Below are 461,373 nucleotides of genomic sequence, written 5' to 3' on the forward strand. Positions count from 1 at the left end.
CGGCGGCTGATTGATCGGCAAGGTCGCCGTGAGAGTCGCCGTCGCTGCATCGACGCTGTTGCCGAGCGTGGTCTGCAGCGCGCCGGCGGCGATCGTGTGGGTGTAGGTGCCGGCCTCGGCAACCGTGACCGACAGCGTGACCGTGCACGACCCTGCCGCCGGAATCTCGGCGGCGCCACTGAGGGTGACAATCGTGCCGCCGGGATCGGTGGACAAGCTGCCGCCGGCGCAGGTCGTCGTCGCCGCGGCTGGATCGGCCACCACGATCGGCGCCGGCAAGGTGTCGACGAGATTCGCGCTCAACACGGCCGCGACGCCGTTGCCGTTGCTCAAGGTGAGCGTCAACGTGCTGACGCCGCCGACGGTGATCGTATCGGGCGCGAAACCCAGCCCGAGCATCGGTGCGCTGAAGCTCGGCCGGTACTCGAATGCGCCGATGTCCGCCGCGGTGCCGACGACGCGCGGATTGCCCGCCCCGCGCTGGTCGAATGGAACGTTCGCCGCGTTGTTGCCCGCATCGATGGCGGGACTGCCGGCGGCGAGCGCGTGCGTGAAGGTCGCGCCGCCGTTGTTCTGCAGCGGCCCGAGCATCGGATCGGACGCCAGGGTGTTCGGCGGCAAGGCGACGCCGGCCGCGTTCGCGATCAGATTGTTCGTTCCCGCGATCGCTGCCAGGTTCGCGCTCAGATCGGCTGCGGCCGCCAGCGGAGCCGTGTTGCCGGCGATGATCGTGCTCTGGAACGTGCTGCGTCCGCTCGAGGTGTGCGTGTCGACGACGCCGCCGATTCCCGTAGCGGCACTGGCGACATTGCCGACGATCGTGCTGTTCCGCACCGACATCGGCCAGGTCGAGCTGTAGTAGCCGTGGTAGTCGCCGAGATAGAGGCCGGCGCCGGTGCCGGCCGCATTGCCCGAGATCGTGCTGTTGGTGATGGTCAGGCGGTTGTAGTCGGCGAAGACGCCGCCGCCGATGGTGGCGGTGTTGCCGCTCACGGTGGAGTCGGACAGATTCAAGCTGCCGGCTTTGGTGAACAGGCCGCCGCCCTTCGCCTGTTCAGCGGCGCTGGACGCGGTATTGCCGGCGATCGTGGTGGTAGCGACGTTGGTCGGGGCGGAGCCGGTGTAGGTGTAGAGGCCGGCGCCGAACGCATCGCCCGATGCCGACAGCGTGTTGTTCGAGATCACGCTCGCTGCGATCGTCGTCTGCACCGAGCCGTTCACGGCGATGCCGCCGCCCGTGCTCTTGCGGCAGGCGTCCACCGCGGTATCGCAGCCGGCGAAATTGTTCGTCACCGACGAGTTCGTCGCGACTACGTCGGATGCGGCGATGCCGCCGCCGGCGGCCAAGTGCAGCGGAGTCGGATCGCCGGTGCTGGCGCGGTTGCCGCTGACGGTGCTGTCCGTCAGCGTGACCAGGCCGCTCGCGCGCACTCCGCCGCCGAGCGCATCGATGCCCTCGGCTTGTGCAGAGCCGACGCCGCTGGCGAGGTTGTTCGATACCGTGCTGCGCGTGAGCGTCAGCGCATTGCCTGCGTAGATGCCGCCGCCGGCCGCGATGGTGCCCGGTACTTGTGCCGCGTGGACGGCTTTGCAAGCCGTCACCGTGGCGTCGACGAGTACGACCGCGCCGCTTGGGCCGCTCAGGTTTTTCGCGAACACGCATCCGCCGACCGCGGCGAATTCCGGGCTTGGGCTGGCCGTCGTCGTCGCGTCCGCGCGGCCGTGGGTCAAGGTGATGCCGCTCAAGGTCAACGTGCCAGTGCGGCCGTGCAAGAAGATGCGTCCGGCGTCGTTGCCGTCGATGCTCAGGCGCTCGCGGCCGGGGCCGGCGATCGTCAGGTCGTCGACCTGCACCTCGATCTGGCCGGTCAACAGCGTGATCGTCGCGCAGTCGAGCTGGCTCAGGTCCACGGTGTCGCCGCTGGTGGCCGCCGCCACCACGTTGCGCAGCGTGCCGCTGCCGCCGTCGTCCGCGCAGCTGGTGACCGGCAGCGCTGAACCCAGCGCAGGTCGCGAGTGCTCGCGCGCGGGAGCGGCAGCGGCGAGGGTCGCGCTGCCCGCGTGCGTCGACAACGCCAGCAGCAGGCAAGCCGCCAGCGGCTTGATCGACGGCATCGACGCGCGCAACGTTTCGCCACGGCCGCGCCGCGAAGCAGCGCATCGAGCGCCGGCGGGCGCGTCAGTACTAGGCATCGACGCGTGTTCGCACGCACCGCTTTCGATTCCGCCCATGATCGGTTCCCCTGTTCCTGAAATGGAGCGATGCGAGCCGGCACGGTCACTTCGCGCTGCCGACGCCGATGCGCGTTCGATCGCCGCGGTCATCGCGCAGCTCGCGACGATCGCGGCGCCGAATGGCGCGCATCAATGCGACTGCAATCAGCGCGCCGGCCGCTTCGTCATGGCTCGAAGCCGTTCGCGAAGATCGGATCGACCGTGCCGCCCACGCTGAACTGCAGCGGTACCGCCAGCGTGCGATAGCGGCTGCCGACGCAGACGCTGGTGTTGTAGACACCGTCGGCGAGGCCGCTGGGATCGAGCGTGACCACGGTCGCATCCGGCGCGGCGTTCGCAGCGACCACGCCGGTCGCCGGCGAGACGGACATCCAAGGCACCATCGGAGCGGCGCAACCGGGCGCGGTTTCGACCGCACGGATCATCATCGCGACGTAGTCGTACGCGTAGTGGCTGATCGGATAGAACACGCCTTCGCCGGCATCGAAGTAGCCGCCTTCGGGCGCATTCGGCGGCAAGCCGTCGGTGCCGTTTTCGTCGGCGTCGAGATAGACCGTGTAGTCGGGCGACTGGTCCGGCCGCCAGCGCACGCCGATGTAGACGCTGCCTGAAGCGACGTTGAGGCGCAGGCCGGAGATGTCGACGCGATCGTTGAAGGTCGCCAGGCCAGGAAACGGCGTGCCGACCGTGTTCGCAGCCACCGCGCCGAGTTCGTTGCCCGGGCCGCCGCCATCGCCGCTGTCGTCGTACACGACCACTTCGTACTCGACCGCGCCGGCCGGCGAATCGGGGTAGATGTAGGTGGAGAACGCGACGCAGACGCTGGTGAAGGTGGCCGGATAGTAGGTCGGCGTGAACTTGTCGACGATGACGCTGGTGAGGAAGGAACCGCCGGCGTACCCGTTGGTGGCGTTGCCGTCGTCGTGGATCACCACGCCGGGAACGGTCTGCGCGCACTCCGTTCCCGCCGTGAGCAGGTTCGACGACGGAGCCTGCGGAGCGTGCTCGCGAGCGTCGGCGAGATCGGTCGCCAGCGAGTCTTGGATCGAGCGTGCCGGCAGCGGCGCGGCTTGCCGCTGCGCATTCGTCGCCAGCACGGCGCGTTCGAGCGGCCGGGCAACCGGCGGGCTCGCTGCAAGCGCCGTCTGCGCCGTTCCGAGGATGGACCAGGCCAGATCGCGATTGCCGCCGTTGGCGACCGTCAGTGTCGCGCTGACCGGCTGCGTGCTGCGCGAAGGCGCCGACATCGAGAGAGCGGCAGGTGTCACGTCGAGCGTGGAGCTGCCCGCATCGATGTCCACGCCGGCGCTCGCCGAATGCACGCTCACCGTAGTCGGCGTCCATGCGATCGCCGAAGGATCGGCGTGGGTGAGCTCGGTACGGTAGGAATACTGGTTGACGAAGGATTGGCCGCTCGATTCTTCGTAGTGCCGCAACCCGATTGCGGCGCTGCGGCCGTAGTCGAACGGTTCGGTGTCGGTGATCCAGTCGAAGAAATTGAAGTAGGTGCTGAGGTATTGGAACGAAATCGAACCGTCTTCGCCGAGCAGCGCTTCGACATTGGCGCGGTCGTTCGTCTCGAAGCACATGTCGCTCAAGACGTCGCACCACTGATGCGCACGATCCCACTGCACGATCACGGTGCGGTTCGGTGCCGTCCCCCGCACTTCCCAGTAGACGCCGCCGGAGGGATACCAGAGCACATCCCAGAACGGCGCGATCACGCTGCGGCGGATGGTGTTCAGCGGCCGGTTCTGGTTTCCCGCGCTGTCGCAACGTGGCAGCGCGAAGAACATCACACCGAGATTGGTGACGCACAGCTGATCCGACTCGACCCCGTAGAACGGAAACTCGAACGGCAGCGTCAACACCTGCGCGCCGACTGAAAGCGGCGTGTCCAAGGTGTTCAAGCGCGATCCGCTGGAACGGATGTCGACGAAGGCGGACGGCGCGAGATCGTTGGTGAGGTAGTCGGGCGCGGCGGCTTGCGCGGTCCAGGTCGCCGCATAGCTGAGGCTCTCGCTCACCCGGATGCGGCGGTGATAGGTGTAGGTATCGCCGGCCGCAATCGCGATCGGCGAGTAGCGAAAGAGCATGCCGTCGAGGCTGTCCTCGAGCGAGCTGTAGGCGAGATTCTCGCCAGTGCGGTTGGTCACGGTGTAGCACAGGTCGACCACGTCACCGCGCTCGACCTCGACCGCCGTGGCGCTGCCGCAGGTCGATCCGTCGCCGTCCGCGGTCAAACCGATCGCGAGATCGAACGCTGCGCCTTCGGCTTGATGGCTGCGCACCGTCAACGTCGCGCGCGACGCTCCCTCCTGCGCGCTCGCGGCGGCGGCAAACAGAAATGCGGCCTGCGCGCTCAACACACTTGCGATGCCCAGCTTGGCGTAGCGTGCGGCCGAGCGCGCGCGGCTTGCGGAATTGCTGTCGATGTCCACTCGATCCCCTCGTTCTTACACGTTCATTTGATACGCACATCGCGAAGCGGCGATTGGCGTCGCTCGCCTGCAGCGGAACCTAACGACGGCCGCGCGATCGGCGCAATCCCGCGCCGTACCCGCGGCGGTGGCTGCGCGTGATCTCGAAGTACAAGCCGATGATTCGAGGAGAATTTGCGCTCGCGCCGCCGCCGTCACGCGCAGCGCTCTAGCGCGCGCCTGCGGCAAGCGGCGGACTCTGGATCGAAGCGGGAATGGCGCGCTCGCCGGCCAGCGCGCGCGTGTTGTCGAGCGCGATACGCCAGGCCTCGTAGCGGCCGAGCGCCTGATACAAGCGGGCCTGCAGCAAGGCGCAGGAAAAATCGCTGGCGGCCCAGCGACCGACCCGCCCGACCACGGCGGTGGCGTGTGCCAGGTCGCCGGACTCGAGCAAGGCGTCGGCATAGGACTCGGCGATCCAGCGTATCTCCGACGGCTTTCCCGGATGCTCCACCGCCGACATCGCCGCCTCGTAGATCGCCAACGCGGCTGAACGCTCGCCGGCACTCCAGTGTTGTTCCGCCTCGGCCAGACGCGCGCGCAAGATCACCGTCGGCTTGTTCGACGCCGTGGCCCAGGCGAGGAAGGCTTGGGTTTGCGCGCTCGCCGGCTCCGCTTGGCCGGCGGCTCTGAGCGCGCGCACCGAGGTCAACCACGCTTCGGCGCGGTCAACGGCGAAGCGGGTCGAATCGGGCAGCTCGCGCACCGCATCGCCGGCTCGCCGCAACGCCGCGTCGAAGCGCCGCTCGGCCAGATCGAGTTGGCCGGACAGACCGCCGATCAAGGCAAGCAGGTCCTTTTCTTCCTTCGGATCGGCGGCAGCGGCGACGCTCGCGAGCAGCGCGCGCGCATCGGCCAGCCGACCGTTCGCGGCCAGGCTCCTGGCACCGGTGTAGTCGAGGAAACGCAGCGACTCCTGGCTTTCCGCGCGAGCCAGCTTGGTGCGCATCTTCTCGTAGATCGCCAGCGCCTTGGCCGGCTGCAGCAAGGTCAGCTGCGCCGACATCTGATTGATCGTCGGCGTAAGCAAGCGGTTGATCGCTTCGAACCGCTCCAAGGTCTGTGCCGAACGCTCGAGCAGAGACAAGGCCTCGGCGGTGCGGCCGTTGCGCAGGTCCTGCACGGCTTCGTTGTTGTCGACGCTCGCCAGTCCGAGCGAATCGTTCGCCATCGTGTACATCATGCGCGCACGCGCGAAGTCGTCGCGCGCGGCGTCTTGGTCTCCCGTCACCGCATAGGCGATGCCGCGCCGCGCCAGCGCGTCGGCGAGATGGGACGGATCGTCGAGCTTTTCGAGCAGGTCGATCGCTTCGGACAAGTCGCGGATCGCGGTCGGCGTATCGAGGATGTTCACGGTGCTCAGAGCGGTCAGCACACGTGCGCGCAACACCGGATCGTCCGCGGCCGAGGTGGTCGTCAAGAGGTTCGCCAGGCGTGCGCGCGCGGCGTCGTCCTGGTCGGTTTCCGTTTCGAGCCGCGCCAAATCCAATTGCAACGACGGCAGCTTGACGACCGCCGGCGGCGCCGCTTCTATCAGACGGCGCGCGGTGCGGATGTCGTCGGTCAGCATCGCCACCTCGATGCGCTGCAAGAGTTCCGCCACGGAAGGCGCGGTTTCGTCCGTCGCCGGCGCGGGGCTGGCCTTGCCGAGCAGCGCCAGCAGCTGGTCGCAGGCGTCGCGCGCGGCGAGCAGGACATCGGGCGAATACGCCTTCGCCAGGCGCTCGCGATCGCCGCTGTGCAAGGTGAGCTTGACCAGCCAACCGCCTTGCTGCTGGATCGCCAGCGCCGTGACGATGTCCTGCGCGCCGGTCGCTTGGCGCACTTTGGCGGCGAAGTCGCCGTCCTGCGGCGCGCCGCCGGCGAGCGCGACGATGTCCGAACTCGGCACCACGCGAAACGCGGCCTTGCGCAGCCGGCTCGCGACCAGATCCATCAAGCCCAGGCGCATCCACGCGGCGTCCGCATCGCCGTTCGCTTCGACTTCCGCGGGAATGACCGCGATGGCGGCGGTCGACGATCCGGCCGTTCGCTTGAGCGCGGAGAGCGGCGAGAGATCGCGATTCCAGAAAACGCCGACGCCGATCGCAGCGGCGATCGCGAGGATGAGCACGAGCCAGCTCGCAATCCGCGGCCAGCGTCTGCGCGAACTTCGCGGCACGCTCGCTTCCGCTGCTGCGGTGGGCAACAGCGGGCGCGTCGCATCTTCCTCGACGACTTCCGCCACCCAGTGAAATCCGAAATGCGCGACCGTACGGATGACCGCCTGGCGATCACCGTCGTCGCCGACCACGCGGCGCACTTTGCGCATCAGCTGGCGCAGCTGGACGTCGGTCACGTCCGCTCGCCCCCACACCGCCGCGGTCAGCTCGTCGTGCCCGACGGCGCGATCCCGGTGCTGGATCAGGTAAGCGATGCAATCGAAGGCTTTCGGCGCCAGCGCGAACAGCACACCGCCGCTGCGCAGTTCGCGCGTCGCCGGGTCGAGCACGTAGCCGCCGAAGCGATAGCGAGAACGCTGGGGAGGATCGGAAGGCTTCACGTCGGTGCCGCGATGCTCGACCGTTCCGATGCGCAGCACAGCGCTCGAAACGTGGATCGTAGCGGCGAACACGCCTTCAAAGATTGCATCGCAGCGCGTACCCAGCCCATTCCTGCTCGACCGGCATGGTACACAAGCACGCTCCGCCGCAGCGATCGGCCGCGGTCGCGCTAACTCGCCGGCGGCGGCCGATTGTGTTGCAAAACTAGACAATCCATCCCGGTCGCGCCGCCTTATCCGCGCGGCGCCGCCCTCTAGACTGGCATGAGAGGCGCCGGGCCGCCTCGCTTCCTCATTCCCAGGAGATTGCGATGACCGACCATTCCATCCAAGGCAAGACCGTATTGATCGCCGGCGGCGCGAAGAATCTCGGCGGGCTGATCGCACGCGATCTCGCTGCGCACGGCGCCAAGGCGGTCGCGATCCACTACAACGGCGCGGCGAGCAAGGCCGACGCCGACGCGACGGTCGCCGCGATCAAGGCCGCCGGTGCGCAGGCCGCCGCGTTCCAAGGCAATCTCACCAGTGCCGGCGCGGTCGAAAAACTGTTCGCCGACACCGTCGCCGCGGTCGGCCGGCCGGACATCGCGATCAACACGGTCGGCAAGGTGCTGAAGAAACCCTTGGTCGAGATCAGCGAAGCCGAATACGACGAGATGACCGCGGTCAATTCCAAGTGCGCGTTTTTCTTTCTCAAGGAAGCGGGCAAGCACGTCAACGACAACGGCAAGATCCTGACTTTGGTTACGTCCCTGCTCGGCGCCTACACGCCGTTCTACGCCGCCTACGCCGGCACCAAGGCGCCGGTCGAGCATTTCACGCGCGCGGCGTCGAAGGAGTTCGGCGAGCGCGGCATTTCGGTGGTGGCGGTCGGCCCAGGTCCGATGGACACGCCGTTCTTCTATCCGGCCGAAGGCAGCGATGCGGTCGCCTACCACAAGACCGCGGCGGCGCTGTCGAACTTCTCCAAGACCGGCCTGACCGACATCGAAGACATCGCCCCCTTCATCCGCTTCCTCGTTTCCGACGGTTGGTGGATGACCGGCCAGACCATCCTGATCAACGGCGGCTATACGACCAAATGACGATGCGCGGGCCCGGCTGCGGCGGCGCTTGCCCCAAGATCGCGCAAGCGATGCGATCGCCCATCGATTGCTGAGGCCGCCGCATGGACAAGCTCGACCGCTACCGCATCTTCGTCAGCGTCGCCGAGATGGGCAGCTTCACGCGTGCCGCGCATGCGCTCGACCTGCCGCGCGCTTCGGTGTCCGCCGCGCTGCAACGGCTGGAGGCGGACATCGGCGCGCGCCTCTTGCATCGGACCACACGCCGCGTGCGGCTGACTGCCGACGGCAGTCAGTTGCTCGAACGCGTGCGCCCGCTGCTGGCCGAAGCGGAAGACATCGATCAGTTGTTCCAGACACGCCAGCGCCAGGTTTCCGGGCGCCTGCACGTGGACGTGCCGAGCCGCATCGCACGGCGCTTGATCGCGCCGGCGCTGCCGAACCTGTTGCGCCGCTATCCGCGCCTGCAGCTCGAACTCGGCTCGACCGATCGCACGATCGACTTGGTGCGCGACGGCGTCGACTGCGCGATCCGCGTCGGCGAGCTGCGCGACAGCAGCTTGGTGGCGCGGCCGCTCGGGCAGCTCGCGATGATCAACTGCGCCAGCGCCGGTTACCTGCGCGATTTCGGCGTGCCCGAACGCTTGCAGGATTTGGCCGACGGACATTGGACAGTCGGCTACGCCTCGCCGAGCACCGGCCGCGAGATTCCGTGGGAAGGCGAGATCGGCTCGGCGGGCGCGCTGCGCATACCGAGCCGGGTCGTGGTGAACAATGCCGAAAGCTACATCGCCTGCTGCCGTGCCGGCATTGGCCTGATCCAGGTGCCGCGCTACGACGTGCAGTATCTGTTGGACGCAGGCGAGCTGATCGAGGTGCTGTCCACGCATCGCCCAAGCGCGATGGCGGTCACCGCCTTGTATCCGCATCGGCGGCCGGCCTCGCGTCGCGTGGCGGTGTTCGTCGATTGGTTCGCCGCGCTGATCGCGCCGTATCTGCAAGCGCCGGCGCGATGACGGAGTGAGCGGCATCGAACGCGGCGGTCGAGAGAAAAACCTGCCTACCCGTTTAGGCGATACACCGTACGACGTGCAAGCCGCTTGTTGTCGCAGCGATCCTTGCGGGAGCGCGTGCGCAAGCTCCCCTGCCGCGACGAGCGAACTCGAATGAATCGCGTCGCGTAAAACGACGAAGGCTGCCTCGCGGCAGCCTTCGGTAACTACGATACGCGGCGAATCAATCGCCGCGATCGATCACGCGCGATTGCACCGCCGGGCCGCCGATCGGCGCTTCGCCGCGCGGTGCGCTGCCGCCGCCGGCGTGCGGCGGACGGTTGCCGCCCTGCCAGTCCTTCGGCGGACCGGGCTCGCGCCCGTTCATGATCGCGGCGATCTGCTCGCGGTCGATCGTCTCGTACTGCAGCAGCGCCTGCGCCATCGCCTCGAGCTTGTCGTTGTGGTCGACCAGAATGCCCTTGGCGCGCGCGTAGGCGCGATCGATCACACCGCGAACGACCTCGTCGATCTTGCGCGCAGTCTCTTCCGAGACGTGCTTGTGCTGCGTCACCGAACGGCCGAGGAACACTTCGTCTTCCTCGTCGGTGTAGGTCATCGGACCGAGTTCTTCCGACAAACCGTACTTGGTGACCATGTCGCGCGCGAGCTGGGTCGCGCGCTGGATGTCGTTCGACGCACCGGTGGTGACCTTGTCCTCGCCGAAGATCAGCTCTTCCGCGACGCGGCCGCCGTACAAGCTCGCCAGGCGGCTTTCGAGCGAGGTCTTGGAGTGGCTGTAGCGGTCCTGCTCGGGCAGGAACATCGTCACGCCGAGCGCGCGGCCGCGCGGAATGATGGTGACCTTGTGCACCGGATCGTGCTCGGGCACGGACAGGCCGACGATCGCGTGGCCGGCTTCGTGATACGCGGTCAGCTTCTTCTCGTCGTCGCTCATGATCATCGAACGGCGCTCGGCGCCCATCATGATCTTGTCCTTGGCGCGCTCGAAATGGTCCATGCGCACGTCGCGCGAATTCTCGCGCGCGGCGAAAAGCGCCGCCTCGTTGACGAGGTTGGCGAGATCGGCGCCGGAGAAGCCGGGGGTGCCGCGCGCGATCGTCAGCGGCTCGACGTCGCTGGCGACCGGCACCTTGCGCATGTGGACTTTGAGAATCTGCTCGCGGCCTTTGAGGTCGGGCAGCGGCACGACTACCTGGCGGTCGAAGCGGCCCGGGCGCAGCAGCGCCGGGTCGAGCACGTCCGGACGGTTGGTCGCGGCGATCACGATCACGCCCTCGCTGCCCTCGAAGCCGTCCATTTCGACCAGCAACTGGTTCAGGGTCTGCTCGCGTTCGTCGTGACCGCCGCCGAGGCCGGCACCACGATGACGGCCGACCGCGTCGATTTCATCGATGAAGATGATGCACGGCGCGTGCTTCTTAGCCTGCTCGAACATGTCGCGCACGCGCGCGGCGCCGACGCCGACGAACATCTCGACGAAGTCGGAACCGGAGATCGAGAAGAACGGCACCTTCGCTTCGCCGGCGATCGCCTTGGCGAGAAGAGTCTTGCCGGTACCGGGCGAGCCGACCATCAGCACGCCGCGCGGAATCTTGCCGCCGAGCTTGGTGAACTTGGACGGATCGCGCAGAAATTCGACCAGCTCGGAGACTTCCTCTTTCGCCTCGTCGCAGCCGGCGACGTCGGCGAAGGTGATCTTGATCTGGTCTTCGCCCTGCAGCTTCGCGCGCGAGCGCCCGAACGACATCGCGCCGCGGCCGCCGGCACCGGCCTGCATCTGGCGCATGAAGTAGATGAGAAGACCGATGAAGATCAGGATCGGAACCCAGTCGAGCAGGATCTTCCAAAGCGGCATCACGTTGTCGACCGGTACCTGGCGTACCTCGACGTTCGACTTCGCCAGCAGCTCGAGCAGCTGACGGTTGCCGTCGATCGGAACGATCGTCGACACCGTGCTGCCATCCTTCAACTTGGCCGTCGCCTTCGAAGGCAACTCCGCGGTGAAGGTGACCGCAGCGACGCCGCCGTTGCCGACCTGCTGGGTGAAATCCGAGTACGACACGTCCGAAGGGGGCGCCGTGCGCGGATTGAAGCTCTGGAATACGGTCAAAAGGACGATCGCGATGACCACCCAGAGCAAAAGATTCTTAACCATGTCATTCATGGAATACGCCTGTCGCCTTACCAGTCTCTCGACTAACCGCGCTTGCCGACGGCCAGCGCATACACCTCGGAGCTACGCGCTCGCGAGGCCTTCGGTTTACGGATGCTGACGCGCTCGTAGCCTGCACGCAAGCGCCTTACGAAATCGTCAAATCCCTCGCCCTGGAACACCTTGGTCAGAAATGAACCGCCCGGACGCAGATGTGCGGCGGCAAATTCCTCGGCCAATTCCACCAGATGCATCGATCGCGGCTGGTCCACGGCGGCCATGCCGCTGAGATTGGGGGCCATGTCGGAAAGGACAAGATCGACCGCGGCGCCGCCAAGGGCTTGTTTCAATTGTTGCAAAACAGCCTCTTCACGGAAGTCGCCGTGGATGAATTCGACGCCGCCGATGCCCTGCATCGGCAGGATGTCGAGCGCGATCACGCGCCCCGACCATTCCCCGTTCTTCTCGCCCAGGCGCTCGCGCGCCACCTGCGACCAGCCGCCCGGCGCCGCGCCGAGATCGACGATGACCATGCCCGGCTTGAGCAGGCGGTCGCGCTCGATCAGTTCTTCCAGCTTGAATACGGCACGCGAACGCCAGCCCTCGGCCTGGGCGCGCTTCACGTACGGATCGCTGAAATGTTCCTGCAGCCAGCGATTGCTGGATTTGCTGCGTGCCATGGGTGCTACAGCGCCCCGCGCGGATTCGGCCGAAACAGCCGGGCATGATACCCTGTGCGGCCGGTGCTGCCCCGCGCCGACCCTGTCCATTCAGTTCCCGCTCATGCCCTTGTCTGCGTCCCAAAAGCGTTATCTGCGCGGCCTCGCGCACGACCTGAAGCCGGTGATCCTGGTCGGCCAGAAAGGCGTCACGCCCGCCCTGCTGGCCGAATTCGGCGGCGCGCTGGCGCATCACGAGCTGGTCAAGGTCAAGCTCGCCGACGACGAGCGCGATTCGCGCGACGCCTCGATCGAAGCGATCCGCGCACATTCGGGCGCCGAACTGGTGCAGACGATCGGCAAGGTCGCCTGCTTCTACAAGCGCAATCCCGAGCGGGCGCAGTTCACGCTGCCCAAGTAAATGCAGTTCACGCAGGACCTGCCCGAGGGTTACCTGTTCTTCCGCGCCTGCACGCCGGACGCGGTGACGGTGATCGACCGCACGCTGACGCGAAGCTTCCTGCTCGCGCCCGACCGTCTGGTCGAAGACTGGCCGGTCAATGCGGTCGAGAACCTCGACGCAGCTGCCGCTGAGGCGATCGCCGAACTCGCGCCCGAAGTGGTCCTGCTCGGTACCGGCGTGCGCCAGGTGTTTCCGCCGCGCTCGGCCCTGCTAACGCTGCTGCGGCAGCGCATCGGCGTCGAGGTGATGGACAACGCGGCGGCTTGTCGGACCTACAACCTGCTCGCCGGTGAAGGCCGGCGTGTGGTCGCGGCGATCATCCTGCCGCCGCGCAGCGACGGCTGAGCGCGCAAGGTCACGCGTCTTCTTCACCCTCGCTGGCGCGCAACAGAACGCTCAATCGCTGCAAGGCTTCGCTCTGAATCTGCCGTGCTCGCTCACGCGAGATACCGAGGTCGCGGCCGATCTCGGCGAGTGATTGCACCGGTGTGCCGTCGAGGCCGAAGCGGCGTTGCAGGACCGTGCGCTGGCGCTCGCCGAGTTGTGCGAGCGAGGCGGCGAAGCGCTCGGTGTTGATCGCCGCGCCCGGTGTCTCTTCGGCTTCTTGGATCTGTCCGATCAAGGCGCGTTCGCCGGCTTCGAGCGCGGCGTCGAGCGAGCCGACGCGCTCGTTGATGCGGAACAGCTCGGCAACCTCTTGCACGCTCTTTCCGGCCCCAGCGGCGATCTGATCCAAACTCGGCGGTGCGCCGAGGCGCGCGGACAGTTCGCGTTCTTCGCGCAGGATCTGCGCGAGTTCGCGCAGCACGTGCACCGGCACGCGCACGGTGCGGCCTTGGTTCATCACGGCCGACTGCACCGCCTCGCGAATCCACCAGACCGCGTAGGTCGAAAAGCGCAGGCGCCGTGCCGGATCGAATTTCTCGACCGCGCGAATCAAGCCGAGATTGCCTTCGGCGATCAGGTCCATCAGCAGCACGCCGCGGCCGACGTAGGGCCGCGCGACGGTCACGACCAGGCGCAGATTCGCTTCGATCATGCGCCTCCGCGCCTCGACGTCGCCGGCTTGCACGCGCGTGGCCAGCGCCCATTCCTCTTCGGCGCCGAGCAGGGCGATCAGTCCGATTTCGGCCAGGTACGCGCCGGTGGAACTCCGTGCTTCCTCGTCCTGTGGTTCGACCGCATCGATCAGATCGAGCAGGCCCTCGAGCGAGGAATCCTGCGCTTCCGAGCCGTCGTCGTGGGAATGGCGTGCGCTCACTCGGCCAGCTTATCGCGCTAGCGCCGCGGCAGATAATCGAGCGGATTAGCCGGCTTGCCGTTCTTGCGGATCTCGAAATGCAACGAGTCGCGGCTGGCGCTGCTCGAACCCATTTCCGCAATGACCTGGCCGGACTTCACCGCATCGCCCTCTTTCACCAGCCGCTTGCGGTTGTAGCCGTAGGCGGAGAGAAAGCCGGGACTGTGTTTGACGATGATCAGTTCGCCGTAGCCGATCAAACCGTTGCCGCTGTAGACCACGCTGCCGTCGGCGGCGGCGCGCACCGGATCGCCGGACTTGCCGGCGATATCGATGCCCTGTTTGGTCTGATCGCCGGCGACGAAGCCGCCGACGACTTGGCCGGTGGCGGGCCAGCGCCAGGCGACTTCGCCGGCGACGTTGCTGGCGCCCGATGCGGCGGCCGGCGGCGTTTCGATCGGCTTGCTGGCCGGAGCTGCCGCGACGGGCGCTGTGTTGGTCGGTGCCGGTGCGCTGGACGACGGTGCTGGAGTAGCCGCCGGCGCAGCGGCGGACGGCGGTGGTGAGGAAACGTTCTCGAACGGCGCCGGCGTGGGCGTGGCCGGCTTGTTCGGCGTAGGCGCCGTGACGGTCGCGATGACGGGCGTGGAGGGCGAACGCGACGGCGGCGCTGCCGGCTTGGTGCCGCCCTTCGGGCCGAGCCGGAGTTCCTGCCCGACATAGATCGTGTAGGGCGCCGAAATGCCGTTCCAGCCGGCCAGCTCGCGAAAGTCGGTGCCGTGGCGAAACGCGATGCTGTAGAGCGTATCGCCGCGCTGCACCTTGTAGCTGCCGCCGGAGGGAGGCGCGATGGATTTCGGCTCGGTCTTCGCCGGAGCCGCGCCGAAGCTGCGATCCTCGACCGGCGCAGGTCCGGTCGAGGCGCATCCGGCGAGCACCGCCAGAGCGATCGGCCAGAAACCGTGCCGTATCATGAAATGTTTTTTCATGACAGAAGCTTACCGAAGAAACTTGAAGTAGACGATTACCAGCACGACTAATGCGATGGCGATCCAGCCGATCCATTCGATCCAGCGGTGCAAGGCGTCCTCGGCGCGCTTGCCGCCGAGCCGGATCACGCCGGCGAGCAAGTACACGCGCTTGGCGCGACCGATGAACATGCTGGCAACGAAGGCGAACAAGGGTACCCCGACGATGCCCGAGGCCCAGGTAAATATCTTCAACGGCACCGGCATGAAGCCGGCCACCACCAAGGTCCAGAACGCGGTCCAAGGATGCTGCGCGACGTCCTCTTTCAGCTGCAGCACCAAGGCATCGATGCGCGGCAGCCAGCCCAGATCGTCGAGCAACGGACGCAGCGCGGCGAACGCGTAGTGGCCGAGCGCGTAGCCGACCAGCGCGCCGACCAGGGAGCAGATCACGCTGATGGTGGCGTAGCGGAACCAGCGCTCCGGTTTGGCCAGCACCATCGGCGCCAACATGATCTCGGGCGCGATCGGAAAGATGATCGCCTCGACGAAACTGAGTCCGCCCAGATACGGTTCGGCTCTCGGATGCCCGGCCCAGCGCAGCGCGGTTTCGTACATCGGTCGGAACAGCTTCATCGCGACACGTCCTGTTGAGGCTTCATCCGGTTCCCCCGAGCAAGGGCACGAAACTGACCGCGCCGAGCGATTCGCGCACCAAGCCTTCGCCTTCGGCGTCGGCACGCACGCGCACCAGCTGCTGCCGGCCGGGCGGCCCGACCGGCGCGACCAGACAGCCGTCCGGCGCCAGCTGATCGAGCAGCACTTCTTCGAGCTGCGTACCGGCGGCGGTCAGGATGATGGCGTCGAACGGCGCCTCCTCGTCCCAGCCGAGACGGCCGTCAGCGTGGCGCGAACGCACGTTGGCGATGCCGAGCTTGCGGAACAGACGGCGCGCGTTGCGCAACAGTTCGTCGATGCGTTCGACCGTATAGACCTGTTCGACCAGTTGCGCCAGCACGGCGCACTGATAACCCGAACCGGTACCGATTTCGAGCACGCGACGCGGCAGCTTGGCTTGGATCAAGACTTCGGTCATGCGCGCGACCACGAACGGCTGCGAGATCGTCTGCCCCTGCCCTATCGGCAGCGCAGTGTCTTCGTAGGCGCGCGAGGCGAGCGCTTCGTCGATGAACAAGTGACGCGGCAGCTGCCGCATCACGTCGAGCACACGACGATCGCGGATGCCTTCGGCGATCAAGCGCTCGATCAGGCGATCGCGCGCGCGTTGCGAGGTCATGCCGAGTCCGCGCGTTGCCGAGTCGCGCCGCGAGAACAGACTCATGCGAATCGGCCCCTCATGCGGCGTCGAACTTCGGCTGCAGCGCGGCGACCCAGCCGCTGACCTTTTCCAGTGCTTGGAAGCGTGTCAGGTCGACATGGATCGGCGTGATCGAAACGTAACCGTCGCGCACTGCGCGGAAATCGGTGCCCGGGCCGTCGTCGGCCGCCTCGCCGGGCGGTCCGATCCAGTAGATCGGGCGACCGCGCGGATCGGTCTGCGCGATGCATGGCGCCGACCGATGGCGCTTACCCAGGCGCGTTACTGCGAGACCGCGGATCTCGTGCCAGGGCCGATCGGGCACGTTGACGTTGAGAATGGTATCGGCCGGCAGCGGATCGATCAGCAAGCGGCGCATCAGCAGCAATACGGCTTCGGCTGCGCTGTCGTAGTGCTCGCCCTTGTGGTCGCGGGAAACCAGCGACACCGCGATCGCCGGCAGGCCGAGAAATCGGCCTTCCATCGCGGCCGAAACGGTGCCCGAATAGATCACGTCGTCGCCGAGGTTGGCGGCGTTGTTGATGCCGGAGACGACGATGTCGGGTTCGTGGTCGAGCAGGCCCGATAAGGCCAGATGCACACAATCGGTCGGCGTGCCGGCGACACGCCAGCGGCCGTCGTCGAGACGAATCGCACGGATCGGTTGATCGAGGGTCAGCGAATTGCTGGCGCCGGAACGATCGCGATCGGGCGCCACCACGGTGACTTCGCCGACCGCGGCGAGTCGTTCGTGCAACACGCGGATGCCGGGTGCGTCGACGCCGTCATCGTTGCTGACCAAGACTCGCATGCGTTTCATCCGTGCCGATTCGGAATTGCTGCGCACTCGCGCTGCGTGAAAAACCGCAGCGGCGTGCGCGACGCGAACGGAACGCGGCAGCTACGTCGAGGGACGCTGCCGCCCGCTCCGTCCGGCGAAGCGGGGATGATAGCGGATTCGTACCGGCGCTCGCGCGCATCGGCGCGCGGCGTCGGTGCTTGCCGCGGCGCGCGTTATCGCGTTTGCGTGGCGCCGGACTGTGTCGCTGCGGCGGCTTTCGTCGTCTTCGCGGACGCGCTCGTCGCGTGCCTGCGCTGATCGGGGTATTTGACCCATACCTGCCGGTGACCGCGCTCCTTCGACTGCTGATTGACCGCTTCCACTTTCTCGGCGTCCACACGCGACGCGCTTTCCGCCACCGTCGCCTTCGGCAATTGCTGCGTATCCTGCGACCAGATCACGCGGGCGCCGCGGCGCTTGCTCCATTGTTCGACCGCGGCCGGCTTGGCCGCGCCGGCCGCCTGCGGATCGGGTCGGTCGCGCGGCACCGTCTGTGCGCCGGCCGCGCCGATGCCGGCTATCAGTAATGCGATGGCGGCCATGTGGATGGGACCTGTGCGGTAAGTCTTCATCTCTCTCTCCTCGCGGCGAATTCCGCGCGACGAGCCGCCGCGACGGATGCCGCATCGTCGGCCAGCGCAGCCGAACGAAAACTGAGCCCCGATCTTCGGTTTAACGCGATGTTCAGTCCAATGTCGTCGCGGGATGGCGCGCAATTGCTGCCGCCGCGGCGCCTCGCTAACCTCACGCAAAGTTTCCCGATCGTCACGATGAGCGAACACGATCCCAGCGACGACGATGCGCAGCTGTTCCGCAGCGCGATCGGGCGCGTGAGGCCGCTGAAGGAAGCGCCTGCGCCGGCACCGAGCGCACCGCGGCCCGCGCCCGAGCCGGTGCAGGCGCGCCTCGACGAGGCGCGCGTGGTCGAAGAGCTGCTGACCCATCCGATCGACCCCAGCATCGAAGGCGGCGACGAGATCGCCTACCTCAAACCCGGCCAGCAGCATCGCTTGTTGCAACGCTTGCGCCGCGGCCAGTTCAGCGTGCGCGCCGAGATCGACCTGCACGACATGACCAGCACCGTCGCGCGCGAGGCGATCCGGCAGTTCCTCGACGAAAGCCGCCGCAACGGCGCCCTGTGCGTGCGCATCGTGCACGGCAAGGGACTGCGCTCGAAAGCGCAGGGGCCGGTATTGAAACAATTGACCGATACCCTGCTGCGCCGTCGCGCCGACGTGCTCGCCTTCACCTCGGCCCGTCCCGCGCAGGGCGGCACCGGCGCCGTCATCGTGCTGCTGCAAGCTGCGTGAGCACCGTCGCAGCGGCGAACGAGAAGCTAAACTTTTTTTGAAAGAATCCGTTGATATCGCTCGGCGCGCCCCAAAAAGGCATGCCGAAGCGCATCCGGCACGCAGGTAGGAGTCCGTTCGAGGCTCCTGCCACGACGCTGGCAGCAGGGTTGGACGAGGATGTCGCGTTCAGCCGCCTCAGCGTCGTCGTCGTAGCCACCGCCACGACACGAGCCATGCCGCCAGCCGGCATCCGAGGGTGCGCCCGCTCTTGCATCTTCTCAGGGAATAATCGTCATGCGCACGCATCGTCTCTCCAAGTCCCTATCACCCGTGCTCGCCGTCGCGCTGCTTGCGACGCTGGCCGCCTGCAACAAGAACGCGGCCGCGCCGCACGCCGGCGGCGGCATGCCGCCGCCGCCCGACGTCAGCGTCGCGGCGGTGGTGTCCAAGCCGGTGCGTCAGTGGGACGCCTTCACCGGCCGCGTCGCCGCGATCGACGCGGTCGACGTGCGTGCCCGCGTCAGCGGCTACATTCAGCGCATCGCGTTCAAGGAGGGCGACGAGGTCAAGCAGAACGATCTCCTGTTCGTCATCGACCAGCGTCCCTACAAGGCCGCGCTCGACAACGCCGCCGCGCAGCTCGATCGCGCCCGCGCCTCGGCCAAGCTGGCGCAGGCGCAGGACCAGCGCGCGCAATCGCTGATCAAGACCGGTGCGATCTCGCGTGACGACTACGACACGCGCAACGCGACGCTCGGCCAGACCAATGCCGACGTACGCGCAGCGGAAGCCGCGCTCGCGACCGCCAAGCTCAACTTCGAATACACCGAAGTGCGCTCGCCGATCGCCGGCCGCGTCGGACGTGCGCTGCTGACCTTGGGCAACCTGACCCAGGCCGACCAGACCGTGCTCACCAGCGTGGTCTCGCAGGATCCGGTCTACGTCTACTTCCAGCCCGACGAGCAGACCTTCCTGCGCTACGCCGAACTGGCGCGCAAGGGTACCCGCGCCAACTCGGACAACCCGGTCCGCGTCGGTCTGGCCAACGACAGCGGCTTCCCGTACAGCGGCACGGTCAACTTCATCAACAATCAGGTCGACGCCGCCACCGGCACGATCAATGCGCGTGCAGTGGTGCCGAATGCCGAACGCGTGTTCACCCCAGGCCTGTACGCGCGCGTGCAGCTCGAGGGCAGCGCCGAGTTCAAGGCGATGCTGATCGACGACAAAGCCGTGCTGACCGACCAGGACCGCAAGTACGTCTACGTGCTCGGCCCGGAGAACAAGGCCATGCGCAAGGACGTCGCGCTCGGCGGCATGGTCGAGGGCCTGCGTGTGGTGCAGTCCGGACTCGACCTCAACGACAAGGTCATCGTCTCCGGTCTGCAGAAGATCTTCTTCCCCGGTGCCCCGGTGAAACCGAGCGAGGTGCCGATGGGCGCTCCGCCGGCAGCACCTGCTGCGCACGCGGTGGCGGCCAAGTAAGGAGACCCGCACGTGGATTTCTCCAAGTTCTTCATCGACCGCCCGATCTTCGCGGCGGTCCTCTCGATCGTCATCTTCGCCGCCGGCCTGATCGCGATTCCGATCCTGCCGATCAGTGAATACCCCGAGGTGGTACCGCCGTCGGTGATCGTGCGCACGGTCTATCCGGGCGCCAATCCGAAGGTGATCGCCGAAACCGTGGCGCAACCGCTCGAGGCCGCGATCAACGGCGTCGAGAACCTCATGTACATGAAGTCGATCGCCGGCTCCGACGGTGTACTGCAGATCACCGTCACCTTCCGCCCCGGCACCGACCCGGACGATTCAACGGTGCGCGTGCAGAACCGCGTCAGCCAGGCGCAGGCGCGCCTGCCCGAGGACGTGCGCAGGCAAGGCGTGACCGTGCAGAAGCAGTCGCCGACCTTCCTGATGGTCGTGTTCCTGTCGTCCAAGAGCGGCAAGTACGACACCTTGTACTTGCGCAACTACGCCGTGTTGAACGTCAAGGACGAACTGGCGCGCTTGCCCGGCGTCGGCGACGCGCAGATCTTCGGCGGCGGCGACTACGCCATGCGCATCTGGCTCGACCCGGACAAGATCGCCTCGCGCGGCCTCACCGCCAGCGACGTGCTCAACTCGATCCGCGAACAGAACGTGCAGGTCTCGGCCGGCCAGGTCGGCGCCGAGCCGATTCCGGGCGGCAGCGACTTCCTGATTCCGATCAATGCGCAAGGCCGCCTCAGCACGCCCGAGCAGTTCGGCGAGATCGTGCTCAAGAGCGGCAGCAACGGCGAGATCGTGCGTCTGTCCGACGTCGCGCGCCTGCAGCTGGGTGCCGGCGACTACACGCTGCGCGCGCAGATGGAAGGCCACAACGCGGCCGGCATCGGCATCTTCCAGGCTCCCGGCGCGAACGCGCTGGCGATCCAGGAAGCGGTCATGACGAAGATGGCCGAGCTGTCCAAGCGCTTCCCCGAAGGCATCGAGTACAGCGCGCCCTACGACACCACGATCTTCGTGCGCGATTCGATCAAGGCGGTGGTCAGCACCCTGCTCGAAGCGGTGCTTCTGGTCGTGCTGGTGGTGATCCTGTTCCTGCAAACCTGGCGCGCCTCGATCATTCCCTTGATCGCGGTGCCGGTATCGATCGTCGGCACCTTCGCCGCGCTGTACATGCTCGGGTTCTCGATCAACACCTTGACCTTGTTCGGCCTCGTGCTGGCGATCGGCATCGTCGTCGACGACGCGATCGTGGTGGTCGAAAACGTCGAGCGCAACATCGAAGAAGGTCGCACGCCGCTGGAAGCGGCGCATCAGGCGATGACCGAAGTGTCCGGCCCGATCGTCGCAATCGCGCTGGTTCTGTGTGCGGTGTTCGTGCCGATGGCGTTCCTGACCGGCGTGACCGGCCAGTTCTACAAGCAGTTCGCCGTCACCATCGCGATCTCGACGGTGATCTCGGCGATCAACTCGCTGACCTTGTCGCCGGCGCTGGCGGCCAAGCTGCTGAAGTCGCACGACGCGCCCAAGGACGGCCTGTCACGCCTGATCGATCGTTTGTTCGGCTGGATCTTCCGACCGTTCAACCGCTTCTTCAAGGCGAGCTCGGACAAGTATCAGGGCACGGTCAAGCGCACGCTCGGCCGCCGCGGCCTCGTGTTCCTGGTGTACGCGCTGCTCCTGGTCGCCACCGGCTTCATGTTCCAACTGGTGCCGCGCGGCTTCATTCCGATCCAGGACAAGATGTACCTGATGGCCGGCGTGAAACTGCCCGAAGGCTCCTCGATCGAGCGCACCGATGCGGTGTTGAACAAGGTGGTGAAGATCGGTCTGGCCGAAGAAGGCGTCGAAAGCTCGGGCGCGTTCCCGGGCTTGAACGCGCTGCAATTCAGCAACACGCCGAACACGGGCCTGGTGTTCTTCCCGCTCAAGCCGTTCGGCGAGCGCCACCGTACCGCCAAGGAGATCAACGACTCGATCAACCAGAAGATCCACGGCATCCAGGAGGGCTTCACCTTCGCCCTGCTGCCGCCGCCGATCCTCGGTCTGGGCAACGGTTCGGGCTATTCGCTGTTCATCGAAGACCGCGCCAGCCTCGGCTACGGTGCGCTGCAGAACGCGGTCACCGCGTTCCAGGGCACGGTTGCGCAAACGCCGGGCATGGGCTTTCCGATCAGCACCTACCAGGCGAACATGCCGCAGTACGACGCCGAAGTGGATCGCGCCAAGGCGAAGGCGCAGGGCGTGCCGCTGACCGAGCTGTTCGCGACCTTGCAGACCTATCTCGGTTCGGCCTACGTCAACGACTTCAACCTGTTCGGTCGCACCTGGCAGGTGATCGCGCAAGCCGACGGTCCGTTCCGCGACAGCGTCGAGGACATCGCCAATCTGAAGACGCGCAACGACCGCGGCGAAATGGTGCCGATCGGCTCGATGGTGACGATCAAGCAGACCTACGGTCCCGATCCGGTGCTGCGTTACAACGGCTACCCGGCGGCCGACCTGCTCGGCGAAGCCGATCCAACCCTGCTCTCCTCCGCGCAGGCGATGGAGAAGATCACCGGCATCGCCCAGCAAGTGCTGCCAAACGGTATGAACTTCGAATGGACCGACCTCAGCTATCAGGAAGCAACCCAGGGCAAGGCCGCGCTGGTGGTGTTCCCGCTTGCGATCCTGCTCGCCTTCCTCGTGCTGGCCGCTCTGTACGAGTCGTGGACGCTGCCGTTGGCGGTGATCCTGATCGTGCCGATGTGCATGCTGTCGGCATTGGCCGGCGTCAAACTGCTGGGCGGTGACAACAACACCTTCGTCCAGGTCGGGCTGGTCGTGTTGATGGGACTTGCGTGCAAGAACGCGATCCTGATCGTCGAGTTCGCGCGCGAACTGGAGTTCCAGGGCAAGAGCATCGTCGAAGCGGCGCTCGAATCCTGCCGCCTGCGTCTGCGTCCGATCGTGATGACCTCGGTCGCGTTCATCGCCGGCACCGTGCCGCTGGTGTTCTCGCACGGCGCCGGCGCCGAGGTGCGTTCGATCACCGGCATCACGGTGTTCTCCGGCATGATCGGCGTGACCTTGTTCGGTCTGTTCCTGACGCCGGTGTTCTACGTCGGCCTGCGCAAGCTGTCCGGGCGCAAGCTGATCAACCACGCGGAACCGAGCGTCGCCCACGCTTGACCGCTGCGGTCCGGAGCCGTCGCCGCCTCGCGCGGCGGCGGCTCTCCGCCCGCCGACGATCCTCTCAGCCGTCTTTCTCGCGCGGCATCGTCGGATACTGGATCCAACGCAAAGTCGCACCGCGGCGCAACGCCCACTGATTCACCGCGATGACCTTGGCGTAGTCGATACCCGGCCGTTGTGCCAGATCGCGCGGCCGCTGCGCTCGCGTATCCACGCCGGCGCAAGCCGACATCCCGAAACACATCACGACTGCCGCACCGACGAAGAAGACTTTCATCGCGACCTCCGCTTGTGATGGATGCAGTCGCGCGCTGCTGGCGCCGACCGCGCATCCACTCTACGTCGATCGACGACGCTGATGAGGCGCTTCGATGTTGCCGCGGTTGCGCGATTGCACTCAGACCGGCGCTTCGCCCCAGCTGCAGACTTCGCGCAGCACGGTGGTCGCAAAGGCTCCAGCCGGCAGGCGGAAATCGAAGCGCAGACGGTCGGCGCCTTCCCATTCCCAACGCAAGCCCTCCGCGCGCAGCCGCAGCGCGCGCCGCTGCTGCTGCAGGTCTTCGCGTTCGAGCCCGCGCGCGAGCGCGGAAAGCGGCTCGATCGCCTGCAGTTCGAGCGCGCGCACCGCATCGCGGCTGCGCAGCTCGCCGGCGCCCCACAGCGGGCCGGTGGGGTCGATGTCGAACGCGGTCAGTCGGCGCTCGAGGTCGGCGTCGTGCGGCTCGGGTCCGAAGATCGCGTGCGTGCCGGCGAGCATCCACACCTCGCCCTCGAGTGCGCGATCCCAGCTGCCGTCGGCGACGCGTTTGGCGAGCACGGCGTTGAACAACTCCGAGCGCGCCGCCGACAAGGCGAAGCCGCGCTGCTCGCGCGGCAGCCTTCTGCCGGCGAACAAGGCCGAAGCCAGCGCGAGATTGCGTCCCTCGTTGCCGAAGCGCTGTTCGCCGAAATAGTTCGGCACGCCGCGCGCGAAGATCTCCGTAAGCCGCCGTTCCGCGGCATCCGCATCGCCGCTTACCGCACGCAAGCGAACGCCGAAGCGATTGCCGCGATGCGCGCCGCGCTTGAGCTTGCGATCGTGCCGCGTCGCCGACAGCACGCGTACGCCCGGAATCGTCAGCGCCTGCCAGTCCGGATCGGCGCGGCCGGGCAGTTGCACGGTGTAGGTTTGGCGCGTCAGCGCGTGACGGTCCTTGAGCCCGGCGTAGCCGACCGCGACCGCCGCGACACCGGCCGCAGCAGCGAGCTGGCGCGCGACCCATTCGGTATTGGCGTCGATCTTCTCGATCAATAGAAAAGCGTGCTCGCCCTGCCCGCTCGGCTCGAAACCGAGTTCCTCCTCGACCTCGAAATCAGCTGCCTCCACGCGCAACTCGCCGCGCAGCGGCGGCGCCCCATAGGCATACGGCAACGACATCAGGCGCTACCGCTCAAGACTGCGGGTCCAGCTCGACGCGGCTGACCAGTTCGCGCAGCGCCGGGTCATCCGCCGCCACCGTCGTCGGTGCGCGACTGCGCTGCAGCAGCACGACCGCGAATGCGGCGATGCCTTCACCGCGGCCGGTGAAGCCGAGCTTCTCGCTGGTGGTCGCCTTCACGCTGACGTCGCCGATGCGGCAGCCTAAGTCGGTGGCGAGATTGCGCCGCATCGCCTCCACGTGCGGCGCGATCTTCGGCCGCTCGCACACGATGGTGACGTCGGCGTTGGCGAGTGCGTAGCCGCGATCGATCATCAAGGTCGCGCAATGCAAGAGGAAATGGCGGCTGCTGACACCCTTCCAGCGTTCGTCGCTGGGCGGGAAATGGATGCCGATGTCGCCCAGCGCGAGCGCCCCGAGCAGCGCGTCGCACAAAGCGTGGATGACGACATCGCCGTCGGAATGCGCGACCAGGCCGCGCTCGTGCGGCACGTGTACGCCGGCGAGCACGACGTGATCGCCGGGACCGAATGCGTGAACGTCGATGCCTTGGCCGATGCGCATAGGAGGAGCTGGGATTCGGGATTCGGGATTCGGGATTCGGGATTGAGACAGGCTACAACGCTTCTACCGCCATGCAAGCGATAACCAGCAGCGTAAAACACTTCTTGCTGTTACGAATCCCCAATCCCCAATCCCCAATCCCGGCTCAATAGATACTCGGCCAACGCCAAATCCGCCGGCGTCGTCACCTTGATGTTGCTCTCGGCGCCTTCGACCAGCAGAGGATGCAGACCGATGCGCTCCATCGCCATCGCCTCGTCGGTGATCGCGACACCGTCGCGCTCGGCCTGCTCCAGCGAGGCGAGCAAAGCGTTGCGGCGGAACAGTTGCGGCGTCAGCGCGCGCCAGCGCGCTTCGCGCGGCTCGGTCGCGATCACCCGCGCCTGCGCGTCGCCGAGCTTGAGCGTGTCGCGCAGCGGTGCCGCCAGCAGCGCACCGCCGGCGGCGATGCCTTGCTCGATCAATCGCTCGATGTCGGCGCTGCGCACGCAAGGGCGTGCGGCATCGTGCACGAGTACGAAGTCGTCGCTGCCGACCGCATCGGGCAACGCACGCAAACCCGCCGCGACCGACCCGCTGCGCTCGGCCGCGCCCTGCGTCGTCAGCACCGGCTTGCCGTTCAACGTCGAAAGTCCCGGCCAATACGCATCGTCCGCGGCCAGCGCGACCATCAAGCCGGCGATACGCTCGCAGGCGGCCAATCGCTCCAGCGTCCACAGCAAGAGCGGCTTGCCGGCCAAGTCCACGTATTGCTTGGGGCGCTCGCCGCCGAAACGCGCGCCGCGGCCGGCCGCCGGCACCACGCACCACAGACGCCGCGCCGCGTCGACATCATGCCCGCGAACGCGGTCATCCATCGAAGGCTGCGTATCGGGTTCGCGCTCGCGCGGCAACGACGATCCCTGCGGAACTTCAGGGCCGCTCATCGCCCTTGCCGTCCTTGGACTTGTCCGCGTTCGGATCGACCACCTGATAGAACGTCTCGCCCGGCTTGAGCAAACCGATCTCGGCGCGCGCGCGCTCCTCGATCGCTTCGTCGCCGTGCTTCAAGTCCTCGACCTCGGCCGCCAGCGTGTCGTTGCGCGCTTTCAGCTTGGCGTTCTCGGTCTTCTGTTCCTCGACGCGTTCGCGCAAGCGCCATACATCGTGCAGTCCGCCCTGCCCGCTCCACAGGCGCACCTGCAGAGCGATCAAGAGGATCAACAGGATCAGGGCGACGTAGCGCAGCACTCGCGCGCGGCCTCAACCCTTGAAGTTCGGCAGATTCGGGAACGCGCTCTTGCCCGCATAGCGCGCCGCCGAGCCGAGCGCTTCCTCGATGCGCAGCAGCTGGTTGTACTTGGCGACGCGATCGGAGCGGCACAGCGAACCGGTTTTGATCTGGGTCGCCGCGGTCGACACCGACAGATCGGCGATCGTGGTGTCTTCGGTCTCGCCCGAGCGGTGCGAGATGATCGAGGCGTACTTCGCCGCTTCGGCCATCGCGATCGCGTCGAGCGTCTCGGTCAAGGTGCCGATCTGGTTGACCTTGATCAGGATCGCATTGGCGATGTGCTTGTCGATGCCTTCTTTCAGGATCGCGGTATTGGTCACGAACAGGTCGTCGCCGACCAACTGCACGGTCTTGCCGAGTTTGTCGGTCAAAAGCTTCCAGCCGTCCCAGTCGCCTTCGGCCATGCCGTCCTCGATCGTGACGATCGGGTACTTCGCGCACCAGCCGGCGAGGAAGTCGGCGAATTGCGCGGAGGACAGCACCTTGCCTTCCCCTTCAAGATGATAGGCACCGTCCTTGAAAAATTCGGAACTGGCGACGTCGAGTCCGAGCCAGATGTCCGCACCGATCTTGTAGCCGGCCTTGGCGACTGCCTCAAGAATGGTCTCGATCGCTTCTTCGTTCGACTTCAGATTCGGCGCGAAGCCGCCCTCATCGCCCACCGCGGTATTGAGTCCGCGCCCCTTCAACACCGACTTCAGCGCGTGGAAAATTTCGGTGCCCGCGCGCAAGCCTTCGGCGAAACTCGGCAGGCCGACCGGCAGGACCATGAACTCCTGCATGTCGACGTTGTTGTCGGCGTGCGCACCGCCGTTGATGATGTTCATCATCGGCACCGGGAGCCGTGCTGCGCGATTGCCGGCCAGATACTTCCACAGCGGCAGCTTGTTCGACGCCGCCACCGCGTGTGCGTTCGCCAGGGACACGCCGAGCAAGGCGTTCGCACCGAGCTTGCCTTTGTTCGGCGTGCCGTCGAGCGCGATCAGCTTCTGGTCGAGCCCGCGCTGGTCGGCGGCGTCGAAACCCTTCAAAGCCGCCGCGATCGTCGTGTTGACGTTGGCGACCGCGTTCTTCACGCCCTTGCCGAGATAGCGAGCCTTGTCGCCGTCGCGCAGTTCGACCGCTTCGCGCGAGCCGGTCGAGGCGCCGGACGGCACCGCGGCGCGACCGAACGAACCGTTGGCCAGCGTGACTTCGGCTTCGAGGGTGGGATTGCCGCGGGAATCGAGGATTTCGCGGGCGTGGACTTGCGCGATTTGCGACATGCGGTGCTACTCCGAATTCAAGAACAAAAACGTTCGAACGGGAACGAACTCAAGCCTCCGCCAGCGCCGAACGCAGGCCCAAATGCGTCACGAACGGATCGAAGTCACGATCGCTGTAGAGCAGGTCGAGCTCGTCGACGATGCAGCGCGTGGCGATGATCGTATCGATGGTCTTGCGTACCGTGACGCCGAGAGCACGCAAGACGCGGTAGTTCTTCGCCGCGGCGAGTGCGATCTCACGGCCGCCGACGTCGAGCACGACGAGCGACGTCAGCAGCTCCTTGGCCACGTTGAAATCTTTGTCGTTGGCGAAACCTTGCAGTATTTCAGCAAGGATCAGATCCCCGATCGCGACCGGTTCGCTGCCGAGCAGCGCATCGAGCTTCTCGGTCTGCACCGTCGCCTCGCCCCGGAAGTAGTCGATCCACACGCTCGAATCGACGAGGATCACTTGTCGGTCCGCATCGCCGCGAGGTCGCCCTGCCAGGCGAGCTTGCCGCGATGACGGCGAATCTGTTCTTGCCGAGACAAGCGCAACAAAGTCCGTAGGCCGAGTTCGACCGCCTCGCGCTTGGTCTTGAGACCAGTTACGCGCAGCGATTCCTGCATCAACTTGTCGTCGATCACGATATTAGTACGCATGATGTGTATTTCATCGGCACTTCATACACATTCTAGGCGCTCGCACCACCTACAGCAACAACGCGCCGTCGCGTTTGACTGCGTGGTCGAGGGCCAGCAAGGTCTCCAGCAGCGCTGCCATCTTGCCGAGCGGCCACGCATTCGGCCCGTCGCTGAGCGCTTTGTCCGGATCGGGATGCGTTTCCATGAACAGGCCGGAGACGCCGGCCGCGACCGCCGCGCGCGCGAGCACCGGCACGAATTCGCGCTGGCCGCCGCTCTTGCCGTCGGCGCCGCCGGGCAGCTGCACCGAATGGGTCGCGTCGAACACGACCGGGCAGCCGGTGTCGCGCATCACGGCGAGGCTGCGCATGTCGGAAACGAGATTGTTGTAGCCGAAGCTGGCGCCGCGCTCGCACACCATGATGTCGGCGTTGCCGGTCGCCTTCGCTTTCGCGGCGACGTGCTTCATTTCCCACGGCGACAGGAACTGGCCCTTCTTGATGTTGACCGGCTTGCCGGCCTTGGCCACGTTCTGGATGAAGTCGGTCTGGCGGCACAGGAAAGCCGGCGTCTGCAGCACGTCGACCACGCTGGCGACTTCCGCCATCGGCGTGTATTCGTGCACGTCGGTCAATACCGGCACGCCGATCTGGCGTTTGACCTCGCTCAGCACCTTGAGCCCTTCTTCGAGCCCCGGCCCGCGAAAACTCGTGCCGGAGGTGCGGTTGGCTTTGTCGAAGCTCGATTTGAAGATGAAGGGAATGCCGAGTTTGGCGGCGATCTCCTTCAACGTGCCAGCGGTATCGAGCTGCAGCTGCATCGATTCGATCACGCAGGGGCCGGCGATCAGGAACAGCGGCTGGTCGAGGCCGACCTCGAATCCGCACAGTTTCATCGCGCGGATTCCCCCGCCTGAAGAACGGCTCTCGCGGCAATCATGCGACTGCCTCCTTCGTGTCCGTACCGGCCAGTCGCGGCGCTTCGCGCACCGCTTTCTGCTCGCGCGCGGCGCGGATGAAGCCGATGAACAGCGGGTGGCCGTCGCGCGGGGTCGAGGTGAATTCCGGGTGCGCCTGGCAGGCGACGAACCAGGGATGGTTTGGCAGCTCGATCATCTCGACCAAAAGATCGTCCATCGACTTGCCGGCGATGATCAGCCCGAGATCCTCGAACTGTTGGCGATAGCGGTTGTTGAACTCGTAGCGGTGACGATGGCGTTCGCGGATCACGTCCTGACCGTACAGTTCGCGCGACAGCGTGCCGGCCTTGAGGCGGCACTCCTGCGCGCCCAGGCGCATGGTGCCGCCCTTGTCGGAGTTCTCGTCGCGCTTCTCGACGTCGCCCGAACCGGTGGTCCATTCGGTGATCAGCGCGATCACCGGATGCGCGCAGTTGCGATCGTTCTCGCTCGAATTGGCGCCTTCCAGACCGGCTACCTGGCGCGCGAAGTCGGTCACCGCCGCGTGCATGCCGTAGCAGATGCCGAAGTACGGCACCTTGTTTTCGCGGGCGTAGCGTGCGGCGGCGATCTTGCCCTCGAAACCGCGCTTGCCGAAGCCGCCGGGCACGAGGATGCCGTCGACGTCCTTGAGCTGATCGGCGCCGCGCCGCTCGATCTCTTCCGACTCGATCCAACGCAGGTTCACGCGCGTGTGCTGCTTGAGACCGCCGTGACGCAGCGCTTCTCCGAGCGATTTATACGCGTCCTTGTGCTCGACGTACTTGCCGACAATCGCGATCGTGATCTCGCCGTGCGGGTGCTCGATCGCCTCGACCGTGCGGTCCCATTCGGACAGATCGGCCGGTTTGGCGTTGAGCTTCAGGCGGTCGACCACGATCTCGTCGAGCTTCTGCGCGTGCAGCCACTGCGGCAGCTTGTAGATCACGTCGACGTCGACCGCGCTGATCACGGCCTTTTCCGGCACGTTGGTGAACAGCGCGATCTTGCGGCGGTCGGCCTGCGGCAGCGGCTGTTCGCAACGGCACAACAGCACGTCGGCCTGGATGCCGATCGAGCGCAGTTCCTTCACCGAATGCTGGGTCGGCTTGGTCTTGATCTCGCCGGCGGCCTTGATGTACGGCACCAGTGTGAGGTGCATGAACATCGCCGCGTCGGCGCCATGCTCGATGCGGATTTGGCGGATGGCTTCGAGGAACGGCAGCGATTCGATGTCGCCGACGGTGCCGCCGATCTCGACCAGGGCGACGTCGTAACCCTGGGTCGCCTCGTAGATGCGGTGCTTGATTTCGTCGGTGATGTGCGGGATCACCTGCACGGTCGCGCCGAGATAATCGCCGCGGCGCTCCTTGGCGATCACGCTCTCGTAGATCTTGCCGGTGGTGATCGAGTTCTTACCGGTCAGGCGCGTGCGCACGAAGCGCTCGTAATGGCCGAGATCCAGGTCGGTTTCGGCGCCGTCGTCGGTGACGTACACCTCGCCGTGCTGGAACGGACTCATCGTGCCCGGGTCGACGTTGATGTACGGATCGAGCTTCATCATCGTCACGCGCAGGCCGCGCGCTTCGAGAATGGCAGCCAGCGACGCCGCGGCGATGCCCTTGCCTAACGAGGACACCACGCCGCCGGTCACGAAAACGAGGGGGGTCATGGGCGAAACCGTCCGCTGGAAATCCCTATTCTAACGGTTCATCGCAACACCCGCGAGTCGCCTCGCAATCGCCCTACTCCTGCGGCGCCGAGGGCGGCGGTACCGCCGCCGGCGCGCGCTCGGGCTCGAGCTGCCAGAAGATCCAGGCCGACGCCGCGGTGACCAGGCCGACGCAAATGAAGGTCGCGTGAAACGCCGGCAAGGTCGCCGCGCCGTGCTCGGAGCCGAACCATTTGGCGAACGCGGCGAGCAAGCCGCTGGCGGTGGCCACGCCCAGGCTCATCGACAGCATCATCACCATCGACAAGAGGCTGTTGCCGCCGCTGGCGAGCTCGCCTTCGAGGTCGCGCAAGGTGATCGTGTTCATCGCGGTGAATTGCAGCGAATTGACCAGGCCGAAGAAGGCCAGCTGCACGATGCGCAGCCACATCGGCTGCGCCGGCGAGATCAAGGCGAAGCTGGCGATCGCAAGGCCGACCAGGATCGTGTTGACCAGGAGCACGCGCCGATAGCCGAACGCCTTCACCAGCGACACCACGCCGCGCTTGGACACCATGCCGGCGAGCGCGACCGGAATCATCATCAATCCGGCCTGCAGCGGCTCGTAACCTAGGCTCACTTGCAGCAGGAGCGGAATCAGGAACGGCATGCTGCCGCTGCCGATGCGCGCGAACAGGTTGCCGAGCAGGCCGACGCGGAAGGTGTGCACGCCGAAGAGCGCAAGCTTGAACAGCGGCCGCGGCGTGCGCGTCGCGTGCAGCCAGTAGGCGACCAGGCTGGCCAGACCGAAGATCAACAGCACCAGCACGGCAGCGCGGCGCAGACCAAGCTCGGACAAACCGTCGAGCGAGAGCGAAATCGCGACCATGCTGAAGGACAGCATGAGATAGCCGCCGAGGTCGAAGCGCGCGACCTCGCTGCGCGCGTCGGGCAGGAAGCGCAAGGTCGCCGCCGCCGCGATCGCGCCGACCGGCAGGTTGATCAGAAAGATCCAATGCCAGGACGCGGCCTGCACCAGCCAGCCGCCGAGGGTCGGTCCAACCAGCGGGCCGATCAGCCCGGGCAAGGTGACAAAACTCATCGCGCGCAGGAATTCGCCGCGCGGGTAGGAACGCAGCACCGCCAGGCGCCCGACCGGCAGCAGCATGGCGCCGCCGACGCCCTGCACTACGCGCGCGACCACCAGCTGATCGAGGCTGCGCGAGCTTGCGCAGAACAGCGAGCCGAGCGTGAACAGCACGATCGCGCTGAAATAGATCCGCCGCGTGCCGAAGCGGTCGGCGAGCCAGCCGGACGCCGGGATCAGCATCGCCATCGTCAGCGCGTAGGCGATCACCACCGATTGCATGCGCAGCGGACTCTCACCGAGCCCGGCCGCCATCGACGGCAGCGCCGTATTGACGATGGTCGAATCGAGCATCTGCATGAAGACGCCGAGCGCGACCAGCCAAAGCAGGACTTGGGGCGGTTTGTTCACGGCCACCGGGATCGTCATCGTCGCGATCGGTGCGATCGCGTCGGTCTATTGTCGCACGCGTCGTGCTTGACCCTTGCGCGTACGCTCGCCATCCTCCCAATTCTCCGTGCTTTCATCTCTCCCGCTCGCGGGAGAGGGCCAACCACAGCAGGAATTTCGCGCTCCTGCGCGAGCGCACAGAACGAACCGGCACTCACGCCGGACATTTCCCTACGAGCTGAGCATTCATGAGTAGCAGATACAACGCGGCCGACATCGAAGTCCTGTCCGGCCTCGACCCGGTCAAGCGCCGCCCCGGCATGTACACCGACACCGCGCGGCCGAATCATCTCGCGCAGGAAGTCGTCGACAACTCCGTCGACGAAGCGCTCGCCGGCCACGCCTCGGCGATCGACGTGATCGTGCATACGGACGGCTCGGTCACGGTGACCGACAACGGCCGTGGCATGCCGGTCGACATCCACCCCGAAGAAAAGATTCCGGGCGTCGAGCTGATCCTCACGCGCCTGCATGCAGGCGGCAAGTTCTCCAACCGCAACTACCAATATTCCGGCGGCTTGCACGGCGTCGGCGTGTCGGTGGTGAATGCGCTGTCGCAACGCGTCGAAGTGACGATCAAGCGCGACGGCCAGGTCTATCGGATGAACTTCAAGGACGGCGAGCGCGCCAGCAACCTCAGCGTGACCGGCACCGTACCGAAGAAGCAGACCGGTACCACCGTGCACTTCTGGCCCGATCCGAAATACTTCGACTCGCCGAAAATCTCGCTGCCGCGCCTCAAGCACGTGCTGCGCGCCAAGGCCGTACTCTGCGCCGGCCTGACCGTGCGGCTGACCGACGAGGCCAGCGGCGAACAGCTCGAATGGCATTACGAGGACGGCCTGCGCGACTACCTGCGTTCGATGCTCGGCGCCACCGACTATCTGCCGGCCGAGCTGTATGTGAATCACGTGCAGCGCGACAACGGCGCGGTCGAGTTCGCGGTTGCCTGGCTGCCGGAAGGCGAGCTGACGCAAGAAAGCTACGTCAACCTGATCCCGACCGCGCAGGGCGGCACGCATGTGAACGGCCTGCGTTCGGGCCTGACCAATGCGCTGCGCGAGTTCTGCGAATTCAGAAACCTGTTGCCGCGCGGCATCAAGCTCGCGCCGGAAGACGTCTGGGACCGGCTCTGCTTCGTGCTGTCTCTGAAGATGGGCGATCCGCAGTTCTCCGGCCAGACCAAGGAACGCCTGTCTTCGCGCGACGCGGCCGGCTTCGTCGAGAACGCCGTGCACGACGGCTTCTCGCTCTATCTGAATCAGCACGTCGAGATCGGCGAGAAGATCGCCCAGCTCGCGATCGAACGCGCCACGCTGCGGCTGAAGGCCGAAAAGCAGATCGTGCGCAAGAAGATCACGCAAGGCCCGGCCCTGCCCGGCAAACTGGCCGACTGCGCTTCGAGCGATCTGTCGCGCACCGAACTGTTCCTGGTCGAAGGCGATTCCGCCGGCGGCAGCGCACGCCAGGCGCGCGACAAGGACTTTCAAGCGATCCTGCCGCTGCGCGGCAAGATCTTGAACACTTGGGAAGTCGAGTCCGGTTCGGTGCTCGCGTCGCAGGAAGTGCACGACCTCGCCGTCGCGATCGGTTGCGATCCGGGCAAGGCCGATCTCTCCGGCTTGCGCTACGGCAAGGTCGTGATTCTTGCCGACGCCGACTCCGACGGCTTGCACATCGCGACGCTGTTGTCGGCACTCTTTCTCAAGCACTTCCCAGCGCTGGTGCGCGAAGGTCACGTGTTCGTCGCGATGCCACCGCTGTTCCGCGTCGACGTCGGCAAGCAGGTGTTCTACTGCCTCGACGAAGCCGAGCGCGTCGCGATGCTGGAGAAGATCGAGCGCGAGAAGATTCGCGGCGCGGTCAACGTCACGCGCTTCAAAGGCCTGGGCGAGATGAATCCGTCGCAGCTGCGCGAATCGACCATCCATCCCGACACGCGCCGTCTGGTCCAGCTCACGGTCGGCAGCACCGACGACAGCGGCGACGACGGCACCGCCAAGCTGATGGACATGCTGCTGTCGAAGAAGCGCGCGGCGGACCGCAAGGAATGGCTGGAGACCAAGGGCGACCTCGCTTCGCTGGAAGTTTGAGAACGCGTTCGCATTTGGCTCGACGACACGACGGGCGGCCGCGGTTCTTGCGCTAGCTTAGGCGCCATTGCCGCGTCTGCGCTGGGGTCGATGCCATGCCGTTCCGTCCGTTCTTGCGGCTCGCCGCCGCGTTCGCTCTCGCCTTTGCCGCGACGGCCTCGACCGCCGCGTCGAATGCGGACCTCAAAACGACACCCGCGACCGAGGACCGATCGCCGCCGTCGTGGAGCGACTGCGGCGACGGCTTCGAATGCGCCTACGTCGAGGTACCGCTCGACTACGCGCGTCCTTACGCAGGCCGCATCGAGATCGCGCTGACGCGCAAGCCGGCATTCGATGCGCAACACCGCATCGGTTCGCTGTTCGTGCATCCGGGCGGCGCCGGTCTCGGCGCCACTTTCTTGCGCATCTATCCCACCGCGTTTTTCGAGGCGTTCGCCCGCTTCGACGTGATCGGCTTCGACGTGCGCGGCCTCGGCCGCAGCCGGCCGGCTTTCGTCGCCTGCGGCAGCAATCCGGCCGCCCGCAAACCGTATCCGCGACCGGCGAACACCGACGAGCGCGCCCTGGTCGGCGCCGTGCGCGACTACGTCGAACTGTGTCAGGCGCGCAATCGCGACCTGCTGCCGCATCTGAGCACGGCCAACATCGCGCGCGACCTCGATCGCCTGCGCGCGGCAGTCGGCGATCGCGACCTCAACTATCTGGGGCAATCGTTCGGCAGCATCATCGGCGCCAATTACGCGACGCTGTTTCCCGGACGCGCGCGCGCCATGCTGCTCGACAGCCCGCTCGACGTGCAGGATTACTACGAGCGGCCGCTGCTCGACATCTGGGAACGTGCGCAAGGCCACGAGCAGGCCCTCACGCGCTTCCTCGCCGCGTGCAAGAACGCCGGCCTGCGTTGCGCGTTCGGTGACGGCGACCCGCAAGCCGCCTTCGCGCGCCTGCAGGCGCAGCTCGACCGTGAACCCCTGCCCTCGCCCGACCCGGCCGATGCGCGCCGCCTCGCCGGCGATGACCTGCGCGACGTGCTCACCTTCGTCATCGCCGACAGCCGCTACTGGAGCGAACTCGCGAGCGGCTTGAAGCAGGCCGACGACGGCGACCCGCGTGCCCTGCTCGCCTACTTCGAAGGCGGCGACGATCCGGCCGCGCTGGCGGCGCAGAGTTTCTACGAAGCGATGACTTCGGTCGACCAGCGCTGGCCGCGCACGCCACTGTGGCGCTACTTCGACAACGCGGCGCGCGCCTACCAGAGCCTGCCGCATCTGTTCTTCGCGACCGGCTACACCGACCTCGTGCATGCGCTGTGGCCGGCGCGCGACGCCGCCGCGTTACGCGGCCCTATCCGCAATCCGTTCTGGGCCGAACCGATTTTGCTCGTCGCCAGCACGCACGACGCCGCGGCGCCGTATACGCAGGCGCAGTCGCTGCTGCGCGATCTCGGCAACGCGCGTCTGTTGACGCGCGACGCCGACGGTCACGGCGCGATCATGAATCCCTGCGTGCTCGACTACGCCGTGCGCTATTTCGATGCCGGCGCCTTGCCGCCGCGCGGAACGGTGTGCGCGCAGAACGACGATCCGTTCGCGACTGGCGCGAGTGCGAATCTTCCCGCGCTCACGCCGTCTGCTCTGCGCAGTTTGCGCTGAGCGGCGCGCAGGCGCTCAGCCGCCGCGAACCATCTGCAGGATCTTGGCCGGATTGAGCGAACGCGCCTGTTCTTGCATCTGCGGCAGATAGTTCGCCTGCAGACCTTTGGCTTCGCCGAGCATCTGCTGAAACGCCTCGCGCAGCATCTCGGTCGACAAGGTGCGGCCGCCGGCGTAGTAGCGCTTGGCGACGTAGCCGAGCGCGTAGGTGCTGGCGAAGCTCATGCCGGAACTGACCGCCTGCCGCCCGAGCCCGCCGAGAAGACCGCCGCCGATCGCGCCGAGCAGACCACCGAGCAACTTGCGCCCGGCCTGTTCGATGTATTGCGACGTCAGACCGACGCCGGCGGTGGCGAGAAAATCCTTGATATGGCCGCGGTCGAGCTCGTAGCCGTAGGACTGGCCGATGCGATAGACCAGCTTCATCTGCAGCGGAATGATCGCCATCGTCGCCAGCGATTCGGGCAGTAGCTCCAGCGCACCGTTGAGGATCGCCGCGTTGAGGATGGTCTTGTCCATCTCGGCATCGCCGAGCGAAGAGGTGTGCGCGCCGGCCGCCGGCGGCGGCGAATCGGTAGTCGCCAGCGCGCCGAGCGGCGCCGCGGCGATTGCATCGGCGCGTGCGCTGTAGTCGCGGCTGCTCGCCGCATCGAGCCCGAGTTTGCTCGCAAGCTCGACCAGGAACGCACGTTCGGCGTCGCTCTGCACACCGTCGGCATCGCAGACGCAGACGGCCATTTCGTACGCGAGCTGGCGCGTTTCGTTGGATGCGAGCGCGCCGATCGCATGGTCGAGCGTGACCCGCTTGAGCAGGACGTCCTGATACAGGCGCGCGACGTCGACATCGCCGCCGTTCAGACCTTCGGCGATGCGTCGGATCTCTTCGCGCTCCGATTCGCTCTTGTTGCCGTCGGCGAACGAGGCCATCAGGCTGAGGGTGAGGATGGCTTGGCTTTCCTGCGCGTTCATTGCGTGGATTTCCGTAAGAGTCGAAACAGCATGGTGCCACACGCGCCTGCGAACACCGCAGCGACGAAAGTCATCCACAGGCGCGCGAATCGTCGCAACGATTGCCGGCGGATCGACGCCGGATTGCGCTCAGCCGAACAAGGTCATCGTCTGATGCCCGAACGCCGCCGGCGTGCCATCGGGCGCCCATAAGCTGAGGCCTTGATTGAGATAACCGTCGCGCGCGGCCAGCAGCTCTGCGTCGACACGCCAGCCGGTCAGCGGCAAGTCGTCGTAACGATCGCGCAGGAATTCGACCATCCAGGTCAGCGAACTGCCGTTGACCGGTGTCGTCAGCATGTTCAGCGCGATCGGCGGAATGAAATCGGCGAAGGCCAGTACCTGAGTCTCGTCGATCGTGTCACCGCCGTCGTCGAGCAGATCCAGCTCCAGCACCTGACGCGTTTCCGGGCTGCCCGACAGCGGCAGGCTGCCGTGCAGCCAACGTATTTCGAAGTGCTGGGTGAAGTTCGGCGTCAGGCCGGGCAGGAACGGCAGAGTCAGCGGCGCCGGCATCGTCGCCGGCGCATCGTCCGGCGTGATGCCGGGCAGGCGCGGCATCGCGATCGGCGCTGCGGCGGCGATCGGCGGCTGTGTCGGCAGCAAGGCCACGCGCGAGGCACGCGGCGCGCCGTAGACGCCGAGCGCCAGACACAACGTTTCCTCGCCCGCGACGATGCGCGCTTCGAGCTGCTGCACGTTCTTGCCGGTGCGCAGCACGCGCGCGCGCAATTCCACCCGCCCGGTCGGCACCGGCGCCAGGAACGCCACTTGCAAGCTGCGCAAGGGCGCCTCGATCGAGGCCACGCCGCGCATCGCGCGCGCCGCCAGCGCGGCCTGCAAACCGCCGAACAAGCTGCGGCCTTGCGCCCAGTCCTCACCGACTTCCACCGACCAAGTCTCGCCCGTGCGCACGAGACTGCGCATCAACTCCGAAAATCGCATCGCATCGTCCTTCTGCATTCGTCGCCGCGGAAGTTCGATGCTAGCCGATGGCCGCGTCGTTCGTTCGCGCAGAGCGGTTCGGCGTTCGCTCTAAGCCGGCGCCGAAGCCTGCGCGAGATAGCGGCTCGGCGGCACGCCGACGACGCGCTTGAACATGGTGGTGAACGCCGAGGCGCTGTCGTAGCCGAGATCGAACGCCAGCGGCGTGATCGGCGCGCCGGCCGCGAGCCGCGGCAACGCTGCGAAGATCGCGGCCTGGCGGCACCAGTTGGCGAAGCTGACACCGGTCTCGGTACGAAAGCGGCGCGTGAAGGTGCGCCGGCTGAGGCCGAGGTCGCGGCACCAGTCGTCGATCGTCTCGTGCGGCGAAGGCCGGCGCAGGTAAGCGCGGCAGCGCGCCGCGATGTGCGCGTCGGCCGGCATCGGGATGTCCAGCGGCAGCACCGGCGCACGCACGATCTCGTGCACCAGCAGCGAGAAGATCGCATCCGCGCGCGAGCCGCTCGCGTACGGCAGCGGCAAGTCCGCGGTTTCGAGCAAAAGCTCGCGCATCAGCGGGGAAATCGCGATCACGCGACAATCCGTCGGCAGCGCCGCATCGACCGCGGGATCGATGTAGATGCTGCGCGTACTGACGTGCACCAGCGAATTCACCTCGTGGTGCATGCCGGCCGGCACCCACACCGCGCGCGCCGGCGGCACGATCCAGCGGCCGGTCTCGGTGCCGACGATCATGATGCCGCTGGCCGCGTACAGGAGCTGCGAGCGTCGATGCCGATGGCGCTGTACGCGATGGTTGACCGGGTATTCGTTGGCGGTCGCGACGATCCGACCCGGCAGCGTGTCGGCCTTGGTCGCATGAACATTGCGCATTGGCCCGATCTCGAAGATTGTTGACCTATCCGATAATGCGGGCAGAAGTGCCGCGTTGTCTACTAAGCGACATGGATACCGCCTCTTCGCTCGTCGCCGACGCGTCGGCGCAACCTCCCGAACCGATCCCCGCCTTGCCCGCCGAACCCAGCGCCAGCGAAGCCGCGGCGCGCACCGCGTTCCCGATCCTCTTGATGTTGAGCACCTGTCACCTGCTCAACGACATGATCCAATCGCTGCTGCCGGCGATCTATCCGCTGCTCAAGGACAGTTTCAAGCTCGACTTCGGCCAGATCGGACTGATCACGCTGACATTCCAGATCACCGCCTCCCTGCTGCAGCCCTTCGTCGGCGTCTATACGGATAAACGGCCGCTGCCCTACTCGCTGCCGATCGGCATGGGCTTCACTCTCGGCGGCTTGCTGCTGTTGTCGCAGGCGACCACCTTCCCGATGCTGCTACTGGCGGCGGCCTTGGTCGGCTCGGGTTCGTCGGTGTTCCATCCCGAATCTTCGCGCGTCGCACGCATGGCCTCGGGCGGCCAGCACGGCCTCGCGCAGTCGCTGTTCCAAGTTGGCGGCAACGTCGGCTCCTCGCTCGGCCCGCTGCTCGCCGCCTTCGTAGTGATGCCGCGCGGACAGGGCAGCGTCGCCTGGTTCGCCTTGGCCGCGCTCGCCGGCATCGTGCTCCTGACCCGCATCGGCGGCTGGTATCGCGCGCAGATTCCGGCGCAGCGTGCGGTACGACGCTCGACCGGCACGACGCTGCCGCGCCGCACGGTCGTCATCACGATGGCGATCCTCGGCGCGCTGATTTTCTCGAAGTATTTCTACCTCGCCAGCCTGTCGAGCTACTACACCTTCTACCTGATGCAGAAGTTCGGCCTCGACGCGCAGAACGCCCAATTGCACCTGTTCGTGTTCCTCGGCTCGGTCGCGCTCGGCACCCTGGTCGGCGGTCCGGTCGGCGATCGCATCGGCCGCAAGTACGTGATCTGGGGATCGATCCTCGGCGTGCTGCCCTTCACCCTATTGCTGCCGCACGTGAACCTGTTCTGGACCACCTTGCTCACCGTCGTGATCGGTCTGGTCCTGTCTTCGGCGTTCTCGGCAATCTTGGTCTATGCGCAAGAACTGGTGCCGGGTCGCACCGGTGTCATCGCCGGCCTGTTCTTCGGTTTCGCCTTCGGCATGGGCGGACTCGGTGCGGCCGTGCTCGGCGAGCTCGCCGATCACATCGGTATCGAGGCCGTGTACGGCATCTGCGCCTTCCTGCCGGCGATCGGCCTGCTGGCCTGGTTCCTGCCGGTGATCGAACCTGCGCGCAAGAAACTGGCGGCACACTGACGAACGGGTGCGCTCGCGCGGTTGCGGCAAACTGCACGTACGCCGCGCGCGACGACGTTCGCGCAACCCTTGTTCAATAAAACCTTGCTCAATAAAAAACCCCGGGCGCCACGCGCCCGGGGTTTTGATACGCATCGCTGCGAAAGCTTACTGAGCCGGCTTCGGCTCGGCCTTGGCCTTATGGTGATGCTTGCCGTGCTTGCCCGCTTCCGGCTGCGCCGTCGCCGCGGTCTTCTCGACCGGCGCGGTCTTGGCTTCCGCTTTCTCCGTCGCCGTCGCCGCCGGCTCGGCCTTGGTCGCTGCGGTGGCGGTTTCCTGCTTCACCGCGGCCGTGGCTTCGCTCTTCGGCGCCGGCGTCGCCGCCGTCTTCACGGCCGCCGCATTCTGCGCGACCGCATGGATGGCGACCGGCTTGGCCGTTTCAGCGGCCTTCGCAGCCGTTGCCGTGCCCTCGGCCGCAAACGCGTTGGCAACGAAGCCGCCGGCGATCAGGGCAGCGAGGATGGACATGCGCATGGATTTCTCTCCTGGTTGTCGTTGAGTGCGTCGAACGGAACATCCGCTCGTCACGCGGTGTGCACGCTAGGGCCAGCAGGGAATATCGAAGCTGAACGCAACGGGATCTTCACGAAGCGTGTTGGCGTGTATTTAGACTGGAAAAATATTGCGTATTTCTGCGTTTGGTACTTCGAGAAGCGTGCTGCCGCCCCACGGCCAAACGGCTTCGAGAGCACTACCGGCCATGCATGGATGCACTTTTTTTTCTAGTACTCAAAGCAACGCGACAGCAGTTCGCGCAGCACGTTCTGCGTCGGCTGCGCGCGCTCGGGCCGGTACTCGAAGCTGTCCTCGTCCATGTAGTTGAGCTGGGCGAGTTCGAGCTGCACGGCGTCGATATTCCGCGAGGGATCGCCGTAGTGGCGTGTGATGTAGCCGCCTTTGAAGCGGCCGTTGACGATGTGCGAGTACTCGGTCTGCGCAGCCAGTACTTCGGTCAGCCGCTGCTGCAGAGCGGGCGAACAGCTGGCGCCGTTGGCGGTGCCGAGGTTGAAGTCGGGCAGCCGCCCTTCGAACAGGAACGGCACCACGCTGCGGATCGAGTGGCCTTCCCACAACACGACGCGGCCGTGTGCCTCGCGCAATCGGTCGATCTCCGTCGCCAGTGCGTCGTGATACGGCTTCCAATAGCGCTCGACCCGCGCGATCACTTCCTCGGGCGAGGGTTGCTGGCCGTCGAGATAGACCGGCTCGCCGCTGAAGCGAACGATCGGGCACAGTCCGGTGGTGTTCTGACCGGGATAGAGCGACACGTCGTCGGGCGGGCGGTTGAGATCGACCACGTAGCGCGAATACGCCGGCACGAGGATCGAGGCGCCGAGGTCGCGCGCGAACGCGTACAGGCGCGACACGTGCCAGTCGGTATCGGGCACATGCTGCGCCGCCGGCGTCATGCGTGCGGCGAGTTCCGCGGGCAGCTCGGTGCCGTCGTGCGGCAGGCTGATCAGCAGCGGCGCAGTGCCGCGATGCAATTGATAGACGGTCTTCATCGCGCAAGTCTAGCGCCGTTGCACTGACACGCGCCGGCGCTATAGTGCCGGCGCGCACACGGGCTTTCGGATTCTTCCGTACCGAGTTGGGGAGAAAACTGATGCACCTATCGATCGTTCGCACGGCTGTCTTGCTGCTGCTCGCCTTCAGCTCGAGCTTCGCCCTCGCCGCCGCACCGCCGGAGATCACCAAGATCGGCGCCGACGTCGAAGCGCAACTGCAGACCACGGCACGCGCTACCGTGGTGGTGGTATTCGAGCCGTCATCGACATCGACGGCGCAGAACCAAACCGAAGCCAGACGCGCCTCGATCGCCAGCCGGGCGAACGCCGTGCTCGCTTCCCTGCCCGCCGATCACTACACGTTGCGCCGGCGTTTCGACAACGTCGCCGCGCTGAGCTTGGACATCGACGCCGCAGCACTCGCCGCGCTGCGCGCGGACGCAAGCGTGATCAAGGTCGACCTCGACGTCGGCGGCCGCGCGCAGCTGTTGCAAGCGGCGCCGCTGGCGCACGTCAGCAACGTGCGCAGCCGCGGCTTCGTCGGCAACGGCGTCAAAACCGCGGTGATCGACTCGGGCGTGCAGCTCAATCACGTCGATCTCGCCGACAGCATCGTCGGTCAGCAATGCTTCTGCTCCGGCGACACGCCCGGCGTCGGCTGCTGCCCGAACGGCGCCGACACGCAAAGCGGTGCCGGCAGCGGCGCCGATGCCGAAGGCCACGGCACCAATGTCAGCGGCATCATCACCGGCAACGGCACGCAGGCGCCGCAAGGCGGCGCGCCGGGCGCATCGCTGGTGATCGTGCGCGTGCTCGACGCGAACGGTTCGTTCCGCACCTCTTCCGACATCGTCGCGGCACTGGACTGGATCGCCAGCAATCACGCCAATGCAAAAGTCGTCAACATGAGCGTCGGCACCGACATGCTGTTCGCCGGCGCCTGCGACAGCGCAACCTCGTGGGCGATGGCGCTGGCGCAGGCGGCCAATGCCGTCGCCGGCAACGGCACGCTGATGACCTCGTCTTCCGGCAACCAGGCTTCGCCGACGAGCATCTCCGCACCGGCCTGTCTGACCGCGGTGATGGCGGTCGGCGCCGTTTGGGATGCGCCGATGCCGGCGCAAACTTTCCTCGGCTGCACCGACAGCGTCGTCGTCGCCGACAAACCGACTTGCTTCACCAATAGCAACACCAGCGTCGCGCTGTACGCGCCGGGCGCCTACACCACCGCGACCGGCCTCGACATCGATCCGTTCACCAGCGGCTTCAGCTCGACCTATGGCGGCACCTCGCAGGCGGCTCCATTGGTCGCGTCCTGCATTGCCGATCTGTTCCAGTTCAAACCGAACCTGACGCGCGAACGGGTCAAGGCAGCGCTGCTCGCCTCGCCCACGCGCGTGACCGATCCGAAGAACGGCCTGTCTTTCCCGCGGCTCGATTGCGAGAGCGCCTTGATCGAGGTCGACCGGATCTTCGCCGGCGGCTTCGACTGAGCGTCGCGACGGCAACCGCTATTTCGGCGCGCGCGGACGAAAGACCAGCGGCTGCGCTTCGGCCGGCGGTTTCGCGGCGGCGGACGCGCAACCGCCGCAGGTCGAGCAGCCGTCGCCGCAACTGCCGCCGCTGGTGCTGAGCGGCTGCGCGCGGCGCGCCTGCTGGCGCAACCAGCTCGGCGCCGATGGACGGTCGAGCATCGCGGTCAGCCGCGACAACAAGCGGCGATAGGTTTTCGGCAGCAGGCGCCGGAACGCGAACCACACGGCCCACGCAACCGCGAGCGCGATCACGATGGTCTGCACGAGCAGGGCCGTATTCACGTCAACGCCTTCGCGACCTGGTAAGTGATGAACGAAGCGAGATAGGCCAGCGCGAACAGATAGCCGGCGGCGATGCCCACGTTGCGCCAGGAGTTGGTCTCGCGCCGAATCACCGCGAGCGTCGACATGCACTGCGGCGCGAATACGTACCAGGCGAGCAGCGACAGCGCGGTCGCCAACGACCATTGCGCGGCGATCGCAGTGCCGAGTTCCGCCGCGACCGCATCCTCGCCGACCGCCGACATCGCATACACGGTGGCGAGCGAGGACACCGCGACTTCGCGCGCGGCGAGGCCCGGAATCAGGGCGATACAGATCTGCCAATTGAAGCCGATCGGCGCGAACACGTGCTCCATCCAGCGGCCGATCTGGCCGGCCAGGCTGTAGTCGATCGGCGGCAGCGTCGCGCCCTCCGGCGGCGCCGGGAAGCTCGACAGGAACCACAGCAGCACGGTCAACGCGAGGATGATGCCGGTGACGCGGCGCAAGAAGATCTTCGCGCGTTCCCACAGACCGATGGCGACGTCGCGCGGACTCGGCAAGCGGTAGGACGGCAGCTCCATCAGCAGCGCGTGTTCGCTGCGATCGCTGCGCATGCGCTTGATAATCCAAGCGACCGCGAGCGCGCTGGCGATGCCGGCGAAGTACAGCGTGAACAACACCATGCCCTGCAGATTGAACACACCCAGCACCGTCTGGCGCGGAATGAAGGCGCCGATCAGCAAGGTGTAGACCGGCAGGCGCGCCGAGCAGGTCATCAGCGGTGCGACCAGGATCGTGGTCAGGCGGTCGCGCGGATCTTGAATGCTGCGCGTGGCCATGATGCCGGGGATCGCGCAGGCGAAGCTCGACAAGAGCGGAATGAACGAGCGGCCGGTTAGGCCAGCCTTGAACATCATGCGATCGAGCAGGAACGCCGCGCGCGGCAGATAGCCCGACTCCTCCAGGATCAGAATGAAGAGGAACAGGATCAGGATCTGCGGCAGGAACTCGAGCACGGTGCCGAGACCCGCAAAGATGCCGTCGGTGACCAGGCTGTGCAGCAGCGGCATCGATTCGAGCATTCCGCCGACCCAGGCACCGGCCGCGCCGACGCCGGCACCGACCGCATCCTGCAACGGCGCGGCCCAGCCGAACACGGCTTGGAAGATCAGGAACATCACGACGACCAGGATCGCCAGGCCGCCGATCGGATGCAGCGCGACGCGATCGATCGCGTCGTCGACGCTCGAGGTCGCGCGCGGCATCGTGACGGCAGCGGCGAGCGCCGCGCGAACCTGGTCGTGCAAGTCGCGCTCGGCCGCGGGAGCGCCGCTGTCGGGCAAGCTCGGCGCGCTCATCGCGCTGGCAAGGTTGCGATCGAGATGGTCGATCAAGGCCGCCGCGCCGCCGCGCTGCACCGCCACCGTCTCGACCACCGGCACACCGAGCGCGCGCGACAACTCGGCGACGTCGATGCGAATGCCGCGCTTGCGCGCCGCGTCCATCATGTTCAGCGCCAGCACCATCGGCCGGCCGAGCCGTTTCACTTCCAGCACGAAGCGCAGATGCAGACGCAGGTTGGTGGCGTCAGCGACGCAGACGATCAGATCCGGGACCGGCTCGTCCGGATAACGTCCTTCGCAGATGTCGCGCGTGATCGCCTCGTCCGGGCTGGCCGCATCGAGACTGTAGGCGCCGGGCAGGTCGAGCAGGCGCATGACGCGCCCAGACGGCGCGGTGAAGCGTCCTTCCTTGCGCTCGACGGTGACGCCGGCGTAGTTGGCCACCTTCTGCTGGCTGCCGGTGAGGCGATTGAACAGCGCGGTCTTGCCGCTGTTGGGGTTGCCGACCAGGGCGATGCGCAGGGGCTCGGCTATCGCGTTCAAGGGGAAACTCCGTCGACCATCACGCGCGCCGCTTCGGCACGACGCAGCGCGAAGCGCGTGTAGCCGATCTGCACCAAGATCGGATCGCCGCCGAGCGGACCGCTGGCGACCACGCGTACCGGCTCGCCGCCGACGAAACCGAGTTCGCGCAGACGACGCGCGATCGGATCGGCGGCATGAGCATCTTCGACTTCACGGACCACGGCAGAGGCGCCCTTCTTCAACTCGGATAGCCGCACGCTCGGACATCGCACCAAATGAGAATGGTTCGCATTATAGGCTTTTCAATGGCCTGCGACGAGAAAATGGTTCGAAGGTCATGCATGGCCGTCGCGGAGAGTCGGATCGCGACCGCGCCGAGGCCGCTATGATCGCCGCTTTGCCCAGCCCGATCTTCTCATGAGCGAAGCCGTCCTCCTCGTCCGCAGCCACGCCGTCGCCACCATCACGCTGAACCGGCCGAACGTGCACAACGCGTTCGACGACGCGCTGATCGCCGACCTCACCCTCGCGCTGGAAGACTGCGAACGCGACGCCGACGTGCGCGCCGTTGTGCTGACCGGTGCCGGCGCCTCGTTCTCGGCCGGTGCGGACTTGAACTGGATGCGCGGCATGGCCGCTGCCAGCGAAGAAGACAATCGCGCCGACTCGATGCGACTGGCGCGGCTGATGCGCACGCTGAATTTCCTGTCCAAGCCGACCATCGCGCGCGTCAACGGCTCCGCCTATGGCGGTGGCGTCGGCTTGATCGCCTGTTGCGATCTCGCGGTCGGCGTCGACGGCGCCAAGTTCTCGCTCAGCGAGGTCAAGCTCGGTCTGGTGCCGGCGGTGATCTCGCCCTACGTAATCGCCGCGATCGGCGCGCGTCAGGCGCGGCGCCTGTTCGTCAGCGGCGAAGTGTTCGACGCGACCACAGCCGCGCGCATCGGCCTCCTGCACGAAAGCGTGTCGGCCGGCCAGCTCGACGCCGGCGTCGAGCGCGCCCTGCACTTCCTCGCCAAAGGCGGACCGGTAGCGCAAGCCGAGGCCAAGCAGCTCGCGCTGCGCATGGCCGGCATGACGCCCGAATCGGCCGAGCGCATCGATGTCGAGAACGCCGCGCTGATCGCACGATTGCGCGTTTCGGCCGAGGGGCAGCAAGGTTTGTCGGCGTTTCTCGACAAGCGAGCACCTGGCTGGGTCAAGGCGGAATAAGCCGTCCTCGTCGCCGCAAAAAGCTCTCGCTCGCGAGCGCGGACAAAGGCTTCAATCGTCGGCGAACTTCAGCAGCTCCGGCAGGAACTCTGCATACGCGCGCCAACGTCCGATCGCGCGTGTGTAGACCGGTTGGCGCGCCTGCCACACGCTGGCGGTGCCGATCGCATGGCGGTTCGGATCGGGCACGCCGCCATCGAACGGCGCCAGGCCGAGCGCTGCGGCGAGTTCGTCCATGATCGCCTGCGGTCGGCTGGCGAGATCTTCGTAGCGGACTTCGAACAGACGCGTCTCGCCGTCGCTGCGCGCCCTCGCCATCAAGCGCGTGCAGCCTTGCAGCACCGCGGCGATGTCGTCGAAGTCGTAGGCGAAGCGATATTCGGTCGAACCGAAGTGCTGGCTCCAGATCGACAGCGCGGTATCGCGGCTGTTGCGTCGGCAGTAGACGATCGCGGCCTGCGGAAACAAGGCGCGAATCAAGCCGACATGCAGAAAATTGAGCGGCTGCTTGTCGACGAACCAACGCATTCCGGTTTCGTCCTGGCGCAGCTTGGCCAGATACGCGGCGGCCGTCTTTTGCAGCAGTTCCGCGCTCGGCCGGCCCGTTTGTGCGATCTGTTCGGCGTAGTGCGGCAGCCAGTCGAGTTCGCCGCGGTTGCGAACCTGCGGCGAGCGGCCGAGCAGTTCGGCGACCAAGGTCGTGCCCGAGCGCGGCGCGCCGACGACGAAGATCGGTACGCACTCGTCTGCGGCCGGCTGGCGCACCGGCAAAGGCTTGCCGCCGAGGCGCGCGTCGATCAGGCGCCGCCAGTTCTTGCGCGACCAGCCCTCGCGGTCGATCAAGCCGTTCGCTTCGCGCAGATACGCCGCGGCGCGCGCGTAGTCGCCGAGGTCGTCGTGGATCTTGCCGAGCGCGAACAGCAGCGACGCGCGCGCACGCGCATTCAAGCCGGGCTGCGCGAGCAGGTGTTCGAAGCGCTGCACGTCGGCATGCTGCGGATCGCTGTAGCGCGAGATCGAAGCGAGCCCGTAGGCCGCGCCGAAATCCAGCGTTCTCGCATCGTGCTCCAGCGCGAACAGATAGTGCCGGCGCGAGCGTTCGAAATCGCCGAGCTGCCCCTGCAACGCCGCGGCGTACAGATGCAGCATCGCGTCGTCCGCGCCGTGCGCGATCGCCGCTTCGCAGATTTCCGCGGCCTTCGGCTTGCGCCCCCAATCGGCCAGCATCTTGGCCGCGCGCAGAGCGAGATCGGACGGTTGCGCGAATCGTTCGAACGCGGCGAGCAAGGCGGCTTCCGCGGCCGGCAGACGATCCTGCTCGGCGTGCAGCTTGGCCAGGGTGAACGCGGCGGCGAGATGATCGGGTTGGCGTGCGAGCAAAGCGTCCAGCAGCGACTGCGCGCCGGCGTGATCTTGGCGCTGCCAGCGCACGCTGGCCAGCGCCAGCGAAATCTCCGCATCGTCCGGAAAACGCGCGAATGCAGCTTCAAGCACCGCCGCGGCCGCCGTCAGATTCTGTCCCAGCACCAGCGCGCGGCCGGCTTCCAACCATGCGGCCGCCGGCTGCTCGGGCAGTTCGCTCCAATCGGCGGGGTTGGAAGAAATCCGGCTCGACGGTTCGGCACGGACGGGGAAAACAGGTGTCGTCATCGCGGCGCTTCTGGCGTTGACCGAGCATGCTACCGTACGCCGCGCCACCGAGGCAGCTTGCGCTCGCCTCGCCGTTCTCAGGGAGTGCAGCCGTGCTCGACCATATCGGTATTCCGGTTTCCGACTACGCGAAAGCGAAAAGCTTCTATCAACAGGCCTTGGCACCGCTCGGCATCGGCTTGGTCATGGAAGTCGGGCCGGAGCAGACCGGCGGCGCCTGGGCCTGCGGTTTCGGCTCGCAAGGCAAGCCGTATTTCTGGATCGGCCAAGACGACGCGGTCGCGCGCACCCACGTCGCCTTCGTGGCGCCCGATCGCGCCGCGGTGGATGCGTTCCATCGCAGCGCGCTCGCTGCCGGTGCGCGCGACAACGGCGCGCCGGGTCTGCGTCCGCACTATCACGAGAACTACTACGGCGCGTTCGTACTCGATCCCGACGGTCACAACGTCGAAGCGGTCTGTCACGCGCCGGTGTAGCTTCGACCCGCTGCGCCTGCGCGCCTCGCGCGACGATCGGCCCACCGTCAGCGCGGTTCGTATCGATCGGTGATCGTCGGCTGCAAAGCGGCGGCGGCACGTTCGAGCGCGACGGCCGGGAGCGGCACGTAGTCGAGAGCTTCGGCGCTCGCGCGTCCGTTCTTTAGCGCCCATTCGAAGAACGCGATCGAGGCCCGGCTGCGCGCTGACGACGCCGCGTCCGTGCGCACGAGCACGAAGCTGGCGCCGGTGATCGGCCAACTGGCACCGTCGTGGCGGCCGATCGGCGCATCCAGCGCAGCCGCCAGCGAACTCCAATCGACCGCAGCGGCCGCGGCGCGGAACGTCGCCAGGTTCGCGCGAATCGTTTGTCCGTCTGCGTTGTCGAGCGCGGCGTCGGCGAGTCGATGCGCCTTCGCGTAGGCGTACTCGACATAGCCGAGTGAGAAGCGCGTGCGCCGCACGTACGAGGCGACGCCTTCATTGCCGGTGCCGTCTACGCCGAGCGGCCAGACCACGCGCGTGCCGGCGCCGACCGCGGTCTTCCACTCCGGCGAAACCGCGGACAGATACGAAGTCCATAAGAACGAGGTGCCCGAGGCATCGCCGCGATGCACCACCGTGATGTTCGCATTCGGCAGGGCGATGTCGGGATTGAGCTCGGTGATCGGCGGCGCGTTCCACTTGCGCACCTGGCCGAGATAGATGCGTGCGATCAGCTCGCCGCTGAGCTTCAGCGTGCCGGGCGCAATACCGGGAATGTTGACCACCGGCACGACGCCGCCGACCACCACCGGGAACTGCGCTAGGCCTTGCTCGCGCAGATCGTCGATCGACAGCGGCGCATCGGTAGTGCCGAAATCGATCTCGCCGCGGCGGATGCGCGCGATGCCCTCGCCCGAGCCGACCGCGTCGTAGCGGATCACGACGCCCGCGGCGCTCTCGTACGCCGCGGCCCACTGCCGGTACAGCGGTGCCGGAAACGTCGCGCCGGCGCCGTGCAGCACGGTCGTCTCCGCCGCCGACACGGACGCCGCCGCCAGCGCGACAGCAATCCACGATCCGATGCGCAACAACAAAGCTTTCATCGCTGGCCCGCTCACTCTGCTCGGCAGCTCGCCGTGTATTTGCCACCGCAATATGACAGTCGCGCGGCGTCACGCCGTTGTCGTTTGCGCGAACTACCGTCGGCCGCGTCATCGAGGACTCCGCCGCCGTGGCCCAGCGCAGGTCGAAGATCGCGGTCGCCATCGTTTCGATCGCCGCCCTCGCCGCCGCAGCGCCGGCGAGCGCCGGGCATCCGATGCTGACCGAGGACACCGGCACGCAAGGCGCCGGCAATTTCGAACTCGAACTCGGCCAGTCCTGGGCCCGCGACGGCGGCGACCGCGCGTTCGTGTTCCAACCGCAGCTCTCCTACGGACTTTCGCCCACGCTCGACTTGATCGTGCAGCCGTCCTGGCTGTCCAGCCGCAACGCAGGAAGCGCTCGCGTCAACGGCTTGGGCGACGCCGCGCTCGACCTCAAGTGGCGCTTCTTCGGCGACGACCCCTACTCGCTGGCGCTGCGCGCAGGCGCGACGCTCCCGATCAGTCAGCGCGGCCTGGGTCTGCCCGGCGGGACGGTCGCGACGCACGCCACCTTGGTCGCGACGGTCGATGCGGCGCCGTTCACGCTCGATGCGAATCTCGGTTATGCGCGCAATCCCGATCGCAGCGAGCTGCGGCGCGATCTCTATCACGTCTCGGTGGCTGCGCTGTACGCGTGTACCGAGCGCCTCGCCTTCGTGCTCGACCTCGACGCCGACTCCAACACCGACCCTGCGCGGACGACGTGGCCGGTCGTCGCTCTCTTCGGCGTCATCTATACCTTGCGACCCGGATTCGACCTCGACTTCGGCTACCGCGGCCATCTCAATTCGGCCGCGCCGTCGCGGCAATGGCTGTTGGGTCTCACCTATCACTGGGCGCCATGACGGCATCGAAACCAGCTCCCGAAAAGTGTCATCTCGACGAACAATTTCGTTCACGGCGGCGTAGCACGACACCAGGGCTCGCGCTAGACTCGTTCAGCTCAATCTGGCGGACTGTCTCGATCTCATGTTCGGAAGCATCCTGATCGCCAACCGCGGCGAGATCGCCTGTCGCGTGATCCGCACCTGCCGCCGGCTCGGCATCGAAACGGTCGCCGTGTACTCCGAGGCCGACGCCACCGCACAGCACGTACGTCAGGCCGATCGCGCGTATCCGATCGGCGGGCCGCGTCCGGCCGACTCCTACCTGCGCGGCGATGCGATCATCCAGGCGGCGCTCGCCGCCGGCGCCGAAGCGATCCATCCCGGCTACGGCTTCCTGTCCGAAAACGCCGACTTCGCCGACGCCGTCGCGCAGGCCGGCCTGGTCTTCATCGGCCCGCCCGGCGATTCGATGCGGCGCATGGGCTCGAAGGCCGGCGCGAAAGAACTGATGTCCGCGCGCGGCGTGCCGGTGGTGCCGGGCTACACCGGCGAAGACCAAGACCCGGCCTTGCTCGCGCGCGAAGCCGAACGCGTCGGCTTTCCGCTGATGATCAAGGCGGCTTACGGTGGCGGCGGCAAGGGCATGCGCATCGTGCGCGCGGCGAGCGAATTCGCGGCGCATCTGGAAAGCTGCCAGCGCGAAGCGCGCAACGCGTTCGGGCGCGATCGGGTGCTGCTCGAGCGTTACGTCGAGCATCCGCGCCACATCGAATTCCAGGTGTTCGGCGACAGCCACGGCAACATCGTGCACTTGAACGAGCGCGAGTGCTCGGCGCAGCGGCGCTACCAGAAGGTTTTGGAAGAAACGCCCTCGCCGTTCGTCACGCCCGAGCTGCGCGCGAAGATGGGCGAAGCCGCGGTCGCCGCCGCACGTGCGCTCGATTACGTCAACGCCGGCACGGTCGAGTTCATCGTCGGGCCGGCCGGCGACTTCTACTTCATGGAGATCAATACGCGCTTGCAGGTGGAGCATCCGGTCACCGAGATGGTGCTCGGTCTCGACTTGGTCGAGCTGCAATTGCGCGTCGCCGCCGGCGAGGCGTTGCCGGCTTCGTTGATCGGCAGCACGTCGCCGGCGAACGGCCATGCGATCGAGCTGCGCTTGTATGCGGAGGACCCCGAGCAGGGTTTCCTGCCCGGCTCGGGCAAGCTCGAGCGCCTGCGCCTGCCGGCGCCATCGCCGCACGTACGCATCGATTCGGGCGTGATCGAAGGCGATGCCGTAACGATCTTCTACGATCCGATGATCGCCAAGCTGATCGTGTGGGACCGTGACCGCCCTGCCGCGCTGCAGCGCATGCGCGAGGCCTTGGCCGCCTGCGACGTGGTCGGACCCAAATCCAACGTCGAGTTCCTCGAACGCCTGGTACGCCACCCGGCCGTGATCGAAGGCCGCATCGACACCGGCTATCTGGACCGCCACCTCGACCAATTCGTCGGGGCGGCGCAAGACAGCGCTGCGTCCGCCCGCCGCGACGCCTTGTTCGCCAGCGCCACCGCCTGGCTGCTGCACGAGGAAGCCACCGCCCCGCAGCTCGCACTCGCCTCCGGCGATCCGTACTCGCCGTGGAGCCGCGCCGACGGCTGGCGCCTCGGCCATCCGGGCAAACGCATCGTCGCCTTGCTCGACCGCGGTGAACGAATCGAGATCGCGGCGCACGGCGCGGACGGCGACTACCGGCTTGAAATCGGCAGCGAGCGCTGCAAGGTGGAGCACGCGCGCTTGCGCGCCGGCGTGCTCGCAGCGAGCTTCGACGGCGTGGCGCGGCGCTGGCACGCCAGCGTCGACGACGAGCGCATCGGCATCCACGACGGCACGCGCCGCCACCACTACGCGCATGCGCCTGCGTTCGCCTACGCGACCCAGGCCGTCGCCAGCGGTGATCGTGTGACGGCGCCGATGCCGGGCCGCATCGTCGTCGTCAAAACCCAGCCCGGAGCCGAAGTCGCCGAGGGCGAGGAGCTCTTGGTGATGGAAGCGATGAAGATGGAACTGACCCTGCGCGCACCGCGCGCCGGCACCGTCGAGGCCGTGCAAGCCGCGGCCGGCGATTTCGTCGAGGCCGATGCGGTGCTGGTCAAGCTGGCCGAGGCGGCCAAACCATGAGCCTGCCGAGCGCGGTGCGCATCGTCGAGGTCGGTGCACGCGACGGCCTGCAGAACGAAAAGACGATCATCCCGACCGCGACCAAGATCGAGCTGATCGACCGCTTGTCCGCCACCGGCTTGCGCACGATCGAGGCGACCAGCTTCGTCAGCCCGAAATGGATTCCGCAACTGGCCGACGCGGCCGAGGTGTTCGGCGGCATCGCACGCCGGCCCGGCGTCGCTTATCCGGTGTTGGTGCCGAACCTGCAAGGCTACGAGCGCGCCCGCGCGGTCGGCGCCGAGGAGATCGCGGTGTTCGCGGCCGCCTCCGAAGCATTCAGCCGCAAGAACATCAATGCGTCGATCGACGAATCGATCGAGCGCTTCGTACCGGTGCTCGAACGCGCCCGCGCCGACGGCGTGAAAGTGCGCGGCTATGTCTCGACCGTGCTCGGCTGCCCCTATCAAGGCGAGGTGCCGGTGGCCGACGTCGTGCACGTGGCGCAACGCCTGCACGCGCTCGGCTGCTACGAAATCTCGCTCGGCGACACCATCGGCATCGGCACGCCGGGCAAGGCGCGCGCGATGCTGCAAGCCGTCGCCGGCGCAGTGCCGATGGCGGCGCTGGCGGTGCATTTCCACGACACCCGCGGCCAGGCGCTGGCCAACATCCTCGCCTGTCTGGAGGAAGGCGTCGGGGTGATCGACAGCGCGGTCTCCGGCACCGGCGGCTGCCCTTACGCGAAAGGCGCCACCGGCAACGTCGCCAGCGAGGACGTCGTCTACATGCTCGACGGCCTCGGCATCGCCACCGGCGTCGACCTGCCGGCGCTGATCGCGACCGGGCTCTGGCTCAGCGCCCAGCTCGGCCGCGAGACCTCCAGCCGCGTCGCCCGCGCGAGTCTCTGAGCGGAGCGCGCCGGCGATCAGCATGGCGATCCTCACCCAAAACGGCCGGCTTGCACATTTCATTCACGCCCGCAACGCCGGCGCGGTGCTAACGTCGCCTCAACCACCAAAACCAGACTCCTGTCGGGGATGCGGCCGATGCGGGGCAGCTCGACATCGCACGAGGACGCGGGCGTGAGCGCCTGGATCGCGGCCCTGCCCGGCGGTGGTGAAGCGACCGTGACCGCGGTCGAAACCTTGCTCGATATCGCCAAGCGCAAGGAGATCGACGTCGGTGCGCGCCATGCGGTGCTCGACGCGGTACACAAGCTGCGCACGCAGGACGCCGCGGCGCTGGCGGTCGCCTCGCGCTATCGCGGCCTGCTCGAAGCGATTCCCGATGCGGTCACCGTGCACAACGAGCGCGGCGAGGTGCTCGACGCCAACATCGCCGCCTGCCGCCTGTACGGTCACTCGCGCGAAGCTCTGCTCACGCTGAGCCTGGTCGATCTCAACCCGGCGCTGCCGACCGATCACATCCAGCACGTCATCGAGACCTGCCGGCTCAACGACGCCTTCACCATCGAAACCAGCATCCGCCGCAGCGACGGTCGCGACTTCCCGGTCGAGGTGCATTCCAACGTGTATCTCGACGGCAACGAGAAGCGCGTGCTGTCGGTCACGCGCGGCATCAGCCATTGGCAACGCACCGCCACCGCGCTGCGCGACGCCGACCTGCGCTATCACTCGCTGCTCAAGCTGGTCGACAAGGGCGTGCACGTGCGCGACGCGCAGGGCCGCTACGTCTACGTCAATCCGGCTTCGCTGCAGATGCTGCAGATGCGCGAAGAAGAATTTCTGCAGGCCTCGCGCGACGCCTTCCCCGGCTGGCGCTGGTACGACGAGGAGGGCAAATCGCTGCCGCAGTCGCAGCTGCCCTCCGCGCGCGCGCTGGCCAGCGGACAGCCGGTGGAGAGCGCGCTGATCTGCGTGCTGGCGCCGCATCTGCGCGAGCTGTTGTGGCTGTCGATCGCGGCCGTGCCGATGTTTCGCGCCGGCGAGGACAAGCCCTATCAGGTCGTCGTCGCCTACGACGACGTGACCGAACTCAAGCGCATGCGCGACGTGCTCGCGCAGACGCAGCAGGCCGGCAGCATCGGCGGTTTCGAGTACTCGCTGAGCGGCGACCACTTGCTCTGGACCGACGAGATGTATCGCTTGTTCGACCTGCCCGTCGACACGCCGATGACGCTCGAACGCGCGATGGACTTGATCCCGAACGGCCGCGAGGTGGTCGCGCAGGACGTCGAGGCGGCGCAGCGCGGCGAATCGCGCCAGCGCGAATACGAAATCGTCACCCCGCTCGGCCGCCACCGCTGGCTCGGCGTCGCCACGCACCCGCTGCGTCGCGGCGGCATCGTGTGGGGCGTTTCCGGCATGTGCCAGGACATCACCTCGCGCAAGCAACTGGAGATCGAGCTGCGCCGCAAGGCGATCAGCGATCCGCTGACCGGCCTGCCCAACCGCGAGGCGATCGTCGACGAACTCAATCGGCAGATCATCGCCACGCGCGACCAGACCGGCCCGAGCCTGCTCTACGTCGACCTCGATCGCTTCAAGATCATCAACGACATCCTCGGCGCCAATGCCGGCGACCGTCTGCTCGCCGCCGCCGGCGAGCGCCTGCTCGAATGCCTGCCCGCCAACGCGCGTTGCGGCCGCTTCGCCGGCGACGAGTTCCTGGTGGTGCTGCCGCGCGCGACGCGCGAGGAGCAGGCCAGCGAGATCGCCGAGACGATCAACAGCCGCTTCCGCCGGCCGTTCGAGCACGCCGGCGAGGACTACGTCATCACCGCCTCGATCGGCATCGCGCGGCATCCGCAGGACGGCCGCAGCGCGCAGCAGCTGGTGCAGCACGCCGACGCCGCGATGAGCGAGGCGAAGCGGCGCGGCCGCAACACTTGGCAGGCCTTCTCGGTCGCGACCGGACGCCGCATCGAGAACAACCTCGCGATCGAGAACCAGCTGCGCCACGCGCTTGATCGCGGCGAGCTGGCGCTGCAGTACCAGCCGCAAGTCGACCTCGTCACCGGCGCCCTGGTCGGCGCCGAAGCGCTGCTGCGCTGGAACCACCCGCAGCGCGGCAAGCTGCTGCCGCTCGCCTTCGTGCAGCACGCCGAGAGTTCCGGCGACATCGTGCCGATCGGCGCCTGGGTCATCGACGAAGCCTGCCGCACCCTGCGCGAATGGCGCGACGCCGGCGTGGCGATGCCGCGCATCGCGGTCAACGTGTCCTACCGGCAGCTGCTCAACGACTCCTTTCTCGATTCGGTGATTTCGGCGCTGCGCCGCTACGAACTCTCGGGCGACTCGCTCGAGATCGAGATGATCGAGCGCATGCTGGTCGAGGACACGCCGGACACGACACAAATGTTCAAGGATCTGCGCGCGGTCGGGGTGAAGATCACGATCGACGATTTCGGCGAGGGTTACTCCTCGCTAAACTACCTGCGCCGCCTGCCGGTCGACGCGCTCAAGATCAGCTACGAATTCGTGCGGCGCATTCCGGCCAGCGCCGCCGACACCGCGATCTGCGAGGCGATCATCCGCGTCGGTCGCGGCCTTGGCCTGGGCATGGTCGCCGAGGGCGTGGAGACCGAGCAGCAGCGGCAGTTCCTGCTCGCGCAAGGCATGCGCATCGGCCAGGGGCATTTGTTCAGCCCGGCGCTGGACTCGCTCGACTTCGCCGCGTTCGCACGCCGCAACGGCTTCACCTGAGCCGCCGCGCCGTCGGCGCCCGCTCGCGGTCTTATACTCGCCGCTCTTTCGCTGCGAACGATCCGATGCCCGCCAAACTCGCCCCGGACCGCCATCGCGGCCTGATCATCGCGGCCGGCGATCTGCGCCTCGACGCGCAGGCGCAACGGCTGCTGACCCGCCTCCTCGCCTTGATCGGCACGCAGCCGCGCGTCGTCGCGCTGCTGCCGGCCGACGCGGCCGAGGACGACGGCGAGCTCGACGAGGCGCTGTATCAGGCCGGCGCCGGCGAAGTGCGCCGGCAAGTGCTGCAAGCACGCGCCGACGGTGATCAGCGCGTTCTGCTCGACGCGGTCGAGCACGCTCACCTGACCCTGCTGTTGGCCGAACAGCCGTTGCGGCTGTCGACTCTGATCGGCGGCACCCAGCTCGCGCGCGCGATCCGCCGCCGCAATGCCGAGGGCATGGCCGTGCTCGGCTGCGCCGCCGGTGCCGCGGTGTTGTGCGAGCACATGCTCGCACACGGCAGCGAAGGCGCGACGCCGCGCAGCGGCGGCGCCAGCCTCGCACCCGGGCTCGGCCTGACCAATCGCATCGTGGTCGACCAAGGCGGTCACGCCAGCGACCGCATCGGCCGCCTGCTCGCGGCACTGGCGCTCAATCCGTTCGCGCTCGGGCTCGGCCTCGACGCCGCCACCGCCGCGGTGATCGGCCCGGACAACGTGCTCGAAGTGATCGGCAACGGCGGCGTGACCCTGATCGACCCGGCCGAAATGCGCGATTCCAACGCGGCCGAACTCGAACCCGGCGCGCCGATCCGCATCACCAACCTGCGCCTGCACGCGCTCACCGGCGGCGCGCGCTACGACCTCGACTTCCGCCGCACGGTCGACTGAGCGGCGCGGCCATCGGCGTCGGTTAGAATCCGCGCCCGTTCTTCGGCAGGAAACCTCCCATGCAGCTCGATCAGGTCAAGGCAGTCATCACCGGCGGCGCGTCCGGGCTCGGCTTCGCGGTGGCGAAGCATCTGGTCGAACGCGGCGGCCGCGTCGCCCTGCTCGACGTCAACGACGACAAGGGCGCCGCCGCTGCACGCGAGCTCGGCAGCGCCGCGAGCTACTTCCGCGCCGACGTGACACAGGAGGAAGGCGTCGTCGCCACGCTGGCGCAGGCGCAGGCGCAGCTCGGCGGTCTCAACGTGCTGGTCAACTGCGCCGGCGTGCTCGGCGCCGGTCGCGTGCTCGGCAAGGAAGGCCCGATGCCGCTGTCGACCTTCGCCACCACCGTCACGATCAACCTGATCGGCAGCTTCAACGTGTCCAAGGCCGCGGCCAACCTGATGCAGCACAACGCGCCCGGCGAAGACGGCGAACGCGGCGTGATCGTCAACACCGCCTCGGTCGCCGCCTACGAAGGCCAGATCGGCCAGGCCGCCTACGCGGCGTCGAAAGGCGGCGTGGTCGGCATGACCTTGCCGATGGCGCGCGAGTTCGCCCGCATCGGCGTGCGCGTGATGACGATCGCGCCCGGCGTGTTCCACACCCCGATGGTCGACGGCATGCCCGAGCAGGTGTACCAGTCGCTGTGCGCGCAGGTGCCCTACCCCTCGCGCCTGGGCAAGCCGGAGGAATACGCCGACACGGTCGCCTTCATCCTGCACAACCGCTATCTCAACGGCGGCACCATTCGCGTCGACGGTGCGATTCGGCTGCAGCCGAAGTAAAGCCGGGATTGGGGATTCGGGATTGGGGATTGGCGCAAGCAAAAAGCCACGACCCGATTGTTCCGAACCACCCGATCCTCAGGCTCTAACGAATCCCCAATCCCAAATCCCCAATCCCGGCTCCTCCCCCATGAAAGCTTCTGAAATCAAGAAAGGCAACGTCGTCGAACACGAGGGCAAGGTCTACCAGATCCGCGACATCGACCGCAGCTCGCCGCAAGGCCGCGGCGGCAACGTGACGTACCGCTTCATCATGTATTCGGTGCCCGGCGGACAGAAACTCGACCTGTCGCTGCGCGCCGAAGACGATCTCAAGGAAACCGAGCTGACGCGCCGCGCCGTCGGTTACTCCTACAAGGACGGCGATGCCTTCGTCTTCATGGACGCCGAGGACTACACGCAATACACGCTCGACGCCAGCGCGATCGGCGACGCCGCCAACTACGTCGTCGACGGCATCGAAGGCTGCTACATCCAGCTGATCGACGATGCGCCGGTGGCGCTGCAGCTGCCGCAATCGGTGGTGCTCGAAGTGGTCGACACCGCGCCGGAACTCAAAGGCGCCAGCGCGACCAAGCGCCCGAAGCCGGCCAAGCTCTCGACCGGCATCGAGATTCTCGTGCCCGAATACATCACGATCGGCGAGAGGATCACGGTCAATACGACGACGGGGGAGTTTTCCGGGCGGGCTTGATGTAGCAACGGATAGGCTAAGCCGCGCTACATATGCCGCACGAAGGTCGGCGTGAACTCCCGCTTACTACGCAAATGACGGCGTCTCGGCGGGGAGTCGCCTTTCACTGCCCAACCGGCGTTACATCCGTGAAGAGTCTTACGACAGCTTAAGGCTGGTCGCGTGGACGTCCATCGCAGCGCGATGCCCATCAGGGCATCGCGCCGCTCATCCGATCACACCACGCGACGACGTACCGCCACGCCGGCACCGGCCAGCGCCAGCGCGGCCAGTTCGACTTCGAGCATCCACTCGCTGTTGACCGGCGTCGGCACGGCGCTGACGTTGCCACCCGGCGCGAGATTCAACGCGGCGGTGAGGTCGCCCATCGGCGGCGCGCCGTTGGCGCTGAGTGCGGCGTCACGCGCGGCCAGGCCCGGCAGCTGCGGCAGATCGAACACGTGCGTGATCAGCCGCAACGCGGAGGCGGTGTCGTATTGCGTGTGGTCGACGAAACCGCGCTTGGCGAACGGCGAAGCGATGATCGCCGGAATGCGCGTGCCCGGGCCCCAGCGGTCGCCCTTCGGCGGCGCGACGTGGTCCCACCAGCCGCCGTTTTCGTCGTAGGTGACGACGACGACCATGTTCGCCCACTGCGGGCTCGCTTCCAGGTGCGCGATGAGGTCGGCGATGTGCGCGTCGCCGTCGGCGATGTCGGCGTAGCCGGCGTGCTGGTTCTGCTTGCCTTCCGGTTTGTAGAAGGTCACCGCCGGCAAGGTGCCGGCGTCGATGTCGTGCAGGAAGGCGGCGCCGTCGAGGCCGCCGTCGCGCAGATGCGCGCTGCGCGCCGCGGTGCCGGGCGCGAGATCGGCGTAGTAGTTGAACGGCTGGTGGTGGAACTGGAAGGCCACGTTCGCCGGCGCGGTGTGGTCGAGCGCGGCCTGCCAGGCGCCGGCGTACCAGGCCCAGTCGACACCCTTCTGCGTCAGCAGGTCGCCGATGTTCTGCGCCGTCTGCGGGCTGAGCGTGTTGGGTTTGTTCGGATCGGCCAGGGTCGGATCGCCACCGTTAGCCGGCGCGTTCGACGAAGGCTGATACGGCGGCTGCATCGTGTTGACGCCGTAGAAGTCGGGCGTGAGCACCGAGTCGTTGACGTACTTGGGCGTGCCGTCGATCGCCGAAGCGGGGCTGGCCGGATCGATCTGCAGCGAGACGCCGTCCGGGTTGACCGCCGAGATGTTGGAGGCGAACTGGGTCTGGTTGTCGCGCGTCTTGAAGTCGAACGGCGCGCAGGCGCAGATCAGGTACTGGTGGTTGAGAAAGGAACCGCCGAACGCGCCCTGGAAGAAGTTGTCGGCCAGCACGTAGCGCTGCGCGACGCCCCACATCGCCATCGACTCGGCATGATCCCAATGCCCCATCACTTCGCCGCCGGCATCGCTCCAGGCGGCGAATTTGTCGTTCTTGCCGCCGTCGATCTGCATCTGGTTGTTGTAGAAGCGATGCACCAGATCGTGCAGCTTGTAGCTGAAATCGACGCCGTAGCCGGCCGGATCGTCGAGCGCGAACGGCTGGTTCGGATGCCCGCGCGTTTCCTCGGTCGGAATCTGGGTCGCATCGGACGGGTCGGTCAGGCCGTTGCCGGCGATCGGCGGCAGCGCCGCCATCGGCGTGCCGTCGCGGTCGAGCTGGGTCGCCTGCTCGGCGCTGACGTTGTTCAGACCGTTCGCGCCGGGGAAACGACCGTACAAATGATCGAAGCCACGGTTTTCGGCGTAGATCACGACGATCGTCTTGATCTGGTCGAGGCCCTCGGCCTTGGTTTCGGCTTGCGCGGGCGCTGCGAAAAGGCCGCTCGTCAAAGCGACGCCGATGGCTAGCGTCAAAGCTCGCTGGTGCATTGGGAAAACCCTGTAGGGACGGAGAAGGAAGCGGCGCCGGACTGCCGACCCTGTCACGCTATGCCTGCTTTTTGTCGCTTCTGTTGCAGCGAAGGTGAAACAAACTTCATCCACCGTGTCGCACCGCCGACCGCCGCGCTCGCCTAGGATCGCGCCGCCGCGGCTTTCGCCTGGCGGCTCACCAGCCACGCCTTTCACGTCCTGCCGCCTGCCCGTGCGCCTTCCGATCGTCCTCCTCGTTCTTGCAAGCCTGCTCGCTACGACAGCAGCGGCCGCGGCAGCGGCGCCAGCGCGCGATCCGGCGTTCCACCGCGCCGCCCTGCTGCGCGAGGTCGGCCGGCGCATCTTTTCCGATCCGCGCTATTCGGCTTCGGGAAAACAATCCTGCGCCAGCTGTCATGCGCCGGCGCTGCGCTACAACCCGCCCAATGCGCTGGATGCGCAGCGCGGCGGCGATCGCCTGCAGCAACAGGGATTGCGCGCACCGCCGACCCTGACCTACCTCAATCGCATACCGCCCTACAGCAATCACTTCCACGATTCCGACGAAGAAGGCGACGAGTCGGTCGATGCCGGCCCTACCGGCGGCCTGACCTGGGACGGCCGCGTCGATCGCGGCGAGAACCAGGCGCGCCTGCCGCTCTTGTCGGAGCTGGAGATGGCCAATCGCGTCGCCGATATCGCACGCGCGATCCGCAGCGCCGACTACGCACCCTCGTTGCGTGAAGCGCTCGGCGAGCACGCGCTGGAGCAGGACGACGACGCGTTCACCGCGGTGGTGCGTGCGCTCGGTGCGTTCGAACAGGACTACGACGAGTTCAATCCCTACACCAGCAAATACGATGCGTATCTCACAGGCCGCGCCAAGCTCAGCGCCGCCGAGCAGCGCGGCCTGATACTGTTCGAAGACGAAGACAAGGGCAACTGCGCCGAGTGCCACATCAGCCGGCGCGCGCTCGACGGCACCGCACCGGCGCTGTCGGACTACGGCCTGATCGCGCTCGGCGTGCCGCGCAACCCCAAGCTGCCGCGCAACGCCGATCCGGCCTTCTTCGACCTCGGCGCCTGCGGCCCGGAGCGCAAGGACAAGGCCGGCCAGGCCGACTACTGCGGTTTGTTCCGCACGCCGACCCTGCGCAACGTCTCTTTGCGCAAAACCTTCTTTCACAACGGCAAGTTTCACAGCTTGCGCGAGGTCGTCGAGTTCTACGTCACGCGCGACATCACGCCCGCGCGCTGGTACTCCAAGGACAGCAACGGCCGTACGATCGCCTACGACGATTTGCCGGCCGAATACCAGGCCAATCTCAATCGCGATGCACCGTTCGACAATCAGAAGCCCGGCGCGAAGCCGCGTTTGGATGCACGCGAAATCGACGACGTCGTCGCGTTCCTGCGCACTCTGACCGACGGCTATCTCAAGCAGAATCCGTATCGTGCCGAGCGCGCGCATCCCGTCGCGCACTCGGCTCAGGCCGAACGTTGAGCTAGGTGCGCGGCGTTCGCGCGAGCCATTTGCGCGCCATCCGCCGCAACGACTCGTCGACACCTGCGCCTTCGGCCAGCTCGGCGATCTCGCGCCAGGCCAGCGCGTGCGATTCCTCGCTGACGACGAAGTCCTCGCTGCCGCGCGCGTGCACGACGTAGCGCACGTCGTAGTGCCAATGCTCGGGCACCTCGCCGCGCGCGGGGATGCGATGGCGGTCGAGATCGAAGATCGCGGGTTCCACTTCGAGGTCGCTCAGCCCGGATTCTTCTTCCGCCTCGCGCAGCGCGACGCTGGCGAGGTCGGCGTCGCCGTCGGCATGTCCGCCGAGTTGCAGCCAGCGCTCGAGCTTGCGGTGATGCGTGAGCAGCACGCGCCGCCCGACCGCATCGACCAGCCAGGCCGAGCCGGTCAGATGGCCTTCGAGCAGATTTCTCGAAGCAGCGTCTACGCGGGTCGCCATGAACGAACGAAATACTTCGACCGCAGACGACTCGTGCGGATGAGCTTGCGCGTAGACATCGAGCGCGGCCAGCCAATGTCTTTGATGAATCGGCAAGTTTTGCCGCTTAGCAGCATTTTCGACCATGGCTTCCGTTTGCTTGCCGCCCTGTCGGGGGTCGCGTATTTTACCGCCGCGTGCAGGTCGGCGAAGGTCGGTTGCGCGCACACTTCCAGCGGCGGCAGAGGCTTGCGAATCCTGCCCCGCTCCATGCTCGAGTACGGCAACCTGTTGAGGGGACGCGATGATTTTCTGGCGAGTCAAACCGCTTGATCAGATTCTTGAAACGGCAGAAAAGAAATCGCTGAAACGACAACTTGGCGCGCTCCAGCTGACCCTGCTCGGGGTCGGCGCGGTGATCGGCACCGGTATCTTCGTACTGACGGCGGAAGCCGGGCAGAAAGCCGGCCCGGGCATGATGGTCGCGTTCGTGATCGCCGCCACGGTGTGTGCCCTGGCCGCCCTCGCCTACGCCGAGCTCGCCTCGATGCTGCCGGTTTCCGGCTCGGCCTACACCTACACCTACGGCGTGCTCGGCGAGTTCATCGCCTGGATCGTCGGTTGGGCGCTGGTGCTCGAATACGCGATCGGCGCGGCGGTGGTATCGGTCGGCTGGTCGGGCTACATGAACGGCTTGCTCGCGCATACCGACTTGTTCGGCCTGGTCCAGCCCGGCGCGCTGGCACTGCCCGAATTCCTGCGCAGCGGGCTTTACACCGGCGGCACCTTCAACCTGCTCGCGTTCCTGATCTCGCTGGCGGTGACCTATCTCCTGGTCATCGGCACCTCCAAGAGCGCGCGCGTCAATTCCGTGCTGGTCGCGATCAAGATCGTCGCGCTGACCGTGTTCATCCTGATCGCAGTGCCCGCCGTGAAGAGCGCGAACTTCGAGCCGTTCCTGCCCGGCGGCTGGGGCAGCCCGCTCGGCGGCGCCGGCGTGCTCGGCGCGGCCGCGTCGATCTTCTTCGCCTACGTCGGCTTCGACGCGGTCTCCACCGCGGCCGAGGAAACCAAGAATCCCAATCGCAACATCCCGATCGGCCTGATCGGCTCGCTCGGCATCTGCACGATCTTCTATCTGCTGGTCGGCTACGGCGCGGCCGGCTCGGTCGGTGCACAGCCGATTCTCGGACCCGACGGCATGCCGCTCGATCCGGGCAGCGAAGCGATGGCGGCCGCCTGCGCCGCCTCCGAAGCCTTGGTCTGCAGCAAGGAACCGCTGGCGCACGCATTGCGCATGCTCGGCTTTTCCTCGATCGGCAACTGGATCGGCGTCGCCGCGATTCTCGCGCTGCCGTCGGTGATCCTGATGATGATGTTCGGCCAGACGCGCGTGTTCTTCACGATGTCGCGCGACGGCCTCTTGCCCGAAGTGCTGTCGAAAGTGCATCCGCGCTTCCACACCCCGCACGTGATCACGATCATCACCGGCGTGGTGGTTGCGATCTGCTCGGCGCTGTTCCCGGTCGGCAAGCTGGCCGACACCTCCAACTCCGGCACCTTGCTCGCCTTCGCGATGGTGTCGATTGGCGTGTTGATCCTGCGCAAGCAGCAGCCGAACCGTCCGCGTCCGTTCCGCACGCCGATGGCCTGGCTGGTCTGCCCACTCGCCGTGTTCGGCTGCATCCTGCTGTTCGTCAACCTGAGCATGACCGCGAAGCTCGTGTTCGTGACTTGGGCGGCGATCGGCCTCGTCGTGTATCGCTCGTACGGCTATCGCCGCAGCCAGCTGTCCGCCAACAACGCCCTCTGACCATGCCTCGCAGGTCATCCTGACCGCGAAGCCGGCATCCCGGTGCCGGCTTCGCGCCATGCTGTGCAACGCGCCGACGGAATCCCATGCTCGACCGACTGCTTGCGAAGAAGACCGACTTCTCCACCTACGAGGACGGCGGTCCGTCCTTAAAGCGCACGCTCGGTCCCTGGGGTCTGACCGCCCTCGGCATCGGCGCGGTGATCGGCGGCGGCATCTTCGTCATCACCGGCCAGGCCGCGGCCGGACACGCGGGACCGGCGATCATCCTGTCGTTCGTGATCGCCGCGATCTGCTGCAGCTTCGCCGCGATCTGCTATGCCGAATTCGCGACCTTGATCCCGATGTCCGGCAGCTCCTACTCCTACGCCTACGCCACGCTCGGCGAAGGCGCCGCCTGGTTCATCGGCTGGAACATGGTGCTCGAATACGGCGTGTCTGCTTCTGCTGTCGCAGTTAGCTGGACCGGCTACTTCACCAGCCTGCTGCAGCACTTCGACATCGTGTTGCCGGCGGCGCTGACCAATGCGCCGATCGCGTTCCAAGACGGGCATCTGGTCACCACCGGCGCGCTGTTCAATTTACCGGCGGTGGCGATCGTGCTGGCGCTGACCTGGCTCTGCTACGTCGGTATCCGCGAATCGAGCGGCGCCAATATCGCGATGGTGGTGCTGAAGATCGGCTTGATCCTGATCGTGATCGTCGCCGGCTGGAAATACGTCAACCCCGACCTATGGCACCCGTTCATTCCGGAGAACCAAGGCGGCGACAAATACGGCTGGTCCGGCGTGCTGCGCGCGGCCTCGATGGTGTTCTTCGCCTACATCGGTTTCGAGGCGACCTCGGTCGCGGCGCAGGAAGCGAAGAACCCGCAGCGCGACCTGCCGATCGGCACGATCGCCTCGCTCGCCATCTGCACCGTGCTCTACATCGGCATGGCCGCGGTGCTGACCGGCCTGTTGCCGTACGACCAGCTCGGCACCACCGAGCCGGTCGTAACCGCGGTGAAGGCGCATGCGGAACTGGCCTGGCTGCGCGTGGTGGTCGAGCTAGGCGCCTTGATCGGCCTGTCCTCGGTGGTGCTGGTGATGATCATCGCGCAGCCGCGCATCTTCATGATCATGGGCCGCGACGGCCTGCTGCCGCCGGTGTTCGCCAAGATCCATCCGCGCTATTGCACGCCGCACATCAACACCGTCATCACCGGCATCGGCATCGCTCTGCTCGCGGCGGTGTTCCCGCTCGACGTGCTCGGCGAGCTGACCTCGATGGGCACCCTGATCGCGTTCAGCGCGGTCTGCGCCGGCGTCTGGATCCTGCGCCACACCCAGCCCAACCTGCCGCGCACCTTCCGTGTGCCGTGGGCGCCGGTGGTGTGCACGCTCGGTATCCTGAGCTGCCTGCTCCTGCTCAGCACGATGAGCTGGTACAACTGGGCTCTGCTCGGCGCCTGGACCGTGATCGGCTTCGTGATCTATTTCGGCTACGGTTACCAACGCAGCAAGCTGCGCCGCGACGGTAAGTCTGCAAAGACCGCCTGAAGCACCAGCTTGGCGGCGCCGAACGGCGCCGCGATCAAACGTCCGAAGATGGGACCTCGCCGCTTGCGCCGAGGCGGCTCTGCACTTCGTCCAGCTGCGCGCGCTCGACCTGCGCCTCCGGCAAGGTCTTGCTCGTGCGCGCGCCGAGTTCGCGCAGCTTCTCGACTTGCCCGATCAGATTGCCGCGCCCGGTTTCGAGCTTGCCCGCGGCGGACGCCAGCGCATTGCGCGCCGCGTCGAGGCGGCTCCTCGCTTCGTTGAGGTCCTCGATGAAACCGACGAACTTGTCGTACAGCTTGCCGGCGCGATCGGCGATCTCGACCACGTTGCGATTGCGGTCGTCGTTGCGCCACAAGCTGGCGATGGTCTGCAACGTGGCCAGCAAGGTCGAGGTGGTGACGATGACAACCTGCCTTTCGAGCGCGAACGCATGCAGCCCGTCATCGCGATGCACCGCTTCGATGTAAGCCGCCTCGACCGGCACGAACATCAGCACGAATTCGAGCGAGTTGACCCCGGGTAGATCGCTGTAACGCTTGTCGGCCAGCTCCTTCACGTGCGTGCGCAAGGACGCCAGATGCGCGCTCAACTGCGCCCCGCGCTCGGCGTCGTCGACCGCGGCGCAATAGCGCTCGTAGGCGGTCAAGGACACTTTCGCGTCGATGACGATGTGGCGGCCTTCGGGCAGGCGCACGATCACGTCGGGCCGCGAACGGCCGCCGCTTTCGTTCTGGAAGCTGGCCTGCGTGTCATAGTGGCGTCCGCGCTGCAGTCCGGAGGCTTCCAGCAAGCGCTCCAGCACCAGTTCGCCCCAAGCGCCCTGCGTCTTGCTTTCGCGCGTCAACGCGCGCGTCAGCGCGCGCGCGTCTTCGTCGATGCGCTGGTTGAGATTCTTCAGTATGTCGATCTCGGCCTTGAGCAGCGCACGTTCGCGACTCTCCTTGTCGTACACCTCGCCGACCTGCTTCTTGAAACCGTCCAACTGCTCGCGCAGCGGACCGAGCAGGCCGCCGAGCTGGAGTTGGTTCTGCTCGGTGAACTTGCGGCTTTTTTCTTCGAGCAGGTCGCCGGCCAGCGCCTTGAACTGATCGCTCAAACTCTCGCGCACGCGCTCGAGCAGGGCGATCTTCTCGGCCGCGGCGTTGTGCTGTTCGTGCGCACGCGTGGCGGTTTCGGTCAGGCGCTGTTCGGCGCGCTGGGTCGCCTCGCGCCATTTCTGCGCTTCGGCTCGCGTTCCGGCCAATTCGGTGTCGAGCTCGGCGAGGCGCTCGAGCCGGCCGGCCAAATTCGCGCGTTCGTTGCCGAGCGCGAACAGGGTCTTGCGCTGCTCGGCCAGTTCCCGCGACAGATCGTCGTGATCGCCTTGCAAGCGCTGCGCTTCGGCGACGGCCGCGTCGCGCGCGGAACCCAACTGCACCAGCTCCGCCTCGCGGCTGGCGCGACCGGCCGCCTGCGCCTGCGCGATCCAGCGGCGCGAAAACAGCCACAACAGCAAGAAGCCGACCACGATGCCGACGAGTGCGGCAAGGCCGAGCTGAACGGGAAACGGGAAATCCGGCACGCCGCTGATCCGACAAGAAGGTCAGCGGCGATTGTGACAGCCGGCGATCTCAGTTGCCGAGATCGCGCGATCCCCGCCGGGCCTCGATCACGAGACCCGGCGAAGAGACGAAGCTGACTCAGGCCTTCTTCGCGTGACTGGCGCACCAGCCCTTGGCATTGACCGCCTTGCCCGGGAACAACTGGCACGGGCCGTACGCATCGCCGGCCTTGCCGGTGAAGAACTGGCAGTTCGCGCAATCGTCGCCGGCTTTGTAGGCTGCGTTGCCGGCGGCCTTGCTACCGTCTTCGACGTAGCTGAGCGCCTTCGCCGTTGCGTCAGTCGCCGCATCGACGTGCGGCAGATCCTGTGCAAGAGCGATTTGCGGAAGGACGGTGGCGGCGATCGGGGCGACCGCGACGGTGGTCGCGGCGAGTTTCAGGAAACGGCGTCTGGCCTGGCTTTCGGCTGGGTTCGACATGATGGCTCCTTGTGTGGACGGATGGGCGCGCGGCCCGACGAGCGAAGTTCCTAGGTTGTTGCTGCAAGAGGGACGAATGGTTGCCGCGAAAAGCGCATCGACTTTACTCCGCGTCCGAATCGAAGGCACGCCGCTGTGCGGCTTTGCCACAGACTTCGCCACGCCGGCGGCTGGCGCCGTATGAACGCGGCCGGTCATGCACCTCCGGTATAGTGAATGCTCGCCCTTCGCCTCACCGCCGCATGAGCCCAGACACCTACGTTATCGACCGCAGTCGCCTGGAAGACTGCGCACGCCAGATCGCCGAAGCCGGCCGCGACCTCGGCGCGCGCGGCTGGACGCCGGCGACCAGCAGCAATTTCTCGATGCGCCTGGATGCCGCGCACGCCGCGGTGACGATCTCCGGCCGCGACAAGGGGCGGCTCGGCGTCGACGACATCATGGTCGTCGATCTGCAGGGATTGCCGGTCGGCACCGATCAGCGCCCGTCCGCCGAAACCGCCTTGCACACGCAGATCTACCGCCGTTTCCCGCAGGCCGGCGCGGCGCTGCACACGCACTCGCGCACACAGACAGTCGCCTCGCGCCTGTACGCCGAGGCCGGCGTGGTCCGCTTCGAGGGCTGGGAGTTGCAGAAGGCGATCAGCGGCTACACCACGCACGAGAGCGTGCTGGACCTGCCGGTCTTCCCCAATACGCAGGACATGAGCGTGCTGGTGGCGCAGGTCGACGCCTGGCTCGACGCCGGCAAACCGCTGCACGGCTACTTGATCGACGGCCACGGCATCTACACCTGGGGCCTGGATATGAGCGAAACCAAACGCCATCTGGAAGCGTTCGAATTCCTGCTAGCGTGCGAGCTGGACCTGAAGACTCTGCGAGGCAAGCCATGAGCCGTCTGCGCATCTACCAAGACACCGTCGACGAAAAACCGCTGTCGGTCTATCACCAGCATGCCGAGATCGCGCGCGAGCTCGCGCAGGTCGGCGTGCGCTTCGAACAATGGGAAGCGAGCAAGCCGGTGGTGCCAGGCGCGAGCCAGGACGAGGTGATCGCCGCCTATCGCGAAGACATCGATCGCCTGATGGACGAGGAAGGCTATCGCGCCGTCGACGTGGTCAGCCTGAAGCCCGACAACCCCGACCGCGCCGCGTTCCGCCAGAAGTTCCTCAACGAACACACGCACAGCGAAGACGAAGTGCGCTTCTTCGTCGCCGGCGCCGGCCAGTTCACCCTGCACATCGGCGACAAGGTTTACGAAGTGTTGTGCGAGCAAGGCGATCTGATCGGCGTACCGGACAGCACCAAGCACTGGTTCGACATGAGCGAATCGCCCTACTTCGTCGCGATCCGCCTGTTCACCAACGTCGAGGGCTGGGTCGCCAGCTTCACCGGCAGCGACATCGCCGAGCATTTCCCGCGCATGTCGCCGCACCAGTCGGCCAAGGCCGCCTGAGGCCGCCGTGTCGTATCTGGACGAGTCGCTCGCGCCCGGCGAAACCGTCGTCGCGCGCTTCGATCTGCACTGGACCGCCAAGTGGCGGCTGATCGTGTTCCTGCTGCTGGCGATTCCGACGCTCGGCCTCGCCCTGCTCGCCGCGCTGTACGAATGGATCCGTCTGCGCTCGATCGAACAGGGCGTGACCGACCGTCGCGTCGTGCGCAAGACCGGCATCGTCAGCCGCCGCACGGAAGAACTGCGGCTTGCCTCGATCGAGACGATCGACCTGCACCAGAGCGCCTGGGGCCGTCTGCTCGGCTTCGGCAACGTGGTGCTGACCGGGCGCGGCGAAAGTTCGATGATCTTCGGCCAGCTGGCGCGGCCGCTCGATGCCAAGCGCGCTATCGAAGGCGCCTACGCCGCCGGCGTCGAGCACGGCAAGTAGCTTCGCCGCGGCAGCGGCGGCAATTCGGGCGCCTACGCTCGAACGCAACGGGGAGTGAGCGATGCTGCAACGTATCGTCGACGGCCGTACCGATCTCGTTTTCGACTACCTCGCGCAGGGTCATGCCGCGACCTCGACCGATTCGCGCGGGCGGCCGCTGATCGTCTGGTGCGCCTATCACGGCGACGTCAGCGCGATCCGCCATCTGCTCGATCGCGGCGAATCGCTGAGCGCGCTCGGCGACAATTTCGACCTCAACGGCGCCGCCTTCCACGGCCACTGGCAGCTGTGCCAGTTCCTGCTCGAGCGCGGCGCCGACGTCGATCACGCCTTGCCCGAGAGCGGCGAAACGCCGTTGCACGCCGCACTGTGCAAGGCCAACCGCCCGGCCTACGACCACGTCGTCGCAATCCTGCTCGCACACGGCGCCGATCCTCATCGCGTGACCATGCCCGGCGCCGAAACCGGCGCCTTCATGCGCGACGTGCGCACGCGCGCGGAGACGCCGCTGCATCGCGCCGCAGCGTTCGGCAGCGAGCGCAGCATCCAGCGCCTGCTCGACGCCGGCGCCCGCCGCGACGCGCGCGACATGCACGGCGATTCGCCACTGAGTTGGGCGAGCTGGCATCTGCGTCCCGCTGCGATCCTGCGCTTGCTCGCGTTCGACGGCTTCTCGATCCATCCCGCGCACGATTCGACCTACGACCACGGCAGCGGCTGGAGTTCGATCGATCCACCGGCTCTGGGTCGGCCGCACGATTGACGTCGAAAGGCGAAAGCTGTCGACTCGCCCCAACAAGTTCGCAGGAAATGTCATCGTGCGGCGACTCATGTACATCGAAAACAAGCGTAAGGGCTTGGACGGACCGAGCCGCATCGGCTGGATCGAATACTCGAAATCACGGCGGTCCTTCCGCTATGGTCCCAAGCTCCTGTCGAAATGTCCGGGATACAAGTACAACTGCGTAGACGCAGAAACGGGCGAGAGATATTGGGTTTCCGGCCCGAAGCGAAACGGTGAGGATCGGCTCTACGGAGGATTGGTGGAAATCGACGAAGATGCGAGAGACGAGTATTGGACCTGCATCCGAGAACGGCCGGAGTGCAGACACCTCAGTTCATATCGCTCACCGTAAGCTAACTGGATTTCTCGGACTTTGAAGCACTCATGACATCGATCATTCTCACCGACATCGAAGGCACCACCAGCTCGATCAGCTTCGTCAAAGACGTGCTGTTTCCCTACGCACGCGAGCGCCTGCCGGCCTTCGTCGAGACGCACGCCGACGAGGCCGAGGTGCAGCACTGGCTGCACGAAGCGGCGAAGGAAGCCGGCCTGATCTCGGCCAGTCGGCAGGAGATCATCGATCTTCTGATCGAATGGATCGACGTCGACCGCAAGTCGACCGCGCTGAAAGCGCTGCAAGGCATGATCTGGAAGGACGGCTACGTCGGCGGCGAGTACCGCTCGCACATCTACGCCGAAGTGCCGGCGCGACTGCATGCGTGGAAAGGGGCTGGCAAGCGCTTGTACGTCTATTCGTCCGGCTCGGTGCCGGCACAGAAGCTCTTGTTCGGCCATACCGAAGCGGGTGACCTGGCGCCGCTGTTCGACGGCTATTTCGACACCGAAATCGGCGGCAAGCGCGAAGTCGACTCGTATCGGCGCATCGCGAGCGAAATCGGCGTCGCACCGGCGGATATCCTGTTTCTCTCCGACATCGTGCAAGAACTCGATGCCGCACGCGCTGCCGGACTGCACACGACCTTGCTCGCGCGCGCGCCCACGCAATGCCCGCTGAACTCCGCTCATCCCTGCGTCGCCGACTTCGACGCGATCACAATAAGTTGATTCGCGGGCTTTTACGGTTCCGTTCACACAGCTCCGTTATGCTGGCTCGTGCGTGCCTCGCGTCAAGGCGGGATGGCACGTCCGTCAACCAGGAGGAATTGCGATGAACGTCTCTACCCTTGCGCGCTCCCCCTTCGCCTCGCCGCCGAGCGAGCCGCTCACCACCAATCGCCGTGGCCGCTATGCCGCGGTGATCCTCGCCCTGCTGGTGGCCTTCACGTTTGCCGACGCCGCCTTCGCCGCCAACAAGAAGACGCGCAACACGCTGATCGGCGTCGGCGTGGGCGCGGCCGCGGGCGCTCTACTCTCCAACGGCGACGCCTGGGGCACGATCGGCGGCGCGGCCGCCGGCGGCCTGATCGGCAACGTCGTGACCAAGGACCGTCACCATCGCCGCGACCGCGACTGGGATCGTCGTTACGACCGCAATCGCTACTACGACAATCGCTACGACCGTCGCGATCGCCGCCGCGATTGGGACCATCGCCGCCGTTGATCGCAACGCGCATCCGCAGCATCCGCCTGTAAACGCCTGGAGGTTTCCATGATCGCGTCCACTCGCAGTGTGCTCGTGTTCTCCGCCGCATCCTTGTTGTTCATCGGCGCCGCGCACGCGGCGCCGCCGCCCACCGCAGCGCCTGCACAGCCTGCCTCGACCGCGACGGCGGCGGACGAGGAAGACGCGGCGGAACAGAAGACGCGGCGCGACGCCTACATCAAGAAAGCGTTCGAGCGCTTCGACACCAACAAGGACGGCAACATCGACGCCGCCGAATTCCGCGTCGGGCTGGAAAGATTTCTCGATCGCCAGAGGGCCGCGTTCGATCGCGATTTCGACGAAACCGACACCAACCACGACGGCAAGCTGAGCCGCGCCGAAACGCGCAAGGGCAATCCGAATCTGGCCGAGCACTTCGCCGACATCGACGCCAACAAGGACGGATTCCTGACCAAGTCGGAAATCCGTGCCGCGATCCGCGAGCAGCAGATGCGCGCCTCGGTCGAAGGCGACGGCGAAGAAAACACCGCCTCGCCCGAGCCGTCCAAGTCCGATCTGCCCGACAAGAAGTAGTTTCTCGTTTCGCCGCCCCACCCCGAACGCGCGCCGCCCGGCGCGCGTTCGCATGTCGCGATTGGGTCGACGTTCGCCATTGCCGCGATCTTGCTAAGCTGCGCGCTGTGCTGACGCAGGCGACGATCTGCGCGCGTGCCATGCCCCGATCCACTCTCAAGTTTTTCCGATCCGCTTGAACGCACTCGCCACGACCCTGTTCGACGGCCTGCGCCTGCTCGTGCTGCGCGCGCCGCGCGGCCGCGCGATCACGGCCGGCCCCGGCGTGTTCTTCGCGCTGGTCGTACTGCACGTGCTGCTCGCTGCCGGTATCACCGCGCAGGCGCCGTGGGCGGCGTCCGATTTCGACCCCAGCGGCGTCACGATCGCGCTATCGGATGCGCTGCTCCTGCTGATCGCGGCCTGGTGGCTGGTGCGCAGCGCAGGCCGCACGGTGATCTGGGGCGCGGCTGCCATCCTGCTCGCCGCGAACGTGTTCGCCGTCGCGCTCCTGTACTGGCCGCTCGATTTCTTGCTGTCCGCGGCGGACGGCTCCGATCGCCTGTGGTTGGCCGGCCTGCTCGTGCTGGTGATCTTGCTGTGGTGGCTGCTCGCGCTGTGGCGATTCGCGCATTGGCTGGCGCCGCGCCGATTGGCGCGCAGCTTCGGCGCGGCGTTGCTGGCTTGGCTGATTTCCACCGCGGCGTTGTGGTGGTCGCTGGGCGCCTTCGTGCTGATGCCGACGCAATTGGCCAGTGTCGAGGCCGATGCCGACAGCGAACCCGCAACCGCCGATGAGCCGACGTTCGACGCCGAAAAGCTGATGTACGAGCAGCCGGCCCTGCTCGACGCGGCGCTGGCGAAGATCAAGCCGCAGACACCCGGCCGGATCGACCTTTACGTCGTCGCATTCGCCGGCGACGCGCAGGAGAACGTGTTCCGCAACGAAGCCGAGTACGTCGAACGCCTGTTCACGCAACGCTTCGACGCGGCCGGCCGCGTGCTGGTGCTGGAAAACAACGTGGCGACGCTGGCGCAGCGCCCGCTGGCGAGCTGGACCAACCTGCAACGCAGCCTCGATGCGATCGCCAAGAAAATGGATCCGGCCGAGGACATCCTGCTGCTCTATCTGACTTCGCACGGATCGGCCGAGCATGAACTCCTGGTCGATCTCGATCCGCTGCCGCTGAATCAGATCGCGCCGGACGATCTCGCCGACGCGCTGAAGACGGTGCCGGCTCTGCGTTGGAAAGTGGTGGTCGTCAACGCTTGCTATTCGGGCGGCTTCGTCGACGCGCTGCGCGACGATTCGAGCCTGATCGTGACCGCGGCGCGCGCGGATCGCACCTCGTTCGGCTGCGGCGCCGATTCGGACATCACCTACTTCGCCAAGGCGTTCCTGGTCGAAGCGTTGAACCGCACGAACTCATTCCGCGAAGCCTTCGATCTGGCGAAGACGTCGATCGCGCAATGGGAGGCGGACGAGAAGCTCGAAGCGTCCGAGCCGCAGATCGCGAGCACGCCGAGCATCGAAGCCAAGCTCGCCGCTTGGCAGCATGCGTTCACGCCGGGCGCTGCGGTGCCGTTCGTACCGGCCGCCAGCGGCGATGACGACGGCGCTGGCCCGAACGCCGACCGCACCGACGACTAAATCAGTCCGCAACGATCGGCATTCCCGCACGATCGCTAGACGCTTTACCGCGACCGCCGGTAGAGCCTGCATCAACCATGTTCAAGAAAGGCCTACGTCCGCACGCATGACCTCTAGCCGCGTGAGGCGTCTGATCGTCCCCCTGCCGGACGATCTTTATAGGATCTTTATGCCGCTGACGTGAATCCCTACGCGGCGCATATGCGCGCCGCCCTATCGTGACGCCTCGCAAAAACGAGATGTCGCCCCATGGATTTCGTCTATCTGCTCCTGCTCGCACTGCTCGTCGGCCTGACCGGCGGTTACTTGTGGTTGTGCGCCCGGCTGGAGGATCGCCGATGAGCGCCCTGCATGCTCTCGCCGCGCTGATCGCGCTGCTCTTGGCCGTCTATCTGACGCTCGCCCTGCTCAAACCGGAGTGGTTCGAATGAGCACGAACGCCTGGCTGCAATTGGGCCTGTATCTCGTCGTCCTGCTGCTGACGGTGAAGCCGCTCGGCGCCTACATGGCCGCCGTGTTCGCCGATGCGCCGACGCGCGTGCGCCGCTTCGGTGCGCCGATCGAGCGCCTGCTCTATCGCCTCGCCGGCGTGCGCGCCGACGAGGACATGAACTGGAAGCGCTACGCCGTCGCCATGCTCGCCTTCAACGTGCTCGGCCTGCTCGTGGTTTATCTGTTGCAGCGCGTGCAGCAATGGCTGCCGCTCAATCCGCAGGGTTTCGGCGCGGTCACGCCCGACTCGGCGATGAACACCGCGATCAGCTTCGCCTCGAACACGAACTGGCAGGGCTACGGCGGCGAGTCGACCATGAGCTATCTGACCCAGATGCTCGGTCTCGCCGTGCAGAACTTCCTCTCGGCCGCGACCGGCATCGCCGTGCTGATCGCGCTGATCCGCGGTTTCGCGCGCAAGTCGGCGCAAGGCATCGGCAACTTCTGGGTCGACCTGACCCGCAGCACGCTGTACGTGCTGCTGCCGCTGTCGCTGATCGTCGCGCTGCTGCTCTCTTCGCAGGGCGTGGTGCAGAACTTCAAGACCTACCAAGACGTGCCGCTGCTGCAGCCGACCACGCAGGTCGAGACGGTCAAGGACGCCGACGGCAACGCGCTCAAGGACGCCGCCGGAAAAGACCTGACGAAGGAAACGCCGGTCACCGCGCAGAGCCTGCCGTTCGGCCCGGCCGCCTCGCAGATCGCGATCAAGCATCTCGGCACCAACGGCGGCGGCTTCTTCAACGCGAACTCGGCGCATCCGTACGAGAATCCGACCCCGTTCTCGAACTTCATCGAGATGCTGGCGATCTTCCTGATCCCCGGCGCGCTCTGCTACACCTTCGGCGCGATGGTCGGCGACCGCCGCCAGGGCTGGGCGCTGCTGGCGACGATGCTGGTGATCTTCATCCCGCTGGCGATCGCATGCACCTACGCCGAACAAGCCGGCAATCCCGCCTTCACCAGCCTGCCGATCGATCAGCACGTCAGCGCGCTGCAGGCCGGCGGCAACATGGAAGGCAAGGAAACGCGCTTCGGCATCGCCGCCACCAGCCTGTTCGTGACGATCACGACGGCGGCCTCATGCGGCGCCGTCAACGCGATGCACGATTCGCTGACGCCGCTCGGCGGCCTGGTGCCGATGTGGCTGATGCAGCTGGGCGAGGTGATCTTCGGCGGTGTCGGCTCCGGTCTGTACGGGCTGATCGCGTTCGCCGTAGTCGCGGTCTTTCTCGCCGGGCTGATGGTCGGGCGCACGCCGGAATACCTCGGCAAGAAGATCGAGGCTTACGAGATGAAGATGGCGAGCCTGGTCGTGCTGATTCCGTGCGCGCTGGTCGTCGTCGGCACCGCGATCGCCGTGCTCGCGCCGCAAGGCCTTGCCGGCATGGCGAATCCGGGCATCCACGGCTTCAGCGAAGTTCTCTATGCGCTGTCGTCGGCGTCGAACAACAACGGCAGCGCGTTCGGCGGCCTCTCGGCGAACACGCCCTTCTACAACGTGCTGCTCGGCATCTGCATGTTCATGGCGCGCTTCCCGCTCGCCATCGGCATGCTCGCGATCGCCGGCTCTCTCGCCGCGAAGAAGCAGATTCCGATCTCGGCCGGCACCCTGCCCACGCACACGCCGCTGTTCGTCGTGCTGCTGGCGAGCACGGTGATCGTGATCGGCGCGCTGACCTTCCTGCCGGCGCTCGCGCTCGGACCGATCGCGGAACAGCTCTCGGTCATCGCGCGATAGGCCCTTCTCTCTCAGTCGGCGCGCACGGCGCGCTGAGCGGGGCATCTCGACGATCTCGACGACGACGCCTCTCCCTCATCCGCCCCTCCTTCTCCCACGCGGAGAAGGGAAAGCAAACGACGCACATCTGGAAACCTCATGAGCACCCTCCGAACCAGCGCCCTCGACAAGAGCCTTCTCGTTCCGGCCATCGCCGATGCGTTCCGCAAGCTGTCGCCGCGGCGGCAGTTCCGCAATCCGGTGATGTTCGTCGTGTTCGTCTGCAGCGCGCTCACCACCGGCCTGTGGCTGCAGGCGTTGAGCGGCCACGGCGAGGCGCCGTCCGGCTTCATCCTCGGTGTGACCTTGTGGCTGTGGTTCACGCTCCTGTTCGCCAACTTCGCCGAAGCGATCGCCGAAGGCCGCGGCAAGGCGCAAGCGCAAAGCCTGCGCGGTGCGCGCCGCGAAGTGGTGGCGAAGAAGCTGACCGCGCCCAAGCACGATGCCGCGGTGGCGGTTTGCTCCGCCGCCGACTTGCGCGTGGGCGACCACGTGCTGGTCGAAGCCGGCGATTTCGTGCCCGGCGACGGCGAAGTCGTCAACGGCGCCGCCTCGGTCGACGAGAGCGCGGTGACGGGCGAATCCGCGCCGGTGATCCGCGAATCGGGCGGCGACCGCAGCTCGGTCACCGGCGGCACCCGCGTCTTGTCGGACTGGATCGTCGTGCGTATCGCGAACAATCCTGGCGAAAGCTTTCTCGATCGCATGATCGCGATGGTCGAAGGCGCCAGCCGGCGCAAGACGCCGAACGAAATCGCGCTGACGATCCTCCTGGCCAAGTTCACCCTGATCTTCCTGCTCGCCTGCTCGACCCTGCTGCCGTATTCGTTGTACGCGGTGCAGAGCGCGGGCCAAGGCGAGCCGGTCACGATCACCGTGCTGGTCGCGCTGCTGGTGTGCCTGATCCCGACCACGATCGGCGGCTTGCTCTCGGCGATCGGCATCGCCGGCATGGATCGCATGATCCAAGCCAACGTGATCGCGATGTCCGGCCGCGCGGTCGAGGCCGCCGGCGACGTCGACGTGCTCCTGCTCGACAAGACCGGCACGATCACTCTCGGCAACCGCCAGGCCGTCGCGTTCCACGCCGCGCCCGGCGTCGACGAACGCGCGCTCGCCGACGCGGCTCAGCTCGCCTCGCTCGCCGACGAAACGCCGGAAGGCCGCAGCATCGTGGTGCTGGCGAAGGAACTGTGGTCCCTGCGCGAGCGCCAGGTCGCCGGCGCCGGCATCCAGTTCGTGCCGTTCACTGCGCAGACGCGCATGAGCGGCGTCGACATCGGCGAACAGCGGATTCGCAAGGGCGCGCTCGACGCGGTGAAGAAATACCTCGAAGCGCAGGGCGGTCAGCTGCCGCCGCCGGTGACAAAAGCAGCCGAGGACATCGCGCGCAAGGGCGGCACGCCGCTGGTGGTGAGCGAAGGCGCGCGCGCGCTCGGCGTGATCGAGCTGCGCGACATCGTCAAAGGCGGCATCCGCGAGCGCTTCGCCGAGCTGCGCGCGATGGGCATCCGCACCATCATGATCACCGGCGACAATCCGCTGACGGCCGCGTCGATCGCCGCCGAGGCCGGCGTCGACGACTACCTCGCCGAGGCGACGCCGGAAGCCAAGCTCAAGCTGATCCGCGACATCCAGGCCGAAGGCCGCCTGGTCGCGATGTGCGGCGACGGCACCAACGATGCGCCGGCGCTGGCGCAGGCCGACGTCGCGGTCGCGATGAACAGCGGCACGCAAGCGGCGAAAGAGGCCGGCAACATGGTCGACCTCGACTCGAACCCGACCAAGCTGATCGAGATCGTCGAGATCGGCAAGCAGATGCTGATCACGCGCGGCTCGTTGACGACCTTCTCGATCGCCAACGACGTGGCCAAGTACTTCGCCATCATTCCGGCTGCGTTCGCGAGCACCTATCCCTCGCTCAACGCGCTCAACATCATGCATCTGGCCACGCCGCAGAGCGCGATCCTTTCGGCGGTGATCTTCAACGCGCTGATCATCATCGTTCTGATTCCGCTCGCCCTGAAGGGCGTGCACTACCGCGCGATGAGCGCGGCCCAGCTCTTGCGGCGCAACCTGCTCGTGTTCGGCTTGATCGGCCTGGTGATTCCGTTCATCGGCATCAAGGCGATCGACATGCTGCTGGTCGCCTGTGGTCTTGCCTGAGGAACTCCCGATGCGTACTCACTTGCTGCGAACCGTCTACCCGTCTGCTGCCGCGATCGAACCCGATACCGGCAGCGCCGCCAACGACACCTGCTATCTCGATCCGAGCGACAGCGCCAAGGTCACGCTGAGCCTGATCGCGACACCCGCGCAGGACGAACAAGACGACTACGTGCTCGGCGGCTACGCCGGCATCTGATGCGGGCGCCGCAGCGCCCATCCCGATTCGAACAAGGAAATGCGTGTGAACAAGAACATCCTTTGCTGCACCCTCGCCTTCGCAGCGCTTGTCGAAGGCAGCAGCGCGCAGGCTGACGAGACCGCCGCGTACACGGTCAGCGGCAACGTCGCGTTGACGTCCGACTATCTCTTTCGCGGACTGACCCAGACCTGGGGCCGGCCCGCGATCCAAGGCGGCGCCGATCTGACCATGAAGAACGGCTTCGCCGCCGGCATCTGGGGCTCCAGCGTCAGCGACAAGAGCTATCCCGGCGGCTCGATGGAGCTGGACCTGTACGCGAGCTACGGGCGAGCGATCAATGAAGACTGGTCGTGGCGCGCGGGCCTCTACAGCTATCTCTATCCGGGCGCCAACCTCGACGAAGCCGGGCTGCCGTCGCGCTCGTTCAATACGGTCGAAGCGAACTTCGCGCTGACGTGGAAGCAATGGACGCTGAAGTGGAACCGCTCGCTGACCGACTACTTCGCCGTCGATCGCGAGCAGGGCTACCGCGACGATTCCAAGGGCACCACGTATTGGCAACTCGACGGCGCCTATCCGCTCGACGCGAAATGGACGCTGACCCTGCACGCCGGCTATACCGACTACAGCACCGAGCTACTGGTACCGACCGTCACCGGCGGACGCGATCCGAGCTATGCCGATTTCGGCCTCGGCGCGAAGTATCAGCTCAGCGAGCACTGGGCGCTGGTCGGCGTCGCCACGCATGCGACCAACTCGCGCTTTTATCGCCGCACCGCGAGCTTCCAGAACGCGAACGACACGCGCGACGTCGGCGGCACCGGCGGCTTCGTGCAGTTGCAAGGAACGTTCTGACCACGGTCGTTCCGGTTTCGCCGGAAAGACGCATCGGGAGAAGACTCATGTTGAAGATCATCCGCCAAGCCAGTGTCCTGCTGCTCCTGCTGACAGTCGTCACCGGCATCGCCTATCCGCTGGTCGCGACCGGCCTGGCCCAGGTGCTGTTCCCGCGTGCGGCGAACGGCAGCCTGATCGAAGTCGACGGCAAACCGATCGGCTCGGACTTGATCGGTCAGTCGTTCACCGATCCGAAGTATTTCTGGGGCCGCCCCTCGGCGACCTCACCGTTTGCGAACAACTCGGCCGCTTCGACCGGCTCGAACCTCGGCCCGACCAATCCGGCTCTGACCGCGGCCGCGCAGCAACGCATAGAAACCTTGCGCGCGGCCGATCCCGGAAATAGCGCACCGGTGCCGGTCGATCTGATCAGCGCGTCGGGCAGCGGACTCGATCCGCAGATTTCACCCGCCGCCGCGGCATATCAAGTAGCGCGTGTCGCCCGAGTGCGCGGCCTCGGTACGAGCGAAGTCGAGAAGCTCGTCGCGCAAGCCACCGAAGGCCGCCAGTTCGGCCTGCTCGGCGAGCCGCGCGTGAACGTGCTGCAACTCAACCTGCTGCTCGACGGCAAGCATTGAACGCACGCCGCGGCCGGGACGATCCAGCGCCGTCCCGGTCGCGGCAGGCCACCTCAGCGATCGGCCACCGGTCCGTCGGCGCTGTTGCTGTCGATGTTGAAGGTCACGCCGCCCCAAGTTTCGTTGTGTCCGCCCTGGTACTGATGCAGGCGCTGATGATTGCTCCACATCGAATCGGGCAGGCCGCTGATCCCGAACACACTGGTATTGCCGTTCCACGAAGCGATCCAGACCGCGTCGGGCGGATTGGCGATCGCCGCCCAATCGGCCGCCGCATTGGCCGGCGCGCCGTACACACCGGAGCGGTTGCCGCGTGCGTGGATCTGCGCGGTCCAGCCGTCGAGGAAGGCGCGCGCCGCCGCATTGCTGGTCGGGCTGTAGCGTTCCATGTCGTAGTAGATGACGGTCGGCGGATTGAGCCCGAGCGCGGAGGCCGCATTGGTGGCGGCGTCCGCTTCGGCCACGCCCTGCGCACGCGCGGTGGTGGTGTTGCTGCTCATCACGCCGCAGCTGGTGCAGGAACTGCCGGGTGCCTGCGGGCCGACCCAGGTCGGAATCAGCTGCCAACCTTGCGCGATGATCGCGTTGATCCAGGCCGCGTTGAGATTGGCTTGTGCGCAGCCGCGATTGCTGCCGCCGATGTAGATGTTGGCGTAGCTCCACGGCGTGTTCGTCCACCACGCCTGCATCTGGCTGGTGGTTCCGGCGGCGCATTTGTCGAAGCCCTTGCCGGTGCTATTGACCACCAGTTGCGGCGTCGCTTCATTGGATACCGCGACTCGCGGCGTAATGTCGGCGAGCGTGACGCCGCCGTCGTCGGTGGCGAGCAGACGGCTCTGTTGACTGCAGTTCGACTTGCCGTCCGCGCAATGGCCGCTGGCGACCAGCAGCCAGCCTTGCTGCGCATCGCGGAAATCGAGCGCGTTGACCGCCTCGCCCGCGGCCAGACGCTCGAAGAAGCGTGCATCGCGCGTGCTGCTGCGGCCGGAAACAACGGTCAAGGCATCGCGGCTGCTCGGCGCCACGATCAAGGTCTGCGCATCGACCACGGCACTGACAAGACCGTTGTCGGCATCAATGCCGCGTTCGAGCCGTTGTTCGCGTGCGCGCGTCCAACTGCGGCCACCGTCTTCGCTGCGATAGACGATGGCGCGTATCGCATCCGGCTCGGTCACGAATACACCAAGCGTTCCCTCGCGCCCGTCGCGGAAAGTCGGCAAGGTGTATTGCACCGCTGCCCCGACGAACGCCTTCGCATCCGGCAGCAACTGGCGCTTCCAGTGACGGCCGCCGTCGAAGGTGACGTACAGACGATCGGCAGCTGGCCCGCCGGCGAGCCAGCCGATCTCGGCGCTGACGAAACGAATCGCGTCGGCCACCGGCGGCTCCGGCAGCGCATTCCAACTCGCGCCGCCGTCGTCGGTCGCGAGCAGAACGCCGCGGCTGAAGTTCGAACTCGACGGCAGTTGCGCCATCAGCCAACCGTGCTCTTGGTCGACGAAATCGAGCGCGAGCGGACGCGCGCCCGCTTCGAGCGCGACGTCCAAGTCGCGGCTGAGCCAGCTGCTGCCGCCGTCGCTGGTCACCGCCACGCTGAACGTCGTGTCCGCGCCCGCTTGCACGACCCAGCCGTTCCACGCATCGAGGAAGTAGGTGCTCGCGATCGTGCGGCCGTCGTGCGACGGCGGCGTGATCTCGCTCCAATGCGCGCCGCGATCGACGCTGCGCAACACGTGTTCGCGTCCGGCCGCCCAGCCGATGTTCTGGTCCAGCAGCTGCATCGATTGCACCTGCAGCGGCTCGGTCGCCGTGCCAGTCGCTTGCGCGGCAGCCGCCGCGGCGATGCCGCACAAGAACACAAGCAAACGCGGACGACAGCGATTATTCCCGTTCAATTCGAACATATGCCCTCTCCTCCGGCTGGTTCGACGACTAGTGGTCCCTTCCGCCGTTCGATGCTATCCCCGCCACAGGTTCGCTCTTTGTGCGCTTCGTCAAAGCTCGGCCGCTGGTTTCGACGATCGTCGAGCCGGGCGCGTGCACGTTTCCGTCACATTCGCCAACGATTACGGCGGCCGAGCGGCGAACGATGAGCGCGTTCGCGTAAGCCGCGGCGCCGCCGTGTGACAATGCCCCATGCCCGTTCCGTCCGCGCCACGCCCCGACCCCGATGCCCTGCTCGCACGCGTGCAGGACGAGGCCGCGCGCGCCGGTCACGGCCGGCTGAAGATCTTCTTCGGCGCCACCGCCGGGATCGGCAAGAGCTACGCGATGCTCGAAGCCGCGCAGCGCCAGCGCGCCGACGGTGTCGACGTCGTCGTCGGCTACGTCGAGCTGCACGGCCGGCCGGAAACCGAAGCACTGCTCGAAGGGCTGGAGATCCTGCCGCCGATGCCGCTCGAACATCGCGGCCTCGCGCTGACCGAATTCGATCTCGACGCTGCGCTCGCGCGTGCGCCGCAGCTGCTCTTGGTCGACGAACTGGCGCACAGCAACCATCCCGGCGCGCGCCATCCCAAGCGCTGGCAGGACGTGCAGGAACTGCTCGAAGCCGGCATCGACGTTTACACCACCGTCAACGTGCAGCACCTGGAAAGCCTCAACGACGTGGTCGCGCAGATCACCGGCGTGCAGGTGCGCGAAACGGTGCCGGACAAAGTGTTCGCCGAAGCCGACGAGGTCGAGCTGGTCGACCTGCCGCCGGACGAGCTGCTCGAACGCCTGGCCGAAGGCAAGGTGTACGTGCCGGAGAAAGCGCGCCAGGCGGCGAGCGGATTTTTCCGCAAAGGCAATCTGATCGCGCTGCGCCAACTCGCCCTGCGCGCCACCGCCGATCGCGTCGACGCGGCGATGCGCGAGTACCGCGACCGCCACGCGATTTCGGCGACCTGGGCCACCACCGAGCGCATCCTGGTCTGCGTCGGACCCGATCCGCTGTCGGCGCGGCTGGTGCGCTCGGCACGGCGCATGGCGAGCGCGATGCACGCCCCTTGGCTGGCGGTCTACGTCGAAACGCCCGCACTAGTGCGGCTGCCGCAGACGGCGCGCGACCGCATCCTGGCGACCCTCAAGCTGGCCGAGCAGCTCGGCGCCGAAACCGCCAACCTCAGCGGCGAAAGCGTGCCGGCCACCCTGCTCGACTTCGCGCGCCAGCGCAACGTCAGCCGCATCATCGTCGGCAAGCCGCTGCGCGGCGGCTGGCTCGCGCGCTGGCAACCCTCCCTGGTCGACGAGCTGATCCAGAACAGCGGCGCCATCGACGTCTACGTGATCAACGGCGAGGCCGGCGACGAACGCGCGATGCCGCCGCGCGTGCCGATGCGCAGCAGCCGCTGGCCGGCCTATCTGAAAGCGCTCGGGGTGATCGCGCTGGCGACTGCGGTCGGCTCGCAGATGGTCGGCCGCTTCGAAAGCACCAACGTGGTGATGGTCTACCTGCTCGGCAACGTGCTGGTGGCGGCGCGCTTCGGACGCGGACCGTCGGTGCTCGCTTCGGTGCTGAGCGTGGCGCTGTTCGATTTCCTGTTCGTGCCGCCGCAGTTTTCCTTCGCGGTATCCGACACGCAATACCTGATCACCTTCGGCGTGATGCTGACGACGGCGCTGGTGATCAGTCATCTGACCGCGCTCGGCAAGCGGCAGGCTTCAGTCGCGCGCCAACGCGAGCGGCGCAGCGCCGAGTTGTACGCGCTCAGTCGCGAGCTGGCGCGCCGGCGCAGCGTCGAGGAGCTGGCCAAATTCCTCGTGCGCCACGTGCTCGCCAGCGTCGACGGCGAAGCCGCCGTGCTGCTGCCCGATGCCGACGGCAAGATCCTCGACCCGACTCATTTCTGCGACCGCGGCGCCGAGCGCGCGCCGGCCAGCCGCGCGCACTACCCGGTGCCCGGCAACGACCTCGGCATCGCGCAATGGGCTTACGACCATCGGCGCAAGGCCGGCCTCAACACCGACACCTTGGCCAGCGCCGGCGCGATCTATCTGCCGCTGCTGTCGCTCAAGAGTGCCGCCAAGAGCGCGCTGGCGGACGTGCGCGAAACCAACTGCATCGGCGTGCTCGGATTGCGCCCGACCGATCCGCGCCAGGTCACCATCCCCGAGCAGATGCACTTGATCGAAGCGCTGGTCAACCAGGCCGCGGTCGCGATGGAGCGCGTGCAACTGGCCGAGGCGGCGCAGGAAGCCGGCGTGCAGGTCGAGTCGGAACGTCTGCGCAACACTTTGCTGGCGGCGATCTCGCACGACTTCCGCACGCCGCTGGCGACGATCATCGGCGCCGCCTCGACCCTGCGCGACAGCACGCTGGAGCCGCCGCAGCGGCAGGTGCTGCTCGACGGCGTGCTGCACGAAGCGGAGCGCATGAACCGGCTGATCGGCAACCTGCTCGACCTGACCCGGCTCAGCGAAGGCACCCTGCAGCTGCGCCGCGATTGGGTCGCGATCGACGAGGTGGTCGGCGCCGTGCTCGCGCGCTTGCGTGAAGTGCTCGCCACGCATCCGCTCGCGCTGCAGCTCGAAGACGAGCTGCCGCTGTTGTCCGGTGACGAGGTGATGCTGGAACAGCTGCTGTCGAACCTGCTCGAGAACGCCGCGCGGCACACGCCGGCGGGCACCGCGGTCGAGGTCGCGGCGCGCGCCGACGGCGCCGATCTGCTGCTGACCGTGCGCGACCACGGTGCCGGCTTTCGCGACGGCGAGGAAGCGCGCGTGTTCGACAAGTTCCACCAAGGCGCGCACGAACGCGCGCAGAGCGGCTTCGGCCTCGGCCTTGCGATCTGCAAGGCGATCGTCGACGCCCACGCCGGCACGATCGAAGCGCGCAATGCCGACGGCGGCGGCGCCGAATTCCGCGTGCGCCTGCCGCTGCGGCCGCGCGGAGTCGGCGCATGAGTGCGGCGCGCACGAACCTGCTCTTGATCGAGGACGATCCGCAGATTCAGCGCTTTCTCGCCACCGCGCTCGATGCGCACGGCTACGCGCTGCGCATCGCCGCCGGCGGCGACGAAGGCCTCAAGCTGGCGGCGCTGCACCAGCCCGACATCGCGATCGTCGATATCGGCTTGCCGGACATTTCCGGACTCGAGGTGATCGCGCGTCTGCGCGAGTGGTATGCGCAGCCGATCCTGGTGTTGTCCGCACGCGATCGCGAAACCGACAAGGTCGCCGCGCTCGACCTCGGCGCCGACGACTACCTGACCAAGCCGTTCGGCATCGGCGAGCTACTGGCGCGCTTGCGTGTGATGCAGCGCCATCTGGCCGGGCGCGAGAACGCGAACGAAGACCCGCGCATCGAGATCGGCGACATCACGCTCGACCTCGCCGCGCGCCGCGTGCTGCGCGCAGGCAGCGACGTGCATCTGACGCCGATCGAGTACCAGCTGTTGGCGACGCTGGCGCGCCACCGCGGCAAAGTGCTGACGCACCGCCAGCTGCTGCGCGAGGTGTGGGGTGCGGCGCATACCGAATCGCCGCAGTACCTGCGCATCTACATGCGTTCGCTGCGCAAGAAGATCGAAGCCGACCCGGCACGCCCGGCCTGGCTGCTGACCGAAGTCGGCGTCGGCTACCGGCTGCTCGACGCGGCGTCCGCCGCCGACGGCTGAGGCGCCGGGGCGCCCTCGCGCGCCCCGGCGCCGAGCCCGAACACCACGATTTGCTCGTCGCGATAGACCGGTTCGCCGAGCTTCGCCTGCACTTTGGCGACGCAGGCGGTCATGTCCGGCCACGGAAGCTCCAGCCCCGGCGGCAGGGTCCACGGGTGCAGGCGCATGATCAGATACTGCGCGCCGTAAGTGGCGCCTTCGAGCAGATCGCCGAGCGGCAGCACGCGGCGGAAGCGCAGGCCGGTCGCCTTGTAGGAATACTCGTCCCACGCACCCTCGCCGCACACCGGCGAAGCCAGCGCGAACTTCAGCTTCTGCCGGTGGATTGCTTGGTACCAGGGAGCGGGCGTGTAGTTGGAGACGAAGCTGGCCGGCGTTTCGATCAGGGTCACGCTCTCGGGCGGCCGCTCGGCGAGCTGACGATAGAACGGAGACACCGGGCCGAGTTCGAGCAGGGTCGCGTAGGGATTGGCGCGTTCGTCGTAGTCGAACTGGAAGATTGCGTGGCCGATGAACTGGTTCGGCCGCGGCATAAACCAGCCCGGCATCGGCCCCAGCGCCGCCACGCCGCCGATCGCGGCAGCGGCGAGCGCGGCCGCCAGTGCTTGTACGCGCACGCGCTCGACCACCGCGACGATGCCCTCGGCGAGGAACAGCAAGAAGAACGGCAGCACCGGCACCGCGTAGCGCACCAGCACCGGCGCGTGCTGGATCCAAGCCGGCCGCGCCGCGGCGATCGCGGCGACGGCGGCGAGGGTCATGCTGAAAATCAAAGCGACGAAATCGCGGTCGCGCCGCGCGAATCGCCACGCGCCCAGGCAGAACAAGGCGAACAGCGGCACGAACAGCCAGGCGCCCGCCACGCCGAACTGAATCAAGCCGGTTCGATACAAACTCTCCAAGGTGATCGAATGCGTGCCGGTCTTGTCGGCCATCGCATGCCAGTCGTTGACGAACGGCGGTACGAACACGATCGCCAACGGCAGCGCGGTGATCAAGCCGAGTCCGATCAGCTCCGCGCATTGACGCCGCGCCTGCGGCTGCGCCAGACGGCGCAGCGCACCCAATCCGTAGTAGACGAACGGCCACAATGTGAAGGTCAGCGACAACAGGTGCAGCCAGCCGGCCGCGAACGTCGCCACGACGTACACGGCGGCCCAGCGCACACGCCGCTCGCGACCGAACCACCACGCGCGGAAAGCCAGGATCGCCAGCGGTGCGAGCAGCGCGAGCAGCGCATACGGGCGCGCCGTGCGCGTGAAATACACCAAGGTCGGCGACAGCGCGAGCAAGGTCGTCCACACCGCGCGCGTGGGCAGCGCGGCCAGCGATCGCAACAGTGGAGCCACCAGCAGCAGCGCGATGCCGGCAAGCAGCAGCGGCAGGTGCATCTGCCACTCGCTGAGCACGCCGAGGTCATACAGCCAGCGGTAGTACAAGGTCAGCGGAATGCAGTAGTCGGCCAGTCCGAAATGCGTCGCGATGCCGACCGCATCGGCGCGGATCAGCATGCGCACGGCATGCCATTCGTCGTCGATCAGCGCTTGCGAGCCGAGCTGGTAAACGCGCAGAAAGACGCCGGCGAGGATCGCCGCGACGATCAACAGCCGCCAAGGCCAAGCGGCGCCGCGCTCGCTCCGGTTCACTCGACCGCCTTCGCGCCGTCCTCGACTGGTCGCAGGCGCAACGAGGGGGCGTCGGCGAACAAACTCGGCTGCGCCAGTTTCCAGCGCCACAGCCGATAGCTCAGCCCGGTGCGCAACACGCCCAGACCGTACACGACCGAGCGATGGAAATTGATCTCGCTGGCATCGGCGAAATACTTGGTCGGACAGGAGATCTCGCCGACGCGGTGGCCGAACGCGAGTGCCTGCACCAGCATCTGGTTGTCGAACACGAAGTCGTCGGAATTGCCTTCCAGCGGCAAGGTTTCGAGCACGCGGCGCGAGAACGCGCGGTAGCCGGTGTGGAATTCGGACAGCTTCGAACCGAGCAGAAGATTCTGGATCGCAGTCAGCGCGCGATTGAAGAAGTACTTGTAGCGCGGCATGCCGCCGGCGATCGCGGTGTTCCCAAGAATACGCGAGCCGATCACGACGTCGTACACGTCCGAGGCGACCATCGCCGCCATCGCCGTGATCAGGCGCGGCTCGTACTGGTAGTCCGGATGCAGCATGACGACGATGTCGGCATCCGCCTGCAGCGCCAGCGCATAGCAGGTCTTCTGATTGCCGCCGTAGCCGCGATTGACGCTGTGGCGGTGCGCGCGAATGCCGAGCCGCTCGGCCACGGCCATGGTCGCGTCGTGGCTGGCGTCGTCGACCAAAAGCACTTCGTCGACGACGTCGTGCGGAATCGCCGCATAGCAGGCCGCGAGCGTCTTCTCGGCGTGATAGGCGGGCATCACGACGACGATTTTCTTTCCGTGCAGCATGCGCCAAGCAGAGTCCGGAGGGAGAACGGCGCCCTGCGTGCGGGACCTGCGGTTCCGATGCGGGGCGAAGCTGCCGGCGCTGGCGCCGGCGGCCGCGGATTCTAGCATCGCACCGTGGCAGAGCCGGATGTATGCTCGGCGGCGGCGCGCGGCCTCCCCTCGCCCGCGCTCGATCAAAACCCAGGCTCGATCGCGAGCGGAGCACGCGTCCTATGCAAGCGCTTCTTCGTACGTTGCACATCGTCTCCTCACGCGGCGCCGCGATCAAGCCGGCTCCAGCCGCTGCGGCGGCTACTCGACCGCTTCTGCAACGACTCGCCCCGGGGTTCGTTCGCTGGTGCGTGGGCTCGGCGTTCGCCGTCGCGGCCGCCGGCGCGCAAGCGTACGGATTCTGCGACAACGAGCCGACCTCTCCGACCGGCGCCCCGTGCCAGCAGACCCGCGTCACCTATCGCAACCCATCGACGGACGTGATCGACCCCAACGCGATCGAAGCGGACTATTCCGACTACGACATGAGCGTTCGAGAGGTCGTCAGCAGCAGCAAGCTCGGTTTCACACTCGATCTCGACCACTTGGGTTTGAAGCCCGCCGCCAGCGCGCAAGAAGTGACGGTGTTCGAGCTCGGCATCCGGCAACAGACCTCGGGCGCGGCCGACAGCTTTTCGAGCGCCAACGCCGACCGCGTCCTGGCCGGAAACCTGGTTCGCTACCCCGACAATCGCCTCGCCCTGCACTTGGTCTGGCTGGACGCCGCAGCCGACTGGTCGAGTACGGACGGCACTCCGCCGCCGCCGATCGTCGAAGAAAACCTGTTGGCGATCGCGACCACGGCGCACCAGCTGCGTATCGAGCTGTTGCCGCAACGGAATTGGCAGGTCTTGGGCGTGACCGCCGAAGTCTTCGATTGGAATGCGCAAAGTAAAGCCAGGATCGTCGCCGACTATGCGATGTCGTCGGACCTGCAAAGCGCCCAGAACCTGCCCTTGCGCCTGCGTAGCGGCGTGATCCACGGCAACTTGCAGGGTCCGGGCATGACGACGTTCTATACCTTCGACCCGCCGTTCCACTGACCGCAGCGGCCGCGCCTCAGCGCCCTTTGCGGCACTCACGCAGGCGCTCGGCCTGCGGATCCTGCGGCAGGAATCGGTCCAGCGTTTCGAGCGCTTGGTCGAGTTGCGCCACGGCGGCGGGATCGCGCGAACCCGCTGGTCTCAAACAAGCCAACTCGCCGCGCGCCAGCGCCAGGTTGATGCCGCGCGGCGCCTTGTTCGCTTCGAAGCCGCGCAGGGCCTCGTTCAATACGTCCGCGGCAGCGGCGTCCCGGTGCAGGTCGCGCAGCGCCGAGCCGAGACCGAGCCGGTAGCCGGCAAGGTTCGCGTGCGTCGCCGGCAGGACTTTGGCCGCGATCTCCACCGCTTCGCGCAAATGCGCTTCCGCCGCACGCGCATCGTGCAGACGCAGCAGTAGCAGCAGGCCGACGTTGTACTCCGCCGCCGCGGCCTGCGGACTGGCGGCGCCGAAGACCGCGCGCTTGATCGTGAGCACTTGTTCGAACAAGGCGCGCGCGCGGCCGTAGTCGCCGGCCGCCTGCTCGATCGTCGCCAGCGTGTTCATCGCCGCGGCGGCCTGCGAGCTGGTGTCGCCGTAGATGCGCCGATAGATCGCCAGCCCGTCGTCGGCGAGTGGGCGCGCCTTCGCCGGATCGCCGTGTTCGCGCGCGAAGATGGCCAGATCGAGCGAGGCTTCGCCGAGCAGAACTTCGTCCCCCGGCAGGGTGAAGCGACTGCGCGGAAGATTTTCCGACATGATGCGAGCCGCCTCGTCGACTTCACCGGCTGCGCGCAAAGCGAACGCCAATCGCATCGCGGCACGCAGCGTGCGCACGTCCGTCTCGCCGTACAGGCGCTCGCAGATCTGCAGCCCTTGACGACGCAGGGCGACGGCTTCTTGCGGCCGCGCCAGCCCTTCGAGCGCCGTCGCTTCGATCGCGAGTGCGGCGGCGCGATCGTCGGCAGGCGGCGAACTGTCGAGCGCGTTCGCACGCCCAACTTTTTCGAGCGCTTCCGCGTAACGACCGCGCTGGTTGGCCAAGCGCGCGAGCTGGCGCAAGCTGCCGGCCCGCTCCGCCGCAACCGGCGGTTGCGCCGCTTCGCGCAAACTCGATGCGGCCAGCGCGAGCCGCTCGGCGGCATCGAGATCGTCGAGCGCGAAATAGGCGTCGCCGATGGTGGCGAGCAGGGTCGCGCGCATCGACGGTTCGTCGCGCAGGCTGGTCTCCAGTAGCCGCTGACCGCGCTGCAGCAACTCGACCGCGCTGACCGCGGGCGAGCGGGCGCGCTCGGGCTCGGTCGATTGGAACAGGCCGACCAGAAAATCCGCCACCCGTTGCGCGCGTGCGCGTTCGAACTGCGCCTCCTGCTCGCGCCGCTGCGCCTGATCGCGCTCCTGCGCGAGCTGACGATTCTTAAGACCGATCGAGACGATGAAGCCGACCACGATCGCGACCAACAACACACCAAGAACCGTAGACAACGCGTTGCGCCGGATGAATTTCGCGGCGCGATACGCCGGTTGCGCGCGGCGCACGCTGATCGGCCGCAGGTCGAGATGGAGCGCGATGTCGCGGTCGAGATGGTCGACCGAGGCGTAACGCAGGCGCGGTTCTTTCTGCAGCGCTCTCGCCACGATCGCGTCGAGGTCGCCGCGCAGGCGAGCCTGCAGCGCCGAAGCGCGCAATGCCCCGCGCTGCGCGGCCGATGCCGCGCTGACGTGACGGCTCGGCAGGCGCGGCGGATCGTTCAGCACTTCCCGCTCGATCTCGGCGAAGCTGGCTCGCTCCGAGCCGTACGGCCGTGTACCGCAGACGAGTTCGCACAGCAGCACGCCGAGCGCATGCACGTCGGTGGCCACGCTGCACGGCTCGTGGCGGAACTGCTCGGGCGCGGCCGCATGCGGAGACAAGAAGGTGCTGTGCGGGCCGCTGCGGCGATCCTCGCCGAGCGAAGTGGCGATGCCGAAGTCGAGCAGCTTGGGAACGCCGCTCTCACCGACCAGGATGTTCGCGGCCTTCAGATCGCAATGCACCACGAGGTTGGCATGCGCGTACTGCACGGCCGCGCAAACCTGCCGGAATAGACGCAGCCGGTCCGGCAACGGCAGCGCGCGCTGGTCGCAGTACGCCGTCAGTGCGACGCCGTCGACGTATTCCATCGCGAAGTACGGCACGCCCGAATCGTCTTCGCCGGCATCGATCAGCCGCGCGATGTTGGGATGCTCGAGCGCGGCCAGCACACGGCGCTCCTGCGCGAGGCGCAACGAGGCCTGCGCATCCAGTCCGGCGCGCGCCACCACCTTCAACGCGACGCGCTGCGTGACGGTGCCGTCGGCGCGCTCGGCCCGATACACCGCGCCCATGCCGCCGCGGCCGATCTCGGCCGTCACGACGAAGGCACCGAAGCGCCGGCCGGGCTCGACCTCTGGCCACAGACCGTCCAGAGCGCGGCCGACCCCTGCGGCTACGCGGTCGTCACCGGTGGCCGGTAACGCATCGTGCGAGCGCAGCAATGTGCGCACCTGCGCGAGGAGTTCGGTGTGACCGGCGCCGAGCGCATGCAGCCGGCGTTCGCGTTCGTCGGCGGGAAGCGCTTCCAAGGTTTCGAACAGAGCCTTGACCTGCTGCCACTCGCCGCGTTCGGCCGCCTCTTCGGTATCGCGAGCGGAGGGGTTCGACACGAGGGGTCCGCTCAAAGGGAAGCAAGCGGCTGCAGCCGGCTGTGCAGCCATGCACGCGCGAAATGCCAAGCGCGCTTGACCGTCCGTTCCGACAAGCCGAGCGCGATGCCGACCTCCTCTACGGTCATGCCGGCGAAATAGCGCAGCTCGACCACCTGCGCGCAGCGCGGGTCGACGCTCGACAATTCGTCCAACAGATTGTCCACTTCGATCAGATCGACGTATTGGGCGGCCGCGGGGCTTGCTCCGCCGTCGACGTCCTCCAGACTGACCGGACGCATGTCGCCGCCGCGCTTCTGCGCATGCCGCTCGCGAAAATGATCGGCGACGACTCGGCGCATGACGCGCGCCGCGATCGCCAGGAAATGAGCGCGGTTGCTGAACTCGGCCTGCTGTTCGAACAACTTCACGTAGGCCTCGCCGACCAGATCGGTCGGCTGCCAGGTCATCGTCTCGCTACGCCGCAATCGATGCGCGGCGAGGCGGCGCAACAACGGATAGAGACGGGTGACCAGAGCGTCTTCCGCGCCTGCTTCGCCCTGCTGCCAGCGCTGCAGCAGACCCGTGATATCGCCGCCGGCGTCGACCATGCCGCCATGTACCGGATCGACTATCCGTTTGCAAGCCTGCGAGGGCCGCGTCGCTGCCGTTCGCGTCGCGCTGAACGTTCGCGCCGATCGCGAGCGCGCTGTGGTTCGTCCTTCGCGCGTGCGGAGCTTCGCGCGCCGGCCGACATGACCTCTGGACGTTGGCGGGCGCAGGACGCTTCCACATACTCCGCTTCCCGGCAAACCTTCGGAGCTTCCTATGTGGACCGCTTGGACGGATCTGTTGGCGAGCGCGATGCAGGGATTGGCCGCTTCGTTCGGCTTGTCCGAAGCCGCGGCGATCGTCGTGCTCACCTTGCTCGCGCGCATCGCGCTGTCCCCGCTCTCCCTCGCCGCGGCTTATCAGGCGCAGCAAGGACGGCTCGCTCTCGCACGGCTGAAGCCATCGCTCGATCGTCTGCAGGAACGCTACAAGGACGATCCCGGCCAACGCGCCGCACGCACTCTCGCGCTCTATCGCGAACACGATGTTCGCTTCTTCGGCAGGCTCGGCCTGTTCAACGCCGGCGCGCAGACGGTGTTCGGACTCGGGCTGTTTCAGGCTCTGCACAAGCTCGCGTTCGAGTCGCGCTTCCTCTGGATCGCCAATCTCGCCAAGCCGGACTTTCTGCTTGCCCTGCTCGCGGGCACGTTCATGTACGTCGGCATGATGCTGCTGCCGGAAACCGCCAACACACCAATGTTGATCCTCGTGCCGGTTGCCGTGTCGGTGCTGACCTTGGCGTTCGCGCCGTCCGCACTCGGCGTCTACTGGGCCACCTCGAACGCGTTCAGCGTGCTGCACGCGTTCGCCCTGCGCGGCTTGCTGCGCCGTCCGACGCCCGCTCCGCGCAAGCGGCGGCCGCGGTGCTGACGAAACCGGGCGCTGCGCGAAATCGCCCGAGCCGGATATCATTGCCGCCGCGCCTGCCGCCACCGCGGCCCCGTAGCTCAGCTGGATAGAGCGCGCCCCTCCTAAGGGCGAGGTCGCCCGTTCAAATCGGGCCGGGGTCGCCAATGTTTTCAATATCTTACGAACTTAGCCCAACCCCCTTGGATTACTGCGTAAGTGTTGGGTAAGTGCGCGGAGACGACATGACGGACTTTTCGTGGCTCAACAACATTCCCGACGCACAATGGGCTCGCAGCGGGGTATCCCTTGAGAAAGAATTCACCGTTCAAGAGTTCGTCGCAAAGAGCAACTGCGGATCGAGCACTTGGCGCGGGGAATTCGATGCCTGGGGAACCGCCCAACCTCGTTGTTACAGATGGTGGCCGTCACCGCGGGGCATACTCGTCGTCGCGGATCCTGGAAAGATCTAGTTCTGACGGCTAGGTTCTGCGTTGCCGCTTGCCACCGGGTTCAGATCAATCACGCGCGCTTCGCTTCGTTCAAAGCCATCTCTCCGAACTTGCACTTCTCGATGATTTCGGGGACTGCTTGCTCGATCACCTTGGATGCGGCGTGCACGGTCTGGCCTGAGACACCCATGCGCGCGCCAGCCTTGTCACGAGCGCGGCCGGGCTCCTGGATCGGGGTGGACAAATTCCCCACACCCGATTTCCTATCGCCCCCCCCCGCGGACATACGTTTCCTTGCCTGCTCCCGCTCGTACTCCAAGAACCCAGCGGCGGTTCTGCGCGGTCAGGCAGTCTCGGGACTGGAAGCAGGCTTAACTGCAACATTCCGTTACGGCCATACTAAGTCCGCGAAGTGCCGATAGAGTGCTCGGCCAAGGAGATACGTATGGACAGGAATCGCAGTCTTCTCTACGTAAGCGCTGGTATCGGTGCGATCGCAGTCGCATTATTCTTTCTCGGCCGAGCCCATCCCGAGCTTCCGGCCCAAAGAGACGCACTGCCGCCTTCGGCAAGCACGCGCCCTCCCGCGCAATTGGATAGCCCTCAGGTGGGAGCGGCCACTCGATCCGTCCCTGCGCAGGCCAAAGCCGCCCCTGAGCGCGCCCACTCAACCCGTGATGCACCTATCAACATCGAGCCGCCGCGAGGCGACTATGGCTCGTTGATCCCTGATCTTCGTGAGCGCGCCAAAAACGGCGACGCTGAATCTGCTTACACGTTGTCTCGGCTCCTTCTCGATTGCCTTCTTGTAAACAAGGGGAAGCCCAGCGGATACGGTGCCGCAGATGCCGCGCCCGATCGCTGCAAAGGAGTCGACGTTTCAGACGCCAACGAAGCAAGACTTTGGCTTCAGCGTGCTGCGGAGAAGGGTGTTCTGGCGGCGCAGCTTTTGTACTGGAATTCCGCATCAGACCTGATTACCCCTGAGGACATGTTCCGCGATCCCAGAGGAGTACAGGAATACAAAGAGAAGGCTTTGTCATTGCTGACAAACGCGGCCTCCCAAGGGAGTGTCGAGGCCATGATCTCGCTTTCCGGCGCCTACTCCGACGGAGTCAACTCAGAAAAGAATCTCCAGCTGGCCTACGCGTACAGATATGCAGCGACCCTAGTTCGACCAGATTTGACCGACCCATCCACCATGTTTGAAGGAGAACTTTCACCCGACCAAATAAATAAGGCAAAGAGTATTGGCAGTAGCATCTTCAATCAATGCTGTAGATAGCTTACGAGCACATCAGGGAGAGCATGATCATGAGGAAACGCAATTTGTCGCTGGTAGTTGGGCTAGCGACGGCTGGAGTAATTGGTTTGGTGATCGCCGCTGGCTGGGGTCCGTACGGATGTACCGGGGCGTGTTCGGTAGCAGCCCCAAATCCGGATGCTAGCGCGGCAGATGCGCTAGCAAGATTGAACCCGGGAGTCGCAATCGGGGATGTAGTTATTATCTGCAACGGCAGCATGTGTACGGATTACACAAAGCAGCAAGACAATAAATACGCAGGTAGCAATCGAAGAGAGCAGACCCCACCGGGCGAGGTGCCTGATTTGCCGCCGCTCATCAGACCGCCAGGCAGTGGCGGCGGCGGTAACGATTCGGGCCCCGGCAACGGTGGCTCTGGGCCGGGCGGGTCGAATCCTCCGGGCGGTTGCTACGGAAACTGCGGTGGTGGTGGCGGCAACCCGAAGCCCATCGTCATTGTCTACCCGCCTCAATAAGTATTCCGTCGGGAACACTGTAGGACTCGCGCCGACTGTTGGTCGGCGTGAGTTGCGGGGGCGCAATCGCACCAGCGGCAAGAAAAGCGCCTAAGTCAGTCTAGGTCTGGAACCTCGCCAGCCTGGAAGTGGATCATCGGCTTCCCGTAGTCGCCGCCGTCTTAGTCGACATCCATCGAGAAGGCGACGATGGGTCCGTTGTTGTAGGGTCGGCTGACAGAATTGGGATGCCATCCCATCCTCATTGAGTTACGTTGATTTCTTGGCGTGTTCGGAACGAAGCGTCGCCAGATCGAACAAGAGCGTCCATTCGTTGCCGTCGTGCAACGCAGCGCCGTACTCGCCGGACAATAGCATCACACCATCGTTGACGGAGAGGTTGCCGCTGGAGTTGCTGATCGCAATGGGCACGTCAGCTTTGACGATCTTGCCGTCGCGCAACTGCCACAGGCCATAGTCGCTGGTCGCCCAAAGCGTATCAGCGAACCAGACCATGTCCCTAAATGGCAGGCTCAGGCTGTCTTCGTGGAAGAGTTCCCAGCGATCATCGTGGCCACGCCAGACGTTGCCGGATTGGGCGCCGATGTAGACATAACCATCGCTGCCACAGCACACGGATTCCAAGTACATGTTGGAGGGGAAGGCCACGCGGCGCCATGTCTTGCCGTTCCAGTGCCAGACGTTACCTCGATCACCCGCGCAATAAATGTCATTGACCGAAAACGCGTCGAAGTCATTGAAGCCGCAAACTCGATTATGGGCTTCCTTTTTTGACGGTAGTGGCGGATTTCCCCCGACAGCCAACCAGGTTTCCGCTCCTTCACGATAGCAAAGGCTGCGTAGACCTCCGCAAGCGTAGAGGCAGCCGAATAGAGTCTTTAGTCGCGTTATAGCGCCCCTCGACGCTTCCAGCTTTCCATTTGGGATATCCTTCTCTAAGCGATTCTCACCTCCACCAATGACGTAAACATGGCCGGCGAGGTCAACTCCAACGAATCGGGAATCTGGTTTAAGCGAGGCTCCGGCGTTCATGAGGGACATCCCTGTCATGCGTGTCCAGCCCCAAGCATCCTCCGGCTCGTCTAGAAAGCATGAGACGATGCTGGTGGTTCTTTCGTGGGGCGGTGGCGCAGGCTTTGAGTGGTCGTAAGTCGATAGAAGTGTCCAGTAGAGAATATTCCTATCTCGGACCACGCAATCGATGATGTGGTAGCTGTGGAAATGTTCTTTGTACTCGGTTTGCGACAAGATCATAGATTGGCTATAAACGTCTTCTGTATTAACATCCCGTTTTCTGGATGGATTCCTACCACTTATGTGGTGTAAGATTTCTTCTTAAAATAGGCGCTTATAGAATAAATCTTAGCGCATGCAGTAAATCCGCATCCTTAGGCCCAAGTCGCACAGGCCGAATTCCTTCTTAAGGGCACGGACTGGGAGGCTCCCAGCCCGCGCATTCCTCATGGAAAGATGATCGAGCCAGCGATCCGCTCGTTACGTAGGGTCGTTAGGTCATCGTAGATCTGATTGGCATTGATGCCCAGCCCATAGTTTCCGACGAACAACTCCGGTGTGAGCGCCGGAGCCCCGCTCGCGTGACTCACAAAGACTTCACCTCCAACGTTGGTCCAGACGGCAACGTCGTCAGCAGCGGCGTGAGAACGCAACGTCTTGGCGAGCACTCTTAAGTCTCCTAGTAGAGACCCAACTTCCAGAGTTCCGGCTTCCTTCAACGAACGCTTCATGGCAGAGACTCAGCGAAGACGCATCTGTGACTTGGCGGCAAGATCAGCACGCATGCGCCTTAGCTCCCACGTGGCGCACGCGCTCGACGAGCCGGGCGCGCGGTCTTAACAGCGCTCGAAGTCGAGTCGCGATTTCGGCGTGCATACATGTGCTTGATGACCCAGCCGGCTGAGAACCCAATCAACCCCACCAAGATTGCTGTCTCCACAGGATGATTCGACACGGCGCGCCGCGTGGAGCGGTTCGCCCGGTTCAATTGCGCGAGCGCTTCGTCGCGGAATGCGATTGCTGACTCCACCCCTGCTGCGCTCTGCCTGGAAACGCCATTCAGCATGTCTCGGAGCATGGTGGAAAGGCTGTCCCGCGCTCGCGCGAATTGTTCAATCGCATCGCTGATCGTTGCTTCTGTTTTCGTCACCATGTCTCTTGTCCTCCTCTGGAGCGGTTCACTTCGTGATTCGAAAGCCGACATGATCGTCAGCGTCATTGTTCTCCATCACGCTCCTATTTGTTCTCTCGGATTGCGATAGTACCGACAAGTTTTCCAGCGTCGCCTTCGCGCTCCGGGGGCTGAAAGTCGCGCACCTGCTAAGACCCGAAAGTCACGCAGCAGGCCCCGATCGGAAGCTGAGTCCAGCGCCAACAACACTGATGCAGTCGTGTGGACCGCCGCGTTCAAGCGGTTTTCGTCGGCGTAGATATCAAACCTACCCGCCGCCGCAGGAACGTCGCAGACAGTGCGTATCTCGGCACCATTACAGTTCCTGTCTTCCTGCAACAGCACTCGAATCTCTTCTGCGGGGGCCGAAGTCGTGAATGTCGCGAAACAGCGCATGCGTCGCTGTTCAATGGTATGCGTACCCATGGTCCAATCTCTCGAGAATTGCGAGATCAGGCGCAAGGTATCGGTACCATCATGAACGGTAGGTCGATGCGACCAGAGAGCGAACTGCACGTGGATCAGCGTGCGCCCGCAGCGTTCGATATGGAAGAAGGAAAGAGGTCGTTGCAACCTCGTCGCGCTTTGACATGGAGTTGCGTGGACCGAAATCAATGGCGAGATCGTCGGGCCTACGCCACACCAGATGAAGTACGATGTCCCTTATCTATGCGCATGATCGAAGAGTTGTTCAGATGAAGATTGAAAAGAGGCACCGTTACGTCAGCAGATGCGGACCCATCGCTTCGCCCGTGAGCGATCGCGCGACGTTCAAAGCGCTTGCCGCGGCCGAGAATGAGGTTCGGGCCACCCCTGTCGCGCCTCGCCAACACCCTGTGGCGCTGAAGCAGAGTCCAAACTGATAGAGGCGCCACGCTCGTCTACGGAGAGCGTCGTTGTCATCTCGCTAACCGATGGCGCGGTGTGTCTTTTGGCCGCGCGCGAGCAGTGCTCTGCTCAGCGCCTAGTCGAAGCCATTGCGGAACAGAAACAGCGTGTCGGTGTCCGTCACCGTGACGGCGCCAGAAGTCCGCGCAGACGTCGTACCGCAATGGGCGTGCTGGGCTGCTTCCAGAGCTGCGCACGCTCGTCAGCCCGCCTTGCGTCGAAACGCGATGATGTTCTCCGCCATGGCGGCAGCATCGATCGGCAGACCGTCTCCGTCAGTGGGCGGCCGTGCTGATGCCATGTGCACCATAGTCTCGAAAAAGTCCACGAGAGCGAGGCCGGGCATCACGGTACGAACGCATTGAATTCCGTCATCGGCAGCCTCGCGAAGCTTTGGATTCAATCTTGCGGCCAAGCCGATGGTGGCCGCGATGACGCCAGTCACGGCCATCATGTTTTTGTTCAAACTATCCAAGGCTTCGTTCAGCGCATTTAGGGCCTTGGCAACGTCCGCCGGGTTATCGGCTCGAAGGCTGGTACTTGCCTCGCTGGTTTCGTCCATCATCGACTCCTGGCTTCAATTTTCTGCAGCTCGGGCCGTACGAGGCGCGCGAGCTTCTCGGCGATCGTGTCTGCCGATCCGCCGATGACATCGCCCTGCACGTTTACCGCGACGCTGAAGTTTGAAGGCGCGGGCACGGAACCGGCTCCTTTCCCTGGGCCTGCAGTGGCTTCTCGATTCGAGGCGGCGGCAGCATCGGGGCGCGTAGAGTTCTCTGTCTGCTGCTTTCGAAGGTTCTCAAGCTTCAGGTCGTGGAGCTTGTTCTCTGCGTCGACCAGCTGCCGGTACTGCTCCGTGGTGTAGGTCGTACCGGTATCGAATTCGTCCTTGAGATCTCGCAACCGGCGCTCGTGCCGGATGGACTCGTCGGCCGTGTCGTCACCGGACAGCTGAGCGATCTGGCTGTTGACGTCATCGATCGCGTCCTGGAACCGCCGAAGGCTTTCCTCCTGCTTCTGCAACGAGTCGTCAACGCCCGTCATCGCGATGCGGACGCGGCGCTCGTATTCTTCGGCACCTACGCTGCCGCGCTCGTACAGCTCCCAGGCGTTCCGCAACAAGCGCTGCTGCTCGATCGTGAGGATCACGACGCTCTGCAGTTCGGATCGCGCTCCGGCCAGGTTCCCAGACGTGGATGAAGCAGCGCTCCCGATCGCACTCACGCTATCGGCTGCCCCTTCAGCGTTGTCCTTCAACTTGTTGGCCGCTTCCGAAGCGTCATCGATCTTGTCGGTGGCATCGCCAAAGGCGGTGCCCGTCTTGTTACCGGCCGCTTTGCCCGCCTCGCCCGCCTTGGACAGCGCATCGGACAGGCCGAAGACCGATGCTTGCGTTGCCAGATAGTCCTCAACCTGCTGCCGCTGCGCCTCGCTACTGTCCGCAACAGCAGCGCGTGCCGCGTCGGCGTACGCCTTGAAGGCTCGCACCACATCTTCCTGCGCTGCGGTTCCTTCCCGCGCCCCCTCGACGATGGCACCAAATGCCTCTCTGGCGTTGTCCCGAACCGCGTTGAGTTGCGCCTGCGAGCGGATGCCGAGCACGTCGAATTGGGACTTCAGCGGAGACAGATTCGACGTGATGGTCCGGATGCGTTCGTCCAGTTCGCGCCCGGCGGCGGCCATCTCACCAAAGCCGATGCGGCCGGTCTGTGCCGCGATCTTCAAAGCCGCGCCGAGGGCTTCCGCTTCCTCCTTGGTCTTGACGCCGGCCAGAGCCGAGTCGAAGGCGGCGGCGATCGTCTGTGCACTGGCCTGAGCGTTGGTCGCTACGGTATTGAACATGGCGATCGTATCGGCGCCCGACTTCGTGATCTTGGCGCCGGTGTCCTCCGCCTTGACGCCAAGGCGATCGAGCGCAGTTTCTAAAGTAGCTCTCAGTACAGCGCTGTTCTTCTCGGCGTTTCCGCCGACAGCATCGATCGCTGCCGTCGCCGTTGTCTGGAAGCGCAGCAGATCCGCGCCGGACAGTTTCTTGAGCGACTCCAACAGCGTCGCGTCGAGCGTAGCGGCTGCCTTGCCGCCCTGCGCTGCGACTGCATCGAACGCGACCGCGAAGTCCCCAACGTCCTGCGTGGGCTTCTTCAGATCGAAGCCATCGAACACTTGCCCGATCACTTCGGCTGCCGCCTTGGCGTCCTCCTTCACATCTCCCAGCTTGGCGACCATTGCTGCCGCGCCGGCGGTGAGACCCGAGGCTGCGGAAGCGCCTACCGCGGATGTCACGGCCAATTGCGCGTTAACCGCTGCGATCTCCGTCTCAACCTCGGCCAGCTTCTCCTTCGCGCCGGCGAGGGCCACCTCGTCCCTTGCGACTCGTGCCTCAGCGACGAGCGCCCGGTAGTACTGTTGAGCGCCCGCAAGCTGGTCGCCGTAGGAGCGGAGCTGGTCCGCGCCCTGCTGCTTCAGTTGCTCGGCAGATGCGATGGCGACGTCGGCGTACTGGCGATATTCGTTCTTGGCTGCGGCGATCCGCTCACCGAGCTTGGTGAAGGTGTCGGCTCGATCCTTGTCGACTTCCTGAGATCGCCGGCTCGTCTCCTCCAATTCATTGATCGCGTTGTAGAGCGCAACGACTTGCGTCAAGGCGAAGTCCACAGCGACAGCTGACACAGCGAACTTGATGCCGGACGGGATCGACCGAATCGCGACACCGAGCTTGCCGAAGGTTCCTGTGGCGGTTCCTGCTTCCACGGCTGCCGTCTTGGCAGCCTTCGCGGCAGCGAGCATCGCCGTAGCGTCGTCAAGAAACTTGCTGGCGATCTTGAGTCCGCGAAACAGCAAATAGGTCTTGCCGAGTTCGACCAAGGAGCCGCTGTAGTCGTAGACGAACCGCACGGCCGTCTTGATCGCATTGGCCGTGCCTACGATTCCGTCGCTGACCGACTTCGCCAGTTCCTTCAGTCGACCGGACTTAGCAGCTTCGGCAACCTCGTTGTTCAAGTCGCGGAGCTCGCCGCGAAACACATCGAGCGCGCCAGACTGAGCGATCTGTTCGAAGAACTCCCGTACGGAGTCCTTGACCTTCGTCATCTGTGCATCGAAGTCGCCCAGCTCGTCAGCAGCCGCTCCTGCGCGCAGCTTGCCCAGCTCAGTGACGAGGAGCTTGATCGAGTCGGTGCCCAGCTTTCCCTCGTTCGCCAGTTGCCGCACGCGATCGGCCGAGATGCCCATCGCTTTGCCGAGCAAATCGAACACCGGAACGCCCTGTTCGGTAATCGACACCAGCGCGCGCATGTTCACGCCGCCGCGAACGTTTGCCTTGCCGAGCGCTTCGATGGTTGCAATCAGACCTTCCTGCGATGCGTCGAGGGCTTGCTGATTGTCAATCAGTGCCTGCAAGGTTCCATCGAGCGGATCGAACCCCAGCTGCCGCAATCGGATCGCCGCGGCGCTGACTTCCTCGAACGAGTTGGGCACCGTCTTGGCGAAGTCGCGTACGCGCTGCAGCGCCACCGCTCCTGCCTCGATCCCACCGAACGCCGTTGCGAACTGCTTCTGAAGATCGTCAATGCGCTCGCCAGCATCGACGACACCGACGATACCGTCTTTGATCTTCTCCAGCCCCACGAAGGCAGCGAGCCCCGCCAGCGCTGTGCGAAGCCGGCCAAGGCCTTCAACCGATTTCGCAGAGGCTGCTGCGCTCTGATCGCCGATGCGCTTCACAGCACGAGCTGCCGCGTCGGACTCGACAGCGATGCGACGTTCTTCGTCCGCCAGACGATTGGCGTCAACGCCTGCTTTGACCAGTCCCGCCGAGGCGGCGTTGAGGGCCTTCTGCAAGGCCGCCTGTTTCTCGGTCAGTTGAGAAACTTGCCGGTCAGCCTTGGCGAATGCGGAAACGACCTTGCGGCTCGATTGGTCGGTGCGATCGAACTGCGTCTCCAGCGCAGCGACGCCTGACTTCGCTTCGGTCAGCGTCAGCGTCGTTTTCTGCAGTTCAACTTGCAGCCGCTTGAAGTTGTCGGCCGCGGCCTTCTGCTGAGACAGCTTGGCCAGCGCCCCGGCCATGCCTTCGATCTCACGCTCGGCGGCGCCACCCGCCTTGCCTGCATCGAGTAGGGACTTTGCGAGCTTCCCAAGCTCCGAATCGCCTTCCTGCCGGACGACGATTTTTAAAACTTCTTCGTAGGAATTCGTTGCCACAATTTGCTCCAGGACGCTCGAAGCGCCCAAAGGAGGAACTTCAGCCCTTGCAGATCAATACCTTACAAAAAATGGGAGATCGTCCACATGCTGCTGAAGTCCCAAAAGGCCGAAAAACGGTCAGAGGCTGCGGTCCTGGCCCCCCGCATGCGGTTTCCCTCTTTCAGGGACCCCGGCGTTTGCCGGTCAGGAGGTCGCCCGTCTTCCCCGTTTGGGGACCATCGCTTCGTCGTTCTCGATCTGCTGCAGGACTTCGGAGATGACGGCGTCGTCCGGACGTCTGTCTTTGGACCAGAGGGTCGCAAGGCCCTTATCCGCTTCAGCGGGGCCAACGTCAGGCAGGATCGCCGCTTCGTAGAGGGGGACGGGAGAGTCACCCCAGTCGGTTCGCTCTTCCTCAACTTCGATCTCGACAGCACCCTTCATCGTCTCGCCTTTGAGAGAGAAAAGTTCTGGGCTGTTTGTGGATTGAACGTATGGCTTGCCGAACCAAGGGTGGCCCCGCTCGGCCGGGCTCACCATTTTCTTCACCACCTCTGTCCATCTGCGCCGCGGGCGAACGCGAATGACATTGGGCGAGGCGACGTGCGGCCTTCCCTCTCGATCCAGCCGTCGGTTGTAGTCCGCGATCGCGATGTCGACGACGGACAAGCGCTGGAGGATGCTGGCGAGCTGCGGGGCCAGCTTGCTGTACTCGTGGATGAGAGATTCGCCCAGCAGTCGGGCACGGTTCGCGCAAGCAGCGAGGAGGTCTAAGCCTGCGGACTTCTGTGCTTCGATGGCCTCGACGTGCCGGCGCTCCAGCAGTTCGATGCGTTCCTGGATTCGGAACTGGCGTTGGCGTGAGGCGTTGATCTGCGACTCGACTCGATCGAGGGCTTCGTCGTCGCCGGCTTCAAGCGGGGCGACTCGCTGAGCGGCGAGCTCTTGCTCTACGTTCTGCTCAAGCAAAAGGCGGCGGCGTTCGTCATCGATACGCGCTTGAACATCATCGGGTGAAAGTGCGACGGTTTGCGATGCGGTGGTTGCGTTCACTACGGGGTTCTCCTGGTGGACCACTCTCAAGATAGGAGTGGCTCGGGAGAACCTGGCCGCGCATGGCCGCGATTGGCCGTGTGTGGCCAAAAATATTTTCTTGGCATCACCAGCTCAGTTAGAGCATAACTAACGGCTGGCCGATGTTGAGGACGCTAGTACCGACTTCGCAATCGTCAAAGTCACGCCCAGGCGGTCGTTGAGCCGCCACGACGTGGAAAAGAATCAATTGGCGCGCTGGTTGCCTATTTCTTCAGGTCGATCTCTACACGGACAGCGTTAATCACGTTGTCGAATCCCTGATCGAAGCTATTGGTGAGCTGCGTGTCTGCGCCACGTGCCTTATCCAACGAATTGACTTGCTCCGCACTGGCTCGTTTGAATTCGTCGGCGAAGGTCGAACTGGGTTTCGCAGGACCCTCAATCAACGTCTTTCCGGCCTGATCCGTCGCAAACTTCACGATGGGTCCCGCGCCCGGAACGTCCTTAACCACGTCCTTGATGCCCAAGGTCACGAGATCGCCGAACTGCTTGCGTGACGCCTCGGTGAACTTGTTCTCGTTTTCGAAACTGCTCTTCGCCTCGTAGGCTCCCCCGAGCACGGATCCCGTGAGCGCGCCGAACTGTCGCGCGGCCATGCCTTTCTCGAAGCCGTTCGCTCCGTTTTCAACACCCTTGAAGACTTCCGATGCCGCATCGCCGAGCGCCGTGCGAGCCGATGCCTGCAAATCTTTGCCATCGACCTTGAGTCCTTGTGCCTCCGGACTGAAGACAGTGTGCCCCAGGAACTGCCGCAATGGCGTCGTATCCGGAGTGAGTCCCTTGGTGGAAGCGTCCGTCAGTTCCTTGCTGTAGTTGTTGAACAGCCGAGCGGGGCCGGCCAGGGAGGTTTCCAGGTATCCCTTTTTGTCGGCATCGCGAATCGCGAGGTTCGAACTGTTCGAATTGCCTTGGAAAGGAGATTTCGCATTGAACTCGTTGAGGGTCTTGAATGCCGCCGCTCGTTCATCGTCCGAGCCGAGGTTCCGCGCGATCAATTCCTTGCTAGAAGTGAAAGCTTGATAGGCACCCAACCGATCCACATCGCGTTGGGCATCAGGTCTACCTTTGTCCTCCGATCGAGCCAGTAGAGCGCGCCCGAACGTCTCGACCGATCCGCCCGGCTCGTTGGCTCTCGGATCGTTCTGAAGGCCACGAATCATGCGTAGAGCGCCGGTCCCAAGATTGTTGCGATCGCTGACTTTCACCAAGTCGTCGCCAGTAATTCCTGTGCCCGGCTGAGATTTGCCGCTCTCCAAAGCGTGTCCAACCGCCCGCGCAGTCGTCGCGTCATCCTGTTGCACACCGCTATCAGCGAAGATGAAATCCGAACCCCCGCGCGGATTGCGCGCCGCCTGTTGAATGGTTCGATCCGTATTGGCATTGCCGCTTACCGAAGCGTTCGGCTGAAGCGTAGGAGCCAGTGGAGCATTGGCCGCTACGGCGGCAGAGGGATCGAGGTTCTGCTGATCAAGGCGTTTGGTTGCCGTGTTGAGAGCGTTGAGCGAATCCATAGCTGCTTTCCTAGATGCGGCGGGAACGATTTCTCACCAATAGTTGCATGTTGGATAGCTCGGGAAATCTAGGGTTGGCCCTAGGCTGCAGCATCGCCTGCTATCTGCTCGGAGTGCGAGATATGGCAAACGCATGTCGTACTAGTTCTCCCGACGCTAGTTCTCCTCGGTCCTTCGCGCTCAAAAACCGCCTATCCCGCGAGCGGATCTCGCCGGCAAATTTCCAGATAGTGATCGAGCGCTTCGATCGTGTACCAGACTCGGCCGCCGAGGATGTGGTAGGCAGGACCAGTTTGCTTGTCGCGCCAACGTCGCATCGTGCGCGGGGCTACGCCGAGGTAGGTGGCGGCTCCGCGCTCGTCCGTCATTCCACTGGCTGTTAAGCGAATCTGCGGCTTCAGCGCTACGACGGTCGCTTCATGCCGCACGGCGTCCCGCACGTTGGCCGCTGGCATCGAGGTTGCTCCAGTGCTGTCGTGAATGATGGGGGCGTTCAAATCGGTCATCTGATCAACTCCGATTGAGGATGTGCCCGTGACCAGCACGTGCAGTTCGTTGGCGTGCGCTAGCTGGCGCTCAAGGCCGCTTCGGATGCGATTGAGGTCTTCGGAGTCCTGCGCGCAGTTCCGCATGCGGGATCGGTCGGACCAGGCCTCGGTAGCCCTGCGCTTCAGCCAGTCCGCGTGCTCAGCGAAGTGCGGCTGAGCCCAGGTGTTGGCTGCGGGAGTCCCAACGGGATCGTCTCGGCTCGGCTCCCAGACATGGCCGGGCGTGCGGCCCCAAAGCTCTGCAGCATCGGCGCGCAACTGCTCGCGTGCGTCTCGGGACATGCTCGCGGATCGACGCTGTCGTTCGCTCAAGCGGGGCGATTTCTGAGTGCGACCTGTCATGCCTGGAGGTCTTCGCATTCGCCGAACCCTTGCAGAACCGTTGCCGAACGCTTGCGCGCATCTGCTAGCACACGCTTAGCACGTGCTTTCGCGAGGTCGATCGGCGCGCAGACCGGCCGCGGACGCGGACCTACCATCGGTCGCCACAGCGTAGGCACCACGACGATCAACACGCAGCCGCCGGCGAGTTGCTTGAACTGTGGCGGGTACTCTCGGAAGGCCCAACCCTGTCCGCGCTGTGCCCATCGCAGCAGGGTGGCGAGGTCGGCCGTCGTCTCCGGATGTCGGTTCATGTCGTTTCCTCGTTCGTCGTTCGGCGCGCGATGCTTAGAAGCCCAAGATCAGAAACTGACTGCGAGGAGCAAAAGCACACGCTTGGTATATATCTATAAGGTGGCCGGGAAATCAGGCGGCGAGAATTGCCGTTTCGCGTCCCGTTTCGTCCAGCTACGTTTTCTCGCTGCCGGGAAATCAGGCTGCAAGGCGTCTCGCCGCCTGTAAATCAGGCCTTCGCTGCCGGGAAATCAGGCCTGCGCTTTTTTCCTTCCAAAGGTGGCTCGCTTTGCGCTCAGCCGGCCAATCGTGCTTCCCGCCACAGTCGTCGATGGGCCAGATCGTCAGAGCGTAGAGCGTGCATCCAACATGCTTTCCACCTTGCCGGGTCTTGATAGCCCAGCCCTTCGCCTCCAGCGCCTTGAGCTTGCTACTGATGAGGTCGTGGTTACGCCACCCTCGCGCCGCCAGTTGTTCTCGCATGGCAGATAGCGCGCCGTTGTTGTTTCCTCGGTACTGACGTGCCAGCTCCATGAACATCTTCAATTCGTTTCCGCTGAGAGCAGCGAACTCCAGTGAGTCCGTGATCCAGTGGGGGATCGAGAGAAAGCTCGCCGTTGCCCCTTTCCCGGTGAGCTTGGCGCGCTTGTTCCAACGTGGTTCCATCGGGGTTCCTCAGCCCCGCCGCCGAGCGACGGGGCCTTGTTTTGTTGTCGAGGAGGTATCACGCTGAGCCAGGGAGTTACAGCTGTGCTTCCTGTGCCCTCTGCGCGCGCACGACTTCGCATCGCAATAGGTAGCGGAGCGCAGACTGGATATCGTTGTTGAATGTGTCGATGGTTACTTCTGGACTCACTAGTACGCTGGCGAGAGCCTGCGCACACCACAGGTGTTGCTCAGCGTCCTCGGTGTAGTTGCCGAGAAGGGGTTTTGCTCCATACGAGCTTGGGCATTCCGGCGTCTCCCTCAACACTTGGCCAGGTAGCGTCGCGGGTTGTGTCGCCCCTGCTTTGTGCGTAGCGTCTTTCATTGAAATTTCCTCGTTAGAGATTTCGACAGTTGTCATCTAAGCCCTGACGGTTGCTGCCGTTGGGGCTTTGTTTTTCAGACGTCTAGAAATCACTTTCCGGGGAGCTTGCATAGTTCGCTCACCTCGCTGAGAACCGTCGTTACGTCGGACATCAGCAGTCCAGCTGCAGCCATCAATCCGCCTCGAAAGAACGCGCCAATCGGGATGTAGTCCACACCCCCGCATGCCTCTACCTCATGCGTGTGCGTTTCGTCTCGCCGCAAGAGGGACATCAGTGCGATCGATGCAGACACGCGCTCCTCAACATCGAGGAGGCGGCTACGAACCTTCGGCTCCAGCGAGGTGTTGACCCATCGTTGGCGGTCTAACCCGAGTAGTCCTTCGTCGCTCAACGTCAGCACCGGCTTGCTGTGCTGCTGCGCTCCTCTCTTTCCACCATCTGCCATTGGTGTTCTCCTAGCGGGTCATGCCGCTCGTGTCGGCGGCGGATTGCTTGCTCCAGCACGTCAACGCGGACGCTTGCAGGGGTTGGACTGCTCGGAAGTCAGCAAGCCATCGGCGGGCCGTCGCGGGATGGACGCTCGCGGCGGTCGCTACGGACTTCGAAGTCGGAAGCCGACCTGACCGCTTAAGGCTGTCGGTGAGGAGCTTCCCAATCAGCAGGTGCTTTGCTCGGCGGGTCTTCATGCGGCCCTCCGTACGTAGCTTCTGCGGGGCTTGGGTAGCGGCAAAGACGCCTGCTCCAGGCGTTCGCCCCACTCGCGTACGGCGTCTGCGAGGGATGGCTGTAGGGCCGTAGAGCGCCTGCATGTGCAGGACAGCTGATGACGCTCGCCGACCTTTCCCGAGAACACGGGATCGCCTGTGCGGCCGCCCCAGGTCGTCGTATGCGTGGGTTCTCGTTGGCAGGTCGGGCAGCGAGAGAACGTGCTAAGGGGATGTCGCTGGCTGCGCTCGATCATGCGGCCGCCCTCCCCTTGCCTTCGGACTGCCGCTCAAGCTCGGCAATAAATGTCTCAAGGGCCTTGGCGGACACCATACGACGCCGTCCGGCCTTGAACGTCTTAAGGGAGCCATCGGCGATGGCGCGGTAAAGCCGCGTTCGCGTCAGGCCGGTTACTGCGCAAGCCGCCTCTACGGTGTAGGCGAGGCGGCATTCCATAGGCATTGTCATAAGTCTCCTTGCGTTGGTCAGATTTGTGCCTAGGTCCGTGGCACTCAGCGGAACGCCACTAAGATAGTGCCAACACTGATATAGTGTCAATACCCTTTACACTGAAACAGTGTCAAACTTCACCTCATGGACGACAGATCAGAAGTTCGCTCGCAACTACGTATTCCCGCAGATCTGCATGCGCGCATTACCGAGGCCGCTAGGCAATCGGGCCGATCGATGAACGCGGAAATCGTCTATCGGCTTGGCCAGTCTTTCGCCGAGTTCTTGTTTTTTCCTGCAGCAGCAGATGACGCGCCCGCTGAGATGGGCGAGCCTCCGACATCCAAAGAACTGGGCCTAGGTGCAATTGCCATGCTCGGCGCCCTGTTGAAACAGGCGTCACGAGTCGTGGAGTCTCTTGAAGACTCCTACGAAGAGGTCTCTGGTATGCGAATGGTGCGGTTCGAAGGAGAAGATTCAGATGCGCGCTCTGACGGTGAGAAGCGTCAGCCCGTCGATCATCGCCAAGAATCCAAACGCAGAAAGAAGACTTGAACACTATGCCTCCGTCCCGTCCCACTCATTGGGACGCTGGGGGCACGATAGGGACTTCAGCTACACCGAACAAAAGAGGGTTTAGCTGCTTTCCCCCTTATGACGCTTAGCCCAATACTGATCGCGCAGCGTGTATGCACTTCGATCGAAGCGCCAACGCCGCTTCAGCAATACGGCCGCGACCTCGAATGCGGACGAGCGATCTGTCGACTCACCAAGGGAGTACCCGCACTGATCGTGCAGATACTGAATTAATCCATTGATCGCGCCCACCACACCTAAGCGACTAGGTGGGTTACCTCGCTTCTTTCGCTCCAAGCCAAAGGCCTGCCCAAGAGTCAGGCCTTTTTCATCAGAAAAGCGATCAAGGGCGGCGAGCAGGAAGTCGCGAGATAACTCGTCAAGGATTCGTCCATCACGAACTTGTCGATGTATCCACCATAGATAGCTTCGTGCCGCAGAGATATCGCTACCGGAAAGCGCCTGTGCTAACGAGTCTTCGTCGGAGATCCCCATATATGGTTGCGCTGCAAACCAGACCTCATCTAGCTGTTCGTCAGTAAGGCTCTCAACGAATGCAGTTGGCTGCACCATACCTCAACCTCGATTCTCACCTGCGATCTGACTCAGGGAAATGAAGAAGTGTTTGTTACGGAAGGCATGCGTTGACGCTGCTAGAGTCAACTAACTTTTCGTAATCCTGGAAGGACTATGAGAAGTCCATAGGAAATTTCTATACCGCAAAGACATAACTCGCTGAGTCTGATCCTGGATTGTTGAACTAGGATGCATGGTTAGCTGCATCGAGCTTGATCGCTTAGTGGTTGAGCTAGAAAGTGACCACCCCAAATATCAACCGCAATATGAAGAGCACTGGCGCAAGCAAGGCGACGCAGAAGGGAAGAGTCGTGTCGGAAAACGCGTGTCGCGCCAGCGATGCGGTAAATGCAGCCTTCGAAACCATTCGAATCCGATCTTGCACGCTCATTTGCGTCCGCGCGTGGATTGTCTTCATGTAGTCATTGCTCAGATCCAGGTCCAATAGTCGCTGGGAGTAAGCGCCAAACTTCCCGGAAGCGGGCCTGCCATCACCCTCGCGCATCATCCTTTCAATCGTGTGGCTATTCACCAACAGGCTTCCCCTGTCCGATGCAGTCTCTTCGGGTAGGGATTCTGTATGTCTATCTCTTAGGGATGCCAAGAGAGTACCAATCCGCTTGTTATAAGCGGTCCATCTATTGCTTCTGGTGATCTCAGAATCTATGTCATCGAAGTACGGCTTGAATATCGGACGAGCGGAAAGCCAGAATCTCCAGAGAAAATATGCCCATGCAATCCAGATGCACAAGGCAAGAGCCCAAGGGCGACTGATATGGACCGCTCCGAACACAGTTGATGCATCGGAGGCGAATGTGCCGCCAGCGACATTGAAGATGATCAGCCCGATCGAGATAGCATAGAGGTCCCTTCGCGTCTTGTCGGTGTCTTTGCTGTCTGCCACCCGGGCATCCCCTGTAGTCGGTCTTCGCGTCGTTCTAAACGAGACTAGAGGTGGGTATCACCTACCTTCGTTGGATCCCTCGATCAACGGAGAAAGCTCCAACTTGGTATCCGCCGAAATGAATCCCATCGTGATGCCCGACCTAGTCTGGGTCCAGTAGGCTTCGCTAGTTATAAGCAACTTGGCTAGCGCGTCGTCGTCGATCGAACTTGAATCTTGCACCGGTCCAACCGAATCCGTCCCCGAGGCATCTACGCGCCGGATGCGCCGACCGAGAAGAGTCGATGTGCAAAGTGTTGTACGGCTTATCCCGCAGGACGCAATCAAACGATATCCGTCGGCTTTGTATAGGAGCGTATGGCTATTCAAACCGCCCAAGTACCCGACGACTAGGCCCTCTTCGCTGAGCCCTTGCAGCTGCAGCTTGATCGTTCCGACAACTCTTAGTTCCGTGCCACCGGCCATGACTCGATCGATGCGCCAAGCTCCGTAAATTGGCGCTGCATCGTCGACACCGGCGGAGACAGCGGTCCACACGAGACAACTAAGCAAAAGCGCAAGCGATCGAATCACTCTGATCTCCTAGTAACTTCGGCCTCCAGCTACAACCTTCTCTATCGCATTCCCTATATAGAACTCCGCTCGGACCACACACTGCGGGCGCTACGTTTTGTCCGCTGGAACTTCTAAGAGTAGCTCTGAAACCTCACCCCAGTGTAGTTGCAGAGGCCGCCATAGACGCCTCCATCCGCCCCGCGGGCTTAAGCTAGATCTGTAGCGGTTGATGCCTACCTAAACTCTACTAACCAACTTCTCCACGGCGGCCGCCTTGTGCTCAGGCGCAAGGTGCGCGTAACGCATCGTCATCGCGATGTCGCCGTGACCGAGCAGTTCGCGCACTGTGTTGAGGTCGACGCCGGCCATGACAAGATTGCTAGCGAACGTGTGCCGCAGATCGTGGAAGCGAAAGTTCTCGATCTCGGCCGCGGCGGTTAGAGCGTTCCAAGCCTTCTTCGGACATGCGATCGGGAACAGTCGGCCATCGCCCTTCTGCTGCTTCCGAAGCTTGCGCAGCACGTTGACAGCCTCGCTGTTCAGGGGCACGTGACGTGTCTTGCCCGATTTGGAGAATGCCGCCTGCACAGTAACAAGCTTGCCAGGCAGACTCACTTCAGCCCACGTGATCGACGTTAGTTCGCCACGGCGCAAGCCAGTGTTGAGCGCAACTAGAGTCATTGGTGTGATGTGATCGCAGAAACCCGTGATGGCCGGCAAGGCATCTCGGCCGCGCTCAGCACGCCACGCGTTTCCGGAGTCTCGACGCTGGCGATATCTCCCATCGCGCCGCTCCAGCGCGCTCCTTAGCGCCTTCTCCTCTGCTTTGCTGAGGAACCGCACACGGCTGTGATCTTCGCCCTTGGCACGCTTCACGGAGCGTAGAGGATTCTCAGCGATGACCTTCCACTCGACAGCCTTGGCCATCGCAGCTTTGATGCGCACGACATCGCGATTTACGGTCGCAGGGTTGATGCCGGCCTTTAGGCGCGCGGCCTGGTACTTCTCGACAGCGAAGGCTGTCACTTCGCTCATAGGCTTCTTCAGCAGGTCGGCGAACTCCTTCCGGATCACCGCTATGGTACGCACGCCAGTCTTGCGCTCTGCCTCCATCCAAGACGCATAGCTATCGGTGATGAAATCTCCGAATGTGACGATCTTGGATTTCGGAACGGGGCGCTCGCCCGTCTTGGCGAACTCGCCAATCTTGGCTTTCGCCTGTGTGCGCGCACCGTCCACCGTTAGTACCGGGTAGCGACCTAGTCGCACACGCACACCCCGGGCGAGTTCAACGTAGAACGATCTGACGCCAGAGGGCTGTACGCGGAGCATCAGGCCCGCAATGTCTACATCGCGGATCTCATAGGGTGATCCGAGAGGTTTTGCGCCGTCGACCACCTTGAGAGTTAGCTTGGCCCGCATCGTAAGTGCGTCCCTGTAAGTGCACGGTAAGTGATGCAGACAGAGTATCCGTAAACACACCGGGACGCACTAGGACTATAAATCAAAGACTTATGCCGTAGACCATTGATCTGAAAGGACCTTTAAAGCCCCTCCTAAGGGCGAGGTCGCCCGTTCGAATCGGGCCGGGGTCGCCAATAAACCCGCACTTTAGGCCAGGCCTTCGGCGAAGCATCTGCAGCCGTGTCAGCGACGTGCCAGCAAAACGACGATGGCTGAGCGACCCCGATGAAGGCAGAAGATCGCGCCTCCCCCGCGAAGCAGCTCGTCACCATCGACAGCCTCTATTCTGAGTTGCGGTCCTTGGGACTTGAATCGGGTGATGTCGTTCTCGTGCACTCATCCCTGAAATCGCTGGGGTGGGTCAACGGTGGTGCCGTCGCCGTGGTGCAAGCGCTGCTTCGGGCGGTAGCCGATGATGGAACCGTCGTCATGCCCACCCAGTCGAACAGTTGGACCGATCCGGCGAATTGGGCAGCACCGCCTGTCCCTGAGGGGTGGCTGCGAGCGATCCGCGACACCATGCCGGCCTACGATCCGCAAATCACCCCGACACAGAATATGGGATCAGTCGCCGAATTGTTTCGCACCTGGCCGGGCGCAGTCCGCAGCGGCCATCCATCCTCCTCGTTCGCGGCGCTTGGCCCTCTCGCAATGCAGATCATCAGTGATCATCGTTTGGATGACCCGTTGGGCAATAGCTCCCCGCTGGGAAAGCTGTATCAGCTGAGGGCAAAGATTCTGCTGATGGGAGTGGATTTCGACACATGCACCGCGTTGCATTTTGCCGAGAGCATCGCATGGCCCAATCGGCCGACGGTTCGCGAAGGCGCGCCTCTGATGGTCGACGGGGAAAGGCGATGGGTTTCTTTCGACATACCGCAGCTGGTCGACAGCGACGCTTTTCTCCCCATAGGAGCCAGCGCAATGCGCACTGGACTGGCTGCGGTCGGTCGGTTGGGGAATGGACGGGGCGTCCTTGTGGGGATGCGGCAACTGGTCGATCATGCCGTCAACGTTTGGTCTTCCGATCGAAGCTCCACTCCGGATGGATAGAGGTCAGGGGGCGGCGACTGCTTGTTCCGGCAGTGGTGCGATGGATACCGCAGGGACACGCAGTATCACCGCGCGCCGCCGCGCGCTCCGAGTTGGCAGCCTGGTCCGTGGCAGATGATCTATGACGATGCGACCTACGATCGCGGTGGTAGTGGAGGCGGCGGTGGTGGCACCGTAATCGTGCATCCACCGATCGCGGAGCAGAATCCCGAGTAGGCGCCGATCGACCGAAACACATGCAAGCAGCACACGACGGCTCCTTTGTGGAGCCGTCGTCATTTGTGGCGCCATCAAACGGACACCTACTGCTGGCTCAGCCAATGCCTGACGCAGCCAGCCGCCGCAGGCTGCGCATAGGGTGATACCGAGCGGGAGAAGCTTCGCGGTCGTGGGACCGGTCTGCGCGTAGTTTCCATGCCAGCAACGACCGTGCGGCCTTGTCTTACGGAGCGCGACCGCGACGCAGGCCAATCCAGCGCGCCGAAACGGCGATCTACAATCGGCACGCCTAACGAGACAGACGACGAGCGTTTGCTCTCACTCTGCGCACATACGGCGCAGTGCCGCTGCTGGCGAGGTCGGCCAGCGCCGACTGTGTCAGCGAACTGAATGCAGCCGCACGTGCCCGGCCGCCCAGCCACGGATTCATGCATAGCATTGCGAACTTCGCATTGAAGCGCATGGCGGCGATGGACATTGCCGCAAGCGATTCGGCGAAGGCCTCCGCCTTTTCCTGCACCATGCGACTCATCTCGCGCTCAGTGGAAGGCGTAAGAACTCCTCCAGCAGCCGCCATCTTCGACGTGCGCTGAGCAATGACCATGGGAGCCGTCAACATCAGCCCGCCGATTTGCTTGGTCGCGCGAGCTTGTTTCTTCAAAGAGCGAATGCTCAAGGGAATCCAATTCTGCTGCCCGGGATGGACGCCGGCCACTCTATACGCGCCTGATGAATAGGAGCCCTTCCTCCACCCAGGCTGCGCGCAGAACGTTGACGGCTCGGCACGCTCACTATCAATCCAGCCTGCGAACGAACAGGTGCGAAAGATTTTCTCGTGGGTCAGTATTTATTCCGCTTCGAGATCTTGAGGCCTACTGCCGTTTCGCGCTGCGCGGCCATTCGGACGCATGTCGCTTCTTGGCTTGCAGCTTGCAGTCTCCGTTTAGCAAGGCGCTTCGCCTGCTCGATTCGGACTACGACTATGGGCAACGACACCAACCTCGGCCGAAAGGACGAAGTGCCGCCGCGGGCCTTGCAGCAAGAGACGAATCTGGATTCGGCTGCCTAGTCGGTCTGCTGGATGGCGTCAGTTTGTTCGTTGGTCGAGCTGAACATGTGCGGCTGCCTGCCCCTGATGCCGGAGACAACGTTCAGCCCGATCAGCGCCTCATGCAATCCGTAGTCGTAGTTAACGCATCACCCTATCGGAGAGCTTCAACATGGCGACACTTGTAGCAGGATCGGAACCCGCGATTGCAAAAGACGACTCCAGCCTGACCGGCGTGAGCTGGGCCGCAGTGTTCGCTGGCTCAGCTGCCGCAGCTGCGCTCTCCTACATCCTCGTCATCCTTGGATTCGGGCTCGGCCTTTCATCCGTGTCGCCTTGGAGCAGTGCAGGAGCGAGCGCTACGGCGATTGGCGTAGCCACCATCTTATGGCTCACGTTCACCCAAGTGGCTGCCTCGGGTATGGGCGGCTATCTCGCGGGGCGCCTGCGTGTGAAGTGGGCGAATGTGCACACCGACGAAGTGTACTTTCGCGATACGGCGCATGGGTTTTTGAGCTGGTGCATCGCCTCTCTTGTGGTTGCGGCCTTCCTGGCGAATGCCATAGGTGGCGTGCTGAGTACAGGCGCTTCTGTCGCCGGCTCGACGATTGGTGGCGTTGGCGCCGTAGCTGGTGCGGCGATCTCGAAAGGCAGTGATTCAGCGACCGATTCGACCGAATACTTCGTCGACTCCCTCTTCCGCGGGACTTCAACCGAGACTGCCGTCAGTTCAGATGACGCTCGGACGCACGCTGAGGCGGCTCGCATCATTGTCAACGGCGTAGCCAATGGAAGCCTAGACGATCAAGACAAGCAGTACCTTGGGCAGCTCGTTGCCAAGCGCACCGGCCTCGCACAGCCGGAAGCGGAACAACGTGTACAGGCCACGTTTGCGAAGTTGAAGGAATCCGTGGACACCGCCAAGGCGAAAGCAAAGGACGCTGCGGACAAGGCGCGAAAGGTAGCTTCGGGCTTGGCGCTATGGATGTTCATCTCACTCCTCTGCGGCGCGTTTACGGCAAGCCTGATGGCGACATTCGGCGGCCGTCGCCGCGATAAGTTCGCCCACATTTCACCAACGCTTTAGTACCAAGGAGCCAGCCATGAGATCCCTACTTCTCTTTTTTCTTGGGGTTCCGATCCCGGTCATTATTCTGATCGCTTTGTTCTTCAGGTAACCGCCGTTGCCCGCTCCATTCCCATGTCAAAGCCGCCGGGGAGAAGAGCGATGACAACAGGATGTACTCGGAGCGCTCGAAGAGCATCGTGCGTCCGGTGAAATGGTTCTGCTCGACCTCGTATCAACGGATAGGGCAGCGAGCCGTTCAGCAGTCGGGCCAAGGTTCTGAAGGAACGGATTGAACACTGCGCGGATTAGGAGGAGAAGGAAATGTTTGCGCGGGCGAAGACGCTGCTTCGGTCTCGTTGAGGTTGCAGAGCTGCGCTGCGGGCACGAGAAATCGATGCGCGGGACGATGCGACCTGGCTCCTCGCTCAAGCGATACGTCGCCCCTTGAGAAAACGTTCGCGCTCGAAAAATCTATCGTGTTTCACGACCGCACGAACCCTGTCTGAAGACGCCCTGCGTTGCCGCACTGCCGTGTCCGGCGACGCTAGCGTCGGCAGACCCGTTTGGTCGATCCTGCCGGCGCACGCGTACGAGCGCCGATAGCCGTAGCGGCGCTTGGCGGCCGCAATCCCTTCGATGCATGGCCTCCGATCGTCATCGGCATCAGGCCTCCCCTCGCCCCCTGCTATAATCAGCGGTTTCGCGCCGCCCTGGCCGCGCCTTCTTTCGAACCCTGGAGTCCCCCATGTCCGCGCAGATCCTCAAGGCTCTCGGCCTCGCCGAGACCAATCCCGGCACCTACCTCGGCAACGGCGAATGGTCCAAGACCACCGACGCGGGCGTGGTGCAGTCGGTCAATCCGAGCAGCAACGAGGTCATCGCCGAAGTGCACGCTTCGAGCGAAAGCGATTACGAGACGATCGTGCAGCGCGCGCAGCAGGCCTTCGCCAGCTGGCGCACGACGCCGGCACCGCGTCGCGGCGAGGCGATCCGTCTGTGCAGCGACGCGCTGCGCCGGCACAAGGACGCGCTCGGCTCGTTGGTCGCGCTGGAGATGGGCAAGTCCAAGCCGGAAGGCGACGGCGAAGTGCAGGAGATGATCGACATCGGCGAGTTCGCGGTCGGTCTGTCGCGCCAGCTGTACGGCCTCACCATGCACTCGGAGCGTCCGGGCCATCGCATGTACGAGCAGTGGCACCCGATCGGCCTGGTTGGTGTGATCAGCGCGTTCAACTTCCCGGTCGCGGTGTGGGCGTGGAACTCGTTCGTCGCGGCGGTGTGCGGCGACATCACGATCTGGAAGCCGTCGCCGAAGACGCCGCTGTCGGCGATCGCGGCGATGAAGATCTGCAACGAAGCGCTCAAAGCCGGCGGTTTTCCGGACATCTTCTTCTTGTTCAACGACGCCGGCACCGAGCTCGCCTCGCGCTTCGTCGACGACAAGCGCATCCCCTTGATCAGCTTCACCGGCTCGACCCGCGTCGGCCGCATCGTCGGCGAGCGCGTCGCGCAGCGCATGGGCCGTTCGCTGCTCGAGCTGGGCGGCAACAATGCGATCATCGTTGACGCCAGCGCGGACCTGAAGCTGGCGATTCCGGCGATCGTGTTCGGCGCGGTCGGCACTGCCGGCCAGCGTTGCACCACCACGCGCCGTCTGTTCGTGCACGAGTCGATTCACGACGAGGTGCTGAGCAAGCTGGTCGGCGCCTATCGTCAGGTGGAGAAGAAGATCGGCGATCCGACCGACGCGAAGAACCTGATGGGCCCGCTCAACAGCCGCAACGCGGTGCACGCCTATCTCGGCGCAGTTGAGAAGGCCAAGGCCAGCGGCGGCAAGGTCGAAACCGGCGGCGCGGCGATCGAGGGCAAAGGCAACTTCGTGCTGCCGACGATCGTCACCGGCCTTTCCAACGCCGATGAAGTGGTGCAGACCGAAACCTTCGCGCCGATTCTCTACGTGATGAAGTTCAAGACCCTGGACGAGGCGCTGGCGCAGCAGAACGCGGTCCCGCAGGGCCTTTCTTCGGCGATCTTCACGCAAAACCTGAAAGCAGCCGAAGCCTTCCTCGGCGCGGCCGGCTCCGATTGCGGCATCGCCAACGTCAACATCGGCACCAGCGGCGCCGAGATCGGCGGCGCGTTCGGCGGCGAGAAGGAAACCGGCGGCGGCCGCGAGTCCGGCTCGGACGCGTGGAAGGCCTACATGCGCCGCCAGACCAATACGATCAACTACTCCGACTCGCTGCCGCTGGCGCAGGGCATCAAGTTCGAGTTCTGAGCGCTTCACAACGATGACGACCTGCCGACCGCCTGAACTTTCCGGCGGTCGGCTCGCTTCGGTCGATCTCGTTCGCGCGCTGTCACCTGCGCGCCCGTTTCGTCGTATTGCCCTTCCTGGACTGACATGTTCCTGTGTTAGCGTCTTGCGGCGGAATCGGGGGAGAAGACTATGAAGATCGAGCGAATCGTGCTGGCGGCGCTGGCTGCGTCGACGGCGTGCGCGGCGCATGCGCGTGACGGCGACTACGTCACCTCATTCGGCAACCAAGGGCGTGAGCAGATCGCGTTCTTTCCGTCGCTGAACCTGCAGATCGGGTTCGCGAACTTCGTCGACCTCAAGCTGCAGCCGGACGGCAAGCTGGTCGTTTCCGGCACGGTCGACAACACGGCAGCGGCGTCTCCGTCGTCGGACTTCGGCGTGCTGCGCCTCAACCCGAACGGCACCCTCGACACCAACTTCGGCACCCAGGGCCAGACCCTGATCGCGTTCGACCGCGGCGGCGAGAACAACGACGTTCCCGGCAGCCTGCTGCTGCAGCCGAACGGCCGCATCGTCTTGTGCGGCGAATCGGGCGGCGCTCCGACCGGCGGCGGTTCCGACATGGGTTTTGCGCGCCTGCAGACGTCGGGCCAGCTCGATCCGCAGTTCAGCGGAGACGGCAAGGCGACGGTGCCGTTCGACATCGGCCCGGTCGGCAGCCGCGACGACATCGCCGTACGCTGCGCTTTGCAGAGCGACGGCAAGATCGTCGCCGCCGGACGCGCCACCATCGATGCCACCACCCAGCGCATGGCGGTCGTGCGCCTGAACACGGACGGCTCGCGCGATCTTTCGTTCAACGGCTCGGGCATGGTCACGATCGACTTCGGTCCGGCGATGCCGTCCGCTCTCGCGCTCGACGTGGCGATCGTGCCGGACGGACACATCGTGCTCACCGGCTTGGGCGCGCCCACTCCTTCCACCGCGGCCTGGCTGTTCGCGCGGCTGGACTCCGACGGCCAACTCGACAACGGCTTCGGCAACGGCGGCACCCTGGTCTTCGACCCGGGCGTGGCGAGCTATCAGGCCTACCAAGGCGTCGGCGCGACCGCGCTGGCCGATGGCTCCATCGTTGCCGTCGGCGCGATGGCACTCACTTCCACACCGGGCAACATGGACTACGGCGTATTCAAGCTCACCTCGAGCGGGGGACTCGATACCAGCTTCGGCGACGGCGGCGGTATCGTCATTCCGTTCGACCTCGGCGGCGGCTTCATCGACGTGCCGTTCAAGGTCGTCGAAGACAGCCGCGGCCGCCTGGTGGTGGTGGGCAGTTCCTCCACGGCCGACAACGTATTCGGTGCCAGCCTTGCGCGCCTGACGCCGAACGGGCAGTTGGACGGAAGCTTCGGAATCGGCGGAAAACTGGTCGCCTCGAGCACGCTGCCGCCGGACACGGACTTCGGCGAACAGGCCACCACCGTCGGTATCGCCGCCGACGGCAGCATCTACGTCGGCACGCTGGCCAAGTTCGACGCCGATTCGCACTTCCACGTCGGGCTGATCAAGCTGGTCGGCGACACCATCTTCTCGGACGGCTTCGAGGCGCAGTGAGACGCTTCCCGCCGCGCGGCCGCGCGGTAGAATGCGCCGCATGAACAGCACGCCTCGCACCAGCGGCACCGCCGTCGCCAGCCTCGTCTTCGGCGTGCTGTCGTGGGTCGCCCTGCCGATCATCGGCGCGATCCTCGCGATCGTCCTCGGCCACAGCGCACGCGGCGAGATCCGCCGCATGCCGCCGGGCACGCTCGAAGGCGACGGCATGGCGCTGGCCGGGCTGATCTTGGGCTGGGCGCACGTGGTCATCGTGCTCGCCTGCCTCGCGGTGATCTTCCTGTTCCTCGGCGGCCTCGCGTTCTTCGCTCACTACGCCTACTGACGGTGAGCGAGCGTTCCGCGCACGACCCGACCGAACGCTTCGGCAATCGCGTCGACGATTACCTCCGCTACCGCCCCGGCTATCCGCCGGCCCTGGTCGAACACTTGCAAGCGCGCCACTGGCTGCGGCCGGGCGCGGTCGTCGCCGACATCGGCGCCGGCACCGGCCTTTCCAGCGCACTCTTCCTCGACGCCGGCTGCAGCGTGCTGGCGGTCGAGCCGAATACGCCGATGCGCGAAGCGGCTGCACGCGAGCTCGGCAGCCGCGACGGATTCCGCGCGGTGGACGGGCGCGCCGAGGCGACCACGCTGGCCACGGCCAGCGTCGACCTGGTCGCCGCCGGCACCGCCTTCCATTGGTTCGAACCGGCGCCGACGCGCGCCGAGTTCGCGCGCATCCTGCGCCCAGGCGGCGTGGCCGTGCTGTTTTGGAACCTGCGCCGGCGCGACGGATTCATGCAGGAATACGAAGCGGTACTGGCCGCGCACTGCCCCGGCTATGCCGACGTCGAAGCGCGACCGCGCGCGGACGAAACCGCAGCACGCAGTTTCTTCGCCGCCGGCTTTCTCGAAACGGCGAGCTTCGCCAACGAGCAATCGCTCGATTTCGAGGGCCTGCTCGGCCGCGCGCGTTCGTCTTCGTACGCGCCCAAACCCGGCCAAGCCCACTACGAACCGATGCGCGCGGCGCTGCGCGAACTGTTCGATCGTCGTGCCGCCGACGGCCAGGTCAGCTTGCGCTACGACACCCGCCTCTACGCCGGCCGGGTCGACTGAATGTACGCCCTCGCCCGCCCGTTCCTGTTCTGCCTCGACGCCGAGCGCGCGCACGATCTGGCGCTGCTGTCGATGGAGGCGGCTTATCGCACCGGCTTCAATCCGCTGCTCGCGGCGAAGCCCAAATCGCTGCCGGTCGAGGCGTTCGGCCTGCGCTTCGACAATCCGGTCGGCCTCGCCGCCGGGCTGGACAAGAACGGCGCCTACATCGACGCGCTCGGCGCGCTCGGCTTCGGCTTCGTCGAAATCGGCACCACCACGCCGCGCGCGCAAGCCGGCAATCCGAAGCCGCGCATGTTCCGCCTGCCCGAATACGAAGCGGTGATCAACCGGCTCGGCTTCAACAACGGCGGCGTCGATGCGCTGGTGCGCAACGTCGAGCGCGCCAAGTTCGGCGGCGTGCTCGGCATCAACATCGGCAAGAACAAGGACACGCCGAACGAGCGCGCGGTCGACGACTACCTGCACTGCCTCGAGCGCGTGTACGCACGCGCGAGCTACGTCACCGTCAACATCTCCTCGCCCAATACGCAGGGCCTGCGCGATCTGCAGGAAGAGGAAACGCTCAAGCGCTTCATCGGCACCCTGCGCGAGGCGCAGGAACAGCTCGCCGCGCAGCACCACGCGCGCAAGCCGATGCTGCTCAAGATCGCGCCCGATCTCAGCGAGAGCGAACTCGACGCGATCGCCGAGGTGCTGCTCGTGGCCGGCATCGATGGATTGATCTGCACCAATACGACGATCGATCGCACACCGGTCGCCGGCCATCGCTACGCCGGCGAAGCGGGCGGATTGTCCGGCAAGCCGGCGTTCGCGCGCTCCACCGCGGTACTGCGCGGCATGGCGCAGCGGCTCGGCGGCAGGATTGCGCTGGTCGGTGTCGGCGGTATCGTCAGCGGCGCCGACGCCGCCGCCAAGCTCGACGCCGGCGCCAGCCTGGTGCAGTTCTACACCGGCATGGTCTATCGCGGCCCGGGCCTGATCGGCGAGTGCGTCGAGGCGATGCGTGCGCGCGGCTAACACCGGCCGCGCCGACGGCGACGGCTACACCCTGGTCGAACGCGCCTCGCTGGCCGGGCGCAACACGTTCCGCGTCGCCGCCACCGCGGATCTTTTGATCGACGTGCGCAAGCCGGCTGCCCTGGCCGAGCTATTCGGCTACGCGGCGCTGAAGACGCAGCCGCTGCTGGTGCTCGGCGAAGGCAGCAACGTGCTGCTCACGCGCGATTGGCCCGGCGTCGTGCTGGCGATCGCGGCACGCGGCATCCGTGTGCTGGAGCCGCGCGACGACGCCGCGCACGTGCGCGTGGAAGCCGGCGAGAACTGGAACGACTTCGTGCGCTGGTCGCTCGCGCACGGCTACGCCGGCCTCGAGAACCTGGTGCTGATTCCGGGCACGGTCGGCGCCGCGCCGATCCAGAACATCGGCGCTTATGGCGTGGAGGTGCGCGAATTCATCCTCGCGGTCGAAGCCTGGGATCGCCGCACTAATACTCTGGTTCGTCTCGACAACGCGCAGTGCGCGTTCGCCTATCGCGATTCGCTGTTCAAGCGCGAGCGCGAGCGCTATCTGGTCACCGCGGTCGAGTTCGAACTGCCGCGCCTGCGCGACTTGCGCCTCGACTACGCCGGCGTGCACGAAGAACTCGCTGCGCTCGGTGCCGACGAACCGACGCCGGCCCTGGTCGCCGAGGCGATCGCGCGCATCCGCACGCGCAAGCTGCCCAACCCGGCCGTGCTGGGTAATGCCGGCAGCTTCTTCAAGAACCCGCTGGTCGCGGCCGCAGAAGCGGAGCGGCTGCGGCGCGAGCATCCGGCGCTGCAAGCCTGGCCGAGCGCGGACGGCGGCGCCAAGCTGTCGGCCGCCTGGCTGATCGAGTCGCTCGGCTTCAAGGGTCTGCGCGAGGGCGACGCCGGCGTGTCCGCCCAACACGCCTTGGTGCTGGTCAATTACGGCCATGCCAGCGGTGCGCAGTTGTGGGCTTTGGCCGAACGCATCCGCGAGCGCGTGCGCGAGCGTTACGGCGTGTCGCTTGAACCCGAGCCGCTGGTAGTCTGAGCCCTTCTGCGGCGTCCGCGCGACGGCTGAGCCGGACGTCACAAACCGGTCGCCGATGCCCGCCTATGCTGGCGCCGCCGTCAGGCCAATGGGGTGTTTCGATGACCACCGCTACCGCCGCGCTCACCGCGCGCCGCCGTCTCTTCAGTGCGCTGACCGCCGCCGTCGGCCGCCCGCAAGCCGCCATGCGCCGTGCCGGCGCACCGGCCGTCGCTGCCGCGCCGAACCAACCCTTCGCCGGCAGCCCGCCGCCGTCGGCAGCGCGCTGGCTGCAGAAAGCGAGCTTCGGCTACTCGGCACGGGCCAAGGCCGCCTTCGACGCGCGCCCCGGCGCCGACGACGATGCACGCTGGCAGAGCTGGGTCGACTGGCAGCTCGCACCGGCGGCGATCGCCGACAGCGCCTGCGACGCGCGCATTGCCGCGGCCGGCTTTGTCACCCTGGCGAAAACGACGGCGCAGCTGTGGGCCGATCACCACGCCACCGGCGACTACAACGTGCGCATGCTGCCGATCGCCGAAGCCGAGTGCGCGACCACGATCCGCTCGATCTACAGCGAGCGCCAGCTGCTCGAAGTCGTGCTCGATTTCTGGCACGACCACTTCAGCGTGTTCGGCTGGGACTACGACGGCGGCCCGCTGTTCCCCGATTTGGATCGCAGTCTGCGCGCGAACGCGTTCGGCAACTTCCGCCAGATGCTCGAACAAGTGTGCCGCTCGACCACGATGATGTATTCGCTCGACCTCTACGCCAGCACGCGCGCGGGGCCGAACGAGAACTACGCACGCGAGCTGCTCGAACTGCACACGCTCGGCGCCGAACACTACTTCGGCCCGACCGATCCGCTCGGTGTGCCCTGCCTCGATTCGGACATCCATTGCGAAGGCGGCTTCCCGCAAGGCTACGTCGACAACGACGTCTACGAAGCCGCTGCGGCGCTGACCGGCTGGACCATCAAGGACGGCAACTGGCAGTTCCCGGCCGACAACGACGGCAGCTTCGTCTACCGCAGCGAATGGCACGACCGCCGCAACAAGATCTTCCTCGGCCACTACCTGCCGCCCGATCAGCCGGCGCAGAAAGATGGCCGCGACGTGTTCGACCGCCTGTGCGCGCATCCGAACACGGCGCGTCACGTGGTCGGCAAACTGTGCCGGCGCCTGGTCGGCGACAACCCGCCGTCGAGCCTGCTCGAGAGCACCGCCGCGCTGTTCACCGCGCAAGCTGCCGCGCCCGATCAGATCGCGCAGGTCGTGCGTGCGATCCTTTTGTCCGACGCATTCAAGACCAGCTGGGGCGGCAAGGTGAAGCGCCCGTTCAACAGTTTCGCCGGCGCGCTGCGCGCGCTCGACGCCGACTTCACCCCGACCACGCGCGACTATCCGAACCAGTGGCCGACCGCCGACGAACTCGCCGCGCGCCTGCAGCAGGCCGGCCATCGCCTGTTCTACTGGCCGGCGCCGAACGGCTATCCCGACCGCGCCGCGGCATGGAGCAGCACCGGCGCGCTGGCGATGAGCTGGAAGCTGTTGACGCGCCTGACCACGGTGCGCCAGGAAGTCGGCTACGTCGACACCTATCCCTACGTCGCCGACGTGGTAGCGCAGACCAACGCCGCGCTGGCCGCCGCCGAGCGCAGCGCGAACAGCGTGGTCGGCTATTGGTGCGACCGCATCTTCGGCTTCCGACCCGAGCCCGTGCGCAGCAAGGCGGTCGATTTCCTGCGCCAGAACGCGGCCGCCGGCGAGGCGCTCGATCTGGAACACAACGACTGGAGCGCGAACGATCTGAAGAAGCACTACGTGCAAGATCGATTGCGCTCGACCGTGGCGCTGATGCTGTGCAGTCCCGATTTCCTGGCGCGCTGAGGAACTGGCGATGACCTCTCTCGATCGACGCGATTTCCTCAAAGCCTGCGCAACCTGCGGCCTGGTCGCCGGCACCCTGCCCGGCACGCGGCTGGTGTTCGGTGCGCCGAATGCGAACGACTACGACACCTTGGTGGTGGTGTTCCTGCGCGGCGGCATGGACGGCCTCAGCCTGATCTCGCCCGGCGCGAGCAATCCCGAGCGCGACCGCTACGAGCAGGCGCGCAATGCCACGCGCATTCCGCTGTCGGGCGAAGGCGCCGGCCTCGCGCTCGGCGGCGACGGCCAGTGGCAGGTGCACTCCACCGCGCCGGAATTGCAAGCTCTGTACAACCAGAATCGTCTCGCCGTGGTGCTCGGCGCCGGCATGCCGGCACCGGTCACGCGCAGCCATTTCGACGCTCAGATCAACATGGAAGTCGGCCTCGCCGGCCAGGGCGGCGGCATCGGCTGGATCACGCGCGCGCTGGCCAGCAGCGGCCTGCCGGCCGATGTGATGATCCCGGCGGTGTCGGTCGGCAGCCTCACCGCGACCAGCCTGCTGGGTAGCACCGAGGCGATCACGATGGCCGACGGCGGCGATTTCCGCGTCGACACCGGCAACTGGTCGTGGAACGTCAGTCCCGACTACAACGGCGACGCACCCGCCGGCGTGCAGGGCATGCTGTCGATGCTGCCGCAGCTCTGGTCCGGTGCCGGCGCGCTCGAAGCGGCCGGGCGGCAGACGCTGGAAGCGCTGCAGGTGATCCGCGGCATCGACTTCGCCGGCTACACGCCTTCGACCGGCGCCAACTACGGCAACGACGGCTTCGCGCAGCAGCTGCGCATGCTGGCGCAGCTGATCAAGCTCGGCGTCGGCCTGCGCTACGCAGCGATCGATCTCGGCGGCTGGGATACGCACAACGGCCAGAACTATTTCTTCGGCGACGCCGCCGGCCGCCTCTCGCGCGGGCTCGGCGCGTTCCAGGCCGATCTCGCCAACGACGCCGGCAACTTCGCGCAGCGCGTCAGCACGGTTGCGATGAGCGAATTCGGCCGCCGCGTGCAGGAGAACGATGACCAGGGCACCGATCATGGTTACGGCAACGTCATGCTCGCGCTCGGCGGCGCGGTCAACGGCGGCCGCACCTACGGTCAGTTCGCCGGGCTCGCCGGCGACCAGATGTTCGAAGGCGCCGACGTGATGGTCACCACCGACTACCGCCAGGTGCTGTCGGAAGCGCTGATCCGCCGCCTGCGCAACTCCAACATCTACTACGCGTTCCCGGGGTATTCGAACTACACCCCGCTCGGCCTCTTCCAAGGCAGCGACATGACCCCGGGCGGCTTCGACGCGGTGTTCGAGAACGGCTTCGACTGAAGCGCGTTCGCGAACCCCGCGACACGGTCAGACGCGCGACAACTCTTCCGCCGCCGCGACGATGTCCGCATCGCCCGGCAGCACCAGGAACGCGGCGCCGGCCAGCGGCGTGTAGGTGTCGACACCGACCACGCGCCGCAACGGCGTAGCGCCGTGGCCGGCTTCGACGATCGCAGTGATCACGCCTTCGCCGACGCCGGCCGAATGGCGGCCCTCGTCGACGACCACGATGCGCTTGGCGCTCTTGGCTTGCGCGCCGATGAAGGCTTCGTTCAAGGGCACCAGCCAGCGCAGATCGACCGTGCACACCTTCCAACCGAGCTTTTTCTCGATCTCGCGCGCGGCGCGCAAGCTCATCGGCACGCCGTTGCCGTAAGTGAAGATGACCAGATCGTCGGCGCCCTCTTCATAGACGCGGCCTTCGCCGAGCGGCATCGATTGCTCGGGCGCGGGATAGCTGGTCAGCCATTGGCCGTCGCCCGGCTCGTACAGATCCTTGGTCATGTACAGCGCGATCGGTTCGAGGAAGATGGCGACGCGGCCGTCGACCTTGGCCAACGCCGCGAGCGTGCGCAGCATGGTCGCGGCGTCGTCACCGCGGCTGGCGCAGCCGACCACGATGCCGGGAATGTCGCGCAGCGCGGCGATCGAATTGTCGTTGTGGAAATGCCCGCCGAAGCCGCGCTGATAACCGAGCCCGGCGATGCGCACCAGCATCGGATTCTTGTACTGGTTGTTGGAGAAGAACTGCAGGCTGGCCGCCTCGCCGCGAATCTGGTCGCAGGCGTTGTGGAAATAGGCGAGGTACTGAATCTCGGGTACCGGCAACAAGCCCATGTTGGCGTAGCCCTGGGCGAGACCGAGGATCATCGTCTCGTCGAGCAAGGTGTTGAACACGCGCGCGTTCTTGAACGCCTTGTGCAGGCCCTTGGTCACCGTGTAGACGCCGCCCTTCTGCGCGACGTCCTCACCGAACAGCAAGGCTTCCGGGTATTTGCAGAACAGATCGTGCAGCGCGTTGTTGATCTGGATCGCCAGATGCCGCGGCGGCAAGGTCTCGGGCAGCTTGTCGGCGCCGAACACGGCGGCGCGCTTGAGCGCGTAGTCGGCGCGCCCGGCTTCGGCGCGCACTTTCTCCGGCGTGTACGGCGCCAGCGGCGCGAGCACCTCGTCGAGCTTGTCCAGCTTGGGCCGGCGGTCGGCCTCTTCGGCGGCGGCGAAGCACTTCTTGCGCACCGCTTCGTACTGCGCGAGCAAGGATTCCTTCGTGTACAGGCCCGATTCGAGCGCGATCGCAGCCGAACGCAGCAAGGGATCGGTCGCCTCGACCGCGACCAGTTCCTCGACGCTGCGCCATTCGATTTCGAAGTCGGTGCCGGCGTGACCCATGATGCGCGTCGTGCGCAGGTGCAGGAAGGTCGGCCGCCGCGTCGTGCGGCAGTGATGCACGGCGCGCGCGACCTGCTCGTAGCCTTCGGCCAGATCGAGGCCGTCGGCGAAGAAATAGTCGAGGTCGCGGCGGCCGCTGAAGCTGGCACGAATCCAGTCGTTCGGCGTCTTCACCGAGATCCCGATGCCGTTGTCCTCGCACACGAACAAGGCCGGCGCCGGCAGCTTCTGGTAGGCGGTCCACTGCGCTGCGTTGAACGCGGTCTGTGCGGTGGCGTGGTTGGCCGAAGCGTCGCCGAAAGAGCAGATCGCGATCGAATCGTCCGGCACCGGCAAGGTGTGCGCGATGCGCTTGGCCTGCTCGATCGCGACCGCGGTGCCGAGTGCCTTGGGCAGGTGCGAGGCGATGGTCGAGGTCTGCGGCAGCACCCACAAGGGCTTGCTGCCCCAGACTTTGTGGCGACCGCCGGAGGCCGGATCGTCCTTGCTCGCCGCGAACGACAAGGCCGAATCCATGATCGGGTCCATGCCGGGCAGCTTGCGGAAGCGCTCCGCCATGAAGGCGCCGCTGCGGTAGTGCAGGAAGGCCGGATCGGTATGCCGCGTCAAGCGCGCGACCATCGCATTGCCTTCGTGCCCGCTCGAGCCGATCGTGTAGAACACTTTGTTCTTCACGCGCAGCACGCGCGCCATCAGATCGAGATGGCGCGAGATCAGCTGCGACTCGAACAGCTCGAGGAAATCGTGCGCGCGGCACAGGCTGTCCGGCAGCACGGCTTCGTCGGCGCGCGGCGCCGGCCGCGGCGTGCCGGACCAGTTCTGCACGAACTCGGCGAAGTTCTGGTCGCAGACTTCGGCGCGGTTGACGTTCTTGTGGCGGGCGGGGATCGGATTGGGGATGGCGTTCATGAGATCAACGTTCGGAATTCAACAACGGGACGGTCGCAATGACCTTTTGGACGAGCTGGGCGGCTTCGGCATGATCGAGACCGGCACCGAAACGAATGGTCTTGGCGCCGTAGTCGAATGCGAGCGGACCGGGAGGCCAGCTCCACGGAAGCCTCAGAGCAAGAGAACCGAAGGGAGCCTCGCCCCCTTCGACGGCACGCAGTCGGCTCACCGCGCGAGGATCGTAGCGGCGCGTATAGCCGATTCCGAGGACTTCGTAGCGCAGGCTGGCTTCGTCGCGCGCGACGCGAAAGCGCTCGCAGCCTAACAACGTCCACAGCAGCGTAAAGGTCGCGAAGATGCCACCGCAGGTCCATCCGATCAGCCATACCGCTAGGAACAAACTCGGCTGGGACTTCGCCAACTCCGCCGTCGGATGCAACAGCGATCTTGCGACGCTCCACTCGCCTTGCGCCCACATGAAGAGCCAGATGAGCAGGAAGAGCGCAATGAACCAGTTGGTTTTCGCCGGGATCACGACTTCGATGCCGCCGCCCGCGATCGTCGAAGTGGTCGCACGTTGCGTCGAAACGGGGACGTAGCCGCCCATGCTATGCACTCGGCGACAACGACTGCGCGATCAAAGCCGCGTTCTCCGCCGCGATCGGCGGCATCGGCACGAAACCGGGTTGCGCTTGCACGCGTGCGAGCCAGGCGAGCACGTTCGGATACGCGGCGAGGTCGAAGCCGCCCTCCTCCGCGCAGTGCGTATAGCCGAACAGCGCGATGTCGGCGATGCCGTAGCCGAGGCTGCTGAACCAGTCGTGCGCGGCGAGGTGGCGCTCCATCACGCCGAGCGCCTGGTGGCCGCGCTCGCGCAGGCGCGGCAGCTCGGCGCGGCGCGGCGAGTCGGCCGCGGTCCAACCGCAGATGAAGCGCGCCACCGCGACATAGGGTTCGTGGCTGTATTGCTCGAAGAACATCCACGACAAGGTCTGCGCACGCTGCCAAGCGTCGCCGGCCAGATACGAAGTGCCGTCGGCGAGCCAGGCCAGGATCGCGTTCGACTCGACCATGCGACGGCCGTCGTCGAGCTCGATCATCGGCACGCGGCCGTTCGCGTTCTTGGCCAAGTACTCCGGCGTGCGCGTGGCGCCGTGGGCGCTGTCGGTTTCGATCCAGCGGAAGTCGCGCCCCGCTTCGCGGCCGAGATGGCCGAGCAGCATGCGCAGCTTGTGGCAATTGCCCGAAGGCGAGTAGCCGTAGATGGTGATCACGCGTTGCGCTCCCGTGCCGACCATTGCTGGCGCGTCTGGCCCCAGATGTCGACCGGATGATCTTGGAAAGGCGCCGGCAGCCGGCCTGGCCCTTGCCGCGTCGAGCCCAGGCGTTGCGCCACCTTCTGCGAAGCGAGATTGTCCGGATCGATGCAATGGATGATCCGATCCCAGCCGAGATGGGCGAACGCCCAATCGATCGCGGCCACCGCCGATTCCAGCGCGTAGCCCTTGCCCCAGGCGTCCGGATGGAAGGCGTAGCCGATCTCGTTGCCGGGCCAGCCTTCCGGCCGCCACGGCCCCATCTGACCCAACCACAAACCGCTCGCTTTCTCTTCGACCGAGAACATCGCGAAGCCCTGCACCGCCCAAGCGCCGGGCATCTGCAGAAACTTGCGCCACGCCGCTGCGCGCGGCGCGGTGCCGCCGATGTAGCGCGCGGCTTGCTCGTTCGTGTGCAGTTCCGCGTAGCGTTCAAAGTCCTCGATACGCGGCAGGCGCAGTACCAGGCGTTCGGTTTCGATGCGGATGTCGGCCACGCTCACGTCCGTTCACTCCAAGGGTCTGTTCCGGTTACAGCCAACGCGATCGATTCAATGATCCGTCGACGGTGCCGCCGCGGCGATCTTCGGCACGTGCGGCTGGTATTCGCAGGTCGAACTCACGTGCCGGATGTTCGGGTAGTCGCTCGTCTCGCAGCGCCAGCGCACGCCCATCGAATCGGCCCGCGTGGTGTCGGCGATCAGGCGCACGCGTCCGCCGTCGACGCCGGACGCCGCGTCGAAGACCAGCTCGATCACGCCGTCGGGCAATACCGTCGCCGAGCGCAGCGTCTTGCCGCGATAACTCTCCGGCGCCGGCAAGCCGACCTCGTCCTGCCGCGCCGGCATGCGTCCGTTGGTCTGGTAGTACTCGACCATCGCCACCCGCATCGTCGCCGCCGCTTGCAGATCTTCGCGTATCCGCGCGGCGATGCGGTCGTTGGCCGCTTCCAGCACGTCGTGCGACTCTTCGATCGTGTGGCGCACGCGCTGTTGTTCGCGTTCGAGCGCCGAAATGTCCTGGCGCAAGCGATCGCTTTCGGGGCCGCTGACCCAATGCCGATAGGCGAACAGCGTCAGCGCCGCCGCCAGCAGCGCGCTTGCGAACACCAGCGCCGCGTTGCGCATGCCGCTCCTCAGAACGCGTTGATACCCGTCACTTCGCGCCCGACCACCAACTGGTGCACGGTTTCGGTGCCTTCGTAGGTGATGACCGACTCGAGGTTCAGCGCATGGCGGATCGGGCAATGCTCGGTGGTGATGCCGGCGCCGCCGAGGATGTCGCGGCATTCGCGCGCGATGTCGATCGCCATGCGGCAGTTGTTCCACTTCGCCAGCGACACCTGGGTCGGCTGCATCGTGCCCTGGTCCTTGAGGCGGCCGAGCTGCAGCGAGAGCAGTTGCGCCAGGGTGATCCGGCGCGCCATCTCGGCCAGCTTGATCTGCACCGCCTGGGTCGCCGCGATCGGACGATTGAACAGGGTGCGGTTCTTGGCGTATTCGGTGGTTTCGCTGAAGCACGCGATCGCGGCGCCGATCGGACCCCAGGTGATGCCGTAGCGCGCCTGGGTCAGGCAGCCGAGCGGTCCCTTCAAGCCCTTCACGTTGGGCAGACGGTTCGCTTCCGGCACGCGCACGTTGTCGAAGAACAGCGCGCTGGTGACCGACGCGCGCAGGCTCATCTTCTTGTGCACTTCCTGCGCACTAAAGCCCTTGAAGTCTTTCTCGACGATGAAGCCCTGGATGCCGTCCTCGGTCTGCGCCCAGACGATCGCGATGTGGGCGAGATTGCCGTTGGTGATCCACATCTTGGCGCCGTTGAGAACCCAGTCGGCGCCGTCCTTCTTCGCGTTGGTCTTCATGTTGGCCGGATCCGAACCGCCGTGCGGTTCGGTCAGGCCGAAGCAGCCGATCACCTTGCCGGCCGCCATCTGCGGCAGCCAGCGCTGGCGCTGCTCTTCGCTGCCGTAGGCGTAGATCGGATACATGCAGAGCGAGCTCTGCACCGAAGCGAAACTGCGGATGCCCGAATCGCCGCGCTCCAGCTCCTGGCAGACCAGGCCGTAGCTGACGCCGTTCATGCCGGCGCAGCCGTATTCGGTCGGCAGCGAGGAGCCGAGCAGGCCGAGTTCGGCCATCTCCGGGATCAGCTCGGTCGGGAAACGTCCCTTGTCGAAGCAGTCGCCGATGATCGGCAGCACGCGCTCGTCGGTGAAGCGCGCGACGGTGTCCTGCACCATGCGCTCCTCTTCCGTGAGCAGGGAGCGGACGTCGTAGAGGTCGGTGGGGTTCAGCGCAACGGCGGGCATATCGGTTCCGGGATTCGGCCAAAGCCACCTATTGTAGCGGGGCGTCTTATCCGCAGCCATGCCGGCGCCGGAACGACGCAGACGCGAGCGATTGGGGCGAAATCTTCTCGCCCGGCCTCATCCGTCGCGAGGGGCGGAGAACGCCCCGTCCGCCCTGCGCCGGCGGACAGGCCGGGCCGGCGCGGCGATACTAGGCGGATGCGAATTCCCGTTCTCGCCTATCACTCCAACAACGTCGCCGGCAACGACTACGCCGACAACGACCACGTCGCCCTGGCGCAGGATCTGCGCCTGATCCACCGGCGCGGCCTGCACATCGTGCCGTTGACGCACGTCGTCGACGCGCTGCTCGGCGTAGCGCCCGAGTCCACCGTCGCGAATGCGGTCGCGCTCAGCTTCGACGACGGCTCCTGGTTCGACTGGCACGACATCGAGCATCCGACCTGCGGCCCGCAGCGCGGCTTCGCCGGCATCCTGCGCGACTTCATCGCGGAAACCGGCGCGGCGGTGCATGCGACCAGCTTCGTGATCGTCTCGCCCGAGGCGCGCACGACGCTGGATCGAACCTGCCTGGTCGGACGCGGCTGGTGGGGCGAGGACTGGTGGGCGGCGGCGCAACAGGAAGGCTTGCTGGCGATCGAGAGCCACAGTTGGGATCACAACCACCACACCTTGCCCGCCGGCACGGGGCGTGAACGCAGCCGCGGCACGTTCCGCTCGATCGACACTTATGTCGACGCCGACGAGCAGCTGCGCCAAGCCAGCGACTGGCTCGACGCGCACTGCGCGCCGCATCGCGCGAGCCTGCTCGCCTACCCCTACGGCGAGAGCAATGCTTACCTGGTCGAGGACTACTTGCCCAAGCACGCGGACGAACATCGCTTGCGCGCCGCGTTCACCACCGAACCGGCGCCGCTGGAACGCGGCCGTTCGCGCTGGCTGTTGCCGCGGTTCGTCTGCGGCGATGCGTGGAAATCGCCGGACGAACTCGTTCGCGTGCTGCAAACCGCGCGCTAGCCGTCAGAACGGTCCGAGCGCGTGCGCCTGCGCGATCAGGCGCGTTTTTTCGGACGTCGGCACTTCGCGCGTCCAGTGCACCAGCAGATGGACGTGCCCGGTGCGTTCGAAGCCGGCCTGCAAATCGACTCTTTCGGCCAGTGCGTCGCCGCAGTAGCCGAAGATCGCGGGGTAGTTCGGCGCGAAGTGGCGCACCGCCCAATCCAAGGTCATCCGATAGAGGCCGCCGCGCTCGCGGATCGCCGCGCGCGTCGCCGGCTCCATCGTGCGCATCGCGCGGTTGTCGACGCAGGCACCGCCGCCGAGTAGCAGTTCGCCCATGGCGGTGAAGTGCACGTAGCAGACCGCGCGTTCGCCGTGCGTGTCGCGATGGAACGCGATCACGTGGTGCGGGAAATCGGGCGGCTCCTGGCCGAAGCGGCGGCGAAACAAGTCGCTCGCGCGAGCGGCGCCGTCGGCCTCTTCGCGTATGTCCAACGTCGACGCGCTCACGCCTTCGACGACCTCGCACGCCGCGGTACGTGTCCGGTCGCGACGTGGCGCCGCGCCGATTCGACGTTGACGGCCGAGTCGTCGAAGAAGATGTCGGCACCGAACGCTTCCAGAAACGGACCTTTCGGGCGGCCGCCGAGAAACAGCGCCTCGTCGATGCGCACGCCCCAGTGACGCAGGGTCAGGATCACGCGCTTGTGCGCCGGCGCCGAGCGCGCGGTGACCAGGGCGGTGCGGATCGGCGAGGTCTCGCTCGGGAACGCCGCTTGCAGCCGGTGCAGCGCGTCGAGGAAGCTGCGGAACGGTCCACCCGACAGCGGTTCGCTCTCGCGTTCGCTCTCGTAGCGATGGAAGGCTTCGATGCCGGCCTCTTCCGAAATGCGCTCGGACTCTTCGCCGAACAGCACCGCGTCGCCGTCGAAGGCGATGCGCAGCTGCTCGGACTGCCGCTGCGGCGCCTTCGAGGGCAGGATCGTCGCGGCCGCGATGCCGCTGGCGAGCGCGTTCGCCACGCTTTCCGGATTGGCCGACAGGAACAGGTCGGCGCCGAACGCGCGCACGTACGGCAAGGTCGGCTCGCCGCGCGTGAACGCCGCACGCACGATGCCGAGTCCGTAGTGTTCGATCGAGTTGAAGATGCGCAGGCCGGTGTCGGCCGAATTGCGCGACAGCAGGATCACCTCCACGTGCGGCGCCTCCGGCGGCGCGCGGTTCAGGCGCAGCAGCTTCTGCACCAGCGGGAACGCGATGCCAGGCGCCAGCAGCTCGTTCTCGTTCTCGATCTGATGCTGCGCGAACGCGTCGACGCCTTCACGCTCGAACAGCTCGTGGCTGCCGCCCAGATCGAACAGTGCGCGCGAGGAAATCGCGACGACGAGAGTGTCTTCGCCGTGTTCTCGGCCGTTGCCGTGGTGTCGCTCAGCCATCGAATCCGTCGCTGAAAATAAGTTCGTCCAGGCCTTCGGCGAGAGCGGCCGCATACACGTCGATGCGGCCGTAGCCGGCCTGATAGTTCGGCCAATCCGCCAGCGTCAGTCCGCCGCAGCCGCTGTTGAAAGGATCGCTGATGCCGCTGCGCACGGCGCTGTCGCGCAGCAACGCGGCGACGCGCTGCGGATTTCCTTTCAGCGTCGGATCGGCCGACATCAGCAAGGCCGCCGCGCCGGCGACGTGCGGCGTCGCCATGCTGGTACCGCTCATCAATCCGTAGCTGCTGCCCGGCACGCTCGAGGTAATTTCCACGCCCGGCGCGGAGACATCCGGCCGGATCTTGGCGACACCGCTGACCGGTCCGCGGCTGGACAGCTGGGCCAGCGCGTCGTTGCGATCGGTCATGCCGACGACGAAGCTGGCGTCGTAGATCGCCGGCGGCTCGGCGATCGAACCGCAGCCGGGGCCGTCGTTCGCCGCCGCCGCGGCGAAGAAGATGCCGCCCGCAACGAGATTGTCGACTGCCGTTTCGATCTCGGCGCCGGTCGTGCAGCCCTCGCTGACCGGGCAGGTCCACGAATTGCTGACGATGTCGGGCGCGAGATCGGGATTGGCGTTCTGACCGTCGGCGTCGGTCGGCGCCAGCATCCACTGCATGCACTCGATGTAGCGCGCCGGGGTGCCGTTGCCGCCGTCCATGTTGCGGCAGCCGATCCAGCGTGCGCCGGGCGCGACGCCGATCTGGCGCTCGCCGCCGTCGTCGCCGGCGAAGGTGCCGGCCGTGTGGGTGCCGTGACCGTAGTCGTCGCACGGCGCCGGCGCGTCGTTGCCGCAATCGTTGCCGCTGGAATCGTGGATCGCGTCGTGCCAGTTGTAAGCATGGCTCGCGACGCTGCCGTTCCAGCCGCGATACTGCGGCTTCAAGGCCGGATGGTCCCATTGATAGCCGGTGTCTTCGCCGCCGATGACGACACCCTGCCCGGTATAGCCCTTGGCCCAGACCTGCGGCGCCTTGATCGTCTGCACGCCCCAACCGATCGCTTCGACCGCGGCCAGCAACGGGCCTTTGAGCGGACGCGGCAAGTGCGCAGCGATGCGCGGATTCGAAGCGACGCGCGCGACATCGGGCCGCTGCGCGATGGCGTCCAGTTCAGCGGCGCCGAGCCGAGCCGAAACGAGGTTCGCGATCCAGTACGGCCGATACGCGATGCCGCGCGCATCCAGCCAGGCACGCACGCCGGCCTGCTGTGCGTCCGCGCGCGTGCGCAGCGCGTCAACCAGCACACGGCGGCGTTCGCGATAGCCGGCTTGCGGATCGAGCGGCGCCAACGCCGGGCGGCCCTGATCGGCGAAGACGATCAGTGCGTCGACCTCACCATCGCGGCTTGCGCGTACGCGCAAGTCCGGATCGATGTCGGCCGCCAGCGCGGCACTGACGCCGAAGGCGAGAGGAAGTAAGGCAAACGAGGCGGACGGGCGCATGAGCCGATTCCGTTGACGGCAGATTTCGACGCCGTGCGGCGCCGCATCTCGCACACGTTACAACAAGCGCGGCGAAACCGCGCCGTGCGACGTAGTCGCAGCGCTAGCGAGAGCTAACGCGGCAGCACCTCAGCGGCGATCGCGATCGCCGTCGCGCGACGGTGCCGGCCGCGTCTGCGGCGGCGACGGACGATGATTCGCCGGCGGCCTCGGCTGGACCGGTGGACGCGTCACCGGCGGCCGGCCGGGCGGACGCGTCGCGCCCGGTGGGCGCGTGCCCGACGGCGGCCGTGCTGTCGGCGGACGCGGCTGCACCGGTGGGCGCACTGGCGGGCGCGGCTTGTGGATCGGCGGGCGCACGGGCGGCCGCGGCGGCGGACGATGTACCGGCGGCCGATGCACTGGAATCCTGCGCTGCGACCAATACGGCCGATCGCGATACCAGGAGCGTTGGCGGTAGTAGTCGTCCCAATAAGTGCCGAGCACGAACGCGACGATCGGAATGCCGATGCGCGCGCCGTAGTCGGGTACGTAGACGCGCCGGCTCTCGTACTCGAACTGCAGATAGTCGCCGGCGATCCAGCCGCGCTCGCCGCGTGCGATCACATCGCACCAGCTGTAGCCGTCCAGGCAGCCCTGGATCGTCACCGGCGTGCCGGTCGGCAGGGTTATCACACGTGGATACTGCGCGGCCGGGCCGGCGCGCAGGTTCACGTTCGCCGTGACGTAGCCGTCCGCGGCGAACGCGAGCGGCGCGCCGCCTGCGAGCAACATCAGCAGCAAGATGATTCGAGCCATCGCGCCGTCTCCTCCGGCCCGTACCGGGCGGAACTGCGGCCGTTTATACCACTCGCGTTGCGGCGTGTGCGTCAACGGCGCGTCAGGCGCTGCGTCCGTCGAAGGGGTGAATCTGCAGCGTGCTCAGGTCCACATCCGGAAGGCAGCGCACGTTGATCGCGTAGGTCGCGTTGCCGTTGCGATCGGTGCCGCGGCCGAACGTCGCGATGCCGCAGTTCGGACAGAAATGATGCCGGATGTGGTGCTTGTTGAAGGTGTAGGTGCCGAGTTCGGATTCGGGCGTCTTCAACTGCACCTGCGACGCCGACACGAAGGCGAGCAAACCGCCGCGGCGCGAGCACATCGAACAATTGCAGTCGATCGCTTCCGCGATCTCGGCATCGACTTCGAACGCGATCTTGCCGCAATGGCAGCTGCCGGCGTGAACGGTCATCGAGCTGTCTCCGGATAGGTCAAGGGGCGCGAGAATATCAGCCGAAGCCGAGCGAAGGCTGCGTCAGCTGGCGCAGGAAATGTCCGACCACGCCCGGCTCGATCAGAATCGTCGCGAACACGCCGTAGGCGGCGCCCCACAGGTGCGCGCTGTGATTGACGTTGTCGACGCGCTGCTTGTCCATGTAGATCGAATAGACGACGTAGGCGACCGCGTACAGGATCGCCGGCAAAGGCAGCACCAGCACGATGATCTTGCTCCACGGCGCCAGCAGGATGAAGGCGAACAACACGGCCGATACCGCGCCGGACGCGCCGAGGCTGCGATAGCGGCTGTCGTTCTTGTGTTGCAGGTAGCTCGGCAGGCTCGACACGAACAGCGCGCCGACGTAGAAGATCAGATAGCCGATCACGCCGCCGCGGCTGACGTAGAACCCTTCCATCACGCGGCCGAAGAAGTACAGCGTGATCATGTTGAAGACTAGGTGCGGCACGTCGGCGTGGATCAGGCCGCAGGTCGCCAGGCGCCACCACTCCTTGCCGCGCGTGATCGCCGGCGGCCACAGGATCAGACGGTCGATCAGCTTCTCGTCCTTGAATCCCATGAACGAGATGATGCTGGTGAGCGCGATGATGATCAGGGTGACGGTCATGATGGAGCGGGCTTCCTGCGCTGTTTGGGCGAGGCGCACGATATGATGGCGCGCATGTCGCCCACAAGCGCCGAACGGCCGAGCCTCGCATGCTGATCCGCCATGGCGGCGACGGCCGCACGCTGCCCGCCGCCGCAGCCGACGCCGATTGCGTCTGGTTCGATCTGTGCGATCCGAACGCCGAGGAAGTACGCAGCGTCGAGCAAGCCACCGGCCTGACCCTGCCGACGCAAGCGCGCATCCGTGCGATCGAGATGTCGAGCCGCGTGCGCCTGGACGGCGAGGTGCTGCATCTGAACGTGCCGTTCTTCGCGCACGCGGACGGCGCGCCGCCGACGCCGTTCGGCTTGCTGGTGGCGCCGAAGTTCCTGGTTTCGATTCGCTACGACGATACGGCGACCTTCCGCCAGGCCGCCGCAGCGGTCAGCGCGACGAAGACGCCGCGCGACGGCGCGACCTTGTTCGTCACCCTGGCTCAAGCCCTGATCGGGCAGATCGCCGATCATCTGGAAGCGATCATCGCCAAGGCCGGCGAACTGTCGACCGACGTGTTGTGCCGCCCGAAGCATTCCACACGCGCCTTGACCGGCATGCTGACCCAGATCGGCCAGCTCGAGAGCGACCTCACGCGCACGCGCCAGACCATGACCGGGCTCGAGCGCATCATCGGTTTCACTCAGGAAAACGCACCGGCCTGGATCGCCAAAGCGCAGCTGGCGGAGCTGAAGCTCGCGCACAAGGATCTCGATGCGCTGGGGGAGCTCGATGGTCAGATGACCGACAAGCTGCAGTTCCTGCTCGACGCTGTGCTCGGCTTCATCAACATCGATCAGAACGAAGTCATCAAGCTGCTGACGGTCGCCTCGGTGGTGTCGATTCCGCCGATGATCCTGGCCGGTATCTGGGGCATGAACTTCGTCAACATGCTCGAGCTGAAGCTGCCTTACGGCTATCCGCTCGGCCTGCTCGCGATCGTGCTGAGCGCCGTGCTGCCGCTGCTCTGGTTCAAGCGGCGCGGCTGGCTCTGAACCGCCGGCGCGCGCCGATCACGCCGCCAGCACGCGTCCGACCCAGTCCGCGTAGGCGTGCAGGAACTTACCCAGGTATTCGCGAGTGGAATCGTTGCTCAGCTTGCCGCTCTCGTCGAACAGCTTGTCGGCGCCGCCGATGTACATCTCCGGCTGCTGCAACGCCTTGATGTCGAGGAAGACGAAGCTTTGGCGCAGATGGTGGTTGGCGCCGAAGCCGCCGATCGCACCCGGCGAAACGCTGATGACGGCGCCGGGCTTGCCGCTCCAGACGCTGTGGCCGTAGGGGCGCGAGCCGACGTCGATCGCATTCTTCAGCACGCCCGGCACCGAGCGGTTGTATTCGGGCGTCACGAAGATCACGCCCTGCGCGCGATGCATGCGCTCGCGGAAGGCGGCGAACGCCGGCGGCACGTCGTGTTCCAGATCCTGGTTGTACAAAGCGAGCGCGCCGATCTCGACGATCTCGAGCTTCAGCGACGGCGGCGCCTGCGCGATCAGCGCGTGCGCCATCTTACGGTTCAACGATTCCTTGCGCAGGCTGCCGACGATGACGGCGATGTCGCGAGCGTTTTGCATCGAGGCTCTCCGATTCGGAACGGGATCGCGTTCGCGCGAGGATTTCCGCCGCAGACGCGGCACGAACGCAGCGCGACGGTATCATCCGCCTCCCCCACCCTGTCCAGACGAAGCCGCCGATGACGATTTCGCGCTATCTGCAACTCGACGTGTTCTGCGCGCGAGCCGGCGGCGGCAATCCGCTCGGCGTGGTGATCGGCGCCGACGACTGGAGCGGCGAGGACATGCAGCGCTTCGCTGCGTGGACCAATCTGGTCGAGACCACCTTCGTGCTAGCGCCGACTCTGGCGCAGGCGAGCTATCGCCTGCGCATTTTCACGCCGCACAAGGAAATCCCATTCGCCGGCCACCCGACCATCGGCAGTGCGCACGCAGTGCTCGAAACCGCCTTCGCGCAGGCGCAAGACGGCTTGTTGCTGCAAGAATGCGCCGCCGGCTTGCTGCCGGTGCGCGTGGAAGGCAGCGGCGCGCAACGTCGCTTGTTCGTGCAGGCGCCGCATGCGCGCGTGGTGCGCGAAGGCGTGCACGTCGAACCGATCCTGTCCTACCTGCTGCGCGGCATCGCGTTGGGTGCGCTGCCGCCGGCTTGCGTCGAAGGCGGCCGACGCTGGTGGGTAGCCGAGTTCGCCAGCGAAGCGGCGCTGCGCGGCTGGCAGCCCGATCACGCCTCGATCGGCACGCTGGCACGCGAGACCGACACGCTCGGCCTGTGCGCGTTCGCGCGCCGCACGAACGGCACGGCAACCGATTACGACCTGGTCGTGCGCGCGTTCCCGGCCGGCGTCGGCATCGTCGAAGATCCGGCTTCGGGCGCCGCCAACGGTTTGATCGCGGCCTGGATCGCGCTGCGTGAACCGCAGGGCGAACTCGCGCGCGGCTACCGCGTCAGCCAGGGCCGCGAGATCGGTCGCGACGCCTCCATCCAGATCCGCATCGACGCGCAGGATCCGAACGGCAAGGCAGCGGTCTGGGTCGGCGGCCAGACCCACACCGTCATCGACGGAAAAACCCAGTCCCTGCAGAGCGCGCCAAACTAATTAAGAAGTGCGGCCATGGATGGCCGCTGGTAGACCGTCCGAAGACGCGGCGTAGCGACCATCGCCAGCCATCAGACCACAGCGATCACGGACGATCGCAGAAATACACCCACGGATGGCCGCGGGTAGACCGTCCGAAGACGCGGCGTAGCGACCATCGCTAGCCATCAGGTCACAGCGATCACGGATCGATCGCAAAAACAAATCGCAAAAACAAACCACAAAAAAAAGCCCCAGGCGTTTCCGCCTGGGGCTTTTCAAAACTGGCAATGAAGCCTTAGACCACCTGAACCTGGTCAGCCTGCATACCCTTCTGGCCCTGCACGGCGACGAAGGTCACGCGCTGGCCTTCCTGAAGCGACTTGAAGCCGGTGCCCTGGATCGCGCGGAAATGCACGAACAGGTCGGGGCCGCTCTCCGGGGTGATGAAGCCGAAACCCTTGGCGTCATTGAACCACTTGACGGTACCGGATTGACGATTGGACATCTTGCATAACTCCTGAAAACACTGATGACATCGCGATGGCGGAACATTCCGCGTCGAGACTGGGTTGCAGGGAGCTAGCGAGGCTAAATCGATGGAGCGGATCGCCGAGGATCAACCGCATCAGGCCACGATTCACAGTGACCCTTGCAAACACAGTGCGCGCATCATACTCGCAAAATCGCGCAAGTGCTATTAGTTGGGCGTCTGCATTTTCAGAGGCTGTTTCCGGCGGTGCGCTCCGGGAGAGAAGCGCAGCACATCAGCGGAAACGACAGGCCTCAAGCCGACTTCTTCGCCGCTGCCTTCTTCACCGGCGCCGCCTTCTTCACTGCCGGCTTGGCGGCCGGCTTGGCGACGGCGGTTTTCTCGCCGCTAGCGGATTTGGCCGCATGCGGGCGCACATTGCCGTAGCTGCGGATCGCGATCTTGCCCTTTTTGGTCTTGCGGTCGCCTCTGCCCATGTGTCGTTTTCGATACCGATTGGTATTAAGGGGCGCGCAGGATAGCAGGCTGCCGGCCCTATGCAAGAATTACCCTCTTCCGCCGCCGCCTCGACGATCCGCGCCCCGTGCCCGAACCGATGCCTCCACTGCCGTCCCTGAGCCTCGCCCTGCAGGGCGGCGGCGCGCACGGCGCCTTCACCTGGGGCGTGCTCGACCGGCTGCTGGAAGAGCAAAGTCTTGCGATCGACGGCGTCAGCGCGACCAGCAGCGGCGCGATGAATGCGCTGGCGCTGGCGCAGGGTTGGGTCGAGGACGGCCGCGACGGCGCACGCTCGAAACTGGAGGCGCTCTGGCACGCGGTGGCCGAGCAGTCCAACCCGCTGCGCTGGTCGTTCGCCGGTGCCCTGCTGTCGGGCTGGACGCATCACTTCACTCCCGAGCAGATCAACCCGCTCGGCCTCAATCCCTTGCGCGCGATCGGCGAGCGTCTGTTCGACTTCGAGCGCCTGCGCCGCGAAGCGCCGTGCAAGCTCTTCATCGCGGCGACGCGCGTGCGCGATGGCGCGCTGAAGTTGTTCGGCAACGACGAACTCTCGATCGACGCGCTGCTCGCCTCGACCTGCCTGCCGCAGCTGTTCGCAGCGGTCGAAATCGACGGCGAGGCGTACTGGGACGGCGGCTACGCCGGCAATCCGGCCTTGGAACCCCTGGTCTATCGCTGCGCCGCGGCGCAGATCGTCTGCGTACTGGTGCAGCCGCTGTCGCGTCCGGAGCCGCCTTCGAGTGCGCGCGAGATCGCCGATCGCATCGCCGAACTCGGCTTCTCCACGACGTTCCTGCGCGAATACGACTCCTTACTGCACGCTCAGGCCGCGCTGCGCGGCAGCGTGCCGCTGAGCACGCTGGGACGGCGCATGAAGTCGCTGCGGCTGCATTTGATCGAACCGGGCGACAGCTTGTCGGAATATCGCGCGAAGACGCGCCTCAATACCGAACTCGGCTTCCTGCTCGAACTGCGCGATCTCGGCCGCGAGGCGGCCGCCGCTTGGCTCGACAATCGAGCCTCGCGTTGAATCTCTAGCTGCAGCGCCCCGTGCAGCCGCCTTGCGGACACGGCTGCGTCTCGATCTGCACGGTCGCGTGCTCGATGCGGAAGCGTTCGCGCAAGGCGTGCTGGATCGAGTGAATCGCCTGATCGGCGTCGGCGCCCTCGCGCAATTGCGCGTGCAAGGTTGCGATGTGGTAGCCGCCGGCCAGCTGCCAGACGTGGACGTGATGCACGCTGGCGACGCCGTCCGCTTCGCGCTGCAGCGTCTCGCCGATGCGTTCGGCGTCGACGCCTTCCGGCGCCCCTTCGAGCAGGATGTGCGCCGAGCGGCGCAACAAGCGCCAGGCGCTGGCAAGAATCAGCAGCGACACCAGAATCGACACGCCCGCGTCGGCCCAGAGCCAGCCGAGCCAGCCGATCAGCAACGCCGCGGCCACCGCGCCAAGCGAACCGAACAGATCGCCGATCACGTGCAGGCGTGCGCTCGCCGTATTGAGATCGTCGTGGTCGTGATCGGACAGCACCAGCAGCACGAACAGGTTGACCGCCAAGCCGGCGATCGCGACCACCAGCATCGTGCCCGACAGGATCGGCTGCGGCTGCGCCAGGCGCAGCAAAGCCTCAACCACGATCCAGGCGACCAGTACGAACTGCACCAGCGCGTTGCTGTAACCGACCAGCACTTCCAGGCGCGCATAGCCGAAGCTGCGGCGCGCATCGGCCGGCTTGCGCGCGTAGTGCGCACCGAGCCAGGCGAACATCAGCGCACCGGCGTCGACCAGCATGTGACCGGCGTCGGCGAGCAAGGCGAGCGAACCCGACAGCCAGCCGCCGATCGCTTCGGCGATCAGCGTCGCCGCGGTCAGCGCGAACGCGATCAGCAGTTTGCGTTCGCGCCGATCGCCCGCTTCGGCATGGGCATGGAAATGATCGTGCGCGTGGTCGTGCGTATGGCTCATCGAGGCAACCCCGGCTCGGACTCGGCCAGATCGGACCTGGCAAGACTAGGCAACGCGCGCGGCGTTACACAATCGCAGTGCGGTCGCGCTCAGTGGCCGCAGGCGGCGTCGTGCACGTGGGTGTGCGCGAGACGCAGGTTCACCAGATGCGCCAGCGCGACCAGGGTGCCGCCGATGCTGACCAGCACGGCATGGCCGACGGTGGCGTGATCGACGTCGATGACGATGCCGGAAATCAGCAGCACGATGCCCGGCAACAAGAACCAGAACGCGCGAAACCGCTGATGGCGGCGGAAGCCGATGATCAGCGTCGACAGCGCCAGCACGGCGGCGAAGGCGACGAAAAACCGCTCGAAGCGGTGATCGGCCAGAAAACCCAGCCCGAGCATCGGCAATACCGCGATCACCAGCGGCAGCGCCGCGCAATGCAGCGCGCACAGGAACGATGCCGTCGCGCCGAAGCGGTCGACGGTACGCATCCAGAGCGATGGAGTGGGGTCGTCGCGCATGGCCTCGTCTCGAAACGTTACAAGATAACCCAGATATGCGGAACCGATTCGTCCGATCCCAGCGTGACTTCCGGCAGGGCTGACCCGGGGTAATGGTTATACTATAACATATCAATTCCCGTTCCCAGAGCCTGCTCCATGAAGAAGTCCGCGCTCGCCTTCTGCATCGCCGTCGCCCTCGCCCGCTCCGCCATGGCGGATCCGGCGCCGCTGTCTTCCGCCGATAGCGGCGGCGCATCGGAGTCGCGTAATGCGAAGAAGTCGTCCGCGCCTACCGACGACACCACGCTGGCGACCGTCAGCGTGGTCGGCAAGCTCGACGAAGCGCGCAACCAGCTGTCGCCGGATGTCGGCAGCAGCGAGTACATCTTCGACCGCAAGGCCATCGACCAGCTGCCGCTGGGTGCTGCGACCTCGCTCAATCAGCTGCTGCTGCGCGCTCCCGGCGTGGTCGACGATTCCTACGGCCAGCTGCACGTGCGCGGCGACCATGCTGACCTGCAGTACCGCATCAACGGCGTCATCATTCCCGAGAGCATCAGCGGCTTCGGCCAGGCGCTCGATACGCGCATCATCGACAGCTTGTCGTTCTTGACCGGTGCGCTGCCGGCGCAATACGGCTACCGCACCGCCGGCGTGGTCGACATCACCACGCGCTCGGGTAACAACGGCAAGAGCGGCGACGGCTTCGGCGGCAGCGTCGGGCTGACCGCAGGCTCGTTCGACACCTGGAACCCGAGCGCGACCTTGTACGGAAGCGAGGGGCCGTGGAGCGGCTTCGTCACCGCCAACACCTTGCAGAGCGACATCGGCATCGAGAATCCGACCTCCTCGCGCAACGCGATCCACGATCACACGAACCAGTTCAAGGGATTCGGTTATCTGTCTTATCTGCTCGGCGATTCGGCGCGCCTGAGCTTCCTATTCGGCGCCACCGACAACCGCTTCGACATCCCGAACAATCCGGGCCAGGAACCGGCCTTCCAGCTCGACGGCGTCACCGACGTCGACTCCAGCCGGCTCAATCAGCGTCAGCGCGAGGCGACGCGCTTCGGCGTGCTGTCCTTGCAAGGAACCTTCAGCGATACGAACTACCAGCTCTCGCTCGGCCAGCGCTACACCAGCGTCAATTACAAACCCGATCCGATCGGCGATCTGGTGTTCAACGGCGTCGCCGGCACGATCGACCGCAGCAACCGCGCCAACACCTTGCAGGCCGACTTCTCCACCCCGCTCGGCAGCGCACACACGCTGCGCTACGGTCTGTACGCGAGCAGCGAACATCCGATCGCGAACAATCGCTCGCTGGTTTTCCCGGCCGACGCCGACGGCAACCAGACCAGTACCACGCCGATCACGATCCTCGACAACGCGCGCCACATCGACGCGCGCACTTACGGTCTGTACTTGCAGGACGAATGGCAAATCAGCGACAAGCTGACGCTGAACTACGGCCTGCGCGGCGACAAGGTCGACGCCTACGTCGAAGAAGGTCAGCTCAGCCCGCGCATCGGCGCGGTCTATCAGGCCACCGACACGACGACCTTGCACGCCGGCTATGCGCGCTACTTCACGCCGCCGCCGGCCGAGCTGATCGCGCCGACCGACATCGCGCTGTTCCAGGGCACCACCAACGCGCTGCCGACCAACGTCAACGCGGAAACGCGCTCGGAGCGTTCGCACTATTTCGACGCCGGTATTTCGCAGAAGGTCGGCAGCAGCGTCACGCTCGGCCTCGATGCCTACTACCGCAAAGTCACCAACCTGCTCGACGAAGGCCAATTCGGTTCGGCGCTGATCTTCTCGCCGTTCAACTACGCGCTCGGCCGCGTGCGCGGCGTCGAATTCACCGCGAACTACGATCACGACGGCCTGTCGGCGTTCTTCAATCTCGCCTCCAGCCGCGCGCAAGGCAAGAAGGTCGTCACCGGCCAATACAACTTCGAGCAAGACGAACTCGACTACATCGCCACGCATTGGGTGCATCTCGACCACGACCAGCGTCTGGCCTCGTCGGGCGGCGTCAGCTACGACTTGGACGGTACGCGCCTGGGCGCCGACTACGTGTACGGCTCCGGCTTGCGCAAGGACTTCGCCAACAGCGCGCACCTGCCGCAGTACTACGTGGTCAATTTGTCGGTCGACCACGTCTTCCATCTGGCCGCGGTGGGCGACGTCGACGTGCGTCTGGCCGCACTCAACATCGCCGATCGCAAGTACGAATTGCGCGACGGCACCGGCATCGGCGTGGGTGCGCCGCAATACGGTGCGCGCCGCGGCTTCTACCTCGGCATCGAAGAACGCTTCTGATCATTCATCACTTGGGGACTCCATGAAACGCACCCTTTTGGCGGCTTGCATCGCCGCCCTCCTCCCGCTGCCCGCCGCCGCCGCCGACGATTCGTCTTCCGCCGATGTCGAAACCACGAAAGAGGACGGCAAACAGCACAGCCGTCGTGATCACGCCAACGAGGAAGCGAGTACGCGCCTGAGCGAGGTCGTCGTCACCGCCGTGCCGCTCGGCCAAAGTGCGGATCAAATCGTGACGCCGGTCAGCGTACTGGCCGGCACCGAACTCGACGACGTGCGCAGCGGCACCATCGGCCAGACCGTGGCCGGCGTGCCCGGCGTGCAGACCACCGCGTTCGGCGCCGGTGCCGGACGCCCGGTGATCCGCGGCCTCGACGGCGCGCGCGTCGCCATCCTCGCCGACGGCCTCGGCTCGGCCGACGTCTCCAACGTGAGCCAGGACCATGCGACAACGGTCGAACCCTTCCTCGCCGATCAGATCGAAATCCTCAAAGGCCCGGCCACCCTGCTGTACGGCTCTGGCGCGATCGGCGGCATCGTCAACCTGGTCGACGGCCGCATCCCGCAGGTCGCGCCGGCGAACGGACTGACCGGCCGCACCCAGATCGGCTACGACAGTGTTTCCAGCGGCGGCAGCGGCATGTTCCGCGTCGATGCCGGCGGCGAAGGCTTCGCCCTGCACGCCGACGGTTCGTATCGCCACGCCGACGACTACGAAATTCCCGGACGCACGCTGGACAACAGCTTCGTGCACACCAAGGCCGGCTCGGTCGGCGGCTCTTGGCTCGGCGACTGGGGCTATCTCGGTCTATCCGTGTCGCGCTACCTCAGCAACTACGGCAATCCAGCTGAGCCGGGCGATCCGGCCGAAGGCGAACCGGCCGTGCGCGTGTCGATGGGCCAGACCCGCTACGACCTCAAGGGCGCACTGAATGCGCCGTTCGCCGGCATCGACAAAGCCGAATTCAGTTTCGGTCACAGCGACTATCAGCACGTCGAATACGAAGGCGACGAAGCCGGCACCACCTTCACCAACAAGTCCAACGAAGGCCGCGTGCAGCTGACGCACGCGCCGCTGGCCGGCTGGACCGGCGCGTTCGGCGTGCAGGCCTTCCATCGCGATTTCGCCGCGATCGGCGAAGAAAGTTTCGTGCCGCCGACCTCGACCAAGGGCATCGGCGTGTTCGTCACCGAGCAGCGCGAATTCGGTCCGCTGAAGGTCGAGCTCGGCGCGCGCACCGATCGCCAGAGCAGCACGCCCGACAACGGCAGCAAGCGCGACTTCAGTCCGCTCAGCCTTTCCGCCGGCTTCGCCTGGCGCTTCGACGAGAGCTGGCACCTCAGCCTCAACCTCGATCGCGCACAGCGCGCGCCGGCCGAAGAGGAATTGTTCTCGCACGGCCCGCACGCGGCTTCGGCCACCTTCGAGATCGGCGATGCGAACTTGAACAAGGAAACCGCCAATCAAGCCGAGATCGGCCTGCACTATCACAGCGAGCTGGTCGAAGCGAAGGTCGCCGCGTACTACAACCGCTACGACGATTTCATTTATCTGGCCGACACCGGCGAAGTCGAAGACGATCTGCCGGTGCGGCAATGGTCACAACGCAACGCCAAGTTCCGCGGCGGCGAAGCGGAAGCGACCTTCCACCTGGCCAAGAGCCCGAGCGGCCACTACGACCTGCGCGTCTGGGGCGACACCGTGCGCGCGACCTTGGCCGGCGGCGGCAACCTGCCGCGCATTCCGTCCGCGCGCGTGGGCAGCGAGCTGAACTGGCACAACGACGACTGGCGCGCCAGCCTCGGTGCCACGCACTACTTCAAGCAGGACCACACCGCCGAGTTCGAAACCGACACCGCCAGCTTCACCTTGGTCAACGCACGCGTCGCCTGGAGCTTCTTCAACAACGAACGCTCGAGCTGGGAAGCTTTCGTCAACGCTGACAACCTGACCAATCAGACCGCACGCCTGTCGACCTCGCTGATCAAGGATCAAGTGCCGCTGGCCGGGCGCAACTTCGCCGTCGGCGTGCGCGGCTTGTTCTGACGCGACGGCCTCCGCCTCGGCTCATCCGAGCGCAACACGTCGCACGAACGCACGAAGAGCGCCGAGAGAAATTTTCTCGGCGCTCTTCGTCGTCCTAACGAGCGACGTTCGTTTCAGGCGCGAATCTCGTCTTTCGTTTTCTCGCAGCATCTCGTCACCTCGCGACGTTTCCCACGCGCTTCATTCGCGTCCGCAAACACCACTCCTGCTGTACCGCAGCATGACAAGCCGTCTAGCGAAACGCATGATGTAAACGTTTACATCCGCGAGTGCATCGACCCTTGAGCGTAACGATCAAAGACGTTGCGAAAGCGGCCGGCGTGTCGGTCGCCTCGGTTTCGCGCGCGCTCAACGGCCACGCCAGCGTGACGCCGGATACGCGCCAGCGCATCGTCGAAGTCGCCACGCGCCTGCGCTACATGCCCAACAGCGCCGCGCGCAGCCTGATCACGCAGCGCACGCAGACGATCGGCGCGGTGCTACCCGATCTGCACGGCGAGTTCTTTTCCGAACTGATCCGCGGCATGGACGCCGCCGCGCGCGCGCGCGGCTTGCATCTGCTGGTGTCGAGCTCGCACGGCTCCGCTTCCGAAGTCGGCGAGGTGCTGCGCGCGTTGCGCGGTCGCGTCGACGGCGTTCTGATCATGTCGCCGCACGCTGACGCCGGCATGCTGGCGGAGAACCTGCCGGTCGCGCTGCCGACCGTGCTGATGAACACGCGCGTGTCCGGCGGCGACTACCTGTCGCTGTCGATCGACAACCACGGCGGCGCCAGCGCGATGGTCGAGCATCTGGTGCAACGCGGCCATCGGCGCATCGCCTTCATCGCAGGTCCGCCGCACAACTTCGATGCCGACGAACGCCTGCGCGGCTATCGCGACGCGCTCAAGAAACGGCTGCCGAAGCAGGCGCCGATCCTGCTGGCCGGCGACTTCAGCGAAGAATCGGGTTATCGCGCCGGCCTCGGCCTGCGCGCGATCGCGCCGCGCCCGGATGCGATCTTCGCCGCCAACGACATGATGGCGATCGGCTGTCTGTTCGCCTTGAAGGAGATCGGACTCGACGTACCCGGCGACATTGCCTTGGCCGGCTTCGACGACATCCCGATCGCACGCTTCGTCAGTCCGCCGCTGACCACGATGCGCGTGCGCATCGCCGATCTCGGCAGTCAGGCCTTGGAACAACTGGTGGCTTCGATCGAAGGAAGGCCGCTGCCGCGGCTGGCGCGCGAACTCGATTGCAGCCTGGTCGTGCGGCAATCCAGCGACGAGGGTTCCGCGCGCGGCGACACCAGCTGAAGCAACGGCGCGCGCGGCTCGCACTGCACGTTCGTTGCGTTTCTCTACCCTTGGGAGGAGCACCTGATGAAGATCTTCGACACACCGCTGCGGAGCATGCGCCGGCCGCTGCTCGTCGGCGCGCTGGCGAGCTGCCTGTGCGCGGCGCCGCTGAGCGTACTGGCACAAAACGTCAGCGCGACCGTGCGCGGCAAGCTCGACGCACCCAATGCCGCCGGCGCGGTGGTGACGGCGAAGGAAATCAACACCGGCTTCACCACGCGCACGACGGTCAATGCCGACGGCAGCTACGTGCTGGCCGGCATGCGGCCCGGCAGCTACGAGATCACGGCGACTACGGAGGGTAAAGAGATCGCGTCCGGCGTAGTCACCGCGCAAGTCGGCCAGGCTCTCACGGTCGACCTCGCTCCTGCCGCCGCTTCGACCGCAACGACGACGCTCGAAGGCGTCACCGTGACCGGCTACAGTTTGGCGCAAGCGGACCTGCGCAACTCCGAGGTCGCCAAGAACGTCAGCCTCGAGCAGATTCGCTCGCTGCCGCAGAACTCGCGCAACTTTCTCAACTTCGCCGCCTTGGCGCCCGGCGTGACCACGCCGACCGACAAGAACAGCAAAGGCTTCAGCGCGTTCGGCCAGGACTCCAACCAGACCAACGTCTTCATCGACGGCGCCAGCCTGAAGAACAACATCCTGCAAGGCGGCCTGGTCGGCCAGGATTCGAGCAAGGGCAATCCGTTCTCGCAGGAAGCGGTGCAGGAGTTCCGCGTACTGACGCAGAACTACAAGGCCGAGTACGAGCAAGGCGGCGCGGCGATCCTGTCGGCGGTGACCAAGTCCGGCGGCAACGACTTCCACGGTTCGGTCTATGGCGACTGGCAGACCAAGGGCATGGTCAAGAACGACTACTTCGCCGAAAAGAACGGCGAGCCGAAGCCGGATTACAAACGGCGCCAGTACGGCGCCACGCTGAGCGGCCCGATCATCACCGACACCTTGCAATTCTTCGTCAGCTTCGAGGGCAATTCGCAGACCGACGTCGGCACCGTCAACATCAACAACGCGACCTACGGCGATCGCTTCCGGCAGTACAACGGCACCTACGAGCTTCCGTTCAACGAGAAAGTCTGGTTCGGCAAGCTGAGCTGGCAGCCGAACGAGAACAACAACGTCGACCTCAGCATCACCAAGCGCAAAGACGACGAGGTCGCCGCGCCCGGCAACGCCTTCACCGTGCCGGACGCGCTGGTCGTGCGCAACAACAAGGTCGACGACCTGCTGCTCAAATGGCAGTACCGCGGCCATGGCTTCGTCAACGATCTGCTGATCGATTTCGGCAAGTACCAATTCAACCCGCGACCGGCGCATCCCGATCTGCCGGCGCAGATCTATCAGCAAGGAACCTCCACCACGATCGCGCGTCTGGGCGGCGCCAACCAGACCCAGAACAAGCAGCAGAAGGTGAAGACGCTGCGCGACGACATCACCTTGGACAGCATCGACTGGCACGGCCAGCACGTGGTCAAGTTCGGCTTCAAGGCCGCTCACGTCAACCTGCACACCAGCGAAAGCAACAGCTCCGCGCCGCTCTACTACTACGACCTGACCGGCAGCGCCTCGGGCAATCCCGACATCCCCTATCAGATCGACTATTCGCCGAGCGGCAAATCCGCCGCGCTGTCGAACAACCAGTACGGCCTCTACGTGCAGGACGATTGGGACCTCACCAGCCGCCTGCAACTGAACCTCGGCCTCCGCTGGGACTACGAGACCAACGCCTACAACAACGGCTACGTCACGCCGCGCGAACAGTACGGAATCATCGAATATCTCGGCTTGAGCCGCGACTACGTCAGCACCGGCAAGGAGCGCAGCGGCTATCGCAAGCAGTACCAGCCGCGCTTCGGCTTCTCCTACGACGTGAGCCGGGACAACGACCAATCGACCACGATCTTCGGCGGCGCCGGCCGCTATTTCGACCGCACGCCGCTCGACAATCCGATCCAGGAGTCGTTCCACTCGCAGTATCCGTACTACAACTTCCGCTTCTCCACCGACGGCCGCAACGGCACCCTGCTGTGGGATCCGAAGTACCTGACCCTGCCCGGATTGCAGTCGCTGGTGACGACCAACCCGGGCGGCGGTGAAATCGACCTGCTCAACAACAAGACCAAGCCGCCGCACAGCGACCAGTTCAGCCTCGGCGTCAAACAAGTCATGGGCGATTGGGTCGGCACGCTGACCTTGAGCCGCGTGTTGAGCTACAACCAGTTCACCTGGATCTGGGCCAATCGCGTCGTCGCGCCGGGCTTCGTCTTGAACGTCCCGCCTGGCAGCCCTTACGGCGCCGTGCTGATCAACACCTACAAGAAGTATCAGTCGACCGGTGTGTTGATCGGTATCGAAAAACCCTACACCAAGGAGTCGGGCTGGAGCGTCAGCATCGCCTACACCTACAACGATGCGCGCCGCTCCGGCGGCGACGCCTATTCGCTCGATTACGTCGATCCGAGCGGCTATCCCTACGACAACGTCGGCGAGAAGAACCGTCTCGTCTTCAGCTCGATCGTCGATCTGCCCTGGGACATCAAGTTCAGCAGCCTGATCACGCTCGGCTCCGGCCCGCGTTTCAATGCCTCGCGCTTCGTCGACGGCGTGTGCGACTACAACTGCCAGTTCCTGCTCGGCTACGGCACGCCGAAGAAAGGCAATTTCATCCTGCCGCACTTTTGGGCCTATCGTTCGGTCGATCTGTCTTTGTCGAAGGAGTTCGCGCTGCCCTACGGTCAGTCGTTCACGCTGCGCGGCGACGTCTTCAACGCGTTCAACTTCAAAAATTTCGATCCGTACGCCTACAACGGTGTGCTGAGCGACGCCAACTACGGTCAACCGACCAAGATGACCGGCGTGCCGCGCAGCTTCCAGGTCAGCGCGCGCTACAGTTTCTGATGCCTCTGCGCAGGAAGGTCGGGAGAACTTCCTGACCTAACCGAATTCCCGGCGGCCCGAACCAGGGCCGCCGGCCGAATCAGCCAAGCTTCGTTCACTCGTTACGCCGATAATCCATCTAGTGCCCGTCCAGCCAAGAACTTTCCCACTCCGCCTCTGCGCGCTCCTGTTCGTCGCCCTAGCGCTGCTCGCTTGCCAGCGCGAAACGCCCGAGCCGCCCCACGTCGCCGTCACGCCGCTGCTGCGTCCGCAGCTGACGCCGCTGTTCGACGACATCGAAAAACGCACCTTCGACTATTTCTGGGATACCGCCGATCCCGACAACGGCCTGATCCCCGACCGTTATCCGTACACCGAGCCGTTCTCCAGCGTCGCCGCGATCGGCTTCGGCCTGACCGCCTACGGCATCGGCGCCGAGCGCGGCTACATCACGCGCGAACAGGCCGCGCAACGCACGCTGCTGACCCTGCGCACGCTCGAAGGACTGCCGCAAGGTTCGCGCAACGACGGCATGGCCGGCTATCGCGGCTTCTTCTATCACTTCCTCGACATGAAGAACGGCGCGCGCTTTTCCGACTGGGTCGAGCTGTCCTCGGTCGATACCGCGCTGCTGCTCGGCGGCGTCTTGTTCGCGCAGTCGTACTTCGACGGCGCGCAACCGGACGAAGTCGAAATCCGCCGCCTCGCCGATACGCTCTACCGCCGCGTCGAGTGGCCGTGGATGCAGGCGCGGCCGCCGCTGATCTCGATGGGTTGGTATCCCAAGCAGGGTTACATTCCCTACGACTGGGAAGGCTACAACGAAGGCATGCTGGTCTACGTGCTCGCGCTCGGCAGCCCGACCCAGCCGATCAGTGCCGACGCCTGGGCCGCCTGGACCAAGACCTACGGCCGCTCCTGGGGCACCTTCCACGAGCAGGAATATCTCGGCTTCGCGCCGCAGTTCGGCCATCAGTATTCGCACGTATGGATCGACTTCCGCGGCATCCGCGACGCCTACATGCGCGAACGCGGCTTCGACTATTTCGAGAACAGCCGCCGCGCCACCTACGCGCAGCGCGCCTACGCGATCGCCAACCCGATGGGCTGGAAGCTGTATGGCGAGAACATCTGGGGATTGACCGCGAGCGACGGCCCGCAAGGCGCCAATCTCGACTTCGACGGCTCCTTGCGCGAGTTCCGCCACTACTCCGCACGCGGCGCCGGTCTCGCCGATGCGTTCGACGACGGTACCATCGCACCGACCGCAGCCGCCGCTTCGCTGCCGTTCGCGCCGGAGATCGTGATCCCGGCGGTGGAGGAGATGCACAAACTCTACGGCGCGCAGATCTATTCCAAGTACGGCTTCCTCGACGCGTTCAATCCGAGCTTCAACTACGACATTCCGCTCAAATCCGGCCAGCTCGTGCCGAACTTCGGCTGGGTCGCCAGCGACTACATCGGCATCGACCAAGGGCCGATCATCGCGATGATCGAGAACTACAGGAACGATTTCGTCTGGAACGTGATGAAGAAGAACCCCTACATCCGCAAAGGTCTCGAGCGCGCCGGCTTCGACGGCGGCTGGCTCGGCGAGGGCAGCCCAGCGAAAGGCACCGCGGCGAAGAAAGCGCGATGAGCGACGCGCGCGTCCATTCCTCGCGTGACGGCGACGAAACGGCGCGCGTTCGCATCGGCAAGCGGCTCCGGCACCTGCTCGCCCTGCTCGCGTGGCTGCCGCTGCTCGCGTGCACGCGCACGCAGCCGGACGTCACCGTGCTGAGGTTCTGGGCGATGGGCCGCGAGGCCGAGGTGGTGCCGGCATTGTTCGAAGAGTTCGAGCGCACCCACCCCGGCATACGCATCGAGGTACAGGCGCTGCCTTTGACCGCGGCGCACGAAAAACTCCTGACCGCCTTCGCCGGCGACGCCTTGCCCGACGTCGGCCAGATCGGCAATACCTGGCTGCCCGAGCTGGCCGCGCTCGGCGCGCTGGAACCCTTGCAAGAGCGCGTCGACGCTTCCCCCGTCGTACGCCAGGACGACTACTTCGCCGGCATCTGGGACACCAACGTCATCGACGGCCGGCTCTACGGCGTGCCCTGGTACGTCGACACACGGCTCTTGTTCTACCGCAAGGACTTGCTCGCGCAAGCCGGCATCGCCGAACCGCCGCGCAACTGGGACGAATGGCGGCACGCGCTCGCCGCGATCAAGCGCAATGCCGGGCCGAAAAAATACGCGATCCTGCTGCCGCTGAACGAGTACGAACCGCTATTGAATCTCGCGGTGCAATCGTCCGATCCGCTGCTGCGCGAGCGCGATACGCGCGGCAATTTCCAGAGCGCCGGCTTCCGTCGCGCGCTCGAGTTCTACGTCGAGATGTTCCGCCAGGATTGGGCGCCGCCGATGAGCGCGACGCAGATTTCCAACGTCTGGGACGAATTCGGCGAAGGCTTCTACGCGTTCTACATCACCGGTCCCTGGAACGTCGGCGAATTCCAACGCCGGCTGCCGGCGCGCCTGCAGAACGATTGGGGAACGGCACCGCTGCCCGGCCCGGACGGCCCCGGCGCCGCGATCGCCGGCGGCAGCAGCCTGGCGATGTTTTCCAGCTCCAAACACAAACCCGAAGTCTGGCAGCTGATCGAATTCCTGTCCGCGCCCGAGCAGCAGCGCCGCTTTCACGAACTCTGCGGCGACTTGCCGCCGCGACGCAGTTCCTGGGACACCCCGGCGCTGGCGAACGATCGTTATGCCGGCGCCTTTCGCGATCAACTCGAACGCGCAAAGCCGGCACCGAAAGTGCCCGAGTGGGAGCGCATCGGGCAGGAACTGCGCCTGGCCGCCGAACGCGCCGTGCGCGGCGGCGAACCGCTCGATCGCGTGCAGCGCGACCTCGACGCGCGCGCGGATCAGATCCTCGAGAAGCGGCGCTGGATGCTCGCGCAGGAGGCGGCGCGATGAGCGAACGCCGCGCCGCTTGGCTGTTCACCGCGCCCGCGCTGATCGTCATCGGCGGCTTCTTCTTCGTGCCGGTGCTGGCCGCGTTCTGTCTCAGCTTGACCGACTTCGATCTTTACGCATTGGCCGATCTGCGCAACCTGCGCTTCGTCGCGCTCGGCAATTATCTGAACATCCTGCAGACGCCGCTGTTCTGGAAATCGCTGCTCAACACCTTCTACTTCGTCGGCGTCGGCGTGCCGCTGTCGCTGGCGGCCTCGCTCGGCGCCGCGCTCCTGCTCGATTCGAAGCTCGCGCGGTTCAAAGGATTCTTCCGCACCGCGCTGTTCGCGCCGGTGGTGACCACCGTGGTCGCGGTGGCGGTGATCTGGCGTTATCTCCTGCACACGCGCTACGGCCTGATCAACTACACGCTCGCGCATTTCGGCATCGCGCCGATCGACTGGCTCGGCGATCCGCACTGGTCGATGCCGGCGATCATCCTGTTCGCGGTGTGGAAGAACTTCGGCTACAACATGATCATCCTGCTCGCCGCGCTGCAGAGCATTCCGGGCGATCTGTACGAAGCGGCGCACATCGACGGCGCCTCGTTCTGGCAGCGCCTGCGCCACATCACCTTGCCGATGCTGCGCCCGTCCCTGCTCTTGGTTTCGATCATCACGGTATCGGGCTACTTCCAGCTGTTCGCCGAACCCTACGTGATGACGCAGGGCGATCCGCTGCAGAGTACGGTCAGCGTGCTGTATTTCATGTACGAGGAAGGCTTCAAGTGGTGGAGCTTGGGCCGTGCCTCGGCCATTGCGTTCCTGTTGTTCGCGCTGATCCTGCTGGCGACGCGGCTCTTGCTGCGCCTCGGCCGTCGCGGAGACTACGCATGAGAAGTTCGCTCTGGCAGCGCGCGGCGGTCAACGGCCTGCTCATCGCGCTGGCCTTCATCGCACTGTTTCCGCTGTTGTGGATGCTGTCGGTGTCTTTCATGCACCGCGGCGAGGCGAGCACGTTCCCGCCGCCGCTGCTGCCGGCACAGGCTACGCTGGCGAACTACCACGAGCTGTTCGAGCGCGCCGGCATGGGCCGTTACCTGCTCAACAGCCTGATCATCGCGACCGCCACCACCCTGCTCTCGCTCGCCTTCAATCTCGCTGCCGGCTATGCCTTCGCCAAGCTGCACTTCGCCGGACGCGAGCGCTTGTTCCAGGCCCTGCTCGGCGCCTTGGTCATCCCGGCGCAGGTCACGATGATCCCGCTCTTTCTGATCATGAAGTGGCTGGGCCTGGTCAACAGCTACGGCGGCGTGGTGGTGCCGCTGTTGGCCAGCGTGTTCGGCATCTTCCTCGTCCGCCAGTACGCGCGCTCGATTCCGAACGACCTGCTCGAAGCCGCGCGCATCGACGGCGCCGGCGAGTTGCGCATCTTCGTCACCATCGTGCTGCCGCTGCTGAAACCGATCGTGGTCACACTCGCGATCTTCACCTTCCTCGCCAGCTGGAACGATTTCATGTGGCCCTTGATCGTGCTCAGCGACCAGACCTGGCAGACCGCGCCGGTCGCGCTGGCCGGGCTTTCGCGCGAGCACGTGCAAGACAACGAGCTGATGATGGCCGGCTCGGTGGTCACCATCGTGCCGGTGCTGCTGCTGTTTCTGATCCTGCAGCGGCACTACATCCAGGGCCTCTTGCTCGGCAGCGTGAAAGGATGAGGCGCATGCTCGCTGCCGGCTTCGTCTTTCTGCTCGGCGCGACGCTCGGCCGCGCCGCTGAACCTGCGCCGCGCGTGCTCGATGCGTTCGACGCGCCCGAGGCCTGGAGCGCAGTCGCCTCCGACCAGGTCGAAGCGCAGCTGCGGCCGCTGCACGAAGACGGCATCGACGCGCTCTGCCTCGACTTCGACTTCCACGGCGTATCCGGCTACGCCGCGATGCGGCGCCGGTTGCCGCTCGACTATCCGCCGAACTACGAGTTCTCGTTCCGCCTGCGCGGCACCGGAGCCGACAACGCCCTGCAATTCAAGCTCGCCGATGCCAGCGGCGACAACGTCTGGTGGGTCAACCGGCCCGACTTCGCCTTTCCGCACGAGTGGCAGGAACTGCGCTACAAGAAACGCCAGATCGACTTCGCCTGGGGCCCGAGCCAGGACAAGACGCTGCGCCACAGCGACGCGCTCGAGTTCACCGTCTACGCCGGCAACGGCGGCCGCGGCTCGGTCTGTTTCGACCGGCTCGGCCTGCGCGAACTGCCGCCGGCACCGACCAGCTGGCCGCGACCGCTGGCGCAGGCGAGTTCGCAACGAAGCGACGCGCCCGCCGCGAACGCCGTCGACGGCGATGCGAACACGAGTTGGCGCAGCCGACGCGGCGGCGAGCAGACATTGACGCTCGATCTCGGCGCGCCGCGCGAACTGGGCGGCCTGCTGTTGCGCTGGGCCGACGGCGCCTACGCATCGCGCTACGACGTCGAGTTCTCCGACGACGGCAAGCGTTGGCATCGCGCGCGTCGCGTGACGCAAGGCAACGGCGGCGTCGATCCGCTGCATCTGCCGGAAGCGGAGACGCGCTACCTGCGCCTGAACCTGCACGACGGTCCGCGCAAGAATTACGCGCTCGCCGAAATCGAAATCAAAGGCCTCGCCTTCGGCGCCTCCTCGAACGCCTTCTTCGCCGAACTCGCCAAGATCGCGCCGCGCGGCCGCTATCCGCGCGGCTTCTACGACGAGCAAACCTACTGGACCGTGGTCGGCACCGACGGCGGTCACGAAACCGCCTTGCTGTCGGAAGACGGCGCGCTCGAAGTCGCGCGCGGCGGCTTTTCGATCGAGCCGTTCCTGCTCGACGCGAACGGCCGTGAGCGGCGCCTGTGGAGCTGGGCCGACGTCGAGATCGGCCACGGCCTGCTCGACGGCTATCTGCCGATTCCGCGCGTGCGCTGGCAGCGCGACGGACTCTCGCTCGAGGTCGAAACGCTGGCGACGAGCTTGCCCGGCAGCACGACGCCCGGCTCCAATCTCTACGCCAGCTACACGCTCGGCAACGACGGCGCGCAGCCGCGAAAGATCACGCTCGCGCTCGCCCTGCGCCCATTCCAAGTCAATCCGTCGGTGCAGTTTCTCAATACGCCAGGCGGCATCAGCCCGATCCACGATCTGGGCTGGCGCAAGCCGCAAGAAGGCGCGCGCGAGGCGGTCTTCGTCGACGGCAAGCCGCGCGTCTATCCGCTCGATCACGTCGACGCCTTTACCGCCAGCGCGTTCGATGCCGGCATGGCGGTCGACCATCTCGCCGACGGCAGCGACGCGAATACCGCTTCCGTGCACGACGACACCGGCTTCGCCTCCGGCGTCCTGCTCTATCGGATCGAGCTGCAGCCGCATGCCACGCGCACGATCGTGTTGCAGATGCCGCCCGACGGCGCCGCGCCGGCCGATCAATTCCAGATCTTCTCGGACGCCTGGTATCGCCTCCTGCGCGACCAGGTAGCGCAAGACTGGCGCGAGAAGCTCAATCACGTCGGCCTGCGCCTGCCGCCCGCCGGGCGCGCGCTCGCCGACACCTTGCGCACCGCGCTCGCGCACATCCTGATCAATCGCGACGGCGCTGCGATCCGGCCCGGCACGCGTGCCTACGCACGCTCGTGGATTCGCGACGGCGCGATGACTTCCGAAGCGCTGCTGCGCATGGGCCGCGGCGAAGTCGCGCGCGACTACTTGCAGTGGTATGCGCCGTATCAGTTCAAGAGCGGCAAGGTGCCCTGCTGCGTCGATCGGCGCGGCTCCGATCCGGTGCCGGAGAACGACAGCCACGGCGAGCTGATCCATCTGATCGCCGAGGTCTGGCGCTACAGCGGCGACCGCGCCCTGCTCGAAACGATGTGGCCGCACGTCGACAGCGCCGCGCGCTACATGGACGAGCTGCGCGCGAGCGAACGCACCGAGGCGAACCGGAGCGGCGAGCGCAAAGCGTTTTACGGCCTGATGCCGGCCTCGATCAGCCACGAAGGCTATTCGGCCAAACCGATGCATTCGTACTGGGACGATTTCTGGGCGCTGACCGGCTACAAGGACGCGGTCGAGATCGCGCGCGCGCTCGGCAAGGACGCCGACACCGAGCGGCTCGCCCGTTCGCGCGACCAGTTCCGCGACGATCTCTACGCCTCGATCCGCACTGCCGTCGCCGCGCACCGCATCGACTACCTGCCCGGCGCGGCCGAACTCGGCGACTTCGACGCGACCTCGACCACTATCGCGCTATCGCCCGGCGGCGAACAGGCGCGCCTGCCGCAGGATCTCTTGCGCAATACCTTCGAGCGCTACTGGAAGCACTTCGTCGAACGCCGCGACTCGTCGAGCTGGAAGGACTACACGCCGTACGAATGGCGCACCGTCGGCACCTTCGTACGGCTCGGCCAGCGCGAACGCGCGCAGGCAGCGATCGACTTCTTCCTGCGCGATCGCCGCCCATCGGAATGGAACCAATGGGCCGAAGTCGTTGGCCGCTTGCCGCGCGAATCGCGCTTCATCGGCGACATGCCGCACGGCTGGGTCGCCTCCGATTTCATCCGCTCGACCCTCGACTTGTTCGCCTACGAGCGCGAAGACGATCGCGCGCTGGTGCTCGCCGCCGGCGTACCGCCGGAATGGATGGCCGGCGACGGCGTCGCGATCGACAAGCTGCGCACGCCGTACGGACCACTCAGCTATTCGCTCAAACGCGAAGGCGCGGCGCTGCGCCTGCGCATCGCGGACAGCGGCACGAAACCGCCGGGCGGCTTCGTCTTCGCTGCACCCGTCGCCTACGTCGGCGGCGCGGCGCGCCTCGACGGCCGCGCCGTGTCTTGGCGCGACGGCTATTTGACCTTGCGCACGCTTCCGGCCGACCTGATCGTGCAGCCCGCGGCGCAGCGCTGACGCCGGCGCGCTCAGCGCCGGCTGCGCGGCGTTCGGCTCTCGGCGTCGTAGCGCTCACGCGCGGCATCGAGCTCGAGGAAGTGGCGCTCGGCCCAGCGATCGAGCGCGATCAGGGTGCGGCACAACGATTGCGCCACCGGCGTCAGGCGATATTCGACGTGCAGCGGCCGCGTGCCGCACTCTTCGCGCACGACCAGCCCGTTGCGTTCGAGCTGACGCAGCGCCTGCGTCAACACCTTCTGCGAAATGCCGCCGACGCGCCGCTTCAACTCGCCGTTGCGCAACGGCCCCTGCGCCAGCAGCGGCAGGATCAGCATGACCCACTTGCTCGCGACCAGTTCGAGCGCATCGCGTGCCGAGCAACTCGGATCGAACACGTCGCCGTTCTTGTGCGGGCGAGCGTCGGCGGGAGATCTCATGGTTACCGCCAGGTGCGTAATTGTCGGGGTTCGTGCGCGCGCACAGAATTCCAGCCCTGTTTCACTCGACACCGCCCGACATGAAAGCCCTGATTGTACTCGCGCATCCCGAACCGACTTCGTTCAACGCGCAACTGGCCGCGTTCGCGCGCACGACCCTCGCGCAGGCCGGACACCAAGCGCGCATCGTCGACCTCTACGCGCAAGGCTTCGATCCGCGCGAATCGGGCGCGCACTACCGCAAGCGCAAGGACCCACTGCGTTTCGACGCGCAAGCCGAACAACGCCACCACGCCGAACGCGGCAGCCTGCCCGTCGAGGTGCGCGAGCAGCTCGATCTGCTGGCCTGGGCGGACCTGCTCGTGCTGCAGTTTCCGCTGTGGTGGTTCGGGCTACCCGCGATGCTGAAGGGCTGGATCGACCGCGTCTTCGTCTACGGCGACGCCTACAGCAGCAAGCGACGCTTCGACACCGGCGTGTTTCGCGGCAAACATGCGCTGATGTGCGTGACCACCGGCTCCAGCGCCACCGCCTGCTCGCCGCACGGACGCGAAGGCGATACCAATCTGATTCTGTGGCCGACCGCCTATGCGCTGCGCTACGTCGGCTACGACGTATTACAGCCGCAGCTTTTGCACGGCGTGCGCGGCGACCTGCACGGCGATCCCGCCGCGCGGAGGGATCGGTTATTACGACTAGCGATGGAACAGTTCGGCGCAACCTTGCTGGCGCCGCAGCACGCGCGCCAAATGCCGTTCAACACGGACAGCGATTGGAGCGCGGACGGCACACTCAAGCCCGACGCGCCCAGCTACAGCCCTTTCATCCGCCAGCGGCCGATCGCCGCCTAGGCTTGCAGCACGCCGTCGACAAGAAGCCGCGCACGCGCGGCGGCGGCGGCGACTTCGTCGTAGCGGCCAGCGGCGAGCCACTCGCGCGGCACCATCCACGATCCGCCGACGCAGATCACGTTCGGCTGCGCCAGATACTCCGCCGCTTCCGCTTCGACGATGCCGCCGCTCGGCGCCAACAAGAGATCGGGCAGCGGACCCTGCAGCAGGCGGATCAGCTTGAGTCCGCCGAGCGCGCCGACCGGGAACAATTTGGCGATGCGGAAACCGCGCGCGGCGAGTTCGAGCAGCTCGCTCGGCGTCGCCGCGGCCGGCGTCGCCGGAATACCGGCTTCGACCAGCGCCTCGGCCAAGGCCGCGGTGGTGCCCGGCGTGACCAGGAAATCCGCACCGGCCGCACGCGCGCGTTCGATGTCGGCGGGCACGCGCACGGTGCCGGCGCCGACCACGACTTCGGGCAGCTCCTGCTTGATCGCCGCGATCGCATCGCGCGCGGCCGGCGTGCGCAATGCGATCTCGATCGTGCCGAGACCGCCTTGCGCCAGCGCGCGCGCGACGGCGACGCCTTGCGCGGCGGAATCGACCGTGATCACCGGCAGCACGCCGGCCGCGCGCAGAGTTGCGATGGCTTTGTCCTGGCTGGCGTGGAAATCGGTATGAGTGCTCATCAGGCATCCTTCGCTTCGAACGGCGCGTACGCGGTCAATCGGCCGACGTCGTATTCGGTTTCGGTGCGACGCTTGTCGTCGCCGTGCACGGGCAGCGGGCCACAGGAAATCGACAGCGCACCCTCGTCGGCCGGACCGACGTTGGCGCGATTGAAGGCGAACAGCGAGCGGCCGATGTCGGTGCCGGCCACCGCGGAATTCGCCGCCGGGCGGCGGCTGCGCCATTCCTCTTCGTCGACGGCGAGATCGAGCCGGCCGTGTTCGCAGTCGAGCACGATCCGATCGCCGTCGCGCACGCGTGCGATGGCGCCGCCGACCGCGGCTTCCGGCGTCACGTGTATCGCCGACAACACCTTTCCGGAGGCGCCGGACAAGCGCCCGTCGGTGACCAGAGCAACGCGCCGACCTTGATTCTGGAACATGCCCAAGAGCGGCATCAGGCTGTGCATTTCCGGCATGCCGTTCGCGCGCGGGCCCTGATAGCGCACCACCGCGACGAAGTCGTGCGGCAGGGTGCCCGCCTTGTGCCGCGCGCGCAGCTCGGCCGGATCGTCCATCACCACGGCCGGCGCCGCGATGCGGCGGTATTCCGGCTTCACCGCCGACACCTTCGCCAGCGCACTGCCGAGCGGGCCGCGCAACAGGCGCAGGCCGCCGGTCGGCTCGAACGGCGCGGCGGCCGGTCGCAACACGGCTTCGTCGGCGCTGTGCGCGACCGCATCGATCCAGCTCAGCTCGCCGTCGAGCAAGCGCGGTTCGCGGGCGTAGTCGCGCGCGCCGCCGGCAGCGATCGTGGTCAGCTCGAACAAGAGGCCGGCGTCGAGCAGTTCACGCAAAAGGAAGGCGGTGCCGCCGGCAGCGTGGAAATGGTTCACGTCGGCTTCGCCGTTCGGATAGATGCGCGCGAGCAGCGGCACCACCTCGGCCAGCGCGTCGAAATCTTCCCAGGTCACGATCAGTCCGGCCGCACGCGCGACCGCGACGAAATGGATGGTGTGATTGGTCGAGCCGCCGGTGGCGAGCAAGGCAACGATCGCATTGACGATCGCACGCTCGTCGACCAGATGCCCGATCGGCCGGTAGTCCGCGCCGAGCGCGCTGATTGCTGCCGTACGCGCGGTGGCGGCGTCGGTCAGCGCGTCGCGCAAGCTCGTGCCGGGATTGACGAAGGACGCGCCCGGCAGTTGCAGCCCCATTGCCTCGAGCAGGATCTGATTCGAATTCGCGGTGCCGTAGAAGGTGCAGGTTCCGGGCGCGTGGTACGAGGCGGCCTCGGTTTCGAGCAGCTCGGCGCGCGTCGCCTGCCCGGCGGCATAGCGCTCGCGCACCTCCGCCTTGGCCTTGTTCGGAATGCCCGACGGCATCGGCCCGGCCGGTGCGAACACCACCGGCAGATGGCCGAACGCGAGCGCGCCGATCAGCAGACCCGGCACGATCTTGTCGCACACACCGAGCATCAGCACCGCATCGAACATGTCGTGGCTGAGCGCGATCGCGGTCGCTTGCGCGATCACGTCGCGCGAGAACAACGACAGCTCCATGCCGACGCGTCCCTGAGTGACGCCGTCGCACATCGCCGGCACGCCGCCGGCGACCTGCGCGGTCGCGCCGGCCGCGCGCGCGGCGCGTTTGATGCGTTCGGGATAGGTCTCGAACGGCTGATGCGCAGAGAGCATGTCGTTGAAGGCGGTGACGATGCCGATGTTCGGCGCGGCGCCGTTCTTCAGCGCGTCCTTGTCGGTTTCACAAGCAGCGAAGCCGTGCGCGAGATTGCCGCAAGACAGATGCGCGCGATGCGGACCGCGTGCGCGCGACGCTTCGATCTGCTCGAGGTAGGCGCGCCGACTGGCGACACTGCGCTCACGAATGCGCGCGGCGACTTGTTCGAGGCGGGGATGCATGGAGGCCGTCATCTTCCTCTTCGCTCAATGAATATCTATGTAGTCCCCTCTCCCGCTGGCGGGAGAGGAGAAAAGCTCAGCGCCGACCCAGGTTCGCGCGAGCAATCTCAAGCACACCAATGCACATGCAGCGGCTCGCCCGGCAGATCGAGTGCGAGGCGGATCGGCAGCGCCGCCGCGTCGCCGTCTTCCAGCGCGCGTTCGAACACGGCGCGCTTGCTCGCGCCGCGAATCAGCAGCAAGCGCTGCGCCGAGCGTGTCATGCCCGCTGGGGTCAGACTGATGCGATGCGCGTAAGCACCGGCAACGGCGCAACCGCTGGCGTCGATGGTCGCATACGGCTCCGCGCTTGCCAGCGCCGCAGGAAGATCGACCGCACCGGGAAACAGCGACGCGGTATGACCGTCTTCGCCCATGCCGAGCACGCAGACCGCGGCATCGGCCGCGCGCGCATTCGCCGTCGCCAACGCCTGCGCCAAGCTCTGCCCCGCCGCGCGCAGCGGCTCGAAGCGCGCCGCTGCGGCCGCGTCGCGCAGCAAGGATTCGCGCAACAGACGCGCGTTGCTGCCGTCGGCATCGGGCTCGACGTCGCGTTCGTCGACCAGACCGACGACGACGCGCGACCACTCCAGCGGCTCGGCCGCGAGTGCACGGTAGACCGGTGCCGGCGTGGTGCCGCCCGACAACAAAACACGCGTCTGCAGCGCCTGCGCCAGCGCTGCGCGCAGGCACTGCGCCAGCGCGGCGGCGGCGGTGTCGATCCACGCGCGTTCGTCGGCGGCGAGGTGCCAGACGACGCGTTGCGCACGCGCCGAGCTCATGCGTTCGCGCCGCGCGCTTGCTGCGCGTAGGCAGCCGCGCCGAGCAAGCCGGCGTCCGGATGCAGGATGGCCAAGCTCGGCACGGTGAGCATGGTGTCGACGAAGCGGCCCTTGTCTTCGAAGCGGCGGCGGAAGCCGCCGCGATCGAGCCACGGCAGCAGCAGCGGCGTCAGCCCACCGGCGAGATAGGCACCGTCCCAGGCACCGAAAGCGAGGATGAGATCGCCGGCAACCGCGCCGAGCAGTTCGCAGAACAACTCGACCGCACGCACACACGCCGCGTCTTCGCCGGCGTTGGCGCGGCGGGTGATTTCTTCCGGCGTCAGACGGCCCTCGCCGAGGCCGTGCAGCTCGCCCAGCGCTTCGTGCAGATTCGAAAGACCGCTGCCGCACAACAGGCGTTCATTGGAGACGCGACCGAAGCGCGCGCCGAGCCGGCGCAGCACCTCGATCTCCTCTTCCGTGCGCGGCGCGAAGCTGATATGGCCGCCTTCGGTCTCGAGCGCGCTGGCGCGCCCATCGCGCAACAGCAGCGCGCCGACACCGAGCCCGGTGCCGGGGCCGATGATGGCGAAGGTGCGCGTGCCGCTCAGTGCCGGCGAAGCTGCGCTGCCGATGACGCGCACTTCACCGGCGTCGAGCAAGGGCACGCACAGGCTCATCGCGGCGAAGTCGTTGACGAACACCGCGTCCGCCAGCGCCAGCTCGGCACGCACGCGCTCGCGCGACACCGACCAGTTGTGATTGGTGACCTGCACCTCGCCGTCGCGCACTTGGCCGGCGAAGGCGAACACGCCGTGGCGCGCACGCACGCCGCTGCTGCCGAGATAGGCCAGCGCGGCATCGGTGAAGGTGGCGAAGTCGGCCACGCGATAGCGGCGGATGCTGTCGCCGAGCAGCGGCTGCGCGCGTGTGGGATCGGCCAAGGCGAAGCGCACATTGGTGCCGCCGACGTCGGCCAGCAGCACCGGATCGGCCGTAACGGCCTCGCTCACGGGCCGCGCCGGTCGCGCTGCGCGCCGACGGTGCGCGCCGGCGCTTGCGGCAGGAAGCTGGCCGCCGCGGCCGGCCCCCACGAGCCGGCCATGTACGGCAGGATCGGCGTTTCCGCTTCGCGCCAGGCGGCGATGATGCTGTCGATCCAGGTCCAGGCCGCTTCGACTTCGTCGCTGCGCACGAACAAGGTGGAGTTGCCGTTGAGCGCGTCGAGCAGGAGCCGCTCGTAGGCGATGCGGCGCTGCACGGCCGGCATCGACAGATCCAGCGGCAACGGCTGCAGTTGCAGCGCGCCCCATTCCGGACCGGCCAGGCTGCTCATCAATTCCAGCTCGACGTTCTCCTGCGGCTGTAGGCGCAAGACCAGGCGATTGGGTGTCGCGCGCTCGCGCCGCGGTTTTTCGAAAAGCCAATGCGAGGTCGGACGGAAGGTGACGACGACCTCGGTCACGCGCTCGGCCAGGCGCTTGCCGGTGCACAGGCGGAACGGCACGCCGGCCCAGCGCCAATTGTCGATCGAGGCACGCAACGCGACGAAGGTCTCGACCGGTTCGCGCCCCTGCACCGCTTGCAGCGAGAAGCCGCGCACCGGTTCGCCGTCGACCAGGCCCGCCTCGTAACGGCCGCGTACCGAATCGGTCGGTGCGCTGTCGGCGCGGAACGGACGCAGCGCGCGCAGCACTTTCAGCTTCTCGTCGCGCAGCACGGCCGCGTCGAGCGAGGCCGGCGGCTCCATCGCGATCAGGCAGAGCAGCTGCAGCACGTGGTTCTGCACCATGTCGCGCAGCGCGCCGTAGTCGGCGTAGTAGCTCTCGCGGCCGTCGACGCCGGCGGTTTCGGCGACCATGATGTCGACCGATTCGATCCAGCGGTGATGCCAGACCGCTTCGAGCAAGGTGTTGCCGAAACGCAGCGCGAGCAGGTTCTGCACCGCCGCTTTGCCGAGATAATGATCGATGCGGAAGATGCGGTCTTCCGACAGACACGCGTCGAGCGCGGCGTTGATCGCACGCGCCGATTCCAGGTCGCTGCCGATCGGCTTCTCCAGCACCAGACGCGAAGGGTCTTCGAGCAGACCGGCGGCCTTCAGGCCTTGCGCGATCGGCACGAACAGATACGGCGGCGTCGCCAGGTAGCTGACGCTGCGATGACCTTCGGCGTAGCCGCGCAAGGTCTCGGCGATCGCCTGCGGCTGACTCAGATCGACCGCGACGTATTCGATCCGGCGCAGCAGTTCGGCGTGCGTCTCGGCGCCGTTCTCGACATCGGCCAGGCGTTCGCCGAGCCAGGCGCGAAAACCGGCGCTGTCGTAGTCGTGCCGCGCGACCGCGATGATGCGAAAGTCCTGCGGCAGCAGCCGATCGCGCAACAGGTGCAGGAGCGAGGGAAACAGTTGCCGCGCGGCGAGGTCGCCGGTGGCGCCGAAGAGCAGCAGCGTGTCGTGCAAGGGTTCCTCCGTTTGCCGGTCAGTACCTGAGGTCGAAACTCCGCTTCGGCGCTCTCTCGGGAGAGGAGAGAGAAGCCGATGGATTTCATCCTTGCCGCTCCCGGCAAGCTCCGAACGACCGAGCCTCGCATCCTGCGCGTCAGCGCGAGCACCCGGCTACGCTTCAAATGACCCGCCTGCGGCCGTGGTGAAGCGCTTGCCGCCTGCACGGAATGACGACTCGTTCGGAACTTCCCTGCGCGACAGGGCGCAGCGAACCTTCGTTTCTCGCCGAGCGCTACTGCGCAAGCTCGCGCCCATTCGAGCTGACGATCTTCGCATACATTCGGCCGCTTGCCTTCGGTGTGCGCTTCTGCGTTTGGAAATCCACGTGCACGATGCCGAAGCGCTTGGAAAAACCGAGCGACCATTCGAGGTTGTCGAGCAGCGACCAGGCCATGTAGCCGCGCACGTCGCAGCCCTGGCCGATCGCGTCGTGGATCGCGCGCAGATGTTTCTTCAGATAATCCACGCGCAGCGGATCGTCGAGCGTGTCGCCCTCGACCGTCGGCGGATCGTAGAAGGCCGAACCGTTCTCGGTGATGTATACCTTCGGGTTGCCGTAGCGCTCGCGCAGCCAGAGCAGGGTGTCGGTGAGGCCTTGCGGGAACACTTCCCAGCCGGTTTCGCTGTAGGTCGCGTGCTGGCGCACAGCACTGGCGCGCAAGGGCCAGGAGTTTTCGTCGTGGCGCGTCACGCTGCGCGTGTAGTAGTTGAAGCCGAGCCAATCGATCGGCTGCTGGATCAGCTGGTAGTCCTCGTCCGGCCACTCCGGCCACGCTTCGCCGAAGATTTCCTTCATCTCGTCCGGGTAGCGGCCGAAGTACACCGGATCGAGGTATTGCCGGTTCATGTAGGCATCGGCGCGCTGTACCGCTGCGCGGTCATCGCTGCTGTCGCTGGCCGGATACTTCGGTTCGAGGTTCACCACCAAGCCGATCTCGTGCTTGCCCTCGGCGCGGTAGGCCTGCACCGCGGCGCCGTGCGAGCGCAGCAAGTGATGGCTCGCGATCGGCGCTTCAAAGCGGTTGCGATGACCGGGCGCGAGCGCGCCGTGCAGGTAGCCGCCGTCGGTGACGACCCAGGGTTCGTTCAAGGTCGCCCAACGTTTCACGCGGCCGTCGAGCTTGCGGTACATCGTGCTGGCGTAGTCGGCGAACCAGTGCGCGATGTCGGGATTCAACCAGCCGCCGCGATCGTCGAGCGCCGCCGGCAGATCCCAGTGATAGAGCGTGAGCAGCGGTTCGATGCCGTTCTCGAGCAGGGTGTCGACCAGCCGTTCGTAGAAGTCGAGGCCGCCCGCATTCACCCGTCCCCTGCCCTCGGGCATCACGCGCGCCCAGGCGACGCTGAAACGGTACGCCTTCAGGCCGAGGTCGCGCATCAGCTTGATGTCGTCGCGGTAGCGCCGGTAGTGGTCGCAGGCGATGTCGCCGGTATCGCCGTCCTTAACCATCCCCGGCGTACGCACGAAGCGGTGCCAGATGCTCGGTCCGGCGCCGTCGGCGAGTGGCGATCCTTCGATCTGGTAGGCCGAGGTCGCGCTGCCCCACAGAAAACCCGGCGGGAAAGTGTAGTCCTTGCTCATCGCTTCGCCTTGTTCGTCGAAATGCTGGAAATGCACGGATGAAAACGATTACATTCAGTGTAACCCAGGCGCGGGCGGAGCAGAAGCGTCGACTCGAAAGACGCCGAGGAAGAACCAGCGAAAGCGCGAAGCCTCTCAGTCGTCGATCTTTTCCTTCGTGTCCTCTGCGCGCTTCGTGCTTCAATCCTTTTTTGCTCTTTACACGCCGCACCGGAAACCATGGCCAAGGTTCGTCTCGATCACCTGCGCAAGGTCTACGACAACGGCTTCGTCGGCGTCGCCGACGCGACCTTCGACATCGAGCACGGCGAACTGCTGGTGCTGGTCGGCCCGTCCGGCTGCGGCAAGTCGACCTTGCTGCGCATGGTGGCCGGGCTCGAATCGATCACCGCCGGCACGCTGACGATCGGCGAGCGTGTCGTCAACGAGGTCTCGCCGCGCGACCGCGACATCGCGATGGTTTTTCAGAACTACGCGCTGTATCCGCACATGAGCGTGGCCGACAACCTCGCCTTCGGGCTCAAGCTGCGCGGCACCCCGAAAACGGAAATCGACACGCGCGTGCGCGAAGCGGCGACGATGCTCGATCTGGAACGTCTGCTGCCGATGAAACCGGCGCAGCTCTCCGGCGGCCAGCGCCAGCGCGTCGCGCTCGGCCGCGCGCTGGTGCGCAAGCCGGCGGTGTTCCTGCTCGACGAACCGCTGTCCAACCTCGACGCCAAGCTGCGCCTGTCCACCCGTGTGGAAATCTCCAAACTGCATCGTCAGCTCGACGCGACGATGATCTACGTCACCCATGATCAGATCGAAGCGATGACGCTCGGTCATCGCATCGTCGTGATGAAGGACGGCCAGATCCAGCAGATCGACGCGCCGATGGCGCTGTACGAGCGTCCGCGCAATACCTTCGTCGCGACCTTTCTCGGCAGCCCCAAGATGAACCTGTTGTGGGGGCCGCTGCTCGAACGCGACGGCGGCCTGCGCCTGCGCATCGCCGACGGCGTCGAGCTGCCGCTGGCGCCGCCGCCGCCGCTGCGACAGAAGCTCGCGGCTTACGTCGGTCGCGAGCTGACCGTCGGCCTGCGCCCGGAAGATCTGCATTTCCGCCGCGACGGCGAGACCGACGCGCTCGAAGCGAAGGTCGAGGCGGTCGAGCCGGTCGGCAACGAGGCCTTCCTCAACCTCGGCTGCGGCGGCTGCGACCTCATCGTGCGCGTGCCGCCGCAGCATCTGCCCAAGGTCGGCGAGCGCATCCGGCTCGGCTACGACGCCGAGCGTGCGCACTACTTCGATCGCGACAGCGAGCTGCGGATCGAGGCCGACGCCGCCTGATCCTGGCTCCGCGCACCGCATCCGGCTCGACGCGAGTCGTGACGACCTAGCCGGCGGCGCGCCAAAGATTCGCCGCTTCCTCGACGATCACCTCCGGCCGTTCTTCCGGGAACAGCAGCTTGCCGCCGGCCAGACGGCGCACGCCGCGCGAGCCGCCGAGCGTGCGATCCAGATAGTCGGGGCTGGCCGAGGAAAAGATGCCATCGTCCATGCCCCACACGATCCGGGCCGGCACGCGGCTTTGCGCGAGCTGTGCGGCGATGCCGATCATCGGATTGCGCTCGAGGCCGATCGTGTAGGCGTCCAGCAAGGCCTTGCGCCGCGGCGAGCTGAGCAGCGGTGTGCAGTAGTAGTCGATCGCCTCGTCGGTCGGATGGCGCGGATCGGTGTAAAGGATGCGGCTGTCCGCACGCGCCTTGTTCTTGTCGGCCAGCTGCGGCCGCACCTGCACCTCGGCGAGCGTACCGGCATGCGCCAGTTCCAGACTCCCCTTCAGCGCGGCAGGCGGGCTGTCCGGCTCGGTATCGCAGTTGGTCAGGAGCAAGCTGCGCACACGCTCGGGATGGCGCACCAAGAACAACTGCGCCACCTGCCCGCCGCTGTCGCTGCCGACCAGATCGACGCGCCGGATCGACAAGGCATCGAGGAAGGCCGCCAGCATCTCCACCTGCGCATCCGGCCCCACGCCCTGCCCTGCGGCGACTTCGGTGTAGCCCAGGCCCATCAGATCCAGTGCGATGCAGCGGCGATGCGCCGACAACGGCCCCAGCGCGCCGCGCCACTGGAATCCGTTGAGCAGATACGCGTGCACGAACAAGGCCGCCTCGCCGCTGCCGCGCTCGACGTAAGCGATGTCGCCGAAGCGGGTCTTCGCCAGGCGCCGGGCGGCATGGAAATCCGCCGCGGTTCCGGCCCACGGCGCGCTTGTCGTTTCGTGACGCTTGCCCGCTTGCAGCGCGCAGGCAGCGATCACACTGCTCGCCGCGGCGGCGCCGCTCCACCTCAGGAACTCTCTACGCTGCATGCTGGTCTCCGTGCTGGGCTTGCGCAGGGCGCGACGAAATGTTGGCATCGGCACTGGAACGCCGGCGCGCACGGACGGACGATCGCAGACACGAACGGATGAATCCCACGCGCCCCGCTCCACCCGCAGCGAGGAATTGAACGATGAGCGAAAAGCCCGCGCAGGACTCCCCTGCAGCGCTTCCGCTTCGCACCAGCAGCGCACAGACGCCGCCGCTGAGCGTGCGCACCGTGCCGGTGCCGGCCGGCTATCTCGAGCCGATGGCCGAAGACATCCATCACACGCTCGATTTCCACCTCGGCCAACCGACCTTGGTGACCTGCCATCTGGATGGCCGCACGCGGCGCGATCTGCAGATTCAGGGGCATTGCTCTGTGCTGCCGGCCGGGGCCGAACACAGCTGGCAGGTCGACGCCGAAGCCGCCGCGCTGCTGATCCATCTGACGCCCTCGTTCATGCGCGACAGCGCCGAGGCGATGGGACTGTCGACGCGCCACGCCGATCTGGCGCCGACCATTCGCATGCGCGATCCGGGCATCGAGCGGCTCGGCTGGATCCTGCAGGCCGAGCATCTGGACGGAAATCCGAACGGCCGGCTGTTCTCCGACGGCCTCGCCTGCGCGCTGGCGGCGCGCCTGCTGACCCTGCAATCGGGCCGACCGACGCCGGAGCGCAAGACTCGGCGTGCGTTGCCGGCCTGGCGCCTGCGCCGCGTGGTCGACTACATCGAAGCGAATCTGGACCGGGATTTGAATCTGGCCGAGCTGGCCGGCATCGCCGGCTTCAGCCCCTCGCATTTCAAGCCGCTGTTCAAGCAGGCGGTCGGCATGCCGGCGCATCGCTTCGTGCTCGAGCGGCGCGTGGCGCGAGCGCAGGCGCGCTTGCTCGAAGGCGAGGCCAGCCTGGCCGACATCGCGTCGGAGTCCGGCTTCGCCCACGCCAGCCACATGGCGCGCTGCATGCGCCGCCTGCTCGGCCTGAGCCCGACGCAGATCGCCGCGGCGCGGCGATGAACCCGCTGCGACCACGTGAACATGGGAAGGCGCGCGAACGGTTTCGCCGCCTCGCCGGTGCCGCCGTGCTGGTCGTGCTGCTACTGCTCGGCACCGACGCATCGGCGCAGCGCGCGGCCGCCGACGTCTGGGCCGCGGACATGCAACGCTTCGCCGACGCCGACCGCGCGCAACCGCTTGTGCCGGGCGGCATCGTCTTCGTCGGCAGTTCCTCGATTCGATTGTGGAGCGGCCTGGCCGACGACTTTCCCGGCCGCAAGGTTCTCAATCGCGGCTTCGGCGGTTCGACCTTGCCCGATGCGACGCGTCATCTCGATCGCCTGGTCGTTGCGCACCGGCCGCGCACGGTCGTGCTGTACGCCGGCGACAACGATCTCGCTTCCGACGCCACCCCTGAACAGGTTCGCACCGACTTCGACGCCTTCGTGCGCGCGCTGCGCGCCGAACTGCCGCAGACGCGCCTCCTGTTCGTCTCGATCAAGCCGAGCCCCTCGCGCATCGCCTTGTTGCCGGTGATGCGCGAGGCGAACGCGCTGATTCGCACAGACACGCAGCGGCTGAAGAACGTCAGCTACGTCGACGTGTTCACGCCGATGCTCGATGCCGACGGCCAGCCGCGCGCCGAGCTGTTCGGTCCGGACCGGCTGCACATGAATCGCACCGGTTACGCGTTGTGGACTTCGATCCTCGCACCGCTGCTGCCGCCCGATCCGCGCTGAACACGGCTCACGCTTTCGCCGCGTGCAGCAGCACGATGCCGAGCACGATCAGGCCGACGCCGCCGAGCCGCAACGGCGTCAAGGTTTCCGCGAACACGAACGCGCCGACCAGCAAGGTGCCGGCTGCGCCGATGCCGGTCCAGACCGCGTACGCGCTGCCGACCGGCAGCGCCGCCAGCGCACGCCCGAGCAGGAACACGAACACCGCCAGGGCCAGCAACGAGAGCAGGGTCCAGCCCGGTCGCGTGTAGCCCTGCGACAGCTTCATCGTCGTCGCCCAGACGACGTCGACGAATCCGGCGACGATCAGCATGGCCCAAGCGACGGTACTGCTCATCGCGGCACCGCCGTCGCTGCCTTCTCCAGCCGCAGCGCGGTCACCACGCTGTCGCGCGCGCGGATGCGTTCGAGATACGCCGCCAAGGCCGGGTACGGTTCTAACGAGATTTGGGTCGCGCGCGACCAGTCGGCGATGGTGAACAGATACGCGTCGGCGATGCTGAAACGCTCGCCTAACAGATAGTCGCGCCCGCTCAGGTGCTGCTCGACATGGGCGAAGCGCTGCGCGATGCGCGCACGCGCGACCGCGGCGGCCTGCTCGCCGTACTCGGGGTGGAACAGCCACGGGCTGAAGGACTTGTGCAGCTCGGAACTGATGAAAGTCAGCCAGCTCTGCAACTCGCTGCGCTCACGCGTCCCCGCGGCCGGCGCCAAGCCGGCGTCGGGCACCAGCTCGGCGAGGTATTGCAAGATCGCGACGCCTTCGCCGAGCAGGCGGCCGTCATCGAGTTCGAGCAGCGGCACGTAACCGAGCGGGCTGAGTTCGCGATAGTTGCGGCCGTCGGCGACGACCACCGCGTCGGGGCCGAGACGCACGCGGCGCAACTCCACCTCGAGACCGAGTTCGCGGATGATGATGTGCGGCGCCAGCGAGCAGGTGCCGGGAGTGAAGTAGAGTTTCATGGCGGGTTTCCTGTTTGGGTGGAGCCGCCAATTTCGATGCGCGCCGGCGGCGTTCCAACACGGCGCGCGCACAAGGATTGTTTGCGCATGCGACAAGAACGGCTGTCTCTGGAAGATCTCGACCTGCTGCGTGCGATCGGCGCGCACGGCAGCCTGACGGCGGCGGCGAAGGCGCTCGCCATCGAGCATTCGAGCGCATTCCGCCGACTTGCCGCGATCGAGGCGCGCATCGGCAGCGCGCTGTTCCGGCGCAGCCGGCGCGGCTACGCGCCGACCGAAGCGGGCGAGGTCGCGATCGCCGGTGCGCAGCGGCTGTTGGCCGAGGTGGAGCAATTGCAGCGCGAGCTGGCCGGTCGCGACACGCGCGCCGAAGGCCGCATCCGCGTGACGATTCCCGACACCTTGGCCGGCGTCGCGGCCCAGCTGTGCCGCGCCTTCCACGCCGCGCATCCGGCGCTGCGCTGCGACCTGATCGTGGCGAACGCGTTCTTCAATCTGCAGCGCCAGGACGCCGAAGTCGCATTGCGCGCCAGCGCGACGATGCCGGACGGCCTCTCGGCCAAGCGCATCGGCGCGATCGCGACGGCCACCTACGTCGCGGCCGCGACCCCGGCCGCTGCGATCGCGGCCGGCGACTGGATCGGCTTCGACGATTCGCTCGCGCACCTCTCTTCGGCGCAGTGGCTGCGCAGCCATGTGCCCGAAGCGCGCATCGCGATACGCGTCAATTCGCTGCCGGCGGCGCTGGCCGCCTGTCAGGCCGGTTTCGGCCGCGCGCTGTTGCCGTGCTATTTCGCCGACGCCGCCGCGGATGTAAGCCGGATCGGCGCGCCGCTGGCGGAGATCCGCACCGATCTATGGTTCGCCACGCATCCGGATTTGCGCCGCTCGGCCAAGGTGCGGCTCTTGCGCGAGTTCGCGCTGCGCTGGCTGCCGTCGCGAATCGCCTAGCTATTTCATCTCTCCCGCTCGCGGGAGAGGTCGGCGCGGACGACTCGAATCCGTCAGTCGGGCTTCGCTGCCGCTTTGCAGTCGGCGCAAACCCCATGCACCTCGAGCGTCTGCGCGCGCGCACCGAAACCGCGTTCGCGCGCCTGCTCGTTGAGCAGCTGCGAGACACGCTCGTCGCAGATCTCGACTGCGCTGGAACAGACGTCGCAGATCAGGAACGGGACCTGATGCGCTTCGCTCGGATGATGACAGCCGACGAAGGCATTGATCGATTCGAGCTTGTGGATGAAGCGGTGTTCGAGCAGGAAGTCGAGCGCGCGATAGATCGTCGGCGGCGCCGCGCCGCTGTGCTCGTCCTTGAGCCGATCGAGCAGATCGTAGGCTTTGACCGGTTTTTCTTCGGCGGCGATCAGTTCGAGCACGCGCAGACGCAGCGGCGTCAGGCGCAGACCGCGCGACTCGCAGGCCGTGGCGACCGCGCCGACGAAGGCTTCGGCGTCGTGGCTGTGGTCATGCGAATGCTGGCTGGCGGCGTGCGGCATGGCGGAATGATAGCGCGGGAAGGCGTTGCACACTTCCAAGTGGCGGCATGACGCGGCCAATGCAAGCGCACGGGCGCGGCCGCGTGCCTCAATCGCGCTTTCGGCTGGCCCAGTCGTCGCGCTTCATGCGCGAGCGCGGCGACTGCCGCGCCGCCTTGCGCACGTCGACGCCGCAATGCCGGCACACCTTGGCCGCCGGCGCATTCGGCTGGCCGCAGTCGGGACACTCGACGAAGCTGGATTTCGACAGCGCCACGATCAGCCAGCCGATCGGTCCGAGCGCTGCTCCCCACAGGAGGCCGGCGAGCCAGCGCCCCTTGGCTTGGCCGATCAGGGCGCCGATCACTGCGCAGACCAGGGTGATCGCCAGCGCCCACTTCCACAACAGCGGATCCAACAGCGAATCGATGCAGGTCTGCAGCAACGCCTGCACCGCATCCGGATCGGTTTGATCCAGGTTCGACAGCGCCGACAGGGTGCAAGCCTGATCCATCGCTCTACTCCGTGCGTTTCAACGCGGCTTCGATCCGCTGCAATGCTTCGTCGCGGCCGGCCAGGAAAACCGTATGGTCGATCGAGGGCGACACCTGGGTGCCGGTCAGCGCGACACGCAGCGGCTGTGCGATCTTGCCCATGCCCTCGCCGATCGCTGCGGCCGCGGCTTCGATTGCTCCATGAATCGCTTCGACCTTCCACTCGGCCAGAGCGGCGAACTGCGCTTGCACGGCTTCGAGCGCGGCGCGCGCGGTCGGCGTCTTCAGATGCTTGCTCACCGCTTGTTCGTCGTAGTTCTCCAGCGGCGCGTACCAGACGCGCGCCTTCTCGGCCATTTCCTTCAGCGTCTTGGCGCGATCGCGCAGCGCGACGATCACGTCGGCCGGATCGGGGCCGCGCGTGGGGTCGATGCCGGCCGCGCGCAGATGCCATTCGAAATGCGGCGCGATCTCGCGCGGATCGTCGCTCTTGAGGTATTGCTGGTTGAGCCAGGACAGCTTCTCCAGATCGAAGCGTGCGGCGGACTTGTTGACGTCGCCCGCCTCGAACAGCTCGATCATCTGCGCCAGCGAGAAAATCTCCTGATCGCCGTGCGACCAGCCCAGCCGCACCAGGTAATTCAACAGCGCGTGCGGCAGGAAGCCGTCGTCGCGGTACTGCATCACGCTGACCGCACCGTGGCGCTTGGACAGCTTCTGCCCATCCGCGCCGAGGATCATCGGCAGGTGCGCGAAGTTCGGCACGGCGGCGCCGAGCGCGTGGTAGATGTTGATCTGGCGCGGCGTGTTGTTGACGTGGTCGTCGCCGCGAATCACGTCCGTGATGCGCATGTCGATGTCGTCGACGACGACGGCGAAGTTGTAGGTCGGAAAGCCGTCCGAACGCAGCAGCACGAGGTCGTCGAGTTCCTCGTTGCTCCATTCGATGCGGCCTTTGACCTGGTCGTCGAACACCACGCTGCCCTGCGCCGGATTCTTGAAGCGCAGCACGCGGTTCGGATCGTCGCGCAGGGGCTGATCGAGATCGCGGTAGTGGCCGTTGTAGCGCGGCTTGAGGCCCTTGGCCATCGCCTCCGCGCGCATCGCTTCGAGTTCTTCCTTGGTCTCGTAGGCGTAGTACGCCTTGCCGGCTTTGAGCAGGTCGGCGGCGACCTCGCGATAACGGTCCATGCGCAGGGTCTGGTAGTACGGACCCTCGTCCGCGGCGAGGCCGAGCCAGTTCATGCCGTCGAGGATCGCCTGCACCGCGGCGTCGGTGGAGCGCTCGCGGTCGGTGTCTTCGATGCGCAAGATGAACTCGCCGCCGCGATGACGCGCCTCCAGCCAGCAGTACAGCGCGGTGCGCGCGCCGCCGATGTGCAGGTAGCCGGTGGGACTGGGGGCGAAGCGGGTGCGTACGGTCATTGCGGGTCGGGGAAATCGAAGGATTGCGGAGTTTACTCAAAGCGAGGTCGATGGCGGACAAAGCGGGCCAGCGCGCGAGTTCGACTCACGAATCTACGAAGAAAAGTGTAGATTAGGCCGACCCCGCACATACGGAGGCCCGCCATGATCACACGTGCCGCGACTGTGCTCGCCTTGATGCTGGCAGGAGCGTCCGCGTCAGCCGCCCCGCCCTCTGCCTCCCCTCCTGCGCGATCGGCCGCGCCGATGTATGAGATCGTCGACCTCGGCGGCTTCGGCGGCAGCTATGCCTCCGCCAACGCGATCAACGACGTCGGGCAAATCGTCGGTGCCGCCGAGGGATTGCACGGTCCGGAACCTTTCTTGTGGGACGGCGGCAGACTGACCCATCTGGGTCATCTCGCCGCGGAAAACCGCGGCGGGTCCGCCAATGCGATCAGCGCGAACGGCCTGATCGCCGGGGGCTCGTTGGCCCGCTATCCGCCCGGCGGCTGGTCCGATCACCCGTTCCTTTGGAGCCGCGCGACCGGCATGCGCGATCTGCTTCCGGCGACCTCCCTCAGCAGCGGCACAGCGATCGGCATCAACTCGGCCGGTCTGGTGGCCGGAAACGTCGGCCGTTACGGCGCTTTCTTGTGGAGTTCGAAGAGCGGAATGAAATATCTGTCGGCGCCCGACAGCGCACCGGGATTTGTGAACACGCTCAACGGCTTCAGCGAAACCGGCTGGGTCTGCGGCTCGCAGGTGACGACGGCCGGAATCAGCGCCGCCTGGGCCTACGACAGTGCGGCCAAGCGATACAAGCATCTGCCCGGGCTCGGCGGGATCAGCACGGTCGCCTACGCCGTGAACGCCCTCGGCGATGCCGTGGGCTTGAGCCTGAAGCCGAATCTGCAGATGCGGCCGGTGCTGTGGACGCAGGAAGGCGATCTGGTCGACCTCGGCTTTCTGCAGATTCCAGGCTTCACCCAAGGCGAAGCGCACGCGATCAACGACCACCGCTGGATCGTCGGCTGGGATCCGTACGACGGCGATGGCCGCTTTCCGATCGGCTGGCTCTGGGTCGAAGGCGACAAGTACGAACTGATCGGACGAATCGCCGATCCCGTGCAGCGCTCCGCCTGGACCCAGCTCACGCCGTTGGCGATCAACAACCATGGACAGATCGTCGGGCAGGGCACGAGGAGCGGAGGTGAAGGCGGCGCTTTCCTGATGACGCCGCTGCCTTGAAATCGCGCCGGCCCCCTTTTCCACTTTTTTACAAAGCTCCCGACGGCCCGCACGACACCCTTCGAGCCTCACCGGCGCGAGCAATTTTGCGCGCTGCGTCGCGACTTGCTGCGACCGCACCGCTAGCATCGCGCGCATGATGCCAGCCCGCTCCCGCTCCGCCGCCGGACGCCAGCCCGCCTCGCCGAGGACTTCGGTGCCCAGAACATCGGCCCGCAACGCGCCACTGGATACGCGCTATACGGCGGCGGTGATTCCGACCACGATCCTCGCCGTCTTGGCCCAGCTCGCCGATGCCGAAGAGGTCGCGGTCGAACCCTGGCTGGCCGGCCTCGGCATCACGCGTGCGCAGATCGACGATGCCTCGGTGCGCGTCTCCTATCGCCAGGCCAGCGTCATCATCAAGCGCGCCATGCGGGCGATTCCGCGCAGCGACTTCGGCCTCGAAGTCGGCACGCACCAGTCCAGCGGCACCTTCGGCATCATGGGGCTGGCGATGATGACCGCGCGCACCTTCGGCGAGGCGGTCGCGATCGGGGTCGAGTACGCCGACATCACCGGCGCGCTGATGGACGTCGAACTGGAATACAGCGGATCGAATCGCGCCGACGCGCGCGAGGTCGCGCTGGTGGCGCGCCCGCGCTTCGCCGACGAAGAGATTTTGGTGTTCCTGTGCGAGGAGCTGTTCGCCAGCACGCTCAACCTCGCGCGCAACCTGGTCGGTGCCGCGTTCAAGCCGGAGCGGCTCGAACTCACCTACCCGACGCCGCCGCACGCGGCGCGCTACCGCAAGCTGTTCGGCTGCGACGTGCGCTTCGGCGCCAGTCGCAATCGCGTGGTGGTCGCGGCGCATTGGCTCGAGCAGCGCCTGCCCACGCACCATCCGGTGTCGGCACAACAAGCGCTGGCGATCTGCCGCGAGCAGGCCGCGCAGATCAAGCGCCAGAGCGAGATCATCGCCTCGGTCGAGCGCATCCTGCGCCGGCGCCTGGCCGAGCATCCGACCCTGGGCGAGATCGCGCAGAACCTGAACCTGTCCGAGCGCACTCTGCGCCGGCATCTGGCCACCGCCGGCCGCGTCTATCGCGACATCCACGACCAGCTGCGCGCCGAGCGCGCGCTCGAACTGCTCAGCGCCGGTGCGCTCAGCATCGCCGCGATCGGCAGCGAGGTCGGCTATTCCGATGCGCGCGAATTCCGGCGCGCGTTCAAACGCTGGACCGGCGCGCCGCCGACCGCGCTGCGGCATGGCGGGGTCGCGGTGGAGTAGGGCGCCGGTGGCGCCAGCGGCCAGACGAGAATGGCCGCTTTGCCCCCCAAGTTGGCCCGCCGGCCCCTACCCTCAAACGTTCGTTCGGCGCACATTGCCGCGTCGCCTGCCGAAGGGGTTTCGATCATGCGCAAGCTCGCCGCCACTCTCGCCTTGTGTGCTCTCGCCGCCGGTTGCGGCCAGGGTTCGGGGCCGCCGCAACCCTTGAGCGACGCCGAGGCGGCGTTCGAGAAGAAGCTGCAGGAACAGTTCCTCGACGCCAAGCCCGGCAGCGTGATCGAGATTCCGGCCGGCAAGCATTCGCTGCAGCGCGTGCTGACCTTGCGCGCGAACGGCGTCACCGTCCGCGGCGCCGGCTCGGACAAGACCGTGCTGTCGTTCAAGAATCAGGTGTCGGGACCGGAAGGCATCCTGGTCTACGCCAGCGACTTCACCATCGAGCGCCTCGCGATCGAGGACAGCAAGGGCGACGGGCTCAAGATCAACGACGGCGAGAACATCACCATTCGCGACGTGCGCGTGGAGTGGACCGCAGGCCCCTCCAAGGACAACGGCGCCTACGGCATCTATCCGGTCAAGTGCAAGAACGTGCTGATCGAGGATTCCTCGTCCTTCGCCGCACGCGACGCCGGCATCTACGTCGGCCAGTCGCAGGACATCATCGTGCGCCGCAACCGCGCCGAAAAGAACGTCGCCGGCATCGAGATCGAGAACTCGGTGCGCGCCGACGTCTACGAGAACACCGCGACCAACAACACCGGCGGCATCCTGGTGTTCAACATGCCCGATCTGACCCTGCACGGCGAGCACACGCGCGTGTACAAGAACAAGGTCGTCGCCAACAACCTCGGCAACTTCGCCGCCAAAGGCACCGCGGTGGCGAGCGTACCGGCCGGCACCGGCGTCTTGATCATGTCCAACCCGAAGGTCGAGATCTTCGACAACGACATCGCCGACAACCGCACCGCCAACACGATCATCGCCAGCTATTTCATCAGCAACTTCGCCGACAAGAAGCCGACCGAAGGCTACGACCCGTACCCGAAATCGATCTACATCTACGGCAACCGCTTCTCCGGCGGCGGCGACTCGCCCGACGGCCTCGACTGGAAAGCGCTCAAGGTGTCGATGTTCGGCCTCAACGGGCACTTCCCCGACGTCTTGTGGGACGGTTACGTCGACACCAAGGCGATGACCGACGGCCAATACGCGCCCGCGCAACGCATCTGCGTGCAGAACGGCGCGTCCGAAGTGCTCAACGTCGACGGTCCGAACGGCTTCGACAAACCCAAAGTCGGCAAGGAAGAGTTCAACTGCGAGTTGCCGCGCTTGGCGCCAGTCGAGCTGAAGGGCAAGGCTTGATGAGGCGCGTGAAGGGCCCGCAGCGGGCCTCTGAGCAATCGTCATTCCCGCGCCGGCGGGAATCCGCCGGCTCCTCGGCGCTCGCGACCGGCGCACGCATCGGCTTCGGCGTGCAGACTCGCCGTCTCGCCGGGGGCTTCGTGGTGGCGCTGGCGCTGCTCGCCGGCTGCACGCCGGCGCCGCAAGCGGTGCACTTCTTCGCCGAAGGCCGCCCGGCCAAGCTCAGCGACTGGCATCTGGTCGAAGCGCGCGGCGGCCGCCTCGAAACGAATGCGGACGTGCTGCCCTACGATCTGAACACGCCGCTGTTCAGCGACTACGCGCACAAGTTCCGCACGGTGTGGATGCCCAAGGGCAGCTCGGCGAAGTACGACGCCGAGGGTCCGTTCGATTTTCCGGTCGGCACCGTGCTGAGCAAGACCTTCTACTACCCCGTGGTCGCGAACGAGCCGCACGGCAGCAAGGCGGTCGCACGCAATTACGACAGCTCGCACGACTTCGCTGCCGCCGCGACCGGTGCGGCGCTCGATCTGTCTCAAGTGCGGCTGATCGAAACACGCCTCTTGGTTCGCCGCGAACAGGGTTGGGAAGCGATTCCCTACGTCTGGAACGCCGCGCAGACCGAAGCCGAACTCGCACGCACGGGCGATGCGATCGCGCTCGAGCTGGTCGACGCGCAAGCCGCGCGCGAAGCCTTCACCTACGTCGTGCCGAACGAGAACCAGTGCGCCGGTTGCCACGTGACGAACGTGAAGGCGAAACGGATCGAACCGCTCGGGCCGCGCGCGCGCCATCTCAATCGCGACTACGCCTACGCCGACGGCAGCAAGAACCAGCTCGCCTACTGGAGCGAGAAGGGTTACTTGAGCGGACTGCCGGCGGCGGAACTGCCGCGCGATGCGGACTGGCGCGATACCCGGGAGCCGCTCGAAGCGCGTGCTCGCGCCTATCTCGACGTCAATTGCAGCCAGTGCCACAGCCCGACCGGCCCGGCCAATACAACTGCGCTCGACCTGCGCAGCGCGGCAACCGACCTGCGCCGCCTCGGCCGCTGCAAGCCGCCGGTTGCGGCCGGGCGCGGCACCGGCGATCGCCTGCTCGACATCGTGCCGGGCAAGCCGGACGAATCGATCCTGGTCTATCGCATGCTGTCGAACGAACCCGGCGTGATGATGCCGGAGATGGGTCGCAATACGACGCACCGCGAAGGGGTCGAGCTGATCCGCGAATGGATCGCCGCGATGCCCGGCAATTGCGATGCTTGAGAAACCACCTGAGGGGAGGTTGCCGTGAAGAACATCCAGATCAAGCCTTTGGCGAGGCATGTGCGTGTGGCCTTGCTCGCCGGCGCGGCGGCGCTGAGCGCGAGCGGCGCGGCGTTGGCAGCGGACGCGCCCGCTGCCGATGACGCCGCATCCGCTGCACAGGAGCAGGCCCCGCCTGCGGCGCCGGCGCCGTCTGCGGCGACCGACGCCGCACAGCAGCTCGGCAACATCACCGTCACCGCGCAGAGCCGCACGCAGCAGGTGCAGGAAGTGCCGATCGCGATGCAGGTGGTCACGGCCGCGCAGATCGACAAACTCGCCGCTACCGATCTGGCCAAGATGGACATGTACATCCCCGGCCTCTCGGTCAGCGGCGAACAGCCGACGCAGCCGAACTTCAACCTGCGCGGCATCGGCGCCTCGGACTTCGGCATCGGCACCGATTCGCCGGTCGGCATCTACGCCAACGGCGTCTACATGGGCAAGACCGGCGGCGCGCTGATGATGTTCAACGACATCGAGCGCGTCGAAGTGCTGAAGGGACCGCAAGGCACGCTGTTCGGCCGCAACAGCGCGGCCGGCGCGATCTCGATCGCGACCGTTGCGCCAGGCTCGGAATTCGAAGCGCAGGCGCGCACGCGCCTGGGCAATCACGGTCAGCGCTATCTCGACGGCGTGTTGAACCTGCCGATCAGTCAGGACATCGCCATGCGCGTGAGCTTCGTCGACAACCAGAGCGACGGCTGGCTGCGCGACGCGGTCAACGGCCGCAACTACAAGAAAGACAACGACTGGGGCCTGCGCACGCAACTGCAGTGGAACGGGCCGGGCGACACCGTGGTCAATCTGGCGTGGGAGCACGAACGCCTCAAGCAGCCCTCGCGCCCGGCCATCGGCGTAACGCGTCTGCCCGACTATCCCGAGCTGCCGCCGATCGTGCCCGATGTCACCACCTACCTCGATCCGCGCAAGGCGCCGGTATTGAACGACGTGAACGACAATCGCGAGTCGCGCACGTTCGACTCGTTCGTGTTGCGCGTCGAGCATCCGTTCTCGTTCGGCGACTTCACCTCGCTGACTTCGTTCCAGCGCTTTCACACCTACAACCGCGCCGATCAGGACGGCACCAACCGCCTCTATCTCTACCTCGACGACGTCAACATCGAGCGCCACAAGAGCTGGTCGCAGGAGTTCAAGCTGGCCGGCAAGACCGATCTGGCCGATTGGGTCGGCGGCGTCAGCTGGTACAAGGACGACGGCCGTCAGACCAGCCAGATCAACCTGTTCACCAACAGCATCGACACCCTGCTCAACAACATCGGCGCCGCGCCGGGCGGCTTGTACGGCCCACTGACGCAAGGCCTGCAAGCCGCCGGCTTCCAGTACTCGCTGCTCGGCGATCCGTGGCAGGAGAACATGAACAACCGCGGCGTGGCCACGGCCGCGGCGATCTACGGCGACGTGATCTGGCACATCACCGACCGCCTCAATCTGACCACCGGCGCGCGCTTCACGCGCGACGAACGCGATTTCAGCTGGTACACGCCGCCGCGCATCGCCAACGAGCTGGATCGGACCTTGCTCAGCCTGCAGGCGCTCGGACTGCTCGACGCGCTCGGCGTGCCGATCGAAACCTTCCAGCAGAACATCTATTTCGTCACGCCCTCGACCTTGAATCATCCGGTCAAGCTCAACCGCAGCTGGAACGACACCAGCCCGCGCGTGGTGCTCGACTACAAGCTGACGCCGGACATCATGCTGTACGCCTCGGCCACCAAGGGCTATCAATCCGGCGGCTTCAACGCGCTCGAAGTCGCTTCGGTGTACCGCCCGCAGACGGTGCGCAACTACGAAGCCGGCATCAAGAGCTGGTTCCCCGACTACAAGCTGCTGCTCAACGCGTCGGTGTACTACTACAAGTATTCCAATCTGCCGAACCTGACCTTGGTCTCCAACGGCGGCGGCAGCGGCGAGGACTTGCCGCAGTACCAGATCATTCCGAGCGACCAGGAAGCGAAAGGTCTGGAATTCGAGGCGCGCTGGCAGGCGACAGAGAGCCTGCGCGTGACCGCGGCCGCGGCCTACATCAACCAGACCTACAAGAAGTACCTCACTTCGGAGGGGCGCGACTTGTCCGGCGAGGCCACCGGCCTGCCGCTGTGGTCGGGCACGCTCGGCCTCGACTACATCGTGCACCAGGTGTTCCACGGCGATCTCGATTTCACCTTGCAAGGCGCCTTCACCGGCAAGCAGCGCTGCAACGCCGACTCGGCCCTGCAAGGCACCTGCATCCGCGGCCTGCCGTTCAAGACCGGCGATCGTCAGACGCGCGCGGATTTCCGCGTCGGCTGGTCGTCGCCGAACTTGCCGTGGAGCTTCGCGGTGTTCGTCAACAACGTGTTCGACAAACGCTACGTCACCGGTCTCAACAACATCAGCACTTCGGTGCTGGGCACCACCAGCGCCAACATCACGCCGCCGCGGTTGTGGGGCGTGGAAGCGGCGGTGCGGTTCTGAGGAACCGGCCACATGCGTTCTCCCTCTCCCGCAAGCGAGAGAGGGAGAACGGCAGGCATGCTTGGGATCGGCGCTTCATCCGGGAAATCCGCTCGAACGCGATCGTCATACGGCATCAGGCAAAATAGCCGCTCGACCGCCCTGCTCCGAGCCCGCCATGATCCGATTCCCTTCGCGCGACCGCCTCGCGCCGCTGAGTCTGTTGCTTGCCGCCGCGTTGAGTGCCTGCGCATCGGCGCCGCCGACGCCTAAGACCGCCGCGGCGGCGAAAGCCGCCGTGCCCGAAGGCGCGCGCGCGACGCTGGCCTTGCTCGAATCGACCGACCTCCACTCCAACGTCCGCAGCTACGACTACTACCAGCTCGCCGACGATCCCTCGCTCGGTTTCGAACGTCTGGCGACGCTGATCAAGCAGGCGCGCGCGCAGTACGAAAACTCGTTGCTGTTCGACGCCGGCGACACGATCCAGGGCACCGCGCTGGCCGACTATCAGGCGCTGGTCAAGCCGATCGGCTGCGACGAAGAACTCGCCATGTACCGCGCGATGGACGCGCTCGGCTACGACGGCGGCACCGTCGGCAATCACGAGTTCAACTACGGCTTGCCGTTCCTTGCGCAAGTCACCAAGAATCCGATGAACGTCGACGGCGTCTCGCCGCAGCGCTGCAAAGGCCCCAATTACCCGCTCGTGCTGTCGAACGTGTTCAGCGCCCGCGACGGTCAGCCGATCTACGCGCCGTACGGCTGGGTCAACGCCAAACTGAAATACCGCAGCGCCGACGGCCGCGCCGGCGAGGACGATCTGCGCGTCGGCCTGCTCGGCTTCACGCCGCCGCCGATCCTGCAATGGGACAAGCGCAACCTCGAAGGCAAGCTCACCACCAAGGGCCTGGTCGAAGCGGCGCGCGAATACTTGCCCAAGCTGCGCGAACAGAACGCCGATCTCGTCGTCGCGATCTCGCACGGCGGGCTCGACGCCTCGCCCTACAGCGACCAGATGGAGAATGCGAACTGGTACCTCGCGCAAGAACCCGGCATCGACGCGCTGCTGCTCGGCCATTCGCACGCGGCGTTCCCCGATCCCGGCAATGCGAAATCGCGCTTCGCCAACATGCCCGAGGTCGACAACCAGCGCGGCTTCGTGCACGGCAAGCCGGCGGTGATGGGCAGCTTCTGGGGCAAGGGCTTGGGTGTGATCGAGCTGGCCCTGGTGCGCAAAGACGGTCGCTGGCAGATCGATCCGGCGGCGACACATTCTGAAGTGCGCAGCATCAAGCAAGCCGACGGCCGCTTCGTCGAGCCCGATCACGAAATCGCCGCGCTGGTCGAGGACGTGCATCAGGCGACGATCCGCTACGTCTCCACGCCGATTGGTGACAGCGACTTCGCGATGACCAGCTACTTCGCCGACGTCGGTGACGTCAGCGCGCTGCAACCGGTCAACAGCGCGCAGCGCGAGTACGTCGAACGCTATGTCGCCAAGAACCTGCCGCAGTACGCGGACGTGCCGGTGTTATCGGCGGCGGCGCCGTTCAAGGGCGGCTTCGGCGGCGCGGCCGACTACACCGACATTCCGGCCGGCCCGCTGGCGATCCGCAACGCGGCCGACTTGTACCTGTACCCGAACACGCTGACCGCAGTGAAGACCGACGGCAAAGGCGTCAAAGCCTGGCTCGAGCACTCGGCCGGCCGCTTCAATCGCATCGATCCGAACCAGACCGAGCCGCAGGAGCTGGTCAACCGCAAGTACGTCGGCTACAACTTCGACGTGCTGCAGGGCGAGCTGCGCTACGAGATCGACGTGACCCAGCCCGAAGGCTCGCGCATCCGCAACCTGCGCCATCGCGGCAAACCGATCGACGATGCGCAGCCGTTCCTGATCGTGACCAACAACTACCGCGCCAGCGGCGGCGGCCATTTCCCCGGACTCGACGGCAACAACATCGTGCTGTCGGCGCCGGACGCGAACCGCGACGTGCTGATCGAATGGGTGAAGCAGCGCAAGCACCTCACGCGCAAACAGGACGGCTCCGATCGCAGCTGGCGTTTCGCGCCGGTGAAGACCAAAGGACCGGTCGTGTTCGCGTCGGCGGTCGGCAAGCTGGATCAGGCCAAGGCGGCCGGACTCCGCGGCCTGCGCCAGCTCAAGGACAACGGCGACGGCAAGGCGACCTACGCCATCGACCTCGCCGCGCCGCGCTGAGCCATCCGTGATGCACACCATGCACGTTTCACGAACGCTGGGATAAAGTCCGCGCGCGGCCGTTCCAGCCGCGCCGAAGGGGAGCTCGCCGATGTACCGTTTGCTGCGCCTATTACCTGTTTGCGTTCTGCTCGCCGCCTGCAGCGCCACTCCACCGCCGAAGAAGCCGAGCGCGGCCGAGGTGGCTGCGGCCGCTGCCAATACCCGCTTCGCCGACCTCTCGCAGCGCTGGCTCGACGGCTACTTCAGCCTCTCCCCGGTCGCAGCGACGCAAACCGGCGAGCATCGCTACGACGCCGAGTTGGACGATCTCAGTGCGGCCGGTCGCCAGCGCGGCCTCGAATTCTCGCGCAGCATGCTGAGCGAACTCGAACAGATCGACCGCAGCACGCTCTCGCGCGCGAATCAGGTCGACTACAGCATTCTGCGCAACCAGTTGCGTTCGGACATCTGGAGCACCGAGACGCTGCAGAGTTGGGCGTGGGACCCGATGATCTACAGCCAGCTCGCCGGCGGCGCGCTGTACAGCCTGACCGCACGCGAGTTCGCGCCGCTGCCCGATCGCCTGCGCGCAGCCACCGCGCGCATGGAAAAACTGCCGGCGCTGTTCGAGCAGATGCGCACGAACCTCGATCCGGCGCGTGTGCCGAAGATCCACGCCGAGACGGTGGCGAAGCAGAACAAGGGCGTGCTCAGCCTGGTCGACAGCCAGATCGCGCCGCATGCGAAAGAACTGCCCGAGGCCGACCGCAAGCGGCTCGAGGCAGCGATCGCCGGTCTGCGCAAGGCCGTCGCGCAGAACCAGACCTGGCTCGATCGTCAGCTGGTGCCCAAGGCCAAGGGCGACTTCCGCCTCGGCGCCGAACGCTACGACGCCAAGCTCGCGTTCGCCTTGAACTCGCCGCTGACGCGCGCCGACATCCGCAGCCGCGCCGAAGCCGCGCTGCAGAGCACGCGCGAGGAGATGTACGGCATCGCACGCAAGGTGCTTGCCGGCAAGCGCAAAGCGCCGCCGTTGCCGGAAAAGCCGACTCCCGCGCAGCAGCAGAAAGCGATCCAGGCGGCGCTCGAACTCGCCTACGCCGAACGGCCCAAGCGCGACGAAGTCATCGCGACGGCCGAAGCGGCGCTCAAGCGCGCTACCGATTTCGTGCGCAGCAAGGACATCGTCGGCCTGCCGGACGCGCCGCTGAAAATCATCCCGATGCCGGAATTCCAGCGCGGTGTCGCGCTCGCTTACTGCGATTCGCCCGGTCCGCTCGACAAGGGTCTCGACACGTTCTACGCGGTGTCGCCGATCCCGAGCGACTGGACCAAGAAACAGGTCGACTCCTTCCTGCGCGAATACAACACGCGTTCGATCGAGGAACTGACCATCCACGAAGCGATGCCGGGCCACTACCTGCAGCTGTGGCATTCCAACAAGTATCCGTCGGTGCTGCGTGCGGTGCTCTCGTCCGGTCCGTTCATCGAAGGCTGGGCGGTATTCACCGAGAAGGTGATGGCCGACGAGGGCTATCTCGACAACGATCCGCTGTACCGCCTGGTGCACCTCAAATGGGATCTGCGCGCGGTCGCCAACGCGCTGCTCGACCAGGCCATCCACGTCGATGGCATGACGCGCGAACAAGCGATGAAGCTGATGACGGTGCAGACCTTCCAGGAAGAACGCGAGGCGGCTGGCAAGTGGACGCGCGCGCGCCTGACCTCGACCCAGCTGCCGACCTACTTCGTCGGCTGGCAGGAGCATCTGGACCTGTACGGCGAGACCAAACAGCGCTGGGGCGACGGTTTTGCGCTGCGCCGCTACAGCGACACGGTGCTGTCGTTCGGCTCGCCGCCGGTGCGCTATGCGCGTGCGCTGATGTTGGATGAAGCGATCGATTGATCGTCAGCTGTGACCTCTTCCGCTCGCGGAAGAGGTCACAGCTGCTTCCGGCGGCTGAAGGTCAGCGCAGGATGCGGAACGGATCAGGGATAGCGCAGTCGCGCTGAAGGCGCGTGCGAGGGCCGAGGCCGCCACAAGCGGCCGAGGGCTGAGACACGGTCGAGTATCGTCCTCAGACGACACGAGGGATGGGAGAGCGCACGATGGATGGTTGCTTGCTCGGAGTAGATCACCCCGTCTGCCCTCACCCCAACCCTCTCCCGCAGGCGGGAGAGGGAGAACGGCTGGAGGCGGTACGCCGATCGGAGCGCGTAGGCGCCGTACTTACTTCACGTGAACCGTGATCTTCTTCGACACGATCGGCGGATCGAACTGCACGTGGCGGGTGTCGCCGAAATCGAGCTGCAAGGTGTGCGTGCCCGGCTCCAGCGTGATGGTGTCTTCGGTCTGGCCCTTGCCGTAATGCTTGTGGGTGGCGTCGTTGGGGATCGGCATGTCCAGCGGCGGCAGTTCCTTGGCGTCGATCAGGAGATGGTGATGGCCGGTGTCGGGCGTGGTGTCGCCAGCCGGCTTGATCTCGATGCCCTTGACGCCGAACTTGACGGTAAGCTCGCGGCCGACCGTGGCGCCGTCTTTCGGCTCGATGAAGAACACCTTCGCGCCCTTCGGCGCCTTCTCACGCACGATGCCGGTAGCAGCGGCGGGCGCGGCGTGCGAAGCCGGATGTCCGGCGTCCTGCGCGGCCGTCGCAAAACCGCTGCCGAGCAGCAAGGCCGCGGCCATCAACGAAATCGAGCGCATGATCGTTTCTCCGTTCGATGAAAGAGGCGGCATCATAGCGCCGCCGCCCCTGTGCGGATTGTTAATTGCGGCAGCGGCCACATCTGTCGGCGGAGCATCGATTCGTCCATGAACCCAACGCCCCCCGCCACCACCCTGTCCGTGCTGCGCCGCCTCTGGCCCGAGGTGTGGCGCTATCGGCGGCGCGTCGGCATCGCGCTGGTGCTGCTGGTCGCCGCCAAGCTCGCCAACGTCGGCGTGCCGCTGGTCTTGAAAGACTTGATCGACAGTCTCGACCTCAAGCCCTCGCCGCTGCTGATTCCGCTCGGCTTGCTGCTCGCCTACGGCGCGCTGCGGCTGTCGACCTCACTGTTCCAGGAACTGCGCCAGATCGTGTTCGCACGCGTGCTGGCGCGTACCTCGCGCAACATCACGCTGCGCGTGTTCGAGCATCTGCACGCGTTGTCCCTGCGCTTTCATCTCGACCGCCGCACCGGCGGTGTCGCGCGCGACGTCGAACGCGGCATGACGGCGACCTCGGACCTGCTCGACTGGACCATCTACACGATCCTGCCGACCCTGCTCGAAATCGCCCTGGTCAGCGCGATCCTGATCGCGCATTTCGACTGGAGCTTCGCTGCGATCACGCTGGCGACCCTGGTCACCTACATCGGCTTCACCTTCGCCGTCACCGAATGGCGCATGCGCTGGTATCGCGCGGCGAACAGCGCCGACACCGAGGCGAACGAGCGCGCGGTCGATTCGCTGCTCAACTACGAGACGGTCAAATACTTCGGCAACGAACGCCACGAATTCGCGCGCTACGACGCCAGCCTGATCAAGCTCGAAGAAGCCACCGTCCGCAGCCTGAAGACGCTGGCCGTGCTCAACGTCGGCCAGGCCGGCATCGTCGCGCTGGGACTGACCCTGCTGCTCTGGCGCGCGGCCGCCGGCGTCGCCGCCGGCACCATGACGCTCGGCGACTTCGTGCTGGTCAATGCATTCCTGCTGCAGTTGTCGGTGCCGCTGAACTATCTCGGCATGGTCTATCGCCAGGTCAAGCAGTCGCTGATCAACATCGAGCGCATGCTCGCCCTGCTCGCCGAACAGCGCGAGATCGAGGACGCGCCGGACGCGCCGCCGCTCGCCGTCCGCGGCGGCGAAGTACGCTTCGAGCAGGTCGACTTCGCCTACGATCCGGCGCGGCAAATCCTACGCGGCGTCGACTTCCACATTCCGGCCGGACATACGCTGGCCGTGGTCGGCACCACCGGCGCCGGCAAGTCGACGCTGGCGCGGCTCTTGTTCCGCTTCTACGACGTCGGCAGCGGCCGCATCACCATCGACGGACAAGACATCCGCGCCGTGCGGCAAGACAGCCTGCGCGCGGCGATCGGCATCGTGCCGCAGGACACCGTGCTGTTCAACGACACGATCTACTACAACATCGCCTACGGCCGGCCGGACGCGAGCCGCGAGGAAATCTTCGCCGCGGCGAAGGCGGCGCACGTGCACGCGTTCATCGAGTCGCTGCCGCAGGGCTATGAGACGACGGTCGGCGAGCGCGGGCTGAAACTCTCGGGCGGCGAGAAGCAACGCGTCGCGATCGCGCGCACCCTGCTGAAGAACCCGGCCTTCTTGGTGTTCGACGAAGCGACCAGCGCGCTCGACACGCGCACCGAGAAGATCATTCAGCACGAACTGGCCGAAATCGCCGAGCACCGCACCACCCTGATCATCGCGCACCGCCTGTCGACCATCGTGCACGCCGACCAGATCCTGGTGCTCGAACACGGCCGCGTGGTCGAGCGCGGCACCCACGAAGAGCTTTTGGCCGAACGCGGCCGCTACGCGCATTTGTGGAATTTGCAACAACGCGAACAGATCGCGGCGACGTCCGAAGCGGCTGTCCAAGTCTGACAACCGGCGTCAGCTTGCGCGGCGCCGAAGCTGCGCATCCTCGTTTCCGGCCCGGCATGTTCCTTGCTGCCGCACCACCGTCACATTCGACGGAAGCGGCATGATCAAGACCACGACGCACACGCTCTGCCTGGTCGGCGCAGACGAACCGCTGCGCGCCCGCGTCGGCGCGCTGCTGGAGGAACCGCGCCTGCGCAGCCGCTGGCGCATGGCCGAACGCGCGGCCGCCGAGCTGCTCCTGATCGACACTGAATCGGTCTACGGTCACATGGATTGGCTGCGCGAAAAAGCGAACGGCCGCCTGGTCGCCGCCTGCACCGCGCAGCCCGACGCGCACAAACACGAACTGCGCCTGCCCAAGCCGGTGCTGGCGGCGGATTTCGTCGCGCTGCTCAACGAGATCGGTACGCAGTTGAGCGCGAACGCGCCCGTTGCGGAAATTCCGCGCCCTGCCGAAGCAGCACCCGTCGTCGAAGTGGCAGTGCCGCCCGTCTCCAATTCGCTGCTCGATCTGCTCGAAGGCGCTGCCGCGGCGGTCACGCCGATCCGACTCGCCGCCGCAGGACTTCCGGCCTTGTTGCTCGACCCGTCCACGCGCTCCTGGTACGCCGAGGGCGGCTTGAAATCGCTGGCCGGCTGGTGCACGCGCAGTATCGCCGCGAGCGAGATCCAGCCGCTGACACCCGGCGAATTCGAGACTGCTGCGGCGAATCTGCCCGCGCAACCGTACCCTCGCCTGCTCTGGCTGGCGCACCTGCTGCGCGGCGGCGGCCGGCTCGATGCCCGCCTCGATCCGGCCGCGCGCTACCGGCTTTCCGCCTGGCCGCAAAGCGAGCGCGAGTTTCCCAAACACTTCCGCATCGCCACCGCGATGCTGCGCGAGGCCGCCACCCTGGAAGAGATCGCCGGCCACAGCAGCGCCACTCAGGGCGATGTCGCCGACTTCATCAACGCCTATCATGCGGTCGGCTACGTCGAAGTCACCGCCGCGGCGCCGGCCGCCGAGTCGGCGCAGCGCGGCCTGTTCGCGCGCATGCGAAAAACTTCGGCGAGTTAGTTGACGAGCGGGCGTCCTGTCACTATTCTCCCGCGTCTTTCCCGGGGCCATAGCTCAGCTGGGAGAGCGCTACAATGGCATTGTAGAGGTCGCCGGTTCGATCCCGGCTGGCTCCACCAAGTTTCGGTTTTCGTGTTTTTTGCAGTACGGTTTTCCTAAGCGTCCCCATCGTCTAGAGGCCTAGGACACCGCCCTTTCACGGCAGTAACAGGGGTTCGAATCCCCTTGGGGACGCCATTAGGTGAAGGGCGAAACGGATCAGGATGATCCGCTTGGTTTGTACGGCGCAGTGCACTACACTCGCCGACCCCGTGAAGCGCTGGATGCGCCGAACGGATGTGAATGACGCGGAGCGGTAGTTCAGCTGGTTAGAATGCTGGCCTGTCACGCCGGAGGTCGCGGGTTCGAGTCCCGTCCGCTCCGCCACACATGCGCCGGTTTGGAGGCTAAATCTCCAAACCGGCTTTTTTATGCCCGACATCCGGCGATTTCCGCGATTGCGACCTGACTCTTTCCGGCCTTTCCCGCCGCCATTCTCTGAAATTGGCCCGCTGTCTCTCGCGGCCGATTTTGCGAGTCCGGTTCCCTTTCCTTCCCTCTGCAAAGCGGCGTGGGTTAGTGCCGGGTGGCCGCTACTTGTTGCGGCGCAGACGCGCGAAACTCGACCAAAGAAGCAGGCTTCGCTCAGCGCGGCATATCGTAGAGACGACGCTGCTCGTCCCAATCCAGTGGCGGGAGCCGCTTCAGCGATTTCACGGTGAACCCGACCGGCTGCCGACCCTGGATAACCTTTTCGACGATGTCGGGCGCAAGCAGCGAAGCGTAGAGGATGCGGGAGACGTAGCGTTCATCGAGATTCTCGACTTGGGCGATCTCGCGCAAGGACGATCGCTGCCCCCTCGTGATCTGCTCGTACCAACGTCGCCCTCGGGCGATCAGCTTGATTAGCGTCTTGTCGACGACGCCGGCCTCATTGCCGCTCGGGTCGTTGGCGACAACCAGCCTCAGATCGTGGCCGGTTCGGTACAGGCGAGCTCGGATCTGGAGCGTGAACGTCGTCGCTCCTTCGTCTGGCGGCATGTCCAATGCTTGTCGGACGACCTGCCGGTCCAACGTCAATTCGATCGCATCCGGTCGGACCACAACACGAGTGAGGACGGCGCGATAGAGGCTCCAATCGGCCCGGTCGCTATCACAGCCGGCCGCAAGCCGCCGGGAGCTCGCCAGGAGATGTTCTCGATGGGTCGTCGTGTCGTCGGTGGTCGTCAGCGTGTCCAGAATCTCATTGGGGCTCTCGAAGTAGGACGCCAACCGGTCGGCGACCTGCCGCTCCAGTGCTTCGGCCGGTATACGGCCTTGCTTGCGATCGTGGCCTTGGTCGTCCTCCTTGCGGGAGACGTAGTACCGATAGCGACGACCGCCCTTCGTCGTATGAACCGGTTCGTAGCGTCGTCCGAGGTCGTCGGTGAGCAGGCTGCGCAGGGGGTTCGTCGGCTTCGCGCGTTCGCCGGCAGAGCGTTGGCGCGTTCGATCACGTGTCGCCTGGACGGCGTTCCAAAGAGCTTCGTCGATGATCGCCTCGTGCTGTCCGACGTGAACCTGTCCCTTATGGCTGATCTCGCCGCGGTAGATGCGATTGCCGAGGATCGCAAACAGCGCGCCGTTCGAGAACGCGCAGCCGCCCGTCTCGTCACCGTTTCGGCGTGTGCGCGACTTGCTCGTGATGCCTTCGGCGGCGAGCGTCGCCTTGATCTTCTCGACATTGCCGAGATCCCGATAGAGCTCGAAGACGCGATGAACGCGCTTGGCCTCCCCTTCGTTGATGATCAGCCGACGATCGATGGAGTCATAGCCGATCGGCACGTAGCCGCCCATCCACATGCCCTTCTTCTTCGAGGCTGCGATCTTGTCGCGAATGCGCTCGCCCGTGACCTCGCGCTCGAACTGGGCGAAGGACAGCAGCACGTTCAAGGTCAAGCGGCCCATCGAGGTCGTCGTATTGAACGACTGCGTGACCGAAACGAACGAAGCGCCGCGCGCGTCGAGACGCTCGACCAGCTTCGCGAAGTCGCTCAGGGAGCGCGTCAGGCGATCGACCTTATAGACGACGATCAGGTCGATCTTGCCGACCTCCAGATCGGCGAGGAGCTGGGTCAACGCGGGTCGATCTAACGTACCGCCCGAAAAGCCACCGTCGTCGTATCGGGTTGGAACCATCTTCCAGCCTTCGTGGCGCTGGCTCTGGATGTAAGCCGCGCACGCTTCGCGTTGCGCGTCGAGCGAATTGAAGTCCTGGTCGAGCCCCTCCTCTGAGGACTTGCGGGTATAGATGGCGCAGCGAAGTGGGCGGCTCATGCGGAAGCCCTCCCGGCCGGCTTCGATCGCGATTTCTTCAGCCCGAAGAACCGCGGACCTGACCAGTGCGCACCGGTGATCGCTTCAGCGACCTCGCTGAGACTCCGATATGATTTGCCGCGATAAGCAAAGCCACGCTCGAGCACTGTGACTTCGTGCGTAATGCCGTTCCAACTGCGAACCAAGCGCGCGCCGAGACGCAGCGTTGGCGATGATTGCGCAGACATAGCCTCCGAATTCCTACCATCCGTTCCGATCGCCGCCAGCAATGTCCTCTGAGATACCCGCGGGAGGTCGCCGCGCATCCGAACTTGCAAGCCATACGTGAGCAACCGGACCAGTAACTCGCGCTTGGCGCCTGGCGGCGGCGAGACGCAGAAGGTTTTCAGCCACAACGACATCAGTGCGCCGAGATCGATGTCGGCAAGGGTCGTCAACGAATAGCGTAAACGGGCCATGAGAGAACTCCGGTTCAAACCGTGGCCATTGACGCTCGGCTGACCGATAAAAGCGAATCGGGTATGTTGCCATGCAACAACCTCGGAACGCCCTCGTCGCCTTTACGCAACCAGAAAACGTTGAAACTGACGTGCGACCGTCACTCCAGGGTCAATACCGTAGCCTGAATGCTCCGAACCTAGCGCAGCTGTTTCGACGACGATGCTGCGTCCATGACCAGGCATATGATCGTTTCGAGCGGACTGCTGCTCACCAACACTACTAGCGCCGGATGCATCCTGTGGGCGTCGGCATAGAGCGATGAGGATTGAAACAGATCCTTCGGTGCGGCGAGGACGGCCTACGTCCGTCATGCGTTCCGACGCATACGGGCTGGGAAAAACGAATACGAGAGCCAGCGCCCTGGCTTGGTCAACGCTCCATCGAAGACCCGTCGCGAGTGCGCGGACCAGGCCGCCGAAATCTATGATGCCGAACTGCGTGGCTTGGACGCGCATTTCTTGGCAAGCACGTTCTCGTGCGGCCCGAACATCGTCACCTTGAAGATCCACGCTCCACAGGAGACGGTCGTTGGCACGAAATTCGAGGGCGAAGTACTTCGACGAATCCTCGTCAGCGCGTGCATCGCCTTGCAGACGGAGCGCATGAACTCCGACAGTGACCTGCCACCAAGCATCGGGCATCGTGAGCTGTGATCGGCGCATCCTGTTCATACTACGCTTGGATACTGCGCCATGGGCGTCAACATCTGATCACCTGCACAACGTGATCGACGACTACAGTCGCGTCCAAGCCGAACAAAGGCCGAGTGTCGACATACTCATGAGGACACCCTATGAAGCTCATAACCAGCCTTGATGAACTCTACGAAAATGTCGAGACGTTTCGCTCCTATCGCGATTCGATTGTTGAGGAAGAACGGGCCTTCTATCGAGACCTTCTTCCGGCGGGGCGGAATCTTGTCGCGATGAAGGTTCGTGGTCGCTGGGAGTTCTGCCCGAGCCGCTTCGCAGGCTATCGTCACAACACCTTCGCCAAGCACCATGCTAGTGAGGACAAGGACGGCCGCGATACGACCCCGAAGATTGATGAGCTGACTCACCTCAAGAATGAGTCTGATGCAGTACTCGAACTTGAATTTCAGCGTGTATGCGATCGTATTAGACGTCCGGCGCATCAACGAGAGCGAACATTTTGGCGACTTGAGCGACGTTCGATGCGCTCTCCATCCCAAGACCTGACGTTCTTCACGTTGGATCGACAGTACAACGAATGGTGTGTGAAGCATCCTGACCGATTTGTCTTGAACACGGATCATAGCTTCAGCCAGACCAACTCCGTACTCCACAAAGCGAGCTGCGATGTTCTGAAGAGAACCGCTGAGACAACGGCGGCTAACAAGGTCACGCAAGGCGACTATTATAAGATTGGCGCCAAAAGCCTCGCTGAGGCACGGCAGTGGCTGCGATCAAAGAAGCCGGCAACAAGCGCCCGGCTGTGCGGCATCTGCTTTCGCAATGAAATTATTGACCCTGGAGAGGATGGGAATTTTGGATTTCATCCCGGCGCTCTATATCATCGAAAGGATGACATCCACAGCCGCTTCGATGGACAGGCACAGGGCGGGATATCCACTCCCAAGAGGGCGCCCGTTGTCATTCTCTTCACTGGCGAAAGCGGACTTGGTCACGGTTACGACGACGAGTTCGACGACAAGGACGGTGTCTTCCACTACGTCGGTGAGGGCCAGACTGGCCCCATGCGTTTCCAAGGAGGCAACTTAGCTATTCGAGATCATCTAAAGAACGGGAGTGCGCTTCTTCTTTTTCGTGCGTTAGGAAAAAGCCAGCCATATCGCTATATGGGTCGCTTCGTGCTCGACAGTTGGTATGAAAAAGGGGACGTCCTTGATACACATGGTAGTCCTCGCACTGTCATTGTCTTCCGGCTTCGATCAACCTCTGCTGATCCGTTCTACGACACCAATGCCTCGGACGGCCCCTACGAACCAGTAGATTCGACATCAACGCAGGCGACCGTCGAAATTCGGACCAAGCAACGACTGTTCCGCGATCGACTGGCTCGTATTGAGGACGGATGCCGCGTCACAGGCATCCGTGACCTTCGGTTCCTGAGAGCGAGTCATATCAAGCCGTGGAGCCAGTGCACGCATGACGAAAAGGTCGACGGTAAGAATGGCCTCCTTCTGGCACCGCATCTGGACCTATTGTTCGATCGAGGATGGATCTCGTTCCTAGACAACGGCCAGCTCCTCGTTTCCAAAGACATGCCGCCAGGCGTACTCATGGCGCTCGGGATTGACTTGGATCGACCACGTTCCTTCGGCGCGTTCCATCCGGATCAGCGCCGCTACCTCGCTTTCCATCGAGAAAAGATATTCAAGAAGCAAAAAAAAGACTAAGTTTAGTTTGTCCATCTCTCCCAGCTGATCCGCATCCCCGTGGCTAACGCTGGTCATCTCCCTTCTACCTGAGCACTTCCCCCTACCCAGTCTTGGTGCCACCCGTAGTTGGAGATTTCGGCGATTTTTGGGTTGTCCGAAACGCCTTGGCGAAGGCAGCAGGCGTGACATCGCCGATGGACGAATGCGGGCGAAAGTGATTGTAGTCCTTCCTCCACGTTTCGATCTTCTCGCGCGCATCGTCCAGCGATAGAAACCAGTGCGCGTTGAGACATTCATCGCGCAGTGATCCGTTGAAGGATTCGATGAACGCGTTGTCCGTGGGCTTGCCTGAACGCGAGAAGTTGAGCGTGACGCCATGATCATAGGCCCAGCGATCGAGTGCGACACTAATGAACTCCGGCCCATTGTCGACCTGCACACGCTGCGGCTTCGACATCGATATGCCGAGGCGTTCCGTTGACGCTTAGCGCGATCAAGACAATACTCCGGTGCCTCGGGCGCGGCCATTACTCCCTGCCACCCGAGTTGACCACTTCATCACGAGTTCGTCTTGACCGAAGATGGTTATTTTTCCGCGCTTGCTCCGCAACGATCGCCGATGTGGCAGGCCGGCGAGACAGTTGATCCCGCAAGAGACTGCGACCATTCCAGCCTGCCTACAGCTTCGCCATCATCGCGATCAGCTTATCATTGCCTTCCCGAATGCCGCGCAGCGACTCCTCGAGTATGACAGAGCGCTCCGGATCGGCCTCGGCCCAGCGCGCGCGCTCTGCCTGCCATTCCCGCCTGCCATGCATCGGAAACCCGTCCTCGATCCGGCTGCGGTGGAAGCCGCGCGCACTGTTCGAGAGATACATGGCCTTCTGATAGGCGCGGAGGCGATCGGCGCCGCCCTTGCGCATCTCGGCCCGCGCGCGCCGCTTGGTCGAGCTCATTAGCTCCATGATCGACAGACCTGTGAAATGATTGAAGTCATCGCAGGCCTCGCTGCCGCCTTGGCTCCAGAGATAACGGCCATGCGGATACCAGAGGCCGTCCGGCATCTCGTAGAATTCCTGAGGCTTCAGCACAAAGTCGTCGGGCGACCCTTTCGCCGCGATCGTGAAGGCCGGCGGGCCATATGCGTCGATCCAGCTGATCGTCAGCGCCTGGACCTGCGTATCGTCGATCATGATCCCGTTGGGACCCTTGATACCGTCCAGGATCGACTTGGCATAATTGTCTAGATCGGCGGCCTCGTCGGTTTCGAGCACGGTCTGCACGTCGACGTGCAGCGTGATTTCAAGGTGGATTTCATTGGAGTAAAGCCAACGGTTCTTCAGCTCCGCCTGGATCGCCGAGCGGAATTCACCGCGCTTGGCAGCGCTGTTGCCGTACGGCACCGGCGCGAAATCAAACCGTTGCTGCCACTCGCCGAACATCGGGTTGACCCCGGCGTCGGCCCCTAGTCGCTCCAGCCGCAGTTGCTCATCGAACGACATTTCGTCAACCACTGGCAATCCTCCGTCATCTAGGTCACGCGGACGGCCGCGCTGTCAGCGCTTCCGGATAACAAGCTTGTCGCCACCACAGTTCGAGCAGACGTCTTTCTGCCGCTCGAATCCACCTGAGCCGGCTAGCTCCCGTGTCTTGCGATTGGCGTGTTACCGCACCGACAGTCCGAGCCGCTCACTGATGCAGTCGTCACATATCTGGCCGTGCGACAACCGCTCGATCAACCCACGAACCCGATCGAGCACGTCATCATAATCCCCCCTCGGCGAACATCTAGCCCGCGGCGCACGGAAGACCAACGGCCTTGACTGCCGTCCAGATCTACAATTGCCCAATGCCCCATTTTCCGGCGCGGGCGCTCCCGATCGCGTCGCAACGATGACGCCTCGTCTTCGGCCGAAGCAGCCCCAAAGGCCTTGATCGATGGCGGTCTGCCGCAAGCCTTCCTCTGCCGCGCAACGGCTACGCCATATGAAAGTGACAAAGGTCGAAATCGTGCTCCAATTGGAGGACGACGATGCGGTGGACAGTAAGGTTGCTCTGTTAGCAACGGCAGAAGGCGTACTTACCCCATCGATAACCCTCGATGCTGAGGACAAGAAGCTCGTTAAAGATTAGGAATTCTCCGCGTTCGGCATCGATCAGCAAACGCAATTAAAGAGTCACGACCTAACCACGGCGATTGTCGCTGCGTCCGACGGACTCAAAGTCGCTACCTCGCTTTCCATCGAGAACAGATATTCGAGAAGCACCGAAAGGACTAAGTTTAGCCCGATCTCTGCCAGCCGATCCGCATCCCCGTGGCTAACGCTGGTCATCCCCCTTCAACCTCAGTGCCGGTAGCGATCGCTTGGTAGATGTGTGCGAAATTGATCGCGCCACCGCGCGACGTTGGCCAGTATCTTAAAATCTCGGGCAGTCCAATCGTAGGCTGGAAGTGCTTACGATCCCTGGGGCAGTCCAAGCCGCGTGTTTCTACATCAGGATAATATCTCCCAATACAGAGCGAACGAGCTTGTACTGAGGAACGGACACGAAACGGAGGTAGGATCGCCATGAAGTTTTCGCGACTCAATCGCTATCGAACAGGTGGTGCTGGCAGCCATATGCGACTTAGTCTTCCTCTGCCACGTACTCCCGACGGGCGCATCTACCGCTTCTCGCCGAACGAGACGGCGCATCCACGTCATTTCATACTCGGTCAAGTCATTGCCGATATACCTTTGACGGATGCGCTGCGGGCAAGGATGAAGCTGGCGCCTAGGACGTCGCAGACTGTGTGCCCCTACAGCGGCACCATTGCTGACGACGATGCCTTCAGGCATCCGGACGACACTAAGGCCACCGTGGAGCTGGTCAAGCACGAGGCAGTCCAGGACGTCCAGGATGCTGTTGCAGACACGCTCAGGAACGCCTTCGGCGCGCAATCGAGCAAAGGTTCGGTCAGGATCACCGCTAACCTCAAGCGGAGCGTCTCCCGACCGAAGCCGCGCTTTGCTCGCCAAGATCTCATGCGCGAGCTGGTATGCGATCACTGCGGCCGCGACTACGGCGTCTTCGCGATAGGACTTTTCTGTCCGGACTGTGGTGCCCCGAATCTGAGGCTGCATTTCCTGCGCGAGGTCGAACTGGTCGACGACCAGGTGTCTCTCGCCAAGAGCGTCGACGCCGACAGCGAAGAACTCGCCTATCGGCTCCTGGGCAATGCCCACGAAGACGTGCTCACTGCATTCGAGGCAACGCTGAAAACTGTCTACATCTACCTCTATGGAAAGACGAAGGGCGACACCGGACCGCCCCCCAAGGTCAGCAACGACTTCCAGAACATCGATAAGGCGCTCAGGCGCTTCGAGGAACTCGACCTCGACCCGTTCAAGGCTCTCGCTGAGCCTGAACTCGCTGCACTGAAGCTCAACATCCAGAAGCGCCACATCATCGGCCACAATCTGGGCGTCGTGGACGATAAGTTCGCGACGCTCGCGAACGATGCCAAGGTCGGCGAGACTGTGCAACTCGTCGGCGAGGACATCAGGCAGTTTGCCGCGATCAGCCAGAAAGTCGTGGACCAACTCGACACCTGGCTGGGCGGTTCGCCATCGCCGACGATCGATCAGTCGCCGCTGCCTCTCGCACTCAAAGAGCCCGCCGTGAATCCTGACGATCCAAAGAATCTCATGGCGCTCGATCTCCAGATCTCGTTGCTCGCCCGCAAGATCGGGGTGTGGGTCGCCGAAAATTGCCCCGATGGCCAGCGTGATTTCGTCGACACTGAAAAGCTCCAAGCCACTTTCAACGAGAATACTGAAGCGGCTATCGAGGAAGCGATAGCCGAGCTTGAGGTGGATGGCTTCATCGAAACGAGCCTTACTCTCGGCGGCGGGTTGCCAAGTTTTCGCCCGACACTCGATCTCTACCTAACGTTTGACCGACCGGCGTTCGATCGGGACCCGATCGCAGATACAGCCAAGGTCGCCGAGCTGGTATTGTCTGGGCCGGACAGCGTCAGCGCCGAGGAGATCTTTGAGCAAACCGGCTGGGATGTGCGTCGATTCAACCCCGCGTTCGAACGCGTAGCTTCCGAGATACCGGATGGGCGCGTTGGCCGCGAATTCGACCCAAAGTTCACCGTGCGGTTCTTTCACCTATTGCCGGAGGACCGGGTACGTCTGAAACGACTGATCTCGCGCTTGAGGGGTTGAAGTCAAAAGCTCGGACGCGGTACCGCATAACTAGTGATGGCGCCTGCGCTCGAGAGCGCGGGACTCGAACCCTCGCCTCCGGATACGTGGACTGCTCGGACTCCTAGACACTTCCGGCCTATAATTGGACTGCCCCGGGGACCTCAGTTTTCAATTGATGTGACCTATGGAAGTATCCCGCGCACGACTTGTTGACTTATTGGTCGACCCTCGAGAGGAGCTCGACTTCGAAATCAAGAACTGGCTTGATCTCCAAGGATCAAACGATGATAAGGCCATCTTCGCGAAAGCGGTCCTGGCCCTTGCTAATCATGGCGGCGGATTTATCGCATTTGGACTGGAAGAGACGACTGCGGGCGTCGTGGAAGCACCCGGACGTCCTGCGACACTCGACGGTTACAACCAAGATCTAATCAACGGAATCGCGAAGAACTACTGCGATCCACAATTTCATTGTGCCGTGCACACCGTACGAAACCCGAATGGAGCGATCTTCCCCGTTGTCGTCGTTCCAGGCGGACACAAGGTTCCCATTCGAGCGCGACGCGCGGGTCCAAATGGCAATACTATCCAGAACAACGCCATCTACATTCGGCGGCCCGGACCGAGCAGCGAGACGCCTCAGAGCGCGCAAGATTGGGAAGATCTTCTGGCGCGCTGCCTCCGAAATCGCCGCGACGAGATGTTCGACCAGATCAGGGATCTGATCACCGGCGCAGTTCCCCAAGTGGATCAGACTCCAGAACCGCTCCTACTGGAAACATGGGCGCAAACGAGCCGGGAACGGTGGGAGCACCTGATTGCACCCCTTCCTGCTGATTCAGGTCCTCGCTTTCCCCTTGGACGATTCGGTGTCTCCTATGAAATCGACGGTCAGCGCAAGCAGATCGCCCCTGCGCAATTCCTCGACATACTCAGGCAAAGCGTGGTGCGCCATACCGGCTGGCCGCCATTCTGGGTGCCCACGCGGGAGGGAATAACCCCCTACCTGTTCGATGGCGCCGTCGAATGCTGGCTAGGCGGGGATCATCAAACGCCGCCGGAACAGCGGGATGCTGCGCACTCGGACTTCTGGCGCATCCATCCGCAGGGAATGGCTTATCTCCTCCGTGGTTACGACGAAGACAGCATGAGCGCGCCACATAACGGCCGAGATCAGCTCGAACCCGGCACAGCATTCGATATCACACTACCCGTCTGGCGAATCGGAGAGGTTCTACTCCAAGCGAGAAGCCTTGCGGAACATCTTTTTGAAGGGCCAACGACTATTCGATTCCTCGTCACGTATGAAGGACTCGCGGGCCGCTCGTTGATCAGCCTCAATAGGCGGCGTCACCTGTGGGGACGGGATATTGCGCATCAAGATGCGATCACGTTGAACACCCACGTCGATGCACAAGCGATTGACCCCAACCTTCCAGAGATCGTTCACCCTCTCTTGTCGCCACTCTACAGGCTATTCAACTTCTTTGAGCTTCCCATGGAGTTGGTTGTAGAAGAACTCGCCCAAATGAGATCGCGCCAGTTCTGACGGGGCGTCGAGATGTACCTGCCGACAGTGGAGGCACGCTGTTCGCTGAGCGTTCAGGAGAACCCTCTCTCGAAGATGGAGGCGCAGTCGGTCCGGCATTCGGTCCTACGGACCGTTCTCGCAGACTGTGAAAGCACTAAGAATGGACTTCCACCGGCGCCGTAGGCATTCCAGGCTTATGATTTTTAGCATAGGAGGAAGCCATGAGCGCCAAGCGTTTTACACCAGAGTTCAAGCAAGAAGCCGTTCGGCAGACCGTCGATCGCGGCCATTCCGTTTCGGAAGTCTCTGCGCGCATCGGCGTGTCGGCGCATAACCTGTATCAGTGGGTCAAGGTGGTCACACCGAACAAATCCGAGAAACAGGCGAGCGAACTGCTGGAAGCCAAGAGCGAGATCCTCAGGCTGCGCCGCACGGAAAGCGAGACATCCTAAAAAAACGGCGCGGTACTTCGCCAAGGAGCTCGAGTGAAGTACTGTTTCATCAACGAACATCGGCGGACGTATCGCGTGCTGATGATGTGCCAGGTGTTGCGCGCATCGCGTGCCGAATTCTATCGATGGCTGCACCATTCGCAATCGCAGCGTGCGATCGAGGACGAACGTCTGCGCGGGCTGATCCGCGATTCCTACGCTGCCAGCAGCGGCGTGTATGGATCACCTTGCGTCTTCGGCGATCTTCGCGAAGCCGGCGAGACCTGCCGCAAGCACCGCGAGGCACGTCTGATGCGACAGCAAAAGATTAAGGCGCTCGAGGCTACAAGGCGCCACGACACGCGGTCGGGCGCCCTTCGATCGTCGCACCCAACCGGCTCGAACTGCAGTTCACCGTCGACACGCCGGACACGGCATGGGTGACTGAAATCACCTACTTGCGCACCTGGCAAGGCTACCTGTATCTCGCCGTCGTCATCGACCTGCATTCGCGCAAGTTCGTGGGCCGATCGATGCAGCCGACGCTGGCACGCGAGATCGTTCTCCATGCACTACTGATGGCGTTGGACCACCGCTCGCCCATCCCGCCGGGATCGTGCACTCGGGCCAAGGCTCACAATACGGCAGCGATGATTGGCAACGCTTCTGCCGCGCTCATCAACTCCAACCCAGCAAGAGTCGGCGTGGCAATTGCTGGGACAGCGCCGTCGCCGAATCCCTCTTCAGCAGCTTGAAGAAGGAGCGCATCCGCAAGCACGTCTACAAAACTCACGACCTGGCGCGCGCCGATGTCTTCGACTACATCGAGGTCTTCTACAATCGCACGCGACGCTATACCCACCTCCGCGGCGTCAGTCCCGAGGCCTTCCAAAACAGGGCCGCGGCGTAAGGCTGGGACATGTCTGCGCTGCTGGGGGAAGCCCACCTTCGTCGTCATCTGCCGAAACAGCTCCCTGCGCGACGGTGCGGTCACCACTGTCAGCGCCGAAAGGATCTTTGAGCAAATCCGCATTGCCGGCATGGAATTTGCTTCCCATTTGGCTGTGCTTGCCGCCTATCGAGAGGAAAGAACATGGATCATGCCTTTTGTACGGATGATGGTGAAACGTACGAAGCACGTCAGTTCGCACGGCTTGACCCTGAAGAACTAGCCGAAAAACGCAACGCTCTCCTCTGCCCTGAATGCAGGCAACGCGCGTTTTTTCGAGCTGCATCCATAGATGGTCGCGCGCCTTGTTTTGGCGCGCGTCCCCATCTGCCGAATTGTGAGCTCGCTGCTATCGATGCGGGAGTATGGGGTGTGGACGGCCAAAATCAGGAGGACCAGCGGTGGAACAACGGCGAAATTGTCCTGGACCTCGAACAAGGCACCTCAGCTAGAGATGTGACACAAATCGCAGGTGCCGCTGGCAGAGCTCGTGGTCGTGGTAAACGCTTTGAAGGTGGTGGCGGCGATGCAAATAATTTCCAGCACAAACGGCTGCGACCACTACTAAAACTGTTGCTCAACGTTCCTGAATTTTCTGCATCGCAACAGGCAATACGAATTCCTGGCGTTGGGCGAGAGGTCATCTCGCGATTTTTCGTGAACGTCAACACTTTTGCAGATAGACATCTAGACGTTTTTCACGGTTTCTGGGGAAGCGCCACCAGCGCTCGCTGGTACGGCGAAGAAGATATAACCCTATGGATCAATACGGGAAACCGCAATTCACTGAGTTTCTGCATAAGTGAGACCACGGCCGATCACTGGCTCGAGTCCATAGGCACCGGTCCCGATCTGGAAGGACTCGCAGGCGCACAGATCCTGGTGCTAGGTAGAGCTCGACGCTCTCAGACAGGCAAGCTTTATTGCCCCATCAACAACCTTGCGTTTTTGGCAACAATCTTGGCGTAGTCCGACGTTGGCCACTCGTCTTACTGGTGCCGCGACTTATGATCTCGCGACGGACTTCGACAATATTGATCATCAGCTGCCCTCGCTAACTTGTGGAATCACGGACGGAGTTGCTGCACCCCGGACTCCGCGAGCAGAGTTGAGCAGAACACATCTGAAAATCCAGTACCGATCTTGAACTCGGAGGAGCGCCACCTCCATCACGCCCACCGGGCCAGTCCAGGATCACGATTACATTTGTCCGCAACTACCCTGTTGACGTTGGGCCTTCGTTCAATCGAAATCGAAACGCGGGCTGTTGTTGTTACGTAGACGGTAAGACAGCGTTGAGATGAGGTCATCGCCTGACGTCAGGCTCAGCACGCCTCCGAGCATCGGTGCCACCGTTGAGAGCTTTTCTTCTGAATGAGCCACCACAACGCGGATGTCTACCCGGCCTTTCGAGCGATAGCGCGCGACTAACCTTGCAACTCCAGGTCCGGCGTGATCCTGCATTTCGACCGAGTCGAAGTCTTCGCCGTCCAGGGCGGTATCGTTCTCGTCGATCTCGCGTGCCAGGAACGAAACTTGTTGGTTTGCGAGACCGAGCTTCATCATGTGTGCGAATCCCTCGTACGTTATGACTCCACCGCCACGGGAGAGATTAGATGTCTCGGCCGCGAGCGCCCGCCAATGAGGGGCGAGCTCCCGGTAGGCGTCGGCCACACGGCGTGGATCCACGGATGCATTCGCAGCCTGGACGAGCTCACCTTTGCCGTGGAATAGGTGATTGCGCACCTGCGTGTACTGCGTGTCTATCACACGGTCGAACTGGGCGGCCTGGCTCTTCAGAGACTGAGTCGAGCGAACCCACGCCCCACAACGCGCCAGCCAGTCCTTTTCACGTTCGCCGGAATTTTTCGGCACGAACAACGTCAGGAGATTTTCAAAGGCCAGCCAAAGAGAGCGATAGGCGGCATACACGTCCGTCGCGAGCTGGGACTCCCGGTAGTAACGGTACGCGGACATCCAGGTTGCAGGTTCGGTAACCGGCTCGGGCTTGAGGCGCCCTTCTGCATCAGTCACCATAATGCTTGCTGCGACACCCATGCCGAGAAACGTGACATCCTTGTGCTCCACAAGAACTCGGTTATCGAGCGTTGTTGCGGCGACGTACCGTTCGTGCGGAAGCACGAGCGCCATGGTGTCGTGGGCTTCAACGCTGGCGAGATCGAGCAGCCGAAGTGCGTTTTCGATTCCTTCCGTTCGAAGCTCGTGCTCGTCGCGCGGGTTCGCAAAGCGGACGACGAGAACGGGCAAGCGAGACATCACTGCTTCGACTTCGTCGTAAGGCACGTAGCGCCGTTCATGGCGTGGAGGACGCGAGAGTTGGAACGCGATGGCCGAGCGACACGGGCGCCCGTTTTTCAGGGTGACTTCGGGTCCGCCTAGCGCGAGATTGCCCAAGATTGCGGTCATGACGTGAAGATGCGGCGATTGATGGTCGTGGCATTCTACGTGTGATGCGTCTTATGGTTGCCTGCTCGGGCGTGATGGCTTCATGACGTGCCATCGCCTCGCGATGTCATTGCCGAGAAATCTGAGTTCTTATCTCGGCAGGCGGGCGCCCCGTCAGGACATCTCTCACGCTTCGGGACCACAGCTCTTGATTGACGGCAATGCCCAACTGGGAATCCAGAGCACCGTACCCGTTCGGCGCGTCGAATCGGTCATCCATGAACAGCAGCGTCCTAGGACTGACGGGAAATGCTGCAACTGTATTAGGCGTGCCCGGCCCACCGGTCTTATATCCCGGCCTTAAGAACATCAACGGAAGATCGCTTGTGATCAACAGGTCTGCGTCGCAACGCAGCACGAGCCATCGCTTCGCAGCAAACGCTGCTGTTAAGCGCGGTGTGTGCTGTTGAACCGTTCCAGAGAACATTAGTCCAGGGTCACGTGCGTCTAGGCCGTCGACTGGTTGATAGTCAGGCCGCAGCAATCCGAGCTTGTCGCGCAGCTCTATCGTACTCTTCTGAAGTTTGAACAGACGCATGCTTCGCATCTGCATGGCCGCCAAGAATCGAGCGATCGAGCGGCGAGCCGCGATGTCATCGAGAGGGAGATCGCCCGAGTCCAAATGCGGCCACATCTCGCCAGCATCGGCCTCGATCTCCTGCAGCATCGACTCGGTGGACCAATCGCGTTCGCCACTCGGAAGCTTCGGCGAATACAAGTAGTTGCTGGAGCAAACCTCGCGGACGGAGCGAAGATGTGGCTCGACTTCCAGTTTGGTCTTGTCGAAGCGATAGATCTTCGGAATCTCCGACTCGCGCGTTTCGGGCGTTGCAAACCTGCGGAGGTAAGACTGCGGAACCCAATGCTGGTTCTTGGGGCGGTTCTCTGTTTTCAAGGTCATCGTCCGATTCTCGGCGTTGTAAGCCAGAACTCCTAGGGCATGACGTCCAGTCTCGAGGCTCACATTTCATGAGTCGAACTAATGGCCTCCAGTGCCCCAGCCGTACGTGGCCGTACATGCACCGTTACGGTGTCGACGAATAGCGTCAAAGGCTAAGACCCGGCAAGGAGAACCACAATGAACACGAATGTGCGAGCACATGTTTCGATGTGGATCGATTGTAGGCCCGAGCAGGCATACGGCGCCTTCGTTCGTCCTGATGCATTGACAAGCTACTGGCTTGGCGCCGCCTCGGCACCGCTCGAAGTGGGCCATACGGTGCATTGGACATTCAAAGTGAAAGAAGTCGAAAGCGACGTCACCGCCAGGCGGCTCGACCCAGAGAAGGCTGTGGAATGGGACTTCGCCGATGGATCACATGTGCGGATCGACTTCGAGCCCGTGGACGGTGGGACGGCGGTGACGCTCATCAACGATCGCTTCCGTGGCGACCAGGTTTCCGAAGCCTTGAACGCAACGGAGGGATTTGCATTCGTCCTGGCAGATCTCAAGACGTGGCTAGAGTCGGGGGCAACCGCTGGCATAACTCGCAGCAAGGCGAAATTGATCGAGCTCCGGCGCTGAGCCGGGCTGCTCGCGGGAATGTCGAGGCCGAGGTCGACGACGCCGGCGAACCGTCGACATCAGAGTCCTGATCCTTCCCTGCTCCATCCCTGATCGATTCCCTGTTCCGAAATAGCTGTCTCGCAACCATCGCGGCTCGGAGACGCCCACGGTACTGACGACAAGGACAAAGCAGGCACTACTGCGGCCTGCAGAGACGCGAAATACCCTGAAATCATCCCTGTTCCAGGGAATTCGACCGAAGAGACAGGTTGCAGCGGTCCTGCCCACACCGCCATATGAAGTCCAAAAAACCCCGCTCTGATGCGGGTTTTTTTTGTGGGCCGATGCTGGGAAGGCGACTGAAAACAACTGGATTCGACCTCGAATGGTCAGCCTTTTAGTCAGCCTCTCTTTCTCGCCACCTTTCGCGCTTGCTGCGTGGCTTGCCGCCTTTCGCCTTCGAATGTGCCGGCAGTCCAGGGAGATCCAGAGCACGCCAACCAGCCGGCCGCCCGTCGCGACGATCGGATCTACTTCGGACACATCACACGCGTAATGCTTCGTCAAAGGGCGATTGGTTCGATCGACTCCGATCGCGAGCGGATCGTAATTGACGGCGACGTCCGGGGGAGGATACGGCTCGGTTAAGCCGAAGCTGACGCCGCCGACGCCTGCAAAAAGTTCGACGCCCAGTTCCTGGCCCAAGTCGAGCGCCAGCGCCATTGCATACACCTTGAAATACGACAGGCGCCTTGGCAGGCTTCCGACGCGGTGAAGGGGGAGCTATGGACTGCGTATGGATTGGATGGTGCGCGATGAAACCGGAAGTTCAAGCGGCCTGGGTGCAAGCGATAGGTTCTGTCGTGGCCATTTTGGCCGCTGTTGGAATTGCGTGGTGGCAATCGCGTGCAGCCCGCGACGCACAGCAAGCGATGTGTCGACCTCACCTCACGTTTGAGTTTCGGGTTCGAGAAAGTCCTCCTCGATTTCGCATTGATTTGAAGAATGTGGGTTTGGGACCAGCGATCATCGAAACATGCGAAATCTTCATTGGCGGCCAACCGCTGCCAGATGGAGACAAACTTGAACTTGTGGAGCGAACGCTGGCAGCCATGGGCTTCACTCGCGGGCTCGGCGGTGGACAAATTCCCGTATCTGGTGCGGCTATTCGATCTGGCGACATGTACAAGATGCTCCGATGGCGCGACGTAACATCCATGCTGACTATCAATCAGCTCGCGCAAATCCTCACGAATGTCCGCTTTGTTGTGAAGTACAAATCGACCATAGGTGAGTCGTTGGTGGCAGTCTCGGACAACGAACCTGTGTAGCCGCCGCTGTTTGTTGAGCCAGCGGCGAACACCGCCCACGGACACTGCGATCAACTGATCGAAGTCGAGCATGAGCAAGCCATTGGCCATTGTCAGAACGTCCCGAGGATCCCGCCTTCGACCATGGCGAAAGTAGCCGGTGGCAGATCGAAATTTGCACCGCTGTTGCGCAGCCCTGACATGAATGCGCAACTGCACACCAGAGGTTTCATGGCGAGCCAGCTCCGCCGTTGCTTCTGTGATCGCTGCATTGCTACGGCTCAGCTAAGTCGCCAAGCGCTCGGGCAGGTCCAGTCGGCATTCTTCGGTTGGTCGCGGGCCGACCTCGAATCCCAGGTCGTCCGCCATCGCAAAGACCAGGTGTAACGAACGAACGCGGGCGAGCCATTCGCTCCCATCGATACACCGCCATTTCCGCACCAAAACTCCTCGTCCGCGGAAAGACCATCGAATGCATGCTCTTCCGTATCGAGCGTTTCGCTCTGCGGATTTCTCGATTACCGAACTTGCGTGCATTCCCTAACCGACTGAGCGTGACAGCTTGTTGACTACCGCATCGAAGAGCAACCTGCTGGTTGCTTCGATGTCTTTACGCGCCGCCCCCTGCTGTATCAACGACAGCGCCCCTTGAGATGCTGCCCAGACCGCGCGCGCCGCTGCGTCCACCGGCCCGCGAAAGCGCCCCATGTCCACGAGGCGCTGCACGCGCGCATGCATCAACGCATAGGCGTCGGCCACTAAGGCCGGCTGAGTGCGCACGTGCTGCGCGAAGAGCGCATACAGCGCCGGCCGCTCCAGCGCGAACGCGAGGGCGACGTCCCAGCCGGAGCGCAGTTGCTCCAACGGATCGGCCGAGGTCGGCGGCGTGCGCTTGCGCCGCATGAATTCGGCCATTCCACGCTGGATCAAGGCCCGCTCGAGTCCGTCCTTGTCGCCGAAGTGGTGATAAAGCGTAGGCGCCTTGATTCCCGCGGCCTCGCACACTCCACGCGTGGTCAGGCCGGCCGCGCCTTGCGCCTCGAGCAGCGCGGCGGCGGCGTCCAGGATCGCTGTTTCGGTATCCATCTTTGCCCTCAATGTCGTCGACCCCTTGACGAGGCATATATCTACGTTATACAAATACTATATCAACGATATAGCGAGATGCACTATGACTTCCACTTGCTTGATCACCGGCGGCTCCGGCTTCGTCGGCGGCCGGCTCATCGAACGCCTGCTCGCCCGCGGTTGGGAGGTTCGTGCACTGGCGCGCAGCGACGACGCCGTGCGAATTGTAAGCAAGCTCGGCGCACACGCCGTGCGCGGCTCGCTGGACGATCGAGACTCGTTGATTGCCGCCGCTCGCGGTTGCAGCGTGGTGATCCACGTGGCTGCACTCTTCAAGCTGTGGGGCGATCGTGAAGAGTTCGAACGCGCCAACGTGCAAGGCACGGCGAATCTGTTGGCTGCGGCGGCGGCCGTGTCGGTCCGGCGCTTCGTGCAGGTCGGTGCCGCGGCGGTGGTGATGGGCGATCCGGTGCCGATGCTGCAGGCGAACGAGTCGCTGCCGCGACAGGAGCGCGCCTGGGCGCCATACAGCGCGTCCAAAGCGCGCAGCGAAGCGCTGGTGCTCGCCGCCAATCGGCCGGGCCGGTTCGAAACCATGGTCATTCGCCCGCCGATGATCTGGGGTGCCGGCATGCCGACGCTGGATCAGATGATCGAGACGGTGCGCGCCGGCCAATTCCGCTGGGTGGGCGATGGCTCGCAGCTCATGTCCACCGCGCACGTAGACAACGTCTGCCACGCCGTCGAATTGGCCATCGAGAAGGGCCGCGGCGGCGAAGCCTACTTCGTCAGCGACGGTGCCGACAGCACGCTCAAGCAAGTCGTCTCCGGCTTGCTGCAAACCCGCGCGGTGGAGCCGCCGCGTGCTTCGGTGCCGCTGCCGGTGGCCTGGATCATGGCGCGTGCGATGGAGTGGATGTGGCGCACGTTTTCGCGCCGCGGCGAACCGCCGATCACGCGCCAAATGCTGCGCTTGATCGGTCCGCCCTTCACCCTGGACATCGCCAAGGCGCAGCGTGAGCTGGACTATCGGCCCGAGGTGTCGTGGGAACAAGGGATCGAGGCGATGCGAGCGTCTTAGGACTGCATCGAATCAGGCCTCGCCTGCGGTGAGCGGCTCGCGCTGTATCCGAGATCCCGCGTGCGAAAGATTTCAATCGGCATGAAGGCGCCCAACGATAAGATCATCGATAGCGGCGGACGCTTCGAGCCGTTCGCTCGACAGCGTCCTGCAGTCCGGCATTTCCCAAAGTCGGCAGCCCCGACAGATCAAGCCGCCCGAGCCGCCGGCCCTTTTGTGAGCTGTTGCAGTCCGAAGGCTTCGAGCAACGCCGCTTGCGTCGCCGCGGCCTGCACATTGATCGCATCAGTGCCGAACCCCTGGCCGACCACCACGCGCGCATCGCGCGAGCCGCTCGCTGCGGCAACGATCGCCGCGATGGCGCGTGCGACATCGTGCGGATCGGGTGCGTCGGCACTTTGGAACGACTGCGTCAGCGCCTCCACCATTGCCGCCGGCAGCTTGCCGACGTCACCATAGGTCGCCGCTCTTGCGGTGTCGTTCGGTCGCTGGGCACTCGCGAAGATGCTGGTCGGATAATTGCTCGGCTGCACAAGCACCACATCGATTCCCAATTGCGACAGCTCGTAGCGATAACTGTCGCTGAGCGCTTCGAGCGCGAACTTCGAGGCGCCGTACAGACCGAAGAACGGAAAGGTGACGCGGCCGAGGATCGAGCCGATGTTCACCACCAGCCCCTCCCCTTGCTGCCGGAACGCCGGCAATACGGCGCGCAGCATGCGCTGAACACCGAACACGTTGACGTCGAAGAGCGCACGCAGCTGATTCGCGCTGAACGCCTCGGACACGCCCGCCGAACCGATGCCGGCGTTGTTGACGAGTACGTCGATCCGGCCCGCTTGCGCGAGGACTTGCGCTGTTCCGTGCTCGACTGAGGCATCGTCCGTCACGTCGATTTCGATGACATGGATACCGCTGCTGCGCAAGGCTTCGGCGTGGAGCGCGTTGCGTTCCGCAATCTCGCGCATGGCGCCGAACACACGATGGCCGGCGGCGGCCAGCGTCTGCGCGGTATCGCGGCCGAAGCCGCTGCTGGCGCCGGTGATGAGGATGGTCTTGGACATGATCTGGTCTCTTCGGTAGGGATGGATGTCTGACGTCTGATTGGATGTTCTACGACATCTAATTAGATGTGCATCGACATCCAAGAGTCAAGCAGTGCGCCCGAATGGTTTAGATTTCGTATAACATCCGCATGTTCGAATGCGTACAACGCCGCAGATTCGGAGACTGAAAGATCATGCGAAAGTCGAGGAAGGAAGCCGCCGAAACGAGACAGCGCATCGTCGAGGGCGCCGCGGCGCAATTTCGTCGGAATGGACTTGCTCAAACCGGTCTGGCCGACCTGATGGCGACGGCGGGGCTGACGCACGGCGGCTTCTACAAGCACTTCGGCTCGAAGGAACAGGTGATCGAAGAGGCCTTGACCTACGCTGCTTCGTCACTGGTGGAGGACATCGGCCGAACCGCCTCGGAACGCGGACTCGCCGCCGTGATCACGGAATACTTGTCGATCGACCACCGCGACGACGTCGCCGACGGTTGTCCATTCGTTGCATTGGGTAGCGAGATGGCGCGTAGCAGCGACGCGGTGCGCGCAGCGATGACGGCTGCGTTCGCTGAACTCGTGGATATCTTCGCGCGACGGCTCGAAGGAAGAACGCCCGCGGCGGCGCGCAGAGAGGCGCAGCTCATGCTCTCGACGATGATCGGCGCAATGACGATGGCGCGCGCCGTCGCCGATCCTGACCTGTCGGCATCCATTCTGCGGCAGGCACGCACCGACTTGAGCAAAGCGGCGAAATCGACGACGCCGAAGTGAGAAGCCGAGGCGTCGTTTGCCGCGACCCGGCATTCGCTCCGAGCCGGGCTCTCGATGGACCGGCTGATCAGACGATCGGCCGCAGCACCATCCGGCCGTATGCGACGAAGGCCATGATCAAGCCCAGCGTGGCGCTCATGATCAGCGGCGCCATCTCGCGGTACTTCGCGTGTACCCAAACGAAGGCGAGGCTCTCGATCGCGAGGAGTGCGGCTGCCAACACGGTCAAGAACGGCCGCCAATGAAGAGCGGCGGGAACGATCAGCCCGATCGTGCACACGAGTTCCAGAATACCCAGTGCCGTCCAAGCCTGACGTGGCAAGGCGCCGAAGGACGGCACGTCGTGGCTGATCTTCTCGAACAGGAACACTTTCATCACGCCCGACGACCCGTACAAGAGCGCGGCGAGGCCCTGCAGAATCCACAGCAGTAGGTTCATGAGACGTCCAATCGTCGGTTGATCTTATTCGGCCGCGCGCAATCTGCGCACGTCGGCCGCCGTCAATGCGGAGCCTTTCGCGCCGAAGCGCGCCGTAACGTAGTTCGACACCGCGGCGATCTCGTCGTCGTTGTAGGCGGCGCCGAATGCCGGCATCGCGATGCGTCCGTCCTTCGGATCGGACTGGGTGCCGCGGATGATCGTCTGCGCGACGTTGGTTGCGCTCGGATCGTTGATCGCGCGCGCGCCCGTCAGCGTCGCGCGCGTCGACAAAGCGCTTTCGCCGGTCCAGCCGTGGCAGCCGGCGCAGGCGCCGGCGAACACGTCGCGGCCGCGCGCATCGATTGAGGCATGAGGATCTTGCAGGGGATCGGCGGAAGCGATTTCCTGCTTGGGCGCCGGCAAATTCTTCGATTCGACGGCCGGCACGCTGCGCAGATAAGTGACCATTGCGGCGATGTCGCTCGGGGTCAGATTCGCGAAGCTGAGCTCCACCGCTTCGGCCATCGGACCGGACGCCGTGCCGCGGCCGGCGGCGTGGCCGGTGGCGAGATACTGACGCAGTTCCTCCTCCGTCCAACGGCCGATGCCGGAGTCGGCGTCCGCTGTGATGTTGTAGGCACGCCAACCACCGGTGAGCGCGCCGGCGAATTTGTTTCCGTTGTCGAGCGCCTGCAGGAGATTTCTGGGCGTGTGGCAATCGCCGCAGTGAGCGAGCCCTTCGACCAAATAGGCGCCGCGATTCCATTCCGCCGATTTCTCGGGGCGAGGTTCGAAGCGGCGGTCCGGATTGAACAGCGCCGACCAGAACGACATCAGGAAGCGTTGATTGAACGGAAACGCGAGCGCGTTCTCGGGCGCAACGTTGCGCACGGGCGGCAGCGAGAACAAGTACGCCTTGATCGCCAGCACGTCGTCGTCGGTGAGGTAGGTGTACGACGCGTACGGAAAAGCCGGATACAGCCGCTTGCCGTCGCGAGCGATGCCTTGATGAACGGCGCGCAGAAAATCGGCGTCGTTGTATTGGCCGATGCCCGTTTCCGCGTCCGGCGTGATGTTGGGCGCATAGAGAACGCCGAAATCGGTCTTGAACGCGCGGCCGCCGGCGAACGGCGTGCCGCCTTCGACCGTGTGGCAGGCTTTGCAATCGGCCGCATCGGTCAGATAGCGGCCGCGCGCGACGACGTCGGTTTCGCGAAAGTCCTGCGGCACACCGGCGGGATGGCCGTCGTAAGCCTTCAGCGCGACGGCCTCGCCGCCGGCGAAGGCGAGCGGACCGGGCCGTGTCGCATACCAGGCGAGCACGCCCACACCGACCACGACGCCGAGACCGGCCACGGCGGCCAGACGCTTGAACGCCTTCGCGCTCACGTCGCTTTCTCCGTCGCCAGCGCGCCGCGATCGAACGGCAGCCGGCGCAACCGCACGCCGGTCGCCGCATGGATCGCGTTGACCACCGCCGGCGCCGCTGCCGTCGTGCCCGCCTCTCCGATGCCGCCGGGCACCTCGCCGCTGGCGATCAGATGCACTTCGATCGCCGGAACTTCGTGGATTCGGAGCATCCGATAGTCGTTGAAGTTGCGCTGCTGCACGCGCCCTTTGTCGATCGTGATCTCGCCGTACAGCGCAGCCGTCAGCCCGAAAATCAGGCCGCCCTGGATCTGCGCGATGACCGTATCGGGATTGACGATGACGCCCGTGTCGACCGCCGCGACGATGCGCTGGACACGGATGTCGCCGTTGGCGGCGACGGCGACTTCGGCGACGGTCGCGATGTAACTGCCGAACGAGGTCTGCACGGCGATGCCGCGGCCGCTGCGCGCAGGCAGTGCGCGGCCCCAGCCCGATTTCGTCACCACCTCTTCGAGCGCCGCCAGCAAGCGCGGCGTTTTCGCCAGATGGTCGCGCCGGAACGCGGCCGGATCCTTGCCCGCCTTCAAGGCGAGTTCGTCGATGAAACTCTCGATCGCGAACACATTGTTGTTGGCTCCCACCCCCCGCCAGAACCCGGTCGGCACCGCCGGCGGTTCGTCGCGCTGAAACTCGATCTGGAGGTTGGGAATGTCGTACGGAATGTCGGCGCCGCTGTCGACGGCATCGCCATCGACTCCCTTTTGAAAAGCCGGAGGAAGCCAACGCGCGATGATGGCCGAACCTGCAATGCGGTGCGACCAGCCGTTGATGCGTCCATCGACGAGGCTCGCCGACAGCTGGTCGCGATACACGGGTCTAAACACGTCCTGCCGGATATCTTCTTCGCGCGACCAGATCACCTTGAGCGGACCTTCGACGTGCTTGGCTATGCGCACGGCTTTCTCGATGCCGTCGACTTCGAGCCTGCGTCCGAAGCCGCCGCCGATGAGGTGGTTGTGCACGACGACCTTCTCCAGCGGCAGGCCGGCGATCTTGGCCGCGATCTCCTGAGCGCGCGCCATCACTTGCGTTCCGACCCAGACCTCGCATGAATCGGGCGTCAGATGCACCGTGCAGTTCATCGGCTCCATCGCCGCATGAGCGAGGAAGGGCAATTCGTAGACCGCCTCGATCCGATCGCCGCCGCCGAGCGCCTTCGCGACGTCACCGTCCTGGCGCGCGATCGCGCCGGCTTTCTCGCCGGCCGCGCGCAGCTGCTTCCATACCGCGTCGGAAGAGACATTCGCATGCGCACCTTCGTCCCAGCGCACGTCCAGTGCGGCAAGGCCTTGCTTCGCCGCCCACGTATGGTCGGCGACGACCGCGACCAAATCGTCGAGCACGACGATCTGGCGCACACCGCGCACCCGCTTCGCGCGAGCGTCGTCGACGTGCGCGACCTTGCCGCCGAACACCGGACAGGCCGCGAGCATCGCGAACCGGACCCCGGCTGGCATCGCGTCGATGCCGAAAACGGCCTTGCCGTTGACCTTGTCGGGCGTGTCCAGCCGTTTCAATGATCGGCCGATGAGTTTGAAATCGGCTGGCGACTTCAAGGATGGCTCTGTCGGCGGCACGATGGCAGCGGCCTCGCCGACCAGGGCGCCGTAGGCGAGCGTGCGATTGCTGGCGTCGTGGAAGACTGCACCGGCAGCGGCGCGGCACGCACTCGCCTCGACCTTCCAGCGCTTCGCTGCGGCGCCGATCAACATCGCTCGCGCTTGCGCGCCGGCGACGCGTAGCGGCTTCCAGAACGCACGCACCGAGGTGGAGCCGCCCGTCGCTTGCAGGCCGAACACCGGATTCTTGTACAGGGCGTCGTTCGGCGGCGCGTGTTCGAACGCGACTCTCGCCCAATCGACGTCGAGCTCCTCGGCCAGAATCATCGACAGCGCCGTATAGATGCCCTGCCCCATCTCGACCTGCGGCATCACCAAGGTGACCGCGCCGTCGACGTCGATGCGCACGAAGGCGTTCGGCGCGAACGGCGCGTCTTCCTTGCCCGCGGCGAAGGCCGCGAGCGGTACCCGATAACCGACGATCAGCGCCGCACCGACGGCCACGCTGCCGCGCAAAAACGCGCGCCTGGAATGCGGCGCGCCGACGGCGGAATCGAGGATCGGCTCGCTGCGCGCGGAATTCTCTTCGATGCGTTTCATCTCAAGCCTCCGCCGCCTGCTTGATCGCGGCGCGAATGCGCAGATACGTCCCGCATCGGCAGATGTTGCCGGCCATCGCCGCGTCGATGTCGGCGTCGCCGGGCTTGGGATGGGTCGACAGCAACGCGGCCGCCGACATGATCTGGCCCGACTGGCAGTAGCCGCATTGCACGACTTCCAGATCCAGCCACGCTTTCTGCAACTTCGCTCCGACCGCGCTCGAGCCCACGCCCTCGATTGTCGTGACGGAGCGGTCGCCGACCGCTCCGACCGGCAGCAAGCACGAGCGCACCGCGGCACCGTCGATGTGCACGGTGCACGCGCCGCACTGCGCGATGCCGCAGCCGAACTTCGTTCCGGTCAACCCCACCAAGTCTCGCAGCACCCACAACAAGGGCATGTCCGCGGGCGCGTCGACCGCATGGGATACGCCATTGACCTTGATCGAGATCACCGATGTCTCCTGGCCGCTCGTGCCGCGCGAACGCTGGGTGGCGGATACTCTTCTCCGATCTTGTCGGAATCGCAAGAGTGGGCAGGCAATGGCGGTGAGAGGTCTACAGTTCGATCGCGATGACCTCGGAGCCGGCACGGTCCTGCGCCGTAGCGATTCACCCACGGTGCCACCAAGTTGAGGGCGGTGAACGACCTGCCGCTATGGCAAGGTAGAGGTCGTGCCGATTGTCCTGGGCTCCGCTGAAGGCCTCACGCTTAGCGCTGCGCCGCTCCGCGCTCACGCACCTCACGAAACGAAACGAGGCGCCGCGCCTGCTCGTCCCACAATGTCAGGCGTATGCAGCGAAATCCGTCGAGAAAGCCGATGCGATTCACCGCGGCGAGTTCCGGCAGCGCGCGTGCGACGTCGGTGAAGCGGTAGAACGGAATGCGGCTCGACAGATGATGCAGGTGATGCATGCCGATGTTCGCCGTCATCCAGGCCAATGCGCCGGGCAACGCGTAGTGCGAACTGCCGGCGAGCGCCGCGACTCGCACATTCCAGTCCGACGCAGTCGCCCAGTAAGTCTGCTCGAACTGGTGCTGGACGAAGAACAGCCAGACGCCGATCGTCGCCGCCAGCACCAGCACCGGTAGCTGGACGCCGATGAACGCAGCGACGCCGACCTGTTCGATCAGTACGAACGAAACTGCGAGGATGGCGAGGTTCGTGCCCATCGTGCTGATCCACGGCCGCCATCCCGTCGCCATGAAGCCGGCCGGAATTCGGTTCTGCAACAGGAACACGTACAAAGGTCCGATGCCGAACATCACGACAGGGTGGCGGTAGAGCCGGTAACGCAACCGCTGCCAGCGACCGCGGGCCAGGTATTCGGCCACGGTCAACGTGTCGACATCGCCGACGCCGCGTTTGCTGAGGTTGCCTTGCGTGGCGTGATGAATCGCATGGGCGCGCCGCCAATGGTCATACGGTGTCAGCGTGAGCACGCCGAGCAGGCGGCCGAGCGCATCGTTCGCGGCGCGAGAGGAGAAGAAGCTGTGATGCCCGCAATCGTGCTGCAGCAGGAACAGGCGGACCAGCATACCGGCAGTCGGAATCGCGGCGGCGGCGTAAAGCCAGAATACGCTCGACGCCCACGCCGCGTACATGACGACCGATCCGGTAAGAAACAGCGCAAAGGTGATCGCGAGTTCCAGCCACGCTCGCCGATTGCTCGATCCGCGATAGGGCTCGACCGCGCGAACCCAGTCGATGGCCGAGCGCGCGTCGGTGGTCAACGGTTCCGCCACAACGTCGCCTCGGAGCGAAACAACGTGACGTGCTCGGCGGGAAACGTCGACTGCAAGGACTTCTGCAAGCGCGCCTCCACCTGCACGAAGTCCAGTAGCGACGGCGGCCCGCTCAGGCAGTAGCGATAGGTCCATTCACCGTTCGCGGTACGCGTGGCTTCGCGCGATACGGTGACGTTTTCGTAGCCGCACACCGACGACCAAAGCCGCTTCAAAGCGGCCGGACCGATCGAATAGTCGTGACGAAGGCGGAAGTGAAAGTGCGGAACTTGCGCCTCGAGCTGGGGCTTCATCGCTACTCCAGCGTTGCGCATCGCCGGCTCAAGGCAGCGCGGCGCATCTCGATCCGTGAGCGTATAAGAATCTCCGCGAAGGCTAACGCGGAGCGAGACGTGAACGGCGGCCCGTCCACCATACACGCGTTCGCCCTCGAACACTCGCTATTTCTTCGTTTCTCTCTTGCATCGGCCGAGCGACGAAGCGCGGATGTAGTGCGCAGCTCCGTCAGCGCGAAAGCGCACCGCGGATTTCCAGAGAGCGCACTTCCGAACGTAGCATGACTCGCTCCGGAACAATTGCGGCCGCTGGTCACGTCGGAAGTGTTAGCCTCGAAGTCCGATCTCGTGGCGTGCTCTTTCGATGAAATTGACGTCATTTTGGCGGAATCGCCGCGGCGTAGGCTCGGCTTCGTCGTACGCCGTGGGCGAGGAGCCCTTGCGTGCCGAACTGCTGAACGCCGAGCAGATGGAAGAGCGCGGGCGAGAACTCTCGCACGAGCACGAAGCGCGCGCTTCGCGTCTGACCGCCAATCCGCTGCTGCAGAGGCTCGGCGAGAACGCCGAGGTCATTCGCGAATGCTGCAAGCTGCTGGCGGAGGCGATTCGCGACAAGCACAAGGTCACGCCGGCGGGCGAATGGCTGCTCGACAACCTCTATCTGATCGACGAGCAGATTCGCACGGCGCGGCGCCACCTCCCGCGTCGCTACAGCTGGCAGCTGCCGGTGCTCGACAAGGGCCAGTCCGCCGGTTTGCCGCGGGTGTACGACATCGCGTTGAAAGCGATCTCGCACGGCGACGGCCGTTTCGACGAGGAGTCGCTGCGCCGCTTCGTTCGCGCTTACCAGGAAACCGTGCCGTTGACCTTGGGCGAGCTGTGGGCGATCCCGATCGTGCTGCGCCTCGCGCTGGTCGAGAATCTCCGCCGCGTCGCCTACAGCGTCCACTCCGATCGCATCGACCGCAATCTCGCGATCCGCTGGGCGGATGCGATGATCGAAGTCGCCAATCGCGATCCGACCAGTCTGATCCTGGTCGCCGCCGACATGGCGCGCGAGCACCCGCCGCTGTCGAGTTCGTTCGTCTCCGAGCTGACGCGCCGGCTGCAGCCGCTGGGTGAAGCGCTGTCGTTGCCGATGACTTGGATCGACCAGCGCCTGGCCGAATCGGGCGTGACCGGCGATCAACTGGTGCAGAGAGCACAGCACGAGCAGGCGGCCGACCAGGTTTCGGTGAGCAATTGCATCGGCAGCCTGCGCCTGCTCGATGCGCTGGACTGGAAGTCCTTCGTCGAATCCGTCAGCTCGGTCGAAAGCATTCTTCGAGGTGATCCTGCCGCCGCCTATGCGCGGATGAACTTCACTACGCGCGACATGTATCGCCACGTCGTCGAACGAACGGCGCGCGAGGCGGGCATCGCAGAAGTGGCGCTCGCCTCCGTGGCCGTCGAGATGGCGCAGCAATCCACGGGCGACGATCCGCTGGACCCGTCGCGGCACGTCGGCTACTACCTGGTCGGCCATGGCTACCCGGATCTGCGCGAGCGCTGCAGGCTTGCGCGCAACACGCTGGTGTCGGCGTCGAGTCGACCCGGCAGCACCTCGCTGTCGCTGTATCTGTTGTCGCTGGTCGCTCTGGGCCTCGCGCTGATGGTGCCGGTGATGGCGCATCTGCTGGCGGACGAACTTGCCGTGGGCTTGAAGATCCTGGTCGCTTTTCTCGCCTCGATCGGCATCAGCCAGCTCGCCGTTGCGCTATCGAGCCGCGTGGCGGCCTTCGTGGTCGCGCCGCAGCCGCTGCCGCAGATGGATTTCCGTACCGGCATCCCGCCTGAAGCGAAGACGCTGGTCGCCATCCCGACGCTGCTGTCCAGCGTCGCCGGTGCGCGGCGTCTGGTCGACGATCTCGAAGTGCGCTATCTCGCCAATCGCGAAGAGCATCTCCACTTCGCCCTGTTGACCGACTTCGCCGACGCCGCCGACACCGCGCTCGCAGCGGATGACGCCATCCTGGCCGCGGCAGCCGAAGGCATCGAAGCGCTGAACGCGCGCTACGAGAACCATCGCTTCTTTCTGCTGCACCGGCCGCGGCAATGGAACGAACGCGAACGGGTGTGGATGGGACCTGAGCGCAAACGCGGCAAGCTCGCCGATCTCAACGCCTTACTGCGCGGTGGCGGCAGCGAGCGCTTTTCACGCATCGTAGGCAATCCGGATTTGCTGCGCGGCGTGCGCTACGTGATCACGCTCGACAGTGATTCGCAGCTGCCGCGCGACGCGGCGCGCGAACTCGTCGAGACGATGGAGCACCTGCTCAATCGTCCGCGCTTCGACGCCGCGCGGAAGGTCGTCACCAGCGGTTACGGCATCCTGCAGCCGCGCGTCGCCGGCGCCTTGCCGCTGGGCGGCGTATCGCCGTATGCGCGACTCTTCGGCGGCGACGCCGGAATCGACCCTTACACGCGCGCCGTGTCGGACACCTATCAGGATCTCTTCGGCGAGGGCTCCTTCATCGGCAAAGGCATCTACGACGTCGATGCGTTCGAACGCGTCACCGAGCAGCGCTTCCCCGACAATCGCATTCTCAGCCACGATCTCCTAGAAGGTTGCTACGCACGCTCGGGGCTGGCCAGCGGCATCGAGCTGTATGAGGCCTATCCACAAACCTATCTGGTCGACGCCAAACGTCGCCACCGCTGGATTCGCGGCGACTGGCAGATCGCCGAATGGTTGTTCCCTACCGTACCGACGGGCCAGGACCAGCGCGCCAAGAATCCGCTGTCCGCGCTCTCGCGCTGGAAGATCTTCGACAATCTGCGCCGCAGCCTGGTCCCGATCGCGCTGTTCGTCTTGCTGCTGCTGGCCTGGCTGTGGCTGCCCACACCGGCGTTCTGGACCGCGCTGGTGGTCGAGATCCTGGTGCTGGCGGCGATCGTCGACGTCGCTTTGGCGGCTGCCGGCCCGCGCGAAGAAAGCGGCGTGTTCGAGCGCTTGAAAAGCTTCCTAGGCGAGGCCGCGCAGCGCCTGGTGCAGATCGTCGTGAACGCGGTCCTGTTGCCGTTCGAGGCCTGGCTCAGTTTCGATGCGATCGTGCGCACCTATTGGCGCGTCCACGTTTCCCGTCGCCACCTGCTGCAATGGACCGCATCGAGCAGCGTTCAGGCCAGCGAACGCAATCGCCTCGGCTCGACCATCGCCGCGATGTGGATCGCGCCGGCCACGGCGATCGCACTTGGCGTCTATCTGTTCCACCGCGACAGCTTCGCGCTGGCGCTGCCGTGGTTGGTCGCGTGGCTGCTGTCACCGGTGCTGATCTGGAGACTGAGCGCGGCGCCGAGCCAGCGCACGCAGACACTGGCGCCAACGCAAGTTCTATTCCTGCGCAACGTCGCGCGCCGAACCTGGAACTTCTTCGAGCACTTCGTCGGCGCCGACGACCACTGGCTGCCGCCGGACAACTATCAAGAACACCCGATCCCCAAGACCGCTCACCGGACCTCGCCGACCAATATCGGTTTGTACCTGCTGTCGACGCTGGCAGCGAACGATCTCGGTTATTTGTCGCTGAGAGAATTGATCGAGCGCCTGTCGCGGACGTTCGAAACGCTGGAGCGATTGCCGCGCCATCGCGGCCATTTCTACAACTGGTACAGCACCACGACCTTGCAGCCGCTGACCCCGCTCTACATCTCGACCGTCGACAGCGGCAATCTGATCGCCCATCTGCTCACTCTGCGGCAAGGCTTGCTCGAGCGCAGGAACAGCCCAGCCGTAAACGCGTCGGTCTTCGCCGGCTTGCGCGACTCGCTCATGGTGGCGATCGAAGTCGACGCGGAACCCGCACGCCAACGCTGGATGCCGCTGACGCGCCTGCTCGACGAGCAGGAAGCGCAGGCGCCCAGAACGGCGGGCGAATTGTTCGCGGCGTTGACGGCGCTGAAGGAATCGTTGCAACACCTGCGCGTGCCGACCGCGCCGGGCACGTTCGATCCGGCGCTGGATCTCGGCCGGCAGATCGATGCGCTGCTCGCCGATCTTCAGCACTTCTTCGGGCCCGCAACCGAAGATGTCGCGGCCTCAAGGCACGAGCTTTCCTCCTCCGTGTTCGACCTCGCCGCTGCAACCGATCGCGACGGCGTCGGCGCCGCTCACGCATCCGCCGCCTGCGCCGCGCTCGAAGCCCTCGCCGTTCGTTGCGCTCAATTCGCGCGCGTCGACTTCGATTTCCTCTACGACGAGAACCGCGCGCTGTTCACGATCGGCTACAACGTCACCGAACGGCGCCGCGACGCCGGCTTCTACGACTTGCTCGCGTCCGAGGCGCGGCTCGGCGTGTTCGTCGCAATCGCGCAAGGCAAGGTGTCGCAGGATTCGTGGTTCTCGCTCGGCCGCCTGCTCACCCGCAACGCGGGACATCAAGTGCTGCTGTCGTGGAGCGGCTCGATGTTCGAGTACTTGATGCCGCAGCTGGTGATGCCGTCGTTCCCCGGCACCCTACTGGATGAGACCTGCCACTCCGCCGTCGCGAATCAGATCGCGTACACGCGCGGCCGGCACATTCCCTGGGGCATCTCCGAGTCGGGCTACAACATGACCGACGCCGCGCAGAACTATCAGTACCGTGCCTTCGGCGTGCCCGGCGTGGGACTGCAGCGCGGCCTGGCGCAAGAACTGGTGATCGCCCCTTACGCCAGCGCGCTCGCGCTGACCGTGTCGCCGCGCGACGCCGAGCACAATCTGCGCCGGCTGGCCGAGCACGGCTGGCTGACCCGATTCGGTTTCTACGAGGCGATCGACTACACCAGCGAGCGCGTACCGCCCGGCGAGACCTGCGCCGTCGTGCGCTCGTTCATGGCGCACCATCACGGCATGAGCCTGCTCGCCGTCGCGCAGGCCGTACTCGACCGCCCGATGCAGAAGCGCTTCGCGGCCGATCCGCAGCTGAAGGCGACCATGCTGTTGCTGCAGGAACGCACGCCGCGCTCCACCATCAACTGGAGCAACAACCCGGCGATGGTCGATCTGCGTTCCGCGCAGGACGTGCCGCAAACCGCCATCCGCGTCTTCGCGCAAGCCGATACGCGCCGGCCGGCGGCGCAATTGCTGACCAACGGTCATTACCAAGTCATGCTCAGCAACAGCGGCGGCGGCTACAGCCGCTGGAACGATCTGGCCGTCACGCGCTGGCGCGAGGACGCGACGCGCGACTGCTGGGGCGTGTTCTGCTATCTGCGCGACGGCGAAACCGGCAAGGTCTGGTCGAACACGCCGGCACCGATGGCGACCGCGGTCGACGCTTCCGAAGCGATCTTCACCGAGTCCTCGGTCGAGTTTCGCCGCCGCCTCGACGACATCGAAGCGCACACCCAGATCGTGGTGTCGCCCGAGGACGACATCGAGCTGCGCCGCATCCGCCTCACCAATCGCGCACGCGTTGCACGCGTCATCGAGATCACCAGCTACGCGGAAGTCGTGCTGTCGTCGGGCATCGCCGATTCGCTGCATCCCGCCTTCGGCAATTTGTTCGTGCAAACCGAAGTGCTGGCCGACCGCGACGCGATCGTGGCGACCCGGCGCGCGCGCTCGAGCGAAGATCCGCAGCGCTGGATGATGCATCTGTTGACGCTGCACGGCGGCCAATCGCTGCGCACCTCGTTCGAAACCGATCGCCTGCGCTTTCTCGGACGCAACAACGGCGCCGACACCGCCGCCGCGGCGCACTCGACCGAAGACCTCTCCGGAACCTCGGGTTCGGTGCTCGATCCGATCGTGTCGATCCGCCAGCGCGTCCTGCTCCATCCCGACCAGCCGCTGGTGCTCGACCTCGTTCTCGGCATCGCCTCGAACCGGGAGCAATGCATCGCCTTGGTCGAGAAGTACCGCGACCGCCACCTCGCCGACCGCGCGATCGAGATCGCCTGGACGCACAACCGCATCGCGCTCGGACAGATCAACATCAGCGAAGTGGACGCACAGGCGTACGCGCGCCTCGCCGGCGCGATCCTGTACGCCGATCCGGCACTGCGAACCCGCGCGTCGACGATCGCCAGCAACCGTCTGGCGCAGCCCGGTCTCTGGGCCCACGGCATTTCGGGCGATCTGCCGATCGTCCTGGTGCAGTTGTCGGGATCGGAGAAGCTCGATCTGGTGCGCCAGCTGGTGAACGCGCACGTCTATTGCCGCATGAAGGGCCTCGCCTTCGATCTGGTCGTCTGGAACGAGGAACGCGGCGGCTACCGGCAGGCGCTGCAGGACGAGATCATGGCGATCGTCGGCACCAGCACGGATGCAGGGCTGCTCGACCGCCCAGGCGGCATCTTCGTGCGCTCGATCGAGCAGATCAATCACGAGGATCGCGTGCTGATGCAATCGATCGCGCGCGTCGTGCTGTCGGACCAGGCCGGTTCGCTGCTGGAGCAATTGAACGCGGACAAGAGCGTGCGCAGCGACATCGTGGTGCCCGAGCTGATCGTCACGCAGGCGTCGGACGCGAGCAACCGCCCGCCGTTCCCGCTGCCGCCGCGCACGCTCGACAACGGCCTGGGCGGTTTCTCGCCCGACGGCCGCGAATACGTCATCGCCGTCGACGAGACGAACAAGACGCCGCTGCCTTGGGTCAACGTCATCGCCAACCCGCACTTCGGTTGCGTGCTGTCGGAAAGCGGCGCCGGATACAGCTGGCGCGACAACGCGCACGAATACCGCATCACGCCCTGGAGCAACGATCCGGTCGCCGATCCCAGCGGCGAGGCGATCTACATTCGCGACGAGGAAAGCGGCGCGTATTGGTCGCCGACGCCCTCTCCCAGTCCCGGGCGCGGCCGCTACGTCGTCCGCCACGGCTTCGGCTACAGCGTGTTCGAACACGCCGAAGCGGGCATCACCAGCCATCTGCGCGTGCACGTCGACGCGCAGGCGCCGGTGAAGTTCTTCATGCTGAGACTGAAGAACGACTCCGGACGCGCGCGCCGGCTGTCGGTCACCGGCTATGTCGAATGGGTGCTCGGCGACTTGCGCGAAAAGACCGCGATGCACGTGGTCACCGAACTCGACGCCAGCGGCGCCTTGATGGCGCGCAACGCCTACAGCATCGAGTTCCCCAGCCATGTCGCTTTCTTCGACGTCGACAACGCGCAGCGCACTCTGAGCGGCGATCGCACCGAGTTCATCGGCCGCAACGGTTCGCTGCGCAAACCCGCCGCGATGTCGCGCCAAACGCTGAGCGGACGCCTCGGCGCCGCCATGGACCCGTGCGGCGCGATCCAGATTCCGGTCGATCTCGCCGACGGCGAATCGCGCGACCTGATTTTCCGCCTCGGCGTCGGCCACGATCGCGCGGAGGCGGTCGCCCTGGTCGAGCGCTTCCGTCGCAACGGTTCTGCGCGCGCGTCGTTCGACGCGGTGCAGGAGCGCTGGCGCCGGCTGCTCGGCGCGGTCACGGTGCGCTCGCCCGATCCGACCTTCGACGCCTTGAGCAACGGCTGGCTGCTCTACCAAGTCATCAGCTGCCGGCTGTGGGCGCGCAGCGGCTTCTATCAATCCGGCGGCGCCTTCGGCTTCCGCGACCAGTTGCAAGACGCGATGGCGCTGGTGCATGCCGACGCGTCGCTGCTGCGCGAGCAGATCGTCTTGAGCGCGTCGCGGCAGTTCCTGGAGGGCGACGTGCAGCACTGGTGGCATCCGCCGGCCGGGCGCGGCGTGCGCACGCAATGCTCGGACGATTTTCTGTGGCTGCCGCTGGCGACGGCGCGCTACATCGAAGCGAGCGCGGACGACGCCGTGCTGGACGAGCAGATCGGCTTCCTCGAAGGCCGCCTGCTCAATCCGAGCGAAGAGTCGTACTACGACTTGCCGCTGCGCTCGCCGCAGACGGCGGACCTGTACGAGCATTGCCGGCGCGCGATCGAACGCGGCTTGCGCACCGGCGCGCACGGCCTGCCGCTGATCGGCAGCGGCGACTGGAACGACGGCATGAACAATGTCGGACGCGAAGGCCGCGGCGAAAGCGTCTGGCTCGGCTTCTTCCTGCATCACGTGCTGAGCGAGTTCGAGCCGCTGGCGCGACGCCGCGGCGACGCGGCGTTCGCGCAACGCTGCCGCGATCATGCCGCCAGCCTGCAGCGCGCACTCGAAGCGCATGCTTGGGACGGCGAATGGTATCTGCGCGCCTACTTCGACGACGGCACGCCGCTCGGTTCCGCACGCAACCGCGAATGCCGCATCGATGCGATCTGCCAAAGTTGGGCGAAGCTGTCCGGCGCGGCGCCCGATGCGCGCGTCGAACTCGCGCTGGATGCGCTCGACCGTCACCTGGTCGACGCGGAAGGTCAGCTGATCCGGCTGCTGGAGCCGCCGTTCGACACCGCCGAACCCGATCCCGGCTACATCCGCGGCTATGTGCCCGGCGTGCGCGAGAACGGCGGCCAGTACACCCACGCGGCCGTCTGGAGCGTCATGGCCTTCTTCGCCGCCGGCCGCGTCGAACGCGCCTGGCAGCTGTTCGACATGATCAATCCGACACGCCACGCACAAGATCCGGAAGGCGTGGAGACCTACAAAGTCGAGCCTTACGTGCTCGCCGCCGATGTGCTCGCCGTCGCGCCCCACGTCGGTCGCGGCGGCTGGACCTGGTACACCGGATCGGCCGGATGGATGTACCGCCTCATCGCGGAGTCGATGCTGGGGCTGTCCAGAAACGGCGACCGATTGCTGCTGAGACCGAACTTGCCGGCGAAATGGCCGACGTTGGAAATCGACTATCGCTTCGGCGAGGCAACCTATCGAATACGCGTGCAGCGCACGCAAGACGCGTCCGATTCGATCGACGTCAACGGCGTTCGGCAGGACGGTATGAGTCTCGCGCTCGCGCCGCAACACGCGACCCACGACGTGCTCGTGCGGATTGCAGGATGACTCGACGGCAGCACTGCTGAAATCCCGCGCGGCGCCGACCTGGACTCCGTCGCCGCGACTCGCCGATCAAGGCCGAACGCGTTTGATGGTCTTGCCGACCTTCCGCGGCGCCTGCGCCGGCGGCTTCTCGCGCAGCCGCTGCAACACCTCCGCGCAAGGACTTTCGTCCTTGCCCTTGCTCGGCGCGATCAACGGAATCAAGGCCGCCGCCGGTGTCGCGAACACGCCGAGCGCGAGCGCACCGCCGCCGCGCAGCAGCAACTTGCCGGTGTGCACGCCGACATCCGGCTGGCCCAGCGTTCCTTTCACGTAGAGCGGCGAGCGCAACGAGAAAACGCGCAAGCCCTTGGTGTGCGGCGTGATGTCCAAGTTGAGCGCTTCGGTGGCGAAGTTGACCGAACCGTCGATGTTGATCAGCGCGTTGTCGGTGTCGAACAGCGCCAGGCGGGATTGCAGCAAGCCGTCGGTCGCCACGAAGTTGGTCGCGGCGCAGTTGATCTTCACCGGCTGATCGCCGAACAGTTTCACCACCACGTAGTTGCCGACGTTGAGGCCGGCCAGCTCCATCAGTTCGCGGCTGACGACGCCGTTGCTCATCGTCAGCTTGAGTTCGCCGTTGGACGATCCGAGCAAGGCCGCAACCGAGTTTCCGGTCGCCGACAGCGCCGCCTCCGCATTGAGTTCGCCGAGCGCGTCCTGCATCGTCTTCATCTGCGGAAACAGCTGACGCAGCTCGAGCCCGCGCGCTTTCAATTGGATGTCGCCCTTCATCGGCCCCTTGCGGCCGTCGAGGCGGATGGTCGAACGCGCCTCGCCGCCGGCCAGCCCGAAATCCAGCGGCGCCAACGCCAGCGTGCCCTCGTCCAGGATCACGTGTGCCTGCAGATCGCTGATCGGCAAGCTGCCCTCGCGCACGATGCGCTTGCCGTTGAAGCCGACGTCGGCATCCATCGCGCGCCAGCGATCGGTGCGGAACGGATCGTTCGGCAGCACCTTGCCGCCGACCGGGCGCCTGGGCGCGTCGCGGCCGCCCGGCGGCGTCGCCGCCGAGGCCTTGCTCTTGTCGCCGGTGTCCAAGCCGATCAGCGGACCCAGATCGGCGAACTGCAACCGTTCCGACCACAGCTTGCCGCTCAACTTCGGCCGCGGCGCGCCTTGCGTATAGGTGAGGGTGCCGTGCAGATCGCTGCCGCCGACGCGGCCGTTGAACCCTTCGTAGGTGAATGTGTTCGCGCCCTTGCGCAACACCGCAGTCAGATGGCCGTCGGTTTCGAACGGCGGCGTATCCGGCAGCGTCACTCCGATCACCGGATACAGATGCGCCATGCTGTCGCCACCCAGACGCAAGTGCAGATCGACCGCGTCGGGGCTGCGCGGATCGGTGATCGAGCCGGTCGCGGCGATGCGCACGTCCCCAATACGCAGATCCGCTTGCAGCGGAAAAGCACGACCGGCACTGCGCAGTGCAAGCACGCCGCCGAACTTGCCGCTGCCGGCGACGCGCGCACCGTTGTAAGCGCCGCTCGCCTTGAAGCCGAACGCGAAGTCCTGCGTCTGCGCATCGGCGGTGGCTTTGTCCGCGGCGGACGACACCGTCTTGCCCATCACCTCGGTGAAGGCGATCGGCGCACCGAGCGGCTCGATCTCGACGCCGACATCGATGCGATCGGCCGGATCGCGCAGCGTGATTCGACCGGCATCGAACGCAACGTCGCCGAGATCGAGCGTCCAGGCCGACGGCGTCGCGTCGTCGTGAGCGAACGCGAAAGTCCAATTGTTGCGGCCGTCGCCTTGCTTCTCCAAATGCACCGTCGGCCGGCCGAGCTGCACGTGCGGAACGGAAATCCGATGCACGAGCAGGCCGAGCAGCGAAAGACGGAATTCGGCCTGCTCGAGATGGACGAACTGCTTTTCGCGTGCCCACGGCGGATTGTCGATGCGCAGGTCTTGCGCGGTGAACACCGGGCCGGGCAGCCAATCGCCGTGCTCCGAGTCTCGGCGCCAGCGCACCGACAAGTCTCCGTCGATCGCGAACGTGCGCCCGAGCGCAGCACTGGCCTTCTCATTGATGGTCGGCTTGAGCCGATTCCAATCGAAGGTCGCGACGAACACGATCGCAGCGACGATCGACACGATCAGGGCGCCGCCGATCCAAGCGCCGATGCGGTATCCACGTTTCATGACGCTCCCTCTTTCGCGCACGTGGCAGTGACTCGAGCTTTCACGACCGCGACGTAATCCTTCCTGACCGAGCCGCCATACGGTCAGGTCATGTTCGGCGGCGATCACGCGCGGCGCGCTTCTTTTCGGTCCTGCCGCTTTCGATCGATCGGCTGCTCGAGCGAAAAAAGCAGCTCTTGAGAGAAACCTGAGCAGAGGCGCCGTGAAGGAAATGGATGTAAAGGAGCCGATCTCCAACTTTCACTTTCTTGCTTATTTCTATATACAGACGGGCAAGGGGCCAGTGCTTCGACTGCATCCGCCGGCGTGAGCTGGTGTGTGTGCTCGTGCCGAGGCGCGCGACAGCGTTATCGATTTTTCCGACGACCAGGCCGCCCGACGAATTGCGCCCCCGCGCAATGCCGCAGGCGGTCGGTCTCGTGTCTGGGGGTTGGCGATGATCAGGGCAGCGCGTTTCATCTCGGTTTTCACGGCGGCGTCGCTCGGTGCGTTCGCCTCGATCGACTCGTCCCTCGCCGCGCAGCTGCACAATGCGAGCGCCTCCGGTGCAACCGGGTTCAACGCGTCCTCGACCAAGCCGTATCCGTCGGCGCTGACGACGACCTACGCGGTGAGCGGCGGCAGCCTGCAGATCGTCGCCAATAACGTGCCGCTGACCACGCTCGGCGGCGCCACCGCGGCGATGTTCGCGCCGCCCGTGCCGACCACCACCACCGGCATCCAACTGCAAACCGCAGGTGCCGGCTGTGCCTTCGCCAGCAATGCGGCGACCAGCACCTCGTGCACACGCGGCAGCTTGCAAGTCTCTTTCAACCGCCCGGTGACCAATCCGGTGTTGCATTTCGTCGGCCTCGGCAGCGTGCGCAGCGTCACCGGCGACACCGTCACCATCACCGCCGGGCGTACGGTGCATACGATCGCTTCGTCGGTGCCCGCGGGCGCCACGATGACGGTGCTGCCCGGAGCGTCCAATCTGCAGACCCTCGGCGGCGGCAGCTCGCTCGATCTCATCAACCCCCAATACAACGGCACCAACTGTTCGACGATCGCCGCGCCGGCCACCCAGCTTGCCGGCTGCGGCAGCGTGCGCATCAACGGCACCTACACCTCGCTCACCTTCGATGTCGGCATGGCCGGCACGCGCAACGTCTTCAACGCCACCATCGGCAACGACCTCGGCGACGACGGTTACATGCTGACGACCACGGTCGATGAAGACTTCGGCGACGCACCGGCGAGCTACGACAGCAGCGAGGCGGCCAGCCACATCGTCGGCGGCATCCGTCTCGGCGCCACCGTCGATGCCGACAACACCAATGTGTTCAACAACACTCCCGCCATCACGCCGAGCCCGAACGCGGTCGCCGCAGGCGCCGACGCCAACGGGGCCGCCGGCGACGGCGCCGACGAGGATGGGCTGGTCACGCCGCTGCCGACGCTGCATACCGGCATGATCGGACAGACCTACACGCTCATGCCCAGCTTGAGCGGCGGCACCGCGGCGGGCACGGTCTGCGGCTGGATCGACTTCAATCGCAACGGCGTGTTCGACACCGCCGAAGGCGTGTGCAACGCGGTCGCCAGCGGCGCCACCAGCACCACGCTCAACTGGACCGTGCCGATCGCCACCACCGCCGGCCGCAGCTATGTGCGGCTGCGCGCGACGCAGGGCACTCAGATCTCGACCGCCACCCCGACCGGCCGCATCGACAGCGGCGAGGTCGAGGACTACATGATCGAGATCAAGCCGGCCATACGCGTGATCAAGCAGCTGTTGCCGGCCGGCGACGGCGGTCGCTTCGATCTCGGCATCGGCGGCACCGCGTTCGCCCTCGCGGTCGGCGACACCGGCAGCACCGGTTTCCGTACGCTCTATCACAACAGTGCATCCGGCGCGCCCGATCTCACCGTCGCGCAGAACATCGCGAGCAACGCAATCACCACCAGCGTGGCCGAAGTGCCGACAACGGCCACCACCGGCGCCTACGTCGCCACCTACAGTTGCGTCAACGGCGCCGGCGCCGCGGTCGCGACCGGCACCGGCACCTCGGTCAATCTGACCTTGCCGGTGTCGGTCACCGGCGCTGCCGCCAACGGGCGCGCACAGTCGTTGACCTGCACCTTCAGCAATCGCGTCGCCTCGTTCAGCGTGCTCAAGTCCACCCCGGTCGCGTCGATTTCCGCGCCCGGCGCGATTCCCTACAGCATCCTCGTCACCAACACCGGCGCCGCCGCGCTCACCGGCGTCACACCCGTGGACACCTTGCCGCACGGCGGCATCGGTGCGGTCACGCTGGTCTCGGGCGATGCCAACAGCAACGGCGTGCTCGATCCCGGCGAGGCCTGGCTCTATTCGGCCAGTTACGCCGCGACTCAAGCCGACATCGACGCCGGCACCAATCTCGTCAACACGGTGTCGGTGACCACCGCGCAGACCAACGCGCCGCAGGGTTCGTCGGCGACCACCGGCGTGGTGCGCACGCCGGCGATGACGGTGCAGAAGTCGACCACCACCACCTCGATCAATGCGCCAGGCACGATCGCGTACACGATCGTCGTGCGCAATAGCGGCAACGTGACCCTGACCGGCGTCACGCCGGTGGACACCCTGCCCCACGGCGCCAACGGCGCGGTCACGCTCGTATCGGGCGATGCAAACGGGAACGGCGCGCTCGACGTCGGCGAGACCTGGACCTACTCGGCCAGCTACGCCGCGACTCAGGCCGACATCGACGCCGGCACCGATCTCGTCAACAACGTCGCGGTGACGACGGCGCAGATTCCAGCGCCCGTGAGCGGCTCGGCGACCACCACCGTCACTCGCGCGCCGGCGATGAGCGTGGTCAAGAGCACGACCGCCACCGCCATTTCCGCACCGGGCCCGATCCCCTACACGATCGCGGTCAGCAATACCGGCAACGTCACCCTGACCGGCGTCACGCCGGTGGATACGCTGCCCAACGGCAGCAACGGCGCGGTCACCTTCACGGGCGGCGACGGCAACGGCAACAACCGGCTCGACGTCGGCGAAACCTGGACCTATTCCGCCAGCTACACCGCAACGCCGGCGGACATCAGCGCCGGCACCGATCTGGTCAATCGCGTAGCCGTGACGACCGCGCAGATCACAACGCCCGTGAACAGTTCGGCCACGACCAAGATCACGCGCGCGGACGTCGCGGTGGTGAAGACCGGTCCGGCGACTGTTGCAGCGGCCGCCACCCTCAGCTACACCGTCGTCGCCAGCAATGCGGGTCCCGACGCCGCCGACGGCGCCGTGTTCTCCGATCCGCTGCCGAGCGGACTGACCAATGTGAGCGCGAGCTGCGCAACCTCGGCAGGCGGCGCCGTGTGCGGCCCGGTCGACGTCGTCGGCAACAACGTGACCAGCACGATCGCGACACTGCCGAGCGGGGCCAGCGTCACCTTCTCGATCAGCGCGACAGCGCCGTCGAACGGCGGCACGTTGACGAATACCGCCTCGATCGCGCCGCCGGCGAGTGCGGCCGATCCCAATCCGGCCAACAACACCTCGCACGTCGACACCAGCGTCACGCCGGTCGCCGATCTGTCGATCGTGAAGAGCGGTCCGCCCACGATCGCCTCGGGCGGCGCCCTCACCTACACCCTCGCGATCGGCAATGCCGGCCCCAGCGCGGCCGACGGCGCGAGCTATACCGACACGCTTCCGGCCGGCCTCAGCGCCGTGTCCGCCAGCTGCGGCAGCGCCGGCGGCGGCGCGGTGTGCGCGACACCCAGCGTCGCCGGCGGCACGGTCTCGGGCACGCTGCCGAGCTTGCCCGCGAACGGCAGCGTCATCATCACGATCCAGGCCACCGCACCGATCGGCGCGCAGACTATTTCGAACACGGCCACGATCGCCGCGCCAGCTGGCGTCACCGATCCCGCGCCGGCCAACAACAGCTCGTCGGTGCAGACGGCGGTGGGCGCGGCGGCCGATATCGCGGTGACGAAAACCGTCGACAATCCGGCGCCGTTCGTCGGCAACCTGGTCACCTTCACCATCATCGCTCGCAACGACGGACCGAACGACGCCAGCGGCGTCGCGCTCACCGACAATCTGCCGTTCGGTCTGATATTCGTGTCGGCGACGCCGTCGCAAGGCACTTACGTCGCGTCGACCGGCGTGTGGACGGTCGGCGCTTTGACCGACGGCGCCAGCGCCAACCTGACCATCACCGCGACGGTCGACGATCCGGGCAGCCTGGTCAACACGGTCACGGTCAGCGCGTCCGATCAAACCGATCCCGATACCAGCAACAACAGCGCGGCCGCAGCGATCAACGCCGGCGCCAGCGCCGACCTCGGCGTCGCCAAGAGCGTGGACGACACCACGCCCGACGTCGGCACCAACGTCACCTACACCGTCAGCGTGAGCAACAACGGCCCCAACGACGCCAGCGCATTCGAGGTCACCGATGCGGTGCCGGCCGGCACCACCTTCGTCAGCTCCGCTCCTTCGCAAGGCAGCTACGACAGCGGCAGCGGCGTGTGGACGATCGGCGCGCTCGGCGACGGCACCACGGCGACGCTGGCGATCACGCTCAGAATCGATCAAACGGGTTCGATCATGAACACCGCGACGATCACCCACACCGATCAGTTCGATCCGAATCCGGCCAACGACACCGCCGGCGTCGCGATCAACGGTCAATCGGCCGACATCGGCTTGACCAAGACGGTCGACGTGACCGCGCCGAACGTCGGCGATGAAGTGACCTTCACCATCACCGCGCACAACAGCGGCCCCTCGGACGCGACCGGCGTCGTCGTCACCGACGCGCTGCCGGCCGGCTTGAGCTTCGTCTCCGCATCGCCCTCGCAGGGAAGCTTCGACGCCGCGTCCGGCCAATGGACGATCGGCGCGCTGACCGCGACGGGACCGACGTCGAGCGCGACCTTGACCCTCGTCGCGAACGTGGCGCAAGCCGGTGCGCTGACCAACAGCGCAGCCCTGACCGCGTCCACTCCACCCGACCCGAATCCGGCCAACGACGTCGCCAGCGTCTCGCTCAACGGCACTCCGCTGGCCGACCTCGCCGTCAGCAAGACCGGCGCGGCGACGGTCACGCCCGGCGACGATGTCACCTACACCATCGTCGTGCGCAACAACGGCCCGAGCGCCGCGACGAATGTCGTGATCAACGACGCCACCCCCGCCGGCCTCCAGTTCGTCGACAACAGCGGCGATTGCACGACGGCGTATCCGTGCAGCGCGACCTCGCTGGCGAGCGGCGCCAGCCTGACCATCCTCTCGCGCTACACGGTGCCCGCCGACTACGCCGGCGCCAACCCGATCCGCAACAGCGCCAGCGCGAGCAGCGACACGCCCGATCCCGACAGCGCGAACAACCAGGCCGCGGCGCAAACCAACGTCGGCCCGGGACTTGCGGATCTGTCGATCGACAAGCAGGGACCGGCGACACTGCCCTCGGGCGGCGCGATCACCTACACCCTGCTCATCGTCAACCACGGACCGAGCCCGGCAAACGGCGCCAGCTACACCGACAACCTGCCCATCGGCATCAGCGCCGCGACGGCGACCTGTGCAGGCGAAAGCGGCGGCGCCGCCTGCACCACGCAACCGAGCGTGAGCGGCAATGTCGTAACCGGCAGCATCGGCGTGCTGCCTTCGGGCGGCAGCGCGATCGTCACCGTGATCGGCACGGCGCCGAGCGGACCGGCAACGCTGCAGAACACGGCCAGCGTCGCTGCGCCGGCCGGCGTCGTCGATCCCGATTCGAGCAACGACAGCTCCAGCGTGTCGACCAGCGTGAGCGCCACCGCCAGCGCCGACCTCAGCGTACTCAAGCAAGGTCCCGCGCAACTTTTGCCCGGCGGCACGGCGAGCTTCACCCTCAGCGTCGACAACCACGGTCCGGACAGCGCGCTCAGCGTGCGGCTCGACGATCCGACGCCGGCCGGACTGACCTTCGTCTCCGCCACGGCACCGTGCCAATCCGGCTTCCCCTGCGCGCTCGGCGATCTCGCCGCGGGTGCCGGCGCGAGCGTGACCGCGATCTTCGCCGTCGCCGCGGACGCCAGCGGCAGCATCGTCAACACCGCCACCGTGTCCTCGCCGACACCCGACGGCAACCCGGCCAACAATACGAGCGCGTTGAGCGTGCCGGTGGCGACCGTCGTGGCGAGTGCCGACCTCGGCACGAGCAAGACCGGGCCCGCCACGGCCACTCCCGGCCAGGCGATCGACTACACGATCCGCGTCACCAATCACGGTCCGTCGGCGGTCTCGGATGCGGTGCTGGCTGACCCGACTCCGCCGGGACTGCGTTTCGTCGCGGCCACAGCGCCCTGCGCGGGCGGTTTTCCGTGCACGCTCGGCGCCTTGGCGAACGGCGCCAGCGTGACCGTGCAGGTGAGCTACCTCGTGCAAGCGGACTACGTCGGCACGATCGCCAACGTCGCCACCGCGACCTCGGCGACGGTCGCCGATCCGACCCCTAGCAACAACACGAGTACGGTGCCGACCGTGGTCGGCGGCGGCCCCAGCGGCAGCGCCGTTCCGGTACCGCTCGACGCACGCTGGATGCTGGTGTTGATCGCGCTCTTGTCGCTGCTGAGCGGCAGCGTGTTGGCGCGGCGGCGGTAGAGACCCGTCGCTCGCCGACTTCGGCGATCCGAGCGGAAGGCCGCTCGATCGCCGGAGCCCGACGCGTCCCGGCTGCTGCTTGCGGCCGAAGACATAGCCATCGTTGCCCGCAGACGGCGCGGGATCACACGATCTTCCAGGTGCCCCCGATGCGCGTTTGCAGAGGGGGGAAATGCGCCACAGAACGTTTCATAGTCCCGTGGCGAAACGATCGTCGAATCGAGTGCGGCCGATTATCCTTGTCCCGACATCCCGCTGCCGTCGAACTCGGCCGCAGGGCTCTGGCTGCTCTGTGACCGTTGCCGCCCTGACACTCTCAACGAGGTGACTATGAAAAAGCTTGGTCTTTGTCTGCTGCCTGTCGCATTCGCTCTGGCGGGTCCCAATCTCAGGGCGGAGCCGGCATCCGAGCCGGAGTTCGAATCGGTGACGCGCAGGGATTATTACGACATGTTGCTGCGTTCCGAGCAGGCTCTGCGCGACGAGAAAAGCGCCGATGCATTCCAACTGAACCAAAGGCTGGCCTGCGCCGGCAATCAACCCAATCAGGCGGCTCTCGGCGGACTCTATTTGGCGGGACGCGGAGTCGCCCGCGACGATCTGACCGGTTATGCCTGGCTGAAACTTGCGGCGGCTTCCGGATTAGCGAAGTATCAGAACATGGCCGAGGCGTTGGAAAAGAGCATGACGCCCGAACAGCGCGCCTTGGCCGATACCAAAGTCGCGACGCTGAAGTCGTTGTACGCGCCCATTCCCACGCATATGACGTGTTCGCAAGACGAAGTGCGCGGCTCGCACCGCAAAGAGCTGAAATGCGAGCCGGAACCGACGCCCGAAGGCCGCAGCTTCGTCTGGCTCAAGCGCTGCGCGCCGACGCCGTAGGGCGGCACGATCAATCTCCGTAGTGCAGGCACTGCGAACGCGATAATCGGGTCCTGTCCGCTCGATCTTCCAATGGGAATACCGTCTCCGATAGAGCATCCGACGTCGGGCCGGAATAAGCAGCGCCTTTCCATTCGATGATTTCGGGGAGACGCAAACCAAGTTATTCCGACGCGAGCGCCGGCACATATTCGGGAACGGCGTCTTGTTAGCATCGGGACGGCCTGCCCATGTGCGGCCGCCCGCGTTTCGCTCGGATCACTCCGCCTCGGGGATCGAGAAGTGCCGTGCGACAGAAATGGCGGGATCACGCGTTCTTCAAGGAGAGAGACATGAAGCGTATTTCCAAAGCGGCCATCGCCGCCCAACTCGCCGTCCTGTTGAGTTTGGCCGTACCCGGCGCGGCATCCGCCGCGGCCTATGCGTATGCCGACTGCTCGCTGCAGAGCAACGCCTGTTTCGGCGAAGGCGGCAGCGACAGCGGCCCGGTCACCCTGGTGTGGTCGTTCGACTACATCGGCCTCGATGCGATTTTCCCGGCCGACTGCACCAACCAGAATTCGTGCCGATTCTGGTGCCCGCGCCATCCGGGACCGCTGACCGCGCGCTTGTACGTCTACGACGCCAGCTGGAACGTGCTCGCGGTCAGCGAGCCGGCGCAGGGCGTGTGCACGGAGCAGGACGTCATCCTTCCTTGAGCGGCCGGTTCGCTGTGAACCGCTGATCGGAAGATCGAAAGGCGGTCAACAAGAAATAAGACCGCCGCGACGCTTGCGCGCCGCGGCGGTTGTCGAAAAGAAACGCTTTCGAGCAGAGGCCGGTTTGGAGATCGAATCTCAAAACCGGCGCTTCCACACATCGCCGCGCTAACTCACGGCGACACTCCGCAATCGAGATCGAAGCCGTTGCGGAAGATCGGATCGGCCGGATCGAGATTCTCCAGCGAGAACAGCGCGATCTGCGCGGTCGGCACTCCGGCTTCCTGGGCGGAGATCTGATATCGACCGGGGATGCTGTTCGCGACTGCGTCCACATAAGCGACGCCGTCGAGATCGGTCACCGCCGTCGCAGTCGCTCCACCCGCTCCGCCACCGGACGACAGTTCCGCCGACGCTCCGCTAGCCGGCGCCGTGAAATCGACGGCGATGCCGGCGCGCGGCTGCCCCTGCGGATCGGCGAGACGCACGATCAGCGCACACGCGAAGGCCTCGCCGGTGATGGTCGACTGGGATGTATTGCCGATCGGCGTCGACGAATTGCCCGGGGTGTTGCTGAGCTGATACGAAACCGTCGTCGCGATGCCGGGAACGCTCGCCGCCACGGTGTAGCTGCCGACGGTCGAATTCGCGGTCGCCTGCACCGTCGCCTCGCCGTTGGCACCGGTCGCCACGCTGAGGGTCGAACCGCTCTGCGCGCCGGTCGACAGCACCGCAGTCGCACCGCTCGTCGGCGCCACGAACTGGGCGACGACGCCAGCGACGGGGTTCTGGAACTCGTCGCGCACGCGCACCTTCAGCGCTTGCGGGAACGGCTTGTTGACCTGCGTGCTCTGCTGCGTGCCGCCGCCGATCGTGCCGTCGCCGCCGATCGGTACGACGTCGTGCGGCGTGCCGGCGGTGTTGGTCAGATCGAAGTCGAACGCACCCGTCACGCCGGTGATGGTCGCCGACACCAGATAGTGACCGGCGACGGTGTTCGCGCTCGCCTGAACTTGCGCCTCGCCATTGGCACCCGTCGTTGCGCCGGTCGCCGACAACACGGCGCTTGCACCCGCCGCTGGCGGCGCGAATGCGACCGCGACGCCGGACACCGGATTGCCGTGGCTGTCGTTGACGCGCACGACCAGCGGCGTCGGGAACGGCGTGTTCACGGTGGTCGACTGCGTACCGCTGCCACCGCCGCCGAGCACGATCGTCGCCGGCGGACCGGCCGTATTGGTGAGGCCGAAGGTCGCCGCGGCGGCGCCGCCCGAGCTTGCGCTCACCGTGTAATTGCCGGCGGTTGCGTTGGCCGTCGCGTTGACGCTGGCAACACCGTCGGCGCCGGTCAACGCGGCGTTGGAGGACAAGCTGGCCGAGGCGCCGTTGCCGGCGGCCGTCGCCGCGAAACCGACGCTGACGTTCGGCACCGGATTGCCGAAGGCATCGCGCGCCGTCACCGCCAGCGGCTGCGGGAACGGCGTATCGACCGCGGTGCTCTGCGTGCCGCCGCCGCTGGTCACGATGGTCGTGACCGAGCCGGCCGTGTTGGTCAGCTGGAACGTCGCCGCCGTGCCGACGCCGGCGACGCTGGCGCTGACCGCGTAGCTGCCGGCCTGCGTATTGGCGGTCGCGGTCACCGCGGCGGTGCCGTCCGTGCCGGTGGTGGCGGAAGCGGAACTCAGCACGGCGCTGGCGCCGCCTGCGCTTCCCGCGCTGAACGCGACGGCGACGCCGGGTACCGGATTGTTGAACGCATCCTTCACCGTCACTTGCAGGGGCTGCGCGAACGGCGTCGTCACCGCGGTGCTCTGCGTGTTGCCGCCGGAAGCGGAAACCGACGACTGCGTACCCGCCGTATTGGTCAGCGAGAACGTCGCGGTATCGGCCACGCCGGTGATGCTCGCATTGACGCTGTAGCTGCCGGCGACGAGATTGGCGCGCGCATTGACGGTGGCACGGCCGTCCGCACCGGTTGCCGCTTGTGGTGAGGAGAGCGTCGCGCTCGCGCCGTTGCCGGCGGGCGCCGCCGCGAACGCGACTTGCACCGCGCTGACGCCGTTACCGAACGCGTCCTTGACGCTGACGACGAGCGGTTTCTGGAACGGCGTGTCGACCATCGTGCTCTGCGCGTCGCCGCCGCTGCCGTCGGTTGGAATCGACACGTCGGTCGGCGTGCCGGCGGTATTGGTCAGATGGAAGATCTGCGGTGCGGCCAAGCCGGCGACCTGCACGCTGACCGTGTAAGCGCCGGCGACCGTATTGGCGGTCGTGGTGACGCTCACGCTGCCGTTCGTATCGGTCATCACCGCGAGCGCCTGACCGCTGCTACCGTTCGCGCTGAAGATCGCGCTGGCACCGGCCGCCGGTGCGGTGAAGGTGACTTGCGTGCCGGATACGCCGTTGCCGGCGCCATCGAGCACGCGCAGGCCGAGCGGTACCGGGAAGACCGTGTTCACTGTCGCCGATTGACCGTCACCGGCGATGTTGCCGACCGATGCCGGCACGCCGAGCGCGACGGCGTCGAGCGCGATGTTGTCGAAAGCGATCGTCGGCAGCAGATCGGCGGTCAACAGACCCTGCGGCTGCGCGAACAAGCGCAGCTCGATCGGATTCGCCGTGATCGTGGTCGGCGACACGTAGGTCATGCTCAGCTGATACGCGGTGCCGTGCAGCAGCTCCAAGGTGACCGCGCCGGGCGCGATGGTGTCGCTCGATGCGAGCACGGTGCCGCCGGCGACGATCTCCACACCGGTGTGCGTATTGTTGAGCAGGCCGAGCTGCAGCACGCGGCCGACGTCGATGTCGGCGGTGAGGATGTAGCGCGTGTTCGGCTGCACATTGGCCGCCAAGGTCTGGCCGAAGTAGCCGCCGTTGGTGACCAAGCCGAGCACACTGACGCCGGCCAGCCCGCCGATCGCCGCGTTCTGTGTGGTCGCGGAAATCGACAAGGTCGGTGGCGCGAGCAGTCCGAGCGCGCCGGCGTAGGTGCCGGTCCAAGGGCCGCTGCCGATCGGCACGTTGGTGCCGCTGCCGCCGAGAAGTCCGCCGCCGATTCCCCCCACGTTGGCGGGCGCCGAGAAATCGCCGTTGGGTACCGTCACGGGTACCGCGGCGACATGCGCCGCAAAACCCAGCAGCGCCGTCGCGCACAACGCGCGCCAGGGCCGAGTGCGAACGAGACGATGAAAATGCGCGCTACGGCGCGTATCGGATGTGTAGAAAATGCCAGACTTCATTTGGGTACTCCTTCAACCACACGCCGAGCGACTGGACTTTCGCAGGCGGCGGCGAAGCTGCGGGCCGCCGCTAGTCAGTCGCGCCCGACCATCAACCTATCGATGGCGGGCTGCGTACACAGCCTGGTAGAAGTGACAGGTCGGATCGGCTGGCGTCTTCACGCCGCTGCCACTCTCGTGAGCGCAGCATCGCTGGCTCGCGCCTTCGCGGGGCTCGTGAAACTGAAGTGAAGAAAGGGGCGTCGCTCCGGCGGCCGCGCCGGTGCGTGTGCGCGCCATCGAACGCAGGGCGAATACCTCGCTCTACGCGGAGCGAACTTCAGTCCGCTTCGGATGGTTCGGGCATATGCCATCGCGTCGCGAAGGATCGGCTCAGCGGCGCGCCGCGTACCACTGCGCAACACGCTCGGGCAGGTGCGGGCTGACGTCGATGCCGACCGCGCCGAACGCATCCAGCGCATCGATCAGCGCACGCGCGTAGACGGCGGCATTCGCCGCGGACTCGGCCGTCGCGTTGTGCGTCTCGAACTCGAACGCGTCCAGCATCGCCGTCGTCCACGCGTACAGAGCATCCCGGCGCGCCGACAGCGAAGTCCGCAGCCACTCGTCGGGACGCTGCCACTGCCAAGCCTCGACCGCTGCTACCTCTTCGGCCAGCCCGACCGCTTCCGTCAGCACGCCGCGAAACCACTCCGAATCGCCGCCTGCGGACACTCGCACCGACAGCGGCGCCATCGACTGGTAGCTGGAAAAGGTGTCGAGCAAGCGGCGTTCGAGCCGGCGCGCTTCGCTCACTCGGTCGGTGACGACGAGGATGCCTTGCTCGAGATGGAAGAATTCGAAGAAGCGCGGATGCAAGCTGCGCCAGCGCTCCAATGGATCGCGCGAGAAACCGATCTTGAACAGCGTGTCGTCGCGGCAGGCGACGACGTAGACGAAGGCGCGGCCGCGCGAAAGCGTGCGCGGGAAGGCGGCTGGATCGTAGTTGTCGACGTGTTCTAGCACTCCGTCGAAAGCGTGAACCCAGCCGGACAGCCCGTCAAACCAGTCTTTCGGCTACCGAACACATGGAAGACCGCTTCAGGCATCAGCGCTTCGCACAACATTGCTCATAGATGCGGCGCCCCTGCGCTTGTGCCTCGGCGATCTGGCGCCCGTCCAGCGACGATGCACTCTCGGACATGATCCATTCGAGATTCGGACGCTGCGGAGTATTGGCGAGCGTTGCGGCATAGGTGTAGGACTGCAACGGGTCAGCCACGAAAAGGCCGTGTCAGCGAATTCGCTGCACACCATGACGAGGCATCGAGTCACCGCTTCGCTTGCAGCCGTATGCACGGCTTTGCTACATACGGCCGCATGAAGAGTTCGCCGCAGAGCGTGCTGAGCCGCATCGGACGCACCGCGCTGGTTCCGTTGAACCGAATCGCCGCCGGCTTGCCGGTGCCGGTGTTGGCGAAGTGCGAGCATCTCAATCCCGGCGGTTCGATCAAGGACCGCATCGCCTTGGCCATCGTCGACGACGCCGAAGCGCGCGGCGTGTTGCGCGCCGGCATGACTATGGTCGAAGCGACCGCAGGCAACACCGGCGTCGGGCTCGCGCTGGTCGCGGCGGCGCGCGGTTACGGCCTCGTCTGCGTGATGCCCGAGAAGATGTCGGTCGACAAGCGCGTCGCACTGGCGATGCTCGGTGCGAAGGTCGTCATCACGCCGAATGCGCCGCCGAGCAGTCCGGACAACTTCCGCAATGTCGCTCGGCGCCTGTCCGAAGAGAACGGTTGGTTCCTGCCCGATCAGTTCTGCAATCCGGCGAATGTCCGCATCCACGAAGTAACGACCGGCGTCGAGATTCTCGAACAGACCACAGGACGCATCGGCGCCTTCGTCGCCGGCGCCGGCACCGGCGGCACGATCAGCGGCGTCGGACGCTGCCTGAAAGCCGCGATTCCGGGGGTGCGTATCGTGTTGGCCGATCCGCTCGGATCGGCGCTGGCGGATTGGGCGGAAACCGGAATTGCGGGAGCGGACGGTTCGTATCAAGTCGAAGGCATCGGCGCGAGCGAGCCGCCGCAGAACCTGCATCGCGCGGTGATCGACGCCGCCGAACGCGTCAGCGACGAGGAAAGTTTCGCGATGGTGAAGCGGCTGGTGCGCGAAGAAGGTTTGCTGGTCGGCGGGTCGTCGGGCACCAACGTCGTCGCCGCGCTGCGGCTGGCGGCGCGCGGCGATCTCGATGGGCCGGTCGTCACCGTGCTTCCCGATTCCTGGGATCGCTATCGCGCCAAGCCGTGGATGCAGGGCTGGGAAGCCTGGGCGCAGCCCGCACAAGCAACTCCGGCGAGTGAATAGCGCCCTGGCTGACGCGCACGACCTTGGCCGGATCGTAGATTCTAGGATCCGATGAAACGACGCAGACGGCCGCCGCGCCGGATCGCGCTGCGACTCAGCTCCGCGCGCCGGTTTCAGCGTCGCGCTGCGGGCGCACGCGAAAAGCCAGACTGATCCGCGTCTCGGCCACCGCCGCCTTCGGGATGCCGTGCAGATAGTGCAACTGCGAGTCGTAGTTCATCACGAGCAAGCTGCCCGGCTGCAGTTCGACTTTGCGCGTCGTGCGCGGCGGGCGGATCGGCGCGATCGTCATGCAGCGCGGCGCGCCGAGCGACAGCAGCGCGATCGGATGACCGGGCACCAATTCGGCCAGGCGATCGTGGTGCATCGCGACGCTGTCGCTGCCGTCGCGATACAGATTGAGTCCGACACTGGTGAACGGCGCCGGCACGATGCGCAGGACCGCCTGCAAGGCCTCGTGCAGTGCTGCCGGAGCGAGCGGATCGGACAGTTCGTAATGCGCGCGCAGGCGCGGTACCGCGACATCGCGCTCGTACATGCGCCGCTGATCCGAGCGCCAAGGCACTTCTGCGAGCAGCGTCGCGAACCAGGCATCGGCCGTGGCCGCATCGCAAGCCCGCGGCCAGTACTCGATCCGCGCGGACGGGTGATCGACGATGGCGGCGGCGGCATCGAACAAGGACAATTGCGACATCCCAGTCATATGGGGACGGGGTCAATCGCGGCAACCGCTTGCGGATCGATCCGTATCGCCGAACTCTCTCCTTCCGACGCGAAACGACAACTCGCGACAGCGCAGAACAACGGCTCGTCGCAACGCGGCCACTGATCGTCGCAGTGCGGATCCTTTCGGCGGCGGTGTCCGCTCTAATCGCGCTCGTACGCCGCCGGCATTGGCCGCCGCGCGCAATGTCGCGCACACGCGGCGAAGGTTTCGATCTGGACGATGGAGGAAACGATGCTGACGGCTTCTTTGATTTTCGCCGCCGCGAGCGCGGCAACGGCGAGCGCGCCGTCGAACGTCGATGCGGCGACGCTCGCCGCGATCGAGGCGACGTGCCTGGACTACATCGACGGCCAGCTCGAAGCCGATCCGGAGCGAGTCGCGCGCGCCCTGCATCCCGATCTGGCCAAACGCCGGGTGATCGGCGACACGCCCTACGAACGGCTCGGCTTGCGCCGCATGAGCAAGGAAGAGCTGGTCGCGTTGACCCGCAAAGGCGAGCTGAAAACACCGAAAGAGCAGTGGAACCGCAGCTGCCGCGTGCTCGACGTCAGCGGCGATGCGGCCTCGGTACGGCTGGAGACGCCGTGGTTCGTCGACTATTTCCACATGGGCCGCTACGCCGAGCGCTGGATCATCGTCAACGCGCTCTGGTACAGCAAACCGAAGTGAGGCCGCGCGCCCCGCTCAGCGTTTCTTGCCGGCTTCCGCGCGCTGCATGATGCGCTCGAACAGCGAGCGTCGCCGCAGCGCGTCGTCGAGGCGATCGAGCGCTGCGATCACGCCATCTGCTTCGGCGGTCAGCTCCAACGCCGCCTCTTCGAACGAGCGCCACAACGGCTGCAAGCGCCGGATCAGGCGACGGCCGGCTGTCGTCAGCACGAGCTGACGCCGGCGCGCGTCGTCCTCGTCGGCCTCGCAAGCGATCAGGCCGGCTTTTTCGAGCGAATGGCGCGACTGGCTGACCGAGGCGTGCGTGATGCGCAGCGTGGTCGCCAGCTCGCCCACCGTCATCGCGCCGTTCAGCGCGAGCTGGTTGAGCAGACCGAACCAGCGTTGCTCGAACTCGATGCCGAGCGCGGCGTAGACGCGCGTGGTGTCGCCGTCGACTTCTTCCGACAGGCGCCGCAGCCGCGCGCCGATGCCGGCCCCGCCCAGATTGCGCAGATAGTCCATTGCGGCCTCCGATCTATCGTCGCTTGACATTATGTAGGCGCCTACAGATATCATCAAGCCGTCGATTCATCCCGCATCGAGGCCACGCCCGTGACGCGTCATCGTTCCGCCGACCCCTTCCTGCCACGCCGGCGCCAACTGCTCGGCGCCGGTGTCGCCGCGTTCGCTCTGCTCGCCGCCGGCAAGAGCGGCCGCGTGCGCGCGGCACCGCAGGCGTTCGATGCGTTCGTGCGCGAACAAATGCGCGCGGCGGACATGCCGGGCCTGGCGCTCGGCGTCGCCCATGGTGGCGCGGTGCAGCTCGCGCGCGGTTACGGCTACGCCAACATCGAGCGGCGCCAGACGGTGACCGCCGACACCGTATTCCACGTCGCCTCGCTGACCAAGACGGTGACCGCCACCGCGATCCTGCAGCTGGCCGAGGAAGGCAAGCTCGCGCTCGACCAGCCGGTCGCCGCGCATCTCGATTTCGCGCTGAGCAATCCGAACCATCCGGACGCGCCGATCACCTTCCGTCAGCTCTTGATGCATACCTCGAGCCTGTCCGACGCGAAGTACTACGAGATCGACTTCCGTCAGCCGGGGCGCGACGCGACTCTGCCTCTGCGCGATTTCCTGCAGGACTATCTGGTGGCGGGTGGGCGCAATTACTCGAAGGAGAAATGCTTTTCGACGACAGCGCCGGGCTCCGCCTGGGAGTACAGCAACGTCGGCTACGGCCTGCTCGGCTATCTCGCCACGCGCATCGGCGGCGAAGACCTGCGCGAACGCAGCCGGCGGCGCTTGTTCGCGCCGCTCGGCATGCGCCATACCTACTGGACGCTGGCCGAAACGTCCGCGGCGTCGTGCGCAACGCCGTACGATCGCGTCGACGGCAAGCTGGTGCCGGTGCAACCGCTCGGCTCGCCCGATTGGGGATCGAGCATGGTGCGTTCCTCGATCGCCGATTTCACGCGCTTCGTGGCAGCGTCGGCCAACGGCGGCGCCAGCGGCGATGCACGCATTCTGCGAGCCGAAACCGTCGCGCGCATGCTCGACATGCAAAAGCCGAACGGCCTGCCCGACTGGCTCAGCGGCCAGGGCCTCGGCTGGATGGCTTCGCCGCTGGACGGCGCCACGCGCCCGAACCACTGGGGCGGCGACCCGGGCGTGTTCACGGCCGCTTATCTCGATCCGGCCAACCGCAGCGGCGTCGTGCTGCTCGGCAATGCGACAGCGTCGCCGGAGAGCAAGGCGGCGGTCAAGGCCATCGCGAGCCGCGCCCTCGCCGACGCCGCGCGCGTGTCGTAGTCGCGGCGCTCAGCTCCGCGCCGCCCTGCTTCCGTCCAAGTATTCGAGGCGGTTCATCGAGGCCGCCGCGCGATTCAGCGCCACGTGCGAATCGAGCTCGGGTCGCTGCTCACGCAGGCGCAGCGCTTCGTCGGCGATCGCTTCGTTGATCGACAAGCGCTCGAACGAACGCAGGAACGCACGCGTGACCTCGCGCCGTTCGCGCGGCGCCTGCGCCATCACTTCGAGCCAGGTCAGCACCGAAATCGAGCGATGCGCATGCGCCTCGAGCACGCGCGCGGCCTGGCGACTGCCGCGCAGGTAGTCGAGTAGCAGATCGGTCGCGACCAGCACGCTCATGCCGGTTTGCGCGCGCGCGCCGCGCGTCGCGGCGCCGCTTCCACGTCGCGCCAGAGGCCGAAGCCGCGCGTGACCACGTCGCGATTCTGCTCGAGGAACGCGCCCAGACCGCGCCGTACCGCTTCGGCGCGCGAGATGTTCAAGCTCTTGCACAAGCGATCCACCTCGCGCAGCTGGCTCGGCGGAATGTCGATGATCGTGCGTGGCATGCCGGAGCGCCTGCGTCAGCGAGCGAGGAAATCGGGTTGCTGGAACTTCGCTTCGAGGAAGCGGCCGTTGGCCAGCAGCGCCTGCGCGTCGCTGGCGGCGACGTTGCCGACGATCTCGCGCAGCTTGCCGTCGAGCAAACCGAGTTGCGCGGTCAGGAGCTGGCGCGCGGTGCGTCCGTTCTGCAGCGGCTGGGTCAGGCGGAACGCCGGCGGCAGCGAGACGTAGTTGCCCAGGGTTTCAGGCAGGTAGTGCAGCACTGTCTCGCGCACGGTGTACCAGTCGTCGTCGTGCGTGCTCGCGCCGACCAGGCGCGGCAACACTTCGACCACCGAAGTACGCACGCTGTCGAGATGCGCGTTCATTTCCTCGGTCAGATGCGGGCGCGCCTTGGCCACGATCTGGTCGAGCCGTTCGATCGTTTCCTGCGTGGTCATGCTGTCCTCGATGCGCCGATCGAGTTCGGGCGCGCGCCGCGCCAACAGATAGCCCACCCCGTACAAGCCGGCCGTGATCCACAGCCAGCCGCTGCCGATCACGCCGGCGAACAGCAGCGCAGGCCCGGCCAACGCGAACAGGCAGCCGGCGATGTTCGCGTTCGAGTACAGCCACAACAACAAGCGCAAACGGAACGGCCGCGCTGTCACTGGTAGCCCCGGATGTCCTTGAACACGCCGGCGAGCGCAGCCTTGCGCGCATCGAACGCGCGGCCGCCGGTCAGATCGGCCAGCTCGCCGAGCGCGCCGGCATCGGCTTCGCCGAACAGGATCGGGAAAATGCGCACGGGCGCTTTCGCGTAGCGCTGGCGGAAGGTCGAGGCCTTCATGCCTTCGTTGTTCTCGCCGTCGGTGAGCAGCACGATGCTGATCTGGCGTTGCGCATCGGCCGCGCGTTCGGCCGCGGCGACCTCTTCGGCACGCGCCAGCGCGGAGTAGATCGCGGTGCCGCCGTTGGCGGCCAGCGCATCGGCATAATCGCGCACCGCGCGGCTGCTGGCTTCGAGCGAGGCGCGGTCGAAGGCCAGCGTCTGCGGCTCGGACACGTCGGAAGAGAACGAGATCAGCACCACGCGCTCGCGATTCTGGAAACGCGTGTAGCGCGCGCTGGCGCTGTTGTCGGCGCCGCTCAGCACTTTCAGCGCCGCGCGCATCGCCTCCAGGCGCTGGCCTTCCATCGAGCCGCTGACGTCGAGCACGAAGATCGACGTCGCCGGCCGCCGCCATTCGCCCTGGTAGGCGAGCAGCACCTGGTCGATCACGTCGAGACGATTCGGAAACGCGAGTTCGGCCACCGCTTGCGTCGGCAAGGCGCTCGCCAGCGGCGCATCCGGATTGGACGGACGCAGGAACGCCGCCTGCAGCACGTCGCGCTGGAACTCGACCGCACGCACCGCGTCGACCACGCGCTGCCACGCCGCGCGCTGCGAGGCTTGCAGCAGGAGCAGCGGATAATCCGCCGTGATCACGCCGTCGGTCGGATAGATCAAACGCAAGCGTTCTGCCGGTGCCAAGCGTTCGTTCAGACGCAGCAGCACCGCTTCGTAGTTGACCAGTCCGTCGAGCGCGGAGGCGTCCTTGGCGTAGGCCTCGGCGAGCCAGCCCGAGCTGCCAGCGGTGAGCGCCTGTCCCGAGAGAAAATCCTTCAGCACGCTCGCGTCGACGTCGGCGACGGCCAAGTCCTCGGTCTTGTGCGCGGCCGCCGCGGCGACCGCGAACAGCGCGCTCATGCCGGTGTTGGAACTGGTCGGATTGGTCATCGCGTAGCGGAAGCGCCCGGCTTTCGCCTCGCGCGCGATGTCGGCCCAGGTCGGCGCCTTCGCGTCCCAGCCGAACGCCTGCGCCTTGGTCTCCTTCACGCCGAGTGCGACGCGCGAATAGAACAGCTTCTCGCGCGCGACCGGCTTGTCCTGCAGCGCGAGCATCGGATAAGCGCCGTTCGGCGGCAGGATCGCATCGAAGCGCTCGCCCGCGTTGATGCGCTCGACGATGTCGAGCGTGCCGGCGTAGGAAATCGCGATCGCGACGCCGGCCTTGCGCGCGGCGGCTACCAGTTGCGGCTCGATCTCGCGCAGTTCGGAACCGGCGAGGATGCGCAAGTCGGCTTGCGCCGCGGCATCGGCTGCCTTCGATGCCGCCGGTGCGGCATCGCGGCCGCCATCGCCGCAGGCGACGAGGACGAAGGCGGTCGCGAGCGCCGCCGCCCAGCATCGCCAGCGGCGCGCCAGTGTCACAGCGCGACCTCGCCGTTCGCCGCCAGCGCGGCGGCCGATTCCTGCCGGCGCACGCGGTCGAGATAGGTCTTGGAGCGAGCCACTTCGTCACTGAGCGTATCGACCGTGCGCTGCATCGCATCGAGCGCTTTGACCTTGTAGTCGGCGATCGCGTCCATGCTGCGGTAGACGTTCTGGAACGCCTGTTGCAGCTTGGCCACTTCGATCGTGCTCGAGGCCGCTTGTTCGTGCACCGCCACGCTCTGCTCGCGCAGCATCTCGCTGGTCGAGGCGATCAGGTTGCCGGTAGTCGTGTTGAGCGCGCCGATCTGATCGAGCACCAGCTTCTGGTTGCCGAGCGCCTGCGCCACGATCACCGCGGTACGCAGCGCGGCGACTGTAGTGGTCGTAGCGCGGTCGACGCCCTTGACCAGTTCCAGATTGTTCTTGCGCACCAGATCGAGCGCGAGATAACCCTGCACGTTCACGCTCATCTGGGTCAGCAGGTCGGTCACCTTCTGGCGCGCGTAGAACAGAAGCTCTTCGCGCACCACGCGTGCCTTCTCGACGTCGCTGGCGTCGAGCGCGCGCGCTCGCGCGTCGAGTTCGCCGTCGAGCTTCTTGCCGATGTAGATGTATTTCTCCAGCCGCTCCATCAGCGTCCACAGGTTGACCTTCTCCTGCTCGATCGCGGCGTTGTCGCGCAGCAGCTCGTCCTTGCCGTGCTTGAGCGATTCGATGATCGCGTTCAGATGGCTCTGCGAACTCTGGTAGCGGTCGAAGTAGTCGACCAGCTTGTTGCCGAACGGAATCAGCCCGAGCAGCTTGCGCGGCGCGAACAGATCGCCTTGGCGCGAAGGGTCGAGCGATTCGATCGTGCGGCGCAGATCGATCAAGCCGTTGCCGATCTCGCGGCCGCTGCCGAACATGCCGCTGGACAGCGTGCTGACCGATCGTTCCAGCATGCGGTTGGACACGCTGGCCGAGGCTTCGACCTCCTTGTTGCCCATCGCGTGCAGGCGTTCGACCGTGGCGCGGAACTTCGGATCGTTGCTGTCGAGCGCGCTGATCTCCTCGACGAAGTCGCGCACTTGCGCATCCAGCGCCTGCACGTCTTCGGGCTTCAGGCGCACGCGGCCGCCGGCCGACTCCACCGGCACCGGCGCAACCGCGCTCGGCGGTTCCAGTTCGAAGGCTTGCGGCGGCGCCAATTCGTCCGGCGTAGCGGTATTCGCGGTCATGCGGGTTCTCCTATTTGAAGCGGCCTTCGATGTCGACGATCATGCGTTCGAGCCACTCGTAGCTCGGCGGGTCGATCACGTCGACCAGCACGTCCGGCACCTTCACCCCGCGCTGCGCCCAGACTTCGGGCCCCTTGATCTCGCCCGCGGTGCGATAGCCGTAGTCGTGCGCGAGGCTCTGCAGGCGCGCATCGCCCTCGAGCGCGGCACCCAAGCGCGCGCCGGCCGGCGTGTACGGCACCAGCACGTGCTTGGAGTACACGGTCGGCCGCGGATACAGGATCACCATGTCGCTCTTGATGCGATCGGGATGCTTGAGCCAGAACTCGACCAGCTGCGACTCGTACGCCACCAGCAGCGGCGCCTTGCCCATGCCGAGCGCGAGGTAGTCCTCGAACGGTCCGGCCGAGGAGGTTTCCTGAAAACCCTGGCGCAAGAACAGCGGCGCCACCAGCGGCAGCACGCGGCCGAGATCGTCCTGGCTCTGCACGATCTGCTGCTCGTTGGCGACGTAGCTGGCCAGCGCGAGATACATCGCCGCGCTGTTGGAGGTGCGCACGTCGGTCGAGTTGATCAGCACCGATTTGCTGGTCTGGAACGCCTCGCTGCTCTTCAGCTCGCGCCAGCGCGTGCCGCGCTCGACCAGCGCCATCAGCTTGGGCATGTCGACGACGTAGTAGAAATCGCCCTCGCGGCTGGCGATGTCGTTGGCGACCAGGATGTCGGCGATCGGACGCCAGCTGGCGAACACGATCGGCGTGTAGAACGGCGTGTACACCGTGGCCGCCTTCGCCTGCTGGCGCAGCGCGGCGGCGGCGGGCGCGCCGGAGGGAAAACCGAAGTCGTATTGCTTGGGGTCGTAGCGCAGCGCGATCGCGCGCGAGCCGGCTTTTTCGGGGGTTACCGTGATGCCCTGCGCGGCCAGAACTTCTTGCACCTTCGGATCGGCGAAGAAGCTCTCCTTCTCCGAACCGATCAGACCGTGCGCGGTGACCTGGCGCGCGCGCTCGGCCTCGTCCGCGCGCTGCGACGCCTGGCCCAGGCGCAGCTGCGAGTTGGAATACCAGATGCCGGCACCGATTCCGGCGAGCAGCAAGGTCGCCAGGGCCGGAGCGAGCAATCGACGCGTATCCATGCCAATACCGGTGGGTCGCGGAATACGTCGGCATGTCATCAGCATCTGATGACGATGACGTGACACTTCGGCCATGCGCAGCCGCCGCCGCGGCGCCACACGCTTGTGAGAAGATGCCGACGCGACCCGCGCGACGGCTTTGCCGCGCTCGCCGCTCGCAGCGTAGGGGCTTACTCGTAACAAGCATCCGCCACCTAGCGGTGGCCACCATGGCGAAGATGCGGCCGATGCGAAGCGCACAGCGCTGGGCGGGAGGGCGGATCGTTGGGAGCCGGTTCGCGCGATGGCGCGAATGGCGGCTGCCCCTGTCTTGCATCATCCCGCTGGCGCTGCTCGCCTGCTGCTTCGCGCCGGCCACCCATGCAACCGAAGCCGATGCCGGCGCGATATCGCTGCATCCGGGCGCCACGCATTCGGTTCAGCTCGCGCCCGGCGAGCACGCGCGTTATCGGATCGCCTTGACGCAAGGACGCGCGGCCGTGCTGTCGCTGCGCCAGCAGGACGGCATGCTGCATCTGCGTGCGCGCAACGGCGGCGACGCGATGCCGCTGTTGCAGACGCAAGCCGGCCGTGCCGCGATGCTGCGTCTGTATCTGCTCGCCGACACCGCTTCGAATTGGGAGCTCGACGTCGCCGCGGCCAAGCCCGAACGGGCCGTCAGCTTCGCCATCGAAGTCGGCACCGAACACGCGATCTCAGCAAGCGACCGCAGCGGCGCCGAGGCCGAACGCCTCTACGCCGAGGCCGAAGCGATCCGCCGCGCCGCCGGCGGCGTCGAGAGCGGCCGCGGCAGCGGCGATACCGAAGCCGCGCGCAAGCGCTATCGCGACGCCGCGCTCGCCTGGACGCGCGCCGGCGACATCTGCGCCGCCTTGCGCGCCGACAGCGGACTGGCCCGGCTCGAATTGGCGCAAGCGCGCTACCGGCAGGCGCAGAGCGCGGCCGAGAGCGCGCTCGCACGCGGCTGCGTCGATGCCGACCTCGCCTACGACGCCGAGCGCGCGGTGGCGCGGCGCACGCTGGCCGCGGCACTCGGCTACCAGGGCGATTTCGAAGCCTCGGCCGAACAGAGCGAACGCGCGCTCGCGCTGTATCGGCGTACCGGCGATCGCCGCTTCGAAGGCGTCGTGCTCGGCAATCTCAGCGCGGTCTATCGTTCGCTCGGCGAAACACGCAAGGCTTTGCAGACCGCCACCGACGCGCTGCGCATCGCCGAGGCGACGGGAGACGCGCAAGGGGTCGAGTTCAGCCGCAGCAATCTGGCCAGCTCTCACCTCGCGCGCGGCGAATTCGGCAGCGCGCTGGCGGTGTACCGGCAAACCTTGCAGGAATTGCGCGAGACACCCTACCCGCTCGCCGAAGGATTGGCCTGGAACGAACTCGGCAGCCTCTATCACCGCCTCGGTGAACGAGATGACGCGCATGCCGCTTGGACGCGCGCGCAGGCGGTGTGGTCGAGCAGCGACAACCGCTCCGGCGCCGCCGAGACCGCGATCGCGCAAGGCGACGCCGCGCTCGACGACAGCGACATCTCCGCCGCCGATGCGGCCTTCGCGCAAGCCGCGCAGATCGCCGGCGCCGACGGCCTGCGCAGCCTGCAAGCGCATGCGCTGCGCGGACTCGGCCGCGTCGCTGCGGCACGCGGCGATGCGGCAACCGCGCGCACCCGCTTGCAAGCCTCGCGCACGCTCGCCGGCCGCTTGCGCGAGACCGCCGCGATCGTCGCCGCCGAACAGGCGCTCGGCGATCTCGCCACGCGCGAACGGCGCTGGACGCAGGCACGCCTGCACTACGCGCAGGCGCTGCAGCAAGCGCGCCGCAGCGGCGATGCGAGTGCGGAAGCGGCCGCGGACGCCAGCCTGGCGCGCGTCGATGCGGCGACGGCCGCGCCGGCGGCGGCGCAAGCCTCGATCGAGCGCGCGCTCGGCATCGTCGAGTCGCAACGCGCGGCGATCGCCGATCCCGGCCTGCGCACCGGCTTCTTCGCCTCGCAGCACGAGTACTACGCGCTCGCCATCGACATCGAGATGGCGCTCGAACGCAGCGCGCCGCACGCCGGCCACGCCGCGCGTGCGCTGGAGATCGCCGAACGCGCACGCGCACGCTCCCTGCTCGACATGCTGGCGGAACGCTCGATCGCGATCGAGCGCGAGGTGGATCCGGCGCTGCTCGCGCAGGAACGCGAAGCGGCCGACCGCCAGCGCCGCCTCGCCTGGCGCCTGGCGCGCACGCCCGCAGCGAATGCCGGCGCGCTGAGAGAGGAGATCACCAGCGCGCTGCGCGATCTGGACGACGCGCGCGGCCGCCTGCGTACGGCCAATCCGCGTTACGCCGCGATCGCGCATCCGCCGCCGCTGCGCGTCGCCGACGCGCGCGCCGAGCTGCTCGACGCCGAGAGCACCGTGCTCGAATTCTGGCTGGGCGAAGCGCAAAGCTATCTGTGGGTGCTGCGCGCGGACACCATCGAGTCCTACGTGTTGCCGCCGCGCGCTCAGATCGCGAGTTCCGTGCAGGCGCTGCTCGACAAGGTGACGCAACCGCTGCGCGCCGACATCGACGTGCCACTCGAACGCCGCGCCGCGCTCGCGAGCGCGCTCGATGCGGCCACGCGCGAGCGCGCGACGGCGCTGGCGCAGCAGATCTTCCCGCCCGCTTTGCGCGCGCGCTGGCCGCGCCAGATCGCGATCGTCGCCGATGCCGAGCTGCAAGGCGTGCCATTCGCCCTGCTGCTCGACGGCGAGGTCACCTCGACAGCACCGGCGCCGGTATCGCTGCCTTCGATCGCCGCGCTGCGCAGCTTGCGCGAATGGCCGGCACGCCAAGCCGATCCCACTGCCGCCGCGATCATCGCCGACCCGGTGTTCGCCGCGGACGATCCGCGGCTGCAGTCGCGCCGCGATCCTTCCGTGCCGCTGCCGACCGCCGCGCTCGACGCCGGCATCGCCCAGCTGCCGCGCCTGTTCGCCGCGCGCGAGGAGGCGCAGGCGATCGCCGCGCTCGCCTCGGCCGAGCACTCCTGGCTCGCGCTCGATTTCGCTGCCGATCGCGCGGCGGTGCTGCGCGCGGACTGGTCCGCATTCGGCTTTGCGCATTTCGCCACGCACGCGGTGCTCGACGCGCGGCATCCGCAGCTGTCGGGCATCGTGCTGTCGCTGTACGACGAGGCCGGCCGCGCGCAAGACGGTTTCCTGCGCGTCGACGACCTCTACGCGCTGCGCATGCCGATCGAACTGGTCACGCTCGGCGCCTGCGATTCGGCGCAGGGCGCCGATCTTCCCGGCGAAGGCGTGCTCAGTCTGGCGCGCGCGTTCTTCTACGCCGGCACGCGTCGCGTCGTCGCCAGCTTGTGGAATGTCGACGACCGCGCCAGCGCCGCCTTCATGCATGCTTTCTATCGATATCTCTTGCAGGATCGGCTGCGACCGCCGCAGGCGCTGGCGCGTGCGCAGGCGGAGTTGCGGCAGAATCCGCGCTTCGCCTCGGCGTACTACTGGAGCGGCTTCGTGTTGCAGGGCGACTGGCGATGAACGGACCGATCGACGCGCCGGCGGCGGATGCGGCCGACGCCGCGCTGGCCGCCTTGCTGCAGCGCCTGCAAAGCGAAGGCGAACCCGGCGCCGCCTACGAAGCGCTGCGGCGGCGCCTGTTGCGCTACTTCCGCCTGCACGCGCCGGCGCAGGCGGAAGAACTCGCCGACGTCGCTTTGGACCGGCTCGCGCGCCGTCTCGACGAAGGCGTCGAAGTGGCCCAGGTTGCCGCCTACGTGCTCGGCATCGCGCGCCTGATCGCGCTCGAAGCGCGCGCGAAGGAGCGCCGCTATCAGCGCGGCGAGAACGAGGACTGGCCGGCCGAGGACGAGGATTCCGCGCAGGAGCGCCTGCAGCGCGAGCGCGACGCGGCGGCTTTGTCGGCGTGTCTCGAAGCGGCCGGCGCCGACGCGCGCAGCCTGATCTTGGACTACTACGGCGCCGACGGCGGCGAGCGCATCCGCGCGCGCCAGCGCATCGCGAGCCGGCTCGGTCTCTCGCTCAACGCGCTGCGCAACCGCGCGCTGCGCCTGCGCGAACGCCTCGAAGCCTGCGTGCGCGAACGCCTGCAACGCGATGCGGAGCCGTGATGAAAGCGCCCGCCACGACACTGCCTTCGAACCCGCCAGAACGGCCCGACCAGCGATGACCGAACCGAGCGAAGAAACCTTGCGCGCATGGCTGCTGCACCGATTGCCGGAAGAGCAAACGGCGGCGTTGGAACGGCGCGTGCTGCTGGACGAAGCCTTCGGCACGCGTCTGCGCGCAATCGAGACCGATCTGCTCGACGACTACGCGCGCGATCGGCTCGACGCGTCGGAACGCGGCGCGGTCGAGCGCTGGCTGCTGGCGACGCCGAGCGATCACGAACGTCTGCGCGTCGCGCGCGCGCTCGCCACGGCTTCGACCGGCGCGGCGGCGGCCACTGCCTCTGCAGCGGCCTCCCAGCCCGCCGCGCGAACGCGCCGTCGACGCAACGGCTGGTTCGCCTTCGCCGCAGCGGCAGCCGTGCTGCTGGTCGTGCTGTACCTGCCGCTGCATCGCTCGGACGCGCCGTCACCGACGACCTCCTCTGCGTCCACGCAGACGATCGTCTTGCTGGCCGATCTTTCGCGCAGCGCGAACGAGTCGAACGACGTCGCCGTGCGGCTGCCCGCCGCCGACGCCTCAGTGCGCCTGCAACTGGAAACCGCCACCGCCGCAGACCCGCGCTACAGCTTGCGTATTCGCACTGCGGCGCGCGAGGTGTTCGAGCAACACGGCTTGGGCGTGCGCAGCGAAGGTGTCTATCGCTTCGTCGAGGCGACGTTGCCGCCAGCGACGCTGGCTGCCGGCGACTATCGCGTCTCGTTGACCGCCGAGCGCGATGCTGCGGTCGCGCAGGAGTGGAGCTTGCGCGTGCGCGCGGAGTGAGAACTCCGCGCGCACCCTCTCCCGCAAGCGAGAGAGGTAGCAGCTCGGCGACCTGAGCGCCCCCGACCACCAGCGTGATGTTTTCGTGTTCCCGCTCACTCCCCCCGACAGAGCGGCCGTCGTGGCCGCGTCGCCAAGGGGGTCGTCATGTTGGTTACACGCGCTCGCGCGAGCGTATCGCGCTGGATGGTGGGCGCTGCGCTGTTGGTCGGCGTTTGCGCCGCGGCGATCGCCGCGCCGGAAAAAAGCGTGGCCTTGCCCGGCCACGTGCTGCCGGCGCTGACGAGCGCGCAGCGCTTGCAGGAGAAGAGCGACGCGGCCGCCGAAACGTTGCGCCTGACGGTGGTTCTGCGCCGCGACGACGAGGCCGGCTTCGCGCGCTATCTGGCCGACGTCTACGACCCGGCCTCGGCGCAGTTCCGCCGCTTCCTCACGCCGACGGCCGTGTCGGACCGCTACGGCCCCAGCGCGGACGGCTACGCCGCCGTGCGCAGCTGGTTCGCCGCGAACGGCTTTCGCATCGCCGCCGATTCGACCAATCGCATGACGCTCGCGCTGGAAGCGCCGCGCGCGGCGGTCGCGGCCGCACTCGATGTCGGCCTCCACGACTACGCCAAAGACGGCCGCCGCTTCCGCGCCAACGACGGCGAGCCGAACCTGCCGCCGGCGATCGCCGCACGCGTGCAGGCGATCCAGGGCCTGAGCGACCTCGCGCAACCGCAGTCGCAGCGCGAAGTGCACATCCTGCTGTTCTCGACCGTGTGCATGCTGACCGCGCTGGCCGACCCGGACTATCAGCACGCCGCGCAAGGCAGCGCCGCGGCACAGGCCGCTTACTTGCGCGCGCTGGCCAAGTGCATCAACAAGAACGGCACCGCCGCCGGCTACGGCAAGCTGATCGGCGTCGATCCGCCGGCGCCGGCCTGGCAGGGTGTCGACGGCACCGGCCAGCGCATCGGCCTGCTCGAGTACGACAACTACGCGGCCAGCGACGTGGCCGACTACATCCGTTTGATCGATCTGCCGGATGCGCAAATCGGCAAGGTGCATCCGATCGCCGTCGCCGGCGGCACCGTGCCGGGCGCAAACCAGGACGAAGTGCTGCTCGACCTCGCCGACGTGCTGTCGATCGCGCCCGGCGCCGAGATCGGCGTCTACCACACACCGTTCAGCGGCGGCGCCAGCTTCCAGGCGATGTTCAACGCGATGATCGACGACGGCGTCGACATCATCAGCAACAGCTGGGCCTACTGCGAAGACCAGACCAACGCCGCCGACGCGCACAGCATCGACGCGATCCTGCAGACCGCGGCGGCCTCGGGCATCTCGGTGTTCTCCGGCAGCGGCGACAGCGGCAGCACCTGCCTCGACGGCGCCGCCAACACCGCCGCCGTACCGGCCAGCGCGCCGCATCTCACCGCGGTCGGCGGCACCTCGCTGACGCTCGGTCCCGGCTACACCTACGGCGGCGAAACCTGGTGGGACGGCAGCACCGCGACGCCGCCGACCGGACAAGGCGGCTTCGGCAACAGCCGCTACTACACTCGGCCGGCGTATCAGAACGGCCTGCACAACGGCGCCATGCGCTCGCTGCCCGACGTCGCCGCCCACGCCGATCCGGCCAACGGCGTGCTGATCTGCGCGGCCGCGCTCGGCGGCTGCCCGACCGGCGGTCTCTACGGCGGCACCAGCAGCTCGACGCCGCTGTGGGCCGCGTTCACCGCGCTGTTGAACCAGGCGCAAGGCGAGAACCTCGGCTGGCTCAATCCGCAGCTGTACGCACTGGCCGGCACCGACGCGTTCCACACCGCCGCATCGATGGGCAGCGATTTCGCGCATGTGGGTCTGGGCTCGCCCAATCTCGCGCGGCTGCATCAGCGCCTGACTGCGCAGACGCCCGGCGCCGCCGATGCCGCGGTGTCCGAAGCGCATGCCTACGACGAAGACAGCTTCACCTTCCCGGCCGATCTGGCACTGCCGGTGATCGCGCCGGCCGACGGCAGCACGCCGCTGTGGATTGTGGTGCGCGCGGCGGACTCGCTCGGCAACCTGATCGGCGGCGCCAGCGTCACGCTGTCGGCGCCGGGCAGCCACGCCACGGTGACGCCGGCCAGCGCGACCACCGCGGCCGATACCGGCAGCGCCGTGTTCCAGCTGACCGACAACAGCGTCGAGGATCTCGTCTTCAGCGTGCGCGTCGGCGCCACCACACTGACACAGACGCCGCGCGTCAGCTTCGTCACGCCGCGCGCGGCGAGCGCTTCGATCATGGCGTTTCCGACCAGCGTCGCCGCCAACGGCAGCGAGGCGACCGCGATCACGGTGACCTTGCGCGACGCGCAGAACCGGCCGACGCCGGGCAAGCGCGTCGAACTCGCGCACGACGGCCGTGCGCTGGTCGTCGCGCCGACGCCGGCGGTCACCGATGCCGACGGCCGCATCGTGTTCAGTGCGACGAACGCGTTCGAGGAGACCGTCACCTTCACCGCGGTCGACGTCAGCGACGGCAACCTACCGGTGCCCGGCAGCGCCAGCGTCAGTTTCAGCGGCAGCGCCGCCGGTTCGTGCGTGACGCCGCCGCTCGCGCTCGGCGACGAGGTGATCGCGCCCTATCTGAACGGCTTCGCCGCGTATCCGTTCTTCTACGGCAATACCAACTTCGGTTGCGCCGGTGTGACCAACCCGGCGTTCGACGCGGCCGGCAACGCGTACGTCGCGCATGTTCCGACCGGCGACTTGTATCGATTCGGACCGGAAGGCGGCTCCGCCACCGTGCCGCTGTCCAACCTCGGCCCCACCCTCGGCACGCCGGTGTTCGACACGCAAGGCCGCCTGTACGCGACGCACGCGGTCACCACCGGCGACTTCCGCACCGGCGACATCGTCGAGATCGATCCGAACACCGGCGCGCTGCTGCGCGTGCTCGCTTCCAATCTCACCTGCCCGCACAGCATCGCGTTCGATCCGCTCAGCGGCGATCTCTTCTTCGACGACAACTGCACCGGCGCCGGCTCCGACAACCCCTCGCTGTTCCGCCTGAGCGATCCGTCCGACACCGATCCGAACCGCCCGACCGAGGTGAGCGTGTACGCGACCCTGCCCGGCACGCCGAACGGCGTGATCTCGTTCGCGCCGGACGGCACCCTCTACGTCGGCACCGTCTACAACCCGTGCGAACAATCGCCGGTGATGCGCGTCAGCGCGACCGACGGACCGTCGCCGCCGACGGTCGAAGCAGTGCCCGGCGTGACCTCGTGCTACTGGTTGCGCGTCGGCGCGACGGATGCCGGCGGCGCCGCGCGTTCGCTGCTGACCTTCAATCTCGATGCGACCGGACTTTTCTTGAACCTGGTCGACATCGCGACGCCGACCACGCAGACCCCGCTGGTGCGCAACGTCGGCTCCGGCACGATCGGCAACGACGGCTGTCTCTACAGCAGCGCGACCGACAGCGTGTACAAGCTGACGCCGGCCTCGGGCGTGTGCGACTTCGCCACCACCAATCCCTCGCCTGCACTGACGCTGACGCCGCGCACCAGCGCGCCCAATCCGCAGCAGGGCGACACGCGCAGCTTGACCGCGACATTCTCCAATCTGGTGGTGCCGGCCGGCACGCCGGTGTCGGTGCGCGTGACCGGCGCCAATCCGCGCGCGGCGCTGATCCGCAGCGATGCGAACGGCCGCGCGCAGTTCAGTTATCAGGGCGTCGTCGCCGGCGCGGACGTGATCGTCGCCAGCGCGACGGTCGACGGACTCGCGCTGACCTCCAACCCGGCGCGCCTGACCTGGGACAGCGGGCCGCACGCGAGCTTCCTCGCCTTCGTCGGCGCCACCGGCGCACGCGCCGGCAGCTCGGCGCAGGTGCAGGCGAGCCTGACCGACATCGCGCAGACGCCGCAGACCGCCGTCGCCGGCGCCAGCCTCCATTTCAGCGTGAACGGCGCGTCGTGCGATGCGATCACCGCGGCGAACGGCGTCGCCGGCTGCACCCTGCCGGCGCCGCCGCCGGGCGTGTACACGTTGAGCGTCAGTTACGCCGGCGACTCGGCGCATCTGGCGGCCGAAGCATCGACGTTGTTCGCCGTGCCGGCCGACGACCTCGATCGCATCTTCGCCAATGGCTTCGACGACTAGCTGAGCGGTGGCGTTCGTCGTGCGAGATTCGCGTCTCGCGCGACGGACGCCGCCCATCGTCGCGTTCCCGCACGAAGGCGAAGCTCAGCGCGGCCATCCCTCCAGCCAGCGCGTGACGACTTGCTCCAGCACGCGCCGCAAAGCGGCGCCGTGACGTTGCGCGTCCTCGCGCAAGCGCTGCGTCGACACCTGCGCCTGCGCGAGTTCGGCAGCGTGCCCGATCAGCCACTGCTCGATGCGCGCGGCGTCGACTTCGAGATGGAATTGCCAGGCCATCGCGTGCCGCTCGATCTGAAAAGCCTGGTTCGCGCAGAGCGGCGTGCCGGCGAGACTCGCGATGCCGGGCGGCAGCTCGAAGCGGTCGCCGTGCCAATGCAGAACCGGCTGCTCGGCTACCGCGGCCAGCGGCGAATCGAGTCCGGCGGCGCTCAAGCGCAGCGGCGCGTAGCCGATTTCCTTGTAGCCCATCGGCTGCACGCGCGCACCGAGCGCGCGTGCGATCAGCTGTGCGCCGAGACAGATGCCGAGCAGCGGCCGGCGCGCGGCGAGCCGCGCGCGCACCAATTCCACTTCATCGGTCAGGAACGGATAGCGCTCGTCCTCCTCCGCGCCGATCGGACCGCCGAGGACGATCAGCAGATCGACCCGATCCAGATCCAGCGTCCACAAGGGATCGACGCCGACGTCGTAATAGTGGATGCGCCAGCCGCGCTCTTGCAGGATCGGTGCGAGCAAGCCGAGATCTTCGAACGCCAGATGCCGCAAGGCGACCAGGGTCTTCATCCGCCTCTCCCGCGCAGGTTCACGATTCCGGCGGCAGCGGCTTGAACAGCCGCTCGCAACTCAGCGCGCGCAGGCCCGCCGGCGTGCTTTCGAGCACGCGCTTCTCGCCGTCGGCGAACCAGAGTTCCAGCCGGTAACCGTCGTCTTCGCTCAAGCGTGCGGCGATCTCATCCACCGCTTGCCGTGCCCACGGCGTGTCGGATTCGAAATGCCCGAGCAGCCGATCGCCGCGATGAATGACCAGGCGGTAGGCGCTCATGCGCTGTGGCCTGAGGCGACCAGCGGCGATTCGGGCAACAGCAGTTCGGCGCAGCCGGCGCGTTGCGTCAGACGCAGCGCCGCCACCACGGCCTCGCTCGCCGCCGCTGCGGCTTCGAACACGGAAGCGCCGTGCAGCAAGCCGCCGAGCATCGCGGCGCTGAACACATCGCCGGTGCCCTTCGGCGCGATGTCGAGGCGCGGGTGGGTCAGCCACTGCGCCTCGTCGCGGCTGACCACCGCGATCTGCATGCGGCCGTCTTCCCACGCGGCGGGATTGGCGCTGGTCACGATCACCCAGCGCGTGCGGCCGCGCAGCAAGCTGCGCGCGGCGGCGACGACGCCGTCGGCGTCGGTCGACGGCCGTCCGCTCAACAACTCCAACTCGAAGCCGTTCGGCGTCAAGCCGTCGGCCAGCGGCAGCAGATGCTCGCGGTACGCCGCGATCAGGGCCGGATCGACGTAGATACCGCTGTCGTGGTCACCGATCACCGGATCGACCAGCACGCGCAACTCGCGCGACGTTTCCAGCGTGCGCGCAATCCAACGCGCGAGGACGGCGGCTTGCTCGGGCGAGCCGAGATAACCGCTGACGATGCCGCGCAGGCGGCGCAGGCCGCCGCGCGCGGTCAGATCGTCGAGGTAGCCGGCGAACCAGTCGAGCGGGATGGCGCCGCCGTGGACGCTCGGATAGTGCGGCGTGTTGCTGAGTACGACCGTGGGCACGGCGGCGGCGCTGAGGCCGAAGCGCTGCAAGGTCGGCATCGCGACGTTGTTGCCGACGCGGCCGTAGACGACTTGCGATTGCACCGATACCACGTCGATCGAAAGCGGTTGTGCGGCAGCGTTGGTCATACCGATTCCTCGCCGGCAGCCGGCCAGTAGTGGGCGTCGGGCAGTGCGCGCGCGCCGTAGATCGCTTGACCGACGCGCACGACCGTGGCGCCCTCCTCGATCGCGATTTCGTAGTCGCCCGACATGCCCATCGACAGCTCGTCGAGGCCGATGCCGGCCGGGGCGTCCTGGCGCAGGCGGTCGCGCACCTCGCGCAGCCGCACGAAGCATCGGCGCACGCGTTCGGCTTCGGCCGAGAACACGGCCAGGGTCATCAAGCCGCGTACGCGCAGCGCCGAAAACGCGGGCAGCGCGCGCAGAAACGCGGCGACTTCCTCCGGCGCCAGGCCGTACTTGCTCGCTTCGCCTGAGGTGTTGACCTGCACGAAGACGTCGAGCGCGCGCCCTTCGGCTTGCAGGCGCTGCTCCAGCGCAGCGGCCACGCGCAGGTTGTCGAGCGCCTGGAATTCGGCGGCGAAGCGCGCGACCAGCTTGGCCTTGTTGGTTTGCAGATGGCCGATCACCGACCAGCGCAGGTCGCTCAGATCCGCCAGCGCCTCGCTCTTGCGATACGCCTCTTGCACCTTGTTCTCGCCGAGCTGGCGGCAGCCGGCGGCATAGGACAGGCGGATGCGCGCCTCGTCGACGGTCTTGCTGACCGGCAGCAGGCGCACATCGCGCGGATCGCGCCCGACGCGTGCGCAGGCGGCGTCGATGCGCGCCTGCACCGCGGCCAGATGGCGGCGGAAATCTTCCACCGTTTCGGCGCGCTCCCAACGACCGTGCTGCTCGTGCTGGGTCTGTGCGGCGGTGGCAGGAATGGGAGCGGCGGGGTCGGGATCGGCAATCACCGTTGGAACCTCGATGCGGCGGCGGCGCGGAACGGCGGCGCCAGCGCTTGTGCTATTGTCCTAGGCCAAACTCTAACATGGCTTGGTGCGCGATGGAGATCGCCGGAAGCAGCGCCGCGCAGATCGTCGACAGCATCCGCGCGCTGCTGCGAGCGGGCCGGCTGAGCGAGGGCGAGGCGCTGCCGACCGTGCGCGAGCTGGCCGCCGAGCTCGGCGTCAATCGCAATACGGTGTCGACCGCGTACAAACGTCTGGCCGCGGCCGGCATCGTGATCGGCCACGGCCGTCGCGGCACCGTCATTCGCAGGCCGCCGGACACGGCGGCGCAGGAAGGCTTCGTCGCCGGCTCGCCGCTCGAAGATCTCGGCAGCGGCAATCCCGACCCGGCCTGCCTGCCCGATCTGTCGGCGGCACTGGCGGCGATGCCGGCACGCCAGCGGCTGTACGGTGAGGCGCCGGTCGATCCGCAGTTGGAAGCGATCGCGCGCAGGCAGCTGCAAGACGATTGCCGCAGACCGTTCGAAATCGATCTCACGCACGGATCGGTCGATGCGCTCGAACGCCTGCTCGCGGCGCATCTGGTCGCCGGCGATGCGGTGGCCTTGGAAGACCCCTGCTTCATCAGCAGCGTCAACACGCTGCGCGTGGCCGGCTACACCCCTGTCGACGTGGCGCTCGACGCTCATGGCATGCGCGCCGACGCGCTCGAAGCCGCGCTGGCGCGCGGCGCGCGCGCGGTCGTGATCACGCCGCGCGCGCACAACCCGACCGGCGCCAGCCTGAGCGCAACGCGCGCACGCCGGCTGCGCGCCGTGCTGGCGCGTCATCCGCACGTGCTGGTGATCGTCGACGATCATTTCTGGCAGCTCGCCGACAGCCCCTATCACGACCTGATTCCGCCGACGACGCAGCATTGGGCGCTGGTGCGTTCGGTGTCGAAGATGCTCGGCCCTGATCTGCGCGTGGCCTTCGTCGCCAGCGACGCGGAGACGTCGCGGCGGCTGCGACTGCGCCTCGCGCGCGGCACGCACTGGATCAGCCATCTGCTGCAGGACGTCGTCGGCGCCTGCCTGTCGTCGGCGAACGTGCGGCGGCAGATCGCACAGGCGCGAGTGCGCTATGCGCGACGTCGGCAGCTATTGGCCGCGGCCTTGGCCGAGCAGGACATCGCGGTCGGCGCGCCGGCCGACGGCCTCAATCTATGGCTGCCGCTGCCTGAGGACGGCGGCGCCGTCGCGGCGGCGATGGCGCAGCACGGCTGGCTTTTGCGCGGCGGCGAATGTTTCGGAGTTGCGCGGCCGGCGCGCGGCTTGCGCGTGACGATCTCGACCCTGGATGCGCGCAAGGCGCGTGCGTTCGCACGCGCCTTGCGCGGGGTGCTCGATCGCCGCTGATCGGGCGTTTGTCGCTGTGGCCGCCGCGGCCGGGCCCGTGCGGACCCGGCCCAATACGATCAAGCAAGACGCGATCAGGCGAGATCGTAGCGATCGAGGTTCATCACCTTGGTCCACGCCGCGACGAAGTCACGCAGGAACTTCTCTTGTGCGTCGCTGCTGCCGTAAACCTCGGCCAGCGCGCGCAGCTGCGCGTGCGAACCGAACACCAGATCGACGCGCGTGCCGGTCCACTTGCGTTCGCCGCTCTTGCGATCGCGCCCTTCGAACACGTCGTTGTCGGCGGAAACGGGTTTCCACGTCGTGCCCATGTCGAGCAGGTTGACGAAGAAGTCGTTGCTCAAGGTCTGCGGGCGCGCGGTGAACACGCCGTGCGAGCTGCCGCCGGCGTTGGCGCCGAGCACGCGCAGGCCTCCGACCAGCACGGTCATCTCCGGTGCGCTCAAGCTCAGGAGCTGCGCCTTGTCGACCAAAAGGACCTCGGCCGGCACGCTGTACTGAGTCTTGAGATAGTTGCGGAAACCGTCGGCGACCGGTTCGAGCACGTTGAAGGAATGCGCGTCGGTCTGCTCGGCCGAGGCGTCGGTGCGACCGGGCGCGAACGGCACCGTCAGCGTGTGGCCGGCGTTCTTCGCCGCCTGCTCGATCGCGGCACCGCCGCCCAGCACGATCAGATCCGCCAGCGAGATCTTCTTGCCGCCCGACTGCGCGGCGTTGAAGTCGGCGCGGACGGCTTCGAGCGTCTTCAACACCTGGGCCAGCTGCTGCGGTTGGTTGACCTCCCAATCCTTTTGCGGCGCCAGACGAATGCGCGCGCCGTTCGCACCGCCGCGTTTGTCGGAGCTGCGGAAGGTCGACGCCGACGCCCACGCGGTCGAGACCAGTTGCGCCACGCTCAACCCGGACGCGAGCAGCTTGCTCTTCAGCGCCGCGATGTCTTTCTCGTCGACCAGTGCGTGATCGAGCGCAGGAACCGGGTCCTGCCAGAGCAGCGCTTCGGCCGGCACTTCCGGGCCGAGATAGCGCGCGCGCGGCCCCATGTCGCGATGGGTCAGCTTGAACCAGGCGCGCGCGAACGCGTCGGCGAACTGGTCGGGGTTGGCGAGGAAGCGGCGCGAGATCTTTTCGTAGGCGGGATCGAAACGCAGCGACAAGTCGGTCGTCAGCATCGTCGGTGCGTGACGCTTGGACGAATCGTACGCATCGGGAATCGTGCCGGCACCGGCGCCGTTCTTGGCCACCCACTGGTGCGCGCCGGCCGGGCTCTTGCTCAATTCCCATTCGAAGCCGAACAGGTTCTCGAAGAAGTCGTAACCCCACTTCGTCGGCGTCGAAGTCCAGGTGACTTCCAGTCCGCTGGTGATCGCGTCGCGGCCGCTGCCGCTGCCGAAGCTGTTGCTCCAGCCGAACCCCTGCGTTTCGAGACCGGCGGACTCGGGATCCGCGCCGACGTGCGACTCGGGTGCCGCGCCGTGCGTCTTGCCGAAGCTGTGGCCGCCGGCGATCAGCGCGACGGTTTCCTCGTCGTCCATCGCCATGCGCGCAAAAGTGTCGCGGATGTCGCGCGCCGCGGCGACCGGATCGGGATTGCCGTCCGGGCCCTGCGGATTGACGTAGATCAGGCCCATCTGCACGGCCGCGAGAGGACTTTCCAGCTCGCGATCGCCGGAGTAGCGGCTGTTCGGACCGCCGCTCAGTTCGAGCCAGATCTTCTCCGAGCCCCAGTAGACGTCATCCGCCTCCCACGCGTCCTCGCGTCCGCCGGCGAAGCCGAAGGTCTTGAAGCCCATCGATTCCAGCGCGACGTTGCCGGTGAGGACGATCAGGTCGGCCCACGAGATGTTGCGCCCGTACTTCTGCTTGACCGGCCAGATCAGGCGGCGCGCCTTGTCCAAGCTGACGTTGTCGGGCCAGCTGTTCAACGGCGCGAAGCGCTGCTGGCCGGAGCCGGCACCGCCGCGGCCGTCGGCGATGCGATAGGTGCCGGCGCTGTGCCAGGCCATGCGGATGAACAAGGGTCCGTAGTGGCCGAAGTCGGCCGGCCACCACTCCTGCGAATCGGTCATCACGGCGAGCAGGTCTTTCTTCACCGCGGCCAGGTCGAGGCTCTTGAAAGCCTCGGCGTAGTCGAAATCCGCGCCCATCGGATCGGCTTTCGCCGTGTGTCGGTGCAGAACTTCGAGATTGAGCCGGTTCGGCCACCAGTCTCGGTTGGTGGTACCGCTGGAGGAGCTGTGGAAAGGACACTTCGCTTCGTTGGACATGGCTCACCTCTGGCTGTGCAGTCGACCGTGAGGTGCAGTCTGGAATTCTAGCGCTGATAGATCAAATCGTTCTTTTCGATGACTCCCATAGCGGCGATAGATCGATGACGCGCTCGCGACAGACGCGTGTCGCGCGCAACGGACGCGTGTCGATCTCCGCGCTCAATCGCCGTAGTAGGTGATGCCGATGCGAATGCGCTCGCGCCCCTGCTCGCGCCGATGGCGGTTGCTGTCGCGCAGCGAATACACGCAGCCGCAGTATTCCTGCTGGTAGAAGCGCTCGCGTTTGCTGATCTCGATCATGCGCTGGCTGCCGCCGCCCTTGCGCCAGTTGTAGTCCCAGTAGCGCAGCCCTTCGTAAGCAGCGACCGCGCGATGGCCGCAGTCGTCGATCTGCGCCATGTTCTTCCAGCGCGAGATGCCGAGCGAACTGGTCATGGTCGAAAAGCCGTGCTCGTGCGCGTACAAGGCGCTGCGCTCGAAGCGCATGTCGAAGCACATCGTGCAGCGGATGCCGCGCTCGGGCTCGTTCTCCATGCCCTTGGCGCGCGCGAACCAGTTGTCGGTGTCGTAGTCGGCGTCGACGAACGGCACGCCGTGCTGGCGCGCGAAGCGCACGTTTTCTTCCTTGCGCAGCTCGTATTCTTTCTGCGGATGGATGTTGGGGTTGTAGAAGAAGATCGTGTAGTCGATGCCCGATTCGAGGAACGCCTCCATCAACTCGCCCGAACACGGCGCGCAGCAGGAGTGCAAGAGCAGCTTGCCACCGCCGGGCAAGCTCAGCTTCGCGCGCGTCGTGCTCATGTCTCGCTCGCCACCAGCTTGACCACGCTGGAGAAGTCGAGCCCGCCGTTGCCGCGGCGGCTGTTCATCGCATACAGGTTGCGCGCCAATTCGCCCAGCGGAATCGCCGCACCGCTGCCGAGCGCGGCTTCGGCGGCGAGGCCGAGGTCTTTGAGCATCAGATCGTTGCCGAAGCCGCCGCTGTAGCCGCGCGAGGCCGGCGCGTTCTCCAACACGCCCGGCCACGGATTGCAGACCTCGGTGGCCCAGCTGCGGCTGGTGCTGACCGCCATCATCTGCGACAGCGTCTTCGCGTCGAGTCCGTGTGCGACACCGAGCGCGATCGCCTCGCCGGTGGCGGCCATGATCACGCCGAGCGCCATGTTGTTGCACAGCTTGGCGACCTGACCGGCGCCGGCGCCGCCCATGTGGAAAACGTTCTTGCCCATCGCCGCAAGCAGCGGACGCGCGCGCTCGAGCGCCGCCGCGTCGCCACCGACGATGAAGGTCAGCGTGCCGGCGGCCGCACCGGCGGTGCCGCCGGAAACCGGTGCATCGAGCATGGCCAAGCCGCGCGCGGCGGCCGCGGCGGCCACGTTGCGCGCGGTCGCCGGCGCGATCGTGCTGCAGTCGACGATCAGCGCGCCGTCGGCGATGCGTGCGAGCAGACCGCCTTCGCCGAGATACAAGCTCTCGACGTGGCGACTCGCCGGCAGCATCGAGACGACGATTTCGGCATCGGCGACCGCATCGGCCGCGCTCGCCGCGGCGTCGGCACCGGCCGCGACCGCGGCTTGCAGCGCGGCGGCGGACAGATCGAAGGCACGCACGGCATGACCGGCCTTGAGCAGGTTCGCGGCCATCGGGCCGCCCATGTTGCCAAGGCCGATGAAGGCGATGCGACTCATGCGTGTGTCTCCTGTGCGGACCGGCCGAGATCGGCCAACGGATGCGCGTCGGCCGGCCACGGCGCGGTGAAGAAGGTTTCGGCCCAAGCCGATGTGGCGGCGTCCAGGCTGGCCGGGTTCCAGCGCGGCTGGCGGTCCTTGTCGATCAGGAGCGCGCGGATGCCTTCGGCGAAATCGCCGTGCGCCGCGCAGTGCAGCGAAACGAGGTATTCGAGGCGGAAGGTGTCGGCCAGCGACAGCGATGCGGCGCGCCGCGCCAACTCGAACGCGAGCCGCGCCGAACCGGGCGCGCCGCTGGCGAAGGTCTTCTGTGCGTTGGCGAGCCAGGCGTCGGAAGCGTCCAGCGTCGCGATCGCCTGTGCGATCGCTGGCAGCGAATCGTGCGCGCAGGTCGCAGCGATCAGCGCGCGATGACGCTGCAGCGGACCTTCGGCCGGCGTCTGCGCGTGCAGGGTCAGAATCTCACCGAGGCGCTTGCGATCGGCCGCCGCCTCGCCGCTCCAGTACGCATCGAGCAGCGCGTCGCGCAGCGTGTCGTACATCGCCTGCGGCACGTAGTGATCGGCGAGACCCGCATGGATCGCGTCGCCCGCATCGAGCGGCGCGCCGGTCAGGGCGAGGAACAAGCCGCCGCGATCGGGCACGCGATGAAGCAGCCAGCTGCCGCCGACGTCGGGATACAGGCCGACCGTGATTTCCGGGAAGGCGAGCTTGGAGCGTTCGGTGACGACGCGCTGACCGGCGCCGGCCATCAGGCCGATGCCGCCGCCCATGACGATGCCGTGGCCCCAGCACAGGAGCGGCTTGGCGTAGGTGTGGATGCGGTAGTCGAGCCGGTATTCGGTCGAGAAGAAATCGGCGGCGTAAGAATTGGCGCGAATGTCTTCGTCATTGCTGCTGCGATGCTCGAGCATGCTGCGGTAGAGCGCCTGCAGATCGCCGCCGGCGCAGAACGCTTTTTCGCCGGCACCTTGCAGCACGACCAGCGCGATGGCGGCGTCGTCGGCCCAACGGGCGAGTTGCGCGTCGAGCCGGCGCGCCATCTCGAGCGAGAGGCCGTTCAAAGTCGCCGGCGCGTTCAGAGTCGCGAAACCGATGCGCTTGCCGGCGCGCGCGATGCGTTCCTCGAACAGCACCGGCGCAGCGAGATCCGCGGTCATGCGTTGTTCCATTGCGCGGCGCGCTTGCCCAGAAACGCGGCGACGCCTTCGCGCTGATCGAGGCTGTCGAACAAGTCGACGAAGCTCTCGCGCTCGGCCACCAGCGCGCTCGCGTGCGTCTGCGTGCGCGTCGCCTGGACCAGACGCTTGCACGCCGCGACGCTGACCGGACTCTGCTTCTCGGCCTGCTTAGCCCAGGCCAGCGCGCGCGCCTTCGCCTCACCCTTCGGCACCACTTCTTCGACCAGGCCGATACGCTGAGCCGTAGCCGCGTCGATGCGCTCGCCGAGCAGGATCATGCGCTTGGCCCAGCCCTCGCCGACCAGGCGCGGCAGGTTCTGCGTACCGCCGGCGCAGGGCAACAGACCCACCGTCGCTTCCGGCAGCGCCAGCTGCGCCTGCTCCTCCGCAATGCGCAGGTCGCAGGCGAGCGCGCATTCGAGACCGCCGCCCATGGCGTAGCCGTTGATCGCCGCGATGCTGACGCCGCGGAACGCGCTGAGCGCTTCGAACGCTTCGCCGAAGCGGCGCGCCGCCTCGCGCGCGAGCGCCTTGTCGCCGTCGGCGAATTGCTTCAGATCGGCGCCGGCGCTGAAGAACTTCTCGCCCTCGCCGGTGACGACCAGGGCGTAGATGTCGCGTTCGGCGTCGAGTGCGCGCACCAGGTCGCGCAAGGACTGAAGGCTGTCGCGCGTCCAGGTATTGGCCGGCGGGTTGCTCAGGGTGACGACGGCGGTATGGCCGTCGATCTCGAGCGCGAGCCCGGTCCAGGTTTTTTCGACTAGGTTGCTCATCGCAACTCCTCTTCGGTGTTCAACAGATGGCGCGCGACGATCACGCGCATGATTTCGTTGGTGCCCTCGAGAATCTGGTGCACGCGGCAATCGCGCAGCAAGCGCTCGATCGGATACTCGCGGATGTAGCCGTTGCCGCCGTGCAGCTGCAGCGCCTCGTTGCAGACGGAAAACCCCATATCGGTGGCGAAGCGCTTGGCCATCGCGCACCAGACGGTGGCATCGGAGCTGCGCGCGTCGAGCTTGCGTGCCGCCGTGTGCACCATCTGCCGCGCGGCGACCAGCTCGGTCGCCATGTCGGCCAGCTTGAACTGCAATGCCTGGAACTCGGCCAGCTTCTTGCCGAACTGGCGCCGCTCGCCGAGGTAGCGGCGCGCGGCGTCGAGTGCGCCTTGCGCGGCGCCGAGCGAACAGGCGGCGATGTTGATGCGGCCGCCGTCGAGTCCTTTCATCGCGATGCGGAAGCCCTCGCCCTCGTTGCCGAGCAGGTTCACCGCCGGCACGCGCACCTGGTCGAAGCTGACGCCGCGCGTGGGCTGACTGTTCCAGCCGAGCTTGTCTTCCTTGCGTCCGTAGCGGATGCCGGGTGTGTCGGCCGGCACCGCGAACGCGCTGATGCCGCGCGGGCCGTCGCCGCCGCTGCGCGCCATCACCACCAGCATGTCGGTGGCACCGGCGCCGGAGATGAAGGCCTTGCTGCCGTCGAGCACGTACTCCTCGCCCTCGCGCACGGCGCGCGTGCGCAGCGAGGCGGCGTCGGAACCGGCGCCTGGTTCGGTCAGACAGTACGACGCGAGCTTGGCGCCGCCGGCGAGCGCGGGACCCCAGGAATCGCGTAAGGCCGGCCGCGCGTGTGCGGTCAACATCCAGGTCGCCATGTTGTGGATGCTGATGAAGGCGGCGGTCGACGGATCGACCGCAGCAAGTTCTTCGAACACGACCGCGGCGTCGAGCCGGCTCAAGCCGCCGCCGCCGGCCGCTTCGTCGACGTACATCCCGCAGAAGCCGAGTTCGCCGGCCTTGCGAATCGCCTCGCGCGGAAATTCCGCTTCGGCGTCCCAGCGTGCCGCGTGCGGCGCGAGTTCGGCCTGCGCGAAATCGCGCGCGGCTTCGCGGAATGCGAGCTGTTCTTCGCTGAGGCCGGCACCGCTTTGCACCAGCGCATGCATGTCCATGACGGCGGCCATCACTTCAGGCTGATCGTCGTGTTGACGCCGTGGCCGAGCGTTTCGTCGTCGAACCAGCGCGCGGTGACGGTCTTGGTCTGCGTGTAGAAGGTGACGACCTGCTTGCCGTACGGGCCAAGATCGCCGAGCTTGGACGCACGCGAGCCGGTGAAGGAGAACAGCGGCACCGGCACCGGAATCGGCACGTTGATGCCGACCTGACCGACGTCGATGTCCTCTTGGAACTTGCGCGCGGCGGCGCCCGACTGGGTGAAGATCGCGGTGCCGTTGCCGTTCGGATTCGCGTTGACCAGCGCGATCGCTTCGTCCAGCGTGTCGGCGCCGAGCAGCACCAGCACCGGGCCGAAGATCTCTTCGTCGTAGATGCGCATGCCGGGCTTGACCCCGGAGAACACGGTCGGACCGACGAAATTGCCTTGCTCGTAACCGGCCACCTGCGGCTGGCGGCCGTCGAGTTCGAGCGTGGCGCCCTGCTCCACGCCGGCGGCGATCAGGCCCTCGATGCGTTCGCGCGCCGCGCACGAGATCACCGGTCCCACGTCGGTGCCCGCTTCGGTGCCGCCATTGACCTTGAGCGTGCGCGCCTTGGCGACGAGGTCGGCGACCCACGAACGCGCCTCGCCGACCAGCACCGCGGTGCTGGCCGCCATGCAGCGCTGCCCGGCCGCGCCGAACGCGGCGCCGACCATCGCGTTGAGGGTCTGCTCCTTGTTCGCGTCGGGCAGCACGACGGCGTGGTTCTTCGCGCCCATCATGCATTGCACGCGCTTGCCGGCGAGCGACGCGCGCTGGTAGACGTGGGTGCCGACCTTGGTCGAGCCGACGAACGAAACCGCTTTGATGTCGGCGTGATCGCAGATCGCGTCGACCACTTCGGCGCCGCCGTGGACGACGTTGAGCACGCCCTTCGGAATGCCGGCCTCGAGCGCGAGTTCCACCAGACGCATCGTCACCAGCGGGTCCTGCTCGGACGGCTTCAGCACGAAGGTGTTGCCGGTGGCGATCGCCATCGGGAACATCCACAGCGGGATCATCGCCGGGAAGTTGAACGGCGTGATGCCGGCGCAGACGCCGAGCGGCTGCAGGATCGTGTACGTATCGACGCCGCCGGCGACGTTGTTGGCGAGCTCGCCGAGCTGCAGGTTGCCGATCGCGGCCGCGTGCTCGACCACTTCGAGGCCGCGGAACACGTCGCCTTCCGCATCGGGCAGGGTCTTGCCCTGCTCGGCGGTCAGGATCGCGGCGAGTTCGCGCATGTGCTCGCGGATCAGCTGCTGGTATTTGAGGAAGATGCGTGCGCGCGCGCCGATCGGCGTCTTGCGCCAGCTCTTGAATGCGCGCTGCGCGGCGGCGACGGCGGCGTCGACTTCCTCCGCGGTCGCGAACGGCACACGCGCGAGTACGGCCTGGGTCGCCGGATTGACGACCTCGCGCCATTGCGTGCTGCGGGATTCGACGAACTCGCCGTCGATCAGAAGCTTGACCGTCGCGACTTCGGTCGCGACGCGGTGCAACTCGTTCATGGTCCTGTCTCCGTAACGCTCACCCGCGTGGCGGGGATGCGGAGGCAGGACGAAACGATCGGGGCGACACGGCGCGCAGATCGGCTCGCCGGGTTGCCCACCGCAACACCCGAGTGGGACATCGTGACGATGTCCGCTCAGGCCGGTCTCCGGGCTCGCGAGCGATGCTTGCGCATCCGCCCGACTCCTTCCCGCGCGAACGCAGTGGATGACTGTCGGGTTTTCTCGCCTACCGTTGCGGGGGCAGCGCCGGCCTTGAAAAGCGCGATCGCGGACGATCGCAGACACTTCTCTTACCGGCTTCCCGTTTCACCTCGCGCCGTAGCGCGAGACACCTGAAGCCCGCGCAGTGTAGGCGTGCGGCGCTGCACGAACAAGCGCCGCCGGTCCGTGCGCGGACGTATCTGCGCGCGGCGGTGTCGATGCACTGAGATCAGAACGTGGCGACGGCGCGGGCGAACAAGAATGCGCCGACGACGATCGCGAGCGCTCCGCTCAATTGCGCGATGCGCGCGCCGTCCGCCGACAGACGCTCGCCCAAGATGGCGGCGGTGACCAGCGCCAGCACGCACGGGTTCATCATGCCGACGACGAGCAGGATCGCGTTCAGATTGGCGCAGCTGCGCAGGCAATGCAGGCCGAGGCGCAGGCCGTAGATACCGGCGGCCGCGGCGCCGGCCGGTACGCCGTATTCGCAGGCCGCTGCGCGACGGCAATCGCGCAGCCGGCGCCGTTTCCAAGCGGAGCGCTGCACCGCGCCTGCGGCGAGCACGAGCGCGCCGGCCGCGATCGGCGCCGCGCGGGCCAGCGCCGCGTATTGCAACAGCGCTTGCACCAACGCGGCTCCGAGCACGAACACGGCAAGCCCGGCTACGACCCAGACGAAGAAGTAGCCGGCAGCGGCCAAGACGACATAGCGATCCGCGTTTGCATGGCCGCGCCGCAACAGCGCTATGCGATAGCGCAGCAGCATCGGCGCCAGCGTCGGCAGCATCATCGCGATCGCCATCGCCGTCCACGCAGCGAGGAAGCCGACGGCGGCATCGAGCCAAGCTTGGCCGCACATCGGCTGCCACATCGCCGTCAGAGTCCAACCGCCGTGCATCGGCTGCTCGCCCATCGCCGCCATCGTCGCTGTGGCGTGCAACGTCAGTGCGACGGCGAGGACGAAGACGAATGCGCAGGCTGCGCAGAAAACGTCCGCATCGCGGCGCACGCATCCGGCTTGTGCTGCCGCGCGCGGCGACGCGATCGCCGCGCCGGCCGCCATCGCTGCGTTCAGCCGCAACACGGCGCGACGCCCGTGGCCTTCTCGTACTCGTCGCGACGCCGCCACCAGATGCCGCTCTCGTTGCGTCCGAGCGGCGCGCGGTCGAGCCATTGGTACATGCCCCAGAGGCCGTCGAGTCCGCGCGCGTAGGTCGAATAGGTGTGCTGCACGACGCCGTCTTCGAGCACGAACGCGCTCATGCCCGGCCGCTCGCGCAGATAAACGGCGCGATCCACGCCGCACATCGCGGCGAACGCGTCCTCGGCGGCGGCGCCGCCGCCTGCCTGTTCGGGGTTCCACGGCATCGGCGGCTCGCGTTCGAAGTTGTATTCGATGCCGCGCTCGCTTTGCTGCGATGGAGTGAAGGAGACTTGGAAATCGAAGTTGAACTCGCTGTCGGCGGAAGACGCCCACGGGAAACTCCAGCCCATGCGCTGCCGGTAGGCCAGAAGCTGCGGCAGCGGCGCCCGTGACACCGCCATCAGGGTGACGTCGTGATGAGCCAGATGCGCGACGAAGCCGTCGAAGCCGTCGGCGATCGCGGTACAGGACGGGCAGCCGGCGCGATAGTCCGGGCCGAACATGAAGTGGTAGATCAGAAGCTGCGAGCGCCCGCGGAACAGGTCGGCCAGCGTGGCCTCGCCCTGCTCGGTGTGGAAGCGGTACGGCTTGTCGATGCGCAGCCGCGGCAGCGCGCGGCGCTGCCGCGCCAGCTCGTCGCCGCGCCGCGTGTGTTCTTTCTCCGCTTGCAAGAGTTCGCGCCGGGCGGCCAGCCAGGCGTCGCGGCTCACAGTCGTTTGCGTCGTCATCGTATGCTCTCCGTCGGTGGCCTCGCGCCGGTGATGGCCGGCGCCGTCGAGGCGGTGCGAACCAGACTAGAGGCGGACGCCGACGCGGGGGGAGTGACATCTGTGGCGCGATTGAGAGAGGCGGGATCGAGACCGGCGCGGCCGCGATGAACGAACCGAATCGGTCCGCATGGATTCGCTGATCAACGCCGCCGCGCGGGCGCTCGCCGCCGGCGATCCGCTCGGCGCGCTCAAGCGCGTCGCCTTGCGCGAGGATGCACCGGCGCTGGCGCTGCGCGGCATCGCGATGGCGCAACTGGGCGATTTGGCGCGCGCGAAAGTCTTGCTGCGCGGCGCGGCGCGCGCGTTCGGCGCGAAGGAGGCGCTGGCGCGTGCGCGTTGTGTGGTCGCCGAGGCGGAAGTCGCGCTCGCCGCGCGCGACCTCGCCTGGCCGGTCCGATCGCTCGATGCCGCGCGTGCCGTGCTCGATGCGCACGGCGACCGCATCAACGCGGCACAGGCGCGTTACCTCGACATCCGGCGTCTGTTGCTGATCGGCCGTCTCGACGACGCCGAAGGCAAGCTCGCCGCGCTCGATCCGGCGCCGCTGCCGTTCGCCCTGCAAGCCACGCACGAGCTGGTCGCCGCCGGCATCGCGCTGCGCCGCCTGCGCACGCGTGCCGCGCGCAATGCACTCGTGCGTGCAGCGCAGGCGGCACGCGCGGCCGGTATTCCGGCGCTGATGGCGGAAGTCGAACAGCTCGCACTCGCCTTGGACACGCCGGCAGCGCGCCGGCTCGCGCACGGCGAAGCGCGATTGTTGCGGCTCGATCAAGTCGAGGACTTGCTCGCCTCCGAAGCCTTCGTCGTCGACGCCTGCCGCCGCGCCGTGCGCGCCGGCGGCCAGGTCACGACGCTTACCACGCGCCCGGTGCTGTTCGCGCTCGCGCGCGCGCTCGGCGAAGCCTGGCCGGCCGAGGTCACGCGCGAGGTCTTGGTCGAGCGCGCGTTCCGCGTCAAACGCATCGACGAGTCCTATCGCGCGCGATTGCGGGTGGAGATCGGGCGGCTGCGCCGCTGCTTGCGCGGCTGCGCCGACATCCATGCAACCGCGCGCGGCTTCGTGCTGGCGCCGCGGGCGGCACGCGAAGTCGCCGTGCTGGCGCCGCCGCTCGAAGACGTGCACGCGACCGTGCTCGCCTTCCTCGCCGACGGCGAGGCCTGGTCGAGTTCGGCGCTGGCGCTCGCGCTCGGCGCCAGCCAGCGCAGCGTGCAACGCGCACTCGATACGCTCGCCGACACCGGCAAGGTGCGCTGGTTCGGGCGCGCACGGGCGCGCCGCTGGCTGAGTGCGCCGCTGCCGGGATTCGCGACGACCTTGTTACTCCCAGCTCCTCTGCACGGCGACTAGGATGAATTCCGTCCTACCACTTAGGACCCATCACCTACGGAGCACCACCATGCAACGATCCAACGCCGAAATCATCCGCGAATACGGCCCCTTCACCGACATCGAGAAAGTGCACGGCGTCAGCTACGACGGTCGCCACGTCTGGTTCGCCAGCGGCGATCGCCTCAACGCGCTCGACCCCGACAGCGGCGAAACGCAGCGCTCGATCGAAGTCGCCGCGCACGCCGGCACCGCGTTCGACGGCCGCCATCTGTTCCAGATCGCCGAGGACCGCATTCAGAAGATCGATCCGCACAGCGGCCGCGTACTCGCCACGATTCCGGCGCCCGGCGCTGGCGGCGACTCGGGCCTGGCTTGGGCCGAAGGCTCGCTGTGGGTGGGTCAGTATCGTGAACGCAAGATCCACCAGATCGATCCCGACACCGGTGCGGTGCTGCGCACGATCCAGTCCAACCGCTTCGTCACCGGCGTCAGCTGGGTCGACGGCGAACTCTGGCACGGAACCTGGGAAGGCGAGCAGAGCGACGTGCGCCGCATCGATCCGGCCTCCGGCGAAGTCTTGGAAGTGCTCGATATGCCGGCCAACCATGGCGTCTCCGGGCTCGAATCCGATGGCGGCGAGCGCTTCTTTTGCGGCGGCGGCGGAAGCGGCAAGCTGACCGCGATTCGGCGTCCGCGTCGCGCTGCCAAGGCTTGAGTCGCGACGCCGATTCACCGAGCGCCCCGACTATCGGACTCTCCTTCTCCCGCTTGCGGGAGAGGGTTGAGGCGAAGGCAATCGGAGTGACGCCTCACTCCCTCGCATCACCCGCATAACCGATGAACTGCGCCCGCACGAAACCGACGATGTCGGCGCGAATGTCGCCGTGTCGCTCTGGAAATTCGATGTAATCGAGCGCGCGGTAAAACAAGTAATAAGTGATCGCGCGCGTCGCCTGCAGCAGCGAGGCGCGATCCAGCCCGGCCGCCAGCTGCCTGCCGACGATCTGCTCGGCGCGATCGGCGGCGATGTCCTCGACCGCCTGCTGCAGGATCGGGCGCATCGGCGAATCCTTGCTGTGCAGTTCGCGCAAGCCGACGATGATGATTTCGCTGTGGTCGCGCACGAAATCGAGGAAGTAGTCGACCGTGTCGACGGTGACGTCGGCGTCGCGTCTGGCCTTGAGCGGAATTTCCTTAAGCTTCGCCATCAGGTGCGCGGCCACCAGCTCGGCCGCGGTGCGGCCGAGTTCGTCGAGGTCGCGGAAATGGCGGTAGAAGGTGTTGTGGTTGAGGCCGGCCTCGCGCGCGAGCTCGCGCAGGCCGAGCGAGGACAGCTCGGTCCCTTCGCGCGCGCCCAGGCGCATGGCGGCTTCGATCAGGCGCCGCTTGCCGTCGGGCAAGGCTGCGAATTCGGCCGGCGGCCAGCGTGTTTCGGTCGGATCGGCCTTCAAAATCTCTCCGCTCGGCGGCAATCGCCGACGTATGCACGCCCGCGGCGACGGCTCGGCGCGTACGTGAATGTAAGCGTTCGCATGTAAAGGTGCGAATGTAAAAACAGAATCTGTGGAAAACTACCCCGGCTTCGCCACCGCCACGTCCGCTTCACGACGATGTAATACACTGAAGGCGCTCGATCGTCTTCGCGGGGAAGCCGTTCGATGCCGTTTTACGTTCTACAGGGGAAAATCATGATCATCCGCTCTCCTCGCCTGCACGGCCGAGGTATGGCGATGCCGCGTGCGCAGCGTATCGCTGCGCTGTGCGCGGTCTCGCTGCTGTTCGCGACCGCGCCGGCGCTCGCGCAGACCATCGTTCCGAACGCGAATCTCGATACGCAGCTGCCGCCGTGGCAGGCGTTCGTCTCCGTGGCACCCGATCCGGCCGGCAGCGGTGCCGCGCCGGTGTGGGTGGCCAGTCCCGACCTTAACAACAGCAGCTTGTCCGGCTCGGCCCGGATCGAGTTGCAGGCGGCCGGCTCGGTCGCCAACGCAGCCGCCGGCATGGCGCAATGCGTCGACTTCAGCAGCGCGACCCTGATCCATTTCGTCAACTACGGCATGAGCTTCCAGGTGCCGGAGACGACCGCCGACGACGGCAGCCTGAGCGCGACGGTGGAAATCCGCCTGTTCACCAATCCCGGTTGCAGCGGCTTCATCAGCGGCGGTAGCCAAGGCCAGACGATCGTGCCGGGCACCGCAGCGGACGCGGCCTGGTACGGCCTCAGCGACAACAGCTTCGTGCCCGCCGGCGCGCCGGTGAACGCCGGCAGCGCGGAAATCCGCGGCTATCTGCGCCGCACCGCTGCGGCGCCGTCGCAAGCGAGCTATCCGATTCATCTCGACCATTTCGTGCTGGTGTTGAACGACACCACGCCGGTCGAGCTGATGCAGTTTTACGTCGAGTGAGGGCGCGCACCATGACCAACCGATTGCTGCCCTCGCTCGCCCTCGCGGTGCTGGTCGCGACCACGCTCGACGCACGCGCGGCCTGCCTCACCACCACCATCGCGCCCGACACCGCACTGCCCGCCGGCAGTGTCGGCGCTGCTTACAGCCAGGCGCTGAGCGCCAGCGGCGCCGGCACCCTGCCGTACGACTTCGCCATCACCAGCGGTATTCCGGCCGGCCTCAGCATGAGCGCGGTCGACAGCACCAATGCCACCCTCGCCGGCACGCCGACGCAGGCCGGGCATTTCCTGACCACCGTCACCGCCACCGACGCCAACGGCTGCAGCGGAGGACGCACCTACGCGCTCGAGATCGCGCCGGGCAACCAGACCATCACTTTCACCTCGACCGCGCCGAACGGCGCGCAGTTGGGCGATCCGCCTTACACAGTCGCGGCGAGCGCGAGTTCCGGACTCGCCGTGACGCTGTCGATCGATGCCGCGTCCGCTGCGGTGTGCACCTTGGCCGGCTCGACGGTGAGCTTGATCGGCGTGGGCACCTGCACGATCGACGCGAATCAGGCCGGCGATGCGAACTGGAACGCCGCGCCGCAGGCGCAGCAGAGTTTCGCCGTCGGCAAGACCGCGCAGACGATCAGCTTCACCAGCACCGCGCCGGCGGCGGCGGTGGTCGGCGGCGCGCCTTACACGGTCGCAGCGACCGCCACGTCCGGTCTCGCGGTCGCCTTCACGATCGATCCGAGCGCGAGCGCGGTCTGCTCGATCGCAGGCGCCAACGTGAGCTTCCACGGCGCCGGCACCTGCGTGATCGACGCCAACCAGGCCGGCGATGCGACCTATGACGTTGCACCGCAAGTGCAGCAGAGTTTCGTCGTCGGCAAGGGCAGCCAAACGATCAGCTTCACCAGCACAGCTCCGGTCGCCGCCGTCGTCGGCGGCACACCCTATACGGTCGTGGCAACCGCCTCGTCCGGCCTCGCCGTCGCGTTCACGGTCGATCCGAGCGCGAGCGCGGTCTGCTCGATCGCCGGCGCGAGCGTCAGCTTCCACGGCGTCGGCACCTGCGTGATCGACGCCGACCAGGCCGGTGACGCCAACTACAATCCGGCGCCGCGCGTGCAGCAGTCGTTCGCCATCGGCGCCGGCAGCCAGACGATCGCGTTCACCTCGACCGCGCCGGCTGGCGCCGCCGTCGCCGGTGCGACCTACACCGTCGCCGCCACGGCGACCTCGGGTCTGCCGGTGACGTTCTCGATCGACGCCGCTGCTGCCTCCGTTTGTTCGATCGCGGGCGACGTGGTGACCTTCCAGAGTGCCGGCACCTGCGTGATCGACGCGAACCAGGCCGGCGATGCGAACTGGAATCCGGCGGCGCAAATCCAGCAGAGCTTCGCGGTCGGACCCGGCGCGCAGACGATCGCGTTCACCTCCACCGCGCCGGCCGCGGCGGTCGTCGCCGGCGCGACCTACACCGTCAGCGCCAACGCGACCTCGGGTCTGCCGGTGACCTTCTCGATCGACGCCAGCGCCAGCGCGGTGTGCTCGATCGCAGGCGCCGACGTCAGCTTCCAAAGCGCCGGCACCTGCGTGATCGACGCGAACCAGGCTGGCGATGCGAACTGGAACCCCGCGCCGCAGGCGCAGCAGAGCTTCCTCGTCGGCAAGGGCAGTCAGACCATCAGCTTCAGCTCGACCCCGCCGGCTGACGCCCACATCGGCGGCGCGTCCTACACCGTCACCGCCACGGCGACCTCGGGCCTGCCGGTGACGTTCTCGATCGATGCCAGCGCGAGCAGCGTCTGCACGATTTCCGGCAGCTCGGTGAGCTTCGTCGGCAGCGGTACCTGCGTGATCGACGCGAACCAGGCCGGCGATGCGAACTGGAACGCCGCGCCGCAGGCACAGCAGAGTTTCGCGGTGTCCGCTTGCATCGCGCTCACGGTGGGCCAGGTCGTGCTCGACCAGATGCCGGGCGGCGCCGACTTCTGCGTCCTCAACACCGACGGCGCCGGCGCCGAGTTCACCTATCTGCCGATCAACATCGATCCGACCAACGATGTCACCTTGAGCCTCACCGGCACCAACGTGGTCGCCGTGACCGGACCGCCGACGCCGATCGCGCCGACACCGCCTTCGCCGCTGGCGCCGTTGGCGACGCCGAGCGAAAGCTTCGACGTCGACTACCACCCGGCCGAAGCGGCCTCGGCGTTCCCGCCCGGCCACGTCATCGAGGCGTCGTCGCTGGTGCATCGCAACGGCCTCAACGCCGGACCGCTGACCGTCGGCCAGTTGATCGATCTGAACGCCTCGGTCGGCGGCTGCGGCGCCACGCCGGACATACGCAAGGGACGCGTCGAAGCCATCACCACGCCGCAGTCAGCCGGCCAGCAGGTGCTGTACGCGGTGCAGGAAGTGGTCGAGACCGCACCGGGCAGCGGCGTCTGGCAGCCGCCGGTCGTGGGCGGTTTCGTCACCGCCGATTTCCAGGCCATCATCGATTCGTTCGTACAAAGCCCGCCCGGCGCCACAGCGCCCGGCAGCGGCATGCTCTCCGGCCAGCTCAAGACCGGCATGATGAATACCTACACCGGCATGTTCGGCGCGCTCAGCGACGTCGACGGCAACGGCGGCGTGATCGTGTTCTTCACCAAGAAGCTGAACGAGCTGTCGCCGCCGGCGAGCAGCGCCATCGCCACCGGGCTGTTCCAGCAACGCGATCTGTTCGCGGCGGCCAGCTGCCCCGGCAGCAACCAAGCCGAAATGCTCTACATGATGGTGCCCGACCCGACCGGCGCGGTGAACAGCAACGTGCGCACGGTGTCGTTCACTTACGGCAACGCCGGCCCGACCCTGGTGCACAACTTCGAGCACCTCATCAACGCCTCGCGCCGCCTCTACTTCAACGGCGCCGCGCCGCTGGAAGAGCAATGGCTGGACGAAGGACTGGCATGGTCGGGACAGGAACTGGCGTTCTTCAACGCGTCGGTCGGCTTGACTCCGCGCAGCAACATCGCGCTGACGAACCTGACCACCGGACCGAATGCATCGGTGCGCGTGGCCGACTTCAACACGTACCAGAATCCGATGTACGGTTCGATGCGGACCTACTTCCTGCAATTGAACGGCACCAACGGCAACATGCGCCTGGGACCGTTCCGCCAGCAGCCGCTGTCGACCGGGTTCCACGACGTGACCGCGCCGAACTTCTCCAACGTCTACGCCTTCCTGCGCTATGCGATCGACCGCAAGAACACCGGCGATGCCGCGCTGTTCAATGCGCTGGTCAACACCACGCAAACGGGCATCGCCAACCTGCAGACGGTGTTGGGGGTCGATCCGAACGAGTGGATGCGTGATTTCCTGGTCGCGTTCTACACCGACGACGCCGGCATCGCCGTGGACCCGCGCTACACCCTGCCGAGCTGGAATTTCCGCTCGGTCTACGGCGGCCTCGGCGGCTTTCCGCTGACGGTCAATCCGCTCGGCGACGGTGTGCCGTTGAACTTCGTGCTCTCGCGCGGCGGCGGCACGCGCTACGCGCGCTTCGGCGTGGCGGCCGGCCAGAGCGCGAACATTGGGCTGACCCAAGGCGGCGCTTCGCCGACCGCGCCGATCACCACCGCGCTGATGCGGACCAAGTAGGTTGCGCCCCGGCTTTGCGCCTCGGCTGCGAGCGTTTTTCGCAGCCGGGGCGCGGAGCCGCCCTCGCCTAACGCGCGTTTGCCGCGCTTTTTTGCCTCGGACTCGGTGATTTACTGCAAAAAACCGGGGGTTCCCTCGTTCCGATGCCCGCGCAACGCCGCTATGATGCTCCTGTCTCCGGGGCGAAGCGTCGATTGCGCCATGCACTCGACGCCTGCACGGGACGTCCATCCACACTACCAACGGAGCCCTGTCCCAACGTATGGCAACCCAATCGAAAACCTCGACATCCGGCAGTCGCATCAAGCCCGTAACCGAAGCCCTCTCCAAGAGTAGCCTGGTCGAGCATCTCGCCAGCAATAGTGGTGTTGAAAAGCGCGACGTGAAGTCGGTTCTGCAGGCGCTCGAGCAAGTCGTCGCTGGAGCTGTCCACAAGAAAGGCGTCGGTCAGTTCACGTTGCCGGGTCTGTTGAAGATCACGGTACAGGCCGTGGCGGCGAAGCCGCGCCGCAAGGGCGTCGATCCGTTCACCAAGCAGGAACGCTGGTTCGAAGCCAAGAAAGCGACGGTCAAGGTCAAGATCCGCGCGCTGAAGAAGCTCAAGGACGCCGCGCTGTAAGCAACACTAGAAACGGCGCAAAAGGGGGTATTGCCGCAGCGACGGCAATCCCCCTTTTCTTTTTGCACGTTTCTTTTTTGCGCGCGACGGCCGCGCGCGACGACGACGATCTCGCGCGCCATCGTGTCGATGCGATCAGGACGGACGCCGCGCCAAGAACAATTCGCCGACGACCGGCTGATTCGATTCGATCCGCAGTTCGACCGCTTCGCTGACGAGATCGACGAAACCGGCTGCGCTCAATTCTCGGCCGACCTGGTCGAGCGAGTGAGCGTAACGTCCGGTCACCGGCGACAGTTCCGTGCCGCCGCCGGCACTGCGCTCGATCGAGAACGCGTAGCAACCGCCGCGCGACAGCCGCGCGAAGGCAGCCGCATGGATGATTCGCAGATCGGCCACGTAGATGAACACGTCCGCGGCGACGATCAGCTCCCAGGTGGCCGAGCTGGCCTGCAGAAATGCGGTCAGTTCCGCCGCGTGCAGCTCGCGATACAGCTGCTTGGCGCGAGCGCGCTCGAGCATGCGCGAGGACAGATCCACGCCGTCGATGCGGCGACCCGCGCGCGCCAGTCGTTCGGCCATGAGCCCGGTACCGCAACCCAGATCAAGCACGTCGTCGGCGTCTTCGGCGCGATGTCGGCGCAAGAAGTCGACCAGCCGTGCAGGCAGTGCGTAGTGCAGCCTTTCGGTGAGAGTGTCTTCGAACTTTTGCGCGAAATCGTCGAACAGGCCGCGTATGTAGTCGCTCTCGACGGCATCCGGAATTTCACCGCGGATCGCCGCGTGGAAGTGACGAATGCCGGCATCGTCGTGATCGAGAGCCAACGCACGCTCGACCGTACGGCGCGCAGTTTCCAACTCGCCCAGATGCAGCTGCGCGAGCGCCAGCCACATCCAAGCCTGTGCGTTGTCGGGCCACTCGCGCAGCGCCGCTTGCAAGCGTTGCGCGGCTTCGGCATTGCGTTCGAGCTGCAACAGCGCAACGGCGTGCTCGAACACCAAGTCACGATCGCCCGGCGCGAGCTGCAGCGCCTGCTCCCAGCTGTGCAGCGCGGCCTCGGCATGTCCGAGAGCCGCCTGGACTTGAGCCAGTCCGCGCCAAGCCGCCGGCACACGCGGATGACTGCGCACGATGAGCGAATACGCGGCGACGGCCTCCTCGTTGCGCTGCAAGCGCCGCAGCGCGTGCGCGCGATGCAGCAGCAGCGCCACCTGATCGGGCGCGAGACGCAAACCCGCATCGAACGCGGCGAGCGCTTCTTCCAGCCGTCCCAGATCGAGCGCACTCAAGCCGAGAGCGTTCCATGCCGCCATCGGCGCCGACGCCGACGCACACGCGCGCTGCGCCACCTGTAACGCTTCCTCGAGCCGGCCCTGCTGGCGCAACGCGATCGACAGATTGGCGGCGACGTCTGCATTCTCGGGCGCAGCCGCCGCCAGCGGTTCGAGCAGTTGCAGAGCTTCGTCATAGCGCTGGCGCTGCAGCAGCAGTGCGGCCAGCGGAGAGGCGGCCTCCGCTACGCCATCACGCAGACATGCGCGATAGCCGGCTTCCGCTTCGTCCAAGCGGCCGGCACGGTGCAGGTTCAGGGCCGAATCGAATCTGGCGTCTGGCATGAGCGACTACGAGCGCGAAAACGAGTGGGCGATGCTACCAGCCGAGCTGCGCGCTGCTGCAGGATCGCCATCGTTCTCGAGCGCAGCGGTCGTCGCCGCTGCGCTCGCTCGTGAAGCGCGCTATCTCATCGTGTTTGCGTATCGAAGCCATCGCCGAAGATCGCATCGCCCGCCGCCACGGTGAAGCGGATCGGCACGGCGACGCGCGGATGCGCCGGATCGTTGCTGTGCACGCAGAGATCGACCGCGTGCACACCGGGGCCGGCGGCGGTCGCGTCCAGGCTCAGCTGAAGCTCCGTCGTCGCCTCGCCCGGCTCGATCGTGCCGCCCCAACCGCTCAAGTTCAGCCACGGCACACTGTCCCAGGAAATGCAGCGATTGCCGGCATGAGCGAAAGCCAGCGCGCCGATCTGCGCGGCGGAGTCGCCGATGCTCAAGGTCGAGAGGTATTGCGTGCGGCCGGTCAGCGGATCGACCGTGAACAGCTGGCCGAAACTTCCCGACACCACGGTGCCGAGGTACCAAGTGCCGCTGGCCGGGTCGAACGCCAGCGCGGAGATCATGCCGCCGGTCGACACGTCGAGCGAACCGACCGCCGCGGCAGCGCCGTTGCTCTTGTCGATCGCGATCAGCGCGTCGAGCACGACGTCGACGCCGTAGAGCCGGCCGTCGTCGTCGAAATCCATGCTGATGATGCCGGGCGCGCCATCGATCGGTCCGATCAGCGACTTGGTCATGCTGTTGAGGTCGACGCGCCAAAGCCGGCTGCCCTGCCCGTTCGAGCTGGCCACGTAGATCGCACCGCTGGTCGGGTCCTGCTTCAGTCCGCTCAGGGTTTCTCCCGCCGCGAGATCGAAGTGGCCGAGCACCTCTTCCCTGGCGAAGCTCGACGCGGTGTCGACCGGCGCGTAGGCCAGCACTTCCCCGCTGGCGGCGTCGAGCGCGATCAAGCGGCCGAAATTGTCGTCGAAGAAATCCGCGCCGGTGATCGTGCGATAGCTCGGATAACCACGGATGCCGCTCTGCGAATCGTCCAAACTGGTGTTGACTAGATAACCGCCGGAGATGTCGAAGTACCACAGCGAGCGTTCGTCGCCCGCTCCGGCCGGCACAATCGGCAACAACGGCGACGGCTGCTGCGTTACCGCCGCATCGTCGCGCGTCTTCTTGGCGGCGAACGAGCCCGGCGTGTTCTCGTGCAGCGGCAGAACCAGACGCGGACCGCGCGGCAGATGGCTGTCGGTCGCAGCGTTGCTGGTGCTGGTATACCAGTCGAGGCGACCGTCGCCGCGGTTGCCGATGCTGAGCGTTCGCGCAACGGTCTCGCCCGCCGCCGCAGAAACCTCGATCGCGCTGGTGTCGAGCTGCAGCGCCGAAGCGCGCGCCGTGATGCGCACTTGGCGCGTGCGCGTGTGCACGCTCGGGTCGGACGGAGTCCAGGCGATGCGGTCGACCAGGCGCAGGCTCTGCTGCATGTAGGAGTAAGGCTGCGCGGTCATCTGGTGCTGCAGGCCGATCGAGGCGCAACCGCCGTAGTCGCAGGTTTTGGTGATGCCGAAGGAGACGTCGGCGTATTGGAACTCGATCACGCCGCTGCCTTCGTTCAACACGATCTGCGCCGACAGTTCGCTGGCCGAATCGCCCGCGCCGTAGGCGACCGGCACGCGGTCGTAGCCGATCACCAAGCGGCGATTGGGCGCCTGCCCGAGCGTCTTGTACAAAATGCCGGACGGCGGCGTCAGCGGCGAAACCAGGGAGGTGATGTAGAGGCCGAGCACCGATCCATAAAGCGTGGCTTGCGAGTCCGGCAACGGGCGCACGCCGAAGTGCGGCAGCAGATCGCAGAATTCGGTTTTCTTGTTCTCGATCGCCGCCCAGGTGTAACCGATGCAAAGAGCATCGATGCGTTCGCGATGCAGACGGAAATCGAAATCGGCCGGAAACGGCAGTTCCATCGAATAGGCGTAGTTCTGCGTGTCCATCGGCGTGCCGTCGGTGACGTCGACGAACTGCGCCGGCTGGCTGTCGTCGACGACGTAGCCGGGCGGATCTTTCGATGCGGTCCAAGTCACCGACGGCGAACTCGATTCGCCGACCGTGATGACGCGGTTGTACTGATAGCTCGAACCCGGACGAACCTGCACGCCCATTTGGGTCAGGATGGTGCCGACGTCGTTGTCGCGCAGCCAGTGGTAGCGCAGCGGCTGGCTGTCGTGGTTGGTGATGCGATAGCAGAAATTGACCTGATCGCCGACCGCCACCTCGATCTCGGTAGCGCTGCCGCACGCGGCCGGATTGTCCGGATCGGCACGCGCGACCGTCACCTCGAAATCCAACGCGCTGGCATCGCCCTCGCCCTGCTCGACCACGACGCGATCGAGCGCGACGGTGTCGCCGCGAAGAACGCCGTCGTCCTGGTGCACGTACTGGCGGAACGCCAGGCGTCCGCTGCCGGAGGTCGGCAGGCCGTCGGCCGCGCTCAGCTCGTAGCGGGTCCACTCTTCCGGATAGATGCCGTCGGCTTCGGCCGGATTGATGTCGAGCACGACGTCGTGAAAGGCGCCGACGTCTTCCGGCGCGGTGCCGACGTCGCCGCAATCGGCCGCGACGCAGGCGCGCACCTGCATGCGCGCCGGCACCCCCTCGTTCCAATAGACGTATTTGCGCGTGTAGAACGACAGCTTCGTCGTCGCGGTGAAGTTGATCGGCGGCGTCAGCAGCCAAGAACTGATCGTGCCCGTATTCGACCGCGTGGCGAACGGATTCTGGTAGATGAAGGCCGTCGCTGCGCCGTCGACCGGGTCGCCGGTGCCTTTCGACATCCACATCGTGCCGGGGCTGTCGCTGTTGTTCTGGCGCAGCCAGCCGTCCTCGAAGATGCCGCCGGGAACGCCGAACTTGCCGTCGAGGGTGAACCGATCGACGCGATCGAAACCTTCATCGACGACTCGCAGCGGTGCGGCCGCACCGGCGGGATGCGGATTGGGCCGCGGTGCCTGCGCAGGCCCCGGCGGATGCTTGCTGGTTGGGGCCTCCAGCAGCGAGCGAGCATTCGGGTCCGCGAGTACGGCGGCGCGTCCCGGCGCCGCCGCGGCGCCGATCGCCGGCGTGCCGAGCGCGACCGCGACCAAAGCGGCATAAGCCAGAATCCGATTCGGAGCAGGCTTTGCTGAACCCGTTCGGCGCGAAGCGGACGCAGGCACCCGTGCGGCGTGGTCGGATGGATTCGAACGGCGCGTCGAGCGCCGAGGGTTTTCGGGAGCTGTACTCATGGCTATCCCCAAGATGAAGGCGCTCGCCAGGCCGCGCTCCGTTGCGGAGGCGGCGAGCGGCGAGTCGGCGCAGAACTGTGTGTCGATCCGTCGAAGAACGCCCCAACGAGCCCCCAAGAACGCCCCAAAGAAACGACAAGACCCCGCAAAACAATCCGTTGCGATCGCTCAATAGACCAGCGGCGCGGCCGGTTCGCGAGTCAAAGAGGCGATGTCCGCCAACGCCGTGGCGGCCAGTTCGGTATCGCCGACCGCCCGATACACGTCGGCGGCGGCTAGCTTGACGCGATAGTCGTGCGCGGCGATGGCAGTCAGACGACCGACGATGGCGACTGCCTGTGCCGAGCCGCCGTCGCTGTGCAGCAGCCGGCGGATGTGGCCGACGCCGGCCAGCACCTGCAGATCGCGGCGGCCATGCTGATCGGCCAGACTGAAGGCGTCGGAGAACAGCGGCGTGGCGAGGTCGATCGAGGGCGACGCCTCCGCGCGCGCCAGCGTCCGATAGAACTCGCGCTCCCACGGCGGCGAGTCGTCCGGCGGCGCCGTGTCGAGCTGGTCGAGCCAGTGTTGCAGCGTGCCGGCGGCAGCGCCGCGGCGCGCGGCGGCGGTCACGAACGCGCAGAGCGCCGGGGTCAGCAAGGCTTCGCTGGTCGGGTCTTCGCGTCGGCGGATGCGCGCGAGGATCGCTTCGGCCGATTCGGAGGCTGCTGCGAATTCGCCGCGCCGCATACGAATCTCGACTCGCAGCAGGTCGAACTGCGGATCGCCGCGCATCGAAGCGGAACCCGAGAGAAACGCATCCAGCTCACGCTCGGCGTCGGCGATGCGGCCGGCCGCGAGCAGAGCGCGAATGCGCACCGACGCCAGCCGCCGCAGCAGGATCGGATTGTCCAGACGACCCAGCAGCGGCACGAAGCGCTCGCTGCTGGCGATCGCGCCGGCGCTGTCCGCCAGCGCGAGCTGGACGTCGGTCTTGCCGAGCAGCGCGGTCGCGAGCACGTCGTCGACGCCGTAGCGGACACCGACCTCGATGCCGCGATCGAAACTCGCCAGCGCCGTTTCCCAGCGGTTGCGGCCCGCCTCGACCAGGGCGAGGTTGACGTCGAGCACGCCGATCGCGAGCCGGTCGCCGCTGCGCTCCATCTCCACGCGCGCGCGTCCGAAGTCGGTCAGCGCGGCGTCGTATTCGTCCAGCGCGTGCAGCACGTTGCCGCGCTCCATGTAGGCGGTGCCGAGGATCGTGCGCGAGCCGGTGCCCTCCGACAGCGCGATCGCCTGGCTGAAGAGCGGGCGTGCCGCGGCGAAATTTCCGCGCCGTGCGGCGACGCCGCCGAGCCCCATGTAGGCGCGCGCGCGCACCGACAGCGGGATGCGGGCCTCGTCCGCCGTCAGCGACTCGAACAAGACGGCGGCGGCGTCGAGCTGGCCGGCGCGGAATGCCACGCGCGCGTCGCGGATCGCAAGCTCCGGGTTCTCGCGATACATGGGCGATGCGGCGTCGATCAGCGCGCGCGCCTGGCGCAGATCGCCTTTGAGGAAGGCCGCGTCGACGCGCTGCAACAGCTCGGTCAACTCCGGTTGCGCATCGTCCTTGGACGGTAACGTGATGCCGCGGCTGCGCAGGAAACTTCGCGTCGCATCCGCCACCGCGTCGAGCGGGCGCGCGCCGGCGCCGCTGAAAGTTTCCAAGCCGTCGCCGCGATAGACGTCAAACTCGAATGTCCACGCGCTGGCCGAGCGCTGCGCGCGCGGTGTGATCACATGCGTCGCACCGGTGATCGAGCGCACGCGCTGGACGTCGCCTGCGCCGCGGTCGGTGTCGGGGCGTTCTTCGCCGTCCATCGCGATCGCCTGATTGCTCGGCAGCACGTTCAACGCAGCGCGTTCGCGCAGCTGCGCGGACAGGTATTCCATGCCGCCGAGGCGAATCCAGGCGCTTTCGGGGTCGCTGCGATCGGCCATGTACACCGGCAGCACGATGTAGGCGTCTTGTGTGTCGACGGCCGCCGCGGATTTGGGCGCGTCGGGCAGGCGCAGCCGAATCGCGGCGATGCCCATCGCGACCACGGCCAGCACGACGATCGCCGCCAGCAGCAGGCGCGGACGGCGGCGCCGCGTGCTGGGTTGCGGATTGGCACGCTCGTTCGATGCAGGCGCGGCCGAGACTGGCGCTATCGAGTCGGAAGAATTCGCCGGCCCCGATGGCGCCGGCTCGAAGGACGATTTTCCCGACTCGGCGGCGGCGTCGACGGGAGCGCTTTCGCAGACCTCCAGCGCAGCCACCCAGCGATAACCGAAGCGCGACACCGTCGCGATCGTGCTGCGTTCGTTCGTGCCGACGTCGCCCAGCACGCGGCGTGCGCCGAGCAAGGTCTGTGCGAGCAGGTGATCGCTGACGTCGGCGCGTCCCCATACGGCGGAAATCAATTCGTCGCGCCCGACCGCGCGGTCGCGATGCTCGATCAGGTAGGTCAGGCAGTCGAACGACTTCGGCAGCATCGCGACGAGTTCGCCGGCGCGGCGCAACTCGCGGGCTTTCGGGTCGAGTTCGAAGTCGCCGAAGCGATAGACGGTCTTGTGCATAGCGCCAGAATCGGTCGGCCTCCGCCGCCTTTCGCGTCCGCGCGAAGTCCTGCTCGCGCGGCCTGCCTCGCCGTATCGCTCGTACTCGCACGAGCATCCGATACTACCGCAGGCGCGCGGCAGGTTCGCGCGGCGGCGCTTCAGTGGAAATCGCGCGATTGAAAACCGAGTTCGGGCAACAGCCCGCTGTAGTCGTACAGGCGCCGCGCGACCAGGTGATGCACGCCCTCGCTCGCTTCGAGCACGCCGTCGACGCCCATCACGATCGCATCGAGCAGGACGTCCTGCTGACGCTCGGCCAGCTGGCGCCAGACCACCACGTTGACCACGCCGGTTTCGTCCTCGAGAGTGACGAAGGTGACGCCCTTGGCCGTGCCGGGATGCTGGCGCACGGTGACCAGACCCGCGCAGCGCAGATAGCGGCCGCGGTTGGTCGCGGCCGCGGCCGCGCGCGCGGTCACCACGCGGCGGCGCGCGAGTTGGGTACGCGCCAGCGCCAGCGGATGGCGCGCCAGCGACAGGCCTTGGGTGGCGTAGTCGGCCATCACGTCCTCGCGCAGGCTCGGCGGGCGCAACGCGATGCGCGCTTCTTCGGCAACGGCCGCGGCCAGCAGCGGCGTCGGCGCCTCGGCAGCGGCACCGTCCCAGTGCGCGCGATGGCGATGTCCGCTGAGCCGATGCAGGGCACCGGCATCGGCCAGCCGTGCGCGTTCGAAGCGGTCGAGCCGCGCGCGCCGGCTGAGGTCGGCGACGTCGCGAAACGGCGCTTGCTCGCGCGCCATGACGATGCGCGCAGCGAGATCCTGCGACAAGCCGCCGACCTGGCGCAGGCCGAGGCGCAGCGCCAGCGTTGCGCCGTGCCGCTCCAGCGTGCAATCCCATTCGCTCGCCGTCACGTCGACTGCGCGCAGCGGCACGCCCTGGCGGCGCGCTTCCTGCACGATCTGCGCAGGCTGGTAGAAACCCATCGGCTGCGAGTTGAGCAAGGCGCAGGCGAACGCGGCCGGATGATGCTGCTTGAGCCAGGCCGAAGCGTAGGCGAGCAAGGCGAAGCTGGCCGAATGCGATTCGGGAAAGCCGTATTCGCCGAAGCCTTTGATCTGCTCGAAGATGCGCTCGAAGTAGGCGTCTTCGTAACCGTTGGCGAGCATGCCCTCGCGGATCTTGTCGTGGAACGGTTCCAGTCCGCCCTTGCGCTTCCAGGCCGCCATCGCGCGGCGCAGCTGATCGGCCTCGCCCGGCGTGAAGCTGGCGACGACTTCGATCAGGCGCATGACTTGTTCTTGGAAGATCGGCACGCCGAGCGTGCGCTCGAGCACTTTCTTGACCGCGGAGGCTTGCGTGCCTGCTTCGCGCTCGTTTCGCGACTGCGGGTAGTCGATCTCCTCCTCGCCTTTGCGCCGCCGCAGATACGGATGCACCATGTTTCCCTGGATCGGCCCCGGCCGCACGATCGCGATCTGGATCACCAGGTCGTAGAACGACTGCGGCCGCAGCCGCGGCAGCATCGCCATCTGCGCACGCGATTCGATCTGGAACACGCCGATCGTTTCGGCCTTGCAGATCATCGCGTAGGTTTTCTCGTCGTCCTGCGGAACAGTCGCCAGCACCAGGTCGGGGCCGTCGTGCCGACGCAGCAGGTCGAAGGATTTGCGCAAGCAGGTCAGCATGCCGAGCGCGAGGCAGTCGACCTTGAGCAGGCCGAGCGATTCGAGGTCGTCCTTGTCCCACTGGATTACCGTGCGTTCCGCCATCGAGGCGTTTTCGACCGGCACCAGGTGATGCAGCGGTCGCTCGGAGATGACGAAGCCGCCGACGTGCTGCGACAGATGGCGCGGAAAGCCGCGCAGTTGCCGCGTCAGCACGAACAAGCGCTTCAGGACCGGGCTGCCCGGATCGAAACCGCGCTCGCGCAGCCAGTCCTCGCGCGATTTGTCGCTGTGCACGCGCGAATGCAATCGGGTCAGGCGGTCGAGCTGCTCGTCGGGCAGCCCGAGCGCGTGACCGACGTCGCGCAGCGCGCTGCGGCCGCGATAGCAGATCACCGTCGCCGCCAGCGCGGCGCGTTCGCGGCCGTACTTGCGGAACACGTACTGGATGACTTCCTCGCGCCGCTCGTGTTCGAAATCGACGTCGATGTCGGGCGGCTCCTTGCGCTCGCGCGAGAGGAAGCGTTCGAACAAGAGATTGTTGTGCGCCGGATCGACCGCAGTGATGCCGAGGCAATAGCACACGGCCGAATTCGCCGAGGAACCGCGGCCTTGGCACAGGATCGGCGGTTCTTGATCGCGCGCCCAATGCACGATGTCGGCGACGGTCAGAAAAAACGCTTCGTATTCGAGTTCGGCGATCAGCGTGAGTTCTTTTTCGACTTGTGTGCGTACGTCTTCGGGCATGCCTTGCGGCCAGCGTTCTGCGGCGCCTTGATAAGTCAGCTTGCGCAAATAGGCTGCCGGCGTGAAATCGGGCGGCACTAATTCGCGCGGATATTCGTAACGCAATTGATCGAGGCCGAATCGACAACGCGCGACAATCTCCAATGTCTCGGCCAGCAACTCCGGCGGATACAACGCGGCGAGATCGTCGAGACGGCGCAGATGCCGCTCGCCGTTCGGAAACAGCGCCTGCCCCGCCGCGGCCACCGTGCAACCGAGGCGGATCGCGCACATCACGTCCTGCAGCGCGCGGCGTCCGCGCGCGTGCATGTGCACGTCACCGGCCGCGACCAGCGGCAGGCCGTGCCGCGCGCCGAGTTCGCGCAAGGCGGCCAGCTCCTGCGCATCGTCCGCGCCGCGATGCAGTTCGAGCGCGATCCAGCCGCGGCCACCGAAATGGCGCGTCAGCCAGCCGGCTTGCGCGGCGCGCTCGGGCGACGGTGTCGCTTGCGCGATCCACAACGCGAGCACGCCTTCGCCCAAATTTTCCAGATCGGCGCGTTCGAGCCGGTACTCGCCTTTCGCGCTGCGCCGGCGTCCGAGCGTGATCAGCCGGCACAGTTCGGAATAGCCGTCTCGGTTCGCTGCAAGCAGGACCAGCTTGGTGCCTTCGACCAGGCGCATTTCGCTGCCGACGATCAGCGGCAGGCCGGCGTCTTTCGACGCTTCCCATGCGCGCACGATGCCGGCGAGCGAACATTCGTCGGTGATCGCGAGCGCCGCGTAACCGAGTTCGCGCGCCCGCGCGAACAGTTCTTCCGCGCTCGACGCGCCGCGCTGGAAGCTGAAGGCGCTCAAGCAGTGGAGCTCGGCGTAGCTTGCCGTCATCTCGCGCTGCCGGGCATTGCCGGATCGATTCCGGGACGAGCTTCGCCGCGATCTTCTGCAAAACGCGGCCGTGCCGCGTCATTCGTCACGCGCGTCGAGGTGCCTACGGCGACGACACGCCCGCGTGCCGCCGCGGCTGCGAGCGGTGCTTTCATGCGAACCAGCCGTGCAACATCCATTCGTCGGTCGCACCCAGACCGCGATAGGCCCAGGCGCGTTGGCCGTTGCGCATGCGCACGATGTAGTAGTCGCGCCGGCGGTCGCCGCCGTCCCACCAGCCGCTTTCGATGCGCTCGGGCCCGGCCAAGATCGCTGCCGGTGCCGGCCGCAGCGGCAGCGGGCGCGGCAACAGCCAGAACGGGCGCCGCGCCGAGGGCTGCGGTACGGCGGGCTCCTCGCGCGACGCCGGCCGCCGCGTGGCCAGCGCTGCGGGATCGGCCGGCGCGACGAAACGCCAAGCGCACTCCGGCCGATGCTCGGCGACGCAGGCGAGGCCGCGCACGGCGTCGTCGCCGAGGCGCGCGCGCAAGCGCTCGACCAGGGCCGGCCAGTCCATCGCTTCGCGCCGCGTGCGCTCGAACAAATCGTGATGCAGCGGGCACAACGGCGGCAGTTCGTCGGCGCGCAGACTCAGCGCCTGTACGGGGGCGGCCAGTTCGAGGCGCTCCAGCCGCACGCGCGCGAGTTCGAACAAGGCCGCGGCGTCGCGCGAGGGCGTCAGCAAGCCGATCTCGATGCGAGTGATCGCTTCGCGTTCGTGACCGAGCACGAGCGTGTAGCGCTGCACGCCGCCGTCGCGCGCGGTCAGGAACAAGGCCAGTTCGTTGAGCAGGCGGCGCAGCGGAAACAGCAGGGCCGCGTTGCTGTGCACCTCGTGATTGAACTCGATCCGGCGCTCGAAGCGATGCGGCGGCCGGTAGCACAGCAACGGCGCGTGCGCGAAACCGCGCAGACGATCGAGATGGTCGAGCGCGGCCGGGCCGACACGCCGCGCGAGTTCGGCGCGCGGCAGGCGGAACAGCTCGCGCAGAGTGCGGAACCCCATACCGCACAGCGCCGCGACGACCGCTTCATCGAGACCGGCAAGCGCCAGCGGCAGTGCGCCGAGCGCGTGCTGCAAGGGCGCGTCCGCGCCGATCGCGAGGCCGTCGTGGCTGAGGGCGAGCACGCGCGCCGCGGTCGCATTCGGTGCCGCGACCAGCGCATGCGCATACCCAAGCGCCAGCAGCTCGCCGCGCAAACGCCGCTGCAACGCCGGCCAGCCGCCGAACAGGCTCAGGCTGCGGCCGACCTCGAGCAGCAACGCATCCGGCGCCGCCAGGCTGACTTCGGCGCTGAATCGATACGCCCACGCGGCCAGCGCCTCGAGACCGTGGCGTTCGGCCGCTTCATCGCGCTGCAGCAGTTGCAAACGCGGACACAAGGCCTGCGCCGCGGCGAGTCCGTGTCCCGTGCGCACGCCGGTTGCACGCGCCGATACGTTCGCATACGCGATGCGCTGGCGCGGCGGCTGACCGTCGGTTACCGCGCAGGGCTGCGCCTCGTCGGCGCCGCCGAGCGCCCGCAGCGGCCAATGCGCGAAACGGAGGCAGACCCACACGGACGCACTCGCCGAGTCATGCGCGCAGGCGCATCGACTCGCCGAAACGACCGCGGCATTTCAGGATTTCGATGCCCATCGCTTCCGTTTCGGCCGTCACGCGCAGGCGCAACGCGGCCGGACTCGCCTCGGCCACCGCACCCAGCGGGCGGAACACGAAGCCGAGTGCGGCGCTGCTCTCGGCGGCGAGCTGCAGCCGGCGCAGCTGACGATAGTCGGCCTGCGGCAGCCAGTTCAGCACGGCGCCGCAGCAACCGGCGCGCAGGCATTGCTCGGCGGTCCAGTAGGCGTCGACCGCGCCCGCTTCGATCTGCACCAGATACTTGAGATCGATGCCAGCCGCGGCCAGCGTCGGTGCATAGGGGATGTAGGGCGGCGCGATCAGCACCACGCGTTGGCGCGCGCGCGTCAGCGCGGCCAAGGCCGGCGTGACCAGGCCGAATTCACCGATGCCGTCGTGCTCGATCAGGATTTCGCTGAGCGCACCGCGCGGCCAGCCGCCGCCGGGCAGTTCCGCATCGAGCGCGTCGCAGCCGGTCGGCAAGGTATCGACGCGGTTGTGCGCGGACGCGCTGCGGCGCCAGACGCGCGGATGCTGCAACACTTCGGTCAGGGCCGCGTCGTCGCGCGGCGGACGCCGCAGATGCAGCGGCGCGGGCGGCGGTGGCGCGAAGCCGGTGAACGAGGTCGTCGCAGCCGGCAGCATGTCGAAGGAATCGGTGAGCAGCATCGTCGTTGGCCTCGCGCAGAATTTCGGAAGGAGTCTTCGTCTTGCTGCCGGTTCGTCTTACAGCCGGCCGTCGCGTCGCAGCAGACCGACGTACAGGCCTTCGATCGCGAAGGCATGGCGCTCCGGATCGACTTCGATCGGTGCGAAATCCGGATTCGCCGGCAGCAGGCGCACGCGTTCGCGGCGGCGTTCCAGGCGCTTGACCGTGACTTCGTCGTCGAGCCGCGCGACGACGATGCGGCCGTCCTCCGCCTCGGCGCTGCGGCGCACCGCGATCAGGTCGCCGTCGAGGATGCCGACGTCGCGCATGCTCGCGCCGACTACGCGCAGCAGATAGTCGGCGCGCGGGAACAGGGATGGATCGAGCGCGTAATGCGCTTCGACGTTTTCGGTGGCGAGGATCGGGCTGCCGGCGGCGACCCGGCCGACGAGAGGAAGCGAGGCCGCCGCCGGCGCCCGTGAACGTTCGACCAGGCGCAGGCCGCGATGCTGCGGCATTCTCTCCAGCGCACCCTTGCGCACCAGCGCTTCGACGTAGTCCTGCGCCGAGCTATGGCTGGACAGGCCGAGCGCTTCGGTGATCTCGCGCAGGGTCGGCGCGCAATCGTGGCGCTCGAAATGCCGGCGGATGCAGTCGAGTACGCGGCGCTGGTTGGGAGTGAGCGCGATGTCGTTCATACGTACTAATGTACGTATTCACGCTTCCTCGCGCAATAGGCGCCGCTTAAGCTCCGCTCATGCGGCGCGCGAGGCGAGGCCGTTCGGCCGCGGCTACAACGGCGGACGCATTGGACTGCGGCGCGTCCTCGAATGGCCTCTGCAGCAGCAAGCGCTGGAGAATCGCTCGTCGGTGCGTTAGACCGGCGAACGAGGGTCTTCCACGGCTGCACTAGCCTACTGAACCGAAAAAATAGGGCTCGAAGCGAAAGATGTGGTCGATCTGAAGATGCAAGTGGAGCCCGGGGCCGTCAATGTGCCCACGAAGGTGAACAAGCCCGTCGAGCCGAGGGATCCACTCAGGAAGCCTGTACACGTCTTGTTGATCGGTGCCGGAAAGTAGAGGCAAACACCGAGAATGTATAAATTGTTAGGCCCGACAGTGCTCGTCGGAACGGCCAAAGTCCAGGGCAATCCGCAAGGCCTAACGCCTAAGCACCCGGTTCCAGTGAACGTAGCTGCTGTAATCTGCGCGGTGCCTGATGAATCACTTGCAGTGAAGGTTGTCTTGCACGCCAAACTACCGCCGGAGATGCTGATCGAATTGCCTGACAAACTCGATACGCCCGTCGTGGAACCACCAACGTAGTAGGACAAAGCGATAGCTGGCGATGCCGCTACGGTGCAAGCCGAAACCAGTGATCCAGTCACGACTTTCTTTAGCACACTCATTGCACGTCCTCCCCAGTCTGAATGAGGCGCATGTTGCGCTAGGCCGAGCCTCAAGCTCGTTATCTGCGCGTCACCAGGCGCACGCAGAATCATACGCCCGCATCAAACGCTTGCAATCCTAGGATCAAAGCGGATTTACCGGCTGCGCAGGGCGCTCCAAGCCAGGGCGAGCCAGCCGACGATGAAGGCGACGCCGCCGACCGGCGTGATCACGCCGATCCAGCGCGGCGCGCCGAATGCGAGCGCGTAAAGGCTGCCGCTGAACAGCACGATGCCGACGACGAAGGCGATGGCGGACACGCGCGTCGCGCTCGCCGCCTGCGCCCGCGCGAGCAGGCCGACCGCGAGCAGGGCGAGCACGTGGCGGAACTGGTAGTCGACCGCGACCTGCCAGACCGCCAGCGATTTTTCGTCGAGCACACCGCGCAGCGCATGCGCGCCGAAGGCGCCGAGTACGACGGCGAGGGCTCCTAGCAGAGCGGCGGTAGCGAGAATCCAACGGGATGAGTGAGAGATCATGCGCGCGATATTCGCACGAACTCTCCTACGCCTTCCGCGACGCGGAGATGCGGCTCCCCCTCCCGCTTGCGGGAGAGGCTTGGGATGAGAGCAGTGGAGTGGCGCGCTTCGATCGCCCTCACCCGCAAGCGGGAGAGGTAACAGCGTGTGGGATCGGAGGCTTTTTACTTGCCGCCACCCTTCTTCGCCGGTGCGGCCGGCTTCTTCTCTTCGACCGGCTTGAGCAGGTCTTCGATCGACTTGTCGATGTTGGCGTACTTGTGCGCCGGCAACTGGTAGGTCCAACCGTCGAAATGCGCGTTGAGTTCAGCGACTTCCTTGTTCACGGCGGCCAATCGCTGCTCGCGATCCTTGGCCGGATCGCTGACGGCGAGCGGCTTGATCGGCGCTTCCTTGGCGCCTTCGGGCTGCGCATCCTTCGAGGCCTTGGCCGCCTCGGCCGCGGCGCTCAGGGTGTCGAAGTCGGCCTTCGCCTTGGCCTGCGCCGCGGCGATGCCCTTGTCCGCCTGCGCGGCGTCGAGCGAGGCCTTGAACTGCGCGTAGTGCTTGTCGTCCTTCTGCCACGCGGTCGCCTCGACCACCACGCCGTCGAAGGTGGCGTAGCGCGCCTTCGCCGCCTTCGCCTCGGGCGCAGCGTCCTTGGCCGGTACGACGTCGTCGAAGCGCAGATTGGCCAGGGTCGAAGCGAGTCCGTTGGCGCTGAATTCCGAACCGGCTTCGCGTCCCTTCGGGATTTCGGCCAGCTTGAAGTTGGCATCGCCCTCGGCCGCTTTGAACACCTTGAGGCTGTTGCCGTCGGTGTTGGTGATCGCGACCGATTCGATGCGCGTCGCCGGCACGTCGGCGAGGTCCTTCTTCAGCCAATCGGCCGCGCTCTTGGGCAAGGTCAGGGTGGCCGAGGCCAGCCAGCTCTGCGCGTCGCCGGTGCGGCGCACGAAGCTGCCGCCGCCGCGCGCATTGGCGGTGCCGACGATCAGCGCCAACGGCTGCGCCAATCCGCCGAGTTCGACCTTCAAGCCCTTCGCGTCTTTCGCGTCGAGGTCTTCGACACCGAGCGTTGCGTACTTGTCCTTGTTCGCCGTCTTCTGCTCGACCAAGGTCGCATCGGCCAGCTTGAGCAGGAATTCGCGCAGCTTGCCGGTGTCGACCGCATAGCCGCCCTTCTCCGCCAAGGTCCAGCCGTTGGCGCCGCGCTGCAAGGTCGCCACGACCTTGTTCTCGGCGCCGGTCACGCTGAGCTTGTCGACCTCGTTGACGTGCTCGCGCAGTTCCGGCGCGAGATAAGTCGTGCGCGCAGCGTCCTCGCTGCGCGGCTGGCTGCGCTGGTTCAGCACGAACGCGACGACGATCGCGAGCAACGCGGCGACGGCGAGTGCGATCAGGGTCTTCTGGTTCATGCGCGGGCTCCTTGTGCCTGGCGCCGGCGCTGCGCGCGCCACCATGCGAACGCGAGCGCGGCGAGCGTGAGCAGGAGCGGAATCAGCACGATGTTGACGATCTTCAGACGCGTGCCGAGCGTTTCGATTTCGGCGTCGAGCTGGCGCCGCACCTGGCGCAGCTCCTTGCGGATCTCGAGCTTGCGCTTGAGGAAGTTGTCCAGCTCGGTTTTCTGCTCGGGCGAGAGGATCTGCGCCTGGTCCTTGGACTTCGCGCTTTGCAGTTCGGTCAGCTTGCGCTCGGTGTCGGACAGTTCCTTCTGCAGCTCCTGCTCCTTGGCGCGGAAGCGCTCGTCGGCGTTGCGCTTGAGCGCGTCGACGGTGGCGAACGGACGCTGCGAGGTGGCGCGGCCGCGGATCGAGATCAAATCGCTGGAGCCGGCCAAGGTGTCGAGCGCGTTGACCGCGAAGTCGCCGTTGTTGGCGAACGCGTTCATGATCTGCTGGCCCAGGAACGGACGGATCTGCACCCACAGACGGTCGCTGAGGATGTCGGTATCGGCGACCAGCACGATCTGGCCTTCGTCCTTGGATTCCTTCAACGCGCCCTCGCCGCCGCGTTCGGGGAATGCGGTCTTGAACTTGCCCGACAGACGCGCCGCGATCACGAACGGCGTGCCGGCCGCCTTGTAGCCGCTCATCAGGCTGCTCGGATCGGACAGCATGCGCAGGCGATCGCTCGGCACGCTCATCGCTTCGGAGGTGGTCTGGATCAGCGGCACCAGCTTGGTGTCCTTGGCGTCCTTGGACAGCTGGAAGAAGCCGGCCGAAGACACATTGATCGTGTCCAGATTGGCGGTGCTGACCTCGTCGCGATTGAGGTCGGTCTCGGTCAGGCCGAGGATGCCGGGATGGCGCACCGGTGCCTGCCCTTCGGCGATGCTGATCGGCAACGCGCGCGCACGGTCGAGCACGACCTGCTTGGGGTCGTACTCGATGCCCCATGCCTTGAACAGCTTGGGTAGGTCGGAGGACTTGTCCGCCATCATCGCGGCCATCGGGTTGTTCGGATCGGCGCCGCTGTCGTCGAGTTCGGCGCTCGGATCGACGAAGGCGAGCAGATGGCCGCCGCGCAGCACGAACTGGTCGATCGCGTATTGCGCATCGTCGGACAGCTGTTTGGGATGCACCACCACCAGCACGCTGATGTCCTTGTCGACCTCCTTCAAACTCGCCGCTTCGACCGGACGCATCTCGAACAACTGCGTCCATTGCTGATCGACCGCCCACGGCTGGCGCATCTGCCGTGTTTGCGGATCCAAGCCGGCCGCGATCGGCAGACCCGAGAGCAGACCGACCACCGGCTTCCTCGGCGTTTCCAGTTCGTGGATCAGCTTGGCGACGTCGTACTCGAGGAACGCTTCCTTGTCCGGCTGCAGGAACGGAATCGCCGCTTGGCCGTTGGTCGAGTTGGTGCCGGCGAGACCGAGGAAGATCTTGTCGCCGGCCGCCGATACCGGCACCGACTGCAGACCGAAACTGGTCGCGCGGTCTTCGTCTTCGGAGAACGGCAGCGGATCGATCACCTCGAGCTTGAGCTTGCCGCCGGCGCGCGCCGACATCTCCTGCAGCATCTCGCGCACGCGCGTCGCGTAAGCGCGCACTTGCGGGATGTTCTGCGTGCCCTTGTCGGAATAGAACAAGTACAGATTGATCGGCTCGTCGATCGAACCCAAGATGTTCTTGGTGCCGGCCGACAACGTGTACAGATGGTTCTGGGTCAGATCCACGCGCGCGCCGCGGAACAGCACGTTGACCAGCAACAGCACGGCGACGAGCAGCACGCCGAGGACGAGCAGCGCGGTGCCGGAGAGCGTTTTGCGATTGATTGCCATGACGGTTCCCTCCTCAGGCCGCTTTCTTCATGTCGATGACCACCGCAGTCGCGTACAGCCAGGCGACGATCATCAGGACGAAATAGATCAGGTCGCGCAGGTCGATGACGCCCTTGCTGATCGAGGTGAAATGGGTCAGGAAGCTGAGTCCGGCGACGGCATCGACCACACCTTGTGGTGCGATCGCGCCGATCGCGTCGAGCACCAGCGGGAAGCCGGCCAGGAGCAGCAGGAAGCAGATCACCACGGTCAGGATGAAGGCGACCACCTGGTTGCGCGTCGATGCGGACAAGCACGAACCGATCGCGAGGAAGGCGCCGGCCATCAGCAGCGAGCCGAGATAGCTGGCGAAGATCACGCCGTTGTCCGGGCTGCCCAAATAATTGACCGTGATCCAGATCGGGAAGGTCAGCGCCAGCGCGATCGCGATGAACGCCCAGGCGGCGAGGAACTTGCCGAACACGGCCTGCCACATCGTCACCGGCAAGGTCAGCAAGAGTTCGATCGTGCCGCTCTTGCGTTCCTCCGCCCACAATCGCATCGACACCGCCGGCACCAGGAACAGGTACAGCCACGGATGGAAATTGAAGAACGGCTGCAGGTCGGCCTGGCCGCGCTCGTAGAAGCCGCCCATGTAGAAGGTGAAGGCGCCCGAGAGCAGCAGGAAGATCACGATGAACACGTACGCGACCGGCGTCGCGAAGTAGCTGCGCAGTTCGCGCTTGAAGATCGTGCTGGTGCCGCTCATGTGCGCGCCTCCTTGCCGGCGGCTGCTTGGGTGATGGTGCGGAACACCTCGTCCAGCCGCCCCGCTTCCAGCGCGAGCTCGCGCACTTCCACGCCTTGCGCCTTCAGCACGTCGCCGATGGCGATGAAGATCGAACGCCCCGGCTTGGGGAAGGCGGTGATGCGGTTGTCCTGCGGATCGACTTCGATCGCGGCGATGTCGGCGACCTTGGCCAGCGCTTCGCGCGCCTGATTCACGTTCGCGGCGGTCAGCGAGACCGCCTGGTGGTAGCGCGAGCGTGCTTCCAGCTCGCTCGGACTCGCGTCGGCGAGGATGCGGCCGCCGGCGATGATGATCGCGCGCGTGCAGACCGCGTGGACTTCTTCGAGCAAGTGGGTGGAGATGATGACGGTCTTGTCGCGCGCCATCGAATTGATCAGCGTGCGCACTTCTTGTTTCTGGTTCGGATCGAGGCCGTCGGTCGGCTCGTCGAGGATCAGCACCTTCGGATCGTGCAGGATGGCGCCGGCCAGGCCCACGCGGCGCTTGAAGCCTTTCGACAAAGTGTCGATCGGTTGCTCCAGCACGCGTTCAAGGTGCAGGCGCGCGATCGCATCGTCGATGCGGCCGTAGCGCGACTCGCCCTTCAAGCCGCGCACGTCGGCGAGGAAATCGAGGAACTCGCGCACGCTCATCTCACCGTAGCTCGGCGCGCCTTCGGGCAGATAACCGAGCGCACGCTTGGCTTCGAGCGGCTGGCTCTCGACGTCGAAGCCAGCCACCGTGGCACTGCCCGAGCTCGGCGCGAGGAAGCCGGCCAGCATCTTCATCGTGGTCGATTTGCCGGCGCCGTTGGGGCCGAGGAAGCCGAGCACTTGACCGGGCTCGACCTTGAAGGTGATCGCGTCGACGGCGGTGAAGCCGCCGTAGCGCTTGGTGAGTTGCCTCGTTTCGATCATCTTGGATTTTCCTTTTGCGATCCGTCCGGGATCGCTGTTATCTGCGAAATCGCTCCAAATTCCTTTAGAACACGACTTCGGAAGGTCTACCAGCGGCCATCCCTGGCTGCACTTCTCAAAAAAACGCCACTGCGACTGCGAGAGCCGAGCGGATGGTTCCGTTGGAAGCGCTCCGAAGATCGCATGAGCCGGACCCGGTCCGGCGGTCGTCGACCGCCCTCACGGTGGACGAAACTTCGAGGCGCCGCGAAAGATACCGCAAAGTCGGCGGAAAGTTCCCCGATCGCGGCGGCGGGCGGACGAACGGCGTTTGCGCGAGAATCGTGCGGTCGCCGCGGCGCGTTGCGCGCGGCATCCACCACCGACGAGACGCACTCAAATGGCAGACGAGATCATCGACAACCGCGCGCGGCAGCGCTACGAACTGAGCATCGACGGCAGCGTCGCCTACGTCGGTTACGAGCGTGCGCCCGGCACCATCACCTTTCTGCACACGATCGTGCCGGAGGAACTGGGCGGGCGCGGCATCGGCTCCAAGCTCGCGCAGCACGTGCTCGACGATGCGCGCCGTGCCGGCGAGAAGGTGATTCCGCAATGCCCCTTCATCGCGGCTTACATCGACAAGCACCCTCAATACCAGGATCTGGTGCAGGCATGAGCGGCACTCATTTCGATCCGCCGTCGGTTGCCGCCGGAACCGTGGTCGTCGCCGAAACCGGCGACGGCAAGTTCGAGCAGTACGTACTCGACGGACGCCATCAGCTCGTCGCCGACGAGCCGGTCGCAGTCGGCGGCGACGATCGCGGCCCGGGCCCGTACGAACTGCTGCTGATGTCGCTCGGCGCCTGCACCTCGATGACCTTGCGCCTCTACGCCACGCGCAAGCAGATACCGCTCGAACGCGTGATCGTGCGGCTCAAGCACGCCAAACGCTATCTCGAGGACTGCCGCGACTGCGCCGACAAGCCGGTGATGCTCGACCACATCCAGCGCGAGATCGAATTGATCGGCGCGCCGGACGAACACAAGCCGCGCCTGCTCGAAATGGCCGACAAGTGCCCGGTGCATCGCACGCTGACCTCGAAGATCGTGATCGAAACGCGGCTGGCCTAGCGCGTTTGCCGCGCTGAACCGATCAAGCCGCAGCGATGCCGACGTACGGCGGCGGGTAGCGGCGCCCTGTGCGCAGCGGCCGGAAGCACGGCGCCTCGTGCAGAAATTCGGGCTCGCCGTCGCGCGCGTGCCAGCCCGGAATGCCGGCCAGCGGTAACGGCCGCAATTCCTGCGGATCGGCGAGCAGTTCGCCGGCAGCGATCGCTGCGGCGAGGCGCGTCTCCGCCTGCGGCCAGCGCGCGACCAGTGCACCCGCTTCCACGCGCAGCGCGGCGAATGCCGCCGGCGTCGCTTCGACCACCAGCGCCTTTGCGACCGGCAGGTCGTGTCCGTTCCAGACGTGCTCGACCAGCGCATGGCCGAACACGGTGACCGCGATCGAACGACCCCAGGCGGCGCGCATCGAGCCGAACAAGGCGCTCCAGTCGTGCGCATCCCACAGCGGCAAGAGTTCGGCGTCGGCCAGCCAGACGATCGCGCCGGCTTCGTCGAAATGGGTGAGTGCGCATTGTCCGCGCGTACGCCGCTTCGGCCCGACCTCGGCGATGTCGGCGACCTGGCGCGCGTTCAAGGCGCGCTTGAGCGCGGGATGGCGCAGCCAGACCCAGGCGTTGAAAAGATCGTGCGCGCTGCCCTCGCGCGTCGCCAACAGGCCGCGCTCGGCGATGCGTTGTTCGTAGTGCAAACCGTCGGTGAGAAGTTGCGCGGTCTGCGCGGCGAAGGCCGGACGTTCGAGGCCATCGTCCGCTTGCGCGCGTCGGCGCCAGGTTTCGAGGGCGGCGCACTCGGGCCATACCCCGTCCATCAGCTGCGCGGCGAATTCGCGCCACACGGCCAGCGGCGGGCGCGCGAACGCGACTTCCGCGCTCTCGCACACCGAAGAAGGACGAAGGCTTTGCGACATCGTGACGAAAGCAGCGCGAACCGAACTTGCGATGCTAGCCGATGGCCGCCTGCGATAACGATCTCGGTGTTATTTCCCTCGCAGCTCAGACGCGGTCAGCCGCTCCGCCCATCACCGGAATGGATTCGCGCTTTCGTTGCGCGCGCACCCGGCGCACTTGCACCGTCGCGCCGATCAGAAACAGGACGAACAGCACGGCCCCGACGACCTGCAGCTCCGGCGCGTCGGCGTTCGGCAGCAGAGGCTTTCCCGGCGGCAAGCGTGTGGTGGTTTCGGTGACCGCCGGAATCCAGTGGAAGAAGAACGTCAGCGAATAGCTCACCGTCGCGACGTAGATCGCACTACGACCGAACGTGCGCGTGTATTCGGCGATCGCGGCAAGGGCGAGCACGAGCAGGGTCACGATGCCGAGCACATGCGGCTTGCCGAAGCCGCCGTGCTGGAAGATGCCGAAGCCGGTCAGGCAGGTCAGCACGGTCGTCGCTACGTAGATTTTGCCGAGCGTGTTGCGCGAGCCGATGCGGCCGTCGCGGATCAAAGCGATGGCACCCGCCGCGACGGCGACCAGCGAGATCGCGGTATGGACGACGCCGAGTTGCGTCAAACCGAACATATCGACTCTCCCCGAGGTTTCATCGAAACCCGCTCCCCGGCGAATTTCGACTCGACGAATCCGAACGGACCGCGCTCACCCTATTCACGATTTGCGCACCGCTTGAACTTGCGCGCTGCATCGACGACTGCCGTGGACGGCAAAAATCCTAGCAGGTTGCCGGCTAGTTTGCTTTATCCACTTTTTCTCATCATGGCTTCTTCGAATCGACGTCGAAAAAGTCACTTTTCTTCGGCACTGAGGCGGTGTATAACGTTTGTTATAACGTCATCGAATAGTGGGCTGGACCAGCCATGAAGCTCAAGATCACCAGCATCGGTAACTCTGCCGGCGTCATCTTGCCGAAGGAACTGCTCGCGCGGCTGCGCCTGGACAAGGGCGACGAGTTGTATGCGCTGGAAACGCCTGGGGGCATCAAGCTCACGGTGTTCGATCCGGAGCTGGCGGCGCAGATGGAAGTCGCCGAGAAAATCATGCGCGAAGACCGCGCGGTGCTGCACAAGCTGGCGAAATGACGCCGGCTTCGTGATCGTCTGGATCGACAAGTCGCTCGCTCTCGCGATCCACGATCGCCAGCTCGCCGAGCACGGCGGCGGCGATGGCGTGCGCGATCCAGCGATACTCGAGTCGGCGCTGGCGCGACCGCAACAACTCCACGCCTACGGCATTCCGCCGCCCGATCTCGCCGATCTGGCGGCGAGTCTCGCCTATGCCCTCGCGCGCAACCATCCTTTCGTCGACGGCAACAAGCGCACCGCTCATGTCTGCTATCGCGCCTTCATCGCCCTCAACAGCGGCGAACTCGTCGCCAGCGATGAAGACAAATACGTGAAGATGATCGCGCTCGCCGAAGGCAATCTTTCCGAGGCCGAGTTTGCGGCGTGGCTGCGTGAACACCTGCACATCGAAACGATCGGCGCGGTGCACGAACCGCGCGCTCGCTATCGTCGCTGAAGCCCGATCTCAGACCGCCAGCCGCGCGATCAGATCGTGTTCGTCGGCATGGATGATCTCGACCTCGGCGAACTGGCCGGGCTTGAGCTTTTGGCCATCGTCGATGCGCACGATGCCGTCGATCTCCGGCGCATCGGCCATCGAGCGTGCCAGCGCGCCGTCTTCGTCAACCTCGTCGACCAGCACGCGCTGGCGCGTGCCGATCTTGCGCGCGAGGCGCGCGCCGGAAATCTCGGCCTGCACTTCCATGAAGCGCTCGAGGCGTTCTTGCTTGAGTTCTTCGGGTACGGGATCCGGCAGTTCGTTCGCTTTGGCGCCGTCGACCGGCGAATAAGCGAACGCACCGACGCGGTCGAGTTCGGCTTCGCGCAGGAAATCGAGCAGTTCCTCGAACTCGGCCTCGCTCTCGCCGGGGAAGCCGACGATGAAGGTGCTGCGGATCGTCAATTGCGGACAGGCCTCACGCCACGCCTTGACGCGCGCGAGCACCTTGTCGACCGCGCCGGGCCGCTTCATCAGTTTCAAGATGCGCGGACTCGCGTGCTGAAAAGGGATGTCCAGATACGGCAGCAGCTTTCCGTCCGCCATCAGCGGAATGATTTCGTCGACGTGCGGATACGGATACACATAGTGCAAGCGCGTCCACGCGCCGAGTTCCGCCAGCCCTTCGCACAGATCCTTCATTCGCGTCGCGTAAGAGCGGCCGCGCCAGTCGCGCGCGGCGTATTTCACGTCGACGCCGTAAGCACTGGTGTCTTGCGACACCACCAGCAGTTCTTTCACGCCGCCCTTGACCAGCTTCTCCGCTTCGATCAGCACCTCGTCGACGGGGCGCGAAACGAGGTCGCCACGCATCGAGGGGATGATGCAGAAGGTGCAGCGGTGATTACAGCCTTCGGAGATTTTCAGATAGGCGTAGTGCTTGGGCGTCAGCTTTACCCCTTGCGGCGGCACCAGATCGAGAAACGGATCGTGTTTGGGCGGCAGCGCGGCGTGCACCGCGCTCATCACGCTGACGTAGTCCTGCGGACCGGAGATCGACAGCACGTCCGGATGCGTCTCGCGGATCAGCTCGGCGCGCTTGCCCAGACAGCCGGTCACGATGACCTTGCCGTTCTCTTCCAGCGCCTCGCCGATCGCATCGAGCGACTCGTTCACCGCCGCATCGATGAAGCCGCAGGTGTTGACGACGACCACGTCGGCCGCCCCGTAGCTCGGCACGATGTCGTAGCCCTCGACACGCAGCTGGGTGAGGATGCGTTCCGAGTCGACCAGCGCCTTGGGGCAGCCTAGGCTGACGAAACCGACCTTGGGATTGCGGCGTGACATGGAAATCCGGAACGGGATGGACCGCGCATTTTAGCAGCGCCAGCACGCCGTATCGGCAAACTCACCGTAATGTGAAAAGTGCGGCCATGGACGGCCGCGGTTGGAGCTTCCGAAGCTGCACTCTACAAGTCGGCGAACCTCCTCAAATTGCAGCGACCATGGACGATCGCAAAAGTGCGCACGATCACCAAAGTAAACATCACCTAGAATCCCGACGATGAGTGATCCCACCCCTTGCTGCCCCGTCATCCTGCTGCCCGGCATCAAGGGCACCGAACTGACCGACGAATACCCGGCCAGCCGCGAGGCGGTGTGGTCGGTGTCCAACAGCCTGCGCGGCGACTTCAAGCGCCTCGCCCTGCACCCGGACGATCGCCGCTACGAGCGCATCGAACCGGCAAGAGTCGCGCCGGGCGCGCTGTTCGACCTGATCTACGAGCAATTCCTGACCAGCCTGCGCCACGAACTGTCGCCGGCCGAAGACCGGCCGACGCCGGTCTTCGCGTTTCCCTACGACTGGCGCCGCGCGCTCGGCGACATCCAGACCCAGCTCGACGGCTTCATCGACGAAGTGATCGCGCGCACCCTGCTGCTGCGCCACTACTACAACTCCGACTATCGCAAGCAGCCGCGCGTGCACCTGGTCGGCCATTCGATGGGCGGCCTGATCATCGCCGGCTATCTGGCTCAGTACGGCGGCGCCAAGATCGGCAAGATCGCAACCTTGGCCGCGCCGTTCCAAGGTTCGGCCAACGCGGTGCTGTCGATCGCGACCGGGCAGGCTTCGATGACCGGGATCGACGTCAGTCCGGCCGAACGCGAAGTCGCGCGCCTGCTGCCCGCGGTCTACCACCTGCTGCCGAGCTACGCCGGTGCGCTGGCTTGGCCGCAGGGACTCGCGCGCAGCTTCTACAAGCCGCTGGCCTGGCAGCCGAGCGTGTACCAGACCATCGCCGAATACATCCGCCTTTACTCGCGCCGCGATCCGGCCGAAACCGCCGCGCTGCCCGATCGCATCAACGATGCCGCCGGCATCCTGCGCGCGATGCTCAACGAGGCGCAGCGGCACCGCGCCGGCATCGATGCGCTGAACCTGCAAGACGCCGCCGTCGCCGCGCGCGACTGGCTCTGCATCGCCGGCATCGGCGAACCGACCGTCGACCGCATCGCCGCGACCACGGTGCCCTTGCCCGATCCGGCCGCCTTCGCCAAGGCCGCATTGTTCGACAGCGCCAAGGCGATCGAGATCGACCTGCGCGCTTCCGCCCCGGTCGACGACTACGATCCGGCGCGGCGCGAACGCAGCGAGGTGCGCACGGGCGATGCGACCGTGCCGCTGGCCGGGGCGACGCCGACCTTTCTGCCCTACGAGCAGCTGGTCGCCGTCACGCGCCACCATTACGCCTGGTGGGAACTGGGCGATCGTCTGATCAACGGCCTGGTCGATCTGCACGCGGCGATGCCGCGCATGAACGCGGTGCAGGCGATGGTCACCGCGCATTTCCTCGGCCGCGAGGCGCGCTCGATCGAAGCGTTGCCGCCGCCCGGCGTCGTCGCGGCCGATTGGCGGCCGCCGCTCGGCGGGCTGCTGCTCGGGTAACCTGTACGCTTGCGACGCGTCGCTCGAACGGAGTCACGATGGGCCAGCACATTCAACTCAATACCTCGCGTCTGCACTGCATCGGCGCTTATATGGCCAAGGCCGCGGGCACGCCGAAGGGCGGCCTGGTGGTCGTGCAGGAAATCTTCGGCATCAACGCGCACATGCGCGCCGTGGTCGACCACTACGCCGCGCTCGGCTACACCGCGATCGCGCCGGCGTTCTTCGATCACGTCGAGAGCGGCGTCGAACTCGGCTATGACGAAGCCGGCTACGCGCGCGGCCGTGCGCTGATCGGCGAAATCGGCTTCGAGCTCGCGCTCGACGACGTCGCCAGCGCCGCCGAGGCGATCGCCTCGGCCGGCAAGATCGGCTGCGTCGGCTACTGCTGGGGCGGCACGGTCGCCCTGCTCGCCGCGATCCGCCTCGGCTTGCCCGCCGTCAGCTACTACGGCTCGCGCAATCCGGCTTTCCTCGGGCAGAAGCCGAAGGCGCCGCTGCAATTTCATTTCGGCGAACGCGACGGCTCGATTCCGCCGGAGGCGATCGAACAACACCGCGCCGCTTTGCCTGAAGCGGAAGTCTACGTTTACCCGGCCGGCCACGCGTTCAACCGCGAGGTCGACCCGAAAGCCTACGACGAAGGCAGCGCGAAGCTCGCACTCGAACGCGCGCTCGCCTTCTTCGACCGCAACCTGGCCTGAGAGCAGACCACCGATGCCGTTTCCGCTCGATCCACGCCTCGCCGCCGACACGCACGTGATCGGAGAGATGCCGCTGTCGCGCCTGCTGTTGATGGACGATGCACGCTATCCGTGGCTGATCCTGGTGCCGCGCATTGCCGGCGCGCGCGAATTGATCGACCTCGACGGCGACGATCGCGCTGCGCTGCTCGACGAGATCGCGAGCGTTTCGCGCGTGTTCGAAAGCCGGCTGCGTCCGGACAAGATCAACGTCGCCGCGCTCGGCAACGTGGTGGCGCAATTGCACGTGCACGTGATCGCGCGCTACGCCGAAGACGCGACCTGGCCGCAGCCGGTATGGGGCCACGGCGAACGCGTGCCCTACGCCGCCGACGAAGCCGCCGCGCGCATCGGCGAGCTGCGCGCGGCGCTGAAAGAGCGGCTTGCGTGAGCGTGAACGCCGACCCGGCCGATTTCACGATCGAGCCCATCGGCGAAACGATGCTGCTGCTGCGCTTCGGCGAGCGCATCGATTCGGAGATCAACGCGCGCGTGCACGCCGCCGCGGAAACCCTGCGCCGCGTCGAGATGCCCGGGCTACTCGACGTGATTCCGGCCTATGCCACGCTCGCACTGCACTACGACGCGGTGTTCTGGGCCGGCCGCGACGGCAGCCCGCCGTGGCAACACTTGGCCGGTGCGCTGCGCGCGGTATTCGCCACGCCGCCGCAAGCGGATCTGCGCGGCGGCCGCCTGCTCGAGATACCGGTGTGCTACGGCGGCGACTACGGCGCCGATCTCGACGCGGTCGCCGCGCACGCGGGGCTCGATCGCGACAGCACGATCGCGCGTCACACGGCGGTCGACTATCGCGTCGCGATGCTCGGTTTCGCGCCGGGATTCACCTATCTGCTCGGACTCGATCCGGCCTTGCACATGCCGCGCCGCGCGCAACCGCGTACGCGCGTGCCGCGCGGCTCGGTCGCGATCGGCGGCGCGCAGACCGGCATCTACCCTTCCGAACTTCCGGCCGGCTGGCAACTGATCGGCCGCACGCCGCTCAAGCTGTTCGACGCCACGCGCGAACCGCCCTGCCTGCTCGCGCCCGGCGACCGCGTGTGCTTTCGCGCAATCGATGCAGACGAGTTCGAAGCGTTGGCGGAGGCCGCGCGATGAGCGTGGTCGTGCTCAAGCCCGGCCTTCTGACCACGCTGCAAGATCGCGGTCGCCATGGCTACGGCGCGCTCGGCGTCGGCCACACAGGTCCGATGGACGAGGTCTGCCATCGCCTCGCCAATGCTCTGGTCGGCAACGGAGACGACGCCGCCACGCTCGAAATTACCCTGCTCGGGCCGCGGCTGCGCTTCGAGGTCGACGCAGTGATCGCGCTGACCGGTGCCGACTTCGAGGCGCGGCTCGACCAACGACCGCTGTCAGGCTGGCGCGCCGAGCGCGCGCCGGCCGGCAGCGTGCTCGAACTCGGTCGCGCACGCCACGGCGCACGCGGCTACCTGGCGCTGGCCGGCGGCTTTCACGGCACCTGGCTGCTCGGCAGCGCGGCGACCGACGTCAACTCGCGTCTCGGTGCGCCGCTGCAGATCGGCGATCGACTCGACGTGGACGACCAAGCCTTCGCCAAACGCCGCTTCGACGCGAGCGCGAGTGCGCATCGCCGCGCTTGGTCGCTCGACCCGCGGCCTTGGTTCGATCCCGATTCGGTCAGGCCATTGCGGCTGATCCGCGGCCGCCACTACGACGCTCTCGATACGAATTCGCGCAAGGCCTTGTTCGGTACGGCGTTCCGCATTGCCGCCGATTCCAATCGCGTCGGCTACCGGCTCGACGGCTCGCGCCTCGCGCTGGCGGCGCCGCTCGAAATCGTCAGCGAACCGCTCGCCTTCGGCAGCGTGCAGCTGCCGCCGGGCGGTCAGCCGATCGCGCTGATGGCCGAGCACCCGGTCACCGGCGGCTATCCGCGCATCGGCCAGGTCGCCGCGGTGGACCTGCCGCGCATGGCCCAGCATCGTCCCGGCGACCTGCTGCATTTTCGGCCGCTCGATCTGGAGCAAGCGCAAACGCGCTATCTTCGGCGCGAGCAAGAACTGGCGCGGCTGTTCGAGGCGATCGCGGCGCGCATCCAATAGAGACCGGCCGAGACTGAAGCACGAAGGGAAACGGGTGAGCTCGTACGGCTCGTGTTCTCGGCCATGGAATCTTCCGACTTATGACAGGTGACCCGAGCGTGCGACGCATCGACCTCAACAGCGACATCGGCGAATCGTTCGGCGCCTGGCGCATGGGCGACGACGCCGGCGTGCTGGCGCAGGTTTCCTCGGCGAACATCGCCTGCGGTTTTCATGCCGGCGATGCGGACACGATGCGGCGTACGGTCGAGCTCGCGCAACGCGCCGGTGTCGCGATCGGCGCGCACGTCTCGTTGCCGGACCTGCAAGGCTTCGGCCGGCGCGAAATGAAGATCGGCAGCGACGAAGCGTACGCGCTCACCCTGTATCAGATCGGCGCGCTGGCCGGGTTCGCGCGCGCAGCAGGCACGCCCCTGCGCCACGTCAAGCCGCATGGCGCGTTGTACAACATGGCCGCGCGCGACACGGCACTCGCTACGGCGATCGCGCAAGCCACATACGATTTCGACGCGAGCCTGGTCCTGGTCGGCCTCGCCGGCAGCGAACTGCCGCGTGCCGGCGAACGTGCCGGTCTCGCCGTCGCGCACGAGGCCTTCGCCGATCGCCGTTATCAAGCCGACGGCTCGCTGACGCCGCGGCGTGAGGCGGATGCGGTGATCGAAGATGTCGATGCGGCCGTCGCGCAGGCGCTGGCGATCGCGACGCGCGGCGAAGTCGTCGCGCGTGACGGCAGTCTGCTGAAGCTGCACGCCGACACGATCTGCGTGCACGGCGATCGCAGCGGCGCTGGAGCCTTCGCGGCGCGCCTGCGCGCGGCGTTGGAAGGCGCTGGCGTCGTCGTTGGGAGACCTGTTCAATGAGTCGAATCGAAGCGGCCTCCGAGGTTCACGAGTGAACTACTGGCCGTTGCTGGGCGTTGCGGTAGTGGTGGCTGGCTTTGTGCTGAAGCGCAACCCGGTGCTGGTCGTCGTGATCGCCGGCGTGGTCAGCGGGCTCGCCGCCGGCATGGACATCGGCGACCTGCTCGCCCTGATCGGCAATTCGTTCGTCAGCAACCGCTCCCTGCTCTTGTTCGTGCTGACCCTGCCAGTGATCGGCCTGCTCGAGCACTACGGCCTGCGCGAGCGTGCGCAAGCCTGGATCGCCGGCTTCCGCTCGATGACGCTCGCGCGCCTGCTGATCGCGTATCTCGGCCTGCGCCAGCTGCTGTCGACGCTCGGCTTGTACGATCTCGCCGGACATGCGCAGACGGTGCGGCCGCTGCTCGCGCCGATGAGCGAGGCGGCGGCTGCCGGCGACGCCCCGGATGCAGCGACGCGCGCCCGCGTGCGCGCGCTCGCCGCCGCCACCGACAACGTCGGCCGCTTTTTCGGTGAAGACGTCTTCCTGGCATTCAGTGGGGTGCTGTTGATCCAGAGCTTCTACGAACACCAGGGTATCCATCTGGAGCCGCTCGACATCGCGCTGTGGGCGCTGCCGACGGCGATCGCCGCGTTCGTCATCCACGCGGTTCGCATCGCGTGGTTCCAACGCGGCCTGCGCAATCGCCGCAGGGACGAGGGAGAAACGGCGCGATGATCAAGATCGGCTACGTTTATGGGCTCATCGGCGTCTTCCTGCTCGTTGCGGCCGGCATGAACGCGCGCCAGCGGCGCTGGTCGATGGCGGCGTTCTGGTTCGTGCTGTCCGCTGCGTTTCTGCTCGGCGACGTGGTGCAACTCGCCACGGCCGCAGGTACGCGCTGGCCGGCGCAGCTGATGGGGCTGGGCGTGATCGCGCTGGGTTTTCTGGCTGCGAGCGGGACCATGCAGGCGAAGCCGTCCACCGAGGAAGCGGGACCGCAACCGACGCAGCATTTCGGCAACCGTCTGTTCGCGCCGGCGCTGGCGATTCCGCTGGTCACGCTCGCGCTCGCGCTCGGTGGGCCATACCTCCGCTGGGGCACGACTTCGTTGATCGACACCGCTCACGCGACCTTGATTGCGCTCGGTCTGGCCTGTCTGGTCGCGCTCGCGTTCGCGCTGCGCACGACGCGTTCGCAGCTGCCGCAAGCCCTGGCGCAAGGGCGCCGCCTGCTCGACACGCTCGGCTGCATCGCGCTGCTGCCGATGCTGCTGGCGACGCTGGGCAGCGTGTTCGCTGCGACCGGCGTCGGCGATGCCGTCGCGGCCTTGGTCGACATGCTGATCCCGATCGACAGCCGCCTCGCCTGTCTCGCCGCGTTCGCTTTCGGCATGGTGCTGTTCACCGTCATCATGGGCAACGCCTTCGCTGCGTTCCCGGTGATGATGGCCGGCATCGGCCTGCCGCTGTTGATCCTCAAACACGGTGCCGAGCCGGCTGCGCTCGGCGCGATCGGCATGCTGACCGGCTACTGCGGTACCCTGCTGACGCCGATGGCCGCCAACTTCAACATCGTTCCGGCCGTGCTGCTGGAGCTGCCCGATCAGTACGGCGTGATCCGTGCGCAGATACCGACCGCACTGGCCCTGCTGGCGGTCAATTTCGTCCTGCTGTGGCTGCTGGTGTTTCGATGACCGTCTCGACCACGAACGACGAAACGCACCGCGGGTCTTGCCTGTGCGGTGCGGTGAGTTTCGAAGTGACCGGCGCCTTGCGCACGGCAGATGCCTGCCACTGCTCGCAGTGCCGCCGGCAGTCGGGTCACTATTGGGCGTCCACCAATGTCTTGCGCACCGATTTGAAGATCGAGGGCGCCGATCGCCTCAGCTGGTTCCAATCGTCGGAAAAAGTGCGGCGCGGCTTCTGCTCAACCTGCGGATCGGTTTTGTTCTGGGACCCGCGCGGCTGGGAGATGATCTCGATCGCGATGGGCGCGTTCGATTCGCCTACCGGCACTCGGCTGGAAAAGCACATCTTCGTCGCCGACCAAGGCGACTACTACAGCATCGGCGACGGATTGCCGCAGAGTCCGGGGCACTGAGCGCCGCGGCGGATCGCGCGACTCTCTCCCATTTCCGCGCTACGAGCGATGACCGACCAAGCTACCGTCCTGCTCACCGGCTTCGAACCTTTCGGCGGCGAGTCCGTCAATCCGGCGCGCGAGATCGTGCTCGCGCTCGATGGCGAGAGCATCGGCGCGTATCGCATCGTCGGTGCGATCCTGCCGGTCGCGTTCGCGCCGACCCTGCCGCTGCTGGAAGCTCTGCTGGAAGAGCATCGCCCGCGTCTGGTGCTCGCGCTCGGCCAAGCCGGTGGTAGCAGCCAGATCTCGCTCGAGCGCGTCGCGATCAACCTGATCGACGCACGCATCGCCGACAACGACGGTCTGCAACCAATCGACGAAGCGGTCGTCGACGCGGCGCCTAATGCCTACTTTTCCACTTTGCCGCTGAAGGCGATACGGCAGCGACTGCACGCGCACGGCATTCCCGCCGCGTTGTCTTTCAGCGCCGGCAGCTACGTCTGCAACCAGGTGTTCTTCGTGCTCGCGCATCTGTTGTCGACGCGCTGGCCCGATGCGCGCGGCGGCTTCGTGCACGTACCGTGGCTGCCCGCGCAGGCCGCGCGTCATCCGGGCCAGCCGAGCATGGCTTTGGAAACGATGTTGATCGGAGTGCGCGCGGCGCTCGAATGCGCCCTGGAAACCGAGCGCGATCTGCACGTCGCCGGCGGAACCACCTGCTGAGCGGGTGCGCGTCAGGCGCGTCCCGCCCGCGTCAGCAGCCTTTGCCGGCCGCGCTCTCCGGCGTCACTTCGATGATGACTTCGCCGGTGGCGGCGTACGGCAGCCGCGTCTTGATCGCGTCGGTGGTGTAGTAGAAACCGTACTGCGTCGGCGCATTGACCGCTTCGCGCAGCTCCGACTCGTAACTCTTGCCGACCGCATCGGGCGTCGTCGCGAGCGCGAAGCGCCGCACTTGGTCGAGCGTCACGCAGGCGAGCAGGCGCGTGCGCCGGAACGGACGGATGTCGAGGTTCAGCGGTTTCGCCTCCAGCGGTGCACGCACGGTGTCGTCGTCACCGAGTACGTACAGAAGCGGCTTCAGCACGGCCTTGCCGCGGCCGTGCGGATTGCTGGTCGCGAGCACCTGCAAACGCACCGCGGCGTGGTCCAGATGCTGCGGCAGCTCGATCAGCCGATAACGGCTAGAACCCTTGGGAAACTCGCGCGTGGGCGCCTGCTCGTCGACCGGCACCCGCATCGGCTGTCCGGTGGGCAGGGAAATCGGCCCACTCGCCGGCGCGTCGACCGTCGCCGGCGTCGGATGGCCGGAACCGAACAGGCGATCCTTCCACTGCGAATAGGTCTCGCCGATGAAGCTCAGCGGATTGGCGAACGCATCGGCGGCCGCGATGGACAGTACGAGAGCGACGGAAAGACGTAGACGGATCATCGGAAAAGGAAGGCGCAACGCTGCGACGCAGCGTGCGCATGAGCCAGGGCGCTCGACGCGCCCACACAGGAAAACCGCGCGCTATCTACGCGGCCAGCACCGGATCAATGTGCCGGCGGCGCCTCGGCGGGAGCGGCCGGGGCCGGCGTCGCCGCCGCTTCGGGCTTGTTCTCGATCGGCGGCGGCGGCGGCGCCACGGCCGGCTGGTAGTCGATCGGCTTCAGCTCACCGTCGACCTGCTCGAACGCCTTCAGCTGCAGCGTGCGTGCGATCGAGCCGATCGAACGGCGCTGCTCGTCGCTGCCGCCCTTCTTCAGCACGATGCCGGTGAAGGTCTCGCGGTCTTTCAGATCGCTGATGTAGCCGAACAGCTCGGCCTTGCCCATCGTATTGCCGTCGATCGAATACTTGTCGCTCTTGATCGGCTGCACCAACGCATTGCCGTCGCGGATGTCCGAGCGCGCGAACGCGCCGGCGGCCGCGACCATACCTGCTGCCAGGACCAGACCGCGCATCAGACTCTTCATCGCCTTCGCTCCGTTCATTGCCCGCTCGATTTCTTCGTATCACTCGCTTCGATCTGTTCGGCCAACTTGCCCTCGGCCTGCAGTTCGCTGATGACGCCCTCGTCTTCCTCGGCGAAGACCTTGAAACCCATCTGAGCGCCAATCCGCACCAGCACCGCTTGGTGTTCTTTCTTGATCTTCTGCTTCTCGCCGCGCTTGAGCAGCACGGTCGACATCGGCAGCTTTTCTTCCTTGCGATAGCGGAACGCGCTTTCCAGATCCTGCGCCGTCAGCGGCGCGCCGTCGAGGTCGAACTGGGTGTCCTTCTCCGCGATCAGAGTCACGTCGAAACCGGCAGGGATATTGGACGCCTGTTTGACCACGCCGACCGATTTGGAGCTGCCGCCGAACCAGCTGCAGGCGGACATCGCTGCCGCCGCCAACACCAGCGCCGGCAACCGTGCCGATCGCACTACCGTGAAACTTCGCATGTCGCGTCCGCTCCGCTCAATCAAGACTCACAGACTACCACTGCAACGGCGCACCGGTAAGCCGCCGTTGGCGTCCGTTCACGCATGCGGCAGGGTCACGCCGGTCTGGCCCATGTACTTGCCGCCACGGTCCTTGTAGCTGGTCTCGCATTCCTCGTCGGACTCGAGAAACAGCATCTGCGCAACGCCCTCGTTGGCGTAAATCCGCGCCGGCAGCGGGGTCGTGTTGGAGAACTCGAGCGTGACGTGACCTTCCCATTCCGGCTCCAGCGGCGTCACGTTGACGATGATGCCGCAGCGCGCGTAGGTGCTCTTGCCGAGGCAAATCGTCAGCACCTTGCGCGGGATACGGAAGTACTCGACCGTGCGCGCCAGGGCGAAGGAGTTGGGCGGGATGATGCATACCGGCTGCTTCACGTCGACGAAGCTGCGTGCGTCGAAGTTCTTCGGATCGACGATGGTCGAGTTGATGTTGGTGAACACCTTGAACTCGTCCGCGCAGCGCACGTCGTAGCCGTAACTCGAGGTGCCGTAGGAAATCAGGCGATCGCCGCCATTAAGTTTGACTTGGCCCGGCTCGAACGGCTCGATCATGCCGTGCTGCTCAGCCATGCGGCGGATCCACTTGTCGCTTTTGATGCTCACGGACGCTCCGGTTCGCGCGCGCAGCGCGCTGGAAAATACGAATTCTAGCGTGGGCTCACCGACTAGAAGGTCAGGTGCCGCACGACCTTCCAAGTGCCGCCGGTATCGGCCTGCCACACGGACAGAAAATAGCCGCTGTTCGCGCTCGGCTGCCCCGGCGCATTCTCGACCGTGTAGTTGCCGTGGCCCCACACGTAGAGCAGGTTGCCGGAAGTGGCGATACCGTCGTCGATGATCTCGCCGTTGGTGATCGGAGGGCTGTGCTCGAACGCTTCGCGGTAGTAACGCTCGATCGCGGCGCGGCCCTGGATCGCCTTGCCGCCGGCGGTGATCAGCGTGCCGGTCTCGGCGAACGGCGCCGCCAAGGTGCGCGCGTCGCGGGTACGCATCGCGCCGGGCCATTGCTCGTTGGCGGCGGTGATCGCCGGCTGCGCCGCGGCGATCAAGGCGGCGTCGGTGCTGCCGACGGTTTTGGTGCCTGGATTGGGCGGCGCCGTGGCGCAACCGGCGAGGCCCAGCGCGACCAACAGACCGGCGACGGCGAGCAGACGTTGTCCCATTGCATTCATGAGTTTTGCACCACGATCTTCGGGAATTGGATCGCCTTGTTGCGCGAGCGCAGGCTGAGCCTGGCGGCGGCGTTGCGCGCGATCTCGCGGTAGCGCGCGGCGAGGTCGGAATCGGGCATCGCCGCCACCGTCGGCGTACCGCCGTCGGCCTGTTCGCGGATGCGGATGTCGAGCGGCAGGCTGCCGAGCAGCGGCACGCCGTATTGCGCCGCCATGCGCGCGCCGCCGCCCTCGCCGAAGATGTGTTCCTCGTGGCCGCAGTTCGTACAGATGTGCGTGGCCATGTTCTCGATGATGCCGAGCGTGGGCACGTTGACCTTCTCGAACATCTTGAGCGCCTTGCGCGCATCGAGCAGGGCGATGTCCTGCGGCGTGGTCACGATCACGGCGCCCGATACCGGAATGCGCTGGCACAAGGTCAGCTGGATGTCGCCGGTGCCGGGCGGCAGATCGATGATCAGATAGTCGAGGTCGGTCCAGTTCGTCTCGCCCAGCATCTGCTGCAAGGCCTGCGTCGCCATCGGACCGCGCCAGATCATCGCGGTGTCTTCCTCGATCATGAGGCCGATCGACATCGCCTGGATGCCGTGCGCCAACTTGGGCTCGATGCGCTTGCCGTCCTTGGTGTCGGGCTTGCCGACCAAGCCGAGCATGCGCACCTGGCTCGGACCGTAGATGTCGGCATCGAGCACGCCGACGCTGGCGCCCTCGGCTTTCAGCGCCAGCGCCAGATTGGCCGCCACCGTCGACTTGCCGACGCCGCCTTTGCCGGACGCCACCGCGATGACGTTCTTGACCCCGGGCAGCGGCGTCAGGCCCTGCTGCACTTCGTGCGCGTAGACGCGGCAGGACACGCTGACCGCGGCGTGCGCGATCTCCGCATCGGCGGCCAGAACCTGCTTGACCGTATCGGCCAGCGCGGCCTGCGCGCCGAGCGCCGGATACGGCAGCAGGATGTCGACCGAGACATCGCTGCCCGATACGCCGACACCGCGCAGAGCGCCGCTCGCGATCAGGTCGGCACCGCTGTGCGGATCGACGACGCCGGCGAGGATGTGGCGGACGCGGGCTTCCAGGGGATGGCTCATGCTCGGAATGCGAAAGGGGAATCGGGCGATTATGCCAGCCGCTCCGCTGCGGCGCGCCTTGACGCGGACGCGACACGGCGGCAACTTGCCGCTTCGACTCATCCTGGGAGGTTTCGATCATGCTGCAACTGCGCTTCGTCGCCCCGCTCGCGCTGGGCTTGCTGTTCGGCATGCCCGCCCTCGCTCAGGACCTGAGCTCGCCGGCCGGCCAATGGACCACGATCGACGACGAAAGCGGCAAGCCCAAATCGATCGTCGAGATCGCCGTCGCGAACGATCAGCTGACCGGCAAGGTGGTGCAAGTACTGTGGTCGGAGCGTGGCCCGCATCCTCTGTGCGAGAAATGCGAGGGCGAGCGCAAGGACAAGCCGGTCGAAGGCATGACGATCATCTGGGACATGAAGAAGTCCGGCGATGGTTGGGAAGGCGGCAGCATCCTCGATCCGAAATCGGGCAAGGTCTACGGCTGCAAGATCCATTTGATCGAAGGCGGCCAGAAGCTCGAAGTGCGCGGCTTCAAGGGCTTCTCGTTGCTCGGCCGCACGCAGACCTGGGTGCGCAAGACACCCTGATCGAATCTCGCCTCTACGCATCGTTTCCGCTCGTTCGCAGCGGAAACGAATGGCGTTGACACGTTAGTTTTATGCGATTGCACTGAATCGATGCGTGCGAGCGGCTAGACTCGGCGGTTCTTTCGCCGTTTTCCGCTCGCCATGTTGCGCTGGTTCGAATCCCTGATCGAAGTGTTCGCGAACGCGCGGCCGGAAACGCCGCCGCGCGGCGTGCTGCGCTTCTACCTGTTCCATCTGCGTCCGGTCTGGGGCGTGTTCGCCGGTGCTTGCGTGGCGGGGCTGCTGCTGGCGCTGGCCGAAGTGATGATGTTCGGCTACCTCGGCCAGCTGATCGACCTGGTCAATGCCGGCAAACCCGAAGATTTCTTCCGCACACATGCCGGCACGCTGGCTTGGATGGTCTTCGTCGTGCTGGTCGCGCGCCCGTTCCTGTTGACCCTGCATTGCTTGTTCATCAACCAGGCGGTCGCGCCGAGCCTGGACAATCGCGTGCGCTGGCTCAGCCATCGGCACGTGGTGCGGCAGAGCCTGAGTTTCTTCCAGAACGATTTCGCCGGCCGCATCGCCAACCGCGTCATGCACGCGGGCGACTCGCTGCGCGAATCGGCGGTGCAGATCGTCGATGCGATCTGGTACGTGCTGATCTACACCGCCAGCGCGCTGGTGCTGTTCGCCGAAGCCGATCTGTGGCTGATCGCGCCGCTGGTGGCGTGGCTGTTCGTCTACGTCGGCATCCTCTGCTATTTCGTGCCGCGCACGAAGGAGCGCTCGTGGCGCGCGTCGGAAGCGCGCTCGAAGCTGATGGGTCGCCTCGTCGACGGCTACGGCAACATTCTCACGCTGAAACTGTTCGCGCACGGCGAGCGCGAGGACGCCTACGTGGCCGAAGCGCTGCGCGAGCAGGTCGCCGCCAGCCGGCGCATGACGCGCCAGGTCACCGGCATGGATGCGTCGATCTCGATCGTCAACGGCTTTCTGATCGTCGGCACCGCCGCGCTCGCGACCTGGCTGTGGAGCCGCGGCGCGGTCAGCGCCGGTGCGATCGCGCTGAGCACGGGCCTGACCATCCGCATCCACAACATGTCCGGCTGGATCATGTGGGTCGTCAACGGCATCTTCGAGAACATCGGCACGGTGCAGGACAGCATCGAGACGATCTCGCAGCCGCGCGACATCGTCGACGCACCCGGCGCACCGGACCTCGTCGTACGCGCCGGCTCGGTGCGCTTCGACGCCATCCACTTCCACTACGGCCAGAAGGGCGGCGTGATCTCGGGGCTGGATCTGGCGATCCGCGCCGGTGAGAAGATCGGCCTGGTCGGCCCGTCCGGTGCGGGCAAGTCGACCCTGGTCAACCTGCTGCTGCGCCTGCACGACCTCGAAGGCGGCCGCATCGCGATCGACGACCAGGACATCGCCGCGGTCACGCAGGAAAGCCTGCGCAGCCAGGTCGGCATGGTCACCCAAGATACCTCGCTCTTGCACCGCTCGATCCGCGACAACCTGCTCTACGGCCGCCCCGATGCCGGCGAGGATGCGTTGGCCGACGCCGTCCGCCGTGCGCGCGCCGACGAATTCATCCCGCAACTGGCCGACGGCGACGGCCGCCGCGGTTACGAGGCGCACGTGGGCGAACGCGGCGTCAAGCTCAGCGGCGGCCAGCGTCAGCGCATCGCGATCGCGCGCGTTCTGCTGAAGGACGCACCGATCCTGGTGCTCGACGAGGCGACCTCGGCGCTCGATTCGGAAGCGGAGGCTGCGATCCAGGACAGCCTCGACGAGCTGATGCAGGGCAAGACCGTGATCGCGATCGCGCACCGGCTGTCGACCATCGCACGCATGGACCGGCTGGTCGTGATGGACAAGGGCCGCATCGTCGAATCGGGCACCCACGCCGAACTGATCGCGCGCGAGGGCTTGTACGCGCGGCTGTGGGCGCGCCAGACCGGCGGCTTCGTCGCGGCCGAGGCGGAGACCGAAGCGTAGGCGGCGCGTGCGATAATCGGGCTTTGCCTACACCAGCCCACGGATGAACGCGCCCCGCAAGCTCCTCGTCACCAACGCCCTGCCCTATGCGAACGGCCGGATCCATCTCGGCCACATGGTCGAGCACATCCAGTCGGACATCTTCGTGCGCGCGCTGCGCATGGCCGGACACGAGGTCCACTACGTCTGCGCAGACGACGCGCACGGCACCTCGATCATGCTGCGCGCCGAGCGCGAGGGCATCACGCCACAGGCGCTGATCGCGCGCGTGTGGGAAGAGCACACCAAAGACCTCGCCGACTTCGGCGTCGCCTACGACCACTACTCCACCACCGACAGCGAAGCGAACCGCGCGCTGACCTATCGCATCTGGAACGCGCTGGTCGCCGCCGGGCATACCGAATCTCGGCCGGTCAAGCAGCTCTACGATCCGGTCAAGGAAATGTTCCTGCCGGATCGCTTCATCAAGGGCGAATGCCCGAACTGCCACAGCAAGGACCAGTACGGTGACGCCTGCGAGGTCTGCGGCAAGACCTACAACCCGACCGATCTGATCGAACCGTATTCGGTCGTCTCCGGCGCCAAGCCGGTGGAGAAGGAATCCAATCACCTGTTCGTGCGTCTGGCCGACTTCGAGAGCGTGCTGCAGGCGTGGCTGTCCGAGCGCCGCGACGCCGGCGGCCTGCAGAGCGAGGTCGTCAATAAGTTGCAGGAGTGGTTCGCCGACGGTCTGCGCAGCTGGGACGTGTCGCGCGATGCGCCGTATTTCGGTTTCGAGATTCCGAACGAGCCGGGCAAGTACTTCTACGTCTGGGTCGACGCGCCGATCGGCTATCTCGCCTCGTTCCGCGAATACTGCGACGCGAAAGCGATCCGCTTCGAGGACTTCGTCGAGCGCGCCGACGCGGCGGCGAGCGGCACCGAGATGGTGCATTTCATCGGCAAGGACATCATCTACTTCCACACCCTGTTCTGGCCGGCAATGCTGCAGGGCGCCGGCTTGCGCATGCCGACAGCGGTCTACGTGCACGGCTTCCTCACCGTCGACGGCGCCAAGATGTCCAAATCGCGCGGCACCTTCGTCAATGCGCGCACCTATCTCGATCATCTGGACGCGGACTGGCTGCGCTACTACCTCGCCACCCTGCTCGGCCCGACCCTGGCCGACCTCGACCTCGATCTGAAGAGTTTCGAGGAGCGCGTGAATTCGCATCTGGTCGGCAAGTGGGTGAACTTGGCCAGCCGCACTGCCGGCTTCGTGCACAAGTTCTTCGGTGGCCGTCTGGCCGCAGCGCTGCCGGCCGCCGAGCGCGCGCGCTACGACGCGGCGGCGTCCAAGCTCGCCGCTTGCGCCGCGCTGTTCGAGGCACGCGACTACGCCGCCGCGACGCGACTGATCGTCGAGGTCGCCGATGAGGCGAACGCCTACGTCGCCGAACAAGCGCCGTGGCAACTGGCCAAGGACGAGACACGGCGCGAGGATCTGCATCGAGTCTGCACGCTGGCGCTGAACTACTTCCGCTTGCTCTCGATTTGGCTGAGCCCGATCGTCCCGTCGATCGCCCAGCGCGCACGCGCGCTGCTGCAAGACGACTGGACGCGCTTCGACGCAGCGACCGAACCGCGCCTCGGCACGAACCTGGCCGAGTTCACCGCGCTGACCACGCGCATCGACGCGAACAACATCAAAGCCATGATCGAAGCCTCGAAGGAATCGCTGCAACCCGCCACCGCGACCGCCGGCATTGCAACCGCGGCGCCGGCCGCCGCCGCGACCAATCCAGCCGCCGCACCTTCGGCCGTTGCCAATCCCCAATCCCCAATCCCCAATCCCAGCCTCATCAGCATCGACGACTTCGCCAAGCTCGACCTGCGCATCGGCAAGGTACTCGCCTGCGAATTCGTCGACGGCTCGGACAAGCTGCTGCGTTTCGAACTGGACGCCGGCGAGTTGGGCAAGCGCCAGATCTTCTCCGGCATTCGCGCCGCCTACGGCGAGCCGGAGAAGCTGGTCGGCCGCCATGTCGTGTTCGTCGCCAATCTGGCGCCGCGCAAGATGCGCTTCGGCACGTCGGAGGGCATGATCTTGTCGGCCGGCAGCGGCGGCAGTGAGCTGTACCTGCTGGACGTCGACGCCGGCGCTGCCCACGGCATGAGCGTGAAGTAGAGGCGCCGCGGTCTTGCCGCCGCGAAGTCGCTAAACTGTCGAGTATTCGTCGAAGGGAGAGTTGGCCATGACGCGCCGCTTCGTGACGTTTTGGTTGGTACCGCTGGCTCTGACATCGCTTTCCGCCATCGCGGCGGACACGGATGTGGCCATAACGACTCCGCAGGAGATCGTTTCGATCGCGCCAGGCAGCCATGTGGACATGCCCATCACCATCAGCAATCGCGGATCGACCGCATGGACGGAACCGCGGCTTTCGACCAGCGTCATTCCATCGACGTACGGAGTGGAGCAACGATCCCAGCCGGACTGCGGTCCTTTCGAGGTCGATTTCCAGTCCGGCGGATATCGAACCCTGGTATCCCAACTCTCTCCGATAGCCCCCGGTGAAGACCGCACTTGCGTGGTTCGAATCACTCGTGACGCCAGTGAGATCAACAATACCCTTACGATCTGGACCGCGATGGTCCTCGGCACCGGTTTTGCGATGAGGAGTGTCGACGTCGGCACCTTCGTCGACATTTCCGTCAGCGCCGTCCCGATCTCCAGCCTCGTCGACAACGAGGGGATGACGCATACCGTCTTCCGCCTCGATGCACGCAACAACGGGCAAGTGGACGCTGCCAACGTCTCCCTCGGTTTAGGACCTGTGTGCGTTGGCAGTCCTCTTCAGGTTGACACGAACTTGTCCGGCGGTTGCCAGAGCGATCAGGTCGAATGCGGATTCACGGGGGGTCCCGCTCCTGCCGCCCGATTTCCCGTCGTGCCAGCCAATTCGACGCAGTCTTGCCTGGTCCGCCTTTCGGCACCGCGGGACGCACATGCCGAAGTACAGAGTTACTTGGCCCCGGACAGACTGACCAATGCCGCTACCGGCGGACGGATCGGCGATCTCGACGACAGCAACAATCAGCCGCTGCTGAAGCTCGACATCCCCAACGGACAAGGCGCAGCCGTCGGCGCTCCCGCACTGTCTCCTTGGGCGGTCGGTTTGCTCTTGCTTCTTCTGTCGATGGCCGCGGGCGTCGGTGTCCAACGAGTTCGTCGCCGTTACTGATCTGCCGATAGCGAGGGTGACGACTCGTCAATATCGATGTCCAACCCGGTGCAACGGTGAAACTACGGAGGCCGCTTGCAGCGCGCGTATTGGTCCGGCGAATTCGATGAGGCGCATGTAGTCGGAGCATTGTTACGCGCTCACGGCATACACACGTGGGTATTCGATGCTTCGCTCGTCCGCCAAGATTGGTTTTACACGCTGGCGTTCGGTGGCTATCGAATCATGGTGTCCGATTCGCAGGTGTCTTCGGCGCATGACCTGCTGCTTTCGTATCGCGCGGGGGCTTTATCCCTGCCGGAAGAAGAAATTGACGCACCGACCTGCCCGCATTGCGCCGGAAATTCTGCCGATGACCCGCGGCCGCGACGAATTGCATTTGGTGTATTGATCGGTTTACAGGCTGCACCCGTCGCGTTTTTCGCTTCGCCTGCCTTGTGGTGGCTCACCGCCCTCGCTCCGCTTCTGCCGCTGCTTACCGTCCCACTGCTCGGATCGTGGCATCGCTGCAAGAAGTGCGACAAGACATTTTTAGTGCGGAAGCATCGCTTCGCTGCGTTGGCCCGATTGGTCGACGACGCGGAAGCGAGAGCGCCGCGAGAGTTGGGCTGAATGCACATCGCCGCTGATCTCGCCTCGCGCATCGACGATGTGTTGCCGCAGACACAATGCACACGCTGCGGCTACCCCACTTGCCGCGCCTACGCCGATGCGATCGCGAGCCAGGAAGCCGATATCGATCGCTGCCCGCCGGGCGGCGCGGAAGGCGTCGCGGCGCTCGCCGCCTTGCTCGGGCGTGCGGCGAAACCGTTGAACCCCGACTACGGCACCGAACAGCCGCCGCTGATCGCGGTCATCGACGAGGCGCTCTGCATCGGCTGCACCAAGTGCATCCGCGCCTGCCCGGTCGACGCCATCGTCGGCGCGGCCAAGCGCATGCACACGATCATTGCGGCCGAGTGCACCGGTTGCGAACTGTGCCTGCCACCGTGCCCGGTCGACTGCATTCGCCTGGTCGCGAGTGCCGAACGTCCGTTGGCGCGCGCAGGCGTGCTCGAACGCGCCGCGCGCGCACGCCTGCGCTACGAGACGCGCAATGATCGACTCGAGCGGGAAGCGGACGATCGCGCTGTTGTTCGAGCGGAAGAAACTCGCGCGCTCTCGGATGCAAAGGAAAACCCGGCTGAAATCGGACCGACATCGGATTCGTCCGACTCGTCCCTACCAAGCAAGGGCAGCGAGGTCGCTCCTCGCCCCGCAGCGATCACCCGCTCGGCCGTGCTCGAAGCGATTGCACGCGGCCGCGCGCGCCGCTTGAAGGAGCCCGATTGAAACGCGAGAAGATCGTCGAGCTGTTCCGCCGCCTGCGCGAGCTGAATCCGACGCCGACCACCGAACTCGTCTACACGACGCCGTTCGAACTCCTGATCGCGGTGATCCTGTCGGCGCAGGCGACCGACGTCGGCGTCAACAAGGCCACTCGACGTCTCTATCCGGTCGCCAACACGCCGCAAGCGATCCTCGATCTGGGCGAGGAAGGGCTCAAGTCCTACATCAGCACGATCGGTCTGTACAACGCGAAAGCGAAGAACATCCTAGCGACCTGCCGCATCCTGGTCGAAAGATACGACGGCGACGTGCCGCGTTCGCGCGAAGCGCTCGAAGCGCTGCCCGGTGTCGGCCGCAAGACCGCCAACGTCGTGCTCAACACGGCTTTCGGCGAGCCGACCATCGCGGTCGACACGCACATCTTCCGCGTTTCCAACCGCACCGGCCTCGCTGCGGGCGCGAACGTGCGGATCGTCGAGGACAAGCTCGAAAAGGTCGTGCCGGACGAGTTTCGCAAGGACGCCCACCATTGGCTGATCCTGCACGGCCGCTACGTCTGCAAGGCGCGCAAACCGGAATGTCCGCGTTGTTCAATCAGGGACTTGTGCGCATATCGTCACAAGACAGTAACGCTCTGAGACCGTCGCAAGGCCGGGTTTCCTGCGCGACCGGCGTTAAGTAAACGTTCTTTTGTCATCGAAGCGTAACAGGCGCTGCCCAGACTTCGCGGCAGTTTTCTGCCCGCATTCTTCGAGGACTTACCGGATGAAACTGCGACATGCGATCGCCGCGGCACTATTTTGCGCGTTCGGCACCAACGCGATGGCCTACGACCTTCTGAACGATTGGCCGACCAAGTACAAAACCGCCGACGGCTACGAAATCGGCGTCAAGGGTCTGTATCAATATCAGTACGAAGAGTACAACGGCGACACGAAGAATCCGGCCAATCCGAACGGCGCGCCGCTGCTGACGGACATGAATGCGTGGCGCCGCAAGGAGTTCAACGTCTACGGCAAGACGCCGTGGGGTCTGGACTTCAACATCGGCTACGACTTCACCGTGCGCCAGGGCTTGCCGACCACCGGCTGGCTCGACAACTTCGTGCGCTACACCAATTCGGACATCGGTGAAATCCGCCTCGGCCAGTTCAAGACGCCGGTCGGCTGGGAAGAAGCGTCGAGCTCGAGCGCGACCACCTTCCTCGAACGCGCGACGCCGGTGCAGGCGACCAACATGGGCCGCCGCATCGGTGTGGACTGGACCTATACCGGCATCAAGAACTGGCTGGTCAACCTCGCCTACTTCAGCGGCGGCGACCTCAACGGCGACAACGACGGCGACGGCCCGGCCGCGCGCGTGGTCTGGAACCCCTTCAATCGCCAGCCGGGCGCCGGTTCGCGCGAAGAAAGCAATGTGCTGCACCTCGGCATCTCCTGGTCGCAGGAAGACCGCGATGCGACCCGTGACGGCCGCGGCGTTCTCAGCAACCCGGCCGCACGCTTCCGCGCCCGCCCCGAGTCGGGCATGACGCCGACGCGCCTGATCGATACCGGCAACTTGGCCTTCCCGGGCGACATCGAACGCATGGGCCTGGAAGGCGCCTGGATCCACGGTCCGTTCCTGGTGCAGGGTGAATACCTGCGCTTCAGCGCCGACCCGAAGGGCAAGCCGAGCTACGAAGGCGACGGCTACTACATCCAGGGTTCGTGGGTGCTGACCGGCGAAAGCCGTCCCTACAGCAAGGGTTTCGTCGGCAACGTGCGTCCGGCCAACGAATGGGGCGCGGTCGAAATCGCCGTGCGCTACAGCTCGCTCGACCTCAACGACGGTCCGGTGCTCGGCGGCAAGGAAGACAACTGGACGATCGGTGCGAACTGGTACCTCGGTCAGCACTTCAAGGTGCAGGCGAACTACATCCAGGCCAACACCACCAAGTACTACGGCGGCTCGCTCAAGAAAGACATCGACGTCGATCCGCGTATTTTCGAAGCGCGCCTGCAGATCTATTTCTGATCCGCACCGCTCATCCGTTCACTCTCCTCGGGGCGCGCAAGCGCCCCTTTTTTTTCTTGCCGGACTCGCCGGCACAGGGCTACGTAGCAGCCTGCTACGCCCTCGCCACACCGCCGCATCAACGCAACAGCCAACGCCGGCGTAGGACGCCGATTCCAGCCAACCCGATCATCAACAGCGCAGCGGTCCACATCGATAAAGTGGGCGCGGCAACGGGAGGAGCTTGCGCGCCAGCGATGCGGAATACGGTCGGATCGGATGGGCCGGGCAACGATGGATCGTCGGTCGAGTTGAATCCTTCGTTGCTGCCGTTGCCGTCCGCGTCGAAGTAAACCGTACCCGCACGCGAAATCAGTTGACCGACGGTGACGTCCGCGTCGATCGTCCCGGTCAACGTGATCGTCACGCTGCCGCCCACCGGGATCGCTCCGTCCCAGAAAACCATGCTCGGTTTGCCGGTGACGAAACGTCCGCTGCCGCTGCTCGCGCTGACGGTCATCACGCCGAGCGGCCACATGAAAGATTCGCTGAACTCGCTAGTCGGATTGTCCGGCTGTTCCGTGCTGCCGCTGTTGGTCAACACGACCGTATAGGTCGCGCTGCCGCCCGGGACGAAATTGCCGCTGACCGTCTGTGTGCCGGTGACGTAGGCGCCGGCGCCCACGCCGGCATGAGCCGGTGTCGCACCGGTCAGCGAAAAAAATCCGAACAAAGCGCATGCCAGAGTCGATGAAAAAAACGCGCTATCACGCCGCCCGCAGCCGATCGTTCGCATGATTGCTCCCCAAGGTTTGGATGAAGATGCAGATCGCCCCTTTTTCCGAACGGAAGCGATGGTGCTTTCCGCATCGGCTGCATCCGTTCGCGACGATACGCCGCGACTGGCAGGCCGTCCATTCTGACGGTCGTGACGGCGTTCGCGGTGTAAAAGAATACTTTTTTCTATTGCAGCCAATCAGTACGAACGCCGAGCATCAGCGCACGTCGAGCACATCCGGCAGCGCATAGAATCCGGCCGCTCGCTCGGCGATCCAACGCGCGGCGGCGACTGCGCCGCGCGCGAAGATCATGCGGTCGCTGGCGCGGTGGGTCAGCTCGATGCGCTCGCCCGAGGTGGCGAACAGCACCGTGTGTTCGCCGACGATGTCGGCGGCGCGCGTGGACGCGAAACCGATCGTACCCGACCCGCGCGCGCTGTTGGCGTGAGAAAAACGCGCCGCGGCCTCGAAGTCTTGGCCGCGCGCGGCCGCCACTTCGCGACCGAGCATCAAGGCCGTACCGGAGGGCGCGTCGTGTTTGCCGGCGTGGTGCGCTTCGGCGATTTCGCAGTCCCAGTCCGGCAATGCCTTCGCCGCCGCGGCGACGAGCCGCGCCAATACCGCGACGCCGAGGCTGAAGTTCGCTGCCCACAACACCGGAATCGATTCGGCCGCACGCGCCAGTTCGGCGCGCTGACGCGCGTCGAGACCCGTGGTTCCGCTGACGAAGGCGAGCTTGCGCTCAAGCGCGAGCGCGAGGCCGTGATCGAACGCCTCGGCCACGCTGAAGTCGATCAGCACGCTCGCCGCTGTTTCCGCAGCGAGCCCGCTCGCATAACGCAGCGCATGCCGCAACGCCCGCACCGGCTCGCCGGCGCGAGTGGAGCCCTCGCGCACGAGCGCTGCGACCGGTAGCACGTCTTCGCGCTCGTCGAGCACGCGCAAGATCGCGTCCCCCATGCGCCCGGTGGCGCCATGAACGACGACGGCAGTGGGTGTGGGCATGACGCGCTCCGCGAAAACGGAGCGCGATGGTAGCTCAGGAGGTTACGCGGTCCCAGAAGCGCTTGACGCCGTCGAGCCAGGTGCTCTCGCGCGGCGAATGCGCCGAAGCCCGCTCGCCGGCGAACGTCGCCTCGAACTGCTGCAGCAGCTCGCGTTGTTCGCCGGTCAATCGCACCGGCGTCTCCACCGCGACGCGGCAGAGCAGATCGCCGGTACGTCCGCTGCGTACCGACTTGACGCCCTTGCCGCGCAAACGGAACAGCTTGCCGGTCTGGGTCTCGGGCGGAATCGAAATCTCCGTTTCGCCGTCGAGCGTGGGAACCTTGAGCTCGGCACCGAGCGCGGCCTGGGCGAAGCGAATCGGAATCTCGCAGTGCAGATCGTCGCCTTCGCGCTGGAAGATCGCGTGCTCGCGCACGCGCACCTCGACGTAGAGATCGCCGGGTACGGTGCCGCTCGGACCGGCTTCACCCTGTCCGCTCAAGCGAATGCGATCGCCGTTGTCGACACCGGCCGGAATCTTGATCGACAGCGTGCGATCGGACTGCACGCGGCCTTCGCCGCGGCAGTCGCGGCACGGATTGGCGACCACTTTGCCGGCACCACCGCAATGCGGGCAGGCCTGCTGGATCGAGAAGATGCCGTTCTGCATGCGCACGCGGCCTTGGCCGCGGCAGGTCGTACAAGTGGAGGTCTTGCCGTCGGCGGAGCCGCTGCCGTCGCAGGTGTCGCATTCGACCAGGGTCGGCACTTCGATCTGCTTCTCGATGCCGAACACCGCTTCTTCCAGGTCGAGTTCGACCAGGTAACGCAGATCCGAACCGCGCCGCGGGCGTCCGCGACCGCCGCCCATGCCGAAAATATCGGAGAAGATGTCGCCGAAGATGTCACCGACGTCGCCGTTGAAGCCGTTACGACCACCGCCGCCGTGCTCGAACGCGGCATGGCCGTGCTGGTCGTACAACGCGCGCTTGTGCGCATCGGACAGGACTTCGTACGCCTCTTTGGCTTCCTTGAATTTCTCCTGCGCCGCCGGATCGTCCGGGCAGCGGTCCGGGTGGCATTTCATCGCCAGCCGGCGGAAGGATTTCTTCAGCTCTTCCTCGTTCACGCCACGAGCGACGCCGAGTACTTCGTAGTAGTCGCGCTTGCTCATGGACGAGCCGAGATGGGAAATTGGGGATTGGGGATTGGACGAAGCATGATTGTGTCCGGACCGGAAAAGGGATTCATGTTCGGTGGTCGCCCTTCCGAATCACCAATCCCTAGTCCCGAATCCCGGCCTTATTTCTTGTCGTCTTTGACTTCGGTGAACTCGGCGTCGACGACGTCGTCGTTCTTGGCCGAAGCACCGGCCGCGTGCGGCGGCTCGCCGCCCTGCTGCGGCGCAGCCCCAGCGGCCGCGTGCAGCGATTGCGCGGCCTCTTCCAGCTTGGTCGTGCGCGCTTCGATCTGCGCCTTGTCGTCGCCCTTCATGACCTTTTCGAGATCGGCCAGCGCTTCCTCGATGCGGCCGATATCGCCCGGCACCTTGCCGCCGTGCTCCTTGATCGCAGCGCGCGTGGCGTGCACGAGTTGGTCGGCCTTGTTGCGCACGGCGACGAGCTCGTGGAATTTCTTGTCTTCTTCCTTGTTCGCCTCGGCGTCGCGCACCATGCGCTGGATCTCGTCCTCGGACAGGCCGGAACCGGCCTTGATCTCGATGCGCTGTTCCTTGCCGGTGGTCTTGTCCTTCGCGCCGACGTGCAGGATGCCGTTGGCGTCGATGTCGAACGTGACCTCGACCTGCGGCATGCCGCGCGGCGCCGGCTGGATGCCGGCGAGGTCGAACTTCGCCAGCGACTTGTTGTAGCGCGCCTGCTCGCGTTCGCCCTGCAGCACGTGCACGGTCACCGCCGACTGGTTGTCTTCCGCAGTCGAAAACACCTGCGACGCCTTGGTCGGGATCGTCGTGTTCTTCTCGATCAGCTTGGTGAACACGCCGCCGAGCGTCTCGATGCCGAGCGAGAGCGGGGTCACGTCGAGCAGCAGCACGTCCTTGACCGTGCCGCCGAGCACGCCGCCCTGGATCGCGGCGCCGACGGCGACCGCTTCGTCCGGGTTGACGTCCTTGCGCGGTTCCTTGCCGAAGAAGTCTTTGACCGCTTCCTGCACCTTCGGCATGCGCGTCTGACCACCGACGAGGATGACCTCGTTGACGTCGGAAACCTTCAGGCCCGCGTCGTTCAAAGCGGTGCGGCACGGCGCGATGGTCTTTTCGACCAGATCGCCGACCAGCGCTTCGAGCTTGGCGCGCGTGAGCTTGATGTTGAGATGCTTCGGACCCGACGCATCGGCGGTGACGTAAGGCAGGTTGACCTCGGTCTGGTGGGCCGTCGACAGTTCGATCTTGGCGCGCTCTGCGGCGTCCTTCAGGCGCTGCAGCGCGAGCGGATCGTTCTTCAGATCGACGCCCTGGTCCTTCTTGAATTCGTCGACGAGATAGTCGATGACGCGCTTGTCGAAGTCCTCGCCGCCGAGGAAGGTGTCGCCGTTGGTGGCCAGCACTTCGAACTGCTTCTCGCCGTCGACTTCGGCGATCTCGATGATCGAGATGTCGAAGGTGCCGCCGCCGAGATCGTACACGGCGATCTTGCGGTCGCCGCCCTTCTTGTCCAGGCCGTAGGCGAGCGCCGCCGCGGTCGGTTCGTTGATGATGCGCTTGACTTCCAGACCCGCGATGCGGCCGGCGTCCTTGGTCGCCTGGCGCTGCGAATCGTTGAAATAGGCCGGCACCGTGATGACCGCTTCGGTCACCGCTTCACCGAGAAAATCCTCGGCGGTCTTCTTCATCTTCATGAGCACCTTGGCCGAGATCTCCTGCGGCGGCATGCGCTTGCCTTCCGCGGTCTCGACCCACGCGTCGCCGTTGTCGTGCGCGACGATCTTGTAGGGCACCATGTCGATGTCTTTCTGCACTTCGGCGTCGGTGAACTTGCGGCCGATCAGGCGCTTCACCGCGTAGAAGGTGTTCTTCGGGTTCGTCACCGCCTGGCGCTTCGCTGTCGCGCCGACCACGACCTCGCTGTCTTTGAAGGCGACGATGGACGGCGTCGTGCGATCGCCCTCTGCGTTCTCGATGACGCGCGTCGAATTGCCTTCCATGACCGCAACGCACGAATTGGTCGTGCCGAGGTCGATACCGATGATCTTGCCCATTACTGTACTCTCCCGCTCTGAATTCGATGCGACCCGAAGGTCGTGACTGCCGCCAAATCTGGGGGTCTACCCCCCTGTTTCAAGCGCGTTATTTTGAAACCGATACCAATGCCGGACGCAATAGGCGCTCGTTCAGCACGTAGCCTTTTTGCATGACCGCAACGACGCGACCGGCGCCTTGGCCGGCCGCCTCCACCATTGCCATCGCCTGATGATGCTCCGGATTGAACGCCTCGCCGATGGTGCCGATTTCCTTCAGCCCATTCGCCTCGACCACACGCGCCAATTCGCGCTGGGTCAGCTCGACGCCGCCGCGCAGGCCGGCGTAATCGCTGCCTTCCAACGAAAGCCCGCGCTCGAGGTTGTCCAGCACCGGCAGCAGATCGGCCAACAGTTTCTCGTTGGCGAAACGGCGCGCCTGTTCGAGATCGCGTTGCAAACGTTTGCGCTGGTTGTCCAGTTCGGCGCGCTCGCGCAATACCGTCTCGCGCATTTCGGCGAGTTTGCCTTCGCATTCGGCCAATTGGCGCGAAAGAATCTCCAGCTCGTTATCGGCACCGTCATCGCCGTTCGGCTGCGCGCTCGCACTCGCCGTTTTCGCATCGTTGCTTTCCATCGTTCCTCCACGTGGGCGATGTCCAAAAATCCGCATCGATTTTGCGAACTGCCCGTTCCAAAAATCCGCCGCCCGCAAACGCGCGGATGGCGTGCTTCAACCGATTATCGCCGCAAGGAATGACCGGACGGCTGAAGCCGTCCCCGAAATCCCCGCAACGGTCCGCGTTATGAGGCCGGCTGGGCGCGCTTCAAGGCGCCGGAAATGATGCCAGCGGTCGCTTGCACGACCGGAATCACGCGTTCGTAGGCCATTCTCGTCGGCCCGATCACCCCGAGCACGCCGAGCACGCGGCCGCCGACGCCGTAGGGCGCGGTGACCAGACTGTAGCCGTCCAGCGCGGCAAACCCCGATTCCTCGCCGATGAACAGACGCACGCCCTCGGCATGGGCACAACGCTCCAGCAGCTGCAGCAGGTCGCGTTTGCGCTGAAACGCCTCGAACAGCTCGCGCAGGCGGTCGACGTCGGCCACGTCCTGGCCGCCCATCAGGTTGGTCTGGCCGGACACCAGCATGTCGTTGCCGGGGCTGAGCTGGAACGCCTGCTCGGCGACCTCGATCGCGGCGGAAAGCAGCGAATTGAGGCGCGCGCGCTCATCGCGCATCTCGCGCAAGAGCCGCACGCGGATCTCATCCAGGCGCTGGCCGGCGAAGTTCTGGTTCAGGTAGTTCGCCACTTGCTCGAGTTCGCCCGGCGCGTAGCTGCGCTGCGTCGCGATCACGCGGTTTTGCACCTGGCCGTCGGTGAAGACCAGGATCACCAGCACGCGGCTGCCGTCGAGTGGCACGAAATCGATGTGGCGGAACGGGAATTCCTCGCGTCGCGGCACGCTGACCACGCCGACGAAGCGCGTCATCTCAGACAACAGCGAGGTCGCGCTGCCGAGCAGATCCGGCGTGGCGGCGTCGGTCGGCAGCTCGCGGCGCAGCTGATCCACTTCCGGCTCGGCCAAAGGGCGCAGTTCGAGCAGGCTGTCGACGAACACGCGATAGCCCTGAGCGGTCGGCACGCGTCCGGCCGAGGTATGCGGCGCGGCGACCAGGCCGGCCTCTTCCAGATCGGCCATGACGTTGCGGATCGTCGCCGGGCTGACATCGAGGCCGGACGACTTGGCCAGCGTGCGCGAGCCGACCGGCTGCCCCTCGGCGATGTATTGCGCAATCAGCGAACGCAACAGGCTGCGCGAACGCGCATCGAGCGGAGGCTGGAGAAAGGGAGAGATCATCGCGGTCCACGCGGCGCCCCAGCGCCGACTTCGGAACGACGCTAACAAGCGCCGCCAGTGCAATCAATAGGGCCGGCCGAGGCGCGATTCAACGCGAAGCGGCCGCAGCGCCGCCGCCTTGGCCGCGCCTTGTCGTCATGCTAGCGTGCCGCGGCGTTTTTTCCCGGGCTGCTCAGGCGATGCTGGAAAGTCTTTACGTCAAGGATTTCGCGATCGTCGGCGAGGCCGAGATCGCGTTCGGGCCGGGCATGTCCGTGGTCACCGGCGAAACCGGTGCCGGCAAGTCGCTGCTGGTCGACGCGCTGCTGCTGCTCGCCGGCGGCCGCGCCGAGGCGGCGATGGTGCGGCACGGCTGCGAGCGCGCGGAGCTGTCGGCCGAGTTCGACCTGGCCGCGCGCACCGATCTTCGCGACTGGCTCGCCGCCGAAGACCTCGACGAGGACGGTGCCTGCCAGCTGCGCCGCGTGATCCGCAGCGAAGGCAGCTCGCGCGCCTGGATCAACGGCCGCCCGGTCACGCTGGGCCAACTGAAGACCCTCGCCGCCGGGCTGATCGAAATCCACGGCCAGCACGAGCATCAGGCCCTGCTCGATCGCGGCCAGCAATTGGAGCTGCTCGACGCGTTCGGCGAGCACGCGCCGGAACTGGCCGAGGTCGCGCGCATCGCGCGCGCCTGGCGCGCCACGGTGACGCGCATCGGGGAACTCTCGCGCGGCGCCGACCATGCCGAGCGCATCGAATGGCTGACGCACCAGGTCGACGAACTCGATCGGCATGCCGTCGCGCCGGACGAGCTGGCCGCGCTGGAAGACAGCCACCGCCGCCTGAGCAACTCCGGCCAGCTCCTGCAAGGCGGCGCCAAGCTGGCCGAGCGACTCGACGGCGACGACGAATTCGCCTTGCTGCGCACGGTCGCTCGCGCGCAGTCCGAGATCGCCCACCTCGTCACGCTCGACGCGCGCCTGGCGCCGATCGGCGAACTGCTCGACGCGGCGCAGATCCAGCTCGGCGAGGCGAGCGATGCGCTCGCCCGCTACCAGTCCGCGCTCGACCTCGACCCTGAACGGCTGGCCGAAACGGAGGCGCAGCTCGGCAAACTGCACGAACTCGCGCGCAAGCACCGCGTGCGCATGCCCGAACTGAAGGCCCATACGGACGCGCTGCGCGAAGAACTCGAAAGTCTGCGCGGCGCCGGCGCCAGCATCGCCGGACTGGAGGCCGAGCAGCAGCGACTTGCCGCCGACTACGCAAAGGCCGCAAAAGCGCTCAGCGCGAAGCGCACCGCCAGCGCGAATCGGCTCGGTGAGGCGGTCAGCGGCTTGATGGGCGAGCTGGGCATGCAAGGCGGACGTCTGCAAATCCAGCTCGAACCCGCCGGCAGCGCGGACCCCGATGTGCAGGGCGCCGAACGTTGCGAATTTCTGGTCAGCGCCAACCCCGGCCAGCCGCCGCGCGCTTTGCGCAAGGTCGCTTCCGGCGGCGAGCTTTCGCGCATCAGCTTGGCGATCGAAGTGGCCGCCTTGGGCAGCGATGCGATCGCGACGATGGTGTTCGACGAAGTCGATTCCGGCATCGGCGGCGCCGTCGCCGAGGTCGTCGGCCAGAAGCTGCGTACGCTCGGTGCACGTTGCCAGGTGCTGTGCGTGACGCACTTGGCCCAGGTCGCCGTGCAGGGGCATCAACACCTGCGCGTGAGCAAGTCCAGCGACGGCGCCTCGACGCAGACGCGCATCGACACGCTGGACGGAAACGCGCGTCGCGAGGAAGTCGCCCGCATGCTCGGTGGCATCGAGATCACACGCGAGACGCTCGCGCACGCAAAAAAAATGCTCGAAAGCGCCGCACAACGGTGAATACCTATCACCGGGCCGGAAACAGGAAGGAAACATGCGCTGTGCGAGTTGCGGCTGGACCAATCCGTCCGGCTTCCGGATATGCCATCAGTGCAAGCAGCCGCTGACCGCGCCTAAGCAGGCCGCGGAAGCACCGCTTTCGCATGCCTCCGGCGAGGTTTACGCAGGCACCGGCGCGCGCGTGACGGCGACCCTGATCGATCTGGCCCTGTTCGCCCTGGTGATTCCGCTGTGGCTGTGGCTGGGCGTGTATCTCGCGCAGAGCCTCGGCATGGGTGGAGTCGGGCTGTTCGCCCTGCTCTGCGCCGGCACGCTCGCGATGATCCTGTTGCCTGCCGTGCTCGACAGCTACGGCAAGGGTTCGATCGGCAAGCGCCTGCTCGGCATTCGCGTGGTCGACCAGCAAGGCAATGCGCCCGGCCTGATACGTTCGATCCTGCGCACCCTGGCCAAGTACGGGCTGCATCCCTTGCTGTCGCTGCCGGTGCTGCTGGCCGAGCGGCTGCTGTTCGGCGAACACTCCTTGCACAACCTGCTGATGCGCTGCCACGTCGTGTCCGCGCGTGCATCGGTCGAAGCGATCCGCTATCGGCTGCGCAACGACGTCGGCAGCGCGCGCTTTCTGCGCCTGGCACGCTGGTTCGTTTTCGCGCTCGGCGGCGTGATCGTGCTGCTCGCTGCACTGCTGACCTTCGCCGCGCTGACGGCGACGCCCAATCCGCGCCGCGATGCGGCGCGCGCGGCGGCGGCGGACGCGAAGGACATCGCGCGCGCGATCGGCAAGGACTGGGCCGCGAACAAAGAGCGCTTCCCGCAGCGCTGGGACGGCGCGCTGCCGGCTTCGATCGCAAAGCTCGAAATCGACGCATCGACCGGCACGCTGACCGTCACCCCGGCCGACCCACTGCTCGCCGGCACGCACCTGAAACTGGTTCCGGAAATCGTGCGCAAGAAAAACGAGCCGCGCATCCAAAGCTGGCGCTGCGACAGCCCGGAACTGCCGAAGGCCGATCAGCCGTTCACCTGCAGCAGCGAGGTCGCGGAACCGGCTTCCCCATCGCCCAAGACGGACACGCCGACTCCATGAGCCCACGCATCGAAGCGATCCTCGACGCCGAGGACAACGACAATCTCGACCTGGCCTGGCACCTCGCCGAGCAGCTGCTGGCCGATGCGCCGAACAACGCCGGCGCCTGGGCAGCCCGTGCACGCCTGCATTGCAAGCTGGGCGACGACGAGGCCGCCGTGGCCGACATCGCCGCGGCGCTCAAGCTCGATCCGCGTTGTACGGATGCACTATGGGTGCGCACCACGATGATCGACGACGACGCACGCGCCGTCGCCGAGTACGACCGCATCCTGCAGCAAGACCCCGATCACTACGGCTGCCTGATGTCGCGCGGCTGGTCGCTCGCTCAGCTCGATCGCACCGACGATGCCGTCGCCTCCTGTGCCGCCGCGCTGCGCGTGCGGCCACGGCGCCAGCGCCCGGCCAACAACGCCGTGCACTTCCTGATGGAAGCGGGTCGCGTCGAGGAAGCTTCGGCGTTCTACGAGCGTCTCGCCGCGGCGCGTCCCGACGACGGCATGACCGCCTACAACGCCGGTACGCACTACTACCAAATCAACGAGTACGAGAAGGCGATCGTCCACCTCGACCGCAGCCGCCGCCTGCTCGGCGAACAGAACGCGATCCAGCACAACCGCGCACTGACGCTGCAAATGCTCGGCCGCCACGCCGAAGCGGTGGAGGAATGGAGCAACGTACTGCTGCGCGAACCCGACTGGGACTGGGCGATCAGCGGACGCGAGCGCTCGCTGCGAGCGCTCGGGCGCACGCAGGAAGCCGATGCCGATTTCGCGCGCTGGAAGGAAACCGTCGGCGGCGAGTCGCTCGAGGCGCGCACGCTCGAAGCGCGCCGCCACATCGACGCGGGCGACCACGAGCAGGCGCTGCGCCTGCTCGAACGCGTGATCGCCGAGGGCGACGCCGACGGCGACGTATACAACCTCACCGGCTTCTGCCTGGCCAAGCAAGACCGGCACAGCGAAGCGAAGGGCATGTTCGAACGCGGCCTCGCCGCAGACTCCGACCTCAGCTACCTGCACCGCAACTACGGCGAGACGCTGCTCGCGCTCGACGACCCGGCCGGCGCGCAGGCGCATGCGGAAACAGCCATCGCCTTGAATCCGCGCGACGATCGCGCACACCGCCTGCGTGGGCTCGCGCTGGTCAAGCTCGGGCGTGCTGCCGAGGCCTTAGCGTCGCTGGAGCAATGGGTCGCGCTGGCACCGCAGAGCGTCGCCGCTTTGGTTCAGCTGATCAAAACCCTGCAATCGCTCGATCGCCACGCCGATGCGCTCTCACGCTGCGAAGAGGTGATCCGTCTGATACCGGCGGACGGCTGGGGCCATCTGAAGAAGGCCCAATCGCACGAAGCGCTCGGCCAGAGCGCCAACGCGAAACTGGCCTACCAGAAAGCCGCCTCGAGCTATTTCGCCTCCGGCGACGCAAGCGATGCGGAGTACTGCCGCAAGGCCGCCGACAACGTGGGCAAGCAGAAACGAGGCTTGCTGGGACGGCTGTTCGGAACGAAGGGCTAAGCGGCCGACGTTCGGCGGTTCGCTCTCTACGTCGGTAACGCCGTCCCCCTTAGCGTCGGCGGGGGTGAGGGTCCGCGCTATTTGCGCTTTGCCGGCCGTACGTACAGCACCAGGCTGTGATCTTCGATCACATAGCCGTGCCGCTCGGCGATCTCGTGCTGCAGGCGCTCGATCTCCTCGCTGGAGAATTCGATCACCTTGCCGGTTTCGATGTCGACCATGTGGTCGTGATGCTTGCCGCGATCGAGTTCGTAGACGGCCTGGCCGCCCTCGAAATTGTGCTTGAGCACGATGCCGGCAGCCTCGAACTGGGTCAGCACGCGGTACACCGTGGCCAGGCCGATGTCGTCGTGGTGATCAAGCAACTCCCGATAGATGTCCTCGGCCGTGAAATGCTTGCCGTTGTGACTGTCCAGGATCTCCAAAATCCGCATGCGCGGATGGGTGACCTTGAGACCGGCCCTGCGCAATTCGTTCGATTCCACCTTCATCCTCCGGTCCCCACCAGCGTTCGCCTTGCGGTTCAGGGCCCTAGTGTATCATTCACCTTTTTACGGCCTTTGGACCCCTACACGCATGCGCCTGACCTGGCTCGCCCTATTCGCCATCGTCCTGACCGGCTGTGGCTGGAGTCTGAATCCGCTCTATCGCGTCGACGTCCAGCAGGGCAACCTGTTCGACAAGGACACGGTGGAGTCGTTGAAGGAAGGCATGACCAAGCGCCAGGTTCTGCTGGTGATGGGCTCGCCGGCGGTGATCAGCCCGTTCGACCAGAACCGCTGGGACTACGTTTCGACCATGCGCCGCGGCCGCAACAATATGGAAACCAAGGACCTGACCCTGCATTTCAAGGACGACGCGCTGGTCAAGATCGAAGGCGACTATTTCCCCGAGAACCCCGATCAGTTGATCAAGGACGCGCAGAAATACAAGCGCGAATACCCCGACGAGAAGAGCGGGGACGACGACAAGAAGAAGAAGAAAAAGCAGGGCAGCTGAGTTCGGCTTTCACGATTTGGACTTGAGTGCCGCGCGACGACGCCGCGATTCCTTCGGATCGACCTGCAGCGGCCGGTACAGCTCGACGCGATCACCGGCACGCAGCGGCGCATCGCGCGCAACCGGCTTGGACCAGACGCCGACCGTCAACTCCGCCGCATCGATACCTAGCTCGCGTTCGACGCCGGCAGCGAGGATCGCCGCGGCGACCGTGGCGCCGGCAGGCAAGTCGACACGGCGCAAGAACTGCCGCTGCGGCTCCGCATAAGCCACTTCGACGCTGATCGTCGCGGCGACAGGTTCAGACATCGCTTTTTGCTGCGGCGGCGCAGAAATCGTCGACCATGCGACTGGCCAAACCCTGGAAACCCAGCCGCAGCGCCGCGCCGGCGAGGCGTCCGCTGTAGTCGAAGTCGAGCGCCAGGGCGATCTTGCAGCCGTCCTCGCCGAGCGGCGTGAAAGTCCACTCGCCTTCGAGCGTGCGCAGCGGACCGTCGACCAGGTGCAGATGCAGGCGCTGCGGACGTTCGAGCGTGTTGCGCGTGGTGAAGCCTTGCGTCAGGCCGGCGAAACGCAGGTCCAGCCGCGCGACCAGCACGTCGTCGCCTTCGCGCTCGAGTACGCGCGCGGCGGAGCACCAAGGAAAGCGCCTCGGGTATGCTTCGACGTCGTTGACGAGGTCGAACATCCGTTCGGGCGTCTGGCGGACCAGGGCGTGGCGGCGGATCTGGATCATCGTGATCGTTCAATTGTAATTGACATGGCCAAACAGAAGACCAAAGAAAAAAGCGGCACCGGCACGATCGCGCAGAACAAGCGCGCCCGTCACGAGTACCACATCGACGAACACTACGAAGCCGGCATCGCGCTCGAAGGCTGGGAAGTGAAGAGCCTGCGCGCCGGTCGCGTCAACCTCGGCGACGCCTACGCGATCGTGCGCAACGGCGAGATTTTCCTGTTCGGCGCTTCGATCGTGCCACTGATCTCGGCCTCGACCCACGTCGTGGCCGAAGACCGGCGCACGCGCAAATTGCTGCTGCATCGCGAGGAGATCGACAAGCTGATCGGTTCGATCGAACGCAAGGGCTACACCTTGGTGCCGCTGTCGCTGTACTGGAAGTCCAATCGCGTCAAGATCGATCTCGGCCTCGCGCGCGGCAAGCAAGAGCACGACAAGCGCGACACCGCCAAAGAGCGCGACTGGAGTCGCGAGAAGCAGCGCGTGATGCGTGCGCGCAACAAAGAAGCCTGACGCCTACGACGGCGTCGAGGTGCCGGACAGGCGCCCCATGAACGGTCGGTAGTAGCGCAGCTCGGCGATCGAGTCGCGCACGTCGCTGAGCGCGGTATGCGCCGAATCCTTGGCGAAGCCGCGGCTGACCTCGGGCGACCACCTCCGCGCCAGCTCCTTGATGGTGGAGACGTCGAGGTTGCGGTAATGGAAGTAGCGCTCCAGCCGCGGCATCAGCCGATGCAGGAAACGCCGGTCCTGGCAGATCGAATTGCCGCACATCGGTGATTTGCCGACCGGCACCCAATGGGACAGGAAATCGACCGTCAACGCCTCGGCCGTAGCGATGTCGACGTCCGACTCGAGCACGCGCTGCCACAAGCCGGACTTGCGGTGCTGGTTGCGATTCCAGTCGTCCATCCCTTCGAGGCGTTCGAGCGGATGGCGGATCGCGAATTCCGGCCCCTCGGCGAGCGGGTTCAAATCCTTGTCGGTGACGACGGTGGCGATTTCCAGGATCGAGTCGCGATCGGGGTCGAGCCCGGTCATCTCCAAGTCGATCCAGATCAGATGCTCGTCGCTCGTCGCCGCCATACCCTGCTCCCGAAAACCCGCTGCGAGTTTAGGCGCGCCGGCGCGGATTGAGAACCCTGCGTTATGCTGACGTGACGATGAGCCCGACCTTCCTCTGGCACGACTACGAGACCACCGGCGCCGATCCGCGCCGCGATCGGCCGGCGCAATTCGCCGCGCTGCGCACCACGCTCGAACTCGAGCCGGTCGGCGAGCCGCTGTCGATCTTCTGCCGGCCGGCGCCGGACGTGCTGCCGCATCCGGAAGCCTGCCTGATCACCGGCATCACTCCGCAACGAATGCTGCGCGAAGGCGTGATCGAGGCCGACTTCGCCGCGCAAGTGCACGAACAGATGGCCGAAGCCGGCACCTGCAACGTCGGCTACAACTCGCTGCGCTTCGACGACGAATTCACGCGCCACCTCCTGTATCGCAACTTCCACGATCCTTACGAGCGCGAATGGAAGGACGGCAATTCGCGCTGGGATCTGATCGATCTCGCGCGCATGTGCTACGCGCTACGCCCGGACGGCATCCAATGGCCGCAGCGCAGCGAGGGCACGCCGAGCTTCCGGTTGGAAGACCTCGCCAGTGCCAATCGCATTGAGCAAGCACGCGCCCACGATGCGCTGTCCGACGTCGAAGCCCTGCTCGGCTTCGCGCGCCTCTTGCGCGCACGCCAGCCGCGATTGTGGGAGTTCTACTTCGCACTGCGCCGCAAACAGCGCGTGTTCGAATTGCTCGACGTCGCACACATGACGCCGCTGCTGCACGTTTCCTCGCGCTATCCGGCCAGCCGCGGCTGTCTGGCGATCGTCGCGCCGCTGACGCTGCACCCGAGCCAGCCTAACGGCGTGATCGTCTACGATCTCGACGCCGACCCCGCCCCGCTGCTCGAACTCGACGCCGACGAGATCGCCGACCGCGTCTTCACCGCACGCGCTGACCTGCCCGAAGGCGTCGAGCGCATTCCGCTCAAGACCGTGCACGCCAATCGTTCGCCGGCGCTGGCGCCGATGAGCGCCCTCAAAGGGGTCGATCTCGCGCGTATCGCACTCGACTCGGAGCGCGCGCTGGCGCACCTGGAAACGCTGCGCGGCGCCGATGGCCTGATCGCGAAACTGCATCGGGTGTTCTCGCGCGGCGCAGCGCGCGCGCCGGCGGACGATGCCGAACTCGCACTCTACGACGGCTTCCTGCCCGATACGGACAAGAAGCTCTTGCGCATGGTGCGCGAAACGCCGCCGCGCGAACTCGGCGAGCGCATATTCCCGTTCCGCGATTCGCGCTATGCGGAACTCTTGTTCCGCTACCGCGCGCGCAATTGGCCGGACACGCTCGACGCCGACGAGCGCGCACGCTGGGAGGCGTTCCGTCAGCGCCGGCTGGAGACGGCGACGTCGTTGACCGCGCTGACGCGCGAAGACTACCTCGCCACGATCGCGCGCCTGCGCGCGGAGCCAAGCTTGCCCGCCGCGCAAATTCCGCTGCTCGACGCGCTAGAGCGCTGGAATCTGGAAATCGACGGTTTTTGAGGACCAGCGATGAGTGGCCAAAGAGCTGCACGCGCCACTCCGATCACCCTCACCCCGGCCCTCTCCCGCAAGCGGGAGAGGGAGAACAGCGCGTCTGATTCAGAGCCCAAAGCGCAGCCAAGAATCTGCTGCTATTGAGAAGTGCAGCCATGGATGGCTGCGATTGGACGATCCGAAGCATAATTCTCTCGACCATTCGTCTTACGCCCAAGAGAACGGCGATCCTGGACGGATCGCAAGAAATTCATGAGAAGTGCGGCCATGGAAGGCCGTGGGTAGACGCCCCCGAAGACGCGATCGACTAAAGCCTCATGCGACTACCGACCGCAGCGATCCCGGACGGATCGCAAAAAAAAGCGGCCATCGTTGCCGATGGCCGCTTCTGACGAGGAGCACAGACGCGACTCGATGCTCCAAGAGGGATATAGGGGAAGGAATCAGTCCTTCGTGTGCGCGCTGAGGTCTTCCTTGATGCGCGCCGCTTTGCCTTCCAGGCCACGCAGGTAGTACAGCTTCGCACCGCGCACCTTGCCGCGACGCTTGACGACGACCGAGTCGATCGTCGGGCTGTGCGACTGGAACACGCGCTCGACGCCGAAGCCGTGCGAGATCTTGCGCACCGTGAAGGCCGAGTTCAGACCCGCGTTCTTGCGCGCGATGACGACGCCTTCGTAGGCCTGCACGCGCTCGCGGTTGCCTTCCTTCACCTTGACGTTGACGACGACGGTGTCGCCCGGGCTGAACTCCGGCAGCGTACGGGTCATCTGGGCGGCTTCGAATTGCTGGATCAGGTTGCTCATGACACTCACCAAATAATGTGACTATTTCGATTCGACGCCGGCGTCCGGCGTCGTCCGTTCCTGCGCATGCTCGTGCTGGAACTCGACCAGCAATGCGCGTGTTTTCTTGTCCAGCTCCAGCCGCTCCAGCAGATCCGGCCGACGCAGCCAAGTCCGCCCCAGCGATTGCTTCAGACGCCAGCGGCGGATCGCCGCATGATCGCCCGACAACAGCACCGCCGGCACCTCGCCCCACTCCTCGCGCACCGGGCGCGTGTAGTGCGGGCAATCGAGCAGGCCGTTGGAGAACGAATCCTGCGCGGCCGATTCGGCGTCGTTCAACACGCCGTCCTGCAACCGCCCGACCGCGTCGATCAGGATCGCCGCCGCCAGTTCGCCGCCCGACAGCACGTAATCGCCGATCGAAATCTCCTCGGCCACTTCGTGCTGCAGAAACCTTTCGTCCACGCCTTCGTAGCGTCCGCTCAGCAGGACCAGATGGTCGCGCCGCGCGAGTTCCGCCACCTTGGCCTGGTCGAGCCGCGTTCCTTGCGGACTCAAGTAAATCGCTTTCGCCTCACTCGCGCCGCTGGCCGCGCGTATGCCGGTCAGCGCCCTGCGCAACGGCTCGATCATCATCACCATGCCGGGCCCGCCGCCGTAGGGCCGGTCGTCGGCCGCACGGTAGTTGCCCTCGGCGAAATCGCGCGGATTCCAGGTCGCGATTTCGATCAGGCCGCGCTCGCGCGCTCGCCCGACCACACCGATCTTGCTGCTGCTCTCGATGAAATCCGGAAACAGCGTGATGACATCGATACGCATGTACTTGTGTGCTCATCCCTGGGCACTAAGATCAAGAACGGACATCCTGTCCGCACTTTTCAATTTAGAAGCCCAGAAAAACTAGAACTCCGGGTCCCAATCGACCGTCATGCGGCCGCTTTCGAGATCCACTTCGCTGACGAAATGTCCAAGCAGGAACGGAATCAAACGCTCGCGTTCGCCGTCCCGCACGATCATCACGTCGTTCGCACCGGTCGCGATCAGATGTGAAACGCGGCCGAGCGATACGTTGTCCAGCGTCACGACCTCGAGTCCTTCCAGGTCGGACCAGTAGTACTCGCCGGGTTTGGCGGCCGGCAGAACCGAGCGCGTCACCCAGATTTCCGTGCCGACCAGCGCCGCCGCCGCATCGCGGTCGGCGATGCCGGGCAGTTCGGCGACCAGGCCCTTGCCCTGGGCACGCCCACGGCAACCTTCGATCGTCTTCTCGCCGGCTGCCGAACGCATCCGCCACGGCTGGTAGCGGAAGATCTGCAGTCTCGGCTCGGTGTACGACTCGAGCTTCAGCTCGCCGCGTACGCCGTGAACTCCAACCACGCGACCGAGCAGGACGAGTTTTTCACCCGCCCCGCCGGATGCCATCAGGCAGCGGCAGCCGCCGGCTTGCCGGCTTCCTTGTACAGCGCCTTGACCTTGTCGGTCATCTGCGCGCCCTTATCCATCCAAGCCTTGACCTTGGCGGTGTCCAGCTCCAGGCGCACTTCCTTGCCCACGGCGATCGGATTGAAGTAGCCGACGCGCTCGAGGTTGCGGCCGTCGCGCGCGCTGCGGCCGTCGGTCACGACGATGTGATAGAACGGACGCTTCTTCGCGCCGCCACGGGAAAGGCGAATCTTGACCATCGTAGCTCTCTGAATTCTCTAGGATTTTTTTCTTGGACGCAGCCTGGTGGCTGGCCGCCCCGGAGGGAGCCGGGCATTTTAGCTGAACTGCGCGAAAAATAAAGCCCTGCGCGGAGTTAGCGCGGCATGAAGCCGCCGCCGCCGGCACCCTTCATCGCCGAGCCCATCTGCCGCATCAGACCTTTGAGGCCGCCGCTGCCGAGCTTGGACATCATCTTTTCCATCTGCTGATATTGCTTCAGCAGGCGATTGACGTCGGCCGGCTGCATGCCCGAGCCGCGTGCGATACGCGCTCGACGCGAGCCGTTCAACAGATCCGGATGACGGCGTTCCTTCTTCGTCATCGAACCGATGATCGCGATCATGCGATGCACTTCGCGATCGTTGACCTTCGATTTGACGTTGTCGGGCAAGTTGGACACGCCCGGCAGTTTCTCGATCAGCGAGCTCATGCCGCCCATGTTGACCATTTGTTCGAGCTGGTCCTTCATGTCGTTGAGATCGAACCGCTTGCCCTTGATGACCTTCTCGGCGAGCTTGCGCTGCTTCTCCTGGTCGACGCTCTGCTCGACCTGCTCGACCAAGGACAGCACGTCGCCCATGCCGAGAATGCGCTGCGCGATGCGGTCGGGATGGAACGACTCCAGGCCGTCGGGCTTCTCGCTGACGCCGATGAACTTGATCGGACGGCCGGTCACGTAACGCACCGACAGCGCCGCGCCGCCGCGCGCATCGCCGTCGGTTTTGGTCAGCACCACGCCCGACAACGGCAGCGCCTCGGCGAACGCCTTGGCCGTGTTGGCCGCGTCCTGGCCGGTCATCGAGTCGACCACGAACAAGGTCTCGATCGGATTCAGCGCCGCGTGCAGCGCCTTGATCTCGGCCATCATCTCGGCGTCGACGTGCAAACGGCCGGCGGTGTCGACCAAGAGCACGTCGGCGAAGTTCTTCTTCGCAGCATCCAGCGCTTCGCGCGCGATCGCGACCGGATCCTGGTCGCCGCTGGAAGGGTGGAACAACACGTCGACCTGCGCGGCCAACGTGCGCAATTGCTCGATCGCGGCCGGACGATAGACGTCGCAGCTCACCACCATCACTTTTTTCTTCTTGCGCTCTTTCAGCAAGCGCGCGAGCTTGGCCACCGTGGTGGTCTTGCCGGCGCCCTGCAGGCCGGCCATCAGCACCACCGCCGGCGGCGCCGCCGCCAGATTCAGATCGGTGTTGGCGCTGCCCATCACCGCGGTCAGTTCGTCGCGCACGACCTTCACCAGCGCCTGACCCGGGGTCAGGCTGCGCAGCACTTCCTGGCCCAGCGCCTTGACCTGCACGCGCTGGATCAGCGCCTGCACCACCGGCAAAGCGACGTCAGCCTCGAGCAAGGCGATGCGCACCTCGCGCAACGACTCGCGGATGTTCGCCTCGGTCAGCCGGCCCTTGCCGCGCAAGCGCTGGACGGTGGCGGATAGACGTTGGCTGAGCGATTCGAACATGAGGCGGACCGGTGCGGCGGGGAGCCGCTCATTGTATTCGAGAAGCCGGGATTGGGGATTGGAGATTGGGGATTGGGGAAGCACAGGTGCCGAGCAGCGTCTGCCGTCGGGCGCATACGGCTAATCGGGCGCCTCGCGAAGAGTTTGTTCTTCGGTCCTTCAGAACAACCCGGCTTTCCCGAATCCCCAATCTCCAATCCCGAATCCCGGCCCCCAATCCCCAATCCCCAATCCCCAATCCCAGCTCTCCATGCGACACTGCGAGCATGCTGATCCCCTCCCTCGCCCTGCTCGCGATCACGCTCTACCTGATCGCCGCCGGCCTGCTCGCGCGGCCGCTGCTCGGCGGCGGCGAACCGCTCAACCGCAGCGCGGACGGCGTCGCCATGGTCGCCCTCATCGCGCACGCCGGCGTGCTGCTCGGCATGCATCCCGGCGCCCTGGACCTGCATTTCTTCGCTGCGCTGTCGCTGGTCGCCGGCGTCGTTTCCGCGCTGACCGTGATCGTGAATCTGACGCGGCCGGTCGCCGCGCTCGGCGTGATCGTGTTCCCGCTCACCGCCGTGCTGCTCGCGATCGACATCTTCGCCTCGCCTCGCACCGTGCCGCTGTCGATGGACTGGCAGATCAAGCTGCACGTGACGGTGGCCTTGCTCGCCTTCGGCGCGCTCTCGATCGCGGCGGTGCTGGCCTTGTTGCTGGCCGTGCAGGAACGCGCGCTGCGTCATCGCCAGTTCGGCGCGTGGCTGCGCGCGCTGCCACCCTTGACCCTGACCGAAACCCTGCTGTTCCGCCTGATCGGCGCCGGCTTCGTGCTGCTGACCCTGACCCTGCTCAGCGGCATCTTGTTCGTCGACGACCTGTTCGGCCAGCATCTCCTGCACAAGACCGTGCTGTCGATCGCGGCCTGGTTCGTGTTCGGCGCGCTCCTGCTCGGCCGCTGGCGCTACGGCTGGCGCGGCCACCGCGCGGTCAATTTGACCTTGATCGGCATGACGATCCTGCTGCTGGCATTCTTCGGCTCGAAGTTCGTGCTCGAAGTGATCTTGCACCGCACCGCTTGACGCAAACCCGCAGCGCGGGCTTGCGCTGTCGTCACGCAGATTCGCGCGCCTGTGCCGCGACGCATGCCGGCTCCGCACACAACTTCCAAACGAACCGGCGGCGTGCCTCGTGATAGCTGCGGTCGGCGCCGAAAAAGTTGCGCCGCATCTCCGCCAGTTCTTCCTCGGCATAACGATCCAGCGGCTTCGCGCGCTCGTCCTGCTCACGCTGACGCGCCTTCAGGGCAAGGGCGGCGCGATAGCGCCAGAAACCTAGCTCCGGCTCGACGATGCGCAGCACACGCTCGATCAGCGCTTCGCCTTCGAGGGCAGCGTCGATCAAACCGATGCGAGCGGCGCGCGCGGTGCCGACCGGCTGCAATGCATCCGTCAGATGGCGTGCGGTCGCTTCGCCGACGCGACGCGGCAATAGATACGTCCAGAACTCCGAGCCGTACAGGCCGCCCATGCGCTTGTAGTGCGGATTGAGCACGACGCCGGCGCGCGCGTAGACCCGATCGGCCGCGAGCGCCAGCGTGACGCCGCCGGCGCCGGCATTGCCTTGCAAGGTGCTGACTACAAGCTTGTCGTGGGTGGTCGCGATCGCTCGCACCAGCGCGTTCATCGCGAGGATGTTGCGCCACGATTCCTCGGCCGGATCCGCCGCTGCCTCGATCGCGTTCAAGTCGATGCCGTTCGACCAGAAATCCTCGCCGCCGCAGAGCACGATCGCGCGCGTCGGACGTGCGCAGGCGTAGCGATACGCGGCGAGCAACCGCTCACAATGCGCGGCGCTCATCGCGCCGTTGAGGAAATCGAAGTAGAGCAAGCCGAAGCGTCCGCGTTCGCGATAGCGGATTTCCTGCCAGGTGGCGTAGCCGGGCTCCTCCTGCGGCGGCAGCGGTGATTCAGGCAGCGCCGCCGCGCGTTCGCCGAGCACCTGCATCGCCGGCAGCTTGATGCCGTCCTTGCGCCGCAAATGGCTGAACCAGACCGCGCCATCGCCGCTGCCGACGCAGACCGCACCGTCGCGCTGCGCGAGCAAAGCTCCCGGCTCGCCGCGCAGCCGCTCTTCGGCATGCGCGCCGAACAGATGCAGCGACTCGCCGGCGAGCCGCGCCAGCGTGCCGGGCGCGCTGTCGCCACTGCGAACGCATTCGAGAATGCGCGCGCTCGGTTCGCTCCAATCGAAACGCCGATCGCTCTGCCGGCAGGCGGGACGCTCGTGTCCACGCCGATGCGCAACCCCGAGCCGCGGCGGCCGTCGTCCTCTCGCGAAGGCATCCACCGCGCGCAGCGCCGCGTCGACTGCCGTCTGCGTCGTCTCGCGCCGATACAAGGCGCTCTTGCCGACCGCGCGCAGCGCGAACTCGCCGTCGGCCCAGATTGGACCTGCGTCGAGTTCTGCGCGTGCTTCGAGCACGGTCACGCCCCACGATGACGCGCCGTCGAGGATCGCCCAGTCGAGCGCGGAAGGGCCGCGATCGCCGGGAATCCCCGGATGCACGATCAGGCAGGTCCAGCGCTTCCATACCGTTGGGGGAATCGCGCGCTTGAGCATCGGCGCGAGAATCAAGGCTGGATCGGCTGCCTGCGCGGCGGCCTCCATCTCCTCCGCCGCCGCCACTTCGGCGACGACGATCTCGTGACCGCCGTCTTCCAGCTCGACCTGCAACCGCTGCGACAGACTGTTGTGCCGTGTACACAGGAAAAGAATGCGCATCGCTCCGCCCTCCCCGCTGTGCCTGTCAGACTAGCGACGGACGCGGCGACGAACGCTGACGTGATGCGCATTTCTATACTTTAGTAAGTTTCCACAGACCGCGAAGCGTGTCTGAGGAATCCTCCGCCTCGACGCGCAGCGCCGACACTGCCCGCGCGAGATTCCTCACCGCACCGCCGCGATCGCATCGGCCAGACGTTCCACCGCGACGATCGCCATGTCGCCGATACTCGTCTTCTTCGGCGCGTTCGCCTTCGGCACGATCGCGCAGCGGAAGCCGTGCGTGGCGGCTTCCTTCAGCCGCTCTTCGCCGTTCGGCACCGGCCGGATCTCACCGGACAATCCGACCTCACCGAAGGCCACGGTTTTTTCCGGCAGCGGACGATCGCGGAAGCTCGACAACACCGCCAGCAGCACCGGCAGGTCGGCCGCCGTTTCCTGCACGCGGATGCCGCCGACGACGTTGACGAACACGTCCTGGTCATACACCGCAGCGCCGCCGTGCCGGTGCAGCACGGCCAGCAACATGGCCAGACGATTCTGCTCGAGTCCGAGCGCGACGCGGCGCGGATTACCGAGCGAGCTCTGATCGACCAGCGCCTGCACTTCCACCAGCAAGGGCCGCGTGCCCTCGCGCGTGACCATGACCGCACTGCCCGGCGTCGGCGCGCCGTGCGTGGAAAGAAAGATCGCCGACGGATTGGGTACTTCGCGCAGGCCCTTGTCGCCCATCGCGAACACGCCCAGCTCGTTGACCGCGCCGAAGCGGTTCTTGAACGCGCGCAGCACGCGGAAACGCGAGCCCGACTCACCCTCGAAATACAGCACCGCGTCGACCATGTGCTCGAGCACGCGCGGGCCGGCGATGCCGCCTTCCTTGGTCACGTGGCCGACCAGGAACACGCTGGCACCGCTTTCCTTCGCGTAACGCACCAGCCGCGCGGCCGACTCGCGCACTTGCGAGACCGAGCCCGGCGCTGCGGTCAGCAGCTCGGTCCAGATGGTCTGGATCGAATCGACGATCAGCACCTCGGGCTTGGCGACCGCCGCTTCCGCCAGGATCCGCTCGATCGAGGTTTCGGCCAGCGCATCGAGCCCGTCCAGCGCGATGTCGAGCCGCTGCCCGCGCGCGGCGACTTGAGCCAAAGACTCCTCGCCCGTCACGTACAGGCCGCGCAGACGCTGTCCGAGCGTGCCGAGCATCTGCAGCAGCAAGGTCGACTTGCCGATGCCCGGATCACCGCCGATCAAAACCACCGACCCGGTGACCAAGCCGCCGCCGAGCACGCGGTCGAGTTCACCAATGCCGGTCGCGCTGCGCTGTTCCGCTTCGGCCGCGACCGTCGCCAGCGGCGTGACCTTGGCCGCTCCGGCTGCGCCGGCATAGCCGGTGCGCGCGCCGGCAGCGGGCTTCGCCGCCGGCTGCACGACGAATTCGCTCAGCGTGTTCCAGGCGCCGCACTCCACGCACTGGCCTTGCCACTTGGAATGCTCGGCGCCGCATTCGCTGCAGACGTAGGCGGTTTTGGCTTTGGCCATCGGGGTTCCATTGTGTGCGCCGCTCGCGGGTCGAGCCCGCAGCGTCCTTCGCGGTTCGATTCGCGACGCTGAGCGTGGCTCGAAATCTTACCTGGAACGACAGCGGCGAGACGGTCGTCGATCGGCGGCGCAGCGTCGCGCGAACGCGTCGCAGGCGACGAGACGGCGCACGCGATCAACCAGCGCCGCCATTCCCCGCCTGCTCCTGCACACGCTTCATCAGCTCATCCGCCATCTGCGCCAGCAGATCCAAGTCGGCCGGCTTCATTTCACGCGGCGCGGCATCGAGGATGCACAGCGCGCCGAGCGCGCGGCCGTCGCGGTCGCGGATCGGCGCGCCGGCATAGAAGCGGATGCCGTACTCGTGCAGCAGTGAACTGTCGGCGAAACGCGGATCGCGCGCGAGGTCGGCGACGACGACGGCGAGGTTCGCGCCGACGACATGCGCGCATACGGACCGTTCACGTGGCACGCCGTCGCCACCGGCGGCGATCGCACTCGCCGGTTTGTGCACGTGCTCCGCGTCGACCCAGGAAATCTCCGCATACTTCGTGTCGAACGCGTTGGCGACGCGGCGGATGGTGTCCTCGTAGAGCACATCGTGCGCCGGCGACAACGCGCCGCTGAGATGCAAGGCTTGCACGCGCGCGGCATCGTCCGGCGGAATCGGCACGACGCTGTCGGTGCCGGCCGTCGATAAATGGTCGACGTGCAGCAGCAAGCTGCCGAGATCGGCGACGACGGCGTCGACACCGAGACGGCGCGGCATCTCCGCCGCAAGCATGTCCGCCGGCGCGCTCCATGCCGCGACAACGATGCGCGCGCCCGGCAGCCGGCGGCGCAGCCGACGTGCGATCAGGCGTACGCGCGCTTGCGGCTGTGTGCCGAATACGGACAGGCAGATCATTTGCGGACGATGGCCGTCCGGCGGCAACTCGAAGCTGGACGCCGACAAGATCGCCTGCGAGTTTGCTTGCGCGTCCAGGCCGCGCAGCTCGAGCGCATGCGCGATCATCGCGGCGGCGAGCACGTCGACTTCCCAGCGTGCGCCGAGACAAAGAACGCGCGGCGTGCCTTCCAGTGCGTCCGGCGACGGCGGATATTGCTCGCGCAGTTCCTTCACCAACTCGGCCGTGCCGCTGGCGAGACGCAGGCGATGCTCGGCACTGGCCACGCCGGCATGGTGCGCGGTGGCGATACGCAGCATCGGCACCGCGACCTCGCCGTAGAAGGCGCTCAACGCGTCGCTCACACGACTCGCGCCGTCTCTCGTTGCGCGCCGTTGTTCGACGACCTCGTCGGCGAGATCGAGCGCCTCCTCCACATCGCCGGCGAGCAGCCGCTGGTACAAGCGCTGTGGCGGTGCCAAGGCGCTCTCGCTGCCGAGCAATACGTGCAAGAAATGCAGCGACGGCAGATAGCGGCCGATCACCAGCAAGCACACGGTCAACGGCGTCGACAGGATCAGACCGAGCGGTCCCCACAACGCGGTCCAGAACATCGCTGCGACGATGATCGACATCGCGCTGAGCCCGGTGCTCGATCCATACAACCACGGCTCGACCAGATTGGCGCAGACCAGCTCGAGCCCGACGATCAGCGCGAGTGTCCACAACACCATGCTCCAATCGGGCGAGACCGCGAACGCCAGCGCCAGCGGGAACACCGCCGAGACGATCGGTCCGACGTACGGCACGAAGCGCATCACCGCGGCGACGAAGCCCCACAGCGCGGCGGCGGGCACGCCGATCCACCACAGCCCCAACCCCAACGGCACGCCATAGGAAGCGTTGATGAGGAACTGCATGCGCAGGTAGCGGCCGATGCGTGCCGACGCCTCGTCCATCGCGTCGGTCGCGGTATGCAGATCGCCTCCGGCCAGACGCAGCAGACGATCGCGCAGATCGCGGCGGTCCATCAGCATCAGAATCACGAACAACAGCGCGATGCCGGCGGTGGCGACCGGTTCGCTGATGCGGCCGAGCCAATCCAAGGCCACGCGAGTCGGCCGCGACTCCGCTCCGATCACCTCGACCTTCTGCACGCCGGCCACCCCCTTACCGCCTTGCGGCGGAGCGATGTCGATTTCCTTCTGCACGGTCTGCAGCGTCTTCAGCGCACCCGCCCATGCGCCCGGCTTGGTCGCCGCCTCTCGCAGTACGTGCAGCTTGTCGCGAATCGTGCTCTGGTAGGTCGGCAGGTCCTGGCTCAATGCCGTGAGTTGCCCGGTCACGTAGATGCCGGCGCCGACCAGAGCGCCGACCGCGAGCGAGACGACCAAGAAGACCGACAGCGCGCGCGGCAAGCGCCAGCGGCAGAGCTGACGCACCGGCCAGTCGAGCAGGAAACCGAGCAGTGCGGCGAGTGCGAGCGGGATCAGCAGCGAGCGACCGAAATACAGCGCAGCGATCAAGATCGCCGCGATCGAAAGACCGATGAGCAGGCGCAAGCCGGGAACGATCGCGGCCAAGCTGGCTGCCGCCCGCGCTGCTCCGCTAGCGCTACCGCTGTCGAACAGCGCCGCGCGCGAGGTCTTGCCGGCCTGCGCTCGCGCTCCCACTCGCTCTTCGGAATCCCGCGCCATCGCCCGCCTCCGCGTGAGACCCATCGGGTCATCCTGGGGCGATTACTCCCTCGTCGCTTAACCGGGAATTTACGCGTCGCGGACGCGCTCAGTTTTCGTCTTCGACGAAACGTACCCGCCGCGTCACGCCGCAAGTCAGTTCATAGCCGATCGTATCGGCGTGCTCGGCGATCTCCTCGACCGCGAGACCGCGGCCCCACAGCACCACGGTATCGCCGATCTGGGCCGACGGGACGTCGCGAAGATCGATCGTGATCAAGTCCATCGACACGCGCCCGATCACGCTGGCACGCGTGCCGCCGACCAGCACGGGCGTGCCGAAATCGGCGTGCCGCGGGTAGCCGTCGCCGTAACCGATCGCAGCGACGCCGATCGACATGTCCTCGGGCGCTTCCCAAGTCGCCGCGTAGCCGACCCGCTCGCCGCGACGCACGCGATTGACCGCGATCAGCCGTGTCGACAGCGTCATCGCCGGACGGAAGCCGAAATCGGCGCCGATCTTGCCGGCCACGACCGAGATACCGTACAGCGCGCCGCCGGCGCGCACCCACTGGCCTTGCGCCTCGGGCCAGCCGAGGATGCCGGCCGAATTCGACAGCGAACGTTCGCCATCGAGACCGGACACGCTGCGCTCGAAACGCTCGATCTGATGCGTGGTCAAGGCATCGTCGAACACGTCCGAATTGGCGAAGTGCGTCATCAGCGCGACGTCGCGGTCCACGCCCGGCATCGCGCGCAAGCGCGCGTACGCGTCGCGCGCGCGTTCGGGCGCAAAGCCGAGTCGATGCATGCCGGTATCGATCTTGAGCCAGACGCGCAGCGGGCGCGGATCGCCGTCGGCGGCGAGCAATTCGATTTGCGTCGGATGATGAATCACCGCGTCGAGCTTGAGCCGGCGCAGCTCGGCCAGATCGCCCGCCTCGTCCGGTCCCGACAACACGACGATGCGTTGCGAGGCGCCGGCTGCGCGCAAGCGCTGGCCATCGGCGATCGCGGCGACACCGAACGCGTCGGCGCCTTCGAGCGCGCGGGCGACGCGCTCGAGCCCGTGGCCGTAGCCGTCGGCCTTGACCACGGCCATGATCTTCGAGCCGGGCGCAAGCTCGCGCACGCGCCGCAGGTTCTCGCGCAATGCACCGAGATGGATCGTGGCACAGGTCGGGCGCATCAGTGAGGGACCGGGATTGAGGATTGGGAATTGGGGAGTAGGAACAGAGCGGCGACTCGATCAGCGCGCCTTGCTTTCCCGAGCGAACTCGCCTTGTTTTGGATCATCGCAACAGTCATCGGGATGACCCAGCGTCGCCGTGGCTGCTGACGAAAAAAGACCAAACAATGGATGAGCCGCGTAGCATGAGAGCGCCTCGACATCGTGCAAGCAGAAGACAGCACGGATTGAACTTCGGCAGTGGGACGAACGTGAGGCTTGGACGTGGCGAGAATCTGGCTCATGACGGCAATGCGCATTGCCGGTTTGCTGCGCGAATTGTAGCGGAGGCAGCGCAACGGCCGACACCGCTAGCCTGACGCGCTCCCTCGCCAGTGCTTACGGAACGGAATGCCCGCAGCCGCGGACGAGGCTACCGGTCGATCGATGCGTCCGAAGGGTCGAGCCACACACTCGTCGCCGCTTCGACCGCGGCGTCGAAGCGCGTCAGTCGGCGGTGGATCTCGACAGGCACAGGCGCGAGCCGTAGGTCATACCGGCGGCCGGGCCGTCGAAGCATTGCGGCAATGGCGTCGACTCGGCCTGACTCGAGCGCTTGCCGACTCCGCCGCCGCAACTCATTTCGGTGTTGTCCGGCCAGGCGGAATCTTCCGCCAGCCGCGTAGGGCTGTCGCAAGCTGTCCGGCGTACGACCAGCATGCCCTCGGCCGACGCGCCGGAGGCGAGCCGGCGTTGCACCGAATACCCTTCGATCGCATAGGTCGTTCCCGCGTCGACGCCTTCGTAGGCATACGTGCGGCCAACGACGACGGTGCTGTCGCTCCCATCATCGCTCGACGATGGCGGCTTGAGTTTTGCCGCCGCCACGGACTCGAACGCCGGCGAGTCGCCGAGCAGGAATACGTAGGCGCCGGGCGTTCGCCGCCAGCGACTGCCTCGCCGCTCGAAGTGATCGAAGGGACGGATCACGACCGAGCGCGAGCCGATCTCGCTCTGGCGCGCCAGTTCCGCCGCGAGTCGGATCGCATCGGTCTCCAACAGATCGTGCACGCCCCAAGCCAGCACCGGGCAACCGCCGGCGACGGCTTCGAGGATGCGCGTTTCGAGCTGTGCGTGCAGCGGTGAGTTCGCATCGTCCGCGGCGGTGGCGAACTCGGCCGGCACATACGTATGCAGCGCCGCCATCCCGGTAGCGTAGTGACCGAAGAAACTCTGCTCGACCAGCCCCCGCATAGCCGGCGTCGGCGGTCCGAATCGATACGGGAACACGACCGGTACCGTCGCGCCGGCACAGCCGGGCAGTTCGCGTATGAAGGTGGCCGAGGCACGCCATTCCTGATTGCGCGGCAGCCAGCGTCCGTCGATTTGCCTGAGTTCCGGAATCATCAAAAGCAGCAGAACGACGCAGGTCAACGCGGCGTAGCGAGAACGCAGCGGATCGACCAGATCGAACCAGCGCGCGAACAGCAACCAGAGCAGTGGCGCCGCGACCAGCACGTTGCGGCCGGAAAACGACGGCGTCAGCAACAGCGAGACGCCGAGTCCGCACACGACGACGCCGAGCGGGACGAAGGTGCACAGACGGGTCACCCAACGCGCCTCGGACTCGGTCTCACCGACAGTGCTGCGCGCGTTGCGTCCGAATACGCGTGTCAGGATCAGCGCCAATACGATGAACAGCGCAGCGCGTTCGGAAATGTTCTTGAACGCCAGGCGCAATTGATCGCTGAAGAAGCGCCGGTCGTTCTGGAACCAGACCTCGTTCGGGTCGAGTTGCATGTTTTGCATCAGCGCATGGAAGTACGCCATGTCGAGCAGGAACACGACGAGCCCGATCGCGATGATCGCGGCGCGCACGCGTCGATCGTTCTCGGTGATCAATACGTACAGCAGCAGACAGCCGAACAACAAGAAGAGATAGGCATGCGTGAAGCTGGCGGCGAAGCCGAGCAGAGCCAGCGCTGCGATCGGCAGGAACGGAAATTCCATCGGACGGTCGCGCAATCGCCGATGCAGCAGCAGCGCTGAATACAGCAGGCAGGAACCCAGAAACATGCCGAGCCCGTAGTTGCGCGCGTTCTGCGACTGGTCGAACCAGAACGACGACAACACCGCGGCGGCACAGGCGAACGCGACCGCGTTGAAACTCGCTACGCGGCGCGCGGCGAGCGCGAACACGAGGATCGACGCGATCGAGAACATCGCGCTCGGCAGCCGCAGCGCGAATTCGGAATAGCCGGCGAGCTGCGTCCAGAGGTACAGGACGATGTAGTAGAACGGCGGATGCACGTCGGTGAGCGAGCGCTGCCAGACCCCGGCGAGGCCGTCCGGGTGTTGGATTACCGAGAGCGTGAAGAGCTCGTCCGCCCAATAGCTGCTGACGGACAATCCACTGAACGCGCACACGCACGCGACTAGAGCGATCGATGCGAATGCAAAGCCGGGCCAGCGAAGTGTCGACATCCTTGAGCGCCTGCGAATCCTCCGAGCTACGACGTACGAAAGACGTCGAACGTCGCAGCCCGGTGTTGTTCGCGCGCGCGGCGATGTCGGCAGAGGCCGCGCCGTTCAGCTATCGATCGTCAAAGAGCGCAAGGCCGAGCATCGCGCGGGTCGGTCGAATTCGGCCATTCATGTAACGGCGGATGCTTTCATCGAGGCGGCTGGTCGACGGAAGCCGTTGGCACCGTGAATGCGTCGGCCGTCGTTACGGTGTCACCGCCTCAAACCCATCGGCGAAGATGCGGTCGCCGACGAGGAACGTCGCCACCACCGTGCAGTCCGCCGAAATCGGCGCCGTCGTGTAGGTGTCGGCGCTCAAGCTTCCGCCGCAGCCGGTGACTTTGCCGATCGCATAGCCGGGATCGGCCTGCACGACGAACGAGATCGCCTCGCCGTCGTTCACGGTCTGCGCCGTCGAAGGCGTGATCGAGCCGTGACCGATCGCTTGCGGCGTGACCAGATGAGTCGCGACCTGTTGCTCCGAATGGAAACGGTAGACGACGCCGAGATCCGTATTGGCCACATAGAGGTTGCCCGCTTCGTCCTCGCCGAAACCCGAATAGGTACCGTAGCCGTTCGCGTCCCGGCGCCAGACCGTGTAGGCCCAAGCCCCTTTTTCATCGGGCTTGGCGAAGAAGATTTCGCTCGAACAGGAATCGGCGAAGACGTACATGCCGCGGAACAGCGGGATCGGACCGCGGAAGCGATAGCCGCCGGTGACCGCGCAACGGCTGCCTGAATGATCGTATTCGAGCAACGGCGGCACGCTCGGCGGCAACGGATCGGCACAGACGTTCGCGCTGTTGTAGCGCGCAGTACCTTCCATGCAATGCCAGCCGTAGTCGAGCGGCTCGGTCGAGCCCGGTGTGCGCAGGTCGATCTCCTCGAACTGGCTTTGACCGACGTCGCCGATCCAGATGTCGCCGGTGGCGCGATCGAAGCTCCAGCGCCACGGGTTGCGGAAACCGTGCAGGAAGATTTCGTCGCAGGTGTTGCTGCTGCCCAGATGCGGATTGTCGAGCGGAATCGCGTACTCGGCCGGCGCACCGGCCGCGGTGCCGCACATTTCCGCCGTCGCGATCACACCGCGTTTGTCGACGTTGATGCGCAGCATCTTGCCGCGCAGGTAGTACTGCGTGCCGCTACCGCTGCCGCAGCTGGCCGGATTGCCGTCGGCCGGCTTCTTCCACAAGCACTCGGCGAAGCCGTTGGTACCGCCTTCCTGACCGCCGTCGCCGGAGGACATGTACAGATAGCCGTCCGTACCGAAATGAATATCGCCGCCGTTGTGGAACTGGACGTTGGTCCCGGGAATGCGCATCACCACGGTGCCGCTCGGGTTCGCGCGATCCGGGTTGTCGGCCGATACCGTGTAGCGCTCGAGCACTTCGTCGGGACCGGTGCCGAGACAAGTGCCGGCGGGCGTGCAACCGGGCGGCCGGATCGACACGACGTAGAACTCGTCGCGGTGCTCCAAGCCCGGCTTGCCGTAGTTCGGATGGAAGGCGAGCCCGAGCAAACCGCCGGTGCCGCCGTTGCCCGGATAGGTGACCGGCACGCTCAAGAACGGTGTCGGCAGCAGCGCACCGTCCTTGACGATGCGAATCGAACCGGCCTGGCTGATCACGAACAGACGCCCGCTGCCGTCGTTGGGCGCGCGCACGCCGATCGGTGCGTCGACCTGGTCGGTGACCGTTTCGAGGCTCAGATCCGGCGGCACGCTTTGCGCAAACACGTAACTCGCCGCGAAGGCGAAGCCGAACACAACGCAGGCCAGGAACCTTTGCATCACACCCCTCCCCTGCTGCCGCGTCAGTCGACCGACCTCGGCGCAATCGCGCTCGCGCGCTTCACTCGAACGAGCCGGCGTAGCTGCCGCTGGCCAGATTTTCGAACTTCGTGTACTGACCGAGGAAGGCGAGCTTGACCGCACCGGTGGGGCCGTTTCGCTGCTTGCCGATGATGATTTCGGCGACGCCCTTCTCGCCCGATTCCGGGTTGTAGTACTCGTCGCGGTAGATGAACATGATCACGTCGGCGTCCTGCTCGATCGCGCCCGACTCGCGCAAGTCGGCCATCATCGGACGCTTGTCGGTGCGTTGCTCGAGCGAGCGATTGAGCTGCGACAAGGCGATCACCGGGATGTTCAATTCCTTCGCAAGTGCCTTGAGGCTGCGCGAAATCTCCGAGATTTCGGTGGCGCGATTCTCCTTCGTTCCCGGCACCTGCATCAGCTGCAGGTAGTCGATCACGATCAGGCCGAGGTCGTACTCGCGCTTGAGGCGCCGCGCACGCGCGCGCAGTTCGCCCGGACTCAGCGCCGGCGTGTCGTCGATGAAGATCTTCGCCTCGCTGAGCAAGGTGATCGCATTCGTCACGCGCGGCCATTCCTCTTCGGCGAGGTCGCCGGTGCGCAAGTGGCGCGCGTCGATGCGGCCCATCGAGGAGATGAGTCGGAACGCGAGCTGCGAGGCGGACATTTCCATCGAAAAGATCGCCACCGCTTTCTTCGTCCGCATCGCCGCGTTCTCGGCCATGTTGACTGAGAACGCGGTCTTGCCCATCGACGGACGCGCCGCGACGATGATCAGGTCCGACGGCTGCAGGCCGGCGGTCATCTCGTCGAGATCGACGAAGCCGGTCGGCAGGCCCGTGACCGAGCCGCGGTTCTCGTAGCGATGGTGCAGAATCTGGAACGCTTCCTTCACCGCCGAGCGCATCGAGACGAAGCCCTTGCGCCCGCGCGCACCGGCCTCGGCGATGTGGAACACCTTCTGCTCGGCGGTTTCCAAAAGCTCCTGGCTGGAGCGCCCTTCCGGCTGGAACGCATCGCCGGCAATCTCGGTGCCGGCATCGATCAACTGCCGCAGCACCGACTTCTCGCGCACGATGTCGGCGTAGGCGGTGATGTTGGCCGCGCTCGGCGTCGAGTTCGCCAGCTCGATCACGTAGGCCGAGCCGCCGACCAGGTCGGACAGGCTCTGCGAATGGAACCATTCGCCGAGCGTGACCGCGTCGTAGGGCATGCCCTTGTTCGACAGGTCGCCGATCGCGCGGAAGATCAGGCGGTGGTCGCGCCGGTAGAAGTCTTCTTCGGTCAGGCGGTCGGCGACGCGATCCCAGGAATCGGGTGCGAGCATGAGGCCGCCGAGTACGGCCTGCTCCGCCTCGATCGAATGCGGCGGTACGCGCAGCGCTTCGATGGTGGCGGGTTTGCGTTCGGTCTGGGCCATGATGCACGCGCGGAGTTCGGCTCCGCATCATCCGCACGGACGTCTCAGCTGTCGAGACAATAACCCTGTGGAAAACCTGTGCGCTTCTCACATGGCGAGCGCACGGAGTCTCATTCGATTTTTTTCGCTTCCGCGTCGCCCGCGGAAACGAAACGGGCGCCCGCAGGCGCCCGTGTCTCGATCTCGTGCGGAGAATCGATCAGTCGTCGGACTCGATCACGACCTTGACCGTCGTGTTGACGTCGGCGTGCAGATGCACCTGCACCTCGAACTCGCCGATGTGGCGCAGCGGACCTTCCGACATCACCACCTCGCTCTTATCGAGCGCGGCGCCGGCGTTGGTGAACGCGTCGGCGATGTCGCGCGGACCGACCGAGCCGAACAGCTTGCCTTCCGGGCTCGCGTTCGCCTTGATCGTGACCGAGAGGTTCTCGAACTGCGCCTTGCGCGCTTCGGCGCCGGAGAGCTGCTGGTTCGCACGCGCTTCGTATTCGGCGCGGCGCTGCTCGAACTCGGCGATGTTGGTCGCGGTCGCGGCGGTCGCCTTGCCCTGCGGCACGAGGTAGTTGCGGCCGTAGCCCGGCTTGACCTTGACCTTGTCGCCGAGGTTGCCGAGGTTTTTCACTTTCTGCAGAAGGATGAGTTCCATAAATCTTCCAATTCGTTAGCGTCGGATGGTCCGGCGCAGCTTGCGCTGTCCGAATGCGGGGCCGCGGTCCCGGCTCACGCCGGGACCGCGACAAGTACGATCAATGCGCGTCGCTGTAGGGCAGGAGCGCGAGGAAGCGCGCGTGCTCGACCGCGGTACCGAGCATGCGCTGGTAGCGTGCCTTGGTGCCGGTGATGCGGCTCGGCACGATCTTGCCGGTCTCGCTGACGTACTGGCGCAGAAGGTTCAGATCCTTGTAGTCGATCTCGGTCGCGCCTTCGGCGGTGAAACGGCAGAACTTCTTGCGGCGAAAGAACTTGGACATGATGATTTTTCCTCGATGACGTGGGCGGGCGCTTACTCGGCTGCTGCTTCAGCAGCGGGTTCTTCGCGCGGCGTGCGCTCGCGGCGCGGCCGCGGCTCGTCTTCCACGTCGCCGAAGCCGACGCCTTCGTCGTCGCGGCGGCGGCCGCCCTTGTCGTCCTTGTTCTTCATGATCGGCGACATCTCGGTCACCGCATTCTCGCGCTTGACGATCAGGTGGCGCAGCACCGCATCGTTGAAGCGGAAGCCCGATTCCAGCTCGGCCAACACGGCCGCGCTGCACTCGATGTTGAGCAGCACATAGTGCGCCTTGGCCAGATGCTGGATCGGATAAGCCAGCTGGCGGCGGCCCCAGTCTTCCAGACGGTGCACTTTGCCGCCGTCGTTCTCGATCAGCGCCTTGTAGCGCTCGACCATCGCGGGCACCTGCTCGCTCTGGTCAGGGTGGACCAGAAACACGACTTCGTAATGACGCATTCGAAACTCCTCATGGGTATCGCAGCGGAGAATTCCGCCCGACAGCCTCCCGCGACGCGGTGAGGCAAGGCCCTTTCGCTTTCATCGGAGAATGCGGTCTAGAACGACCGCTTCCCGACGCAGGCGATCACGAACGATCGCATCTACGGCAAAAGGGGCGCGGATACTAATGGAATCAGGACTTTGGCGCAAGCGAAGGCGCCGAGCGCGCGGATTTGACCGACCGCACCGGCTCGATCCGATCGATATTCTCGACCGGCAGGATCACCGAGCGCTCGCTCGCGGGGTCGTACACGAAGACATAGTTGGCGACCGCTCCCAGATAGGTCCAGGTCTCCGCCTTGTCCGGTGTCAGCGCATTGCCGCCGAGCCAGACCCGCACCTGGGCCGCGTCGCCCGCGCGCACGCGATCGACGCGATAGTCCGCATACAAGGCGACGAAGGCCCAGCCGTACAGGCCCACCACCCCCAGATACGCCAGCGGCATGATCCAGATCTGCCGCCCGCGCCATTCCAGCCACGCCCGACGCAGACGCTGCCACCCGTTCGGCGCGGCCAGAGTGCGCAAGCGCTCGAGGGTGCGAGCACGGCGCAGGACATATCGCCGGTTGGTCAGGTCGAATACCCAGCACAACGGGAAGGTCGACAACACCAAGACGATGGCGACCGGCTGCTGGATGCCGGCGATCAGGAAATCGCTGATCTGCGACAGGGTCAGTACCGGAATGCCGAACTTCGCGAAGAAACGTGCGTTGTAGAAGATGCCGGCCAACACCAGCAGCAGATAACCAAGCGTGATCGCCAGCGCCGGTTCGCGGCGCAACAGGCGCAACAGATGCGGCCACAAGTCCTGGAACGCCATTTCAGATGTCGTGGGACGCGCCGGCACGGGCTGGCTGCCGCCGGGGAGAGCCGGAACGGTCACGCGGATCAGCGGGTCGCGTCGACGGTGAAGCTCTCGCCGCAGCCGCATTCGCCGGTCGCGTTCGGATTGCGGAACACGAAGCTCGCGTTGAGGCCTTGGCGCTGGAAATCGATCTCGGTGCCGTCGACGAACGGCAGCGCCTTGCGATCGACCACGATCTGCAGACCGTCTTGATCGAACACCGCGTCGTTGTCGGCGATCACGCTGGCCAGATCCACCGTGTAGCCGAAGCCCGAACAGCCGGTGCGCTTGATGCCGAAGCGCACGCCGACCGCGGACGGTTCCTTGGTGAGGAAGTCCTGCATGCGCTGGCGTGCGGCGGCGGTGAGTTGAATGGCCATGAGAGCGGGGATTCGGTGATCGGGATGGGGATTTCGGAGTTGCGCCCGATTGTAGCGTCTTGCGAGCGGCGACGTCTTCGCCGGCGCAGCGATTCGGCTATGATCGAGGGTCTTTCCGCGCTCGTCGAAGATGGGCGCCTCGTTCAGGAGTTTCAAGCAATGGCGGCGGCCGACAGCACGGAAACCATCGATGTGAAGCGCGCCCTGTCCGGCGCCGTAGCGGCGGGTACGCCGGTGCGTGTGCGCGGCTGGGTGCGCACGCGGCGCGACTCGAAGGCGGGACTGTCGTTCGTCAATTTGAGCGACGGCTCCTGCTTCGACGCGATCCAGGTCGTCGCGCCGAACACGCTGCCCAACTACGAGAACGAAGTCGTCCACCTGACCTCCGGCTGCGCACTGGTCGCCGAAGGCGAGCTGGTCGCCTCGCAGGGCAAGGGGCAGTCGTTCGAGCTGCAGGCCAGCCGCATCGAGGTGCTCGGCTGGGTCGACGATCCGGAAACCTACCCGATCCAGCCCAAGCCGCATTCGCCCGAGTTCCTGCGCGAAGTCGCTCACCTGCGCCCGCGCACGAACCTGTTCGGCGCCGTCACGCGCGTGCGTCACACGCTCGCCAACGCGGTGCACCGCTTCTTCCACGAGCGCGGCTATTTCTGGATCAACACGCCGATCATCACCACCTCCGACGCCGAAGGCGCCGGCCAGATGTTTCGCGTGTCCACGCTGGATCTGATGAACCTGCCGCGCACCGACAAGGGCGCGATCGACTTCCGCCAGGACTTCTTCGGCAAGGAAACCTTCCTCACCGTGTCGGGCCAGCTCAACGTCGAGGGCTACTGCCTCGCGCTGAGCAAGGTCTACACCTTCGGCCCGACCTTCCGCGCCGAGAACTCGCACACCACGCGCCACCTGGCCGAGTTCTGGATGATCGAGCCGGAGATCGCCTTCGCCGACCTGGCCGAGAACGCGCGCGTCGCTGAAGAGCTCTTGAAGTACGTGTTCAAGGCGGTCTTGAGCGAACGTGCCGACGACATGGCGTTCTTCGCCGACCGCGTCGAAAAGACCGCGGCATCGCGCCTGGAAGCGTTCGTCAATGCGCCGTTCGAACGCATCGAATACGGCGACGCGATCGAGATCCTGAAGAAGTCCGGCAAGAAATTCGACTACGCGGTCGAATGGGGCGCCGATCTGCAGACCGAGCACGAGCGCTACCTGACCGAAGAGCACGTCGGCCGCCCGGTGGTGGTGATGAACTACCCGGAGAAGATCAAGGCGTTCTATATGCGCCTCAACGACGACGGCCGCACCGTCGCCGCGATGGATGTGCTCGCTCCGGGCATCGGCGAGATCGTCGGCGGCTCGCAGCGCGAAGAGCGCCTCGACGTGCTCGATCGCCGCATGGCGCAGTTCGGCCTCGATCCGGCGCACTACCAGTGGTATCGCGATTTCCGCCGCTACGGCACGGTGCCGCACGCCGGCTTCGGGCTCGGCTTCGAACGCTTGGTCGTGTACGTCTGCGGCCTGGGCAATATTCGCGATGCGATCCCCTACCCGCGTGCGCCGGGCTCGGCGGAGTTCTAACAACCATGAACGCATCCGCCTGGCATCAATTCATCTTCACCGGCGGGCTCGGCGTCGCCGTCGCCGGCCTGACCACCTACATCATCACGTGGATGCTGGTCGCGGTCCATCTGCGCGACCACCACCCGGCCGAACATGCCCGCCTCGGCGGCTTCCTGTTCGCGCCGCGCGCGCTCGGCTGGTACCTCGGTGCGCTGTGGCGCAAGCTGCACGATCGCAGCCTCAACGCGCTCGCCCTGCTCGGCAGCATCGGCGCCTGGGGCATCGCGATCGGCGCGCTCAGCGCGATCTTGGTCAAGTTCCTCGCCTCCAGCGGCATCGGCACATGAGCGCGCCGCAATGGTGGCTGGCCGCGTTCGGCGACACCCTGGTCTGGGCGCGCCTGAGCGTGCTCGACTCCGGCATCGCCGAGGTGTTCGACAACGACGGCGGCATCCTGCGCTACGACGACGAAACGGCCGCGCGCATGGCCCTGCTCGACGCTGAGTTCCGCGCGCTCGACGGCCTCGACGAAGACGACGCCGCCGCGCTCGGTTTCGATCTCGACAGCATCGAACCGCCGCGCGGTGACGATGACGAAGAACTGCTCAAGCAGATGGTGCAGAAGCTGCCGCCGCGGCATTGAATCGCGCAGATAGCGCGAGTTTCCGCAGCTCGACTGCTGCGGCCTACGAATGTCGAGAAGCGACCGGCGGCTTGGGCGTACTTTGCGACGGCGATCTGCACTTGGATTTCGATCCGACCTGAGAATCCACACACATGAATCTCGACCTCACCGGCAAACACGCACTCGTCTGCGGCGGCTCGCAAGGCATCGGCCGTGCGGCGGCGATCGAACTGGCCACGCTCGGCGCCGACGTGACCTTGCTCGCGCGCTCGCGCGAAGCGCTGGCCAGCGCGCTGGCGGCGCTGCCGACCACGCACGCGGCACAGCAGCACGCCACCGTCGCGGTCAACATGCTCGACCACGCCGAGCTGCGCGCCAAGGTCGAGGCGGTCGCCAACGCGCAGCCGATCCAGATCCTGATCAACAACAGCGGCGGACCGCCGGGGGGACCTGCGCACACCGCCGCGGCCGACGACTACCGCAGCGCGTTCGATCAGCATCTGGTCGCCGCGCAGATCCTGCTGCAGACGGTGCTGCCGGGCATGAAGTCCTCGGGCTACGGCCGCATCGTCAACGTGATCTCCACTTCCGTTAAAGAACCGATCAAGAACCTCGGCGTGTCCAACACGATCCGCGGCGCGGTCGCGAGCTGGGCCAAGACCCTGGCCGGCGAACTCGGCGCGCACGGCATCACGGTCAACAACGTGCTGCCCGGCTACACGCAGACGCAGCGGCTCGAACAGATTCTGACCGAGCGCACGCGCGCGACCGGCAAGAGCGGCGCCGAGATCGAACACGCGATGCTCGCGACGGTACCGCTCGGCCGCTTCGCCAAAGCCAGCGAGATCGGCAACGTGATCGCCTTCCTCGCCACACCGGCGGCGGCCTACGTCAACGGCATCAATGTGCCGGTCGACGGCGGTCGCATGATGTCGTTGTAACTTTCGCGATCGTCCGTGATCGCTGCTGCGGGATGGCTCGGCTCACGTGTCGCCTGATGCCGTCGGATGGTCCAGAAGCGGCCATCCATGGCCGCACTTTTCACTTAGAGCACGACTTGGAAGTCTTTGTAGTCCGCTTCGCGCGAAGCAGAAGCTCGGGATCTTTTTCGACCTCACGCTCGCGAACGCGGGCATCCATCGAAACGCTTTCACCCTTGCCCGCAACCGTCCTACGATGATCCTCAACATCGCCGCCTACCACTTCGTACCGATCGACGACGCCGACGCGCTCGTCGTGCGCCTGCGCGACGCCGCCGAGGCAGGCGACCTGCGCGGCACCGTGCTGGTCGCGGACGAAGGCCTCAATCTGTTTCTGGCCGGGCCGGCTGCGGCGATCGATGCTTTCCTCGCCGCGCTGCGCGCAGACGCGCGCTTCGCCGATCTGCGCGTCAAACCCAGCCATAGCGAAACGGTGCCGTTCGCGCGCCTGAAAGTCCGCCGCCGGCGCGAGATCATCACCTTCCGCCGCGCCACGGCCGCGCCGAATGCCGAGCGCGCGCCGGCGGTCGAACCGGCGACCTTGGCGCGCTGGATCGAGCAGGGCCGCGACGACGACGGCCGCCGTCTGGTGCTGCTGGACACGCGCAACCGCGAAGAAGTGCGCCACGGCACCTTCGCAGGCGCGCTGACCCTGCCGATCGATCGCTTCACCGACTTCCCCCAAGCCCTCGCCGCCGAACGCGAAACGCTGGCGGACGCGACCGTGGTCAGCTTCTGCACCGGCGGTATCCGTTGCGAAAAGGCCGCTTTGTGGATGCAGGCCAACGGCTTCGAACACGTCTGGCAGCTCGATGGCGGCATCCTCGGCTATTTCGAGGAAGTCGGCGGTGCCGGCTACGACGGCGCCTGCTTCGTGTTCGACGAGCGCGTCGCGCTCGACCCCGCTTTGCAACCGGTTGCGTGACACCGCCGCGGGACCTGCGGCGGGCTGAACGCAATAAACGACATTTCGCGACGATGCGCGAGCCGCTAAGCTGCGCGCGATGACTCTCGTCCTTGCGAATCTGATCGACGGCCGCGCCCAAGCGCCGGCCAACGGCCGCTATCTCGACGTGTTCGAACCGGCGGTCGGCGCCGTTTTCGCGCAGTGCCCCGCCTCCGACGCGGCCGATGTCGACGCCGCCGTCGCGGCAGCGCAGCGCGCCGCCGCGGATTGGGCGGCGACCTCGCCCGAGCGCCGCGCGCAGTGCTTGAACCGCCTCGCCGATCGCATCGAGGGTGAACTCGAAGCGCTGGCGGAGCTGGAATCGCGCGATTCGGGCAAGCCGGTGCAGCTCGCGCGCGAGCTGGATATCCCGCGCGCGGTGGCGAATCTGCGTTTCTTCGCCGCCGCGATCACGCAATGGGCCGGCGAATCGCACGCCAGCGACGAGCGCACCTTGAACTACACCTTGCGCCAGCCGCTCGGCGTGGTCGCCTGCATCTCGCCGTGGAATCTGCCGCTGTACTTGTTCACTTGGAAGATCGCGCCGGCGCTCGCAGCCGGCAATACGGTGGTGGCGAAACCGTCGGAAGTCACGCCGTGCACGGCCGCGCGGCTCGGCGAGCTCGCCATCGAAGCCGGCTTTCCGGCGGGCGTTTTGAACATCGTGCACGGCCACGGCGCCGGTGTCGGTCAGAGCCTGGTCGAGCATGCGCGGGTGAAAGCGATCTCGTTCACCGGCAGTACGCGCACCGGCGCGGCGATCGCCGCCGCGGCGGCACCGAAGTTCAAGAAGCTTTCGCTGGAGCTGGGCGGCAAGAATCCGGCCATCGTGTTCGCCGACGCCGACCTGTCCGACGCCAACCTCGACACGATCGTGCGCTCGGGCTTCGCCAACCAGGGCGAAATCTGCCTGTGCGGCTCGCGCCTGTTGGTCGAACGCTCGATCTACGACACGTTCAAAGCGCGCTATCTCGAACGCGTGCGCCGCTTGCGCGTCGGCGATCCACGCGAGACCGGCAGCGATCTCGGCGCGCTGGTATCGCAAGCGCACTACGACAAGGTCGTCGCCTGCATCGAGCGAGCGAGCGCGGAAGGCGGCACGGTTCTTTGCGGCGGCACCTCGGTGCGCGTCGAAGGCCGCTGCGCCGACGGCTGGTTCGTCGCGCCGACGGTGATCGAAGGCCTCGCCAACGACACCGCGACGAACCAGGAAGAAATCTTCGGCCCCGTCGTCAGCCTGATTCCGTTCGACGGCGACGACGAAGCCGTCGCGCTCGCCAACGGCACCGGCTACGGCCTGGCCGCCTCGATGTGGACGTCCAGCCTCGATCGCGCGCACGGCGTCGCCGCACGGCTCGAATTCGGCATCGTCTGGATCAACTGCTGGCTGCTGCGCGACCTGCGCACGCCGTTCGGCGGAGTCAAGAATTCCGGCGTCGGCCGCGAAGGCGGCGTCGAAGCTCTGCGCTTCTTCACCGAAGCGAAGAACGTCTGCCTGCGCCTGGGCTGAATCTCATTACGATTGGAAAGGATTGCTGGAACCGACATGGCCGAACTCGACGATCTCCTCGAACGCAACCGCCTCTGGTCGGAGGCCTTGCGCGCGCAAGATCCGGATTTCTTCAAACGCCTTTCCGAACAGCAGGCGCCGAAGTATCTGTGGATCGGCTGCTCCGATTCGCGCGTGCCGGCGAACCAGATCATCGCGATGGATCCCGGCGAAGTGTTCGTGCATCGCAACGTCGCCAACGTGGTCGTGCACACCGACCTCAACTGCATCAGCGCGATCCAATTCGCGGTCGACGTGCTGAAGGTCGAACACATCCTCGTCGTCGGCCACTACGGCTGCGGCGGCGTGCAGGCGGTGCTGGAGGATCGGCGCCTGGGCTTGGTCGACAACTGGCTGCGCCACGTCGCCGACGTGCGCCAGAAATACCTCGAAGCGCTGCGCGGCGTCGCCGATCCGCTGCAGCGGCATGCGCGTCTGTGCGAACTGAACGTGATCGAGCAGGCGGTCAACGTGTGTCATACCACGGTCGTGCAGGACGCCTGGGAGCGCGGCCAGAAACTCAGCGTGCACGGCTGGATCTACAGCCTGCGTAACGGCCGCGTGCGCGACCTCGGACTCGACGTCAAACAAACATCCCTGATCGCGGAGCGACAGGAGCAGGCGCTGGCGCAGCTCGGGCGGAGCACCGGGCACGACGCCGAACCATAGCGGCCGAACCACAACGGCCGAACCACAACGGGGAATTGAGCCATGTCCATGTCCGTCAGCATCGCCGCCGCGATCCTCGCCACGCAGTTGATGCAAGCCGAACCGCCGCCGCCGAGCAGCGGCGCCTCGATCACCCAGCAGCGTGCCGCAGTGGCCAAATCCGAGAAGCTGATGGCCGAAGCGCTCAAGCGCCCCGGCCTGCTCTCCGAATACCTCTACATGCGCGAGGCACGTGAACGCGATCCGGACGTCGCCTTCCGCCTGATCTTCAATCAGTATCTCAGTTGGTTCCAGACCTGGGTCGGCGACTACGCCGGTTCGCGCGTGACGTTCTCGATCGCGCAGCCGCCGGAAAAAGGCGACAGCGAAGCGCCGATGGACACCGGCTACAAGCAGACCCGCGCGCTCGATGCGATCGTCGAGCTGGCCAAGGGGCGCCAGGCCATTTTCTTCAACGAGAACCACAACATCGCGCAGACGCGCACCTTGACCGTGCAGATGCTGACGCGCCTGCGCGAACTGGGTTACGACACCTTCGCCGCCGAGACGCTGTACCACGACGACGACGGCCTGACCAAGCGCGGCTATCCGACCGCCGACACCGGCTTCTACACGCAGGAACCGATCTACGCCGAAATGGTGCGCACCGCGCTCAAGCTCGGCTTTCGCGTGGTCGCCTACGAGTCCGAATCGATGGCGACCGGCGATGCGCGCGAGCGCGAGCAGGCGCGCAACCTGTACCAGCGCGTCTACGACAAGCAGCACCCGAAGGCGCGGCTGATCGTCAACGCCGGCTTCACCCACATCCAGAAGGCCGGCAAGTACTTCGACGGCGCGGCGATGGCGCAGCACTTCGCCAAGCTGAGCGACATCGAGCCGATCACGGTCGAGCAGACCGTGATGATTCCGCACGACATCGTCAGCGGCGATCACCCGGTCTATCGTCGCATCGCGCAAGAAGTGCAGTTCGATGCGCCGATCGTGTTCCGCAACGACGCCGGCAAGCTGTGGTCGCTGCGGCCGCAGGCGTTCGACGTGAGCGTGGTGTTTCCGGCCGAGAACTACCGTCGCGGGCGTCCGAACTGGGCCACGATCGGCGGCCTGCGCACGCCGTACGGCATCAACGCGGATCTGTGCAAGGACGTCTATCCGTGCCTGATCGAGGCGCGCTACGCCAACGAAGGCGACGATGCGATCCCGGCCGATCGCCTGGTGTTCGAACTCAACCCGCAGGCGGGCACCGCGAAAGATCGCGTGCGCACTTCCTCCGATGCGATTCCCAGCAGCGACCTCTATCTGCGGCCCGATCGCTACCGCATCACCGCGCGCGACGCCGGCAACCGCCAGCTCGGCAGCACCACGATCACGGTCGGCGGCTCCACCGCCGCGCCGCCGGCGCAGCTATGAGCGCCTCGATTCATACCGATGCGGCGCCCGCTCCGGTCGGCGCCTATCCGCACGCGCGCCGCGTCGGCGATCTCTTGTTCCTCTCCGGCGTCGGTCCGCGCACGCCGGGCAGCAACGCGATTCCCGGCAACCGCCACGACGCCGACGGCACGCTGATCGGCTACGACATCGAAGCGCAATGCCGCCAGGTGTTCGCCAACGTGCGTGCCGTGCTGGAATCCGCCGGCGCGAGCTGGCGCGACTTGGTCGACGTGACCGTGTTCCTGACCGACATGCAGCGCGATTTCGCCATCTACAACCGCGTCTACGCCGAGCATTTCACCGACCCGGCCACGGCACCTTGCCGCACCACGCTCGGCATCACCGCGCTGCCGACGCCGATCGCGATCGAACTGAAGTGCATCGCGGTGCTGCCGAGCACGCCGCGCTGAGTTCGCGCCGCCGCGGCGGCGTGCCTCGTTGAGGTTCGGTACCGGAAGCGCGCGTTATCATTCGTGTCTTCGACCGCTCGCGGTCGCCGGCACGAGTTCGCCATGAGCCTGACGCCTCCCTTCAGTTTCCAGCGCTGGATCGACGAACACCGCCACCTGCTCAAACCGCCGGTCGGCAACAAGTGCATCGTCGACGGCGATTTCATCGTGATGGTGGTCGGCGGTCCGAACCAGCGCACCGACTACCACTACGACGAAGGCCCCGAGTTCTTTCACCAGATCGAAGGCGAGATGGTGCTGAAGGTGCAGGAAGACGGCCGCGTGCGCGATATTCCGATCCGCGCCGGCGAGATCTTCTACTTGCCGCCGCGCGTGCCGCATTCGCCGCAGCGCACGGCGAACTCGATCGGCTTGGTGATCGAACGCAAACGCCTGCCGCACGAGCAGGACGGACTGCTCTGGTTCTGCGAGCGCTGCAACCACAAACTGTACGAAGAATATTTTCATCTAGTGAATATCGAGCAGGATTTCCCGCGCGTGTTCGAGCATTTCTATCGCTCGCTCGAGGCACGCACCTGCAAGTCGTGCGGCCAGGTGAACCCGGCGCCGGAAAAGTACCGCTGAACAGCATCCGCGCCGCCGCAGCCGTGCGCACGTGCTGAGCGCCCTGCTCCAACTCAAACCGCGCGACGTGCCGTTGCGCGTGGCGCTGCGCAACACGCTGGCGATCGTGCTGCCGCTCGGGTTGGCCATCGCTGCCGGTCGTCCCGGCATTGGCCTCGGCATGGCGGCCGGTGCCTTGAACACGATGTTCATCGACCAGCCGGGACCGTACCGGCTGCGCATGCAGCGCATGGCGCTGGCCTCGCTCGCGTCGGGTTTGTCGGCCTACGCCGGCAGCCTGCTCGGTGCGCACCCGCTGCTGCTGGCGCTGGCGGCGTTGGTCTGCGGCATCAGCGGCGGCCTGTTGGTCGCGCTCGGCCCGAACGCCGGTCGTACCGGACTCGCCTGCATGATCCTCCTGGTGATCAGCGCGGCCACGCCGCGCGATCCCGTCGATGCGCTCGGTCCGGCCGCCCTGATCGTCGGCGGCGGCTTGCTGCAGATGCTGTTCGCGATCGCGGCGTGGCCGCTGCAACGCTATCGGCCGGAGCGCCAGGCGCTGGCCGAAGTCTGCCGCCAGCTCGCCGCGAGCGTGCGCGAGCGCAGCGACGCGCAAAGCGCGCCGCCGGTGACGCAGGCGCTGCTCGACGTGGAGAGCCTGCTGCACGGCGCGCATCGCGCGCGCGGCAGCGTGATGGAAACCTTCCGCGTGCTGGCCGAGCTGGTCGAACGCATCCGCCTCGAGCTGCTCGCGCTGAACGACCTGCACGCAGCGTTCGCCGACGGCGATGCGCGGCGTACGCTCGCACGCGTGCTCGAATACGCCGCGCGCGCGCTGGAGACGATCGCGCGCGCGCTCGACCAAGGCGCCAGTCCGCACGGCGCCGCCGCGGCGATGGAAGGCTTCGAAGCCGCGCTCGATTCGCTGCGCGAGATGTGCAAAGCGGCACCGGACTCGCGCGAGCTGACCATCGCGCTGGCACGCGCCGACGGTCTCGGCGGCCAGCTGCGCGCCGCCGCGCGCAATGCCGACTTCGCCGGCAGCCGCGGCGAGCTGCGTGCGGGCGCGGCCGAACTGCGCCTGCCGGCCGAGATGCGACCCGGCAATGCGCTGCAAACGCTGCGCGCGAATCTGACCCTGTCCTCGATCGCGTTCCGCCATGCGCTGCGTTGCGGCGTCTGCCTCGCTCTCGCGATTCTGGGCGAGCGTCTGGCCGGCATTCCGCACGGCTACTGGATACCGATGACCGCGGCGATCGTGCTGAAACCCGATTTCGCCGGCACCTTCAGTTTCGGCCTGCTGCGCGTGCTCGGCACCATGCTCGGCCTGGTGCTGATCACGGCCTTGATCCACTACGCGTTCGGCGGCGTGTGGGAACGCGTCGCCCTGGTCGCGCTGTGCGCGTTCGGCTTTCGCCTCCTGACCACGGTGCACTACGGCATCGGCGTGATGATGCTGACCGGCCTGGTCGTGCTGCTGTTCTCCTTCGACGGCGTGCCGGCCGGCGAAATGCTGCAAGCGCGCGGCATCGCCACCGCGCTCGGCAGCGCGCTCGCCCTGATCGCGTATTTGGTCTGGCCGACCTGGGAACACCTGCGCGTACGACCCGCGCTGGCTGCGATGCTGGACGCCTATCGCGCCTACTTCGCCGTGCTGTTGCGCGACGATGCCGCGCAACGCGCCGCCACGCGCACCGCCGCTCGCGCCGCGCGCACCAACGCGCAAGCCTCGCTCGAACGCCTACGCGGCGAGCCGCGCCGCGACCCCATCTTGATCGCGTTCGCCGAAGGCGTGTTCGCCAATGCGAACCGCTTCATCCGCGCCGGCATGGCGCTGGAAGCGGTCACGCTGGATGCGCGCGCGCTGCCGCAACGCGAGGCGGTGCTCGCCTTCATCGACCGCATCGACATGAGCCTGGCTGCGCTCGCGCGCGACCTGCGCGGCGGCACGCCGCCGCAGATCGGCAGCCTGCGCGAGGAAGAACGTGCGCTGGTCGCCACGCTCGAAGCCGCTGCCGGCGACGAGGACGCGCGCAACGTCGCCGGCGCGATCACCGACGCGTTCGACCGCATGACCGACAGCGTCGACACCTTGGCGCACGTCTTGCGCGAGGACGAGCGGCGCGCGGCGACGCTTGCCTCGGCGCGCTGAACCCGATTGCCGCCGTCGTTCGACGCGTTGGTGACGTTCGGATCGCTCAGGAGGCGTCCGGCGAACGCGGGCCGCGCGTCCGTCGTGTCGGCGGCACGTCGGTCTCGGTTGGAAACGCGCTGCTGCGCGACTTCTCTTCCCACGTCTTGCCGCCCGGCGAATTTCCCAGCGATGCGATGGCCGCCTTCCAACCCGCCTGGAAACGCGATCGCGCTTGTAGATGCTGATACATCTCGTTGATGCGGCGTTCCAAAGTACGGTCGGAAATGCCGAGCTGGTGCGCGATCGCCTTGTCCTTGATACCGGTCGACAACAGCGACATCAGTTCGTTGACCTCTTTTTCCGCTTTGTCGCGCGCGCCGTCGGCACCGAACGAGACCGCCTGGTTCCACAACAGCTCGAACAAGGCATACATCGCATCGAACAACCACGACGGACGCAGCAACAGACCCGCTTGCGAGGTGTACTCGATGTGCAACGGCACCAGCGCCATGCGGCGGTCGACGATCAGCGCCTTGATCGGAATGCCCGAGCAGACGCGAATCTGCTCGCCCAGTTCGATCTCAATGTGCATGTGCTCGAGCCGGCCCGGCACCGCCAACGCTTCGGTATCGACGATCGTGCGATAGCTGACGCCTTGCCGCAGCGTCTGCCGCTTCTGGTCGACCTGGGTCGACAAATCGCTGACATAGGGCGGCCGGTCGAAACACAGCACCTCTTTGCGTGCCGACGCGTACAAGCGCTCCATCACCTGCAACAAGGACTGATGCCCGGTGATGACTTCGGCGCGCGCTTCGGTGTCTTCGGCGCCGCGCAGCGGACGGATCTTGGCGAGCCGCTCGATCAACGAGCGCGCTGAGTGCAGCCGGCTCTGCTGCTTTTCGATGAAAGTGCCGAAGCACACGTCCGGCGGCGCGGCGCGATAACGCGGCGGTTGCTCCAGCGTGTGGCTGGCCAAGCCCTTGTTCTCGATCGCCTGCAGTACACGCTGGGTGTCGGCCGGCGGCGAGCCGATGGCGAGGGCCAGCTCATCGAGCGTATGACCGGGACGACGCAGCAAGACTTCGTAGAGGCGAAGCTCCTCGTCGGCGAGGCCGATGACGCGCTGGCCGTCACTTTCCTGTTGCGAGTTCGTAGGCATGGCGTGGCTGGGTTCGGCGCGATGGCCCAAGCATGCGTCGTATGCGTGCTTCGACGCGAAGGAGTGGGAGTGATTAGAACAATCCAGACTTCTGCGGGAGCCTTCCACCCGACCCTCCGTATCATTTTGTTACGTTTGCACCTGGCCGTTCGTACCGCCACCAAGAAGCCGGCTGCGAAGCGATCGCGAAATGTGACTGCATCGACATTTGGCGATCATCAGCCGTGTCGGATTTCCACCTCGTTGCTGGCCTAGCATCCGACTCGCTCGACACGCCGCTGTGGGACGCTCCGATGCGGTTGCGCCGGTCGAGCGCGGGAAGAATCGATACAGGCCGGCAGCCGCGGAACCTTCATGGTCCGCGTCCTCGCGGGGTTGCTGCCGAAAATTTTCAGCGCTGCTCGCCGCATACGCGCAGTGGACGGCCACGGAGACGAGGGGAGATCGCTCCAGCCGTGTTCGCGTATTCGCCGACAGTCACCAACTGGGAGAGCGAATCATGAGGGTCCGTCGCACGATGCTGCGCTACGCAGCGTCCATTGCCGTCGTTTGTACGGCGCTTCCGCTCGGCGCGATTACCGTGCAGGAAAGCTTGAGCCAACTGCGCCGACCGGCGCAGGCCTTCGTCGCGCCTGCGCTCGACGTGAAGCCGTCCTTGACCGCGAACGCGAAGAGCGATGTCGCCGCCGCCGCGCGCATCGACGCGTTCGAGCAGCGCGCAGGCGGGCGCTGGGAAGTGCGCTGGGACGCGCGCGGCGATCGGCCCAACCTGGTGCAAGGCAGCGGCGTCGCGCTGATTCCGGGACGCGGCAATCGTCTCGCACCGAGCCAGTTCGGCGTCGCCTCCGCGCAAGAGATGAACCTCGCCACCGTGACCGCCGCCGCGCGGCGCTTTCTCGACCAGCAGAAAGACTTGCTAAAGCTCGACGGCCTGCAGTTGCGGCCCGACGCGAAGCGCAGCGGCTCTTACGGCAAGGACAAGAGCTTCTGGACGATCGAATTCGCGCAATACGTCGGCGCGGTGCCGGTCGACGGCGCGTTCGTCTACGCGCGCATCTCGCACGGCAACGTCGTGCAGTTCGGCGCCGAGCGCGTCGGCGACGTGCGCATCGACACCACACCGACCTCCACGCGCGAAGGCGCGTTCCGCGCGGCCTGGTCCGAACTCGGGTTTCCGGCCGACACGGCGGTGGCGGCGATGCAGGTAGCGGGCGAACTGCGTCTCTATCCGAGCGCAGTGAGCGGCGAACCCGCGGCGACGGCCTTCAGCGGCAAGCAGGGCGAGGGCTACCAGCACGTGCTCGCCTGGCGTTACGTCTTCCGCGTCGACGGCAACGACGCCAGCTGGCAGGTGCTGGTCGACGCCAAATCGAACCGCGTGCTCGACGTGCGCGACTTGAACCTCAACGCCGACGCGACCATCACCGGCGGCGTCTATCCGACCACCAACCTCGAACCGGAAGTGGTGATGCCGTTTCCGTTCGCCGCGGTCACGGTAGGCGCGGCGAGCACGATCACCGACACGCTCGGCATCTACGACTACGCCGGCGGCACCGCCAGCACCTCGCTCGACGGCAAGTACTTCAAGATGGTCGACAACTGCGGCGCGATCTCGTTGTCGAACAGCACCGACGGCAACCTCGCCTTCGGCACCGGCAGCGGCACCGACTGCGCCACGCCGGACGGCAACACGGCGGGACCGGGCAACACGCACGCCACACGCACCGGCTTCTATCACTTGAGCCGCATCAACGAGAAAGCACGCGGCATCCTGCCGGACAACACCTGGCTGCAGGGCAAGGTCACGGCGAACATGAACGTCGATCAGACCTGCAACGCCGGCTACAGCCCAATCGACGGAACGATCAACTTCTACAAATCCGGCGCGAACCCCAACGACCCTTCGATGCTGTGCGGCAACACCGGTGAAATCGCCGCCGTGTTCCTGCACGAGTGGGGTCACGGCTTGGACAACAACGAAGGCGGAGCCGCCAGCGAGAACGGTTCGGGCGAGGCGGTCGGCGACACCTTCGCCTTCCTCGAAACGAAAGACTCCTGCATCGGCCCCGGCTTCTTCGTCAGTGGCCAGGTCTGCCACGGCTGCACCACCTGCACCGGCGTGCGCGACTTGAACGACTTCTCGCTGGCGGGCACCCGCACGATCTCCACGCCCGCGAACGTCGAGGCCAGCGGCGGCATCGATTGCCTCGGCGGTCAGCTCACTTGTCCGTGGCTGGTGGGAGGTTTCATTCCTTATCAAGGGCCGATGGGCTACGAAGGTCATTGCGAAAGCCAGATCGCCGGCTCGGCCAACTGGGATCTGAAAAACGCCTTGGCGCAGCGCTTCGGCACCGACGAAGGCTACGCCGCGATGGACGGCATCTGGTACGGCAGCCTGCTGCCGTCGAAGAGCGCCTATCAAGTTCAGGACGGCGGCCAGTGCAATCCGAAGGCAACCGTCAACGGCTGCGCCGCGACCAACTGGTACACGGTCTATCTCGCGGTCGACGACGACGACGGCGATCTCAGCAACGGCACGCCCAACGCCTGCCGCATCTGGGATGCCTTCAACGCGCACGGCATCGCCTGCGGCGAGCGCCCGATCTGCACCGCCGACGGACCGGACTTTTCTCTGCGTGCAAGCGACAGCCCGCAAGCGATTTGCGCACCGGCGGCGGCGAATTTCAGCATCGAGGTGCGCGCCAATCTCGGCTTCGCCAATCCGGTCACCTTGGCTGCGAGCGGACAGCCGGCCGGCACCAGTGCGAGCTTCTCGTCCAATCCGGTCACGCCGGGCGGTTCGACCACGTTGACGATCGGCGGCACCGCGGCGGCCGCGGCCGGTGACTACACGATCAACGTCGCCGGTACCGCGCAGGACAGCCCCGGGCACGACACCGACGTGCGCCTGACGGTGTTCACGGCGGCGCCCGGCGCGCCGAGCTTGAGCAGCCCCGCCGACGGCGCCAGCAACGTCAACAGCAGCGACGCGACCCTGACCTGGCAGGCCACCGATCAGGCCGCGTCGTACACGGTCGAGGTCGCGACCGATGCGGCGTTCGCGCAGATCGTCGCCAGCCAGAGCGGACTGACCACGACCAGCTGGCAGGCCAGCGGCCTCAGCCCGACCACGCGCTACTACTGGCGCGTGCGTGCGACCAACCTCTGCGGCGGTGGCAGCGATTCGGCCGTGTTCTCCTTCACCACCAGCGCCACGCTCTGTCGCAATCCGGCCGCCTCGATCGGCACCGAACTCAGCGACGTCATTACGGTGGCGCAGAATCAGCCGGTGCAAGGCGTACGCCTGCGCGTCGATCAGAAGAGCGGCTTCACCTTGGGCGGTGCCGCCATCTCGCTGAGCCACGGCGCAACCTCCGTTACCGTCTTCCAAGACGATCAGTGCACGGCCGCCACGATGAACGTGGTGTTCGACGACAGCGCGAGCGCGCCGGTCGATTGCCCGCTGCTCGGCGCGGCTGCCGGCACCTACCAGCCGCTCAATCCGCTCAGCGCGCCGTTTGCGGGACAGTCCTCCAGCGGCGATTGGACCTTGACGATCACCGACTCGCTCGGGTCCTTCTTCCCCGGCACCCTCAACACCTGGTGCCTCGATCTCGACTTCGGCGGCAACGACGGCATCTTCGCCGATGGATTCGACGGCGCCGTGCCTTGAACACGGCGTGAAAACCGCTCTGCCAGCCGCCCCCATCGGCTGGCAGAGCGACACGAGTGTCTCGTGAGCCGCCCTTCCCCCCTGTGGCGGCGCAGTCGAAAACCGGAGCTTCGCCCCCGGAGCAGACACAGGCGATTTGATTCTTCCGCACACCTCGCAACGGAACTCAGCGACAACCGACTCGCCCGGAGCCCAACGTGAAATCGATTCAGCATTCGATCGCTTCCCCGTCCCAACGTTCTGCCCACCTTCGCCGCAGTGCCCTCGCCCTCGCTCTCGCCGCTGCGCTGTCGTCGGCTCACGCGGCGCAGCCGGTGCATACGATTCGCGCCGCGCCGCCGACGGTCGACAACCTCGCCGCCGCGCGGCGCGACGCCGGCTTGATCCTTCTCCGCGCGGGAATCTTCGATCCGGCCGCGCAGCAGATCGACCTGTCGGTCACCGGCGCTGCGGCCGCAGCCTCGAGCGGATTGGCGATCGTGCAGTTCGAAGCGGGACGATCCGACGGACGCAAAGCCTTCGCCGCGCTCGGCGCGGACATCGTCGGCTACATTCCCAACAACGCCTATCTGGTGCGGCTCGGCGCCGCGCGCCTGGACGCGCTGCGCGCGCTCGACGGCGTACGCTGGGCCGGCGCCTATCAGGCCGGCTTCAAGGTCGACCCGAAACTGTGGACGACGCGACGGGCGACGCTGCAGGCCGGTGCCGATCAGCGCTATGAACTCGAGATCTCCGGTTTCGCCGGCCACGATCTCGGCGCGGTCGCCGACGCCTTGCAGGCACAACTGCCGGACTTGCGCATCAGCAACCGTAGCGACGACAAGTTCCTGCCGACACTGCGCGTCAGCGTCGACGCCGGCGATCTCGCGCGCGCCGTCACCGCCGCCAGCGCGCTCGACGCGGTCGGCTACATCGAACCCTTCATCACACCGCGGCTGGACAACAGCGGCTCGATCGCCGCGATCCAGGGCGACGCGAGCGGCGACGTCGCCGGCTCCGGTGCGGTCGGCACGCCGACGCCGCTGTGGGATCACCAGATTCTCGGTAGCAATCAAATCGTCGCCAGCATGGATTCCGGCGTCGATCACAACGAAGCCTGGTTCACCACCTTGGACAAGGGCAGCGGCCCGGTGACCGCGCTGACGCCGGCCGAAGACACCACGCCGCCCGCGCTCGGCACCCTGCATCCGAACAACAAGATCGTCGGTTATTTCGTCCAGCCCGGTTCCACCGCGTACGACAGCGACGGTCCGGTCTGTCCTGGCGGCGTCGGAGGGCTCTCGTTCCACGGTACGCATACCTCCGGCACCATCGTCGGCGACGCCGCCGGCACGTTCGGCGCGGCGACGTATCTGGCCGCAACCCCGACCGCCGCCAATCACGAACTCGCCGACGGCATGGCGCCGAACGCGCAGCTCTTGTTCCAAGACATCGGCAACGACACCACCGGCTGTCTGGCGATCAACGATCTCGGTGCTTCGATCGATCAGGCGCATGCGGCCGACGCACATCTGCAGAACAACAGCTGGGGCGGCGCCACGCAGGGCGCTTACACCGGCAGCGACACCATCGCCGACGCGCATTCGCGCGACCTCGACACGATGCTGTTGATCTACTCGGCCGGCAACGACGGCCAGGCGGGCGGACTCGTCGGCGCCTGCGCGACCGGCCAGACCGAGCCGATTCCCGGCGACGCCTTCGGCAAGTACCTCTGCTTGCAGACGATCGGCTCACCCGGCAACGGCAAGAACGTGCTGACCATCGGCGCCACCAATCACGGTGGCCTCGGCGAGATGGCTGCGTTCTCCAGCCGCGGACCGAGTGCCGACGGCCGCCAGAAGCCGGACATCGTCGCGCCCGGCGCCGGCGCCGAAGCGAACGATCCGCTCGGTTCGGGCGGTATCAGCTCCGCCGCCGGCAACAGCAACGACGCCGATACGATCCAGGCGCCGGTGTCCAAATTGCTGTCGGGTACTTCGATGGCGGCGCCGACGATCAGCGGCAATGCCGCCCTGGTGCGACAGTTCTATGCCGACGGCTTCTATCCGCGCGGCGAACGCACGCCGGCCGATGCGCTCAATCCGAGCGGCGCCTTGCTCAAGGCCGTGCTGGTCAACGCGACCGTGATCGATCTCGCCAACACCGGTTCGGCCGGCACACCGCTGCCATGGCCGAACCAGCACAGCGGCTGGGGCCGCCCCTGGCTCGACTCCAATCTCTGGTTCAAGACCACCCTCGCCGGCGGCGACGACAGCCGCCGCACGCGCCTGATCGATCGCCCCAACTCGGCCGGCCTCGAAACCGGCCAGAGCGACAGCTTCACCCTTCACAACGTCGAAGCCGGCAAGGAACTGCGCGTCAGCCTGACTTGGTTCGATCCGGAAGCTTCGTTGTCGGCCGCAACCACCTTGGTCAACAACCTCGATCTCGAAGTGACCGCACCCGACGGCAGCGTCTACAAGGGCAACGTATTCGCCGCCAATCAATCGACCACCGGCGGTGAAGCCGATGCGATCAACACGGTCGAACAAGTGCGGCTGGCGACACCGGCGGCCGGCGCCTACACCGTCAAAGTGATCGGCGCAGCGATACCGGGCAACGGCCAGGCCAACAGCGACACGCAAGGCTACGCGCTCGCCATCACCGGCGGCTTCGGCCTGCCCGATGCGGCCGCGCTGCCAGCACCGAGCGCGCTCAGCGTCGCCGCCAACGACAGCAACGGCGTGGCGATCGGCTTCACCGGCACGAGCGGCGCGCAGGGCTATCAGCTCTATCGCGCCAGCGGCACCTGCGCCAGCGCTGCGGCCAGCGATTTCCGCTTCGTCGCGAACGGCACGGCGGCGCCGCTGGTCGATACGCACACGCAAGGCGGCTTTTCCTACGCCTACAAAGTGCGCGGCATCCAGAACGACGTCGAAGGCGATGCATCAGGCTGCATCGACGCGGTATCGGCGGCGGCGTGCACCCTGCAACCGCTGTTCGGCAGCGGCGCGGTCAGCGCCGGCGGCGCCAACGCGAGTTGCAGCGTCGCACTCAGCTGGCCGGCCGCGAATCCCTCTTGCCCGGCGTCGAGTTCGGTCAGCTACGCGGTCGAACGCGCGAGCGATCCGTACTTCACCACGCCCGAATCGATCGCCAGCGCGTTGACGACGACGACGTTCACCGACACCGCGGTGAGCAACGGCACGCCGTACTACTACCGCGTGAAGGCCACCGACAATCTCGGCAACCCGAGCGCAGCGTCACCGACGGTCGGCATCACGCCGAGCGGACCGGACGGGCCGAATCCGGCGAGCTACTACGACAACGTCGACGACGCGACGTATCTCGTGCTCGATCCGCCATGGCAGGCCACCAACACCTTCGCCGCGGACGGCAGCTACAGCTATCACAGCGGAGCGGACGGCGGCAGCTACCCGACTAGCGTCTGCCTCAGCGCGACCACGCCGGCGCTGACCTTGCCCGCCGGCGCGACGATGAGCTTCGAAGCGCGCTACAACCTCGAATACCAGTTCGACGGCATCGTGCTCGAAATCTCCACCGACGACGGCGCCACCTGGGCCGACCTGCCGCCGGACGGCGGCTACCCCGATACGCTGGCCAAACCGGGCAACGCCTGCGGCTACACCAGCACGCACGGCGCGTTCACCGGCGTCTCCACCGCGAGCTCGAACGCCGATCCGGGCAACGCCACCGCGACACCGGTGTTCAAACCGTTCAACGTGAATCTGGCGAGCTTCGCCGGCCAATCGGTCAAGCTGCGCTGGCGTCTCGCCAGCGACGGCGGCACCGAGTTCGCCGGCTTCTTCCTCGACAAGATCCGCATCGGCGATGCCGATGCCGTCGTCGATCGTATCTTCGGCGACGGCTTCGACGGTGGCGGCTCGAGCGGCGGCGACTACGTTTGTCACTAGCACTCTGACGCCATCGCGGCGACGATCCCGAACGAATCGCTAGTTATTTCGGAACTGCGGCCAAGGATGGCCGCTTGCAGTTGCGCCGAAGTCGTTGTCCACGCAAAGTACGTACACTTCCGGACGCCGCAGCGATCCTGGACGGATCGCAAAAACTATTGACTCTCCGGCGCCAAACCGTAATATGCGCGTCCCACGCGGGAATAGCTCAGTTGGTAGAGCACGACCTTGCCAAGGTCGGGGTCGCGAGTTCGAGTCTCGTTTCCCGCTCCAGATTGCAGACGAAGCCCCGGTTCGCCGGGGTTTTGTTTTTCTGCACGATGTCGATGGTCCGTCGGAATGACGGAGTGCGTTTCGTCACCGGCCTGGTGGCAGAGTGGTCATGCAGCGGACTGCAAATCCGTGTACGCCGGTTCGATTCCGACCCAGGCCTCCAATTCGAAGCACCGGCACGTCGTAGACGTCCATCGACCCGCAGCCATGCGGGTTTTTTGTTGCCTACATCCGCTCGCCGCGCTCTGAACTCGCCACCGCGGCTGAGAAACGAGTCGCAGCCTTCACTTCTGCGCCCGCAGTATCGGCCACGCCGCGCGCACGTACTGCAGGCCGGACCAGATCGTCAGGATCGCCGCGATCACCAGCAGGCCCTCGCCGATGCGGTAGTAACGCAGTTCCTGAAAGTCGCGCTGATGCAGCAGCACGACGATCGCGACCACCTGCATCACCGTCTTGATCTTGCCGATGGTGGCGACGCGCACCATCGCGCGCTGGCCGATCTCGGCCATCCACTCGCGCAGCGCGGATATGCTGATCTCGCGGCCGACGATGACCGCCGCGGTGACCGCCAGGATCGGCTGCGGGTTGTCCTGCACCAACAGGAACAGCGTGACCGCGACCATCAGCTTGTCGGCGACCGGATCGAGGAAGGCGCCGAAGGCGGACATCATGTTGTAGCGCCGCGCGATCCAGCCGTCGAGCCAGTCGGTCAGCGCGGCGAACACGAAGATCACGGCGGCGGCGATGTTGGAGCCGCGGAACGGCGCGTAAAACACCACCACCATCACCGGCAGCAGCGCGATGCGGAACAGCGTCAGCGCGGTCGGCAGGGTGATCTTCGACGATTTATGTTCAGCGTCATCCATGGAAGCTCGCATAGATCCGTTCGGCCAGGTCTCGACTGATTCCTTTTACCTGCATGAGTTCCTCGATACCTGCCTTGGACAACCCGCCGAGGCCGCCGAAATGCCGCAACAGCGCGGAACGGCGGCGCGCACCGACACCGGCGATTTCCTCCAGCGTACTCGCTTCGCGCGCTTTTTCGCGACGCCCGCGGTGGCCGGTGATCGCGAAACGGTGCGCTTCGTCGCGCACGCTCTGGATCAAATGCGAGGCGAGCGATTCCGGCCCAGGCCACAAGGTGCGACCGGAACGCCCCAGGATCAAGGTTTCATCGCCCGCGCGACGTGCCTCGCCCTTGGCCACGCCGACCACCGGCACGCCCTCGAGGCCGAGTTCGTTCAGCACGTCGACCGCCTGCTGCACCTGGCCCTTGCCGCCGTCGATCAAGAGCAGGTCGGGCAGCTTGGCCAGCGACTCGTCGACACGTTCGATCTTCGTCGCCGCCTCGCCCTCCGCCGCTGCGACCGGCGCCTCGCTGGCTGCGGCGGCGCGACGGAAGCGCCGCTGCAGCGCCTGACGCATCGCCGCGTAGTCGTCGCCGCCGGTGATGCCGGTGATGTTGAAGCGTCGGTACTGCGATTTCTCCGGCCCTTCCGGCCCGAACACGACGCAGGACGCCACCGTCGCCTCGCCCATCGTGTGGCTGATGTCGAAGCACTCGATGCGGCGCGGCGCTTCGTCCAATCCGAGCAAGTCGCGCAGCGACTCGAAGCGCGCCAGCAAGGTCTGCCGGCTGGCCAGGCGCGAGGCCAGCGCTGCCTCGGCGTTGCGGATTGCCAGATCGCGGAAGCGCGCACGCTCGGCGCGCACATTGCTCTTGATCTCGACCGCACGCCCGGCACGCTCGCCGAACGCTTCGGCCAGTGGCGCTGCGTCCTCGATCGCGTGGCTCAGGATCAGCTCCGACGGCAGCGGACGATCGAGGTAGTACTGCGCCACGAACGAAGCGAGGATCACCGCTTCGTCGGCTTCGGTCGGCAGGCGCGGGAAGAAATCGCGCGAGCCGAGGCTGACGCCGTTGCGGAAGAACAGCACGCTGACGCAGGCGATGCCGGCGCGGATCGCGCACGCGATCACGTCCATGTCGGCGCTGGCGCCCTGCACGTAGTGGTTCGCCTGCACGCGCTTGACCGCCGCGATCTGGTCGCGAATCTGCGCGGCGCGCTCGAACTTCAGCTCGACGCTGGCGTGCTCCATCGTCGCGACGAGTTCGTCCATCATCGCGCCGGCGCGACCGTCGAGGAACATCTCGGCGTGGCGCACGTTCTCGGCGTAGTCGGCGCCGGAGACCAGGCCGACGCAGGGCGCGGTGCAGCGATTGATCTGGTGTTGCAGGCAGGGGCGCGAGCGATTGCGGAAGTAGCTGTCCTCGCAGTTGCGGATCTTGAACAGCTTCTGGATCAGGTCGAGGCTGGCGCGCACCGCGCCGGCGCTCGGAAACGGCCCGAAATAGCGCCCCGGCGCATTGCGCGTGCCGCGATGGAAGGCCAGGCGCGGGAAGTTTTCCGACGGTGAAGCGGCGTTCTCCGATTCCGCTTCGCCGCGCTTGAGGCGCCGCGGCGCCGATTCTTGCGCCGATTCGGTCTCCGCCTCCGCCAGCGCGTTCGCGGCTGCGGCGCGGCCGGCGCGGCCTTGCAGCGCGCGCGCGCCGGTCAGATGGATGTAGGGATAGCTCTTGTCGTCGCGCAGGACGATGTTGTAGCGCGGCTTGAGCGTCTTGATCAGATGCGCTTCGAGCAAGAGCGCTTCGGCCTCGGTGCGCGTGACCGTGGTTTCCATGCCGGCGATCTGCGCGACCATCGAAGCGATGCGCGGCTGCAGCGCCGGCTTCAAGAAATAGCTGCCGACGCGCTTCTTCAGATTGCCGGCCTTGCCGACGTAGAGCAGCTCGCCGTCGGCGTCGAACATGCGATAGACGCCCGGCGCGCCGGTCAGGGTGCGGACGAAGGTCTTGCCGTCGAACGGCTCGGCGATCGTGTTCATGCTCGCCCCCGCGTCCGCCTACGGCGCATCCGGCGGACTCATGGCGCTGCGGATAGCGCGGCCGAACGGGTGGATGTGCAGCGTCGATGCGTCGTTGCTGTGGAACGGTGGGGGCGCCATGGGGATATCGTAACCGCCTGCGGCGACGGCGTCGCCACGCGGCGGCCTGCGCGGACCGTTGCAATCGCGAAACGCTCGCCAACCATTCGCGCCCCACGTGACCGCGCGTTTCGGCGCTACGAGGATCGGTCGTCTCTCCGATCTTTCGAACCGAAACGGCTTTGGGGCTAGCATTCGACCCGATGATGTTGCCGCCGCGGAACCGGCGGCTCGAACCGGACGCGCACTGCCCATGCCCCTGTGGAACTGCCCCAAGTGTCAGCGCACCTTCCGCCAGATCAACCAGCGCCATTCCTGCGGCACCGGCGATCGCGACGCCCTGCTCGCGGGCAAACCGGACGAGCTGGTCGATCTGTATCGACGCCTGGAGGACTTCCTTCACACGCTGCCGGCGGTCGAGATCGTCACCAAGGATCGCTACGCACTGTTCCGCACGACGCGCATCTTCGCCGACCTGACTTTCATGAAGGATGCGCTGCGACTCGCGATTCATCTTCGACGGCAGGTCTCCGACCCGCGCTTTTTCAAGATCGCCGACGACGGCAAGGGACAAGTCAGCCACGTGGCCAAGCTGCGCGATGCCGCGGACCTGCAAGCGATCACCGCGTATCTGAGCGAAGCGCATCGCGTCGCTTGAAGCAGCGACGAGATCGGCGGCCGTCTCAATCCTCGCCCACCGGCACGCGCCGCGCGTTGCCGCTGTCGAGATCGATGCAGACGATCTCGTGCAGGTTCGTATTGGCGACCCAGAGCTGGTCGCCGTGCAGCGACAATCCCTGCGGCTCGCGCAAGGGGCGATCGATGCGCAAGGTCTGCAGCGTGCCGCTGCGCCGATCGAAACGCTTGATCGCACCGTTGTAGCTATCGGCGACATAGATCGCGCCGCGCGCATCCGCCGCCAACGCGAGCGGATTCTGCAGGCGCGCATCGGCACGGCCGCCATCGGCATTGCCGAACTCGTACAGGCCCGCACCGATCAGCGTCTCGACCCGACTGCCGTCGGCGTCGACCACGCGCAGCGCCGAAGCCGCCGCGTCGACGAAAAAGTACTGACGCCCGAGTCCGGCGACTCCGCTCGGCTGCGCCAGCCGCGCGTCGGCGCCGAGGTCGTCGGCGAGACCGAGTTCGCCGCTGCCGGCCAGCACCGACACCTCCTGCGTCAGCAGATTCATGCGCCACAGCTGGTGCTGCCCGGCCACCGCGATCGCCAGCTCGTCGCCGAGCACGGCGAGATCGAGCGGCGAGTTCGGCACCTGCCGCGGCGAAGCGCGGCCCTGCGGGCGCGTGCGGCCGGCACGGCCGTAGCCGAGCACCGTGTCGACGCGGCCGCTGACCAGATCGATGCGGCGTACGGCATGGTTGCCGCAGTCGGCGACGTACAGCGCCTCGCCGTTGCGCGCCAAGCCTTGCGGATCGTCGAAGCAAGCCTGTGCCGCGTCGCCGTCGCCGAAGCCGGCGTTGCCGCTGCCGAAGCGGCGCAGCACGCGACCGCTGTAGTCGCATTCGAGCACGCGATGATGACCGCTGTCGGCGATGTAGAGCCTGCGCGCCTCGGCCAGCAGCTTGCCGGGAAAGGCGAGCACGCTGCGCCGCTCCGGTCGCGAGGTCGGCAGCGCCGGCTCGAATACGCGCAGATCGCGCAGCGCGGCATCGTCGAGCAGACGCGCGATCGCCGCGTCGATCTCCTCGGCGCAGCCCTCGCCGGAGAAGCTGGCGGCGCGGCGGCCTTCGGCATCGAGCAAGACCACGCTCGGCCACGCTTCGACACCGTGCGCCTGCCACAAGCGGAAATCCGCATCGTTCGCGACCGCGTGGCGCAGGCGCAGCCGATTGCTCGCACGCAGCAGGGCCTCGTCGTCGCGCTGATGCGGATACTTCGGGCAATGCAGGCCGAACACGACCAGACCATCGTGATACTTGCTTTCGAGCCGGCGCAAGTGCGGCACGAGATTCCAGCAATTGACCGCGTCGTAGCTGAAGAACCAAAGCAGCACGACGCGACCGCGCTGCTCGGCCAGCCGCGGCGCGCGATCGGCGTTGACCCAGACCAGGTCGGCCGGAAATTCCGCGGCGGCTTCGCGCGTCATGCGCGATGCCGCTCGATCCACGCAGCGACGCCGCTGCGCGCGAGCGCGACCACGCGCTCGAAATCGGCGTGCGTGCCGTAGTATGGGTCGGGCACTTCCGCGTCGTCGAGGAACAACTGCGGCTCGACCCCGGAGGCCGACGCGCGTAAGCGCTGCAGCGCACGCAAATTGACCCGATCCATCGCGAGCACGTAGCGATAGCGCTCGAAATCGGCCGCCACCACCTGGCGCGCGCGATGCTGCTTCAGCGGATAACCGAGCCGCTCGGCGATCTCGATCGAGCGCGCATCGGCACGCGCCCCCACGTGATAACCCTCGGTGCCGGCCGAGGCGATCTCGGCCGCGAAACCGGCACGCGCGAACTCGATTCGCGCCACCGCTTCCACGGTCGGCGAACGGCAGATGTTGCCCATGCAAACGAACAGAAACGACACTTTATCCATGCTATTCAAATAGATACGGACGAAAATGGCTCGAATCTAACCCCTTAAAACATGCGTTTTCATGGTAACAGGATCAATCACTTGCGAGGGCGAAGCGGAGAGCGAATTCCGTCACTCCCTCGGCGTCGCAACCACCCTATCGCCGTGGCAGCCATCGCAGTCGAAGCGCTCACCACCGCACGCAGGACACCACCCAGTCTCAAACTGTTGTATTGGTACTGATCGGGATACTGGCGGTATCCCGATCCCCGCGTGTCGCTGCGTCTGCGCAACTAGATTCGGAACCGTCGCGCGGTATGGGTGAGCGTTTCGACACCAGCTACGTGGCAATGAATCGATCTATCTTCAGGCCCGCATCGGATGCTACTGACCTCTCAAGTGAGTCGGCCTCAAATCGGGCACGAGCCGACTCCTCGGCAAGATCTGCAATTCGGTTCTCAGTCTTCGTGGACAACCTGACGACCGGGAACTCCATGACATCGCCCGGGTCAAGATGGGGGATGCTAGTTCCGTACGCCTCGCGAATTAGGAGTGGCCTCCCATGCGTACGATGTGTCAGCGTCGTTAGCAAGTAACCTGGCCGAATCTTGGACGTGTCCGCAACGATTCGAATAAGGTCGTGGGAAAAGAATGTGTTGCTATGATGAGCTGTAAGGAGGGTGGCCGCACCGTTCGTTCCATAGGTCTGTCCCGAGCAGGCCATGACAATCCAATCGGGTTCAACGAAGTACTCAGAGTGACCGTCAGTCTGACAAACAAGGATCTTCTTTAGGCCTTGGGGACTGACGGTGAACAACTCGTCTGCGCTGATGTATGGGATACCCCCATCTCCGTAATAGCGCTTGAATCTGGACATCCACCAGACACGTTTCGTGACGTCGGCCAGGCGTTCAGATCTTTTGAATCGCTCCACAATTGCCGCCGCAACGGGAGAGTGGTAATTCGCCTCCAGCCTTCGTCGGTTGCGCAGGAAGGAATCCGAACTAACTACGAAAGCATCTTCATTCTGACGTGGCTCAAGAGGCCCCAGCTCTTCCGCAAAGAGACGGTCCGCTTCCTCCGCTAGATGGAAAGCCCGATTTCGAAGGCTCAGCAAATTCGCAACGCGAGTCGCAAATAGTTCCTGTTCCGACTCCTTCGCAATTGGCACCGGCAAAGCTGCCAGATGATGCGGCTCAATGTGCCGAATTATGCTCGCGTATTGAGATCCGCTAAGCATTGCCTGACCTTGGGGTGAGATAAGAAAGGCATAGACCCACCCAGCCTCGGAGGAATTTTTGGGGTCGATGCGCATAAAATGATGCGAAAGCAAGGAACCTTCATGCGCCTCCGTAACGAGCGTAGTGCGCCCTGGCGAGGCCGACGCCATCACGAGAATCTTTCCGGCCTTTGCGATTCGGCTCTCGGCTTTGGTTGTCTTTCCGGCAGCAAGAAATTTTCGGGGATTTGGACGAGTTTCGAATACTTGACTCGTATTCAAGTAAGGCACGCCGTGTTCTCGATCTACGAAAATCTGCTTTATCCGCGGCGGTGCCCATGCGCGCGCAAACTCACTAAATGGCTTCCAGTCTACCTTTTGTTCAATCGCTCGCCTGATAGCGTGTCCCGAAGACAAATAGGTTGAAGCTTCAATTCTCCTGTCGCCAGAAGCAAACTCAGCAGATGAAACCGTACGCGATTTCAACGAATGCCAGTGCCATTCTTCAGGCGGCCTAGGCTGGGCGGGAATTATTCTTGCTCGTTCAGCCATCTTTGGAACTCCTGTGCAATCTGCTGAGTGTTGTCGTCGACAACTTTCCGGACTCGCTTCTCCCGGCGAAAAACAGGAATTCCTTCGTTCCAATCTTTAATCAGTTCTTCTATTTCCTCGACGCGCTCATTTCCAACGGCGTCTCGAACGTACGAGATGTTACCTCTCTTGTCGTGCCCAACATGCTCCGCGAGAGCCATGAAGACCGGATAAGCGTTCATCCTGGATGCTGCGTTCTCTGCATCCATGAGTTGCTGAGACTTCCTCTGAATGACGAGCACGCTAGTCTGGACACTGACAAAAGGCTGGAATGTGTCGGGATGAAGGTCAATGCTCCCCAAAATTCTCGCATTGCGCATAATCCATTCACGGACATAGCCCAGCCCAGGAGATCCAAGGATACCGTCCGGCAAAACTATTGCGGCCCGGCCGCTCCCTGGCTTGAGAAGGCGAACGCACTTTTCGATAAAAAGAATTTCTGGGGGTTGCGACTTCTGGACCTTGTCACCTTTAGTCCACTTGTCGGCCTTCCTATCGTACGTCCAGTTATGGCCCAAGTCGTACTGTTCAAGAATTGCCGAGTCGGTGACTGGAATTTTCGAGCCGAACGGCGGGTTCGTAAAAATCAGATCTACGTTGCCGACTAGCTTTCGCTTCCGAAGGTCAGGATCCCAGACGTATGGCGACTCCAGGGAGTTCGCTTGGAACAAACCCCCAGCCCCATCGTTGTTCATGACCATGTTCATCTTGCTCGCCTTCACCAACTCGGGGTTGAAGTCGAGGCCAACGATGAAGTTCTCCGCGAATTTCTTGATTCGCTCTCGAATCGCTTTGTCGGCCCGTTCGGGTTTGTTCTCCCACTTTGCCAACTCGGCCTTCTTGATCTTTTCGATGACATGATTCATGGCGGTGATCAAAAATCCGCCCGTTCCGCACGCAGGATCCAAAATGAGTTGCTTTTCGTTCGGATCGAGCATAGCCACTGCCATGCTGCAGATGTTCCTTGGCGTGAAGAACTCGCCACGATCGCCTCGCAGATTCGAACCTACAATCTCCTCGTAAGCCCGACCCTTTACATCGATGTCACTCTCCAGCAAGGAATACATCTGGAGCTGAGAAACCAGATACGCAAGCACGACCGGTTTCAATTCGACTCCTTCGGAGTCCTTGAATATTGTCGGGTAGTCTTCCTTTACCTGGCTGAAGAGCTCATCAATTCGCTTCTGGACCTTCAACGGCCCGTTTACGCCGTTACGTTCCTTGGCGGAAGCATAGAATTCAACCTCGTCGTTGTGGCGCTCATCGTGAATCTTGCAGAAGATAAGCTTTAGCAGCTCCCAAAAAGCTTGGGGCTTCTGCAGCCCTTGGTTTCCTGCGATGTAGTTATGGCACCTGCGGAACGCGAAAAGAAGCGCGTCGGAGGTTGCCGGTTTTAGCTGTACAAACTTGGGACGATCTTCTGCATCCTCTTTTCCGAATTCTGGCAGGTCGGGAACCTCGATGATCTCTACGCCTCCCGCCTTCTCAGTTCGTCTGTAGCAGAATCTTTCAATTCCATTCGTCCACATGCCGTACGTAACGTTCGGGCAGGCTGACATGTAGCTTTGGAGCTGGCCGACGCCATCCTTCTTGTCTGCTGCCTTGATGGTTTTTGCTTTGCACTCCACGATAACTATGGCGCATTCCTGATTGTGTTTCGCGCCAGAAGGGAAGATGACGATATCTGCACGTGGTTTTCGAGTTCCGACACGGACGGTGAACTCGATCTCGATATCAGCCTTCGAGTATCTGTACTCGCGAACTAGAGATTTGGCAATTTCCTGACGGACGTATTCTTCAGGCGTTTCTCGGCGTTGCGTGCGCCCGTCTACGAAGTCGAGCACTTTGCCTTGCTCTACGATGATCGCTGAAATGTTCGAAATGCTCATCGTGTCTCTGGTAACAATATTTGTCCGGGAAAAAGGGGGCTCGGCAAAGAAATAGGGCCCACCCGGCCCCGTCTCATGACGCGTCGTTGGCGAATTTGTTAAGCTTTAGTTAAGCACGTAACTCATTGTATCTACTGTGTAAAAAACTCAACTTAGCTCTCGCCTCCTCCATTATTGCTCATATCCTCCCTTCTTGGGGACAGGGCTGCAGGTCTACTGCGTGGGCATGGATTGTTTGTGAATAATGTATATTTAGTTAAATAATCGTTAACTTGAATAGGCGTCCGGCAGGACGCGTCAGCCCGACGTCAAGGGGAATGGAGTAGGGGCGACCGCAACCACCCCTCTCTATCGCTATTGCACGCCCGATCAGCCACGCTGACGACCAGCTCCCGTCAAAAAATGATGACCCAGGTAGGCGCTGTGCTTTTCGCACTTCACAGGCAACGCACCTGCTTGAATCGGAAGGCTCCCGCTGCAGCGTTGTGAACCAGTGCCGCAAGCGAAGCTGGACACTTTGGCGCGTTTGTTCAGCAACAGCGGGCTAGGTCGCCGCGCCGAACTTCGACAACTCGCCCAGGCGTCCTAAGGTGAGATAGGATCGCGCTAGACAATGATGAAGTTAAAATCTCTGATCCACAAAATTCAGAATTTCGACACGGAATTCAGCCAAGCCAAAATGAGTAGGTGCACCTATGAAAATAAACATTCTCGTGGCATTTTCTCTGATTTTCACTTACAACCCTTCGCATGCCGAACCCCCAACGGGATTTGTATTATGCGACAAGTGTGAGATTGCAGTCGACTTTGAGAAAGCTGCAATAGATCAAGCTAACCAAACCGAGGGCTCGCATCAGGTATACGTTGGGAATACCAGTTCAGGAAAAGTTTTCTCGGTTAGCTACGACGTAAAAATTGACTCTAGCAGCAAAGGCGCTGTTTCAATAACCACCAGCTCCGTCGTAAGAGCAAGCAAGGGAGCTGAAGATCACTTCATGGATATGGTGAATCTGTACAAAGGAAAGGATTAGATATCATTTCGACGCAGGGATCAGGGAGCATTGAATGAAAGCCTTCATGTATTTCGTCGTGATATCCGCCGCTCTACTTATACATACTTCTGCCGAGGCAGGTGTCGAATGGATTATTTGTGACACATGCACCACGCCATCGGCATTCGAGGGCTCGGCAATTGAAGGAGTAGCCGGCAGGCTCGGAATATGGGGATTCTACGTTGGAAACAGCAAAACGGGAGAAGTGCGAAGGATCACGGTTAATGCTAGGCGATCCGGGATTGATCCTACTAGCGCAAATCAAATCCAGTCGGACTTGTTTCATGAAAAGGAAGACCTATCCAATAATAAAGACGAGGTCCAATCTCCTCCAAGCCCGCCGATAATTTACGAGATTTACGGCGATGTCCGCCAGTCAGCAGGCGCTGAAATACATTTCATGGATATTGTTGCACTGGCGATACCGCCCGGCGGTCCCCATGGGATAACCCCGATCGTGCTGCCAAGAAATCCGTCTTTCGGCTCCTTCGATGGAAGAAACCAAGACGCAGTACGTGACTACGCCTGGCAGAATATTGCCGCGCAGATATATTCTGTCAGAAGCACTTCACCCTACGATGAAGCGGCGCTCGCAGCTTTGAGTTCAGCGCTGGCCGCAACCTTCGGCGCCGCTCAGAAATGCTTCATTTTCAACAATGGAGATGTGGGCTGCTTTGTCCTTCCCACGACCGCAACGAGGGCGGCACCTTACGTCAGTGGCACGGCAAAGAATGCTGCTGGTCAGGCGATCGTCAGTGGTGGCGGCGGTGGCGGTGGAGGTAGCGGTGTTTCTGTCAGGCAGGGAAATGGCGGCTCCTACTATGGACCCACCCTGTATTCCCATACCGGCTCATTGTGGCTGTTTTGCACCATCGTTGACGGAAAGATCACCGACGCCCAGATCGTGTTCATCGCTGACTAGGCGGGTTGGGCTGGGGCGCTACGGCACGCATAGGTGTGCCCGATCAATCGAGATCGGGCACATCACCAGCTCGGAAGTGAATCCTAGGCTTGCCGTAGTCCCCGCCATCCTCGTCGACGTCCATCGAGTAGGCGACGATGCCGGCGTACTCGGCGGCGATTCGCTCGGCCCGGCGAGCGGCCGCATCGGGTGTGCTGAACTGCTGGACCTGGGTCGGCATGAGGCCGGAGCGCACACGCAGGAACGGCTGCACGACGTGGATGGTTTCCATGCTATCGATACCCCATCGAAAGGCGGCGCCTGTAAACGGGCTCGTGAACGTATTGCGAGATGCAGCGGTAATGGTGGAACGACGAGACGCCGTATCTCGACACCGTCTCGGAAGCTGACGCTTGCCGCAGCCAGCCGCCGCAGGTCGCGCAGAGGGTCACACCGGGCGGCAGGAGCTTTCCGGTCTTCGGATCGGTCTTGCGGGGAGTTTCCATGCCTTGAGGATCGCGTTTCGCAGTCTCAAGAAGTGCGATCTACATGGGATCACCCTCACGTAACATCCGTTGGAGTAGTGTTGGTAGGCGCTAAGACGCACGCCGTCACCCCTAGCGCCTCAGCCTTGCAGACTTCTCCGCCCCATCTCTGAGCATGCCCCTTCCACCCGAAGGGACGCGGCTTAACCCACCTCTGTTCCGCGCGACGGAACTCACTAAGGCCGATCTCGATGAGCCAGAGAAAGCCCTACCTCACATCCGTAACTACGAATCGCTTTGTCGCAAGAGCCGCCAATGATGGCGTCTCGGGCGACGACCAAACGAGGAATTCTCAAGTGAACGAAGACAAGATCAAGGGCCAGTGGAATCAACTTACCGGCAGGCTCAAGACCCAATGGGGCAAGCTGACGAACGATGACCTCAAGGTGGCCGAGGGCAGCAGTGAATACCTAGCCGGCAAGGTTCAGCAGCGCTACGGCATCGCTACAGAAGATGCGAAGAAGCAGGTCGAAGAGTTCGGTAGGAAGCTCTAGAGCTGCGGGGCGGTGTTCCTTGGGCACCGCCCCATCTACGATTCGATGCAGTCAGACAGCGACATGGCGCGCCGATCTCAGTACGCAAATGGAGAGTCTAAAATGCACGCAGCGAACAAGGAAAAATTCATTGGATCACTGTTCGGCGATATCGAGTACATGGCCGAGTACATCAACGTAGCGCGGACCCATCGCGACGTGACGGTCTGGCTCAACACCAAGGCAGAATTGGTGTGCGATGACGTCAACGTAGCTCCTGACCTTCCGCCGGAGCGCTTGTTGGGCACATACGGGCTTGGAGGCGAGGTGGCCGATATTCAGCAGGATCTGATCGTGTTTCGAGGCGAGCACACGTCGAACGCGATAATTTTCTGAGTTCCTAGTTTTGGGCGTGGCAGAGGCGGCAGTACGTGCTCCCCAGCCGAGAGCCAAAACCACGCGATCGGTTTGACTGACTATGTTGCCTGCGTGAACCTCACCGGCCACGTGAAGTAAGGGCTATCGGTTTCGTTTAGGTCGCCGAGCTGGGTCGGTCGAGCGAGCATCATCCCCTGTTGCAGGAAGTCGGCCTGGAACTCGTAGCCGCTCGCGCTCTTGGTCGTCGGGTTGACCCCATCGTGCGCGTAGTCGCACACTGCGCAGAGTCGAGTTGTTGCGAGGAGTCCGCGCAGCCGACGAACTGCGATCGGCGTGTCTGGGTTGCTGCCCGACAGAATCGAGTCGCCGACGTACACATCCTTGCGCGTGAAGATGCCGAGCGTCTCGGCCATCGTCTCTACTGGCTTGCGCATCAGTGGGTACGCCTGCCCTCCTCGCGTCGTATCCCAACCCGTGTTGTCGACCATTCCACTACCAGGTGACGATCGGCGCAGTGTGGGCATCGATGTGAGGCGTCCTGCGAATATTTCGCCCACCGCGAAAGCGGTAGAGGCCGGGATGCTGGCGACGCCGTTCACATCGTTGAAAATCCAAATCGAAAACTGCGTCCCCGCCTGCACGGTTGTCGGGACGACCCAGGCCGACATCTCGCCTAGCGCGCCGACGACGAGGCGTTGATCGATGCGCGTGGGATTGTTTCGCCCGATCCTCGTTAGAGTACCTGCGGGCAAACCGAGCACATTGACGATGCCCATGAGTCCAAGCACCGGAGTGGCATCGAGCGGGGATGTCACGGTCGCCGTGATTTGCACATAGCTTGCCGTCGTCATCGCGCCTGCGGGCCACTGTATGCTCGTGACGGTTCCGCTGCGACCGTCCGCCATATTGGTTGGATCGGTGAGGAACGTTGCCCCAGCGGGGCTGCTCGCGATCGAGAAAGTCAGGCCGTAGCCGCCGTATCCGAGAAGCATTAGAGAAGCACCTCCAACTCAACTTTGCCGGCCGCGGGATAGAGCGTCGGCCCGAGGACGAAGAACGGCAGCTTGAACAGCCCTTCATCCCCGTAGGTCACGAAGCCGACAGATCCGGGCTGAACCATTCGGAGCGGAATTTTCATCGTTGCGCCGAAGGCATCGGGATTGTCGAAGACGCAAGGAATTCGAAGGATCGGGCGGATACCAGTAGAGACGAATCCGTCGGGATACACCTGGGGCGAAAACATCTTCCCGACTCGATCTACTTCGCGCTGACCTGGCTCTTCCTCGAATATGAGGGTGTGGAATGCCGGTGCGTTTATCGCGTGCGAGTAGTGACCTGCCGGTGTGATCGTTGCCGTGCGCTCAAACTGCGACGTGCGCTTGAACCGCTCGCGCAGCTCAAGTGGCAGCCCGGTCTCATCCGTCACGAAGTCGCTATCTGTGGGAGGCGACCAATTGCGCCGTATGCCGAAGCGAGTCGTCAGGTACTCCGCGTTGCAGATCGAGAACCCTATGGGGCCTTCGATGACCGTTTCGTCGAGGTCGAACGTAGGCGTCAGAAGACGCGGGTCCTCCAGGCGGACAAATCGAATCGCACCGCTGGCATCCGTGTACTTGCCGGCGCAGAACGAGTCGAGCGCCTCCTGGATGGCATCGAGTCGGTTAGGCGCCTCGCTGAAGTAGCGGCCGATCGTATATCCGGCAGCAGCGTCGATCGCCTGCGTATCTGTCGAGCTCCAAGCTGCAGCAGTGTCGGTGCCTCGGTTGTCGAGAATCTCTCGGATGAAACTCGTCAGCGTGATGCCCTGCATCGGCAAGTCGATGAACTGCCCTAGCTCCTCGACGACGAGGTCAGTCCAAAGCGTCACGAAGTCAGAGGCGAAACCCGGATCGCCGACGCCGATCACATAGATAGGTCGGCTTGCTCCTGGTGGGCACGTATAGGTGAACGTGAAGTCTTGCGCGCTGAAGAGCGGCGACGTCAGAGGATCACGTCCAGATATTGAGCCGTTCGAAGAGCTGGTCAGATCGGTGCGCAGGAGAAGTCCGCCTTCCTGGCCAAAATTGCCAAGGGCCTTAACCAGCTTGACCGAGATCCGATACGTGCGGCCCGGAACAAGAGCGGCCGGATAGGACATGTACTGCCCGAAGCTGCTGGTCTGCGGGCTGTAGCGCCGTTTCGTGGCGATGCCGGCAACGAAGTTCTGGATTGAATTCGTCGCGTCGTAGCGAGTGATCGTGCCGTAGGCTGGATTGCCGTAGGTCCACCCTGTTGGCGGCAGTGCCGGATTCGGCCAGGTCTGCAATCGGCCAGCGCCAGCGAGAATGTCCGCGTTGCCCGGAATAGGCGTCTGCGATCCCACAGAGCTGCAATCGACGGTCAGCTTCCCTACGGGTGCCGTATCGAGCTGAATGCACGTCGCGTTTCTCGCGGGGTTGTATTGGGGCGGGTCCGCGTTGACGTCTAGCAGCGCGCCTTGATCGCGCACCGCCGTGACATTCGTGATCGCCGCGTCTGCGAGCTGGTAGACGTCGTTCGCCACATCGACAGCTGGCGGAGTGACGTTGTAGCAGGCGCCGAGCAGCAGAGGCAGTGAGCGCATCGCCACGCCCGAATCGACGAATGGCGGGAACCTGCGCACCATCACCTGGCGATCGTTGCGCGTGATGTTGTCTCGCAGGGTCAGCGTGATGATGCCGTCGGCGCTGGACTTCGCATCGTCCAGGATCGCCGTTATCAGAACGCGCTCTGCGCCCAAATCTCCCGCAGCACCGAACGCCTTGGCCGGAGGGACTAGGAATTGGATTCGACTATCGCGGAGGTCGGCACGCAGTAGGAATGCGTACGCGCCGTCTTTGTTGTCGATCTGAAGTTCGCCGTATGCAGCGTCATCCTTCTCGCCGTGCCCGTCGATCGGCCACCAGCTCGGACGCTTCCGAACAAAGAACCCCTCTGGATTGATGATGCGTGGCTTGAACTCCGCATTGGGCGGATTGTCGCCGGGATGCGTCGTATACCCTTCCTCGTACAGGCTAAGACGAATCGTCGGGATGCCTTCCGTGTTGTCGATGTACCAGCCCTTGGAGTCGTAGCGAGGGATCGCCATGCGTCAGCCTGCGATGATCTTCGGAAAGTCGAGCGGCGGCGCGCAGCGGATGAAGGCTTTGATGTCACCCGCCTCCCCGCCGCTGATCGTGATAGATGGCACGAAGAAGGACCCTGCCGGCGGGTTCAGTCCGCCGATGTAGTTTCCCGAGACATACCACTCGACGCGGCCGTTGGTCGCCGAGCAATACACGCTGATGCATAGGCGCTCGACCGCCATTGGCACGGCGACAAGCCCGAGGTTGTTCCACATCAGCGCGCCAGTGCCTGGGAAGTAGCCGTAGGACAGGTTGTCTTCGCCAGTAGCCTTGTCGAGTGGTGAGCCGGCTAACGCCACGCCTACCGAAACGCGACTGCCTAACGCCGCTTGCAGGTCACTATAGAAGTAGACCTCGAAGCTTCCGTCGCCAGCCGCTTTGGGCACGGTGCCGAGAATCTTGCGGCTGTTGCTTAGGCCAGCTTGACTAGTCGTGACAATCGCTAAACCGGAGTCGAGCAAGAGCCCCGGACCGACCGACTTGGGGTCCAGTGTCGAGTAGACGCGTGAGGTCATAGTGTGAGAGATGCCGTGGAGCCGGCTGCGCCAGCCGTGCCGGATTGCGTGGGCGGTGCTCCGGATGCAGCGCTTACCGACACGGTTTGATCGAGCACGGAGATCGCTGTGATGTTGCCGCCGCGTGCTCCGTCACCACCGCGGCCGTTGCGCGCCGCGTTTAGCGTGTTGACTGCACCGTTACCGCCGCTGCCGCCATTCGCGCCGATGAGTGCAGCAACAGCGACGCCAGTACGAACCGCATAGACGATGTGTGCATATCCGCCGCCTGCCCCGCTACCGCCACCACCACCGCCGATGTTCGCGTTGACCGAGCTGCAGAAGCCGTTGCCGCCATTCCCGCCCGGAACATTGATGCAGCGCGCTGCCGTACTGCCGTTCGTGCTGATCTCGTAGAAGTAGATCGCGAGAACTCCGCCCCCTGTTCCGCCGCCGCCGCCGTTTCCTCCGCGATTTGTGCCGTCGTTGCCACCGTAGCCGCCGCCCATCCCTCCCGCGCCGCCGCGAATCAGCGTGACGCCGAAGAACAGCGGCTGGAATGCCGTGCGAACCGGCGTGGCGAAGCCGAAGCCGCGGGGAAAACCACGTGCACTACCAGTCGCCGCAGAGCCGTTTCCGCCAGCGCCCGAGCCAGCCGTTGTGTTGACGTTTCCACCGTTTCCGGGGATAGCATCGAACCCCGGTTGTCCTGGAGACGTACCGGCGCCAGACGTTGCTCCTGCCCCGCCGAGACCGCCGTTGATCGAACCCCACAGCGTCGCGTCAGACACGCCAGCACTGCCGCCTGGAGTCGTCGATGTCGCGTTGCCACCGTTGATGTTAGTCGGATCCGCCGCAGTGATTGTGTTGGCCGGGCAACCGTCGAGGGTCAGGCGTCCTGTCCCGTAAATCTTGAATCCGGCCGTGACGAGGTTGACGCCCGGCGAGATCGTCATGTCAGTGGCGTAGACGTCCCGAGCCAGCGCATATCGCGATCCTACGAGCTGCGCCCACGGAAAAGTGTTCGTCCCATTGAGCACGCAAGCGCCATCGCTGCCGTCGCCGAATATCTGAGCGAGGAAGTTGATACCGACAGGAGCGCCTGTCGCATCCGCCACCAGAAACGAACCTCGCGGAGATGATTTCACAGGCGCAGCGACGATCAATCGATTGACGCCTGCTAAGGTGACATTGATGATCGTTCCGAATCCGTCCTGGACTGCGAACGTCGGTTGCACATAGTTCACTGGCGTCGCAGCCGTCGGAACACCGGTTACGACACCGAGGCTGTCCATCTGCAGCCCCGCAGGCAGAGCGCCGGAGATGATTGTCCAGCGATACGGCTCGCGGCCTACGGGCATCGGAGCGAACGCCCAACGGATCGTGATGCGCCCGCTCACGCGAACGCCCATGAGCATGTTCTTTAAACCGTCGGATATCTCGACCGTTGATCCGACTGCAGCGAACGGCGAATTGATCTGGACTTTCACATTAATGTCGAGAGTCGCCGATCCCTTCGTGGCGCGAACGACGAAGTAGTAGTAGCCCTCTGTGTTGGGTGTGCCTGAGAGGACTCCTCCGGAGCTCAACGTGAGGCCCGCGGGTAGCGTTCCGCTTGGCGACGTGAAGGTGATGCCCGTCGGGCTGCCGGTCGAGTCGACAACGCGGAACTGGTGCGAATACGGGACCAGTACAGCGCCAACCGCAATCTTCAATCCAGTCTGCCGCAGCCCACTATCGACATCGAGCGCGAACGATCGCGGCGGAGAGACCTGAGATGCCGAATCCTGCACCTGGACGATGACCGGGTATCGACCCTGTGTCGTCGGGGTACCAGTGACGACGCCGTTCGTCGCCGTCGTCAGCCCTGGCGGAAGGCTTCCGCTCAATATCGAGAATGCGTACGGCGGAACTCCGCCCGATGCGACGAACGCAAAGCCCGTCGCTGGCTTGCCGACGACTAGCGTGAACTGTCGCGTGATGTCGGGGACCAGCGGCGGTCCCTGAACATCAGGGATGACGGTGGCGAGGAGCTGACGACGAACCGTCATGGATAAGGCACTCCCGGCGCGCGACGGTTGCGGCTCGGCGGAACGATGATCCGATCGAGGTTGCGGTTCATTCGATCGAGCGCGCCAGCGACAGGGCTGTCGTTCTGGCCCAAAGTTCCGACATAGGAATTGCCGCCGCCCGGAGAGTTGAAGTTGATGCCGCTCGTGCGCAGGAGACGGTCGAGGCGATCGCCAAGACGATTGATCGCATCCACGATCGAGGTCGCGTTCTGCTTGTTCGAGTCCTGCGAGGCGATGATCTGCGCGATGTATGCGCGAGTCTGCTCGTCATTGAGCCCAAGGCCATTCTCGAACGCTTGGATGTCGACCTTCATGCCCGCCAAGACTGCTTGCCAGTCCTGGCCCTTCACCGCGGCGATCTCGGCGATCTGTTGAGCGAGCGTCCGGTACTTGTCGAGTTGCGCCGCTGCCTGGAGCTCGTCGCGCTGCTTTAGCAATTCCTCGAGGCGCTTAGAGTCCTCTGCGGAAAGACCACCACCAATGGATGAGGTGGACGGACCTTGCGATCCAGACGACGACTGGACTCCGCCGTACTGCTGGACCATCTTGAACAGGTCGTTATAGGCCTGGCTCGAGGCGTACAGACGGCGACCGATCTCGAGGACGTCCTCCTGCGAGACAGTACCGCTCCGAAGTCCCGCAAGGGCCGTCTGGAGCTTCTCGCGATCGTTCAGCGGCGATAGATTACCGAGCAGCAAGTTTATTGCGCTCACGGCCGACTGCGCCGCACCCTGCATCGCGGAGCCGAAGTTCTGGACGGGCGTCGCGCTGCTGCCTGCCAAGTTCTGCAGGCGCTGAATCTCGGCGTTGACCTGATCGAGCGAACCGACTGTCGTAATGCCGAGATCGAACGCGCCGGCCTGCGCGGTTTGCTCAAGCTGTAGGAGCAGCTCCTGCTGCTTCTGAAGCGCCCACTTCTGGATATTGACCAGATCCTGCGTGGCCGCGCCTTGCAAGCCGGCTGCCTTCGCAAAGGCATTCGCCTGTCGGATGTACTCTTGCATCTGGTCGAACACGCCAGCCAGCGACTGCTGGAACGAATCGACGTAAGTGGTCGGCGGCTTGAACTGCGCGACAAACTGCGTGTAGTTCTGCGAAGCCTGGATCAATCGCTGATACGTCTGGGCCAGCGTCTCGCCGCCGGCTTGCATCGTTCTGATGTAGCTTTCGATCTCTGCGACCGTCGACTGACCGGTAAGCAGTTTCGTGCCGGCTGCGAGGTCCGCCGCTTCACTCGCGATGCGATCGTAGGTCTGCCCGAGCGACTCGCCGAAATCCTGCACGGTGCGCAAGAACGCTTCGATGTCCGCTACCGAATCAGGTCCGACAAGGATGTCCAAGCCCTGCCGGATGTTCATCGCCTCAACGGACAGACGACGGTACGTGTCGGTGATCGACTCGCTGCCGTCCTGGAATTGCTTGGCGAGTTCGAAGGCGCCTTGCAGACCCTTGCCGCCGCTGACATCGATGCCGTTTTTCAAGTCGCGTTGCGCGTACTGCATCGCAGTCGCGACGTCCTGCACCGCCTTGACGTACGCCTCAGCGTCACGGATGTACTGCTGCGTGTACCCGGTCGCATCCACGCCAATCTGCTTCAGCGTGGCGAGATAGCTCTCCGCCTGGATGCGCATCGCGAACTGCTCTTGCGTCTCCCCCTGGTACTCCACGCCGTTGACGATCGATTTCGTCGAAGTGACGTTTCCGTTCTTGTCAAACTCCTGGCGGAACGTGCCCGAGGTGACCTGTCCAACTGTCAGCCCAAACGCCTTCGCAAAAATCGTGGACTGATCCTGGAGCGCTTTGAAGAAGCCGTTTGCCGCGTCGATTTGCTCCTGCGAGGGAGTCAGAACTTTCCATTCGTGGTAGCTGCCTCCGAACAACGGCTTTCGTCCAGTGAAGTCCGCGCCGACTCCAACGGATGCGCCTCCAGGTCCAACATTGAGATCACTCTCACCACGTCGAAACTTGTTCGCGCTCGTGCCGAACAGGCTTCCGCCAGAGAGCTTGTCGATGAGCATCGCGGCCATTGCCGCCCAGCCAATTGGGCCGAGCGCACCTGCTCCCAGTGCAAAGCCCCCGCCGGTGGCCGCAGAACCAAGTCCCATGGCGAGCGAGTAGGTTCCAAGACCATACGCGGCGCCGCCCGCAAGACCACTCGCTAGGTTGTATCTGTCCTGGAATCTGTTGTACCCGGCGTAGAGTCCGCCCGCGATGCCAAGTCCACTCGTCAGCCCGGATGGCTGGAAAACGTTGCCGCCCCACGAGCCGAGATTCGTGGTCGAACCAAAGATGCTCGACGTGAATCCCGTGTTGGTACCAGCCCAGAATTTCGCAAAGCCTGTCGAGAATCCAGACCACAAACTCTTTCCCGCGCCAAGCCAGCTACTCGGCGACATGATGTCAAAGGTGCCGCCGCCGCTTGCCGCTGTGCCGCCGAGACCGCCGAGACCGCCGAAGAGTCCACCGGCGTTCGCCATCGTCGGCAGCAGCGACATGCCGCCTACGGCCATGGAGCGGCCGAAGATCTGGTTCAAAAGCGGATTGATGACCGCCAACTGGCTGAAGTACGAAACGATCTGGCCGACAACGTTTTTCGCGACATCGGCGAGTCCTTTCATAAGGCTCCCACCGTTGACGAGAATGTCCGCGAAGGTCTGCGAGATGTTGGAGCCTGCCGACTCCCAGATGTTGACCCAGCCGCGGGCCGCCTCTTTCTGCTCTTCGAGAGCCTCACGACGAATCGCAATCAATTCTGCGAGATCTTCGACTTCTTTCCTTCTCGCATCAGCGAGTTCGCTTGTCTTCTCGATTCCATCCTTGACTAGCGCGTTCTCAATCTCTCGCCCTCGATTCGACCGCTCTCTCTGAGTTGCAGATTTTTCGATCTCTGCGTACTCGTCCCTGAGTTTCTGAATGAGGCCGTCCGTTGCTGTAACTCGTTGGCCGATTGCTATCGTCGCTTTCTGGTGAGCGTCCTTGGTGGCGTTGATCGCTATCGCGAGTTGCTCCTGTATTTGCTTTTCAGTGAGCAGCGCTGGTGGTAGTGCTGTTAGCGCCTTTGCGGCCCTCTCTACGGCTTCGCGATACTCCGTGATCGCCTTGCCGCCAGCTTCGCCCAGCAAACGCAGCGTCTTTGTGAACTCCTGGTTCTCCTTTTCGAGCGGCGACATCTCTCCACGAACGCGCTCAAGGATGCTGGCAATTGAGGCCATAGCCGAAGCTTGACCCCGCTCCGCCGCTTCAAGCCCCTTGAGGGCCTGGTTGCGCTCGTTGATTCCCTCCGTGTCGGCGTACTCCTTGTTCAACTGCCGAATGCGTTCTACCTCTGCCTGGTCGACGGACATGCCGTTGATCTGCGTCACCCCCGAGGCGCGGATCGCGTCGTAGGCCCTGCGGGTCTCCTCGAGCGCCTTCGCAAGTTTCGTTTGCTTGTCCGCGTGGCTGTCGAGCGCCTTGCTCTGCTCGTTGAGTGCCTTGACTCCCTCATCTTCGAGAGTTCGCATGTTACGTTCGCCCATCGCGACCGCGTCGTTGATCTCGACGCGTTCTTGCAAGCTCGCGATGAGCTTCTTGTTCGCGGCGATCTGTTCGTCGATGTATCCCTGCGGGCGGAATGCGGCATCGAAGCGGGCGACCGCTCCACCAATGCCCTCGATCTGAGTCTTACGCTTCCACTCCTCGAGATCGAACTGCGTTGCGAACGCGGCGCTCAACTGCGCCTGCAGGTCTGTGCGGCCGATCGACTTCATCGCCTCCCAGGCGCCACCAACGGCATCGCGCACGCCTTTCCAGGCGCGCTCAATCCCCCCAGCGTTGTCCACCACAGCCGCAGCGCGGCGCTCGGATTCGTCGGCAAATGCCCGGAGGGCAGCTGTCGTCGCATCCTGGGTCTGACCTTGCCGTTCGAGCGCCTGGATGTGTTCGTAGGCCTCTGCGGTGAGAAAGTGATATTGCTCGGTTAGCTTGACGACGGCTTCGGACGGCTTGTCTGCGAGCTTGAGGTACTCACTAACCGCCTTGTCCACCGACTCGCCGGTCATCGTCGCGAGTGCAACTGCACCGCGACCTGCGAGTTCGAGCTGTTCGCCGGTCAGCTTCCCGCTCGAGCCCAACTTGGTGAGCGCGGAAGCTGCATCCCCGTAGCGTCCGGTGGCGTCGCCGATCTTGATGGCCGTGTCGTAGATCTGTCCGCCAGTGACGCCGAGCGCGCCGCCCGTCGAGATCGTGATTCGCTCGAAATTCTGTTGCTCTCGGCTTCCAGCGAAGTAAGCGGCCGCGAGACCGCCCAAGACTCCAACAAGACCGCCTATGCCAACGACGAGACCGCCAATCGACCCGGTGAGCACGCCTGCGCGACCGACGAGGTTGACGAGCGTTCCCTGCAGTGCCGTGAAGTCGCCGCGAGCGATCTCGCCGAACAGGCTCGCAAGCTCCCGCCGCGTTCCGGCAGATGCCAGCGAGAATCCGTGCATGCTGTCGCCCGCAGCGGAGACGGCATCGCGCATCTTCCCGATCTTCTGCGCATAGACGACGTAGTCGTCTTGACCGAGAGTCCCAGCTTTGCGGGCATCGCGAAGCTGGCGCTCCATCGTGTCGAGCTCGCCGAGCTTCCTGACTGCAGGATCGATGCGACCTAGGAGGTCAGAGATGGAGTCGGCCTGCTTCTTGACCTCACTCGTGGTGGCGGCCGCAGCGCGATTGACACGCGCTTCAGCATCCTCGAAAGCCTTCAGACGCGCACGCATGGCCTCTTGGGTATTGGCGCGGGCCTCAAGTGCAGCATTGAGCTCCGCGACCTGCTTCGCCGATGCGCTGGCACGCTCGCCGATAGCGCGCTGGCTTAGCTCGATTCCGCCGGATGCTTCCCTCGCCGCGATAGACGCCTTCACCATGTCCTTGATGCGATCCGTCGACTCCATGATCTGCGCGGCGGCCTGCTGCACCTCGCGCTGCATTCGCTGCGTGCCTGTTTCGACACGGCGCGAGGCAGCGTCAAGCTTGTCGAGATTCTCCGCGGCCTGGATGGCGGGGCTCGAGTCGATAGCGAAGCCAAGCTGGGCGATATCCAAGTTCGACCTCTCTGAAACGTAAAAGGCCCGCCGAAGCGAGCCTTAGAAATGAATAACCCCGCCGGAGCGGGGTCAGTGGTGGAACGTCGTCCGATATTCTTTGAGCCATCAGCGCAATCTGATACTAGACCAATAGCTCGGCACTCTCCTGCTCTGCGCGCGGCAGCACCTGCAGCGCATTGACGACCATCAAGCGCGGTCGCCCCTCACGGTCAGTCTCGTAGTCACCACTCACGCGAACAAATTCACCAATCACTCGCTTAGCCTCGCTCGGCGCCATGTCTCCCACAATGCACCTTAGACCACCGATCCCAGGAACGTTCCTGAGATGGAAACGACGAGCATCTAGATCAATCTCGCGTAGCTCACCGGTAAAGGCGCCCGATTTGCGATCCATGAGCTGGGGACGATCGATCGCTTCCCTAAGCACTACACGCTCTCGCTGAGATAGCTCTGAGCTGGGTATGCCCGGCGATGTGAGGTCCAACGTATGGATTCCACGGCGACCGGTCGGAGCAAGTTGATACAGAGCAGTCAGCGTGGCGTCTCGACGGGCGGGATCTGGTATGAGTTGGCGCACTTCGGGATATACCGCATCGTCGCCAATCATTGGCGGCACTTCTGGCAACTGGCGGAGTGCCTCACGAACGCCTCGTATTACGGGATCATCTCCCGGCCGAAGTAACCCTTCATCTGGCGCCTCAACCGCGAAACCAGCATACAGGCTGCCAGGTGCGAATCCTGTCAATCGCAAATCAAGTGCTCGCATGAGCCGCTGAGCATCACGGTTAGCAAGGTCAAACAAGCTGCCAGACAAACGCCGAATTACGCGCTCTGCGGTGCCAGTCAACCAGTTCACTGCGGAGAGCCGAGGCGCGGCGTCGCGAACTGCAGGCCCTTCAGCGTGCAGCACCAAATCGGAAGAATCCATAAGGTGCGCCAGCGGCAGGCTGGTGCGGATCACGTCCATCAGAATATCGCGACTGGCCCCAACAATTTGCGTAGGCGTTACGTCGATTCCCAACTTTTGCGCAAGCGAACCCTCGGCCACAAGGTTCTCAAGCAGTCCCATCAGCTTTTCGTTGGAGAACTCTGTCCAGTTCATGGCCGCACCCTCAAGATGCCCTTCGGATGCCTCGGCGCAAGCTGCAAACGCTGGGCTGTCTTCTCGCCCACATACTGAAAGTATGCGCCCAAGTCCATTGGAATGTTGGGGTGTCTAGGGTAGAAATCGACACGGTAAGCGGTCTTCAACTCATCATGGCGTTGCCAATGCAACGATAGAGCCGCCATGGATACCGCGTCAGGAAGATTCGTGCAGTCAGCAACCAAGTCGATGTCGGGCGGGACGTCCTTTCGAGTGACGAAGCTACCGTCTAGCCATAGAGGTGCAGGCCTCAGCGCGGGGTACTCGATAGCGATAAATCTTGCGAAGTCGCTCCATAGATCGCGCCGATGGTCATTCCAGCACAGCATTCCAGCGACGTCACCGAGCGTGCAATCCCAGATTCCAGGCGGCAGCAAGCCTAACCCATCAAACGGCGGAATCCCCATCACGTCAGCCCCTCATGTCACCCCTCTGCGACACAAAGAGGATAGCGCAATGGACGATTCTGGCATGTACGCAGACAGAGAGAGGGGTTGTAGGAAAATTCCTACATCGAAGTGTCGCAAACGACGATCTCAGATCCTCAGACTGAGACGATTAGGGATCAGCTAGAAATGTTCGCCCCCGGCTGCACTGCTCGTAGCGGGCTCCTTCCTTACCTCTTCCCGATACGCATGATCCATCGCCACGAGCAGATCGACCTCCTCCGCTAGGACTGGCGTATGGGTCATCTCCGTCCAGGCGCGAATGTCGAGCCAGCCCAGTGGATCGGGGCCAGTAAGGCCCGGCCTCCGCTGCGACGACAGCAGCCAGAACCAACCCCAGACGTGCTCTACCGCAACCGGGATCTCCGGGTCTTCGGGTGTCTTGTGCGACATCCCGAACCGAGCATTGCGCTCGGCCCGGGTTTCGCCGTTCTCGTCTCGCGAGTTGTAGCGAACGTGATAGCGGATGGCCTCAGCCAGCGCTTCCCTCATCTCCGAGAAAAAAGGCGGCCTCGTCCCCCAGGGCGTCGTCAATCTGGGCGCGTACCCAGGTCAGCTCTTTGTAGACGCGGCGGATGTTCTCGGGCGTGGCGTCGGGCTTTGCATCGCGGAACGTGAGATCGCCACTCCATTCCCAGCCGGCCGTAGCGGCTACCAGGACGTCGAGAGCGTTCGCTTCCATCTTCTCCGCGCTGACCTTGCCGCGGTTCTTAAGCGCTTCGTTGGTGTGCGCGCGCTTGACGCGCACGATCTCCGGCGCGCTGGCCGGTCGAAGCTCGATCTTCAGTCCGATGGCTTCGGCGCTGGCGGGGCTAACGATGTCGACCGTTCGCGTCGACGGCGAAATGCTACAGATATCCATGTTGTCTCCTATCGGGGATGTCTCCAAAGGAAGGCGCGGCATTCACGGGGGAGACGCCCGCTTTCGGCAATCGCCTATGCCGCGCCGTTCGGTTACGGCGCTGGCACGTTGAGGACCTGGTTGGCGCCGACGGTGTAGGTGGCAACGCGGAAGTCTTCGTTGCCGCCACCGCTGTACTTCGGGCCACCTACGGGGCCGCGTACATAGCGGATGTCGCCGTTGGTGAAGGCGATCTTGATCGCGTAGTTGGCGCTATCGCCCGGGTCGGCCACAGTGTTCAGTGCGACCTGACCCAAGTCGGCGTTGTTCTCGGCGCACTCGATCGTGACGTTGCCGCCATCGGTTTGACCCTTGGCCTTAAGCACGAGATCTCGATCGAGGACGGAATACGAGACCATGTTCGTGTCGTAACCGTGTTCGCCGATCTTTCCAACGTTACCAATGAGGACCCACGTCAGTGCCGCCGCGGTCACTTCGGTGAGATCGTTGTTCTGCGCCGTCGAGCACACGCTTACCGCTGCATGCGCGTTGGTCTGCGGATTTGCCATTTCTGTAACTCCATCGATGGTGGTGCCGCGGAGATGCGGCTTCGCCCGCAGAGTGCAGGCGCTGCCCGGATGTGCACACCCGGATTCGGGGCAACAAAAAAGGCCGCCCAGTGGCGGCCTTCGTGCGGGTTGGTGGTTGCTGCTAGGAGCTGACGCCGCCGCTATAGCGCACGGTGACCGGAGCACTGATTCGGTCGCTGCTGGGAAGCACGGTCGACACCCAAGGCTTGCGTTCAACCGTCGTCGGGCCGAGCTTCGTGCCCTTCGCGAACAGGTCGATGATTCTTCCCGATAGGTCGGTTACGGCTCTAATGCCACTTCCTGGCCGCGCACAGCAAGACACCTGACCGAATCCACGCAGCTGCGATCCGTCATTGCCCAAAGTCAGGTTCCGCGTTTCATTGGGGAACCACGCGAGCTCGAGCCATTCGCCCGTCGTAGGCGGGACGAAGTGAACACCAGGCCAGGCGACAGGAAGCGGGGGTGATTGGGCGTCCGCAAAGGCATCGATCTTCGCTGCAAAGGCAGTGTAGATTTCAGTGTCGTAGGACATCAGCGGCGCGCCTGGTCAACGGCACGATCCACGATCTGCTGCCAGTTCTGCGCTGCCGATCGCATGAAGCCGTACCGCTCCTCCGCGTAGATGGCGTAGTCAGCCGTCCAGCCTGCGTAGATGGTTCGCCCAACTTCAACCCCCGCCAGCTTCAGCGTCACATCGCCACTGTCGTATGAATAGGGTTGGGCGCCGCCCCGTGCAGGGCCTGCGGGCATTCCATCGAACGAGATCTCCATGGAGGCGCGCAGGAAGCCGGTATCAACTGGCATCTTTCCACCCTCGCCTCCCGTTGGGCTTGCGACACTGGGGCCGACGCGCTGCGCCTCATCAATGAGGTCCGAAGTGGACTGGCGAAGGACCGCCGTCGCAGCGGACTTGCTCTTCTTCACCCAATCGCCAACTTGTGCTGAAAAGCTAAGAGCCATTCGCTCTCCCCTCCGATATCCAATCGATCTTGTAGCGGGCGATACAGCGGCACTGGATTACCTCTTCGGCCGGAGCGCCCTGGCTCGAATCCCCCGGAAATCGCAGACTGGCGCCTCGTGGTGTCACGAACGGTTCTCCAAATGGGACTCTCTGCCCCTGCATTTCCCTATGCGACTCGCGAACGCGCGGATCGTGGGCGGTCTCCCAGTACGCCGTTACGTTCTCGGCGCGCACGGTCCCCGCTCGAATTGCCTGCTGCATCGCCAAGTCGCGCCCCGCATTGAATCCTTCTAGCGATTCGGTTCTCGCGATGGTCTCTCCGCGAAGCTGCAGCAAGCGATCCGCGTATCGCGACACGATCTTGTCGATGTCTTTCGCGGTCAGCGACTTTCCGCTCTTGATCGCCTTGCGTACTACTGAGTCAAATCGTTTGTCGCGGCGCTTTCGGCTGAAGTACTCGACACTTAGCCGCTCGAGTTCGGTTCGAGCGTTCGACACATAGGTGGCCTGCTGCTCGGTCAGGCCGACGATTCCACCGACGCGGCTTCCGGTGGCTTGGTCCACTCGACCAATGATGTCGAGTGCTATCGATCTTGGGTTCCGACCCGCCTCTACGCCAGCGCGAACAACGGCGCGAATAGCATTGCGCTGGTCGGCCATGATGTCGGTTACAAGTTCAGCGCTGTGCTGTCGAATCCAGTTCTCGGCGGCAGTATTCCGAACATCGAATTGCACCAGGGCGCCGATACCAGCTTGCTCCTCGATTGACTCGCCGCCGGCTATCAAAGCGGTGCGAACGGCTTCGGTGAGAGGAGACAGTGCTTCATCACGGAGGCGCAGCACTACTGGTATTTCATCGAGGCGACCTTGCTCGAGCAGCTGCACGAGCGCATCAAGTCGAATTGCATCGACGATGCGACGAACGAAGCGCAGAAACGCAGCCAGAATGCCCGGCTTTTGCTCATCCATGCGCCGGAGGAGATCAGTCGCAGTCGTTGCCACTACTAGACCTTGGCGTAGATCACGAACGCGACGGCCTCGCCGGCCTCCGGCTTTCTCTCGATCTTCGCTATTTGGTGCTCAACCCCATCGATGACCAATCTATCGGCAGTTTGAGGCTCGACCTCAGGTACGGCCACTACAGCGCGCTTGTCTCCAATCACGACGAGCGTTCCATCTGCGTGCTGTTGGTCTACACCGCCGACGGCCCCTGACAACGGGTAGTCCATTGGTGCCGCTGGCCCCGGGTTGTACGGCGGACCGCTGCCAGGGATCATCCTGCGCAGAATGAGCTGCCCTTGCGCGAGCTCCGATTGCGGACCGAGCAGCCGATCCGCTATTTCGCGCATTCGATCGTAGAACGCGCTCATGCTTGTTCGAGCCTCATGACGTCAACGCCAATCCCGCAGCTTGTGCAGAACCGATTCGCCACTTCGACGGCCTGGCGGGCATCGGCCCCCATAGCCATTGCGCCTAGTGCGAACTCACGTCCCGACCCGAAGGCTGCGATCTCGTCTTCGATCAAGATCGCGACAGGACGTCCCTGGTAGTACTTGACCCCAGTCGGCCCTAGCACGATGAAGGTCGCGGACTCGTCGTCCACAGCCTCCGGAAAGTCGTCGACACAGCCGCCCTCATACCAGCGCTCGATCATCAGGCCCAAGGCAATATTCCCGGTCTTGGTCACAATCTCGCCAGTCGCCAGACGGCGAACCTTGGTGGAACTCATCCTGAGATCGCCCGACGTGACCTGACGGTCGACAGCGATTGACTTGCCGTCCCACGCAATACACGTCATGAACGATCCTGCCTCCCGACGTACGCGGCGCCGGGTTTCAGGCGTAACCCGATCAAGCTTGCGAGAATGTCGTCAACGACCGTCGAAATCGGCCTCTGACCATCGATACCTGCCCCACTCGCGTATTCGACTGACACCGCGCCGTCTACAGATGCGGCCGTGATGATCTCTCCCGCTTTTACGTCCGGGGATAGCGACCCTGGTATGGCGCGCTCGCGGATCGCCGCTTCGCAGGTCGCGTGGATGATCTCGTTGGGGACCATATCGCTGGCGACAGCGAATCCATCCGAGTCAGTTGCTCCGGTACGGGGCCAGAGAAGCGATTGCGACCGCCCTGCTCGCTTGCGTCCCGAGAACCTAAAGCCGAACTGACCGTCAAGCCATGTCGTGCCGCGGCGAAGTGCAGCCTCGGCGTCAGCGAGAGGCGACTCAGGGAATGCGAGCCCGTGCGCGCTTGCATAACTGGCGCAGTCTGCAACGCTAACGTAAGACTCAGCGCCGTAGACGCCGCTGCCGTCTTCAACGACAAGACTCATTGCAAGGCCCTGTACTGCTCGATCAAGGCGTCACGCTTCACCCTCCAGTGAGGCGCCTTCCCGGTGGCATTTTTGATTGCCGACCGCAGTTCCTCATCGCCGGGGAGTTCGTCGGCCGGCAACGCCGCAGGCTCGGCAGTTCCAACATCGAGCGAGTCCTGCCCGCCCTCTTCGGCGATCGAGGATTCGATCCAGTCGGGCGGCGCGAACTCGATATCGACTATGCGGAATCCTTCCGCGCGAAGCTCGGCTTTGCGTTCGGGCGCCACCGGATGCGGCTCATAAGTGATCTTCAAGTCTTTCTGCACCTTCACCTCCTAGATGACTCAGCCGGGCGCATCTCCCGCCCGGCTGACGTCCACTCGCTTAGGCCTGACCGATCGCCAGCGTTCCAGCGGTGTGCTTGATGCTGGTCGCCGTCTTGTCCCAATTGCTACCGGTTGCCAGTTCAGCATCCGTAGGCGACTTACCGCCATTGACGGTGTCCCACGTGTAGCCCTTCAGGCCGAGGCCGAAGCTGTAGTCCATCTGCAGGAGAGTCTCGATGCGCTCCTTACCGTTGTTGGTCTGGATGTTCGAGATCAGGTCGCGTGCGTCGTGCACCGTAGCGGCACCCTGGGCCAGCGACAGCACGCGACGCTTCGCCGGAGTCACCGGACTTCCGACTGCGGCGGAATACAGCGCCGGAGCGTCGGTCACAACGACCAGCTTTCCGAGGATGTCCACCACACGAACGCCGGTGGACTGAAAGAGTTGCTGGGCGTTGGTCAAGTTCTGACCGATAAAGGTGTGGAACTGGACTCCGTCCATGACCTGAGCGATGAGCTGACTGGAGTGGTCGCCGAACAGTGCATGGCTCTCGTTCACCGCGATGTAGTCGACCTTCTTCGTGGCCGAAACATCAACCGTGGTCGCTGCGCCCTGGTTGCCGATTGCCGCCACCAGCGCCGCAATGGCGGTATTGAGCTGGTCTTGCAGAAGTGCTTCGGCAAAGAATCGAGATGCAACCTCGATGCCCTCGGCGGTCGGTTTGCGCAGCCAAGTCATCTGCGAGGGCTCGTATCGCACCGGGCCAAACCCGCCCGCCACCTTGACGGTGTTGTGCTTGAGCTGCGTAAGGTCGACAGGCGCAACGTTGCCATTGGCCGCATAGCGATCCACGCGACGACGTGCGCTGGCCAAGCTCGCGTAGAAGCTGCTCTGAAGGAAGTCGCCATCGAACCCGTCGGTGGTGAGCAGGATCGCCCCACCGCTCGCCGCGTTGAATTTGTCGACCATCTGGTCCAGCGTTTCGATAGTCGCCGGCATGAAGTAGCTGTTGAACACTTCCATATCGGAAAGTGCCATTTGGATTTCCTCGTTGTCTTTGCCCGGATGGGCTGGATTGGTGGAAGATCAGGGCATCCGCCCTGGTGCGCCGCGCCCCATCCGGGGAAACAGCTAGTCCCGATCAGCCTTTCGATAGGTCGGGAAATTGCGACTTGATCGCAGCCAGCCGCTCCTCTCGGCTGCCACCAAAATTGCCCTGTTTGGCGCGGTTCGCTGCGTTGCCGCCGCCTTCCGCTCCGCTGCCAGATGCGCCAGAGCCTTTGAGGATTTGGTCCCTGTACGGGTATTGGTCGACCAACGTCTCGAGCGCTTCGTCGAAGTCGGCGACCTCGCCTGCGCGACTGCGGCTGAAGATCTTGTTGCCCGCGCTGTCGTACGCAACAACGCGTCCATCCTCGACCTTGAAAGCCTGACCGAAGCGGGCCTGCACCAGATCGCCTGGAATAGCGAACTTGTCTGCGATCAACTTGGATCGCGCAAAGTTGCCACCAATAAGCTCGTTATGGAGCTGCCCCTGAAACTTGGCGAGATCGGCCTGCAATGCTTTCTCGCGCTCGGCTGAAGCTTTCGCCGCCGCGGCCACCTGCTCCTCCGCTGCCCGTTTGGCTGCCGCCTTGATTTCTTCAACCTTTCCGACGGTCACGAGATCGCCGTCTTTCAGGTTCTTCACGGTCTCCAAGGCCTTTCGAGCAGCGTCAGCGTCTTCGATTCCCTCGAACGCCTTGGCGCGACCCTCTGCAGCCTCTTTCGCTTCTCGGTGCCCCTGCGCTTCGCGATTGAGGGCAGCGATCTTTCCAATCGCTGAGGTCGCATCGAATGGAACCTCCTTGCCGTCGTCATGGACGTATACGGGCTTGCCTTCGCGCACCTCGGCGTACTGCTTGCCATCCAACTCGACCAACTTCAGTTTCATGCCTTCTTCCTCGGGCTTCCGCCCTCTTGGAGACGCTTCCGCGCCGAGCGCCCAGCCCGTCCGAGCAGTGGGCAAAGAAATGCCGGCTCGAGGCCGGCTGAGATGAATTCAATGCGCCAACCAGTCATGGCTGGGTGGCCCTAGCAATCGCATCGTGTTGCCGCTCATTGAGCGTGCCCTGTCCCTAATCTGCGGCAGAGCCTGCAGCCATCCATGCCAGTGGCGAGGAGCTTCACGCCAATCGACGCTATCGAAGAAGTGGGGAGACCGATTCATCGGAACCCCGCAACAGATCGCCTTGTCAGCTCTGAGGTCGACTAGCGCGACCTTCAGGGCGAATAGGCCAGATGACCCTGAGGCAAGCTGATCTCTGAAGAAGGGTTCCGTGCGGTCGAAACCTTCGGCCGCCTCACTCACGAGGATTTTGGCTGGAGGCAGATGCCCCTTTTTTGCGCGCTCATTGAGCCAGCCGCGAAGCTTTTCGACGTGTAGCGAGCAGGCTGCACTCAACGGACGATCCCAGGCCGCGATCATGTCGTTGCACGCGACAACGATTTGAGGTGACTGTCCGAGGGCCTCGAACTTTGCGATGTCGTCCCATACGCATGACGCACCGCCAAGGACCAGGGCAAGCACTAGGCGTTCGCTTGGGCTCGCGTGAGTTTTGGTGCAACCGCTAGGGACGCATCTACGCCATCTTCGGGAAGCTCGTCGAGGAGCTGTCGCGCCTCTTCATCCGCGTCGAATTCAGGAGACAGAACGCCGCGGCGCTTCCATTCGCTCAGCATAGTCTTGGTGCTGATCTTTCCGGACTCGTTCGCCTTGAGCAAAAGTTCCGGAACGGCGTCTGCACCCGGATCAACCTGGAAGTCGGTGTCGACAAAGACGCTCGGCGCCGGCTGCTTGAGCCACATGCTCGTGAACACGAAGGCCTGTTCCAGTGCGTCCTTCAACAGCGTCGCCCACGCCTGCGCCGTACTGCTCGCTTTCTGCGACGCGAGGAGCGCTGTCGCCTGCGTCATCCCAGCAGTGCCCTGCACTAACGGCTGACGACCCAGCTCGCGCATTGCCGCTTCGATCTTGTCGATCTCCGCCGACAGGAACTGCAGCGACGTCGCGGCAATCTCGACCGTATCCCACGAGCCGAACTGTCCCTGATCGTTCATCGGGGAGAACAGCACTGCACGAGGCCCAAAGTTCATCTTCGTGCCGTTGTCGGGCGGCGCAACGCCGTTGCCAGCGAACATCGGGAACGCTGTGGCTTCTTTTGCGTTCTTGAGGTTCGTCTGCTCCTGGAAATGCTCAATCTGCAGGTCAACGATGTCTCGCAGCGGCGGCCTGACCGCCCAACCATTCAGCCGCTCGCCCAAAACCAGGGGAACCAGAGGAATAACGCCGATGGAAATTGGTCCGCTCTCGACTAGCCTCCATGCGCCTGCGCCGTCGTTCATGCCCACTGCTTTGTCGCGCTGGTAAACCTCAAACGCAGCGGGCTCCCAGCCAATTTGTTGCCCGGTCTCCAGGTCGATGATTGGATCGCGCTTGAGTACGCGCACGCGCTCGACGACAACTTCTTCTGTACCATTCCACTGCGTACGAGACTCATCGATACGCGCGTAGATGACCTGCTCCACACCCTCTACTTGCGCCCAATACACTGCCTTGAGTGACATAGCAGGGACGCGGACCCAGTATGGTCCCGCCTTCAGTGCCTTCTCATCGGCTCTTGTGGCGCCTACCGGGGTCCTGGTGTGATCGACAAGGATCCAGTCGATTGCATACGCAAGCGCTGCGGTGAATACGCGGTGCGCAAACACGTGTAGATGCGAGCCTTTACGATCGATGTTTTCCACGATCGGCGCATAGGCCTCGCTCGGCCCATCTGTCAGCGCAACTTCTTTCGAGAACGGCTTGGAGGCTAGGTCTCCAAGGATGTCGGCGAAGATGCCAGTGAATCTGGCGTTCTCACGCCGATAGCGATAGTCGTCGTCCGATTCGTTGGGGAACTGCGGAAGGTAGGCATGCGCACCCTTGCCGTGAGCATGCTCCCGCATCGCATGAGTGCCGCCCAGGATGTGGTCGACCTTGCGCCAGTACGGCAGCATGAAAGCGTAGTCGCTGGAAACGCTGTCCAGTGAGTCCGGGGTTTCTGCCATCGGTCAGTAGCTTCCAAAGATCACGGTAGGTTTCTGCCTCTTCTTCATGATCGGCTCGAGCGCGTAGCGCCCGCTGTCGATCACGTGGTTATGTGCATCGACCAGGTCCGGCAGAACGTCACCCGACAACCGATCCACCTTATAGCTGTACAGCCGAAACTCCTTGATCGCCTCAACGCAGCGGGGGTGGATGACGATCTCTCGATAGCTCCGCATGTGCGCGATACCGTCCTCGACGCTGCCCTTGCCCTTCTCACAAGGAACGATGCGAGGCCAACCTTTCCGCTTGGTGTGGCTGATCGACTCGGGGCGGGCGTTGTCTGCTCGAGTCGTGTAGTCCTCGAACCTTGCAATGCGACGATTGACGAACGGCACGGTGTCGTCGAGTTCGAGCCCGACTTTGACGGCCTCGTACTCGAGGAACAGGCACTCGTCGTGAATCCACCACCGAGTAGCTGCAGTCGGATCCTGAGCGAAGCCCCAATCGAGCCCCTGATACGGACCGTCCCAGCCGGACTCGGGCGTGAATTCCGCCACACGGTACTTGTCGGCGAAGACCTGCGCCTTGCTGTTCCGCAGGTAGTCTCCTTCCCAGATGTGCGCGTAGGCCGCGTCGTCTAGAAGCGCTCTATCGTTCTTGCGCTCTTCCTCGAGCTCCGCAGGGAACCACGGATTGTCGGTGTAGTTGACCTCGGCGATCTTCGCGCGGGCTGGAAGCCGTTTGCGATACCGGAGGTCTGTAGGACTGTCGTCCTTCTCCGGGTTCCACGTGACCCAAATCTCTGACCCTGGCTCGCGCACCGTCGGAATCAACTTCCGCCAGGCCGCCTCGCTGACGTTCTCCGCTTCGTCAATCCAGGCGAGTCGGATGCTCGCCTTGGACTTGATCGAGTCGAGGTTGTGACGGAGACCGGCGAAGACATACGAGATACGCCGGTCCCTTGTGCGGATGAACTTCTCGCCGCACTCGTAGTGAGCATCGAGCCAGGGAACACCCCGGATCGCTTGCTTCACCTCCTCCATGCTCGAGTCTTCGAGCGAGTTCATGTACTCGCGGCCGCAGAGAATGACGCCTGACTCGTTGGCCGACGACAGCATGTACCCGCGCACGGCCGACATGCGCGCAAAGCTGCGAGTCTTCCCAGATCCGCGGCCGCCATATGCGCCGCGGTATCGAGCGTCACCCGTGAAGACTGGGACTAGCTTCGGCGGTAGTTCAATCCTTGCTTTCGACGACACCCGCCGCTACCAGCTCGATCGTCGTGGGACCAACAAGGGGTCCGCCGCCAGGCGCGCTGACTTCACTGCGCGAGAGCTTCGGCGCTGCGAACTCGGCCAGCTTCACCAGCTTGTCCAGGGCCTTGTCGGGATCCGTTTCGGCAACCTTCTTCAGCCAGATCGCGATATTGTCAGCGTTGTCCTCGAGCAACTGCCTAACCGTTTCCCGGAATTCCTTTGTGACTTTGTTCGGCGATCCCATCCGCGATCCGCCGCCAGTCTTCCTTCCTTTTGCCATGGCAATTCATCGCGTTATGCGATCTATTTCCTCTCAGTTCTGCGTTGAAACAACTTGCTGCAAAAACAGGTGTACGCTCATTGAGCACGGATTCCCGTGCGGGGAGGAATTGTCATGAAACCAGTCGCACTGTTAGTGCTGGCGGGCACGATTGCGTGCCTGCTTCCCACATTTGCCGTGGCGAAGGAAATTGAAGGAAAGGACATCATTGAACATTCACCGAAAGGGACTGAACGGCGAACCCCTGAGCCTCGGACGCGCGAAGTGCGCGTACCCGAGCAGCGCGGTGGTACGGAGCGCCGCGGCCCAGAGCCCAGAGCTGCCGAGGTCAAGGCGGGCGAAGCAAAAGGTGCTAAGCCAGGTCCGGCGAATACTGCGATTGGTGGTGCATCTAAACCATCTGGAGATGCCAGTGCTGACGCGCGTAAAGCTGCGAGAGACGCCCAGCAAGCTCGCGCGCTCAAATCTGCCCCCGCCATGTCTGATAAGACGAAGGGAAACATTGGGGCTCTACAAAGAGATGGATCCGATGCTTTGCGCGAAGCCGGCTACGATGACAAAAAAATGCAACCTGGTGCGAAGAAGGACAAGGAGAAGAAGTAGCTAGCTTTCGGGCGGAGCTGTTCCGGCGGCCCGCCCATTTGTTCACTTACCTACAGAATCACTCCCTTCTTTCTGAGCGCCGCCATGCACTCGTTGTGTCCGTGCCATGCAATTCCAGCTCGCTCGACTACGCCAGCAGCCTGAGCCATCCATTCCGCTGCGTGCGCCATGTCGGGTGCTGGGGGCAATTGGCCTATCGGTGGCAGTACGCACTCAACGCGCGGCGGCGTTGGCGCGGTCGATGGCCTCACCGAGCGCTTCTCGCACCCCTGTAGGGAACTCACACACAGTAGGAACAGGACGGTCGCGATAGACGACGCGGATGCGTTCAACAGTCTCATTCGTGCGTGCCTCTGCCTTGGGCATCTGAGCCGCTAGGTAGTCGAGCATCGTGTTCGATACATCGGCGCTCGCTTGTTCGCGACGCGATACCTCTGCGGTGGCCTTGTTGGAAGCGTCCGCATGCTTCGCCTCGCAGGCATTCGAGCCGGCCGTCTTGCCCGCCTCGAATACCGAGTACGTGGCCCAGGCCAGAAGCGCGAGTGCAGTAGCAGCCAGGGCGGCGTAGACATATGCACGCATTGGCTCGTCAGAACCCCGTGGGCCATGAAAGCCGGCTGTTACACGCGGCACTGCTAGACTTCCTCGCGGTCAATCCGTTCGAACTGGAATTTCTCAACATGAACGCGAATCCATATCTGTGTGAACTCGAACTTGCGGGCACCTTGACTGAAACACCCGAAGCTTTCGCGGCTCGGCTAGATGAAGCCAAGCAGCGCTGCGACCTGCAGCTGCGGGACCTAGGAGCAAAAGTCGGCCTCAACGGGTCAACACTGATTGTCGACCTCGCACCGCTCACTGATGAGCAACGAGGAACCGCGAGTTTTCGTGTTGGCGTCGTCTGCGGCGCATTGCAGCTCAAGCCAATATCTGGGAAGAACCAACATGGTAATTGGTCCTTGGCCAGCGACGGATCGGCGCCTTAGAAGCTGCGCCCATCATTCAAACCCGTTCCGGTAGATGCCGTCGGCCGTCGTGTCGGTCCACTCGACCAGCATCCGTCCACCGGTGTACTGGTAGCGGATCAGCGTGCCGGCCTTCTCGACGATGGCGTCATAGGTGTGCTCGACGATCAGGACTTCGGGTTGCGCGGTGACTTCCTGGCTCTCGGCGAACGCGAGCGATGCGCCGGCGATCAAGGCGACTAGCGCCAACGCGCAGAGAATCACCGTCAGTTCGAGCGCACGCTGCACCTTGGACGTAGTCCACATAGTCAGTCGTCTCCGAATGTGTCGTGCCACAGCCAGCCAAGCGCCAGCGCCGTAGCGAGGGCTGCGATCGAAGCAATCACGACACGCCGCCGATGACGCCGGAGAAGTCCGGCCAGCACAGGGAGTACTCAGCCATGCGCCGACGAACGATGCCAAAGCAGCCGTTCGATTTCTCCCGGCAATCGAGAGAGCCGACGTACACCCAACGCGGAATCTGGTTGCAGGCGCCTTCGTAGTCGCCCTGCCGTATCAGCTTGGCGGCCGTGGAGCGGCAGAAAGCGTCGCCGCCTACATTGAAGGTGAAGGAGATCCACGCTGCGAGCTGGTTCGTCGGCAGCGAAGGCGAGCCGCAGCGCACTACGGCGTCCGCCGCAATCTCCAAGTCTTCCCGGCGCCATGCATTGCACTGTTCTTTGGTCGCCGTGTCGCCGCGCTTGACGCCCCTCGTGTGCCCTTCACATAGAGTCCAGACGCCGCCGCTATCTTGGTACGCGACGAATCTCTGACCTTCCCAGCTTGAAACGAACGGCGCAGCGATGGCTATCGCGGCACCGATTAGCGCCGCGAGTAGGCCCTTCCGAAGTTCCATAGCTATTCGACGTCGCGCTCTTGGCGATACAGGAGCGACATGCGCTCGCGATGAAACTCCTGGTCGAGGCGATCGGCTTCCGCAGCTCGGAGGGAGGCGCGGCGATCCTGTCTCAGCTTGAAGAAAAGCTGGATCAATGCGCCGATGCCCGCGATCAGAAGACCGCCGAACGCAGCAATGTCATTTGCCGTAAGACCGCCGTACACCGCTGAAGCCGCCCCTGTATACGTGGCCTTGCTACCGAAGCTCGCAATCGTCGAATCGGTGATTGCGTCCTGTACCTTCATTCCGGCTTGCCTTTGATCGCACGCAATGTCGCAGACTTCGGCTTCTCAGCCTTGGCCTTGCCGAGCTCCTCAACGTTCACCCATTTGAAGGCTTCGTCGAGGTAGAAAAGAACTCCGTCGCGCAGTTGGAGCGCCTTGGCACCAATCTCTTCAGCGAACTCGTCGACCGATGGGATGTAGAGATCGCCTTCGGCCAGCTGCGCACAACCGGGTGGCTCTACGCCAACCTCGAAGCCGTCGTCTTCGTCGTCGTCTGATTCGCTCATGACACCAACATCGCAGGACTAACAGTGTTGCGGCCGACTTCCCCGTGATCGCGGTGGATCACGATCGCTTTCATGTTCTCGCGCGAGCGCCAGCCTCCTGACGTGGCGTACGCATCGCGCGACGCCAGTGTGTTAAAGGTCTCGACGGTCACGCCTGGATACTCCATGACGCTCTGATGGTGGACGTGGCCCAACCACCAATAGCGATGCTTCGTCCTGCCCCATGCCTCGGGCATGTCGGTTGCCATCACGCCGGGCAGCTTGTCTGGCTTGCACGTGTGACCGTGGTGGAAGCCGAGCAACACGCTTCCGAACTCGACATAAGAAAACAGGGCTGGCGACGTATCAACCGTCACGCGCGGCTCGCGCTCATACATGTGCGCCAGGGCGGCGGACAGCCAGAGAGCGCCTGTCTCGTCGTGGTTCCCAACCACATTCACCACATGCACGCGCTGATGCTTCGACAGAGCGGATTCGATGCACTGGCGCATGACCTTGATGCCGACGCGGATCATCTTTGCGTAGCGGCCGTCCGCGTCGAGCATGTTCCCGGAGCGCGGCGTCACCGGCGCCATGCTGTCGTAATGGAACCAGTCACCGAGATTTACAATAGTTGCCGACTCGGTCGCCGGCGCACCTTCGACGAGCATGTTCATCGCGCCGCACTGGACTCGCTCGGCGATCGCCAAATCCCAGTCGTCGCCGCACTCCTCGCGCCAAGCGCGCATGCCGATGTGCGCGTCCCCGATCGGGTAGCACGTCATCAGTTCCGCGTGGAACGTTCTTGCGCCGGCCTTGCGTTTGGGCAGCTTCGGTAGGTCTTCGATCGATGCGGCAACCGCTTCGCGAATCATGCGCTCGCGGTACTCGGCGTCTGCCGCCGACTTCACCCACTGCGCGGCGATCGAGCCGTCGTCACGGTAGAGCGTCGATACGCCCTTAACTTTGAAGCCGTCCGGCACGGTATGTGTGTATCCGTGCTCAGGACTCCATCCTTTGGAGACAAGCGCCGCCTTTCTGCGCTCAAGCGTTCTAGGGTGGATTCTCAGCGCACGCGCGGCAGAGCGGTTCGTGCCGTGCTCGCGCAGGGCAGCGATGATCTCGTCGTTCGACGCCACTACGCGGATTCCGGAGCCAGGCGATCGGCAACAAGTTTCGTGTAGCCGATGATGTCGTGCCAACTATCGTGGTAGTTCGGGTCGCCGTTGAGAATACGAGCGACCTTGTTCGCCAGCATGTCCAGGGCCTCGCGCTGGTCGTCGGCAAGCGAAGGCCAGTTTCGGCCACAAGCCATTGCGCGCTTGATGCCCTGGGCAATCGTCGCTTGCTCGGCAAATACTCCGTAGCGGGAGCCCCGCTCAGCGAGCGTGCTGGCGATGTCCGTCATACGAACACCCCGGCGAGCATCGTTCCGCACACGCTTCCAGCCGCGGCACCGACCGCATAGAACCAGCGATCAGGCTCGTCTCCAATCGCTATCTTCTTCACGTTGTGCGTCCAGATGTAGGAGATTGCGAATGCCGTAACGGTGTTCGCTACCAGCTCGTGTCGAGAGATGAAAACCGTATTCATCGCGACGAAGATCACTTGCACGAATCCCGTCGCAGCAAGGCGAAGGCGCGCGTTTGTCAGGCGCCCGAGTAGGTCAGTCATCGCGCGCTTCGCTGCTCCACAGTCCGTTGGCATGCTGCGTCCAGATTCGATTTGGCAGTGAGGCGAGCCACTTCTCTTGCGGTCCGAAAATTCGGCGCAGTGGTGCGCTCAGACCGGACTCGTCGACTGTGACAAGCTCTCGTTCCATGTTCTCGAATCTGGAATTTGAATAGATTGCGCGGCCTCTCTGGCTTCGCAACGATTTATAAAACAATATGTTGCGACCAACTTGGCCGCAGACGTGAATAGAGAGGCCGCACCTTTCCGATGCGGCCCGGATGGCCCCTACCCAGCGAACGAGTCGCCTCTCAGATCCGACAATGTCCGGAGATCAAACCGGACCGCCATCGCGGCACATGGCTTGGCGATGGACTTAAGCCCGATGCCGAAGCAGAGCGGGGGACGTGGTGCCGCCCGTAGGGGTTGAACCTACACCTACCCGCTTACGAGACGGGCGCTCTGCATTGAGCTAGAGCGGCATGACTGGAGCGAGCGGCGCGAATCGAACGCGCGTCGTCGGCTTGGAAGGCCGTCTGCGGACCATCCGCACTCGCGTGTAGTAACCCGGCCGGTTCTGGCTCGCCCTCTCGCCTGACTCTGTCGTTGCTGGGGTGGGGGACGGAGGCTGTACCGGATTCAATCCATTCTCCACCCTGTTTTTGCCGATTCCCGTTTCTGCGCCGATGTGCCGAAAACTTTTTCAGGCGGCCCGGCGAGAGTCGCGCAGGACCGTCAGGTACTGATAGTGGAGCTCCGCCCGAAAGTTCTCGAATCCAGACAACATGCCTCCTGCAATCGCTGAGCGCATGGCGTAGTACTTGTCTTTGCGAACGCCAATACAGTCAGCGATGCTTGCGCCGGATTGGAGGAAGTTTCCAGTGATGCACCGATGAAGCGCGTCGAGGCCAGCAACGTAGACCCACGGCCCTCGGGCGGACGGCTTCACGACCTGGTGGCCGTTTACCTTTTTCGCACGAGAAAGAGCGCGCGCGAGACTAAGCGCCCATGCGTCGAGGTGGCGGTCGTAGACCGATTCGCCGCGGACGATACGAGAGTAAAGCTGCCACCCCGGGAAGCTCGGATCGAAATTGGCAGAGGCCCGAATCGCAGCATCGATGCAATTGTCTGGGAGTGGCGTCAGCGCAAAGATTTGGTCGATCTCGCGGACGCGCAAATCGTAGTCACCAATCGTCATGCGCGCTCCCCATAGCAGGACTCAGATGGCATTGGGGCGCATAGCTGCCCTACGCATAGAAAGTGGATACCGCAAACGCAGCTATTCACGCAGCCTCCTTGAACGCCAGCGCCTCGATGACCTGCTTGTATGCCCAGCTCGCGTCAATACCCAACAACTCCAACGCGTTCACCTCCGTGCCGTCCGGCTTCATGATCACTCCCTTCATTGCGGTTCTTTTTGCCGAGTCGCGGTAGATCAGCGGACAACCTGCGGATCCGAAGCAGTCCGTCAGCGCCTGGACCCAGATTTGCCAGACCAGAGCAGCCTCCGGCATGAGCCAGTGCTGGCCGCGATCGTGCAGTGGCGACGAACACCGGATGCGCGAGACGGCGGCTTGCAGCGCGCGGTATCGAGTGAATCCATGCGCGCTCATGCACTGCGCTCCAAGTCAATGCAGGCGGCCGCTATCGCTTCCTGTAGTCGCAGCTTGTTTAGGAGCAGTGGAGTCGCTGCGTTTAGTACCGCAAGCGCCAGGGGGAGTAAGTCCTTGTGCTTGTGCCACAGAGCAGCGTCGCGGCGTACCTGGTCGAAGTCTTCCAACTTGATCACGCCGCCTCCTTCTGCAACAACTTCATTGCAGCGTAGGCAACGCCGAGAGCCGCCCACGCGTGCGAAGTGACTCCGTAGGTCGGTCCTGGATCGGACTTGGTTCCCTTAGGCCCTACGATGGCCAGCAATGCGGCGTTGACGTCGCGATCTTTCGCAGAGCCGCGCAGTCCGACAGCCTTCTTGACCTCGGCTCGCGGAACCAAGCGGACTTCGTTGGGGCACGACCACGCCTGCTGGAAGCGGCCGGTCCAGCGAATTGTCTGGAAGGTCTCTGCTCCGACGATGTTGCCGTAGCTCACAATGTTCTCGATCGCCAGTGCGTCGCTGCGGTCTATCAGGACTCGTTCGAGCATCGCGTCGTTATCGATGACGCCGGCTTCCAGAACGCGACCGTCGAACAGGACGAAGCCGGACTGCAACGTGCCGGGATCGATTGCTAGGATCAAGGTCAATCGCTCCTCCTCGCCTTCGCGGCGCGTTTCTGCAGGGTGCTATCGAGTCGGGCCACTTGCCGCTGATAGCCTTGTGCGACCCGCTGGGATTGCGTGGCGAGCCGCTGAGTCGCTGCCCTGAGAGCAGTGACTTGCTCGTCAGTCAACGAGTCGAGCTCCGATTGTTTGAAGGTAACTTCCTTCTTCATGCGAGCACCAACCCCTCGGACATCGCGCCCTCCTCCAATAGCTTGTTCTGAAACGTCAGCAAGTCGTCGTCGCTGCCGTATACGAAGTGAAACTTCGCCGGCTCGCGCTCCAAGCTCGGACCGAAGTCGACCGCTTGGAACCGATAGCCTTGGTAGTCGCGTGGCAAGAACTTCGCCTGGTGGTGGAAGTGGCAGAGCGCGACAGTGAACGCGTGGCCACGACGTCGATCGCCGGATTTTAGGTGGTGCATCTCGACAACCATGCCCGTCGGCAGGAGCCGCATGCGTCGGATGTTCATCAGGCAGCAGATGCAGCCGACGTCGCGCATGCGAGTCCATCGGCTACGCTCGGTCGACGTGGCTGCTCTGATCTTCGTCGACCGCTGGCGTAGGCGCGTGCGTGCGCGCAGCGGAGTTTTGCGCTTGAGCGGAGATCTCTTCATGCGGCCTTCGCCTCCTTCCAAAAGGGATCGGGGTCAGGAACGTAGATGCCCTGCTCCGCAGCGCGCTGTTGGATGAAAGCGTAGAAGTCGAGCGCAGCCTTGGCTCCGATCACCTCACGCTCGCCGCGCTCGTTCCGAGTCGTCGTGCGAATCGGCTTGTTTCGCAGCGTCGGATGCCAGCCCCAAAACTCTCCGCAAAAGAATGCGTGCAGGTCTTCTTTGTCCTGCTCGCCGCGCAATCCCATGTGCTCCATGATCGGCTTGTAGGCGGCAGCGAACAGCGCCTTTCGTTGCTGGCTGCTGCGCGGCTTGACGTAGGCGGATACTTCGATCTGCCAAGACTTCAATGATGGCAAGCGGCGGAGAAACTCAGTGCAGTTCGAAGTGACACGCTCACGATCCGCGTCGCCAGCGTGCAGAACGAATTTCTGGCTCACGCCGCCTCCTTTTGTTCCACGTTGAGCATGACGAGCTTCCCCAACATGCCGGCCTTTTTCAGGTCTTCGGCCAATTGGTAGAACTCGGGGTTCCATGCCTTCATCAGCGCGCGATTGCGCTCCCGCTCGTCTGCGCGCTTCGCGGTCTCTCGCTTGGCAAGGTCTTCGATGTTCATGCAGACGCGCTCTTGCCGAGAAAGGTTTGGAAACCGCGTTTCGGCGCCTGCGGAGCTGCGGGACGTTCCTCCGTCGGCAGGAAGCGCATGCGATCGGTCGCCGCGTGTAGGTACACCGAGTCGCAAGGACCGTTCCGGTGCTTCGCAACAATCAGCTCGACTAGATCGCGCCGATTCGTGTCGGGTCGGTGCAGGAACAACACGATGTCCGCGTCCTGCTCGATCGCGCCCGAGTCGCGGAGGTTGCGAAGCGTCGGACGATCCTCGCCGTCGCGGTTCAACTGTGAGAGCAGGACCACGGGCACCGCCAACTCTTTCGCCAGCGCCTTGATCGCTCGCGTGATGATCTGGATCGCGTCGACTGTCTTCTCCGCCCGGGGCGGTTGGATCTGCGTGAGGTAGTCGATCACGATCAGACCAAGGCGCTTCTCGGCATTGCACTGCCGTGCCCTCGCGCAGATTGCGTCCACCGTCAGCGAGCCGGTTTCGTCGATCATCAGCGGCATGTCGCGAATCTGCGTGTGCGCATCTGTGATTCGCGGCCACTCGTGTTCCTCCATCCGCTTCGGCTGCAGGATGTGCTGCATCGGCACGCCGGAGATGTGCGAGACGGCGCGCTCCGAAATCTGAGCGCCGGATTGCTCAAGGCTCGCTAAGAAGACGGGCTGACCTTGGCTGGCGGCGTGCACTGCGAACTGAATCGCAAGCGCCGTCTTGCCGACGCTAGGCCGTGCGGCCAGCACTACCAAATCCGTGCGCTGCCAACCGGCTGTCTGCTCGTCGAGCCAGTCAAGGGAAGTCGGGACGCCAGTGATCGTGGATTCGGCGTCGCAGCGCTGCTGCATTAGCGCGACGCTTTCCTGCAGGAAGGCGCGAATCGGCTTGACCGCCGAGACGTTGCGCGGATGGCAGGTTGCCAGAATCTTTTGAGCCTCACCAAGCACGTCATCGCCGCGCAGCTTCGTGATGCGCTGGCCTGCAACCTGGACGCGCCGCTCGATTGCCGCCGAAACAACCCAGTTCGCATAGCCGCGGACATTGGCAGCCCCCGGCGTGCTGCTCGAAAGCTCCAAGGCAAGTCTCGCCAAGTCAGGGCGTTTCTCGCCGACCGTCACGAAGTCCGCATCGATGCCGGCGCGACGAAGATCGGCAATAACGTCCCACAGCGCGCGATACTCGCCGTTCGAAAAGTCTTCTCCCGCGAGCAAGTCGGCGACGCGCCAGTACGCTTGCTGGTCAATGAGGCATGCGCCCAAGACTGCGGCTTCAGCGTCTACGCGGCTCATGCGCCCCCCTGCAGGTTAGCGACGGCGCGGTCCATGATTCCAGCGAACCGATCCTCGGCGAGCAGGACGTCGATGTTCTGTTTCCAGTTCGCGTTCTTCGGGTTCGGGACGTCTCCGCGAAGCCAAGGATCAGCGGCGCACTCGCCGAAGTACGCCGACCAGAACTGTGGACGGTCGTACGTCCAGCCCTGCTGAGCGCATAGCGTAGATGCAAGCTTGTCTGCGACCTTGATGCGCTTCACTCGCTTTGGCGTTTGCGTGGTGGCGCGCATGCAGCGAGGCAGCGCCTCGTGGTACGCGCTGAGCACTTCGGCTACCAGGGCGTCCCCTTGGGGGACTACAGGGGGTTTTACGTCTTCGTCTTCGTCTTCGACTACGCCTCCGACTAGACCGTTGTTTCCGGTGACCTCCGGTGGTTCACCGTTTTCCACGGTGTATACCTGTACGCATCCGTCACTCCCGGCGATTGGATCTGGAAACTTGGACTTGCTTTGCACGCGCTGCCCGAACTTCACGATCTGCAAGTACCTCTTCCCGTCCGATGCCGGGTACACCCTTACAAGGGCCGCTTCGACCAGCGCGGTCAGCCACTTCCCAATGTCCGAGTCGGATACTTTGTCGATCTGTAGCGGGTAGCACGCCGACCGAAGTAGCTTCGGCAGCGCATAGAACCGTCCATGGTCATCGGCCGCCGACATGAGCCGGCGGTAAAACACTTCCTCAGCCCAAGACAGCGAGCACACAGGCTCGCTCGTCAAGATTCCATCGCGGACCATGCGTGTTGGCATTACGCGGCCTCCTGCATGAGGCGCACGTCGCCACCGAACGTCCGATATATTTCAGCCCACAATTCACGCCGCGGGACAAACACGCATTCGCTGTGATAACCACCGTCTCCGCGTGGGGTATGCTGTTTCGCCGTTTTGTACACCCGAGACCAGTCCTTCCATTTTTGGATGAAGACCCGGCACAGCATCGGGAATGGCACCAAGCAGAATCGTCCGGTGTCCTTCCACAGCCACAGCACGTAGTCACACTTCTTGTTGGCGTCACGTGTCCATCCAACAATTCCCTGCTCGACAACCGACCACGTTTCAAGCGCGATGTCGTCCTCGTCCGGGTGTGACACGGCCCAGTCCTTTTCCCGCACCTTTGCGTCGACGGCCAGGTGCCGTGCGGTCGACATTTCCACCCACCAGTCGATCCCCTGCTTGTCATTCTCCGGCGCTGACTGCCGCACGTTCACCGCGCCTGGAATCTCAGCCAGCAGGATGATTCGGACATCGGCGGTCGTGGCGACGCCTTGCGACATCGCCATCCGCTCACCGAAACCGTACTCACGCGGCTGCATCGATCTCGGCTCCCCACGGCGTCCAGTCATTACGGTCGCTGCGTGCGAACATTTCCAAGTACGGGCCAGGGCTGCATGACTCGACCAGCTCGTAGAATTCCACCGGCTTGCTGCTGTGCCCCTTCGGTCCGCGTGGGGCCTGGAACCACGTCCCCACATCCTTACGCTTGATCGGCTGCGAACCCTTCACGCCGAACAGAACCTGCTCCGTCGAGCCGCGGAAGTAATTGCCCATGCCGATTGACGGCTTGCACCACGTCAGGTTCGTGACGTAGCGGAACCCCCAGCGTTCCAGCAGGGAAAACCCCTTTGGCAAGGAACGGTTTGTGATCCACAGGTAGATATGGCAATCGTCGTCCGCCAGTTCTCCGACCGGAAGGTCAAGCAGTTCCGCGTGGCTCATCGTCCCGTAAGTAGGACGCGCCCTGCCAAGCTGGTCTTGATCGCCTTCATCGCCCCAATCCCACGGCGGGTCGATGATGATGGTGGCGTACTTCGCCGTCTTCGCTGCGACCACGGGTGAAGGCGCCCGCGCAATTAGGACGCGGTTTTCTTCGCGTCGCTGCTCGCGGGCCTGCTCCTTTAGTTCCCGCTTGGCCTGCGTGATCGTCGCATCGCCGGCTTTGATTTTTTCGGCAAGGTGCGGCGCTTCGCGCTCGATGCGCTTGGCGTCGGTGACGTACTGCCGATTGACGCCCACGGCAGCAGCAGCTTTCTCGCGGGCTTCGCCGCGGTCTTGAATGTTCGTCTGTTCCGCAATTTGTTGCGGAACAGAATCCGCCGGCTTTCGCACCCGCCGCTTCTTCGCCAGCTCCCCTTCCACGCGCTCGATTTCCAGCGCAACGAAGGCAAGCTGCGAAGCGTTCAGGTGACGACGGTGCAGGTTCAGGGACAGCACAAACGCGACAGCATCAAACCCGTCATAGTTTTCCGTTCGAGGATTGATGCCGAGTTCTTCGCAGGCGCGAAGTCGATGCCGACCGTCGATGACCTTGCCTTCGTACAGCCAGATCGGCTCACGCTGACCGTACTGCTTTATGTCTTCCTTGAGTGCGCCGAATTCCGATTCCGCCATAGGCGGGAAGATCGTGGCGATCGGGTGAATTTCGAAGCTCATTGGTTCCTCGACTCCTTCTCTGAGTGATGTACTGAATGCCGCCCAGAGGTCAGCGCGCGCATCTCGTGGTAAAGCTCGTTCTGCCTTACTGGACATTTGCAGCCGATGTAGCGCAGTCGCAGCGTGTCGAGCATCTGCTCGCGCAGTTCGTCGGGGTCGAGATCGCGGCCGTAGTAAAGAGTCATGCGACCGCCCTCAGTCCAGGCTCATTGGGCAATGCGTCCGCCAGCAGTGCCGACGCGCTCGCAAGCTCTGCCTGCAGCGACGCGATGTTCTGCATGGCGGCCTTGAGAAACGGCCGGTCCTTCTCGTCGATCTTTCCGTCAGCGATGATCGGAGCCATGGCTTGGAGAACTCCGCCGGCCTTGGTCGTAATCTCGCTGACGCTGACCAGCGCTTCGCTCGCGTTCCGGGCGCGAGCAGCGAGCAATCCATAGCGCGCCGCCAACTCACGCAAAGCCTGCGCTCTATACGGATCGGGCAGCGAATTGACCCACGGCTCTTCGAGGTCACACGGAAAGGCGCGAACGTCGCCTGTGATGTAGCGCTCAACGATCTTGCGGTTGTGCAAGCGCGTCTTCTCGTAAGCCTCGACACTCGACTCGTCAGGAAGTCGAAGGTTCGTACTGACGGAACTGCTCGGCGTCGCCGCGAAATATGCTGCTGCGACCGCCATCGCAAAATCCGAGAGATTGATCGTCTTCGAATCCCACGCGAGCCGCGTTGCGCTCAAGATGGTTTGTGGCCGCGTTTCGTGTCTATCGATAGTCATGGCGCACCAGTCTCAGTAGATGAGATCGTGCGGCTCATGGACTGGCCGCACACAATCGAAGAAAAGCCCGCTCCGGCCAGGAGTGTTGAGGCCGGAGCGAGAAGCGCGCGCCTGTGGTCGCAAGTGCGCGATGGGGATAAGCGCTGCCGCACCGCAACCGTTGCGAGGGTACGGCCGGCAGCAATTCCGTGCGCAGGGGGTTGCGCGAAGATGTTGGACTTAGTGAGCACGGTCATGCTCCGCGATGAAGCGCCTATGGCGCGCTGCAGACACCCTGTCCAAAATGATGAGCTGGGCCGTTTTGCATACGACCGAGATGGTCAGGGCCGCGAGGAATGCGATCGCACAGAGCTGACCGGGGAGCCAAAAGATGCATGCGACCAGCAAAAGGCTTATGAGATGGATACGGCCGAACCAAAGCGCTGTACGTTTTGTCTTGTTCGAGCAGCTGATTCCACTCTTGATCTCTGGCGTTGTAAGCGTCATCGAGATTCCTTCACTTTTTTCAGATTCGCTGAGCAGGAACGCGAAGATCTGGTCGTTGACGTTGCTCGTCTCGGTAGTAGGCGGAACGCTGACCGATGCATATTTCTCGCTCCGCGCCGCCAGGAGGCGGTTTGCGCGCAAGGCATCCTCGGCACAAATGCGGAAGTGGATGCGGTCGCGGTAGGCTGTGGGTGCTTGACGTCCACAGATCACCTACCGGAGGACCGCGATGGAAAAGAACCTAGCTGCGATAACAGCCAAAGCACTCACGCTGATCGGCGAGCGACTCGATCGAATGGAGGCGCGACAAATCGCAACCGACCTATTCGCGTCAGCACTCATGGAAGTGCATCCGGATCGCGAGGCCGTACTGAATGGCCTAGAGCGAGCGCTCGATCCGTCTGTGGTGGATCAGGCAAAGCACCCCCACATCGCGAGAGCTGCTCAATCGAGGCTGCGAGAGCTGCTCGATGCGTGGCGGTCAGATCGTCCGACAGAAACGCAGACCTGATGGGATCAGTGCCGGCGCACTCCTGTTCGATGCAGTGGCGGAGCCCCCGCCCTACGATCCAGCCACAGCTTGAGTCGATGAGGCCCATCTCACGCCGCCTTCCGCGCGGGGGTGGGAACCGGGCCGAAGACGTCGGGGCGGAGGTCGTGACGAGTGATCTCGCCGTCCGTAGCTCGTTCGACCGGCAAGCACCATTCAGCTGGGATGTCGCGATCGGGCAGCAGCCAGTTTCCGATTGCGGCCGGAGTGATCGGCCGCACGGTGCGAGAAAGGAAAGCGGCGAGCTGGGTTGGGCCGCCGCACCGCTCTATCGCTTCGCGTAGCAAGGTCATGCATCAACTATCACATATCGTGATTTCACCTGTCAACACAGATCGTGTTAGACCGGCATCACAATTCGTGAAGAATCGGGGGATGAGCTTTGCCGACCGCCTGCGCGCCGTTAGAAAGAAGAAGGGCCTCACTCAGGAGGCCGTGGCACTGGCGTCCGGATTCCCCGGGCAGAGCCGCATTGGGAACTACGAATCCAAGAAGTCAACCGTAGTCCGAGAGCCATCGCTCGATGAGGTAGTGGCGATCGCGCGAGCCCTGGGCGTTAGTTCATCTGTGCTCATCGACCAAGCTGCATTCGATGCGTGGTCACAGACCGAGGCTGAATCTCAAAATTTGAGAACTGACCACCTCAGTATCGACCAAGCCGTCGAAGAAATATTGGCGCGCGTCGAGGGTCGTACGGAGCCCTTCACGGCCGAGGAACTTCTCGCCGTAAGTAAGCTGACGGAGGCACTCAAGCGCGATTCTTCGTCGAGCGACAACTCGGTCAGGAACCTCGAAGATGCCGCTAACTCCAGACGAAGCAGAAGCGCTGGCTCAGGTGCTGAACGCAAGGATGGGCTTAGGAAGAATCGGAAAGCCTAAGCTCCGCCTTGTCGTTCCGCCCACCGCGAAGCTGCTAGACCCAATCTTCCGCGAGAACCACCTCAAGCGGATTCTGTTCCTGCAGCGCGCATACGGCCTGCAATGGCTCGTCGACCAGGAATGTTTCGACGTCCCTTCCCTGTCGTGCATGGAAGACTGCGACTTGATCCGGCTCCTGAGCCTGATGGAGCGCGCGCGCGAGTGCATCATGGACGGCGTGACGTTCGACGATGCCGGCCTTGTGAAGTATCGGGAGAAAGTCGATCCAGACAACGATGACCCACCTCGCGATTTGAAGTCGACCGTTCGCCAGGTCGAGTACGCGGAGATGGCCGTTGCCAAGCTACGACGAGAGTCAATGCGACCAACTCATGAGTCCTTGGCTCTAACCCATGAAGAGCCACCATTCTGAATGCCTGAGGCCTGCGCGCGCCAGACGTGCGCCAGGCCGACACGGAGGATATCCTTGGGACGGCTCGACACATCAGCAATTTAGGGGGCTAAAGAATGAGTTCATTTTCTCGCGTTTCTGGGTCGGTTCTCTTTGCGCTCTTCGCCCTCATGCAGTACACGCATCTGGATGCAGAAAGCCTCGCTAGCGCGCCGGTAGTTTTCAAATCCGGGAACTGGAAGATTATACGTACGATCGACCAGATGACTGATAAAGCGTCATGCACCGGAATATACAAGAACCAGTATGGCATTCAGCTCTCTGACGAGAGCTTGTACATCCGAGCGAGAGCCCCTAGGGGGTATCGGCTGCGATTCGATGATGAACCTCAATCTGGCCTGATTCTTGCCAGCGACACGGAACGAAAAATTGATAGTTTGATCTTAAGTGATACAAATTTCAGAAAAGCTCTTGCATCAAAGAGACTTCGGTACTCGTCGATCGGAGTCCTAGATCGGCTAGAGGAGGGCGATCTTGAAATGGATGGGATTCAAGATGCGCATGCCAAGATCGCAGCAGGCTGCCAGTCCGACGTAATCATTGAAGACAAGGAAGCGAGGCAGACTCAAGCTTGCAGCCCAGAGGCTCGCTCTAAGCTGCAAAAGAAACTCAGCGAGAAGGAAATCGAAGAGATTTGCGGCTAATGCAAGATGCCCGTTGTCTCGGCGGTGCGGGTTGGGATTTCCCGCACCTTACGTTTTGCACAGATCGCCGATGCGGCCATCGCTTTAAAGTCAAAGTTCGAATCCGCCAGCGAACGAGCAAAGCTCGAGGGGGAGCTGGCTTGCGGGAAGTGATGTAGCAGTCAGATGGTCCGGAGCTATGCGGGGGTCAGAGTGATTCGATTGCTTGCGCTGTTGCTTGGCTGTCTCGTGTGGACCGCTGTTTCCGCTGGTGTCGACGATGCAGCGCCGATCTACAGGGCCTGGCACATCGATCGAGTCATTGTTGGTGGATCAGAGCGAAAACTGGAGCCTGACCTTAAGGTGCAGTTCGATGGACGGGACGACGCGGGGCTTATTCGCGGCAGTCTGAATGGCTGGAACAGTCATGTTTTCGTCTATAAAGCCGACGGTCATCGCTTAGTAGCTTCCTGCGGAATCAATGCTACAGCAATCTGTACATCGACCCTGCGTGGCCGACGCATCCGTCGCGTTGACGATCAGGGCGTTGAATCTTCTGTAAGCGCTACGCCCGATCCAAACTTTGTTGACGATGGCGATCTCGCCAAATTGTTCACGAATGGTGATGCCTACTGGAAACAGAAAGGCTCCGGCATCACCATTCGGTTCGTAGCATCGGACACTCGCATCGAGCTCTCACCTTGGGCTGCTGAGTCGCCTCCAGGTCGGTGACGTGTCACTCGGCTCAAGCGTCCGAAATTCTCCTTGAGGCGTGACCTGGAATCCGAGTGTGACCTTGCACGCTGGTCCGTCCGTCCACTTTTTCGCGTCGCCAGTCAGTCGCTGATGCAGCCGACTCCAAGCTAGGCATAGTCCAGCAGTGAGTTCGTATCGCTCCGTAGTCCACGCTCAGATTCGGTTGAGCCCTGTGCACTGCTATCCTGCGCCCTGCCCTCGCGACTCGCGCGAGCCGCGCATTTAGGGGATCAATGCTGTGCTTAAGTCCATGCGCTTCGCGCTTCTCATTGGCTCGTTGTGCTTCGCCAGCCAGCCGTTGGCAGCAACGGATTTGACGCTTCTGCGCGGCGGCGTAGGCATCACGGGTGCGCCAGTAACTCTCTCTGGAAAACTGGACGTCAATGGCAACGGACGCCAGGAGCTCCTGGTCGCAGATCGATCGCATGTCAGCCTCGTCGAGGAGGATGCAAATCCACGTGGCTATCGTGAAGTCACTCGCATGGAAGGTCCCTCAAACGAGGAATTCACCAGCGCCTTGCTGGTCGATGTTCCGGGTGTCGCCCCAGCTTTGCTACTGAAGTGGGGAGATCAACTCGAACTGCGTGATGCTGCAACCTCCCGCATCAAGGCGGCTGTCAGATTGCAGATCGCTTCTATGGCACTGGGCGACGTAGATGGCGACGGCTTTCCCGAAATCGTCGCCATTGCCGACCAAACATTGGTGTTCTTAGACCCCACAACGCTCGAATCGCGAGGCAGCATCCCGTTGCCGGAAGCTCCAAACCAGACTGGCTCTATCGCCGTAGCGGACATCGTTGGCGACTCACCAGCAGAGATCGTACTCGAACGTGGGAAAGCCTACACCGTCACAAGAGTCGGCAGCACGATGTCTTTGGCTGAAGTCTGGAATGCCGGACTTCCGGGGCCCATGCTTGTGCGCGCGATCGATCTTGAAGGGCAAGTGGCGATAGCCTTGACCGACACCAATAGCTGGGAAACTTGGCTCGCGACGTTCGCACCAAAACCCTCACTGCGATTAGTGCCCATCGATGGCCTCAATCCAACGCCACTTTTTGCCGATGCGAATGGCGACGGTCGCGTCGACGCACTGTATAGGGATACCGACGAAATTCTGCGAGCGGTCGACATAGTGTCCGGCGCACTGCTGTGGGAACTAAACACGAGCCTCGCTCCTTTCGATATTGGATCGATCGTGTCTCCGACCGCAGTCGATCTTGACGGCGATGGGGCCAGTGAAATCGCTTGGGCAGACGGGCGCTCCGATTCCGGCGTAGTCGCAATGTCTATGCCGCCCTTCGAAGCCCCTCGATGGCATTCCGACGGTATGCAGTCGCACGTCATTGACTGGACGACAGTGAAACGCCCCAACGGATCCTCGTCGTTCGCGTATCTAACGAGCGCAACAGACACCGTACCTCACCTCGGTTCATTAGGGTTTCTCAATAGCGTGACGCTTACCGACGAGGGCGGCTCTCCCTTGGCGTGGCTGCCTGGTTACAACGAAACCTGGCCCGCGCGATTTCGGCAGCGGGCCATCGCCGCACTGCCACTGGACGGCTACCCCGATGCAGTTGTTATAGCTGGGGAGGAACGCCCCAGCTCAGAAGATGTGCCCTTGAAACGATTGCTTTGGACGTTTGACGGCAGCGGCGCACTCCTGTCTTCACGTACGTTCGTGTCGAGTGCCGATCCCCAACGCATTGCACTGTGGCCAGTCCTCGACCGTGCTGAACGCCAACTCGTCGTCGCCGGCGCGCTGCCCCGCGGAGCGGTTGGTACGAGCGTCGAATCGATGTGTGTCGAAATCGTTGACTACGCGACGGGTGCTTTGCTGTGGCAATCCATGCCGCTCCCAACTTTTCGCGGCGCGCGGGTGAGGAAACTCGAAATCGCCGACTTGGACGGGGACGGCAAGCTCGAAGTCGTCGTTTCCTATGGCGCGGACGTGACGGTGCTGACGCCTGAAGCAGGTACCGGCGTAGTCATGAATCACACCGCGCACACATTCTCATTGCTTAGTCGCGGCGCTGGCCGCAAAGCTAAGCTAGCGACATTGGACAATACATTGATTATCAACAGCAAGGTGGCCGTCTACGACGGTCTCGCTATGGAACCAGAGAAGACGTTTGAGCTGTCCGGCTTGCCCTTTCCGTGGGCTATCGCACTATTCGCGCAGGCACCCGACGATGCGTTGATGTTCGCGACGGGCCGCTCTGGAATTATAACGGTACAGCGATACACCGATGGGGAAATCGTCGCGACGAGTGATCATGGGATCGGTGACTTCAATTCGATCGCCGCCATGGACCTCGATGGCGATCACCGCATAGATATCATTGGCTCAGGGTCAGGATTACAAATCTGGCGGCTCGACAACGATTACATCTTTCGCGCCGGATTCGACTAGGTAATTTCTATCCTATTGAACAGTCGTATTCCGCACTCGTCCGTTGCTGGGCAGTTAGATTTTGGACCGGACGCGTTTCGGCCTCCCCTCCTCCTCCGCAATTAGCCCTTGCAGGTAGGCGACGCCCTCCTCCTCGGGAAAGAACGCGATCACGTGAGCAACAGTTAGACGGTAGCGCTTCCGTAGCTCAAGGAACTCAGCCTTTGCCTGGGCCAGGCGCTCCTCAGTGCTCAGATTCTTGACGTCAAGCTTCGAAGTGCTTGGTGCGTCACTCTTGCTATCTAGTGCCGCTAGCTCTCGCTGGAACTGGCGGAAGTCGTAGGTGTTCTGGGTCATGCGCAGCTCGCCTCAAGCACAAGAAACTTCCTCGATAGCGTCTTGTAGGAAATCTCTTACAGATTTTATCCGAGATTTCGCACAGACGGCGCGCGTCTGCCTCGCTACTCTCCCAGACGATTCGTTGAACCGATACAGGCAAGAGTCTATTTCTGCATGATGCGATGTAACGCGCATCGCATGGACCGGCTTCGCGAATCATTAATGGAAAACCATGAACCGAACTTCCATCAGACGAATGGAGAATATGCCCATGTCTAAAAAATCGACGCCCCCAATCTCGCTTCTGATTGCCGCCGCCTCATTGGTCTTCAGTGGCTCTGTATTTGCAGATGGCCCAGTAAGCATTACGCAAGCTGGAGCCGCAGCAGGCGGAATCACTGCTGGCGACACGCCTGGATTTCCAGTCACAATCAGCCAGCCGGGGGCATATCGTCTTGACTCGAATCTAAGCGTCGCGGCAGCGCATACTCCGGGCTCCGCCATCGTCATCACCGCGAACGACGTCACCCTAGATTTGAACGGCTTCGCCGTCGACGGCGGCGTCAGATGCAGCCCCGGGTTCGATCGCGGAAATAGCTGCACAACAAGTACTTTTGACTACGCTCTGGTTAGCTCGAGTGGGGATCGTGTGACCGTTAAGAATGGGTCGATCATTGGCTCATCAGCAGACGGTCTTGCCGTAGCCAACTACGGCAGCGTTCAAGGCGTCAAGATTTCCATGAATCGCAACTGGGGCCTGCGATGCAACGCGGTTTCTGGCTCCATGAACGCAAAAGATGTCTCCATCACGAAGAATGGGCAAGGAGCCTATTTGGGCTGCGTAGCAAACTTCACAGACGCTGATGTGTCGTGGAACAACGGAGATGGAATCAACTCTTCGCTCAAAGGCGTGTACGTCAACGTGACGGCCACGAACAATACGGGCGCAGGCGTCATCACCGGCAACTCAGTAATTGAGAGATCGGTTTCTCAGCTAAACGGTGGCGTCGGCTTCTGGGGTGGTTCGGTAGTGAAGGATTCGGTTGCGCAAGGAAATGGTGACAGCGGATTCAAGACTCAATCGAACGGTACTTTGAGCGTTAACAACAGCGCGCTCGATAACGCGGGGAAAGGCTTTGATTTCGGTAATGCATCGAGCTGTTACTCGAATATCCTGGCATCAGGGAATACGGGCGCACAGATCAGTGGCGGCACACAACTGACCGGCACGAAGGTTTCGTGCCCGTAGAGCGAACTCGGTAACAGATGCGCGGGGTGACCGGCAGAGCCACCCCGTTCGCAATGCGCAAAGAAAAAGCCCCGCGCTAGGCGGGGCTCATACTGGCTAAGCAGAATTCTTAAGCTGCCGCCCTAGCTTTACTCTCACATCTGGCAATGGCTGCCTCGAAATGAGCGCTGATGTTTTCTAGTTCAGCCAATATCTCGCAAGCCAAACTAATACAGTCCTGCCTGCTCTTAGGTTCTGCTAAGGCAAGCAGATCGAGGCTCAGGTTGGACATATTAATCTCCTCATCTCCAAAAAACTCATTAAACTAATGACTGTTTTTTCAAGTCATTTATAACCCTATCATACTCATCCTTAACCTTATCATCACAAGCTAGCGAAAGCTCTCTGATTTTAAGGATGCATTGCTTCGAATTTAAGGCAATTCTCGTCTCGTCATGCTCAAGCAATTTGCTATCCAGCAACTGGGACAATGCATAATCTATAAACTCGAAGCCTCGAATTACGTCCTCTAAACTAGGATTCAGGTTCTCCTTGAACTCCATGAATCCAAATCTTTCATGTGCATCAATCAATCTGTTCACTTGCTTGACTACATGGTTCCAAACTAGACCGAGCACATCAGCAAGTTCTTTCTTCACTTCTTCCGTCTTTCCCCCGTCGCTCATGCCCTCCCCCGCCTCCTTAGACGAAAACGGCGCCTCTCGGCGCCGGTAGAAACCGGCCACGCCGGTCATACTCCCCAACGCAGCCAGTCTGGACCGACTGCAATTTGATCCTACAGAGAATTGCAAGCCTTGACAATACGCCAAAAGGCCTAAACGCCCCTTTGGTTCATATCTATGTTGCTGTCCTAACAGGACTTTTCAACACCGCTCGCGCAGGACTTGTCGGGGACTCACGGAACGCTGTTCCTCCCGCTTAGCCGGTTCGCGACGAATTCCTAACCCGCTGGAATTCTTGCAATTTCAAGTTCCGCGCGCTCCTTCCAACGCTCCGAGCGCTCATTCATTCAATTCCTTCCAGCGCTTCGATCGCCATCGATCCTCAAAGTTTCGACGGCTAGCCCACGAACCGTGCGTCAAACCTAACCCCTCGTCCCCAAAGGCCTAGTGCCGATCGCGAGCGCTGTGATGCTGCGCCGCACGATCGAAAGTTCTGCGTCGTCCCGCCCTCATCCGGTCACCAATTCTTTAACTTGCTCAACTTGAGAGCGACCGGCTTGCACTTGCGTAGCCTCCGCTAACCCCTTATCCCCAAAGGTTTAGCGCGCCCGGTCCGGACCAGGGACGGTGCAGTTTCACTGACACCGTCCTGCACTTGGAGGCCGTTACTCCAGCCGTAGCACCTCGGCATCGCCTTCAGGGCGCTTTGGAGCCTCTGTATCAAACCCGTCCGAGAAGAGGGGGTCCGGCATGATGCGGTCGACCGTAAATTCAAGGTAGTGATCGCCGTAGAACGTGCCGCCGGTGACGGGCGCTCCGTCGTCCAAGATGTGCATGATCTCCGCCCCGAAGCGGCCCGGCAGGATCTCGCCATTGAAGCCGTCAAACGTCTGCTCGTAGTCGAACGAGCCCGTCCCCGACCAACCCATGTCCGTGCCGTTTAGCACGATGTATGGCGCCGGGCCTGTCGTCGGCAGTGCGAAGTCGAAGTGGAACTGCGCGGCGTTCAGTCCCTCCGTCACTCGATAGTCATGGAACACCAACCGGGCGCCGAGGATGGTGCCTTCGGTCGGCCCAAGGTCGCCCCCGAAATAACCCCACAAGTAAGAGCGGCCGGCGATATCGGCAAAGGTGTAGCGCACCTGGACGATCTCGGCCGAGGCGGCGGAGCTCGCAAGCGCGAATAAGGCCAAGAGCAGATGGCGAATCATGGGACGCTCCGTTGGTTGGCGAGTCTGCGATTGCAACGCGGCTCCCCACTTCGGTCTTGACCGATCCTTGACGGAATCCCGGAATTTTATGACGCGACCATGACGTACGGTGACGAGGTACGCGACAAGCCCGCAGGTCGCACTTTTTCCACCTGACAGCCCGCACTGCTGCGGCGCGGGCGTAAGAAATCGCGCGAGCTAAGCCGCGTCCCGTGACATCGCCTCGATGGCTGCCCGAGCCAGGAAGCCCGAACGGCTCTCGCCGTGCTTGCTGGCATAGCTGTCGATCGTGTTGAGCAGCCGCTCGGCTATCGTGATGTTGATCCGCGTCGCCTTGGCGCTCAGCTTGGCGAGATCGACGTCTACGACAGCCCAGGTCATCTCCTTATAGTCGTTCTTGGCGCGCAATGCTTCGAGCGTGGTTGACGCCGGCGGCGCCTTGCCCTCGTCGATCGCGTCCTCCAAGTACAACAGGATCGCCTCCTCCGCATTGACGATTGCTTCGTCAAGCGTGTCGCCGGCGGAGAAGCATCCGGGGAGATCCGGGACGATCACGCCGTAGGCGCTCTTCTCGTCGCCGAGTTCGATGGCAATTGGATACCGCATGGCTCTCTACTCTCTTTGGTCGGAGCGCGCACGCTCCTGGGCATGGGTTAGGGCTTGGCTTGGAATGGTCGAGAGCATGGGCTCGCTAGTCGAGCCCAGCCTGCCTCCTAATCGCTTCCACGAGGCCTTTTCCTAGGTCTTTCTTCGGGTGCGGAACAATCACCGTCACGTTCGCCGCATTCCGATACTTGTGGTGACTGCCGCGGACCGAGATCAGCGCAAAGCCGTTTGCCTTCAGCTCTTTGATTAGGTCCGCGCTCTTCATGGTGTGTATTATACACACTGATCGGTTCTGCGCAAGAACTTCCGCTGCTGCGCCGCACGATCGAAAGTCTGACCAAACATCACACTTCGTGTTGACAGATACATCACGATATGTGATTCTTCCTCCCATCGACGCCACCCGGCGCATGGGAGAAGGACATGGACAACGCAGCAGCTGCCACCCGCTCGACCCGTCCGGCGAAGAACGCCGTTCATCGCATCAACCTGATGCTCATCCGTGAGTCGAACGCTCACTTCACGAGCATCAAGCAGCTCGCGGAAACCGTCGACTACATCCCAACCCTGCGCCGGAAGGTTCTCGCCGACGCTTATGACGCAGCCCAGGCCGCACGTGGCGATAGCCGTCGCGCGTGCCGGTAAGACACGCGCACTTCGGTCGCCACCGGACATGTCCTTCCTTCTTAGCCTCGTGCCTCGGCGCTTGCTGCAAAGCGCCTTGATCGCGCAGTGGCGACGGAAGCTGCCTCGCAGCGAGCGGCTGCGTCTAGAACGGTTCGGCGCGACAGGCAACGAGACCCACCACCCCTATTCATGGGCAGATGCCATCAGCGCAAGCGCCCAGGAGAAGTTCATGAAGTTCAGCATCAAGAACCGTTGGACCGGCGAAGCGCAGTACGAGTGCGAGCTGACCGCCGAGATCGCTGGAGCCGCCTACTCCGTCCAGCTGGGGCTTGCCGCTAAGAAGGCGGTCGCCGACAAGGCGAACCTGCGCGGTGCGGACCTGAGCGGTGCGGACCTGAGCGGTGCGAACCTGCGCGATGCGGACCTGAGCGGTGCGGACCTGCGCGGTGCGGACCTGAGCGGTGCGGACCTGCGCGGTGCGGACGGCAAAGCCTGTCCCGTAACCATCCCCAATATTCATCAGCAGGTATACGCCGCTGCGTCTCAGCCGCACGCATTGGAGATGGGCTCTTGGCACTCGTGCGAAACGACGCACTGCCGAGCCGGCTGGGTTGTGCATCTGGCGGGTGATGGTGGCCGAGCCTTGGAATACGCGCTCGGGACTTCCGTTGCTGCCGCCCTGATCTACCAGGCAAGTGACCCGAGTTTGGAGCGCGTTCCGGACTTCTACTCCGGAAACGAATCCGCGCTAGCCGATATGAAGCGCCTTGCTGACGCCGAAGCGTCGAAGCAGGTGTCGCCGTGACCCGCCAAGACCTCCGCACGAACGAACCGACATGGTGTGAGTACAGCCGCCAGGTCAACGGATCGAATGCGCACCGAACTGTTCAGTGGTGCAAGGACATCGCGCCGGAGCTGGTTGGCTTCCTCTCGTTGTTCGCGATCGGCGCTGCGCTGCTCGTTCTCTGCGGGCTGATCGTCCAGGCGGTGCTGTGATGAGCGCGCAGTTCACGCCGACGCAGACGCGTCAGCACAGTGAGACTGACTATCCAAAAAGATCGCCTGCTGCCCGCTCAATCTGCGCGCCGCGTTGGGTTGGCTGGCATGACGGCAAATCTAAGCAGAAAGACCCGTGCGACGGCTGTCCGCTAAATCGACCCTGCGTCAAGCAAGGTAACCACGGGCCGGGCTTGGAGGCTTTCACAAAATGGATAACTGGCATCAACGAGTTGGCCGACGCCCTCGCGAAGGCTGGTGCCGCATGAGCGCCGAACGCAAGCTGACTGCTCCAGGCGAATCCGCGTGTGTCCAAGTCAATGGCAAGGCGATTCCGCACAACACCGCTCAATGGTTCGTTCGCACCAATCGACACCCGCAGACGAATGGCGGCGCCTGGGGTTGGATCGAAGGCGCGCCAGGGAACGTTTGCTGGGAGGACTACAGCCGCTTCGATCGAGATGCCGCCTCTCTCGCGTGCCGGCTGCATAGCCAGTGGCTTGAGGACGCGAAGCCGATCCAACTCAAGATCAACGAGGCGCGCGATGCCTGGTGCATGGCAAGGGCTGCACTCGATAAGGCGGAGCTGGAACTTGGAATCCGCCTTGCTGCGTTCACAGCCGCTGACAGCTTGCTCGAATCACTCCTCGTCACCCAAGGAGCCGCGAGCCATGGCTGAGCAGACGAAACCGGTGTATGCGTTCGATGTCATTCAAGACGACGCGCGCGAAGCAGGCTATGAGCGCGATAGAACCGTAGGAACTAGGCGCTCTTTGGAGGCACGAGTCGAATCACGAGTCGCCTATGACGCCTTTGTCGAGTTAACCGTTGCGGTAGCCGCCTTAGTCGATCCGCCGCTTCGCTACAACGGTGATCGCATCGAGATCGATTGCTCCGACCACGCCACGGCTATGGCTGTTGTCGGCCGCGTCAGGAAAGCACTCGCCGCCGTGCGCGGAGGTGCGAGCGAATGAACGCCCTCCTACGCACCAGCCCATCCTGGGACTACATCGGACAGCGCAGAACGGTCGAGGACGATCGTATCGAACGTCGAGCAGAGTGCCTGTCCCAGGAGCGCATCGCCGATCCCGCTCGCATGAGCGCCGCCATCCGGCAGCTGATCGAAGTGGAAGACCCATACACGTACCCCGACAGCCAAGGGAACGTGCATTCCGTTCCCGGCGTGAAGCGCGGCCTTCCTCTGATGCGACTGTTCCTTGCCGGCGATGACGTCGAGTTCTGCGCACGTCTACGCAGCGAAGCCGAGAAACAGATTCGTACCAGCGCCTACGACGACGCACGCGATGAGGTATCGCCATGAGTATCGAGCGCGAGATGAAGGCTATCGAAGATCGGAGGTTGTCGTGAACGAACAACAGTTGTTGGTAGCAGCTCGTTCCGCTTGGGCCGTGGCGAGAGAGTCGGCCCAAGGCAAGCCCGATGCGCAACTCAACACGCAGCTCCTTGAAGTGATCCGCGTCGTGCGAGAGTCCATCGAGTTCGATCGCGAGTGCGCGAGCGAGTTCTCGCCACGACGCTACACGATCGACGACGAGAAGCTCGCTGCTGCTCGGTATGAGGCGTGGATGCGTGTTCGTCTATTCGCCATGCGTGCGCACCAGATTTGCAACCTACTGCGGCTGGCGAACCCGGAGATCGGCGAACTGCAAGACGACGGCTGCCTGCATGAGGCGATCCACGACTTGATGCGGGTCGATTGGCCGATGTCTCCGCCTGTTGGAGCAGGAGTCGTCGGATGAACACCATCGAACTCCTAACAGCAGCACGGAAGAAGATCGAGAGGCCGGAGTGTTGGACGAAGGGTTCTCAGGCTCGCGATTCTGACGGTCGCGAGATTCATGGACGCCATGAACTCGCAGTCTGCTGGTGCGGCTATGCCGCCATTGCTTTTGAGCAGCTTGCCAATGGCGGATGGTCATTCACAAGGGCTCTGTTTGCGCTCGATGTGGCCTGCGGGGAGTTCTACCCCGACTGGCAAGACGCCCCTCGGACCGAGCCATCAAGTGGGCGCGCTGCGCCATTCACGACAACGAGCCGCCGAGTGCGGCGTAGGAGTAAACGATGAAAAGCCACAGATGCTCGCTTTGCGGTGAGAAGTTCTGGACGAGGAAGGGACTCAATCGTCATACGGATTCGATTCACTTCAATGCATACGGAGATGCGCTTTCTAGCGCGATGCTGCCGAGAGACTGGCCCCAGCAATGGTATCCCCCGCACCCGCCGGGACCATTCGACTCTGACACGACGCCTATTCAGTGGCCGCCTACGTCGCACAGCCACGACTTCACTGGAGGCGGCGGCGACTTCTCTGGCGGTGGTGCGAGCGGATCGTGGGACTCGTCTTGCTCAAGTTCCGACAGCTCAAGCAGCTCGTCCGATTCGTCATGCAGCAGCAGCGACTAAGGACAACGACATGAAGTTTCGATATCTGATCGCCAACACGATGAACGGCAACATCCTCGGCACGAACGATGAGGACACGGCGCGTGGTTATGCGCAGTCGGAAGACTTCTTTGTTGGTGACGCCGAGAAAGGACTTTGGTTGAGCGGCGAAGACGACCAACCGATCCCCGAAGCTGGAGAGGCAGCCTGACATGGCAACCCACAGCAACGCGACAACCAAGAAGCTCAAGACGGGGATGAGGGTGAATCTCAACGGCGTTCCACGCTGGGCGACGGTCAATAGCGAAGGCGATGTTGAGCTTCATGATTCTAGGGAGGACGCGCGCCAATGGCGCGATTTCGTGCCCAACGACCAATGCCGCATCGTCCGCCTCAACCCGATAACGGGGGTGGTGAGCAAATGAGCGACGGTCGTCATCCCTATACGCACGCAGCAGACTTCGTGCGCGCGCTTGGCCCAGTCAACACAGGCGGAGTCGTTCTGAGTCGTAGCGACGCTTCCGCAATCATCGGCGGAATTGCTCTCGCGATCGGCATGAGTAAGGACGACCTCGCAGTGAAATTGTCACTGGCCGAGCAGTTGAAACCGGAGTCGGTTCGATCACGTGAAGCCGAACGAATCATCTCAGCAATAAGCCTGCGGTAACGATCACGGAGCTGCGGCGCGGAAGGACGCGCACAAGTGGGCAATACCTGTTCTTAGCGTGAACCCACTGAGCGGACGGTAATGCGAAGAAGCCTGCAACCGAGACGTCGGCCGAGTGGCAAGAAAGCGCAAAGCCCGTGCGGAACAGGAGCAGGTTTCGAGTCCTGCCAGCTCCACCAACTTAGGGACTGATGGCTATAAGACCCAAGTGAGCCGGCAACCCCGGAGATAGCCCGAGCCGCAATCGTTAACTGTGGTGGCAGCCGGAAAATTAGACAGGTCACGGCACCGCGTGGTCCCGGCGATACGGGACACAGATTTCACGGATGCGAGGGCGCAGGTGGTGACTGCGCGGTGCTGGGGCGTCAACTGGCAAGCATTGCCGACACCAAATCCTAGAACCCGGAGATCACCACCGGGCGCATCCACCCCATTCAACACACCGTGCCAGCCGGTAGCTGGCGGAGATCATAGATGAACGCAGTCCCGACATTCGACGAGCGCATGCGACTTCAGAGGGAACGTTTGGAAGACGTCGCACAGCGACAACGGATTGCGTTCGCTGACGAGTACGCGCGGATCGAAGCCGCGATGCACCAAGACACCGAAGACGAAGACTGCACTGACCTTGGATGAAGGAGATTGAAATGCCGATGAAGTTCAAAGCGACTGGTGGCGGTGAAGATTTCAAGCGCTGCCCTGCTGGCTCCCACCTTGCTGTATGTAACCTCGTCGCGGACGTGGGCTTGCAGCCCGGTAGCCGCATGTATCCGAACCCGAAGCACAAAATCTACGTGCGATTCGAGGTTCCCAACGAACGCGTCGAATACGAAAAGGACGGCCGCAAAGTCGAAGGGCCGATCACCATCGGTACGTACTACACCGCGAGCATGTCCGAGAAGGCCACGCTGCGGAAGCATCTGGAAGGCTGGCGTGGGAAGAAGTTCTCTGACAGCGATGCCGAGGACTTCGACGTCTCCGCGATCCTGGGGAAGCCCTGCATGTTGTCCGTCGTCGAGACGGACTCCGCTGACGGCAAGACCTATTCGAACATCGCCAGCATCAGCGCAATGCCCAAGGGACTTCCGGTGATGAAGGCCGAGAACCCTTTGTTGTACTACGCGCCGGACGACGAGCGCAGCTACGACAGCCTGCCCGAGTGGCTCCAGAAGAAGATTGGCGAGCAGCTTCAGGCGTCTAACAGGGAGCAGGCAGAAGACGAGGCAGCAAAGCAGTACGCCGCCACGCATGGCGAGCCCAACGACGACATTCCGTTCTGACCATGAACGACTCCGGCCACTGGTACAAGCGGGACGGCTCGCCCTGCTACGAGATCGCCACCAAGGACGGTGGCACTCGTGGGGTGAACCTGCGATGGGATCGTCAGCTCGGACTCGTGCCGAGCGTGACCACCGTCCTACAGGTTCTGGCGAAGCCCCAGCTTGAGAACTGGAAAGTCAGACAGGGAATCTTGGCTGCGCTCACCCTGCCGCGTGTCGATGGTGAGGACGATGAGACGTATCTCGCTCGTGTGCTGACCGATTCACAGCAGCAGGCGAAGAAGGCAGCCGAGGAAGGCACGCGCATTCACGATGCGATCGAGGCGTCGTTCAAAGGCAAGTACGTCCCGAACGCCTATCACCTTCATGTCGCTGCTGTACGTGACCGGATCAAGCAACTGTTCCCGAATGTCCTCGATTGGGTGGCCGAGAAGAGCTTCGCGCACTGGACGGGCTTCGGTGGAAAGGTGGACTTGCACTCTCCGTCTACCGGAATCGTCATCGACTACAAGGGCAAGGATGGCGATTTCAGCGACGGGAAGAAGCTTGCCTACGACCAGCACTACCAGCTTGCCGCATACCAGTACGGCCTCGGCCTTCCTCGCGCCATCTGCTGCAACCTGTTCGTATCCCGTACACATCCTGGGTGCGTCGCGCATCACATCTGGTCGGCAGACGAGATCACGGACGGCCAATCCATCTTCCTCAACACGTTGAGTCTGTGGAAGCGCTTGAAGCGCTACGACTCAGCGTTCACTCCGCTGGAGAAAGCAGCATGACCCCTACCCCAACCCCGAGCGATGCGCTGCCGAGTGACTGGCTGATTCAGGGCGCCCTGCTCTATCGCCTGACGGACGAAGCTCGGCCTACGAATTGCGACGAAATCCGCGTAACGATGGCTGATGGTTCTCCTGGATTCGGAGACGATTCGTGCATTAGGCGAGCGCAGCAGGTCTTGGAAGTCCTGAACCGCCGCACCCCGCCAGCGTCCGAGCAGACTGACGACATCGAGCAGCGTGCGCGGAGACTGTTGGAAATCGAGTACGAAAAAGTCGAACTCACTCTCTCCGCACTGCGCATGAGAATGGGCGGCCGCTACATCGATGATGTCGAGAAAGCAGCAGTTCTCGCAGTGTCTGCCGCCCTCCGCAGCGTCGAGCAGCCGAGCGCGCCGGAGCCGGTGATCGTGTTGGACGGGGTCGATGAGTACGGCCCGGTACTCCACTGGCACAAGCCTTGGGTTGACTTCAAAGCCGGAACCGAGTTCTACATCCACCCCGCGCCCCAGCATCTCTGCATTGTGACTGACGCGATGATCGAAGCGGCGCTGCTATCCGACGCTACGGCGCACGAACGCTGGTGCGGCGGCGCTATACCCGGCGAAGACGTACTCATGCGGGAAGCGCTGGAAGCTGCCGAGCGTGTCCGACCAGCGCCCCAGCAGCGCGAGAGTGCTACAACCACGATTGCTAATCTGTCCTGCAAGAAGTGCGGGGACGCTGTCTCCGTGAAGTTCCACTACGGAGACGTCCCGGACGAGTTGCCAAAGGATGCGCCCCTGCGGCCGGTGTCGGATGAAGTGTCGTCACTGATTGCCGAATTGCATCTCCTGGAAGAAGTGTGCGCGTTCTACGCGAACGACGAAGATCGTTTCTTACGGGAAGATGGGGAGGCGTACGGACTCATCCCGACCGAGGTAGGTCTCAAGGCGCGTGCGGCACGGAAGCGCTTCCAGGAACGCTCGCGGCTGGCCGGAGAAGGCGCATGAGCGATAGCAACGTTGTCGGCCACAAGACTTTCTGGTCGAAGGAGCGCGGCTTCTGGCACGAACCATTGCATGCTGACGAAGCGGATCGAATCTTTGCCGAGTTCGAGGCATCGAATCGTCGGAAGAACGAGTTGATGCCGGACGAAGAATCAGCGATTCGCATGCTTTTCGATGCCTACCAGCGGTTAAGTGACTTCGGGTGGCGCGACGCAATTTACTGCCCCAAAGACGGCAGTACGTTTCTCGTGATTGAGGCCGGCAGCACCGGACGCCACGAATGCACGTATCAAGGCGCATGGCCTGACGGACACTGGTGGATCGTGTCCGATGGCGACATGAGTCCATCACGTCCGGTCCTGTTCAAGCCCATTTCCGGCGCTGCCGAAGGCGGTGCGTGATGCCTGACTTCCCCGAACAAGTCTTCGACAAGAACTCTCCCTACAACGTGCTGCGCGAGGAACTAGAGCGTTCCGTCATCGAAGCGGCGGGCGACCTATTCCGTCGAGGCCTCGCCGAAAAGATCACCCTTCCCGGCCCCGGCTTCACAGTAACGATTGAGGTAACGAAAGATGAGCGATAGACCATCCGACCAGGCCATCGCGCAGGCGTTTTGGGAGCGCGCTGGCTACGACGAGATTCATGCTGCAAACGAGCGCGTAGCCATCTACAACCGCGCCCGCCAGATCGACGCAGGCAGTCGCTTCATGCGGAGGGATGCGGAGCGCTATCGGTGGCTTCGCGATGCAGCGAAGACTACCGACTTCACCTGTCCGCGATGGACTGTCGCTAGAGAATCAGGCGGCATGGGACAAACGTATCGAGGCGTCGAGTTAGACACCGCCATCGACGCCGCTATCCGCGAATCGTCAGGAGAGAGCAATGGCTGACTTCCTGAAACGTGTCACAGCGCTCTTGCTCGGCCGTGAACTCGTATGGCTCATGGATCACGACGGAGAAGTCACCCTGCGGTGTGCCAAGCGAACTCCATTTGGCTTGGTGTGTAACCGATATCCGTATGGGATAGCTCGATGCCTCTTACTACCTGAAGGAGTCGTCAGGGGTCCGTGCTACGTACATGCCTGGAAGCCTTGGAAGGAGAGCAGCGATGCGAAGTGAGGAACAAATCATTGAAGCCGCTGCGCTGACGATGAGAGAAAAGGTTGCACAGTGCGTTGAACGGAATCCGCGCAAGGTTGCTACAGAATTCGCAGCCAGAATCCGTGCCGAGATAAGCCCCGTCACACCCGCTCAAGTTCGTAGGTATGCAGAGTTGCACGGCTTACCTGGCTTTTCCAAGGAGCCGATCGAACCTCCCGCACTGAAAGGCCACCAAGATGCGAAGTGACAACATGCGCGGCAGGCTGGCGGCAGAGAAGTCCCCTCAACTCGTACCACTCGAAACATGGGCCGAATCGGTCTACGGTGAGAACGCGCCAGGCATTGACACGCTTCGCCGCTGGGCGCGCGATGCGCGGATCACGCCGCAACCCGAGAAGCATGGTCGTATCTACATGGTCAGCCCGGACGCTCGCTACGCTCCTGCGATTCGACGAAATCGCCTCGTCAATAGGATTGCCCGTGGCACCACACCAAAGAAATGCGCGTAACCGGGGATTCCCACGCGGGCTGCGTGAGCGCGACGGTTACTACTCGTGGACGCATCCGGATGGCCGTGAATTCGGACTTGGCCGGGATCGCGCTGCCGCGATCAGGGATGCCGTGGAAGCGAACCTATCCGTAGCGGGCGAACTACAACGCGTGAGACTCGTGGACCGCTTGGATGGCTCCACCGACAGGACAGTGAAGGCATGGGCAGAGAAATACGAGAAGGCGCTGGCGAAGAGGCAACTCTCGGACAACACCCGCCGCACCTACCGCAGCCTGTTGAAGCGCACACGCGAGTCGTTCAAGGACGACACCATGGTTGCGAGGATCGACACGCTCGCCATAAGCGGCGCGATCGAGGCATTGCAAGCCGAGGGGAAGCAGCGCCTTGCACAAGCTTGGCGTTCCTTCCTGAAAGACTTCTTCCGAGCCGCCGTCGCGGCGGGATGGATCACGCAGAATCCGGTCCTGGTCACTGAGCGCGTTGCCGTCGAAGTGCAGCGGGCACGCCTAACGCTCGACGTATTCCTTGCCGCGCGAGAGCGAGCCGTCGACTGGCTGCGCAACGCAGCGAACCTAGCGCTTGTCAGTGCGCAGCGTCGCGAGGACATTGCATCGGCGCGCTTCGCTGATGTTCATGACGAAGCTTGGTGGGTAGAGCAGAGCAAAACTGGTCAGCGGCTGTGTCTGCCGCTCTCGCTGCGCCTCGATGCCGTGGGCATCAGCCTCGCCGACGTGGTGCGGAATTGTCGCGGTACGGGCGTCTTGTCGAAGCACCTGATCCACCAGACTCAGCCATGGGCCAACAGTCCGCGTGGCCGTGAGATATGGGTGGACACGATTACGCGCCGATGGTCCGACTGCATCGTCGAACTCGGCATCGATTGGAAGGATAGAACGCCTCCAACGTTTCACGAGATTCGCTCGCTGTCCGAGCGCCTGTACAAAGCTCAGGGGAACATCGACACGCAAGAGTTGTTGGGACATCGCGACCCGCGCAGCACAAGCCTCTACCACGACTCGCGGGGCGCCGAGTGGGTGCGCATCGCTGTGGGTTGAACCGGAGACGAAGCGGAGAGAATCCGGAGAGATTAGATTTTGTTCTGTCCGAACAAATACTTAGAATCTAGCCCGTTTGTTGCCCATGCAAACGAACAAGAAAGAAAACTCGTTGCTCGGCTTCATTCAAATCCCAAGAGAACCGACGTCGACGTGTGGGCGCCTTTCGCCATCATAGAGTCAAACGCCGAGGCGGCTACAGCAAGCGCGCGTTCTTGATACTTGAAGCACAATCGGGCGCGCTTTCACCCCGTAACGGAATGCATTAAATTCTTCGGCACTCGGATCTGCAACGATCGTCCTGGATGAAATCGGGGCGCGGAATCCTGCGAAAGAGGTGACGTCATGACCGTTTCCCTGCGGCTCGATGTCGACGGACAGCGCATCACGGCACTCGCCGTCAGCTTGTTGCTGCATCTCGCGATAGTGCTCGCCCTGTTCGCCGTGCTCGGTGATCGGTCCGAGCCGATTACGGCCCTGCACGACGAGCCGATCTTCGTCCGTCTGATCCCCGATTCGCCGCGCGCGGCTCCCGGCCCGCCGGCCGACGAGCCGGCGCCGTCGGCGCGCGCCCAGACGCTGCCGACCAGCGCGAACCTTCGTCCGAAAATCGCGCGGATCGAGCTGGCGGCGACGCCACGCGAAAAGCCGCGCGCGCAAGCGCGAGCCGCCGTCCTGACGCTGGAACCGCTGCCGCCGCCGCAACGCGACGACGCCGGCCGTCCCTCGTCCCTGCTGCCGGGAGCAGCGGCGTCGTTGGCTTCATCGAGCAATACGGCCCGCACCGACGGCGATCAAGGGCGCGGGGGCGGCGGCATGGGCAGCGACTCCAACCGCATCCAATTCCTCAGCAAGGTGCGTCCGCGATTGCCGTCTTCGATGAAGGGCAGCCGTTGGAGCGGCTACACCCTGCTCGGCCTGCGCATCGACGTGAACGGCAAACCGGTCGAGGTCGTGGTGCTGCGTTCGTCGAGTTTCGCCTCGATCGACGCCGCGGCCAAACGCGCAGCGACGGCCAGCACCTACCTGCCGCATCGCGCGGACGGAAAACCGATCGAGCGCTGGGCGGTCGTACCGGTCGTTTTCGGCAGCGCCGTGCCGAACCTCGAACTCGACCTCGCCGAACAGGCGGCAAAATGGCGCGCGTTGCGCCCCGGAACAGGGCGGCCGTTCGAGCAACCCAATCGTGCCGGACAAGAGATTCGACCGACCTAGCGGCCGGACGTTCGCGGCGGCCGAAGTCTCAGGGCTTCGCCGCGATCGACGAGTCGGCGAGTAGTTTCATCGCCGCATCGCGCTCGAGGCTCGGCTCCGATCCGTTCCTGGCCAACGCAGCTTCGGCTTCGCCGCGCAGTCGGTTCATCGACGCGGCGTCACCGAGCGCCGCTTCGACGCGCGCAAGTTCCGCGGCCGCGTGCGCCAGCAGCGCCGGCGCGCTCGGCACGGTCGAGGCGATCGAGGCCAACGCACTCTCGAACGGCTGCTTCGCCTCTTCGCTGCGACCCGTCGCCTGCAAGGTCTGACCGTAGAGCAGGCGCGCGCGGATCGATTTCTCGCTGATGGGATCGGCCAGCGTGGCGTACATGGCGACGGCTTCCGCGGCGGCAGCGACGGCGCGCTCGCGCTCGCCGCCGGCCACCGCCCAGCGGGCTTGCACGGTCATCGCGTAGGCGGTGTCGGGATGCGCGTCGCGATGCCGCTGCCGCGCCTCGGCCAGGGCGGCCTCGAGCAGAGTTCGCGCCTCGTCCAAGCGTCCACGTGCGACCAGCACGTCGGCGAGGCTGGCTTGATCGTAGTCGCGGCCGTTGTCGCCGTAGTCCGCACCGAGCAAGCGCTGCTTGCGCGCGATCATGTCGCGCAGGCCCGCTTCGGCCTCGGCGTAGTCGCCCTGCTGAAAGCGGATGCGTGCGCGATTGCCCAGGCCGATCGCCTCGTTCAGCGCGGCCGACGTGCCGAGCGCGCGATCGACCTCGATCGACTTCGCGTAGAACGCATCCGCCTCGGCCAGCTTGCCTTCGAGCGCGAACACGATCGCGAGCTGGTTCAGATGCCGCGCCAGATGCGCATGCGGCCGCGGGTAGACCGCGGCGTCGATGTCGAGCGCATCGCGCATGAGCCGCTCGCCTTCGCCGTAGCGGCCGAGCCGGACCAGGGCGAAGGTCAGATATTCCATCGCCTCGGCGACGTCGGGATGGCGCTCGCCGAAGCGATCGCGCTTGCGCGCCAGCGCTTCGCGCAAGAGCGGCTCGGCGCGATCGGCATGGCCGGCGTCCATCAGAATCCAGCCGAGATTCGTCACCGCTTCGGTGCGCTCTTCGCTGTCTTCCGGCAATACGCGACGCGCCAGCGCGAGCGCCTTCTCGCCCAGTTCGATCGCCGGCGCCGCCGCGCCGCCGCGCTCTTCCAAACCGGCCAGCCAGGCCAGCGCGAGCACGTGCTCGGGCGTCTCGGCTCCGGCTCCCGCTTCGAACGCCGCGATCGCTGCGCGCAGTCGCGTCGTCGCCTCGCGCACGCGACCGAGTTCGTCGAGATTCTTCGCGATCAAGGTTTCGACGTGCAAAGTGCGGCGGTCGGTGGTGCCGAACTGCGCCGCCGCCAGCGCGGCGGCGGCTTCGAGCGAGGTTTGCGCGCGCTCCGGTACGCCGCTGCGCCGCTCGAGGTCGCCGATCACACCGAGGATCTCGACGCGCAAGGCGGGCCGCGTGGCGAAATCGCGCTCGGCGCGTTCGCGCCCGCGCGCCAGCAGCTCGACGGTGGATTCGTCCGCCTTCGCCTGCGGCGCGGCGCCGTCGAACAAGCCTTCCAGAAAGCTCTTGAGCGCATCCGCATGGCGCGCTTCGTCTTCGGCCAGCAGGGTCTGCGCTCGCGCCTCCTGTGCGGCGCGACGCGCGCGTTGCGATTCGTAGGAGCTGAGCACGGTCGCGGCGAGCAGGATCGCGCCGACCGCCGTGCCGATCGCGACCGCCAGCGCATGGCGCCGCACGAACGCGGACGCGCGATACGCGACGCCGCCGGCACGCGCATGCAGCGGGCGGCCGTCGAGATGACGCTCGACGTCTTCGCGCAGCGCGGCGGCACTGGCGTAGCGGAACTGTGGATCGGGTTGCGTTGCCTCGCGCACGATCGCGTGTAGGTCGGCGCCGAGCGTATTGCGCCAGGCTGCCACGTCGAACGCGGGCGCGTCAGCGCCGTCGCGCGGCGGCTTGCGCGCGCCGAGCAAGCCGGCCAGCAAGATGCCGAGCGCGTACACGTCGATCGCGGTGGTCGGCGGCGCGCCGGCGATCTGCTCCGGCGCGGCATAGGCGCGTGTCAGGCGCCGCGCTTCGGTGCGCGTGGCTTCGCCTTCGCCGGTGAGCAGCTTCGCGATGCCGAAGTCGACCAGTTTGACGAAGCCGTCGGCGCCGACCAGCACATTGCTCGGCTTGATGTCCCGATGCACGATCAGGCTGCGATGCGCATGCTCGACCGCGGCGCAGACTTCGACGAACAGCGCGAGGCGCTCGCGCACGCCGAGGCCGCGGCGTTCGCAATGGGCCAGAAGATCGTCGCCGCCGACGAATTCGAGCGCCAGGAACGGCGTGCCGCTCGGCGTGAATCCGGCGTCCAGCAGTTGCGCGATGTGCGGATGCCGCAGCCGCGCCAGGATGCGCTGTTCGCGCAGGAAACGGCGGCGCTCGTCCGGATCGTGCACGTCGACGCGCAACAGCTTCAGCGCGACCGTCTGCGGCCCGCCGGGTAGTTCGCGCTCGGCTTCGAACACGCTGGCCATGCCGCCGGCGCCGACGAAGCGCAGCACGCGATAACCGGCGATCGACGGCAGCGCGTCGGCCGCGTCTTCCGCCAGCCCCGGCAGCCA

General features: G+C 65.2%; 415 protein-coding genes, 8 tRNA genes, 3 pseudogenes and 1 riboswitch (2 of these 427 only partly in view). Of the genes and pseudogenes, 187 read left to right on the forward strand and 239 right to left on the reverse strand.

Annotated elements, in window-relative coordinates:
* From AC3QL3_RS12495 to AC3QL3_RS12505, 3 genes are all read right to left on the reverse strand, one after another.
* On the reverse strand, positions 1-2,115 hold the 5' portion of the coding sequence (locus AC3QL3_RS12495) for a DUF7933 domain-containing protein (protein ID WP_492894043.1). It extends 318 nt beyond the left edge of the window; only the first 2,115 of its 2,433 coding nucleotides appear in the window; its start codon is at positions 2,113-2,115; the stop codon falls past the left edge of the window.
* A 284-nt stretch (positions 2,116-2,399) separates the two neighbouring features.
* The gene (locus tag AC3QL3_RS12500) at positions 2,400-4,676 is read right to left on the reverse strand and encodes a hypothetical protein (RefSeq protein WP_492894045.1); all 2,277 of its coding nucleotides are present in this window, start codon (positions 4,674-4,676) and stop codon (positions 2,400-2,402) included.
* A gap of 208 nt (positions 4,677-4,884) precedes the next feature.
* The gene (locus AC3QL3_RS12505) at positions 4,885-7,329 is read right to left on the reverse strand and encodes a winged helix-turn-helix domain-containing protein (protein ID WP_492894047.1); all 2,445 of its coding nucleotides are present in this window, start codon (positions 7,327-7,329) and stop codon (positions 4,885-4,887) included.
* 239 nt (positions 7,330-7,568) lie between these two features.
* On the opposite strand from AC3QL3_RS12505, the gene AC3QL3_RS12510 reads away from it, so the two are divergent.
* Both AC3QL3_RS12510 and AC3QL3_RS12515 read left to right on the forward strand, forming a co-directional pair.
* Positions 7,569-8,342, forward strand: coding sequence for an SDR family oxidoreductase (locus AC3QL3_RS12510; protein WP_492894049.1), 774 nt, complete (start codon positions 7,569-7,571; stop codon positions 8,340-8,342).
* 83 nt (positions 8,343-8,425) lie between these two features.
* Complete coding sequence (locus AC3QL3_RS12515; protein WP_492894051.1) at positions 8,426-9,337, forward strand: LysR family transcriptional regulator; 912 nt, start codon at positions 8,426-8,428, stop codon at positions 9,335-9,337.
* Between the two features lie 220 nt (positions 9,338-9,557).
* Here the strand turns inward: AC3QL3_RS12515 and ftsH are convergent, their stop codons facing one another.
* Together ftsH and rlmE are read right to left on the reverse strand one after the other, a co-directional pair.
* Positions 9,558-11,501, reverse strand: coding sequence for an ATP-dependent zinc metalloprotease FtsH (gene ftsH, locus AC3QL3_RS12520; protein ID WP_492894053.1), 1,944 nt, complete (start codon positions 11,499-11,501; stop codon positions 9,558-9,560).
* A 32-nt stretch (positions 11,502-11,533) separates the two neighbouring features.
* Positions 11,534-12,169, reverse strand: a complete 636-nt coding sequence (gene rlmE / locus AC3QL3_RS12525; protein WP_492894055.1) for a 23S rRNA (uridine(2552)-2'-O)-methyltransferase RlmE — start codon at positions 12,167-12,169, stop codon at positions 11,534-11,536.
* Between the two features lie 103 nt (positions 12,170-12,272).
* Between rlmE and yhbY the strand changes: the two genes are divergently transcribed.
* Positions 12,273-12,569, forward strand: coding sequence for a ribosome assembly RNA-binding protein YhbY (gene yhbY, locus AC3QL3_RS12530; protein ID WP_492894057.1), 297 nt, complete (start codon positions 12,273-12,275; stop codon positions 12,567-12,569).
* A complete protein-coding gene (locus AC3QL3_RS12535) occupies positions 12,570-12,956 on the forward strand; it encodes an Mth938-like domain-containing protein (RefSeq protein ID WP_492894059.1) in 387 nt (128 codons plus the stop codon).
* Between the two features lie 10 nt (positions 12,957-12,966).
* On the opposite strand, the gene AC3QL3_RS12540 is transcribed toward AC3QL3_RS12535, so the two are convergent.
* The 6 genes from AC3QL3_RS12540 to AC3QL3_RS12565 all read right to left on the reverse strand — a co-directional run bounded on the left by AC3QL3_RS12540 (position 12,967) and on the right by AC3QL3_RS12565 (position 17,760).
* On the reverse strand, positions 12,967-13,872 hold the full coding sequence (locus tag AC3QL3_RS12540) for a sigma-70 family RNA polymerase sigma factor (protein WP_492894061.1): 906 nt from the start codon (positions 13,870-13,872) through the stop codon (positions 12,967-12,969).
* Between the two features lie 17 nt (positions 13,873-13,889).
* A complete protein-coding gene (locus AC3QL3_RS12545; protein ID WP_492894063.1) occupies positions 13,890-14,840 on the reverse strand; it encodes a peptidoglycan DD-metalloendopeptidase family protein in 951 nt (316 codons plus the stop codon).
* Positions 14,841-14,849: 9 nt separating this feature from the next.
* Positions 14,850-15,455: a YqaA family protein gene (locus tag AC3QL3_RS12550; RefSeq protein WP_492894065.1), complete on the reverse strand. Its 606-nt coding sequence runs from the start codon at positions 15,453-15,455 to the stop codon at positions 14,850-14,852.
* A gap of 22 nt (positions 15,456-15,477) precedes the next feature.
* On the reverse strand, positions 15,478-16,161 hold the full coding sequence (locus AC3QL3_RS12555) for a protein-L-isoaspartate(D-aspartate) O-methyltransferase (protein ID WP_492894067.1): 684 nt from the start codon (positions 16,159-16,161) through the stop codon (positions 15,478-15,480).
* Positions 16,162-16,174: 13 nt separating this feature from the next.
* The gene (surE, locus tag AC3QL3_RS12560; protein ID WP_492898926.1) at positions 16,175-16,948 is read right to left on the reverse strand and encodes a 5'/3'-nucleotidase SurE; all 774 of its coding nucleotides are present in this window, start codon (positions 16,946-16,948) and stop codon (positions 16,175-16,177) included.
* 203 nt (positions 16,949-17,151) lie between these two features.
* A complete protein-coding gene (locus tag AC3QL3_RS12565) occupies positions 17,152-17,760 on the reverse strand; it encodes a hypothetical protein (protein ID WP_492894069.1) in 609 nt (202 codons plus the stop codon).
* Between AC3QL3_RS12565 and AC3QL3_RS12570 the strand changes: the two genes are divergently transcribed.
* The 3 genes from AC3QL3_RS12570 to AC3QL3_RS12580 all read left to right on the forward strand — a co-directional run bounded on the left by AC3QL3_RS12570 (position 17,749) and on the right by AC3QL3_RS12580 (position 22,929).
* A complete protein-coding gene (locus AC3QL3_RS12570) occupies positions 17,749-18,288 on the forward strand; it encodes a Smr/MutS family protein (protein ID WP_492894071.1) in 540 nt (179 codons plus the stop codon). The genes AC3QL3_RS12565 and AC3QL3_RS12570 overlap by 12 nt on opposite strands.
* A gap of 276 nt (positions 18,289-18,564) precedes the next feature.
* Positions 18,565-19,755, forward strand: a complete 1,191-nt coding sequence (locus AC3QL3_RS12575; RefSeq protein WP_492894073.1) for an efflux RND transporter periplasmic adaptor subunit — start codon at positions 18,565-18,567, stop codon at positions 19,753-19,755.
* A gap of 12 nt (positions 19,756-19,767) precedes the next feature.
* Positions 19,768-22,929 (forward strand): efflux RND transporter permease subunit, encoded by a 3,162-nt coding sequence (locus AC3QL3_RS12580; RefSeq protein ID WP_492894075.1) that lies wholly within the window; start codon positions 19,768-19,770, stop codon positions 22,927-22,929.
* 64 nt (positions 22,930-22,993) lie between these two features.
* Here the strand turns inward: AC3QL3_RS12580 and AC3QL3_RS12585 are convergent, their stop codons facing one another.
* The 11 genes and pseudogenes from AC3QL3_RS12585 to mdtD all read right to left on the reverse strand — a co-directional run bounded on the left by AC3QL3_RS12585 (position 22,994) and on the right by mdtD (position 32,180).
* Positions 22,994-23,209: a hypothetical protein gene (locus AC3QL3_RS12585; RefSeq protein ID WP_492894077.1), complete on the reverse strand. Its 216-nt coding sequence runs from the start codon at positions 23,207-23,209 to the stop codon at positions 22,994-22,996.
* Between the two features lie 120 nt (positions 23,210-23,329).
* Positions 23,330-24,349 carry a tRNA pseudouridine(13) synthase TruD gene (truD, locus tag AC3QL3_RS12590; RefSeq protein ID WP_492894079.1) on the reverse strand — a complete coding sequence of 340 codons (1,020 nt, stop codon included), beginning with the start codon at positions 24,347-24,349 and terminating at the stop codon, positions 23,330-23,332.
* A gap of 103 nt (positions 24,350-24,452) precedes the next feature.
* A pseudogene (ispF, locus tag AC3QL3_RS12595) lies at positions 24,453-24,914 on the reverse strand (2-C-methyl-D-erythritol 2,4-cyclodiphosphate synthase); the annotation flags it as partial.
* Between the two features lie 110 nt (positions 24,915-25,024).
* Entirely contained in the window at positions 25,025-25,771 is a 747-nt protein-coding gene (gene ispD, locus AC3QL3_RS12600) for a 2-C-methyl-D-erythritol 4-phosphate cytidylyltransferase (protein WP_492894081.1), read from the reverse strand.
* A 55-nt stretch (positions 25,772-25,826) separates the two neighbouring features.
* Entirely contained in the window at positions 25,827-26,144 is a 318-nt protein-coding gene (gene ftsB / locus AC3QL3_RS12605) for a cell division protein FtsB (RefSeq protein WP_492894083.1), read from the reverse strand.
* Between the two features lie 12 nt (positions 26,145-26,156).
* The gene (gene eno, locus AC3QL3_RS12610; RefSeq protein WP_492894085.1) at positions 26,157-27,452 is read right to left on the reverse strand and encodes a phosphopyruvate hydratase; all 1,296 of its coding nucleotides are present in this window, start codon (positions 27,450-27,452) and stop codon (positions 26,157-26,159) included.
* Between the two features lie 49 nt (positions 27,453-27,501).
* On the reverse strand, positions 27,502-27,903 hold the full coding sequence (vapC, locus tag AC3QL3_RS12615; RefSeq protein WP_492894087.1) for a type II toxin-antitoxin system VapC family toxin: 402 nt from the start codon (positions 27,901-27,903) through the stop codon (positions 27,502-27,504).
* Positions 27,900-28,094 (reverse strand): type II toxin-antitoxin system VapB family antitoxin, encoded by a 195-nt coding sequence (locus AC3QL3_RS12620; protein ID WP_492894089.1) that lies wholly within the window; start codon positions 28,092-28,094, stop codon positions 27,900-27,902. Before AC3QL3_RS12620 ends, vapC begins: the two co-directional genes overlap by 4 nt.
* A gap of 49 nt (positions 28,095-28,143) precedes the next feature.
* Positions 28,144-28,971, reverse strand: coding sequence for a 3-deoxy-8-phosphooctulonate synthase (gene kdsA / locus AC3QL3_RS12625; RefSeq protein WP_492894091.1), 828 nt, complete (start codon positions 28,969-28,971; stop codon positions 28,144-28,146).
* 40 nt (positions 28,972-29,011) lie between these two features.
* Positions 29,012-30,685, reverse strand: a complete 1,674-nt coding sequence (pyrG, locus tag AC3QL3_RS12630; RefSeq protein WP_492894093.1) for a CTP synthase — start codon at positions 30,683-30,685, stop codon at positions 29,012-29,014.
* 73 nt (positions 30,686-30,758) lie between these two features.
* The gene (gene mdtD, locus AC3QL3_RS12635) at positions 30,759-32,180 is read right to left on the reverse strand and encodes a multidrug transporter subunit MdtD (RefSeq protein ID WP_492894095.1); all 1,422 of its coding nucleotides are present in this window, start codon (positions 32,178-32,180) and stop codon (positions 30,759-30,761) included.
* A gap of 209 nt (positions 32,181-32,389) precedes the next feature.
* Here mdtD and parE point away from each other — a divergent pair, with 209 nt between their 5' ends.
* Together parE and AC3QL3_RS12645 are read left to right on the forward strand one after the other, a co-directional pair.
* Positions 32,390-34,294 carry a DNA topoisomerase IV subunit B gene (parE, locus tag AC3QL3_RS12640; RefSeq protein WP_492894097.1) on the forward strand — a complete coding sequence of 635 codons (1,905 nt, stop codon included), beginning with the start codon at positions 32,390-32,392 and terminating at the stop codon, positions 34,292-34,294.
* Between the two features lie 95 nt (positions 34,295-34,389).
* Positions 34,390-35,949, forward strand: coding sequence for an alpha/beta fold hydrolase (locus tag AC3QL3_RS12645; RefSeq protein ID WP_492894099.1), 1,560 nt, complete (start codon positions 34,390-34,392; stop codon positions 35,947-35,949).
* 15 nt (positions 35,950-35,964) lie between these two features.
* Here the strand turns inward: AC3QL3_RS12645 and AC3QL3_RS12650 are convergent, their stop codons facing one another.
* The 3 genes from AC3QL3_RS12650 to AC3QL3_RS12660 form a co-directional block, all read right to left on the reverse strand.
* On the reverse strand, positions 35,965-36,918 hold the full coding sequence (locus AC3QL3_RS12650) for a DUF533 domain-containing protein (protein WP_492894101.1): 954 nt from the start codon (positions 36,916-36,918) through the stop codon (positions 35,965-35,967).
* A gap of 129 nt (positions 36,919-37,047) precedes the next feature.
* Positions 37,048-37,902: an acyl-CoA thioesterase gene (locus AC3QL3_RS12655; protein ID WP_492894103.1), complete on the reverse strand. Its 855-nt coding sequence runs from the start codon at positions 37,900-37,902 to the stop codon at positions 37,048-37,050.
* A 90-nt stretch (positions 37,903-37,992) separates the two neighbouring features.
* Positions 37,993-38,775, reverse strand: coding sequence for an AraC family transcriptional regulator (locus tag AC3QL3_RS12660; protein WP_492894105.1), 783 nt, complete (start codon positions 38,773-38,775; stop codon positions 37,993-37,995).
* 71 nt (positions 38,776-38,846) lie between these two features.
* Between AC3QL3_RS12660 and AC3QL3_RS12665 the strand changes: the two genes are divergently transcribed.
* Positions 38,847-40,121 carry an MFS transporter gene (locus AC3QL3_RS12665; protein ID WP_492894107.1) on the forward strand — a complete coding sequence of 425 codons (1,275 nt, stop codon included), beginning with the start codon at positions 38,847-38,849 and terminating at the stop codon, positions 40,119-40,121.
* A gap of 147 nt (positions 40,122-40,268) precedes the next feature.
* On the opposite strand, the gene AC3QL3_RS12670 is transcribed toward AC3QL3_RS12665, so the two are convergent.
* Positions 40,269-40,637 carry a hypothetical protein gene (locus tag AC3QL3_RS12670; RefSeq protein WP_492894109.1) on the reverse strand — a complete coding sequence of 123 codons (369 nt, stop codon included), beginning with the start codon at positions 40,635-40,637 and terminating at the stop codon, positions 40,269-40,271.
* A 248-nt stretch (positions 40,638-40,885) separates the two neighbouring features.
* Positions 40,886-41,668 carry an N-formylglutamate deformylase gene (gene hutG, locus AC3QL3_RS12675; RefSeq protein ID WP_492894111.1) on the reverse strand — a complete coding sequence of 261 codons (783 nt, stop codon included), beginning with the start codon at positions 41,666-41,668 and terminating at the stop codon, positions 40,886-40,888.
* 101 nt (positions 41,669-41,769) lie between these two features.
* Here hutG and AC3QL3_RS12680 point away from each other — a divergent pair, with 101 nt between their 5' ends.
* Positions 41,770-43,164, forward strand: coding sequence for a S8 family peptidase (locus tag AC3QL3_RS12680; protein WP_492894113.1), 1,395 nt, complete (start codon positions 41,770-41,772; stop codon positions 43,162-43,164).
* A gap of 18 nt (positions 43,165-43,182) precedes the next feature.
* Here AC3QL3_RS12680 and AC3QL3_RS12685 read toward each other — a convergent pair whose 3' ends face one another.
* Genes AC3QL3_RS12685 through AC3QL3_RS12695 form a run of 3 tightly spaced genes read right to left on the reverse strand, consistent with a single transcriptional unit; the run spans position 43,183 to position 45,595 of the window.
* Entirely contained in the window at positions 43,183-43,488 is a 306-nt protein-coding gene (locus tag AC3QL3_RS12685; RefSeq protein WP_492894115.1) for a DUF6587 family protein, read from the reverse strand.
* Positions 43,485-45,356: a ferrous iron transporter B gene (feoB, locus tag AC3QL3_RS12690; protein ID WP_492894117.1), complete on the reverse strand. Its 1,872-nt coding sequence runs from the start codon at positions 45,354-45,356 to the stop codon at positions 43,485-43,487. The genes AC3QL3_RS12685 and feoB overlap by 4 nt, the downstream gene beginning before the upstream one ends.
* Positions 45,353-45,595: a FeoA family protein gene (locus AC3QL3_RS12695; protein ID WP_492894119.1), complete on the reverse strand. Its 243-nt coding sequence runs from the start codon at positions 45,593-45,595 to the stop codon at positions 45,353-45,355. Before AC3QL3_RS12695 ends, feoB begins: the two co-directional genes overlap by 4 nt.
* Before the next feature lie 160 nt (positions 45,596-45,755).
* Between AC3QL3_RS12695 and AC3QL3_RS12700 the strand changes: the two genes are divergently transcribed.
* A complete protein-coding gene (locus AC3QL3_RS12700) occupies positions 45,756-46,550 on the forward strand; it encodes an enoyl-CoA hydratase-related protein (protein ID WP_492894121.1) in 795 nt (264 codons plus the stop codon).
* Positions 46,551-46,601: 51 nt separating this feature from the next.
* Here AC3QL3_RS12700 and AC3QL3_RS12705 read toward each other — a convergent pair whose 3' ends face one another.
* Entirely contained in the window at positions 46,602-48,200 is a 1,599-nt protein-coding gene (locus tag AC3QL3_RS12705; RefSeq protein WP_492894123.1) for a tetratricopeptide repeat-containing sulfotransferase family protein, read from the reverse strand.
* A gap of 92 nt (positions 48,201-48,292) precedes the next feature.
* Between AC3QL3_RS12705 and AC3QL3_RS12710 the strand changes: the two genes are divergently transcribed.
* A complete protein-coding gene (locus AC3QL3_RS12710; RefSeq protein WP_492894125.1) occupies positions 48,293-48,676 on the forward strand; it encodes a VOC family protein in 384 nt (127 codons plus the stop codon).
* 47 nt (positions 48,677-48,723) lie between these two features.
* Here the strand turns inward: AC3QL3_RS12710 and pstS are convergent, their stop codons facing one another.
* Entirely contained in the window at positions 48,724-49,764 is a 1,041-nt protein-coding gene (gene pstS / locus AC3QL3_RS12715) for a phosphate ABC transporter substrate-binding protein PstS (RefSeq protein ID WP_492894127.1), read from the reverse strand.
* Between the two features lie 128 nt (positions 49,765-49,892).
* Here pstS and AC3QL3_RS12720 point away from each other — a divergent pair, with 128 nt between their 5' ends.
* From AC3QL3_RS12720 to yeiP, 7 genes are all read left to right on the forward strand, one after another.
* The gene (locus tag AC3QL3_RS12720; RefSeq protein ID WP_492894129.1) at positions 49,893-50,651 is read left to right on the forward strand and encodes a transporter; all 759 of its coding nucleotides are present in this window, start codon (positions 49,893-49,895) and stop codon (positions 50,649-50,651) included.
* Between the two features lie 124 nt (positions 50,652-50,775).
* Positions 50,776-52,800: an acetyl/propionyl/methylcrotonyl-CoA carboxylase subunit alpha gene (locus AC3QL3_RS12725; protein WP_492894131.1), complete on the forward strand. Its 2,025-nt coding sequence runs from the start codon at positions 50,776-50,778 to the stop codon at positions 52,798-52,800.
* Between the two features lie 2 nt (positions 52,801-52,802).
* Complete coding sequence (locus tag AC3QL3_RS12730; protein WP_492898928.1) at positions 52,803-53,690, forward strand: hydroxymethylglutaryl-CoA lyase; 888 nt, start codon at positions 52,803-52,805, stop codon at positions 53,688-53,690.
* A gap of 174 nt (positions 53,691-53,864) precedes the next feature.
* A complete protein-coding gene (locus tag AC3QL3_RS12735; protein ID WP_492894133.1) occupies positions 53,865-56,447 on the forward strand; it encodes a sensor domain-containing protein in 2,583 nt (860 codons plus the stop codon).
* Between the two features lie 65 nt (positions 56,448-56,512).
* Positions 56,513-57,322 (forward strand): cyanophycinase, encoded by an 810-nt coding sequence (locus tag AC3QL3_RS12740; protein ID WP_492894135.1) that lies wholly within the window; start codon positions 56,513-56,515, stop codon positions 57,320-57,322.
* Positions 57,323-57,381: 59 nt separating this feature from the next.
* Positions 57,382-58,149 carry an SDR family NAD(P)-dependent oxidoreductase gene (locus AC3QL3_RS12745; RefSeq protein WP_492894137.1) on the forward strand — a complete coding sequence of 256 codons (768 nt, stop codon included), beginning with the start codon at positions 57,382-57,384 and terminating at the stop codon, positions 58,147-58,149.
* A 130-nt stretch (positions 58,150-58,279) separates the two neighbouring features.
* The gene (gene yeiP / locus AC3QL3_RS12750; protein ID WP_492894139.1) at positions 58,280-58,843 is read left to right on the forward strand and encodes an elongation factor P-like protein YeiP; all 564 of its coding nucleotides are present in this window, start codon (positions 58,280-58,282) and stop codon (positions 58,841-58,843) included.
* 215 nt (positions 58,844-59,058) lie between these two features.
* Here yeiP and acpA read toward each other — a convergent pair whose 3' ends face one another.
* A complete protein-coding gene (gene acpA / locus AC3QL3_RS12755; RefSeq protein WP_492894141.1) occupies positions 59,059-60,684 on the reverse strand; it encodes an acid phosphatase in 1,626 nt (541 codons plus the stop codon).
* Between the two features lie 253 nt (positions 60,685-60,937).
* Here acpA and AC3QL3_RS12760 point away from each other — a divergent pair, with 253 nt between their 5' ends.
* Positions 60,938-62,209 (forward strand): cytochrome-c peroxidase, encoded by a 1,272-nt coding sequence (locus AC3QL3_RS12760; protein WP_492894143.1) that lies wholly within the window; start codon positions 60,938-60,940, stop codon positions 62,207-62,209.
* Position 62,210: 1 nt separating this feature from the next.
* Here the strand turns inward: AC3QL3_RS12760 and AC3QL3_RS12765 are convergent, their stop codons facing one another.
* Positions 62,211-62,672: an NUDIX hydrolase gene (locus AC3QL3_RS12765; protein WP_492894145.1), complete on the reverse strand. Its 462-nt coding sequence runs from the start codon at positions 62,670-62,672 to the stop codon at positions 62,211-62,213.
* Positions 62,673-62,955: 283 nt separating this feature from the next.
* On the opposite strand from AC3QL3_RS12765, the gene AC3QL3_RS12770 reads away from it, so the two are divergent.
* Complete coding sequence (locus tag AC3QL3_RS12770) at positions 62,956-64,464, forward strand: amino acid permease (protein ID WP_492894147.1); 1,509 nt, start codon at positions 62,956-62,958, stop codon at positions 64,462-64,464.
* A gap of 86 nt (positions 64,465-64,550) precedes the next feature.
* Entirely contained in the window at positions 64,551-66,005 is a 1,455-nt protein-coding gene (locus AC3QL3_RS12775; RefSeq protein WP_492894149.1) for an amino acid permease, read from the forward strand.
* 34 nt (positions 66,006-66,039) lie between these two features.
* Here the strand turns inward: AC3QL3_RS12775 and AC3QL3_RS12780 are convergent, their stop codons facing one another.
* Together AC3QL3_RS12780 and AC3QL3_RS12785 are read right to left on the reverse strand one after the other, a co-directional pair.
* Positions 66,040-67,566 (reverse strand): DNA recombination protein RmuC, encoded by a 1,527-nt coding sequence (locus AC3QL3_RS12780; RefSeq protein WP_492894151.1) that lies wholly within the window; start codon positions 67,564-67,566, stop codon positions 66,040-66,042.
* A 118-nt stretch (positions 67,567-67,684) separates the two neighbouring features.
* Positions 67,685-68,224, reverse strand: a complete 540-nt coding sequence (locus AC3QL3_RS12785) for a high-potential iron-sulfur protein (RefSeq protein ID WP_492894153.1) — start codon at positions 68,222-68,224, stop codon at positions 67,685-67,687.
* 44 nt (positions 68,225-68,268) lie between these two features.
* Here AC3QL3_RS12785 and AC3QL3_RS12790 point away from each other — a divergent pair, with 44 nt between their 5' ends.
* From AC3QL3_RS12790 to kdpC, 14 genes are all read left to right on the forward strand, one after another.
* A complete protein-coding gene (locus AC3QL3_RS12790) occupies positions 68,269-68,919 on the forward strand; it encodes a methylthioribulose 1-phosphate dehydratase (protein ID WP_492894155.1) in 651 nt (216 codons plus the stop codon).
* The gene (locus tag AC3QL3_RS12795) at positions 68,916-69,482 is read left to right on the forward strand and encodes a 1,2-dihydroxy-3-keto-5-methylthiopentene dioxygenase (protein ID WP_492894157.1); all 567 of its coding nucleotides are present in this window, start codon (positions 68,916-68,918) and stop codon (positions 69,480-69,482) included. The genes AC3QL3_RS12790 and AC3QL3_RS12795 overlap by 4 nt, the downstream gene beginning before the upstream one ends.
* A gap of 7 nt (positions 69,483-69,489) precedes the next feature.
* Positions 69,490-69,912, forward strand: coding sequence for a PH domain-containing protein (locus AC3QL3_RS12800; protein ID WP_492894159.1), 423 nt, complete (start codon positions 69,490-69,492; stop codon positions 69,910-69,912).
* A 61-nt stretch (positions 69,913-69,973) separates the two neighbouring features.
* A complete protein-coding gene (locus AC3QL3_RS12805; RefSeq protein ID WP_492894161.1) occupies positions 69,974-70,675 on the forward strand; it encodes an ankyrin repeat domain-containing protein in 702 nt (233 codons plus the stop codon).
* A 405-nt stretch (positions 70,676-71,080) separates the two neighbouring features.
* A complete protein-coding gene (mtnC, locus tag AC3QL3_RS12810) occupies positions 71,081-71,764 on the forward strand; it encodes an acireductone synthase (RefSeq protein ID WP_492894163.1) in 684 nt (227 codons plus the stop codon).
* A gap of 103 nt (positions 71,765-71,867) precedes the next feature.
* Positions 71,868-72,260: a YMGG-like glycine zipper-containing protein gene (locus tag AC3QL3_RS12815; RefSeq protein ID WP_492894164.1), complete on the forward strand. Its 393-nt coding sequence runs from the start codon at positions 71,868-71,870 to the stop codon at positions 72,258-72,260.
* A 48-nt stretch (positions 72,261-72,308) separates the two neighbouring features.
* Entirely contained in the window at positions 72,309-72,836 is a 528-nt protein-coding gene (locus tag AC3QL3_RS12820) for an EF-hand domain-containing protein (RefSeq protein ID WP_492894166.1), read from the forward strand.
* Positions 72,837-73,011: 175 nt separating this feature from the next.
* On the forward strand, positions 73,012-74,466 hold the full coding sequence (locus tag AC3QL3_RS12825; protein WP_492894168.1) for a C13 family peptidase: 1,455 nt from the start codon (positions 73,012-73,014) through the stop codon (positions 74,464-74,466).
* A 338-nt stretch (positions 74,467-74,804) separates the two neighbouring features.
* A complete protein-coding gene (locus AC3QL3_RS12830) occupies positions 74,805-74,897 on the forward strand; it encodes a potassium-transporting ATPase subunit F (RefSeq protein ID WP_380021648.1) in 93 nt (30 codons plus the stop codon).
* Positions 74,894-76,699: a potassium-transporting ATPase subunit KdpA gene (gene kdpA / locus AC3QL3_RS12835; protein WP_492894170.1), complete on the forward strand. Its 1,806-nt coding sequence runs from the start codon at positions 74,894-74,896 to the stop codon at positions 76,697-76,699. The genes AC3QL3_RS12830 and kdpA overlap by 4 nt, the downstream gene beginning before the upstream one ends.
* 138 nt (positions 76,700-76,837) lie before the next feature.
* Positions 76,838-78,904: a potassium-transporting ATPase subunit KdpB gene (gene kdpB / locus AC3QL3_RS12840; protein WP_492894172.1), complete on the forward strand. Its 2,067-nt coding sequence runs from the start codon at positions 76,838-76,840 to the stop codon at positions 78,902-78,904.
* A gap of 10 nt (positions 78,905-78,914) precedes the next feature.
* Positions 78,915-79,103: a hypothetical protein gene (locus AC3QL3_RS12845; RefSeq protein WP_492894174.1), complete on the forward strand. Its 189-nt coding sequence runs from the start codon at positions 78,915-78,917 to the stop codon at positions 79,101-79,103.
* Between the two features lie 39 nt (positions 79,104-79,142).
* Positions 79,143-79,961, forward strand: a complete 819-nt coding sequence (locus tag AC3QL3_RS12850; RefSeq protein WP_492894176.1) for a TorF family putative porin — start codon at positions 79,143-79,145, stop codon at positions 79,959-79,961.
* A 47-nt stretch (positions 79,962-80,008) separates the two neighbouring features.
* Positions 80,009-80,581 (forward strand): potassium-transporting ATPase subunit KdpC, encoded by a 573-nt coding sequence (gene kdpC, locus AC3QL3_RS12855; RefSeq protein ID WP_492894178.1) that lies wholly within the window; start codon positions 80,009-80,011, stop codon positions 80,579-80,581.
* Positions 80,582-80,634: 53 nt separating this feature from the next.
* On the opposite strand, the gene AC3QL3_RS12860 is transcribed toward kdpC, so the two are convergent.
* Positions 80,635-82,485, reverse strand: coding sequence for a glycoside hydrolase domain-containing protein (locus AC3QL3_RS12860; RefSeq protein ID WP_492894180.1), 1,851 nt, complete (start codon positions 82,483-82,485; stop codon positions 80,635-80,637).
* 232 nt (positions 82,486-82,717) lie between these two features.
* Between AC3QL3_RS12860 and AC3QL3_RS12865 the strand changes: the two genes are divergently transcribed.
* Both AC3QL3_RS12865 and AC3QL3_RS12870 read left to right on the forward strand, forming a co-directional pair.
* On the forward strand, positions 82,718-85,468 hold the full coding sequence (locus tag AC3QL3_RS12865) for a DUF4118 domain-containing protein (protein WP_492894182.1): 2,751 nt from the start codon (positions 82,718-82,720) through the stop codon (positions 85,466-85,468).
* Positions 85,465-86,181: a response regulator gene (locus tag AC3QL3_RS12870; protein WP_492894184.1), complete on the forward strand. Its 717-nt coding sequence runs from the start codon at positions 85,465-85,467 to the stop codon at positions 86,179-86,181. Before AC3QL3_RS12865 ends, AC3QL3_RS12870 begins: the two co-directional genes overlap by 4 nt.
* Here the strand turns inward: AC3QL3_RS12870 and AC3QL3_RS12875 are convergent.
* Both AC3QL3_RS12875 and AC3QL3_RS12880 read right to left on the reverse strand, forming a co-directional pair.
* Positions 86,142-87,827 (reverse strand): hypothetical protein, encoded by a 1,686-nt coding sequence (locus AC3QL3_RS12875; protein WP_492894186.1) that lies wholly within the window; start codon positions 87,825-87,827, stop codon positions 86,142-86,144. The two genes, AC3QL3_RS12870 and AC3QL3_RS12875, sit on opposite strands and share 40 nt — an antisense overlap.
* Positions 87,824-88,585: a glycosyltransferase family 2 protein gene (locus tag AC3QL3_RS12880; RefSeq protein WP_492894188.1), complete on the reverse strand. Its 762-nt coding sequence runs from the start codon at positions 88,583-88,585 to the stop codon at positions 87,824-87,826. The genes AC3QL3_RS12875 and AC3QL3_RS12880 overlap by 4 nt, the downstream gene beginning before the upstream one ends.
* 242 nt (positions 88,586-88,827) lie before the next feature.
* On the opposite strand from AC3QL3_RS12880, the gene AC3QL3_RS12885 reads away from it, so the two are divergent.
* On the forward strand, positions 88,828-89,688 hold the full coding sequence (locus AC3QL3_RS12885) for a hypothetical protein (protein WP_492894190.1): 861 nt from the start codon (positions 88,828-88,830) through the stop codon (positions 89,686-89,688).
* A gap of 16 nt (positions 89,689-89,704) precedes the next feature.
* On the opposite strand, the gene AC3QL3_RS12890 is transcribed toward AC3QL3_RS12885, so the two are convergent.
* Positions 89,705-92,350, reverse strand: coding sequence for a serine/threonine-protein kinase (locus tag AC3QL3_RS12890; protein WP_492894192.1), 2,646 nt, complete (start codon positions 92,348-92,350; stop codon positions 89,705-89,707).
* Positions 92,351-92,361: 11 nt separating this feature from the next.
* Positions 92,362-92,940 (reverse strand): ECF-type sigma factor, encoded by a 579-nt coding sequence (locus AC3QL3_RS12895; RefSeq protein WP_492894194.1) that lies wholly within the window; start codon positions 92,938-92,940, stop codon positions 92,362-92,364.
* Between the two features lie 217 nt (positions 92,941-93,157).
* Between AC3QL3_RS12895 and AC3QL3_RS12900 the strand changes: the two genes are divergently transcribed.
* Positions 93,158-93,811 carry a YidC/Oxa1 family membrane protein insertase gene (locus AC3QL3_RS12900; RefSeq protein ID WP_492894196.1) on the forward strand — a complete coding sequence of 218 codons (654 nt, stop codon included), beginning with the start codon at positions 93,158-93,160 and terminating at the stop codon, positions 93,809-93,811.
* A gap of 66 nt (positions 93,812-93,877) precedes the next feature.
* Positions 93,878-93,954 (forward strand) — tRNA-Arg (locus AC3QL3_RS12905).
* Between the two features lie 355 nt (positions 93,955-94,309).
* On the opposite strand, the gene AC3QL3_RS12910 is transcribed toward AC3QL3_RS12905, so the two are convergent.
* Positions 94,310-94,483, reverse strand: coding sequence for a hypothetical protein (locus AC3QL3_RS12910; RefSeq protein ID WP_492894198.1), 174 nt, complete (start codon positions 94,481-94,483; stop codon positions 94,310-94,312).
* Positions 94,484-94,684: 201 nt separating this feature from the next.
* Here AC3QL3_RS12910 and AC3QL3_RS12915 point away from each other — a divergent pair, with 201 nt between their 5' ends.
* Complete coding sequence (locus AC3QL3_RS12915) at positions 94,685-95,524, forward strand: SEL1-like repeat protein (protein WP_492894200.1); 840 nt, start codon at positions 94,685-94,687, stop codon at positions 95,522-95,524.
* Positions 95,525-96,267: 743 nt separating this feature from the next.
* On the opposite strand, the gene AC3QL3_RS12920 is transcribed toward AC3QL3_RS12915, so the two are convergent.
* The 12 genes from AC3QL3_RS12920 to AC3QL3_RS12975 form a co-directional block, all read right to left on the reverse strand.
* A complete protein-coding gene (locus AC3QL3_RS12920; protein ID WP_492894202.1) occupies positions 96,268-97,050 on the reverse strand; it encodes a WD40/YVTN/BNR-like repeat-containing protein in 783 nt (260 codons plus the stop codon).
* Positions 97,051-97,478: 428 nt separating this feature from the next.
* Complete coding sequence (locus AC3QL3_RS12925; protein WP_492894204.1) at positions 97,479-97,763, reverse strand: hypothetical protein; 285 nt, start codon at positions 97,761-97,763, stop codon at positions 97,479-97,481.
* Between the two features lie 59 nt (positions 97,764-97,822).
* Positions 97,823-98,251 carry a hypothetical protein gene (locus AC3QL3_RS12930; protein WP_492894206.1) on the reverse strand — a complete coding sequence of 143 codons (429 nt, stop codon included), beginning with the start codon at positions 98,249-98,251 and terminating at the stop codon, positions 97,823-97,825.
* A gap of 1,042 nt (positions 98,252-99,293) precedes the next feature.
* The gene (locus AC3QL3_RS12935; protein ID WP_492894208.1) at positions 99,294-99,653 is read right to left on the reverse strand and encodes a hypothetical protein; all 360 of its coding nucleotides are present in this window, start codon (positions 99,651-99,653) and stop codon (positions 99,294-99,296) included.
* A complete protein-coding gene (locus AC3QL3_RS12940; RefSeq protein WP_492894210.1) occupies positions 99,653-103,294 on the reverse strand; it encodes a tape measure protein in 3,642 nt (1,213 codons plus the stop codon). Before AC3QL3_RS12940 ends, AC3QL3_RS12935 begins: the two co-directional genes overlap by 1 nt.
* Before the next feature lie 186 nt (positions 103,295-103,480).
* The gene (locus tag AC3QL3_RS12945; protein ID WP_492894212.1) at positions 103,481-104,329 is read right to left on the reverse strand and encodes a hypothetical protein; all 849 of its coding nucleotides are present in this window, start codon (positions 104,327-104,329) and stop codon (positions 103,481-103,483) included.
* Between the two features lie 245 nt (positions 104,330-104,574).
* Entirely contained in the window at positions 104,575-105,882 is a 1,308-nt protein-coding gene (locus tag AC3QL3_RS12950; RefSeq protein WP_492894214.1) for a hypothetical protein, read from the reverse strand.
* Positions 105,883-106,073: 191 nt separating this feature from the next.
* The gene (locus tag AC3QL3_RS12955) at positions 106,074-106,712 is read right to left on the reverse strand and encodes a helix-turn-helix domain-containing protein (RefSeq protein ID WP_492894216.1); all 639 of its coding nucleotides are present in this window, start codon (positions 106,710-106,712) and stop codon (positions 106,074-106,076) included.
* Between the two features lie 56 nt (positions 106,713-106,768).
* Positions 106,769-107,065, reverse strand: coding sequence for a hypothetical protein (locus AC3QL3_RS12960; protein ID WP_492894218.1), 297 nt, complete (start codon positions 107,063-107,065; stop codon positions 106,769-106,771).
* Positions 107,066-107,243: 178 nt separating this feature from the next.
* Entirely contained in the window at positions 107,244-107,711 is a 468-nt protein-coding gene (locus tag AC3QL3_RS12965) for a hypothetical protein (protein ID WP_492894220.1), read from the reverse strand.
* Between the two features lie 453 nt (positions 107,712-108,164).
* Positions 108,165-108,521, reverse strand: coding sequence for a hypothetical protein (locus AC3QL3_RS12970; RefSeq protein WP_492894222.1), 357 nt, complete (start codon positions 108,519-108,521; stop codon positions 108,165-108,167).
* Between the two features lie 512 nt (positions 108,522-109,033).
* Positions 109,034-109,249 (reverse strand): helix-turn-helix domain-containing protein, encoded by a 216-nt coding sequence (locus tag AC3QL3_RS12975; RefSeq protein ID WP_492894224.1) that lies wholly within the window; start codon positions 109,247-109,249, stop codon positions 109,034-109,036.
* A gap of 126 nt (positions 109,250-109,375) precedes the next feature.
* Between AC3QL3_RS12975 and AC3QL3_RS12980 the strand changes: the two genes are divergently transcribed.
* Positions 109,376-109,786, forward strand: coding sequence for an Arc family DNA-binding protein (locus AC3QL3_RS12980; RefSeq protein ID WP_492894226.1), 411 nt, complete (start codon positions 109,376-109,378; stop codon positions 109,784-109,786).
* 81 nt (positions 109,787-109,867) lie between these two features.
* On the opposite strand, the gene AC3QL3_RS12985 is transcribed toward AC3QL3_RS12980, so the two are convergent.
* From AC3QL3_RS12985 to AC3QL3_RS12995, 3 genes are all read right to left on the reverse strand, one after another.
* Positions 109,868-110,380 (reverse strand): hypothetical protein, encoded by a 513-nt coding sequence (locus AC3QL3_RS12985; RefSeq protein ID WP_492894228.1) that lies wholly within the window; start codon positions 110,378-110,380, stop codon positions 109,868-109,870.
* A gap of 235 nt (positions 110,381-110,615) precedes the next feature.
* Positions 110,616-111,287, reverse strand: coding sequence for a hypothetical protein (locus tag AC3QL3_RS12990; RefSeq protein ID WP_492894230.1), 672 nt, complete (start codon positions 111,285-111,287; stop codon positions 110,616-110,618).
* A gap of 792 nt (positions 111,288-112,079) precedes the next feature.
* On the reverse strand, positions 112,080-113,264 hold the full coding sequence (locus AC3QL3_RS12995) for a site-specific integrase (RefSeq protein WP_492894232.1): 1,185 nt from the start codon (positions 113,262-113,264) through the stop codon (positions 112,080-112,082).
* A 267-nt stretch (positions 113,265-113,531) separates the two neighbouring features.
* Here AC3QL3_RS12995 and AC3QL3_RS13000 point away from each other — a divergent pair, with 267 nt between their 5' ends.
* Positions 113,532-114,359 (forward strand): AAC(3) family N-acetyltransferase, encoded by an 828-nt coding sequence (locus AC3QL3_RS13000; RefSeq protein WP_492894234.1) that lies wholly within the window; start codon positions 113,532-113,534, stop codon positions 114,357-114,359.
* A 508-nt stretch (positions 114,360-114,867) separates the two neighbouring features.
* On the opposite strand, the gene AC3QL3_RS13005 is transcribed toward AC3QL3_RS13000, so the two are convergent.
* Positions 114,868-115,254 carry a hypothetical protein gene (locus AC3QL3_RS13005; protein ID WP_492894236.1) on the reverse strand — a complete coding sequence of 129 codons (387 nt, stop codon included), beginning with the start codon at positions 115,252-115,254 and terminating at the stop codon, positions 114,868-114,870.
* A 544-nt stretch (positions 115,255-115,798) separates the two neighbouring features.
* Between AC3QL3_RS13005 and AC3QL3_RS13010 the strand changes: the two genes are divergently transcribed.
* The 9 genes from AC3QL3_RS13010 (at position 115,799) to AC3QL3_RS13050 (ending at position 126,957) form a co-directional block, all read left to right on the forward strand.
* On the forward strand, positions 115,799-116,713 hold the full coding sequence (locus AC3QL3_RS13010) for a hypothetical protein (RefSeq protein WP_492894238.1): 915 nt from the start codon (positions 115,799-115,801) through the stop codon (positions 116,711-116,713).
* A 727-nt stretch (positions 116,714-117,440) separates the two neighbouring features.
* Positions 117,441-118,973, forward strand: a complete 1,533-nt coding sequence (gene amaB, locus AC3QL3_RS13015; RefSeq protein ID WP_492894240.1) for an L-piperidine-6-carboxylate dehydrogenase — start codon at positions 117,441-117,443, stop codon at positions 118,971-118,973.
* Between the two features lie 171 nt (positions 118,974-119,144).
* Entirely contained in the window at positions 119,145-120,569 is a 1,425-nt protein-coding gene (locus tag AC3QL3_RS13020; RefSeq protein WP_492894242.1) for a hypothetical protein, read from the forward strand.
* 40 nt (positions 120,570-120,609) lie between these two features.
* Positions 120,610-120,894, forward strand: a complete 285-nt coding sequence (locus AC3QL3_RS13025; protein ID WP_492894244.1) for a DUF4190 domain-containing protein — start codon at positions 120,610-120,612, stop codon at positions 120,892-120,894.
* A 2-nt stretch (positions 120,895-120,896) separates the two neighbouring features.
* On the forward strand, positions 120,897-121,670 hold the full coding sequence (locus AC3QL3_RS13030; protein WP_492894246.1) for a class I SAM-dependent methyltransferase: 774 nt from the start codon (positions 120,897-120,899) through the stop codon (positions 121,668-121,670).
* On the forward strand, positions 121,671-122,690 hold the full coding sequence (locus tag AC3QL3_RS13035; protein ID WP_492894248.1) for a quinone-dependent dihydroorotate dehydrogenase: 1,020 nt from the start codon (positions 121,671-121,673) through the stop codon (positions 122,688-122,690). It begins immediately after the preceding gene.
* Positions 122,677-123,729 carry a UDP-N-acetylmuramate dehydrogenase gene (murB, locus tag AC3QL3_RS13040; protein ID WP_492894250.1) on the forward strand — a complete coding sequence of 351 codons (1,053 nt, stop codon included), beginning with the start codon at positions 122,677-122,679 and terminating at the stop codon, positions 123,727-123,729. The genes AC3QL3_RS13035 and murB overlap by 14 nt, the downstream gene beginning before the upstream one ends.
* Before the next feature lie 101 nt (positions 123,730-123,830).
* Positions 123,831-125,597 carry a DUF1800 domain-containing protein gene (locus tag AC3QL3_RS13045; RefSeq protein ID WP_492894252.1) on the forward strand — a complete coding sequence of 589 codons (1,767 nt, stop codon included), beginning with the start codon at positions 123,831-123,833 and terminating at the stop codon, positions 125,595-125,597.
* A 10-nt stretch (positions 125,598-125,607) separates the two neighbouring features.
* Complete coding sequence (locus AC3QL3_RS13050; protein WP_492894254.1) at positions 125,608-126,957, forward strand: DUF1501 domain-containing protein; 1,350 nt, start codon at positions 125,608-125,610, stop codon at positions 126,955-126,957.
* 27 nt (positions 126,958-126,984) lie between these two features.
* Here the strand turns inward: AC3QL3_RS13050 and AC3QL3_RS13055 are convergent, their stop codons facing one another.
* Genes AC3QL3_RS13055 through AC3QL3_RS13080 form a run of 6 tightly spaced genes read right to left on the reverse strand, consistent with a single transcriptional unit; the run spans position 126,985 to position 132,861 of the window.
* Positions 126,985-129,255: a thiamine pyrophosphate-dependent enzyme gene (locus tag AC3QL3_RS13055; RefSeq protein WP_492894256.1), complete on the reverse strand. Its 2,271-nt coding sequence runs from the start codon at positions 129,253-129,255 to the stop codon at positions 126,985-126,987.
* Positions 129,256-129,259: 4 nt separating this feature from the next.
* Positions 129,260-129,844, reverse strand: a complete 585-nt coding sequence (locus AC3QL3_RS13060) for a hypothetical protein (RefSeq protein WP_492894258.1) — start codon at positions 129,842-129,844, stop codon at positions 129,260-129,262.
* A 1-nt stretch (position 129,845) separates the two neighbouring features.
* Positions 129,846-130,535: a glutathione S-transferase family protein gene (locus tag AC3QL3_RS13065; RefSeq protein WP_492894260.1), complete on the reverse strand. Its 690-nt coding sequence runs from the start codon at positions 130,533-130,535 to the stop codon at positions 129,846-129,848.
* Positions 130,508-131,056: a GNAT family N-acetyltransferase gene (locus AC3QL3_RS13070; RefSeq protein ID WP_492894262.1), complete on the reverse strand. Its 549-nt coding sequence runs from the start codon at positions 131,054-131,056 to the stop codon at positions 130,508-130,510. Before AC3QL3_RS13070 ends, AC3QL3_RS13065 begins: the two co-directional genes overlap by 28 nt.
* Before the next feature lie 48 nt (positions 131,057-131,104).
* Positions 131,105-131,680 carry a pilin gene (locus AC3QL3_RS13075; RefSeq protein WP_492894264.1) on the reverse strand — a complete coding sequence of 192 codons (576 nt, stop codon included), beginning with the start codon at positions 131,678-131,680 and terminating at the stop codon, positions 131,105-131,107.
* A gap of 8 nt (positions 131,681-131,688) precedes the next feature.
* Positions 131,689-132,861: an acyl-CoA dehydrogenase family protein gene (locus tag AC3QL3_RS13080; RefSeq protein WP_492894266.1), complete on the reverse strand. Its 1,173-nt coding sequence runs from the start codon at positions 132,859-132,861 to the stop codon at positions 131,689-131,691.
* Positions 132,862-133,059: 198 nt separating this feature from the next.
* Between AC3QL3_RS13080 and AC3QL3_RS13085 the strand changes: the two genes are divergently transcribed.
* The gene (locus AC3QL3_RS13085; protein ID WP_492894268.1) at positions 133,060-133,878 is read left to right on the forward strand and encodes a polysaccharide deacetylase family protein; all 819 of its coding nucleotides are present in this window, start codon (positions 133,060-133,062) and stop codon (positions 133,876-133,878) included.
* A 3-nt stretch (positions 133,879-133,881) separates the two neighbouring features.
* On the opposite strand, the gene AC3QL3_RS13090 is transcribed toward AC3QL3_RS13085, so the two are convergent.
* From AC3QL3_RS13090 to AC3QL3_RS13115, 6 genes are all read right to left on the reverse strand, one after another.
* Positions 133,882-134,370 (reverse strand): hypothetical protein, encoded by a 489-nt coding sequence (locus AC3QL3_RS13090; protein ID WP_492894270.1) that lies wholly within the window; start codon positions 134,368-134,370, stop codon positions 133,882-133,884.
* Positions 134,367-135,296, reverse strand: coding sequence for a 5'-nucleotidase (locus AC3QL3_RS13095; protein ID WP_492894272.1), 930 nt, complete (start codon positions 135,294-135,296; stop codon positions 134,367-134,369). The genes AC3QL3_RS13090 and AC3QL3_RS13095 overlap by 4 nt, the downstream gene beginning before the upstream one ends.
* On the reverse strand, positions 135,289-136,782 hold the full coding sequence (locus AC3QL3_RS13100; protein WP_492894274.1) for a S8 family serine peptidase: 1,494 nt from the start codon (positions 136,780-136,782) through the stop codon (positions 135,289-135,291). Before AC3QL3_RS13100 ends, AC3QL3_RS13095 begins: the two co-directional genes overlap by 8 nt.
* Before the next feature lie 129 nt (positions 136,783-136,911).
* Positions 136,912-137,580 carry an SH3 domain-containing protein gene (locus AC3QL3_RS13105; protein ID WP_492894276.1) on the reverse strand — a complete coding sequence of 223 codons (669 nt, stop codon included), beginning with the start codon at positions 137,578-137,580 and terminating at the stop codon, positions 136,912-136,914.
* A gap of 82 nt (positions 137,581-137,662) precedes the next feature.
* On the reverse strand, positions 137,663-138,013 hold the full coding sequence (locus AC3QL3_RS13110; protein ID WP_492894278.1) for a GFA family protein: 351 nt from the start codon (positions 138,011-138,013) through the stop codon (positions 137,663-137,665).
* A 37-nt stretch (positions 138,014-138,050) separates the two neighbouring features.
* Complete coding sequence (locus AC3QL3_RS13115) at positions 138,051-138,665, reverse strand: rhomboid family intramembrane serine protease (RefSeq protein WP_492894280.1); 615 nt, start codon at positions 138,663-138,665, stop codon at positions 138,051-138,053.
* A gap of 89 nt (positions 138,666-138,754) precedes the next feature.
* On the opposite strand from AC3QL3_RS13115, the gene AC3QL3_RS13120 reads away from it, so the two are divergent.
* Positions 138,755-139,693, forward strand: coding sequence for a CorA family divalent cation transporter (locus tag AC3QL3_RS13120; protein ID WP_492894282.1), 939 nt, complete (start codon positions 138,755-138,757; stop codon positions 139,691-139,693).
* An 18-nt stretch (positions 139,694-139,711) separates the two neighbouring features.
* On the opposite strand, the gene AC3QL3_RS13125 is transcribed toward AC3QL3_RS13120, so the two are convergent.
* Positions 139,712-140,272, reverse strand: a complete 561-nt coding sequence (locus AC3QL3_RS13125) for an NADPH-dependent FMN reductase (protein ID WP_492894284.1) — start codon at positions 140,270-140,272, stop codon at positions 139,712-139,714.
* Between the two features lie 119 nt (positions 140,273-140,391).
* On the opposite strand from AC3QL3_RS13125, the gene AC3QL3_RS13130 reads away from it, so the two are divergent.
* Positions 140,392-141,309: a PhzF family phenazine biosynthesis protein gene (locus tag AC3QL3_RS13130; RefSeq protein ID WP_492894286.1), complete on the forward strand. Its 918-nt coding sequence runs from the start codon at positions 140,392-140,394 to the stop codon at positions 141,307-141,309.
* Between the two features lie 277 nt (positions 141,310-141,586).
* Here AC3QL3_RS13130 and AC3QL3_RS13135 read toward each other — a convergent pair whose 3' ends face one another.
* A complete protein-coding gene (locus tag AC3QL3_RS13135; protein ID WP_291228466.1) occupies positions 141,587-141,796 on the reverse strand; it encodes a cold-shock protein in 210 nt (69 codons plus the stop codon).
* A 278-nt stretch (positions 141,797-142,074) separates the two neighbouring features.
* Positions 142,075-142,257, reverse strand: coding sequence for a 30S ribosomal protein THX (locus AC3QL3_RS13140; RefSeq protein ID WP_492894288.1), 183 nt, complete (start codon positions 142,255-142,257; stop codon positions 142,075-142,077).
* Positions 142,258-142,364: 107 nt separating this feature from the next.
* Between AC3QL3_RS13140 and AC3QL3_RS13145 the strand changes: the two genes are divergently transcribed.
* A complete protein-coding gene (locus AC3QL3_RS13145; RefSeq protein WP_492894290.1) occupies positions 142,365-143,312 on the forward strand; it encodes a patatin-like phospholipase family protein in 948 nt (315 codons plus the stop codon).
* Between the two features lie 4 nt (positions 143,313-143,316).
* Here the strand turns inward: AC3QL3_RS13145 and AC3QL3_RS13150 are convergent, their stop codons facing one another.
* Both AC3QL3_RS13150 and AC3QL3_RS13155 read right to left on the reverse strand, forming a co-directional pair.
* On the reverse strand, positions 143,317-144,246 hold the full coding sequence (locus tag AC3QL3_RS13150) for a cation diffusion facilitator family transporter (RefSeq protein WP_492894292.1): 930 nt from the start codon (positions 144,244-144,246) through the stop codon (positions 143,317-143,319).
* Between the two features lie 89 nt (positions 144,247-144,335).
* The gene (locus tag AC3QL3_RS13155; RefSeq protein ID WP_492894294.1) at positions 144,336-144,755 is read right to left on the reverse strand and encodes a MerC domain-containing protein; all 420 of its coding nucleotides are present in this window, start codon (positions 144,753-144,755) and stop codon (positions 144,336-144,338) included.
* Between the two features lie 192 nt (positions 144,756-144,947).
* On the opposite strand from AC3QL3_RS13155, the gene AC3QL3_RS13160 reads away from it, so the two are divergent.
* The 9 genes from AC3QL3_RS13160 (at position 144,948) to AC3QL3_RS13200 (ending at position 161,198) form a co-directional block, all read left to right on the forward strand.
* Complete coding sequence (locus tag AC3QL3_RS13160) at positions 144,948-147,065, forward strand: TonB-dependent receptor (protein ID WP_492898930.1); 2,118 nt, start codon at positions 144,948-144,950, stop codon at positions 147,063-147,065.
* Between the two features lie 22 nt (positions 147,066-147,087).
* The gene (locus tag AC3QL3_RS13165) at positions 147,088-149,112 is read left to right on the forward strand and encodes a TonB-dependent receptor (protein ID WP_492894296.1); all 2,025 of its coding nucleotides are present in this window, start codon (positions 147,088-147,090) and stop codon (positions 149,110-149,112) included.
* A gap of 281 nt (positions 149,113-149,393) precedes the next feature.
* Entirely contained in the window at positions 149,394-150,410 is a 1,017-nt protein-coding gene (locus AC3QL3_RS13170; RefSeq protein ID WP_492894298.1) for a LacI family DNA-binding transcriptional regulator, read from the forward strand.
* A 66-nt stretch (positions 150,411-150,476) separates the two neighbouring features.
* Positions 150,477-153,356, forward strand: a complete 2,880-nt coding sequence (locus tag AC3QL3_RS13175; RefSeq protein ID WP_492894300.1) for a TonB-dependent receptor — start codon at positions 150,477-150,479, stop codon at positions 153,354-153,356.
* A 121-nt stretch (positions 153,357-153,477) separates the two neighbouring features.
* On the forward strand, positions 153,478-154,974 hold the full coding sequence (locus AC3QL3_RS13180) for a glucoamylase family protein (protein WP_492894302.1): 1,497 nt from the start codon (positions 153,478-153,480) through the stop codon (positions 154,972-154,974).
* Complete coding sequence (locus tag AC3QL3_RS13185; protein ID WP_492894304.1) at positions 154,971-156,302, forward strand: sugar ABC transporter substrate-binding protein; 1,332 nt, start codon at positions 154,971-154,973, stop codon at positions 156,300-156,302. Before AC3QL3_RS13180 ends, AC3QL3_RS13185 begins: the two co-directional genes overlap by 4 nt.
* On the forward strand, positions 156,299-157,177 hold the full coding sequence (locus tag AC3QL3_RS13190; protein WP_492894306.1) for a carbohydrate ABC transporter permease: 879 nt from the start codon (positions 156,299-156,301) through the stop codon (positions 157,175-157,177). The genes AC3QL3_RS13185 and AC3QL3_RS13190 overlap by 4 nt, the downstream gene beginning before the upstream one ends.
* Positions 157,174-157,998, forward strand: a complete 825-nt coding sequence (locus AC3QL3_RS13195) for a carbohydrate ABC transporter permease (RefSeq protein ID WP_492894308.1) — start codon at positions 157,174-157,176, stop codon at positions 157,996-157,998. Before AC3QL3_RS13190 ends, AC3QL3_RS13195 begins: the two co-directional genes overlap by 4 nt.
* Positions 157,995-161,198, forward strand: a complete 3,204-nt coding sequence (locus AC3QL3_RS13200; protein WP_492894310.1) for a discoidin domain-containing protein — start codon at positions 157,995-157,997, stop codon at positions 161,196-161,198. Before AC3QL3_RS13195 ends, AC3QL3_RS13200 begins: the two co-directional genes overlap by 4 nt.
* A gap of 11 nt (positions 161,199-161,209) precedes the next feature.
* Here the strand turns inward: AC3QL3_RS13200 and AC3QL3_RS13205 are convergent, their stop codons facing one another.
* Positions 161,210-161,617 carry a winged helix-turn-helix transcriptional regulator gene (locus tag AC3QL3_RS13205; RefSeq protein WP_492894312.1) on the reverse strand — a complete coding sequence of 136 codons (408 nt, stop codon included), beginning with the start codon at positions 161,615-161,617 and terminating at the stop codon, positions 161,210-161,212.
* Positions 161,618-161,697: 80 nt separating this feature from the next.
* On the opposite strand from AC3QL3_RS13205, the gene AC3QL3_RS13210 reads away from it, so the two are divergent.
* The gene (locus AC3QL3_RS13210; protein WP_492894314.1) at positions 161,698-162,468 is read left to right on the forward strand and encodes an NAD(P)H-dependent oxidoreductase; all 771 of its coding nucleotides are present in this window, start codon (positions 161,698-161,700) and stop codon (positions 162,466-162,468) included.
* Here the strand turns inward: AC3QL3_RS13210 and eda are convergent.
* From eda to AC3QL3_RS13240, 6 genes are all read right to left on the reverse strand, one after another.
* Positions 162,465-163,136: a bifunctional 4-hydroxy-2-oxoglutarate aldolase/2-dehydro-3-deoxy-phosphogluconate aldolase gene (gene eda, locus AC3QL3_RS13215; protein ID WP_492894316.1), complete on the reverse strand. Its 672-nt coding sequence runs from the start codon at positions 163,134-163,136 to the stop codon at positions 162,465-162,467. The two genes, AC3QL3_RS13210 and eda, sit on opposite strands and share 4 nt — an antisense overlap.
* Positions 163,136-165,049 (reverse strand): phosphogluconate dehydratase, encoded by a 1,914-nt coding sequence (gene edd / locus AC3QL3_RS13220; protein ID WP_492894318.1) that lies wholly within the window; start codon positions 165,047-165,049, stop codon positions 163,136-163,138. The genes eda and edd overlap by 1 nt, the downstream gene beginning before the upstream one ends.
* 95 nt (positions 165,050-165,144) lie before the next feature.
* Entirely contained in the window at positions 165,145-165,858 is a 714-nt protein-coding gene (pgl, locus tag AC3QL3_RS13225) for a 6-phosphogluconolactonase (RefSeq protein ID WP_492894320.1), read from the reverse strand.
* A complete protein-coding gene (glk, locus tag AC3QL3_RS13230; RefSeq protein ID WP_492894322.1) occupies positions 165,855-166,853 on the reverse strand; it encodes a glucokinase in 999 nt (332 codons plus the stop codon). Before glk ends, pgl begins: the two co-directional genes overlap by 4 nt.
* Complete coding sequence (zwf, locus tag AC3QL3_RS13235; protein WP_492894324.1) at positions 166,850-168,301, reverse strand: glucose-6-phosphate dehydrogenase; 1,452 nt, start codon at positions 168,299-168,301, stop codon at positions 166,850-166,852. The genes glk and zwf overlap by 4 nt, the downstream gene beginning before the upstream one ends.
* 277 nt (positions 168,302-168,578) lie before the next feature.
* Entirely contained in the window at positions 168,579-169,928 is a 1,350-nt protein-coding gene (locus tag AC3QL3_RS13240) for a GH1 family beta-glucosidase (RefSeq protein ID WP_492894326.1), read from the reverse strand.
* Positions 169,929-170,147: 219 nt separating this feature from the next.
* Between AC3QL3_RS13240 and AC3QL3_RS13245 the strand changes: the two genes are divergently transcribed.
* Positions 170,148-171,260: an ABC transporter ATP-binding protein gene (locus tag AC3QL3_RS13245; RefSeq protein ID WP_492894328.1), complete on the forward strand. Its 1,113-nt coding sequence runs from the start codon at positions 170,148-170,150 to the stop codon at positions 171,258-171,260.
* Between the two features lie 46 nt (positions 171,261-171,306).
* Here AC3QL3_RS13245 and AC3QL3_RS13250 read toward each other — a convergent pair whose 3' ends face one another.
* Complete coding sequence (locus tag AC3QL3_RS13250) at positions 171,307-172,284, reverse strand: alpha/beta fold hydrolase (RefSeq protein ID WP_492894330.1); 978 nt, start codon at positions 172,282-172,284, stop codon at positions 171,307-171,309.
* Between the two features lie 143 nt (positions 172,285-172,427).
* Between AC3QL3_RS13250 and AC3QL3_RS13255 the strand changes: the two genes are divergently transcribed.
* Both AC3QL3_RS13255 and AC3QL3_RS13260 read left to right on the forward strand, forming a co-directional pair.
* Positions 172,428-173,297, forward strand: a complete 870-nt coding sequence (locus tag AC3QL3_RS13255; protein WP_492894332.1) for a helix-turn-helix domain-containing protein — start codon at positions 172,428-172,430, stop codon at positions 173,295-173,297.
* Positions 173,294-174,016 carry an SGNH/GDSL hydrolase family protein gene (locus AC3QL3_RS13260; RefSeq protein ID WP_492894334.1) on the forward strand — a complete coding sequence of 241 codons (723 nt, stop codon included), beginning with the start codon at positions 173,294-173,296 and terminating at the stop codon, positions 174,014-174,016. The genes AC3QL3_RS13255 and AC3QL3_RS13260 overlap by 4 nt, the downstream gene beginning before the upstream one ends.
* 7 nt (positions 174,017-174,023) lie before the next feature.
* On the opposite strand, the gene AC3QL3_RS13265 is transcribed toward AC3QL3_RS13260, so the two are convergent.
* A complete protein-coding gene (locus tag AC3QL3_RS13265) occupies positions 174,024-174,353 on the reverse strand; it encodes a DMT family transporter (RefSeq protein WP_492894336.1) in 330 nt (109 codons plus the stop codon).
* Positions 174,350-174,979, reverse strand: a complete 630-nt coding sequence (locus AC3QL3_RS13270) for a glutathione binding-like protein (protein WP_492894338.1) — start codon at positions 174,977-174,979, stop codon at positions 174,350-174,352. Before AC3QL3_RS13270 ends, AC3QL3_RS13265 begins: the two co-directional genes overlap by 4 nt.
* 87 nt (positions 174,980-175,066) lie before the next feature.
* Here AC3QL3_RS13270 and AC3QL3_RS13275 point away from each other — a divergent pair, with 87 nt between their 5' ends.
* Positions 175,067-175,930, forward strand: coding sequence for a LysR family transcriptional regulator (locus AC3QL3_RS13275; protein ID WP_492894340.1), 864 nt, complete (start codon positions 175,067-175,069; stop codon positions 175,928-175,930).
* Positions 175,931-175,983: 53 nt separating this feature from the next.
* Here AC3QL3_RS13275 and AC3QL3_RS13280 read toward each other — a convergent pair whose 3' ends face one another.
* From AC3QL3_RS13280 to gltX, 3 genes are all read right to left on the reverse strand, one after another.
* On the reverse strand, positions 175,984-176,472 hold the full coding sequence (locus tag AC3QL3_RS13280) for a transcriptional repressor (protein WP_492894342.1): 489 nt from the start codon (positions 176,470-176,472) through the stop codon (positions 175,984-175,986).
* Between the two features lie 88 nt (positions 176,473-176,560).
* Positions 176,561-176,965, reverse strand: a complete 405-nt coding sequence (locus AC3QL3_RS13285; RefSeq protein WP_492894344.1) for a zinc ribbon domain-containing protein — start codon at positions 176,963-176,965, stop codon at positions 176,561-176,563.
* 4 nt (positions 176,966-176,969) lie between these two features.
* Positions 176,970-178,370, reverse strand: a complete 1,401-nt coding sequence (gltX, locus tag AC3QL3_RS13290; RefSeq protein WP_492894346.1) for a glutamate--tRNA ligase — start codon at positions 178,368-178,370, stop codon at positions 176,970-176,972.
* A 246-nt stretch (positions 178,371-178,616) separates the two neighbouring features.
* Here gltX and AC3QL3_RS13295 point away from each other — a divergent pair, with 246 nt between their 5' ends.
* The 7 genes from AC3QL3_RS13295 (at position 178,617) to AC3QL3_RS13325 (ending at position 190,105) form a co-directional block, all read left to right on the forward strand.
* Positions 178,617-179,600: a hypothetical protein gene (locus tag AC3QL3_RS13295; protein ID WP_492894348.1), complete on the forward strand. Its 984-nt coding sequence runs from the start codon at positions 178,617-178,619 to the stop codon at positions 179,598-179,600.
* Between the two features lie 196 nt (positions 179,601-179,796).
* On the forward strand, positions 179,797-180,870 hold the full coding sequence (locus AC3QL3_RS13300) for an AraC family transcriptional regulator (RefSeq protein WP_492894350.1): 1,074 nt from the start codon (positions 179,797-179,799) through the stop codon (positions 180,868-180,870).
* A gap of 126 nt (positions 180,871-180,996) precedes the next feature.
* Positions 180,997-182,232, forward strand: coding sequence for a parallel beta-helix domain-containing protein (locus tag AC3QL3_RS13305; RefSeq protein ID WP_492894353.1), 1,236 nt, complete (start codon positions 180,997-180,999; stop codon positions 182,230-182,232).
* Positions 182,233-182,342: 110 nt separating this feature from the next.
* Complete coding sequence (locus tag AC3QL3_RS13310; RefSeq protein ID WP_492894355.1) at positions 182,343-183,497, forward strand: SO2930 family diheme c-type cytochrome; 1,155 nt, start codon at positions 182,343-182,345, stop codon at positions 183,495-183,497.
* A 24-nt stretch (positions 183,498-183,521) separates the two neighbouring features.
* On the forward strand, positions 183,522-186,014 hold the full coding sequence (locus AC3QL3_RS13315; protein WP_492894357.1) for a TonB-dependent receptor: 2,493 nt from the start codon (positions 183,522-183,524) through the stop codon (positions 186,012-186,014).
* 157 nt (positions 186,015-186,171) lie between these two features.
* Positions 186,172-188,217, forward strand: a complete 2,046-nt coding sequence (locus tag AC3QL3_RS13320) for a bifunctional 2',3'-cyclic-nucleotide 2'-phosphodiesterase/3'-nucleotidase (RefSeq protein ID WP_492894359.1) — start codon at positions 186,172-186,174, stop codon at positions 188,215-188,217.
* Positions 188,218-188,308: 91 nt separating this feature from the next.
* Positions 188,309-190,105, forward strand: coding sequence for a DUF885 domain-containing protein (locus AC3QL3_RS13325; RefSeq protein ID WP_492894361.1), 1,797 nt, complete (start codon positions 188,309-188,311; stop codon positions 190,103-190,105).
* A 324-nt stretch (positions 190,106-190,429) separates the two neighbouring features.
* On the opposite strand, the gene AC3QL3_RS13330 is transcribed toward AC3QL3_RS13325, so the two are convergent.
* Complete coding sequence (locus AC3QL3_RS13330) at positions 190,430-190,906, reverse strand: DUF4399 domain-containing protein (protein WP_492894363.1); 477 nt, start codon at positions 190,904-190,906, stop codon at positions 190,430-190,432.
* 108 nt (positions 190,907-191,014) lie between these two features.
* Here AC3QL3_RS13330 and AC3QL3_RS13335 point away from each other — a divergent pair, with 108 nt between their 5' ends.
* The 5 genes from AC3QL3_RS13335 (at position 191,015) to AC3QL3_RS13355 (ending at position 194,288) form a co-directional block, all read left to right on the forward strand.
* Complete coding sequence (locus AC3QL3_RS13335) at positions 191,015-192,805, forward strand: ABCB family ABC transporter ATP-binding protein/permease (RefSeq protein ID WP_492894365.1); 1,791 nt, start codon at positions 191,015-191,017, stop codon at positions 192,803-192,805.
* Between the two features lie 100 nt (positions 192,806-192,905).
* Entirely contained in the window at positions 192,906-193,862 is a 957-nt protein-coding gene (locus AC3QL3_RS13340; RefSeq protein ID WP_492894367.1) for a hypothetical protein, read from the forward strand.
* A gap of 43 nt (positions 193,863-193,905) precedes the next feature.
* Positions 193,906-193,981: transfer RNA gene (locus AC3QL3_RS13345), tRNA-Ala, on the forward strand.
* A gap of 42 nt (positions 193,982-194,023) precedes the next feature.
* Positions 194,024-194,099 (forward strand) — tRNA-Glu (locus tag AC3QL3_RS13350).
* 112 nt (positions 194,100-194,211) lie between these two features.
* Positions 194,212-194,288: transfer RNA gene (locus AC3QL3_RS13355), tRNA-Asp, on the forward strand.
* Between the two features lie 258 nt (positions 194,289-194,546).
* Here the strand turns inward: AC3QL3_RS13355 and AC3QL3_RS13360 are convergent.
* Entirely contained in the window at positions 194,547-196,217 is a 1,671-nt protein-coding gene (locus AC3QL3_RS13360; RefSeq protein WP_492894369.1) for a recombinase family protein, read from the reverse strand.
* The gene (locus AC3QL3_RS13365; RefSeq protein ID WP_492894371.1) at positions 196,214-196,675 is read right to left on the reverse strand and encodes a DUF2924 domain-containing protein; all 462 of its coding nucleotides are present in this window, start codon (positions 196,673-196,675) and stop codon (positions 196,214-196,216) included. The genes AC3QL3_RS13360 and AC3QL3_RS13365 overlap by 4 nt, the downstream gene beginning before the upstream one ends.
* Positions 196,676-197,083: 408 nt before the next feature.
* Between AC3QL3_RS13365 and AC3QL3_RS13370 the strand changes: the two genes are divergently transcribed.
* Positions 197,084-197,371: a hypothetical protein gene (locus tag AC3QL3_RS13370; RefSeq protein WP_492894373.1), complete on the forward strand. Its 288-nt coding sequence runs from the start codon at positions 197,084-197,086 to the stop codon at positions 197,369-197,371.
* Positions 197,372-197,511: 140 nt separating this feature from the next.
* Positions 197,512-199,098, forward strand: coding sequence for an HNH endonuclease (locus AC3QL3_RS13375; protein ID WP_492894375.1), 1,587 nt, complete (start codon positions 197,512-197,514; stop codon positions 199,096-199,098).
* 82 nt (positions 199,099-199,180) lie between these two features.
* Here the strand turns inward: AC3QL3_RS13375 and AC3QL3_RS13380 are convergent.
* Positions 199,181-199,528: pseudogene (locus AC3QL3_RS13380) on the reverse strand (integrase core domain-containing protein); the annotation flags it as partial.
* 229 nt (positions 199,529-199,757) lie between these two features.
* Positions 199,758-200,594 carry a RusA family crossover junction endodeoxyribonuclease gene (locus tag AC3QL3_RS13385; RefSeq protein ID WP_492894377.1) on the reverse strand — a complete coding sequence of 279 codons (837 nt, stop codon included), beginning with the start codon at positions 200,592-200,594 and terminating at the stop codon, positions 199,758-199,760.
* A gap of 1,056 nt (positions 200,595-201,650) precedes the next feature.
* On the opposite strand from AC3QL3_RS13385, the gene AC3QL3_RS13390 reads away from it, so the two are divergent.
* From AC3QL3_RS13390 to AC3QL3_RS13405, 4 genes and pseudogenes are all read left to right on the forward strand, one after another.
* On the forward strand, positions 201,651-203,294 hold the full coding sequence (locus AC3QL3_RS13390) for a hypothetical protein (RefSeq protein ID WP_492894379.1): 1,644 nt from the start codon (positions 201,651-201,653) through the stop codon (positions 203,292-203,294).
* A gap of 166 nt (positions 203,295-203,460) precedes the next feature.
* The gene (locus AC3QL3_RS13395) at positions 203,461-204,825 is read left to right on the forward strand and encodes an AlbA family DNA-binding domain-containing protein (RefSeq protein ID WP_492894381.1); all 1,365 of its coding nucleotides are present in this window, start codon (positions 203,461-203,463) and stop codon (positions 204,823-204,825) included.
* A 203-nt stretch (positions 204,826-205,028) separates the two neighbouring features.
* Positions 205,029-206,148, forward strand: a pseudogene (locus tag AC3QL3_RS13400) (IS3 family transposase).
* Between the two features lie 183 nt (positions 206,149-206,331).
* Positions 206,332-207,156, forward strand: coding sequence for a hypothetical protein (locus AC3QL3_RS13405; protein ID WP_492894383.1), 825 nt, complete (start codon positions 206,332-206,334; stop codon positions 207,154-207,156).
* 273 nt (positions 207,157-207,429) lie between these two features.
* Here AC3QL3_RS13405 and AC3QL3_RS13410 read toward each other — a convergent pair whose 3' ends face one another.
* The gene (locus AC3QL3_RS13410) at positions 207,430-208,614 is read right to left on the reverse strand and encodes a hypothetical protein (protein ID WP_492894385.1); all 1,185 of its coding nucleotides are present in this window, start codon (positions 208,612-208,614) and stop codon (positions 207,430-207,432) included.
* 106 nt (positions 208,615-208,720) lie between these two features.
* Positions 208,721-209,554, reverse strand: a complete 834-nt coding sequence (locus tag AC3QL3_RS13415) for a DUF4238 domain-containing protein (protein WP_492894387.1) — start codon at positions 209,552-209,554, stop codon at positions 208,721-208,723.
* A 177-nt stretch (positions 209,555-209,731) separates the two neighbouring features.
* On the opposite strand from AC3QL3_RS13415, the gene AC3QL3_RS13420 reads away from it, so the two are divergent.
* A complete protein-coding gene (locus AC3QL3_RS13420) occupies positions 209,732-210,178 on the forward strand; it encodes an SRPBCC domain-containing protein (protein WP_492894389.1) in 447 nt (148 codons plus the stop codon).
* A gap of 797 nt (positions 210,179-210,975) precedes the next feature.
* Complete coding sequence (locus AC3QL3_RS13425) at positions 210,976-211,491, forward strand: DUF8453 domain-containing protein (RefSeq protein ID WP_492894391.1); 516 nt, start codon at positions 210,976-210,978, stop codon at positions 211,489-211,491.
* 519 nt (positions 211,492-212,010) lie between these two features.
* Here the strand turns inward: AC3QL3_RS13425 and AC3QL3_RS13430 are convergent.
* Entirely contained in the window at positions 212,011-212,556 is a 546-nt protein-coding gene (locus AC3QL3_RS13430) for a TetR/AcrR family transcriptional regulator (protein WP_492894393.1), read from the reverse strand.
* Positions 212,557-212,641: 85 nt separating this feature from the next.
* Here AC3QL3_RS13430 and AC3QL3_RS13435 point away from each other — a divergent pair, with 85 nt between their 5' ends.
* A complete protein-coding gene (locus AC3QL3_RS13435) occupies positions 212,642-213,619 on the forward strand; it encodes an NAD-dependent epimerase/dehydratase family protein (RefSeq protein WP_492894395.1) in 978 nt (325 codons plus the stop codon).
* A gap of 188 nt (positions 213,620-213,807) precedes the next feature.
* Here AC3QL3_RS13435 and AC3QL3_RS13440 read toward each other — a convergent pair whose 3' ends face one another.
* Positions 213,808-214,767 (reverse strand): SDR family oxidoreductase, encoded by a 960-nt coding sequence (locus tag AC3QL3_RS13440; RefSeq protein WP_492894397.1) that lies wholly within the window; start codon positions 214,765-214,767, stop codon positions 213,808-213,810.
* Positions 214,768-214,859: 92 nt separating this feature from the next.
* Between AC3QL3_RS13440 and AC3QL3_RS13445 the strand changes: the two genes are divergently transcribed.
* Complete coding sequence (locus AC3QL3_RS13445) at positions 214,860-215,441, forward strand: TetR/AcrR family transcriptional regulator (protein WP_492894399.1); 582 nt, start codon at positions 214,860-214,862, stop codon at positions 215,439-215,441.
* A 67-nt stretch (positions 215,442-215,508) separates the two neighbouring features.
* Here the strand turns inward: AC3QL3_RS13445 and AC3QL3_RS13450 are convergent, their stop codons facing one another.
* From AC3QL3_RS13450 to AC3QL3_RS13475, 6 genes are all read right to left on the reverse strand, one after another.
* Positions 215,509-215,880, reverse strand: a complete 372-nt coding sequence (locus tag AC3QL3_RS13450; protein WP_492894401.1) for a DoxX family protein — start codon at positions 215,878-215,880, stop codon at positions 215,509-215,511.
* 24 nt (positions 215,881-215,904) lie between these two features.
* A complete protein-coding gene (locus AC3QL3_RS13455) occupies positions 215,905-217,251 on the reverse strand; it encodes a cytochrome c (protein WP_492894403.1) in 1,347 nt (448 codons plus the stop codon).
* Positions 217,248-219,452, reverse strand: a complete 2,205-nt coding sequence (locus AC3QL3_RS13460) for a xanthine dehydrogenase family protein molybdopterin-binding subunit (protein ID WP_492894405.1) — start codon at positions 219,450-219,452, stop codon at positions 217,248-217,250. Before AC3QL3_RS13460 ends, AC3QL3_RS13455 begins: the two co-directional genes overlap by 4 nt.
* A gap of 1 nt (position 219,453) precedes the next feature.
* Positions 219,454-219,906 carry a (2Fe-2S)-binding protein gene (locus tag AC3QL3_RS13465; RefSeq protein ID WP_492894406.1) on the reverse strand — a complete coding sequence of 151 codons (453 nt, stop codon included), beginning with the start codon at positions 219,904-219,906 and terminating at the stop codon, positions 219,454-219,456.
* A 257-nt stretch (positions 219,907-220,163) separates the two neighbouring features.
* A complete protein-coding gene (locus AC3QL3_RS13470) occupies positions 220,164-221,198 on the reverse strand; it encodes a fatty acid desaturase (protein ID WP_492894408.1) in 1,035 nt (344 codons plus the stop codon).
* Positions 221,183-221,491, reverse strand: coding sequence for a hypothetical protein (locus tag AC3QL3_RS13475; RefSeq protein ID WP_492894410.1), 309 nt, complete (start codon positions 221,489-221,491; stop codon positions 221,183-221,185). The genes AC3QL3_RS13470 and AC3QL3_RS13475 overlap by 16 nt, the downstream gene beginning before the upstream one ends.
* 421 nt (positions 221,492-221,912) lie before the next feature.
* Here AC3QL3_RS13475 and AC3QL3_RS13480 point away from each other — a divergent pair, with 421 nt between their 5' ends.
* Positions 221,913-230,387, forward strand: a complete 8,475-nt coding sequence (locus tag AC3QL3_RS13480; RefSeq protein ID WP_492894412.1) for a glycoside hydrolase family 94 protein — start codon at positions 221,913-221,915, stop codon at positions 230,385-230,387.
* A 66-nt stretch (positions 230,388-230,453) separates the two neighbouring features.
* Here AC3QL3_RS13480 and AC3QL3_RS13485 read toward each other — a convergent pair whose 3' ends face one another.
* On the reverse strand, positions 230,454-232,805 hold the full coding sequence (locus tag AC3QL3_RS13485; protein ID WP_492894414.1) for an AsmA family protein: 2,352 nt from the start codon (positions 232,803-232,805) through the stop codon (positions 230,454-230,456).
* A 199-nt stretch (positions 232,806-233,004) separates the two neighbouring features.
* Here AC3QL3_RS13485 and AC3QL3_RS13490 point away from each other — a divergent pair, with 199 nt between their 5' ends.
* The 3 genes from AC3QL3_RS13490 (at position 233,005) to AC3QL3_RS13500 (ending at position 240,779) form a co-directional block, all read left to right on the forward strand.
* A complete protein-coding gene (locus tag AC3QL3_RS13490; protein WP_492894416.1) occupies positions 233,005-239,199 on the forward strand; it encodes a DUF7507 domain-containing protein in 6,195 nt (2,064 codons plus the stop codon).
* Between the two features lie 330 nt (positions 239,200-239,529).
* A complete protein-coding gene (locus tag AC3QL3_RS13495; protein ID WP_492894418.1) occupies positions 239,530-240,081 on the forward strand; it encodes a hypothetical protein in 552 nt (183 codons plus the stop codon).
* Between the two features lie 332 nt (positions 240,082-240,413).
* Positions 240,414-240,779 carry a hypothetical protein gene (locus AC3QL3_RS13500; protein ID WP_492894420.1) on the forward strand — a complete coding sequence of 122 codons (366 nt, stop codon included), beginning with the start codon at positions 240,414-240,416 and terminating at the stop codon, positions 240,777-240,779.
* A 173-nt stretch (positions 240,780-240,952) separates the two neighbouring features.
* On the opposite strand, the gene AC3QL3_RS13505 is transcribed toward AC3QL3_RS13500, so the two are convergent.
* The 3 genes from AC3QL3_RS13505 to AC3QL3_RS13515 all read right to left on the reverse strand — a co-directional run bounded on the left by AC3QL3_RS13505 (position 240,953) and on the right by AC3QL3_RS13515 (position 245,279).
* Positions 240,953-244,018: a beta strand repeat-containing protein gene (locus AC3QL3_RS13505; protein ID WP_492894422.1), complete on the reverse strand. Its 3,066-nt coding sequence runs from the start codon at positions 244,016-244,018 to the stop codon at positions 240,953-240,955.
* Between the two features lie 372 nt (positions 244,019-244,390).
* Positions 244,391-245,023 carry a GIY-YIG nuclease family protein gene (locus AC3QL3_RS13510; protein ID WP_492894424.1) on the reverse strand — a complete coding sequence of 211 codons (633 nt, stop codon included), beginning with the start codon at positions 245,021-245,023 and terminating at the stop codon, positions 244,391-244,393.
* 82 nt (positions 245,024-245,105) lie between these two features.
* Positions 245,106-245,279, reverse strand: a complete 174-nt coding sequence (locus tag AC3QL3_RS13515; protein WP_492894426.1) for a hypothetical protein — start codon at positions 245,277-245,279, stop codon at positions 245,106-245,108.
* A gap of 98 nt (positions 245,280-245,377) precedes the next feature.
* Between AC3QL3_RS13515 and AC3QL3_RS13520 the strand changes: the two genes are divergently transcribed.
* On the forward strand, positions 245,378-246,367 hold the full coding sequence (locus AC3QL3_RS13520) for a PLP-dependent cysteine synthase family protein (RefSeq protein ID WP_492894427.1): 990 nt from the start codon (positions 245,378-245,380) through the stop codon (positions 246,365-246,367).
* 94 nt (positions 246,368-246,461) lie between these two features.
* Here AC3QL3_RS13520 and AC3QL3_RS13525 read toward each other — a convergent pair whose 3' ends face one another.
* Positions 246,462-247,052, reverse strand: a complete 591-nt coding sequence (locus tag AC3QL3_RS13525; RefSeq protein ID WP_492894429.1) for an alpha-ketoglutarate-dependent dioxygenase AlkB family protein — start codon at positions 247,050-247,052, stop codon at positions 246,462-246,464.
* Between the two features lie 273 nt (positions 247,053-247,325).
* On the opposite strand from AC3QL3_RS13525, the gene AC3QL3_RS13530 reads away from it, so the two are divergent.
* Complete coding sequence (locus tag AC3QL3_RS13530) at positions 247,326-247,763, forward strand: nuclear transport factor 2 family protein (RefSeq protein WP_492894431.1); 438 nt, start codon at positions 247,326-247,328, stop codon at positions 247,761-247,763.
* A 15-nt stretch (positions 247,764-247,778) separates the two neighbouring features.
* Here AC3QL3_RS13530 and AC3QL3_RS13535 read toward each other — a convergent pair whose 3' ends face one another.
* Entirely contained in the window at positions 247,779-248,267 is a 489-nt protein-coding gene (locus AC3QL3_RS13535; RefSeq protein WP_492894433.1) for a MarR family winged helix-turn-helix transcriptional regulator, read from the reverse strand.
* Between the two features lie 90 nt (positions 248,268-248,357).
* Between AC3QL3_RS13535 and AC3QL3_RS13540 the strand changes: the two genes are divergently transcribed.
* Positions 248,358-249,557 carry a serine hydrolase domain-containing protein gene (locus AC3QL3_RS13540; protein WP_492894435.1) on the forward strand — a complete coding sequence of 400 codons (1,200 nt, stop codon included), beginning with the start codon at positions 248,358-248,360 and terminating at the stop codon, positions 249,555-249,557.
* Between the two features lie 9 nt (positions 249,558-249,566).
* Here AC3QL3_RS13540 and AC3QL3_RS13545 read toward each other — a convergent pair whose 3' ends face one another.
* Genes AC3QL3_RS13545 through AC3QL3_RS13570 form a run of 6 tightly spaced genes read right to left on the reverse strand, consistent with a single transcriptional unit; the run spans position 249,567 to position 254,688 of the window.
* Complete coding sequence (locus tag AC3QL3_RS13545) at positions 249,567-249,896, reverse strand: PIN domain-containing protein (protein WP_492894437.1); 330 nt, start codon at positions 249,894-249,896, stop codon at positions 249,567-249,569.
* Positions 249,893-250,105, reverse strand: coding sequence for a hypothetical protein (locus tag AC3QL3_RS13550; protein WP_492894439.1), 213 nt, complete (start codon positions 250,103-250,105; stop codon positions 249,893-249,895). Before AC3QL3_RS13550 ends, AC3QL3_RS13545 begins: the two co-directional genes overlap by 4 nt.
* 15 nt (positions 250,106-250,120) lie before the next feature.
* On the reverse strand, positions 250,121-250,750 hold the full coding sequence (locus tag AC3QL3_RS13555) for a hypothetical protein (protein WP_492894441.1): 630 nt from the start codon (positions 250,748-250,750) through the stop codon (positions 250,121-250,123).
* Positions 250,747-252,333 (reverse strand): vWA domain-containing protein, encoded by a 1,587-nt coding sequence (locus AC3QL3_RS13560; RefSeq protein ID WP_492894443.1) that lies wholly within the window; start codon positions 252,331-252,333, stop codon positions 250,747-250,749. Before AC3QL3_RS13560 ends, AC3QL3_RS13555 begins: the two co-directional genes overlap by 4 nt.
* Complete coding sequence (locus AC3QL3_RS13565; RefSeq protein ID WP_492894445.1) at positions 252,330-253,553, reverse strand: toxic anion resistance protein; 1,224 nt, start codon at positions 253,551-253,553, stop codon at positions 252,330-252,332. Before AC3QL3_RS13565 ends, AC3QL3_RS13560 begins: the two co-directional genes overlap by 4 nt.
* Positions 253,554-253,563: 10 nt before the next feature.
* Positions 253,564-254,688 carry a hypothetical protein gene (locus AC3QL3_RS13570; RefSeq protein WP_492894447.1) on the reverse strand — a complete coding sequence of 375 codons (1,125 nt, stop codon included), beginning with the start codon at positions 254,686-254,688 and terminating at the stop codon, positions 253,564-253,566.
* A 227-nt stretch (positions 254,689-254,915) separates the two neighbouring features.
* Between AC3QL3_RS13570 and AC3QL3_RS13575 the strand changes: the two genes are divergently transcribed.
* The 4 genes from AC3QL3_RS13575 to AC3QL3_RS13590 all read left to right on the forward strand — a co-directional run bounded on the left by AC3QL3_RS13575 (position 254,916) and on the right by AC3QL3_RS13590 (position 263,762).
* Positions 254,916-258,215, forward strand: a complete 3,300-nt coding sequence (locus AC3QL3_RS13575; protein ID WP_492894449.1) for a CHAT domain-containing protein — start codon at positions 254,916-254,918, stop codon at positions 258,213-258,215.
* Positions 258,212-258,805: an RNA polymerase sigma factor gene (locus tag AC3QL3_RS13580; RefSeq protein WP_492894451.1), complete on the forward strand. Its 594-nt coding sequence runs from the start codon at positions 258,212-258,214 to the stop codon at positions 258,803-258,805. The genes AC3QL3_RS13575 and AC3QL3_RS13580 overlap by 4 nt, the downstream gene beginning before the upstream one ends.
* Before the next feature lie 55 nt (positions 258,806-258,860).
* Positions 258,861-259,628: a hypothetical protein gene (locus AC3QL3_RS13585; protein ID WP_492894453.1), complete on the forward strand. Its 768-nt coding sequence runs from the start codon at positions 258,861-258,863 to the stop codon at positions 259,626-259,628.
* A gap of 147 nt (positions 259,629-259,775) precedes the next feature.
* Complete coding sequence (locus tag AC3QL3_RS13590; protein ID WP_492894455.1) at positions 259,776-263,762, forward strand: protease pro-enzyme activation domain-containing protein; 3,987 nt, start codon at positions 259,776-259,778, stop codon at positions 263,760-263,762.
* A gap of 84 nt (positions 263,763-263,846) precedes the next feature.
* Here the strand turns inward: AC3QL3_RS13590 and AC3QL3_RS13595 are convergent, their stop codons facing one another.
* From AC3QL3_RS13595 to AC3QL3_RS13610, 4 genes are read right to left on the reverse strand one after another with little or no spacing between them, the layout of a single operon-like run.
* Positions 263,847-264,545 (reverse strand): glutamine amidotransferase, encoded by a 699-nt coding sequence (locus tag AC3QL3_RS13595; protein ID WP_492894457.1) that lies wholly within the window; start codon positions 264,543-264,545, stop codon positions 263,847-263,849.
* 19 nt (positions 264,546-264,564) lie between these two features.
* Positions 264,565-264,804: a hypothetical protein gene (locus AC3QL3_RS13600; RefSeq protein ID WP_492894459.1), complete on the reverse strand. Its 240-nt coding sequence runs from the start codon at positions 264,802-264,804 to the stop codon at positions 264,565-264,567.
* The gene (gene pdxK, locus AC3QL3_RS13605; protein ID WP_492894461.1) at positions 264,801-265,658 is read right to left on the reverse strand and encodes a pyridoxine/pyridoxal/pyridoxamine kinase; all 858 of its coding nucleotides are present in this window, start codon (positions 265,656-265,658) and stop codon (positions 264,801-264,803) included. The genes AC3QL3_RS13600 and pdxK overlap by 4 nt, the downstream gene beginning before the upstream one ends.
* Entirely contained in the window at positions 265,655-266,458 is an 804-nt protein-coding gene (locus AC3QL3_RS13610; RefSeq protein WP_492898932.1) for a YggS family pyridoxal phosphate-dependent enzyme, read from the reverse strand. The genes pdxK and AC3QL3_RS13610 overlap by 4 nt, the downstream gene beginning before the upstream one ends.
* Before the next feature lie 122 nt (positions 266,459-266,580).
* Here AC3QL3_RS13610 and ptsJ point away from each other — a divergent pair, with 122 nt between their 5' ends.
* Complete coding sequence (gene ptsJ / locus AC3QL3_RS13615; protein WP_492894463.1) at positions 266,581-267,882, forward strand: MocR-like B6 salvage transcription factor PtsJ; 1,302 nt, start codon at positions 266,581-266,583, stop codon at positions 267,880-267,882.
* Positions 267,883-267,956: 74 nt separating this feature from the next.
* Here the strand turns inward: ptsJ and katG are convergent, their stop codons facing one another.
* From katG to AC3QL3_RS13660, 9 genes are all read right to left on the reverse strand, one after another.
* Positions 267,957-270,146 carry a catalase/peroxidase HPI gene (katG, locus tag AC3QL3_RS13620; protein WP_492894465.1) on the reverse strand — a complete coding sequence of 730 codons (2,190 nt, stop codon included), beginning with the start codon at positions 270,144-270,146 and terminating at the stop codon, positions 267,957-267,959.
* Between the two features lie 162 nt (positions 270,147-270,308).
* Positions 270,309-270,950 carry an epoxyqueuosine reductase QueH gene (locus AC3QL3_RS13625; protein WP_492894467.1) on the reverse strand — a complete coding sequence of 214 codons (642 nt, stop codon included), beginning with the start codon at positions 270,948-270,950 and terminating at the stop codon, positions 270,309-270,311.
* On the reverse strand, positions 270,947-271,837 hold the full coding sequence (mmsB, locus tag AC3QL3_RS13630; RefSeq protein WP_492894469.1) for a 3-hydroxyisobutyrate dehydrogenase: 891 nt from the start codon (positions 271,835-271,837) through the stop codon (positions 270,947-270,949). Before mmsB ends, AC3QL3_RS13625 begins: the two co-directional genes overlap by 4 nt.
* Positions 271,834-272,997, reverse strand: coding sequence for an enoyl-CoA hydratase/isomerase family protein (locus AC3QL3_RS13635; RefSeq protein ID WP_492894471.1), 1,164 nt, complete (start codon positions 272,995-272,997; stop codon positions 271,834-271,836). The genes mmsB and AC3QL3_RS13635 overlap by 4 nt, the downstream gene beginning before the upstream one ends.
* Positions 272,994-273,791, reverse strand: a complete 798-nt coding sequence (locus AC3QL3_RS13640) for an enoyl-CoA hydratase (protein ID WP_492894473.1) — start codon at positions 273,789-273,791, stop codon at positions 272,994-272,996. Before AC3QL3_RS13640 ends, AC3QL3_RS13635 begins: the two co-directional genes overlap by 4 nt.
* A complete protein-coding gene (locus tag AC3QL3_RS13645) occupies positions 273,788-274,966 on the reverse strand; it encodes an acyl-CoA dehydrogenase family protein (protein ID WP_492898933.1) in 1,179 nt (392 codons plus the stop codon). The genes AC3QL3_RS13640 and AC3QL3_RS13645 overlap by 4 nt, the downstream gene beginning before the upstream one ends.
* Positions 274,967-274,977: 11 nt before the next feature.
* Complete coding sequence (locus AC3QL3_RS13650) at positions 274,978-276,501, reverse strand: CoA-acylating methylmalonate-semialdehyde dehydrogenase (protein ID WP_492894474.1); 1,524 nt, start codon at positions 276,499-276,501, stop codon at positions 274,978-274,980.
* Between the two features lie 123 nt (positions 276,502-276,624).
* Positions 276,625-276,855: riboswitch (cobalamin riboswitch) on the reverse strand.
* A gap of 79 nt (positions 276,856-276,934) precedes the next feature.
* A complete protein-coding gene (locus AC3QL3_RS13655) occupies positions 276,935-277,792 on the reverse strand; it encodes a copper chaperone (RefSeq protein WP_492894476.1) in 858 nt (285 codons plus the stop codon).
* The gene (locus AC3QL3_RS13660) at positions 277,780-278,580 is read right to left on the reverse strand and encodes a DUF899 domain-containing protein (protein ID WP_492894478.1); all 801 of its coding nucleotides are present in this window, start codon (positions 278,578-278,580) and stop codon (positions 277,780-277,782) included. The genes AC3QL3_RS13655 and AC3QL3_RS13660 overlap by 13 nt, the downstream gene beginning before the upstream one ends.
* A 169-nt stretch (positions 278,581-278,749) precedes the next feature.
* Here AC3QL3_RS13660 and AC3QL3_RS13665 point away from each other — a divergent pair, with 169 nt between their 5' ends.
* Both AC3QL3_RS13665 and AC3QL3_RS13670 read left to right on the forward strand, forming a co-directional pair.
* A complete protein-coding gene (locus tag AC3QL3_RS13665) occupies positions 278,750-279,970 on the forward strand; it encodes a helix-turn-helix domain-containing protein (protein WP_492894480.1) in 1,221 nt (406 codons plus the stop codon).
* Between the two features lie 49 nt (positions 279,971-280,019).
* Positions 280,020-280,667 (forward strand): Vgb family protein, encoded by a 648-nt coding sequence (locus AC3QL3_RS13670; RefSeq protein ID WP_492894482.1) that lies wholly within the window; start codon positions 280,020-280,022, stop codon positions 280,665-280,667.
* Positions 280,668-280,761: 94 nt separating this feature from the next.
* Here the strand turns inward: AC3QL3_RS13670 and AC3QL3_RS13675 are convergent, their stop codons facing one another.
* Positions 280,762-281,403 (reverse strand): TetR family transcriptional regulator, encoded by a 642-nt coding sequence (locus AC3QL3_RS13675; protein WP_492894484.1) that lies wholly within the window; start codon positions 281,401-281,403, stop codon positions 280,762-280,764.
* A gap of 237 nt (positions 281,404-281,640) precedes the next feature.
* Between AC3QL3_RS13675 and AC3QL3_RS13680 the strand changes: the two genes are divergently transcribed.
* From AC3QL3_RS13680 to AC3QL3_RS13690, 3 genes are all read left to right on the forward strand, one after another.
* A complete protein-coding gene (locus AC3QL3_RS13680; protein ID WP_492894486.1) occupies positions 281,641-282,357 on the forward strand; it encodes a hypothetical protein in 717 nt (238 codons plus the stop codon).
* Between the two features lie 11 nt (positions 282,358-282,368).
* Positions 282,369-286,001 carry a hypothetical protein gene (locus AC3QL3_RS13685; protein WP_492894488.1) on the forward strand — a complete coding sequence of 1,211 codons (3,633 nt, stop codon included), beginning with the start codon at positions 282,369-282,371 and terminating at the stop codon, positions 285,999-286,001.
* Between the two features lie 262 nt (positions 286,002-286,263).
* The gene (locus AC3QL3_RS13690; protein WP_492894490.1) at positions 286,264-286,620 is read left to right on the forward strand and encodes an HU family DNA-binding protein; all 357 of its coding nucleotides are present in this window, start codon (positions 286,264-286,266) and stop codon (positions 286,618-286,620) included.
* A 135-nt stretch (positions 286,621-286,755) separates the two neighbouring features.
* Here AC3QL3_RS13690 and AC3QL3_RS13695 read toward each other — a convergent pair whose 3' ends face one another.
* From AC3QL3_RS13695 to AC3QL3_RS13755, 13 genes are all read right to left on the reverse strand, one after another.
* The gene (locus AC3QL3_RS13695; protein ID WP_492894492.1) at positions 286,756-288,237 is read right to left on the reverse strand and encodes a tetratricopeptide repeat protein; all 1,482 of its coding nucleotides are present in this window, start codon (positions 288,235-288,237) and stop codon (positions 286,756-286,758) included.
* A gap of 125 nt (positions 288,238-288,362) precedes the next feature.
* Complete coding sequence (locus AC3QL3_RS13700) at positions 288,363-291,368, reverse strand: choice-of-anchor J domain-containing protein (RefSeq protein WP_492894494.1); 3,006 nt, start codon at positions 291,366-291,368, stop codon at positions 288,363-288,365.
* 309 nt (positions 291,369-291,677) lie between these two features.
* A complete protein-coding gene (locus AC3QL3_RS13705; RefSeq protein WP_492894496.1) occupies positions 291,678-294,092 on the reverse strand; it encodes a winged helix-turn-helix domain-containing protein in 2,415 nt (804 codons plus the stop codon).
* A gap of 140 nt (positions 294,093-294,232) precedes the next feature.
* Entirely contained in the window at positions 294,233-297,355 is a 3,123-nt protein-coding gene (locus AC3QL3_RS13710; RefSeq protein WP_492894498.1) for an error-prone DNA polymerase, read from the reverse strand.
* 151 nt (positions 297,356-297,506) lie between these two features.
* On the reverse strand, positions 297,507-298,955 hold the full coding sequence (locus tag AC3QL3_RS13715) for a Y-family DNA polymerase (RefSeq protein ID WP_492894500.1): 1,449 nt from the start codon (positions 298,953-298,955) through the stop codon (positions 297,507-297,509).
* A gap of 16 nt (positions 298,956-298,971) precedes the next feature.
* The gene (imuA, locus tag AC3QL3_RS13720; RefSeq protein WP_492894502.1) at positions 298,972-299,685 is read right to left on the reverse strand and encodes a translesion DNA synthesis-associated protein ImuA; all 714 of its coding nucleotides are present in this window, start codon (positions 299,683-299,685) and stop codon (positions 298,972-298,974) included.
* Positions 299,686-299,742: 57 nt separating this feature from the next.
* On the reverse strand, positions 299,743-300,363 hold the full coding sequence (gene lexA, locus AC3QL3_RS13725; protein WP_492894504.1) for a transcriptional repressor LexA: 621 nt from the start codon (positions 300,361-300,363) through the stop codon (positions 299,743-299,745).
* 216 nt (positions 300,364-300,579) lie between these two features.
* A complete protein-coding gene (locus AC3QL3_RS13730) occupies positions 300,580-301,167 on the reverse strand; it encodes a PraA/PraB family alkane oxidation protein activator (protein WP_492894506.1) in 588 nt (195 codons plus the stop codon).
* Between the two features lie 42 nt (positions 301,168-301,209).
* Positions 301,210-301,593, reverse strand: a complete 384-nt coding sequence (locus AC3QL3_RS13735; RefSeq protein WP_492894508.1) for a DUF423 domain-containing protein — start codon at positions 301,591-301,593, stop codon at positions 301,210-301,212.
* 164 nt (positions 301,594-301,757) lie between these two features.
* The gene (locus tag AC3QL3_RS13740; protein ID WP_492894510.1) at positions 301,758-302,990 is read right to left on the reverse strand and encodes a DUF4340 domain-containing protein; all 1,233 of its coding nucleotides are present in this window, start codon (positions 302,988-302,990) and stop codon (positions 301,758-301,760) included.
* Positions 302,987-304,864, reverse strand: a complete 1,878-nt coding sequence (locus AC3QL3_RS13745) for a GldG family protein (protein ID WP_492894511.1) — start codon at positions 304,862-304,864, stop codon at positions 302,987-302,989. The genes AC3QL3_RS13740 and AC3QL3_RS13745 overlap by 4 nt, the downstream gene beginning before the upstream one ends.
* A gap of 13 nt (positions 304,865-304,877) precedes the next feature.
* The gene (locus AC3QL3_RS13750; protein ID WP_492894513.1) at positions 304,878-305,612 is read right to left on the reverse strand and encodes an ABC transporter permease subunit; all 735 of its coding nucleotides are present in this window, start codon (positions 305,610-305,612) and stop codon (positions 304,878-304,880) included.
* A complete protein-coding gene (locus AC3QL3_RS13755; RefSeq protein ID WP_492894515.1) occupies positions 305,609-306,550 on the reverse strand; it encodes an ABC transporter ATP-binding protein in 942 nt (313 codons plus the stop codon). Before AC3QL3_RS13755 ends, AC3QL3_RS13750 begins: the two co-directional genes overlap by 4 nt.
* Before the next feature lie 379 nt (positions 306,551-306,929).
* On the opposite strand from AC3QL3_RS13755, the gene AC3QL3_RS13760 reads away from it, so the two are divergent.
* Together AC3QL3_RS13760 and AC3QL3_RS13765 are read left to right on the forward strand one after the other, a co-directional pair.
* A complete protein-coding gene (locus AC3QL3_RS13760) occupies positions 306,930-307,208 on the forward strand; it encodes a GNAT family N-acetyltransferase (protein WP_492894517.1) in 279 nt (92 codons plus the stop codon).
* On the forward strand, positions 307,205-307,663 hold the full coding sequence (locus tag AC3QL3_RS13765; protein WP_492894519.1) for an OsmC family protein: 459 nt from the start codon (positions 307,205-307,207) through the stop codon (positions 307,661-307,663). Before AC3QL3_RS13760 ends, AC3QL3_RS13765 begins: the two co-directional genes overlap by 4 nt.
* Before the next feature lie 22 nt (positions 307,664-307,685).
* Here AC3QL3_RS13765 and AC3QL3_RS13770 read toward each other — a convergent pair whose 3' ends face one another.
* Positions 307,686-308,567: a DUF3025 domain-containing protein gene (locus AC3QL3_RS13770; RefSeq protein ID WP_492894521.1), complete on the reverse strand. Its 882-nt coding sequence runs from the start codon at positions 308,565-308,567 to the stop codon at positions 307,686-307,688.
* Positions 308,568-308,652: 85 nt separating this feature from the next.
* A complete protein-coding gene (locus AC3QL3_RS13775) occupies positions 308,653-309,180 on the reverse strand; it encodes a hypothetical protein (RefSeq protein WP_492894523.1) in 528 nt (175 codons plus the stop codon).
* A gap of 293 nt (positions 309,181-309,473) precedes the next feature.
* Between AC3QL3_RS13775 and AC3QL3_RS13780 the strand changes: the two genes are divergently transcribed.
* Both AC3QL3_RS13780 and AC3QL3_RS13785 read left to right on the forward strand, forming a co-directional pair.
* Complete coding sequence (locus AC3QL3_RS13780) at positions 309,474-309,695, forward strand: AbrB/MazE/SpoVT family DNA-binding domain-containing protein (protein ID WP_492894525.1); 222 nt, start codon at positions 309,474-309,476, stop codon at positions 309,693-309,695.
* 10 nt (positions 309,696-309,705) lie between these two features.
* Complete coding sequence (locus tag AC3QL3_RS13785) at positions 309,706-310,134, forward strand: type II toxin-antitoxin system death-on-curing family toxin (RefSeq protein WP_492894527.1); 429 nt, start codon at positions 309,706-309,708, stop codon at positions 310,132-310,134.
* A 9-nt stretch (positions 310,135-310,143) separates the two neighbouring features.
* On the opposite strand, the gene rimO is transcribed toward AC3QL3_RS13785, so the two are convergent.
* Entirely contained in the window at positions 310,144-311,463 is a 1,320-nt protein-coding gene (rimO, locus tag AC3QL3_RS13790; protein WP_492894529.1) for a 30S ribosomal protein S12 methylthiotransferase RimO, read from the reverse strand.
* A gap of 217 nt (positions 311,464-311,680) precedes the next feature.
* Here rimO and AC3QL3_RS13795 point away from each other — a divergent pair, with 217 nt between their 5' ends.
* The 10 genes from AC3QL3_RS13795 to pcp all read left to right on the forward strand — a co-directional run bounded on the left by AC3QL3_RS13795 (position 311,681) and on the right by pcp (position 319,539).
* Positions 311,681-313,063, forward strand: coding sequence for a lipase family alpha/beta hydrolase (locus tag AC3QL3_RS13795; protein ID WP_492894531.1), 1,383 nt, complete (start codon positions 311,681-311,683; stop codon positions 313,061-313,063).
* Positions 313,064-313,101: 38 nt separating this feature from the next.
* Entirely contained in the window at positions 313,102-313,767 is a 666-nt protein-coding gene (locus AC3QL3_RS13800) for a dienelactone hydrolase family protein (RefSeq protein ID WP_492894533.1), read from the forward strand.
* 13 nt (positions 313,768-313,780) lie between these two features.
* Positions 313,781-314,197: an HIT domain-containing protein gene (locus AC3QL3_RS13805; protein ID WP_492894535.1), complete on the forward strand. Its 417-nt coding sequence runs from the start codon at positions 313,781-313,783 to the stop codon at positions 314,195-314,197.
* Positions 314,194-314,922, forward strand: coding sequence for a 5-oxoprolinase subunit PxpB (gene pxpB / locus AC3QL3_RS13810; protein WP_492894537.1), 729 nt, complete (start codon positions 314,194-314,196; stop codon positions 314,920-314,922). The genes AC3QL3_RS13805 and pxpB overlap by 4 nt, the downstream gene beginning before the upstream one ends.
* On the forward strand, positions 314,919-315,890 hold the full coding sequence (locus tag AC3QL3_RS13815) for a 5-oxoprolinase subunit C family protein (protein ID WP_492894539.1): 972 nt from the start codon (positions 314,919-314,921) through the stop codon (positions 315,888-315,890). Before pxpB ends, AC3QL3_RS13815 begins: the two co-directional genes overlap by 4 nt.
* Positions 315,891-315,988: 98 nt before the next feature.
* A complete protein-coding gene (locus AC3QL3_RS13820; protein ID WP_492894541.1) occupies positions 315,989-316,750 on the forward strand; it encodes a LamB/YcsF family protein in 762 nt (253 codons plus the stop codon).
* A 31-nt stretch (positions 316,751-316,781) separates the two neighbouring features.
* Positions 316,782-317,468, forward strand: a complete 687-nt coding sequence (locus AC3QL3_RS13825; protein WP_492894542.1) for a 5-oxoproline transporter, DUF969 family subunit — start codon at positions 316,782-316,784, stop codon at positions 317,466-317,468.
* Positions 317,465-318,427, forward strand: a complete 963-nt coding sequence (locus AC3QL3_RS13830; protein WP_492894544.1) for a DUF979 domain-containing protein — start codon at positions 317,465-317,467, stop codon at positions 318,425-318,427. The genes AC3QL3_RS13825 and AC3QL3_RS13830 overlap by 4 nt, the downstream gene beginning before the upstream one ends.
* Entirely contained in the window at positions 318,424-318,834 is a 411-nt protein-coding gene (locus AC3QL3_RS13835) for a GFA family protein (RefSeq protein ID WP_492894546.1), read from the forward strand. The genes AC3QL3_RS13830 and AC3QL3_RS13835 overlap by 4 nt, the downstream gene beginning before the upstream one ends.
* A 48-nt stretch (positions 318,835-318,882) precedes the next feature.
* Entirely contained in the window at positions 318,883-319,539 is a 657-nt protein-coding gene (gene pcp, locus AC3QL3_RS13840; RefSeq protein WP_492894548.1) for a pyroglutamyl-peptidase I, read from the forward strand.
* Positions 319,540-319,570: 31 nt separating this feature from the next.
* Here the strand turns inward: pcp and AC3QL3_RS13845 are convergent, their stop codons facing one another.
* From AC3QL3_RS13845 to apbC, 6 genes are all read right to left on the reverse strand, one after another.
* A complete protein-coding gene (locus tag AC3QL3_RS13845) occupies positions 319,571-320,248 on the reverse strand; it encodes a hypothetical protein (protein WP_492894550.1) in 678 nt (225 codons plus the stop codon).
* 104 nt (positions 320,249-320,352) lie between these two features.
* Positions 320,353-320,793: a hypothetical protein gene (locus AC3QL3_RS13850; RefSeq protein ID WP_492894552.1), complete on the reverse strand. Its 441-nt coding sequence runs from the start codon at positions 320,791-320,793 to the stop codon at positions 320,353-320,355.
* Positions 320,790-321,245 (reverse strand): hypothetical protein, encoded by a 456-nt coding sequence (locus tag AC3QL3_RS13855; protein WP_492894554.1) that lies wholly within the window; start codon positions 321,243-321,245, stop codon positions 320,790-320,792. Before AC3QL3_RS13855 ends, AC3QL3_RS13850 begins: the two co-directional genes overlap by 4 nt.
* A 78-nt stretch (positions 321,246-321,323) precedes the next feature.
* Positions 321,324-321,890 carry a dCTP deaminase gene (gene dcd / locus AC3QL3_RS13860; protein ID WP_492894556.1) on the reverse strand — a complete coding sequence of 189 codons (567 nt, stop codon included), beginning with the start codon at positions 321,888-321,890 and terminating at the stop codon, positions 321,324-321,326.
* Positions 321,891-321,952: 62 nt separating this feature from the next.
* On the reverse strand, positions 321,953-322,459 hold the full coding sequence (locus tag AC3QL3_RS13865) for a YybH family protein (RefSeq protein ID WP_492894558.1): 507 nt from the start codon (positions 322,457-322,459) through the stop codon (positions 321,953-321,955).
* Positions 322,456-323,547 carry an iron-sulfur cluster carrier protein ApbC gene (gene apbC / locus AC3QL3_RS13870; RefSeq protein WP_492894560.1) on the reverse strand — a complete coding sequence of 364 codons (1,092 nt, stop codon included), beginning with the start codon at positions 323,545-323,547 and terminating at the stop codon, positions 322,456-322,458. Before apbC ends, AC3QL3_RS13865 begins: the two co-directional genes overlap by 4 nt.
* 119 nt (positions 323,548-323,666) lie before the next feature.
* On the opposite strand from apbC, the gene AC3QL3_RS13875 reads away from it, so the two are divergent.
* The 8 genes from AC3QL3_RS13875 (at position 323,667) to AC3QL3_RS13910 (ending at position 332,674) form a co-directional block, all read left to right on the forward strand.
* Positions 323,667-324,119, forward strand: a complete 453-nt coding sequence (locus AC3QL3_RS13875) for a DUF2147 domain-containing protein (protein WP_492894562.1) — start codon at positions 323,667-323,669, stop codon at positions 324,117-324,119.
* Positions 324,120-324,260: 141 nt separating this feature from the next.
* A complete protein-coding gene (locus tag AC3QL3_RS13880; RefSeq protein ID WP_492894564.1) occupies positions 324,261-326,105 on the forward strand; it encodes an ABC transporter ATP-binding protein in 1,845 nt (614 codons plus the stop codon).
* Positions 326,106-326,148: 43 nt separating this feature from the next.
* Complete coding sequence (metG, locus tag AC3QL3_RS13885) at positions 326,149-328,272, forward strand: methionine--tRNA ligase (protein WP_492894566.1); 2,124 nt, start codon at positions 326,149-326,151, stop codon at positions 328,270-328,272.
* Between the two features lie 67 nt (positions 328,273-328,339).
* Entirely contained in the window at positions 328,340-329,329 is a 990-nt protein-coding gene (locus AC3QL3_RS13890; RefSeq protein WP_492894568.1) for a hypothetical protein, read from the forward strand.
* A gap of 75 nt (positions 329,330-329,404) precedes the next feature.
* Positions 329,405-329,941 (forward strand): hypothetical protein, encoded by a 537-nt coding sequence (locus tag AC3QL3_RS13895; protein WP_492894570.1) that lies wholly within the window; start codon positions 329,405-329,407, stop codon positions 329,939-329,941.
* The gene (locus AC3QL3_RS13900; protein WP_492894572.1) at positions 329,942-330,661 is read left to right on the forward strand and encodes an RnfABCDGE type electron transport complex subunit B; all 720 of its coding nucleotides are present in this window, start codon (positions 329,942-329,944) and stop codon (positions 330,659-330,661) included.
* On the forward strand, positions 330,658-331,296 hold the full coding sequence (gene nth, locus AC3QL3_RS13905; protein ID WP_492894574.1) for an endonuclease III: 639 nt from the start codon (positions 330,658-330,660) through the stop codon (positions 331,294-331,296). Before AC3QL3_RS13900 ends, nth begins: the two co-directional genes overlap by 4 nt.
* 127 nt (positions 331,297-331,423) lie before the next feature.
* The gene (locus AC3QL3_RS13910) at positions 331,424-332,674 is read left to right on the forward strand and encodes an OprO/OprP family phosphate-selective porin (protein ID WP_492894576.1); all 1,251 of its coding nucleotides are present in this window, start codon (positions 331,424-331,426) and stop codon (positions 332,672-332,674) included.
* A 118-nt stretch (positions 332,675-332,792) separates the two neighbouring features.
* On the opposite strand, the gene AC3QL3_RS13915 is transcribed toward AC3QL3_RS13910, so the two are convergent.
* The 6 genes from AC3QL3_RS13915 to hrcA all read right to left on the reverse strand — a co-directional run bounded on the left by AC3QL3_RS13915 (position 332,793) and on the right by hrcA (position 339,477).
* Positions 332,793-333,386, reverse strand: coding sequence for a hypothetical protein (locus tag AC3QL3_RS13915; RefSeq protein ID WP_492894578.1), 594 nt, complete (start codon positions 333,384-333,386; stop codon positions 332,793-332,795).
* Positions 333,387-333,648: 262 nt separating this feature from the next.
* The gene (gene dapB / locus AC3QL3_RS13920) at positions 333,649-334,437 is read right to left on the reverse strand and encodes a 4-hydroxy-tetrahydrodipicolinate reductase (protein WP_492894580.1); all 789 of its coding nucleotides are present in this window, start codon (positions 334,435-334,437) and stop codon (positions 333,649-333,651) included.
* A 34-nt stretch (positions 334,438-334,471) separates the two neighbouring features.
* A complete protein-coding gene (gene dnaJ / locus AC3QL3_RS13925; RefSeq protein ID WP_492894582.1) occupies positions 334,472-335,593 on the reverse strand; it encodes a molecular chaperone DnaJ in 1,122 nt (373 codons plus the stop codon).
* A gap of 128 nt (positions 335,594-335,721) precedes the next feature.
* Complete coding sequence (gene dnaK, locus AC3QL3_RS13930; RefSeq protein ID WP_492894585.1) at positions 335,722-337,635, reverse strand: molecular chaperone DnaK; 1,914 nt, start codon at positions 337,633-337,635, stop codon at positions 335,722-335,724.
* 88 nt (positions 337,636-337,723) lie between these two features.
* The gene (gene grpE / locus AC3QL3_RS13935) at positions 337,724-338,251 is read right to left on the reverse strand and encodes a nucleotide exchange factor GrpE (protein ID WP_492894587.1); all 528 of its coding nucleotides are present in this window, start codon (positions 338,249-338,251) and stop codon (positions 337,724-337,726) included.
* A gap of 167 nt (positions 338,252-338,418) precedes the next feature.
* Positions 338,419-339,477: a heat-inducible transcriptional repressor HrcA gene (hrcA, locus tag AC3QL3_RS13940; protein ID WP_492894589.1), complete on the reverse strand. Its 1,059-nt coding sequence runs from the start codon at positions 339,475-339,477 to the stop codon at positions 338,419-338,421.
* Positions 339,478-339,656: 179 nt separating this feature from the next.
* On the opposite strand from hrcA, the gene recN reads away from it, so the two are divergent.
* From recN to AC3QL3_RS13955, 3 genes are read left to right on the forward strand one after another with little or no spacing between them, the layout of a single operon-like run.
* Entirely contained in the window at positions 339,657-341,330 is a 1,674-nt protein-coding gene (gene recN, locus AC3QL3_RS13945; RefSeq protein ID WP_492894591.1) for a DNA repair protein RecN, read from the forward strand.
* Positions 341,331-341,364: 34 nt separating this feature from the next.
* The gene (locus tag AC3QL3_RS13950; protein WP_492894593.1) at positions 341,365-342,417 is read left to right on the forward strand and encodes an RDD family protein; all 1,053 of its coding nucleotides are present in this window, start codon (positions 341,365-341,367) and stop codon (positions 342,415-342,417) included.
* Positions 342,414-343,934 carry a tetratricopeptide repeat protein gene (locus tag AC3QL3_RS13955; protein ID WP_492894595.1) on the forward strand — a complete coding sequence of 507 codons (1,521 nt, stop codon included), beginning with the start codon at positions 342,414-342,416 and terminating at the stop codon, positions 343,932-343,934. The genes AC3QL3_RS13950 and AC3QL3_RS13955 overlap by 4 nt, the downstream gene beginning before the upstream one ends.
* Before the next feature lie 77 nt (positions 343,935-344,011).
* On the opposite strand, the gene fur is transcribed toward AC3QL3_RS13955, so the two are convergent.
* On the reverse strand, positions 344,012-344,425 hold the full coding sequence (fur, locus tag AC3QL3_RS13960; protein ID WP_492894597.1) for a ferric iron uptake transcriptional regulator: 414 nt from the start codon (positions 344,423-344,425) through the stop codon (positions 344,012-344,014).
* Between the two features lie 85 nt (positions 344,426-344,510).
* Between fur and AC3QL3_RS13965 the strand changes: the two genes are divergently transcribed.
* On the forward strand, positions 344,511-344,933 hold the full coding sequence (locus AC3QL3_RS13965) for an outer membrane protein assembly factor BamE (protein ID WP_492894599.1): 423 nt from the start codon (positions 344,511-344,513) through the stop codon (positions 344,931-344,933).
* A gap of 9 nt (positions 344,934-344,942) precedes the next feature.
* Here AC3QL3_RS13965 and AC3QL3_RS13970 read toward each other — a convergent pair whose 3' ends face one another.
* Both AC3QL3_RS13970 and AC3QL3_RS13975 read right to left on the reverse strand, forming a co-directional pair.
* The gene (locus AC3QL3_RS13970; RefSeq protein ID WP_492894601.1) at positions 344,943-345,242 is read right to left on the reverse strand and encodes an RnfH family protein; all 300 of its coding nucleotides are present in this window, start codon (positions 345,240-345,242) and stop codon (positions 344,943-344,945) included.
* Entirely contained in the window at positions 345,235-345,669 is a 435-nt protein-coding gene (locus AC3QL3_RS13975) for a type II toxin-antitoxin system RatA family toxin (RefSeq protein WP_492894603.1), read from the reverse strand. The genes AC3QL3_RS13970 and AC3QL3_RS13975 overlap by 8 nt, the downstream gene beginning before the upstream one ends.
* Before the next feature lie 24 nt (positions 345,670-345,693).
* On the opposite strand from AC3QL3_RS13975, the gene smpB reads away from it, so the two are divergent.
* The gene (gene smpB, locus AC3QL3_RS13980) at positions 345,694-346,185 is read left to right on the forward strand and encodes an SsrA-binding protein SmpB (protein ID WP_492894605.1); all 492 of its coding nucleotides are present in this window, start codon (positions 345,694-345,696) and stop codon (positions 346,183-346,185) included.
* Between the two features lie 3 nt (positions 346,186-346,188).
* On the opposite strand, the gene orn is transcribed toward smpB, so the two are convergent.
* On the reverse strand, positions 346,189-346,758 hold the full coding sequence (gene orn / locus AC3QL3_RS13985) for an oligoribonuclease (protein ID WP_492894607.1): 570 nt from the start codon (positions 346,756-346,758) through the stop codon (positions 346,189-346,191).
* Between the two features lie 77 nt (positions 346,759-346,835).
* On the opposite strand from orn, the gene sbcB reads away from it, so the two are divergent.
* Positions 346,836-348,272: an exodeoxyribonuclease I gene (gene sbcB, locus AC3QL3_RS13990; protein WP_492894609.1), complete on the forward strand. Its 1,437-nt coding sequence runs from the start codon at positions 346,836-346,838 to the stop codon at positions 348,270-348,272.
* Positions 348,273-348,709: 437 nt separating this feature from the next.
* On the opposite strand, the gene rplS is transcribed toward sbcB, so the two are convergent.
* The 5 genes from rplS to ffh all read right to left on the reverse strand — a co-directional run bounded on the left by rplS (position 348,710) and on the right by ffh (position 352,226).
* A complete protein-coding gene (gene rplS, locus AC3QL3_RS13995; protein WP_492894611.1) occupies positions 348,710-349,072 on the reverse strand; it encodes a 50S ribosomal protein L19 in 363 nt (120 codons plus the stop codon).
* A gap of 21 nt (positions 349,073-349,093) precedes the next feature.
* Positions 349,094-349,873: a tRNA (guanosine(37)-N1)-methyltransferase TrmD gene (gene trmD / locus AC3QL3_RS14000; RefSeq protein WP_492894613.1), complete on the reverse strand. Its 780-nt coding sequence runs from the start codon at positions 349,871-349,873 to the stop codon at positions 349,094-349,096.
* 81 nt (positions 349,874-349,954) lie between these two features.
* Positions 349,955-350,476 carry a ribosome maturation factor RimM gene (gene rimM / locus AC3QL3_RS14005; RefSeq protein WP_492894615.1) on the reverse strand — a complete coding sequence of 174 codons (522 nt, stop codon included), beginning with the start codon at positions 350,474-350,476 and terminating at the stop codon, positions 349,955-349,957.
* Positions 350,476-350,736, reverse strand: a complete 261-nt coding sequence (rpsP, locus tag AC3QL3_RS14010; protein ID WP_492894617.1) for a 30S ribosomal protein S16 — start codon at positions 350,734-350,736, stop codon at positions 350,476-350,478. The genes rimM and rpsP overlap by 1 nt, the downstream gene beginning before the upstream one ends.
* Positions 350,737-350,852: 116 nt before the next feature.
* Positions 350,853-352,226 carry a signal recognition particle protein gene (gene ffh, locus AC3QL3_RS14015; RefSeq protein ID WP_492894619.1) on the reverse strand — a complete coding sequence of 458 codons (1,374 nt, stop codon included), beginning with the start codon at positions 352,224-352,226 and terminating at the stop codon, positions 350,853-350,855.
* 266 nt (positions 352,227-352,492) lie between these two features.
* Here ffh and AC3QL3_RS14020 point away from each other — a divergent pair, with 266 nt between their 5' ends.
* Positions 352,493-353,290, forward strand: coding sequence for a cytochrome C assembly family protein (locus AC3QL3_RS14020; RefSeq protein WP_492894621.1), 798 nt, complete (start codon positions 352,493-352,495; stop codon positions 353,288-353,290).
* 31 nt (positions 353,291-353,321) lie between these two features.
* Here the strand turns inward: AC3QL3_RS14020 and AC3QL3_RS14025 are convergent, their stop codons facing one another.
* The 12 genes from AC3QL3_RS14025 to AC3QL3_RS14080 form a co-directional block, all read right to left on the reverse strand.
* Complete coding sequence (locus tag AC3QL3_RS14025) at positions 353,322-354,992, reverse strand: enoyl-CoA hydratase-related protein (RefSeq protein ID WP_492894623.1); 1,671 nt, start codon at positions 354,990-354,992, stop codon at positions 353,322-353,324.
* 165 nt (positions 354,993-355,157) lie between these two features.
* Entirely contained in the window at positions 355,158-356,531 is a 1,374-nt protein-coding gene (gene radA, locus AC3QL3_RS14030) for a DNA repair protein RadA (protein ID WP_492894625.1), read from the reverse strand.
* A gap of 175 nt (positions 356,532-356,706) precedes the next feature.
* On the reverse strand, positions 356,707-359,115 hold the full coding sequence (locus AC3QL3_RS14035) for an AI-2E family transporter (protein WP_492894627.1): 2,409 nt from the start codon (positions 359,113-359,115) through the stop codon (positions 356,707-356,709).
* A gap of 88 nt (positions 359,116-359,203) precedes the next feature.
* The gene (gene alr, locus AC3QL3_RS14040) at positions 359,204-360,283 is read right to left on the reverse strand and encodes an alanine racemase (RefSeq protein WP_492894629.1); all 1,080 of its coding nucleotides are present in this window, start codon (positions 360,281-360,283) and stop codon (positions 359,204-359,206) included.
* Between the two features lie 486 nt (positions 360,284-360,769).
* Positions 360,770-362,671: a glycosyltransferase family 39 protein gene (locus AC3QL3_RS14045; protein ID WP_492894631.1), complete on the reverse strand. Its 1,902-nt coding sequence runs from the start codon at positions 362,669-362,671 to the stop codon at positions 360,770-360,772.
* Between the two features lie 319 nt (positions 362,672-362,990).
* The gene (locus tag AC3QL3_RS14050; protein ID WP_492894633.1) at positions 362,991-364,574 is read right to left on the reverse strand and encodes a PQQ-dependent sugar dehydrogenase; all 1,584 of its coding nucleotides are present in this window, start codon (positions 364,572-364,574) and stop codon (positions 362,991-362,993) included.
* A 61-nt stretch (positions 364,575-364,635) separates the two neighbouring features.
* Positions 364,636-366,018, reverse strand: a complete 1,383-nt coding sequence (locus AC3QL3_RS14055; RefSeq protein WP_492894635.1) for a replicative DNA helicase — start codon at positions 366,016-366,018, stop codon at positions 364,636-364,638.
* Between the two features lie 199 nt (positions 366,019-366,217).
* A complete protein-coding gene (gene rplI / locus AC3QL3_RS14060; RefSeq protein ID WP_492894637.1) occupies positions 366,218-366,667 on the reverse strand; it encodes a 50S ribosomal protein L9 in 450 nt (149 codons plus the stop codon).
* 100 nt (positions 366,668-366,767) lie between these two features.
* On the reverse strand, positions 366,768-366,992 hold the full coding sequence (gene rpsR, locus AC3QL3_RS14065) for a 30S ribosomal protein S18 (RefSeq protein ID WP_492894639.1): 225 nt from the start codon (positions 366,990-366,992) through the stop codon (positions 366,768-366,770).
* 32 nt (positions 366,993-367,024) lie between these two features.
* Positions 367,025-367,468 carry a 30S ribosomal protein S6 gene (gene rpsF, locus AC3QL3_RS14070; protein ID WP_492894641.1) on the reverse strand — a complete coding sequence of 148 codons (444 nt, stop codon included), beginning with the start codon at positions 367,466-367,468 and terminating at the stop codon, positions 367,025-367,027.
* A gap of 175 nt (positions 367,469-367,643) precedes the next feature.
* On the reverse strand, positions 367,644-368,441 hold the full coding sequence (locus AC3QL3_RS14075) for a hypothetical protein (RefSeq protein ID WP_492894643.1): 798 nt from the start codon (positions 368,439-368,441) through the stop codon (positions 367,644-367,646).
* Positions 368,399-368,734, reverse strand: a complete 336-nt coding sequence (locus AC3QL3_RS14080) for a HesB/IscA family protein (RefSeq protein WP_492894645.1) — start codon at positions 368,732-368,734, stop codon at positions 368,399-368,401. Before AC3QL3_RS14080 ends, AC3QL3_RS14075 begins: the two co-directional genes overlap by 43 nt.
* A gap of 159 nt (positions 368,735-368,893) precedes the next feature.
* Between AC3QL3_RS14080 and asnS the strand changes: the two genes are divergently transcribed.
* The 11 genes from asnS (at position 368,894) to AC3QL3_RS14135 (ending at position 379,656) form a co-directional block, all read left to right on the forward strand.
* Positions 368,894-370,312 carry an asparagine--tRNA ligase gene (gene asnS / locus AC3QL3_RS14085; RefSeq protein ID WP_492894647.1) on the forward strand — a complete coding sequence of 473 codons (1,419 nt, stop codon included), beginning with the start codon at positions 368,894-368,896 and terminating at the stop codon, positions 370,310-370,312.
* Positions 370,313-370,317: 5 nt separating this feature from the next.
* Entirely contained in the window at positions 370,318-370,641 is a 324-nt protein-coding gene (locus AC3QL3_RS14090; RefSeq protein WP_492894649.1) for a hypothetical protein, read from the forward strand.
* Entirely contained in the window at positions 370,638-370,937 is a 300-nt protein-coding gene (locus AC3QL3_RS14095; protein WP_492894651.1) for a hypothetical protein, read from the forward strand. The genes AC3QL3_RS14090 and AC3QL3_RS14095 overlap by 4 nt, the downstream gene beginning before the upstream one ends.
* A 134-nt stretch (positions 370,938-371,071) precedes the next feature.
* Complete coding sequence (locus tag AC3QL3_RS14100) at positions 371,072-371,860, forward strand: SDR family NAD(P)-dependent oxidoreductase (RefSeq protein ID WP_492894653.1); 789 nt, start codon at positions 371,072-371,074, stop codon at positions 371,858-371,860.
* 235 nt (positions 371,861-372,095) lie between these two features.
* Positions 372,096-372,824 carry a sulfurtransferase gene (locus AC3QL3_RS14105; protein WP_492898935.1) on the forward strand — a complete coding sequence of 243 codons (729 nt, stop codon included), beginning with the start codon at positions 372,096-372,098 and terminating at the stop codon, positions 372,822-372,824.
* 79 nt (positions 372,825-372,903) lie between these two features.
* On the forward strand, positions 372,904-374,355 hold the full coding sequence (locus AC3QL3_RS14110) for an aldehyde dehydrogenase (protein WP_492894654.1): 1,452 nt from the start codon (positions 372,904-372,906) through the stop codon (positions 374,353-374,355).
* Between the two features lie 36 nt (positions 374,356-374,391).
* Positions 374,392-375,063 carry a carbonate dehydratase gene (can, locus tag AC3QL3_RS14115; RefSeq protein ID WP_492894656.1) on the forward strand — a complete coding sequence of 224 codons (672 nt, stop codon included), beginning with the start codon at positions 374,392-374,394 and terminating at the stop codon, positions 375,061-375,063.
* Between the two features lie 42 nt (positions 375,064-375,105).
* On the forward strand, positions 375,106-376,470 hold the full coding sequence (locus AC3QL3_RS14120) for a hypothetical protein (protein ID WP_492894658.1): 1,365 nt from the start codon (positions 375,106-375,108) through the stop codon (positions 376,468-376,470).
* Complete coding sequence (locus AC3QL3_RS14125; protein ID WP_492894660.1) at positions 376,467-376,901, forward strand: RidA family protein; 435 nt, start codon at positions 376,467-376,469, stop codon at positions 376,899-376,901. Before AC3QL3_RS14120 ends, AC3QL3_RS14125 begins: the two co-directional genes overlap by 4 nt.
* Positions 376,902-377,003: 102 nt before the next feature.
* Positions 377,004-377,525 carry a 3-hydroxyanthranilate 3,4-dioxygenase gene (locus AC3QL3_RS14130; protein ID WP_492894662.1) on the forward strand — a complete coding sequence of 174 codons (522 nt, stop codon included), beginning with the start codon at positions 377,004-377,006 and terminating at the stop codon, positions 377,523-377,525.
* 31 nt (positions 377,526-377,556) lie between these two features.
* Positions 377,557-379,656 carry an FUSC family protein gene (locus AC3QL3_RS14135; protein WP_492894664.1) on the forward strand — a complete coding sequence of 700 codons (2,100 nt, stop codon included), beginning with the start codon at positions 377,557-377,559 and terminating at the stop codon, positions 379,654-379,656.
* A gap of 46 nt (positions 379,657-379,702) precedes the next feature.
* Here AC3QL3_RS14135 and AC3QL3_RS14140 read toward each other — a convergent pair whose 3' ends face one another.
* Positions 379,703-380,797: a helix-turn-helix domain-containing protein gene (locus AC3QL3_RS14140; RefSeq protein ID WP_492894666.1), complete on the reverse strand. Its 1,095-nt coding sequence runs from the start codon at positions 380,795-380,797 to the stop codon at positions 379,703-379,705.
* Between the two features lie 499 nt (positions 380,798-381,296).
* Between AC3QL3_RS14140 and AC3QL3_RS14145 the strand changes: the two genes are divergently transcribed.
* From AC3QL3_RS14145 to AC3QL3_RS14160, 4 genes are all read left to right on the forward strand, one after another.
* A complete protein-coding gene (locus AC3QL3_RS14145; protein ID WP_492894668.1) occupies positions 381,297-384,470 on the forward strand; it encodes a fibronectin type III domain-containing protein in 3,174 nt (1,057 codons plus the stop codon).
* 314 nt (positions 384,471-384,784) lie between these two features.
* Positions 384,785-388,384, forward strand: a complete 3,600-nt coding sequence (locus tag AC3QL3_RS14150; RefSeq protein ID WP_492894670.1) for a S8 family serine peptidase — start codon at positions 384,785-384,787, stop codon at positions 388,382-388,384.
* Between the two features lie 197 nt (positions 388,385-388,581).
* A tRNA-Gly gene (locus AC3QL3_RS14155) sits at positions 388,582-388,657 on the forward strand.
* Between the two features lie 89 nt (positions 388,658-388,746).
* Positions 388,747-388,820: transfer RNA gene (locus tag AC3QL3_RS14160), tRNA-Cys, on the forward strand.
* Between the two features lie 121 nt (positions 388,821-388,941).
* Here the strand turns inward: AC3QL3_RS14160 and pgsA are convergent.
* Complete coding sequence (gene pgsA / locus AC3QL3_RS14165; protein ID WP_492894672.1) at positions 388,942-389,526, reverse strand: CDP-diacylglycerol--glycerol-3-phosphate 3-phosphatidyltransferase; 585 nt, start codon at positions 389,524-389,526, stop codon at positions 388,942-388,944.
* Entirely contained in the window at positions 389,519-391,546 is a 2,028-nt protein-coding gene (uvrC, locus tag AC3QL3_RS14170) for an excinuclease ABC subunit UvrC (RefSeq protein WP_492894674.1), read from the reverse strand. Before uvrC ends, pgsA begins: the two co-directional genes overlap by 8 nt.
* A gap of 352 nt (positions 391,547-391,898) precedes the next feature.
* Here uvrC and AC3QL3_RS14175 point away from each other — a divergent pair, with 352 nt between their 5' ends.
* Positions 391,899-392,303, forward strand: a complete 405-nt coding sequence (locus AC3QL3_RS14175) for a DUF5655 domain-containing protein (protein ID WP_492894676.1) — start codon at positions 391,899-391,901, stop codon at positions 392,301-392,303.
* Between the two features lie 25 nt (positions 392,304-392,328).
* Here the strand turns inward: AC3QL3_RS14175 and AC3QL3_RS14180 are convergent, their stop codons facing one another.
* The 4 genes from AC3QL3_RS14180 to AC3QL3_RS14195 form a co-directional block, all read right to left on the reverse strand.
* A complete protein-coding gene (locus tag AC3QL3_RS14180; protein WP_492894678.1) occupies positions 392,329-393,753 on the reverse strand; it encodes a hypothetical protein in 1,425 nt (474 codons plus the stop codon).
* Entirely contained in the window at positions 393,750-394,196 is a 447-nt protein-coding gene (locus tag AC3QL3_RS14185) for a low molecular weight protein-tyrosine-phosphatase (RefSeq protein WP_492894680.1), read from the reverse strand. The genes AC3QL3_RS14180 and AC3QL3_RS14185 overlap by 4 nt, the downstream gene beginning before the upstream one ends.
* A gap of 319 nt (positions 394,197-394,515) precedes the next feature.
* Complete coding sequence (locus AC3QL3_RS14190; RefSeq protein WP_492894682.1) at positions 394,516-395,946, reverse strand: restriction endonuclease subunit S domain-containing protein; 1,431 nt, start codon at positions 395,944-395,946, stop codon at positions 394,516-394,518.
* Positions 395,925-397,874: a type I restriction-modification system subunit M gene (locus tag AC3QL3_RS14195; RefSeq protein ID WP_492894684.1), complete on the reverse strand. Its 1,950-nt coding sequence runs from the start codon at positions 397,872-397,874 to the stop codon at positions 395,925-395,927. The genes AC3QL3_RS14190 and AC3QL3_RS14195 overlap by 22 nt, the downstream gene beginning before the upstream one ends.
* A 1,065-nt stretch (positions 397,875-398,939) precedes the next feature.
* Between AC3QL3_RS14195 and AC3QL3_RS14200 the strand changes: the two genes are divergently transcribed.
* On the forward strand, positions 398,940-399,848 hold the full coding sequence (locus AC3QL3_RS14200) for a hypothetical protein (protein ID WP_492894686.1): 909 nt from the start codon (positions 398,940-398,942) through the stop codon (positions 399,846-399,848).
* A 43-nt stretch (positions 399,849-399,891) separates the two neighbouring features.
* Here AC3QL3_RS14200 and AC3QL3_RS14205 read toward each other — a convergent pair whose 3' ends face one another.
* Positions 399,892-400,119: a hypothetical protein gene (locus tag AC3QL3_RS14205; RefSeq protein ID WP_492894688.1), complete on the reverse strand. Its 228-nt coding sequence runs from the start codon at positions 400,117-400,119 to the stop codon at positions 399,892-399,894.
* Positions 400,120-400,668: 549 nt separating this feature from the next.
* Here AC3QL3_RS14205 and AC3QL3_RS14210 point away from each other — a divergent pair.
* Positions 400,669-400,866: a CsbD family protein gene (locus tag AC3QL3_RS14210; protein WP_492893963.1), complete on the forward strand. Its 198-nt coding sequence runs from the start codon at positions 400,669-400,671 to the stop codon at positions 400,864-400,866.
* Positions 400,867-400,968: 102 nt separating this feature from the next.
* Positions 400,969-401,241: a hypothetical protein gene (locus AC3QL3_RS14215; protein WP_492894690.1), complete on the forward strand. Its 273-nt coding sequence runs from the start codon at positions 400,969-400,971 to the stop codon at positions 401,239-401,241.
* A gap of 80 nt (positions 401,242-401,321) precedes the next feature.
* Here AC3QL3_RS14215 and AC3QL3_RS14220 read toward each other — a convergent pair whose 3' ends face one another.
* The 22 genes from AC3QL3_RS14220 to AC3QL3_RS14325 all read right to left on the reverse strand — a co-directional run bounded on the left by AC3QL3_RS14220 (position 401,322) and on the right by AC3QL3_RS14325 (position 424,198).
* Complete coding sequence (locus AC3QL3_RS14220; RefSeq protein ID WP_492894692.1) at positions 401,322-402,215, reverse strand: hypothetical protein; 894 nt, start codon at positions 402,213-402,215, stop codon at positions 401,322-401,324.
* A complete protein-coding gene (locus tag AC3QL3_RS14225; protein ID WP_492894694.1) occupies positions 402,215-404,329 on the reverse strand; it encodes a hypothetical protein in 2,115 nt (704 codons plus the stop codon). Before AC3QL3_RS14225 ends, AC3QL3_RS14220 begins: the two co-directional genes overlap by 1 nt.
* 3 nt (positions 404,330-404,332) lie before the next feature.
* Positions 404,333-404,881: an SPRY domain-containing protein gene (locus AC3QL3_RS14230; protein WP_492894696.1), complete on the reverse strand. Its 549-nt coding sequence runs from the start codon at positions 404,879-404,881 to the stop codon at positions 404,333-404,335.
* Positions 404,878-406,911, reverse strand: a complete 2,034-nt coding sequence (locus AC3QL3_RS14235; protein ID WP_492894698.1) for a putative Ig domain-containing protein — start codon at positions 406,909-406,911, stop codon at positions 404,878-404,880. The genes AC3QL3_RS14230 and AC3QL3_RS14235 overlap by 4 nt, the downstream gene beginning before the upstream one ends.
* Positions 406,908-412,001 carry a phage tail length tape measure family protein gene (locus tag AC3QL3_RS14240; RefSeq protein ID WP_492894700.1) on the reverse strand — a complete coding sequence of 1,698 codons (5,094 nt, stop codon included), beginning with the start codon at positions 411,999-412,001 and terminating at the stop codon, positions 406,908-406,910. The genes AC3QL3_RS14235 and AC3QL3_RS14240 overlap by 4 nt, the downstream gene beginning before the upstream one ends.
* Positions 412,002-412,125: 124 nt before the next feature.
* A complete protein-coding gene (locus tag AC3QL3_RS14245) occupies positions 412,126-413,106 on the reverse strand; it encodes a hypothetical protein (protein ID WP_492894702.1) in 981 nt (326 codons plus the stop codon).
* Complete coding sequence (locus tag AC3QL3_RS14250) at positions 413,103-413,555, reverse strand: DUF6932 family protein (protein WP_492894704.1); 453 nt, start codon at positions 413,553-413,555, stop codon at positions 413,103-413,105. The genes AC3QL3_RS14245 and AC3QL3_RS14250 overlap by 4 nt, the downstream gene beginning before the upstream one ends.
* A gap of 162 nt (positions 413,556-413,717) precedes the next feature.
* The gene (locus tag AC3QL3_RS14255) at positions 413,718-414,086 is read right to left on the reverse strand and encodes a phage tail assembly chaperone (RefSeq protein ID WP_492894706.1); all 369 of its coding nucleotides are present in this window, start codon (positions 414,084-414,086) and stop codon (positions 413,718-413,720) included.
* Positions 414,067-414,456, reverse strand: a complete 390-nt coding sequence (locus tag AC3QL3_RS14260; RefSeq protein ID WP_492894708.1) for a hypothetical protein — start codon at positions 414,454-414,456, stop codon at positions 414,067-414,069. Before AC3QL3_RS14260 ends, AC3QL3_RS14255 begins: the two co-directional genes overlap by 20 nt.
* Positions 414,457-414,548: 92 nt before the next feature.
* Positions 414,549-415,004: a hypothetical protein gene (locus AC3QL3_RS14265; protein ID WP_492894710.1), complete on the reverse strand. Its 456-nt coding sequence runs from the start codon at positions 415,002-415,004 to the stop codon at positions 414,549-414,551.
* 142 nt (positions 415,005-415,146) lie between these two features.
* The gene (locus tag AC3QL3_RS14270) at positions 415,147-415,557 is read right to left on the reverse strand and encodes a phage tail terminator-like protein (RefSeq protein WP_492894712.1); all 411 of its coding nucleotides are present in this window, start codon (positions 415,555-415,557) and stop codon (positions 415,147-415,149) included.
* Entirely contained in the window at positions 415,557-415,985 is a 429-nt protein-coding gene (locus AC3QL3_RS14275) for a hypothetical protein (RefSeq protein ID WP_492894714.1), read from the reverse strand. Before AC3QL3_RS14275 ends, AC3QL3_RS14270 begins: the two co-directional genes overlap by 1 nt.
* A complete protein-coding gene (locus AC3QL3_RS14280) occupies positions 415,975-416,955 on the reverse strand; it encodes a phage minor head protein (protein ID WP_492894716.1) in 981 nt (326 codons plus the stop codon). The genes AC3QL3_RS14275 and AC3QL3_RS14280 overlap by 11 nt, the downstream gene beginning before the upstream one ends.
* A gap of 35 nt (positions 416,956-416,990) precedes the next feature.
* Positions 416,991-417,356 carry a hypothetical protein gene (locus AC3QL3_RS14285; RefSeq protein ID WP_492894718.1) on the reverse strand — a complete coding sequence of 122 codons (366 nt, stop codon included), beginning with the start codon at positions 417,354-417,356 and terminating at the stop codon, positions 416,991-416,993.
* Positions 417,353-417,784, reverse strand: a complete 432-nt coding sequence (locus AC3QL3_RS14290) for a hypothetical protein (RefSeq protein WP_492894720.1) — start codon at positions 417,782-417,784, stop codon at positions 417,353-417,355. Before AC3QL3_RS14290 ends, AC3QL3_RS14285 begins: the two co-directional genes overlap by 4 nt.
* The gene (locus AC3QL3_RS14295) at positions 417,781-418,320 is read right to left on the reverse strand and encodes a DnaT-like ssDNA-binding protein (protein ID WP_492894722.1); all 540 of its coding nucleotides are present in this window, start codon (positions 418,318-418,320) and stop codon (positions 417,781-417,783) included. The genes AC3QL3_RS14290 and AC3QL3_RS14295 overlap by 4 nt, the downstream gene beginning before the upstream one ends.
* A complete protein-coding gene (locus AC3QL3_RS14300; protein ID WP_492894724.1) occupies positions 418,317-418,628 on the reverse strand; it encodes a hypothetical protein in 312 nt (103 codons plus the stop codon). Before AC3QL3_RS14300 ends, AC3QL3_RS14295 begins: the two co-directional genes overlap by 4 nt.
* A gap of 58 nt (positions 418,629-418,686) precedes the next feature.
* Complete coding sequence (locus AC3QL3_RS14305) at positions 418,687-419,667, reverse strand: major capsid protein (protein ID WP_492894726.1); 981 nt, start codon at positions 419,665-419,667, stop codon at positions 418,687-418,689.
* A 103-nt stretch (positions 419,668-419,770) separates the two neighbouring features.
* Entirely contained in the window at positions 419,771-420,562 is a 792-nt protein-coding gene (locus tag AC3QL3_RS14310) for a DUF6651 domain-containing protein (RefSeq protein ID WP_492894728.1), read from the reverse strand.
* 635 nt (positions 420,563-421,197) lie between these two features.
* Positions 421,198-422,718 (reverse strand): DUF4055 domain-containing protein, encoded by a 1,521-nt coding sequence (locus AC3QL3_RS14315; protein ID WP_492894730.1) that lies wholly within the window; start codon positions 422,716-422,718, stop codon positions 421,198-421,200.
* A gap of 3 nt (positions 422,719-422,721) precedes the next feature.
* The gene (locus tag AC3QL3_RS14320; protein ID WP_492894732.1) at positions 422,722-423,837 is read right to left on the reverse strand and encodes a PBSX family phage terminase large subunit; all 1,116 of its coding nucleotides are present in this window, start codon (positions 423,835-423,837) and stop codon (positions 422,722-422,724) included.
* 97 nt (positions 423,838-423,934) lie between these two features.
* The gene (locus AC3QL3_RS14325) at positions 423,935-424,198 is read right to left on the reverse strand and encodes a hypothetical protein (protein ID WP_492894734.1); all 264 of its coding nucleotides are present in this window, start codon (positions 424,196-424,198) and stop codon (positions 423,935-423,937) included.
* A 150-nt stretch (positions 424,199-424,348) separates the two neighbouring features.
* Here AC3QL3_RS14325 and AC3QL3_RS14330 point away from each other — a divergent pair, with 150 nt between their 5' ends.
* Positions 424,349-424,837 carry a hypothetical protein gene (locus tag AC3QL3_RS14330; RefSeq protein ID WP_492894736.1) on the forward strand — a complete coding sequence of 163 codons (489 nt, stop codon included), beginning with the start codon at positions 424,349-424,351 and terminating at the stop codon, positions 424,835-424,837.
* Between the two features lie 213 nt (positions 424,838-425,050).
* On the opposite strand, the gene AC3QL3_RS14335 is transcribed toward AC3QL3_RS14330, so the two are convergent.
* A complete protein-coding gene (locus AC3QL3_RS14335) occupies positions 425,051-425,419 on the reverse strand; it encodes a hypothetical protein (RefSeq protein ID WP_492894738.1) in 369 nt (122 codons plus the stop codon).
* Here AC3QL3_RS14335 and AC3QL3_RS14340 point away from each other — a divergent pair.
* A complete protein-coding gene (locus tag AC3QL3_RS14340) occupies positions 425,410-425,823 on the forward strand; it encodes a hypothetical protein (protein ID WP_492894740.1) in 414 nt (137 codons plus the stop codon). The two genes, AC3QL3_RS14335 and AC3QL3_RS14340, sit on opposite strands and share 10 nt — an antisense overlap.
* Positions 425,824-425,835: 12 nt before the next feature.
* Here the strand turns inward: AC3QL3_RS14340 and AC3QL3_RS14345 are convergent, their stop codons facing one another.
* The 22 genes from AC3QL3_RS14345 to AC3QL3_RS14450 form a co-directional block, all read right to left on the reverse strand.
* Positions 425,836-426,108, reverse strand: coding sequence for a hypothetical protein (locus AC3QL3_RS14345; RefSeq protein ID WP_492894742.1), 273 nt, complete (start codon positions 426,106-426,108; stop codon positions 425,836-425,838).
* 76 nt (positions 426,109-426,184) lie between these two features.
* On the reverse strand, positions 426,185-426,697 hold the full coding sequence (locus AC3QL3_RS14350) for a lysozyme (protein WP_492894744.1): 513 nt from the start codon (positions 426,695-426,697) through the stop codon (positions 426,185-426,187).
* Positions 426,698-426,699: 2 nt separating this feature from the next.
* Positions 426,700-426,984, reverse strand: a complete 285-nt coding sequence (locus tag AC3QL3_RS14355; protein ID WP_492894746.1) for a holin — start codon at positions 426,982-426,984, stop codon at positions 426,700-426,702.
* The gene (locus tag AC3QL3_RS14360; RefSeq protein ID WP_492894748.1) at positions 426,981-427,250 is read right to left on the reverse strand and encodes a hypothetical protein; all 270 of its coding nucleotides are present in this window, start codon (positions 427,248-427,250) and stop codon (positions 426,981-426,983) included. Before AC3QL3_RS14360 ends, AC3QL3_RS14355 begins: the two co-directional genes overlap by 4 nt.
* Positions 427,247-428,368, reverse strand: coding sequence for a DNA-binding transcriptional regulator Fis (locus AC3QL3_RS14365; protein WP_492894750.1), 1,122 nt, complete (start codon positions 428,366-428,368; stop codon positions 427,247-427,249). Before AC3QL3_RS14365 ends, AC3QL3_RS14360 begins: the two co-directional genes overlap by 4 nt.
* Positions 428,368-428,637 (reverse strand): hypothetical protein, encoded by a 270-nt coding sequence (locus AC3QL3_RS14370; protein ID WP_492894752.1) that lies wholly within the window; start codon positions 428,635-428,637, stop codon positions 428,368-428,370. Before AC3QL3_RS14370 ends, AC3QL3_RS14365 begins: the two co-directional genes overlap by 1 nt.
* A complete protein-coding gene (locus AC3QL3_RS14375) occupies positions 428,634-428,903 on the reverse strand; it encodes a hypothetical protein (protein WP_492894754.1) in 270 nt (89 codons plus the stop codon). The genes AC3QL3_RS14370 and AC3QL3_RS14375 overlap by 4 nt, the downstream gene beginning before the upstream one ends.
* Before the next feature lie 405 nt (positions 428,904-429,308).
* Positions 429,309-429,382 (reverse strand) — tRNA-Thr (locus AC3QL3_RS14380).
* A gap of 5 nt (positions 429,383-429,387) precedes the next feature.
* Positions 429,388-429,457: transfer RNA gene (locus AC3QL3_RS14385), tRNA-OTHER, on the reverse strand.
* A 146-nt stretch (positions 429,458-429,603) separates the two neighbouring features.
* On the reverse strand, positions 429,604-430,098 hold the full coding sequence (locus tag AC3QL3_RS14390; protein WP_492894756.1) for a hypothetical protein: 495 nt from the start codon (positions 430,096-430,098) through the stop codon (positions 429,604-429,606).
* A gap of 85 nt (positions 430,099-430,183) precedes the next feature.
* Positions 430,184-430,513: a hypothetical protein gene (locus AC3QL3_RS14395; RefSeq protein WP_492894758.1), complete on the reverse strand. Its 330-nt coding sequence runs from the start codon at positions 430,511-430,513 to the stop codon at positions 430,184-430,186.
* Positions 430,514-430,685: 172 nt separating this feature from the next.
* Positions 430,686-431,141, reverse strand: a complete 456-nt coding sequence (locus AC3QL3_RS14400) for a hypothetical protein (protein WP_492894760.1) — start codon at positions 431,139-431,141, stop codon at positions 430,686-430,688.
* A gap of 184 nt (positions 431,142-431,325) precedes the next feature.
* Positions 431,326-431,658 carry a Ref family recombination enhancement nuclease gene (locus AC3QL3_RS14405; protein WP_492894762.1) on the reverse strand — a complete coding sequence of 111 codons (333 nt, stop codon included), beginning with the start codon at positions 431,656-431,658 and terminating at the stop codon, positions 431,326-431,328.
* Between the two features lie 110 nt (positions 431,659-431,768).
* Positions 431,769-432,209, reverse strand: coding sequence for a hypothetical protein (locus AC3QL3_RS14410; RefSeq protein WP_492894764.1), 441 nt, complete (start codon positions 432,207-432,209; stop codon positions 431,769-431,771).
* Positions 432,206-432,385, reverse strand: coding sequence for a hypothetical protein (locus AC3QL3_RS14415; RefSeq protein ID WP_492894766.1), 180 nt, complete (start codon positions 432,383-432,385; stop codon positions 432,206-432,208). Before AC3QL3_RS14415 ends, AC3QL3_RS14410 begins: the two co-directional genes overlap by 4 nt.
* Entirely contained in the window at positions 432,382-433,671 is a 1,290-nt protein-coding gene (locus AC3QL3_RS14420) for a replicative DNA helicase (RefSeq protein WP_492894768.1), read from the reverse strand. Before AC3QL3_RS14420 ends, AC3QL3_RS14415 begins: the two co-directional genes overlap by 4 nt.
* Positions 433,668-434,459 (reverse strand): hypothetical protein, encoded by a 792-nt coding sequence (locus tag AC3QL3_RS14425; protein ID WP_492894770.1) that lies wholly within the window; start codon positions 434,457-434,459, stop codon positions 433,668-433,670. The genes AC3QL3_RS14420 and AC3QL3_RS14425 overlap by 4 nt, the downstream gene beginning before the upstream one ends.
* Positions 434,459-435,022 (reverse strand): hypothetical protein, encoded by a 564-nt coding sequence (locus AC3QL3_RS14430; protein ID WP_492894772.1) that lies wholly within the window; start codon positions 435,020-435,022, stop codon positions 434,459-434,461. Before AC3QL3_RS14430 ends, AC3QL3_RS14425 begins: the two co-directional genes overlap by 1 nt.
* Positions 435,009-436,139, reverse strand: coding sequence for a Spo0J and IME4 domain-containing protein (locus AC3QL3_RS14435; protein WP_492894774.1), 1,131 nt, complete (start codon positions 436,137-436,139; stop codon positions 435,009-435,011). Before AC3QL3_RS14435 ends, AC3QL3_RS14430 begins: the two co-directional genes overlap by 14 nt.
* Positions 436,136-436,324 carry a hypothetical protein gene (locus AC3QL3_RS14440; RefSeq protein WP_492894776.1) on the reverse strand — a complete coding sequence of 63 codons (189 nt, stop codon included), beginning with the start codon at positions 436,322-436,324 and terminating at the stop codon, positions 436,136-436,138. Before AC3QL3_RS14440 ends, AC3QL3_RS14435 begins: the two co-directional genes overlap by 4 nt.
* Complete coding sequence (locus tag AC3QL3_RS14445) at positions 436,321-436,911, reverse strand: DUF8585 domain-containing protein (protein ID WP_492894778.1); 591 nt, start codon at positions 436,909-436,911, stop codon at positions 436,321-436,323. Before AC3QL3_RS14445 ends, AC3QL3_RS14440 begins: the two co-directional genes overlap by 4 nt.
* 219 nt (positions 436,912-437,130) lie before the next feature.
* A complete protein-coding gene (locus AC3QL3_RS14450) occupies positions 437,131-437,538 on the reverse strand; it encodes a hypothetical protein (RefSeq protein ID WP_492894780.1) in 408 nt (135 codons plus the stop codon).
* A gap of 88 nt (positions 437,539-437,626) precedes the next feature.
* Between AC3QL3_RS14450 and AC3QL3_RS14455 the strand changes: the two genes are divergently transcribed.
* Positions 437,627-437,908 (forward strand): hypothetical protein, encoded by a 282-nt coding sequence (locus AC3QL3_RS14455; RefSeq protein ID WP_492894782.1) that lies wholly within the window; start codon positions 437,627-437,629, stop codon positions 437,906-437,908.
* An 89-nt stretch (positions 437,909-437,997) separates the two neighbouring features.
* Here AC3QL3_RS14455 and AC3QL3_RS14460 read toward each other — a convergent pair whose 3' ends face one another.
* Positions 437,998-438,240 (reverse strand): YdaS family helix-turn-helix protein, encoded by a 243-nt coding sequence (locus tag AC3QL3_RS14460; RefSeq protein WP_492894784.1) that lies wholly within the window; start codon positions 438,238-438,240, stop codon positions 437,998-438,000.
* An 82-nt stretch (positions 438,241-438,322) separates the two neighbouring features.
* On the opposite strand from AC3QL3_RS14460, the gene AC3QL3_RS14465 reads away from it, so the two are divergent.
* From AC3QL3_RS14465 to AC3QL3_RS14485, 5 genes are all read left to right on the forward strand, one after another.
* Positions 438,323-438,826 (forward strand): helix-turn-helix domain-containing protein, encoded by a 504-nt coding sequence (locus AC3QL3_RS14465; protein ID WP_492894786.1) that lies wholly within the window; start codon positions 438,323-438,325, stop codon positions 438,824-438,826.
* Positions 438,744-439,238 (forward strand): hypothetical protein, encoded by a 495-nt coding sequence (locus AC3QL3_RS14470; protein ID WP_492899015.1) that lies wholly within the window; start codon positions 438,744-438,746, stop codon positions 439,236-439,238. The genes AC3QL3_RS14465 and AC3QL3_RS14470 overlap by 83 nt, the downstream gene beginning before the upstream one ends.
* Before the next feature lie 95 nt (positions 439,239-439,333).
* On the forward strand, positions 439,334-439,921 hold the full coding sequence (locus AC3QL3_RS14475; RefSeq protein WP_492894788.1) for a hypothetical protein: 588 nt from the start codon (positions 439,334-439,336) through the stop codon (positions 439,919-439,921).
* A gap of 192 nt (positions 439,922-440,113) precedes the next feature.
* On the forward strand, positions 440,114-440,632 hold the full coding sequence (locus tag AC3QL3_RS14480; RefSeq protein ID WP_492894790.1) for a hypothetical protein: 519 nt from the start codon (positions 440,114-440,116) through the stop codon (positions 440,630-440,632).
* 262 nt (positions 440,633-440,894) lie between these two features.
* The gene (locus tag AC3QL3_RS14485; RefSeq protein ID WP_492894792.1) at positions 440,895-443,066 is read left to right on the forward strand and encodes a hypothetical protein; all 2,172 of its coding nucleotides are present in this window, start codon (positions 440,895-440,897) and stop codon (positions 443,064-443,066) included.
* Positions 443,067-443,120: 54 nt separating this feature from the next.
* Here the strand turns inward: AC3QL3_RS14485 and AC3QL3_RS14490 are convergent, their stop codons facing one another.
* A complete protein-coding gene (locus tag AC3QL3_RS14490; protein ID WP_492894794.1) occupies positions 443,121-443,402 on the reverse strand; it encodes a 2-hydroxyacyl-CoA dehydratase in 282 nt (93 codons plus the stop codon).
* Positions 443,403-443,655: 253 nt separating this feature from the next.
* Between AC3QL3_RS14490 and AC3QL3_RS14495 the strand changes: the two genes are divergently transcribed.
* Positions 443,656-444,633, forward strand: a complete 978-nt coding sequence (locus tag AC3QL3_RS14495) for a hypothetical protein (protein WP_492894796.1) — start codon at positions 443,656-443,658, stop codon at positions 444,631-444,633.
* 109 nt (positions 444,634-444,742) lie between these two features.
* Here the strand turns inward: AC3QL3_RS14495 and AC3QL3_RS14500 are convergent, their stop codons facing one another.
* The 5 genes from AC3QL3_RS14500 to AC3QL3_RS14520 all read right to left on the reverse strand — a co-directional run bounded on the left by AC3QL3_RS14500 (position 444,743) and on the right by AC3QL3_RS14520 (position 447,524).
* Positions 444,743-444,904: a hypothetical protein gene (locus AC3QL3_RS14500; protein WP_492894798.1), complete on the reverse strand. Its 162-nt coding sequence runs from the start codon at positions 444,902-444,904 to the stop codon at positions 444,743-444,745.
* 28 nt (positions 444,905-444,932) lie between these two features.
* Positions 444,933-445,358: a hypothetical protein gene (locus tag AC3QL3_RS14505; RefSeq protein WP_492894800.1), complete on the reverse strand. Its 426-nt coding sequence runs from the start codon at positions 445,356-445,358 to the stop codon at positions 444,933-444,935.
* Positions 445,359-445,960: 602 nt separating this feature from the next.
* Positions 445,961-446,506, reverse strand: a complete 546-nt coding sequence (locus AC3QL3_RS14510) for a hypothetical protein (protein WP_492894802.1) — start codon at positions 446,504-446,506, stop codon at positions 445,961-445,963.
* A 198-nt stretch (positions 446,507-446,704) separates the two neighbouring features.
* Positions 446,705-447,112, reverse strand: coding sequence for a type II toxin-antitoxin system HicB family antitoxin (locus tag AC3QL3_RS14515; protein ID WP_492894804.1), 408 nt, complete (start codon positions 447,110-447,112; stop codon positions 446,705-446,707).
* A gap of 85 nt (positions 447,113-447,197) precedes the next feature.
* Complete coding sequence (locus AC3QL3_RS14520) at positions 447,198-447,524, reverse strand: type II toxin-antitoxin system HicA family toxin (RefSeq protein WP_492894806.1); 327 nt, start codon at positions 447,522-447,524, stop codon at positions 447,198-447,200.
* Between the two features lie 11 nt (positions 447,525-447,535).
* On the opposite strand from AC3QL3_RS14520, the gene AC3QL3_RS14525 reads away from it, so the two are divergent.
* The 19 genes from AC3QL3_RS14525 to AC3QL3_RS14615 all read left to right on the forward strand — a co-directional run bounded on the left by AC3QL3_RS14525 (position 447,536) and on the right by AC3QL3_RS14615 (position 458,732).
* Positions 447,536-447,757 carry a hypothetical protein gene (locus AC3QL3_RS14525; RefSeq protein ID WP_492894808.1) on the forward strand — a complete coding sequence of 74 codons (222 nt, stop codon included), beginning with the start codon at positions 447,536-447,538 and terminating at the stop codon, positions 447,755-447,757.
* A 28-nt stretch (positions 447,758-447,785) separates the two neighbouring features.
* Positions 447,786-448,544, forward strand: a complete 759-nt coding sequence (locus AC3QL3_RS14530) for a pentapeptide repeat-containing protein (RefSeq protein WP_492894810.1) — start codon at positions 447,786-447,788, stop codon at positions 448,542-448,544.
* On the forward strand, positions 448,541-448,735 hold the full coding sequence (locus AC3QL3_RS14535) for a hypothetical protein (protein ID WP_492894812.1): 195 nt from the start codon (positions 448,541-448,543) through the stop codon (positions 448,733-448,735). The genes AC3QL3_RS14530 and AC3QL3_RS14535 overlap by 4 nt, the downstream gene beginning before the upstream one ends.
* 265 nt (positions 448,736-449,000) lie before the next feature.
* On the forward strand, positions 449,001-449,414 hold the full coding sequence (locus tag AC3QL3_RS14540; RefSeq protein WP_492894813.1) for a hypothetical protein: 414 nt from the start codon (positions 449,001-449,003) through the stop codon (positions 449,412-449,414).
* Positions 449,407-449,709 (forward strand): hypothetical protein, encoded by a 303-nt coding sequence (locus AC3QL3_RS14545; protein WP_492894814.1) that lies wholly within the window; start codon positions 449,407-449,409, stop codon positions 449,707-449,709. Before AC3QL3_RS14540 ends, AC3QL3_RS14545 begins: the two co-directional genes overlap by 8 nt.
* A complete protein-coding gene (locus AC3QL3_RS14550) occupies positions 449,706-450,056 on the forward strand; it encodes a hypothetical protein (RefSeq protein WP_492894815.1) in 351 nt (116 codons plus the stop codon). Before AC3QL3_RS14545 ends, AC3QL3_RS14550 begins: the two co-directional genes overlap by 4 nt.
* Before the next feature lie 43 nt (positions 450,057-450,099).
* Complete coding sequence (locus tag AC3QL3_RS14555) at positions 450,100-450,495, forward strand: hypothetical protein (protein ID WP_492894816.1); 396 nt, start codon at positions 450,100-450,102, stop codon at positions 450,493-450,495.
* Between the two features lie 674 nt (positions 450,496-451,169).
* Positions 451,170-451,349: a hypothetical protein gene (locus AC3QL3_RS14560; RefSeq protein WP_492894817.1), complete on the forward strand. Its 180-nt coding sequence runs from the start codon at positions 451,170-451,172 to the stop codon at positions 451,347-451,349.
* 1 nt (position 451,350) lies between these two features.
* Positions 451,351-451,563 (forward strand): hypothetical protein, encoded by a 213-nt coding sequence (locus AC3QL3_RS14565; protein WP_492894818.1) that lies wholly within the window; start codon positions 451,351-451,353, stop codon positions 451,561-451,563.
* Positions 451,560-451,805, forward strand: a complete 246-nt coding sequence (locus AC3QL3_RS14570; RefSeq protein ID WP_492894819.1) for a hypothetical protein — start codon at positions 451,560-451,562, stop codon at positions 451,803-451,805. The genes AC3QL3_RS14565 and AC3QL3_RS14570 overlap by 4 nt, the downstream gene beginning before the upstream one ends.
* A 647-nt stretch (positions 451,806-452,452) precedes the next feature.
* Positions 452,453-453,085, forward strand: a complete 633-nt coding sequence (locus tag AC3QL3_RS14575) for a phage replication initiation protein, NGO0469 family (protein WP_492894820.1) — start codon at positions 452,453-452,455, stop codon at positions 453,083-453,085.
* A 2-nt stretch (positions 453,086-453,087) separates the two neighbouring features.
* A complete protein-coding gene (locus AC3QL3_RS14580) occupies positions 453,088-453,864 on the forward strand; it encodes a hypothetical protein (protein ID WP_492894821.1) in 777 nt (258 codons plus the stop codon).
* Complete coding sequence (locus AC3QL3_RS14585; RefSeq protein WP_492894822.1) at positions 453,861-454,853, forward strand: hypothetical protein; 993 nt, start codon at positions 453,861-453,863, stop codon at positions 454,851-454,853. Before AC3QL3_RS14580 ends, AC3QL3_RS14585 begins: the two co-directional genes overlap by 4 nt.
* Complete coding sequence (locus AC3QL3_RS14590; RefSeq protein WP_492894823.1) at positions 454,850-455,251, forward strand: hypothetical protein; 402 nt, start codon at positions 454,850-454,852, stop codon at positions 455,249-455,251. Before AC3QL3_RS14585 ends, AC3QL3_RS14590 begins: the two co-directional genes overlap by 4 nt.
* Positions 455,251-455,433 carry a hypothetical protein gene (locus AC3QL3_RS14595; protein WP_492894824.1) on the forward strand — a complete coding sequence of 61 codons (183 nt, stop codon included), beginning with the start codon at positions 455,251-455,253 and terminating at the stop codon, positions 455,431-455,433. Before AC3QL3_RS14590 ends, AC3QL3_RS14595 begins: the two co-directional genes overlap by 1 nt.
* Complete coding sequence (locus AC3QL3_RS14600) at positions 455,423-455,740, forward strand: hypothetical protein (protein ID WP_492894825.1); 318 nt, start codon at positions 455,423-455,425, stop codon at positions 455,738-455,740. The genes AC3QL3_RS14595 and AC3QL3_RS14600 overlap by 11 nt, the downstream gene beginning before the upstream one ends.
* Positions 455,741-456,202: 462 nt before the next feature.
* Positions 456,203-456,460, forward strand: a complete 258-nt coding sequence (locus tag AC3QL3_RS14605; protein WP_492894826.1) for an excisionase — start codon at positions 456,203-456,205, stop codon at positions 456,458-456,460.
* Positions 456,432-457,517: a tyrosine-type recombinase/integrase gene (locus AC3QL3_RS14610; protein ID WP_492894827.1), complete on the forward strand. Its 1,086-nt coding sequence runs from the start codon at positions 456,432-456,434 to the stop codon at positions 457,515-457,517. The genes AC3QL3_RS14605 and AC3QL3_RS14610 overlap by 29 nt, the downstream gene beginning before the upstream one ends.
* A 345-nt stretch (positions 457,518-457,862) precedes the next feature.
* Positions 457,863-458,732 carry a TonB family protein gene (locus tag AC3QL3_RS14615; protein WP_492894828.1) on the forward strand — a complete coding sequence of 290 codons (870 nt, stop codon included), beginning with the start codon at positions 457,863-457,865 and terminating at the stop codon, positions 458,730-458,732.
* Positions 458,733-458,760: 28 nt separating this feature from the next.
* Here AC3QL3_RS14615 and AC3QL3_RS14620 read toward each other — a convergent pair whose 3' ends face one another.
* Positions 458,761-461,373 carry the 3' portion of a serine/threonine-protein kinase gene (locus tag AC3QL3_RS14620; protein ID WP_492894829.1) on the reverse strand. It continues 189 nt past the right edge of the window, so the window shows 2,613 of its 2,802 coding nt (coding positions 190-2,802); its start codon lies off the right edge, out of view — the gene reads right to left on this strand; the stop codon is at positions 458,761-458,763.

This window comes from Dokdonella sp. GW821-FHT11D02 (assembly GCF_058808595.1).

Coding starts and splice junctions, on each gene's coding strand:
- AC3QL3_RS13595 (WP_492894457.1), bottom strand. CDS start 264,545: ATGAAGACCCTGGTCGCCTTGCGGCATCTGGCGTTCGAAGATCTCGGC.
- AC3QL3_RS13750 (WP_492894513.1), bottom strand. CDS start 305,612: ATGAGCGGCACCAGCACGATCTTCAAGCGCGAACTGCGCAGCTACTTC.
- AC3QL3_RS13195 (WP_492894308.1), top strand. CDS start 157,174: ATGAGAAGTTCGCTCTGGCAGCGCGCGGCGGTCAACGGCCTGCTCATC.
- AC3QL3_RS14475 (WP_492894788.1), top strand. CDS start 439,334: ATGAGTTCATTTTCTCGCGTTTCTGGGTCGGTTCTCTTTGCGCTCTTC.
- AC3QL3_RS14595 (WP_492894824.1), top strand. CDS start 455,251: ATGCCTGACTTCCCCGAACAAGTCTTCGACAAGAACTCTCCCTACAAC.
- AC3QL3_RS13745 (WP_492894511.1), bottom strand. CDS start 304,864: ATGGCAATCAATCGCAAAACGCTCTCCGGCACCGCGCTGCTCGTCCTC.
- pstS (WP_492894127.1), bottom strand. CDS start 49,764: ATGAAAGCTTTGTTGTTGCGCATCGGATCGTGGATTGCTGTCGCGCTG.
- smpB (WP_492894605.1), top strand. CDS start 345,694: ATGGCCAAACAGAAGACCAAAGAAAAAAGCGGCACCGGCACGATCGCG.
- rpsR (WP_492894639.1), bottom strand. CDS start 366,992: ATGTCCAAGTTCTTTCGCCGCAAGAAGTTCTGCCGTTTCACCGCCGAA.
- AC3QL3_RS14125 (WP_492894660.1), top strand. CDS start 376,467: ATGAGCGCCTCGATTCATACCGATGCGGCGCCCGCTCCGGTCGGCGCC.
- AC3QL3_RS12830 (WP_380021648.1), top strand. CDS start 74,805: ATGAGCGCCCTGCATGCTCTCGCCGCGCTGATCGCGCTGCTCTTGGCC.
- hutG (WP_492894111.1), bottom strand. CDS start 41,668: ATGAAGACCGTCTATCAATTGCATCGCGGCACTGCGCCGCTGCTGATC.
- AC3QL3_RS14090 (WP_492894649.1), top strand. CDS start 370,318: ATGAACGCATCCGCCTGGCATCAATTCATCTTCACCGGCGGGCTCGGC.
- AC3QL3_RS13335 (WP_492894365.1), top strand. CDS start 191,015: ATGAACCCAACGCCCCCCGCCACCACCCTGTCCGTGCTGCGCCGCCTC.
- AC3QL3_RS12790 (WP_492894155.1), top strand. CDS start 68,269: ATGAGCCCAGACACCTACGTTATCGACCGCAGTCGCCTGGAAGACTGC.
- AC3QL3_RS13085 (WP_492894268.1), top strand. CDS start 133,060: ATGCGAATTCCCGTTCTCGCCTATCACTCCAACAACGTCGCCGGCAAC.
- AC3QL3_RS14215 (WP_492894690.1), top strand. CDS start 400,969: ATGCACGCAGCGAACAAGGAAAAATTCATTGGATCACTGTTCGGCGAT.
- ftsH (WP_492894053.1), bottom strand. CDS start 11,501: ATGAATGACATGGTTAAGAATCTTTTGCTCTGGGTGGTCATCGCGATC.
- pgsA (WP_492894672.1), bottom strand. CDS start 389,526: ATGGATGACGCTGAACATAAATCGTCGAAGATCACCCTGCCGACCGCG.
- AC3QL3_RS12775 (WP_492894149.1), top strand. CDS start 64,551: ATGCTCGACCGACTGCTTGCGAAGAAGACCGACTTCTCCACCTACGAG.
- pcp (WP_492894548.1), top strand. CDS start 318,883: ATGACCGACCAAGCTACCGTCCTGCTCACCGGCTTCGAACCTTTCGGC.
- AC3QL3_RS14455 (WP_492894782.1), top strand. CDS start 437,627: ATGGAAAAGAACCTAGCTGCGATAACAGCCAAAGCACTCACGCTGATC.
- AC3QL3_RS13140 (WP_492894288.1), bottom strand. CDS start 142,257: ATGGGCAGAGGCGACCGCAAGACCAAAAAGGGCAAGATCGCGATCCGC.
- AC3QL3_RS12985 (WP_492894228.1), bottom strand. CDS start 110,380: ATGGTGCAGCCAACTGCATTCGTTGAGAGCCTTACTGACGAACAGCTA.
- AC3QL3_RS12925 (WP_492894204.1), bottom strand. CDS start 97,763: ATGAAGCGTTCGTTGAAGGAAGCCGGAACTCTGGAAGTTGGGTCTCTA.
- AC3QL3_RS12865 (WP_492894182.1), top strand. CDS start 82,718: ATGCCCGTTCCGTCCGCGCCACGCCCCGACCCCGATGCCCTGCTCGCA.
- AC3QL3_RS13325 (WP_492894361.1), top strand. CDS start 188,309: ATGTACCGTTTGCTGCGCCTATTACCTGTTTGCGTTCTGCTCGCCGCC.
- AC3QL3_RS14495 (WP_492894796.1), top strand. CDS start 443,656: ATGTCTAAAAAATCGACGCCCCCAATCTCGCTTCTGATTGCCGCCGCC.
- AC3QL3_RS14185 (WP_492894680.1), bottom strand. CDS start 394,196: ATGGATAAAGTGTCGTTTCTGTTCGTTTGCATGGGCAACATCTGCCGT.
- AC3QL3_RS13800 (WP_492894533.1), top strand. CDS start 313,102: ATGGGCCAGCACATTCAACTCAATACCTCGCGTCTGCACTGCATCGGC.
- AC3QL3_RS14590 (WP_492894823.1), top strand. CDS start 454,850: ATGAGCGATAGCAACGTTGTCGGCCACAAGACTTTCTGGTCGAAGGAG.
- AC3QL3_RS13445 (WP_492894399.1), top strand. CDS start 214,860: ATGCGAAAGTCGAGGAAGGAAGCCGCCGAAACGAGACAGCGCATCGTC.
- AC3QL3_RS13060 (WP_492894258.1), bottom strand. CDS start 129,844: ATGGGCGGCTACGTCCCCGTTTCGACGCAACGTGCGACCACTTCGACG.
- ffh (WP_492894619.1), bottom strand. CDS start 352,226: ATGTTCGAATCGCTCAGCCAACGTCTATCCGCCACCGTCCAGCGCTTG.
- AC3QL3_RS14570 (WP_492894819.1), top strand. CDS start 451,560: ATGAGCGACGGTCGTCATCCCTATACGCACGCAGCAGACTTCGTGCGC.
- AC3QL3_RS13125 (WP_492894284.1), bottom strand. CDS start 140,272: ATGCAAAACGCTCGCGACATCGCCGTCATCGTCGGCAGCCTGCGCAAG.
- AC3QL3_RS14490 (WP_492894794.1), bottom strand. CDS start 443,402: ATGACCCAGAACACCTACGACTTCCGCCAGTTCCAGCGAGAGCTAGCG.
- AC3QL3_RS12965 (WP_492894220.1), bottom strand. CDS start 107,711: ATGGAACCACGTTGGAACAAGCGCGCCAAGCTCACCGGGAAAGGGGCA.
- rpsP (WP_492894617.1), bottom strand. CDS start 350,736: ATGGTCAAGATTCGCCTTTCCCGTGGCGGCGCGAAGAAGCGTCCGTTC.
- mmsB (WP_492894469.1), bottom strand. CDS start 271,837: ATGAGTCGCATCGCCTTCATCGGCCTTGGCAACATGGGCGGCCCGATG.
- AC3QL3_RS14500 (WP_492894798.1), bottom strand. CDS start 444,904: ATGTCCAACCTGAGCCTCGATCTGCTTGCCTTAGCAGAACCTAAGAGC.
- AC3QL3_RS12950 (WP_492894214.1), bottom strand. CDS start 105,882: ATGGATTCGCTCAACGCTCTCAACACGGCAACCAAACGCCTTGATCAG.
- AC3QL3_RS13680 (WP_492894486.1), top strand. CDS start 281,641: ATGATCATCCGCTCTCCTCGCCTGCACGGCCGAGGTATGGCGATGCCG.
- AC3QL3_RS14560 (WP_492894817.1), top strand. CDS start 451,170: ATGAAGTTTCGATATCTGATCGCCAACACGATGAACGGCAACATCCTC.
- AC3QL3_RS14325 (WP_492894734.1), bottom strand. CDS start 424,198: ATGGGATCGCCGAACAAAGTCACAAAGGAATTCCGGGAAACGGTTAGG.
- AC3QL3_RS12550 (WP_492894065.1), bottom strand. CDS start 15,455: ATGAAGCTGTTCCGACCGATGTACGAAACCGCGCTGCGCTGGGCCGGG.
- radA (WP_492894625.1), bottom strand. CDS start 356,531: ATGGCCAAAGCCAAAACCGCCTACGTCTGCAGCGAATGCGGCGCCGAG.
- AC3QL3_RS13245 (WP_492894328.1), top strand. CDS start 170,148: ATGGCCAAGGTTCGTCTCGATCACCTGCGCAAGGTCTACGACAACGGC.
- amaB (WP_492894240.1), top strand. CDS start 117,441: ATGTCCGCGCAGATCCTCAAGGCTCTCGGCCTCGCCGAGACCAATCCC.
- AC3QL3_RS13530 (WP_492894431.1), top strand. CDS start 247,326: ATGCTGACGGCTTCTTTGATTTTCGCCGCCGCGAGCGCGGCAACGGCG.
- AC3QL3_RS13660 (WP_492894478.1), bottom strand. CDS start 278,580: ATGACGACGCAAACGACTGTGAGCCGCGACGCCTGGCTGGCCGCCCGG.
- AC3QL3_RS13420 (WP_492894389.1), top strand. CDS start 209,732: ATGAACACGAATGTGCGAGCACATGTTTCGATGTGGATCGATTGTAGG.
- katG (WP_492894465.1), bottom strand. CDS start 270,146: ATGTCCAACGAAGCGAAGTGTCCTTTCCACAGCTCCTCCAGCGGTACC.
- AC3QL3_RS13115 (WP_492894280.1), bottom strand. CDS start 138,665: ATGACCGTCACCCTGATCATCATCGCGCTCACCAGCATCATCTCGTTC.
- edd (WP_492894318.1), bottom strand. CDS start 165,049: ATGACGGCCTCCATGCATCCCCGCCTCGAACAAGTCGCCGCGCGCATT.
- AC3QL3_RS13835 (WP_492894546.1), top strand. CDS start 318,424: ATGACCGTCTCGACCACGAACGACGAAACGCACCGCGGGTCTTGCCTG.
- AC3QL3_RS13640 (WP_492894473.1), bottom strand. CDS start 273,791: ATGAGCAACCTAGTCGAAAAAACCTGGACCGGGCTCGCGCTCGAGATC.
- AC3QL3_RS13495 (WP_492894418.1), top strand. CDS start 239,530: ATGAAAAAGCTTGGTCTTTGTCTGCTGCCTGTCGCATTCGCTCTGGCG.
- AC3QL3_RS13450 (WP_492894401.1), bottom strand. CDS start 215,880: ATGAACCTACTGCTGTGGATTCTGCAGGGCCTCGCCGCGCTCTTGTAC.
- AC3QL3_RS14340 (WP_492894740.1), top strand. CDS start 425,410: ATGCACGCATTGGCTCGTCAGAACCCCGTGGGCCATGAAAGCCGGCTG.
- AC3QL3_RS13775 (WP_492894523.1), bottom strand. CDS start 309,180: ATGTTCGGTTTGACGCAACTCGGCGTCGTCCATACCGCGATCTCGCTG.
- ptsJ (WP_492894463.1), top strand. CDS start 266,581: ATGGAGATCGCCGGAAGCAGCGCCGCGCAGATCGTCGACAGCATCCGC.
- AC3QL3_RS14275 (WP_492894714.1), bottom strand. CDS start 415,985: ATGGCTCTTAGCTTTTCAGCACAAGTTGGCGATTGGGTGAAGAAGAGC.
- AC3QL3_RS14470 (WP_492899015.1), top strand. CDS start 438,744: ATGCCGCTAACTCCAGACGAAGCAGAAGCGCTGGCTCAGGTGCTGAAC.
- AC3QL3_RS13000 (WP_492894234.1), top strand. CDS start 113,532: ATGAAGGCAGAAGATCGCGCCTCCCCCGCGAAGCAGCTCGTCACCATC.
- AC3QL3_RS13360 (WP_492894369.1), bottom strand. CDS start 196,217: ATGAGCCGCCCACTTCGCTGCGCCATCTATACCCGCAAGTCCTCAGAG.
- AC3QL3_RS14140 (WP_492894666.1), bottom strand. CDS start 380,797: ATGCCTACGAACTCGCAACAGGAAAGTGACGGCCAGCGCGTCATCGGC.
- AC3QL3_RS14335 (WP_492894738.1), bottom strand. CDS start 425,419: ATGCGTGCATATGTCTACGCCGCCCTGGCTGCTACTGCACTCGCGCTT.
- AC3QL3_RS13410 (WP_492894385.1), bottom strand. CDS start 208,614: ATGACCGCAATCTTGGGCAATCTCGCGCTAGGCGGACCCGAAGTCACC.
- pdxK (WP_492894461.1), bottom strand. CDS start 265,658: ATGACCAACGCTGCCGCACAACCGCTTTCGATCGACGTGGTATCGGTG.
- AC3QL3_RS13505 (WP_492894422.1), bottom strand. CDS start 244,018: ATGAAGTCTGGCATTTTCTACACATCCGATACGCGCCGTAGCGCGCAT.
- AC3QL3_RS14420 (WP_492894768.1), bottom strand. CDS start 433,671: ATGAGCCGCGTAGACGCTGAAGCCGCAGTCTTGGGCGCATGCCTCATT.
- AC3QL3_RS13330 (WP_492894363.1), bottom strand. CDS start 190,906: ATGCGCTCGATTTCGTTGATGGCCGCGGCCTTGCTGCTCGGCAGCGGT.
- AC3QL3_RS14195 (WP_492894684.1), bottom strand. CDS start 397,874: ATGAGCATTTCGAACATTTCAGCGATCATCGTAGAGCAAGGCAAAGTG.
- AC3QL3_RS13760 (WP_492894517.1), top strand. CDS start 306,930: ATGGCAGACGAGATCATCGACAACCGCGCGCGGCAGCGCTACGAACTG.
- dnaJ (WP_492894582.1), bottom strand. CDS start 335,593: ATGAGCAAGCGCGACTACTACGAAGTACTCGGCGTCGCTCGTGGCGTG.
- AC3QL3_RS13045 (WP_492894252.1), top strand. CDS start 123,831: ATGACCACCGCTACCGCCGCGCTCACCGCGCGCCGCCGTCTCTTCAGT.
- AC3QL3_RS14080 (WP_492894645.1), bottom strand. CDS start 368,734: ATGGCCATTCAACTCACCGCCGCCGCACGCCAGCGCATGCAGGACTTC.
- mdtD (WP_492894095.1), bottom strand. CDS start 32,180: ATGACGATCCCGGTGGCCGTGAACAAACCGCCCCAAGTCCTGCTTTGG.
- AC3QL3_RS14245 (WP_492894702.1), bottom strand. CDS start 413,106: ATGAACTGGACAGAGTTCTCCAACGAAAAGCTGATGGGACTGCTTGAG.
- AC3QL3_RS13295 (WP_492894348.1), top strand. CDS start 178,617: ATGTATGAGATCGTCGACCTCGGCGGCTTCGGCGGCAGCTATGCCTCC.
- AC3QL3_RS13690 (WP_492894490.1), top strand. CDS start 286,264: ATGGCAACCCAATCGAAAACCTCGACATCCGGCAGTCGCATCAAGCCC.
- AC3QL3_RS14600 (WP_492894825.1), top strand. CDS start 455,423: ATGAGCGATAGACCATCCGACCAGGCCATCGCGCAGGCGTTTTGGGAG.
- AC3QL3_RS13435 (WP_492894395.1), top strand. CDS start 212,642: ATGACTTCCACTTGCTTGATCACCGGCGGCTCCGGCTTCGTCGGCGGC.
- AC3QL3_RS12655 (WP_492894103.1), bottom strand. CDS start 37,902: ATGCGATTTTCGGAGTTGATGCGCAGTCTCGTGCGCACGGGCGAGACT.
- AC3QL3_RS14545 (WP_492894814.1), top strand. CDS start 449,407: ATGGCTGAGCAGACGAAACCGGTGTATGCGTTCGATGTCATTCAAGAC.
- rimO (WP_492894529.1), bottom strand. CDS start 311,463: ATGTCACGCCGCAATCCCAAGGTCGGTTTCGTCAGCCTAGGCTGCCCC.
- AC3QL3_RS13490 (WP_492894416.1), top strand. CDS start 233,005: ATGATCAGGGCAGCGCGTTTCATCTCGGTTTTCACGGCGGCGTCGCTC.
- AC3QL3_RS14250 (WP_492894704.1), bottom strand. CDS start 413,555: ATGGGGATTCCGCCGTTTGATGGGTTAGGCTTGCTGCCGCCTGGAATC.
- AC3QL3_RS13175 (WP_492894300.1), top strand. CDS start 150,477: ATGAAGATCTTCGACACACCGCTGCGGAGCATGCGCCGGCCGCTGCTC.
- AC3QL3_RS12795 (WP_492894157.1), top strand. CDS start 68,916: ATGAGCCGTCTGCGCATCTACCAAGACACCGTCGACGAAAAACCGCTG.
- AC3QL3_RS14075 (WP_492894643.1), bottom strand. CDS start 368,441: ATGCGGCTGCGGCGAGAGCTTCACCGTCGACGCGACCCGCTGATCCGC.
- AC3QL3_RS12850 (WP_492894176.1), top strand. CDS start 79,143: ATGCGTGTGAACAAGAACATCCTTTGCTGCACCCTCGCCTTCGCAGCG.
- AC3QL3_RS12515 (WP_492894051.1), top strand. CDS start 8,426: ATGGACAAGCTCGACCGCTACCGCATCTTCGTCAGCGTCGCCGAGATG.
- AC3QL3_RS13320 (WP_492894359.1), top strand. CDS start 186,172: ATGATCCGATTCCCTTCGCGCGACCGCCTCGCGCCGCTGAGTCTGTTG.
- AC3QL3_RS12975 (WP_492894224.1), bottom strand. CDS start 109,249: ATGACAATGCCTATGGAATGCCGCCTCGCCTACACCGTAGAGGCGGCT.
- AC3QL3_RS14445 (WP_492894778.1), bottom strand. CDS start 436,911: ATGACTATCGATAGACACGAAACGCGGCCACAAACCATCTTGAGCGCA.
- AC3QL3_RS12650 (WP_492894101.1), bottom strand. CDS start 36,918: ATGAACGCGCAGGAAAGCCAAGCCATCCTCACCCTCAGCCTGATGGCC.
- kdpC (WP_492894178.1), top strand. CDS start 80,009: ATGTTGAAGATCATCCGCCAAGCCAGTGTCCTGCTGCTCCTGCTGACA.
- AC3QL3_RS14050 (WP_492894633.1), bottom strand. CDS start 364,574: ATGCAAAGGTTCCTGGCCTGCGTTGTGTTCGGCTTCGCCTTCGCGGCG.
- AC3QL3_RS13255 (WP_492894332.1), top strand. CDS start 172,428: ATGAGCGAAAAGCCCGCGCAGGACTCCCCTGCAGCGCTTCCGCTTCGC.
- AC3QL3_RS13270 (WP_492894338.1), bottom strand. CDS start 174,979: ATGAAACTCTACTTCACTCCCGGCACCTGCTCGCTGGCGCCGCACATC.
- AC3QL3_RS14330 (WP_492894736.1), top strand. CDS start 424,349: ATGAAACCAGTCGCACTGTTAGTGCTGGCGGGCACGATTGCGTGCCTG.
- AC3QL3_RS14370 (WP_492894752.1), bottom strand. CDS start 428,637: ATGACGGACATCGCCAGCACGCTCGCTGAGCGGGGCTCCCGCTACGGA.
- AC3QL3_RS13565 (WP_492894445.1), bottom strand. CDS start 253,553: ATGACCGCGAATACCGCTACGCCGGACGAATTGGCGCCGCCGCAAGCC.
- AC3QL3_RS14510 (WP_492894802.1), bottom strand. CDS start 446,506: ATGATTCGCCATCTGCTCTTGGCCTTATTCGCGCTTGCGAGCTCCGCC.
- AC3QL3_RS12955 (WP_492894216.1), bottom strand. CDS start 106,712: ATGTCCCGAGACGCACGCGAGCAGTTGCGCGCCGATGCTGCAGAGCTT.
- rlmE (WP_492894055.1), bottom strand. CDS start 12,169: ATGGCACGCAGCAAATCCAGCAATCGCTGGCTGCAGGAACATTTCAGC.
- AC3QL3_RS13275 (WP_492894340.1), top strand. CDS start 175,067: ATGCGACAAGAACGGCTGTCTCTGGAAGATCTCGACCTGCTGCGTGCG.
- AC3QL3_RS13970 (WP_492894601.1), bottom strand. CDS start 345,242: ATGTCTGAACCTGTCGCCGCGACGATCAGCGTCGAAGTGGCTTATGCG.
- AC3QL3_RS14425 (WP_492894770.1), bottom strand. CDS start 434,459: ATGCCAACACGCATGGTCCGCGATGGAATCTTGACGAGCGAGCCTGTG.
- AC3QL3_RS14585 (WP_492894822.1), top strand. CDS start 453,861: ATGACCCCTACCCCAACCCCGAGCGATGCGCTGCCGAGTGACTGGCTG.
- AC3QL3_RS14025 (WP_492894623.1), bottom strand. CDS start 354,992: ATGCGCATTCTTTTCCTGTGTACACGGCACAACAGTCTGTCGCAGCGG.
- AC3QL3_RS14430 (WP_492894772.1), bottom strand. CDS start 435,022: ATGCAGCCGCGTGAGTACGGTTTCGGTGAGCGGATGGCGATGTCGCAA.
- AC3QL3_RS13285 (WP_492894344.1), bottom strand. CDS start 176,965: ATGGATCAGGCTTGCACCCTGTCGGCGCTGTCGAACCTGGATCAAACC.
- AC3QL3_RS13735 (WP_492894508.1), bottom strand. CDS start 301,593: ATGATCTCTCACTCATCCCGTTGGATTCTCGCTACCGCCGCTCTGCTA.
- AC3QL3_RS13130 (WP_492894286.1), top strand. CDS start 140,392: ATGACGATTTCGCGCTATCTGCAACTCGACGTGTTCTGCGCGCGAGCC.
- AC3QL3_RS14355 (WP_492894746.1), bottom strand. CDS start 426,984: ATGAAGGTACAGGACGCAATCACCGATTCGACGATTGCGAGCTTCGGT.
- AC3QL3_RS14390 (WP_492894756.1), bottom strand. CDS start 430,098: ATGACGATTGGTGACTACGATTTGCGCGTCCGCGAGATCGACCAAATC.
- AC3QL3_RS13185 (WP_492894304.1), top strand. CDS start 154,971: ATGAGCGACGCGCGCGTCCATTCCTCGCGTGACGGCGACGAAACGGCG.
- AC3QL3_RS13955 (WP_492894595.1), top strand. CDS start 342,414: ATGAGCCCACGCATCGAAGCGATCCTCGACGCCGAGGACAACGACAAT.
- AC3QL3_RS13050 (WP_492894254.1), top strand. CDS start 125,608: ATGACCTCTCTCGATCGACGCGATTTCCTCAAAGCCTGCGCAACCTGC.
- surE (WP_492898926.1), bottom strand. CDS start 16,948: ATGCGAGTCTTGGTCAGCAACGATGACGGCGTCGACGCACCCGGCATC.
- AC3QL3_RS12670 (WP_492894109.1), bottom strand. CDS start 40,637: ATGCGCATGTCCATCCTCGCTGCCCTGATCGCCGGCGGCTTCGTTGCC.
- AC3QL3_RS13375 (WP_492894375.1), top strand. CDS start 197,512: ATGAAGCTCATAACCAGCCTTGATGAACTCTACGAAAATGTCGAGACG.
- AC3QL3_RS13740 (WP_492894510.1), bottom strand. CDS start 302,990: ATGAACCAGAAGACCCTGATCGCACTCGCCGTCGCCGCGTTGCTCGCG.
- AC3QL3_RS12870 (WP_492894184.1), top strand. CDS start 85,465: ATGAGTGCGGCGCGCACGAACCTGCTCTTGATCGAGGACGATCCGCAG.
- AC3QL3_RS14120 (WP_492894658.1), top strand. CDS start 375,106: ATGTCCATGTCCGTCAGCATCGCCGCCGCGATCCTCGCCACGCAGTTG.
- AC3QL3_RS13815 (WP_492894539.1), top strand. CDS start 314,919: ATGAGCGTGGTCGTGCTCAAGCCCGGCCTTCTGACCACGCTGCAAGAT.
- AC3QL3_RS14110 (WP_492894654.1), top strand. CDS start 372,904: ATGACTCTCGTCCTTGCGAATCTGATCGACGGCCGCGCCCAAGCGCCG.
- AC3QL3_RS14035 (WP_492894627.1), bottom strand. CDS start 359,115: ATGGCGCGGGATTCCGAAGAGCGAGTGGGAGCGCGAGCGCAGGCCGGC.
- trmD (WP_492894613.1), bottom strand. CDS start 349,873: ATGCGTATCGATGTCATCACGCTGTTTCCGGATTTCATCGAGAGCAGC.
- AC3QL3_RS13600 (WP_492894459.1), bottom strand. CDS start 264,804: ATGAGCGCCTACCGCCTGGTCATTCATCGCGGCGATCGGCTGCTCGGG.
- mtnC (WP_492894163.1), top strand. CDS start 71,081: ATGACATCGATCATTCTCACCGACATCGAAGGCACCACCAGCTCGATC.
- AC3QL3_RS13190 (WP_492894306.1), top strand. CDS start 156,299: ATGAGCGAACGCCGCGCCGCTTGGCTGTTCACCGCGCCCGCGCTGATC.
- hrcA (WP_492894589.1), bottom strand. CDS start 339,477: ATGATCTCTCCCTTTCTCCAGCCTCCGCTCGATGCGCGTTCGCGCAGC.
- imuA (WP_492894502.1), bottom strand. CDS start 299,685: ATGCTGCTCACCGATTCCTTCGACATGCTGCCGGCTGCGACGACCTCG.
- AC3QL3_RS14520 (WP_492894806.1), bottom strand. CDS start 447,524: ATGCGCCGGGTGGCGTCGATGGGAGGAAGAATCACATATCGTGATGTA.
- eda (WP_492894316.1), bottom strand. CDS start 163,136: ATGAGCACTCATACCGATTTCCACGCCAGCCAGGACAAAGCCATCGCA.
- asnS (WP_492894647.1), top strand. CDS start 368,894: ATGGCGGCGGCCGACAGCACGGAAACCATCGATGTGAAGCGCGCCCTG.
- gltX (WP_492894346.1), bottom strand. CDS start 178,370: ATGACCGTACGCACCCGCTTCGCCCCCAGTCCCACCGGCTACCTGCAC.
- eno (WP_492894085.1), bottom strand. CDS start 27,452: ATGTCGCAAATCGCGCAAGTCCACGCCCGCGAAATCCTCGATTCCCGC.
- AC3QL3_RS14525 (WP_492894808.1), top strand. CDS start 447,536: ATGGACAACGCAGCAGCTGCCACCCGCTCGACCCGTCCGGCGAAGAAC.
- AC3QL3_RS13080 (WP_492894266.1), bottom strand. CDS start 132,861: ATGCCCGCCGTTGCGCTGAACCCCACCGACCTCTACGACGTCCGCTCC.
- dnaK (WP_492894585.1), bottom strand. CDS start 337,635: ATGGGCAAGATCATCGGTATCGACCTCGGCACGACCAATTCGTGCGTT.
- AC3QL3_RS13900 (WP_492894572.1), top strand. CDS start 329,942: ATGCACATCGCCGCTGATCTCGCCTCGCGCATCGACGATGTGTTGCCG.
- AC3QL3_RS13305 (WP_492894353.1), top strand. CDS start 180,997: ATGCGCAAGCTCGCCGCCACTCTCGCCTTGTGTGCTCTCGCCGCCGGT.
- AC3QL3_RS13280 (WP_492894342.1), bottom strand. CDS start 176,472: ATGCCGCACGCCGCCAGCCAGCATTCGCATGACCACAGCCACGACGCC.
- AC3QL3_RS12680 (WP_492894113.1), top strand. CDS start 41,770: ATGCACCTATCGATCGTTCGCACGGCTGTCTTGCTGCTGCTCGCCTTC.
- AC3QL3_RS14515 (WP_492894804.1), bottom strand. CDS start 447,112: ATGCGGTATCCAATTGCCATCGAACTCGGCGACGAGAAGAGCGCCTAC.
- AC3QL3_RS13075 (WP_492894264.1), bottom strand. CDS start 131,680: ATGCGCAACGCGGCGCTGGTGTTCGCAAGCGCGCTGCTGGCGGCGGCG.
- AC3QL3_RS13590 (WP_492894455.1), top strand. CDS start 259,776: ATGTTGGTTACACGCGCTCGCGCGAGCGTATCGCGCTGGATGGTGGGC.
- AC3QL3_RS13390 (WP_492894379.1), top strand. CDS start 201,651: ATGAAGTTTTCGCGACTCAATCGCTATCGAACAGGTGGTGCTGGCAGC.
- AC3QL3_RS14230 (WP_492894696.1), bottom strand. CDS start 404,881: ATGACCTCACGCGTCTACTCGACACTGGACCCCAAGTCGGTCGGTCCG.
- AC3QL3_RS13965 (WP_492894599.1), top strand. CDS start 344,511: ATGCGCCTGACCTGGCTCGCCCTATTCGCCATCGTCCTGACCGGCTGT.
- AC3QL3_RS13695 (WP_492894492.1), bottom strand. CDS start 288,237: ATGCCAGACGCCAGATTCGATTCGGCCCTGAACCTGCACCGTGCCGGC.
- AC3QL3_RS13665 (WP_492894480.1), top strand. CDS start 278,750: ATGGATTCGCTGATCAACGCCGCCGCGCGGGCGCTCGCCGCCGGCGAT.
- AC3QL3_RS13200 (WP_492894310.1), top strand. CDS start 157,995: ATGAGGCGCATGCTCGCTGCCGGCTTCGTCTTTCTGCTCGGCGCGACG.
- AC3QL3_RS14290 (WP_492894720.1), bottom strand. CDS start 417,784: ATGACGTGTATTGCGTGGGACGGCAAGTCAATCGCTGTCGACCGTCAG.
- AC3QL3_RS13095 (WP_492894272.1), bottom strand. CDS start 135,296: ATGGCTGAGCGACACCACGGCAACGGCCGAGAACACGGCGAAGACACT.
- lexA (WP_492894504.1), bottom strand. CDS start 300,363: ATGAACGACATCGCGCTCACTCCCAACCAGCGCCGCGTACTCGACTGC.
- orn (WP_492894607.1), bottom strand. CDS start 346,758: ATGGCGGCGACGAGCGACGAGCATCTGATCTGGATCGACTTGGAGATG.
- AC3QL3_RS12860 (WP_492894180.1), bottom strand. CDS start 82,485: ATGTTCGAATTGAACGGGAATAATCGCTGTCGTCCGCGTTTGCTTGTG.
- AC3QL3_RS14580 (WP_492894821.1), top strand. CDS start 453,088: ATGAACGACTCCGGCCACTGGTACAAGCGGGACGGCTCGCCCTGCTAC.
- AC3QL3_RS13240 (WP_492894326.1), bottom strand. CDS start 169,928: ATGAGCAAGGACTACACTTTCCCGCCGGGTTTTCTGTGGGGCAGCGCG.
- AC3QL3_RS13585 (WP_492894453.1), top strand. CDS start 258,861: ATGACCGAACCGAGCGAAGAAACCTTGCGCGCATGGCTGCTGCACCGA.
- AC3QL3_RS13210 (WP_492894314.1), top strand. CDS start 161,698: ATGAAAGCCCTGATTGTACTCGCGCATCCCGAACCGACTTCGTTCAAC.
- AC3QL3_RS13805 (WP_492894535.1), top strand. CDS start 313,781: ATGCCGTTTCCGCTCGATCCACGCCTCGCCGCCGACACGCACGTGATC.
- AC3QL3_RS13910 (WP_492894576.1), top strand. CDS start 331,424: ATGAAACTGCGACATGCGATCGCCGCGGCACTATTTTGCGCGTTCGGC.
- AC3QL3_RS13520 (WP_492894427.1), top strand. CDS start 245,378: ATGAAGAGTTCGCCGCAGAGCGTGCTGAGCCGCATCGGACGCACCGCG.
- AC3QL3_RS13105 (WP_492894276.1), bottom strand. CDS start 137,580: ATGGCTCGAATCATCTTGCTGCTGATGTTGCTCGCAGGCGGCGCGCCG.
- AC3QL3_RS14190 (WP_492894682.1), bottom strand. CDS start 395,946: ATGGCTGAACGAGCAAGAATAATTCCCGCCCAGCCTAGGCCGCCTGAA.
- AC3QL3_RS13730 (WP_492894506.1), bottom strand. CDS start 301,167: ATGATTCTGCGTGCGCCTGGTGACGCGCAGATAACGAGCTTGAGGCTC.
- rplI (WP_492894637.1), bottom strand. CDS start 366,667: ATGGAACTCATCCTTCTGCAGAAAGTGAAAAACCTCGGCAACCTCGGC.
- AC3QL3_RS14530 (WP_492894810.1), top strand. CDS start 447,786: ATGTCCTTCCTTCTTAGCCTCGTGCCTCGGCGCTTGCTGCAAAGCGCC.
- AC3QL3_RS13670 (WP_492894482.1), top strand. CDS start 280,020: ATGCAACGATCCAACGCCGAAATCATCCGCGAATACGGCCCCTTCACC.
- AC3QL3_RS13770 (WP_492894521.1), bottom strand. CDS start 308,567: ATGTCGCAAAGCCTTCGTCCTTCTTCGGTGTGCGAGAGCGCGGAAGTC.
- AC3QL3_RS13260 (WP_492894334.1), top strand. CDS start 173,294: ATGAACCCGCTGCGACCACGTGAACATGGGAAGGCGCGCGAACGGTTT.
- AC3QL3_RS13650 (WP_492894474.1), bottom strand. CDS start 276,501: ATGAACGAGTTGCACCGCGTCGCGACCGAAGTCGCGACGGTCAAGCTT.
- AC3QL3_RS13065 (WP_492894260.1), bottom strand. CDS start 130,535: ATGGTCGGCACGGGAGCGCAACGCGTGATCACCATCTACGGCTACTCG.
- AC3QL3_RS12555 (WP_492894067.1), bottom strand. CDS start 16,161: ATGAGTCTGTTCTCGCGGCGCGACTCGGCAACGCGCGGACTCGGCATG.
- AC3QL3_RS14105 (WP_492898935.1), top strand. CDS start 372,096: ATGATCCTCAACATCGCCGCCTACCACTTCGTACCGATCGACGACGCC.
- AC3QL3_RS13415 (WP_492894387.1), bottom strand. CDS start 209,554: ATGACCTTGAAAACAGAGAACCGCCCCAAGAACCAGCATTGGGTTCCG.
- AC3QL3_RS13460 (WP_492894405.1), bottom strand. CDS start 219,452: ATGAAACGCATCGAAGAGAATTCCGCGCGCAGCGAGCCGATCCTCGAT.
- yeiP (WP_492894139.1), top strand. CDS start 58,280: ATGAAAGCTTCTGAAATCAAGAAAGGCAACGTCGTCGAACACGAGGGC.
- AC3QL3_RS14345 (WP_492894742.1), bottom strand. CDS start 426,108: ATGTGGACTACGTCCAAGGTGCAGCGTGCGCTCGAACTGACGGTGATT.
- AC3QL3_RS12805 (WP_492894161.1), top strand. CDS start 69,974: ATGCTGCAACGTATCGTCGACGGCCGTACCGATCTCGTTTTCGACTAC.
- AC3QL3_RS14360 (WP_492894748.1), bottom strand. CDS start 427,250: ATGAGCGAATCAGACGACGACGAAGACGACGGCTTCGAGGTTGGCGTA.
- AC3QL3_RS13635 (WP_492894471.1), bottom strand. CDS start 272,997: ATGACCGCGGATCTCGCTGCGCCGGTGCTGTTCGAGGAACGCATCGCG.
- AC3QL3_RS14180 (WP_492894678.1), bottom strand. CDS start 393,753: ATGACGCGCGAAGCCGCCGCGGAATTTCCGGCCGACCTGGTCTGGGTC.
- AC3QL3_RS13950 (WP_492894593.1), top strand. CDS start 341,365: ATGCGCTGTGCGAGTTGCGGCTGGACCAATCCGTCCGGCTTCCGGATA.
- metG (WP_492894566.1), top strand. CDS start 326,149: ATGAACGCGCCCCGCAAGCTCCTCGTCACCAACGCCCTGCCCTATGCG.
- AC3QL3_RS14205 (WP_492894688.1), bottom strand. CDS start 400,119: ATGGAAACCATCCACGTCGTGCAGCCGTTCCTGCGTGTGCGCTCCGGC.
- AC3QL3_RS14405 (WP_492894762.1), bottom strand. CDS start 431,658: ATGCGCGACGTCGGCTGCATCTGCTGCCTGATGAACATCCGACGCATG.
- AC3QL3_RS13890 (WP_492894568.1), top strand. CDS start 328,340: ATGACGCGCCGCTTCGTGACGTTTTGGTTGGTACCGCTGGCTCTGACA.
- AC3QL3_RS13100 (WP_492894274.1), bottom strand. CDS start 136,782: ATGCGCCCGTCCGCCTCGTTTGCCTTACTTCCTCTCGCCTTCGGCGTC.
- AC3QL3_RS12785 (WP_492894153.1), bottom strand. CDS start 68,224: ATGACCGGCCGCGTTCATACGGCGCCAGCCGCCGGCGTGGCGAAGTCT.
- pgl (WP_492894320.1), bottom strand. CDS start 165,858: ATGAGCTCGGCGCGTGCGCAACGCGTCGTCTGGCACCTCGCCGCCGAC.
- AC3QL3_RS13625 (WP_492894467.1), bottom strand. CDS start 270,950: ATGAGCACGACGCGCGCGAAGCTGAGCTTGCCCGGCGGTGGCAAGCTG.
- kdpB (WP_492894172.1), top strand. CDS start 76,838: ATGAGCACCCTCCGAACCAGCGCCCTCGACAAGAGCCTTCTCGTTCCG.
- fur (WP_492894597.1), bottom strand. CDS start 344,425: ATGAAGGTGGAATCGAACGAATTGCGCAGGGCCGGTCTCAAGGTCACC.
- AC3QL3_RS13875 (WP_492894562.1), top strand. CDS start 323,667: ATGCTGCAACTGCGCTTCGTCGCCCCGCTCGCGCTGGGCTTGCTGTTC.
- AC3QL3_RS13550 (WP_492894439.1), bottom strand. CDS start 250,105: ATGCCACGCACGATCATCGACATTCCGCCGAGCCAGCTGCGCGAGGTG.
- AC3QL3_RS13830 (WP_492894544.1), top strand. CDS start 317,465: ATGATCAAGATCGGCTACGTTTATGGGCTCATCGGCGTCTTCCTGCTC.
- AC3QL3_RS14235 (WP_492894698.1), bottom strand. CDS start 406,911: ATGACGGTTCGTCGTCAGCTCCTCGCCACCGTCATCCCTGATGTTCAG.
- AC3QL3_RS13580 (WP_492894451.1), top strand. CDS start 258,212: ATGAACGGACCGATCGACGCGCCGGCGGCGGATGCGGCCGACGCCGCG.
- dapB (WP_492894580.1), bottom strand. CDS start 334,437: ATGCCCACACCCACTGCCGTCGTCGTTCATGGCGCCACCGGGCGCATG.
- AC3QL3_RS12770 (WP_492894147.1), top strand. CDS start 62,956: ATGATTTTCTGGCGAGTCAAACCGCTTGATCAGATTCTTGAAACGGCA.
- AC3QL3_RS13500 (WP_492894420.1), top strand. CDS start 240,414: ATGAAGCGTATTTCCAAAGCGGCCATCGCCGCCCAACTCGCCGTCCTG.
- AC3QL3_RS13575 (WP_492894449.1), top strand. CDS start 254,916: ATGCGAAGCGCACAGCGCTGGGCGGGAGGGCGGATCGTTGGGAGCCGG.
- AC3QL3_RS14440 (WP_492894776.1), bottom strand. CDS start 436,324: ATGACTCTTTACTACGGCCGCGATCTCGACCCCGACGAACTGCGCGAG.
- AC3QL3_RS12915 (WP_492894200.1), top strand. CDS start 94,685: ATGGACAGGAATCGCAGTCTTCTCTACGTAAGCGCTGGTATCGGTGCG.
- AC3QL3_RS13430 (WP_492894393.1), bottom strand. CDS start 212,556: ATGGATACCGAAACAGCGATCCTGGACGCCGCCGCCGCGCTGCTCGAG.
- ispD (WP_492894081.1), bottom strand. CDS start 25,771: ATGGATGACCGCGTTCGCGGGCATGATGTCGACGCGGCGCGGCGTCTG.
- AC3QL3_RS13710 (WP_492894498.1), bottom strand. CDS start 297,355: ATGACGGCAAGCTACGCCGAGCTCCACTGCTTGAGCGCCTTCAGCTTC.
- AC3QL3_RS13205 (WP_492894312.1), bottom strand. CDS start 161,617: ATGAGATCTCCCGCCGACGCTCGCCCGCACAAGAACGGCGACGTGTTC.
- uvrC (WP_492894674.1), bottom strand. CDS start 391,546: ATGAACACGATCGCCGAGCCGTTCGACGGCAAGACCTTCGTCCGCACC.
- AC3QL3_RS14255 (WP_492894706.1), bottom strand. CDS start 414,086: ATGAGGGAAGCGCTGGCTGAGGCCATCCGCTATCACGTTCGCTACAAC.
- parE (WP_492894097.1), top strand. CDS start 32,390: ATGAGTAGCAGATACAACGCGGCCGACATCGAAGTCCTGTCCGGCCTC.
- AC3QL3_RS13425 (WP_492894391.1), top strand. CDS start 210,976: ATGAAACCGGAAGTTCAAGCGGCCTGGGTGCAAGCGATAGGTTCTGTC.
- AC3QL3_RS12665 (WP_492894107.1), top strand. CDS start 38,847: ATGGATACCGCCTCTTCGCTCGTCGCCGACGCGTCGGCGCAACCTCCC.
- grpE (WP_492894587.1), bottom strand. CDS start 338,251: ATGGAAAGCAACGATGCGAAAACGGCGAGTGCGAGCGCGCAGCCGAAC.
- AC3QL3_RS12725 (WP_492894131.1), top strand. CDS start 50,776: ATGTTCGGAAGCATCCTGATCGCCAACCGCGGCGAGATCGCCTGTCGC.
- AC3QL3_RS12575 (WP_492894073.1), top strand. CDS start 18,565: ATGCGCACGCATCGTCTCTCCAAGTCCCTATCACCCGTGCTCGCCGTC.
- AC3QL3_RS12545 (WP_492894063.1), bottom strand. CDS start 14,840: ATGAAAAAACATTTCATGATACGGCACGGTTTCTGGCCGATCGCTCTG.
- AC3QL3_RS12510 (WP_492894049.1), top strand. CDS start 7,569: ATGACCGACCATTCCATCCAAGGCAAGACCGTATTGATCGCCGGCGGC.
- AC3QL3_RS13020 (WP_492894242.1), top strand. CDS start 119,145: ATGAAGATCGAGCGAATCGTGCTGGCGGCGCTGGCTGCGTCGACGGCG.
- AC3QL3_RS14605 (WP_492894826.1), top strand. CDS start 456,203: ATGCGCGGCAGGCTGGCGGCAGAGAAGTCCCCTCAACTCGTACCACTC.
- AC3QL3_RS12820 (WP_492894166.1), top strand. CDS start 72,309: ATGATCGCGTCCACTCGCAGTGTGCTCGTGTTCTCCGCCGCATCCTTG.
- yhbY (WP_492894057.1), top strand. CDS start 12,273: ATGCCCTTGTCTGCGTCCCAAAAGCGTTATCTGCGCGGCCTCGCGCAC.
- AC3QL3_RS14225 (WP_492894694.1), bottom strand. CDS start 404,329: ATGGCGATCCCTCGCTACGACTCCAAGGGCTGGTACATCGACAACACG.
- AC3QL3_RS14265 (WP_492894710.1), bottom strand. CDS start 415,004: ATGGCAAATCCGCAGACCAACGCGCATGCAGCGGTAAGCGTGTGCTCG.
- AC3QL3_RS13405 (WP_492894383.1), top strand. CDS start 206,332: ATGGATCATGCCTTTTGTACGGATGATGGTGAAACGTACGAAGCACGT.
- rplS (WP_492894611.1), bottom strand. CDS start 349,072: ATGAGCAACCTGATCCAGCAATTCGAAGCCGCCCAGATGACCCGTACG.
- can (WP_492894656.1), top strand. CDS start 374,392: ATGGCCGAACTCGACGATCTCCTCGAACGCAACCGCCTCTGGTCGGAG.
- AC3QL3_RS14375 (WP_492894754.1), bottom strand. CDS start 428,903: ATGACTGACCTACTCGGGCGCCTGACAAACGCGCGCCTTCGCCTTGCT.
- AC3QL3_RS13765 (WP_492894519.1), top strand. CDS start 307,205: ATGAGCGGCACTCATTTCGATCCGCCGTCGGTTGCCGCCGGAACCGTG.
- AC3QL3_RS13795 (WP_492894531.1), top strand. CDS start 311,681: ATGAGTGATCCCACCCCTTGCTGCCCCGTCATCCTGCTGCCCGGCATC.
- AC3QL3_RS12645 (WP_492894099.1), top strand. CDS start 34,390: ATGCCGTTCCGTCCGTTCTTGCGGCTCGCCGCCGCGTTCGCTCTCGCC.
- AC3QL3_RS13165 (WP_492894296.1), top strand. CDS start 147,088: ATGAAACGCACCCTTTTGGCGGCTTGCATCGCCGCCCTCCTCCCGCTG.
- AC3QL3_RS13570 (WP_492894447.1), bottom strand. CDS start 254,688: ATGGATACGCGTCGATTGCTCGCTCCGGCCCTGGCGACCTTGCTGCTC.
- AC3QL3_RS12920 (WP_492894202.1), bottom strand. CDS start 97,050: ATGAACGCCGGAGCCTCGCTTAAACCAGATTCCCGATTCGTTGGAGTT.
- AC3QL3_RS12995 (WP_492894232.1), bottom strand. CDS start 113,264: ATGCGGGCCAAGCTAACTCTCAAGGTGGTCGACGGCGCAAAACCTCTC.
- AC3QL3_RS13265 (WP_492894336.1), bottom strand. CDS start 174,353: ATGAGCAGTACCGTCGCTTGGGCCATGCTGATCGTCGCCGGATTCGTC.
- AC3QL3_RS13150 (WP_492894292.1), bottom strand. CDS start 144,246: ATGAGCCATACGCACGACCACGCGCACGATCATTTCCATGCCCATGCC.
- AC3QL3_RS14465 (WP_492894786.1), top strand. CDS start 438,323: ATGAGCTTTGCCGACCGCCTGCGCGCCGTTAGAAAGAAGAAGGGCCTC.
- AC3QL3_RS13160 (WP_492898930.1), top strand. CDS start 144,948: ATGGCGGATCCGGCGCCGCTGTCTTCCGCCGATAGCGGCGGCGCATCG.
- AC3QL3_RS13395 (WP_492894381.1), top strand. CDS start 203,461: ATGGAAGTATCCCGCGCACGACTTGTTGACTTATTGGTCGACCCTCGA.
- AC3QL3_RS13975 (WP_492894603.1), bottom strand. CDS start 345,669: ATGATCCAGATCCGCCGCCACGCCCTGGTCCGCCAGACGCCCGAACGG.
- AC3QL3_RS13340 (WP_492894367.1), top strand. CDS start 192,906: ATGATCAAGACCACGACGCACACGCTCTGCCTGGTCGGCGCAGACGAA.
- AC3QL3_RS12620 (WP_492894089.1), bottom strand. CDS start 28,094: ATGCGTACTAATATCGTGATCGACGACAAGTTGATGCAGGAATCGCTG.
- AC3QL3_RS13755 (WP_492894515.1), bottom strand. CDS start 306,550: ATGATCGAAACGAGGCAACTCACCAAGCGCTACGGCGGCTTCACCGCC.
- AC3QL3_RS13705 (WP_492894496.1), bottom strand. CDS start 294,092: ATGCACAAGACCGTCTATCGCTTCGGCGACTTCGAACTCGACCCGAAA.
- AC3QL3_RS13475 (WP_492894410.1), bottom strand. CDS start 221,491: ATGAAGCCCCAGCTCGAGGCGCAAGTTCCGCACTTTCACTTCCGCCTT.
- AC3QL3_RS12960 (WP_492894218.1), bottom strand. CDS start 107,065: ATGAACCGACATCCGGAGACGACGGCCGACCTCGCCACCCTGCTGCGA.
- AC3QL3_RS14315 (WP_492894730.1), bottom strand. CDS start 422,718: ATGGCAGAAACCCCGGACTCACTGGACAGCGTTTCCAGCGACTACGCT.
- pyrG (WP_492894093.1), bottom strand. CDS start 30,685: ATGACCCCCCTCGTTTTCGTGACCGGCGGCGTGGTGTCCTCGTTAGGC.
- AC3QL3_RS12700 (WP_492894121.1), top strand. CDS start 45,756: ATGAGCGAAGCCGTCCTCCTCGTCCGCAGCCACGCCGTCGCCACCATC.
- kdsA (WP_492894091.1), bottom strand. CDS start 28,971: ATGAAACTGTGCGGATTCGAGGTCGGCCTCGACCAGCCGCTGTTCCTG.
- AC3QL3_RS14020 (WP_492894621.1), top strand. CDS start 352,493: ATGCTGATCCCCTCCCTCGCCCTGCTCGCGATCACGCTCTACCTGATC.
- AC3QL3_RS13545 (WP_492894437.1), bottom strand. CDS start 249,896: ATGAGCGTGCTGGTCGCGACCGATCTGCTACTCGACTACCTGCGCGGC.
- AC3QL3_RS14220 (WP_492894692.1), bottom strand. CDS start 402,215: ATGCTTCTCGGATACGGCGGCTACGGCCTGACTTTCTCGATCGCGAGC.
- AC3QL3_RS13135 (WP_291228466.1), bottom strand. CDS start 141,796: ATGTCCAATCGTCAATCCGGTACCGTCAAGTGGTTCAATGACGCCAAG.
- AC3QL3_RS12660 (WP_492894105.1), bottom strand. CDS start 38,775: ATGCGCAATGTTCATGCGACCAAGGCCGACACGCTGCCGGGTCGGATC.
- recN (WP_492894591.1), top strand. CDS start 339,657: ATGCTGGAAAGTCTTTACGTCAAGGATTTCGCGATCGTCGGCGAGGCC.
- AC3QL3_RS13120 (WP_492894282.1), top strand. CDS start 138,755: ATGCTGATCCGCCATGGCGGCGACGGCCGCACGCTGCCCGCCGCCGCA.
- AC3QL3_RS14270 (WP_492894712.1), bottom strand. CDS start 415,557: ATGTCCTACGACACTGAAATCTACACTGCCTTTGCAGCGAAGATCGAT.
- AC3QL3_RS14550 (WP_492894815.1), top strand. CDS start 449,706: ATGAACGCCCTCCTACGCACCAGCCCATCCTGGGACTACATCGGACAG.
- rpsF (WP_492894641.1), bottom strand. CDS start 367,468: ATGCGTCATTACGAAGTCGTGTTTCTGGTCCACCCTGACCAGAGCGAG.
- AC3QL3_RS12895 (WP_492894194.1), bottom strand. CDS start 92,940: ATGGTCGACGCCGGCGGCGATATCACGGGTCTGCTGCAGCGCTGGCAG.
- AC3QL3_RS14130 (WP_492894662.1), top strand. CDS start 377,004: ATGAGCCTGACGCCTCCCTTCAGTTTCCAGCGCTGGATCGACGAACAC.
- AC3QL3_RS14055 (WP_492894635.1), bottom strand. CDS start 366,018: ATGGCCCAGACCGAACGCAAACCCGCCACCATCGAAGCGCTGCGCGTA.
- AC3QL3_RS14310 (WP_492894728.1), bottom strand. CDS start 420,562: ATGAAACTGAAGTTGGTCGAGTTGGATGGCAAGCAGTACGCCGAGGTG.
- AC3QL3_RS12880 (WP_492894188.1), bottom strand. CDS start 88,585: ATGCCCGCCTATCACGCCGAGAAGACGCTCGCGGCCTGCTATGCGGCG.
- AC3QL3_RS13845 (WP_492894550.1), bottom strand. CDS start 320,248: ATGATCCGTCTACGTCTTTCCGTCGCTCTCGTACTGTCCATCGCGGCC.
- AC3QL3_RS12930 (WP_492894206.1), bottom strand. CDS start 98,251: ATGACGCTGACGATCATGTCGGCTTTCGAATCACGAAGTGAACCGCTC.
- AC3QL3_RS14415 (WP_492894766.1), bottom strand. CDS start 432,385: ATGAACATCGAAGACCTTGCCAAGCGAGAGACCGCGAAGCGCGCAGAC.
- AC3QL3_RS14175 (WP_492894676.1), top strand. CDS start 391,899: ATGCCCCTGTGGAACTGCCCCAAGTGTCAGCGCACCTTCCGCCAGATC.
- AC3QL3_RS13880 (WP_492894564.1), top strand. CDS start 324,261: ATGTTGCGCTGGTTCGAATCCCTGATCGAAGTGTTCGCGAACGCGCGG.
- AC3QL3_RS14295 (WP_492894722.1), bottom strand. CDS start 418,320: ATGAGTCTTGTCGTTGAAGACGGCAGCGGCGTCTACGGCGCTGAGTCT.
- AC3QL3_RS13645 (WP_492898933.1), bottom strand. CDS start 274,966: ATGGACATGCATGCGCTGGTGCAAAGCGGTGCCGGCCTCAGCGAAGAA.
- AC3QL3_RS12935 (WP_492894208.1), bottom strand. CDS start 99,653: ATGGACGAAACCAGCGAGGCAAGTACCAGCCTTCGAGCCGATAACCCG.
- AC3QL3_RS12765 (WP_492894145.1), bottom strand. CDS start 62,672: ATGGCGACCCGCGTAGACGCTGCTTCGAGAAATCTGCTCGAAGGCCAT.
- AC3QL3_RS14435 (WP_492894774.1), bottom strand. CDS start 436,139: ATGAGCTTCGAAATTCACCCGATCGCCACGATCTTCCCGCCTATGGCG.
- truD (WP_492894079.1), bottom strand. CDS start 24,349: ATGTCGTTGCCGTATGCCTATGGGGCGCCGCCGCTGCGCGGCGAGTTG.
- AC3QL3_RS13685 (WP_492894488.1), top strand. CDS start 282,369: ATGACCAACCGATTGCTGCCCTCGCTCGCCCTCGCGGTGCTGGTCGCG.
- AC3QL3_RS13365 (WP_492894371.1), bottom strand. CDS start 196,675: ATGGCCCGTTTACGCTATTCGTTGACGACCCTTGCCGACATCGATCTC.
- AC3QL3_RS14575 (WP_492894820.1), top strand. CDS start 452,453: ATGCCGATGAAGTTCAAAGCGACTGGTGGCGGTGAAGATTTCAAGCGC.
- AC3QL3_RS13010 (WP_492894238.1), top strand. CDS start 115,799: ATGGCGACACTTGTAGCAGGATCGGAACCCGCGATTGCAAAAGACGAC.
- AC3QL3_RS14100 (WP_492894653.1), top strand. CDS start 371,072: ATGAATCTCGACCTCACCGGCAAACACGCACTCGTCTGCGGCGGCTCG.
- AC3QL3_RS12885 (WP_492894190.1), top strand. CDS start 88,828: ATGCAAGCGCTTCTTCGTACGTTGCACATCGTCTCCTCACGCGGCGCC.
- AC3QL3_RS12980 (WP_492894226.1), top strand. CDS start 109,376: ATGGACGACAGATCAGAAGTTCGCTCGCAACTACGTATTCCCGCAGAT.
- AC3QL3_RS13110 (WP_492894278.1), bottom strand. CDS start 138,013: ATGACCGTTCACGCCGGCAGCTGCCATTGCGGCAAGATCGCGTTCGAA.
- AC3QL3_RS14540 (WP_492894813.1), top strand. CDS start 449,001: ATGAGCGCCGAACGCAAGCTGACTGCTCCAGGCGAATCCGCGTGTGTC.
- AC3QL3_RS13155 (WP_492894294.1), bottom strand. CDS start 144,755: ATGCGCGACGACCCCACTCCATCGCTCTGGATGCGTACCGTCGACCGC.
- kdpA (WP_492894170.1), top strand. CDS start 74,894: ATGAGCACGAACGCCTGGCTGCAATTGGGCCTGTATCTCGTCGTCCTG.
- AC3QL3_RS13025 (WP_492894244.1), top strand. CDS start 120,610: ATGAACAGCACGCCTCGCACCAGCGGCACCGCCGTCGCCAGCCTCGTC.
- AC3QL3_RS14200 (WP_492894686.1), top strand. CDS start 398,940: ATGAAAGCCTTCATGTATTTCGTCGTGATATCCGCCGCTCTACTTATA.
- AC3QL3_RS13850 (WP_492894552.1), bottom strand. CDS start 320,793: ATGAACGGAGCGAAGGCGATGAAGAGTCTGATGCGCGGTCTGGTCCTG.
- alr (WP_492894629.1), bottom strand. CDS start 360,283: ATGCGCCCGACCTGTGCCACGATCCATCTCGGTGCATTGCGCGAGAAC.
- AC3QL3_RS14395 (WP_492894758.1), bottom strand. CDS start 430,513: ATGAGCGCGCATGGATTCACTCGATACCGCGCGCTGCAAGCCGCCGTC.
- AC3QL3_RS14145 (WP_492894668.1), top strand. CDS start 381,297: ATGAGGGTCCGTCGCACGATGCTGCGCTACGCAGCGTCCATTGCCGTC.
- AC3QL3_RS14565 (WP_492894818.1), top strand. CDS start 451,351: ATGGCAACCCACAGCAACGCGACAACCAAGAAGCTCAAGACGGGGATG.
- AC3QL3_RS12815 (WP_492894164.1), top strand. CDS start 71,868: ATGAACGTCTCTACCCTTGCGCGCTCCCCCTTCGCCTCGCCGCCGAGC.
- AC3QL3_RS13250 (WP_492894330.1), bottom strand. CDS start 172,284: ATGCAGCGTAGAGAGTTCCTGAGGTGGAGCGGCGCCGCCGCGGCGAGC.
- AC3QL3_RS12585 (WP_492894077.1), bottom strand. CDS start 23,209: ATGAAAGTCTTCTTCGTCGGTGCGGCAGTCGTGATGTGTTTCGGGATG.
- AC3QL3_RS14350 (WP_492894744.1), bottom strand. CDS start 426,697: ATGGAACTTCGGAAGGGCCTACTCGCGGCGCTAATCGGTGCCGCGATA.
- AC3QL3_RS12535 (WP_492894059.1), top strand. CDS start 12,570: ATGCAGTTCACGCAGGACCTGCCCGAGGGTTACCTGTTCTTCCGCGCC.
- AC3QL3_RS14320 (WP_492894732.1), bottom strand. CDS start 423,837: ATGTCGGCCGTGCGCGGGTACATGCTGTCGTCGGCCAACGAGTCAGGC.
- AC3QL3_RS13865 (WP_492894558.1), bottom strand. CDS start 322,459: ATGAATGCAATGGGACAACGTCTGCTCGCCGTCGCCGGTCTGTTGGTC.
- AC3QL3_RS12570 (WP_492894071.1), top strand. CDS start 17,749: ATGAGCGAACACGATCCCAGCGACGACGATGCGCAGCTGTTCCGCAGC.
- AC3QL3_RS12740 (WP_492894135.1), top strand. CDS start 56,513: ATGCCCGCCAAACTCGCCCCGGACCGCCATCGCGGCCTGATCATCGCG.
- AC3QL3_RS14095 (WP_492894651.1), top strand. CDS start 370,638: ATGAGCGCGCCGCAATGGTGGCTGGCCGCGTTCGGCGACACCCTGGTC.
- AC3QL3_RS12745 (WP_492894137.1), top strand. CDS start 57,382: ATGCAGCTCGATCAGGTCAAGGCAGTCATCACCGGCGGCGCGTCCGGG.
- AC3QL3_RS14460 (WP_492894784.1), bottom strand. CDS start 438,240: ATGACCTTGCTACGCGAAGCGATAGAGCGGTGCGGCGGCCCAACCCAG.
- AC3QL3_RS13535 (WP_492894433.1), bottom strand. CDS start 248,267: ATGGACTATCTGCGCAATCTGGGCGGGGCCGGCATCGGCGCGCGGCTG.
- AC3QL3_RS14280 (WP_492894716.1), bottom strand. CDS start 416,955: ATGGATGAGCAAAAGCCGGGCATTCTGGCTGCGTTTCTGCGCTTCGTT.
- AC3QL3_RS12970 (WP_492894222.1), bottom strand. CDS start 108,521: ATGGCAGATGGTGGAAAGAGAGGAGCGCAGCAGCACAGCAAGCCGGTG.
- AC3QL3_RS14305 (WP_492894726.1), bottom strand. CDS start 419,667: ATGGCACTTTCCGATATGGAAGTGTTCAACAGCTACTTCATGCCGGCG.
- AC3QL3_RS13855 (WP_492894554.1), bottom strand. CDS start 321,245: ATGCGAAGTTTCACGGTAGTGCGATCGGCACGGTTGCCGGCGCTGGTG.
- AC3QL3_RS14285 (WP_492894718.1), bottom strand. CDS start 417,356: ATGAGCGCGTTCTACGATCGAATGCGCGAAATAGCGGATCGGCTGCTC.
- apbC (WP_492894560.1), bottom strand. CDS start 323,547: ATGAGCCATCCCCTGGAAGCCCGCGTCCGCCACATCCTCGCCGGCGTC.
- AC3QL3_RS12705 (WP_492894123.1), bottom strand. CDS start 48,200: ATGACGACACCTGTTTTCCCCGTCCGTGCCGAACCGTCGAGCCGGATT.
- AC3QL3_RS13055 (WP_492894256.1), bottom strand. CDS start 129,255: ATGAACGCCATCCCCAATCCGATCCCCGCCCGCCACAAGAACGTCAAC.
- sbcB (WP_492894609.1), top strand. CDS start 346,836: ATGAGCCCGACCTTCCTCTGGCACGACTACGAGACCACCGGCGCCGAT.
- AC3QL3_RS12900 (WP_492894196.1), top strand. CDS start 93,158: ATGTGGACCGCTTGGACGGATCTGTTGGCGAGCGCGATGCAGGGATTG.
- AC3QL3_RS14615 (WP_492894828.1), top strand. CDS start 457,863: ATGACCGTTTCCCTGCGGCTCGATGTCGACGGACAGCGCATCACGGCA.
- AC3QL3_RS14260 (WP_492894708.1), bottom strand. CDS start 414,456: ATGGATATCTGTAGCATTTCGCCGTCGACGCGAACGGTCGACATCGTT.
- AC3QL3_RS12845 (WP_492894174.1), top strand. CDS start 78,915: ATGCGTACTCACTTGCTGCGAACCGTCTACCCGTCTGCTGCCGCGATC.
- AC3QL3_RS13035 (WP_492894248.1), top strand. CDS start 121,671: ATGTACGCCCTCGCCCGCCCGTTCCTGTTCTGCCTCGACGCCGAGCGC.
- rimM (WP_492894615.1), bottom strand. CDS start 350,476: ATGGCATCCGGCGGGGCGGGTGAAAAACTCGTCCTGCTCGGTCGCGTG.
- AC3QL3_RS13780 (WP_492894525.1), top strand. CDS start 309,474: ATGAAGCTCAAGATCACCAGCATCGGTAACTCTGCCGGCGTCATCTTG.